Source organism: Roseateles asaccharophilus (assembly GCF_031458115.1).
Lineage (GTDB): Bacteria > Pseudomonadota > Gammaproteobacteria > Burkholderiales > Burkholderiaceae_C > Pelomonas > Pelomonas asaccharophilus_A.
Genome location: NZ_JAVDXV010000002.1, coordinates 445,053 through 842,636 on the forward strand (window position 1 = coordinate 445,053; position 397,584 = coordinate 842,636).

General features: G+C 68.6%; 352 protein-coding genes, 4 tRNA genes, 1 other RNA gene, 1 pseudogene and 2 riboswitches (1 of these 360 cut by a window edge). Of the genes and pseudogenes, 164 read left to right on the top strand and 194 right to left on the bottom strand.

The window, feature by feature from the left end; genetic code table 11:
- Together fumC and nhaA are read left to right on the top strand one after the other, a co-directional pair.
- Window positions 1-439: the end of a class II fumarate hydratase gene (gene fumC / locus J2X21_RS06640; RefSeq protein ID WP_310326406.1), read on the top strand. 947 nt of this gene lie to the left of the window's left edge; the window shows 439 of its 1,386 coding nt (coding positions 948-1,386); its start codon lies off the left edge, out of view; the stop codon is at window positions 437-439.
- Window positions 440-478: 39 nt separating this feature from the next.
- Window positions 479-1,639 carry a Na+/H+ antiporter NhaA gene (nhaA, locus tag J2X21_RS06645; RefSeq protein ID WP_310326409.1) on the top strand — a complete coding sequence of 387 codons (1,161 nt, stop codon included), beginning with the start codon at window positions 479-481 and terminating at the stop codon, window positions 1,637-1,639.
- Window positions 1,640-1,645: 6 nt separating this feature from the next.
- Here the strand turns inward: nhaA and J2X21_RS06650 are convergent, their stop codons facing one another.
- Window positions 1,646-2,272 (bottom strand): TIGR00645 family protein, encoded by a 627-nt coding sequence (locus J2X21_RS06650; protein WP_310326412.1) that lies wholly within the window; start codon window positions 2,270-2,272, stop codon window positions 1,646-1,648.
- A gap of 118 nt (window positions 2,273-2,390) precedes the next feature.
- On the opposite strand from J2X21_RS06650, the gene acs reads away from it, so the two are divergent.
- Window positions 2,391-4,352 carry an acetate--CoA ligase gene (gene acs, locus J2X21_RS06655; RefSeq protein WP_310326414.1) on the top strand — a complete coding sequence of 654 codons (1,962 nt, stop codon included), beginning with the start codon at window positions 2,391-2,393 and terminating at the stop codon, window positions 4,350-4,352.
- Between the two features lie 177 nt (window positions 4,353-4,529).
- On the opposite strand, the gene J2X21_RS06660 is transcribed toward acs, so the two are convergent.
- From J2X21_RS06660 to J2X21_RS06670, 3 genes are all read right to left on the bottom strand, one after another.
- Window positions 4,530-6,422 carry an AAA family ATPase gene (locus J2X21_RS06660; RefSeq protein ID WP_310326415.1) on the bottom strand — a complete coding sequence of 631 codons (1,893 nt, stop codon included), beginning with the start codon at window positions 6,420-6,422 and terminating at the stop codon, window positions 4,530-4,532.
- Between the two features lie 169 nt (window positions 6,423-6,591).
- A complete protein-coding gene (locus tag J2X21_RS06665) occupies window positions 6,592-7,956 on the bottom strand; it encodes an esterase-like activity of phytase family protein (RefSeq protein ID WP_310326417.1) in 1,365 nt (454 codons plus the stop codon).
- 123 nt (window positions 7,957-8,079) lie between these two features.
- On the bottom strand, window positions 8,080-8,376 hold the full coding sequence (locus tag J2X21_RS06670) for a c-type cytochrome (protein ID WP_310326419.1): 297 nt from the start codon (window positions 8,374-8,376) through the stop codon (window positions 8,080-8,082).
- 65 nt (window positions 8,377-8,441) lie between these two features.
- Between J2X21_RS06670 and J2X21_RS06675 the strand changes: the two genes are divergently transcribed.
- From J2X21_RS06675 to J2X21_RS06695, 5 genes are all read left to right on the top strand, one after another.
- Entirely contained in the window at window positions 8,442-8,702 is a 261-nt protein-coding gene (locus tag J2X21_RS06675; protein WP_310326422.1) for a TIGR04438 family Trp-rich protein, read from the top strand.
- A 53-nt stretch (window positions 8,703-8,755) separates the two neighbouring features.
- Window positions 8,756-9,565 carry a prolipoprotein diacylglyceryl transferase gene (lgt, locus tag J2X21_RS06680; protein ID WP_310326424.1) on the top strand — a complete coding sequence of 270 codons (810 nt, stop codon included), beginning with the start codon at window positions 8,756-8,758 and terminating at the stop codon, window positions 9,563-9,565.
- Entirely contained in the window at window positions 9,562-10,290 is a 729-nt protein-coding gene (gene dnaQ, locus J2X21_RS06685) for a DNA polymerase III subunit epsilon (RefSeq protein ID WP_310326426.1), read from the top strand. The genes lgt and dnaQ overlap by 4 nt, the downstream gene beginning before the upstream one ends.
- A gap of 33 nt (window positions 10,291-10,323) precedes the next feature.
- Window positions 10,324-10,398: transfer RNA gene (locus J2X21_RS06690), tRNA-Val, on the top strand.
- Between the two features lie 38 nt (window positions 10,399-10,436).
- Window positions 10,437-10,511 (top strand) — tRNA-Val (locus tag J2X21_RS06695).
- A 55-nt stretch (window positions 10,512-10,566) separates the two neighbouring features.
- On the opposite strand, the gene rsgA is transcribed toward J2X21_RS06695, so the two are convergent.
- The 9 genes from rsgA to J2X21_RS06740 form a co-directional block, all read right to left on the bottom strand.
- Complete coding sequence (rsgA, locus tag J2X21_RS06700; protein ID WP_310326428.1) at window positions 10,567-11,628, bottom strand: ribosome small subunit-dependent GTPase A; 1,062 nt, start codon at window positions 11,626-11,628, stop codon at window positions 10,567-10,569.
- Between the two features lie 328 nt (window positions 11,629-11,956).
- Entirely contained in the window at window positions 11,957-12,352 is a 396-nt protein-coding gene (locus J2X21_RS06705) for a hypothetical protein (protein WP_310326432.1), read from the bottom strand.
- Between the two features lie 176 nt (window positions 12,353-12,528).
- On the bottom strand, window positions 12,529-13,272 hold the full coding sequence (locus J2X21_RS06710) for an alpha/beta fold hydrolase (protein WP_310326435.1): 744 nt from the start codon (window positions 13,270-13,272) through the stop codon (window positions 12,529-12,531).
- A gap of 72 nt (window positions 13,273-13,344) precedes the next feature.
- Window positions 13,345-13,836, bottom strand: a complete 492-nt coding sequence (locus J2X21_RS06715) for a dihydrofolate reductase (protein WP_310326438.1) — start codon at window positions 13,834-13,836, stop codon at window positions 13,345-13,347.
- Window positions 13,833-14,645: a thymidylate synthase gene (locus J2X21_RS06720; RefSeq protein WP_310326440.1), complete on the bottom strand. Its 813-nt coding sequence runs from the start codon at window positions 14,643-14,645 to the stop codon at window positions 13,833-13,835. Before J2X21_RS06720 ends, J2X21_RS06715 begins: the two co-directional genes overlap by 4 nt.
- 22 nt (window positions 14,646-14,667) lie before the next feature.
- Window positions 14,668-15,276, bottom strand: coding sequence for a TetR/AcrR family transcriptional regulator (locus J2X21_RS06725; RefSeq protein ID WP_310326443.1), 609 nt, complete (start codon window positions 15,274-15,276; stop codon window positions 14,668-14,670).
- Window positions 15,273-16,676: an efflux transporter outer membrane subunit gene (locus J2X21_RS06730; protein WP_310326445.1), complete on the bottom strand. Its 1,404-nt coding sequence runs from the start codon at window positions 16,674-16,676 to the stop codon at window positions 15,273-15,275. The genes J2X21_RS06725 and J2X21_RS06730 overlap by 4 nt, the downstream gene beginning before the upstream one ends.
- Before the next feature lies 1 nt (window position 16,677).
- Window positions 16,678-19,833: an efflux RND transporter permease subunit gene (locus J2X21_RS06735; protein ID WP_310326448.1), complete on the bottom strand. Its 3,156-nt coding sequence runs from the start codon at window positions 19,831-19,833 to the stop codon at window positions 16,678-16,680.
- A gap of 15 nt (window positions 19,834-19,848) precedes the next feature.
- Window positions 19,849-21,069, bottom strand: coding sequence for an efflux RND transporter periplasmic adaptor subunit (locus J2X21_RS06740; RefSeq protein WP_310326450.1), 1,221 nt, complete (start codon window positions 21,067-21,069; stop codon window positions 19,849-19,851).
- 286 nt (window positions 21,070-21,355) lie between these two features.
- On the opposite strand from J2X21_RS06740, the gene J2X21_RS06745 reads away from it, so the two are divergent.
- The 5 genes from J2X21_RS06745 (at window position 21,356) to J2X21_RS06765 (ending at window position 28,547) form a co-directional block, all read left to right on the top strand.
- Window positions 21,356-22,159 (top strand): DUF4198 domain-containing protein, encoded by an 804-nt coding sequence (locus J2X21_RS06745; RefSeq protein ID WP_310326452.1) that lies wholly within the window; start codon window positions 21,356-21,358, stop codon window positions 22,157-22,159.
- On the top strand, window positions 22,156-22,659 hold the full coding sequence (locus J2X21_RS06750) for an EF-hand domain-containing protein (RefSeq protein ID WP_310326455.1): 504 nt from the start codon (window positions 22,156-22,158) through the stop codon (window positions 22,657-22,659). Before J2X21_RS06745 ends, J2X21_RS06750 begins: the two co-directional genes overlap by 4 nt.
- Window positions 22,660-22,850: 191 nt before the next feature.
- Complete coding sequence (locus tag J2X21_RS06755; protein WP_310326458.1) at window positions 22,851-25,433, top strand: TonB-dependent receptor; 2,583 nt, start codon at window positions 22,851-22,853, stop codon at window positions 25,431-25,433.
- Window positions 25,434-25,528: 95 nt separating this feature from the next.
- On the top strand, window positions 25,529-26,944 hold the full coding sequence (locus J2X21_RS06760) for a DUF389 domain-containing protein (protein WP_310326461.1): 1,416 nt from the start codon (window positions 25,529-25,531) through the stop codon (window positions 26,942-26,944).
- A 139-nt stretch (window positions 26,945-27,083) separates the two neighbouring features.
- Window positions 27,084-28,547 (top strand): endonuclease, encoded by a 1,464-nt coding sequence (locus tag J2X21_RS06765; protein WP_310326464.1) that lies wholly within the window; start codon window positions 27,084-27,086, stop codon window positions 28,545-28,547.
- Between the two features lie 54 nt (window positions 28,548-28,601).
- Here the strand turns inward: J2X21_RS06765 and J2X21_RS06770 are convergent, their stop codons facing one another.
- The 11 genes from J2X21_RS06770 to J2X21_RS06820 all read right to left on the bottom strand — a co-directional run bounded on the left by J2X21_RS06770 (window position 28,602) and on the right by J2X21_RS06820 (window position 41,349).
- Window positions 28,602-29,042, bottom strand: a complete 441-nt coding sequence (locus J2X21_RS06770) for an SRPBCC family protein (RefSeq protein ID WP_310326467.1) — start codon at window positions 29,040-29,042, stop codon at window positions 28,602-28,604.
- A complete protein-coding gene (locus J2X21_RS06775) occupies window positions 29,039-29,410 on the bottom strand; it encodes an ArsR/SmtB family transcription factor (RefSeq protein WP_310326470.1) in 372 nt (123 codons plus the stop codon). Before J2X21_RS06775 ends, J2X21_RS06770 begins: the two co-directional genes overlap by 4 nt.
- Window positions 29,411-29,504: 94 nt before the next feature.
- Window positions 29,505-30,872 (bottom strand): alkaline phosphatase PhoX, encoded by a 1,368-nt coding sequence (locus tag J2X21_RS06780; RefSeq protein WP_310326472.1) that lies wholly within the window; start codon window positions 30,870-30,872, stop codon window positions 29,505-29,507.
- A gap of 261 nt (window positions 30,873-31,133) precedes the next feature.
- Window positions 31,134-31,628 (bottom strand): hypothetical protein, encoded by a 495-nt coding sequence (locus J2X21_RS06785; protein ID WP_310326475.1) that lies wholly within the window; start codon window positions 31,626-31,628, stop codon window positions 31,134-31,136.
- A 103-nt stretch (window positions 31,629-31,731) separates the two neighbouring features.
- Window positions 31,732-32,160, bottom strand: a complete 429-nt coding sequence (locus J2X21_RS06790; protein WP_310326478.1) for a hypothetical protein — start codon at window positions 32,158-32,160, stop codon at window positions 31,732-31,734.
- A 217-nt stretch (window positions 32,161-32,377) separates the two neighbouring features.
- Window positions 32,378-33,217, bottom strand: a complete 840-nt coding sequence (locus tag J2X21_RS06795; protein WP_310326480.1) for an AbiJ-NTD4 domain-containing protein — start codon at window positions 33,215-33,217, stop codon at window positions 32,378-32,380.
- A gap of 111 nt (window positions 33,218-33,328) precedes the next feature.
- A complete protein-coding gene (locus J2X21_RS06800) occupies window positions 33,329-35,161 on the bottom strand; it encodes an ABC transporter transmembrane domain-containing protein (protein WP_310326482.1) in 1,833 nt (610 codons plus the stop codon).
- 163 nt (window positions 35,162-35,324) lie between these two features.
- Window positions 35,325-36,455: a DegT/DnrJ/EryC1/StrS family aminotransferase gene (locus tag J2X21_RS06805; RefSeq protein WP_310326484.1), complete on the bottom strand. Its 1,131-nt coding sequence runs from the start codon at window positions 36,453-36,455 to the stop codon at window positions 35,325-35,327.
- Window positions 36,456-36,465: 10 nt separating this feature from the next.
- A complete protein-coding gene (locus tag J2X21_RS06810; protein WP_310326486.1) occupies window positions 36,466-37,497 on the bottom strand; it encodes a lipocalin-like domain-containing protein in 1,032 nt (343 codons plus the stop codon).
- Window positions 37,494-40,034: an ABC transporter permease gene (locus J2X21_RS06815; RefSeq protein WP_310326488.1), complete on the bottom strand. Its 2,541-nt coding sequence runs from the start codon at window positions 40,032-40,034 to the stop codon at window positions 37,494-37,496. The genes J2X21_RS06810 and J2X21_RS06815 overlap by 4 nt, the downstream gene beginning before the upstream one ends.
- Before the next feature lie 634 nt (window positions 40,035-40,668).
- Entirely contained in the window at window positions 40,669-41,349 is a 681-nt protein-coding gene (locus J2X21_RS06820; RefSeq protein WP_310326490.1) for an ABC transporter ATP-binding protein, read from the bottom strand.
- Between the two features lie 72 nt (window positions 41,350-41,421).
- On the opposite strand from J2X21_RS06820, the gene J2X21_RS06825 reads away from it, so the two are divergent.
- Window positions 41,422-42,387 carry a helix-turn-helix transcriptional regulator gene (locus J2X21_RS06825; protein ID WP_310326494.1) on the top strand — a complete coding sequence of 322 codons (966 nt, stop codon included), beginning with the start codon at window positions 41,422-41,424 and terminating at the stop codon, window positions 42,385-42,387.
- 104 nt (window positions 42,388-42,491) lie between these two features.
- The gene (locus tag J2X21_RS06830) at window positions 42,492-43,268 is read left to right on the top strand and encodes a PEP-CTERM sorting domain-containing protein (RefSeq protein WP_310326497.1); all 777 of its coding nucleotides are present in this window, start codon (window positions 42,492-42,494) and stop codon (window positions 43,266-43,268) included.
- A 3-nt stretch (window positions 43,269-43,271) separates the two neighbouring features.
- Here J2X21_RS06830 and miaA read toward each other — a convergent pair whose 3' ends face one another.
- From miaA to mutL, 3 genes are all read right to left on the bottom strand, one after another.
- Window positions 43,272-44,186 (bottom strand): tRNA (adenosine(37)-N6)-dimethylallyltransferase MiaA, encoded by a 915-nt coding sequence (gene miaA / locus J2X21_RS06835; RefSeq protein WP_310326499.1) that lies wholly within the window; start codon window positions 44,184-44,186, stop codon window positions 43,272-43,274.
- A gap of 121 nt (window positions 44,187-44,307) precedes the next feature.
- Window positions 44,308-45,630: a pseudouridine synthase gene (locus J2X21_RS06840; protein ID WP_310326503.1), complete on the bottom strand. Its 1,323-nt coding sequence runs from the start codon at window positions 45,628-45,630 to the stop codon at window positions 44,308-44,310.
- A 2-nt stretch (window positions 45,631-45,632) separates the two neighbouring features.
- Window positions 45,633-47,498, bottom strand: a complete 1,866-nt coding sequence (gene mutL, locus J2X21_RS06845; RefSeq protein ID WP_310326506.1) for a DNA mismatch repair endonuclease MutL — start codon at window positions 47,496-47,498, stop codon at window positions 45,633-45,635.
- Window positions 47,499-47,548: 50 nt separating this feature from the next.
- On the opposite strand from mutL, the gene J2X21_RS06850 reads away from it, so the two are divergent.
- The 7 genes from J2X21_RS06850 to J2X21_RS06880 all read left to right on the top strand — a co-directional run bounded on the left by J2X21_RS06850 (window position 47,549) and on the right by J2X21_RS06880 (window position 63,683).
- Entirely contained in the window at window positions 47,549-48,196 is a 648-nt protein-coding gene (locus tag J2X21_RS06850; RefSeq protein ID WP_310326508.1) for a DedA family protein, read from the top strand.
- Window positions 48,197-48,378: 182 nt separating this feature from the next.
- Window positions 48,379-51,753, top strand: a complete 3,375-nt coding sequence (locus J2X21_RS06855) for a S41 family peptidase (protein ID WP_310326511.1) — start codon at window positions 48,379-48,381, stop codon at window positions 51,751-51,753.
- Window positions 51,750-52,496, top strand: a complete 747-nt coding sequence (locus J2X21_RS06860; RefSeq protein WP_310326514.1) for a hypothetical protein — start codon at window positions 51,750-51,752, stop codon at window positions 52,494-52,496. Before J2X21_RS06855 ends, J2X21_RS06860 begins: the two co-directional genes overlap by 4 nt.
- Window positions 52,497-52,512: 16 nt before the next feature.
- Window positions 52,513-53,886: a cache domain-containing protein gene (locus J2X21_RS06865; protein ID WP_310326516.1), complete on the top strand. Its 1,374-nt coding sequence runs from the start codon at window positions 52,513-52,515 to the stop codon at window positions 53,884-53,886.
- Complete coding sequence (locus J2X21_RS06870; protein ID WP_310326518.1) at window positions 53,883-54,506, top strand: response regulator transcription factor; 624 nt, start codon at window positions 53,883-53,885, stop codon at window positions 54,504-54,506. Before J2X21_RS06865 ends, J2X21_RS06870 begins: the two co-directional genes overlap by 4 nt.
- A gap of 194 nt (window positions 54,507-54,700) precedes the next feature.
- Window positions 54,701-61,300, top strand: coding sequence for a HAMP domain-containing protein (locus J2X21_RS06875; RefSeq protein ID WP_310326520.1), 6,600 nt, complete (start codon window positions 54,701-54,703; stop codon window positions 61,298-61,300).
- 4 nt (window positions 61,301-61,304) lie between these two features.
- Window positions 61,305-63,683, top strand: coding sequence for a response regulator (locus J2X21_RS06880; protein WP_310326523.1), 2,379 nt, complete (start codon window positions 61,305-61,307; stop codon window positions 63,681-63,683).
- A gap of 6 nt (window positions 63,684-63,689) precedes the next feature.
- Here the strand turns inward: J2X21_RS06880 and J2X21_RS06885 are convergent, their stop codons facing one another.
- The 3 genes from J2X21_RS06885 to J2X21_RS06895 form a co-directional block, all read right to left on the bottom strand.
- Window positions 63,690-64,055, bottom strand: a complete 366-nt coding sequence (locus J2X21_RS06885) for a hypothetical protein (protein WP_310326526.1) — start codon at window positions 64,053-64,055, stop codon at window positions 63,690-63,692.
- Between the two features lie 113 nt (window positions 64,056-64,168).
- A complete protein-coding gene (locus J2X21_RS06890; RefSeq protein ID WP_310326528.1) occupies window positions 64,169-64,627 on the bottom strand; it encodes a D-Ala-D-Ala carboxypeptidase family metallohydrolase in 459 nt (152 codons plus the stop codon).
- A 7-nt stretch (window positions 64,628-64,634) separates the two neighbouring features.
- A complete protein-coding gene (locus tag J2X21_RS06895; RefSeq protein WP_310326530.1) occupies window positions 64,635-65,690 on the bottom strand; it encodes a hypothetical protein in 1,056 nt (351 codons plus the stop codon).
- Between the two features lie 218 nt (window positions 65,691-65,908).
- Here J2X21_RS06895 and J2X21_RS06900 point away from each other — a divergent pair, with 218 nt between their 5' ends.
- The 4 genes from J2X21_RS06900 to J2X21_RS06915 all read left to right on the top strand — a co-directional run bounded on the left by J2X21_RS06900 (window position 65,909) and on the right by J2X21_RS06915 (window position 69,994).
- Window positions 65,909-67,972 (top strand): carbon starvation CstA family protein, encoded by a 2,064-nt coding sequence (locus tag J2X21_RS06900; RefSeq protein WP_310326533.1) that lies wholly within the window; start codon window positions 65,909-65,911, stop codon window positions 67,970-67,972.
- Between the two features lies 1 nt (window position 67,973).
- A complete protein-coding gene (locus tag J2X21_RS06905; RefSeq protein ID WP_310326536.1) occupies window positions 67,974-68,165 on the top strand; it encodes a YbdD/YjiX family protein in 192 nt (63 codons plus the stop codon).
- A 118-nt stretch (window positions 68,166-68,283) separates the two neighbouring features.
- Window positions 68,284-68,454 carry a DUF2256 domain-containing protein gene (locus tag J2X21_RS06910; protein WP_310326539.1) on the top strand — a complete coding sequence of 57 codons (171 nt, stop codon included), beginning with the start codon at window positions 68,284-68,286 and terminating at the stop codon, window positions 68,452-68,454.
- The gene (locus J2X21_RS06915) at window positions 68,447-69,994 is read left to right on the top strand and encodes a cryptochrome/photolyase family protein (protein WP_310326541.1); all 1,548 of its coding nucleotides are present in this window, start codon (window positions 68,447-68,449) and stop codon (window positions 69,992-69,994) included. Before J2X21_RS06910 ends, J2X21_RS06915 begins: the two co-directional genes overlap by 8 nt.
- Window positions 69,995-70,029: 35 nt before the next feature.
- Here the strand turns inward: J2X21_RS06915 and J2X21_RS06920 are convergent, their stop codons facing one another.
- Both J2X21_RS06920 and tsaE read right to left on the bottom strand, forming a co-directional pair.
- Window positions 70,030-71,394, bottom strand: coding sequence for an N-acetylmuramoyl-L-alanine amidase (locus J2X21_RS06920; protein ID WP_310326543.1), 1,365 nt, complete (start codon window positions 71,392-71,394; stop codon window positions 70,030-70,032).
- Complete coding sequence (gene tsaE / locus J2X21_RS06925) at window positions 71,391-71,864, bottom strand: tRNA (adenosine(37)-N6)-threonylcarbamoyltransferase complex ATPase subunit type 1 TsaE (protein WP_310326545.1); 474 nt, start codon at window positions 71,862-71,864, stop codon at window positions 71,391-71,393. Before tsaE ends, J2X21_RS06920 begins: the two co-directional genes overlap by 4 nt.
- Here tsaE and queG point away from each other — a divergent pair.
- Genes queG through xerD form a run of 4 tightly spaced genes read left to right on the top strand, consistent with a single transcriptional unit; the run spans window position 71,859 to window position 75,458 of the window.
- The gene (gene queG / locus J2X21_RS06930) at window positions 71,859-72,989 is read left to right on the top strand and encodes a tRNA epoxyqueuosine(34) reductase QueG (protein WP_310326547.1); all 1,131 of its coding nucleotides are present in this window, start codon (window positions 71,859-71,861) and stop codon (window positions 72,987-72,989) included. The genes tsaE and queG overlap by 6 nt on opposite strands.
- Window positions 72,990-73,592, top strand: coding sequence for a chalcone isomerase family protein (locus tag J2X21_RS06935; RefSeq protein WP_310326549.1), 603 nt, complete (start codon window positions 72,990-72,992; stop codon window positions 73,590-73,592). It begins immediately after the preceding gene.
- A gap of 32 nt (window positions 73,593-73,624) precedes the next feature.
- Window positions 73,625-74,590 carry a tripartite tricarboxylate transporter substrate binding protein BugE gene (locus J2X21_RS06940; RefSeq protein WP_310326552.1) on the top strand — a complete coding sequence of 322 codons (966 nt, stop codon included), beginning with the start codon at window positions 73,625-73,627 and terminating at the stop codon, window positions 74,588-74,590.
- Window positions 74,583-75,458, top strand: a complete 876-nt coding sequence (xerD, locus tag J2X21_RS06945) for a site-specific tyrosine recombinase XerD (protein ID WP_310326554.1) — start codon at window positions 74,583-74,585, stop codon at window positions 75,456-75,458. The genes J2X21_RS06940 and xerD overlap by 8 nt, the downstream gene beginning before the upstream one ends.
- On the opposite strand, the gene J2X21_RS06950 is transcribed toward xerD, so the two are convergent.
- The gene (locus tag J2X21_RS06950; protein ID WP_310326556.1) at window positions 75,459-75,989 is read right to left on the bottom strand and encodes a TonB-dependent receptor plug domain-containing protein; all 531 of its coding nucleotides are present in this window, start codon (window positions 75,987-75,989) and stop codon (window positions 75,459-75,461) included.
- 360 nt (window positions 75,990-76,349) lie between these two features.
- Here J2X21_RS06950 and J2X21_RS06955 point away from each other — a divergent pair, with 360 nt between their 5' ends.
- Complete coding sequence (locus J2X21_RS06955) at window positions 76,350-78,719, top strand: TonB-dependent receptor plug domain-containing protein (protein ID WP_310326558.1); 2,370 nt, start codon at window positions 76,350-76,352, stop codon at window positions 78,717-78,719.
- A gap of 24 nt (window positions 78,720-78,743) precedes the next feature.
- Complete coding sequence (locus J2X21_RS06960; RefSeq protein ID WP_310326560.1) at window positions 78,744-79,346, top strand: MarC family protein; 603 nt, start codon at window positions 78,744-78,746, stop codon at window positions 79,344-79,346.
- Here the strand turns inward: J2X21_RS06960 and J2X21_RS06965 are convergent.
- The 3 genes from J2X21_RS06965 to J2X21_RS06975 are packed head-to-tail and all read right to left on the bottom strand — an operon-like array spanning window position 79,325 to window position 80,745.
- On the bottom strand, window positions 79,325-80,008 hold the full coding sequence (locus J2X21_RS06965) for a GNAT family N-acetyltransferase (RefSeq protein ID WP_310326562.1): 684 nt from the start codon (window positions 80,006-80,008) through the stop codon (window positions 79,325-79,327). The two genes, J2X21_RS06960 and J2X21_RS06965, sit on opposite strands and share 22 nt — an antisense overlap.
- Window positions 80,008-80,154, bottom strand: coding sequence for a hypothetical protein (locus J2X21_RS06970; protein WP_310326564.1), 147 nt, complete (start codon window positions 80,152-80,154; stop codon window positions 80,008-80,010). The genes J2X21_RS06965 and J2X21_RS06970 overlap by 1 nt, the downstream gene beginning before the upstream one ends.
- A 39-nt stretch (window positions 80,155-80,193) precedes the next feature.
- Window positions 80,194-80,745, bottom strand: coding sequence for a GNAT family N-acetyltransferase (locus tag J2X21_RS06975; RefSeq protein ID WP_310326566.1), 552 nt, complete (start codon window positions 80,743-80,745; stop codon window positions 80,194-80,196).
- Window positions 80,746-80,994: 249 nt separating this feature from the next.
- On the opposite strand from J2X21_RS06975, the gene aceA reads away from it, so the two are divergent.
- Together aceA and J2X21_RS06985 are read left to right on the top strand one after the other, a co-directional pair.
- A complete protein-coding gene (gene aceA, locus J2X21_RS06980; RefSeq protein ID WP_404666592.1) occupies window positions 80,995-82,293 on the top strand; it encodes an isocitrate lyase in 1,299 nt (432 codons plus the stop codon).
- Between the two features lie 103 nt (window positions 82,294-82,396).
- Complete coding sequence (locus tag J2X21_RS06985) at window positions 82,397-83,212, top strand: hypothetical protein (RefSeq protein WP_310326568.1); 816 nt, start codon at window positions 82,397-82,399, stop codon at window positions 83,210-83,212.
- Here J2X21_RS06985 and J2X21_RS06990 read toward each other — a convergent pair.
- A complete protein-coding gene (locus J2X21_RS06990; RefSeq protein ID WP_310326571.1) occupies window positions 83,209-84,756 on the bottom strand; it encodes a methyl-accepting chemotaxis protein in 1,548 nt (515 codons plus the stop codon). The genes J2X21_RS06985 and J2X21_RS06990 overlap by 4 nt on opposite strands.
- A gap of 93 nt (window positions 84,757-84,849) precedes the next feature.
- On the bottom strand, window positions 84,850-85,989 hold the full coding sequence (locus J2X21_RS06995; RefSeq protein ID WP_310326573.1) for an iron-containing alcohol dehydrogenase: 1,140 nt from the start codon (window positions 85,987-85,989) through the stop codon (window positions 84,850-84,852).
- A gap of 58 nt (window positions 85,990-86,047) precedes the next feature.
- Here J2X21_RS06995 and J2X21_RS07000 point away from each other — a divergent pair, with 58 nt between their 5' ends.
- From J2X21_RS07000 to J2X21_RS07010, 3 genes are all read left to right on the top strand, one after another.
- The gene (locus tag J2X21_RS07000; RefSeq protein WP_310326576.1) at window positions 86,048-87,739 is read left to right on the top strand and encodes a S10 family peptidase; all 1,692 of its coding nucleotides are present in this window, start codon (window positions 86,048-86,050) and stop codon (window positions 87,737-87,739) included.
- Between the two features lie 188 nt (window positions 87,740-87,927).
- Entirely contained in the window at window positions 87,928-88,824 is an 897-nt protein-coding gene (locus J2X21_RS07005; protein ID WP_310326579.1) for an alpha/beta hydrolase, read from the top strand.
- Entirely contained in the window at window positions 88,821-89,678 is an 858-nt protein-coding gene (locus tag J2X21_RS07010) for a YbgC/FadM family acyl-CoA thioesterase (RefSeq protein WP_310326581.1), read from the top strand. The genes J2X21_RS07005 and J2X21_RS07010 overlap by 4 nt, the downstream gene beginning before the upstream one ends.
- Here the strand turns inward: J2X21_RS07010 and J2X21_RS07015 are convergent.
- Window positions 89,675-89,923 carry a DUF4936 family protein gene (locus tag J2X21_RS07015; RefSeq protein ID WP_310326584.1) on the bottom strand — a complete coding sequence of 83 codons (249 nt, stop codon included), beginning with the start codon at window positions 89,921-89,923 and terminating at the stop codon, window positions 89,675-89,677. The genes J2X21_RS07010 and J2X21_RS07015 overlap by 4 nt on opposite strands.
- Before the next feature lie 2 nt (window positions 89,924-89,925).
- Window positions 89,926-90,804 (bottom strand): CAF17-like 4Fe-4S cluster assembly/insertion protein YgfZ, encoded by an 879-nt coding sequence (gene ygfZ / locus J2X21_RS07020; protein WP_310326586.1) that lies wholly within the window; start codon window positions 90,802-90,804, stop codon window positions 89,926-89,928.
- A gap of 47 nt (window positions 90,805-90,851) precedes the next feature.
- On the opposite strand from ygfZ, the gene mltG reads away from it, so the two are divergent.
- The 7 genes from mltG to J2X21_RS07055 all read left to right on the top strand — a co-directional run bounded on the left by mltG (window position 90,852) and on the right by J2X21_RS07055 (window position 95,743).
- Complete coding sequence (mltG, locus tag J2X21_RS07025) at window positions 90,852-91,847, top strand: endolytic transglycosylase MltG (protein ID WP_310326588.1); 996 nt, start codon at window positions 90,852-90,854, stop codon at window positions 91,845-91,847.
- Entirely contained in the window at window positions 91,844-92,458 is a 615-nt protein-coding gene (tmk, locus tag J2X21_RS07030; RefSeq protein WP_310326590.1) for a dTMP kinase, read from the top strand. Before mltG ends, tmk begins: the two co-directional genes overlap by 4 nt.
- Entirely contained in the window at window positions 92,455-93,456 is a 1,002-nt protein-coding gene (locus J2X21_RS07035; RefSeq protein ID WP_310326593.1) for a DNA polymerase III subunit delta', read from the top strand. Before tmk ends, J2X21_RS07035 begins: the two co-directional genes overlap by 4 nt.
- 30 nt (window positions 93,457-93,486) lie before the next feature.
- Window positions 93,487-93,939: a PilZ domain-containing protein gene (locus J2X21_RS07040; RefSeq protein ID WP_310326596.1), complete on the top strand. Its 453-nt coding sequence runs from the start codon at window positions 93,487-93,489 to the stop codon at window positions 93,937-93,939.
- A gap of 10 nt (window positions 93,940-93,949) precedes the next feature.
- Window positions 93,950-94,735, top strand: a complete 786-nt coding sequence (locus J2X21_RS07045) for a TatD family hydrolase (protein WP_310326599.1) — start codon at window positions 93,950-93,952, stop codon at window positions 94,733-94,735.
- Window positions 94,732-95,397 (top strand): ankyrin repeat domain-containing protein, encoded by a 666-nt coding sequence (locus tag J2X21_RS07050; RefSeq protein ID WP_310326601.1) that lies wholly within the window; start codon window positions 94,732-94,734, stop codon window positions 95,395-95,397. Before J2X21_RS07045 ends, J2X21_RS07050 begins: the two co-directional genes overlap by 4 nt.
- A 118-nt stretch (window positions 95,398-95,515) precedes the next feature.
- Entirely contained in the window at window positions 95,516-95,743 is a 228-nt protein-coding gene (locus J2X21_RS07055; RefSeq protein WP_310326604.1) for a hypothetical protein, read from the top strand.
- Between the two features lie 58 nt (window positions 95,744-95,801).
- Here the strand turns inward: J2X21_RS07055 and efp are convergent, their stop codons facing one another.
- Both efp and earP read right to left on the bottom strand, forming a co-directional pair.
- Window positions 95,802-96,356, bottom strand: coding sequence for an elongation factor P (gene efp / locus J2X21_RS07060; RefSeq protein WP_310326607.1), 555 nt, complete (start codon window positions 96,354-96,356; stop codon window positions 95,802-95,804).
- 94 nt (window positions 96,357-96,450) lie between these two features.
- Complete coding sequence (gene earP / locus J2X21_RS07065) at window positions 96,451-97,488, bottom strand: elongation factor P maturation arginine rhamnosyltransferase EarP (protein WP_310326609.1); 1,038 nt, start codon at window positions 97,486-97,488, stop codon at window positions 96,451-96,453.
- Between the two features lie 33 nt (window positions 97,489-97,521).
- On the opposite strand from earP, the gene uvrC reads away from it, so the two are divergent.
- The 7 genes from uvrC to J2X21_RS07100 all read left to right on the top strand — a co-directional run bounded on the left by uvrC (window position 97,522) and on the right by J2X21_RS07100 (window position 103,524).
- Window positions 97,522-99,495 (top strand): excinuclease ABC subunit UvrC, encoded by a 1,974-nt coding sequence (gene uvrC, locus J2X21_RS07070; RefSeq protein ID WP_404666593.1) that lies wholly within the window; start codon window positions 97,522-97,524, stop codon window positions 99,493-99,495.
- 102 nt (window positions 99,496-99,597) lie between these two features.
- A complete protein-coding gene (locus tag J2X21_RS07075) occupies window positions 99,598-100,137 on the top strand; it encodes a hypothetical protein (RefSeq protein ID WP_310326612.1) in 540 nt (179 codons plus the stop codon).
- 56 nt (window positions 100,138-100,193) lie between these two features.
- A complete protein-coding gene (gene pgsA / locus J2X21_RS07080; RefSeq protein ID WP_310326614.1) occupies window positions 100,194-100,760 on the top strand; it encodes a CDP-diacylglycerol--glycerol-3-phosphate 3-phosphatidyltransferase in 567 nt (188 codons plus the stop codon).
- Between the two features lie 240 nt (window positions 100,761-101,000).
- Window positions 101,001-101,273, top strand: a complete 273-nt coding sequence (locus J2X21_RS07085; protein ID WP_233372245.1) for an HU family DNA-binding protein — start codon at window positions 101,001-101,003, stop codon at window positions 101,271-101,273.
- Window positions 101,274-101,297: 24 nt separating this feature from the next.
- A tRNA-Val gene (locus J2X21_RS07090) sits at window positions 101,298-101,373 on the top strand.
- Between the two features lie 130 nt (window positions 101,374-101,503).
- Window positions 101,504-103,420 carry a peptidylprolyl isomerase gene (locus J2X21_RS07095; protein WP_310326616.1) on the top strand — a complete coding sequence of 639 codons (1,917 nt, stop codon included), beginning with the start codon at window positions 101,504-101,506 and terminating at the stop codon, window positions 103,418-103,420.
- A gap of 28 nt (window positions 103,421-103,448) precedes the next feature.
- A tRNA-His gene (locus tag J2X21_RS07100) sits at window positions 103,449-103,524 on the top strand.
- Window positions 103,525-103,595: 71 nt separating this feature from the next.
- Here J2X21_RS07100 and J2X21_RS07105 read toward each other — a convergent pair.
- Window positions 103,596-104,063, bottom strand: a complete 468-nt coding sequence (locus J2X21_RS07105; protein ID WP_404666594.1) for an Lrp/AsnC family transcriptional regulator — start codon at window positions 104,061-104,063, stop codon at window positions 103,596-103,598.
- Between the two features lie 95 nt (window positions 104,064-104,158).
- Between J2X21_RS07105 and J2X21_RS07110 the strand changes: the two genes are divergently transcribed.
- Both J2X21_RS07110 and xopAW read left to right on the top strand, forming a co-directional pair.
- Window positions 104,159-106,408, top strand: coding sequence for an aminotransferase class V-fold PLP-dependent enzyme (locus J2X21_RS07110; protein WP_310326619.1), 2,250 nt, complete (start codon window positions 104,159-104,161; stop codon window positions 106,406-106,408).
- A 166-nt stretch (window positions 106,409-106,574) separates the two neighbouring features.
- Window positions 106,575-107,255: a XopAW family type III secretion system calcium-binding effector gene (gene xopAW, locus J2X21_RS07115; RefSeq protein ID WP_310326622.1), complete on the top strand. Its 681-nt coding sequence runs from the start codon at window positions 106,575-106,577 to the stop codon at window positions 107,253-107,255.
- A gap of 5 nt (window positions 107,256-107,260) precedes the next feature.
- On the opposite strand, the gene J2X21_RS07120 is transcribed toward xopAW, so the two are convergent.
- A complete protein-coding gene (locus tag J2X21_RS07120; RefSeq protein ID WP_310326624.1) occupies window positions 107,261-108,343 on the bottom strand; it encodes an NAD(P)/FAD-dependent oxidoreductase in 1,083 nt (360 codons plus the stop codon).
- Between the two features lie 62 nt (window positions 108,344-108,405).
- A riboswitch (S-adenosyl-L-homocysteine riboswitch) is annotated at window positions 108,406-108,483 on the top strand.
- A 12-nt stretch (window positions 108,484-108,495) separates the two neighbouring features.
- On the opposite strand from J2X21_RS07120, the gene J2X21_RS07125 reads away from it, so the two are divergent.
- Complete coding sequence (locus J2X21_RS07125) at window positions 108,496-109,677, top strand: MFS transporter (RefSeq protein ID WP_310326627.1); 1,182 nt, start codon at window positions 108,496-108,498, stop codon at window positions 109,675-109,677.
- Here J2X21_RS07125 and J2X21_RS07130 read toward each other — a convergent pair.
- Together J2X21_RS07130 and J2X21_RS07135 are read right to left on the bottom strand one after the other, a co-directional pair.
- Window positions 109,653-110,597, bottom strand: a complete 945-nt coding sequence (locus tag J2X21_RS07130) for a DUF3616 domain-containing protein (RefSeq protein ID WP_310326630.1) — start codon at window positions 110,595-110,597, stop codon at window positions 109,653-109,655. The genes J2X21_RS07125 and J2X21_RS07130 overlap by 25 nt on opposite strands.
- Entirely contained in the window at window positions 110,594-112,411 is a 1,818-nt protein-coding gene (locus J2X21_RS07135; protein WP_310326632.1) for an aminopeptidase P family protein, read from the bottom strand. The genes J2X21_RS07130 and J2X21_RS07135 overlap by 4 nt, the downstream gene beginning before the upstream one ends.
- Before the next feature lie 99 nt (window positions 112,412-112,510).
- On the opposite strand from J2X21_RS07135, the gene J2X21_RS07140 reads away from it, so the two are divergent.
- The 4 genes from J2X21_RS07140 (at window position 112,511) to J2X21_RS07155 (ending at window position 115,486) form a co-directional block, all read left to right on the top strand.
- Complete coding sequence (locus J2X21_RS07140; protein ID WP_310326634.1) at window positions 112,511-112,885, top strand: ArsR/SmtB family transcription factor; 375 nt, start codon at window positions 112,511-112,513, stop codon at window positions 112,883-112,885.
- On the top strand, window positions 112,878-113,399 hold the full coding sequence (locus tag J2X21_RS07145; protein WP_310326636.1) for an SRPBCC domain-containing protein: 522 nt from the start codon (window positions 112,878-112,880) through the stop codon (window positions 113,397-113,399). Before J2X21_RS07140 ends, J2X21_RS07145 begins: the two co-directional genes overlap by 8 nt.
- Before the next feature lie 10 nt (window positions 113,400-113,409).
- A complete protein-coding gene (locus J2X21_RS07150; RefSeq protein WP_310326638.1) occupies window positions 113,410-113,994 on the top strand; it encodes a DUF5655 domain-containing protein in 585 nt (194 codons plus the stop codon).
- Between the two features lie 262 nt (window positions 113,995-114,256).
- On the top strand, window positions 114,257-115,486 hold the full coding sequence (locus J2X21_RS07155; RefSeq protein WP_310326640.1) for a glycoside hydrolase family 30 beta sandwich domain-containing protein: 1,230 nt from the start codon (window positions 114,257-114,259) through the stop codon (window positions 115,484-115,486).
- 36 nt (window positions 115,487-115,522) lie between these two features.
- Here the strand turns inward: J2X21_RS07155 and kynA are convergent, their stop codons facing one another.
- From kynA to J2X21_RS07180, 5 genes are all read right to left on the bottom strand, one after another.
- Window positions 115,523-116,395 (bottom strand): tryptophan 2,3-dioxygenase, encoded by an 873-nt coding sequence (gene kynA, locus J2X21_RS07160; protein WP_404666596.1) that lies wholly within the window; start codon window positions 116,393-116,395, stop codon window positions 115,523-115,525.
- Window positions 116,353-117,606 carry a kynureninase gene (gene kynU, locus J2X21_RS07165; RefSeq protein WP_310326644.1) on the bottom strand — a complete coding sequence of 418 codons (1,254 nt, stop codon included), beginning with the start codon at window positions 117,604-117,606 and terminating at the stop codon, window positions 116,353-116,355. Before kynU ends, kynA begins: the two co-directional genes overlap by 43 nt.
- Entirely contained in the window at window positions 117,603-118,244 is a 642-nt protein-coding gene (gene kynB / locus J2X21_RS07170; RefSeq protein ID WP_310326647.1) for an arylformamidase, read from the bottom strand. Before kynB ends, kynU begins: the two co-directional genes overlap by 4 nt.
- A gap of 100 nt (window positions 118,245-118,344) precedes the next feature.
- Entirely contained in the window at window positions 118,345-119,469 is a 1,125-nt protein-coding gene (locus J2X21_RS07175; protein WP_310326649.1) for an ABC transporter substrate-binding protein, read from the bottom strand.
- A gap of 160 nt (window positions 119,470-119,629) precedes the next feature.
- Entirely contained in the window at window positions 119,630-119,929 is a 300-nt protein-coding gene (locus J2X21_RS07180; RefSeq protein WP_310326650.1) for a hypothetical protein, read from the bottom strand.
- Window positions 119,930-120,024: 95 nt separating this feature from the next.
- On the opposite strand from J2X21_RS07180, the gene J2X21_RS07185 reads away from it, so the two are divergent.
- Window positions 120,025-120,465, top strand: coding sequence for a YeeE/YedE thiosulfate transporter family protein (locus J2X21_RS07185; protein ID WP_310326652.1), 441 nt, complete (start codon window positions 120,025-120,027; stop codon window positions 120,463-120,465).
- A gap of 6 nt (window positions 120,466-120,471) precedes the next feature.
- On the opposite strand, the gene J2X21_RS07190 is transcribed toward J2X21_RS07185, so the two are convergent.
- Complete coding sequence (locus J2X21_RS07190; RefSeq protein WP_310327235.1) at window positions 120,472-121,347, bottom strand: LysR family transcriptional regulator; 876 nt, start codon at window positions 121,345-121,347, stop codon at window positions 120,472-120,474.
- Between the two features lie 134 nt (window positions 121,348-121,481).
- Here J2X21_RS07190 and J2X21_RS07195 point away from each other — a divergent pair, with 134 nt between their 5' ends.
- Together J2X21_RS07195 and J2X21_RS07200 are read left to right on the top strand one after the other, a co-directional pair.
- Window positions 121,482-122,660: an acyl-CoA dehydrogenase gene (locus tag J2X21_RS07195; protein ID WP_310326653.1), complete on the top strand. Its 1,179-nt coding sequence runs from the start codon at window positions 121,482-121,484 to the stop codon at window positions 122,658-122,660.
- Between the two features lie 62 nt (window positions 122,661-122,722).
- Window positions 122,723-123,196 (top strand): YybH family protein, encoded by a 474-nt coding sequence (locus tag J2X21_RS07200; RefSeq protein WP_310326656.1) that lies wholly within the window; start codon window positions 122,723-122,725, stop codon window positions 123,194-123,196.
- Window positions 123,197-123,359: 163 nt separating this feature from the next.
- Here J2X21_RS07200 and J2X21_RS07205 read toward each other — a convergent pair whose 3' ends face one another.
- From J2X21_RS07205 to J2X21_RS07220, 4 genes are all read right to left on the bottom strand, one after another.
- Window positions 123,360-124,745 (bottom strand): TolC family protein, encoded by a 1,386-nt coding sequence (locus J2X21_RS07205; protein WP_310326658.1) that lies wholly within the window; start codon window positions 124,743-124,745, stop codon window positions 123,360-123,362.
- 183 nt (window positions 124,746-124,928) lie between these two features.
- Window positions 124,929-126,926 carry an ABC transporter permease gene (locus J2X21_RS07210; RefSeq protein WP_310326659.1) on the bottom strand — a complete coding sequence of 666 codons (1,998 nt, stop codon included), beginning with the start codon at window positions 126,924-126,926 and terminating at the stop codon, window positions 124,929-124,931.
- 2 nt (window positions 126,927-126,928) lie between these two features.
- Window positions 126,929-128,065 (bottom strand): efflux RND transporter periplasmic adaptor subunit, encoded by a 1,137-nt coding sequence (locus J2X21_RS07215; RefSeq protein ID WP_310326662.1) that lies wholly within the window; start codon window positions 128,063-128,065, stop codon window positions 126,929-126,931.
- Between the two features lie 156 nt (window positions 128,066-128,221).
- A complete protein-coding gene (locus J2X21_RS07220) occupies window positions 128,222-130,138 on the bottom strand; it encodes a glucokinase (protein ID WP_310326665.1) in 1,917 nt (638 codons plus the stop codon).
- Between the two features lie 332 nt (window positions 130,139-130,470).
- On the opposite strand from J2X21_RS07220, the gene glk reads away from it, so the two are divergent.
- The 6 genes from glk (at window position 130,471) to J2X21_RS07250 (ending at window position 139,077) form a co-directional block, all read left to right on the top strand.
- Complete coding sequence (gene glk, locus J2X21_RS07225; RefSeq protein WP_310326666.1) at window positions 130,471-131,463, top strand: glucokinase; 993 nt, start codon at window positions 130,471-130,473, stop codon at window positions 131,461-131,463.
- Between the two features lie 499 nt (window positions 131,464-131,962).
- Window positions 131,963-134,701, top strand: coding sequence for a TonB-dependent receptor (locus J2X21_RS07230; protein ID WP_310326668.1), 2,739 nt, complete (start codon window positions 131,963-131,965; stop codon window positions 134,699-134,701).
- An 83-nt stretch (window positions 134,702-134,784) separates the two neighbouring features.
- On the top strand, window positions 134,785-135,510 hold the full coding sequence (locus J2X21_RS07235) for a DUF6445 family protein (protein WP_310326671.1): 726 nt from the start codon (window positions 134,785-134,787) through the stop codon (window positions 135,508-135,510).
- Complete coding sequence (locus tag J2X21_RS07240; RefSeq protein ID WP_310326673.1) at window positions 135,507-137,027, top strand: tryptophan halogenase family protein; 1,521 nt, start codon at window positions 135,507-135,509, stop codon at window positions 137,025-137,027. The genes J2X21_RS07235 and J2X21_RS07240 overlap by 4 nt, the downstream gene beginning before the upstream one ends.
- 17 nt (window positions 137,028-137,044) lie before the next feature.
- Entirely contained in the window at window positions 137,045-138,343 is a 1,299-nt protein-coding gene (locus J2X21_RS07245; protein WP_310326675.1) for an alpha-amylase family glycosyl hydrolase, read from the top strand.
- Window positions 138,340-139,077: a sugar nucleotide-binding protein gene (locus J2X21_RS07250; RefSeq protein ID WP_310326678.1), complete on the top strand. Its 738-nt coding sequence runs from the start codon at window positions 138,340-138,342 to the stop codon at window positions 139,075-139,077. Before J2X21_RS07245 ends, J2X21_RS07250 begins: the two co-directional genes overlap by 4 nt.
- Here the strand turns inward: J2X21_RS07250 and J2X21_RS07255 are convergent.
- From J2X21_RS07255 to J2X21_RS07285, 7 genes are all read right to left on the bottom strand, one after another.
- Complete coding sequence (locus J2X21_RS07255; RefSeq protein WP_310326681.1) at window positions 139,054-139,923, bottom strand: hypothetical protein; 870 nt, start codon at window positions 139,921-139,923, stop codon at window positions 139,054-139,056. The two genes, J2X21_RS07250 and J2X21_RS07255, sit on opposite strands and share 24 nt — an antisense overlap.
- 77 nt (window positions 139,924-140,000) lie before the next feature.
- Entirely contained in the window at window positions 140,001-140,879 is an 879-nt protein-coding gene (locus J2X21_RS07260; protein ID WP_310326683.1) for an aldo/keto reductase, read from the bottom strand.
- 218 nt (window positions 140,880-141,097) lie between these two features.
- The gene (locus tag J2X21_RS07265) at window positions 141,098-143,488 is read right to left on the bottom strand and encodes a glycoside hydrolase family 13 protein (protein ID WP_310326685.1); all 2,391 of its coding nucleotides are present in this window, start codon (window positions 143,486-143,488) and stop codon (window positions 141,098-141,100) included.
- A 5-nt stretch (window positions 143,489-143,493) separates the two neighbouring features.
- Window positions 143,494-144,384, bottom strand: a complete 891-nt coding sequence (gene malG / locus J2X21_RS07270; RefSeq protein WP_310326687.1) for a maltose ABC transporter permease MalG — start codon at window positions 144,382-144,384, stop codon at window positions 143,494-143,496.
- A gap of 101 nt (window positions 144,385-144,485) precedes the next feature.
- Complete coding sequence (gene malF / locus J2X21_RS07275; RefSeq protein ID WP_310326689.1) at window positions 144,486-146,057, bottom strand: maltose ABC transporter permease MalF; 1,572 nt, start codon at window positions 146,055-146,057, stop codon at window positions 144,486-144,488.
- Entirely contained in the window at window positions 146,054-147,247 is a 1,194-nt protein-coding gene (gene malE / locus J2X21_RS07280; RefSeq protein WP_310326691.1) for a maltose/maltodextrin ABC transporter substrate-binding protein MalE, read from the bottom strand. The genes malF and malE overlap by 4 nt, the downstream gene beginning before the upstream one ends.
- 140 nt (window positions 147,248-147,387) lie before the next feature.
- Window positions 147,388-148,512 carry an ABC transporter ATP-binding protein gene (locus J2X21_RS07285; RefSeq protein WP_310326693.1) on the bottom strand — a complete coding sequence of 375 codons (1,125 nt, stop codon included), beginning with the start codon at window positions 148,510-148,512 and terminating at the stop codon, window positions 147,388-147,390.
- A 289-nt stretch (window positions 148,513-148,801) separates the two neighbouring features.
- On the opposite strand from J2X21_RS07285, the gene J2X21_RS07290 reads away from it, so the two are divergent.
- From J2X21_RS07290 to J2X21_RS07310, 5 genes are all read left to right on the top strand, one after another.
- The gene (locus J2X21_RS07290) at window positions 148,802-151,324 is read left to right on the top strand and encodes a glycogen/starch/alpha-glucan phosphorylase (protein ID WP_310326695.1); all 2,523 of its coding nucleotides are present in this window, start codon (window positions 148,802-148,804) and stop codon (window positions 151,322-151,324) included.
- A 4-nt stretch (window positions 151,325-151,328) separates the two neighbouring features.
- A complete protein-coding gene (gene glgB, locus J2X21_RS07295; RefSeq protein ID WP_310326697.1) occupies window positions 151,329-153,506 on the top strand; it encodes a 1,4-alpha-glucan branching protein GlgB in 2,178 nt (725 codons plus the stop codon).
- 109 nt (window positions 153,507-153,615) lie between these two features.
- The gene (glgX, locus tag J2X21_RS07300) at window positions 153,616-155,688 is read left to right on the top strand and encodes a glycogen debranching protein GlgX (RefSeq protein WP_310326698.1); all 2,073 of its coding nucleotides are present in this window, start codon (window positions 153,616-153,618) and stop codon (window positions 155,686-155,688) included.
- Window positions 155,685-157,196, top strand: a complete 1,512-nt coding sequence (gene malQ, locus J2X21_RS07305; RefSeq protein ID WP_310326700.1) for a 4-alpha-glucanotransferase — start codon at window positions 155,685-155,687, stop codon at window positions 157,194-157,196. The genes glgX and malQ overlap by 4 nt, the downstream gene beginning before the upstream one ends.
- 116 nt (window positions 157,197-157,312) lie before the next feature.
- Complete coding sequence (locus tag J2X21_RS07310) at window positions 157,313-157,987, top strand: PEP-CTERM sorting domain-containing protein (RefSeq protein WP_310326702.1); 675 nt, start codon at window positions 157,313-157,315, stop codon at window positions 157,985-157,987.
- A 47-nt stretch (window positions 157,988-158,034) separates the two neighbouring features.
- Here J2X21_RS07310 and J2X21_RS07315 read toward each other — a convergent pair whose 3' ends face one another.
- The 3 genes from J2X21_RS07315 to J2X21_RS07325 are packed head-to-tail and all read right to left on the bottom strand — an operon-like array spanning window position 158,035 to window position 162,973.
- Window positions 158,035-159,825, bottom strand: coding sequence for a glycoside hydrolase family 13 protein (locus J2X21_RS07315; protein ID WP_310326703.1), 1,791 nt, complete (start codon window positions 159,823-159,825; stop codon window positions 158,035-158,037).
- 35 nt (window positions 159,826-159,860) lie between these two features.
- Window positions 159,861-161,462: an alpha-amylase family glycosyl hydrolase gene (locus tag J2X21_RS07320; RefSeq protein ID WP_310326705.1), complete on the bottom strand. Its 1,602-nt coding sequence runs from the start codon at window positions 161,460-161,462 to the stop codon at window positions 159,861-159,863.
- The gene (locus J2X21_RS07325) at window positions 161,459-162,973 is read right to left on the bottom strand and encodes an alpha-amylase family glycosyl hydrolase (RefSeq protein ID WP_310326707.1); all 1,515 of its coding nucleotides are present in this window, start codon (window positions 162,971-162,973) and stop codon (window positions 161,459-161,461) included. Before J2X21_RS07325 ends, J2X21_RS07320 begins: the two co-directional genes overlap by 4 nt.
- Window positions 162,974-163,223: 250 nt before the next feature.
- Between J2X21_RS07325 and J2X21_RS07330 the strand changes: the two genes are divergently transcribed.
- Window positions 163,224-165,917 (top strand): alpha-1,6-glucosidase domain-containing protein, encoded by a 2,694-nt coding sequence (locus tag J2X21_RS07330; protein WP_310326709.1) that lies wholly within the window; start codon window positions 163,224-163,226, stop codon window positions 165,915-165,917.
- Here J2X21_RS07330 and J2X21_RS07335 read toward each other — a convergent pair whose 3' ends face one another.
- The 3 genes from J2X21_RS07335 to J2X21_RS07345 all read right to left on the bottom strand — a co-directional run bounded on the left by J2X21_RS07335 (window position 165,918) and on the right by J2X21_RS07345 (window position 170,917).
- Window positions 165,918-166,553: a PEP-CTERM sorting domain-containing protein gene (locus J2X21_RS07335; RefSeq protein ID WP_310326710.1), complete on the bottom strand. Its 636-nt coding sequence runs from the start codon at window positions 166,551-166,553 to the stop codon at window positions 165,918-165,920.
- 192 nt (window positions 166,554-166,745) lie between these two features.
- The gene (locus J2X21_RS07340) at window positions 166,746-167,306 is read right to left on the bottom strand and encodes a PEP-CTERM sorting domain-containing protein (RefSeq protein WP_310326711.1); all 561 of its coding nucleotides are present in this window, start codon (window positions 167,304-167,306) and stop codon (window positions 166,746-166,748) included.
- Between the two features lie 11 nt (window positions 167,307-167,317).
- Window positions 167,318-170,917, bottom strand: a complete 3,600-nt coding sequence (locus tag J2X21_RS07345; protein ID WP_310326713.1) for an alpha-1,6-glucosidase domain-containing protein — start codon at window positions 170,915-170,917, stop codon at window positions 167,318-167,320.
- A gap of 281 nt (window positions 170,918-171,198) precedes the next feature.
- Between J2X21_RS07345 and J2X21_RS07350 the strand changes: the two genes are divergently transcribed.
- Window positions 171,199-172,407 (top strand): hypothetical protein, encoded by a 1,209-nt coding sequence (locus tag J2X21_RS07350; protein ID WP_310326714.1) that lies wholly within the window; start codon window positions 171,199-171,201, stop codon window positions 172,405-172,407.
- Here J2X21_RS07350 and J2X21_RS07355 read toward each other — a convergent pair.
- On the bottom strand, window positions 172,404-172,730 hold the full coding sequence (locus J2X21_RS07355) for a YkgJ family cysteine cluster protein (RefSeq protein ID WP_310326716.1): 327 nt from the start codon (window positions 172,728-172,730) through the stop codon (window positions 172,404-172,406). The genes J2X21_RS07350 and J2X21_RS07355 overlap by 4 nt on opposite strands.
- A gap of 56 nt (window positions 172,731-172,786) precedes the next feature.
- Between J2X21_RS07355 and J2X21_RS07360 the strand changes: the two genes are divergently transcribed.
- A complete protein-coding gene (locus J2X21_RS07360; protein WP_310326719.1) occupies window positions 172,787-173,461 on the top strand; it encodes a cupredoxin domain-containing protein in 675 nt (224 codons plus the stop codon).
- 4 nt (window positions 173,462-173,465) lie between these two features.
- Here the strand turns inward: J2X21_RS07360 and J2X21_RS07365 are convergent, their stop codons facing one another.
- From J2X21_RS07365 to J2X21_RS07380, 4 genes are all read right to left on the bottom strand, one after another.
- Window positions 173,466-174,911 carry a bifunctional serine/threonine-protein kinase/universal stress protein gene (locus J2X21_RS07365; protein WP_310326721.1) on the bottom strand — a complete coding sequence of 482 codons (1,446 nt, stop codon included), beginning with the start codon at window positions 174,909-174,911 and terminating at the stop codon, window positions 173,466-173,468.
- Window positions 174,908-175,684: a metallophosphoesterase family protein gene (locus J2X21_RS07370; protein ID WP_310326723.1), complete on the bottom strand. Its 777-nt coding sequence runs from the start codon at window positions 175,682-175,684 to the stop codon at window positions 174,908-174,910. Before J2X21_RS07370 ends, J2X21_RS07365 begins: the two co-directional genes overlap by 4 nt.
- Window positions 175,685-175,757: 73 nt before the next feature.
- A complete protein-coding gene (gene argF, locus J2X21_RS07375; protein WP_310326725.1) occupies window positions 175,758-176,720 on the bottom strand; it encodes an ornithine carbamoyltransferase in 963 nt (320 codons plus the stop codon).
- Window positions 176,717-177,922, bottom strand: coding sequence for an aspartate aminotransferase family protein (locus J2X21_RS07380; RefSeq protein WP_310326727.1), 1,206 nt, complete (start codon window positions 177,920-177,922; stop codon window positions 176,717-176,719). The genes argF and J2X21_RS07380 overlap by 4 nt, the downstream gene beginning before the upstream one ends.
- 150 nt (window positions 177,923-178,072) lie before the next feature.
- On the opposite strand from J2X21_RS07380, the gene J2X21_RS07385 reads away from it, so the two are divergent.
- Complete coding sequence (locus J2X21_RS07385; protein WP_310326729.1) at window positions 178,073-178,402, top strand: DUF3579 domain-containing protein; 330 nt, start codon at window positions 178,073-178,075, stop codon at window positions 178,400-178,402.
- 86 nt (window positions 178,403-178,488) lie between these two features.
- Window positions 178,489-179,358: an alpha/beta fold hydrolase gene (locus J2X21_RS07390; protein WP_310326731.1), complete on the top strand. Its 870-nt coding sequence runs from the start codon at window positions 178,489-178,491 to the stop codon at window positions 179,356-179,358.
- A gap of 115 nt (window positions 179,359-179,473) precedes the next feature.
- Here the strand turns inward: J2X21_RS07390 and rpsT are convergent, their stop codons facing one another.
- Window positions 179,474-179,770 (bottom strand): 30S ribosomal protein S20, encoded by a 297-nt coding sequence (gene rpsT, locus J2X21_RS07395; RefSeq protein ID WP_268152380.1) that lies wholly within the window; start codon window positions 179,768-179,770, stop codon window positions 179,474-179,476.
- A 120-nt stretch (window positions 179,771-179,890) separates the two neighbouring features.
- Here rpsT and murJ point away from each other — a divergent pair, with 120 nt between their 5' ends.
- The 10 genes from murJ (at window position 179,891) to J2X21_RS07445 (ending at window position 188,952) form a co-directional block, all read left to right on the top strand.
- On the top strand, window positions 179,891-181,453 hold the full coding sequence (murJ, locus tag J2X21_RS07400; RefSeq protein ID WP_310326737.1) for a murein biosynthesis integral membrane protein MurJ: 1,563 nt from the start codon (window positions 179,891-179,893) through the stop codon (window positions 181,451-181,453).
- Between the two features lie 72 nt (window positions 181,454-181,525).
- The gene (locus J2X21_RS07405; protein ID WP_310326740.1) at window positions 181,526-182,317 is read left to right on the top strand and encodes a SirB1 family protein; all 792 of its coding nucleotides are present in this window, start codon (window positions 181,526-181,528) and stop codon (window positions 182,315-182,317) included.
- 25 nt (window positions 182,318-182,342) lie between these two features.
- Entirely contained in the window at window positions 182,343-183,407 is a 1,065-nt protein-coding gene (locus tag J2X21_RS07410) for an AI-2E family transporter (protein WP_310326743.1), read from the top strand.
- The gene (locus J2X21_RS07415; RefSeq protein WP_310326745.1) at window positions 183,407-184,093 is read left to right on the top strand and encodes an HdaA/DnaA family protein; all 687 of its coding nucleotides are present in this window, start codon (window positions 183,407-183,409) and stop codon (window positions 184,091-184,093) included. The genes J2X21_RS07410 and J2X21_RS07415 overlap by 1 nt, the downstream gene beginning before the upstream one ends.
- Window positions 184,090-184,758 carry an HAD family hydrolase gene (locus tag J2X21_RS07420; RefSeq protein ID WP_310326748.1) on the top strand — a complete coding sequence of 223 codons (669 nt, stop codon included), beginning with the start codon at window positions 184,090-184,092 and terminating at the stop codon, window positions 184,756-184,758. Before J2X21_RS07415 ends, J2X21_RS07420 begins: the two co-directional genes overlap by 4 nt.
- Window positions 184,759-184,831: 73 nt before the next feature.
- Window positions 184,832-186,379, top strand: a complete 1,548-nt coding sequence (gene pcnB / locus J2X21_RS07425; RefSeq protein WP_310326749.1) for a polynucleotide adenylyltransferase PcnB — start codon at window positions 184,832-184,834, stop codon at window positions 186,377-186,379.
- Window positions 186,376-186,852 carry a 2-amino-4-hydroxy-6-hydroxymethyldihydropteridine diphosphokinase gene (gene folK / locus J2X21_RS07430; protein WP_310326751.1) on the top strand — a complete coding sequence of 159 codons (477 nt, stop codon included), beginning with the start codon at window positions 186,376-186,378 and terminating at the stop codon, window positions 186,850-186,852. Before pcnB ends, folK begins: the two co-directional genes overlap by 4 nt.
- Before the next feature lie 15 nt (window positions 186,853-186,867).
- Window positions 186,868-187,224: a DMT family protein gene (locus J2X21_RS07435; protein WP_310326754.1), complete on the top strand. Its 357-nt coding sequence runs from the start codon at window positions 186,868-186,870 to the stop codon at window positions 187,222-187,224.
- Window positions 187,225-187,283: 59 nt separating this feature from the next.
- On the top strand, window positions 187,284-187,931 hold the full coding sequence (locus J2X21_RS07440; RefSeq protein WP_310327236.1) for a DUF47 domain-containing protein: 648 nt from the start codon (window positions 187,284-187,286) through the stop codon (window positions 187,929-187,931).
- Window positions 187,932-187,941: 10 nt separating this feature from the next.
- On the top strand, window positions 187,942-188,952 hold the full coding sequence (locus J2X21_RS07445; RefSeq protein WP_310326757.1) for an inorganic phosphate transporter: 1,011 nt from the start codon (window positions 187,942-187,944) through the stop codon (window positions 188,950-188,952).
- On the opposite strand, the gene J2X21_RS07450 is transcribed toward J2X21_RS07445, so the two are convergent.
- Both J2X21_RS07450 and J2X21_RS07455 read right to left on the bottom strand, forming a co-directional pair.
- Window positions 188,946-189,374, bottom strand: a complete 429-nt coding sequence (locus J2X21_RS07450; protein WP_310326760.1) for an NINE protein — start codon at window positions 189,372-189,374, stop codon at window positions 188,946-188,948. The two genes, J2X21_RS07445 and J2X21_RS07450, sit on opposite strands and share 7 nt — an antisense overlap.
- Window positions 189,371-189,916 carry a GNAT family N-acetyltransferase gene (locus J2X21_RS07455; RefSeq protein ID WP_310326762.1) on the bottom strand — a complete coding sequence of 182 codons (546 nt, stop codon included), beginning with the start codon at window positions 189,914-189,916 and terminating at the stop codon, window positions 189,371-189,373. The genes J2X21_RS07450 and J2X21_RS07455 overlap by 4 nt, the downstream gene beginning before the upstream one ends.
- 178 nt (window positions 189,917-190,094) lie before the next feature.
- Here J2X21_RS07455 and rpsP point away from each other — a divergent pair, with 178 nt between their 5' ends.
- The 9 genes from rpsP (at window position 190,095) to J2X21_RS07500 (ending at window position 196,272) form a co-directional block, all read left to right on the top strand.
- Window positions 190,095-190,352 (top strand): 30S ribosomal protein S16, encoded by a 258-nt coding sequence (rpsP, locus tag J2X21_RS07460; protein ID WP_310326765.1) that lies wholly within the window; start codon window positions 190,095-190,097, stop codon window positions 190,350-190,352.
- Between the two features lie 73 nt (window positions 190,353-190,425).
- On the top strand, window positions 190,426-190,947 hold the full coding sequence (gene rimM, locus J2X21_RS07465; RefSeq protein ID WP_310326767.1) for a ribosome maturation factor RimM: 522 nt from the start codon (window positions 190,426-190,428) through the stop codon (window positions 190,945-190,947).
- A gap of 7 nt (window positions 190,948-190,954) precedes the next feature.
- Window positions 190,955-191,695 (top strand): tRNA (guanosine(37)-N1)-methyltransferase TrmD, encoded by a 741-nt coding sequence (gene trmD, locus J2X21_RS07470; RefSeq protein WP_310326769.1) that lies wholly within the window; start codon window positions 190,955-190,957, stop codon window positions 191,693-191,695.
- A gap of 125 nt (window positions 191,696-191,820) precedes the next feature.
- Window positions 191,821-192,174, top strand: a complete 354-nt coding sequence (gene rplS, locus J2X21_RS07475; protein ID WP_089417256.1) for a 50S ribosomal protein L19 — start codon at window positions 191,821-191,823, stop codon at window positions 192,172-192,174.
- A 70-nt stretch (window positions 192,175-192,244) separates the two neighbouring features.
- The gene (locus J2X21_RS07480) at window positions 192,245-192,928 is read left to right on the top strand and encodes a CoA pyrophosphatase (RefSeq protein WP_310326771.1); all 684 of its coding nucleotides are present in this window, start codon (window positions 192,245-192,247) and stop codon (window positions 192,926-192,928) included.
- Between the two features lie 32 nt (window positions 192,929-192,960).
- The gene (locus J2X21_RS07485) at window positions 192,961-193,950 is read left to right on the top strand and encodes a CobD/CbiB family protein (RefSeq protein WP_310326773.1); all 990 of its coding nucleotides are present in this window, start codon (window positions 192,961-192,963) and stop codon (window positions 193,948-193,950) included.
- A gap of 5 nt (window positions 193,951-193,955) precedes the next feature.
- Window positions 193,956-194,981, top strand: a complete 1,026-nt coding sequence (gene cobT / locus J2X21_RS07490) for a nicotinate-nucleotide--dimethylbenzimidazole phosphoribosyltransferase (protein WP_310326775.1) — start codon at window positions 193,956-193,958, stop codon at window positions 194,979-194,981.
- Window positions 194,982-194,983: 2 nt separating this feature from the next.
- Window positions 194,984-195,745, top strand: a complete 762-nt coding sequence (cobS, locus tag J2X21_RS07495; protein ID WP_310326778.1) for an adenosylcobinamide-GDP ribazoletransferase — start codon at window positions 194,984-194,986, stop codon at window positions 195,743-195,745.
- Window positions 195,745-196,272, top strand: a complete 528-nt coding sequence (locus tag J2X21_RS07500; protein ID WP_310326781.1) for a histidine phosphatase family protein — start codon at window positions 195,745-195,747, stop codon at window positions 196,270-196,272. Before cobS ends, J2X21_RS07500 begins: the two co-directional genes overlap by 1 nt.
- On the opposite strand, the gene J2X21_RS07505 is transcribed toward J2X21_RS07500, so the two are convergent.
- From J2X21_RS07505 to J2X21_RS07540, 8 genes are all read right to left on the bottom strand, one after another.
- The gene (locus J2X21_RS07505; protein ID WP_310326783.1) at window positions 196,247-198,256 is read right to left on the bottom strand and encodes a S9 family peptidase; all 2,010 of its coding nucleotides are present in this window, start codon (window positions 198,254-198,256) and stop codon (window positions 196,247-196,249) included. The two genes, J2X21_RS07500 and J2X21_RS07505, sit on opposite strands and share 26 nt — an antisense overlap.
- Before the next feature lie 83 nt (window positions 198,257-198,339).
- A complete protein-coding gene (locus J2X21_RS07510) occupies window positions 198,340-199,221 on the bottom strand; it encodes a Tim44 domain-containing protein (RefSeq protein ID WP_310326786.1) in 882 nt (293 codons plus the stop codon).
- A gap of 56 nt (window positions 199,222-199,277) precedes the next feature.
- The gene (locus J2X21_RS07515) at window positions 199,278-199,982 is read right to left on the bottom strand and encodes an SDR family NAD(P)-dependent oxidoreductase (protein ID WP_310326788.1); all 705 of its coding nucleotides are present in this window, start codon (window positions 199,980-199,982) and stop codon (window positions 199,278-199,280) included.
- On the bottom strand, window positions 199,964-200,152 hold the full coding sequence (locus tag J2X21_RS07520) for a hypothetical protein (RefSeq protein WP_310326790.1): 189 nt from the start codon (window positions 200,150-200,152) through the stop codon (window positions 199,964-199,966). Before J2X21_RS07520 ends, J2X21_RS07515 begins: the two co-directional genes overlap by 19 nt.
- Window positions 200,153-200,602: 450 nt before the next feature.
- A complete protein-coding gene (locus J2X21_RS07525) occupies window positions 200,603-201,289 on the bottom strand; it encodes a hypothetical protein (RefSeq protein WP_310326791.1) in 687 nt (228 codons plus the stop codon).
- Between the two features lie 46 nt (window positions 201,290-201,335).
- On the bottom strand, window positions 201,336-202,949 hold the full coding sequence (locus tag J2X21_RS07530) for a hypothetical protein (protein WP_310326793.1): 1,614 nt from the start codon (window positions 202,947-202,949) through the stop codon (window positions 201,336-201,338).
- Window positions 202,950-203,054: 105 nt separating this feature from the next.
- Window positions 203,055-203,645, bottom strand: a complete 591-nt coding sequence (locus tag J2X21_RS07535) for a pseudouridine synthase (protein WP_310326795.1) — start codon at window positions 203,643-203,645, stop codon at window positions 203,055-203,057.
- Window positions 203,642-204,550, bottom strand: coding sequence for a DMT family transporter (locus tag J2X21_RS07540; RefSeq protein ID WP_310326797.1), 909 nt, complete (start codon window positions 204,548-204,550; stop codon window positions 203,642-203,644). The genes J2X21_RS07535 and J2X21_RS07540 overlap by 4 nt, the downstream gene beginning before the upstream one ends.
- Window positions 204,551-204,609: 59 nt before the next feature.
- Between J2X21_RS07540 and J2X21_RS07545 the strand changes: the two genes are divergently transcribed.
- Entirely contained in the window at window positions 204,610-205,599 is a 990-nt protein-coding gene (locus J2X21_RS07545; protein ID WP_310326799.1) for a quinone oxidoreductase family protein, read from the top strand.
- 6 nt (window positions 205,600-205,605) lie between these two features.
- On the opposite strand, the gene J2X21_RS07550 is transcribed toward J2X21_RS07545, so the two are convergent.
- Both J2X21_RS07550 and lspA read right to left on the bottom strand, forming a co-directional pair.
- A complete protein-coding gene (locus J2X21_RS07550; RefSeq protein ID WP_310326801.1) occupies window positions 205,606-207,075 on the bottom strand; it encodes a hybrid sensor histidine kinase/response regulator in 1,470 nt (489 codons plus the stop codon).
- Window positions 207,076-207,162: 87 nt separating this feature from the next.
- Window positions 207,163-207,654, bottom strand: coding sequence for a signal peptidase II (gene lspA, locus J2X21_RS07555; protein ID WP_310326803.1), 492 nt, complete (start codon window positions 207,652-207,654; stop codon window positions 207,163-207,165).
- Between the two features lie 127 nt (window positions 207,655-207,781).
- Between lspA and J2X21_RS07560 the strand changes: the two genes are divergently transcribed.
- Complete coding sequence (locus J2X21_RS07560; RefSeq protein ID WP_310326806.1) at window positions 207,782-208,288, top strand: DUF1269 domain-containing protein; 507 nt, start codon at window positions 207,782-207,784, stop codon at window positions 208,286-208,288.
- Between the two features lie 141 nt (window positions 208,289-208,429).
- Here the strand turns inward: J2X21_RS07560 and ileS are convergent, their stop codons facing one another.
- The 10 genes from ileS to J2X21_RS07610 all read right to left on the bottom strand — a co-directional run bounded on the left by ileS (window position 208,430) and on the right by J2X21_RS07610 (window position 221,300).
- Window positions 208,430-211,252, bottom strand: coding sequence for an isoleucine--tRNA ligase (ileS, locus tag J2X21_RS07565; RefSeq protein ID WP_310326808.1), 2,823 nt, complete (start codon window positions 211,250-211,252; stop codon window positions 208,430-208,432).
- A 73-nt stretch (window positions 211,253-211,325) separates the two neighbouring features.
- Window positions 211,326-212,342 carry a bifunctional riboflavin kinase/FAD synthetase gene (locus J2X21_RS07570; protein WP_310326810.1) on the bottom strand — a complete coding sequence of 339 codons (1,017 nt, stop codon included), beginning with the start codon at window positions 212,340-212,342 and terminating at the stop codon, window positions 211,326-211,328.
- 22 nt (window positions 212,343-212,364) lie between these two features.
- A complete protein-coding gene (locus J2X21_RS07575) occupies window positions 212,365-213,090 on the bottom strand; it encodes a pseudouridine synthase (RefSeq protein WP_310326812.1) in 726 nt (241 codons plus the stop codon).
- Entirely contained in the window at window positions 213,087-213,629 is a 543-nt protein-coding gene (locus J2X21_RS07580; protein WP_310326814.1) for a DUF3617 domain-containing protein, read from the bottom strand. The genes J2X21_RS07575 and J2X21_RS07580 overlap by 4 nt, the downstream gene beginning before the upstream one ends.
- Window positions 213,630-213,675: 46 nt before the next feature.
- Entirely contained in the window at window positions 213,676-214,803 is a 1,128-nt protein-coding gene (locus tag J2X21_RS07585; protein WP_310326817.1) for an acyl-CoA dehydrogenase family protein, read from the bottom strand.
- A 15-nt stretch (window positions 214,804-214,818) separates the two neighbouring features.
- The gene (locus tag J2X21_RS07590; RefSeq protein WP_310326819.1) at window positions 214,819-216,018 is read right to left on the bottom strand and encodes an acyl-CoA dehydrogenase family protein; all 1,200 of its coding nucleotides are present in this window, start codon (window positions 216,016-216,018) and stop codon (window positions 214,819-214,821) included.
- Window positions 216,019-216,162: 144 nt separating this feature from the next.
- On the bottom strand, window positions 216,163-217,188 hold the full coding sequence (locus tag J2X21_RS07595) for a PEP-CTERM sorting domain-containing protein (protein WP_310326822.1): 1,026 nt from the start codon (window positions 217,186-217,188) through the stop codon (window positions 216,163-216,165).
- Window positions 217,189-217,296: 108 nt separating this feature from the next.
- Complete coding sequence (gene prsT / locus J2X21_RS07600; RefSeq protein WP_310326824.1) at window positions 217,297-220,098, bottom strand: XrtA/PEP-CTERM system TPR-repeat protein PrsT; 2,802 nt, start codon at window positions 220,096-220,098, stop codon at window positions 217,297-217,299.
- Between the two features lie 64 nt (window positions 220,099-220,162).
- The gene (locus tag J2X21_RS07605; RefSeq protein WP_310326826.1) at window positions 220,163-220,810 is read right to left on the bottom strand and encodes a retropepsin-like aspartic protease family protein; all 648 of its coding nucleotides are present in this window, start codon (window positions 220,808-220,810) and stop codon (window positions 220,163-220,165) included.
- A gap of 1 nt (window position 220,811) precedes the next feature.
- Complete coding sequence (locus J2X21_RS07610) at window positions 220,812-221,300, bottom strand: YajQ family cyclic di-GMP-binding protein (protein WP_310326827.1); 489 nt, start codon at window positions 221,298-221,300, stop codon at window positions 220,812-220,814.
- Between the two features lie 105 nt (window positions 221,301-221,405).
- Here J2X21_RS07610 and murB point away from each other — a divergent pair, with 105 nt between their 5' ends.
- Both murB and J2X21_RS07620 read left to right on the top strand, forming a co-directional pair.
- On the top strand, window positions 221,406-222,437 hold the full coding sequence (murB, locus tag J2X21_RS07615; protein WP_310327237.1) for a UDP-N-acetylmuramate dehydrogenase: 1,032 nt from the start codon (window positions 221,406-221,408) through the stop codon (window positions 222,435-222,437).
- Window positions 222,438-222,510: 73 nt separating this feature from the next.
- Entirely contained in the window at window positions 222,511-223,338 is an 828-nt protein-coding gene (locus J2X21_RS07620; RefSeq protein WP_310326828.1) for a DNA ligase, read from the top strand.
- A gap of 159 nt (window positions 223,339-223,497) precedes the next feature.
- On the opposite strand, the gene argG is transcribed toward J2X21_RS07620, so the two are convergent.
- Both argG and J2X21_RS07630 read right to left on the bottom strand, forming a co-directional pair.
- Window positions 223,498-224,814 (bottom strand): argininosuccinate synthase, encoded by a 1,317-nt coding sequence (argG, locus tag J2X21_RS07625; RefSeq protein WP_310326831.1) that lies wholly within the window; start codon window positions 224,812-224,814, stop codon window positions 223,498-223,500.
- Window positions 224,815-224,839: 25 nt separating this feature from the next.
- Window positions 224,840-225,400, bottom strand: coding sequence for a YaeQ family protein (locus J2X21_RS07630; RefSeq protein WP_310326834.1), 561 nt, complete (start codon window positions 225,398-225,400; stop codon window positions 224,840-224,842).
- 132 nt (window positions 225,401-225,532) lie between these two features.
- Here J2X21_RS07630 and J2X21_RS07635 point away from each other — a divergent pair, with 132 nt between their 5' ends.
- The 4 genes from J2X21_RS07635 to J2X21_RS07650 all read left to right on the top strand — a co-directional run bounded on the left by J2X21_RS07635 (window position 225,533) and on the right by J2X21_RS07650 (window position 230,172).
- Window positions 225,533-226,201, top strand: a complete 669-nt coding sequence (locus tag J2X21_RS07635; RefSeq protein ID WP_310326837.1) for a hypothetical protein — start codon at window positions 225,533-225,535, stop codon at window positions 226,199-226,201.
- Between the two features lie 72 nt (window positions 226,202-226,273).
- Window positions 226,274-228,313: a M3 family metallopeptidase gene (locus J2X21_RS07640; RefSeq protein WP_310326839.1), complete on the top strand. Its 2,040-nt coding sequence runs from the start codon at window positions 226,274-226,276 to the stop codon at window positions 228,311-228,313.
- A gap of 69 nt (window positions 228,314-228,382) precedes the next feature.
- Entirely contained in the window at window positions 228,383-229,396 is a 1,014-nt protein-coding gene (locus tag J2X21_RS07645) for a hypothetical protein (RefSeq protein ID WP_310326841.1), read from the top strand.
- Window positions 229,393-230,172, top strand: a complete 780-nt coding sequence (locus tag J2X21_RS07650; RefSeq protein WP_310326843.1) for a hypothetical protein — start codon at window positions 229,393-229,395, stop codon at window positions 230,170-230,172. The genes J2X21_RS07645 and J2X21_RS07650 overlap by 4 nt, the downstream gene beginning before the upstream one ends.
- Here J2X21_RS07650 and J2X21_RS07655 read toward each other — a convergent pair.
- Genes J2X21_RS07655 through J2X21_RS07710 form a run of 12 tightly spaced genes read right to left on the bottom strand, consistent with a single transcriptional unit; the run spans window position 230,169 to window position 242,531 of the window.
- Window positions 230,169-230,537 (bottom strand): YbaN family protein, encoded by a 369-nt coding sequence (locus tag J2X21_RS07655; protein WP_310326845.1) that lies wholly within the window; start codon window positions 230,535-230,537, stop codon window positions 230,169-230,171. The two genes, J2X21_RS07650 and J2X21_RS07655, sit on opposite strands and share 4 nt — an antisense overlap.
- On the bottom strand, window positions 230,537-231,316 hold the full coding sequence (locus tag J2X21_RS07660) for an ABC transporter ATP-binding protein (RefSeq protein ID WP_310326848.1): 780 nt from the start codon (window positions 231,314-231,316) through the stop codon (window positions 230,537-230,539). The genes J2X21_RS07655 and J2X21_RS07660 overlap by 1 nt, the downstream gene beginning before the upstream one ends.
- Window positions 231,313-232,428: a succinylglutamate desuccinylase/aspartoacylase family protein gene (locus tag J2X21_RS07665; RefSeq protein WP_310326850.1), complete on the bottom strand. Its 1,116-nt coding sequence runs from the start codon at window positions 232,426-232,428 to the stop codon at window positions 231,313-231,315. Before J2X21_RS07665 ends, J2X21_RS07660 begins: the two co-directional genes overlap by 4 nt.
- A 2-nt stretch (window positions 232,429-232,430) precedes the next feature.
- The gene (locus tag J2X21_RS07670; RefSeq protein ID WP_310326853.1) at window positions 232,431-233,117 is read right to left on the bottom strand and encodes an ABC transporter permease; all 687 of its coding nucleotides are present in this window, start codon (window positions 233,115-233,117) and stop codon (window positions 232,431-232,433) included.
- Window positions 233,114-233,806 carry an ABC transporter permease gene (locus J2X21_RS07675; protein ID WP_310326855.1) on the bottom strand — a complete coding sequence of 231 codons (693 nt, stop codon included), beginning with the start codon at window positions 233,804-233,806 and terminating at the stop codon, window positions 233,114-233,116. Before J2X21_RS07675 ends, J2X21_RS07670 begins: the two co-directional genes overlap by 4 nt.
- 2 nt (window positions 233,807-233,808) lie before the next feature.
- Window positions 233,809-234,588 (bottom strand): transporter substrate-binding domain-containing protein, encoded by a 780-nt coding sequence (locus J2X21_RS07680; protein ID WP_310326857.1) that lies wholly within the window; start codon window positions 234,586-234,588, stop codon window positions 233,809-233,811.
- A complete protein-coding gene (locus tag J2X21_RS07685; protein ID WP_310326860.1) occupies window positions 234,588-235,370 on the bottom strand; it encodes an ABC transporter substrate-binding protein in 783 nt (260 codons plus the stop codon). The genes J2X21_RS07680 and J2X21_RS07685 overlap by 1 nt, the downstream gene beginning before the upstream one ends.
- A gap of 32 nt (window positions 235,371-235,402) precedes the next feature.
- A complete protein-coding gene (locus tag J2X21_RS07690; RefSeq protein ID WP_310326862.1) occupies window positions 235,403-236,368 on the bottom strand; it encodes an alpha/beta fold hydrolase in 966 nt (321 codons plus the stop codon).
- Window positions 236,365-237,102, bottom strand: a complete 738-nt coding sequence (locus J2X21_RS07695) for a sulfurtransferase (RefSeq protein ID WP_310326864.1) — start codon at window positions 237,100-237,102, stop codon at window positions 236,365-236,367. The genes J2X21_RS07690 and J2X21_RS07695 overlap by 4 nt, the downstream gene beginning before the upstream one ends.
- Before the next feature lie 25 nt (window positions 237,103-237,127).
- Window positions 237,128-238,243: an HD-GYP domain-containing protein gene (locus J2X21_RS07700; protein WP_310326866.1), complete on the bottom strand. Its 1,116-nt coding sequence runs from the start codon at window positions 238,241-238,243 to the stop codon at window positions 237,128-237,130.
- The gene (locus J2X21_RS07705; RefSeq protein WP_310326868.1) at window positions 238,240-240,240 is read right to left on the bottom strand and encodes a hybrid sensor histidine kinase/response regulator; all 2,001 of its coding nucleotides are present in this window, start codon (window positions 240,238-240,240) and stop codon (window positions 238,240-238,242) included. The genes J2X21_RS07700 and J2X21_RS07705 overlap by 4 nt, the downstream gene beginning before the upstream one ends.
- A complete protein-coding gene (locus J2X21_RS07710; RefSeq protein ID WP_310326871.1) occupies window positions 240,240-242,531 on the bottom strand; it encodes a response regulator in 2,292 nt (763 codons plus the stop codon). The genes J2X21_RS07705 and J2X21_RS07710 overlap by 1 nt, the downstream gene beginning before the upstream one ends.
- Window positions 242,532-242,669: 138 nt before the next feature.
- On the opposite strand from J2X21_RS07710, the gene J2X21_RS07715 reads away from it, so the two are divergent.
- The 5 genes from J2X21_RS07715 (at window position 242,670) to feoB (ending at window position 251,209) form a co-directional block, all read left to right on the top strand.
- Window positions 242,670-243,836: a response regulator gene (locus J2X21_RS07715; RefSeq protein WP_310326874.1), complete on the top strand. Its 1,167-nt coding sequence runs from the start codon at window positions 242,670-242,672 to the stop codon at window positions 243,834-243,836.
- 4 nt (window positions 243,837-243,840) lie between these two features.
- Complete coding sequence (locus J2X21_RS07720; RefSeq protein ID WP_310326876.1) at window positions 243,841-245,070, top strand: urea ABC transporter substrate-binding protein; 1,230 nt, start codon at window positions 243,841-243,843, stop codon at window positions 245,068-245,070.
- Between the two features lie 5 nt (window positions 245,071-245,075).
- Window positions 245,076-248,837 (top strand): response regulator, encoded by a 3,762-nt coding sequence (locus tag J2X21_RS07725; RefSeq protein ID WP_310327239.1) that lies wholly within the window; start codon window positions 245,076-245,078, stop codon window positions 248,835-248,837.
- Window positions 248,838-248,902: 65 nt separating this feature from the next.
- Window positions 248,903-249,163, top strand: a complete 261-nt coding sequence (locus tag J2X21_RS07730; protein WP_310326879.1) for a FeoA family protein — start codon at window positions 248,903-248,905, stop codon at window positions 249,161-249,163.
- A gap of 168 nt (window positions 249,164-249,331) precedes the next feature.
- Window positions 249,332-251,209, top strand: a complete 1,878-nt coding sequence (gene feoB, locus J2X21_RS07735; protein WP_310326881.1) for a ferrous iron transporter B — start codon at window positions 249,332-249,334, stop codon at window positions 251,207-251,209.
- Here the strand turns inward: feoB and J2X21_RS07740 are convergent.
- The 4 genes from J2X21_RS07740 to J2X21_RS07755 all read right to left on the bottom strand — a co-directional run bounded on the left by J2X21_RS07740 (window position 251,194) and on the right by J2X21_RS07755 (window position 255,288).
- Window positions 251,194-252,129, bottom strand: coding sequence for a peptidylprolyl isomerase (locus J2X21_RS07740; RefSeq protein ID WP_310326884.1), 936 nt, complete (start codon window positions 252,127-252,129; stop codon window positions 251,194-251,196). The genes feoB and J2X21_RS07740 overlap by 16 nt on opposite strands.
- 21 nt (window positions 252,130-252,150) lie before the next feature.
- Entirely contained in the window at window positions 252,151-253,044 is an 894-nt protein-coding gene (locus J2X21_RS07745; protein WP_310326886.1) for a hypothetical protein, read from the bottom strand.
- A complete protein-coding gene (locus J2X21_RS07750; RefSeq protein WP_310326888.1) occupies window positions 253,023-253,988 on the bottom strand; it encodes a glycoside hydrolase family 43 protein in 966 nt (321 codons plus the stop codon). Before J2X21_RS07750 ends, J2X21_RS07745 begins: the two co-directional genes overlap by 22 nt.
- 175 nt (window positions 253,989-254,163) lie before the next feature.
- Window positions 254,164-255,288 carry an HD-GYP domain-containing protein gene (locus J2X21_RS07755; RefSeq protein ID WP_310326890.1) on the bottom strand — a complete coding sequence of 375 codons (1,125 nt, stop codon included), beginning with the start codon at window positions 255,286-255,288 and terminating at the stop codon, window positions 254,164-254,166.
- A 93-nt stretch (window positions 255,289-255,381) separates the two neighbouring features.
- On the opposite strand from J2X21_RS07755, the gene dnaE reads away from it, so the two are divergent.
- From dnaE to J2X21_RS07770, 3 genes are all read left to right on the top strand, one after another.
- Complete coding sequence (gene dnaE / locus J2X21_RS07760) at window positions 255,382-258,933, top strand: DNA polymerase III subunit alpha (protein ID WP_310326892.1); 3,552 nt, start codon at window positions 255,382-255,384, stop codon at window positions 258,931-258,933.
- 42 nt (window positions 258,934-258,975) lie between these two features.
- Window positions 258,976-260,265 (top strand): patatin-like phospholipase family protein, encoded by a 1,290-nt coding sequence (locus J2X21_RS07765; RefSeq protein ID WP_310326894.1) that lies wholly within the window; start codon window positions 258,976-258,978, stop codon window positions 260,263-260,265.
- Window positions 260,266-260,364: 99 nt separating this feature from the next.
- Complete coding sequence (locus J2X21_RS07770) at window positions 260,365-261,507, top strand: glycoside hydrolase family 5 protein (protein WP_310326897.1); 1,143 nt, start codon at window positions 260,365-260,367, stop codon at window positions 261,505-261,507.
- Here the strand turns inward: J2X21_RS07770 and J2X21_RS07775 are convergent.
- The 3 genes from J2X21_RS07775 to J2X21_RS07785 form a co-directional block, all read right to left on the bottom strand.
- Window positions 261,485-262,261, bottom strand: coding sequence for a hypothetical protein (locus tag J2X21_RS07775; RefSeq protein ID WP_310326899.1), 777 nt, complete (start codon window positions 262,259-262,261; stop codon window positions 261,485-261,487). The genes J2X21_RS07770 and J2X21_RS07775 overlap by 23 nt on opposite strands.
- Before the next feature lie 68 nt (window positions 262,262-262,329).
- Window positions 262,330-262,596 (bottom strand): ComEA family DNA-binding protein, encoded by a 267-nt coding sequence (locus tag J2X21_RS07780; protein WP_310326901.1) that lies wholly within the window; start codon window positions 262,594-262,596, stop codon window positions 262,330-262,332.
- Entirely contained in the window at window positions 262,596-264,332 is a 1,737-nt protein-coding gene (locus tag J2X21_RS07785) for an ABC transporter transmembrane domain-containing protein (protein ID WP_310326903.1), read from the bottom strand. The genes J2X21_RS07780 and J2X21_RS07785 overlap by 1 nt, the downstream gene beginning before the upstream one ends.
- 34 nt (window positions 264,333-264,366) lie before the next feature.
- Between J2X21_RS07785 and J2X21_RS07790 the strand changes: the two genes are divergently transcribed.
- On the top strand, window positions 264,367-265,497 hold the full coding sequence (locus J2X21_RS07790) for a glycosyltransferase (RefSeq protein ID WP_310326905.1): 1,131 nt from the start codon (window positions 264,367-264,369) through the stop codon (window positions 265,495-265,497).
- Here the strand turns inward: J2X21_RS07790 and J2X21_RS07795 are convergent.
- From J2X21_RS07795 to gyrA, 13 genes are all read right to left on the bottom strand, one after another.
- A complete protein-coding gene (locus J2X21_RS07795) occupies window positions 265,448-266,422 on the bottom strand; it encodes a glycosyltransferase family 2 protein (protein WP_310326907.1) in 975 nt (324 codons plus the stop codon). The genes J2X21_RS07790 and J2X21_RS07795 overlap by 50 nt on opposite strands.
- A complete protein-coding gene (locus J2X21_RS07800) occupies window positions 266,419-267,366 on the bottom strand; it encodes a glycosyltransferase family 32 protein (RefSeq protein WP_310326910.1) in 948 nt (315 codons plus the stop codon). Before J2X21_RS07800 ends, J2X21_RS07795 begins: the two co-directional genes overlap by 4 nt.
- Window positions 267,363-268,094, bottom strand: coding sequence for a glycosyltransferase (locus J2X21_RS07805; RefSeq protein WP_310326913.1), 732 nt, complete (start codon window positions 268,092-268,094; stop codon window positions 267,363-267,365). Before J2X21_RS07805 ends, J2X21_RS07800 begins: the two co-directional genes overlap by 4 nt.
- Window positions 268,095-268,173: 79 nt before the next feature.
- The gene (gene lapB / locus J2X21_RS07810; protein ID WP_310326915.1) at window positions 268,174-269,316 is read right to left on the bottom strand and encodes a lipopolysaccharide assembly protein LapB; all 1,143 of its coding nucleotides are present in this window, start codon (window positions 269,314-269,316) and stop codon (window positions 268,174-268,176) included.
- Window positions 269,306-269,605, bottom strand: a complete 300-nt coding sequence (locus tag J2X21_RS07815; RefSeq protein ID WP_310326917.1) for a LapA family protein — start codon at window positions 269,603-269,605, stop codon at window positions 269,306-269,308. The genes lapB and J2X21_RS07815 overlap by 11 nt, the downstream gene beginning before the upstream one ends.
- 155 nt (window positions 269,606-269,760) lie before the next feature.
- Window positions 269,761-270,054 (bottom strand): integration host factor subunit beta, encoded by a 294-nt coding sequence (locus J2X21_RS07820; RefSeq protein WP_268153703.1) that lies wholly within the window; start codon window positions 270,052-270,054, stop codon window positions 269,761-269,763.
- 106 nt (window positions 270,055-270,160) lie between these two features.
- Window positions 270,161-271,873 (bottom strand): 30S ribosomal protein S1, encoded by a 1,713-nt coding sequence (rpsA, locus tag J2X21_RS07825; protein ID WP_310326919.1) that lies wholly within the window; start codon window positions 271,871-271,873, stop codon window positions 270,161-270,163.
- A 169-nt stretch (window positions 271,874-272,042) separates the two neighbouring features.
- Window positions 272,043-274,043, bottom strand: a complete 2,001-nt coding sequence (locus tag J2X21_RS07830) for a bifunctional 3-phosphoshikimate 1-carboxyvinyltransferase/cytidylate kinase (protein WP_310326922.1) — start codon at window positions 274,041-274,043, stop codon at window positions 272,043-272,045.
- Window positions 274,043-274,939: a prephenate dehydrogenase gene (locus J2X21_RS07835; RefSeq protein WP_310326925.1), complete on the bottom strand. Its 897-nt coding sequence runs from the start codon at window positions 274,937-274,939 to the stop codon at window positions 274,043-274,045. Before J2X21_RS07835 ends, J2X21_RS07830 begins: the two co-directional genes overlap by 1 nt.
- 4 nt (window positions 274,940-274,943) lie before the next feature.
- Entirely contained in the window at window positions 274,944-276,041 is a 1,098-nt protein-coding gene (gene pheA / locus J2X21_RS07840) for a prephenate dehydratase (RefSeq protein ID WP_310326928.1), read from the bottom strand.
- Entirely contained in the window at window positions 276,034-277,122 is a 1,089-nt protein-coding gene (serC, locus tag J2X21_RS07845) for a 3-phosphoserine/phosphohydroxythreonine transaminase (RefSeq protein ID WP_310326930.1), read from the bottom strand. The genes pheA and serC overlap by 8 nt, the downstream gene beginning before the upstream one ends.
- A gap of 9 nt (window positions 277,123-277,131) precedes the next feature.
- Entirely contained in the window at window positions 277,132-277,713 is a 582-nt protein-coding gene (locus tag J2X21_RS07850) for a DUF2059 domain-containing protein (RefSeq protein ID WP_310326932.1), read from the bottom strand.
- 5 nt (window positions 277,714-277,718) lie between these two features.
- Window positions 277,719-280,370 carry a DNA gyrase subunit A gene (gene gyrA / locus J2X21_RS07855; RefSeq protein ID WP_310326934.1) on the bottom strand — a complete coding sequence of 884 codons (2,652 nt, stop codon included), beginning with the start codon at window positions 280,368-280,370 and terminating at the stop codon, window positions 277,719-277,721.
- Between the two features lie 266 nt (window positions 280,371-280,636).
- On the opposite strand from gyrA, the gene ompA reads away from it, so the two are divergent.
- The 10 genes from ompA to J2X21_RS27155 all read left to right on the top strand — a co-directional run bounded on the left by ompA (window position 280,637) and on the right by J2X21_RS27155 (window position 288,566).
- Entirely contained in the window at window positions 280,637-281,293 is a 657-nt protein-coding gene (gene ompA / locus J2X21_RS07860; RefSeq protein ID WP_310326935.1) for an outer membrane protein OmpA, read from the top strand.
- Window positions 281,294-281,373: 80 nt separating this feature from the next.
- A complete protein-coding gene (ubiG, locus tag J2X21_RS07865) occupies window positions 281,374-282,078 on the top strand; it encodes a bifunctional 2-polyprenyl-6-hydroxyphenol methylase/3-demethylubiquinol 3-O-methyltransferase UbiG (RefSeq protein WP_310326936.1) in 705 nt (234 codons plus the stop codon).
- A 5-nt stretch (window positions 282,079-282,083) separates the two neighbouring features.
- Complete coding sequence (locus J2X21_RS07870; protein WP_310327240.1) at window positions 282,084-282,752, top strand: HAD-IA family hydrolase; 669 nt, start codon at window positions 282,084-282,086, stop codon at window positions 282,750-282,752.
- Between the two features lie 13 nt (window positions 282,753-282,765).
- Window positions 282,766-283,138: a transfer-messenger RNA gene (ssrA, locus tag J2X21_RS07875) on the top strand.
- Window positions 283,139-283,301: 163 nt separating this feature from the next.
- Window positions 283,302-284,630 (top strand): tyrosine-type recombinase/integrase, encoded by a 1,329-nt coding sequence (locus tag J2X21_RS07880; RefSeq protein WP_310326937.1) that lies wholly within the window; start codon window positions 283,302-283,304, stop codon window positions 284,628-284,630.
- Between the two features lie 215 nt (window positions 284,631-284,845).
- Window positions 284,846-285,502, top strand: a complete 657-nt coding sequence (locus J2X21_RS07885; RefSeq protein ID WP_310326939.1) for a hypothetical protein — start codon at window positions 284,846-284,848, stop codon at window positions 285,500-285,502.
- A 100-nt stretch (window positions 285,503-285,602) separates the two neighbouring features.
- Entirely contained in the window at window positions 285,603-285,992 is a 390-nt protein-coding gene (locus J2X21_RS07890) for a helix-turn-helix transcriptional regulator (protein ID WP_310326942.1), read from the top strand.
- The gene (locus J2X21_RS07895) at window positions 285,992-286,897 is read left to right on the top strand and encodes a DUF7146 domain-containing protein (RefSeq protein WP_310326945.1); all 906 of its coding nucleotides are present in this window, start codon (window positions 285,992-285,994) and stop codon (window positions 286,895-286,897) included. Before J2X21_RS07890 ends, J2X21_RS07895 begins: the two co-directional genes overlap by 1 nt.
- Window positions 286,898-286,941: 44 nt before the next feature.
- The gene (locus tag J2X21_RS07900) at window positions 286,942-288,102 is read left to right on the top strand and encodes an AAA family ATPase (protein ID WP_310326947.1); all 1,161 of its coding nucleotides are present in this window, start codon (window positions 286,942-286,944) and stop codon (window positions 288,100-288,102) included.
- Window positions 288,102-288,566 (top strand): TubC N-terminal docking domain-related protein, encoded by a 465-nt coding sequence (locus J2X21_RS27155; protein WP_404666603.1) that lies wholly within the window; start codon window positions 288,102-288,104, stop codon window positions 288,564-288,566. The genes J2X21_RS07900 and J2X21_RS27155 overlap by 1 nt, the downstream gene beginning before the upstream one ends.
- A gap of 397 nt (window positions 288,567-288,963) precedes the next feature.
- On the opposite strand, the gene J2X21_RS07905 is transcribed toward J2X21_RS27155, so the two are convergent.
- The 3 genes from J2X21_RS07905 to lexA all read right to left on the bottom strand — a co-directional run bounded on the left by J2X21_RS07905 (window position 288,964) and on the right by lexA (window position 292,385).
- Window positions 288,964-289,485 carry a hypothetical protein gene (locus J2X21_RS07905; protein ID WP_310326950.1) on the bottom strand — a complete coding sequence of 174 codons (522 nt, stop codon included), beginning with the start codon at window positions 289,483-289,485 and terminating at the stop codon, window positions 288,964-288,966.
- 9 nt (window positions 289,486-289,494) lie between these two features.
- Window positions 289,495-291,240, bottom strand: coding sequence for an AIPR family protein (locus J2X21_RS07910; RefSeq protein WP_310326952.1), 1,746 nt, complete (start codon window positions 291,238-291,240; stop codon window positions 289,495-289,497).
- Between the two features lie 473 nt (window positions 291,241-291,713).
- Window positions 291,714-292,385, bottom strand: coding sequence for a transcriptional repressor LexA (gene lexA, locus J2X21_RS07915; RefSeq protein WP_310326953.1), 672 nt, complete (start codon window positions 292,383-292,385; stop codon window positions 291,714-291,716).
- An 83-nt stretch (window positions 292,386-292,468) separates the two neighbouring features.
- Here lexA and J2X21_RS07920 point away from each other — a divergent pair, with 83 nt between their 5' ends.
- Complete coding sequence (locus tag J2X21_RS07920; RefSeq protein ID WP_310326958.1) at window positions 292,469-293,386, top strand: asparaginase; 918 nt, start codon at window positions 292,469-292,471, stop codon at window positions 293,384-293,386.
- Between the two features lie 6 nt (window positions 293,387-293,392).
- Here J2X21_RS07920 and J2X21_RS07925 read toward each other — a convergent pair whose 3' ends face one another.
- Complete coding sequence (locus J2X21_RS07925; protein WP_310326960.1) at window positions 293,393-293,827, bottom strand: organic hydroperoxide resistance protein; 435 nt, start codon at window positions 293,825-293,827, stop codon at window positions 293,393-293,395.
- A gap of 37 nt (window positions 293,828-293,864) precedes the next feature.
- Window positions 293,865-294,344 carry a MarR family winged helix-turn-helix transcriptional regulator gene (locus J2X21_RS07930; protein WP_310326962.1) on the bottom strand — a complete coding sequence of 160 codons (480 nt, stop codon included), beginning with the start codon at window positions 294,342-294,344 and terminating at the stop codon, window positions 293,865-293,867.
- A gap of 121 nt (window positions 294,345-294,465) precedes the next feature.
- On the opposite strand from J2X21_RS07930, the gene J2X21_RS07935 reads away from it, so the two are divergent.
- Window positions 294,466-294,828, top strand: a complete 363-nt coding sequence (locus tag J2X21_RS07935) for a DUF1304 domain-containing protein (RefSeq protein WP_310326964.1) — start codon at window positions 294,466-294,468, stop codon at window positions 294,826-294,828.
- A gap of 7 nt (window positions 294,829-294,835) precedes the next feature.
- On the opposite strand, the gene J2X21_RS07940 is transcribed toward J2X21_RS07935, so the two are convergent.
- The 6 genes from J2X21_RS07940 to queF are packed head-to-tail and all read right to left on the bottom strand — an operon-like array spanning window position 294,836 to window position 301,284.
- The gene (locus J2X21_RS07940; protein WP_310326966.1) at window positions 294,836-296,791 is read right to left on the bottom strand and encodes an ATP-binding cassette domain-containing protein; all 1,956 of its coding nucleotides are present in this window, start codon (window positions 296,789-296,791) and stop codon (window positions 294,836-294,838) included.
- Complete coding sequence (gene prmB, locus J2X21_RS07945; protein WP_310326967.1) at window positions 296,788-297,648, bottom strand: 50S ribosomal protein L3 N(5)-glutamine methyltransferase; 861 nt, start codon at window positions 297,646-297,648, stop codon at window positions 296,788-296,790. Before prmB ends, J2X21_RS07940 begins: the two co-directional genes overlap by 4 nt.
- Window positions 297,645-298,814 (bottom strand): PilT/PilU family type 4a pilus ATPase, encoded by a 1,170-nt coding sequence (locus tag J2X21_RS07950; protein WP_310326969.1) that lies wholly within the window; start codon window positions 298,812-298,814, stop codon window positions 297,645-297,647. Before J2X21_RS07950 ends, prmB begins: the two co-directional genes overlap by 4 nt.
- A gap of 2 nt (window positions 298,815-298,816) precedes the next feature.
- Window positions 298,817-299,641, bottom strand: a complete 825-nt coding sequence (dapD, locus tag J2X21_RS07955) for a 2,3,4,5-tetrahydropyridine-2,6-dicarboxylate N-succinyltransferase (RefSeq protein ID WP_310326971.1) — start codon at window positions 299,639-299,641, stop codon at window positions 298,817-298,819.
- A gap of 12 nt (window positions 299,642-299,653) precedes the next feature.
- A complete protein-coding gene (gene dapC, locus J2X21_RS07960) occupies window positions 299,654-300,844 on the bottom strand; it encodes a succinyldiaminopimelate transaminase (RefSeq protein ID WP_310326974.1) in 1,191 nt (396 codons plus the stop codon).
- Window positions 300,841-301,284, bottom strand: coding sequence for a preQ(1) synthase (gene queF / locus J2X21_RS07965; protein ID WP_310327243.1), 444 nt, complete (start codon window positions 301,282-301,284; stop codon window positions 300,841-300,843). The genes dapC and queF overlap by 4 nt, the downstream gene beginning before the upstream one ends.
- A gap of 161 nt (window positions 301,285-301,445) precedes the next feature.
- On the opposite strand from queF, the gene smc reads away from it, so the two are divergent.
- From smc to paeA, 3 genes are read left to right on the top strand one after another with little or no spacing between them, the layout of a single operon-like run.
- Complete coding sequence (gene smc / locus J2X21_RS07970; protein ID WP_310326976.1) at window positions 301,446-304,961, top strand: chromosome segregation protein SMC; 3,516 nt, start codon at window positions 301,446-301,448, stop codon at window positions 304,959-304,961.
- Entirely contained in the window at window positions 304,958-306,016 is a 1,059-nt protein-coding gene (locus J2X21_RS07975) for a cell division protein FtsZ (RefSeq protein WP_310326978.1), read from the top strand. Before smc ends, J2X21_RS07975 begins: the two co-directional genes overlap by 4 nt.
- Window positions 306,016-307,317: a polyamine export protein PaeA gene (paeA, locus tag J2X21_RS07980; protein WP_310326981.1), complete on the top strand. Its 1,302-nt coding sequence runs from the start codon at window positions 306,016-306,018 to the stop codon at window positions 307,315-307,317. The genes J2X21_RS07975 and paeA overlap by 1 nt, the downstream gene beginning before the upstream one ends.
- Here paeA and J2X21_RS07985 read toward each other — a convergent pair.
- Window positions 307,307-309,175, bottom strand: coding sequence for a carbohydrate-binding module family 20 domain-containing protein (locus J2X21_RS07985; RefSeq protein WP_310326984.1), 1,869 nt, complete (start codon window positions 309,173-309,175; stop codon window positions 307,307-307,309). The genes paeA and J2X21_RS07985 overlap by 11 nt on opposite strands.
- Window positions 309,176-309,437: 262 nt before the next feature.
- Between J2X21_RS07985 and ligA the strand changes: the two genes are divergently transcribed.
- Both ligA and J2X21_RS07995 read left to right on the top strand, forming a co-directional pair.
- The gene (ligA, locus tag J2X21_RS07990) at window positions 309,438-311,474 is read left to right on the top strand and encodes an NAD-dependent DNA ligase LigA (protein ID WP_310326986.1); all 2,037 of its coding nucleotides are present in this window, start codon (window positions 309,438-309,440) and stop codon (window positions 311,472-311,474) included.
- A gap of 81 nt (window positions 311,475-311,555) precedes the next feature.
- A complete protein-coding gene (locus J2X21_RS07995) occupies window positions 311,556-312,386 on the top strand; it encodes a substrate-binding periplasmic protein (RefSeq protein WP_310326987.1) in 831 nt (276 codons plus the stop codon).
- Window position 312,387: 1 nt separating this feature from the next.
- Here the strand turns inward: J2X21_RS07995 and J2X21_RS08000 are convergent, their stop codons facing one another.
- Complete coding sequence (locus J2X21_RS08000; RefSeq protein ID WP_310326989.1) at window positions 312,388-313,299, bottom strand: LysR family transcriptional regulator; 912 nt, start codon at window positions 313,297-313,299, stop codon at window positions 312,388-312,390.
- A 111-nt stretch (window positions 313,300-313,410) separates the two neighbouring features.
- On the opposite strand from J2X21_RS08000, the gene J2X21_RS08005 reads away from it, so the two are divergent.
- The 4 genes from J2X21_RS08005 to J2X21_RS08020 are packed head-to-tail and all read left to right on the top strand — an operon-like array spanning window position 313,411 to window position 318,358.
- Complete coding sequence (locus J2X21_RS08005) at window positions 313,411-314,250, top strand: pirin family protein (protein ID WP_310326993.1); 840 nt, start codon at window positions 313,411-313,413, stop codon at window positions 314,248-314,250.
- Window positions 314,247-315,335 carry an HlyD family secretion protein gene (locus J2X21_RS08010; protein ID WP_310326997.1) on the top strand — a complete coding sequence of 363 codons (1,089 nt, stop codon included), beginning with the start codon at window positions 314,247-314,249 and terminating at the stop codon, window positions 315,333-315,335. The genes J2X21_RS08005 and J2X21_RS08010 overlap by 4 nt, the downstream gene beginning before the upstream one ends.
- 9 nt (window positions 315,336-315,344) lie before the next feature.
- Complete coding sequence (locus J2X21_RS08015) at window positions 315,345-316,928, top strand: DHA2 family efflux MFS transporter permease subunit (protein WP_310326999.1); 1,584 nt, start codon at window positions 315,345-315,347, stop codon at window positions 316,926-316,928.
- Between the two features lie 17 nt (window positions 316,929-316,945).
- Window positions 316,946-318,358: an efflux transporter outer membrane subunit gene (locus tag J2X21_RS08020; RefSeq protein WP_310327000.1), complete on the top strand. Its 1,413-nt coding sequence runs from the start codon at window positions 316,946-316,948 to the stop codon at window positions 318,356-318,358.
- 1 nt (window position 318,359) lies between these two features.
- On the opposite strand, the gene J2X21_RS08025 is transcribed toward J2X21_RS08020, so the two are convergent.
- The 6 genes and pseudogenes from J2X21_RS08025 to J2X21_RS08050 all read right to left on the bottom strand — a co-directional run bounded on the left by J2X21_RS08025 (window position 318,360) and on the right by J2X21_RS08050 (window position 325,501).
- The gene (locus J2X21_RS08025; RefSeq protein ID WP_310327004.1) at window positions 318,360-318,536 is read right to left on the bottom strand and encodes a hypothetical protein; all 177 of its coding nucleotides are present in this window, start codon (window positions 318,534-318,536) and stop codon (window positions 318,360-318,362) included.
- A pseudogene (locus tag J2X21_RS08030) lies at window positions 318,533-318,994 on the bottom strand (PepSY domain-containing protein); the annotation flags it as partial. The pseudogene J2X21_RS08030 and the gene J2X21_RS08025, both read right to left, overlap by 4 nt.
- Window positions 318,995-319,037: 43 nt before the next feature.
- Complete coding sequence (locus J2X21_RS08035; protein ID WP_310327006.1) at window positions 319,038-322,043, bottom strand: spermine/spermidine synthase domain-containing protein; 3,006 nt, start codon at window positions 322,041-322,043, stop codon at window positions 319,038-319,040.
- Window positions 322,040-323,299 (bottom strand): 3-deoxy-D-manno-octulosonic acid transferase, encoded by a 1,260-nt coding sequence (locus tag J2X21_RS08040; protein WP_310327009.1) that lies wholly within the window; start codon window positions 323,297-323,299, stop codon window positions 322,040-322,042. The genes J2X21_RS08035 and J2X21_RS08040 overlap by 4 nt, the downstream gene beginning before the upstream one ends.
- Window positions 323,299-324,054: a tetratricopeptide repeat protein gene (locus tag J2X21_RS08045; RefSeq protein WP_310327012.1), complete on the bottom strand. Its 756-nt coding sequence runs from the start codon at window positions 324,052-324,054 to the stop codon at window positions 323,299-323,301. Before J2X21_RS08045 ends, J2X21_RS08040 begins: the two co-directional genes overlap by 1 nt.
- 49 nt (window positions 324,055-324,103) lie before the next feature.
- Window positions 324,104-325,501, bottom strand: a complete 1,398-nt coding sequence (locus tag J2X21_RS08050) for a phosphomannomutase/phosphoglucomutase (RefSeq protein WP_310327013.1) — start codon at window positions 325,499-325,501, stop codon at window positions 324,104-324,106.
- Window positions 325,502-325,635: 134 nt separating this feature from the next.
- Between J2X21_RS08050 and J2X21_RS08055 the strand changes: the two genes are divergently transcribed.
- From J2X21_RS08055 to J2X21_RS08080, 6 genes are all read left to right on the top strand, one after another.
- The gene (locus tag J2X21_RS08055; protein ID WP_310327017.1) at window positions 325,636-326,742 is read left to right on the top strand and encodes a sensor histidine kinase; all 1,107 of its coding nucleotides are present in this window, start codon (window positions 325,636-325,638) and stop codon (window positions 326,740-326,742) included.
- A gap of 5 nt (window positions 326,743-326,747) precedes the next feature.
- A complete protein-coding gene (locus J2X21_RS08060; RefSeq protein ID WP_310327020.1) occupies window positions 326,748-327,494 on the top strand; it encodes a LytR/AlgR family response regulator transcription factor in 747 nt (248 codons plus the stop codon).
- Window positions 327,495-327,542: 48 nt separating this feature from the next.
- A complete protein-coding gene (locus tag J2X21_RS08065) occupies window positions 327,543-328,283 on the top strand; it encodes a substrate-binding periplasmic protein (protein ID WP_310327023.1) in 741 nt (246 codons plus the stop codon).
- A 63-nt stretch (window positions 328,284-328,346) separates the two neighbouring features.
- Window positions 328,347-329,795 (top strand): Ada metal-binding domain-containing protein, encoded by a 1,449-nt coding sequence (locus tag J2X21_RS08070; protein WP_310327025.1) that lies wholly within the window; start codon window positions 328,347-328,349, stop codon window positions 329,793-329,795.
- The gene (locus J2X21_RS08075) at window positions 329,792-330,280 is read left to right on the top strand and encodes a methylated-DNA--[protein]-cysteine S-methyltransferase (RefSeq protein ID WP_310327028.1); all 489 of its coding nucleotides are present in this window, start codon (window positions 329,792-329,794) and stop codon (window positions 330,278-330,280) included. Before J2X21_RS08070 ends, J2X21_RS08075 begins: the two co-directional genes overlap by 4 nt.
- Window positions 330,277-331,179, top strand: coding sequence for a DMT family transporter (locus tag J2X21_RS08080; RefSeq protein WP_310327031.1), 903 nt, complete (start codon window positions 330,277-330,279; stop codon window positions 331,177-331,179). The genes J2X21_RS08075 and J2X21_RS08080 overlap by 4 nt, the downstream gene beginning before the upstream one ends.
- Here J2X21_RS08080 and J2X21_RS08085 read toward each other — a convergent pair.
- The gene (locus J2X21_RS08085) at window positions 331,140-333,482 is read right to left on the bottom strand and encodes a beta-galactosidase (protein ID WP_310327034.1); all 2,343 of its coding nucleotides are present in this window, start codon (window positions 333,480-333,482) and stop codon (window positions 331,140-331,142) included. The two genes, J2X21_RS08080 and J2X21_RS08085, sit on opposite strands and share 40 nt — an antisense overlap.
- A gap of 137 nt (window positions 333,483-333,619) precedes the next feature.
- Between J2X21_RS08085 and J2X21_RS08090 the strand changes: the two genes are divergently transcribed.
- From J2X21_RS08090 to J2X21_RS08105, 4 genes are all read left to right on the top strand, one after another.
- On the top strand, window positions 333,620-334,540 hold the full coding sequence (locus tag J2X21_RS08090; RefSeq protein WP_310327036.1) for a family 43 glycosylhydrolase: 921 nt from the start codon (window positions 333,620-333,622) through the stop codon (window positions 334,538-334,540).
- A 94-nt stretch (window positions 334,541-334,634) separates the two neighbouring features.
- Entirely contained in the window at window positions 334,635-336,485 is a 1,851-nt protein-coding gene (locus tag J2X21_RS08095) for a right-handed parallel beta-helix repeat-containing protein (protein WP_310327037.1), read from the top strand.
- The gene (locus J2X21_RS08100; protein WP_310327039.1) at window positions 336,482-337,741 is read left to right on the top strand and encodes a glucuronyl esterase domain-containing protein; all 1,260 of its coding nucleotides are present in this window, start codon (window positions 336,482-336,484) and stop codon (window positions 337,739-337,741) included. Before J2X21_RS08095 ends, J2X21_RS08100 begins: the two co-directional genes overlap by 4 nt.
- A 52-nt stretch (window positions 337,742-337,793) precedes the next feature.
- Window positions 337,794-339,449, top strand: a complete 1,656-nt coding sequence (locus J2X21_RS08105) for a deoxyguanosinetriphosphate triphosphohydrolase family protein (RefSeq protein ID WP_310327041.1) — start codon at window positions 337,794-337,796, stop codon at window positions 339,447-339,449.
- A 239-nt stretch (window positions 339,450-339,688) separates the two neighbouring features.
- On the opposite strand, the gene J2X21_RS08110 is transcribed toward J2X21_RS08105, so the two are convergent.
- The 14 genes from J2X21_RS08110 to J2X21_RS08175 all read right to left on the bottom strand — a co-directional run bounded on the left by J2X21_RS08110 (window position 339,689) and on the right by J2X21_RS08175 (window position 356,509).
- The gene (locus J2X21_RS08110; protein WP_310327044.1) at window positions 339,689-341,473 is read right to left on the bottom strand and encodes a secretin N-terminal domain-containing protein; all 1,785 of its coding nucleotides are present in this window, start codon (window positions 341,471-341,473) and stop codon (window positions 339,689-339,691) included.
- A complete protein-coding gene (locus J2X21_RS08115) occupies window positions 341,470-341,847 on the bottom strand; it encodes a hypothetical protein (RefSeq protein ID WP_310327047.1) in 378 nt (125 codons plus the stop codon). Before J2X21_RS08115 ends, J2X21_RS08110 begins: the two co-directional genes overlap by 4 nt.
- The gene (locus J2X21_RS08120) at window positions 341,844-342,551 is read right to left on the bottom strand and encodes a hypothetical protein (protein ID WP_310327049.1); all 708 of its coding nucleotides are present in this window, start codon (window positions 342,549-342,551) and stop codon (window positions 341,844-341,846) included. Before J2X21_RS08120 ends, J2X21_RS08115 begins: the two co-directional genes overlap by 4 nt.
- On the bottom strand, window positions 342,548-343,234 hold the full coding sequence (locus J2X21_RS08125; protein WP_310327051.1) for a PilN domain-containing protein: 687 nt from the start codon (window positions 343,232-343,234) through the stop codon (window positions 342,548-342,550). The genes J2X21_RS08120 and J2X21_RS08125 overlap by 4 nt, the downstream gene beginning before the upstream one ends.
- 40 nt (window positions 343,235-343,274) lie before the next feature.
- On the bottom strand, window positions 343,275-344,255 hold the full coding sequence (locus J2X21_RS08130) for a hypothetical protein (protein ID WP_310327053.1): 981 nt from the start codon (window positions 344,253-344,255) through the stop codon (window positions 343,275-343,277).
- Window positions 344,255-347,848, bottom strand: a complete 3,594-nt coding sequence (locus J2X21_RS08135; RefSeq protein ID WP_310327057.1) for a DUF6701 domain-containing protein — start codon at window positions 347,846-347,848, stop codon at window positions 344,255-344,257. Before J2X21_RS08135 ends, J2X21_RS08130 begins: the two co-directional genes overlap by 1 nt.
- A complete protein-coding gene (locus tag J2X21_RS08140) occupies window positions 347,845-348,267 on the bottom strand; it encodes an agglutinin biogenesis protein MshP (protein ID WP_310327060.1) in 423 nt (140 codons plus the stop codon). The genes J2X21_RS08135 and J2X21_RS08140 overlap by 4 nt, the downstream gene beginning before the upstream one ends.
- A gap of 134 nt (window positions 348,268-348,401) precedes the next feature.
- The gene (locus J2X21_RS08145) at window positions 348,402-349,268 is read right to left on the bottom strand and encodes a PilW family protein (protein ID WP_310327061.1); all 867 of its coding nucleotides are present in this window, start codon (window positions 349,266-349,268) and stop codon (window positions 348,402-348,404) included.
- Entirely contained in the window at window positions 349,246-349,836 is a 591-nt protein-coding gene (locus J2X21_RS08150) for a prepilin-type N-terminal cleavage/methylation domain-containing protein (protein ID WP_310327064.1), read from the bottom strand. Before J2X21_RS08150 ends, J2X21_RS08145 begins: the two co-directional genes overlap by 23 nt.
- Before the next feature lie 10 nt (window positions 349,837-349,846).
- Window positions 349,847-350,299, bottom strand: a complete 453-nt coding sequence (locus J2X21_RS08155; protein ID WP_310327066.1) for a pilus assembly FimT family protein — start codon at window positions 350,297-350,299, stop codon at window positions 349,847-349,849.
- Window positions 350,299-350,679, bottom strand: a complete 381-nt coding sequence (locus J2X21_RS08160; protein WP_310327069.1) for a type II secretion system protein — start codon at window positions 350,677-350,679, stop codon at window positions 350,299-350,301. Before J2X21_RS08160 ends, J2X21_RS08155 begins: the two co-directional genes overlap by 1 nt.
- Before the next feature lie 170 nt (window positions 350,680-350,849).
- A complete protein-coding gene (locus tag J2X21_RS08165; RefSeq protein WP_310327072.1) occupies window positions 350,850-352,082 on the bottom strand; it encodes a type II secretion system F family protein in 1,233 nt (410 codons plus the stop codon).
- A gap of 165 nt (window positions 352,083-352,247) precedes the next feature.
- On the bottom strand, window positions 352,248-353,978 hold the full coding sequence (locus tag J2X21_RS08170) for a GspE/PulE family protein (RefSeq protein WP_310327075.1): 1,731 nt from the start codon (window positions 353,976-353,978) through the stop codon (window positions 352,248-352,250).
- The gene (locus J2X21_RS08175) at window positions 353,975-356,509 is read right to left on the bottom strand and encodes a GspE/PulE family protein (protein ID WP_310327078.1); all 2,535 of its coding nucleotides are present in this window, start codon (window positions 356,507-356,509) and stop codon (window positions 353,975-353,977) included. The genes J2X21_RS08170 and J2X21_RS08175 overlap by 4 nt, the downstream gene beginning before the upstream one ends.
- 90 nt (window positions 356,510-356,599) lie before the next feature.
- Here J2X21_RS08175 and pcp point away from each other — a divergent pair, with 90 nt between their 5' ends.
- The gene (gene pcp, locus J2X21_RS08180) at window positions 356,600-357,247 is read left to right on the top strand and encodes a pyroglutamyl-peptidase I (protein ID WP_310327081.1); all 648 of its coding nucleotides are present in this window, start codon (window positions 356,600-356,602) and stop codon (window positions 357,245-357,247) included.
- Here pcp and J2X21_RS08185 read toward each other — a convergent pair whose 3' ends face one another.
- Together J2X21_RS08185 and J2X21_RS08190 are read right to left on the bottom strand one after the other, a co-directional pair.
- On the bottom strand, window positions 357,248-357,442 hold the full coding sequence (locus tag J2X21_RS08185) for an anti-sigma factor family protein (RefSeq protein WP_310327084.1): 195 nt from the start codon (window positions 357,440-357,442) through the stop codon (window positions 357,248-357,250). It abuts the gene before it with no gap.
- Window positions 357,439-358,020 carry a sigma-70 family RNA polymerase sigma factor gene (locus J2X21_RS08190; protein WP_310327085.1) on the bottom strand — a complete coding sequence of 194 codons (582 nt, stop codon included), beginning with the start codon at window positions 358,018-358,020 and terminating at the stop codon, window positions 357,439-357,441. The genes J2X21_RS08185 and J2X21_RS08190 overlap by 4 nt, the downstream gene beginning before the upstream one ends.
- A gap of 101 nt (window positions 358,021-358,121) precedes the next feature.
- Here J2X21_RS08190 and J2X21_RS08195 point away from each other — a divergent pair, with 101 nt between their 5' ends.
- Genes J2X21_RS08195 through J2X21_RS08210 form a run of 4 tightly spaced genes read left to right on the top strand, consistent with a single transcriptional unit; the run spans window position 358,122 to window position 360,414 of the window.
- Window positions 358,122-358,388 carry a BufA1 family periplasmic bufferin-type metallophore gene (locus J2X21_RS08195; RefSeq protein WP_310327088.1) on the top strand — a complete coding sequence of 89 codons (267 nt, stop codon included), beginning with the start codon at window positions 358,122-358,124 and terminating at the stop codon, window positions 358,386-358,388.
- Between the two features lie 6 nt (window positions 358,389-358,394).
- Window positions 358,395-359,228: an MNIO family bufferin maturase gene (bufB, locus tag J2X21_RS08200; RefSeq protein WP_310327091.1), complete on the top strand. Its 834-nt coding sequence runs from the start codon at window positions 358,395-358,397 to the stop codon at window positions 359,226-359,228.
- Complete coding sequence (locus J2X21_RS08205) at window positions 359,225-359,929, top strand: DNA-binding domain-containing protein (RefSeq protein ID WP_310327094.1); 705 nt, start codon at window positions 359,225-359,227, stop codon at window positions 359,927-359,929. Before bufB ends, J2X21_RS08205 begins: the two co-directional genes overlap by 4 nt.
- On the top strand, window positions 359,926-360,414 hold the full coding sequence (locus J2X21_RS08210) for a DoxX family protein (protein ID WP_310327098.1): 489 nt from the start codon (window positions 359,926-359,928) through the stop codon (window positions 360,412-360,414). The genes J2X21_RS08205 and J2X21_RS08210 overlap by 4 nt, the downstream gene beginning before the upstream one ends.
- Here J2X21_RS08210 and tolA read toward each other — a convergent pair.
- The 18 genes from tolA to J2X21_RS08300 form a co-directional block, all read right to left on the bottom strand.
- Window positions 360,398-361,243: a cell envelope integrity protein TolA gene (gene tolA, locus J2X21_RS08215; protein ID WP_310327100.1), complete on the bottom strand. Its 846-nt coding sequence runs from the start codon at window positions 361,241-361,243 to the stop codon at window positions 360,398-360,400. The genes J2X21_RS08210 and tolA overlap by 17 nt on opposite strands.
- A complete protein-coding gene (gene tolR, locus J2X21_RS08220; RefSeq protein ID WP_310327103.1) occupies window positions 361,243-361,680 on the bottom strand; it encodes a protein TolR in 438 nt (145 codons plus the stop codon). Before tolR ends, tolA begins: the two co-directional genes overlap by 1 nt.
- 81 nt (window positions 361,681-361,761) lie before the next feature.
- Window positions 361,762-362,436 carry a protein TolQ gene (tolQ, locus tag J2X21_RS08225; protein ID WP_310327106.1) on the bottom strand — a complete coding sequence of 225 codons (675 nt, stop codon included), beginning with the start codon at window positions 362,434-362,436 and terminating at the stop codon, window positions 361,762-361,764.
- Entirely contained in the window at window positions 362,433-362,828 is a 396-nt protein-coding gene (gene ybgC / locus J2X21_RS08230; protein WP_310327109.1) for a tol-pal system-associated acyl-CoA thioesterase, read from the bottom strand. Before ybgC ends, tolQ begins: the two co-directional genes overlap by 4 nt.
- Window positions 362,825-364,003, bottom strand: a complete 1,179-nt coding sequence (locus tag J2X21_RS08235) for a pyridoxal phosphate-dependent aminotransferase (RefSeq protein WP_310327111.1) — start codon at window positions 364,001-364,003, stop codon at window positions 362,825-362,827. The genes ybgC and J2X21_RS08235 overlap by 4 nt, the downstream gene beginning before the upstream one ends.
- A gap of 10 nt (window positions 364,004-364,013) precedes the next feature.
- Window positions 364,014-364,505, bottom strand: coding sequence for a transcription antitermination factor NusB (nusB, locus tag J2X21_RS08240; RefSeq protein ID WP_310327113.1), 492 nt, complete (start codon window positions 364,503-364,505; stop codon window positions 364,014-364,016).
- Window positions 364,502-364,975, bottom strand: coding sequence for a 6,7-dimethyl-8-ribityllumazine synthase (gene ribH / locus J2X21_RS08245; protein ID WP_310327116.1), 474 nt, complete (start codon window positions 364,973-364,975; stop codon window positions 364,502-364,504). Before ribH ends, nusB begins: the two co-directional genes overlap by 4 nt.
- Window positions 364,976-364,991: 16 nt before the next feature.
- On the bottom strand, window positions 364,992-366,089 hold the full coding sequence (gene ribBA, locus J2X21_RS08250; protein ID WP_310327119.1) for a bifunctional 3,4-dihydroxy-2-butanone-4-phosphate synthase/GTP cyclohydrolase II: 1,098 nt from the start codon (window positions 366,087-366,089) through the stop codon (window positions 364,992-364,994).
- Between the two features lie 24 nt (window positions 366,090-366,113).
- A complete protein-coding gene (gene ribD / locus J2X21_RS08255) occupies window positions 366,114-367,145 on the bottom strand; it encodes a bifunctional diaminohydroxyphosphoribosylaminopyrimidine deaminase/5-amino-6-(5-phosphoribosylamino)uracil reductase RibD (protein ID WP_310327121.1) in 1,032 nt (343 codons plus the stop codon).
- A gap of 9 nt (window positions 367,146-367,154) precedes the next feature.
- Window positions 367,155-368,504 (bottom strand): prepilin-type N-terminal cleavage/methylation domain-containing protein, encoded by a 1,350-nt coding sequence (locus J2X21_RS08260; RefSeq protein ID WP_310327123.1) that lies wholly within the window; start codon window positions 368,502-368,504, stop codon window positions 367,155-367,157.
- Window positions 368,501-369,781: a pilus assembly PilX family protein gene (locus J2X21_RS08265; RefSeq protein ID WP_310327125.1), complete on the bottom strand. Its 1,281-nt coding sequence runs from the start codon at window positions 369,779-369,781 to the stop codon at window positions 368,501-368,503. The genes J2X21_RS08260 and J2X21_RS08265 overlap by 4 nt, the downstream gene beginning before the upstream one ends.
- Window positions 369,778-370,539 carry a PilW family protein gene (locus J2X21_RS08270; protein WP_310327129.1) on the bottom strand — a complete coding sequence of 254 codons (762 nt, stop codon included), beginning with the start codon at window positions 370,537-370,539 and terminating at the stop codon, window positions 369,778-369,780. The genes J2X21_RS08265 and J2X21_RS08270 overlap by 4 nt, the downstream gene beginning before the upstream one ends.
- Complete coding sequence (locus tag J2X21_RS08275) at window positions 370,533-371,108, bottom strand: pilus assembly FimT family protein (protein WP_310327132.1); 576 nt, start codon at window positions 371,106-371,108, stop codon at window positions 370,533-370,535. The genes J2X21_RS08270 and J2X21_RS08275 overlap by 7 nt, the downstream gene beginning before the upstream one ends.
- A 5-nt stretch (window positions 371,109-371,113) precedes the next feature.
- Window positions 371,114-371,572: a type IV pilin protein gene (locus J2X21_RS08280; RefSeq protein WP_310327134.1), complete on the bottom strand. Its 459-nt coding sequence runs from the start codon at window positions 371,570-371,572 to the stop codon at window positions 371,114-371,116.
- 99 nt (window positions 371,573-371,671) lie between these two features.
- Window positions 371,672-372,223: a GspH/FimT family pseudopilin gene (locus J2X21_RS08285; RefSeq protein WP_310327136.1), complete on the bottom strand. Its 552-nt coding sequence runs from the start codon at window positions 372,221-372,223 to the stop codon at window positions 371,672-371,674.
- Between the two features lie 144 nt (window positions 372,224-372,367).
- Window positions 372,368-372,811: a transcriptional regulator NrdR gene (gene nrdR, locus J2X21_RS08290; RefSeq protein WP_310327139.1), complete on the bottom strand. Its 444-nt coding sequence runs from the start codon at window positions 372,809-372,811 to the stop codon at window positions 372,368-372,370.
- A 17-nt stretch (window positions 372,812-372,828) separates the two neighbouring features.
- Window positions 372,829-374,082, bottom strand: coding sequence for a serine hydroxymethyltransferase (glyA, locus tag J2X21_RS08295; RefSeq protein WP_310327142.1), 1,254 nt, complete (start codon window positions 374,080-374,082; stop codon window positions 372,829-372,831).
- 58 nt (window positions 374,083-374,140) lie between these two features.
- A riboswitch (ZMP/ZTP riboswitch) is annotated at window positions 374,141-374,261 on the bottom strand.
- A gap of 8 nt (window positions 374,262-374,269) precedes the next feature.
- Window positions 374,270-375,124: a lytic transglycosylase domain-containing protein gene (locus J2X21_RS08300; protein WP_310327145.1), complete on the bottom strand. Its 855-nt coding sequence runs from the start codon at window positions 375,122-375,124 to the stop codon at window positions 374,270-374,272.
- A gap of 214 nt (window positions 375,125-375,338) precedes the next feature.
- Here J2X21_RS08300 and ubiD point away from each other — a divergent pair, with 214 nt between their 5' ends.
- A complete protein-coding gene (gene ubiD, locus J2X21_RS08305; protein WP_310327147.1) occupies window positions 375,339-376,880 on the top strand; it encodes a 4-hydroxy-3-polyprenylbenzoate decarboxylase in 1,542 nt (513 codons plus the stop codon).
- Window positions 376,881-377,040: 160 nt separating this feature from the next.
- Here the strand turns inward: ubiD and J2X21_RS08310 are convergent, their stop codons facing one another.
- Entirely contained in the window at window positions 377,041-377,832 is a 792-nt protein-coding gene (locus J2X21_RS08310) for a YdcF family protein (RefSeq protein WP_310327150.1), read from the bottom strand.
- Between the two features lie 39 nt (window positions 377,833-377,871).
- On the opposite strand from J2X21_RS08310, the gene J2X21_RS08315 reads away from it, so the two are divergent.
- The 5 genes from J2X21_RS08315 to J2X21_RS08335 are packed head-to-tail and all read left to right on the top strand — an operon-like array spanning window position 377,872 to window position 384,271.
- Entirely contained in the window at window positions 377,872-381,321 is a 3,450-nt protein-coding gene (locus tag J2X21_RS08315) for a DUF748 domain-containing protein (RefSeq protein WP_310327153.1), read from the top strand.
- 9 nt (window positions 381,322-381,330) lie between these two features.
- A complete protein-coding gene (msrA, locus tag J2X21_RS08320) occupies window positions 381,331-381,858 on the top strand; it encodes a peptide-methionine (S)-S-oxide reductase MsrA (protein ID WP_310327156.1) in 528 nt (175 codons plus the stop codon).
- Window positions 381,858-382,574, top strand: a complete 717-nt coding sequence (locus tag J2X21_RS08325) for an ATP-binding cassette domain-containing protein (protein WP_310327159.1) — start codon at window positions 381,858-381,860, stop codon at window positions 382,572-382,574. The genes msrA and J2X21_RS08325 overlap by 1 nt, the downstream gene beginning before the upstream one ends.
- Complete coding sequence (locus J2X21_RS08330) at window positions 382,571-383,767, top strand: ABC transporter permease (RefSeq protein ID WP_310327161.1); 1,197 nt, start codon at window positions 382,571-382,573, stop codon at window positions 383,765-383,767. The genes J2X21_RS08325 and J2X21_RS08330 overlap by 4 nt, the downstream gene beginning before the upstream one ends.
- Before the next feature lie 18 nt (window positions 383,768-383,785).
- Window positions 383,786-384,271 carry a DUF3299 domain-containing protein gene (locus J2X21_RS08335; protein WP_310327163.1) on the top strand — a complete coding sequence of 162 codons (486 nt, stop codon included), beginning with the start codon at window positions 383,786-383,788 and terminating at the stop codon, window positions 384,269-384,271.
- On the opposite strand, the gene pdxH is transcribed toward J2X21_RS08335, so the two are convergent.
- Window positions 384,272-384,907: a pyridoxamine 5'-phosphate oxidase gene (gene pdxH, locus J2X21_RS08340; protein ID WP_310327166.1), complete on the bottom strand. Its 636-nt coding sequence runs from the start codon at window positions 384,905-384,907 to the stop codon at window positions 384,272-384,274.
- A gap of 123 nt (window positions 384,908-385,030) precedes the next feature.
- On the opposite strand from pdxH, the gene J2X21_RS08345 reads away from it, so the two are divergent.
- Window positions 385,031-385,636 (top strand): nucleotidyltransferase family protein, encoded by a 606-nt coding sequence (locus tag J2X21_RS08345; RefSeq protein ID WP_310327168.1) that lies wholly within the window; start codon window positions 385,031-385,033, stop codon window positions 385,634-385,636.
- A 12-nt stretch (window positions 385,637-385,648) separates the two neighbouring features.
- On the opposite strand, the gene J2X21_RS08350 is transcribed toward J2X21_RS08345, so the two are convergent.
- Window positions 385,649-386,272 (bottom strand): gamma-glutamylcyclotransferase, encoded by a 624-nt coding sequence (locus tag J2X21_RS08350; protein ID WP_310327171.1) that lies wholly within the window; start codon window positions 386,270-386,272, stop codon window positions 385,649-385,651.
- A 118-nt stretch (window positions 386,273-386,390) separates the two neighbouring features.
- Between J2X21_RS08350 and edd the strand changes: the two genes are divergently transcribed.
- The 3 genes from edd to J2X21_RS08365 are packed head-to-tail and all read left to right on the top strand — an operon-like array spanning window position 386,391 to window position 389,062.
- Window positions 386,391-388,220: a phosphogluconate dehydratase gene (edd, locus tag J2X21_RS08355; RefSeq protein WP_310327173.1), complete on the top strand. Its 1,830-nt coding sequence runs from the start codon at window positions 386,391-386,393 to the stop codon at window positions 388,218-388,220.
- A 21-nt stretch (window positions 388,221-388,241) separates the two neighbouring features.
- On the top strand, window positions 388,242-388,865 hold the full coding sequence (eda, locus tag J2X21_RS08360; RefSeq protein ID WP_310327175.1) for a bifunctional 4-hydroxy-2-oxoglutarate aldolase/2-dehydro-3-deoxy-phosphogluconate aldolase: 624 nt from the start codon (window positions 388,242-388,244) through the stop codon (window positions 388,863-388,865).
- Window positions 388,862-389,062 carry a hypothetical protein gene (locus J2X21_RS08365; protein WP_404666604.1) on the top strand — a complete coding sequence of 67 codons (201 nt, stop codon included), beginning with the start codon at window positions 388,862-388,864 and terminating at the stop codon, window positions 389,060-389,062. The genes eda and J2X21_RS08365 overlap by 4 nt, the downstream gene beginning before the upstream one ends.
- On the opposite strand, the gene J2X21_RS08370 is transcribed toward J2X21_RS08365, so the two are convergent.
- Together J2X21_RS08370 and J2X21_RS08375 are read right to left on the bottom strand one after the other, a co-directional pair.
- On the bottom strand, window positions 389,059-389,601 hold the full coding sequence (locus J2X21_RS08370; protein ID WP_310327179.1) for a PaaI family thioesterase: 543 nt from the start codon (window positions 389,599-389,601) through the stop codon (window positions 389,059-389,061). The two genes, J2X21_RS08365 and J2X21_RS08370, sit on opposite strands and share 4 nt — an antisense overlap.
- A 68-nt stretch (window positions 389,602-389,669) precedes the next feature.
- Window positions 389,670-390,086, bottom strand: coding sequence for a DUF4902 domain-containing protein (locus J2X21_RS08375; protein ID WP_310327181.1), 417 nt, complete (start codon window positions 390,084-390,086; stop codon window positions 389,670-389,672).
- 85 nt (window positions 390,087-390,171) lie between these two features.
- Between J2X21_RS08375 and J2X21_RS08380 the strand changes: the two genes are divergently transcribed.
- The 4 genes from J2X21_RS08380 to J2X21_RS08395 all read left to right on the top strand — a co-directional run bounded on the left by J2X21_RS08380 (window position 390,172) and on the right by J2X21_RS08395 (window position 392,456).
- Window positions 390,172-390,900 (top strand): helix-turn-helix transcriptional regulator, encoded by a 729-nt coding sequence (locus J2X21_RS08380; RefSeq protein WP_310327183.1) that lies wholly within the window; start codon window positions 390,172-390,174, stop codon window positions 390,898-390,900.
- 307 nt (window positions 390,901-391,207) lie between these two features.
- Window positions 391,208-391,453, top strand: coding sequence for a hypothetical protein (locus tag J2X21_RS08385; RefSeq protein ID WP_310327185.1), 246 nt, complete (start codon window positions 391,208-391,210; stop codon window positions 391,451-391,453).
- A gap of 75 nt (window positions 391,454-391,528) precedes the next feature.
- Window positions 391,529-392,176, top strand: coding sequence for a CatA-like O-acetyltransferase (locus tag J2X21_RS08390; RefSeq protein WP_310327188.1), 648 nt, complete (start codon window positions 391,529-391,531; stop codon window positions 392,174-392,176).
- Between the two features lie 64 nt (window positions 392,177-392,240).
- Window positions 392,241-392,456, top strand: coding sequence for a DUF4287 domain-containing protein (locus tag J2X21_RS08395; protein ID WP_310327190.1), 216 nt, complete (start codon window positions 392,241-392,243; stop codon window positions 392,454-392,456).
- Window positions 392,457-392,475: 19 nt separating this feature from the next.
- Here the strand turns inward: J2X21_RS08395 and J2X21_RS08400 are convergent, their stop codons facing one another.
- The 4 genes from J2X21_RS08400 to J2X21_RS08415 all read right to left on the bottom strand — a co-directional run bounded on the left by J2X21_RS08400 (window position 392,476) and on the right by J2X21_RS08415 (window position 397,018).
- Window positions 392,476-394,077: a methyl-accepting chemotaxis protein gene (locus J2X21_RS08400; protein WP_310327194.1), complete on the bottom strand. Its 1,602-nt coding sequence runs from the start codon at window positions 394,075-394,077 to the stop codon at window positions 392,476-392,478.
- A 110-nt stretch (window positions 394,078-394,187) separates the two neighbouring features.
- Window positions 394,188-394,958: an exodeoxyribonuclease III gene (locus J2X21_RS08405; RefSeq protein WP_310327196.1), complete on the bottom strand. Its 771-nt coding sequence runs from the start codon at window positions 394,956-394,958 to the stop codon at window positions 394,188-394,190.
- Window positions 394,959-394,976: 18 nt separating this feature from the next.
- Window positions 394,977-396,401 carry a dihydrolipoyl dehydrogenase gene (locus tag J2X21_RS08410; RefSeq protein ID WP_310327199.1) on the bottom strand — a complete coding sequence of 475 codons (1,425 nt, stop codon included), beginning with the start codon at window positions 396,399-396,401 and terminating at the stop codon, window positions 394,977-394,979.
- A 350-nt stretch (window positions 396,402-396,751) separates the two neighbouring features.
- Entirely contained in the window at window positions 396,752-397,018 is a 267-nt protein-coding gene (locus tag J2X21_RS08415) for an antitoxin Xre/MbcA/ParS toxin-binding domain-containing protein (RefSeq protein WP_310327202.1), read from the bottom strand.
- Window positions 397,019-397,185: 167 nt separating this feature from the next.
- On the opposite strand from J2X21_RS08415, the gene J2X21_RS08420 reads away from it, so the two are divergent.
- The gene (locus tag J2X21_RS08420) at window positions 397,186-397,515 is read left to right on the top strand and encodes a hypothetical protein (RefSeq protein WP_310327204.1); all 330 of its coding nucleotides are present in this window, start codon (window positions 397,186-397,188) and stop codon (window positions 397,513-397,515) included.
- Window positions 397,516-397,584 lie beyond the last annotated feature (69 nt).

Genomic DNA, 397,584 nt, shown 5'->3' on the forward strand with positions numbered 1-397,584 from the left:
CTCGTCCATCATGCCGGGCAAGGTCAACCCGACGCAGAGCGAGGCCGTGACCATGCTGGCCGCGCAGGTCATGGGCAACGACGTGGCCATCAACATCGGCGGCGCGTCGGGCAACTTCGAGCTGAACGTGTTCCGGCCCATGATCATCCACAACTTCCTGCAGAGCGTGCGGCTGCTGGCCGACGGCATGGCCAGCTTCAACACGCATTGCGCCGTGGGCATCACGCCCAACGAGGGACGCATCGCCGAGCTGGTGGAGCGCTCGTTGATGCTGGTGACGGCGCTCAACACCCACATCGGCTACGACAAGGCGGCCCAGATCGCGAAGAAGGCGCACAAGGACGGCTCCAGCCTGCGCGAGGCCGCGCTGGCGCTGGGCCACGTGACGGCCGAGCAGTTCGACGCCTGGGTGGTGCCGGGGAACATGGTCGGTCGCTGAGTCTGGGACACTGCGCCCGTCTTTTTGAGGAGGATGGGCATGACACCGGGCCTGAAGCGTTTCTTTGCCAGCGAATCTGCCGGCGGCATCGTGCTGGCCATCGCTGCCCTGCTGGCGCTGGTCATCAGCAATTCGCCCTGGGCGCCGGCGTACGAGGCCTTCCGGCAGATTCAGGGGGAGGTGCGCATCGCCGGCGAGGGGCTGGTGCTGGCAAAACCGCTGATCGTCTGGGTCAACGACCTGTGGATGGCGGTGTTCTTCCTGCTCGTGGGGCTGGAGATCAAGCGCGAGTTTGTTGCCGGCGAGCTGAGCACGCGTGCGCAGGCCGTGCTGCCGGCCGTCGCCGCGCTGGGCGGCATGGCGGTACCGGCGGTGATCTACTCGGCCATCAACCATGCCGACCCGCTGGCGCTGCGGGGCTGGGCCATTCCCGCGGCCACCGACATCGCGTTCGCCATCGGCATCGTCATGCTGCTGGGCTCGCGCGCGCCGACGTCGCTGAAGGTCTTCCTGACGGCCGTGGCCATCATCGACGACCTGGGCGCCATCGTCGTCATCGCGCTGTTCTACACCAGCCAGCTGTCGCTCGCGATGCTGGCCGGCGCAGCCGCCTGCCTCGCGGCGATGGCGCTGCTGAACCGGGCCGGCGTGAAGCGGGCCGACGTCTACCTGTTCGTCGGCGCGCTGCTGTGGCTGTGCGTGCTGAAGTCGGGCGTGCACGCGACGCTGGCCGGCGTGGCCACGGCGTTCTTCATCCCGATCAGCGACGGCAAGGGCGGCTCGCCGCTGGAGAAGCTGGAACACGGCCTGCACCCATGGATCGCGTTTCTGGTGCTGCCGATGTTCGCGTTCGCCAACGCCGGCGTGTCGCTGGCGGGCCTGACGCCCGCGGCGCTGCTGGAGCCCATTCCGCTGGGAATCGCGGCCGGCCTGCTGTTCGGCAAGGCGATCGGCGTGTTCGGCAGCAGCTGGCTGATGATCCGCGCCGGCTGGGCCCGCAAGCCGGCCGGCGCCGACTGGGTGCAGTTCTTCGGCGTCTGCGTGCTGTGCGGCATCGGCTTCACGATGAGCTTGTTCATCGGTGGCCTGGCGTTCGCCGGCCTGGATCCGAGCTATGAGACGCGTGTCAAGCTGGGCGTGCTGGCCGGCTCGCTGCTGTCAGGCTGCCTGGGCGCCGCCATCTTGATGCGGCGGCGCTGAGCGGGCTCAGTGCGGGGCCTGGCTGCTCGTGGAGTGGCTCAGCAGCCGGTCCGTGTAGGCGATGGCCATGGCCGACAGCAAGAAGGCGACGTGGATCAGCGTCTGCCACATCAGCGTCTTCTCGGTGTAGTTGTCGGCGTTGATGAACGTCTTCAGCAGGTGGATGGAGCTGATGCCGATGATGGCCGTCGCCAGCTTGACCTTCAGCACCGACGCGTTCACGTGGCTCAGCCACTCCGGCTGGTCGGGGTGGCCGTCAAGGTCCATGCGCGACACGAAGGTCTCGTAGCCGCCCACGATGACCATGATCAGCAGGTTGGAGATCATCACCACGTCGATCAGGCCCAGCACCACCAGCATCAGGATGGTCTCGTTGAGCTTGGCGATGGGCTCGTAGCCGATGACGTTGTCTGCGGCATCCTTGATGACGGCGGCCTTGTAGCCAATGCTCTTGACCAGCAGTTCCAGCGCATGCTTGTCGCCGAAAGCGGCCTCGATCAGGTGGACCAGCTCGGTCCAGAACTGGAAGACATACACGGCCTGGGCCAGGATCAGGCCCAGATACAGGGGCATCTGCAGCCAGCGGCTGGCGAAGATCAGGCGGGGCAGGGGGCGAAGCGGTGCGTTGGGCATGGAGGAGAACCGATCAGAATCAGGGGAAATTCTAGGTGTCGTGAATGACATCACGCCGTCAGGGCATCGTCAGACGCCCAAAGCACAGTCCGCGCCAAGCAACATCAGGAGACAAGCTATGAGCACGCTCAACACCTACAAACCCAGTGCCGACTGGCTCGCCAATGCCCACGTGAAGGGGGCGGCCGGCTATGCCGCGCTGGTGGCCGAGGCCGAGAATGACTACGCCGGCTACTGGGCCCGGCTGGCCCGCGAGCTGCTGAGCTGGCAGACGCCGTTCACGAAGACGCTCAACGACAGCGACGCCCCGTTCTTCAAGTGGTTCGAGGACGGCAAGCTCAACGTCTCCTACAACTGCCTGGACCGCCACGTTGAAGCGGGTAAAGGCGACAAGACGGCGCTGATCTTCGAAGCCGACGACGGCTCGGTGACCAAGGTGAGCTACGCCGAGCTGCTGGCCAAGACCAGCCAGCTGGCCAACGCGCTGAAGGCGCGCGGCATCAAGAAGGGCGACCGCGTCGTCATCTACATGCCCATGTCCGTCGAGGGCGTGGTGGCCATGCAGGCCTGCGCGCGCATCGGCGCGACGCACTCGGTCGTGTTCGGCGGCTTCTCGGCGCAATCGCTGCGCGACCGCATCCAGGACGCCGGCGCGGTGGCGCTGATCTGCGCCGACGAGCAGCAGCGCGGCGGCAAGGCGCTGCCGCTGAAGGCCATCGTCGACGAGGCGCTGGACGGCGGTTCCTGCCCCACGCTGAAGGACGTCATCGTCTACAAGCGCACCGGCGGCAAGGTCGGCTGGACCGAAGGCCGCGACCTGTGGCTGCACGAGCTGACCGCGGCTCAGCCCACCACCTGCGCGCCTGAGTGGGTGGAGGCCGAGCACCCGCTGTTCCTGCTCTACACCTCGGGCTCCACCGGCAAGCCCAAGGGCGTGCAGCACAGCACCGGCGGCTACCTGCTGCATGCGGCGCTGACGACGAAATGGACCTTCGACCTGAAGGACGACGACATCTTCTGGTGCACGGCCGACATCGGCTGGGTCACGGGCCACACCTACATCACCTACGGCCCGCTGGCGCTGGGCGGCACCGAGATCGTCTTCGAGGGCGTGCCCACCTTCCCCGACGCCGGCCGCTTCTGGCACATGATCCAGAAGCACAAGGTCACGATCTTCTACACGGCGCCCACGGCCATCCGCTCGCTGATCAAGGCGGCCGAGACCAACGCGACGGTGCACCCGCGCAACTACGACCTGACGTCCTTGCGCCTGCTGGGTTCGGTGGGCGAGCCCATCAACCCGGCCGCCTGGGAGTGGTACCACGAGCATGTGGGCGGCGGCCGCTGCCCCATCGTCGACACCTTCTGGCAGACCGAGACCGGCGGCCACATGATCACGCCGCTGCCCGGTGTGACGACGCTGGTGCCCGGCTCCTGCACGCTGCCCTTCCCGGGCATCACGGCGGCCATCGTGGACGAAACCGGCAACGACGTGCCCAACGGCCAGGGCGGCATCCTGGTCGTCAAGAAGCCTTGGCCCAGCATGATCCGCACGATCTACGGCGACCCCGAGCGCTTCAAGAAGAGCTACTACCCGCCCGAGCTGAAGGGCTACTACCTGGCCGGCGACGGCGCCATCCGTGACGCCGAGACGGGCTACTTCACCATCACTGGCCGCATCGACGACGTGCTGAACGTGTCGGGCCACCGCATGGGCACGATGGAGATCGAGTCGGCGCTGGTCAGCTGCACGGAGCTGGTGGCTGAAGCCGCCGTGGTGGGCCGCCCGGACGACACCACCGGTGAGGCCATCTGCGCCTTCGTCGTGCTGAAGCGCCCGCGCCCCAGCGGCGACGAAGCCAAGGCCATCGCCAAGCAGCTTCGCGACCATGTGGCCAAGGAGATCGGCCCCATCGCCAAGCCCAAGGACATCCGCTTCGGCGACAACCTGCCCAAGACCCGTTCCGGCAAGATCATGCGGCGCCTGCTGCGTGCGGTTGCCAAGGGCGAGGCGGTGACGCAGGACACGTCGACGCTGGAAAATCCCGCGATCCTTGAGCAATTGGGTCAGGCTTACTGACCCTTTTGATCAAGCCGCACGCAGTGCGGGGAGGCGAAGCCGACAGCGGGATTTGGGGCGTGCTCATATCGCTTGCGATGTGAGCGAGCACCAGAACCCGGCCATCCTGGAACAGCTCGGTCAGGCCTACTGATCCGCAGCGATCAAAGCAAACGGGCCGCATCCGCGGCCCGTTTTTCATTCACCCGCCAGCACCCGCTTCAACGGCACACCGCTGACGTTCTCCTCGCGCAGCAGCAGCTCGGTCAGCGCGTCCAGCCGGTCGCGCTGGTCTTCCAGCACGCGGCGGCATTCGGCCTGCGCGCTTTCCAGCAGCGCGCGCGCCTCGTCCAGCAGCGACTTCTGCACATCCGGCCCGATCAGCTCGCGCGGCACGCCGGCCATGCTGAGCAGGCCGAAGGTCTTGCCGAAGCCCATGGAGCCGATCATGTTGGTCGCCAGTTCGGACGCGCGCTTCAGGTCATCGGCCGCGCCGGACGACGCATTGCCGAACGCGATCAGCTCCGCCTCGCGGCCGGCCAGCATCATGGCCAGGCGCGAGCGCAGTTCGCGCTCGCCGTACAACGGCTCCTCGTGGGCGCGCGCCACGTAGGTCACGCCCAGCGCCGGGCCGCGTGGCTCGATGCTGACGCGCTCGACGCTGCCGGCTTCCAGCACATGGGCCACCAGCGCATGGCCGGATTCGTGGCAGGCCACGCGGCGCAGCGTCTCGGGCGTGATCAGGTCCTTGGTGTTGGACACCTCGCCGCCCAGTTGGTGCGTCTCCAGCGACTGGTAGACGCGTTCCTGGGTGACCCACGCGTCGCCGGCCTCGGCCGCATAGGACGCCGCGCGGTTCACGCAGTTGGCGATGTCGGCCGGCGACATGCCCGACGCGGTGCGCGCAATCGATGCCAGGTCGATGCCGGCCGTCGCCTTCACCCGGCCCAGGTACAGGGCGAACAGCTTCTCGCGCTCGGGCGCGGTGGGTAGCGAGGTGCGCACGATCATGTCGAAGCGGCCGGGGCGGCGCATCGCCTCGTCGATGTTGTCGATGTGGTTGGTGGCGCCGATGACGACCACGTTCTCCAGCGCCGCGAAGCCGTCCATCTCCACCAGCAGGCGGTTGATGATGCGGTTCTGCTCCTGCTCGCCGCCGCCGGGCGCATCTTTGCCGTTGCTGCGCCGGCCCAGGCCGTCGATCTCGTCGATGAAGATGATGCAAGGCGCGGCCTCGCGGGCGCGCTTGAACAACTCCTTCACCTTGCCGATGCCGGCGCCGTAGAACATGGAGCTGAAGTAGGAGCCGTCCACGCTGATGAAGCTGGCGCCGCATTCCCCGGCCAGCGCCCTGGCCAGCAGCGTCTTGCCGGTGCCGGGCGGGCCGTCCAGCAGCACGCCGCGCGGCGCCTTGGCGCCCAAGGCGGCGTACTGCTTCGGATCCTTCATGAACGCGGCGATCCGCTTCAACGCCTTCTTGGCCTCGTCGGCGCCGATGACGTCGTCGAATCCGGTCTTGGGTTTCTCGGCCAACCGGGTGCGCTGGCCCAGCGAGCCGCGCAGCTGGAAGTGCATCAGCACGCCCACGAGCAGCAGCAGGCCCAGCAGCGGGCCTGCCACGCTGGCGGTCTTCTCCAGGCCCTGCGAGAGGCGCTGGCCGCCGGTGCGCGCATCGACGTCGATGTCGGTCAATGCAAAGCCCTGGGCGACGCTGAGTTCGCCCAGGCGGGCGCCGCCGTCCACCAGCCGCGTGCTGAACTGGCGGCCGCTGCGGTCGGTGTACAGCACCAGCGCGCCGTCCACGCCCACGGCGGCCACGTCCCGCGCCTGCAGCGCACGCTCGAACTCGGAGGCCTCGCGCGGCTGCGCCAGCCACTGCTGGGGAGCGTGCTCGAAGGCCAGCGCCGTCGGGTTCTTGCGCGCCAGCGTCTCGGCGGCGGTGCGCTGCTGCAGCAGCCACAGCCCGGCCGCGGCCAGCAGCACGGCGCCGGCGGCGGTGGCGATGATGAGTTGCTGGCGCAGCCCCGGCCGGGTGGCCTTGGGGGCGCGTTCCACGGAGTCCGGGGTGGCTTCGGAGGCTTGCGGGATCATGGCGGCGGCTTTCTGTACTGCTCGGACCGTTCCCCGGATGACCAGGGCACGGCCGCGAACGGCAGGGTAGCCGGGGGAGGCCCGCGCAAAACGTGCGTTATCGAGGTCCGTCGCCGCGGCGCTGCTGCAAAAAGCAACAACGCGCCGGGGTGCAAAAAATTCCCGCTGCTCAGCCGCGCTGGCGGCGGCGCTTCAACGCGATCAGCCCCAGGCCGCCCAGCAGCAGCGCCAGGCTGGCCGGTTCGGGCACCGGCGAGACGTTCAGCGCCTGGTCCAGGTGGATCTTCAGGAATTCCGTGTTGTCCGAGCCCAGATCGCGGCCGCCGGTGCCGGGGTAGTTGTTGTCGTTGGCCACCAGCAGCGTGTGCGCGTCCAGGATCAGCACGCTCTCGATGGTCGTGAACGGAAAGGTGAAGGCAGCGCTGCCGTCGCCGTTCAGGTCGTTGGGGTCGGCCAGGTTCATCAGGTCCACCACCTCGGTCTTCACCAGGTTGCCGCTGGCGTCCACCACGTTCAGGTCCACCTTGAAGATCTTCTTGAACGGCGTGCCGCTGGTGGCCGTGGCGCCGTTGCGCTCGATGACGAGGAACTCGTGGTCGTTGATGGCCGTCATGTCGCCGATGTTGGTGCCGGCGCCTTCCAGCTGATAGCGCCACTGCTCGCCGGTATAGGCCTCGGTGTCGATGCTGAACGCGTTGATGCGCAGCGTCTTGGCCGGGTCGCCGGTGACGGTGCCCTCCAGCAGCGTGTAGAGGCGGCTGCCGTCCGGGCTGGAGGCCATGCCCTCGAAGCCGGCCGAGCGGGCCAGCGTGGGCGCGATGGTGCCGTTCACGACCGCCTCGTTCTGCGGCGAGGCCACGCCCAGCATGCCGATCTCACGGCGCAGCACCTCGCCCTGGGCGTTGGTCTTGATCAGGTAGGGGCCGAACTCGTCGCCGAACCAGTAGTTGCCGTTCTTGTCCTTGCGCACGGACTCCACGTCCAGGTCGGCGCCGGTCAGCAGGCGGTTGCTGCGGATGCTGGGGTCCACCAGCGGGTTGGCGGCGCTGTTGTAGTAGCGCGTGTAGTCGGCCTGCACCTTGATGCTGAGCAGGTGGTTGGGGTCGGACAGCGTCAGGTGGCTGCCGGCCGTGAAGCCGGCCATGGCCGCGCCGGTCGAGAAGTTGGCGGCCGACACGCTGCCGGCGCCGCCCGTCGCGGTCCTGAAATTGGGCGTCACGGCGTACAGGCGCAGCAGCGTGTCGGCCGAGTTGCCTTGCGTGCCAAAGCCGTTGTCGGCCATGAAGACGAAGCTGCCCGCCGTCGGGCCGGCCAGCACGGCCGAGAAGCCCTGCACCGGCTGCTTGTTCAGCAGCGGCAGCGGGTTGCCGCCCGCGCCGGTGGCGAACTGGCCGGACGTGGGGCCGTCGGCGAAGGTGTTGGCGCCCATCAGCGCCCAGCCTTCCAGCGTGGCAGAGGCGGCGTTGACGGCCGTGAACAGGGTGAGGGCGGCGGCCGCGAGGGCGGCGAGGCGGGGTTGGCGGGTGTTCAGCATGGACCGGGCGTGCAGTGCGCGCAGACGGCCTGCGCGCGCCGCATTCTTCGGCGCGCCGATGAATCACTCGTGAAAAGAAAACAGGCCCCGCGGGGCCTGCTTGCGCTCAGCGGGGCTGCCCCCTCACTTGAAGCTCAGCGACCACTTGGCCAGCGTCTCGGCCTCGGCGGGCGTGACGGCGTTGGGGGGCATCACCATCTCACCCCAGGAGCCCTTGCCGCCCTTGATGATCTTCTCGGAGAGCTTCTTCACGGCATCCTTGTCCTTGGCGTAGCGGGCGGAAACGTCCTTGTAGGACGGGCCGACCAGCTTCTTGTCGATGGCGTGGCAGGCCATGCACATCTTTTTCTGGGCCAGGGCCTGGTCGGCGAACGCAGCGGTGGGCGCGATCAACGCGAGGCTGAGGACGAGGGCTTTCATGCAAACCTTTCGGAAGCGTTGGACTACAGTGACCGCAAAGATACCTGATGTGAAGGAGATGCCGCATGGCATTCGTGTTGATCGGCGTGCTCTTTATCGTGCTGAAGCTGGCAGGTTGGGTGGAATTCCACAAGGACACGGGCTGGGCCTGGGCCATCGTGCTGTCGCCGTTCCCGCTGGCGGTGCTCTGGTGGTGGTGGTCCGATTCCAGCGGCCGCACGCAGCGCAAGGCCATGGACTCGCTGGACGCCAAGAAGGAAGCGCGCCGGCAGCAGCAGATGGAGGCACTGGGCCAGGTGAAGCCGGGCGGCAAGAAGCGCCGCTGAGGCGCGCATGAGGCGCTGGCTATGATGCCGGCCGCTTCTTCTTCCTGCCTCACATGCTGGTTCATCCCCAGTTCGACCCCATCGCCCTGCGTCTCGGCCCTTTGGCCGTGCACTGGTACGGCATCACCTACCTGATCGCCTTCGGCCTGTTCATGTGGCTGGCCAGCCGCCGCGTGCGCATGCCGCAGCACGCCGCCGTCGGCTGGACGCGCCAGGACGTCGACGACGTGCTGTTCTACGGCGTGCTGGGCGTCGTGCTGGGCGGCCGTCTGGGCTATTGCTTCTTCTACAAGCCGGCCTACTACATCCAGCATCTGCCGGAGGTTTTGGAGGTCTGGAAGGGCGGCATGTCCTTCCACGGCGGCCTGCTGGGCGTGCTGTTCGCGCTGTGGCTGTTCGGCCGCCGCCGCGGGCGCAGCTTCTTCCAGGTGTCGGACCTGATCGCCCCCTGTGTGCCCACCGGCATCATGGCCGTGCGGCTGGGCAATTTCCTGAATGGCGAGCTGTGGGGGCGCCCGGCGCCGGCTGACCTGCCGTGGGCGATGCTGTTCCCGCAGGCCAACGACGGCGGCATCGCCCGCCACCCGTCGCAGCTCTACCAGGCCTTCGGCGAAGGCCTGCTGCTGTTCATCGTGCTGTGGCTGTATGCCCGCAAGCCGCGCGCAACGGGGCAGATCTCCGGCGTCTTCATGATGGGCTACGGCGCTCTGCGCTTCGTCGCCGAGTATTTCCGCGAGCCCGACGACTTCCTGGGCCTGCGCGCACTGAACTGGAGCCAGGGCCAGTGGCTGAGCCTGCCGATGATCCTGGCTGGCCTGGCCATCTTCATCTGGGCGACGCGCCGCAACGAGAGGCCCGCATGAGGCAGATCTTCCTCGACACCGAAACCACCGGCCTGGAGGCCGAACGGGGCGACCGCATCATCGAAGTGGCGGGCGTGGAGATGGTCAACCGGCAGCTGACCGGCCGCAACCTGCACATCTACATCAACCCCGAGCGTGCCAGCCACGAGGACGCGTTGCGCATCCACGGGCTGACCGAGGAGTTCCTGTCGACCAAGCCCAAGTTCGCCGAGATCGTCGACGAACTGCTGGAGTTCGTGGCCGGTGCCGAACTGGTCATCCACAACGCGCCGTTCGACATCGGCTTCATCAATGCAGAGCTGAAGCGCGTGAAGCGCGGCGTGCTGACCGACCATGTGGCCAGCGTGCGGGACACGCTGGTCATGGCCCGCGACATGTTCCCCGGCAAGGCCAACTCGCTGGACGCGCTGTGCCGCCGGCTGGAGGTCGACAACTCCAAGCGCCAGTTGCACGGCGCGCTGATCGACACGACGCTGCTGGCCGAGGTCTACATCCGCCTGACCCGCGGCCAGGACGCGCTGCTGGTGGACGACCACGGCGACAGCGCCGCCGGCGAAACCCAGGCGGCCGTCGAGGCGGTGGACCTGAGTCGTTTCGAACTGCCCGTGCTGCGCGCCAGCGAGCTTGAGGCCGCCGCGCATGCCAAGCTGCTGACCGATCTGGACAAGGCCGCCGGCGGCGCCTGCAAATGGCGAGTTCTCGAACCCGCTCAACCCGTGGCATAATCGCGGGCTTCCCGAAAGCCGATGCGTTTTCAAGGGCGGTTAGCTCAGCGGTAGAGCACTGCCTTCACACGGCAGGGGTCGCAGGTTCGAACCCTGCACCGCCCACCAGGTTTTCCTGGTGCCTTGAAAACGCGGCGCCGACATTCGGGCGGTTAGCTCAGCGGTAGAGCACTGCCTTCACACGGCAGGGGTCGCAGGTTCGAACCCTGCACCGCCCACCAGAACCAAGGACTTGGCATCACTGCCAAGTCCTTTTTTCTTGGTCGGATGGCTCCGTCAGGCCCGCTTGTCACGCGCGCGCTGGTTGCCCGCCTTGTGGATCGCCTTCCACTTGCCGCGCAGCTCGATGCGCTCCAGCGTCGTCATCTCGTTGCGCTGGGCGTCGCGCATCAGCTTCTTGTAGTTGTCGAGCCGGTCCGCGTCGACGCGGGCGCGCACCGCGCAGCCGGGCTCGCCTTCATGGCGGCAATCGCGGAAACGGCATTGCTGCGCCAGGGCCTGCACGTCCTCGAAGGTCGCGGCCAGCGTCCGCGCGTCTGCATCGGGCCGGAAGGTGCGCAGGCCCGGCGTGTCGATGATGCAGCTGCCCTGCGGGCACCAGTGCATGGAGCGCGCCGTCGTCGTGTGGCGGCCGCGCCCATCGCCTTTTCTGACTCCACCGGTGGCCTGGCCGGCGTCGGTCAGAGTGTTGATGAGCGTGGACTTGCCCGCACCGGAGGAGCCAAGCAGCACCAGCGTCTGCCCGGCGGGCAGCCACGGGGCGATGTCGATGCTGGCCTGGCGCGACAGCCCGTTGACCGGCAGCACCGGCACCGTCGCCGGCAGCCGGCCGCACATCTCGGCGATGCGCGCCTTCGCGTCCGGGGCGATGTCGAGCTTGGTCAGCACGACGACAGGCGCCACGTCACAGGCGCGCACCATCGCGATGTAGCGCTCCATGCGTCGCGCGTTGAAGTCGTCGTCCAGCCCCATTACCAGCAAGGCCGTGTCGACGTTGCTGGCGAGCGGCTGGCGGCGCCCGTCGTTGGCCCGGCGTGCGATCTCGGTGATGGGAGCGACGCGGTCGACGACCCAGGGCTGGCCGTGCGCGTCGGCCTGCATGGCCACCCAGTCGCCTATGGTCAGTTGCTGGGCGGTGGCCTGCAGGTGCTGCACGAGCCGGGGCAGCACGCGGGCCTGCTGCTCGGCGCCGCCGTCGTGCAGCGTGAGGCAGTCGCGCTGCACCTCCGTCACGCGCGCGAGACGAGCGTCGGTGTCGAGGTCAAGTTGCGCCGCGCGGCTGGCGATGGTGGGTGTGAGTCCGAGCGCCCGCAGCGTCTCGAGATTGATGTCGATCATGGGAATCCATTGAGGTGTGGCTTCGTTCGCGCACATGCGAACCGCTCCGCGCGCGATGGCGCGCGGGACAAAAGCGAAAGAGGCCGGCCGCGGCTGTCGCGGCGATCAATGGACCCGCAGGGGACGCTGGGTCAGGAGCGCTGGGCGCTCAGCGCAGCCGGCACGAGGAGGGCGACACGATCTGCTTGTTCCATGGCTGTCTCCTTGTGGCTGGGTGGATGAGGGGCGTGAGTCTGCCAGCGGCAGGCGGCGCGCGTCAATCGCGGGGCGCCGTCACCGTTGCACTTTGGACCCGGCCGTTGCGCCGGGTCCATGCGCAGGCGGCAGATCAGTTGCGGTCGGGTCGCGGAGGCAGCGCCTCCTCGGTGTACGCGGGTGCCGTGTTGGTGTTGGACATCGTGGAAGACGTGTCCATGGCCGGAGCGGGCGGGGACGGCTCGGCCGCCGCGATCGGCGCGGGCTGGGTCTGATCCATGGGTTGGGTCAACGGCTCGGTCGGCGCGGGTTGGGGCGCCTCGGCGTACTGGTTGGCCGGCGCGGCGGGCATGGTGTCCGCCGGCGCTTGCGAGTCCAGCGGGTTGGTCTGGCTCACGACATCGGATTGGCCCGATGCGGCGTTGTTCGCGCTTTCGTTGTCGGACTGCGACTGGCTGGCACAGCCCGCGATCAGACCGGCGGCGGCCAGCGCGATCAGCGATGTCATCGGATTCAGTTGCTTGTTCATCATGAATCTCCGGTGGGTGTTCCGTTCGCCAAACGGCGCCACGGTGCGACGGTTGCCGCAACCTGGATCGGCAAGTGCCGTTCCCGACAGGTGATGGTGGACAGGCTCGACACGCGCTCATGCAGCGGCCCCACCCGCAGTTGGTTGACTGGCCGCGCCGGGGTGTGCAGTCAGATCTACACGACGCTTTCCCCGTCACGCGCCGCATCGACCTTGCCCAACCAGCGAAGGAAGGGCTGCACGACCGCTTGCGGTTGCTCCAGCGTGGTCATGTGGCCCGCCGACGGCACCGTCACCAGTTCCACGTCGCCGGCCAGCAGGTCGGCCATCTCCTGGCTGCGTTCCGGCGGCGTCACCTGATCGTCCACGCCGCACAGCACCAGGGCCGGGCAGCGCAGCGACTTCAACACGTCGCGGCCGTCCTGGCGGTGCATCGCGGCGGTCTGCTGGCGGATGAAGCCGGCTTGGCCGGTGCTGCGCGCCATGCCTTCCAGCAGGCGCACGAGGCGCGGGTCCTCCGCATGGTGGCCATGGAACAGCTTGGCCGGAAAGCCGGCGATCGCCCGCGCGAACGTCGCCTCGCCGGACCGCAGCGCGGCCACCATGCGCTCGCGGTTCTGCCGTGCCTCGGCCGTGTCGGCGCGCGCGCTGGTGTCGATCAATGCGAGGCCGGCGACGTGTTCGGGCGCCTGGCGGCACAGTTCCAGCGCCACGTAGCCGCCCAGCGAGAAGCCCGCCACCGCGAACGGACCGTCGGGCATGCTGGCCACCGCCTGCGCGGCGAGTTCGGCAATGTTGTCGGCGGTGTGCGTCTGGCCGATGACGATGAGGCGCTGCGCCGAGGCGGCGTGGATCAGCGGATCCCAGACTCGCGCATCGGTCATCAGGCCCGGCAACAGCAGCAGCGGGGTGGCGGCCATGACGGCTCCATCAGTGGCAGAGCTGCCACCGTACGCCCGCAGGCGGGCGGTCCGTGTCGGACAAGCCCTCGTTCAGCCGCGGCGCAGGTAGTCCACGAAGTCGAAGCGCAGGCCGTTGGCGCCGATGCGCGTTTCGCGGGCGGCTTCCAGGAAGGCGTCGCGCGCCCAGGCGGGGAAGTGGCGGTCCGCGTCGGGGAAGGCGGCGTCCACCTCGGTCAGCGCGAGCTTGTCGGCGTGGGGCAGCGCCAGCGCATAGATGTCTCTGCCGCCGATGACGCAGACCTCGGGTTCGCTGCAGGCGGCCAGTGCCGCATCAAGGCTGACGAACACCTCGGCGCCGGGCAGCTCGCTCGCCGAGCGGCTGACGACGAGGTTGCGGCGGCCGGGCAGGGGGCGGAACTTGGCCGGCAGCGACTCCCAGGTCTTGCGGCCCATGACGACCGGCTTGCCCGCCGTGACGGCCTTGAAGCGCGCCATGTCGTCGGGGATGTGCCACAGCAGCGCGTTGTCGCGGCCAATGGCGCCGTCCTTCGCGACGGCCGCGACCAAGGTGATCTGGCTCATACAGCGACAGGCGCCTTGATCGCCGGATGAGGGTCGTAGCCGCTCAGCTCGAAGTCCTCGAACTCGTAGTCGAAGATGCTGGCCGGACGGCGCTTGATCGTCATGGTCGGGTAGGCGCGCGGCTCGCGGGCGAGCTGGGTCTGCACCTGCTCCATATGGTTGTCGTAGATGTGGCAGTCGCCGCCGGTCCAGATGAAATCGCCCAGCTGCAGGTCGCATTGCTGGGCCAGCATCATGGTCAGCAGCGCGTAGCTGGCGATGTTGAAGGGCACGCCCAGGAAGATGTCGGCCGAGCGCTGGTACAGCTGGCAGCTCAGCCTGCCGTCGGCGACGTAGAACTGGAAGAACGCGTGGCAGGGCATCAGCGCCATCTTGGAGAGGTCGGCCACGTTCCAGGCGCTGACGATGATGCGGCGGCTGTCGGGGTTGGACTTCAGCGTCTTCACGACGTCGGCGATCTGGTCGATGTGGCCGCCGTCCGGCGTGGGCCAGTTGCGCCACTGCACGCCGTAGACGGGGCCTAGGTCGCCGTCCTCGCGCGCCCACTCGTTCCAGATCGTCACGCCGCGGTCCTGCAGCCACTTGACGTTGCTGTCGCCGCGCAGGAACCACAGCAGTTCCAGCACGATGGACTTCAGGTGCACCTTTTTGGTGGTCACCAGCGGGAAGCCCTGGGCCAGGTCGAAGCGCATCTGGTGGCCGAACACGCTGCGCGTGCCGGTGCCGGTGCGGTCGCTCTTCTGCACGCCATGCTCGAACACATGGCGCATGAAATCTTCGTATTGCTGCGGAGGGCGGGGCGTGCTCATGGCCCCATTGTCTCCGCGTCCGCTAGGGCGCCATCAGCACCTGCAGCACGCGGCGCATCACCGGCGCCATGGCGGCCGTCTGTTGCGGCATGGCCGGGTAGCGCACGCCCAGCACGGTCAGGCCGTTGAACAGCGCGCCCAGCAGCAGCGCGCGGCCGCGGATCTCGTCCGGCGGCAGCTGGTCGGCGTGCTCGCCCAGGCTCTGGCGGATCAGCTCCTGCGCCTTCTGGTTCACCAGCGCCTCGCTGCGCTGCACGACGGCGGCGAGCTTGGGGTTGCGGCTGGCCTCGGCCAGCACCTCCAGCTGCAGCGCGGCCTCGGCCACCTCGCTGTGCTCGTCGATGGCCTCCTCCGTGCGCGCCAGCATCTGCTCCAGCAGCGCGCCGCCCTGCTGGAACTCGGCGATGCGGCCCAGCACCTCCTCGCAGTCCCGCTCGACGATGGCCGCAATGATGTCGTCCTTGTTCTCGAACAGGTTGTAGATGTGGCCGGGGCTCATGCCCGCCGTCTTGGCGATCTCGGCCATGCTGGCGGCATGGAAGCCGCGCCGGCGAAAGCACTCGGCCGCGGCATCCAGCACCTGCTGGCGGCGTGCCAGGGTGCGGTCGGAGGGGGTGTTGGAGAGCGTCACGACGCGGATTGTGTCGCCTGCACGCCGCCACCCAGCGCCTTGTACAGCGTCACGCGGTTGACCTGCTGCGCCAGACGCGCATTGATGAGGCCTTGCTCGGCACCGTACAGCGTGCGCTGCGCGTCCAGCGTGCTGAGGCGGCTGTCCAGGCCTTGCTGGAAGCGTGCCTCGGCCAGCCGCAGCGCGTCCTGCGTCTGCGCCACCAGCCGCTGCTGCGACGCGACCTGCTGGCCCAGCGTGGCGCGTGCGGCGAGCGCATCGGCCACGTCGCGGAAGGCGCCCTGGATGGCCTTCTCGTACTGCGCGACGGCGATGTCGCGGTCCACGTTGGCGATCTTCAGATTGGCGCTGTTGCGGCCGGCGTCGAAGATCGGCAGCGACACCTGCGGCATGAAGCTCCATAGGCCCGAACCGGAGCGGAACAGCCCGTCCAGCTCGCCACTGGCCGTGCCGGCGCTGGCGGTGAGGCTGATGCGTGGGAAGAAGGCCGCGCGCGCCGCGCCGATGTTGGCGTTGGCAGCCTGCAGTGTGCGCTCGGCCTGTTGCACGTCGGGGCGGGTCAGCAGCACGTCGCTGGGCAGGCCGGCCGACAGCTCGGCCAGTTGCGTGACGGGCGCATCGGTGCCTGCGGCGGGCCATTGCGCGGCGGTCAGCGGTTGGCCCACCAGCAGCTCCAGCGCGTGGCGGTCCTGCGCGACCTGGGCGGTCAGGCTGGCCAGGTCGCTCTGCGCGGTCTCGGCGGCGATCTCGGCCTGGCGCAGATCCAGCGTGGACGACACGCCCGCGCCTTGCAGCCGCTGCGTCAGGCGCAGGCCGTCTTGGCGGGCCAGCAGCGTCTGCTCGGCCAGGCGCAGGCGCTCCTGGTCGGCGGCCAGCGTCAGGTAGCCGCCGGCCACCTGGGCGATGAGGCTGATCTGCGCGCTGCGGCGGGCGTCGTCGGTGGCGAGGTAACGCTGCAGCGCGGCGTCGTTCAGGCTCTTGACGCGGCCGAACAGGTCCAGCTCGTAGGCGCTGACGCCCAGCGTGGTGGTGTACTGGCGGGTGATGGTGCCGCCCGGCGCGCGCGTCGCGGTCTGGCCGGCGCCGGCCGCCACGGTGGGCAGGCTGTCGGCCTGCTGCACGCCGTACTGCGCCTGCGCACGTTCGACGTTCAGCAGCGCCACGCGCAGGTCGCGGTTGTTGGCCAGCGCCTGGCTTATCAGCGTCTGCAGCTTGGGGTCGGTGAAGAACTCGCGCCAGGCGATGTCGGCCGCCTTGGCCTGCTCGCCGGTCGTTTGCGGCACGGGCCATTGCTGGGCCACGGGCGAGGCCGGGCGCTCATAGGTGGGCGCCATGCTGGCGCAGCCGGTCAGCACGAGGCTGGCAGCCAGCGCGGTGAGGCTCAGGAACTTGGAACTCATGTCAGTGGCCCTCCAGGGCTTGGGGCGCGACCGGCAGGGCGGGCGCCTGAGAAGTGTTCTTGGCAGCGCGGTACGGGAACCATTTCTGCACGGCGATGAAGAACACCGGCACGAAGAAGATGCCCAGGACGGTGGCGCTCAACATGCCGCCCAGCACGCCGGTGCCGATGGCGTTCTGGCTGCCCGAACCGGCGCCGGTGGCGATGGCCAGCGGCAGCACGCCCAGCGCGAAGGCCAGCGACGTCATCAGGATGGGGCGCAGCCGCAGCCGCACGGCGTCCAGCGTCGCGGTGATGGCGTCCTTGCCTTGCTCCATCTGCTCCTTGGCGAACTCCACGATCAGGATCGCGTTCTTCGCCGACAGGCCGATGGTGGTCAGCAGGCCGACCTGGAAGTACACGTCGTTGGACAGCCCGCGCAGCGTGGCGGCCAGCAGCGCGCCGATGACGCCCAGTGGCACCACCAGCATCACCGAGAACGGGATGCTCCAACTCTCGTACAGCGCGGCCAGGCACAGGAACACGACCAGCAGCGAGATCGCGTACAGCATGGGCGCCTGGTCGCCGGTCATGCGCTCCTGGTAGGACATGCCGGTCCAGCTGATGCCTACGCCCTTCGGCAGTTCGGCGGCGATCTGCTCCACCGCGTGCATCGCCACGCCAGAACTCTTGCCCGGCGCGGCGCCGCCCAACACTTCCACGGCGGGCAGGCCGTTGTAGCGCTCCAGGCGCGCCGGGCCTTGCTCCCAATGCGCGGTGCCGAAGGCCGAGAACGGCACCATCTGGCCCGACGCATTGCGCACGCGCCAGGCGTTCAGGTCGTCGGGCTGCATGCGGTAGGCGGCGTCGGCCTGCATGTAGACCTTCTTCACGCGGCCGCGGTCCAGGAAGTCGTTCACATAGGCGCCGCCCCAGGCGGTGGACAGCAGCGAGTTGATGTCGGCGACCGACACACCCAGCGCGCCGGCCTTGGCGGTGTCCACGTCCAGGCGCAGCTGGGCCGCATCCTCCAGGCCGTTGGGGCGCACGGCGGACAGGTTGGGGTTCTTCGCCGCGGCGCCCAGGAACTGGTTGCGCGCGGCCATCAGCGCGTCGCGGCCGATGCCGGACTGGTCCTGCAGGTAGACGTCGAACCCGCTGGACGTGCCCAGGCCCGGCACCGACGGCGGCGCGAAGGCGAAGGCCGACGCGTCGCGGTACTGCATGAAGGTGCCCATCGCGCGGCCGGCCACGGCCTGCACGCTCTGGCCCTTGTCCTTGCGCTCGCTCCAGTCCTTCAGCTTCACGAAGCCCATGGCCATGTTCTCGCCGCGGCCGGCGAAGCTGAAGCCGATGACGGAGAACACGGATTGCACGTTGTCCTTCTCGGCGGTCAGGAAATGGTTCTCGACGCGCTGCAGCGCTTCCAGCGTGCGGCCCTGCGTGGCGCCGGACGGCAGTTGCACCTGCGTGAACAGGATGCCCTGGTCTTCATCCGGCAGGAAGGACGTGGGCAGGCGCAGGAACAGCCAGGCCATGCCCAGCACCAGCGCGCCGTAGACCACCAGGTGGCGGCCCCAGCGGCGGATCATGCGGGCGACGACGCCCTGGTAGCCGTTCGTCGCGCTGTCGAAACGGCGGTTGAAGGCACCGAAAAACCCCTTCGTGGCGGGACCGTGGCCCGGCTTCAGCAGCGTGGCGCACAGCGCCGGTGTCAGCACCAGCGCGACGAACACCGACAACACCATGGCCGACACGATGGTGATGGAGAACTGGCGGTAGATGACGCCGGTCGAGCCGCCGAAGAAGGCCATGGGCACGAACACGGCCGACAGCACCAGCGCGATGCCCACCAGCGCGCCAGTGATCTGGCCCATGGACTTGCGCGTGGCCTCCACGGGCGACAGGCCCTCCTCGGTCATCACGCGCTCGACGTTCTCGACCACGACGATGGCGTCGTCCACCAGCAGGCCGATGGCCAGCACCAGGCCGAACATCGTCAGCGTGTTGATGGAGAAGCCCGCCGCGGCCATGACGCCGAAGGTGCCCAGCAGCACCACCGGCACCGCGATCGTCGGGATCAGCGTCGCGCGGAAGTTCTGCAGGAACAGATACATCACCAGGAACACGAGGATGACGGCCTCGATCAGCGTCTTCACCACCTCGTGGATGGACACCTCGACGAAGGGCGTGCTGTCGTAGGCGATGACGGCCTTCATGCCCTGCGGCATGAACTGCTCCAGGCGCTTGATCTCGGCTTCCACCGCCTTGGCCGTGGCCAGCGCGTTGGCGCCGGTGGCCAGCTTCACGGCCAGGCCGGCGGCCGGGTGGCCGTTGTAGCGCGACACGGTGGCGTAGTTCTCGGCGCCCAGCTCCACGCGGGCGACGTCGCGCAGATGCACGGTGGCGCCGTCCACCTTGCTCTTCAGCACGATGTTGCGGAACTGCTCCGGCGTCTGCAGCCGGCTCTGCGCCGTCACGGTGGCGTTGAGCTGCTGACCGAGGTTGGCGGGCGCCGCGCCCAGCTGGCCGGCGGAGACCTGCGCGTTCTGTGCCTGGATGGCGGCGGACACGTCGGCCGGCGTCAGGCCGTGCTGCGTCAGCTGGTTGGGGTTCAGCCAGATGCGCATCGCGTACTGCGCGCCGAACAGCTGGGCCTCGCCCACGCCCTCCACGCGGCTCAGCGGGTCCAGCACATTGGCGGACACGTAGTCGGCCAGGTCCACCTGCGCGAGCTTGCCGTCCTCGGACACGAAGCCCACGACCATCAGGAAGTTGGAGGTCGACTTGACCACCTGCACGCCCTGGCGCTGCACCTCCTGCGGCAGCAGCGGCGTGGCCGACTGCAGCTTGTTCTGCACCTGCACCTGGGCGGTGTCGGGGTTGGTGCCGGCGGCGAAGGTCAGCGTGATGCTGGCGTTGCCCTGCGAGTCCGACGTGGACGACATGTAGGTCATGCCGTCTATGCCCTTGAGCTTCTGCTCGATGATCTGGGTGACGGTGTCCTCCAGCGTCTTGGCGGAGGCGCCGGGGTAGCTGGCGTTGATGGAGATCTGCGGCGGCGCGATGTCCGGGTACTGCGAGATGGGCAGCGTGCGGATGGACAGCGCGCCGGCCAGCATGATGACGATGGCCAGCACCCACGCGAAGATGGGGCGGTCGATGAAGAAGCGAGCCATGAGATGGGCCTCCGATCAGCGGGCGGCCGTGGCCGAAGCGGCGATAGCGGCAGTGGCAGTCGGCTGGGCGGCCACCACCGGCGCGCCCGGGCGCAGGCGCTGCAGGCCGTCGACGATGAGCTGGTCGCCGGCGTTCAGGCCCGACGTCACCAGCCACTGGCCGTTGATGACCGCGCCGGTCTGCAGCTGGCGGGCCTCGGCCTTGCCGTCCTTGCCGATGACCATCGCGGTGGCGTTGCCCTTGGGGTCACGCTGCACGGCGGCCTGCGGCGCCAGGATGGCCTGGCCCTGCACGCCGCTCTGCACCTGGGCGCGCACATACATGCCCGGCAGCAGCTGGCGCTTGGGGTTGGGGAACTGCGCGCGCAGCGTCACGCTGCCGCTGGCGGGGTCCACCTGCAGTTCGCTGAACTGCAGCTTGCCCTCCTGCGCATAGGTCGTGCCGTCCTCCAGCACCAGCTTCACGCGGGCCTGGCCGGCGGCGTCGCGCTGCAGCCGGCCTTCGGCCAGGTCACGCTGCAGGCGCAGCAGCTCGGCGCTGGTCTGCGTGACGTCCACGTAGATCGGGTCCAGCTGCTGCAGCGTGGCCATCGCGCCGGCCTGGTTGGCCGTCACCAGCGCGCCGGGTGTCACTGCCGAGCGGCCGATGCGGCCGGCGATGGGGGCGCTGACGCGGGTGCGGTCCAGGTCGATCTGCGCGGCTCGCACGGCGGCGGTGGCGGCGGCCACGTCGGCCTGGGCCTGCTTCAGCGCGGCCTGCGTGTCGTCGCGCAGCTGCTTGGCCACGGCGTCGATGCCGGCCAGTTCGTCGTAGCGGGCGGCCTTCAGCTTGGCGGTCGTGGCGTTGGCCTCGGCCTTGGCCAGCGACGCGCGGGCGCTGTCCAGCGCGGTCTGGTAGCTGGCGGGGTCGATCTGGTACAGCAGCTGGCCGGCCTTCACGTCGCTGCCCTCGGTGAAGGTGCGCGTCTTGACGATGCCCGTCACCTGCGGCCGCACCTCGGCGTTCTGGAAGGCCACCGTGCGGCCGGCCAGTTCCGCGCTGAGCTCCACGCGCTGCGGCTGCAGCGTGACGACGCCCACCTTGGCCGCCTGCGGCGCACCGGCCTTGCCGGCGGCGGACTGGGATTCGGCGGGGCTGCAGGCGCTCAGCGTGAACGCCGCGAGGACGGCGACCGCAACGGTCAGCAGCGTGAACGCCGGCATGCCGAGAGAGGAGCGGGAAGGGAGCTTGGGCATGGAAAGCCTCGTGTTCTTTGACTGAATGAGCGTTCATTCTATTTTTGATGAAACCAAAGGCAAGCAATTTCTGAATGACCGTTCAGTTCCGTGGGGTCATTGCGGGCGGACCGTGACAAGCGGTACGGATGGTGAACAAGGAGGCCCTGACGCCAGCGCGCAGAAGCGCCGCCACCCGGCGTGGAGGGCGCGTCGACCGCATATCCCTACGCTTTATGAGAATGATTCGCAAATGAAAGTAATTCGCATCTATAGTCCGCCGCCACTGTTCATCCCTTGCAACACCATGTCCTTGCTCCGGCCCCAAAAGCTCGCCGTGTGGCTGACCCCGCTGCTGCTCAGCGCGGGCACCCAGGCCCATTCGCCCTATCTCAAGCCCAACAGCTTCAACACCGAGGAGCAGCGCAAGCATGTGACGGTGGAGGCCTCGTTCGCCGAAGGCGACCTGCGCCCCGACGTGGCAATGCGCTCCGACGCCTTCCACCTGATCGGCCCGGACGGCAAGAAGCTGCCGCTGACGCCGGCCGCCGTGCTGAAGGACGCGAGTTATCTCGAGGTGCCGCTGGCCGCCGGCAATGGCACCTACCTGGTCTCGTCCGGCGTGCGCAAGGGCCGCTTGGCCAAGGGCGTGCTGCGCGGCGGCAAGGTGCACTTCGCCGAGCGCAAGGACGACGTGCAGGCGGGCGACCAGCCCATCGAGGTGCAGAGCATCACGCGCGCCGACGTCTACGTGACGCGCGGCAAGCCCAGCGCGTCGGTGGACTTCGAGGCCGAAGGCGTCGAGATCTACCCGGTCACCAAGCCCTACGACCTCTATGCCGGCGAGACCGTCACGGTGCGCGTGCGTGAGAACCGCAAGCCCCTGGCCGGCGAGACGGTGACTGTCATCACCGACGGCCAGAACTACGCCCGTCAGAAGCAGGCCGAGCAGGACTTCAGCACCAACGCCGCCGGCGAGGTCAGCTTCAAGCCCAAGACCGCGGGCCTGTACTTGCTGCAGGTGCGCGTGCGCCGCGCGTCCCCCGACAACCCCGCGCTGTGGCTCAGCAACACCGCCACGCTCACCATCGAAGTCCAGCCCCAGCCATGAACACCGCCGCCGCCATGAAGCACAGCCTCCTCGCCACCCTGTTGACCCTGGCCGCACTGCCGGCCGTGGCCGCCTCGCATTCCTCCACCACGTTCATGACCGAGCAGGACATCAACGGCGATGGCAAGGTTTCGCTTGCCGAATTCAAGCTGGGCCGCCAGGTCGAGTTCGTGCGCATCGACTTCAACGCCGACGGCCAGCTGAGCGAGGCCGAGTACCTGGGCGAGTTCGAGGGCCGGCTGATGGCACGCATCAGCAAGACCGCCGACCCCGAGAAGCGCAAGGAAGAGCTGCAGCGCCAGATGCGCCAGGCCAAGGTGCGCTTCGGCGTGCTGGATGCCGACAAGAACGGCAGCATCAGCCTGGAGGAGTTTCAGGCCACGGGCCTGCGCATGTTCAAGCTGCACGATCGCAACGAGGACAGCACCGTCGACGAGGCCGACGTGAAGATCGCCGAGGACGAGCGCAAGGCCGGCAAGACCGGCTTCGTCTCGCCCTGAGTTCGCGTCGCCGCAGCGGCTGACTGCCGCCGCCGGCGCGAATCTCCAGAAACACCCCTGACATCAGCCGACCCGGCCGGGCCGGCTGCATGGCCGCGCTCGCCCCGAAGGCGACGCTGCCGCACGATTCCCCAGCCAGCCATCGCGAACCTTGCGAAGCCAGCCAACGGGCCTACCCACAAGGTTTCGCAATGAACAAGAACAACCGCGCCGTCGTTGGCGTTGCTTCCCCCGTTTCCCCGCTCGCGCAGGCCGCGCGCCAGGCGCTGCTGACGCTGGCGCTCGCCGGCGGCGCCGCCTGGCTGTCGCCCGTACAGGCGCAGCAGGCCGCCGTCGCCCACAGCGTGCCGGCCGGCCCGCTGGGCGAGGCGTTGAACCGCTTCGCCACCGCCGCCGGCGTGACGCTGCAGATGGATCCCACCCTCGTCGCCGGCCGCAGCAGCGCCGGTCTGCAAGGCCGCTTCGAAGCACGCGAGGGCTTCGCGCGCCTGCTGGCCGGCACCGACCTGGAGGTCTACCAGCACAGCGCTGGCGTGTGGCTGCTGCGCACGGCCGAGGCGCTGCCGGTCGTCCGCGTGAAGGCCGCCACCGAGCGCGCCGAGGCCGGCACCCGCACGGTGCTGACGCAGGACGACGTCGAGCGCAACGGCGGCACCGGCATCGCCGACGTGATCCGCTACCAGCCGCTGGTGGAGGCGCCCGGCACCGCGCTGGGCTCCACGCGCGGCGCCAGCCGCTATGACCGCGGCGGCACCACCAACTACAACATCCGCGGCGTCGAGGGCAACCGCGTGGGCCTGGATGTGGACGGCATCGAGATGCCCGACGCCATCAGCCGCGCGCCGCTGACCGCGCGCTCCGAGGACGGCACCTTCGGCATGGGCCGCGACTTCATCGACCCCGACATGTACGCGTCGGTGGACATCCAGTCCGGCACCACCAACTCGCAGCGCTCGGCCGGCGGCATCGGCGGCGCGGTGAGCTTCCGCAGCAAGTCGCCGGAAGACTTCGTCAACGCCAGCAAGCCCTTCCACGCCGGTGCCAAGCTGGGCTACAGCGAGGCCAACCGCACCTGGAGCAAGGGCGCCACGCTGGCCGCGCAGAGCGGCGACCTGGGCCTGCTGCTGAGCTACACGCGCCGCGACGGCCAGCAGACCGAGAACAACAGCGACACCTTTGCCGCCTACCCGGAAGACTGGCACTCCGACGCGCTGCTGCTGAAGGGCGTGCTGCGCGTGACCCCGGCGCACCGGCTGGAGCTGTCCGCCGACCTGTACCGCAAGCAGAGCGACTCGTCGTTCGACAGCTGGAACACCGCCGCCACGGCCATCACCGGCAAGTCGGTGCAGGACGCGAAAACCAAGCGCGACACGGTGTCGCTGGCCCACACCTGGACGCCAGGCGCCGACGGCTGGGTCGACAAGCTCAGTACGCGCCTGTACGTGCAGAACACCGACATGGACGACGTGACCAACACCGTCACGCTGGCCACCAACGTCAACGTCCGCGAGGCCTCACAGAACAAGACCGAGCAGATCGGCTTCTCCACGCTGGCCGAGAAGCGCATCGCCAACCACGGCCTCAAGTTCGGGCTGAACCACTCGCGCACCGAGAACGAACACCCGTTCACGACCAGCGAGACCGGCCTGGGCGCCGTGGGCCAACCGTTCCCGGACACGCTGACCGTGCGCACCGGCGTCTTCGCCGAGGACACCATCGACTTCCAGGTCGCCGGCAAGCGCCTGTCCGTGGTGCCGGGCCTGCGCGTGGACCGCGTGGACCCCAGCATCCGCAACACCGGCCGCTTCGGCAACCCGCGCATCACGCAGGCCGAGCTGGAGGCGCTGTACGGCAATGCGCCCACCACCAACATCGTCAGCCCCAGCCTGGCGCTGCTGTACGAGCTGCAGCCCAGCCTGACCGCCTACGCGCAATGGAAGCGCAGCGGCCGCGCGCCCAGCAACAGCGAGATCTTCGGCTACTGGAACAGCGGCGGCGGCACCTACGCGCTGCTGGGCAACCGCGACCTGAAGGAAGAGACCAGCAACGCCTTCGACATCGGCCTCAAGGGCACGCCCACCGCCGGCGTCACGTTCGCCGCGTCGGCCTTCTACACGCAGTACGAGGACTTCATCTCCTACACCCGCTTCACGCGCGCCAACAACCCGGAGAAGTTCGTCAACATCCAGCCCAGCCTGAGCATCCTGTACCAGGCCGAGAACCGCGACGAGGCCAACATCTACGGCGGCGAGCTGAGCGTTCGGCTGGACCACGGCACCTGGACGCCGGCTGTGAAGGGCTTGTACAGCACATGGGCGCTGGGCTACAGCAAGGGCACCTCCAAGTCCCACTACGCCGGCGACAAGGACGTGCCGCTGGACACCGTGCAGCCCGCCAAGGCGGTGGCCGGCCTCGGCTACGAGGCGGCACAGCGTGCCTGGGGCCTGCACCTGACCGGCACCTTCGTGCGCGGAAAGCAGGCCGTCGCCCACGCACGCCAGTCGTTCACGAACAACCCCGGCGCCCAGCTGCCCGACTCCACCGTCGTGCTGTACCGCGTGCCGGGTTTTGCCCGTTTCGATGTGGCCAGCTACTGGCGCCTCAGCAAGAACCTGCGCCTGAACGCCGCCGTGCTGAACGTGGGCGACAAGCGCTACTGGTCGTACGCCGGCACGCGCAGCCTGCAGCCCGCCAACGCGCGCGACCGCCAGCAGATCGAGCTGTCCACCGCGCCGGGGCGCACGTTCGCGCTCAGCCTCAGCGCGGACTTCTGAGGCGCGTCCGGCGGCGCCGGGCCCGGTTTTCGGGGGGCCGTTCTGTTGCGGTGGACGTGAGGCACATTTAGGGCCAGCAACTCCCCCGAGACAAGATGCAAACAAGCGAGCTTCCCGCCAAGCCGTCCACGCCCGTGGCAGCCGCCGAGCGCGACGTGCAGGTCGGCATTGCCGGCCTGTTCGACCTGCGCCGTGACCTGGACAACCCCGAGAGCATCGACGCCAACGTGCGCGCCGGCGTCGATGTGGCCGGCACCAACCTGTGGGTGCTGTTCTTCGCCATCCTGGTGGCCTCGGTCGGCCTGAATGTCAACAGCACGGCCGTCATCATCGGCGCCATGCTGATCTCGCCGCTGATGGGTCCCATCGTGGGCGTGGGCTACGGGCTGGCGGTTCACGACATGCGCCTGATCCGGCGGGCGCTGCGCAACCTGATGATCTTCGGCGTCATCAGCCTCGTCACCTCCACGCTGTACTTCACCGTCAGCCCGCTGCGCGAGGCCGGCACGGAGCTGCTGGCGCGCACCACGCCCAATTTGTGGGACGTGCTGATCGCCTTCTTCGGCGGCTCGGCCGGCATCCTGGCCCTGACGCGCAAGAGCATCTCCAACGTCGTGCCGGGCGTGGCCATTGCCACCGCGCTGATGCCGCCGCTGTGCACGGTGGGCTTTGGCATCTCGCGAGCCGACTGGGGCATGGCGGGCGGCGCCTTCTATCTGTTCCTCATCAACGGCGTCTTCATCGCCTTCTCCACGTTCGTCTTCGTCAAGCTGATGAAGCTGCCCGTGCGGGGGCAGGTGTCGGACCGGGCGCGCTGGAGCACCCGCTTGTTCACCACCGTGACGCTGATCAGCGTGCTGCTGCCCAGCGGCTACCTGGCCTGGCGCTTCGTACAGGTGCAGCGCTTCGTCGCCGCTGCCGGCCATCAGGTGGACGAACTCGCGCGCGACACGCGCTACCTGCTGCTGGACCGTGACATCGACCCCAACAACCGCAGCATCCAGCTCACGCTGTCGGGAGAACACCGCGAGGAGGGCATAGGCCAGCGCATCGCCGGCAGGCTCGCCGAGCAGGGGTTTGCGGGCACCCGTGTGGTGGTGCGCTTCTCGGGCTCCGAGCGCGTCAACGTCGCGAGTCTGAAGCAGGAGCTGCGCCAGGACGTGCTGCTGCAAGTCAGCCGCGAGGCCGACGAACTGCGCACCCGCGTGCAGCAGTTGCAGGCCGACAACGAGCGGCTGCGCAAGGCCGAGCCGGCGCATGCGCAGCTGTTGTCGGAATTACGCGCCCAGCTGCCGCAGGCCAGCCGCATCGTCGTGGCCTCGGGCGCGGAGCCCTCGCCGGCACCAGCCGCTGCGGCGGCATCGGTGCCCGTGAAGACGGCGCAGGCCGTGCTGCTGCTGCGCATCGAAACGCCGCAACCACTGCCGCGCGCCGAGCGCCAGCGCCTGGAGCGCTGGCTGGCGGTGCGCGAGTCCGGCCGCCAGGTCTTCGTGGACTACGTGCCGCGCTGACGGGCCCCTCCACGCCATCTCTCGTGCCGGCGCCATCCGCGCAAACCCGCTCACCGCATCGGCTTCATGCAAACCCGACTTTGGCCGGTCATCAAGCATCGCTAGTCTGACGCCTCCGTAAAAAACCAGGAGTTGCGTGATGCGTCGTTGGTCTTGGATGGGAACCCTGGCGGCCGCGGCCGCGATGGCAGTGGCGGCACCTGCCGCGCAGGCGCAGACCGCGCTGACCAAGGGCGTGGCCGTGACCGGCCTGTCCGGCGCGGCCAGCAGCACGCGCGACTACACGCTGGTGGTGCCGGCCGGCGCCACGCAGCTCAGCTTCACGCTCAGCGGCGGCACCGGCGACGCCGACCTCTACGTGCGCCGCGGCTCCCAGGCCACCAGCAGCACCAACGACTGCGAGTCCGAGAGCAGCACCAACGCCGAGAGCTGCAGCTTTGCCACGCCCACCGCCGCCACCTACTACGTGCGCGTGCAGGGTTACAGCGCCTACAGCGGCGCCAGCCTCATCGGCAACTACACCGCCAGCGGCGGCGGCACGCCCAGCACCGTCGTGCTGCAGCCCGGCGTGCCGGTCAACGGCCAGACGGCCGCCGCCGGCGCCTGGCTGCGCTATCGCATCGACGTGCCCGCGGGCGCCACCAACCTCGTCGTGCGCAGCAACGGCGGCACCGGCGCGGCGGACCTCTACGTGCGCGCCGGCGCCGAGCCCACGTCGGCGGTGTTCGACTGCCGCCCCTACGTGAACGGCAACGACGAGACCTGCACCTTCGCGCAGCCGCAGGCCACCAGCTACTACATCGGCCTGTACGGCTTCAAGGCGTTCTCGGGCGTCACGCTGACCGCGTCGTTCACGCAGCCGCCGTCGGGTGGCGCCACCTGGCCGGGCTTCAACGCCTACTACGTGCAGGCCATCGGCAAGACCGGCACGGCGCTGCGCGTCGCGCTCAACGAGGCCGCTGCGCGCAACCATGTGCGCATGAGCTACTCCGCCGTGTGGGACGCGCTGAAGTACACCGACGAAGACCCCGCCAACACCGCCAACGTGCTGCTGCTCTACACCAACCGCTCGCAGGCCAAGACGCACAACGCCGGCGCCAACTCCAGCGACCAGGACGCCTGGAACCGCGAGCACGTCTGGGCCAAGAGCCACGGCTTCCCCGACGAAGGCCAATGGGCGCACACCGACATCCACCACCTGCGCCCCGAAGACGTGTCGGTCAACAGCACCCGCGGCAACAAGGATTTCGACTGGGGCGGCAGCGCCATCGCCGAGGCGCCGGGCAACCTGACCGACGCTGACAGCTTCGAGCCCCGCGCCGCCGTGAAGGGCGACGTGGCCCGCATGATGTTCTACATGGCCATCCGCTATGAAGGCGGCGACAGCACCGGCGTGGGCAACCTGGAAATCTCCGACACCGTGGGCACCAGCGGCAACCTGTTCGGCAAGCGCTGCACGCTGGTGGCCTGGCACCGCGCCGACCCGGTGGATGCCGCCGAGATCCGCCGCCACGGCCGCATCGTCGAGCGCCAGGGCAACCGCAATCCGTTCGTGGACTATCCGGCGTGGGTGGAGGAGATGTTTGGGGCGGGCTGCCCGTGACCCCTGCGCCGATGGGTGGCGTTCAGCGAGCGGCGCTGCTCATCACGCAGCCGCTTAGCCCAGCGCCGCGTCCAGCCTCGCCACGATCTTCGACCAGCCTTCGCGGGCGCGGTCGGCGTAGTCCTTCCATTCGGGCTGCATCTGCGTCGTGAGGTGCAGCGTGCAGCCACCGTCGTCCTCCGCCGTGATGTCGATGGTGACGATGTCGAAGGTTGGCGACGCGGCCGGGATGCCGAAGGTGAAGACCAGCTGCGTCGGCCGCTCGATGGCGAGGTACTCGCCGGTGTGCTCCACGTCGCCGTCGGCGCGGCGGTCCGTCATCACGAACTTGCCGCCGACGCGCGGGTCGATGTCGCAGCGGACCATCTCGCCGGTCTCCGTGGAGAACAGGAAGCGGGCGGCCGTGCGCACGTCCAGCCAGGCGTCGAACACCACCTCGGGCGCGTGGCGGAAGCGGTGCTGCACGCGGAGGGTGATCGGTTCTTCGGTGCTCATGGTCTGCGCTGGCCTTTCGATGGCGGGGTTGAAACGGGCGCCTCCTCGTCCAGCACGGCCTGCAGGCGCTGCAGCCGCTCCGTCCAGAAGCGCTGGCGGGACTGCAGCCACTCGGTGGCCTCGGTCAGCCGGTGCGGCTCCAGCCGCAGCACATGCTCGCGGCCCGACCGCTCGCGCGACACCAGGCCGGCGCGCTCCAGGATGCGGATGTGCTTGGACACGGAGTTCAGCGACATGGCGAACGGCGCCGCCAGCTCGGTGACGCGCGCCTCGCTGGACGACAGCCGCAACAGGATGGCCCGTCGCGTCTCGTCGGCCAGGGCCACGAACACATCGTCCAGCTGCTCGGCGGTCAATCGCTGATTCATTCACCCATTTTGGTGAATATAAGGCGCATGTCAACGGGTGGGGTCGTCAGTGCTTGTAAGCAGGCGCGGCCGCAGCGGCGGCGCCCGCGGCGCGTCAGCCCGCGAACGGCCCGCTGATCGCCACCGTGAAACCGGGCCGGTAGACGTTGGCGAACAAGGTCTTGCCGTCGGCGCTGAAGCAGGTGCCGGCCCATTCGGCGCCGCGGAAATCGCCCTTCAGCTGGGGCAGCTTTTCCAGCTCGCCGCCGGCCAGCTGCATGTTGTTGCGCGCCAGCTCGAACAGGCCGTCCAGCCCGCCCTCGCGGCGCAGGCCGTACAGGCGCTGCACCGGCTGCTTGCTGTCCTCGCACACGACGATCAGGCCGGTGCGCGGATGCAGGCAGAGGTTGTCGGGGTAGTCGAACGCGCTGGCCCCCGGCGACTCGATGAACAGCTCCAGCCGCTGCTGGCTGGGCACGAAGCGCCACACCTGGCCCGCCTTCGCGTCGCCGCCGTCGGTGCTGGTGAAGAAGATCTCGTCGCGCCCGGCGAACAAACCCTCCAGCCGCGTGAACAGGCTGCCGCCCTGGGCCCGGCCCTGGTTCAGCACGCCGTTGTTGCCGTTGTCGCCCACGCCGTCGGCGGGGCGGGCGATGTCCACCCAATCCACATCGAACTGCTGGCCCGGCTTCAGGCCGGTGCGCAGGTCGCTGGCCTTGCGGGCGCGCAGCATCTGCAGGCGCCCGCCGGCCGCCAGGTTGCCCTTCTTGGCCGGCAGCAGGCGGTAGAAGCCGGCCGGCTGCGCGTCTTCGGTCAGGTAGACCGTGCCGTCGGTGTCCACCAACGCGGCCTCGTGCTTGAACTGGCCCAGCGCCGTCAGCGCCTGCGCGTTGGACGCGCCATCGGCCGGCACCTCGAACACGAAGCCATGCGGCTTCTCCAGCTTGAAAGGTTTGCCGCGGTGCTGCCCCGAGTGCCCGGCCGGCGTGACGATCTCCTCGCAGGTCAACCAACTGCCCCAGGGCGTGGTGCCGCCCGCGCAGTTCACCAGCGTACCCGACAGCGAGCCGCGCATCTCCAGCAACTTGCCCGCCGCGCGGTCGTAGCGCAGCGTCACCGTGCCGCCGTCGCAACCCGCGTCGTAATGGCTGGCCGCAGGGCCAAAGCCGCCGCCCACGCCCAGGATCTCGTGGTTGCGCACCAGCGTGAAGGTCTCGCCCTCGGCTTTCACGATGCCCATGCCATCGGCCGCACCCGGCACCACGCCGCCATTGGCCAGCGCCTCGCCGGCCCAGCCAAAGCTGCGGTAGCTGAAGCCCTCGGGCAGCATCAGCAGCGGCAGGCCGGTGGCCTCGTCGGCCACCGGCCGCAGCGGGCCGTAGCCGGCGGCCGGGCGGCCTTGCTGGCGCGTTTGAGCGCTGGTGGTGAAGGCGGCGGCGAGGGGGCTCAGCGCGAGGGCTTGGAGGAGGGGGCGGCGGTGCATGGAGGCAGTATCTCCACGGCCCCATAGGCTCGCCAAGGAGTAGGTTGGGGTGATAACCCCAACATCTTTTGCCCACATCGCCGCTGGGGCTCGAAACTCACCCCAAGCTACCTCGCTAACGCACCGAACGAGCGCCAGACCTTGCGGCACTTCTTACCAGGCGAGCCCGTTCCAGGCATCGACGAGCGCCAGGCGTTCACGACTGTCGTTGCGCGCGCCCGGTAGCTCGCCGTCGCGTCTGCGGCCGTCAGGCCCGGCGGGTCAGTTGCGATCCGCGCGCGGAGCGCGCATTGCCACTTGAGACCCTTCGGACGTGGTGGCCGCCGTGCGATCAGCCGCGGTGCGGTCAGACCCCATCAGGCCGCCGGTGCGGTTGTTCGGATTGCGGCCCATGTCCTGGTCGCCCGGTGTCACGGCCGCCTTGGCTGCGCTGCCGACAGTCGCGGCGCCGGTTCGCGCGTTGGAGTCACTGCCCATCAGCCCGCCGGTGCGGTTGTTCGGATTGCGACCCATGTTCTGGTCGCCCGGCGTCACGGCAGCCTTCGCCGCGCTGCCGACGCTCGCGGCGCCGGTTCGCGCGTTGGAGTCGCTGCCCATCAGCCCGCCGGTGCGGTTGTCCGGATTGCGGCCCATGTTCTGGTCGCCGGGAGTCACTGCGGCGCTCGCCGCACGCCCGACGGGCGTCGTCGCTGTCTGCGCAGTTGCCGTCGTGGCCAGGGCGGCGACGGCCAGTGTCACGAAGAGGTGCTTGTGCATCGTCGGTCTCCAGTAGAAGTGGAGTACCTAGCGGGCAAGCCGCGTGCCGACACGGTGTTGAGGCGGCGAGTTTTCAACGTTGGGGTTCGAAACTCACCCCAACCTACGAGTGCTCGCGTTGGGCGGCAGCGGCGGCGAGGCAGGTGTCGACCGCCATCGCCAGCTCGGCCACGCCGGGCTTGGCGCCAAGGTCGATGTAGTAAGGCCCGCCGGCTTTCAACTGCAGGCGCATCTGCCGCCGTGGCTCGTCCACCCGCGCACGAACGCGAAAACCGGCGAGGTTGGACTCCGGGTAGTTGCCGGTTTCCAGCAGACCCTGCGCATCGTCGCGGCGGCTGACCGCCATCCATGTGCCGCGCCCCTCTCGCAGCGACTGCACCGATGACGCCACGCAGTCCAGCGCCGTGGCGGCCGAGACCGCCTGCGGCAGCCTCACCGTCTTCTCGGCGTAGGGCATGCCGCCCAGCGCCTCGAAGACGGCGCAGCCGGTCATTGCGGGTGTCAGCGACAGGAGCAACAGGGCGAGGCGCATGTGGCAGACCCGTAAAGGCCGGCAAAGGGTTTCGGGCGGCGGACTGTGGGTTGGGTGCGCGCAGACTGCGAGTGTGAGGGCGGCGTGGTTGGAGGCGGATGGACAGGCGGACTAGAAGCCCGAACCGCGATAACCCCAACATCGTGGGCCCTTAAAACGTTGGGGTTCGAAGCTCACCCCAACCTACGTGCTGGAAACTTGCCCGAAGCCCAAGTTTCTATTCCGGTTCAGCGGCCGAAAGCTTGAGGAAGGAAACAAATGCAGAGCACGCTACCAGCATAAACTTTGCGTCACTGTATGTGATTTTTTCCTCATCTGTTAGTGCATGACGGATACCGGAGGCGTCATTGGTGTATCCATACAGTTTTGAGAAGGCGCCAGACATGGCGGGGTGCAAGTTCTTTACGCGCTTAAGTGCGTCACCAAGGGTGGCTGTTGAATTGCCAGTAATTAATCGACAGGCAGCTTCGACCGCGGAGATGGCCTCCTTTATCGAGTTGCGGTAATCAGGAGTTGTCTTGTCACTGAGCATTCGCAGTGCTGCTTCGAGATGTCTTTTTGTCGGAGCATCCGAGTGCGCCAAAGCTTCCTCAATTGAGGTGATTTCGTTGTTGTCCGTGATCTCGGAAACCTCTCCTCCCACAATCCGGTAAGCAGCATTGTGGAACTCGAGCGTGTTGTTGATCCAATCGATTGCACTGTCATCGATCAATGCACTGGGATCTTGGAGAATCTCTTGGACAAAATCATAGACTTCAAACCACTTGCATTTGAAGAAGTGACTCTTCATGTATTCATAGGCGCCCTCTTTGCCATATCGCGCGTGAAGAGGAGGCAAGTGATCAATGTCCTCGTTAAAGTGGTGAAACCAGAGTCGCTTGACTAACCCGTCTACTTTTTGGCTCGCTTCGTCATATCGAAGTTTATCTTGATCAAACTTGTCCCAAACTACCAACTTCAATATATTCCAGAGCTTGATCCTCAAGTCTTGATCGATGGACTCCCGTTGAAATGCGCGTTCTAGTGGCGTATAACCATAGCGCTGAGAGAACTTCATCAAAAACCTCCCTTTGAATCTGGATATTGCGATATTCCAGTGGTAAGGCCGGATGCATCGCATTCATTGGTGTATGGCACTACTTATAACCGATAGCTACTGTCGCCAACACTAGTTGCCAGTTCGTAAGCTCCGCTCTACCCGTGTATCCGCTTCGGTCTCCAACCCAAACTGCATCGCCGCCAACTTCGCATACAGCCCGCCGCGCGCGACTAACTCGTCATGTCGCCCGATATCCACGATGCGCCCCGCATCCAGCACGACGATGCGGTCTGCCTTCTGGATCGTTGCCAGCCGGTGCGCGATGACCAGCGTCGTGCGGTGCTGCATGGCGGCTTCCAGCGCGGCCTGAACGACGCGCTCGCTCTCGGCATCCAGTGCACTGGTCGCCTCATCCAGCAGCAGCAGCGGCGGGTTCTTCAGCATGGCCCGGGCGATGCTGATGCGCTGGCGCTGGCCGCCGGACAGGCGCACGCCGCGTTCGCCGAGGAAGCTCTGGTAGCCCTCGGGCAGCGCGCGGATGAAGTCGTCCGCGAAGGCGGCCTTGGCCGCAGCCATCACCTCGTCGTCGGTCGCCTCGGGCCGGCCGTAGCGGATGTTCTCCATCGCCGTCGTCGAGAAGATGACGCTGTCTTGCGGCACCAGGCCGATGGCGTGGCGCAGATCGGCGAGCTTGAGCTGCTGCGTGGGCACGCCGTTCAGGCGGATGACGCCGGACTGCGGGTCGTAGAAGCGCAATAACAGCTGGAACAGCGTGCTCTTGCCGGCGCCGCTGGGGCCCACCAGCGCGACGGTTTCGCCGGGCGCGATGGTCAGCTGCACGCCGTCCAGCGCGGCGGTCTGCGGGCGGGAGGGGTAGTGGAACAGCACGTCGCTGAACTCCACGCGTGAGCCGCCGGTCGTGGTGGGCAGCGTCTGCGGTGAGGCCGGATCAGCCACGGGCGACTGCGCGTTCATCAGCTCCACCAGCCGCTCGGTGGCGCCGGCAGCACGCAGCACATCCCCCCACACCTCGGCCAGCACAGCCACGGAGCTGACCAGCAGCGTCACGTACACCACCGTCTGCCCCAGGTGGCCGGCGCTGATCTTGCCGGCGATGACGGCCTGCGTGCCCTGGTACAGCCCCCACAGCATGGCGCCGAACACGGCGGTGATGATGAAGGCCACCATGAAGCTGCGGATGCGCGTGCGCTTGCGTGCGGTGTCGAACGCGGCCTCGCTGGCGGCGGCGAAGCGCTTGGCCTCGGCGCCTTCCTGCGTGTAACTCTGCACAACCGTGACGGCGTTCAGCACTTCGCCGGCAATGGCCGAGGTGTCGGCCACGCGGTCCTGGCTGGCGCGCGACAGCTTGCGCACGCGGCGGCCGAAGTACAGCGCCGGCGCGACGATGAGCACCAGCAGCCCCAGCACCTGGCCCATCACATAGGGGTTGGTGACGACCAGCATCACCAGCGCGCCTATGCCCATCACCGAGTTGCGCAGGCCCATGGACAGGCTGGAGCCCACCACGGTCTGCACGACGGTGGTGTCGGTGGTGATGCGGCTCAGCACCTCGCCGGTCTGCGTGGTCTCGAAGAACTCGGGGCTCTGGCGCAGCACGTGGGTGTAGACGGCGTTGCGCAGGTCGGCGGTGACGCGTTCGCCCAGCCAGGTGACCATGTAGAAGCGCGAGGCCGAGAACAGGCCCAGCGCGGCGCCCACGGCGAACATCGCGAGGAAGTGCTCGCGCAGCGCCACCAGCCGCTCGCCGGCATTGCCGGCTGCGAAGCCGGCGTCGATGAGGCCGCGCAGCGCGATGGGGAAGGCGAGGGTGGCCAGCGCGGCCAGCACCAGCGCCAGCAGCGCCAGCGCAATGCGGCCGCGGTAGGGCCGCAGGAAGGGCGCCAGGCCGCTCAGCGAGCGGGCCTGCTTGGAGGCCGGGCGTTCGGTGGTCGTGGAACTCATGGGGTCAGGGTCTAGAAGCTGTGAGCAGGCCGCGCGCAACCGAGCAGGTCGTCGCAGCGCCGCCAATCAAGGCGCGAAGCGCAGCCGTAGCTGGGACTACGGCGAGCATTTGCAACGCCGAGTGGCGGCGTTGCGGCGGGATGAGCGGGTGTGCGGGGCTTGCTCACAGCTTCTCCAGCACGCCGCAGGTGTGGGCGAGCATGGGATCGGTCAAGTCCTGATGGCAGAGCAGCTGCAGCACATGGGTGCGCCAGCGCGCGCCGTGGTCGTCGTGGAAGTCGGGCACGCCGGGCCACACGCGGTCCCAGCGGAACACGGCGCAGCCGGCGGCGCGCAACGCGGCGTAGACGGGCTCGGCGTCGTCCACCCACAGCGGCATCACATAGGGGGCGGCCTGTGCGGGCAGGGCGCCCAGCAGCGGGCGCGCGCCGGGCAGGTTCTGCGCGCAGCGGTAGAGCATCTCGAAATGGGCGCGGCGGCGCGCGACGATGCGGGCGCGCGGCAGCCCGAACAGCCGCCGGGCCGCGCCCGTGGGCGCCTGTTCGCTGCGGCTGAGGTCGCACTCGGCCATGTTGTCGGCCTCGCTGAGCACACGCGGCGGGGCGGTGGGTGCGGGCGGGCGCGGCGGGCCGTTCTTTGCGCGGAACAGCGCGCCCAGCACGGTGTTCAGGCCGGTCAGCCGGCCCTGCTCGCTGCTGCGCTCCAGCACATTGACCCAGGCCTTGAGCTGCTGCCGCGCGCTGGCGGGCTGCAAGGTCTGCGGCGGCAGTGGGTTGGCCGAGGCCAGCAGGCCGGCTTCCGGCACCGGGAAGAACTTGGACACGCTGGCCGTGGCCAGGTCGCCCCAGTGGCCGATGGGCCGCTCGCCGGCCTGGCCGAAGAAGGTGTGGGCGCAGTCTTCCACCAGTGCAATGCCATGCCGGTCGCACCAGGCGCGCACGGCGGCCAGCGAGCGCGGCAGGCCGAACAGCTGGGCGACGACGATGGCCTTGGTGCGCGGGGCCGGCGTGATGGCGTCCAGCGCCGGTAGGCCATCAGGGCCCAGCGGGTAGAACTGCAGCTCGGCCCCGGCCGCGCGCAGCGGCGCCACCAGCGTGGGGCAGTGGTAGCTGGGCGCCAGCACCGTGTCGCCGGGCTGCACACCCAGCGCCTTGCAGGCCGCGAACAGCGCGGCGCGGCCGCTGGTCAGCAGCCGGGTGTGGGGCAGGTCGTCAACGGCGGGGAGGCCGCTGTCGCGGTCGCCGCCGAGGTTGTCCCAGCCGAAGGTGGGGTGCGTGGGTTGGCGAGTGCTCATCGGGCGGGGATTAGACCAGTGGCGGCCTGCCCACGTAGCCGGTCAATTCCAGGTAGCCGGCGCCGATCTGTCGGCCGCCGGCGTCCTGCAGCCAGGCCACGCCTTCCCAATAGACCAGCCCGCTGCTGCGGCGCGCGTCGACCTCCTGCTCGTCGAACGCCGCCGCCAGCCGCAGCTCGCCGGCCGGGCACTTCAGCCGCCATTCCACGGGCCAGCGGCCGCCGGTGGCGGGGCTGGTCCAGTGGCGGGTGGGCGTCATCTCCACCTCGTCGGCGCCAAAGCTGCGGTCGGGCTGGCCCGGCGTGCGCAGGCTGCCGCCGGCCCAGTCGCGCGAGCCGTCGGCGCGGCGCAGCTGGAACAGCGTCAGCGCACGGCCGTCGTCGAGGTTGATGCCCAGCCAGTCCCAGCCGGCGGTGTCGCCCAGGTAGTTGTCGCTCCACTCGTGGTCCAGCCACGAGCGGCCGGTCAGCTGCAGCGCGCGGCCGTCCAGCGTCATGACCGCCTGCGTGGCGAGCTGGGGGCGGGAGTAGTAGTGGCTGAACTGCTTGGGGTTGGAGCCCTTGCGCGACAGGCCGCCGTCGCCCTGCTGCAGCGGCGGCGCGGGCGTGGCGAGCTGCAGTTGCAGCGCGAAGCCGGGGCCGTTGAAGATGGCGCGGTAGTCGTCGGCGGTGCGCTTGAGCGTCCAGTCGCGCAGCTTCACGTCGCAGTCGCCGACCTGCGTGTGCGCCACGCCGGGCAGCGCGCGCAGCAGGCGCTGCGTGTGGCGCTGCTTCTTGGCGCCCAGGTCCGACAGCGCCACATGGCCCAGCAGCAGCTGCTTGGCCGCCAGCGGGCTGGGGTGGTCTTTCGCGGCGGGGCCGGGCAGGCTGAAGAAGGTCAGCTGGTAGCCCAGCCGCGGCGGGCCGCCGGCCTCGCCCAGCAGGCCGGTCAAGTACCACCACTCGATGCCCTGGCCGGGATGGGCGCCGAAGTCGGCGGGGAAGTTCAGCGCGGCGCGGGCCTGCAACGGCAGCGCGGCGAGCAGCAGTGCGCGGCGCTTCATGCATCCTCCCTGACGGCACGAACGGCATCGGCACCCAGCGCACGCCGCCCCGCCAGCAGCGACGCGCCCACCGCCGCCGCAAATGCCAGCCCCACCAGCACGGCCAGCCGCGCGGCGGGCAGGTGCATGTCCATGCTCCAGTGAAAGCTCTGCGGGTTGACGACGAACACCAGCACCGCCGACAGCGCCAGCCCCAGGCCCAGCCCGGCCAGCGCGCCGGCGCCGCCGGTCAGGCTGGCCTCCAGCAGCAGCAGCTTCGTCAGCGCGGGCTTGGACAGGCCCAGGTGGCGCAGCAGCCCGAACTCGCGCTTGCGCGCCAGCGCCTGCGCCGACTGGCTGGCGATGACGCCGAACAGCCCCACGGCCAGCGCCACGGCCTGCAGCCACACGGTGATGGCAAAGCTGCGGTCGAAGATCTGCAGCGACAGCGCGCGCAGCTCGCCGGCGGCGGCCAGCTCGATGTCGTCGCCGCCCAGGCGCCGCAGCGTGGCGCGGGCGGCGTCCAGCGACTGGCCCGGCGCGAGCTGCAAGGCCAGCTCGGTGGTGGTGACGTCGTCGCTGGCGCGGCGGTAGTCGGGCAGGTTCATCCAGATGGCCGTCGTCATGCGCGAGTAGTCGCGCCACACGCCCATGACCTGCAGGTCGACGAGGCGGCCCGAGTCGGGGAACTGCGCGCGGAACACGCGGCCCGGGCGCAGCCCGTCGCGGTCGCGCGCGGCCTCGTTGACCCAGACGGGCAGCGCGGCGGGCGTGGTGGCGCCTCGCCAGCGCTCCACCAGCGGCAGCCGGCCGCTGTCCAGCTCGCGGGCGGTGAGTGCCACCGCTTCGCGGCCGGGCGCCAGCCGCAGCCGCGACGAGCGCTGCAGCGACACGCGCGCGAAGCCGGGCTCGCGCTGCACGGCGGCGATCAGCGGCTGCGGCAGCGGCGCCTGCAGCGCGCTGCGCACGTAGAGGTCGGCGGGCAGCGCGTCGTCCAGCCATTGCTGCAGCGATTCGCGGAAGCTGCCGATCATGACCGTCATCGCGACGGCCAGCGCCAGCGCCACCAGCACGCCGGCCAGCGAGCGGCGGGCCTCGCTGGCCTGGTCGCGGCTGCGTTCGCGGGCCAGCAGCAGCAGGGCGCCCGCCGGCAACTTGCCCAGCAGCGCGGCCAGCCCGCGCACCAGCGCCGGCACCAGCGCGAGGCCGCACAGCAGCAGGCAGAGCATCGACACATACGCGCCCAGCGGCAGGTCGGCGGCCACGGGCGGCAGCCAGGCCAGGGCGGTGCCCAGCGCCAGCAGCGCGAGCCCGGCCCAGGCGGGCACCGCGCGACCGGCGGGCAGGCCCAGGCCCTTGAGCACCTGCGCGGGTGCAATGCGGCGCACGGTGAGCGCCGGCGCCAGCGCGGCCAGCAGCGTGGCGGCCAGGCCCAGAGCCGCGCAGGTCAGCGCGGGCAGCAGCAGCGGCTGGTTGAACAGCAGCGCGGTGGCCTCGCCGCTGGCGCCGTGCAGGCCCAGGTCGCTGCCCATCAGCTTGAGCGCACCGGCCGCGAGGCCCAGGCCCAGCGCCAGACCCAGTGCGCTGCCGATGGCGCCGATGGCGGCCCCTTCCAGCAGGATCAGCCGCCAGCGCATGCGCGCCGACACGCCCAGCACGCCCACCAGCGCCCATTGCGGCAGCCGCTGCGCGGTGGCCAGCGACAGTACCGCGTAGACGAGGAAGCTGCCGGTGAACAGCGCCATCAGCGCCAGCAGGCCCAGGTTGACGCGGTAGGCGCGCGTCATGTCCGCCAGCCGCGCGCCCTCGTCGCCGGGCGGCGTGGCGCGCCAGCGGGCGGGCAGGCTGCGCTGCCAGGTGGCGGCGTCGGTGCCCGCGCCGAGCTGCACGTCGATGCGGTCCAGAGTGCCCAGGCGGCCCAGCAGCGCCTGCGCGTCGGCGATGTCCATGACGGCCAGCGGCGCATTGCCGGCGACGATGCGGCCACCGATGGCGAACGTCACGTCGCGCGGCGCGCTGCCGTCGCGCTGCGGCAGGCGCAGCGTCAGCCGGGTCTGGCCGGGCGCCAACAGGCGCTGGGCGGCGGCGTTGAGGTGCAGCGTCTGCGGTGTCAGCAGCACGCCGGGGCCTTGCGGGCCGTCCAGCTGCGGCACCAGCTCGGGCGCCAGCGGCCGGGCACCGGCGGCCGAGGCCAGCAGCGCCAGCGGGTCCACGGCGATCAGCTCCAGCGACAGCGCCATGCCATGCGGCGTTTTCTGGCCCGGCCACAGTGCGCGGCCTTCGATGACGGGGTTGGCGGCGGCGACCTCGGGGCGGTTCAGCAACTCGGGGAGGTCGGCGTCGGTCAGCGGGCCGGACTGCGCGCGGACGATGAGATCGGGCTGGCCGTTGATGCCGCGGGCGGCTCTCGCGAACTCGGTGAGGGCGGCACCGTTGAGCAGCTGGACGCCGAAGGCCAGCGCGACGCCCAGCATCACGGCGACGATGGCCAGCACGACGCGGCCGGGCTGGTCGCGCCAGGTGGGCCAGGTGAGGTGGCGCCAGAGGTTTACTGGCATGGCGCTGCGCGTCGTGAATGGCGTTGCATGCCTGCGGCCAGCCGGGAGTTCGCCCCGGCGGGCGACCTACTTTCTGAGCGACCAGAAAGTAGGCAAAGAGTCGCCCCCGCTCCGTCGCCCCTCCGCTGCGCTGCGGGGTCCCCTGCGATGCTCAAAGCCCAGGGCCGCGCTGAACTCGTGCCGCTACGCTCTGCTCGAACAGTCACCGCGAAGTCAGTGCTTGAAGCGTGCTTCGCACGCGCCCTGGGCTCCTGCGCTTCTCGGCTCCTCCAAAGGGGTGTGAAGGAACAGCCAGAACAGCCGTCAGCGTCGTCTCGGAATCTCGGTGTCACTCGCGCACGCCGTTCGGTGGATGTATTTCCTCTTCCCCCCCTTTAGCCCCGCCGAGGAACGGAAGACCTTGAAGGCGTGCGCGCAGCGCACTTCAAGAACTGACTCCGCACGGCTGTTCGAGCAGAGCGTAGCGGCGCGAGTTCCGGGCGGGCCTTCAAGGGCTGAGTACCGCAGGGAACCCCGAGCAACGCGAGGGGCGGGGCGGCCGGGGGCGGTTTCTTTGCTTACTTTCTTGGGCGCCCAAGAAAGTGAGTCGGCCGCCGGGACGAAATCCCGGCTGGGCCTAGGCGTCAAGCCGATGTCACGCCGCATGCAATCCATCGGCATCCATCCGCAACCGCCGATCCGCCGCCTGCGCAGCAACGTCAGAGTGCGTGACCAGCAAGCAAGCCGCCCCCGCCTCATGCGTGCACCGCCTCAGCAACTCCAACACCTCCGCCGCATGCCGCGCATCCAGATTCCCGGTCGGCTCATCCGCCAGCACCAGCCGCGGCCGGTGCACCAGGGCTCGCGCAATCGCGACCCGCTGCAACTGCCCGCCCGACAACTGTCTCGGCATGCGCGCCGCCAACGCCGCGAGGTCCACCGCCTCCAGCATCGCCGCCACGCGCCCGTCGTCGCGCAAGCCCAGCAGCCGCAGCGGTAGCGCCACGTTGTCCGCCACGCTCAAGTGCGGCAGCAGGTGAAAGGCCTGGAACACGAAACCCAGCGCCTCGCGCCGCAGCGCCGACCGCGCCTCGTCGTCCATCGCGCGCAAGTCCTGACCCGCCAGCACGATGGAGCCGGCATCCGCCTCGTCCAGCCCCGCCAGGCAGTTCAGCAGCGTGGACTTGCCGCTGCCCGACTCGCCCAGCAGCGCGACGATCTCGCCGGGGGCCAGGTCTACATCGATGCCGGCGAACACCGGCACATCGCCATACGACTTGGTCAGCCCCCGTGCGCGCAGCAGCGACGACGGAGCGTTCTCAACATTGGGGAACATGGGCGGGGAATGTAGGCGGTTTTGGGGCTTGCCCTGAGGGAGCGGCGATGCCGGCCGCGCATCATCGCTGGCATGTCGCATGCCCTCTCGCCCGCCGACCTCACGGCCTGGCTGACCGACGCGCGCCGCCTGGGCGCGGCCGCGTTCGCCGAAGTGTGTTTTGAACGCCTGCGCGCCGAGTTGCGCTGCGAGCGCGGCGCCATCATCAGCTCGCGCCACGGCGAGCGGGCCTATCACGACGCCCACTACTTTGGCTTCCCCGACATCGCCGCCACCATGGCCAGCTGGCAGCAGGTCGCGCATCTCGACAGCGTCAGCCCCCAACTGGTGATGAACCCCGGGCGCGCGAAGCTGCAGGACGCGGACATGCCCGAGATTGCCGGCCCGGAATGCGAGCCACTGCGCCAGCACCTGCGCAATCACGACGTGATCCACACGCTGGCGCTGGCCGTCTGCACGCCGGACCGGCCCGAGACCATGACCGTCTTCCTGCTGGTGCGCACGCAGCAGGGCGACCGCTATGGCCCTGGCGACCAGGCCCGGCTTGAGGCGCTGGGGCCGCTGGTGGACGAGTTGCTGGCGATCAACCGCGCGCAATCGCTGATGCGCAGCCCCCACATCGGCGCGCAGGACCTGCCGGTGGCGCTGGCCAGCCATGGGGGCGGGCTGCTGGTCAGCACGCCGGCCTTTGCGCGGCTGATGTGGCCCGGCGCGGCGCCGGAGACCAGCCTGCTGGAGCCGGACTGCCTGCGCGCGCTGCAGGCCGGGCGGGCCTGGCCGCTGGCCGACGGCAAGCACAGCCTCGTCGGCCTGCCCGAGGCGGATGGCTGGCTGCTGCGCTTGCGCCCCAGCAGCCGGATAGACCAGCTGACGCAGCGCGAGCGCGAGGTCGCCGGGCTGTATGCCGGCGGCAGCTCGTACAAGGAGATCTCCAAGCGGCTGGCACTGTCGCCCGCCACGGTGCGCAACCACCTGGCCAACATCTACCGCAAGCTGGAGGTGGGGCATCGCACGGGGTTGATAGGCGCGCTGTCCTGAATCGGAGGTGCGATCCCCCCGGGCTCGGCGGTCCTAGTGCATCTGCATCATTGGCGCGGCTGACGGTCGCCGGCACGCTGGCGGTCTGTTCAAGGAGACTGCCCATGATGATGAAGATCGCCTTGCCGGCTGTGCTGGCCTTGTCCGCGACGCTGGCCCAGGGCCAGAGCATCGACCTGAACCACTACGCCGATGCGCTGTACCGCAAGAACGGCGACTTCTGGTGGGGCAGCACGCAATCCGGTGACGCTCCGTCCTACGAGGCCGTCTACGGGATCAGCAGCGACTGGTACAGCCGATCAATCGTGTCGGGTGCGGCCACGTTCGGCCGGATGTCGGGGCAGGGCAAGGTCATGGCCTTCACGAAGGAGGGGGACCAGGCCTCGGCCGTCGCCTGGCTGGACGATAGCTCCGTCTACGACACCCTGACCATCCAGTCCGCCACGCTGCCGGTGGGCACGCCGGTGATGCTGGAAGTGACGATGGACCTGTGGAGCCGGCAGCTCAACGCGGGCGCCAATCAGGGCGTAACCGGCTGGGCGACTTGCGGTTTCGACAAGCCCAACTTCCTGACCATACAGATCGAGGGTTCGGTCCAGCAGAGCCAGACGGGCTTCTGTCGTTCGGCCGTGGGAGAGGCGATGCCTTTCCGGACCGTGCTGTACGGGCGCAGCACCGCAGACGCCGCCTTCGGCTCCTCGCAGGTGCGCAGCTTCGAGGCCGTGGCGAACTTCAGCGTGCGCATGGTGACCGAGGGGGCCAGCTTCAGTAGCGCCAGCGGTGCGCTGTATCTGGCCCAGCCCGTGCCGGAGCCGGCCAGTGCGGCGCTGCTGCTGGGTGGCCTGGCGTTGCTGGGTTCACGGCGCGTCCGCCGCTGCTGATCGTCAGGCCATCAAGCGCTGCAGCCAGGCCAGCAGCTCCGGCACCGGCTGCACGCCGTCGCAGGCGATGACCCGGCGCTGCGGCATGCTGCGCAGCCAGGTCACCTGGCGCTTGGCGAGCTGGCGCGTGGCCGCGATGCCGCGCTCGCGCAGGTCCGAGAAGTTGTCGGCGTCGAGCGCTTCCCAGACCTGCCGGTAGCCCACGCAGCGCATGGACGGCAGCGCCAGCGACAGGTCGCCGCGTGCGCGCAGCGCCTTCACTTCGTCGATGAGGCCTTGTTCCAGCATGACGTCGAAGCGCTGCGCCAGCCGCTCGTGCAGCCAGGCGCGGTCATCGGGCTCCAGCGAGAACAGCGGCCAGTTGACGCCTTCCTCGCGCGTGGCGGCATGCAGTGCGCTCAGTGGTTGGCCGGTCAGGCGGATGACCTCCAGCGCGCGCTGGATGCGCTGGCTGTCGTTGGGCGCCAGGCGGGCGCCGGTCTCGGGGTCCAGCTTCGCGAGCTCGGCGTGCATGGCTGGCCAGCCGCGTTCGGCCGCTTCGGCGTCGATGGTGGCGCGCAGTTCGGCATCGGCCTGCGGCAGCGTCGACAGGCCGTCGAACAGCGCCTTGAAGTACAGCATGGTGCCGCCCACCAGCAGCGGCAGCTTGCCGCGTGCGCTGATCTCGGCGGCCAGACGTTTCGTGTCGCGCACGAACTCGGCGGCCGAGTAGCTCTCCAGCGGGTCGAGGATGTCGATCAGGTGGTGCGGCACGGCGGCCTGCTCGGCGGCGGTGGGCTTGGCGGTACCGATGTCCATGCCACGGTACACCAGCGCGGAGTCCACGCTGATGATCTCGACGGGCAGCACCTCGGCAATCGCCAAGGCCGCTGCGGTCTTGCCGCAGCCGGTCGGGCCGGCGAGGCAGATCGGGCTCATGGCGCGGAGGAAGAAATGCAACCACAGAGGCACAGAGGCACAGAGAAGCAGCCCTCCGAATTTCCTCTGTGGCTCAGTGCCTCTGTGGTTGCATTGGCGGGCCGAGGTGTAACGCCAGTTCTCAAAACCGCTCCCACGGTGCGAGATAGCGCCACTGGCCCACCGGCAGGTTGCCCAGCGGGATGCGGCCGATGCGCACGCGCTTCAGGCCCACGACCTTGAGGCCGACCAGCTCGCACATGCGGCGGATCTGGCGCTTCTTGCCCTCGCGCAGCACAAAGCGCAGCTGGTGCTCGTTCTGCCAGCTGACCTTGGCGGGCTTGAGTTCCTCGCCGTCCAGCGACAGGCCGTGGTTCAGCAGCGCAAGCTTGTTGTTCGACAGCGCGGCGTTGGGCAACGTGCCCTCGGGCACCGGCTCACCGCCGGGCAGGCCGACGAACTCGACGCGCACCAGGTATTCCTTCTCGATGTCGGAGTCGTCGCCGATCAGCGCCTTGGCGATGCGGCCGTCCTGCGTCAGCACCAAGAGGCCGGTGGAGTCGATGTCCAGCCGGCCGGCGGGCGCGAGGTGGCGGTGGTGGTTGGGGTGGGGCTTGATGCCGGACGGGTCGTCCTTCCAGCGGTTCTCCTGCTGGAACAGCACGACCGCCGGCTCGTAGCCGTCCTCGGCCTGGCCTGACACATAGCCGATGGGCTTGTGCAGCAGCACGGTGACCAGCTGCGACTGGGCCTGGCGGGCGGCGGGGTCGATGTCGATCTGAACGTCACCGACGACGCGCTGGCCCAGCACGGCCACCTTGCCGTCCACGCGCACCCAGCCGGCGGCGATCCATTCGTCGGCCTCGCGGCGCGACGCCAGCTTCAGCTCGCTCATGCGCTTGGACAGGCGGTCGCCGTCCTCGGCGTCGACCTGGCGGGCCGGGTTGTTGCGGCGTTGCGGGCGCTGAGGCGGCTCGAAGTCGGGGCCGCGGTTGGACGCGCGGCGCTGGTCGATGCGCGGCGGGCGGTCGTCGCGCGGGCGGTCGGCCGGGCGTTCATCGCGGTGCTCGTTGCGCCGCACCGGCTCGCCCCGCTGCGCGCGTTGCGGCGGGCCGTCCGGGTTGAAGCCGCCGGCGCGCGGGCCGGGGCGGCCCTGGCGGTCGTCGCGGGGCCGGTCGCCACGGTCATCGCGACGGAACGGTTCGCCGCGCTGCGGCGGGTGCTCGGGCCTGAAGCCGGTGGCCTTGGGCCGGGCAGGGCGCTCGTCGCGCTGCGGCGCCGGCCGCTCGCGCTTCTGCTGCGCCTGCTGGTAGCGCTCCTCGCGCTCGGCCCGGTCGGCCTGCGCCTGGGCCAGCGTGGGGCGGGGCTTGGACACGCCCTTGCCGCGCACGGGCGCGCGCTTCTCGCCCTCGGCGTTGCGGGTCTTGGCGGCGGGTTTCTTGTTCTTGAGAGTCAGCGTGGCCATGTTCAGCGTCCGCGAAGAAAGAGGGCGTCCAGCTCTTTCATGTCGAGCTGGCGCCAGGTGGGGCGGCCGTGGTTGCACTGGTCGGCGCGCTCGGTGGCTTCCATGTCGCGCAGCAGCGCGTTCATCTCGTCCAGCGTCAGCTGCCGGTTGGCGCGCACGGCGCCGTGGCAGGCCATGGTGGCCAGGATCTCGTGCTGCGCGCGCTCCAGCACGGAGCTGGCGTCGAACTGCGCCATCTCGGCCAGCAGCTCGCGGGTCAGCGCGACGAGGTCGCCGTTGGCCAGCAGCGCGGGGCGCGAGCGCACGGCCAGCGTGTGGGTGGACAGCGGCGACACGTCCAGCCCCAGCTGGCTCAGCGTCTCGGCATGCTGCTCGGCGGCGGCCACCTCTTCGGCCGTCGCGGCAAAGCTGACCGGGATCAGCAGCGGCTGGCTCTCGATGGTGGTGGAGCCCAGCTTGGCCTTCAGCCGCTCGTAGACGACGCGCTCGTGGGCGGCGTGCATGTCGACGATGACCAGGCCCTGGCTGTTCTCGGCCAGCACATAGACGCCCTGGATCTGCGCGATGGCGCGGCCCAGCGGCCAGTCGTGCTCAGGCAGCGGCGTGCGCAGCGTGACGGTGGGGGCGGCAGGCGCCGCGGTCGGCGAGGGCGCCTCGACCCGCTCCTGCGGCTGCCACAGCGTCTCGTGCTGCGCCAGCGACAGCCGCACCTGCTCGGCCGTGGGCGGCACGGGCGGCGTGAAGGGCTGGGCGGCCTGGTAGGTGGGGCGCGGCTCGGCCACGTACAGCGTGGACGCCATCGTCGGCGCGAAGCCCAGCGGCGCCATCGCGGATTCGACGCCGGCGGCCTCGGCGCTGCGCGACTGGGCCAACGCGTCGATGAAGGCGCGGCGCACCGATTGGTGGATGGCGCGGCCGTCGCGGAAGCGCACCTCGATCTTGGTCGGGTGCACGTTCACGTCCACCAGCTCGGGCGCGATCTCGATGAACAGCACATAGCTGGGCTGGCGCTGGCCGTGCAGCACGTCTTCATAGGCCGAGCGGATCGCGTGGCTGATGAGCTTGTCGCGCACATAGCGGCCGTTGACCCACACGTACTGCTGGTCGGCGCGCGAGCGTGCGGCCTCGGGCAGGCCGGCGCGGCCGGTGAGCGCCAGCGGGCCTGCGCTGTGTTCGAAGGCGCGGCTCTCGGCGGTGAAGTCTTCGCCCAGCACGTCGCTGATGCGCTGCTCGGCGGAGCCGGCGCGCCACTGGTCCACCAGCTTGCCCTCGTGCCAGATCGCGAAGCCCACGTCGGGTCGCGCCAACGCATGGCGGCGCACGGCCTCCACGCAATGGGCCAGCTCGGTGGCGTCGGTCTTCAGGAACTTGCGGCGCGCGGGGGTGGAAAAGAACAGCTCGCGCACCTCCACGCTGGTGCCGCGCGCACGGGCGGCGGGCTGCAGCTCGCCGCTGCGGGCGTCCAGCCGGTGGGCATGGACGTCGGCGGCGGTACGGCTGGCGATGGCCATGTCGGACACCGACGCGATGGCCGCCAGCGCCTCACCACGGAAGCCCATGGTCGCGACCGATTCCAGGTCGTTCAGGTTGGCGATCTTGCTGGTGGCGTGGCGCTTCAGCGCCAGCGGCAGCTGGGCGACGGGGATGCCGCAGCCGTCGTCCTCCACGACGATGGCGCGCACGCCGCCGGCCATCAGCTTGACCTGGATGTTCCTGGCGCCGGCATCCAGCGCGTTGTCCACCAGCTCGCGCACGACCGAGGCGGGGCGTTCGACCACCTCGCCGGCGGCGATCTGGCTGATCAGCTCGTCGGGCAGTTCGCGGATGACGCGGGGTGAGGGAACGACTTCGGGCAGGGACACATCCATCCCATGGATTATCGGCGGGCTGTCATGCACCCACCCGGATAATGGCCGCCATGGACCTGATGCATTTCCTCATCGATTTCATCCTGAACGTGGATGACCACCTGGCCGCCTTCGTGCAGGCCTATGGCGTGTGGGTGTACGCGCTGCTGTTTCTGATCGTGTTCACCGAGACCGGCGTGGTGGTCATGCCCTTCCTGCCGGGCGACTCGCTGCTGTTCGTCGTCGGCGCGCTGTGCGGCGCGGGGCTGATGAGCCTGCCGGTGGCCATTGCCGTGCTGCTGGTGGCGGCCATCCTTGGCGATCAGTGCAACTACATGATCGGCCGCTACATCGGCCCCAAGGTGTTCAAGTGGGAGCAGTCCCGCCTCTTCAACAAGAAGGCGTTCGACGCGGCCCATGCCTTCTATGAGAAGCATGGCGGCATCACCATCATCATTGCCCGCTTCATGCCCTTCGTGCGCACCTTCGTGCCCTTCGTGGCCGGTGTGGCCGAGATGACGCGCACCAAGTTCACGCTGTTCAACGTGGTGGGCGCGGTGATCTGGGTGGTGGGCCTGTGCGTGGCGGGCTATCTGTTCGGCAACCTGCCGTGGGTGCAGACGCATCTGAGCAAGATCATCTGGGCCATGATCATCATCCCGGGGCTGATCGTGATTGCCGGCGGCCTGAAGGCGCGCTTCCGCCGCCAGCCAGGCTGACTGAAACGCAGCCCCTCGTCCAAGGAGTACCTTGGCCGGTCCCCCGAGGGGACGGCGATGCTTGCGGCATTGAACCGCAAGCACATCGCCAGGCGGGCCGGCTTGGGGCGGCCCGGCGCTCGGCCCGAAGGCGGTGATCGACGATTAGAGTCACGGGTTTTGCGACTCAATCGGAGATCCCGATGACCCTGTCCCGTATCGCGCTGGCGCTGGCCTGGATGACCTCCGGCCTGGCGGCCCAGGCGGCTGAAGCGACGCTGATGCTGCGTCAACCCGCCGTGTCCAAGACCCACCTGGCCTTCGTCCATGGCGGCGACCTGTGGCTGGCGGACCGCAACGGCGGCAATGCCCGCCGGCTGACCAGCCACGCGGCCAGCGAATTCGCGCCGCGCTTCTCGCCGGATGGCCAGAAGATCGCGTACTCGGCCAGCTACGACGGCAACACGGACGTCTACGTCATCGACATCGCCGGCGGCGACGCCAGGCGCCTGACCTGGCACCCGGGCCCCGACACGGTCAACGGCTGGAGCCCTGACGGCAAGCGCGTGCTGTTCGCCTCGCCGCGCGAGGTGCTGAACAACCGCAGCAATCAGTTGTACGAGGTCGGCCTGGAGGGCGGCGTCGAGAAGAAGCTGATGGCGGCCGTGGCCTTCGAGGGCGCCTGGTCGGCCGACGGCAAGCAGCTGGCCTATCGCCCCTACCGCGCGGCGTATGTGGCTGAAAGCGGCTGGCGCCAGAGCCGCGGCGGCACCACGCCGCCGGTGTGGATCATGGACATGCAGGGCCCCAACGCGGGCCAGCGCTGGCAGGAGATCCCGCACGTCAACGCGACCGATTCCGCGCCGGTGTGGGCCGGCGGCGAGGTGGTGTTCATCTCCGACCGCGCCGACGGCGCGGCCAACCTGTTCGCCTTCAACCCGGCCACGAAGGCTCTGCGCCAGCTGACCAAGGAAACGCAGTGGGACGTGCGCAGCGTGGACGCTCTCGGCAGCACGCTGGTCTACGAGAGCGGCGGGCGCATCAAGCAGATCGACGTCGCCGGTGGTGCGCCACAGGTGCTGGACATCCGGCTGACCGCGGCCACCGGCCCGCAGGCCCGCCCGCAATGGAAGGACGCCGCCAAGGCGCTGACGTCGGCACGACTGTCGGCCACGGCCAAGCGCGTGGTGGTCAGCGCGCGCGGTGAGGTGTTCACCGTGCCGATCAAGGACGGCAGCGTGCGCAACCTGACCGAGACCTCCGGCGTGCGCGAGAAGGATGCGCTGTGGAGCCCCGACGGCCAACGCGTGGCCTACCTTTCCGACGCACCCGGCATGCGCCATGAGCTGGTGCTGCAAGGCCAGACCGGGCAGGGCGCCAAGGAGCGCTTCACGCTGCCCAAGGACGGCTACTTCACGCTGCTGGACTGGGCGCCGGACGGACAGACGCTGGTGCTGCAGGACAACCACCTGAATCTCTACCGGCTGGGCCTGGCTGCCGGCGCCCAGCGCGGCCAGCTGGTGAAGATCGCCGCCGACATGCGCCGCCTGGGCGCCGACGGCTTTGCCGTGTCGTTCTCGCCGGACAGCCGTTGGCTGGCCTACACGGCCTCGGGCGAGAACTACTTCGGCCGCGTCTGGCTGCACGACCTGAGCACGGGCCGCAACCATCAGGTCTCCGACGGCCTGTCGCATGCCGGCAACCCGGCGTTCTCGCCCAAGGGCGACGTGCTGTACTTCAGCGCCTCCATCAACTCCGGCCCCGGCCAGGTCGGGCTGGACCTGTCCACGCAGGAGCGCCCGCGCCGCGCCGGCCTGTACGCGCTGGTGCTGGCGGCCGACGGCAAGTCGCCGCTGGCCCCCAAGCCGGGCGACGAGGAAGGCAAAAAGGACGACGCCGACGGCAAGAAGGACGACGACAAGAAGCCGGCCGACGCCAAGGATGGCAAGGACGCCAAGAAGGCCGACGACAAGAAGGACGAGAAGAAGGACGACAAGAAGCCGGCGAAGCCCAAGCCGGTGCGTGTCGACTTCGACGGGCTTTCCGACCGCCTCGTCGCGCTGCCGCTGGCCGAGCGCAACTACGACAGCCTGGCCGTTGGTGCCGACGGCGCGCTGTTCTATCTGCAGCGCCCGCAGCCGGGCGCCAGCAACGAGTCGCCGCAGGCCGAGCGCCGCGCGACGGCGGAGCTGTGGCGCTACGACCTGGAGGAGCGCAAGGCCAAGCGCATCAAGGACGGCGTGGCCGAGTACTCGCTGAGCGGCGACGGCAAGAAGCTCTTGCTGACGCTGGCCGGCGGTGCGCTGGAAGTGGGCGACGCGGGCGACAAGTACGACGGCAAGACCGTCGAGAAGAACCTGCGCGCCCGCATCGACCCGCGCCAGGAGTGGAAGCAGATCTTCGACGAGACCTGGTGGATGCAGAAGGAGTTCTTCTACGACCCGGGCATGCACGGCCTGGACTGGAAGGGCGTCTACGACCGCTACCTGCCGCAGCTGGCCCATGTGCAGCGCCGCGAGGACCTGAACGACCTGCTGGTGCTGATGATTGCCGAGCTGCAGGTGGGCCACAACCGCGTGGGCGGCGGCGACGTGCATCAGGAGCCGTCGCTGACGGTGGGCCTGCTGGGGGCCGACTACGCCATCGGGCAGGGCCGCTACAAGATCGCCAAGCTGTACGGCGGCGACCGGCTGAACCCGCACCTGCGCGCGCCGCTGGCAGCACCCGGCCTGAACGTGAAGGAGGGCGAGTTCATCCTGGCCATCAACGGCCATGAGCTGGACGCCAAGACCAGCATCCATGCGTTGCTGGAGAACGCGGTGCGCAAGCAGGTCGTCGTCACGCTGGCGCAGGACGCGACGGGCAAGGGCCGTCGCGACGTGACCGTGGAGCCCATCGCCAGCGAGGCGATGCTGCGCCGCTGGGCATGGATCGAGGGCAACCGCCAGAAGGTGCAGGCCAAGAGCGGCGGCAAGATCGCCTACGTCTACATGCCCGACACCGGCGGCCAGGGCTTCGAGCACTTCAACCGCATGTTCTTCGCGCAGATCGACAAGCAGGCGCTGATCGTGGACGACCGCCGCAACGGCGGCGGCCAGGCGGCCAACTACGTCATCGAGCTGCTGTCGCGCCCCTACCTGGGCGGCTGGAAGGACCGCGACGGCCTGGTGTTCGAGACGCCCGGCGGCGCCATCTACGGCCCCAAGGCCATGCTGGTCGACCAGGACGCCGGCTCCGGCGGCGACTTCATGCCCTACGCGTTCAAGCGCGTGGGCCTGGGGCCGCTGATCGGCAAGCGCACCTGGGGCGGGCTGATCGGCATCTCGGCCAACCCCGAGCTGATCGACGGTGGCTTCGTGACCGTGCCCTACTTCCGCTTCTACACGCCGGAAGGCGAGTGGCGCATCGAGAACGAGGGCGTGGCGCCGGACATGGACGTCGAACTGGACCCCGCCGCCGTCAACCGCGGCGAGGACACGCAGCTGGACGCGGCCATTGCCGACGTGCTGAAGCGCCTGGAGACGTGGAAGCCGATCCAGCGCAAGACGGCGCCCGCGGCTGCGACACTGGGGAAATGAACCCACGGCTGCTCCCGCGGCTGCCGGTCCTGGCGGCCGGCCTGCTGGCCTCGGTCGCGGCCTGGGCCACCACGCCCGGGCCGACGACCGTCATCCAGTGCCCGGGCTCCGAGGAGATCCGCTCGGTGCCCAGCATCGGCTCCGGGAACACCTTCGGCGCGATCTTCTGGACGGACGGATTCATGGTCGCGCCCATGTTGCCGCGCTTTCCGGCGATCACGCGCTGTACGGCGGACGGACCCATCTTCTGGGTGTCTTCCGCCAAGGTGCTCGGCAGCCTGGCGCCCTGGCGAGACGGGGCAGCCTCGGCGCCGCCGTCGTGGCGCCGGGCCGCGACCGTGCGGGAACTGACGGGGGACGAGTTCCTGCAGGCCATCGACCAGGGGTTGGGCGATACGCCGGACAAGCTGAGCCACCTGCGCCACCGCGCCTGGTGGGCGGCCAATCTCACGCACCGGCCCAGGAGCGAGGGCGCGGCGCCGGTGGCTGCCAGCGACTTCGCGCCGGGTTCGGCGGCGCGGGCCAACCTGGAAGCGCTGGCGGCTGCGCAGGACGAATCGAATCCCGAGCAGCGGCTGACCAAGGCGGAGGCCTTGCGCGAACTCGGCCGCTTCGACGAGGCCGGCCAGTTGCTCGACAGCGGCCACTTCAAGGATTCGCGGCTGCAGCCTTGGGTGACGTTGATCCAGGAGCGCATCCGCCTGCGCGACGCGCGTGTCGCCAGGTTGAAGCTGGAGCGTTGAGGCGGGGCGCGGTCACATGTCCGACTCCCGCCCGTCCCGGCTGTCGCTGCGCGGCAAGCTCGCGCTGCTGGCGCTGCTGCCGCTGCTCGTGTCGCTGGCGCTGATCGCCTTCGCCGTGCATCACCAGGAGCGCTCGCTCGCCGAACGCGAGCATGCGCTGGTGCGCGCCAGCTATATGGACGCGCGCCGTACCGAGCTGAAGCACTATGTGGACCTGGCCGTCAGCACGGTGAAACCCCTGCTGGGCCAGCCGGACGGCCAGCAGCGCGCGCTGGCCATCCTGCAGTCGCTGGACTACGGCCGCGACGGCTATTTCTTCGTCTACGACCTGCAGGGCCGCGTGCTGATGCACTCGCGCCAGCCCGAACTGACCGGGCAGGACCTGTGGGAGCTGCGCGACCCCAAGGGCCGGCCCAGCATCCAGATGCTGATCGCGCAGGCCAGGGCGGGCGGCGGCTACGTGGAGTACCTGTGGCGCAAGCCGTCCAGCAGCCTGCTGGCGCCCAAGCTGGGCTATGTGGTGGCCGTGCCGGAGTGGAACTGGATGCTGGGCACAGGGCTGTACCTGGACGGCATCGAGGCGACGATGACGCAGCTGGAACACGGCGCGCGCCAGAACATCACGGCCACCATGCTGTGGGTGGGCGCCGTGGCCGTGTTTGGCGTCGCGCTGATCAGCGCCGGTGCGCTGGCGCTCAACCTCAGCGAGCACCGCAGCGCCGAGGCCAAGCTGCGTGCGCTGGCCCGCCAGGTGGTGCAGAGCCAGGAGGACGAGCGCGCGCGGCTGGCGCGCGAGCTGCACGACGGTGTCAGCCAGGCGCTGGTGGCGACCAAGCTGCTGATCGAGTCGGCCCAGCAGGAACCGGCCGGCGCCGAGCGGCTGCAGGCGCTGGCGCTGAAGCGGCTGAACAGCACGCTGATCGAGGTGCGCCACCTGTCGCACGCGCTGCGGCCCGCGCTGCTGGACACGCTGGGCCTTGCGGCCGCGCTGCAGCATCTGGCGGGTGAGTTCGACGCGGCCGGCGGCACGCGCTTTCAAGCCAGCGTGGACGGCGCGGAGCGCGAGCTTCCCGATGCGGTGAAGACGGCGCTGTTCCGCATCGCGCAGGAGGCGCTGAGCAACGCCGCCCGCCATGCCAAGGCGGAACACGTGGCGCTGCAGCTGCGCTTCGCGCCGGACGGCGGCCTGTGGCTGGAGATCCAGGACGACGGCCAGGGCTTCGATGCCGAAGCGGTGCAGGCCCAGCCCGATCACGGCCTGGGCCTGCGCAGCATGCGCGAACGCGCCGCCGCCCTGGGCGCGCGGCTGCAATTGCAGACGCAGCCGGGGCAGGGCAGCCGGCTGTCGGTCACACTGTCGGCTGCCGACATCGCCCGCGCCACCGCATGACCGCCGCCATCCGCATCCTGCTCGTCGACGACCACCCGATGGTGCGCGAGGGCCTGGTCGCGCGGCTGCAGGCGGTGCCGCGCTTCGAGGTGGTGGGCGAGGCCGGCGGGCGCGACGACGCGCTGGCGCTGCTGGCCAGCGCGCGGCCCGACGTCGTGTTGATGGACGTGGGGCTGAAGGACACCAACGGCATCGCGCTGGGCGCCGAGATGCTGGCCGTGCAGCCGGCCATCAAGCTGCTGATGTTCAGCATGTATGACAACCCCGAGTACGTGCAGCGCGCGCTGACCGCCGGGGCGCGCGGCTATGTGCTGAAGGATGCGCCCGCCACCGAGATCGTGTCGGCCATCGACGCGGTGTCAGCCGGCGGCACCTTCCTGAGCGCAGCCGTGTCGGGCCGGCTGTTCCGCGGCCAGAGCCCGAAGCCGGTGCTGACGCCGCGCGAGAGCGAGATCCTCGCGCTGCTTGGCCAGGGCGCGTCCAGCAAGCAGATCGCGCGCGACCTCGACTTGTCGGTGCGCACGGTGGAAGCGCACCGGCAAAGCATCAAGCGCAAGCTGGATCTGGAAGGGCAGGCGGAGCTGATCCGCTACGCCGTTGAACACGCCCGGCAGGCCTAAACAAGCACGACCGACCCGCGGGTCATTTCACTTTCGCGCGAGTCATTTCAAGTTTGGTGTGTGAGCTTGCTCACACCGCGGACGCATGCTAGAAGCGGGCACTTTTTTGCCGGCCATGTTGGCGCGCTCGCAGCAGTTGGGGCGGGCGCCCATGGTCCGGGGTTTGATTCCAATAACTCATCGATTGGGCGGGCATGAGCGTCAGCACTGCGCAGCAACCTCGCAAGAAGCGGGTCACCAACTCTTCGTCTGCCGCTGACGGCAAGCCGGCAGAGGGCATCGAAGGCAGCGCAGCCCGCTCGCGCCAGGTGCTGGCCGCGCTGTCGGCCTTCCGGGATGGTGACTTCTCCGTGCGCCTGCCGGGTGACTGGGACGGCGTGGACGGCCAGATCGCCGCGGCCTTCAACCAGATCACGGCGCAGGAAGCGCGTATCGCGACCGAGGTGGCGCGCTTGTCCGTGACGGTGGGCAAGGAAGGGCGGCTCAAGCACCGCATGTCGCTGCCGGGTTCGCTGGGCGGCTGGGCGGCCAAGGTGGAGTCCATCAACACGCTGCTGGACGACCTGGTGCGGCCCACCGCCGAGATCGCGCGCACCATCGGCGCGGTGGCCAAGGGCGACCTGGGCCAGTCCATGGAGCTGGAGGTGGACGGCCGCGAGCTGAAGGGCGAGTTCCTGCGCTCGGCACGGCTGGTCAACACCATGATCGAGCAGCTGTCGGTGTTCACGTCGGAAGTGACGCGCGTGGCGCGCGAGGTGGGCACCGAGGGCAAGCTGGGCGGCCAGGCTCAGGTGAAGGGCGTGTCGGGCGTGTGGCGCGAGCTGACGGAGTCGGTCAACCAGATGGCCGGCAACCTGACGGCGCAGGTGCGCAACATCGCTGACGTGACCATCGCGGTGGCCAACGGCGACCTGTCCAAGAAGATCACCGTGGACGTGCGCGGCGAGATCCTGCAGCTGAAGGAAGCCACCAACACCATGGTGGATCAGCTGCGCTCGTTCGCATCGGAAGTGACGCGCGTGGCGCGCGAGGTGGGCACCGACGGCCGACTGGGCGGCCAGGCCGTGGTGCCCGGCGTGGCCGGCACGTGGAAGGACTTGACCGACTCGGTCAACGCGATGGCCACGAACCTGACGGCCCAGGTGCGCAACATCGCCAACGTGACGACGGCCGTGGCCCGTGGCGACTTGAGCCGCAAGATCACGGTGGACGTGAAGGGCGAGATCCTTGAGCTGAAGGAAACCATCAACACGATGGTGGACCAGCTGAACAGCTTCTCGTCGGAAGTGACGCGCGTGGCGCGCGAGGTGGGCACCGAGGGCAAGCTGGGCGGCCAGGCGCAGGTGCCCGGCGTGGCCGGCACATGGAAGGATCTGACCGACAACGTCAACTCGATGGCGTCCAACCTGACCGGCCAGGTGCGCAACATCGCCGACGTGGCGACGGCGGTGGCCAGCGGTGACCTGTCCAAGAAGATCACCGTGGAAGTGAAGGGTGAAATTCTTGCCCTGAAGAACACGATGAACACGATGGTGGACCAGCTCAACGGCTTCGCCGGCGAGGTCAGCCGCGTGGCCCGCGAAGTGGGTACGGACGGCAAGCTGGGCGGCCAGGCGCAGGTGCCAGGTGTTGCCGGCACGTGGAAGGACCTGACCGACAACGTCAACTTCATGGCGTCCAACCTGACCGGCCAGGTGCGCAACATCGCCGAGGTGACGACGGCCGTGGCCAATGGCGACCTGTCCAAGAAGATCACCGTGGACGTGCGCGGCGAGATTCTTGAACTGAAGAACACCATCAACACGATGGTGGACCAGCTGAACGGCTTCGCGTCGGAAGTGACGCGCGTGGCGCGCGAGGTGGGCACCGAGGGCAAGCTGGGGGGCCAGGCGCAGGGCCGTGGCGTGGCGGGCACGTGGAAGGACCTGACCGACAACGTGAACTCGATGGCGTCCAACCTGACCGGCCAGGTGCGCAACATTGCCGAGGTGGCGACGGCGGTGGCCAGCGGCGACCTGTCCAAGAAGATCACCGTGGAGGTCAAGGGCGAGATCCTGGCCTTGAAGAACACGATGAACACGATGGTGGACCAGCTCAACGGCTTTGCCGGTGAGGTGAGCCGCGTGGCGCGCGAGGTGGGCACGGACGGCAAGCTGGGCGGCCAGGCCGAGGTGCCCGGCGTGGCCGGCACGTGGAAGGACCTGACCGACAACGTGAATTCGATGGCGTCCAACCTGACCGACCAGGTGCGCAACATCGCCGATGTGGCAACGGCCGTGGCCAATGGCGACCTGTCCAAGAAGATCACCGTGGACGTGAAGGGCGAGATCCTGGAGTTGAAGAACACGCTGAACACCATGGTGGACCAGCTCAACGGCTTCGCGTCCGAGGTGAGCCGAGTGGCGCGCGAGGTGGGCACCGAGGGCAAGCTGGGCGGCCAGGCCGAGGTGCCGGGCGTGGCCGGCACCTGGAAGGACCTGACGGACAACGTGAACTTCATGGCGTTCAACCTGACTGGTCAGGTGCGCAACATCGCCGAGGTGACGACGGCTGTGGCCAATGGCGACCTGTCCAAGAAGATCACCGTGGACGTGCGCGGCGAGATTCTTGAACTGAAGAACACCATCAACACGATGGTGGACCAGCTGAACGGCTTCGCGTCGGAAGTGACGCGCGTGGCGCGGGAGGTGGGCACGGACGGCAAGCTGGGCGGCCAGGCCATGGTGCCCGGCGTGGCGGGCACGTGGAAGGACCTGACCGACAACGTGAACTCCATGGCGTCCAACCTGACGGGCCAGGTGCGCAACATCGCGGACGTGGCGACCGCCATCGCGCGCGGTGACTTGAGCCGCAAGATCACGGTGGACGTGCAGGGCGAGATCCTGCAGCTGAAAGAGACCATGAACACCATGGTCGAGCAGCTGGGCGCGTTCGCGTCGGAAGTGAGCCGCGTGGCGCGCGAGGTGGGCACCGAGGGCAAGCTGGGCGGCCAGGCGCAGGTGCTGGGCGTGGCCGGCACGTGGAAGGACCTGACCGACAACGTGAACTCGATGGCGTCCAACCTGACCGGCCAGGTGCGCAACATCGCCGAGGTGACCATCGCGGTGGCCAACGGTGACCTGTCCAAGAAGATCACCGTGGACGTGCGCGGCGAGATCCTTCAGCTGAAGGAAACCATCAACACGATGGTGGAGCAGCTGCGCTCGTTCGCATCGGAGGTCACGCGCGTGGCCCGCGAGGTGGGCACCGAAGGGCGACTGGGCGTGCAGGCCGTGGTGCCGGGCGTGGCCGGCACCTGGAAGGACTTGACCGACTCGGTCAACACCATGGGCGCCAACCTCACCGCCCAGGTTCGGAACATCGCCGAGGTGACGACGGCCGTGGCCCGCGGCGACCTGAACCGCAAGATCACCGTGGACGTGAAGGGCGAGATCCTGGAGCTGAAGAACACCATCAACACGATGGTGGACCAGCTCAACGCGTTCGCCGGCGAAGTCACGCGCGTGGCCCGCGAGGTGGGCACCGAGGGCAAGCTGGGCGGCCAGGCCCAGGTGGCCGGCGTGGGCGGCACGTGGAAAGACCTGACCGACAACGTGAACTTCATGGCCTCCAACCTGACCGAGCAGGTGCGCGGCATCGTGAAGGTCGTGACGTCGGTGGCCAACGGCAACCTGACGCAGCGCCTGAGCGTGCAGGCCAAGGGCGAGGTGGCCGCGCTGGCCGACACCATCAACTACATGACCGACACGCTGGCCACCTTCGCCGAGCAGGTGACCAATGTCGCCCGCGAGGTGGGCGTGGACGGGCGTCTGGGCGGCCAGGCCCACGTGCCGGGTGCGTCCGGCACCTGGAAGGACCTGACCGGCAACGTGAACCTGCTGGCCGCCAACCTGACGACGCAGGTGCGCGCCATCGCCGAGGTGGCCACCGCCGTGACCAAGGGCGACCTGACGCGCGCCATCCAGGTGGAGGCCAAGGGCGAGGTGTCCGAGCTGAAGGACAACATCAACACGATGATTTCCAACCTGCGCGAGACCACGGAGCGCAACCGCGAGCAGGACTGGCTGAAGACCAACCTCGCCAAGTTCAGCGGCATGCTGCAGGGCCAGCGCGAGCTGCAGACCGTCAGCCGCATGCTGCTGGCCGAGCTGGCGCCGCTGGTGCAGGCGCACCAGGGCACCATCTACCACCTGGCCGGCGCAGAGGGCGATGAGCAGCCACGGCTGCGCCTGCTGGCCAGCTATGCGCAGTCCGCCGGCGTGCGGCTGGCCCAGACCATCGAGCTGGGCGAGGGCCTGGTGGGCCAGTGCGCACTGGACAAGCGCAGCACGCTGCTGGCCGACATCGCGTCCGACTTCGTCGTGTCGTCCAGCCTGGGCTATGCCCCGCGCGTGTCGGTCATCGTGCTGCCGGTGCTGTTCGAGGGCGAGACCAAGGCCGTCATCGAGCTGGCCACGCTGCAGCCGTTCACGAGCGGCTCGCTGGCCTTCCTGGAGCTGCTGACGCAGAGCATCGGCGCGGTGTTCAACACCATCGAGGCGACCATGCGCACCGAGGCACTGCTGGCGCAGTCGCAGCAGCTGACGGTGGAACTGCAGTCGCGCCAGACCGAGCTGCAGGAGACCAACGAGCAGCTGGGCACCAAGGCCCGCCTGCTGGCCGAGCAGAACGAAGAGGTGGAGCGCAAGAACGCCGAGGTGGAGCAGGCACGCCATGCGCTGGAAGACCAGGCTGCCGAGCTGGCGCTGACCTCCAAGTACAAGAGCGAGTTCCTGGCCAACATGTCGCATGAACTGCGCACGCCGCTGAACTCCATCCTGATCCTCTCCCAGCAGCTGGCCGGCAACAGCGAGGGCAACCTCAGTGCCAAGCAGGTCGAGTTCTCGCGCAACATCAACTCGTCGGGTTCCGACCTGCTGCACCTGATCAACGACATCCTGGACCTGTCCAAGATCGAGTCCGGCACGGTGACGGTGGAGCTGGAGGAAATCTCGTTCACGAGCCTGCGTGACAGCATCGACCGCAACTTCCGCCATGTCGCGGAGGCCAAGAACCTGCCGCTGCGCCTGCTGTTTGCCGACGACCTGCCGCGCAGCATGGAGAGCGACGCCAAGCGGCTGCAGCAGATCCTGAAGAACCTGCTGTCCAACGCGGTCAAGTTCACCGCGCAAGGCCATGTGGAGTTGCGCGTCAGCCTGGCCGGCGACGGCTGGAGCCCCGAGCACCCGGTGCTGAGCAAGTCGCCGCAGGTGCTCGCCTTCGCGGTGGAAGACACCGGCATCGGCGTCGCGCCCGAGAAGCAACGCCTCATCTTCGAGGCCTTCCAGCAGGCCGACGCGGGCACTTCGCGCAAGTACGGCGGCACCGGCCTGGGCCTGGCCATCAGCCGCGAGCTGGCGGCGCTGCTGGGCGGCGAGATCCGGCTGGCCAGCCAGCCCGGGCAGGGCAGCACCTTCACGCTGTACCTGCCGCTGCATTTCTCGGGCGGCGACACGGCACCCATGCCGCTGCCGGAGCCCGGGCGCTCGCCCACCCCGCCGGCGACGCCGCTGCGCAGCAGCCTGCCGCTGGTGCGCGAGACGCAGGTGGCCGACGACCGCGACAGCATCGTCGAGGGCGACTCGGTGCTGCTCATCATCGAGGACGACCCGCACTACGCGCGCATCGTGCTGGGCCTGGCGCGCGACCGCGGCTTCAAGGGCCTGGTGGCGCTGAAGGGCAGCCTGGGTCTGGAGCTGGCGCGCCGCTTCAAGCCGACGGCGGTGTCGCTGGACATCCTGCTGCCCGACATGCTGGGCTGGACCGTGCTGAACCAGCTGAAGCTGGACCCGCAGACGCGCCACATCCCGGTGCAGATCTTCAGCGTCGCGGAGGAGGACCGCAACCATGGGCTGGCGCACGGGGCGTTTTCATACGTCGTGAAGTCGTCCACCAGCGAGGGCATGGAGGCCGCGCTGGACCGCATCCGCGACTTCACGGTGCCACGCACGCGCCGGCTGCTGGTCATCGAGGACAACGACATCGAGCGCCAGGCCATCACCGAGCTGCTGGGCCACAGCGACATCGAGATGCAGGCCGTGGGCACCGGCGCCGAGGCGTTGGCGGCGCTGCGCGAGCAGAGCTTCGACTGCATCGTGCTGGACCTGCGGCTGCCTGACATGAACGGCTTCAAGCTGCTGGAGCAGCTGCATGGCGACCCGGCGCTGATGGCCGTGCCGGTCGTCGTGTTCACCGGCAAGGACCTGTCGTTCAACGAGCAGAAGCAGCTGCGCACGCTGGCCAAGAGCGTCGTGCTGAAGGACGTGCAGAGCCCCGAGCGGCTGCTGGACGAGACGGCGCTGTTCCTGCACCGCGTGGTGACCCGCCTGCCGCAGGACAAGCAGGACATCCTGCAGCGCCTGCACGGCGCATCCGAGATGCTGCGCGACCGCCGCGTGCTGGTGGTGGACGACGACGCGCGCAACATCTTCGCGCTGACCACGCTGCTGGAGAACCAGGACATGCAGGTGCTGACGGCCACCAGCGGCCGCGCCGCCATCGATATCATCCAGAACACGCCCGACATCGACATCGTGCTGATGGACATCATGATGCCGGACATGGACGGCTACGAGACCATGCGCGAGATCCGCTCGCACGCGGAGTTCCGCAACCTGCCCATGCTGGCGCTGACCGCCAAGGCCATGAAGGGCGACCGCGAGAAATGCCTGGAGGCCGGCGCCAGCGACTACATCTCCAAGCCCGTCAACACAGCGCAGCTGCTGTCGCTGATGCGCGTGTGGCTGTACCGTTGACGCGATGCACGACGAGCTGACCAACATCCTCATCGTCGACGACGAGCCTGCCAATCTGCTGGTGTTGGAGACGGTGCTGGCCGACCCCGGCTACCGGCTGGTGCGCGCGCAGTCGGCCAGCCAGGCGTTGCTGGCCCTGATGGCGCAGGAGTTCGCCGTCATGGTGCTGGACGTGCGATTGCCCGACATGAACGGCTTCGAGCTGGCGCAGATGGTCAAGGAGCGCAAGAAGACCGCGCACCTGCCCATCATCTTCCTGACGGCTTACTTCGACGAAGACCAGCACCGCCTGCAAGGCTATGGCACCGGCGCGGTGGACTATCTGCACAAGCCGGTGAACCCGGACGTGCTGCGCTCCAAGGTGTCGGTGTTCGCCGAGCTGGACCGCAAGACCCGCGAGGTGCAGCGTGCGAACCAGGCGCTGCGCGAGCTGAACGAGACGCTCGAGCGGCGCGTGACCGAACGCTCTGAGGCCTTGCTGGCCGCCGATAGACGGCTGCAGGCCATGATGGCCAGCATCACCGATGGCCTGCTGCTGGTGGAGCGCGACGGCCGCATCGGCTATGTCAACGAGCAGGGCGCGCGGCTGCTGGGCCGGCGCGCCGACGAGCTGGGCGGCCAGCCCGCCAGTGACGGGCTCGGCGGCCCCGAGTTCGCGGCCGGCTTCGAACGCGCGCTGGCGAGTGGGCAGGCCGTGTCCTTCGAGGCCCAGGCCGCGGGTGGCGAGCGCTGGCTGCAATGCCATTGCTACCCGTCGCCCGACGGGCTGTCGGTCTACTTTCACGACATCACCGACCGCCGCGAGCTGCAGCTGCGCCGTGAGCAGCTGCTGGCCGCCGAACAGGCCGCGCGCGGTGCCGCCGACCAGGCCGCACGCGCCAAGGAGGAACTGCTGGCCGCCATCAGCCACGAACTGCGCACGCCGCTGGCGGCCATCATCGGCTGGGTCAACGTGCTGGCGCACCCGGGCGTACAGCCCGGCATGCTGCAGCGCGGCATGCAGGCCATCGCACGCAATGCGCAGGCGCAGTCCGTGCTGGTGGACGACCTGCTGGAGATGAGCCGCATCGTGGCCGGCAAGCAGCTGATGAACGTGCAGCGCGTGGACCTGAATGCGCAGGTGGCCGCTGCCGCCGACACGGCCCGGCCCACGGCGCTGGCGCGCGAGCTGAGCATAGAACTGCATCTGGCCGCCGAGCCGGCCGAGGTCTACGGCGACGCGGGCCGGCTGACGCAGATCGTCATGAACCTTGTCACCAACGCGATGAAGTTCACGCCGGCCGGTGGCGCCGTCACGCTGCGCACCGTCGTCACCGACAGCGACGTGGAGCTGCACGTCAGCGACACCGGCCAGGGCATCGCGCCGGACTTCCTGCCGCGGCTGTTCGACCGTTTCACGCAGGCGGACGCCGAGGCGTCCCGCGTGCATGGCGGCCTGGGGCTGGGCCTGTCCATCGTGAAGAACCTCGTGGAACAGCACGGCGGCACGGTGTCGGCGCACAGCTCCGGGCTGGAGCAGGGCGCGGTGTTCAGCGTGCGCCTGCCGCGCGCGGCCCGCTCGCTGCTGCAGCAGTCTGAAGGTTCGGACGACGATGCCCCCGATGCCGACATCACCGGGTTGCGCGTGCTGCTGGTGGACGACCATGCCGACGTGCTGGAGGCGCATGCGCGCTTGCTGGCAGGGCGGGGCGCCGAGGTGGTCACCGCCGAGTCGGGCGAGGCCGCGCTGGCGCTGCTGCGCGAGCAATCGTTCGACGTGCTGCTCAGCGACCTGGGCATGCCCGGCATGGGCGGCTACGAGCTGATACGACTGGTGCGCGAGCAGCTGGGCCTGGCGCCCGACCAACTGGGTGCGGCGGCCGTGACCGCCTATGTGCGCCAGGCCGACTGCGACGCCGCGCTGCAGGCGGGCTTCCAGCGCTGCCTGCACAAGACCGCGTCGCCGCGGCTGCTGGCCCGCACGGTGGCCGAGCTGGCACCGTCGCGCCGGCAGCGCCAGGCGGCGGGGGCGCCGCTGCGCACGCTGTTCGTGGAGGACAACCCCGACCTGCGCGAGCAGATCTCCTGGTTGCTGCAGGAGCTGGGTCTGCAGCTGCAGACCTGCGCCACGGCCGAGGAGGCGCTGGCGGTCAGCGCGGCGCAGGCATTCGATCTGGTCATCACCGACGTGAGCCTGCCGGGCATGTCGGGCGTGGACCTGGCACGTGCGCTGCTGCTGCAGCGGCCCGACGCCTGGGTGGTGTTCTCGTCGGGCTACGCGATGGGGTCGGACCTGGGCAGCTTCGGCCCCAACGTGCGGGCGTTGCTCAAGCCCTTCGAGCTGAGCGATGTCGAGCGGCTGGTGGCCGAGGTGCGCCGGCAGCAGGCCGGCGGCGGGCGCTGAGGGCGGTCAACGGCCGCGGCGCGGGCCGTGGTCGTCCCAGCGATCGCCCCTGCCGTCATGCCGGTCGTGTTCGCGGCGCGACTCCCAGCGGTCGTGGCGGTCATGGTGATGATGGTGGTGCCATTGGCCATGGCGCGGCGCCACGTACACCACCCGCGGCGGCGGCGGGGCGTAGTAGGACTCGCGATGCACGTAACGCGGTGCCGGCGTGTAGTAGACCGGTGCGGGTTCGTAGTAGCGGTGGCCGTCTGACACCACCACGCCCACCGGCGGCAGGTTGATGCCAATGGACCAGCGCGTATCGGCCTGGGCCGCGCCGGCGCCCAGCAGCGCGGCGCTGGTCATGAAGATGGCGGTGACGGTGCGAAGCATGGCGAACCTCCAGTTGACGGTGTGCTTGGCGATGCGTGAACAACGGCGCCGGCCGCGCGGCGTTGACCGGCAGCGCGTGTGCAGACGTAAGCGGTTCGCGGATCGTGCAACCGTCAGCGGCCCGTGCTGATGGGCACGATGCCCTTCACATAGCCTTGCGCCGCGCTGGCGATGCTCAGCGGCTGGCGGCGCATGGCTGGCGCGAAGGACAGATGGGTCCAGCGGCCGTACTCGTGGATGAGCTGATCGAACAGCAGATCGCTGGCGACGAGCTCCTCGCAGACCTTGAAGGGCGTCCCGAAATCCGGGCAGACGAAGTCCACCGCCCAGCCCTGCGTGTGGGCGCTGCTGTCCACGCCGCCCACAGCCTTGTTGACCGCCGGGCCGCGATAGCCGCTGTTGATGTGGATGGCACGGCCACCCAGCAGTTCGCGCACGCGCTCCATCAATTCGGCGGTGCGTTGCAGCCGCGCCTGCACCTCGGGAGGCGGCGTGTTGTCGAGCTTGTAGCGCTCGGCGGTGTCGGAGCGGATGAACTCGGCGAGCGAGAAGTTGGGACTGAGCTGGGTCATCGCGGCCTCACTTCTTGTCGTCAGCGCCGGCCGGCTTGGGGCCGGTGCCGCGCAGGTTGGTGAGCTTTTGCAGCAGGTCGAACCAGAACGGCGCGCCCAGCATGCCGGCCAGCGCCGTGACGACCCAGCCCAGCCAGCCCTCCCGGATGCGCTGCGGCGTGGGCATGTCGGCAGCGGTCGTGGCGCCGGGCACCGTGCGCGTGAGCTGGTCGCGGGCGGCCACCCATTGGTCCACGGCCTGGCGGTAGCGGGCCTCGGCGTCCGGTGCGGAAGCCGGGGCCGATGCGGCAGATGCCGCTGCCGGCGGATGCGCCGCGACGTACTGCGCCGCCTGTTGGGCCAGCGCCTCGCGCATGACCGGGTCGGCATACAGCTGCCGGGCCAGCGCGATGGCGTCGATGTTGAAGCTGGCCGCCAGCACGAACCCCAGCAGGAAGGTGATGAACTGGCTGAAGCGCTTGTACTCGCCGCTGAGCCGGTCCATCGCGTTGCCGTACCAGCGATCGATACCGGCGCGCAGCGCGTCCCAGTCGCCGCGTGCGTCCAGCAGCGCGCCCTCCAGCGCGGTCCTCAGCTGCCCCGGCGGCAGCAGCGCCACGCGGGCGGCCACCGCGTCAACGCTGGCCTCCGGCCGCTCCTGCAACAGTGCCTGCAGCAGCGCGCTGGTGAAGTGGGGCAGGGGCACATAGGACGGCGTGCTCTTGCCCGACGCGCCGGCCACCAGCGGGTGGCAGAACACGGCGGCGAAGCGCAGCGGCTCGAAGGGCTTGGGGTCGCCGTCGGCGAAGGTGACCTCGTGCAGCTCCGGCGACCGGGAGTCCACGGCGTCGGCCACCAGCTCGGCCGGCGGCTTGGCGGCCACCATCTTGTCCATCAGACCGAAGCCACCATGGGTCACCGGCACGGCAGGGTCGTCGATGAGCCGTGCCAGCGCCACCCGCAGCGCCCGGCCGCGCAGCTTCAGCGTGGCGGAGATGGCCTCCAGCGACGCCGACAGGAACAGCGAGAACAGCATGAACACGAACACCACGCCGATGACCACGCTCAGGACTTCATCCGCCATGCGGCCTCCGCTCGGTTGGGGGAACGGCTGGCGATTCTTCCCGGCGCCCCGGCGCGCGCATCCTCAACAAGACGGACTTTCCGGGTTGACCCTTAGGTGTTGCCGCGCGTGAGGCCCGCGTGGCTTGACCGATGCCCCGGGGCGGCTGTTTTTCGAAACTGCCGGCACGGTAGCGCCGCCTGTTCCGACGTGCGCGCCGCACTGGAGACAAGCTCACCATGTATCTGCGCCGCCACCTCGCGTGGGCGGGCGTTGCGATCCTCGGCGCTGCATCCCTCGCCACCGTGGCCCTGAGCCGCGGCGAGACGATCAGCGCGCTGTGGGTCGTGGCTGCCGCCTTGTGCGTCTACCTGATCGCCTACCGCTACTACAGCCTGTTCATCGCCGACAAGGTGCTGGGGCTGGACCCCAAGCGCCAGACGCCGGCCTGGAAGTACAACGACGGCCTGGACTACGTGCCCACCAACAAGCACGTGCTGTACGGCCACCACTTCGCGGCGATTGCCGGCGCCGGCCCGCTGGTGGGCCCGGTGCTCGCGGCGCAGATGGGCTATCTGCCCGGGCTGCTGTGGATCCTGGCCGGCGTCGTGTTCGCCGGCGCGGTGCAGGACTTCATCGTGCTGTTCATTTCCACGCGGCGCGATGGCCGGTCCCTCGGCGACCTCGTCAAGCAGGAGATGGGCACCATCCCGGGCCTGATCGCGTTGTTCGGCGCGTTCATGATCATGATCATCATCCTGGCGGTGCTGGCGCTCATCGTCGTGAAGGCGCTGGCCGAATCGCCGTGGGGCGCGTTCACCGTGGCGGCCACCATCCCGGTCGCGCTGTTCATGGGCGTCTACCTGCGCTTCATCCGGCCGGGGCGCATCGGCGAGGTGTCGGTCATCGGCTTCGTGCTGCTGATGGCGGCCATCTTCGGCGGCCAGTGGGTGGCCGAGCATCCGACGCTGTCGCACATGTTCACCTTCACGCCGGTACAGCTGGTGTGGGCGCTGATCGGCTACGGCTTCGTGGCCGCGTGCATTCCCGTGTGGCTGCTGCTGGCGCCGCGCGACTACCTGTCCACCTTCCTGAAGATAGGCACCATCGTCGCGCTGGCCATCGGCATCATCATCGTGGCGCCGCCGCTGAAGATGCCGGCCATCACGCAGTTCGCCGCCGGCAACGGCCCGGTCTGGGCCGGCAACCTGTTCCCCTTCCTGTTCATCACCATCGCCTGCGGCGCGGTCTCGGGCTTCCATGCGCTGATCTCGTCGGGCACCAGCCCGAAGCTGCTGGAGAACGAGACCCATGCCCGCTACATCGGCTACGGCGGCATGCTGGCCGAGAGCTTCGTCGCGGTGATGGCACTGGTGGCCGCGGCCTGCATCGAGCCGGGCATCTACTTCGCGATGAACAGCCCCGCAGCGGTGGTCGGCAAGGACGCTGCCACGGTCGCGCAGACGCTGTCCACCTGGGGCTTCGTCGTCACGCCCGAGATGCTGACGCAGGCCGCGTCGGACGTCGGCGAGAAGACCATCCTGGCCCGTGCCGGCGGCGCGCCGACGCTGGCCGTGGGCATGGCCGAGATCCTGCACCAGGTCATCGGCGGCAAGGCGATGATGGCCTTCTGGTACCACTTCGCCATCCTGTTCGAGGCGCTGTTCATCCTGACCGCCGTGGACGCGGGCACCCGCGCCGGCCGCTTCATGCTGCAGGACCTGCTGGGCAGCTTCGTGCCGTCGCTCAAGCGCACCGAGTCGTGGGTGGCCAACTTCATCGCCACCGGCCTGTGCGTGGCGGCCTGGGGCTACTTCCTGTACCAGGGCGTGGTTGATCCGCTGGGTGGCATCAACACGCTGTGGCCGCTGTTCGGCATCGCCAACCAGATGCTGGCCGCCGTCGCGCTGCTGCTGGGCACGGTCGTGCTGTTCAAGATGAAGAAGGACCGCTACGCGTGGGTGACGGCCGTGCCGGCCGCCTGGCTGCTGGTCTGCACGATGACCGCCGGCTGGCTGAAGATCTTCTCCAGCGACCCGAAGCTGGGCTTCCTGGCCCACGCCGACAAGTACGCCGCCGCCATTGCCAAGGGCGAGGTGCTGGCGCCGGCCAAGTCACTGGCCGCGATGGAACGCGTGGTCTTCAACGACCGCCTGGACGCCGCGCTGTGCGCGCTGTTCATGGGCGTGGTCATCAGCGTGCTGATCTACAGCGTGAAGGCCATCCTGCAGGCACGCCGCAACGGTCGCGTGACCGCGCAGGAAACGGCCTTCGTGCCGCTGCCGGCGGGCCAGCGTGCTTGAGATGCGTGATCTGGCTCAGGCGGGCCGCTACCTGACCCAGAGCCTGCGCCTGATGGTGGGCGTGCCGGACTACGGCAGCTATCTCGCCCACCACCAGACGACGCACCCGGACCGCGAGCCCATGAGCTACGAGGAGTTCTTCAAGGAGCGTCAGGCCGCGCGTTACAGCGCGCGTGTCGGGAAGTGCTGCTGACCGGGGCCCCACCGGTCCCGGTCAGCTCACGAGCTCGGAGGAATTGCGCCGCTCGCTAGCATGCGGCCATGCCCCTCACGACACCCAGCGCTGACTCGTCACGGCCAGGGAGTGCGTCATGACGCGCCCCGCCGGCAACGGCTTTCGCGGAAACAAGGCCGCGCTGCCCAGCAAGCCCTGCGCGGCCTGCGGCCTGCCCATGACCTGGCGCCGCCGCTGGGCCCGCAATTGGGCCGAGGTGAAGTACTGCTTCGAGGCCTGCCGCCGCCGTGGAGCCGGGCATGGCTGAGCTGCGCAGCCTCGTCCTCGTGCTGGGCGACCAGTTGGACCTGCAGGCCGCGGCCTTCGATGACTTCGACCCTGCTACCGACGCGGCCTGGATGGCCGAGGTGGCGGAGGAGTCCAGGCATGTCTGGTCGTCCAAGCCGCGCACGGCGGTGTTCCTGGCGGCCATGCGTCATTTCGCGTCGGCGCTGCAGGCGGCCGGCCGCCCGCTGCACTACCGCCGGCTGGACGACCCGGCCAACGCCGGCTCGCTGGCCGCGCAATTGCGTGCCGACCTGCAGCGCCTGCGGCCCGCGCGGCTGGTGATGACGGCGCCGGGCGACTGGCGGGTGCTGCAGGCGCTCAAGGACGTGGCTGAGGAGTCCGGCCTGCCGCTGGACGTCCGCGAGGACCGGCATTTCTTCGTCACGGTACGCGAGTTCGCGGCGCATGCGCGCGGCCGCAAGTCGCTGCGCATGGAGTTCTTCTACCGCGAGCAGCGCCAGCGCCACCAGGTGCTGATGCGCGACGGCCAGCCCGAGGGCGGCCAGTGGAACTTCGACGCCGACAACCGCGAGTCCTTCGGCGCCGCCGGCCCCGGGCTAGTGCCGCCGAGGCTGGGCTTCGAGCCCGATGCCGTCACGGGCGAGGTCATCGCCCTCGTCAATGCCCGCTTCGCCAGCCATCCGGGCCGACTGCAGGGCTTTGCCTGGCCGGTCACGCGCGAGCAGGCGCTGCAGGCCCTGCAGGACTTCGTTGGCCATCGGCTGCCCTTGTTCGGCCGCTACCAGGATGCGATGTGGCCCGGCGAGCCGTGGCTCTACCACTCCCACATCGCCGCGGCTCTCAACCTCAAGCTGCTGACCCCGCGCGAGGTGGTGGCGGCCGCCGAGGCGGCCTTCCACGCCGGCGACGCGCCGCTGGCCAGCGTGGAAGGCTTCATCCGCCAGATCCTGGGCTGGCGCGAATACGTGCGCGGCATCTACTGGACGCGCATGCCGCGCTATGCCGAACTGAACGCGCTGGAGGCCCACGAACCGCTGCCGGCGTGGTACTGGACCGGGGCCACCGACATGGCTTGCCTGCGCGATGCGCTGACCCAGACGCTGGACCACGGCTATGCCCACCACATCCAGCGCCTGATGGTCACCGGCCTGTATGCGCTGATGCTGGGCGTGCAGCCGCAGCAGGTGCATGCCTGGTATCTCGCGGTGTACGTGGACGCGGTGGAATGGGTGGAGCTGCCCAACACGCTGGGCATGAGCCAGTACGCCGACGGCGGCCTGATGGCCAGCAAGCCCTATGTGGCCACGGGCAAGTACATCCAGCGCATGAGCCCCTACTGCAAGGGTTGCCGTTACGACCCGGCGCAGCGCGTGGGCGAGCGGGCCTGCCCGTTCACCACGCTGTACTGGGACTTCCTGATGCGGCACGAGGCCTGGCTGGCCGGCAACCCGCGCATGGTGCTGCAGGTCAAGAACGTGGCGCGGCTGACGGAGGCCGAGCGCGACGCGATCGCCGAACGGGCCGCCGCCATCCGGCGCGGCGAAGTGGGCGCGGCGTGAGCGAGCGCTGTTCCGCTGGCCGCGTCGCCTGGGCGCTACAGCGTCGTGCTGCGCTTCCTCGCCATCGGCGGGTTCTTCGCGAAGTACTTCGCGATGCCGGCCGCCAGCGCGTCCACCAGTTCGTCTTGGTAGTCCGGGTCGCGCAGCTTCTTCTCTTCGTCGGGGTTGGAGATGAAGGCCGTCTCGACCAGGATGCTGGGGATGTCCGGCGCCTTCAGCACGGCAAAGCCGGCCTGCTCCACGCGCGGCTTGTGCAGCCGGCCGACCTTGCCGATCTGGCCCAGCACTTCCTTGCCCAGCTTCAGGCTGTCCTTGATCTGCGCGGTGGTGCTCATGTCCAGCAGCGCGCGCAGCACATTGGCGTCCTTGGTGGCGGCGCCGACGTTGACGCCGCCCACCATGTCGGCGGCGTTCTCCTTGTTGGCCATCCAGCGCGCGGCCGCGCTGGTGGCGGCGCCGTCGCTGAGCGCGAACACCGAGGCGCCGCGCGCCTGCTTGTTGATGAAGGCGTCGGCATGGATGGACACGAACAGGTCGGCCTGCACGCGCCGGGCTTTGCGAACGCGGTCCTGCAGCGGCACGAAGAAGTCCTTGTCGCGCGTCATCAGCACGCGGATGTTGGGGTTGGTCTGGAGCCGGTCGCGCAGCTTCAGGCCCACGGCCAGCACGACATCCTTCTCCTTCAGCCCCGTGGGGCCCACGGCGCCGGGGTCCTCGCCGCCATGACCGGGGTCCAGCGCGATGACGATGAGGCGGTCCATCGCGGCGGCGACCGCCGGCGTCTTGGGCTCGGGGGCGGGCTTGGACGCCGCAGCGACCGGTGGCGTGGCGGGCGGTGGTGGCGCGACCGGTTGGGGAGGGCGCTCGATCTTCTGGATCAGGTCTTCCAGCGAATCGTTGATCGCACTGGCCGCGGCCTCCGCGCGGCGCGCCGCGGCGGGCGGTGTGTTGTGCTCCTTGGCCAGCGCCACCAGCGGGTCGGCCTCCATGCGCGGATGCAAGTCCAGCACCAGCCGGTGCTTGTAGGCGGCCACCGGTGCCAGCGTGAACACCTGCGGCGCGGCGGCCTGCTTCAGGTCCAGCACGATGCGCACGACGGTGGGCGTGTTCTGGCCCACGCGCACGCCGGCGATGTAGGGGTCGTCGGCCTTCACCTTGCCGATCAGCTCGCGCAGGCCCGGGCTCAGGCTCAAGCCGTCCACGTCGATGACCAGCCGGTGCGGCGAATCGACGAGGAAGTGCTTGGCCGCCAGCGGCTTGTCGGACTCGATGGTCACGCGCGTGTAGTCGGCCGCCGGCCAGACGCGCACGGCGACGATGCTGGCCTGGCCGCCGGCCGCCAGCGTCAGCGGCGCCTGCAGCAGCAGCGCGAGGAAGCCGAGGGAGTCGCGGCGCTTCATTGCAGCGCCTCCACCAACTTGGCGGTGCCGATGACACGAACGCGGCGGCTGTCGTCGGGCATCAGCTCGATGAACAGCTGCAGGTCGGCTGGCGGCAGCTGGCCGGCGGCCTTCTCGGGCCACTCGCACAGCTTCAGGCCGGGCGCGGCGAACACGTCGCGAAAGCCGGCGTCCTCCCACTCGCGCGGGTCGCCGAAGCGGTAGAAGTCGAAGTGGCTGGCGGTGCCGCCGGCCGGGAGTTCATAGCTCTCCATGACGGCGTAGCTGGGGCTCTTGATGCGGCCTTGGACGCCCAGCGCGCGCAGCAGCAGGCGCGTGAACGTCGTCTTGCCGGCGCCTAGCGGCCCGTGCAACTCGATGAGTGCGTTGGGAGAGGGGAGCATCGCCGCCGCGAGACGTCCGGCGGTGGCCTGGGCCGCGACCTCGTCGGGCCACAGCAGATGCGTTTCTAAAATCGGTGCCAAATGCAAGAGGTCCCGTCCACTGTCGATGCCACCGCGCTGCTGGAGCGTTTGCGGGGCTGGGCTCGTGAGCTGGGATTCTCACAGATCGCGGTGGCCGATGTGGACCTCAGCAGCGCCGAACCCGGCCTGCAGGCCTGGCTGGATGCCGGCCACCACGGCCGCATGCACTACATGGCCTCGCACGGCCTGAAGCGCGCGCGGCCGGCGGAGCTGGTGCCGGGCACGCTGCGCGTCATCACGGCGCGCATGGACTATCTGCCGCAGGCCTCAGAGCCCGGCTGGCAAGCCGTCGAATGGGCCGGCCTGGAGACACCGGCACAGGCGCAGATCTCCATCTACGCCCGCGGCCGCGACTATCACAAGGTGCTGCGCAACCGGCTGCAGAAACTGGCCGAGAAGCTGCAGGCCGACGTGGGCCCGCTGGGCTTTCGCGTGTTCACCGACTCGGCGCCGGTGCTGGAGGTGGAGCTGGCCGCGCGCTCGGGCCTGGGCTGGCGCGGCAAGCACACGTTGACGCTGCACCGCGAGGCCGGGTCGATGTTCTTCCTCGGCGAGATCTTCATCGACCTCGCGCTGCCGACCACCGAGCCGGTCACGGGCCATTGCGGCGAGTGCCGGGCCTGCATCGACATCTGCCCCACGGCGGCCATCACCGAGCCCTACCGCGTCGATGCGCGGCGCTGCGTCTCCTACCTGACCATCGAGCACGACGGCGCTATTCCCGAAGAGCTGCGCCCGCTGCTGGGCAACCGCATCTATGGCTGCGACGACTGCCAGCTGGCCTGCCCGTGGAACAAGTTCGCCAAGCCGGCCGTGCTGGCCGACTTCGACGTGCGCCCGGGCATGGCGGGCGCGCCTATTGCCCAGTTGCTGGGATGGGACGAGGACGAGTTCTTGCGCCGCACCGAAGGCTCGGCGATACGCCGCATCGGCTTCGCGCGCTGGCGGCGCAACCTGGCCGTGGCGGCCGGCAATGCGCTGCGCCGGCGCGACGACGCGGGCCTGCGGGCCGCTCTGCAGCGGGCCGGGCAGGGCGCCGATGCGCTGGTGGCCGAGCACATCGAATGGGCCTTGTCCGCGCCGCCCGCGGCTGGCGCGTTATCGTCCGACCGTTCCGTTCCGGAGTTTTGAATGACGTTGTTTCGCCGCCGTGATGTCCTGACCCTGGCCGCCGCCGCCGTGGCACTGCCGGCCCAGGCGCTGCGCTACGAAGGCCAGGATTTCGCGGACACCGTGCAGCTGGGCGGCACCACGCTGCAGCTCAACGGCGTCGGCGCCAAGGTGTTCGTGCTGAAGTATTCGGCCTATCTGGCCGCGCTCTACCTGCCGCAGAAGGCCAGCACGCCGGAAGCGATCTACGCGCAAACAGGCCCCAAGCGGGTGGAGCTGCGCATCGTCATCCCGATGGTGAAGGACGTGTCCACGCAGGAGTTCGTCAAGGCCATCGACAAGGGCGTGCGCCGCAACAGCAGCGAGGCCGAACTGGCCGCGGTGACCGAGCGCGTGCGGCAGTTCAACGCAACCATCGCCGAGGTGGGCCGCGTGAAGAAGGGCGACACGCTGGTCATCGACTACCTGCCCGCGCAGGGCGGCACCGTGCTCACGGTCAACGGCAAGGTGCGCGGCCAGCCCATCGAGGGGCAGGATTTCTACACGGCCTTCCTCAAGGTTTTTCTCGGCGCGAAGAACAGCGATGAACGGCTGCGCGCCAGCATGCTGGGCCAGCCGGGCTAGCATCCACCCACCATCACAAGGAGACTGTCCTCATGCAACGTCGCACCGTCCTCCAGGCCGCCGCACTGGCCGGCGTCAGCCCGCTGGCCTTCGCGCAGGCCTATCCGAACAAGCCCGTGCGTCTCATCGTGCCGTTCGCGCCGGGGGGCACGACGGACATCATTGCCCGCATCGTGTCCGAGCGCATGAACGCGATCCTGGGCCAGACCATGGTGGTCGAGAACAAGGCCGGCGGTGGCGGCACGGTGGGCGCGACCGAGATCGCGCGCGCCGCGGCCGACGGCTACACGCTGGGCGTCGCCACGGTGTCCACCACGGCGGCCAACCCGGCCATCAACAAGAAGATCGCCTACAACCCGCTCACCGACTTCACCCCGGTCATCAACATCGCGGCGACGCCCAACGTCATCGCGGTGCACCCGAGCTTCCCGGCCAAGGACTACAAGAGCTTTGTCGCCGAGCTGAAGAAGAACCCCGGCAAGCACAGCTACGCCAGTTCCGGCACCGGCGGCATTGGCCACCTGCAGATGGAGCTGTACAAGACGCTGGCCGGCGTGTTCGTGCTGCACATCCCTTACCGCGGCGCCGGTCCGGCGCTGAACGACACCGTGGCCGGCCAAGTGCCGGTGATCTTCGACAACCTGCCGTCGGCGCTGCCCTTCATCAAGGACGGCCGCCTGGTGCCCATCGTCGTCGCGTCGTCGCAGCGCGTGGCCGCGCTGCCCAATGTGCCGACGTTCAAGGAAGTGGGGCTGGAGCCGGTCAACCGCATGGCCTACTACGGCATCCATGCGCCCAAGGCTTTGCCGCGCGACATCGTCGACAAGATCAACGCCGCGGTGCGCAAGGCGCTGGAGAACCCCGACGTGAAGAAGCGCATCGAGGACACCGGCTCGCTGATCGTGGCCAACACGCCCGAGCAGTTCGCGGCGCAGATCGCGGCGGAATTCGAGGTTTACAAGAAGGTCGTGGCGCAGCAGAAGTTGTCGCTTGATTGACCCAGGCATCGAGTCCTTCATCGAGGCGCTCTGGCTGGAAGACGGCCTGAGCGCCAACACGCAGGCGGCCTACCGGCGTGATCTCGCCGCGCTGGCCGCCTGGCTGAAGCCCACGCCGCTGGATGCCTGCAGCGAGGCACAGCTGTTCGGCTACGCCGTGGCCAAGCCTGCCGGCAAGTCCACCAGCGCGAACCGGCGGCTGTCGGTGTTCAAGCGCTACTTCCGCTGGGCGCTGCGCGAGGGGCGCATCCAGGCCGATCCCACACTGAAGCTGACCGCGGCCAAGCAGCCGCTGCGCGTGCCCAAGCTGCTCAGCGAGGCGCAGGTGTCGGCGCTGCTGGATGCGCCCGACGTGAACACTGCCTTGGGCCTGCGCGACCGCGCGATGCTGGAGCTGATGTACGCCAGCGGCCTGCGCGTGTCGGAGCTGGTCACGCTGAAGAGCGCCCACGTCGCGTTCAAGGATGCCGTGCTGCACATCACCGGCAAGGGCAGCAAGGGCCGGCTGGTGCCGTTCGGCGAGCATGCGCGCGACTGGATGGCGCGCTATCTGCGCGACGCGCGCGCCGAGATCCTGGCCGGGCAGAGCAGCGACGACCTGTTCGTCACGGCGCGCGGCGCCGGCATGACGCGGCAGATGTTCTGGACGCTGATCAAGCGGCACGCGCTGGCGGCCGGCATCACGGCGCCGCTGTCGCCGCACACGCTGCGTCATGCGTTCGCGACGCACCTGCTCAACCATGGCGCGGACCTGCGCGCCGTGCAGCTGCTGCTGGGGCATGCCGACCTGTCGACGACGCAGATCTACACCCATGTCGCGCGCGAGCGGCTGAAGGCGCTGCACGCGCAGCACCACCCGCGCGGCTGATCAGAACTGGTAGCGGGCCGTCAGCGTGGCGCCGCGTGGCTTGCCGCAGGTGTAGCCGCTCCAGCTGCTGCTGTAGTACTTCTTGTCGAACAGGTCGTCGATGTTGGGCTGCACGAAGGACTGCTTGCTGAGGTCGTACTTCGCCATCAGGCTGGCCACGGCGTAGGCAGGCTGGCCCACGCGTTCGCTGAGCTGGGTGACGGGGTTGTGGCGGTGGACATCTGCGCGCTTTCCCAGTCCACGCCGGCGCCGATGCTGAGGCCTTGCAGGCGGCCGTCGAAGGCGACCTTGCCAAACAGCTTGAGCAGCTTGCGCGCGGTCCGTGGCCTTGAACGACACGCCCGGCGTGCTCTGCAGCGCGTCGGAGATGCTGCTCATCGCCTGGTCCTTCAGGCGCTCCTGCGTGATGACGGTCAGTGACTGCGGCGTCTCGCGGGGCGAGAGAGTCAGCCCCGTCGCGGACGGTGTCGCGTCCACGGTGTACGACTTGTCGTCCAGGCGGTTGGCCACGACGCGGACGGTGGGCAGCACGGGCGCGTCCGTCTTGGCGTCGGCGGGTGCCTGGGGCAGCGCTCCCGGCCCCGCCAGTGCGGATGCGGGTGTTCTCGGACTTTGTTGTTAATGCGAATCACTATCAAATGTGGATTGAGCCTGCCTGTCATTGACGAAGGGGACGCAGGACAGGTCGGCGACGGGTTGCCGCACCGATGTGGCGCGCGATGGGCCGGCGTGAGGCACTGCCGCACCAGCGCACAGCCGTCCCGTTTGTCGCAGCAGGGCTTCCTTCGTTTCGTTGGTTTCAACCTGTCGGCGGGCCACAACAGCGACCTCCGCGGTGGGCCAGGGCGCGAGCAAACTCCGCCGCCATCAACAACTTCACGGAGTTTCTTCATGCACGCTACCCGCCTGCTGCCCACCGCACTTGCCGTCCTCAGCCTCTGCGGTACCACCGCGGCACTCGCCCAGGAGGCCAGCAGCCTCGAACGCGTGACGGTGGTGGGCTCGCGCAAGTCGCTGCCGGCGGCGTCCAGCACCGACACGCTGGTGCCCGTGGACATCTATTCGATGAGCAAAGTCACGGAAGGCGGTGGTCAATTCGACCTGGCGCAGACGCTTCAATACCTGTCCCCGTCGTTCAACTCCACGCGCCAGACCGGCGCGGACGGCGCCGACCTGATCGACTCCGCCGCGCTGCGCGGCCTGGGCTCGGACCAGACGCTGGTGCTGGTGAACGGCAAGCGTCGCCACACGGTGGCGCTGGTGAACCTGTTCGGCGCGCGCAACCGTGGCTCCACGGGCACGGACATGAACTCGCTGCCGCTGCTGGCCATCGACAACGTGCAGGTGCTGCGCGACGGCGCCGCGGCGCAGTACGGCTCGGACGCCATCGCCGGCGTCATCAATGTGCAGCTGAAGAAGAAGGCCGGTTGCGAAGCGGTGGCCGGCTACGGCCAGTACTCGGCCGGCGACGGCAAGAACTACCTGGCCTCGGCCTATTGCGGCGTGAAGCTGGCCGGCGGCTCGCTGGGCATCACCGGCGAATGGCAGGACCGCGGCCGCTCCAACCGCAACAACCCCGATGACGAGAACATCGGCCCCCGCACCATCGGCGACACGGCGGTCAAGAACAAGACCGTCTACCTGAATGGCGAGTTCCCGCTGGCCGGCGACAACAAGGTCTACCTGACGGCCGGCGCGCAGGACCGCGACGCGTCCTCCGGCGCCTGGTCGCGCGCGGGCCTGGGCTCCGACGACATCCCCAGCCGCAACTCGGCCGCGATGTACCCCAACGGCTTCGTGCCCTACATCAACGGCGACATCCAGGACCGCTACGTCAGCGTCGGCTGGAAGTCCTCTTTCGCGGACTGGGACACCGACCTGTCGCAGACCTATGGCTCCAACAAGATGCGCTACAACATCAGCAACACGCTGAACGCATCCATCGCCAACAAGGATCTGCTGGTCGGCGGCAAGGGCATCAGCGCGAGCAGCTTCGATGCCGGCGGCTTCGGCTTCAGCCAGGCGACGACCAACTTCGACGTCAGCCGCTTCTTCCCCGACCTGCTCGGGGGCAGCAACATCGCCTTCGGCGCCGAGTACCGCAAGGAGAAGTACGACATCGTGGCCGGTGAGCCGGGCTCCTACATCGATGCCGACGGCCTGGGCCAGGGTGGCAACGCCGGCAGCCAGGGCTTCCCGGGCTTCCAGCCGGCCGACGCGACCAACCGCAGCCGCACCAGCAAGGCCGTCTACGCGGACTGGGAAGCCACGCTGACACCGGCGCTGACGCTGAGCGCGGCCGTGCGCGGCGAGCACTACAGCGACTTCGGCTCCACCACCACGGCCAAGCTGGCCGGCAGCTACAAGCTCACCCAAGAACTGCTGCTGCGCGGCGCCGCCAGCACGGGCTTCCGCGCGCCCAGCCTGCAGCAGCTGTACTTCTCGTCGACCTTCACCGACTTCATCAACCAGAAGCCGCTGGACGTGGTGCTGGCGCCCAATGGCAGCGCCATCACCAAGGCCGCGGGCGTGCCGGCGCTGAAGCAGGAGAAGTCCAAGAACATGACCGTGGGCTTCACCTTCAAGCCCAGCGCCGATTCGGCCGTCACGGCCGACCTGTACCAGATCAACATCAGCGACCGTATCGTGCTGTCGGGCCGCTTCGACGACAGCAACTACCCGGCGCTGGGCACCATCCTGCAAGGCCTGGGCGTGGGCCAAGCGCAGTTCTTCGTGAACTCGGTGGACACGCGCACGCGCGGCCTGGACGTGACCGCATCCAACCGCACGAAGCTGGGCGAGGGTCAACTCAGCACCTTCCTGGCGTTCAACATGAGCCGCACCAAGGTGACCAACGTCCATGCGCCGGCCCTGCTGCAAGGCTACGAAGACGTGCTGCTGTCCACGCGTGAGCGCCTGTTCATCGAGGAGGGCGGCCCGCGCAGCAAGGCCACGCTGGGCTTTGAATACGCCCGCGGCGCCTGGACGGGCGAAGTCAAGTTCATCTACTTCGACAAGCAGACGCAGGGCGGCTTCTCGGACGGCGTCTACCTGTCGTACAAGCCCAAGGCCTCGATGGACCTGGGCCTGAGCTGGCAGGCCACGCCGGCGCTGAAGCTCAGCGTGGGCGGCAACAACGTGTTCAACGTGAAGCCCACCCGCCAGGATCCGTATGAGACCGACAACGGCTTCTATTACGACAGCGTGCAGTTCGGCCTGAATGGCGCGTCCTACTTCGCGCGGGCGCACTACCGCTTCTAAGAACCACGCGGACAATCAGGGCGGATGGACCACAGCTTCCTTTCCGCCCTGATCCTGCTGCTGCTGGTGCTGGACCCGCTCGGCAGTCTGCCCGTCTTCATCCCCATCATGCGCGCCGTGCCGCCTGAGCGGCGCACGCGCGTGGCGATGCGCGAAGTGGGTATCGCGTTCTGCGTGCTGTTCGCCTTCATGTTCCTGGGCGAGGGCTTCCTGCGGGTCATGCACCTGTCGGAGCGCTCGCTGGAAGTGGCAGGCGGCGTCATCCTGATGATCATCGCGATCCGCATGATCTTCGGCAGCTCGGCCGAGTCGGCCTACGGGCTGGAGCCGGGCAAGGAGCCGCTGATCTTCCCGCTGGCCGTGCCGCTGCTGGCGGGGCCGTCGGCGATGGCGACGGTGCTGCTGCTGGCGTCACGCCAGCCGGATCGCATCTACGAATGGATAGGCGCGCTCAGCGCGGCGCTGCTGGTGTCCGGCATCGTGCTCGTCCTGGCCGATCGCATCCGCAAGCTGCTGGGCGATTCGGTCGTGTCGGCGCTGGAGAAGCTGATGGGGTTGGTGCTGACGGCCATCGCCGTCGAGATGGTGCTGGCCGGGTTGAAGCGCTACTTCGTCGGCGGGCTCTGAGTCACGGCGTCGTCCTGACCAGCGATCACGGCCGTGGCCCAAGGGGCACGCAGTTGCCAGCCCAATGATTCATACAGTCTGCGCCCCTCGGGGGTGGCCACCAGCACGCCGGCGTGGCGACCGCGCGCATGAGCGCGAGCTTGCAATGCGGCCATGACGGCGCGGCCCAGGCCCAGCCGCTGGTGGGCGGGCTCCGTGATGATGCGGTCGTAGGTGGCCCAGCGCTCGCCCAGCGCCACATGGCCCGCGGAGGCGGAAGCGCCGTCCGGTGCCAGCACCTGCGCGCTGACGAGATCGCCTTCGCCGGTCAACGCCAGCACATAGCCCGGCGGCAGGGGCCTTGAAGTGGGTAAGGGCTGGTCGCCGCAGCTCATCAGGAAGCCGTCGGCTTCCATCTGCCAGTGCGCCGGCAGCAGCGCGCGCAGCGCGTCGGCCGTGGCGCAGGCCTTCAGGAAGACCCAGGGCTCGGTGATGCTGCGGCCCAGTTGGGCCAGTGTGGGTGACGGCCCATCGAAAACATAGCGCCGCGCATGTCGCGGCTGCTGGACTTCGACGCGGTAGCCGTCGGCGTGTGCAATGGGGGCCGGCACTTGCCGGCTGATGGACCAGCCGTGGAGCCAGGCCAGCACCAGGCCGGCCAGCTCGTCATCGGCCGTCGGCATCACTTGTTCTTCTTGGCTTCCTTGCCCTTGGGAATCACCGAGGTCATCGGCGCGACGGGGCGGTCAGAGCCGGCCGACTTGCCCGGTGCGGCGTCCTTCTTGGGCTTCTTCGCCATCTTGTTGCTGCGCTGTTCGGTGTTGGCCATGAGTCCTCCGTGTGAAGAGAGATAAAAAAGAAGGCCGCACTATGCCTCAGCGTCGTAGCGCGCCTTGGCAGGACTTTCCGCCCATTGCGCAGCGGTGATGTCGTAGCGGGCGCAGTCCATGTCGTACCAGCGGCCGATGCCGGTGTAGCTCATGCCCAGCCGCTCCATGACGGTGGACGAGGCGGTGTTCTCCGGCTGGCAGACGGCGCAGACCCGCTCGGGCTTCAGCGTCGCGAAGGCCCAGCCCACCATGTGGCGGGCGGCCTCGCTGGCATAGCCCTGGCCCCAGGAATCCTGGCGCAGCCGCCAGCCGGTCTCCAGCGGCTCGGCCGGGTCGCGGTTCAGGTGCTGGATGCAGCCGCAGCCGATCAACTGGCCGTTGTCCTGGCGGATGAAGCCCCACCACGAGTAGCCGAACTCGGCCCAGCGCGCCTTCACGCGGTCGATCATCAGCTGCGTGTCCTCAGGTGTGTCGGGCCGGCCGGTGATGTGGCGCATCACCACCGGGTCGCGGTTCAGCTCGTGCAGGCCGGCGAAGTGACGGTCGTCCAGCGGCTCCAGCCGCAGTCGGGGCGTGATCAAGGTGGTCATGGTTGGATTCTGAAACCAGCTGTTCCCACGATTCGAAAGTCACTTTCCGGATCGTGAAATGGATGCTTGTTGCGCCGCCGCAAGATTTCTCATTATGGTGAATTGCGTTTTGTGATTTGAAAAATATATTTCAAGTTATTGTTTTTAAAAGATAAAGTTTTTTGTCTTGTAGAAGACTTGGGGGTGCACAAGGGTCGGCTCGAGGACTAGTCTTACGCCATCGGTTTTCGATGTTTGCAAGGAGCTTCCATGACCCGCCTGACCCGTGAACAACAGATCGCAGCCCTGGAAAAAGACTGGGCCGAGAACCCGCGCTGGAAAGGCATCAAGCGCGGCTACAGCGCCGCCGACGTCGTGCGCCTGCGCGGCTCCGTCGACATCGAGCACACGCTGGCCAAGCGCGGTGCCGAGAAGCTGTGGAACCTGGTCAACACCGAGCCCTTCATCAACGCGCTGGGCGCGCTGACCGGCAACCAGGCCATGCAGCAGGTCAAGGCCGGCCTGAAGGCCATCTACCTGTCGGGCTGGCAGGTCGCCGGCGACGCCAACAGCAACGGCGAGATGTACCCCGACCAGTCGCTGTACTCGGTGGACTCGGTGCCCAAGGTCGTCAAGAAGATCAACGCGACTTTCAAGCGCGCCGACGAGATCCAGTGGAGCGAAGGCAAGGACGACATCGACTTCTTCGCCCCCATCGTGGCCGACGCCGAAGCCGGCTTCGGCGGCGTGCTGAACGCCTTCGAGCTGATGAAGGCCATGATCGAGGCCGGCGCCTCGGGCGTGCACTTCGAAGACCAGCTGGCCAGCGCCAAGAAGTGCGGCCACATGGGCGGCAAGGTGCTGGTGCCGACGCGTGAAGCCGTGGCCAAGCTGGTTGCGGCCCGCCTGGCGGCCGACACCATGGGTGTGCCCACCGTGCTGGTGGCCCGTACCGACGCCGAAGCCGGCGACCTCGTCACCGCCGACATCGACGACAACGACAAGCCCTTCTGCACCGGCGAGCGCACCGTCGAAGGCTTCTACCGCACGAAGAACGGCCTGGAGCAGGCCATCAGCCGCGGCCTGGCCTACGCGCCGTACGCGGACCTGATCTGGTGCGAGACCGGCAAGCCCGACCTGGCCTTCGCCAAGGCCTTCGCCGACGCCATCCACGCGAAGTTCCCCGGCAAGCTGCTGGCCTACAACTGCTCGCCCAGTTTCAACTGGAAGAAGAACCTGGACGACGCCACCATCGCCAAGTTCCAGCGCGAGCTGGGTGCGATGGGCTACAAGTTCCAGTTCATCACGCTGGCCGGCTTCCACAGCCTGAACTACTCGATGTTCAACCTGGCGCACGGCTATGCCCGCAACCAGATGAGCGCGTTCGTCGAGCTGCAGGAAGCCGAGTTCGCGGCCGCCGAGAAGGGCTTCACCGCTGTCAAGCACCAGCGTGAAGTCGGCACCGGCTACTTCGATGCGGTTACCACCACCATCGAAGCTCAGGCCTCTACCGCGGCCTTGAAGGGTTCCACCGAGGACGAACAGTTCTTCGATGCGAAGCACGGCTGATCAGATCCAGTCAGACGTCAACTCCTGACTTTTACGGCCCGCCTACCCGGCGGGCCTTTTTTCTTGTCATGCTTGCGCCATTCCGGCCTCACGGATTGACGCCATGAACCCGACGACGACACCTTCAACGTTCAGCTTCGGTGCCTGGTGGGCGCGGCGGCGGGACGAGCGCCAGCGGCTCGCTTCAGGCAAGCGCTGCCCACCGGCCACCGTTGCGGTGGAGCAGATCCCGGCCGGCATCCGCGCGGCCTGGGCTCAGCAGGCGCCTGCGGAGTTCCCCGGCCTGGCCGTTGATGAGCGCGGCTGGCGGCATGGCGCGCTGGGCCTGGCGCAATTCTTCGAAGCCTGCCGGCTGCAGCACGGGCAGGGGCCTTGCGCGCTGCCCAGCAAGGCGGCGGATTCGGTCTGGCATGTGTGGCTGCAGGTGGATGCGGCCGGCCTGGCGGCCTGGCAGCAGCGTTTCTTCGGCCGCGAGGTGCCGCATCGCGAGGCCGCCGAGCTGGGCGCGCCGCTGGAGGATTGCCTGGCCCGCACCTGGGTGGGCGCCTGCCGCAGTGAAGGCCTGAGCCCGCTGGGCCCGCGGTTGCCGCTCGTGTTCGCCGTCGACGGCCTGCTGGGCCTGCCCACGGGCTGGGCCTACCAGCATCGTGGCGGGGTGCTCAGCCATCAGCAGATTGACGGGTTCGGCTCGCCCGGCGGCAGCGCCTATGTGCATGCCGGCATGGCGGCCGGCGGCCTGCTGGCGCTGGGTCTGGTCAGTGACGAGGAGTTGGCCGCGCTGCGCCGCGCACAGGGTGATGGCGCCACGGGCAGCGGCTTTGTCGCAGATGGCAGCAGCTGCGACAGCGGCAGCGCCAGCTGCGACGGTGGCGGCTCGGGCTGCGGCGGCAGCGGCTGCGGTGGTGGGGGAGGGAGTTAGCGGCCCGACACCTGGAAGGCGCCGACCGCGCCGGTCAGCGTCACGGCCTGCTCGCGCAGGCTCTCGGCCGCCGCGGTGGACTGCTCAACCAGCGCCGCGTTCTGCTGCGTGACCTGGTCCAGCTGCGTGATCGCGATGTTGACCTGCGCGATGCCGTCGGACTGCTCGGCCGTCGCGGTCGTGATCTCGCCCATGATGTCCTTCACGCGCTGCACGGCGCCGACCAGCTCGTCCATGGTCTTGCCCGCCTCGGCCACCAGCTTGGAGCCGGCTTCCACACGCTCCACACTGCTGCCGATCAGGCTCTTGATCTCCTTGGCGGCATCGGCCGAGCGGCCCGCCAGCGAGCGCACCTCGCCGGCCACGACCGCGAAGCCTCGGCCTTGCTCACCGGCGCGCGCGGCCTCGACCGCGGCATTCAGCGCCAGGATGTTGGTCTGGAAGGCGATGCCATCGATGACGCTGATGATGTCGGCGATCTTGCGCGAGCTGGCATTGATCTCGTCCATCGTGTTCACGACCTGGCCCACCACCTCGCCGCCGCGCTGCGCGACGCTGGCGGCCGACACCGCCAGCTGATTGGCCTGGCCGGCCGATGCCGCCGACTGCTGCACGGTGCCGGTCAGCTGCTCCATGGCGCTGGCCGTCTCTTCCAGGCTGGACGCGGCCTTCTCGGTGCGCGCGCTCAGATCCTGGTTGCCGCTGGCGATCTCGGCCGCGGCAGTGTTGATGGATTCGGCCGAATCGCGGATGCCGCCGATGGTCTTGCCCAGCGTCTCGCGCATGCGGCGCAGCGTCATCTGCAGCTGGCCGATCTCGTCGGAGCGGGCGGCCATGCCCGAGCCCGAGCGGGTCAGGTTGCCGCTGGCCACGCGTTCGGCCAGGTCGTTGGCGGCCGCCAGCGGCACGGTGATGCTCAGCGTGATGCGCCAGGCGGCCAGGATGCCCAGGCCCAGGATCAGCAGGCCCAGCGCGATCAGCAGCGTGCGGCTGCGGCTGGCGGTCGAGTCGATCTGCGCGGCGGTCTCGTCGATGCTCTTGCGCTGGTGATCCAGGAAGTTCTGCATGCGCTCCAGGTAGGCCTTGGAGCCCGGCACGAAGACTTCGGTCAGCAGCTTGTCGGCGCCTTCGGCGTCGCCGTCCTTCTTCAGCTGAGTGATGCGGTCGCGCGACGCGAGGTAGACCTTGCGCGCTTCACCGACGGCATCGAACAGCTTCTGCTCCTCGGGCGAGCGGATCAGGCCCTTGAGCTTCTCCTGCATCTCGCCGGAGGACTTGGTGGATTGGGCGGCCTCTTCCTTGAAAAGCTCCACCAGCGACGCATCGGAACTCTTGGCGATCGCCATCGTGCGGCGCACGCCGCTGTTGATGTTGCGGCTCCAGTCGCCGATCAGGCGCTCCTTGGTCAGCGGCTCGGCCATCATCTGCCGCGTGGCCTCGGCTGTGCTCGACAACCGCCATGAAGCCAGCGCAATGACCAGCGCCGCCAAAACCAGCACCAGGCCGAAGCCGGCGGCCAGTCGTTTCCCAATCGACAGATTCATTCTTCGTCTCCTCGCGTCATCGCAGCGCCCTTTTGGGGGACCGACGATGCTAGCCCGCAGACCGGCCCGCTCGCATGGAGGAGACAGGCCTCGTCAGCGCGAAGCGGCCAGGAGTGCCAAATAGTCCTCAGCGCTGGCGATGCGCGGGTTGGTCTTGTGGCAGTGGTCCAGCAGCGCGTGCTCCACGATGCGCGCGTCCAGCTCCGGCCCCGCGCCCATCGCGGCCAGCCCGGTGGGCAGGCCCAGCCGGGCGTTCATCGCGGTGATGGCGTCGGCCACCGCGTTGGCGTCGTTGCCGGCCAGGCCCATCGCGTGCGCCAGTCGCGCCATGCGCTGCTCGCGCTTGACGCTGTCCGCCTCGGCGTTGAAGCGGATGACGGCCGGCAGGAACACCGCGTTCAGCGTGCCGTGGTGCAGGCGCGGGTTGATGCCGCCCAGGCTGTGGCTCAGCGAATGCACGGCGCCCAGGCCCTTCTGGAAGGCCATCGCGCCGTGCACGCTGGCGCACATCATGTCCAGCCGGGCCTCGCGGTCCTGGCCGTGGCGCGTGGCGCGCTCGATGCTCTGCCAGCCGCGGCGCAGGCCCTCCAGCGCGATGCCATCGGCCGGCGGGTTGAAGGCCGGTGCGAGGAAGGTCTCGATGCAGTGCGCGATCGCGTCCATGCCGGTGGCGGCGGTCAGGTGCGGCGGCAGCGCCAGCGTCAGCTCGGGGTCGCAGATGGCGGCCTTGGGCAGCAGCTCCCAGTTGTGGAAGCCCAGCTTGCGGCCGTCGTCGACGATGAGGATGGCGCCGCGCGCGACCTCGCTGCCGGTGCCGGCCGTCGTCGGCACCGCGATGACCGGCAGTACCTTGGACGTGATGTTGACCGCGCCGCCCTCGATGGTGGCCCAGCGCTTCAGCGGCCCCTCGTGCGTGGCGGCGATGGCCACGCCCTTGGCCAGGTCGATGCTGGAGCCGCCGCCGATGGCGATGAGGCCGTCGCAGCCTTCGGCTTGCAGCTGCTCCACGGCCAGCCGCACGGCGGCCTCGGTGGGGTTGGGCGGCGTGCGGTCGAACACGGCGGGCGGCGTCGCGAAGGCCGCCAGCGCCTTGTCCAGCACGCCGGCCGCACGTACGCCGGCGTCGGTGACGACCAGCGGCCTGCGCATGCCGGCGCGCTCGCACTCGGCGGGCAGCAGGCGGCTGGCGCCGAACTCGATCTCGATGCGGGTCAGGTAGAGGATCTGGGCCATGGCATGAATTCCGCAATGTCTTTCCACATCCTAGGCTCGCCTGCCTAGACTTGGCGTCATGCGCGCGACTCGACTCCCCCTGCTGTTGCTGTCCTTCGTCCTCGTGGCCTGCGGCGGGGGAGGGGGCGATGGCGGCAGCACCACGCCACCGCCGGTCGACAACCAGCCGGGACTGACCGACACCACCGTCTATTCCTCCGCGCCGGAGGCGTCGCTGCCGGGCGCCGTCGAGGCGGCGGCGGTCAGCACGCAGACACTGACGGCCGGCGGCCAGACGCTGAGCTACACGGCCACCGCCGGCCACCTGATCGCCCGCGATGCCAACGGTGCCGCCCAGGCCTCGGTGTTCTACGTGGCCTACACGCAGCCCGGTGCTGATGCGGCGACGCGCCCGGTCACGTTCTTCTACAACGGCGGGCCGGGCTCGGCCTCGGTCTGGCTGCAGCTGGGCAGCTTCGGCCCCAAGCGGCTCGTCACCGGCGTGCCCGACACGACGCTGGCGCGCCCGTTCGCGATGGTGGACAACGCCGAGCACCTGCTGGGACACAGCGACCTCGTGTTCGTCAACGCGGTGGGCAGCGGCTACTCGCAGGCCATCGCGCCGTTCATGAACCGCAGCTTCTGGGGCGTGGACAGCGACGCCGCGCTGTTCCGCGACTTCATCCTGCGCTACCTCGCCGCCAACAACCGCGCCGCATCGCCCAAGTACCTGTTTGGCGAGAGCTACGGCGGCCCGCGCACCGCGGTGCTGGCGCGCCGGCTGCAGGACAGCGGCGTGATGCTCGACGGGCTGGTGCTGCTGTCGCCGGCCATGGACTACAACAGCAACTGCGGCATCACCGGCAACCTGGGCTGCGCGGGCTACCTGCCCAGCTATGCGGCGGTGGGGGCCTTCCACGGGCTGACGCGGCCGGTGCCGACCGATCTGAACGCCTGGGCAGCCCAGGCGCGCAGCTACGCCGGCAGCGTCTACGCACCGGCCGTGCAGGCCTGGCTGGCCAACGGCCAGCAGGCGCCCGCGCTGTGGCAGCCGCTGGCCGACCTGACCGGCCTGCCGGCCGCGCAATGGCAGGCCAACCTGAACGTCGGCGCCACGAGCTATCGCCAGCAGCTGATCCCCGGCCAGCTGCTGGGCCGCTACGACGGCCGCATGAAGGCCGCCAATGGCAGCGCGCTGGCCGCCGAGGGCGACCCGTCCAGCACCTGGATTGGCGCCAGCTTTTCGCAGGGCATAGGCACGCATCTGCGCGACCAGCTGGGCTACCGCAACGCCTCGACTTACGTGATGTTGAGCAACGCCATCCAGTTCTGGGACTTCAGCCACGCCGGCCGCGCGCTGCCCGACACGCTGCCCGACCTGGCCGCCGCGCTGGCGCAGAACCCGCGGCTGCGCGTACTGGCCGTCAGCGGCTATCACGACCTGGCCACGCCCTTCCACCAGACCGAGACCGACCTGGCCCGCGTGGACGCCGCGCGCGTGAAGATCCGCAACTACGTCGGCGGCCACATGATGTACCTGGACGACGCCAGCCGCATTGCGCAGCTGGCCGACCTCAAGGCCTTCTACGCGAACACGCTGGCCTTGCGCGCCAACGCCGACCTCGGGCCAGAGCGCCGCGCGCTGGCGACCCGCCCCTTCGTCATGCGCGACCGCGCCGGCACGCCGCAGGCACCCGGCAGCGTGGCGCCCACGCAGGACCAGGCTTTCCAGGCGCCGTTGCGCGACCCGTGGGTGCCGCCCAAGAGGTGAGGGTGCATCCACGTGGCCGAGGAAGTCGCGCAGGGCATGCCAATCTAGGCGCGAAGCGCAGCCGTAGTGCGCTACGGCGAGCATTCGCAACGACGGGTGGCGTGCTCTGCGCGGCTTGAGCGGGCATGGGGATGTGCCTTCACCTCTTGCAAAATCCCGCGGCAATGACGCAATCTTTGTCCCCCCGCATGGCCGAGCTGCTGGCGCGCATCCACCGCGCCAACCGCCCGCCCTTCCACAGCCTGACGCCGCGCGAGGCCCGCATCGCCTACCGCATGGGCGCCGAGATCCTGGACCTGCCGCGCGCGCCGCTGGCCCGCGTGCAAGACCTGCAGGTCGCCGGCCGGCCCGCGCGGCTTTACGCGCCCAGCGACGCCCAGCTGCCCGTGATGCTCTATCTGCACGGCGGTGGCTTCACCATCGGCGACCTGGAGACGCACGACAGCCTGTGCCGCCAGATCAGCCTTCGTAGCGGCGCCGCCGTGCTGGCGCTGGACTACCGGCTCGCGCCCGAGCACCGCTTTCCCGCCGCCGTGGACGATGCCTGGGCCGCGCTGGCGTGGCTGCACGAACAGGCGCACACGCTGGGGCTGGACGGCTCGCGCCTGGCCGTGGGCGGCGACAGCGCCGGCGGTACGCTGGCTGCCGGCTGCGCCTTCTTTGCCCGCGACCGCGGCCTGCCTTTGGCGCTGCAGCTGCTGATCACGCCGGGCACCGACGCTCACATGAGCCACGACTCGCACCGCCGCTTTGCCGAGGGCTTCCTGCTGGACGCCAAGAGCATCGAATGGTTCTTCGGCCACTACATCGATGCCGGACAGCGCACGGACTGGCGCTTTGCGCCGCTGCATGCCGAGGACCACGCCGACCTCGCGCCCGCCGCCGTGCTGTTGGCCGAGGCCGACCCGCTGGTGGACGAAGGCCTGGCCTATGCCGATGTGCTGCGCACGGCCGGCGTGCCGGTGCAACTGGAGCTGGCGCGCGGCGTCACGCACGACTTCATCAAGATGGGCCGCAGCCTGCCCGAAGCCATCGCCGCGATGGACTTCTGCGCTGCGGCCCTCAGGGACGCACTACAACCATGAAACGCCCCGATTTCCGCTACTTCGAACCCCTGCGCGTGCGCTGGGCCGAGATCGACGCCCAGGGCATCGTCTTCAACGGCCACTACCTGACCTACCTCGACACTGCGATGAGCGGCTACTGGCGCGCGCTGGCGCTACCCTATGCCGACACGATGAAGCAGCTGGGCGGTGACCTGTTCGTGCGCCGCGCCGCGCTGGACTACCTGGGCTCCGCGCGCTACGACGACCGGCTGGACATCGGCGTGCGCTGCCGCGAGTTCGGCAACTCCTCCATGAAGGTGGACGGCGGTCTCTTTCGCGGCGACCAGCTGCTGGTGCAGGCCGACATGGTCTACGTGTTCGCCGACGCGACGGCGCAGACGCCGCTGCGCGTGCCCGATGCGCTGCGCGATGTCATCCACGGCTTTGAGGCGGGCCAGCCGGTCGTGGACGTGGAGGTGGGCGCGTGGCGCGACCTGGGCGACGCCGCCGGCGCGATCCGCCGTGAGGTCTTCATCGAGGAGCAGGGCATCCCGGCCGAGATGGAGTGGGACGCGGCCGATGCCAGCTGCCTGCACGCGCTGGCGCGCAACCGCTTCGGCATGCCGCTGGCCACGGGCCGCATGCTGGAGCATGTGCCCGGCGTCGCCAAGATCGGCCGCATGGCCGTGCGCCGCTCCATGCGCGGCACCCAGATCGGCCGCCAGGTGCTGGAGGCGCTGATGGCGCAGGCCAAGCAGCAGGGCTACCGCGAGGTGTTGCTGCATGCGCAGTTGAGTGCCGAGAACTTCTACCTGCGCGCGGGGTTCCAGCGGCGCGGCCAGCCGTTTGAAGAGGCGGGCATCGGGCACGTGGAGATGGTCAGGGGGCTTTAACCCAGCATCTCGAAGCGCTCGACCTTGCGTTCACCGGCCAGCCACTGAGCCATCGCTGCCGCCACCTGCGGCTCGCGGTGCGTCCAGCCTTCGGGATAGATCTCCATCCACGTCCAGCGTCCGTCAGCATCCGGTTCTGGCCGTTGCAGCAGCTCGATCGGCGCCTCGACGCGCGCCTTGCGGAAGGCGACGAGTGCGTCGTCCACATGCTCGGCCGCGACGCGGTAGTAGACGTACAGCTGCACGATCAGTCCTGCGGCGGGATCTCGTAGGGCAGGGCGCGGGGCTGCAAGGCCGCGCCAGCGGCGCTGCCCAGATGCAGGCTGCCAGCCTCCAGCGCCGCGAGCTTGATCTCGGCCGCGATGACCGAGCGGCCACCACGCGAGCCGGCACCGGCCACGACGCCGGCCGGCTGCTCGGGGTCGGCGCTGTGGAAGATCTCCTGGCCCACGGTGGCGGCACCGTCGGCCTCGAACACCTGCAGTCGGCGCTTCAGCGTGCCGCGGTACTGGCTGCGCGCGACGATCTCCTGGCCGGGGTAGCAGCCCTTCTTGAAATTCACGCCGCCCAGCACCTCGAAATTGATCATCTGCGGCACGAAGGCCTCGACGGTGGCGCCGCGCACCCAGGCCGTGCCGGCCTCGGCCTCGGCCCAGGCCCAGTCGTCTGCGGTGATCGCCACGCCAGCCGGCGCGGGCGCGCCGACGGGCTGAACGCGCAGCGCACGGCCCGAGCCGGGAAGGGCGATCTGCACCGCATCGCCGTCGCGCACCAGCGTCCAGGCCTCGGCGGTCGGGGTGCCCAGCAGGCCGTAGACGGCGTACTCGGCGCTGGCGTCGGTCAGCTTGCACTTGGCACGCAGCACGAACATGGACAGGCGCTTCAGCGTCGCGGCCAGCGTCTCGGCCGGCAGCGCCAACAGGATCTCCTCATCGGCCTGTTTCCAGCCCACCATCGTGGCCAGCAGCCGGCCCTTGGCGGTGCAGAAGCCGGCCAGCCGCGCATGGTCGCGGCCCAGCAGGGCGAAGTCCTGGGTCAGCTGGCTGTGCAGGAAGCTGGTGGCGTCGGCGCCCTGGGCGCGGATGACGCCCCAGTCGGCGAGGCGAAGTTGGGAGGTTTGGGACATGGGCGGAATTATCATCGGCGCCCTTTTGACCGAGCTTTTCACAGGGCATGAAGTCGTTGTTGCGGGCGGTGCTCGCGTTGTTGTTGATCGCCGCACTGGCCGCCGGCGCCGCATGGCAGTGGCTGCGCAGCCCGTTGAGTCTGGCCGCGCCGTCGGTGGAGCTGTCCGTCGAGCCCGGCACGAATCCGGCCGTCGTGGCGCGCGCCTGGGTCGCGGCCGGCGTGCAGACGGATGAACGGCTGCTGTACCAGTGGTTCAAGTGGTCCGGCCAGGCCAAGCAGATCCGCGCGGGCAGCTACGAGGTCCATGCCGGCATCACGCCGCGCGAGCTGCTGCACAAGATGGTGCGCGGCGACGAGGTGCTGGAGCAGTTGCGGCTCATCGAGGGGTGGAACTGGCGCCAGTTCCGCGCCGCGCTGGCCGCCGCGCCGGCGCTGAAGAGCAAGACTGCGGGCATGAGCGATGCCGACATCATGGCTGCCCTGGGTGAGCCCGGCGTGGCGCCCGAGGGCCGCTTCTTCCCCGACACCTATGCCTACAGCCGCGGCGTCAGCGACCTGACGGTGCTGAAGCGCGCCCATGCCGCGATGAAGAAGCGGCTGGCCGCGGCCTGGGAGCAGAGGGCGTCCAACCTGCCGCTGAAGTCGTCCGACGAGGCGTTGATCCTCGCGTCCATCGTCGAGAAGGAGACGGGCACCGCCGGCGACCGCGCGAAGGTGGCGGCCGTGTTCATCAACCGGCTGCGCATCGGCATGCCGCTGCAGACCGATCCGACGGTCATCTACGGCATCGGTGAGAACTTCGATGGCAACCTGCGCAAGCGCGACCTCGTCACCGACACGCCGTTCAACACCTACACGCGCGGCGGCCTGCCGCCCACGCCCATCGCGATGCCCGGCGCGGCCTCGCTGAAGGCGGCGCTGAACCCGGCGGCGGTCCAGGCGCTGTATTTCGTCGCCCGCGGCGACGGCAGCAGCGAATTCAGCGACGACCTCGACGCGCACAATCGCGCGGTCAACAAATACCAACGCGGCGGCAAGTGACTGGGCGCTTCATTTCTTTCGAGGGCATAGACGGTGCCGGCAAGTCCACGCAGATCGCGTCCATCGCGGCCTGGTTCCAGGCGCGCGGCGACGAGGTGGCGCTGACGCGCGAGCCCGGCGGCACGCCGCTGGCCGAGGACTTGCGCGCGCTGGTGCTGAACCGCCCCATGGACTCCCTGACCGAGCTGCTGCTGATGTTCGCGGCCCGGCGCGATCACCTGCAGACGCTGATCCTGCCCGCGCTGGCCGCCGGCAAGACGGTGCTGTGCGACCGCTTCACCGATTCCAGCTTCGCCTACCAGGGCGGCGGCCGCGGCCTGCCGCTCCGCATGCTGGATCCGCTGGCCGACTGGGTGCAGGACGGCACCGAGCCCGAGCTGACCTTCTGGTTCGACCTGCCGCCCGCGATGGCTGCGGCACGCCGGGCCGGCGCGCGCGAGGCGGACCGCATCGAGGCCCAGCAGCTGGACTTCTTCGAGCGCGCCCGGGGCGGCTTTGCGGCTCGCGCGGAGAAGGCGCCGCAGCGCGTCGTGCGCATCGACGCCAGCGTGGCGCCCGACGCCGTGTGGGCGCAGGTCCAGGCCGTCCTCCAACAACGCTACCCCGCATGAACGCCGATCTGCCCTGGCTGAAGGCGCCACTGGCCGATGCATTGGCGCGCGCCCGCTCGCATGCACTGCTGGTGCAGGGGCCGGCCGGCGTGGGCCAGCTGGAGCTGGCCGTCAAGCTCGCGCAAAGCTGGCTGTGCGAGGCCGCCGCGCCCGCGCAACCCGCCTGCGGGCAATGCCCCAGCTGCAAGCTGTTCTCCAGCGGCACGCACCCGGACTTCCAGCTGCTGCTGCCCGAGGCGCTGGAGGCGCCCGCGCGTGAATCGCTGGGCCTGCCCTTCGAGGAGCCCGACACCAAGGCCGGCAAGGCCAAGCCCAGCAAGGAGATCAAGGTCGAGGCGGTGCGCCAGCTGCTGTCCTTCGCGCAGGCCACATCGGCGCGCGGCAAGGCCAAGGTGGTGGCCATCTTCCCGGCCGAGGCGCTGAACGGCGTTGCGGCCAATGCGCTGTTGAAGACGCTGGAGGAGCCCTCGGGCCTGCTGCGTTTCGTGCTGGCCAGCCATGACAGCGCCAGCCTGCTGCCCACCATCCGCAGCCGCTGCCAGCCGCTGCCACTGCCGCTGCCCGACACGGCGGCTGCGCTCGCGTGGCTGGAGGTCAAGGGCGTGAAGGACGCTGCCGGCCTGCTGGCCGCCACGGGCGGGCGGCCGCAGCAGGCGCTGGAATGGTTCGAGGCCGGCCTGACCGACGCCGCCTGGCAGGCGTTGCCCAAGCGCGTCGCTCGTGGCGAGGTGGCGGCCTTGAGTGAACTGGCGCCGCCGCGCGCCATCGATGCACTGCAGCGCCTGTGCCACGACCTGGTGCGGCGCAGCCACGGCCAGCCGGGGCAGTTCTTCGCCACCACCTCGCTGCCGTCCCCGAAGCGCGCCGCCCCGCTGCTGGCCTGGGAGGGCGAACTGCGCCGGGCGGCCCGCCATGCGGACCATCCGCTGAACGCGAGCCTGTGGCTGGAGGCCTTGGTGGCGCAAGCCCAAGCGGCGGTGACGACTTCCATGCGCTGAGCCTGGGAACGGCGGTCATACACTCGGGCCATGAGCGACGCCAATTCCAAGTCAGGTCCGAACTCGCTGCAATTCCAGCCCAGCCAGTTGGGCGGATCGCTGCCGTTGCCCACCGTGGGTGGCGCGGGCGGCACCGCCTCCGGCGCGCGGCCCAGCGTCATCCAGCTGGTGTTCCGCGAGAAGTCGGCGCTGTTCGCGGCCTACATCCCGGCGTTCACCGAAGGCGGGCTGTTCGTGCCCACCAACCGCGACTACAAGCTGGGCGAGGACATCTACCTGCTGCTGGCGCTGCCCGAGGACAACCAGCGCTACCCGGTGGCCGGCAAGGTGGCCTGGCTGACGCCGCCCAACGCCTCCGGCGGCCGCACTCAAGGCGTGGGCGTGCGTTTTCCCGGCGACGAGAAGACGCGGCTGATCCGGCTGCGCATCGAGGAAATCCTGGGCACGGCCATCTCGTCGAGCAAGCCGACCCAGACTCTCTGATCCCTGTTCGATGTTTGTTGATTCGCATTGCCACCTCAGCTTCCCCGAGCTGAAGGAAAGACTTCCCGACATCCTGGCCGACATGCGCAACGCGCAGGTGGTGCAGGCCATCTGCATCTGCACGCAGATGGAGGAGTTCGAGGCCGTGCACGCGCTGGCCGTCGAACATCCGCAGCTGTGGTCCACCGTGGGCGTGCATCCCGACACGGAGGACATGCGCGAGCCCGATGTGGACGAACTGGTGCGCCTGGCGGCCCGGCCCAAGGTCGTCGCCATCGGCGAGACGGGGCTGGACTACTACCGCCTGAACGGCCGCAGCATCGACGACATGGAGTGGCAGCGCGAACGCTTTCGCACGCACATCCGCGCCGCCAGGCAGGCGGGCAAGCCGCTGGTGGTGCACACCCGCTCCAGCGCGGCCGACACGCTGCGCGTGATGGACGAGGAGGGCGCCGAGCAGGCGGGCGGCGTGTTCCATTGCTTCACGGAATCGGCCGAGGTGGCGCTGGCCGCCGTCGAGCGGGGTTACTACATCTCGTTCTCCGGCATCGTCAGCTTCAAGAACGCGCAAGACCTGCGCGACCTGCTGCCGCAGCTGCCCGTCGACCGCGTGCTGATCGAGACCGACAGCCCTTACCTGGCGCCAGTGCCGTTCCGCGGCAAGACCAACTCGCCCGCCTACGTGCCTCACGTGGCCAAGGCGGTGGCCGATGCTCTGGGGCTGCCCGTGCCCGAACTGGCCGCGATCACGACGGCCAACACGCGTCGTTTGTTCAAGCTGCCGGAGGCCGCATGAAGTTTTGGCTGGTTGCACTGACCCTGGCCGCGTCGGGTGCGGCGCAGGCGGCGGTGTCCGTCGAGGATTTCGTCAAGGCCGCCGAGTTCAACGACCCGCGCGGCATCCAGTCGCAGTTGCAGCAGGGTGTTGATCCCAACCTGACCGACTCGCGCGGCCGCACGGCGCTTTTCACGGCCGTGCGCGAAGGTTCGGAGCATGCACTGGCCGCGCTGCTGGCCTCGCCCAAGGTGCAGGTCAATGCCGTCAACGCCGACGGCGAGACGCCGCTGATGCTGGCCGCCATCCGCGGTTCCCTGTCCATGGTGCAGGCGCTGGTGAAGCGCGGCGCCGCGGTCAACCGTCAGGGCTGGACGCCGCTGCACTACGCCTGCAGCGGCCCGGACAACGGCGTCGCCGCCTTCCTGATCGCACAGGGGGCCGAACTGAACGCGCGCTCCGAGAACGGCACGACGCCGCTGATGATGGCCGCCCGCTACGGCGGCGGCGACCTGGTGCCGCTGCTGCTGAAGGCCGGTGCCGAGCCGCGCGCCGCCAACGAGCAGGAGCTGACGGCGGCCGATTTCGCCGCCCGCGGCGGCCGCGATGCGATGGCCAAGGAGCTGCGCCGCGTCATCCAGGAGCGCCAGCGCGCGGCGGATGCGGCCAAGGCCGCCAACTAGTTCACGCGCCAGGGGGCGTGTAGGGAAAAGTCTTACAACGCCTAGCGCAAGGCGCCGACTGGTTCGCCCGGGACGGGCTGCCTACAGTGGAGTCATCGAACACCCCACGAGGCTCACCATGCTGACCACCACCCCGAATCTGGCCGATCCGTTCGCGATGCTGATCGCGCCCGAGCAGGTCATGCGCGCCGTCGAGACCTCCGACCGCCTGGCCCGCCTGCAGCGCCGCGTCTACCGCCCGCTGGACCGCCCCTGGATCCCGATGAAGGGTTCCGCGGCGGCCGACTTCGACAGCGAGGTCGACGCCGAGCCCGAAGTGCCCGACCTGTCGGACGACGCGCTGTAAAGCAAAAAAGCCCGCTCCTTGCGAAGCGGGCTTTTTGTTGCGCGAGGCAGCGGTCGTCTTAGACGCGCTTGCGGTACTCGTGCGTGCGGGTGTCGATTTCGATCTTGTCGCCGTTTTCAACGAACAGCGGCACGGGGATCTCGAAACCGGTGCCCTTGATGCGGGCGGGCTTCATGACCTTGCCCGAGGTGTCGCCCTTGACGGCCGGCTCGGTCTCGATCTCGCGGACGACGCTGGTGGGCAGTTCGATGGAGATGGCCTTGCCGTCGTAGAAGGTCACTTCCGCGGCCATGCTGTCTTCCAGGTAGGACAGCGCGTCACCCATGTTCTCGGCTTCCACTTCGTACTGGTTGTACTCGCTGTCCATGAAGACATACATCGGGTCGGCGAAGTAGGTGTAGGTGCACTCCTTCTTGTCGAGGATGATCTGCTCCATCTTGTCGTCGGCCTTGAAGACCAGCTCGGCACCGGCGCCGTTCAGCAGGTTCTTCATCTTGATGCGCACGGTGGCGGCGCCGCGGCCACCACGGCTGTATTCGGTCTTCAGGACGACCATCGGGTCCTTGCCCTGCATGATCACGTTGCCGGCGCGGATTTCTTGAGCGAGTTTCATGGTGGTATCTCGAGGTGAGGGCCGGCTGCGAAGAAGCCGGCTTATGGTGCGCACCAGACTCCGAAAACATCCCGGCGTGGCGCGGCAAAGCCCGTCATTCTAGCTGGAAACCCTTGATGAACCCCAGCAGCTGGGTCAGCAGATCGGGCTGCGCCGCCAACTGCGCACGCCAGGCCGGCGCATGCGCCGAGGCCTCCTCAAGCCCCGTCAGCGAGCTGGGCAGGGCGCCCAGGCCGTTCCAGCCGCGCCAGATGCCGCGCCAGGCTTCGGGCAGCGCGGCGCGGGCCATGAAGGCCTCCAGCTTGGCGTGGTGGGCATCGTCCTCGTGTTGCGGGTAGATCTGCCAGACGAAAGGCCTGCCGGCCCATTGCGCGCGCACGAAGGAGTCCTCGCCGCGCACGAAGTTCAGGTCACTCGCCCATAGCAGCCGGTCGTAGTCGTCCTGCGCCAGATAGGGCAGGGCGATGGTGCGCAGGTTGGGTCGTGCGGTGATCAGGGGCTGCAGCGGCCCGGGGCAGGCCAGCACCAGCGTGGGTTGGTCGGCCAGGGCCGCCAGCAGTGCGGGCAGGTGTCCGTTGGCATAGGCGAACAGGCTGACGGCGCGCTCGTCCTCCTCAGGTGCCCAGCCGCGGGCTGCCAGCCAGGCGCGGCCGTCGAAGTTCTCGATGCGCTCCAGCAGGCCCGTCTCGCGCAGCAGGCCGCCGGTGCGGCGCGTGAAGCCGGGGTAGAAGAAATGCTTGGTCAAGCCCGAACCGGGGCCGTGGAACTGCGGCGAGGCCAGGCCGTGACTGCGCTCCACGTAGTCCTCGGCGCTGAGGTATTCGAGGTTGATCCAGCGTGGTGCCGGCTGCCGGGCGGCCATGCGGGCGACAAAGAACGCCGGCAGTTCGCAGCCGAAGGCCTCGATGACCACGCCGCCCGGGGTGACCTCCACATCGTCCACGGGCCACGGGCGGATCTCGACCCCGTGGCGCCGGTCGGGCCGCTCGGGCGCCATCCATGACAGCGCCGAGGCGTCGTCGACCCACAGCCTGGCCTTGTCTCCGCGAGCGACGATGTCGCGCGCCAGCCGCCAGCACACGCCCAGGTCGCCATGGTTGTCGATGACGCGGCAGAAGATGTCCCAAAGCATGGGTGTGATTGTCCCAGGCCAAAATCCGCCTCCATGTCGAACCCGCCCCCGTCCTCACCCGAAACCGACGAGCGCGCCGCCATCGCTGCGGCCGAGAAGGCGCAGGCCGCCGAGGCCGAAGCCGCCGCGCGCGCGATGCGCGACAAGCTGCTGGCCGAGGTCAACGCGCTGCCGGCGCTGCCCGGCGTCTACCGCTACTTCGATGGCAAGGACGATGTGCTCTACGTCGGCAAGGCCAAGGACCTGAAGCGCCGCGTCAGCAGCTATTTTCAGAAGAACCACGGCGGCACGCGCATCGGCATGATGGTCTCGCGCATCGCGCGCATGGAGACCACGGTGGTGCGCACCGAGGCCGAGGCGCTGCTGCTGGAGAACAACCTCATCAAGACGTTGAACCCCCGGTTCAACATCCTGTTCCGCGACGACAAGAGCTACCCCTACCTGAAGCTCAGCGGCCACGCCTGGCCGCGCATGAGCTACTACCGCGGCGCGGTGGACAAGCGCCACCAGTACTTCGGGCCGTTTCCCAGCGCGTGGGCGGTGAAGGAGTCCATCCAGCTGATGCAGAAGGTCTTCCGCCTGCGCACCTGCGAGGACAGCGTCTTCAACAACCGCAGCCGGCCCTGCCTGCTGCACCAGATCAAGCGCTGCTCCGGGCCTTGCGTGCCGGCCGGCCAGACGGAGGAATACGCGCGCAACGTCGCCAGCGCCGAGCGTTTCCTGCGCGGCGAGACGGACGAGGTCATGGCCTCGCTGCAGGAGCAGATGATGGGCTTCGCCGAGACGCAGCGCTACGAACTGGCGGCGGAGGTGCGCAACCAGATCCAGGCGCTGTCCAAGGTCCTGCAGCAGCAGGTCATCGAGGAAAGTAGTGCCACCGGCCACGACCGCGACGTGGACGTGCTGGCCGTGAAGGTGCAGGGCGGCCGTGCCTGCGTGAACCTGGCCATGGTGCGCGGCGGGCGCCATCTGGGCGACCGCGCGTTCTTTCCCAAGCATGTCGACGATGCAACGGCGCTGCAGCTGGAAGACGAGGAGCAGCTGTCGCCTGAGCGACAGGTGTTGGAGGCTTTCATCGCCCAGCACTACCTGGCATCGCCGGTGCCGGGGCTCGTCATCGTCAGCGAGGCCGTGGATGCCGGGCTGGCCGAGGTGCTGTCCGGCCAGGTGGGCAGCCGCGTCGCTGTGCAGGCCCAGCCGCGCGGCCAGCGCCGCATCTGGCTGGAGATGTGCGTCAAGGGCGCCGAACTGGCGCTGGCCCGGCTGCTGGCCGAGGAAGGCTCGCAGCAGGCGCGCACGCGAGCGCTGGTCGATGCGCTGGACATGGCGCCGCCCGAGATCGACAAGTTCCGTGTCGAATGTTTCGACATCAGCCACACCGCCGGCGAGGCGACGATGGCAAGCTGCGTGGTGTTCGAGGGGCACCAGATGCAGAGCAGCCAGTACCGGCGCTACACGATAGAGGGCATCACTGGCGGCGACGACTATGCCGCGATGCGCCAGGTGCTGACGCGCCGCTACAGCAAGATGGCCGAAGCCGCGCAGCTGGGCACTGGCCGGCTGCCCGACCTGGTGCTGGTGGACGGCGGTCGCGGCCAGGTCAGCATGGCGCGCGAGGTGTTCGAGGAGCTGGGGCTGGACCTCAGCCTGATCGCCGGCGTGGAGAAGGGCGAGGGCCGCAAGGTGGGGCTGGAGGAGCTGGTCTTTGCCGATGGCCGCGAGAAGGTCTACCTCGGCCGTGATTCGGCCGCGCTGATGCTGATCGCGCAGATCCGCGACGAGGCCCACCGTTTCGCCATCACCGGCATGCGCGCCAAGCGCGCCGCCACGCGCACCGGCAGCTCGCGGCTGGAGGACGTGCCGGGCGTGGGCCCCAAGAAGCGTTCGCAGCTGCTGCAGCGCTTTGGCGGCGTGCGTGGCGTGGCCGGCGCCAGCGTTGAGGAGCTGGCCAGCGTGAAGGGCATTTCACGCGAGCTTGCCGAGGAGATCTACCGCGTGCTGCACTAGCGTGCAGAGCACGCGAGCTTGCCGAGGAGATCTACCGCGTGCTGCACTAGCGTGCACAGTGAGCGCCACGGTATGAAAAACACAAGATCCGAGGAGAACAACATGTCCATCGCCGAACACGCCAAGCGCGCCGTGCGCTGGTTGATTGCCCCGTTGCTGGCGGCTTGTGGCGCCACGCCGCCGCCGGCCCCGGCACCCGCCGCAGCGCCTCGTCCGGCCCCGGTCGCCGCGCCTGCGGCGGCCACGCCAGTGCCGGCGCCATCGCCCGGCCCCGGCACGGCGGTCAAGCCGGCCCAGGGCATGCCGGCGCCCAAGCCCGTGCGCACGCATGAGGAACTGCGCCGCCAGGCCGCCGAGCGCCTCGTCATGGCCAACCCCGAGCGCAGCTACATGACGCCCGCGCCGTCGCACCTGCTGACCGTTGTGGTGCTGGATATCGAGTTGAAGGCCGATGGCAGCGTGCGCAAGATCAATGTGCTGCGTCCGCCCAGGTTCGGCCCCGAGACACTGCAGATGGCTGTCGACGCCGTGCACCGCGCCGCGCCGTTCGGCGACTTGCGCCGCATGCCGGAGCCCTGGCGTTTTACGGAGTCCTTCCTGTTCGACGAGCACCGCCGCTTCAAGCCGCGATCGCTGGACTGACGGGCGGCCGCCACAACCTCGCCGGGCCGGCTCCGGCCTTGGGCACAATCACCGCCATGTTCCTGACCCTGCCGACACTGCTGACCTGGGCCCGCATCGTGGCCATCCCGCTGATCGTTGGGGTGTTCTACCTGGACCTCACGCCCGCTCACCAGAACCTGTTCGCGACCGTGCTGTTCATCGTCGTCGCGCTGACCGACTGGCTGGACGGCTACCTCGCGCGCAAGCTCAACCAGACCTCGTCCTTCGGCGCCTTCCTGGATCCGGTGGCCGACAAATTCCTGGTCTGCTCGGCGCTGCTGGTGCTGCTGGAACTGGGCCGCGTGAACGCCTTCGTCGCGCTGGTCATCGTGGGGCGCGAGATCGCGATCTCGGCGCTGCGCGAATGGATGGCGCAGATCGGCGCGTCGCGCAGCGTGGCGGTGCACATGGTCGGCAAGCTGAAGACGGCCGTGCAGATGGTGGCCATTCCCTTCCTGCTGTTCGACGGCCATCTGTTCGGCATCATCGACACGCGGGTCTGCGGCACCTGGCTGATCTATGCCGCCGTCGTGTTGACCATCTGGTCCATGGTCTATTACCTGCAGAAGGCCTTGCCCGAGATCCGCGCCAAGGCCCGTTGAAGGTGCGCTGAAGACGTCATTCGCCGGTCGCCCGGACAATGAGTTGTATCGGGACTTTTCCCTGCCCGGATCCTCTCGGGCACGCGTCTAGAATCCCCTTCCCCGCGCGCGTCCGGGCCCTCGTCAGACGGCCTCCACGGGCTGCGCAGTGCGCGGGACCGACCTGTCATCGTCATCTTGCGGCCCAGCGATGGACGCAGGATTTCGCAGTCCGCTGAATCGTCCAACCTGGGGGCACGAGTGAACAAGTCCGAATTGATCGAGCACATCGCCAAGCAGGCCGACATCTCCAAGGCCGCCGCGGGTCGTGCGCTCGAAGCCGTGATCGGCGGCGTGAAGACGACGTTGAAGAAGAACGGCACGGTTTCGCTGGTAGGCTTCGGCACGTTCAGCGTCACCAAGCGCGCCGCGCGCACCGGTCGCAACCCGCGCACCAATGAGGCGATCAAGATCAAATCGGCCAAGGTTCCCAAGTTCAAACCCGGCAAGGCGCTCAAGGACGCCGTGAACTGAACCTCAGCCCACTCCCGGTTTCCCGGGCGCTTAGCTCAGTTGGTAGAGCACCTCCCTTACACGGAGATTGTCGGCGGTTCGAGCCCGTCAGCGCCCACCACCTATCCGCCGGGCGGTTCTCGCCGTCCCGGACTTAGAATGCGAATCCCCTCGAAGGCGAACCCCGGTTCGCCTTCGTCGCGTTTGACGCACTTGACGCACGCCGTCCCTGATCCTCAAGGCTTTCCGAGATGTTCGAGTTTGTCCGCCAGCACAACAAGCTGTTCCAGTTCATCCTGCTGCTGTTGATCCTGCCGTCCTTCGCCTTCGTGGGCATCGAGGGCTACACCAGCATGATGGGCGGCGCCAACGCAGGCGTGGCCAGCGTCGATGGCCGCAAGGTCACGCAAGGTGAATGGGAGGCCGCGCAGCGCCAGTTCGCCGACCGCGTCCGTGCGCAGAGCCCGGGTGTAGATCCCAAGCTGCTGGATTCGCCCGAGGCCAAGCATCAGGCGCTGGAAAACCTGGTCACCGAGCGCACGCTGCAGGCCGCGGCGATGCATCAGCATTTCACGCCCAGCAGTGAAGTGGTCAAGGCGCGCTTCTGGGCCGATCCGCAGTTCGCGTTCCTGCGCAACTCCGACGGCGCAACCATCAACAAGGCGCTGCTGGCCGCGCAGGGCATGACGCAATCCATGTTCATGGAGCGCCTGCGCCAGGACTACGCGGTGCGCCAGGTGACGGCGCCCGTCGAATCGTCGGTGACCATCGGCGACGCGGCACCGAAGCTGGCCTTCGACTCGCTGCTGCAGCAGCGCGAGGTGCAACTGCAGCGCTTCGACGTGCGCGAGTTCGCGGCCAAGCTCAACCCCAGCGACGCCGACATCGAAGCCTTCTACAAGGAGCCGGCCAACGCCGCCAAGTTCCAGTTGCCCGAGTCGGCACAGATCCAGTACGTCGTGCTGGACCTGGAAGCGCTGAAGAAGGACGTCAGCTTTACCGAGGAAGACCTGCGCAAGTACTACGAAGAGAACGCGACGCGCTATGGCGTGCCCGAGGAGCGCCGCGCCAGCCACATCCTGATCAAGGCCGAGCGCAGCGCGCCCGCCGATGAGCGTGCCAAGGCCAAGGCCAAGGCCGAGGCCCTGCTGGCCGACGTGCGCAAGAACCCGGCGTCGTTCGCCGACGTGGCCAAGAAGAACTCGCAGGACGAGGGCTCGGCCGTCAACGGCGGCGACCTGGATTTCTTCGGCCGTGGCGCCATGGTCAAGGAGTTCGATGCCGCCGTCTACGCGATGAAGCAGGGCGAGATCAGCAATCTGGTCGAGACCGACTTCGGCTTCCACATCATCCAGCTGACCGGTGCCCGCGGCGGCGAGAAGAAGTCCTTCGACGCGGTGCGCGGCGAGGTCGAGGCCGAAGTGCGCAAGCAACTCGCGCAGCGCAAGTACAGCGAGGCTGCGGAGCAGTTCGGCAATCTGGTCTACGAGCAGTCCGACACGTTGCAACCTGCGGCCGACAAGCTGAAGCTGCAACTCCAGACGGCGACCGTGCGTCGCCAGGCTCAGCCCGGTGCCGTGGGTCCGCTGGCTTCGGCCAAGCTGCTGGAGGCCGTGTTCGCTCCCGAAGCGCTGACCAACAAGCGCAACACCGAAGCCATCGAGACCGGCCCCAGCCAACTGGTCTCGGCCCGCATCGTGCAGCACAACCCCGCGCGCGTGCCGCCGCTGGCCGACGTGAAGGATCGCGCGCGCCTGCTGCTGGTGCAAAAGCTCGCCGCCGCCGAAGCGAAGAAGGCCGGCGAGGCGCGTCTGGCTGCACTGAAGTCCAACCCCGCCGACCTGGCCGGCCTGGAAGCCGCCGTCACCGTGTCGCGTGCCAAGCCCATGGGCCTGACCCGCGCGCAACTCGAAGCCGTGCTGGGCGCCGATGCGGCCAAGCTGCCGGCCACCGCAGGTGTGCTGGCCGATGACGGCAGCTATGTCGTCGTGCGCATCAACCAGCTGCAGCCACGTGATCCGGCCGTCGTCGACGACAAGGTCGCGGCCCGCCAGTACGCCGCCGCCTGGGCCCGCGCCGAAGGCCAGGCCTACATGAGCGCGCTGAAGTCGCAGTACAAAGCGGTCATCAATGTCGCCGCTCCTGCATCGGCAGCAAGCGCACCCTGATTTTTACGCTATACTCTTTGGCTCTGCGGTGGTTGTAGCTCAGTTGGTAGAGTCCAGGATTGTGATTCCTGTTGTCGTGGGTTCGAGTCCCATCAGCCACCCCAAAAAATAGTCCAAGAAATTGGACCTCAACGGCCCGGTAGCGAAAGCTTCCGGGCCGTTGTGCTTTTGGCGCTCAGCCAACGTAGCCCAGCGGCAGCGCCGTCGTCAGCTTCAACTCCTCCATCGCGAAGCTGGAACTGACGTCGTGCAGCTGTGTGCCGGCGATGAGGCGCTTGTAGACCTTGTCGTAGGCGGCGATGTCCGGCACGACGACGCGCAGCAGGTAGTCGACGTCGCCGCTCATGCGGTAGAACTCGACCACCTCGGGAATGGCCTGGACCGTGGCTTTGAAGGTGTCGAACCAGGCCTCGGTGTGCACGCTGGTGCGCACCGACACGAACACCGTCACGCCGACGTTCACCTTGCGGGCATCGACCAGCGCCACCTGGCGCGTGATGACGCCAGCTTCCTTCAAACGCTGGATGCGGCGCCAGCAAGGCGTCGTGGACAGGCCCACCTGCTCGGCGACCTGCGTCACCTGCTGCTCGGCATCCTGTTGAAGGATTTCCAGGATTCGTACGTCGATGGCATCCAATTTCATGCACTGAATATTACGGGGAATGAAATTTCCTCTTTGGGCCGTTGAAGTGGATTGAAGGCAAGCCGTTGCTACGGCCGGGTGCGCAGAATCTAGCCATGGAGATCTATCTCGACGCGAACGCCACCACCCCCGTGCTGCCGCAGGCCCGCGAGGCCGCGCTGGCAGCCATGGCCGAGGACTACGGCAACCCCAGCAGCATCCACAGTACCGGCCTGAAGGCGAGGGCGTTGATGGACGGCGTGCGGGCCCGCGCGAGGCGCGTGCTCGGCGCCGAGACGGGGCGGCTGCTGTTTGTCAGCGGCGCGACCGAGGGCATACAGACGGCCGTGCTGTCGGCACTGAGCGCGCTGCGCGACGCACCGAGCCGACCGGAGCTGCTGCTCTACGGCGCGACCGAGCACAAGGCCGTGCCCGAAGCCATCAAGCACTGGAACACGCTGCTGGGCTTGAACCTGCAGGTGCTGGCCATTCCCGTCGGCCGCGATGGCCGCCATGACCTGGCCTGGCTGCGCGAGCATGCGCCGCGGGCGGGGCTGGTCTGCACGATGGCCGCCAACAACGAGACCGGCGTCATCAGTGACCTGGACGGCATCGCCGCTGCGCTGGCCGGCAGCACGGCGCTGTGGATGGTGGATGGCGTGCAGGCACTGGGCAAGCTGCCGCTGCGTCTGGTGGAGCGCTGCATCGATTACGCGCCGTTCTCCGGTCACAAGCTCTATGCGCCCAAGGGCATAGGGCTGCTGTTTGTGCGCGAGGGCGCGCCGTTCACGCCGCTGCTGGCCGGCGGGGGCCAGGAAGGCGCGCTGCGCTCGGGCACGGAGAACATGTCGGGCATCGCCGCGCTGGGAGCCGTGCTGGCGGCGCTGCAGGAGGGGCGTGCCTTCCGCGACGCCGCGACGCTGGGCACCTATCGCGAGCGCCTGGCCGATGCGCTGCGTCAGGCCTTCCCGGGCCTGGTCTTCAATGCGCCGCCGGCGCTGTGCCTGCCCACCACGCTGAGCTTCGCCGTGCCGGGCCTCAGCTCCAAGCTGCTGCTGGACCTGTTCGACGCCGCCGAGTTGCGCGTCAGCGGCGGCTCGGCCTGCAGCGCGGCCAAGGCCCAGCCCAGCTATGTGCTGGAGGCCATGGGCCTGCCGGCCTGGCAGACGGCGTCTGCGGTGCGGATGTCGTTCGGCCCCGTGGTTGACGACGCCTTCATCGCCGAGGCCTGTGCGCGCATCCGCGTCTGCGGGGAGTCGCTGCGTGACAGCTGTCTGGACCCCAACGCGCCAGGCCAGGCCTTGCCGGCCGATGGCCTGACGCGCTTCGTCGTTGACGGCGCCTGCTGCTACCTGCTGGCGGACGCGGCCAGCCGCCGCGCGGTGGTCGTCGACCCGCTGTCCGAGCTGACCGGGCGGCTGGCGCAATGGTTGAACTGCCAGGGCTACGAACTGGCCGCCGTGCTGGACACGCACAGCCACGGCGACCATGCCTCGTCAGCTCCCGAGCTGTTGGCCGCCGTCGGGCAGCCGCAGGCCGATGTGGACGGGCTGGGCTGGCCGCGCGGCGCGCAAGCCATCGTGCTGGGCGCGCGCCGGTTGACGCGGTTGCCCATTCCCGGCCATACGCAGGATTCGACGGCCTATCTGCTGCACGACGCGGCGGGCGGTCTGCGCCTGGCGTTCGTCGGAGACACCGTGATGCCCGGTGCCTTGGGGCGCAGCGACTTCGAGCAGAGCGCGCCGCTGGACTTCGGCGCGTCGCTGGCGCGGCTGGAGCAGGCGGTCGGCCCGCACACGCTGCTGCTGCCCGGCCATGACTACGACGACCGCTTCGCCAGCACGCTGGCCGTCGAGTGCGTGGCGCAACCGTTGCTCGCCGACGTGCTGGGCGGTCGCGTGGACGCCGCCGGCTTTGCCGCTGCGAAGGCGCAGTTGGAGCAGGGCCTGGCCCTGACCGAATACCAGACCGTGGCCTGCGGTGCGCGCATCGACAGCGGCTGCCCGCTGGCATCCAGCGAGCTGAGGCTGGACGCGCTGCATGACCTGCTGGGCAGCCACCCCGACCTGCTGCTGGTGGACGTGCGCGAGCCCTACGAGCAGCGGCTGGGCCAGCCGCTGGAACTCGCAGTCAGCGTGCGCCGCGAAGCCGTGGCGCTGTCGGGGCTGCCCGATGCGCTGACGGCCTGGCTGGCATTGCCGGCCGAGACGCCGGTGGTGTTCTTCTGCCGCAGCGGCAACCGCAGCGCGCAGGCGGCGCAGGCCTTGCGGCGGCTGGGGCATGGCCAGGCCTGGAGCATGCAAGGGGGCCTGGCGCTGTGGCCGCGGGCCGGAGTCGGCGCGGTCGACGCGGCGCTGGCGATCTGATCGCGTGAACAGCGCCGGCATCGCCAGCCAGTTCGCGGCATCGAATGGGCTTGTGTGTCGGCCGTGACACATAGCGAACAAGAAGGGCTTACGGCGCCTCAGAAGAATGAATTGGCCCGTCGCCATCCGGCGTGCGGACGATCCAACCTCTTCTGAAGGAGTAGCCATGAGCACGATCAGCGGCCTGGGCGGCGTGAACCGGTCCTGGGACAGCGGCGCCAGCCGCAAGGCCGAGCACGAGGCCCGCATGTTTGCGAAGGTCGACAGCGACGGCAGCGGCGGCGTCGATGCGACCGAACTCGCCACGATGCTGGAGCACACCGGCCAGTCGGGCGACAGCGCCGAACTGTTGAAGCAGATGGACGGCAACGGCGACGGCAGCCTGAGCAGCGATGAGCTGAGCCAGGGCATGCGCGAGCTGATGCCGCCGCCCGCGTCGACGATGGAATTCGCGCAGTCGCGCGGCGCGGCCAACGACGAGGTCGACGTGTTCGCCGAGCTGGACGCCGATGGCGATGGTCAGCTGACGCGCGCCGAGTTCGAGGCCGGCCGCCCGTCGGGCCCGCCGCCTGGCGGCATGCCGCCCCCGGCCGCATCGAGCAGCGGCGCCAGCGCGACGTCGACCGAGACCGATCCGCTGGACCTGAACCAGGATGGCACGGTCTCCGAGATCGAGCGGCTGGCCGGCGAACTGAAGGCGCTGGCCCAGAGCGCGAACGACGAGAGTGCTGCGGCGAATCCGCTGAACACGGAGATCGCGCAGCTGGCGCAGAAGCTCTACGACCAGATCGCGCGCAACTGGCTGCAGCCGGCCGCCACGGCCACCCAGGTCAGCACGACGGCCTGAGCCGCTCAGAGCCGGTCGGCGACCTCCTCGGCCAGCGCGAGCGAGGCGGTCAGCCCCGGCGACTCGATGCCGAGCAACTGCACGAGGCCGGGCGTGGCGGTGTCGATGACGAAGTCCGCCGCGGGCTCGCCCGGGCCGCTGAGCTTGGGCCTGATGCCGCTGTAGGCCGGTTGCAGCGCGCCGGGCGGCAGGCCCGGCCAGTAGCCGCGCACCTCGGCTTCGAAAGCGGGCGCCAGCGCGGCATCCACGGCGTAGTCCAGCGCGGCGGGATCGCTGTCGTCCAGCCATTGCACGTCCGGCCCGAAGCGCGCCTGGCCGCCCAGGTCCAGCGTCAGGTGCACGCCCAGCCCGCCGTCCACCGGCAGCGGGTAGATCAGGCGCGAGAAGGGCGCGCGGCCCGCCAGCGAGAAGTAGTGGCCGCGCGCGAAACGTAGCGGCGGCGCCGGCACGCCCAGCGATTGGGACACCTGGCCGGCAAACAGGCCGGTCGCGTTGACGACCAGTTGCGCGCCCAGCTCGAAGTCATCGGCGATACGCAGCCGCCAGCCGTTGCCGTCGCGTGAGCCGCCGGTGACGGGGCTGGCCAGTGCCAGCGTGGCGCCGGCGTTCTCGGCGTCGCCCAAGAGCGCGGTCATCAAGCCGTGGCTGTCAACGATGCCGCTGGACGGCGACAGCAGCGCTCCCGCAGCCCGCAGCGCGGGCTCCAGGGCCAGCGCCTCGGCACGGCTCAGCAGACGCAGATCGTCGACGCCGTTGGTGGCGCCCTTGGCGGCAAGTTCCTCCAGCCGCGCCAGGTCGGCAGCGCGCGTCGCAACGACCAGCTTGCCGCAGCGGCTGTGGGCCACGCCGCGCGCGGCGCAGTAGTCGTACAACAGCGCCTTGCCGCGCACGCACAGCCGGGCCTTCAGGCTGCCAGCGGGGTAGTACAGGCCCGCATGCACCACCTCGCTGTTGCGCGACGAGATGCCCGTGCCGATGGCGTTTGCGGCCTCGATCAGCACGACCTCGCGGCCGCGCAGCGCAAGTTCGCGTGCCACGGCCAGCCCGACGACGCCGGCGCCGATGACGGCAATGTCCACATGGTCCATGACCATCAGCCTATCAGGCGGGCTTGCCTAGAATCGGCCGCGCGCCGTTGAAGCGGCGCCGTCTCGCCGAGGGGTGCTGCGACGGAGCCTGGCCTCCGCCACGCTCGGTGCCGACGACAGGACAAGGGCGCCCTTTGTGAAAAGGGTCGTGCATGTCTTCTTCATCTTCCGCTTCCATACGCACCATCCTGCCGCTGGCCTTCGTCACGGGCGTCAGCATGGCCGCGATGGACCTCTACCTGCCCGCCGTGCCGGCGCTGCAGGTCGGCATGGGCATCAGCATCTCGCTGGCGCAGGCCACCGTGGCGGTCTACCTCGTCGGGCTGGCAGCCGCGCAGCTGCTGTGGGGTGAATGGCTGAACCGCCTGGGCCCGCGCCGCTGCATGGAGATCGGCCTGGCGCTGCTGGCGCTGACCAGCCTGGGCTGCGCGCTGGCGCCCAACATCGAGACGCTGCTGGTGCTGCGGCTGCTGCAGGGGCTGGCCGCCGCCGCGGCCACCGTGGTGGCGCCCACGGTCGTGCGCGCCACGCTGGCGGATGCCGACGTCGTGCGTGGCATCGCGGCCATCTCCATGGTGGAGGCCATCGTGCCGGCGGCCGGCCCGGTGCTGGGCGCGCTGCTGCTGCAGGTGACGGACTGGCGCGGCACCTTCTGGGTGCTGGCGGCGCTGTCGCTGCTGGTGCTGCCCTGGGTCGTCAAGATCGCGCCGCGCCAGCTGCCGGGGCTCAACCTCGACCACGACGCCAGCTACGCCGCCATCCTGCGCAACCGCAGCTATCTGCGGCTGGCGCTGTCGCATGCGCTGTGCATAGGCGCTTTGCTGACCTTCCTGGCCAGCGCGCCGCAACTGCTGCAACACGCGCTGGGGCTGGGCTCCGACGCATTCGCGCTGCTGCAGGTGCTGGGCGTGGGCTCGTTCATGCTGGGCGCGTCGCAGTCGGGGCGGCTCGCCAAGCGACTGGGGCATGCACGAGTCGTGAAGCTGGGTGCCTCGGTGCAGGTGCTGGCCTGCGCGCTGGCGCTGGCAGGCGCGGGGCTGGGGCAGCTGCCCTATGCCGCCGTGGCGGCCTACTGGATGTGCTTCTGCGGCTCGCTGGCCATCCGCGGGCCGGCCACCTTCGTCGACGCGCTGGCCGTGCCGCCGGCGCAGATGGGCCGCGCCACGGCCATGCTGGTGCTGGCGCTGTTGGCGGCCGGCGCTTTAGGCACGCAGCTGGTGGCGCCGTTCCTGGGCGGCGAGGGCAGCGCGGTGCCGGTGTTCTGCGGCGTGCTCGTGCAGCTGCTGGTGAGCGCGGCGCTGGTGTGGCGCTACCCCGTGATCGTCAAGGCCTGACGTCCAGCGCGCGGAAGGCGCGCTTGTTCTTGCCGGCGTCCTTGCAGGCCTTCTTGCCCACCATCACACCGCCGTCGTCGCTGAGCAGCGTGAGCTGCCCGTCGGGCCAGGCGAACAGCGCTTCGGGTCGCAGCGTGCCGAGGTCGAGCTTGAGCGGCGAGGGCACGTCTGTGGCCTTGCCGCTCCAACGGAAAAACGGCGAACGTGCCGTCGTCGCCGGTCGGACCGGCGGCGATCAGATAGCCGCTGCCCACGCGCTCCAGACTGCGCACGCCGTGGCCGCCCAGGTCCAGGCGGATGACGGCACCAAAGCGTGCCGGCCCCTTGCCGTCGACCAGCTCGGCCGGGTTCAGCAGCGGCACGACGATGGCCTTGCCCTGCGGGACGGGGCTGCGCAGGCCGATCAACAGGCTGCCGTCGGCTGCGGTGGCCAGGCCTTCGATGTTGAAGCCGCCCTCGGCCTCGGCCGCGCGCTGCGCGGCGCCGGTGAGCAGCGGCGCCAGCGCGGCATGGGCGAGCAGGTCATGCTGTAAGGCCGTGTAGGGCCGGCCCACGGGCTCGACGCTCGCGCCGCGCACCTCGGTCGCAAAGAAGCGGTGCCGGTCCTCGCGCAGTTCGCCCGCGCTGTTGCGCGCGTGCGAGGCGATCCAGTAGATGCGCGAACCCAGCTGGGCCGCGCCTTCGAGGTCGGACTCCTTCTTGGCCTTCAGGAACTTGGCCAGGTCCACCTCGCCAACGCGCTGCGCCTCACCACGGCGGTAGACCACCAGCGTGTTGCGCTCGTCATCGGCCACGATGAAATGGCGCGCGTCCAAAGCCACTGCGGCGGACGCATCGCACAAGCCCTCGAAGCGGGGCTGTGCCGAAGCCGGGCCAGCCGCGCCGGCCGCGATCAGCAGCAGCGCGGCCAGCCGCTTCATGCGCGGATGGGCTCCGTGCCCGCCAGCAGCCAGGCCAGCGCCGCGCCGCTCACCAGCGGCTGCAGGCGCTCGCGCACGGTGGCGTGGTAGTCGTTCAGCCACGCGATCTCGTCGGCGCGCATCAAGCTGAGGTCGATGCAGCTCGTCGCGATCGGGCACAGCGTCAGCGTCTCGAACGCCAGCATCTCGCCAAAGGCGTTGTTCTCCGGCGTGGCGATGGCCACGTTGAGCACCAGGTTCTCGATGCGCACGCCCCACAGGCCCGGCCGATACAGGCCCGGCTCGATGGACGTGATCATGCCGGGCTCCATCGCCATCGTCGCGTCGGGGATGGCCTTGCTGATGCTCTGCGGGCCTTCGTGCACGTTCAGGAAATAGCCCACGCCATGGCCGGTGCCGTGGCCGTAATCCAGGCCGTGCTCCCACAGCGGCGCGCGCGCGATGGCGTCCAGCATGGGGCTCAGCGTGCCGCGCGGGAAGCGCGTGCGCGACAGCGCGATGGTGCCCTTCAACACCAGCGTGTAGTCGCGCTTCTGCTCGGCGCTGACTGCACCGATGGGCCAGACGCGCGTGATGTCCGTCGTGCCGCCCAGGTACTGGCCGCCGGAGTCGATCAGCAGCAGGCCGTTGCCGGCGATGTGCGCGAACGATTCGGGCGTGGCGCGGTAGTGGGGCAGGGCGCCGTTGGCCATCCAGCCGGCGATGGTCGAGAACGACAGGCCGACGAAGTCCTTGCGGCGCGAGCGGCAGGCGCTCAGGCGCGTGTCGATGTCCAGCTCGCTCCAGCGCTCGCCACGGGCCAGTGAGGCCTCGAACTCGGCGTAGAACTCGCACATGGCCGCGCCGTCCTCGGCCATGGCCTCGCGGATGAACACCGCCTCGGCGGCGCTCTTGCGGCTCTTCAGCAGCGTGCTGGGGTTGATCTGCTCGATGACCTTCACGCCCGCAGGCACGGCCTCGCGCAGGCCCAGCGTGATGCGACGCGGGTCGACCAGCAGCGTCGCGTCGGTCGGCAGCGCGGCCAGCGCGGCGGCGGCCTGCGCATAGGGCGCGAGCTGGATGCCGTCGGCGGCCAGGCGGCCCACGACGTCGGACGGCACCTTGCCATCGGCGATGAACAGCCGGCCGCCCGTCGCATCCAGCAGCAGGTGGGCGATGAAGACCGGGTTGCACTCCACATCGGCGCCGCGCAGGTTCAGCAGCCAGGCCACGTCGTCGACGGTGGACACGAGGTGGTGGCTGGCGCCCGTGGCGGCCATCGCTGCGCGCACGCGCGCGAGCTTGTCGGCGCGGGCCACGGCGGCCTGCGGCGGCAGGTGCTCGTAGACCGCCTCGGTGGGCAGGCCGGGGCGGTCGTCCCAGGCGTCGGCCAGCAGGTCGGCGTCGGTGCGCAGCTTCACGCCCTTGCGTGCGAGACCGGCGCGCAGCGCGTTGGCGAGCGACAGGCCCAGCACCTGGCCGTCCACGGCCAGTGTGTCACCCGTTTTCAGCTCGGCGGCGATCCAGTCGATGTAGATCGTCGACGCGCCGGAGTTCATCTTCTCCAGCTGGATGCCGCTGCCGGCCAACTGCGCCTCGGCCTGGGCCCAGTAGCGGCTGTCGGCGAACAGCGCGGCCTTGTCCTGCGTGACGACCAGGCTGCCCACCGAGCCGGTGAAGCCGGACAGCCATTCGCGGCCCTGCCAGCGGCCGGGCAGGTATTCGGAGAGGTGCGGGTCGGCGGAAGGCACCAGCACGGCTTGTGCGCCGGCGGCGGTCAGCGCGTCGCGGATGCGTTCGATGCGCAGACGGGTTTCATGGGTGCGGGCATCCATGGCAATCCTTGTGGGAAATCGTGGTTGGCCGATCTTAGGCGCCTGCATTTCGTCATGACTTTTGACATTGGCGCCGAACATGTGACACTTAGGGCACATATGGATGCCGAGCAACTCGACGCCACGTTCTTTGCGCTGGCCAGCGACCTGCGCCGCCGCATGCTGGACCTGCTGAAGGCCGAGCCCGGTTGCAACGTCAACCGCGTGGCCGAGTTCTTCGCCGCCGAGGTGGGGCGCTTTGCGGTGATGAAGCACCTGGCGGCGCTGGAGCGCGGCGGCCTGGTGATCGCCGAGCGCCAGGGGCGGGACAAGCGGCTGTGGTTCAACGTCACGCCCATCCAGCTGCTGCACGAGCGCTGGACCACCGAGTACAGCGTGTACTGGGCTTCACGGCTCACGCGCCTGAAGTACGACGCCGAGGGCGCCGAAGTCACTCCCCTGCAACCCAAGAGGAAGGACCGCCGACATGGCTGACACGACCGATGCTGTCTTCAAGATCTTCATCCAGGCCGACATCCAGCGCGTCTGGCGGGAACTGACCAAAACCGGCGAGGCGCAGGGCGCCGTCTTCAACGCCTGGCTGCACACGCGCGGCGGCCTGGTGCCGGGTGCTGCCATGCAGATGCAGACTGGCACCGGCAAGCATGTGCTGGTGGTGGGCGAGGTGGTGGCCTGCGAACCGCCGCACCGCTTCGTGCACACGCACCGCTTCACGCAGCATGACGACCCGGTCTGCCAGGTCAGCTACGAGTTGAAGCCCGTGGGCTCGGGCGTGGAGGTCACGCTGCGCGTCATCGGCCTGCCGGAGGGCACGCCGACGGCCAAGTCCATGCGCAGTGGCGGCACGATGATCCTGAACAGCCTGAAGGCCATCGTCGAGACCGGCCGGCCATCGTTCGGCACGCGGCTGATGTACTGGATGTTCGATCACATGGAGTTCATGCTGCCGGCCCGTACGCGCAGCGAACACTGGCCTCTCGACAAATAAGGAGATCGTCATGGCCGATCCGCAAGCCGCGCTGGTCACCCAGCTGCGCAACATCCAGGCTCGCACGGGCAAGACCATTCCCGCGCTGCATGAGCTGCTGACCGCCAGCGGCCTGCAGAAGACCGGCGAGCGCCGCAGCCTGCTGATGGAGCAGTTGGGGCTGGGTTATGGCGACGCCAACACCGTCGCGCTGCTGATGGGCAAGCCCCTGCCGCCGCTGGATGGCAGCGCGCCACCGCCGCCGGCGGCCGTTGTGGGCGATGTGCTGGATGCGCTGTACAGCGGCAAGAAGGCCGGGCTGCGGCCGCTGCACGACGCGGTCATGGCCCTTGTCGCGCCCATGGGAGTGTTCGAGCAGGCGCCCAAGAAGACCTACATCAGCCTGCGCCGCAAGAAGCAGTTCGCGATGCTGGGCCCGGCCACGCAGACGGCCGTGGAGCTGGGGCTGAACGTGAAGGACCTGCCGCCGGCTGCGCGCCTGAAGGCCGTGCCGGCCGGCGGCATGTGCCAGTACACGGTGCGCTTCAGCGCGCTGGATGAGGTGGATGCCGAACTGGCTGGCTGGCTGCGCGCGGCCTTCGACGCGGCGGGTTGACGCGCCTCATCTCATCGCGCATCTGAGGTCATCGATCCTCACACCCGCATCGCCGCCGTTCGACAAGTGATTGGCCGCCTCGGCGGCCGCTTCCTAGCATGCCCATCCTTTCCCATGCGCGCTGTCCTGGCGCGTGGCCAAGAACTGGCGTTGGGAGGCGGGCTTGCAACCGTTGCTCTTCGCCAAGACCCGTCCGGTCCGCCGGACGGACCACACAGCCGGCATCCCCGGCTTGGCTGCAAGAACGACGGAGACAAAACCCATGAATCGACAAGGTTTCAAGTGCGGCGCCCGTGCGCTGCTGGGCGGGCTCGCGCTCGCGGCGCTGCTGCCGCAGGCGCTGGCGCAGACGGTCAACATCAACCCCAACACCGTCTACCAGACCATACGCGGCTACGGTGGCATGAACGGTGCGGGCTGGATTCCTGACCTGACGAGCGCACAGGCCACCACCGCATTCGGCACGGGCAACGGGCAGATCGGCTTGTCCATCATGCGCATGCGCATCGACCCCAACAGCGCCAACTGGGCCACGCAGCTGCCCACGGCGCAGATCGCCAAGTCCATGGGCGTGACGCTGTTCGCCTCGCCGTGGACGCCACCGGCGGCCTGGAAGTCCAACAACAGCCTCATCAACGGCGGCACGCTGTTGACGTCCCGCTACGCCGACTACGCGTCGCACCTGCTGAGCTTTGCGAGCTACATGAGTTCCGGCAATGCGGCGCTGTATGCGGTCTCCATCCAGAACGAGCCCGACTGGCATCCCGACTACGAAAGCTGCGCCTGGACGGCCGCGCAGTTCGTCAGCTTCCTGCAGGGCCAGGGATCGCGCTTCGGCAGCCTCAAGGTCATCGCGCCCGAGGCGCTGGGCTTCAACAAGTCGTTGTCCGACCCCATGCTGAACGACGCGACCGCCGTGCAGCATGTGGACATCATCGGCGGCCACCTGTACGGCGCCACGCCCAGCGACTACCCGCTGGCCCGCAGCAAGGGCAAGGACGTGTGGATGACCGAGCACATCACCAACACCAACGACGCCAACGACTGGGCGCAAGCCATGCCGCTGGCGCAGGAGCTGCACGCCAGCATGGTGTCCAACTACAACGCCTATGTGTGGTGGTACATCCGGCGCTCCTACGGGCTCATCACGGAGGACAGCGCGGTCAGCAAGCGCGGCTACATCATGGCGCAGTACGCGCGCTACGTGCGGCCGGGCTGGCAGCGCATCGCCGCGACCGAGAAGCCGCATGCAGACGTGTTTGTCACGGCCTACAAGAACGCCGCCGGCAAGCTGGTCATCGTGGCCCTCAACACCGGCACTTCGCAGCGGCAGCTGGTGTTCAACCTGCAGGCCGGCTCGGTGGCGTCGTTCGCCAAGACGCGCACATCGGCCAGCTACTCGAATGCGGGCGCCGGCACCATCGTGATGACCAACGGCCAGGGCACGGCCTGGGTCGATCCCGGCAGCATCAACACCTTCGTCAGTCCGTAAGCGGGCAACCACGGGGAGGCGCGAGCCTCTCCGTCCTCACAGCTCCGTGCGCAGCGACCACAGCTCCGGAAACAGCACCACGTCCAGCATCTTGCGCAGGTAGCTGACGCCGCCGGTGCCGCCGGTGCCGCGCTTGAAGCCGATGACGCGCTCCACGGTCGTCACATGGCGGAAGCGCCAGAGGCGGAAGGCGTCCTCCAGGTCCACCAGCTCCTCGCCCATCTGGTAGAGATCCCAGTAGGCTTGCGGATCGCGGTAGACGGTCAGCCAGGCCTGCTTCACGCCTTCATCCGCGACATGCGGCTGCGTCCAGTCGCGATCCAGGTTGGCAGCAGGCACGGCGATGCCGCGGCGGGCCAGCAGCTTCAGCACCTCGTCGTACAGCGACGGTGCCTCGAACGCTTGCTGCACCTGTGCAAGCAGGTCCGGCCGGTGCTCGTGCGGCTTCAGCAGGGCTGCGTTCTTGTTGCCCAGCATGAACTCGATGCGCCGGTACTGGGCGCTCTGGAAGCCGCTGCTCTTGGCCAGATACGGGCGCACCGCTGAATACTCGGGCGGCGTCATCGTGGCGAGCACGTCCCAGGCGTGCACCAGTTGCTCCATGATGCGCGACACCCGCGCCAGCATCTTGAAGGCCTCGGGCAGCCGGTCGGCCGCGACGTTGGCGACGGCCGCCTGCAGTTCGTGCAGCATCAGCTTCATCCACAGCTCCGACGTCTGGTGCTGCACGATGAACAGCATCTCGTTGTGGTCGGGCGACAGCGGCTGCTGTGCGTTCAGGATGGCGTCGAGCTGCAGGTAGTCGCCGTAGCTCATGTCCTTGGAGAAATCGAGCTGGGCGCCGTGGTGTTCGATCTTCGACACGGTCAGGTCACCTTCGAACGGCTCATGAACTGGGGTGCGTTCCATGAACCCGCGGCCACGATGTCGGCGATGGCGTCGACCGCAGTCACCACATCGGCGAACCCGTTGTACAGCGGCGCGAAGCCGAAACGCAGCAGCTCGGGGTGGCCGGCGCGGTAGTCGCCGATGACGCCGCGGGCAATCAGCGCCTGCATCACCGCGTAGCCGTCCGTGCCCTGCGGCAGCGAGAACGACACCTGCGAGCCGCGCATCGCCGCGTCGCGCGGCGTGGCGATGACGGCGCCGGGCACGCGAGCCTCGACGCTGTCGATGAAGGCCTCGGTCAGCGCCAGCGACTTGTTGCGCAGCGCCTTGATGCCGCCCAGCGCCGTGGCGGCGTCGAACACGTCCAGCGCGGTGTCCAGCCCGGTCATTGCCAGCACGGCGGGCGTGCCGCACTGGTACTGCTGGATGCCCGGTGCGGGCTGGTACTCGCTGTCGAAGCTGAACGGCGACGCATGGCCCAGCCAGCCGGTCAGCGGCTGCCACACCTGGCCTTCGTGGCGCGGGTGCATCCACACGAAGGACGGCGCGCCCGGGCCGCCGTTCAGGTATTTGTAGCCGCAGCCAATCGCGAAATCGGCCGCGCTGCCCAGCAGGTCGATGGGGACGGCGCCGGCGCTGTGCGCCAGGTCCCACACGGCCAGCGCGCCGGCCTGGTGGGCCCAGCGGGTCAGCAGGCCCATGTCGTGCATGCGGCCGGTGCGGTAGTTCACATGCGTCAGCATCAGCACCGCGCAGCGCTCGTCCAGCAGCGGCGGGATGTCCTCGGGTGACTCGGCCAGGATCAGCTCGCCACCATGGGCGCGCACGACGCTCTGGGCGATGTAGTTGTCGGTCGGGAAATTGCTGCGCTCGCTGACCACCACGCGGCGCTTGCCCTGCTGCAGCTGCAGCGCGGCGTGCAGCACCTTATAGAGGTTGATCGAGGTCGAGTCCGCCACCAGCACCTCGCCCGGGCGCGCGCCCAGCCACGGCGCCAGCCGGTCGCCCAGGCGGCGCGGCAGGTCGATCCAGCCGGCGGTGTTCCAGCTCTTGATCAGGCCCTGACCCCACTCCTGTTCCACCGCGCGCTGGATGCGCTGCGGCGTCGCCCGTGGCAGCGCGCCCAGGGAGTTGCCGTCCAGGTAGGCGATGCCTTCGGGCAGGTTGAACAGGTCGCGCAGGGGGCGCAGCGGATCGGCGGCATCGAGCCGCTTGGCGTCTTCGAGATTCATTGGATTTCTCTGAGAACGGCGCGCACAGGGGATGCGCACGCACCTTGGAGTTTGAGGGGCAGGGCGATCAGCTCGTAGTCGCCGGCGGGCACATCGTCCAGCACCAGGTTCTCCAGCACGCGCAGGTCCAGGCGGCGCAGCTGCTGGTGGCTGTCCAGCACCTTGGAGTCGGCCGGGTCGACGCTGGGCGTGTCGATGCCGATGAGCTTCACGCCGCGCGCGGCCAGCCAGGCGATGGCCTCGGGCGCGTAGGCGGTGAAGGCGGGGTTCCAGGCGGTGTCCGCTTTTTCGCAGCAGCGCACCAGCACACGGGGCGGCAGGTCGGCTTCAGCGTGCTGCAGGTGTGCAACCGTGATCAGCGGCGCGGCGCCTATCGCGTGGATGACGCGGCAGCGGCCCAGGTAGGTGTCCAGCGGCACGTCGGCAATCGCCGGCGCGTCGTTGGCGTAGTGCAGCGGCGCATCCGCATGCGCGCCCACATGGGGCGACATCGTGATGGCGCTGAGGTTGACCGGGCAGCCGGGCGACAGCTGCGCCGTCCAGCGCAGGCTGTAGGGTTCGTCGCCCGGGAAGATGGGGGCGTCGGGGGCGACGACCGGGGAGATGTCCCAGAGTCTGGGAGAGACGTGGGAAGGCATGGCGGCGGCACCATAGCTTTGCCTGGACGGTCGTGGTGTCGGTTAATTCCAACTGCCTGTCAACTCGTCGCCCGGCGCCGCCGCGCCGCCCCCGGGGAACTCAGCGGCGGAACTTGCCCGCCCGGTCCACGATGGCCAGGTCTACATAGTCCAGGCCGCTGTGGTCCTTGGCGTTGTAGCCCACCTCGATGCCGCCCAGATCGAAGCGGCCCATGTTCTCCAGCGCGTCGCGCAGGCTCTGGCGGGTGGGCTGCTTGCCGGCGCGCTTCAGGCCTTCCACCAGGACCTTGGCCGACACATAGCCTTCCACGACGATGGGCGTCAGCTCCACGCCGGCCTTCTGGGCCGCCTCCAGCGCCTCCTTGATGATCGGCTTGGCGATGGAGCGCTCGTACGGGAACACCTGGCTGACGATGACGCCGTAGGCAATGTCGCCCAGGTCCTTGATGAAGCCGGCCGACGCGTTGTTGGACAGCGTCACCAGCTGCGCCGTGGAGCCCGCCGCGCGCACCGCCTTCATGCCCTGCACGACGGCCGTGCCCGAGCCGACGAACAGCACCGCCTGCGGCTGCTTGGCCAGCACCTTGGGCACGATGGGGGCGAAGTCTGGCTTGGCACGGTCGTACTTCTCATGCGCCGCGGCCGTCTTGTTGGTCTTGGCCAGGCCGGTCATCGCGCCCTGCACGGCGTCGTCGCCGAAGCTGTCGTCCACCTGCACGATGGCGATGCGCTCCATGCCGATCAGGCTCAGGTGCTCGATGGCGCGCTCGGCCTCGCGCTGGTAGGTGGCGCGCACGTTGAACAGCCAGGGGTGGACGGGCTTGTGCAGCACCATCGCGCCGGTCGACGGGCCCACCAGCGGGATCTTGTGCTCCGTCAGCAGCGGCATGATGGCCTGGGTGTGCGGCGTGCCCCGGTTCAGGAACAGCGCGATGACGCCCTGGTCGATCAGCGTCTTGGCATTCGTGACGGCCAGCTTGGGGTCGAACTTGTCGTCCAGCGACACCAGGTTGATCTTCTGGCCGTTGACGCCACCGGCGGCATTGACGTTGTCGAAGTACAGCTTGGCGCCCTGCGTCGCCTCCTTCACGCCCGCCGCGACCGTGCCGCTGTGGCCAGCAGTCTGGCCTATCGTGATATCAGCGTGGGCGCTGCCCGCCAGTCCGGCGGCCACGAGCGCGGTGAGCAGCAGGCGCTGAGCCGCCTGGCCGAGGGTGTTCTTCATGGGTCTTGTCTCCAACTGCCCCTGACTGCGGCAGGCTCTTGGGCGTGGCGGCCTGCTCGCGGGACTGCCATTCAAGCACGCGCAGACCGCGGAACTGTGCATGCGCAGCCACGCTGCGGGTACTACTTATGTGGGACAGCAGCGTGAGCGCGGGTGCCGCCTACCAGCTTGCCTGGAACGAGTCGCCGTTGAAGCGGCTGTCTCCGGTGATCGCGCGCTTGTCCACGAACTCGAAGTCGGACGCGCGCAGCGTCTTCAGGTTCGTGATCGTCGCGTCCTGCCACTGCGCGCTGGGCTCGCCCTGCACGTACAGGTCGGAGCCGATGTCGGCGACCGCCTTGGCCTGGGCGCTCCACGATGCCGGCGGCACGAAGCCGGCCTTCAGCCGCAGCACCGATCCGAACGGCACGCCACCGCCACCCGCGCGGTGCAGTGCGGGCCACACATGGCTGCGCGCCATCACGCTGGACAGGGGCGGTGCGCGATGTTGATGCGCTGCGTGGCGGCCGGGCGCGCTTATGCGTGTACGCGCTTGTAAGAGTTGCCGCTCGCTCGTTGCGAGGCTCAGGCCCGCTGCGTCTGCGGCCGCTGGGCGTCACGGCGGCGATGGGTAGCGCGGCCCGCAGCGCCGGCAACACCTGGGGATGGATTCCCGAACGGCTCGATGGCCTGGACAGCTTCGGCGGCTGCGCCACCGCCGTCGTCGAAGTGTTGTGGCGCACGCCCAATGCGCTGCTGATCGCCGGCATCGTGCTGAGCGCCTGGGCCGCGGCGCTGGCCAGCCGGCAGTTCACACCGCGCTGGCCTTCGCTGTCGCAGGTTTTGCGCGGCTTGAGCGGCGGCGTGCTGCTGGGCTGGGGCGCGATGACGGGCCTGGGCTGCACCGTGGGCAATGTGCTGTCCGGCACCATGGCCGGTGCACTGTCGGGTTGGGTGTTTGGGGCAGTGACGCTGGCGGCGGTGTGGGCCGGCATCCGGCTCGGCTGGGCGCGTTGACGAGATTCAGCTGAGGGGCCGCGCAGTCAGGAAGCTCTCCCTCACCGCACCCACCGAATCCTTGCGCCACGCCGCGAACACCGCCGACGCGTCGATGGCCTCGGCCAGCGGCCTGAACACCGCCCCCTGCACGCCCGCACGCTGGAACGCCGCCGGCACGATGCTGACGCCCAGCCCCTGGGCCACCAGCGACACCACCGAAAGCCAGTGCCGCCCCTCGTGCTGCAGCCGCGGGTAGAAGCCGTGCTGGCGGCAGATCTCGACGATGCGGGCGTGGTAGTCCGGCGAGCCTTTGCGTGAGAACAGGATGAAGGGCTGGTCGCTCAGCGCGGTCAGCGAGATGTCGCGCTGCGCCGCCAGCGGATGGCTGGCCGGCAGGCACGCGACAAAGGGCTCGCTGTACAGCGGCTGCGAGGCGAGGGCGGGTGGCAGCCGGTCGGTGTGCACCAGTCCGAGATCCAACTCCTCGCCCAGCAGCGCGTCGATCTGGTCCTGCGAGTTCAGCTCCACGACGACCACCTCCACCTTGGGGTGGCTGGCCTGGAAGGCCTGCAGCCAGGCCGACAGTCCGTTGAACAGCGTGGAGCCGACAAAGCCCAGCCGCAGCCGCCCCACCTCGCCGGCCTGTACCTCACGGGCCAGCGCGCAGGCGTCCTCGGCGCGGTCCAGCAGGCCTTGGGCGCTGGCGCGGAAGGCGGCGCCGGCGGGCGTCAGGCGCACGCCCTTGCTGTCGCGGTCGAACAGCCGGGCGCCCACGCTGGCTTCCAGTTGCTGGATGGCCACCGACAGCGGCGGCTGAGAGATGGCCAGGCGCTGGGCCGCACGGCCGAAGTGCAGTTCGTCAGCCAGCGCGAGGAAGTAGCGCAGGTGGCGGAACTCCAGCGAGCGCGCGGTATCGATAGGCATGGCGAATGGTCGAAGTCGTTTCTTGAATTGGACACGAATCGGTCGACCGGGGAATACTGGGCGCCATACGCGCCCGACCGGCGCCCAACGATCACGATGAGGACACCGCCATGGCCCACAAGGCAAGCTTTCACTGGGACGACCCGCTGCTGCTGAACGAGCAGCTCAGCGACGACGAGCGCATGGTGCGCGACGCCGCCGCCGCCTACTGCAACGACCGCCTGCGCCCGCGCGTGCTTGACGCCTTCCGCAACGAGCAGACCGATGCCGGCATCTTCCGCGAAATGGGCGAGCTGGGCCTGCTGGGCCCCACCATCCCGACCGAGTACGGCGGCGCCGGCCTGAACTACGTCTGCTACGGCCTCATCGCCCGCGAGGTGGAGCGCGTGGACTCGGGCTACCGGTCGATGATGAGCGTGCAGTCGTCTCTCGTGATGGTGCCCATCAACGAGTTCGGCAACGAGGCGACCAAGCGGAAGTACCTGCCCAAGCTGGCCACGGGCGAATGGATCGGCTGCTTCGGCCTTACCGAGCCCAACCACGGCTCCGACCCCGGCTCCATGGTCACGCGCGCCCGCAAGGTGGACGGCGGCTACGAGCTGACCGGCAGCAAGATGTGGATCACCAACAGCCCCATCGCCGATGTGTTCGTCGTCTGGGCCAAGGACGACGGCGGGCAGATCCGCGGCTTCGTGCTGGAGAAGGGCTGGAAGGGCCTGAGCGCGCCCGCCATCCACGGCAAGGTGGGCCTGCGGGCGTCCATCACCGGCGAGATCGTCATGGACGCGGTGTTCTGCCCCGAGGAGAACGCCTTCCCCGACGTGCGCGGCCTGAAGGGGCCGTTCACCTGCCTGAACAGCGCCCGCTACGGCATCGCCTGGGGCGCGTTGGGCGCCGCCGAGGACTGCTGGCACACGGCCCGCCAGTACACGCTGGATCGCAAGCAGTTCGGCAAGCCGCTCGCGGCCAACCAGCTGATCCAGAAGAAGCTGGCGGACATGCAGACCGAGATCACGCTGGGCCTGCAGGGCTGCCTGCGCCTGGGCCGCATGAAGGACGAGGGCACGGCGGCGGTGGAGATCACGTCCATCATGAAGCGCAACAGCTGCGGCAAGAGCCTGGACATCGCCCGCATGGCGCGCGACATGCTGGGCGGCAACGGCATCTCGGACGAGTTCGGCATCGCCCGCCACCTGGTGAACCTGGAAGTGGTGAACACCTACGAGGGCACGCACGACATCCATGCGCTGATCCTGGGCCGCGCCATCACTGGTATCGCCGCTTTCTGATAACTAAAGACAGGGCCGTGGTCGCGCGGCATGCTGCGGGGCTCGTTGCTGGAGACTTCGCCATGCCCACCCGCCGCCACGCCTTGCTTGCCTCCGCCACGCTACCGGCGCTGCCGGTGGCATCGGCCACGTCCATCACGACGCCGGCTTCCAACTGGCCAGCGCCCGCCGAGATCGAGAAGCGCGTGGCCGAGGCCCGCGCCACCGAAATCGCCTTTGCTGCGGCGTTCGCGGCGCGTGACGTGGCGGGCTTCCGCCGCTTCCTGGCGCCGGACACGATCTGGATGGGCAAGGAGCCGCTGCACGGCCCGGACGCGGTCATGGCCGCCTGGAATACCTGGCTCACCTCGCCCACGCCGCCCTTCAGCTGGGCGCCCGACCTGGTGCTGGTGCTGCCCAGCGGCGATCTGGCTCGCACCAGTGGGCCGGTGCACGACGCCAGCGGCAAGCTCATCAACCGGTTTCAGTCCACCTGGCGGCGCAAAGCGGCAGGTGGCTGGGAGGTCGTGTTCGACTTCGGGACGGCGGCGGGCTGAGGCTCCCGCCCAGTTGCGATGGGTGTTCGGGCCGAGCGCCGGGCCGCCCCAAGCCGGCCCGCCAGGCGATGTGCTCGTGGCTCGACGCCGCGAGCATCGCCGTCCCCTCGGGGGACCGATCAGGCACGCGCGCGTTCAGCGGCGCGTGACTGAGCGAGGGGCTTCAAATCATCCCGCCGAGTGCCTTGAACAGCTGGGCCTGCCTCACCCACTGCTGCGCTCGCAGTTGAAGTCGCGTCTGCTCTGCCTCCAGCCGCGCATTGCGCACTTCCAGCCAGTTGGCGCGGGCTATTGAGCCGGCCTCGTAGCGCACGGTCGCCAGGCGTTCGTTCTCGATGGCCTCGCGCAGCCGGCTCGCGTTGGCGGCGAGTTGCTGGGCCACGCGTTCGGCCTCGATGCGCTGGGTCTCGATCTCCGCGAGCGCCTTGTTCAGCGTGTCGCGCAGCGTGAGGGCGGCCGTGTCCAGCTCGGTGCGGGCGCTGTCGCGCTGCAGGGCCAGGCGCTGCCAGTCGATCATGGGCACGACGAGATTGGCGCCCAGCGAGGCCAGCGGCTGCGACAGCCAGTCGCGCGACTGCGCGCCGCCGGTGCTCACGCCGGCGTTGAAACTCAGCCGTGGATAGCGGTCGGCCTCGCTGACGCGCAGGCGGGCCAGCGCCGCGTCCACGCCGAAGCGATCGCGCTGCACATCGGGGCGCTGCGCCAGCACCTCGGCGGGCTCCGCCAGGCGCCAGCGCGGCGGCTCGCCCGCCGGCAGGGCAGCTGCGGGCGACGGGCCCGGCAGTGGCTCGTCGAGCAGCAGGGCCAGGCGCTGGCGCTGCAGCAGCGAGTCGGCGGCCAGGTCGGCCAGGTGGTTCTCGGCGGTCTGCACGGTGGCGGCGATCTTGTCGACCTCGATGGGCAGCAGCTTGCCTTCGCGCACGCGCAGCCGTGTCAGCTCCAGCGTCTCGCGGGTCAGCGCGAGCTGGGTCTCGGCCAGCGGCTGACGGGCGCGGATGGAGGCCAGCGTCCAGTAGGCCTCGGCCACCTGGCTGCGGATCAGCAGGCGCGCGGCGGCGATGTCGGTCATTGCAGACTCGGCGTTGGCGCGCTGGGCGGCCTGCGTCTGCGCCAGGCGGTTCCACAGGTCCAGCTCGTAGCCCACGCCCACGTTGGCGCTATAGCTGCGCGTGACGCCGGTGGACGTGTTGACCGGAATGGTCACGCCGCCCACGTCGACGTTGCGCGTGCTGCTCTGCGTTTCAAGCGGGCGGCTGGCGTTGGTGGACAGGCTGGCGTTGGGCGTCCAGCGCAGCGCGCTCTGCTCGGCCATGATCTGCGCGCGCTTCCAGCGCTGAGCGGCCAGCGCGACGTCGCGGTTGGCTTCCAGCGCACGGGCCTGCAGCGCGGCGAGCGTGGGGTCCAGCAGGCCGGCCCAGTCGGGGGCGACGTCGCCGGCGGCGAGACTCCAGGCTGTGGGCAACGGCACGTCGGGCGCCTGGGTCGTGGGGCCTAGCGCACAGCCGGCGAGCAGCAGCATGGCGGCCAGAGAGGTCAGCTTTGTCTTCATTTGCTTATGCATCACCTTGCCGACAGACGTCGTGAATTTGGCGGGCCGAGCGCCGGGCCGCTCCCAAGCCGGCACGCTCTGGCGATGTGCTCGCCGGTCAATCCGGCGAGCATCGCCGTCCCCGCGGAGGACCGGCCAGGCTCGCCCGCGTTCAGCGGTGCGGACTGGACGAGGGGCTTCATGTCACTCCCGGGCCAGCGCGTCGACAGGGCTCAACGCCGCAGCGCGGCGCGCCGGCAGCGTGCCGAACACCAGGCCCACCGCGCTGGACACCGCGAAGGCCACGCCAAGCGCGGCCCAGCTCACCACCACGTGCACATGCTGCTGCGCCGCGTTCAGCGCCTGCGCGGCCAGCCAGCTCAGCAGCACACCCACCAGGCCGCCCAGGCAGCACAGCACGACGGCCTCGATGAGGAACTGCAGCCTCACGTCGCCCTGGCGCGCGCCCACGGCCATGCGGATGCCGATCTCGCGCGTGCGCTCGGACACCGACACCAGCATGATGTTCATGACGCCCACGCCACCCACAAGCAGCGAGATCGCGGCCACGCCGGCAAACACCGCGGCCATCGCGCTGGTGATGCCCTGGAACTTGCGGAACTCCTCGTCGGCGTTGAAGCTGCCGAAGTCCTCGCGGCCGTGCAGGGCCTTCAGGCGGTGGACGATGTGCTCCCGCACCTGCTGAGGCGGCACGCTGTTGTCCAGGTGCACGTCGAAGCTCCAGACCTCGGCGCGGGATTCCATCTTGCGGGCGAATGTCGTGTGGGGCACGTAGAGCTGGCTCATGCCGCCGCTGAAGCCGATCGCGCCGCCATCCGTCGCGGCCACGCCGATGACGGTGAAGGGCATGGCGGCCGTGGGCGGCACCCAGGTGCCGACCGGCGGGCCGCCGCCCAGCTGCAGCAGCACGACCTGGCCAATCGGCGACTGACCCTTCTTGAACAGCGCATCGCGCGCCTTCTCGTCCAGCACCAGCACCTGGTTGTGGGCCTCCAGGTCCATCGCATTGAAGTAGCGGCCCTGCACGACCTTGAGCTTGCGCGCCCTCAGCGTGTTGGCGTCGGCAGCCACGGCCTGCACGGTCGCGTCGCGCGAGCGGTGGTGGGCCGTCAGCTGCAACTGCCGGTTGGGCGTGATGCTGCGCACGCCGTCCAGAGCGCGCAGCGAGTCGATCTCGTGCGGCCGGAAGGGCTTGTTCTGCACGCCCGGCGGCAGCGAGGGGTTGCCGCTCCAGAACGGGATGCGGCCCGACATCATGCTGGCCACGTCCTTCTCGATGGACGAACGCGCCGCCGTCGTCAGCGCGACGATGCTGACCACCGACGCGATGCCGATGCTGATGCCCAGCATGGACAGTGCCGTGCGCAGCCGGTTGCTCTTCAGCGCCAGCAGCGCTGTGGCAACCGCTTCGCGCCACTGCACCTGCATCCTGCGCAACCAGCCGCCTTGCCTGACCGGTGGCGCATCGCTGGGCAGCTCGGCGGGGGGCTGGTGGCCCGCCGGCGTGCCGTTGTCGGCGACGATCTTGCCGTCCCTCAGCTCGATGACGCGGCGCGCATGGGCGGCGACGTGGGCATCATGCGTGACGAGGATGATGGTGTGGCCGCGCTCGTTCAGCTCCTTCAAGAGCCGCAGCATCTCGGCGCCGGAGGCCGAGTCCAGCGCACCGGTGGGTTCGTCGGCCAGGATGATCTGCCCGCCATTCATCAGTGCCCGCGCGATGGACACGCGTTGCTGCTGGCCGCCGGAGAGTTCGTTGGGCCGGTGGTGCAGCCGCTCGCCCAGGCCCAGCCGCTGCAGCAGCGCGCGGGCCCGCTCGCCGCGCGGCCCCGTGCCGACGCCGGCGTAGACGGCCGGCAGCGCCGCGTTGGCGCGGGCGTCCAGGTGCGGCAGCAGGTGGTAGCGCTGGAAGATGAAGCCGAAGCGCTCGCGGCGCAGCGCCGCCAGCTGGTCGGGGCCCAGCGTGCTGGCGTCGGTGCCGCCGATGAGGAACTGGCCGCGCGTGGGGTTGTCCAGGCAGCCCAGCACGTTCATCAGCGTGCTCTTGCCCGAGCCCGACTGGCCCATGATGGCGACGAACTCGCCGGCCTCGATGGCGAGGCTGACGCCGTCCAGCGCGGGCACGTCGATGTCGCCCAGCTGGTAGTGCCGGGCGACGTCCTTCAGCTCGATAAGGGACATGATCAGGCGCCGGGCGCGCTGGCGGCCGACGCGCTGGGCGGCGCCAGCAGCACCTTCTCACCGGTCTTCACACCGTCGATGACCTGCACCTTGGCGCCGTCCTGCAATCCGGTCTTGACCTGCCTGGGCGTCTGCTTGTTGTCGGCGTCCAGCACCTGCACGGTGAAGCGGCCGTCCTTGTTGTCGCGCTCGCCCAGGGCCACGATGGGCATGGCGGGCACCTGCTTGACGGCGCCGGTCTCGATGTCCACCTGCACGGTCATGTCGCTGAACAGCGCGCGGTCGCGGTTGTCCACGTCGAACAGCACGTTGTAGAAGACCGCATTGCCCGCGCGCTCGGGCACCGGCTGGATGACGCGCAGCTTGCCCTCGTAGCGCTTGCCCTCGCCGGACAGCGTGGAGAAGCGCGCCGTCTGGCCCACCTTGATGGACTGGATGTCGGCCTCGGCCACCTTGGCGCGCACGGTGATGGTGTCCAGGTCGGCCAGCGTCAGCATGACCGGCGTGACCTGCACGGCGATGACGGTCTGGCCGGCCTGCACCGGCAGGTTGACGACCGTGCCGTCCATGGGCGCCGTGATGCGCGTGTACGACAGGCGCAGCTTGCGGTTTTCCAGGTCGGCCTCGAAGCGCGCGACGGTGGCTGCCTGGCCGCGCAGCGCCGCCTCGATCTTGGCGAGATCGGTCTCGGCCTTCTCGGCCTCGATGGCGGCCGTGGCCTGGCCACTCAGCAGGCGACGCTGGCGGGCCAGTTCGCGGCGGGCGGATTCAGCGTCAACCTTGCTGCTGTCCAGCTGCGCGCGGGCCTGGGCCAGTGAAGCCTCGGCCTGCGTCACATCGCTGCGCGCCAGCTCGGGGTCCAGGCTGACCAGCAGCTCGCCCTTCTTGACCTGCTGGCCCAGCTGCACGTGCAGCGTCTGGATCTGGCCACTGACCTGCGCGCCCACGTCCACCTTGGTCTTGGCCTGCAGCACGCCGGCGGCCTGCACGTTCTGCGCGATGTCGGCCAGTGCGACGATGCCGCTGGGCGGCGGTGGAGGTGGCGCGGGCTTGTGCGTGACGTGCCAGGCGATGCCGGCAGCGGCCAGCACGGCGATGACCATCAGGCGCGTGCGCCAGCGCTTCAGGAATGCTTTCATGTCTCCCCCTGGGTGCCGGGGTCTGCGCCCCGCCTACGGATGCTGTAGTTAGCGTAGCAGTCGCCAGCTACACGTGCGCTTAACGCGCTGATCGTCTTGCGCGAAGCCGGGCTTGGCGAAAGTCACCCGGGGTCAGGATTTGCCTGACGTCCAGATTCACCGGCTGTGCGACGTCAGCCGCGCCAGCGGTGACGCCGCGCTGACGCCCGGCGCCACGGTCGCGGCACCGCGCACCGGCTTGGTGGTCTCGGCGTCGTCCACCTCGCCGGCGGCCAGCGCGGCGATGCTGTCCGGGCTGCGGCGCATGGCCACGCCCACGGCCAGGATATCGATGACCAGCAGGTGCAGGATGCGGCTGACCATGGGCAGGTGGGTCTCGATGTCCTCGATGTGATCGACGATCAGCGTCACGTCGGCCTTCTTGGCCAGCGGGCTCTGGCTGGCCGTGATGGCCACCACCTTGGCGCCGCGCTCCTGCGCCTTCTCGACGACGGCCAGCAGCTCCGGCAGTCGTCCGCCGCTGCTGATGACGACGGCCACGTCGCCCTCGCGCAGCACGTCGGCCGCCAGCAACTGCAGGCGCGGATCGGTGTACGCGCCGCAGGGCATGCCGAAGCGCAGGAACTTGAACTGCGCGTCCTGCGCGACGACGCTGTAGTGGCCCAGCGCGAAGAACTCGATGCGGCCGGCGGCCAGCAGCATCTCGGTGGCGCGGTCGATGGTGTCACGGTTCAGGTGGCTGCGCACCTGCAGGATGGCGCTGGCGGTGTTGCCCAGCACCTTGGCGCCCAGCTCCAGCATGGAGTCGTTGGTGTTGACCTGCGTGTGCGTGACGGGCACGGTGCCGGTCAGGCCCGAGGCCAGGCGCAGCTTGAAGTCCGACAGCCCCTCGCAGCCCAGCGACCGGCAGAAGCGGATGACGGTGGGCTGGCTGACGCCGGCGGCGCGGGCGATCTCGGCGATGGGGTCGTTCAGCACCGAGCGCGGCTGCGCCAGCACCAGGTCGGCCACGCGCAGTTCGGCGGGCGACAGCTCGCTGCGCGCGCGGCGGATCTGGCCCAGGATGGCCGAGCCGGGCGAGGCCTGCAGGTGGCGCAGCTGGTTCTCGAGAATGGCCGATGCGCCCTTGAAGGTCGCGTGCTCGGCAGTGATGACGAAGGTGGGGATGGCGGCCACGTAGTCGTGGAAGCGGCCCTTGTCCTCGAAGCGGGCGCGGAAGGGGCTGCGGTCGAACCATTCGCCCAGGCGCGGCACGATGCCGCCGCCGATGTAGATGCCGCCGAGGGACCCCAGCGTCACCGCCAGGTTGGCGGCCGCCGTGCCCAGCAGGCCGCAGAACACCTCCAGTGTCTCCACGCACAGCGCGTCGCCATCGTCGAGCGCCTTCTGCGTGATGGCGGGCGCCTGCAGCGCGGGGGCGTCGGTGATGCCGTTGCGGTCGGCCAGCGCCTTGTAGATCAGCTCCAGGCCGGGGCCGGAGATGAGGCGTTCGTAGGAGACGTGGTCCAGCGTCTTCCAGGCGAACTTCAGGATGTCCATCTCACGCGCGTCGCGCGGCCCGAAGTTCACGTGGCCGCCTTCGGTGCCCAGCGCGATCCAGCCTTCGCCGGCCGGGATCAGTCCCGATACGCCCAGGCCCGTGCCCGCGCCCAGCAGGCCGATGACGCTGGGCCGGCGGGCCTGGCCGCCGCCCACCTGGCGCACATCCGCATCGGCCAGCCGGGGCAGGGCCATCGCCAGCGCGGTGAAGTCGTTGACCACCACCAGCGTGTCCAGCCCCAGGCGCTGGCGCATCTCGTCGATGGAGAACTGCCAGTGGTAGTTGGTCATGCGCACCTGGTCGCCCTCGACCGGGTTGGCGATGGCCACCGCGGCGTGCGCAATCTGCTGCGGGCCGGCGTCGGCCCAGCTCAGGCCGGCCAGGTAGGCGCTGACGGCGGCATGGAAGTCCGCATGGTCGGCGCAGCGCAGCGACACCATCTGCATGAATTCGCCAGGGCCCAACTCCAGTGCAAACCGGGCATAGGTGCCGCCAATATCGGCGAGCAGACGGGGGCTGTCGAAACGGGGCATGGACTGAAACCTGGCAATACCGGCGATGGCGGGACGGGCGGATTATTCAGCAGGCCGGGCAGGCCGCGCGGTGGTGTTTGGCGCCACCAAGGCCTGTAGCTTCACTACAGCCTCTTTCTCGCGCGATTTTCCCAGGGGAAGTCATTGATTCGGTTGGCTTGAATGCGATTTCTTCATGCCCGCTTCAGCCCTGGGGCGGGTCTGTATTGTGAAAAGTATGTAGTTTTGCTACCGTCCGCGCCGACCATAATTTCAAGCTGTTTGCCCGTGTTTTCCAACGTACGAATGCCGAATCTCCGCGCCCCGTTCTTCAAACCGCAGCGAGTGCGCGCATGAGTGCACCTTATCCCTGGCTGGTGGCCGATGTCGGTGGCACCAATGCGCGCTTCGGAACGGTGTCGGGGCCGGGCGCCGAGGTGGAAGACGTGCGCGTGCTGCCGGTGGCCGGCCATGCCGGCCCGGCCGCCGCAGTGCGCGCCTATCTTGATGGCCAGGCGCCCGGTGCGGCACGGCCGCAGAGCGCGGCCTTCGCGCTGGCCACGCCGGTGCAGAGTGACCGCATCGCGCTGACCAACGGCGCGTGGGACTTCTCCCGCAACGGCACGCAGGCCGAGCTGGGTCTGAAGACCTTCCTGTGCCTGAACGACTTCGAGGCACAGGCGTTGTCGCTGCCGCGGCTGAAGCCGCACCAGCTGCGCGCCTGGGGCGATGCCCCGGCCCCGGTTGGCGAGGCGCCGGTCGGCACCATCCTGGCCGTCATCGGCCCGGGTACGGGTCTGGGCGTGGGCGGCGTCATCCGTGCGCCGGGCCTGTGGCTGACGCTGCCGGGCGAGGGCGGGCACGCAACACTGGCGCCGGGTGATGACTTCGAAAGTGCCGTGATCGCCGCCGCGCGCCGCGAGTTCCCGCATGTGTCGGCCGAGCGCTTCCTGTCGGGCATCGGCCTGCCGGTGTTGTGCCGCTCGGTGGCGGCCGCGTTGGGGCAGGGCGAGGATGTGGCCGCGCTGCCGGCCGACCAGATCGTCGCCCGCGGCCTGTCGGGCGAGTCGCCGGCCTGCGTACGCACGCTGGAGCTGTTCTGCGGCCTGCTGGGCAGCTTCTGCGGCAACGTCGCGCTGACGCTGGGCTCGCGTGGCGGCGTCTTCATCGGCGGCGGCATCGTCCCGCGGCTGGGCGACTACTTCTTCAAGTCGCAGTTCCGCGCCCGCTTCGAGGCCAAGGGCCGTCTGCACACCTTTGTCGACGGCATTCCCACTCTCCTCATCACCGACACACTCGCGGCCCTCTCCGGCGCTGCATTGGCGCTGGAGCAGGCGGACGCCTGACGCGCGGCGGCGGGGCCCTCCCGCCGCTTGAATCTTTCCAGCGGCGCCGTTCTGGCGCCGCTGCGACCTCCTCATCCCTTGCTCGTGCTTGCCCCCTGGCGCCTGAAGCGGTGCTTTGCTCGACGCCTTCGCGACCCCTTTCCCCTTGTCAATGCAGCGTGCGGTGCGCGGTCCGTGGGGGGCGTGCATTGCTCACTTTTCTGGCGCTGTAGAAATGACTTTTGACGACATGTAGTTGCGCTACAGATTTGCAATGAGTTCTGGTTTGCATGGAGCTGTCAGCCCGCTTTAGACTGGATTCTATGCGGGTTAACCCTTGGTTCTGGCGCGAAATCAGGTCGTTTCTTCGCAACGTCTAGGGTTTACGCAGGTGCGGTTCAAAATCTAGTTTTGATACAAACTCGCTCGAGACGTTGGGTTCTCGCCCCAAAGATGTGCGCCGCCAGCCCGCGGGTGCATGCCGAGGGCCAAACCGCTTTCCAAACCAGAGGAGACATTCATGACCTTGAGCAAAGACAAGCGCGGTTCGGACGCCGTGGCGTCTTTCCGCATCAGCCCGGTAGCTGTCGGTTGCACGCTGCTGATCGCCGCCGCTGCCGCGACGGCGCAACAGGCGGCGCCGCAGCAGCTGGAGACCGTCACCGTCACCGGTATCCGCAAGGGCATCGAGGCGGCCATCTCGGTCAAGCGCAACAACGACTCCATCGTCGAGGCCATCTCGGCCGAAGACATCGGCAAGCTGCCGGACTCGTCCATCGCCGAATCCATCGCGCGTCTGCCCGGCCTGACGGCCCAGCGCGTGAACGGCCGCGCGCAGGAAGTGCAGATCCGCGGCCTGGCCGGCCAGTTCGCGACGACGCTGCTGAACGGCCGCGAGCAGGTCAGCACCGGCGACAACCGCTCCGCCGAGTTCGACCAGTACCCCTCCGAACTGCTGAGCGGCGTGGTCATCTACAAGACGCCCGACGCCGCGCTGATCGGCCAGGGCCTGTCCGGCACCATCGACCTTCAGACCGTGCGCCCGCTGAACTTCGCGACGCGCACGATGGCTGTCAACCTGCGCGGCGAGAAGAACTCGCTGGGCCGCCTGAACCCTGGCGCCGCCGGCGACAAGGGCAGCCGCTTCAGCTTCTCGTACATCGACCAGTTTGCCGACCGCACCGTCGGCATCGCGCTGGGCTATGCCCGCCTGGACTCGCCCAACCAGAACAACTACTTCCGCAACTGGGGCTACCCCAACTACACGGGCACCTTCAACGGCACGAACTATGTCGACGTGCGCGTGCCGGGTGGCGTGCAGATCCGCAACGAGTCGGCCTCGCAGGAGCGCAACGGCCTGATGGGCGTGTTGCAGTGGAAGCCGTCCAAGGACTTCGAGACGCTGGTCGACGTCTACCACTCGACCTACGAGCGCAACGCGATCCAGCGCGGCTTTGAAGCCGGTCTGGCCTGGGGCGCGCAGTCGCTGGCCAACCCGGTCGTCGAGGGCGGCACGAAGAGCGGCAACACCCAGACCGGTGGCGTGCTGACCAAGGGTGACTGGATCGGCGTCAAGCCGGTGCTGCGCCACGACGTCAACGACCGCGAAGACACCATCAGCGCCGTGGGCTGGAACAGCAAGCTGGTCGTCAGCCCGGCGCTTACGCTGTCCAGCGACGTGAGCTGGTCCAAGGCCGACCGCGAAGAGTCCATCCTGGAGCTGTACGCCGGCACCGTGCCCGGCAGCGCCGGCGCGCTGGACACCTTCAAGGTCAACTTCCCCGCGGGTGGCGGCCTGCCGTCGATCACGGCCGGCCTGAACTATGCCGACCCGGCCATCATCAAGCTGGTCGACTCCGGCGGCTGGGGCCAGGCGGGCTACATCAAGAAGCCCAAGGTCGAGGACGAGATCAAGTCGATCCGCCTGGCGGCTCGCGTCAACCAGGATCTGGCCTTCTTCACGGGCGGCGAGATCGGCCTGAACTTCACGCAGCGCGAGAAGTCGCGTGCCGTGGCCGAATGGTTCATGGACATCAAGACCTCGCCGACCACCCTCCCGGCGGGCCTGCTGTCCGATGCCAACAGCCTGGGCTTCGTGGGGCTGGGCAATTTCATCTCGTATGACGCCCGCGCCGCGGCGGCGCAGTTCTACAACCTGCGCCCCAATGTCCACAAGGACATCATCAACAAGGACTGGTCCGTCAAGGAAGACATCACCACCGTCTTCGCCAAGGCCGACATCGACGCCGAACTGCTGGGCCTGCCGCTGCGCGGCAACCTGGGCCTGCAGGGCGTGAACGCCAAGCAGAGCTCCACAGCCTTCAGCATCCAGAACGCGGCCCTGATGGTCGCACCGGTCACGCGCGGTACCGACTACACCGACTGGCTGCCCAGCCTGAACCTGACCTGGCAGGTCGCCACCAACCAGAACGTGCGCTTCGGCGTCGCGCGCCAGATCACCCGCCCGCGCATGGACGACATGCGCGCCACGCAGGCCTACAGCGTCGACAACACGCGCCTGATCTGGACCGGCGACGGCGGCAACCCCGAGCTGAAGCCCTGGAAGGCCGATGCGGTGGACCTGTCCTATGAGTACTACTTCGGCAACAAGGGCTATGTGTCCATCGCCGGCTATTACAAGGACCTGAAGACCTACATCTACAGCCAGAAGCTGAACGTCAACTTCCGCGAGCGATTCGGCACGCTGACGCCTCCGGGCGCCATCACGCCGACGTCCGACATCGGCGAGTTCACGACCCAGGCCAACGGCCAGGGCGGTTCGCTGCAGGGCGTGGAACTGGCGGTGTCGCTGCCGCTGGACATCGTGTCCAACGTGTTGAGCGGTTTCGGCGTGCAGGCCAGCTACGCCTACGTCGACAGCAAGATCGCCCCGTTCGGCCCTGGCGACTCCCGCCCGCTGCCGGGCCTGTCGCCCAACACGTACAACCTGACGGCCTACTACGAGAAGCACGGCTTCTCGGCCCGGGTCAGCACGCGCATCCGTGACGGCTTCGTCGGCGAGGTGACGGGCTTCGGCGCCGACCGCACGTTCGAGTACGTCAAGAAGGAGCAGGTCACCGACCTGCAACTGGGCTACGAGTTCCAGAGCGGCGCGGCCAAGGGCCTGTCCATCCTGTTCCAGGTCAACAACGTGGGCAACGAGCCCTACGTCGAGTACTACAACAACGACCTGACGCAGACCAAGCAGTACACCAAGTACGGCAAGACCTACCTGCTGGGCGTGAACTACAAGTTCTGAACCCGCGCGCAGTGCTAGCGTGAGGACCCTTGCCGGAGCGATCTGGCAGGGGTTTTTTCTTGACCAGGGCCTCGAATCCCGCGATGAACCGCTTGTTCAATCCGCAGCCGCGCGTGCAGGTGCTGGAGCCGGCGCCGGGCCTTCGTGTCGTGGTTTTGGACGACGTGCTGCTGCAGCCCGAGCGGGTCGTCGCGTGGGCGCAGGCGCATCGCTTCGAAGCCGCAGAAGGCAATCTGTACCCAGGCGACGTTCTGGGCCTGCCCGACGAGTTCGACGACCGCCTGCGCGACCTGTTCTGGCAGCACGCGCGCGGCCCGCTGGCGCTGCGGCGCTGCCAGGCGGCCTATGTGCGGCTGGCGATGGCGACCACGCCGGCCGCGCGGCTGCAGCCGCTGCAGTGGCTGTGCCACCGCGACCGTATCGATGAGGACGTGGGCGCGATGTTCGCGGCCTCGGTGCTGTACCTGTTCCACGACGCGGCTCTGGGCGGCACGCGCTTCTTCGCGCCGCGTCGGCCGGGTCCCGAGCTGGCGCAGCTGTTCCGCGACGCGCAGACGCTGCAGCCCGCCGACTTCACGGCCCGGCATGGCATTTCCCCTGGCTACCCGGCGGCCGACATGGCCTACTTCGACTGCGTGGCCAGCGTGCCGGCCGCGTGGAACCGCATGATCATCTACGACGGTGGCGGCTACCACGCCGCTGCAATCGACCACCCCGAGCTGCTCAGCAACGACCCCGCCACCGGGCGGCTGACGCTGAACGGCTTCTTCCCCTGCCGCCGCCAGGCGGCACCCGCACAAGCCCGATGAGCCATTCCCTGATCCAAGACATCGTCATCGTCGGCGGCGGCACCGCCGGCTGGATGACCGCCGCCGCGCTGTCCACCGTGCTGCGCGGGCGCTACCGCATCCGCGTCGTCGAGTCCGACGAGATCGGCACGGTCGGCGTGGGCGAGGCCACCATCCCCATGATCCAGCGCTTCAACCGCGTCGTGGGCATCGACGAGAACGAGTTCATGCGCGAGACGCAGGGCACGTTCAAGCTGGGTATCGAGTTCGTCAACTGGGGCCGCATGGGCGAGCGCTACATGCACGGCTTCGGCAAGCTGGGCCAGGACTTGTGGACGGTGCAGTTCGAGCAGTACTGGCACCGCATGCGCGCGCTGGGCCGCGCGCAGCCGCTGGAGCAGTACTCCATCACACGCATGGCGGCGCTGGCCAACAAGTTCATGCCGCCGCGCATGGATCTCGGCAGCTCGCCGCTGGCCGACATCGCCTACGCCTATCACTTCGACGCCAGCCTGTACGCGCGCTACCTGCGTGGCCTCAGCGAACAGCGCGGCGTGCTGCGCACCGAGGGCAAGATCACCCATGCCACGCGCCGCGGCGAAGGCGCGAACGCGGGCCATGTGGACGCTGTCGTGCTGGAAAGCGGTGAGCGCGTCACGGGCGACCTGTTTATCGACTGCTCGGGCTTTCGCGGCCTGCTCATCGAGCAGACGCTGCAGACCGGCTTCGAGGACTGGTCGCACTGGCTGCCCTGCGACCGCGCGCTGGCCGTGCCCTGCGAATCGGTCACGCCGCTGACGCCCTACACGCGCTCCACCGCCCACCGCGCCGGCTGGCAGTGGCGCATCCCGCTGCAGCACCGCATCGGCAACGGCCATGTCTACTGCAGCGGGCACATCAGCGATGACGAGGCCGCGGCCACGCTGCTCGCGAACCTCGATGGCAAGGCGCTGGCCGACCCTCGGCCCATCCGCTTCAAGACCGGCATGCGACGCAAGGCCTGGAACGAGAACGTCATTGCGATCGGCCTGGCCAGCGGCTTCCTGGAACCGCTGGAGTCCACGTCCATCCACCTGATCCAGGCGGCGGTGCAGCAGCTGATCGAATTCTTCCCGGACCGCGGCTTCAGCGCCGACGACGTCAACGAGTTCAACCGCCACAGCCGCTTCCACTGGGAGCGCATCCGCGACTTCATCATCCTTCACTACCACCTGAACCAGCGCGACGACTCCGCGTTCTGGCAGGCCTGCGCGCACATGGCCGTGCCCGACGCGCTGCAGGAGAAGCTGGATCTCTACCGCAGCCATGGCCGCGTCGTGCGTCGTGACAACGAGTTGTTCGCGGAGGTCGGCTGGATCCAGGTCATGGAAGGCCAGAACCTCGTGCCGCAGCGCCACCACCCGCTGGCGGAACTGCAGGACGAGCAGGCCACGGCCGACTACCTGGAGAGCGTGCGCGAGGTCATCGCCAAGTGCGTGGATTTCATGCCCGATCACGCCGCCTACATTGCCCAGCACTGCGCGGCCAAGCCGATGTGAACCGTGGAGTCCCGCCCATGACCCTCCATCCCACCCGACGCGCGGTGCTGGCCACCGCCGCAGCACTGCCCGCCATGAGTCTTGCCTCCACCGACATGCCCCATCTGCCCTGGACCCGCCAGGCCGTCATCTACCAGGTCAATGTGCGCCAGTACTCCGCCGCCGGCACGCTGGCCGCCGTGCAGGCCGACCTGCCGCGACTGAAGACGCTGGGCGTCGACATCCTGTGGTTCATGCCCTGGCAGCCCATCGGCCGCAAGAACCGCAAGGGCACGCTGGGCAGCTACTACTCCATCAGCGACTACACGGCCATCAACCCCGAGTTCGGCACGCTGGCGGATGCCAAGGCGCTGGTTAACGAGGCGCACCGGCTGGGCCTGCGCGTCATCCTCGACTGGGTGGCCAACCACACGGCCTGGGACCACCCCTGGGCCACGGCGCACAAGGACTGGTTCAAGCTCAACGCCAAGGGCGAGGTCTATGCCGTGACCTTCAACGAAGGCCAGCCCGGCGAGGAGCATTGGGACGACGTCATAGGCCTGAACTACAAGAGCCCAGGCCTGCGCGACGCGATGGTCGATGCCATGAAGTTCTGGGTGCGCGAGGTGAACCTGGACGGCTTCAGATGTGACGTGGCAAGCCTGGTGCCGACCGACTTCTGGGTGCGCGCCCGCAAGGAGCTGGACGCGCTCAAGCCCATGTTCATGCTGGCCGAGTCCGATGCCATCGAGCTGCACACCAGCGGCGCGTTCGACATGACCTACTCCTGGGACCTGGCTGATCAGGTGTTCAAGAAGGTGGGCAAGGGCGAGGCCGGGGCGCCGCTGCTGAAGGCCTGGCTGGCCAGGCAGCAGAACCCGCAAACGAATGGCTACCCGGCGCACGCCTACCGCATGCGCTTCACCAGCAACCACGACTTCAACTCCTGGCACGGCAGTGACGCTGAGTTGTATGGCGACGCCCATCGCGCACTGGCCGTGCTGAGCTTCATGCTGCCCGGCATGCCGTTGATCTACAACGGCCAGGAATCGGGCCTGGCCAAGCGGCTGGCCTTCTTCGAGAAGGACGCCATCGAGTGGAAGGGTTATGAGCTGGCGGACTTCTACCGCGGGCTCATCGCGCTGAAGCACCGGCACCCGGCGCTGGCCGCGGGCCAGTACGGCGCGCCGGTCCAGCTGCTGGACGCGCCGGCCGACGTGGTCGCGTTCGAGCGGCGGCTGGGCGGCGACGTGGTTCGCGTGGCAGTCAACCTGTCCAGGACGCCCGTGGCCTATCAGGGCGGCACCCTGCCAGCCTGGGGCTGGCGCATCGCATGAGGCTGCTGATCACCGGCCTGAACGGCACGCTGGCGCCCCGGCTGGCTCAGGCGGCGCGCGCCATGGGCCACGAAGTCATAGGCTGGGACCGCGCCGCCTTGAACCCGGACGACGAAACCCTGTGCGCCGACTGGCTGGAGCGCGTGCGGCCCGACGCGGTGGCGCACCTGGGCACCGGCACGGCGCGCTTCGCCGCCTTCCTCGCAGCGCGCTGCGAGCGCTTCGTTTTCACCAGCACCGCCATGGTGTTCGACCACGAGCCCGATGGCCCGCATGACGTGGCCCACGAGCGCACGGCCAAGGACGACTACGGCCGCTACAAGATCGGCTGCGAGGATGCCATCCTGGCCGCCAGCAAGACCGCGGCCATCGCCCGCATCGGCTGGCAGATCGACCCGACCCAGCCCGGCAACAACATGCTGATGGCGCTGGATGAATGGCAGCGCCGCGACGGCCACGTGGCCGCCAGCCGCGTGTGGATCCCCGCCTGCTCCTTCATGACCGACACGGCCGCCGCGCTGCTGACGCTGCTGCGGCGGCCGCAGCCCGGGGTGCATCACCTGGACAGCAACGCCGACGACGCCTGGTGCTTCGACGAACTGGCCCGGACGCTGGCCCGCCGGTTCCGGCGCGACTGGCAGGTGCAGGTCCACGAGGACTACCGGCACGACCAGCGCTTGGTGGGCGGGCCCACGGCGCTGCCGCCGCTGTCAGCCGCCTTCGCCCGGCTGTAGCCACAGCTCGCGGCGCTGCAGCGGCGTGTCGGGCGGCAGCAGCGGGTTGCTCAAGCGCAGCACCCGTTCCGGCACCACCGGGTGGGCCTTCAGCACCGCGCCGTACTGCTCCTTGTGCAGGCGCTGGAAGCTGCCGTCTGCCACGGCCGCCTCCAGGCCGGCCTTCAGCGCCGCGGCCAGTTCGGGCCGGCTGGGGCTGACGAACAGATAGGCTGCGGCCGGGTAGTGCAGCATCAGTTCGGGCGCGATGGCCAGCTGCGGATGGCGGCCGCCGGCCAGCTCGGCGTCGATCTCGAGGATGGAGCGCGGAAAGTAATCCACGCGGCCCGCGGCCAGCATGCGGAACAAGGCGTCGTAGACGCTGCTGGTGCCCACCTGCAGGCCGTTGGCGCGCAGGATGGTGGTGTCGGGCCAATCATGCCCCTGGCCGGCCAGGCGCCCGCGCAGGTCGGCCAGGCTGTGCACACGGCGCCACTGCGCCAGTTCGCTGCGCCGCACCAGCAGCAGCCGCCAGCCCAGCAGGCCGCGGTCGATGGGGATGCGCACCGGCAGCAGGCCAGATGACTCGCGCTGGCGGTCGGTCATGGTCCACATCAGGTCGATGGGGCTCTGGCCGGTCGCCAGTTCCACCAGCGTGCGGCCTTGCGTCATCTCCAGGTCGACCAGTCGGATGTCCGCCTTGGCGCCGTCGCGGTTCAGCGCCAGCTCCAGGATGCGGCGCACGTAAAGCAGCTGCGGGTCGGGCATGCTGACGTGGCGCGGCAGCCGCACGGGCTTCAGCGGTTGCGTCAGCCCGGGGCGGACGGCCAGCAGCAGGGGCAGGGTGAGCAGGGGGCGGCGGCGCACGAGCGTCGAGATTCGGGGGATGAACCCCTAATCATGCGTCAGACGGCGGGCCCGCCCTGCCGGCGGGCCTCACCCGCTCAGATCAGACCCGGCCAGGCGTCGCGATGGCGGTCGAAGGCGTCGCGGATGGTGACGGCCAGGTCCGCCGGCAGCGGGCCGCGTGCGATCGCATCGAGGTTGCGGCGCAGGTTGGCGGGCTTGGCCGTGCCGACGATGGCGCTGGCGGCGCCGGTGTGGAAGGCGGCGAAGCGCAACGCCACGTCGGCCCAGTCCTCGCCGCTGTGCAGGCCCATGGCCTTGAAGCGGTCCCAGTACTGGCCTTCGGCGAAGTCGTCGGGCCGCTCGGCATGGCGCCACACGGCGCCGGCCAGCGGGCGCTTGGCGATGACGCCCATGCCCGCATGGTCGGCCCGCGCGGCGCGGTGCTGCAGATGGACCTGGTCGCACAGGCTGATGGAGGTCTGCAGGCTGCCGAAGACGCCGGACTCAATCGCGAAGTCGATCTCGGCGTTGTCGCCCGAGTAGGCCGCCACGCGCAGCTTGCCGGCGGCGCGGCAGTCGTCCAGTGCGCGGGCCACGTCACCCTGCTGCAGCACGGGCAGCGGGCAGGAATGCAGGTGGACGATGTCCAGCACCTCGGTCTTCATCAGCCGCAGCGCGCGTTCCACGCCGTGGACGATGCAGTCATAGGTCCAGTCGGGCACGCCTTCCACGCCGTAGCCGACCTTGGTGGACAGCACGAACTCGTGGCGGCGGTGGGCGAGGTGGCGGCCGATGCGCTCTTCACTGAGGCCGTAGCCACGGGCGGTGTCGATCAGCGTGATGCCTTCGTCCAGCACATGGTTCAGCAACGCACCGGCGTCGGCCTCGGTGGTGCGCTCGTCGTTGATGTGCATGGCGCCGAAGCCGAGCGCGGAGACGGTGAGGCCGGTGTGGCCGAGGGGATTGAGGATCATCACCTTAGATCCGGGAGTTGAGCGCGGCCGAGGGCGTGGCGAGGCGGGGCGCTGGCAAGGCGCGCCGACGCAGTGGGCTGTTGCCCACAAGAAGAAGCAACGCAGCCAGAGGCCCGAAGCGCCAGGCCAGCGGCTGCGCAGCAGTGCTCAAGGCAGTGCTGGCGTTTGCATGAGTGCCTGCGTGCCGAGCGTGGGGGACTTCGATGAGTGGCAAGCGGTCAACTCCCGGATTTAGGGTCGGTCAGGATCAGGCCGGACAGGGGCTTCAGCGTCAGCGTCAGCCGGTTGGCCCTGGGGCGTGCGGTTGCGCCGTCCAGCGGGCTCTTCAGCTGCTGCAGCGCGCCCAGTTCGGCGGGCAGGAAGAAGCTGACCGTGCGGGCCTTCAGGCTGTTGTTGGTGGCCGTCAGCGCCCAGCTGTCGCCGTGCCGGCGCGCCAGCACCAGCACATGATCGTCGGCATGCAGCGGAGCCTGCAGCGTGCCGTGGCGCAGCACCGGCAGGTCGTGGCGCAGCTTCGTAAGCCGCTTGAACTGGGCCAGCAGCGCGTCGTCGGGCTTGCCGCCTTCGTCGGCCCAGGGGTAGGGCGCGCGGTTGAACGGGTCCTCGCCGCCGCCCAGGCCCACTTCGTCGCCGTAGTAGATGGTGGGCGCGCCGGGGTAGGTCATCTGGAAGAACACCGACAGCAGCAGGCGGCGCTTGGCCAGGGCCAAGTCCTTGTCCTCGCCGAAGTGGTGCAGCGCGCGCGGCTGGTCGTGCGTGGACAGCAGGTTCATCAGCGCCGAGAAGGCCTGCGGCGGGTAGGCCTCGCGCAGCAGCTCCAGGTTGGCGGCCATCTGCTTCGCGGACTTGCCGGCCGCGTAGTCCAGCACCGCGTTGCGGAAGATGTAGTTCATCGTCGAGTCGAACATGTCGCCGAGGAAATACTTGCTGGAGTCGAACCAGGTCTCGGCGACGGTCAACGCATCGGGGCGTTTGGTCTTCACCGCGGTGCGCCACTCGCGCCAGAAGTCGTCGGGCACCCAGGGCGCCACGTCCATGCGCCAGCCGGCGGCGCCGCGGTCCAGCCAGTAGTTGGTCACCGAGTCCGGGTCGCGGTAAGCGTAGGCGCGCCAGGACGGCTCGTTCTTGTCCAGCTCCGGCAGGTCGGTCACGCCCACCCAGCCCTGGAACTGCTTGTTCGGGTCGGTCTCCTCGGGCTTGAACTTGAACCACTTCGCGTACGGCGACGCCGGGTTGATCTTGCCGCCGTCGAATGCGCCGCCCTTGGGGAAATTGTTGAAGCGGTTGAAGTAGGGCGAGTCCGCGCCGACGTGGTTCAGCGAGGTGTCGGGGATGACGCGGATGCCGCGCTTGGCCGCCTCGGCGCACAGGCGCTCGAAGTCGGCGTTCGTACCGAAGGCGGGGTCGATCTGCTTGTAGTCGGCCGCGTCGTACTTGTGGTTGCTGGGCGCGCGGAACACGGGCGTCAGGTACAGCGCGTTGGCGCCCAGGCTCTTGATGTAGTCGAGCTTCTCGACGAGGCCTTGCAGGTCGCCGCCGAAGAAGTCGTTGTTGAACAGCGCGTCGGAGCCGTCGCCGGTGTTCGGCTTGAATGGCTTCTCCATCCATGTCGCGTGGCGCTCCACGTCGCGGTCCTGGTAGCGGTCCTGTGGCCGGCCGCCGCCGGGGCGCGGGTCGTTGGCCTTGTCGCCGTTGCGGAAACGCTCGGGGAACACGTAGTAGTAGACGACGTCCCTGGCCCAGGCCGGCACCTCGAAGCCGGGCGCATGGATGGTCTGGCGGTAGCGGCGCACGCGGTTCAGGTTGCTGGGCAGGCGCTCGACGCTGGCGATGCCCATGGAGCCCTTCTCGCGGGTCCAGTAGATCGTGTCCTTGTTGTTCTGCAGCGCGTAGCGGCCCTGTTCGGTCTCGATCTCGAACCAGTAGCCGTAGACGCCGGTGGCCGTGAACGTGTGGCGAGCCGTGAAGCCGGTGCCCATGCCGCGCGACTCGGCGGTCATCGCGATGCGGGCGACCGGTTCGTAGCTCAGCTGCTCCTGGTTGCCGGTCATCTGCCGGCGCTCGACGACCAGCGTCGCGCGCTTCAGGCCGGGCACATCGTTGCCGACGGTGAACGTGATCTCGGTGCCCGCGGGCTGCGCGCCGAAGGGGCGCTTGAACTCGGCGTTGCGCGAGTCGAAGTGCGTGGTCAGCGCGGCCTTGTCGGTGATGGGTTGCGGCGGTGTGGGCTTGAAGGTCTTCGGACCGACGTCCAGCGCGGCGCTGCCGTCGGCGGCGAAGCTCAGCTTCAGCGTGTGCTCGCCGTTGAAGGCGCGCTTGATGTTGCCGCTGCCGGCGCGGCTGGGCTGGTCGTCGGTGCCGCCGCCGAAGGTGAGGGCGGCGCTCCAGTCCTCGTCGGCCAGCTTGAACTCCTGCGTGCCCTGCGCCCTGATGTTCAGGAAGTAGGCGTTGCAGCGGTACTCGAAGGCCTGCTCGTCCTGCGCGGCCCAGTTGTTGAGGCCGCCGCGCAGGTACAGCGTCGCGTCGCCCAGCGGGGCGGGTTTGCAGTCGGCTGCATGAGCAGAGGCGAGCGGAAGCAGCGCTGCACAGAGCGCGATGAACTTGTTCATGAGGTTCAGCCTTTCACGCCGCCCGCGGTCAGGCCGGACACGATCCAGCGCTGGGCGAGCAGGAAGACCGCCGTGATCGGCAGCCCGGACAGCACGGCCGCAGCGGCGAAGTCGCCCCACAGGAAGCGCTGGTCATGCAGGAAGTATTTGGAACCGACGGCCAGAGTGAGGTTGCTCTCTTCACGCAGCAGGATGGACGCCACCGGGTACTCGATGATGGTTCCGATGAAGGCCAGCACGAACACCACCATCAGGATGGGCACGGCCATGGGCAGCAGCACTCTTGAGAACGCCTGCCAGTGCGTCGCTCCGTCCACCTTGGCGTTCTCTTCGATCTCGACCGGAATGGTCTCGAAGTAGCCCTTGATGGTCCACACGTGGGTGGCGATGCCGCCGAGATACGCCAGCACCAGGCCGGCGTGCGTCTCGACACCCAGCCACGGCACATACGTGCCGATGGTCTCGAAGATCGCGAAGATGGCCACCAGCGCCAGCACCGGCGGGAACATCTGCAGCAGCAGCATGCCGTTCAGCACCGGCTTGCTGAAGGAGAACTTGAGCCGCGCGAAGGCGTAGGCCGCCGTCGTGGAGATGGCCACGATGAGGAAGGCCGAGGCGGTGGCGATCTTGATCGAGTTCCACAGCCAGGTCAGCACGGGGAAGGGCGGTTGCACCAGGCTGCCGTCGGCCGCTTGATACGGAATGCCCAGCGCCAGCTTCCAGTGCTCCAGGCTGATCTCGGTCGGGATCAGGCTGCCCGTGGCGAAGTTGCCAGGGCGCAGCGAGATGGACACGACCGCCAGCAGCGGGAACAGCGTGATCGCGATGAAGATCCACATCACCGCATGCGCGGCGAGGGTGCGCCAGCGGGCTTGTTTGCCGAGGACGATGGCCAATTCAGAACTCCTAAAACCTTAACCACAGAGGCACAGAGACACAGAGCAAATGCACTTGAAGGCTTTTCTCTGTGCCTCCGTGCCTCTGTGGTTGCATTTCTTCATTTCTGCGCCTTCGCGGACAACCGCAGATTGATCAACGACAGCGCCGCCACCAGGAAGAAGATCAGCGTCGAGATCGCCGCGGCCAGGCCGAAGTCGGAGCCCGAGTCGCGGAAGGCGATGCGGTAGGTGTAGCTGACGAGGATGTCGGTCTGGCCCGCGGGCAGCTTGGTGGACAGGAAGTCCGGCCGGCCGTCGGTCAGCAGCGCGATCAGCACGAAGTTGTTGAAGTTGAACGCGAAGGCGCTGACCAGCAGCGGCGCCAGCGGCTTGATGATGAGCGGCGCGGTGATCTTGAAGAAGTTGGTGGCGGGGCTGGCGCCAACCAGCGCGGAGGCTTCGTACAGGTCCGCCGGAATGGCCTTCAGCAGCCCCGAGCACAGGATCATGATGTACGGGTAGCCCAGCCACACATTGACGATGAGCAGCATCGTCTTGGCGAGGAAGGGGTCGGCGAACCACGCGGGCTTGACGCCGAACAGCGCGTCCAGGATGGCGTTGATCTCGCCGAAGTTCTGGTTGAACAGACCCTTGAACACCAGGATGGAGATGAAGCCCGGTACCGCATACGGCAGGAACAGCAGCGTGCGGTAGGTGGTGCGGAACTTCATGCCCTCCCAGTTCAGCATCACGGCGAACAGCATGCCGATGGCCGTGGCGAACACGACGGTCAGCGCCGAGAACACCACCGTCCATGTGAAGATGGACAGGAAGGGGCCGCGGAACTCCGCGTCGAACAGCATGCGCGTGTAGTTGGCCGCGCCGATGAAGGCCTTGAAGCCGGGCTGCAGTGTCTCGCCGTCGGCGCTCTCGAAGAAGCCGGTGTCGCGGTTGGGCTTGAAGAGGACGCCGTCGGCGGTGCGGGTCAGGCTGTCGTCGGCATTCGCGGTCCATTGCGGCTTGACAGGGCCGAACTCGCGCAGGCCCAGGTAGTGCAGCGCCGTCTTGTCGGGCAGCACCAGCACCAGCCTGGCGAGCACCTCACGGTGCTTCACCAGTTCGGGCAAGGGCAGGGCGGCGCCCAACGCGGCGCTGGCGGGGCCCAGGTCCACGCGCAGTTCCTTGCCGCTGCGCAGCGCCAGCGGCGGCGATACCCAGCGCGGCGCGGCCTCACCTTCGGCCTGCAGCGCGAGGCGGAACTCGGCGCCCTCGGCATGCAGGCTGTAGCCCAGCACCTGCTCCTCGACGGCGTCGTGCTGCTCCAGCAGGTACTCGCGCACACGGCTTTCACTGAGCAGGTGGGTGCTGGAGTAGTTGGTGAAGCCGATCTGCGCCGTGTAGACCAGCGGGAAGGCGATGAACACCAGCATGCCGGCGATGCCGGGGAACAGGTAGCGCCACGCAAAGCCACCGCGGCTCAGGTACACGTAGAAGCCGGCGGTGAGCAGCACCAGCAGGCCCGTGGCCCAGGCGGACTGGCCGGTCGCGTAGACCGCGAAGACAAGGTAGAGCGCGCCGACGATCAGCGCCGCGACGGCGGGCCAGTACAGCAGCTTGCCCAGCTTCTCGGTGGTTGTGGGTGGCAGCGTCGAGTAGCTGCCTTGCCCGAGGGTGGAGTTGGCGGCAGTCATTTGTTCAACAGCATCCGTGCAGCAGCGCCGTCCAGCGCGTCCTTGGGGCTTTGCAGCCCGTTGGTGATGGCTTCCAGCGCCGCGTCCATCGCGGTCCAGAAGCGGCCCACCTCGGGGATGTTGGGAATGGGCGCGCCGTTGCGCGCGTTGGTCATGCTCGCGGCGATCAGTGGGTTGACCGACAGCTGTGCATAGAAGGCCTTGTTGGCCGGCACGCCGATGGGCACGTCGGCGTCCAGCACCTTCAGTGCCTCGGGGCGCATCAGGTGGTTCTCGATGAACTCCTTGGCGATGTCCTTGTTCTTGCTGGGCGCGGAAATCATGCAGCCCAGTACGCCGACGAAGCTCTTGCTGGGCTTGCCGGGGATGACGGCCGGGATGGGCGCCACGCCGAAGTCGACCTTGGCCTTCTTCGCGTTGTCCCAGGCCCAGGGGCCGGAGATCATCATGGCCACCTCGCCGCGGGCGAAGCCGCTTTCCATCTCGGCGTAGTTCGCGCCTTTGGGCATGTGGCCGTCGCGGATCAGCTTGTCCAGCATCTGCGCGCCGGCCAGGGCGCCGGCGTTGTTGACGCCGACCTTGGCCGCGTCGTAGTCACCCTGCGCGTTGCGGCCGAAGATCTCGCCACCGGCGCCGGCCAGCATGGCCCAGGTGAAGAAGCTCTTGTTGTAGTGCCACAGGATGGCGTGCTTGCCCTGAGCCTGCAGGCGCTTGTCCAGCGCGATGACCTCGTCCCAGGTCTGCGGCGGCTGAGGCACCAGCGCCTTGTTGTAGATCAGGCCCAGCGTCTCGATGCCGATGGGGTAGCCCCAGATGCGGCCGCGGTAGCTCAACGCATTCCAGGCCTGTTCCTCGGACTCGGCTTTCAGCTTGGCCGACGGCCGCAGCGGAGTCAGCAGACCGGCCTTGGCCCACTCGCCCACGCGGTCGTGCGGCCAGCAGAAGATGTCCGGGCCCTTGCCGGCGCCGGCGGCCTGCTGGAACTTGTCGGTGGGGTCCACCGGATGCTCCACGACGACCTTGACGCCCGAGGCCTTCTCGAACGCGTCGCCGACCTTCTGCAAGCCGTTGTAGGCCTTGTCGCCGTTGATCCAGACCAGCAGCTTTGGCGTTTCGGCCAATGCAGAGGAGGCCCACCCTGACGCGCACAGCGACAGGGCGAGCAGCCGGATCGTCCAGGCCTTCTTCATCGGGCCGAGCGCCGGGCCGCTCCCAAGCCGGCCCGTCTGGCGATTTGCGTGCCGGTCGAACCGGCACGCATCGTCGTCCCCTCGGGGGACCGACCGGGCTTGCCCGCGTTCAGCGTGGCAAGAGTGGGCGAGGGGCTCGCTCATGCGTGCAACTCCGGTGCGGCCAGGCGGCGCAGCGCGTGTCCGTCGGCATCGAACACGTACAGCGCTTCGGGCGGCAGGTGCAGATCCAGCGCCTGGCCGCTGCGCAGGCGGTCGCAGCCGTTGCGGCCTTCGAACTGGCAGGTCAGCGGCTCGTCCAGGCCGGGGTAGGGGCAGTAGGCAAAGGTCAGGCCGCCCAGCGACTCGACGAAGGCCACCGTGCTCTGCAGCAGGTTGTCCGGGCCGCCGCCCTGGCGGATGTGCTCGGGGCGCACGCCGATGGTGACCTTGTCGCCTGCCTTCATGCTGCTGCCGTCCACGCGCGCTTTCAGCACGGCGCCGCTGCCGGCCAGCTTCACGTCGATGTCACCCGCCGCGACGGCGATGACCTCGCCCGCGATGAAGTTCATCTTGGGGCTGCCGATGAAGCCGGCCACGAACAGGTTGCGCGGGTGCTCGTACAGCTCCAGCGGCGAGCCCACCTGCTCGACCTTGCCGGCCGACAGCACGACGATGCGGTCGGCCAGCGTCATGGCCTCCACCTGGTCGTGGGTCACGTAGATCATCGTCGTCTTCAAGTCCTCGTGCAGCTTGGAGAACTCGTAGCGCATGCGCACACGCAGCGCGGCATCGAGGTTGGACAGCGGCTCGTCGAACAGGAAGACCTCGGGCTTGCGCACGATGGCGCGGCCGATGGCCACGCGCTGGCGCTGGCCGCCGGACAGGTCCTTGGGCTTGCGGTCCAGCAGGTGTTCGATGTGCAGGATCTTGGCCGCGTTGCGCACGGCGGTCTCGATCTCGGCCTTGGGCACCTTCGCCAGCTTGAGCCCGAAGGCCATGTTGTCGAACAGATTCATATGCGGGTACAGCGCATACGACTGGAACACCATCGCGATGCCGCGCTCGCTGGGCGGCACGTCGTTGACGACGCGGCCGCCAATCTTCAGTTCGCCGCCGGTGATCTCTTCCAGGCCTGCAATGGAGCGCAGCAGCGTGCTCTTGCCGCAGCCTGACGGGCCCACGAACACCATGAACTCGCCGTCGCGGATCTCCAGATCGATGCCGTGAAGGATGCGGATGTCGCCGTAGGCCTTCTCCACGCCGGTCAGTCGAACGTCTGCCACTTCTAACCTTTCTGTCGCCGGGAGCCTGGCTGCCGGCTTGTCTCGTTTTGACGTCGAAAATCTCGTTATTCGACAGTCGTTGTAGACAATATACATTGCACTACGCCGCTACAACAACAGAGATCACCCGCTGGTTCCTTCACGAAACCCTTAAAAATCAATCATTTGCAGAATTGTTCGGGTTATCCCGATGTAGTCAAACTACACAACGACTCGGAGGTCGTCGATACTTCGTCCAGCGCTGCCCTCCGGTAGCATTCTTGCTCTCGTGCTCCGAGGGCCGGCATTGATGAACACCCCAACCCGTCCCAGCTCCGCGCTGACCGTTCAACGCAAGCCTGGGTCCAAGACCTCCACCGCGATGAAGCCGTCTGCTCTTACCCCTGAAGACAAGGCCTTGCGCGCCGCCTTCGAGGCTGCCTACGAGCGCGAGATCTCCCAGTCCAGCCACGGCGCCACGCCGCAGGCCGCGCTGCATGCCGCGGCCATCGCCTGCCGCGAGACGCTGGCCCGCCGTTGGGCCGCCACGCAGCAGGCGGATGCCGCGCGTGGTGACAAGGCGCCGGTGCGCCGCGTGCACTACCTGTCGATGGAATTCCTGATGGGCCGTGCGCTGTCCAACGCGCTGGCCGCACTGAAGCTGACCGCGCCGCTGGAAGCCAAGCTGGCCGAGCAAGGCCTGGCCCTGGGCGACGTGCTGGAGCGCGAACCCGACGCGGCGCTGGGCAATGGCGGCCTGGGCCGCCTGGCAGCCTGCTTCCTGGACTCGTTTGCCGAGCTGGAACTGCCGTCCTTCGGCTATGGCCTGCGCTACCGCTACGGCACGTTCGCGCAAGTCATCAGCCAGGGCCGACAGCTGGAGCAGCCCGACGACTGGACGCGCAACGCGCCCGACTGGGAGCTGCCGCGCCATGACCTGCGCTATCACGTCGGCTTTGGTGGCCGCGTGGAGGTGGATGCCTCCGGCGTGCGCCGCTGGCAGCCGGCCGAGAGCATCGAGGCCGAGGCCTTCGACTTCGTCGTGCCCGCGCACTACAGCCAGCGCGTGTCCACGCTGCGCCAGTGGCAGGCCACGGCCGCGCCCATCGCGTTCAAGCCGTTCTGCGAAGGCGACTACACCCGTGCCGCCCGCCATCAGGTGCTGGCCGATTCCATCAACTGGGTGCTGTACCCGGACGACTCGACCGAAGCCGGACGTGAGCTGCGCCTGAAGCAGGAGGCCTTCCTCGTCAGCGCTTCGCTGCAGGACCTGGTGGCCCGCCACCTGCGCGAATTCGGTTCGCTGCACAACCTGGGCAAGACGAACGCCATCCACCTGAATGACACGCACCCGGCGCTGGCCCCCGCCGAGCTGATGCGTCTGCTGCTGGACGAGCACGGCCTGGGCTGGGACGAGGCCTGGAAGATCTGCTGCCAGGCGGTGGCCTACACCAACCACACGCTGATGCCTGAGGCGCTGGAGACCTGGCCGGTGCGCATGTTCGAGCACCTGCTGCCGCGCCATCTCGAGATCATTTACGAGATCAACCACCGCTTCCTGGAAGAGCTGCAGCAGCGCTTCCCCGGCGACAACGCACTGGCCGCACGCGTCTCGCTCATCGACGAAGGCAGCCACGGCGGCGAACGCCGCGTGCGCATGGCGTCGCTGGCGCTGGTGGCTTCGCACCGCGTGAATGGCGTGGCCGCGCTGCACTCGGAGCTGATGGTGCAGACCATCTTTGCCGACTATGCCCGCATCTGGCCCGGCCGCTTCCACAACGTCACCAACGGCGTCACGCCGCGGCGCTGGCTGCAGCAGGCCAACCCGGCGCTGTCGTCGCTGCTGGACAGCCGCATCGGCGATGGATGGCGCAAGAACCTGGCCGAGCTGGGTGAACTCAGCGCGCTGGCCGGCAATCGTGAGCTGGGCGAGGAGTTCCTGGCCGTCAAGCGCGCCAACAAGGAGCGCCTGGCCGGCGTCATCCGTCGCGAGCTGGGCCTCGCGGTCAACGTGGACAGCCTGTTCGACATCCAGATCAAGCGCATCCACGAGTACAAGCGCCAGCTGCTGAACCTGCTGCACGTCATCAGCCGCTACCAGGCCATCCGCGACAACCCCGACGCGAACTGGGTGCCGCGCACGGTCATCATTGCCGGCAAGGCGGCGTCGGCCTACCAGATGGCCAAGAGCATCGTGCGCCTGGCGCACGACGTGGCCCGCGTCATCAACAGCGACCCGCGCGTGGGTGACAAGCTCAAGCTCGTCTTCCTGCCCAACTACAGCGTCACGCTGGCCGAGAGCATCATCCCCGCGGCCGATCTGTCGGAGCAGATCTCGACGGCCGGCACCGAAGCCTCGGGCACCGGCAACATGAAGTTCGGCATGAACGGCGCGGTGACCATCGGCACCTGGGACGGCGCCAACATCGAGATGGCCGAGGCCATGGGCGTGGAGAACATGTTCGTGTTCGGCCTGCGCGCCGACGCGGTCGCCAAGATCAAGCAGCTGGGCTACGACCCCAAGCTCTACGTCGAAGAGAATCGCCAGCTCAAGCGCGTCATCGACGCCATCTCCGCCGGTGTCTTCAGCAATGGCGACACCGAGCGTTACCGCAGCCTCGTCGACAGCCTGCTGGGCCGCGACGTCTACCTGCTGATGGCCGATTTCGCCGATTACGTGGCCACCCAGGCCAAGGTCGACCAGCTGTTCGCCGACCGTGCCGCCTGGGCGGAACGTGCCCTGCGCAACATCGCCGGCATGGGACCGTTCTCGTCCGATCGCACGATCGCCGAGTACGTGGACCGTGTCTGGTCCGTGAAAAGTCTGACCTGAACTGATGCTCACTGAAGCCGACCTCGACGCCCTGCTGGCAGGCCGCCACGCCGACCCCTTCTCGCGGCTGGGCCTGCACGCGGACGACAAGGGGCGGCTGTGGGTGCGCGCGTTGCTGCCGGGCGCGGCCGAGGTCGCGCTGCTGGATGCCGGCAAGGACAAGCGCCTGGTGGAGCTGGAGCAGCGTCGCCCGGGCTTCTTCGAGGCCCAGGTGCCGCGGCGCAAGCACCGCTTCGACTACCGGCTGGCCGTGCGCTGGACAGGCGGCGGGGAGGGCGTCTATGCCGACCCCTATGCCTTCTACCCGCAGCTGGCCGATGCCGAGCTGAAGGCTTTTGCCGAAGGCAGCAACTTCAGGCCCTGGCTGAGCCTGGGTGCGCATCTGGTGCAGCACGGCGACGTGGCCGGCGTGCGCTTCGCGACCTGGGCGCCGAATGCCCGCCGTGTCAGCGTCGTGGGCAGCTTCAACAACTGGGACGGCCGCCGCCACCCGATGCGGCTGCGCCACGAGGCCGGTGTGTGGGAGATCTTCGTGCCGCACGCGGCCGAGGGCGACCTCTACAAGTTCGAGATCGTGTCGGGCAACGGCACGCTGCTGCCGCTGAAGGCCGACCCCTATGCGCGCCGCGCGCAGCTGCGGCCGGACAACGCCAGCGTCGTCGCCGCGCTGCCGCCGCCCACCGCGCTGCCGCGCCAGCGCGAGCGTGCCAACCGGCGCGAATCGGCCATCAGCGTCTGCGAGGTGCATGCGGCGTCGTGGCGCCGCGGCGTGTCGGGCGACTTCCCGACCTGGGACGAGCTCGCCGAGCACCTGCCCGCCTACGTGGCCGACATGGGCTTCACGCACCTGCAGCTGATGCCCATCAGCGAGCATCCGTTCGACGGCTCCTGGGGCTACCAGACGCTGGGCATGTATGCGCCCAGCGCGCGCTTCGGCCCGCCCGAGGGCTTTGCCCGCTTCGTGAAGGCCTGCCACGACCAGGGCCTGGGCCTGCTGCTGGACTGGGTGCCGGCGCACTTCCCGACCGATGCCTTTGGCCTGGCCGACTTCGACGGCACGCGGCTGTACGAGTACGCCGACCCCAAGGAAGGCTTCCACCGTGACTGGAACACGCTGATCTACAACTTCGGCCGCACCGAGGTGCGGCAGTTCCTGATCGGCAGCGCGCTGTACTGGATAGAGCGCTGGGGCGTGGACGGCCTGCGCGTGGATGCCGTCGCCAGCATGCTCTACCGCGACTACTCGCGGCCGGCGGGCGAGTGGATCCCGAACGTGCGCGGCGGCCGCGAGAACCTCGAGGCCATCTCGCTGCTGCGCGAGATGAACGAGCATATCGGCGAGGTCGAGGGCGCCATCACCGTGGCCGAGGAAAGCACCAGCTTCCCCGGCGTCTCGGCGCCCACCTACGCCGGCGGCCTGGGTTTCCACTACAAGTGGAACATGGGCTGGATGAACGACACCTTGCGCTACATGGCCGAGGACCCGATCAACCGCCGCTGGCATCACGACAAGATGACCTTCGGCCTGATCTACGCGTTCAGCGAGAACTTCATGCTGCCCATCTCGCACGACGAGGTCGTGCACGGCAAGGGCAGCATGCTGGCCAAGATGCCGGGCGACGACTGGCAGAAGTTCGCCAACCTGCGCGCCTACTACGGCTTCATGTGGGGCCACCCGGGCAAGAAGCTGCTGTTCATGGGCCAGGAGTTTGCGCAGCGGCAGGAGTGGAACCACGCCGAGAGCCTGCCCTGGGGCCTGCTGGAAGACGACCGCCATGCCGGCGTGCAGCGCCTGGTGCGCGACCTGAACAAGCTCTACCGCGCGCAGAGCGCGCTGCACCGGCTGGACTGCGAGGGCGCGGGCTTCGAGTGGATCAGCGCGCATGACGCCGAGCACTCCATCTACGCCTGGGTGCGCCGCGACGGCACGGGCCGGATGGTCATCGTCGTCTGCAACATGACGCCGGTGCCGCGAGAGGGCTACTCGCTGGGCGTGCCCGACGGCGTGACCGCCTGGCGCGAGGCGCTGAACACCGACTCGGCCTATTACGGCGGCAGCAACATCGGCAACGGCGTGGCCGCGGCCGGCCTGCCGGTGCAGGACCAGCCGGCCCATGGACGGCGGCTGTCCATCACCATCAACCTGCCGCCGCTGGCGACGGTGTTCTTTGTACCGATCTGAAATGGAAATCAAAGGCAACCACAGAGGCACAGAGACACAGAGGAAAGCCAGAGGCGGTATTTCTCTGTGCCTCTGTGCCTCTGTGGTTCCATTTCGTCGGTGCTTCTAGATGGCTCATCTCCCCGACTTCCAATCCGGCTGGCATGAGCCGCTGGGCTCGCACGCCCGCGACGGCGGCGTCAACTTCGCCATCCCCAGCGAGCACGCGACGAAGATCGAGCTGTGCGTGTTCGACGGCGAAGGCCAGCGCGAGCTGCGCCGCTACACGCTGGACGGGCCGCACGACGGCGTGTTCCACGGCTTCCTGCCGGGTGTGGGGCCGGGTCTTGTCTATGGCATCCGCGCACATGGGCCGTATGCGCCCGATCTCGGCCACCGCTTCAACCCGCACAAGCTGCTGCTGGACCCGTGGGCACGCGAGATCGTCGGCCACTTCGGCTGGCGCGCCGAGCACCACGGCTACGAGCTGGGCCATCCCGAAGGCCCGCGCTCGCTGGACACGCGCGACAACGCGACGCAGGCGCTGAAGGCCCGCGTGGCACCACCGCCCGAGGCCCATGCCCGAGCTCACAAGCCGCGTCGCGCACCGGCGGATGTCGTGCTGTACGAGGTCCACGTGAAGGGCTTCTCCCGCCTGCTGCCCGGCGTGCCGGAGGACTTGCGCGGCACCTATGCAGGCCTGGCGCACCCAGCCGCCATCGCTCATTTCAAGCGGCTGGGCATCACCACGCTGTCGCTGCTGCCGGTGCACTACTGCATTGACGAGCCCCACCTCGCCGAGCGCGGCCTGCACAACTACTGGGGCTACAACACGCTGGGCTTCTTCTGCCCCGACCCGCGCTGGGCGCAGGCCAGGCATCGCCACGACCCCAGCGCCGTGACGGCGGAGTTCCGCCACATGGTGGACACGCTGCACGAGGCCGGCCTGGAGGTGGTGCTGGACGTCGTCTATAACCACACGCCCGAGGGCAATGAGTTCGGCCCGACGCTCTCTTTCCGCGGCCTGGACAACATCACCTGGTACCGCCTCGCCGCCGACGACAAGGGCCGTTACGAGAACCTGACCGGCTGCGGCAACACCGTGCGCTGCTCGCAGACGCGCGTGACGCAGTTCGTGCTGGACTCGCTGCGCTACTGGGTGGCAGAGATGGGCGTCGATGGCTTCCGCTTCGACCTCGCCCCCGTGCTGGGCCGCACGCGGCAAGGCTACGACGCCGGTGCCGCCTTCTTCACCGCGTTGCGGCAAGACCCAGTGCTGGCCGGCGTGCACCTCATCGCCGAACCCTGGGACGCGGCCTACGACGGCTACCAGGTGGGTCGCTTCCCTGGCCGCTTCCTGGAGTGGAACGACAAGTTCCGCGACGCCGTGCGCAGCTACTGGCTGGGCGTGGGCAGCAGCCGTGGCGAGTTCGCGCGGCGCTTCATGGCGTCCAGCGACGTGTTCCATCACGGCAAGCGCATGCCCACCGCGTCGGTCAATTTCGTCGCCGTGCACGACGGCTTCACGCTGGCCGACCTGACCAGCTACAGCACGAAGCACAACCACGCCAACGGCGAGGACAACCGCGACGGCCGCGACGGCGAGCTGTGTGCCAACTTCGGCGCCGAGGGACCGACGGATGACGCCGCCATCAACGCCACCCGCGAGCGCGTGCGCCGCGCGCTGCTGGCCACGCTGCTGCTGGCCCAGGGCACGCCCATGCTGTGCGCCGGCGACGAGATCGCCAACAGCCAGGGTGGCAACAACAACGCCTACTGCCAGGACAACCCGACGACCTGGCTGAACTGGGACCAGGCCGATTTCCGCACGACCGAGCTGGTCGCCCGACTGCTGGCGCTGCGCGCGCAGGAGCCGCTGCTGCGCCACCCGCGCTGGTTCGCGTCCACACCGGGCGACGCCAGCATTGCCTGGTACGCCCCCAGCGGCCATGAGATGACGCCGCACGACTGGCATGACGCCGGCCAGCGCGCCTTCGGCGCCCAGCTGCGCGAAGCCGGCGCTCAGGCGCCGCGGCTGATGATCGTCTTCAACCCCGACCCCGCGCCGCTGCCCTTCCTGCTCTGCAACGGGCCGTGGCAGCTGGTGCTCGACAGCAGCGGCGAATCGGCCGCGCCTCTTGTCCTTCCCGGCCAGCCGCTCAACGTGCCGGCCCGTTCCCTCGTCGTCTTGCGCCACGTATGAACCTGAACCAACGCTCCTCCGGTGTGCTGCTGCACATCACCTCGCTGCCCGGCCCGCACGGCATGGGCGACTTCGGCCCCGATGCCTACCGCTTCGTCGACTGGCTGCAGTCCGCCGGCCAGAGCGTGTGGCAGCTGCTGCCCACGACTCCCATCGGCCCCGGCGACAGCCCCTACCAGGGCGTGTCCGCCTTTGCCGGCAGCCAGTGGATGGTGGCGCTGGAGCCGCTGATCGCGAAGGGCTGGCTGGCGCAACCCGACGTGCCGGCCTTTAGCGGCACGTCCATCAACTACGGCGAGGTCACGCCCTGGCGCGAGCAGCAACTGCGCGCCGCCGCCAAGGGCTTCTTCGCGAACGGCAGCGCCGCGGACAAGAAGGCCTTCGCCGCCTGGTGCGACGCGCAAAAGAGCTGGCTGGACGACTATGTGCTGTTCATGGCCATCCGCTCGCCGCTGAACGGCCAGCCCTGGTGGACCTGGGAAGACGGCCTGAAGAAGCGCGAGCCCAAGGCCATCGCGAAGGCCCGCAAGGACTACGCGGACGAGATCGCGTTCTGGCAGTTCGTGCAATGGCAGTTCGACGTGCAGGCCGGCGCGCTGAAGGCCTACGCCAACGAGCGCGGCGTGAACCTCATGGGCGACCTGCCCATCTTCGTTGCGCACGACAGCGCCGACTGCTGGTCGCGCCCCGACCTCTACTACCTGGACGACGACTTCCAGACCACCGTCGTGGCCGGCTGCCCGCCCGACGATCTCGGCCCGCTGGGCCAGCGCTGGGGCAACCCGCTGTACCGCTGGGACAAGATGGCCGCCGAAAACTACGCCTGGTGGACGGCCCGCGTGAAGCGTGCGCTGAGCCAGGCCGACGTGTTCCGCATCGACCACTTCCGCGGCTTTGCCGGCTACTACGAGATTCCCGCCAGCAGCCCCGACGCCCGCCAGGGCCAGTGGCTCAAGGGCCCGGGCATGCCGCTATTCGACGCCATCCGCAAGGCCCTGGGCCCGCTGCCCATCGTGGCCGAGGACCTGGGCTTCATCACCGACGACGTCAACGAGTTGCGCGACGGCTGCGGCTTCCCCGGCATGAAGATCCTGCAGTTCGCGTTCGGCGCCGAAGGCGATCACGAGTTCCTGCCGCACATGTGGCCCAAGACCTCGGTGGCCTACACCGGCACGCACGACAACGACACCGTGCGCGGCTGGTGGAACCAGGCCAAGCCCCGCGAACGCGCCTTCGTCGGTTCCTACCTCGCCTGCGGCGAGCACGACATCCACTGGGCCATGATCCGCGCCTGCGCGAACTCGGTGGCCAACATGGCCGTCTACCCGCTGCAGGACGTGCTGGGCCTGGGCACGGAACACCGCATGAACGTGCCCGGCATCCTGGGCGGCAACTGGGGCTGGCGCTTCCGCTGGGACATGCTGGGCCACGAGCCGGCGCGCGTGCTGGGGCTGATTACGGCGGCCAGCGGGCGCGGGCCGTTCGAGCTGCTGAAGTTGCCGGCGTAAGTTCTAACCGACACACCGCGATTCGGGGGGGCGCAAGGGCTACCCCTTGGATACGACCATTAGCATCGCGCCTGCGCTGGGGCGTCCTGCCCCCGGCCACTCACAGGGATAGCTAAATGATGAAATACAAGATCCTCACGGCTGCCAGTCTGTTGATAAGTGGAGTCGTATCCGCCGCCACACTGGACACCGACAATTTCTCCGTGACCTATGACGACGCGACGCTTTTCGGCGCAGCCCGAGTTTTCGAAACTGGCATTGCCGGGCGTTATGGTCTTGAATGGACGGTGCCTAGTACGGTCTCGTTTGTGCAAAACGGCGGTCCCGCTAGCTCAATCGAGTTTGTATTACCTACTTTCACCGTGACGGCAAAGAACGGCAGTGAGTTGAACGGTCTGTTCAGCGGTAGCGTAGGTAACCTCGTGTACTCCCAGTTCAATGGATCGGCCACGGCGTACATTGGCGCTTCCGTCGCCCACGACGGCGTACCCATGTACAGCTTGGAATGGTGGCCTCTGCTGCAGACAGAAAGCACGAGTAATTCGGGTTACTTCGCCAGCAGAACCAATTTCGCCTTTCCGCTTGATGGGTTGCACAGCGTGACGTTTTCGGATGCATTCATCCATTTCGATGCAACTCGGTACGCCTATGTAGCAGTGACGGGTCAACCCCAAAACCGGCTGACCTTCGAGTTTGGCGTTGCAGCAGTGCCTGAACCCGAGAGCTATGCGCTGATGCTGGCCGGCCTTGGTATCGTGGGCTTCTTGGCAAGCCGCCGCCGTCAAGGCTGAATTCCAGCCTGGCAATTAACAAGGGCCCCTCGGGGCCCTTGTCATTTTCAGCGCGTGATTTCCAGGATCAGCGGGCTGCGTGCCGGCACCGTGAGCCGCTCGCCCAGCGCCTGTGTCTGGCCACTCATCACGTCTCGGGCGCGCTGACCCGGCGCCACGCGTTCGGGGAAGCGGGCCAGCGGCAGATCCACCGGCTTGGCGGTCTTGTTCAGCGCCACCATCAGCGTGCGGCCCGCGTCGAAGCGGAAGAACACATGGCAGCCCTCCAGCGGCGCGTACTGCATCAGCGCGCCGTCGTGGATCAGGCGTTCGCCCTTGCGCCAGTTGAACAGGCGCTTCACCCAGTCCTGCATGTCGCGCTGCTCGGGCGTCAAGCCGGTGCCGTTGAAGGCGTTGACCGGGTCGCCGGCCCAGCCGCCCGGCATGTCGGCGCGCACGCGGCCGTCGTCGCGCTCCAGCGGGCTTTGCAGCAGGATCTCGCTGCCGTAGAAGACCTGCGGGATGCGGCGCGTGGTGGCCATGTAGGCCAGCGCGAGCTTGGTCAGGCCGGCGTCCTTCTTCAGCAGCGAGTACATGCGCGGCGTGTCGTGGTTGCCGTCGAACAGCACCAGGTTGGCCGCGTCGGGGTAGACGAAGTCGTGCGCCAGGCCTTCGTAGACGCGGGTCCAGCCGGTGAAGGGGCCGTCGTCCTCGACCAGCGCGGCCAGCAGCGCCGAGTTCATCGGGAAGTCCATCATGCTGGGCGTGTGCGACACATAGCCGTCGTGGTTGCGCTTGCCGCGCTGCCAGTAGGACACCACGGCCGGATGCGGGCTCCATTCCTCGCCGACGATGTTCAGCCGCGGGTACTCCTGCATGACGCGGGCGGACCAGCGCGTCAGGAACTCGCGGTCGGAGTAGGAGTAGGTGTCGGTGCGGATGCCCGACAGCCCGAAGCGTTCGATCCACCACAGCGTCATCTGCGTCAGATAGGTCGCCACCTCGGGCCGCCGCTGGTTCAGGTCGGGCATGGTGGGCACGAACCAGCCGTCGGTGAAGCGCTTGCGATCGCTGGGCGCGGCGTAGGGGTCTTGCAGCGTCATGCGCGCGTGGTGGGTCTCCGTGTAGCCCTGTGGCCACTGGTTCAGCCAGTCCGGAGCGGGAAGATCGCGCATCCACCAATGGCCGCTGCCGATGTGGTTGAGCACCACGTCCTGGATGACGCCCACGCCCTTGGCCCTGGCCTCCGACGTGAAGGCGCCGAAGTCGGCGTTGCTGCCGAAGCGTGGGTCGATGCGATAGAAGTCGGTCGCCCCATAGCCGTGATAGCTGTACTTCTCGCTGTTGTTCTCCAGCAGTGGCGTGGGCCAGACCTGCGTGAAGCCCAGGCCGGCGATGTAGTCGATGTGCTTGCGCATACCGGCCAGGTCGCCGCCGTGGCGGCCGCCGTGGTCGGCGCGGTTCACGCCTTCCTTCATGCCGGCCAGGCCGAGCTGCGCGCCTTGCGAGAAGCGGTCGGGCACGACCAGGTAGATCGCATCCTTGGGGCCGAAGCCCTGGCGCTCGGCCGAGCCGGGTGCGCGGGCCAGCAGCGGGTAGCGCAGCGTCGTGCCGCCCACGGTCAGCGCCAGTTCGCCGGCCTGGGCGGCGGGCGACACGTCGAGATCGACGAACAGGTAGTTGGCGCTGGCCGCGCGGTGGCTGGCCTTCAGCGTGACGCCGGGGTAGGGCGCCAGCTGGGGCTTGGCATCGGCCACGCCGGCGCCGTGGATCATCAGTTGCAGCGAGGTGTCGCGCATGCCCACCCACCAGTTGGGCGGTTCGATGCGGTGGGTGTCGGCGGAGGCGGGGAGAGTCATCAGCAGGGCAGTGGCGAAAGTGATCAGGGCTTGATTCATTGCGCTTCCAGTCGATAGACACGCAGTGACAGGGGCGGCAGCGTGGTGCCGGCGGCTTTCTTGGGGTGCAGCAGGCGGGCGCGCGCGGGCAGGTCCAGCGCGGCCGGTTGGTCGCCGTAGTTGATGGCCACCAGCACGCGCTCCTTGCCGAACACGCGCTGGAAGGTCCAGACCTGGCCGTTGACCTGGTCGGCCTCGTAGCGGCCCAGCGTCAGCGCGGGTGACGCGCGGCGCAGCGCGATCAGCTCGCGGTAGAAGTTGAACAGCGAGCCGGCATCGCGCTGCTGGCTGTCGGCGTTGTGGCGGCTGCGGTTCAGCGCCAGCGGGCGGAAGGGCGTGGCGTTGCTGGTGAAGCCGCCGGCCGCGGTCCAGCTCATCGGCGAGCGCAGCGGCGCATCGCTGTCGGGCGGCGCATCGATGCCGGCCTGGCCGATCTCCTCGCCGTAGTAGACGAAGGGCGTGCCCGGCAGCAGCAGGTAGCTGGCCGCGGCGAGGCGGTAGCGGGCCTCGTCGCCGCGCAACTGGTCCCAGACGCGCTGGCCGGTGAAGATGTCGTGGTTGTGCAGGAAGGTGGCCATCTCCGGCTTCATCGCGCGGTAGTAGTCGGCCAGTTTCTGCACGGCCGCTGCATCGCCCTTGGCGGCCTTCATCAGCTCGTAGTTCTGGTTGAACGCGAACGCGCCGCCGCACAGGCCCGGCTCGCCGTAGGCGATGGGCTCGGCCGTCGCCTCGCAGACGGCGTAGCGGCCGGGGTAGCTCTTGATGAGGTCCTGGAACTGCTTGGTCAGCGCGCGGCTCTCGGGCTGGTCGTTCCAGTCCTTGGCGTTGTTCTCGATGAAGTGGGGCACTGCGTCCAGCCGGTAGCCGTCCAGCCCACGGTTGAGCCAGAAGCGCAGCGAGTCCTCGTGGTACTTCACGACCGCCGGGTTGCGCATGTTGAAGTCGGGCATGTGCGGCCCGAAGGTGCCGAAGTAGATGTCGGGCGAACCGGACTTGAACGGTGGCAGGTCCTTCAGCGCGCCGGTGAAGGTCCAGGGCTGGGTGGCAGCGTCGTACCAGGGCACCTTGCCCCAGATGTCCCAGCCGGGGCCGGGGTCGGGGTTCCAGACGAACCAGCTGCGCCAGGGGCTGGCGCGGTCCTTCAGCGCGGCCTGGAAGGGCGGGAACTGGTAGGACGAATGGTTGATGACGTAGTCCATGACGATGCCGATGCCGCGCTTGTGCGCCTCGCGGATCAGCTCGTCGAAGTCGGCCAGCGTGCCGTACTGCGGCTCGATGCCGCGGTAGTCGGTCGTGGCGTAGCCATGGTCGTGGTCGGAGCTGGCGGTGATGGGCATCAGCCAGATGCCGCTGATGCCCAGCTTCTTCAGGTAGTCCAGCCGGCGGGTGAGGCCCTTCAGGTCGCCGATGCCGTCGCCATCGCTGTCCTGGTAGCCGCGCACGAAGATCTCCATGAACACGCCGTGCTGCCAGTTCGCCGGCAGGCCGCTGGCACGCGGTTGGGCGGGCACGGGGCGGGTGTCGATCTGCGCCTGGGTGCCGGCGGCCGCAGCGGCCAGCGCGAGGGAGAGCAGGAGTCGCTTGGGGCTGGCGTTCATCGTGTGTAGGTGTAGACGCGCAGCGATTGCGCGGGGGTGTTGATGCGGGCTTGGCCGGTGGCGTCGCTGCCGGCGTGGGCGCCACCGGCGGCAGCCAGCAGCGTCGCGTTCGCGGGCAGGCCCGTCAAGCTGGCTTCCGTGGCGGTGCTGCCGAAGTTGATGACCACCACCGCGCCTTGCGTGGCCGTGCGGCGCTGGAAGCTCAGTAGCGTGCCGGCGGCGGTGGCGTTCGCGTAGTCGCCATCGCGCAGCGCGGGCGTGCCGTTGCGCAGCGCCAGCAGCGCGCGGTAGTGGTTCAGCAGCGAGTCAGGGTCGGCCTGCTGGGCGGCGACATGGTGGGTCGCGGCATTGGCGGCCAGGGCGCGGTAGGGCGTGCCGGTCGTGAAGCCGTTGCCGCTGCCAGCGCTCCAGGCCATGGGCGTGCGCAGCGCCGGGTCGCCGCTCAGCGCCGTGCTTGCGCGCAGACCGATTTCCTCACCGTAGTAGATGAAGGGCGCGCCCGGCAGCAGCAGGTAGGCGCTGGCGGCCAGCTTCAGTTGCGCGACGTTGGCATTGAGTTGGTCGGCCGGGCGCTGGCCGGCAAAGCCGTCGTGGTTGGACAGGAAGGGCGACATGCCGGCCGACGCGGTGTTGAAGTAGTCGGCCAGCGCGCTGACCGACGCGGCCTGGCCGCGCGCGGCGCCCAGCAGCGCGGGGCTGAGGTCGAAGGCGAACGCGCTGCCGCAGGCGTTCGCGGCCCCGAAGCCGCGCGGGTCGGCCGGACCTTCGCAGACCATGTGGCGGCGCGCATAGCCGTTCAGCAGCTGGCGCATCTCGTTCATCAGCGTGTAGTTGCGCGGCTGGTTCTCCCACGCGGCGGGGCCGTTCTCGACCAGGTTGCCCACCGCGTCGAAGCGGAAACCGTCAACGCCGCGGTTCAGCCAGAAGCGCAGTGCATTCTTGTGGAACTCGACGACCTCGGCCTTCTGCAGGTTGAAGTCGGGCATCTGCTCCCAGAACGGCGCGAAGTAGGCACCGTTGGCGGTGCTGCGCCACGGGTTGGCGCCGTAGATGCTCCAGCCGCTGGGGGCCGGGTTTTGCCAGACGTACCAGTTGCGCCAGGCGTTGCTGGCCGAGTCCTTGGCGTTGACGAACAACGGGTGCTGGCCGGCGCTGTGGTTGATGACGTGGTCGATGACGACGCCGATGCCGCGCGCATGGGCCTGCTTCAGCAACTCGTCCAGGTCGGCCAGCTTGCCGTAGGCGGGCTCGATGTCGCGGTAGTCGGTCACCGCGTAGCCGTGGTCGCCGTCCTGGCTCTTGGTGATGGGCATCAGCCACAGGCCGGTGACGCCCAGGTCCTTCAGATAGTCCAACCGGCTGGTGAGGCCCTTCAGGTCGCCGATGCCGTCGCCGTCGCTGTCCTGGTAGCTGCGCACGAAGATCTGCATGAAGGCGCCGCGCTGCCAGCCGTCGGGCAAAGCGCTGCCCGGGTCGGCCATGGCGACCGCGCTGACGTCGGGTGTCGGCAAGGCCGCGGGCGCTGGGGCCGGCGCGGGAGCCGGCGCAGGCGAGGGGGCTGAGCCGCCACCGCCTCCGCAGGCCGTCATGGCCAGGGCGCACAAGCTGATGGCAAGCCGTGAAGTCTTGCTTGTCTCGGTGTTCATGTAATCAAACTACGCGCTGATTTGCCGCAAGCATAGCGAACCCAAAGAGAAAAAATCTCTAGTGACTTCCATTGATGTAGTTTTGCTACTATCGAAAAACAACAAAGGAGACTTCATGCCATCCCGTCACACGCTGGTCGCGCTGCTGGGCCTGACGCTGATTGCCGGCGCCGCCCGCGCGGCCGATCTGGACGACTGCAATGCCGACGTGCCGGTGCCGGCGCCCGCCGCACCAGCGCCGCTGGAGGCCTACTGGCTGGACGCGCGCACCGTGCAATGGCCTGGCCTGAAGCTGCAGCCCGGCGAGCGCGTGAGGCTGCATCACGCGAAGGCCGCGGGGCTGGTGGCGGCGCCGGGTGGCGCGGTGGCCGGTGCGGATGGCGCTGTCGAACTGGTGCCCAGCACCGCCGCGCTGCCGGCCCGTTTCAGCTTCATCGGCGCGGGGCCGCGTTTTGCGCTGGCGGCGGGTGCGGACGCGGCCTCGCTGTTGCGCGAGCAACTGCTGCTGGTGCATGAGGGGGTCGATGGCCGCGTCATCGCGGCGACCGGATTGCAGATTCCCGGCGCGCTGGACGAGCTCTACGCAGCCGCCGAGAAGGCCGACGACCTCGGCGCGCATCCGGCCAAGGGGGCGACGCGCTTTGCCGTCTGGGCACCCACCGCGCAGCGCGTGCTGCTGTGTCGCCATGCGCGTGGCGATGCGCCGGCCATGGCGGTCGACGCGATGCGCCTGGACCCGGCCACCGGCATCTGGCGGGCCGAACTGCCCGGCGATCTGAGCGGCCAGGCCTACAGCTATCTGGTAGACGTCGTCGCGCCCGGGCACGGCCGTGTGCGCAACCGCGTGACCGACCCGTATTCGGTGGCGCTGACGGCCGACTCGCGGCTCAGCGTGGTGGCCGATCTCGCGTCGCCCCGGCTCAAGCCACCGGGCTGGGACAAGAGCCGCGCGCCTTCACGAGTGAAGGCCGCGACCGACCAGGTCATCTACGAGCTGCACGTGCGCGACTTCTCGCTGACCGACGCGAGCGTGCGGCCCGCCTGGCGCGGCAAGTACCTCGCGTTCACCGAGCCGCGATCCAACGGCATGAAGCACCTGAAGGCACTGTCCCAGGCCGGCATGACGGACGTGCACCTGCTGCCGGTGTTCGACCTCGCCAGCGTGCCCGAGCGCGGCTGCAAGACGCCCATCGTGCCCAGCGCCGCGGCTGACAGCGAGGCCCAGCAGGCCGCCGTGATGGCGGACGCGGCGAACGACTGCTTCAACTGGGGCTACGACCCCTGGCACTTCAACGCGCCTGAGGGCAGCTACGCGACCGACCCGCTGAAGCGCGTCGTCGAGTTCCGTCAGATGGTCATGGGCCTGCACGGCGCCGGCCTGCGCGTGGGCATGGACATGGTCTACAACCACATGGCAGCGGCCGGCCAGGCGCAAAAGTCGGTGCTGGACCGTCTGGTGCCGGGCTACTACCACCGGCTCAACGCCAAGGGCGACATCGAGCGCTCCACCTGCTGCGACAACACGGCCACCGAGCACCGCATGATGGCCAAGCTGATGATCGACTCGGCCGTGCTGTGGGTGCGCGAGTACAAGATCGCGTCCATGCGCTTCGACCTGATGGGCCACCAGCCGCGCGAGGCGATGGAGCGGCTGCAGCGCGCGGTGGACGCCGCCGCCGGCCGGCCCGTGCAGCTGCTGGGCGAGGGCTGGAACTTCGGCGAGGTGGCCAACGGCGCGCGCTTTGTGCAGGCCTCGCAGCTGAGCCTGAACGGCAGCGGCATCGGCTCCTTCAGCGACCGCGCCCGTGATGCGGCGCGCGGTGGCGGGGCCGGCGAGGGCGGCGACGACAGCGTGCGCCGCCAGGGCTGGTTGAACGGCATGGGCTATGCGCCGAATGCGCTCGGCGACCGTTCGCGCAACGATCTGCTGAACTCGGCCGACTTGATCCGGGTAGGTCTGGCCGGCTCGCTGCGCGGCTACGAGCTGACGACGTGGACGGGAGAGAAGAAGCGCCTGGAGCAGCTGGACTACGCCGGCCAGCCGGCCGGTTTCGTCAGCCAGCCCGGCGAGGTCGTCAACTACACCGAGAACCACGACAACCAGACGCTGTTCGACGTCAACGCGCTGAAGCTGCCGCTGGCCACCAGCCGCGAGGACCGCGCCCGCGTGCAGGCGCTGGGCGCGGCACTCGTCGCGTTCAGCCAGGGCATCGCCTACTTCCATGCCGGCCAGGACATCCTGCGCAGCAAGAGCATGGACCGCAACAGCTATGACAGCGGCGACTGGTTCAACCGGCTGGACTGGACCTACCTGACCAACCATTTCGGCACCGGCCTGCCGCCCAGGCAGGACAACTTTGGCCAGAACGGCCGCGACTGGGCGCTGGCGAAGGAGCGGCTGGCGCGCGCCGCCGAGATCGCGCCCGGCCCGGCCGAGATCCAGTGGTCGCGCGACGTGTTCCGCGACCTGCTGAAGATTCGCGCCAGCACGCCGCTGCTGCGGCTCGCCAGCGCGGCCGAGATCGAGAAGCGCTTGAGCTTCCCCGGCAGCGGCAAGGACCAGAACCCGGTGCTGATCGCCACCCGCATCGACGGCCGCGGGTTGAAGGGCTTCAAGGCCGTGATGACGCTGATCAACGTGTCGCCCGAGCCGCAGCGGCTGAGCCTGCCCGACGAGGCGGGTGCCGCCTGGCGCCTGCATCCCGTGCAGCGGCAGGGCGCCGATGCGCGCGTGGCGAAAGAGGCGAGCGCGGCGGCTGGCGTCTTCAGCGTGCCGGCCCGCAGCGCGGCGGTGTTCGTCGTCGAGTGATCAGCCTGCGTGGTTGCGACGACGGCGCATCAGCGCACCCAGCAGCGCCAGGCCGGCGGCGCCCATCGCCCAGCTTGACGGCTCGGGGACGGCGGCAGCGAGACGGAAGTTGTCGAAGCCGTTGAGTTCGACGATGGCGTTGTTGGACTCCAGCGTCACCGTCAGCGAGGTCACGTTGGTCAATGCGCCGGCGAGGTTGCCGCTCCAGGTGGCCCCGTCCAACGTTGCGGAGAAGGTGTTCCAGCCGCCGCCGGGCGCGGGGCTGCCGGTGCCGGCGCCGTTCAGCACCAGCGACGCGCTGCCGCCCGAGCCGGTGATCGTGACCGTGCCGAAGCGCGGCAGCGAGGTCAGGTCGGCGGCGACGCCGTTGAGGTTGATCGCGTCGAAGGACACGGTGCCACCCAGATAAGCCGACAGGTTGCCCCGGTAGGCCGCGGGCGCCGCGACGCTCATCCAGGTGGACTGGGTGTCCAACTGCTGCAGATAGCCGGCGGCGGCGTAGGTCACGGTGCCGCCCGCGCCGGTCCAGCCGTCCAGGCCGGTGTCGAAGCTGGTGCTGATGTCGGCGTGCGCCGTCAGGCACAGCGCCGTGGTGCCCAGCAGCAGAGCGGTGCGCAAGCGCGGGGTGAATGGCATGGCGGTCTCCGGATTGAGGTTCAAGCCGGCGCAGGCTAGGCAAGGGCGACCGGGCGTGTCCATCCCCAGCAGGCGTCTCCTCAACGCCATTGCGTGCCGACACCCCCGATATGCAGGGCGGTCGGCCCGAGTGCGGAATGGAAAAAGGGCCTGGCGATGCCAGGCCCTCTTGGCTGCGCAAGCGGCGGGGCGTCAGTGGCGGCGCTTGCGGCTGGCGCCGGCGGCAATGCCCAGGCCCAGCAGTGCCAACGCGGCGCTGGCCGGTTCCGGCACGGCGGCGGCCGTCACGTCGAAGGTCAGGCTGCCGCGCAGCCATTCGCCTTCGGAGACATCCATCGCGAAGTCCTTGTAGGCCTCGCTGAACTCGATGCGCAGCAGGCCGTCGCTGCCGATGGTCAAGGCCCATGCGGCGAGGTCCACGTACCCGCTGTAGCTGCCGCTGCCGCTGGCGGCGGAGTCGAACGCGTCGGGCGTCAGCGTGATCGCGTCGGGGCCGGTGAAGCCGCTGAAGCTGACCTGCATCTCCGACAGCACGCTGGGCGCGAACGCGCTCAGCTCGACGGCCCAGCTCAGCGACTTCAGCACCGCGTTGGCGCCCACGTCGATCAGCAGCACGGTGTTGCCGGCCTCGCCCTGCAGATTGAAGCTCTGCGCGCCGGCCACGTCGACGACGACGGGCGCGGCCTGCGCGGTCAGGCCGGCGAAGGCGAGGGCGGCCGTGGCGGCCAGGCGTTGGAGTTTTTGCTTGTTCATGGCGATGGCTTTCATTGGGCAGCGGCGGGGCGGGCGACGAAGACGACGGCCGTGCGGGCTGGCACGTTGACGGTGCCGGTGCCGCGGTCGAACGTGGCGGCGCGGGCGCGCTGGTCGGCCGCACCAGCAGCGGTGTGGGCCGGGTGCAGCTCCAGCGCGCGGCCGGCCAGCGCGGGCAGCGTCAGCGTCTTGGCGTTCTTGTCGACGTTGATCAGGTAGACCAGCTCGTCGAAGTTGGCGCCGGGGTAGCCCACGCCGTTCAGGCGGCCGACCAGCACGGTGGGCTCCTGCGACGAACCCGTGTTCAGGAAGCTCAGTCGCGCCTTAATGTCCTCGGCCGTGCGCAGGCGCAGCAGCGTCGTGCTGTTGCGGATCTTTAGCAGGTCGCGGAAGGCGTCGCGGGTCCAGGCGATGTCGTTGGCATGCGGCTTGATCAGCGGGTTGGCCAGCAGCGGGCGCGCCAGGCCCCAGTTGTCGCCGTTGTCGCGCGAGGGCGGCAGGCCCACGCCGAAGTTGTTGTCGGCGAAGGTCCAGTCCAGCTTGTTGAACCAGTCGCCGCTGTCGTAGCTGTTGCGGTCCAGGCTCTTGCTGCGCAGCGCCTCGCCGCCGGCGTGGAAGTAGGCCACGCCCTGGCTGAACGCATTGATCGCGTTGGCCAGGATCTGCACGCGGGCGCGGTCTTCCTTGCTGGTGCCGGTGGGCAGGCGGAAGGCGTTGTTGTCGAACAGCGTCAGGTTGTCGTGGTTCTCCACGTAGTTGACGACCTCGCCGGGTTCCAGCACCCAGCCGGCCGGGATGCCGCCCACGTCGATCTGCTCCAGGCGCAGCATGGCGTCCCAACTGGTCTGCATCTGGAAGCTGCGGATGGAGCCGGCCAGCGAGGCCTTGATGCGGTCGCCCATCCACATCAGCGTGCCGCGGTCCTGGCCGGAGGCGCTGGCGTTGGCGTCGTAGAAGTAGCCGTTGACATAGCCCTGGTTGGCGACCAGCGCGCCGCCCGAGTCGCAGCAGCCGCCGCCGCGCACCGCGTCGCGGATCAGCGGGTTGAAGCTGCCGATGCCGGAGCCGTTCAGGCTCAGCATCTCGGCCTGCACGAAGCGGGCGCCGTTGGCGACCTCGCCGAAGTTCCAGCCCTCGCCGACGATCTGCACCTTGCGGCCGGCGGCGGCCTCGACACGCGCCTTCAGCGTCTCGATGACCGAGCGCGGGTGGTGGCCCATGATGTCGAAGCGCAGCGAGCTGAGGCGATAGTCGCGCACCCAGGTGGTGGCCGAGTCCACCATCAGCTTGGCCATCATCAGGTTCTCGGACGCGGTGTTCTCGCAGCAGGTGGAGCGCTCGATGCCGCCGGTGGCGTTGTAGCGGAAGTAGTAGTTGGGCACGACCTTGTCGAGCACCGACGTGGTGTTCTGGCCGGACGACGTGGTGTGGTTGAACACCACGTCCATGCCCACGCGCAGGCCGGCCGTGTTCAGCGCCTGCACCATGCGGCGGAACTCGACGACGCGGGCCAGCGGGTCGTTGGCGTTGCTGGCGTAGCTGCCGTCAGGCGTCGTGAAGTGGTGCGGGTCGTAGCCCCAGTTGAAGCAGTCGGTGCCGGCCGTCGCGGCGACCGCGGCCTGCTGCGATTCGCTGTCCGGCGCGCCGGCGGGCGACGGCGTCGTGCAGCTCTTCTCGCTGACGCTGGCGAGGTCGAACACCGGCAGCAGGTGCACATCGCTCAGGCCGGCGGCGGCCAGGCTGGCCAGGTGCTTCATGCCGTTGGAGTTGGCCTCCGCAAACGCGAGGTACTTGCCGCGGCGCGCGGCGGGCACGGTGGCGTCGTTGATGGAGAAGTCGCGCACATGCAGCTCGTAGATGCTGAGGTCGGACGGCGCGTTGACCGTGGCCGGCGGCGCGCCCGCATCCCAGCCCGCGGGCTTGGTGCTGGCGGCGTTCAGGTCCATCACCACGCTCTGCTGGCCGCCCAGCGTCAGGCCCAGCGAATAGGGGTCGGTGACCAGGTTCTTGACCAGGCCCACGCCCTTCACGAACACCTGCACCTGGTAGCGGTAGGTGGCGCCGTGTAGGTTGGCGGGCTTGGTGAGACGCCACACGCCGGTGGCGGCGTCGCGCGTCATGGGTTCGGTGGTGGTGCGGGTCAGCGGAGAGCCGGCGACGGGCGTGTTCAGCATCAGCGACACGGCCTGCGCGGTCGGCGCCCACAGCTTGAACGTGGTGTTCCCGGCGGCCACGGTGGCGCCCAGGTCGGGCACGCTGTCGGCGGCGGCGTAGAGGTCGTCCAGCGCGCCGGCGATCTGCGCGGTGGTGGCGTTCTGCACCTTGCCGGTGGCGTCTTCCTGCACCAGCACCAGTTGCTGCTGGTGCAGCGCGGGCAGGCGGGCGATGTCGGCGGCGCGCACGCTGAACACGGCGCCGCTGGCCACGTACTTGAAGCGCAGCGCATCGGCTGCGGGTACGCTGCCGGTGAAGGCGTCCAGCGTGATGAAGCCGTCGGCGCCGCTCACGGGGGCGTCGCGGCCCACGCTGATCTGGCCGGTGGCGGAGTGGTACAGCCGCACGGGGCCGGACGTGGCCATGCGCGGCCACTTCACCAGCGTCTTGTTCAGCCACACGGCGCGGGCGTCGGTGCTGGAGACCTGGCGAAGGTCGGGCGCTGCCGTGTAGACCGTCGCGTCGCGCTCCACCAGCCAGATGTGGCCCACCTGGCCGCTGATACTCAGCGCTGCGTACTCGACGCGGATGTTGTTGTCGCGGCCGTCCTTGTCGTTCTCGTTGGGCGGCATGCCGTGGATGATGAATTCCAGGCCCTTGCGGTTCACGTCACCTTGCGGGTTCAGCACGGGGATGTCGAACACCACTTCGCCGTCGCCCACGGCGTGGCCGGGCATCTGGTTCAGCGGCACGGGTTGACCCCAGTTGTCGATGTTGACGCCGGCCGGGAGCCGCGAGGCATCCAGCCCGCTGCCGTTCCACAGGTGCAGGCCCCAGGCGCTGTAGCCGGCGTCGAAGCGCTTGTAGTGCACGCGCACGGTCTTGATGTCGGGCGCGGGCAGCAGCAGCGGATTGCTGGTGTAGTTGTTGCTGTCGCCCTGCAGCCGCCAGATCTCGTTGGCGCCGGACTGCAGCGCATGGCTCTGGTCGGCGCCGCCGTTGTCCTTGTTGTCGCCGTTGTGCAGCAGGAAGCCCACCGTGCCGGTGCCGGCGGCCAGCGGCACGTCGTAGTAGACGCCGAAGTCCGTGCTGCCCGATGCGTTCCAGCCGGCGTTCCAGGCCGGGCTCTGTGCGGCGTTCCAGGTGTGGATCTGCCAGCCGGCATGGTTGCCGTCGGCACGGCGGTAGTGCACGCGCAGCGACGTGGCCGGCGCGCCAGGCGTGGCTGCGGCGGCGGCGCGGGCGCGCGGCGCCTCGGCGATCTTGGGCACGCCCGCCAGCAGTTCGAAGCCCTTCTCGTCGGCCGCTGCGGCCGTGGCGCTGGGGCTGGATAGCGCGTCCGAAGAGGGGGCGTCCGCGCCGCCGCCGCAGGCTGCCAGCAGCCCGAACAAGCCCAGCGTCACCGCCCCCACCGCCCGTCGCGCCTGCCGCGCGAGCCCGTCAGTCCATGCCTTCATGTCCCAGCTCCTTTGTAGTGCGCGGATGCTATTGGAGTAAAACTACACAAGAAAGCTGGTGAAATCCCGATGCTGGTGTGGCGATCGCCGTGACAAATTCAGCTTTGCAGGGCGCTTTTGACGCTTGCTGGACATTGAGATGTAGTTTTGCTTCTGATTCTTGTGGCGTTTGGTTGGGCTGAGGAAACTGACAGCGCCGTGCAAGATGACTCAAGACAGGTGCGCCGGCCGGGGCTAAGCTTGTTCCAGGAGACCGACACAAAAGAGAGCAGGAGACTGCCATGAACAAGTTCCGCATCGTTTGCGCCGCGCTGGTGTTGGCTTGCCTCGGTGGCTGTGCCGTCGAGCCGATGAAGCCGCCCAGCACCGATGTGTTCCGTGACGCCGCGTTCAAGCCGCCCAGCGTGGTCATCGACCCGCAGCAGGCGCTGGAGCTCAGCCCCGCGATGCGGCGCTTCGCCGAGACCGAGATGGCCAGCGAGATCCGCCTGAAGGGCTTGCGCGACGGCCTCATCGACGCGCTCTACACCAAGGGCCGCCTCAAGCTGGACTACGACAGCGAGATCACCCGGACGGCCGCCGAAGCCTTCGACGTGAAGCGCGGCAACTGCATGTCGCTGGTGCTGATGACGGCGGCGTTCGCGCGCCACCTGAACATGCCGGTGCGCTTCAACAGCGTCTATCTCGAAGAGTCCTGGACGCGCGCAAACGGCATCTTCTTTGTGGCCGGCCACGTCAACATCAGCCTCGCGCGGCCGCTGGCCGGCGCGTCGCGCATGACGGTCTTCGGTGATCCTGAGCTGCTGACCATCGACTTCCTGCCGCCAGAGCAGATCCGCCGCAACCGCAGCCGTGTTGTCGATGAATCCACCATCCTGGCGATGTTCCTGAACAACCGCGCCGCCGAGGCATTGACGGCAGGCCAGCTCGACGACGCCTACTGGTGGTCACGCGCCGCAATCCAGACCGATTCGCGCTGGCTGGCTTCGTACAACACGCTGTCGGTGCTGTATCGCCGCAAGGGCTTGCCGGATGCGGCCGAGCAGACGCTCAGGCTGGTGCTGGAGCGCGAGCCGGCCAATCTGCAGGCCATCTCCAATCTGGTGCTGGTGCTGAGCGACGTGGGCCGGCATGCCGAGGCCAATGTCTATTCCAACCAGCTGGCGCAACTGCAGCCGGTGCCGCCCTACAAGTTCTTCGACGAGGGCGTGGCGGCCATGAAGGTCGGCGAGTTCGCGCAGGCCCGCCAGTTGTTCCGCAAGGAGGTGGCGCGCGCCGCCTACGTGCCTGAGTTCCATTTCTGGCTGGCGCTGGCCAACTACGGCCTGGGTGACGTGAGCGCGGCTCGCGGCGAGATCGCGATGGCGCTGGAGAACAGCGCGACCACGCGCGACCGCGAGATGTACGGCGCCAAGCTGGCCTGGCTGAACGAGCAGCAGCGCGAAATGCGCGAGCAGCGCCGGTCGCCGCTGCGCGGTCCCGGTACCTAGATCGGACTGAGCCCGTGCCGCGCGCGGGCGCGGGCGCAGGCGTCGTCGCCTATGCCCATGGGCGCGCGTTCGCCGAACTCGCGGCAGGGCGAGGGGCGCCAATCGTGGATGCCGCAGCTGGCCTTCTCGCCCACCTTGCCGCTGAGTGCCGCGCAGCGCGGCTGCGCATGGTCGGTGCCTCTCATGCGCACCAGCCGCCCGCTCAACTCCACGGCCAACCCATCGGGCACGCGGCCGCCCTCGCTCTCCAGCTCGCTGCGATCGAAGTCCACGCGGAAGCTGGCGCAGCAGGCGCCGCAACTCAGGCAGGGGTTGTCACTCATCCTCACAGTGTAGGCAGCGGTGAGACTCGGGGCCGGCCCAGCTTCCCGCCAAGACCATGCGCTACGTCCTGACTTTCGCCTTGTTGGCCGCGGCCCTTGCCGCCCAGGCCGCCGACCTGACCGTCACCGTGCTGGACCGCAACGGCAAGCCGCTGGCCGACGCCGTGGTGCTGGTCGACAGCAGCGTGCAGGGCGCGCGGCCGGCGCCGGTGCTGGAGGCCAGCATCGCGCAGGAAAAACTGCGCTTCGTGCCGGCCGTGACCGTCGTCGGTCTGGGCGCCAAGGTCAGCTTCAGCAACCTGGACAGCTGGGACCACCACGTCATCCTGGGCGTCATGGGCGCCGGCGGCGTCTATGTGGACCCAGGCCAGAACACGCAGTTCCGCCTGGCCGGCCGCGTCGCCGGCAAGCCGCCCGCCGGCGACAGCAAGGTGCTGAGCCAGCCCGGCGCCTATCTGCTGGGCTGCCACATCCATGGCTCCATGCGCGGCCATGTCTACGTGGCAGACACGCCCTGGGCGCGGCTGGGCGGCGAGGATGGCAAAGCGGTGCTGCGTGCGCTGCCCGAGGGGCCGGCGCGAGTGCGCATCTGGCATGCCGATCAACTGGTCGAAGGCACGCCGACGCCGGTGCAGATCGTGGCTGCGGGCAGTGCCGTCACGGTACATACGCAGATCACCGCCGCCCGCAGGAAGCCCGCGCCGGCCGCGGAGTCCTACATCGGACTGTGAGCGCTCAGTCGGCTGCAGGCTCCCGCACCACGGTCACGGTGCAGGCCGATTCCGCCACGACGTAGCCCGACACGCTGCCCAGATAGCGCCGCAGCGTGGACGCGCCGCGCGCGCCCATGACGATGTGGTCCACGCCGTTGCGCTGCGCGAAGTCGACCAGCGCCTCCGCTACATCGGGCGCTTCCAGCACATGGAAGGTCAGCCGGCCGTCTTCCAGCTTCAGCGCCTTGCGGATGGGCAAGGCCCAGTGCTTCAGCGCGATCAGCTGCTTCACGTGCAGGCTCTGACCGTGCTGGTCGGTCAGCTCATCCAGGCCGATGCGGTTGACGCGCATGACGGCCACGCAGGCCAGCCGTGCGCCGGTCTCCGTCTGCACGATGCGGCGCACCGTCTCGCACAGCTGGTCGCGCAGTTCGGGCGTGCCGCGGTCCACCTCGACCGCGGCCATCACGATGGGGCTGCGCGACAGTTGCTGCCCGGGCTGGACCCTGGCTTCGGGCTCGCTCCCCAGCGCGAAGAACCAGCGCTTGAGGCGGATCATCAACCCGCTGGTCTGCAGCTTCTCGGCCCGTGCGGTCAATGCCACGCCGGCGGGTTCGCGCAAATCCAGCGCCAGTTGCGCGGCGCTCTGGTAGCGGCGTTCGGGCTGCACCTCCAGGCAGTGCAGGATGACTTCCTGCAGCCACGGCGGCAGCTCAGGCCGGATGGCGCGCGGCGGCACGGGCTCGACGAACAGCCGGCGGCGCAGGCCACGCACGGAGTCGGGCTGACCGAAGGGGCGTTCGCCGGTGGCCAGGTGGTAGAGCATGACACCCAGCGCGAACAGGTCGCTGCGCGGATCGTTGCGCACGAACTGCACCTGCTCCGGGCTCATGTAGGGCCCGGTGCCCATGGGCAGCGTGAACTCCTCCTCCAGCAGGTCGGGCAATTGCTCGTGGCGCGACAGGCCGAAGTCCACCAGCACGGCCGTGCCGTCCGGGCGGAACATGATGTTGCTGGGTTTCACGTCCAGGTGCACCACATGCTGGCGGTGCAGCGCGGCCAGTGCGGTGGCCACGCGGGCGCCGATGTCGGCCACCTCTTCGGGCGGCAGCGGCGCGTCGTCCAGCCGCGGGCGCAGCGTGTCGCCGGGGATGCGCTCCATGACGATGAAGGCCTGGCGCGTCCAGTCGCCGCGCGCGACGAAGCGGGGTACATGGGATCCGCTCAGTTGCGGCATCAGCATCTGCTCGACCTCGAAGCCCACGATGGTGGCCGGGTCCTCGCCGCCCTTGATGCGCGGCACCTTCATGATCAGCTCACAGCCGTCGTCGGTGCCGTCCTCGCGGGTGACCCGCCACAGATTGGCCATGCCGCCCTGGTGCAGCCGCTGCTCCAGGCGGAAGCCATCCAGCAGCTGGCCGACCTCCAGCGGCGTCGGCGGTGCGGGCGGCGGCGCGGTGGCGGTCATTCGCCCAGGCTGAGCCGGCGTGTCAGCCGCTCGACGATGGCGGGCGGCAGGTCGGTGGCCCGCAGAGCCGCGCAGGCCGCGTCGACGTCGTAGGCCACGCGCTGGAAGGTGATGCGGGCATCGTCCAGCTCCGACTTTGCGGGGTCGAACAAGGCGTAGCAGGCGGCCGGATTGCCGTCGCGCGGCTGGCCGCAGGAGCCGGGGATGGCCAGCCACTGGCGATGGCCCGGCAACGGCATGGGCACGCCGGCCACGGGCCGGAAGTCGCCCGCCTTGCCGGTGCCCGACAGGTGGAACAGCATGGGCTCGTGCATGTGGCCGCAGACCTGCAGCCGCGCCGGGCTCGCGTGCATGCTGCGCACGGCCTCGGCGCGGCCAAGCACGTACTCCCAACCGCGCGGGTCGAACGCGTTGGCATGCACGAACAGGCAGTGGCCCGGTTCGCCGTGGGCCTGCATGGGGAGACGCGCCAGGAAGCGCAACTGGTCTTCGTTCAGCTGCGCGCGGGTCCAGTCGACGACCGCGCGGGCATCTGGGTGCATGCCGGGCATGCTGCCCTGGGCTACGGCCTCGTCATGGTTGCCCTGCACGGCGATGGCGCCGTCGGTGGCCAGCGCCATGACCTGGCCCAGCACCCAGGCCGGATCGGCGCCGTAGCCGACGAAGTCGCCCAGCAGCGCATAGCGCGTGGCGCCCTGCGCCCGCGCATCCGCCAGCACGGCCTCGAAGGCCTGCCGATTGGCGTGGATGTCGGTGATGAAGGCCCAGCGCATGGACGACAGCTTGCCACGAAGCACTGACGCCGGCCCGACAGTCGGCGCCGGCGTCAGGTTCGCGTGGCGTTCCTCAGCCGATACGGCCCAGCAGCAGATACTCCATGAGCGCCTTCTGCACGTGCATGCGGTTCTCGGCCTCGTCCCAGACGACCGACTGCGGCCCGTCGATGACGTCGGCGGCGACCTCCTCGCCGCGGTGGGCCGGCAGGCAGTGCATGAATAGCGCGTCGGGCTTGGCGCGGGCCATCATGTCGGCATCCACGCACCAGTCGGCGAACGCGGCCTTGCGGGCCTCGTTCTCGGCCTCGTAGCCCATGCTGGTCCAGACGTCCGTGGTTACCAGGTCGGCGCCCACGCAGGCCTCGCGCGGGTCCTTGAAGACCTTGTAGCAGCTGGCGTCCTTGATGCCGGCCACGGCCGGATCGATCTCGTAGCCGCTGGGCGTGCTGACGTGCACCGTGAAGCCCAGGATCTCCGCCGCCTGCAGCCAGGTGTTGGCCATGTTGTTGCCGTCGCCCACCCAGGCCACCACGCGGCCTTTGAGGCAGTCCATGTCGATGGCGCCGCGGCGGTCCATGCCGCGGTTCTCGATGAAGGTGAACAGATCGGCCAGGATCTGGCAGGGGTGGTACTCGTTGGTCAGCCCGTTGATGACCGGCACGCGCGAGTGCGCCGCAAAGCGCTCGATCTTGCTCTGCTCGAAGGTGCGGATCATGACGATGTCGACCATGCGGCTGATGACGCGCGCGGAATCCTCCACCGGCTCGGCGCGGCCCAGCTGGCTGTCGCCGGTCGTCAGGTGCACGACAGAGCCGCCCATCTGATACATGCCGGCCTCGAAGCTGACGCGGGTGCGCGTGCTGGCCTTCTCGAAGATCATGGCCAGCGTGCGGTCCGCCAGCGGTTGATACCGCTCGTAGTTCTTGAAGCGGCGCTTGATGATGGCGGCGCGGTCGAACAGGTGGGCGTATTCCTCGGCGCGCAGGTCCTTGAATTGCAGGTAGTGACGCATCAGCGCATTCCCCGGCTTCATGGCTTGGGTTGGGCCAGGAAGGCCTTGATCAGCGGCAGCAGGATGGCCGCGATCTGGCGTGCCTCGTCATGCGTGAGGATGAGCGGCGGCAGCAGGCGCACGACGCGGTCGGCCGTGATGCTGATCAACAGGCCGGCGTCCAGTGTCTGCTGCAGCAGCGGGCCCGCCGGGCGGTCCAGCTCGACGCCCAGCATCAGGCCCTGGCCGCGGATCTCGACGACACCGGCCTCGCCCGCCAGGCCGTCGGCCAGCGCGTTGCGCAGCGTGGCGCCCACGGCCTCGGCATTGGCCAGCAGGCCGTCTTCTTCCATGATCTTCAGCGTCTCGACGCCGGCGCGCATGGCCAGCGGATTGCCGCCGAAGGTGGTGCCGTGGTTGCCTGCCTTCAGCACGCCGGCGGCGCGCGGGCCGCAGACGACGGCGCCGATGGGCACGCCCGAGCCCAGGCCCTTGGCCAGCGGCATCACGTCGGGCTTGATGCCGGCCCACTGGTGGGCGAACCATTTGCCGGTGCGGCCTACGCCGCATTGCACCTCGTCCAGCATCAGCAGAAGATCGTGCTGGTCGCAGATGCGGCGCAGCGCCTGCAGGAACTCGATGCGGGCGGGCTGGATGCCGCCTTCGCCCTGGATGGTTTCCAGGAAGATGGCCGTGATGTTGGGATGCGCGGCGATCGCCGCCTCGACGGCGGCGATGTCGTTGAGCTTGACGCGCACGAAGCCCGGCACCAACGGCGCGAAGCCGGCCTGGATCTTGGGATTGGCCGTGGCCGACAGCGTGGCGATGGAGCGGCCGTGGAAGGCGCCTTCGAAGACCAGCACCTCGGGCGACGTGTTGCCGCGGTCGTGGCCGAACTTGCGCGCGATCTTCAGCGCCGCCTCGTTGGCTTCCAGTCCGCTATTGCAGAAGAAGACATTGGCGAGGCCCGAAAGCTCGCACAGCTTGTCGGCCAGCTGCTCCTGCAGGGGGATGCGGTAGTAGTTGCTCGTGTGGATGAGCTTGGCTACCTGGTCTTGCAGCGCCGGCACCAGCCGCGGGTGGTTGTGGCCCAGCGTGTTGACCGCGATGCCGCCCAGACCGTCCAGCAATCGTCGGCCTTCCGTGTCCCAGACCCAGCAGCCCTGGCCGTGCGAAAGCGCAACGGGCAGGCGGCCGTAAGTGGGCATCACGTGGGCATCGGACGGAAGGGACTCAGCGTTCATCGGGATTCCGTAGGGATCGAGGAAAAAGGTGGATTTTGGATTCTAGGGTCCGTGCCGCTGCAATGTTGCGGCGCAACAGTTTGCTTTGCGCCAAGGCACAATAGCGGTCTTTGGCAGCGGTGCTCCGCTGTATAGCGAAGCCCCCTGTCCATGACCGTTGCCCCATCGCCGCGCGAAGTCTTCATCCAAGGTGTCACACAGGATGGACGCACCTTCCGCCCGAGCGACTGGGCCGAGCGGCTGGCCGGCGCGATGTCCTGCTTCCGCCCGGGTGGCGCGAGGCTGGGGCCGGGTGCCCACATCGGCTATTCGCCGTACTGCGTGCCTACCGTCATCAACGGCGTGAAGTGCGTCATCGTGAACGAGGAACTGCGCCGCATCGAGCCCATGGCCTGGGACTTCGTCATGAACTTCGCGCGCGACAACAACCTTCAGGTCGCAGATGCCTGCCTGCTGCCGGACGGCAAGCAGACCCCCTGAGTTGCACCCCCTGTCCTAGAGGGATTCCCAGGCGCGGGACGCGGGGCGCACCGTTATCCTCGCCGGCTACGTTTTACACGTCGTCGATGAACCTCAACACCGCTTCCGCCGCCTTGTTGCCGCAACCCGCGCCGGGTCTTGCGCAGTCGGCGCCTGCGCATGGCAATGTCTGGGTGTTGCTGCGAGGGCTGTCGCGGGAGAGCGGTCACTGGGGTGTTTTTCCGGAGCACCTGCTGAAAGAGGTGAGGGCGCTGCAGCCGGAGGTCAAGCTGCATCTGCTGGACCTGCCGGGCACGGGCGCGCTGCGTCGCCAGGCCAGCCCCACGCAGGTGTCGGCCATCGTGGATGAATGCCGGACCGAACTGCAACGGCGCGGTGTCAACGGTACGATCTCGGTGCTGGGCATGTCGCTGGGGGCCGCTGTTCTGAGCGATTGGGCCAACCGCTATCCCGGGGAGATCGAGGCCGGTGTGCTGATCAATCCCAGCCTGCGGCCGTTCAGCGAACTGTTCCGCAGGCCGCGCCCGCTGAACTATCTGGGCCTGGCCCTGCTGTCATTGAGTCGTTTCAGTGCCCGCATGCGCGAAGAGCGCGTGCTGCAGTTGACCACGCGGCTGACGCCTTCCCAGGCTGTCATCGAACGCTGGGTGGAGTTGCAGCGCCAGCACCCGCTGGGTGTGCGGAACACGGCCCGCCAGTTGCTGGCCAGTCTGCGTTACCGCGCGAGCCGCACGCGGCCGGCAGCGCCCATGCTGCTGCTGTGCAGCAAGGCCGACACCTTGGTGGATTGGCGTTGCTCGCAGGCCATCAGCCGGGCTTGGGGGGCACCGCTGCGCCTGCACACGAAGGCCGGCCACGATCTGCCATTGGACGACCCGCAATGGGTCGCGCGGGCGGTGGCCGATTGGCTGCGCGATCGCAGCATGCAGGGCGTCGAGCGCGGCGAGTGGCACTGAGCCTGGTGCCGCCTCTGTAGCGTCGTAAATGCAAAAGGCCCGCTGAGCGGGCCGTCCAGAAAGCAGAAAGCCCGCTTTCGCGGGCCTTCTGCTTGCACCAGAGCTGGATTGGAAATCAGGCGGCGAGCGCCTTGATCTTGGCGGACAGGCGGCTCTTGTGGCGAGCAGCCTTGTTCTTGTGGAAGATGCCCTTGTCGGCGACGGAGTCGATGACGGCTTGGGCGGTCTTGAACAGGTCGGCGGCCTTGGACTTGTCGCCAGCCGTCACGGCCTTTTGCACGTTCTTGATGACCGTGCGGAATTTGGAGCGCAGCGCGGTGTTCGCGGCGTTGAGCTTGACGTCCTGGCGGGCGCGCTTGCGGCCCGATGCCAGGCGAACCGTCTTCTTCTTGGCTTTGGAGCTGGTTGCCATGCTGTTTGTATACCCAGTTGGTGCAAAGACAGCGAGTATAGCGCGGAATCAGGGTTAAAGCCAAGTGGTGGGGCTGAGTATCAAAAGTGGCGCTATGGGCGGCCCACATAATCCGGCGCCATGAATCTGCTGCGCGCTGCGTCAACCATATCTCTTCTGACCCTGACCTCGCGCATCACCGGCCTTGTCCGCGAGACCATGGTGGCGGGGCTTTTCGGTGCCACGGCGATGACGGACGCCTTCCTGGTGGCCTTTCGCATTCCCAACCTGTTGCGCCGGCTGTTTGCCGAGGGCGCGTTCTCGCAGGCCTTCGTGCCCATCCTTGCGGCGACGCGGGCGACCGAGGGTGAGGCTGCAACGCAGCGCCTGATCGATGCGGTCGCCACCGTGCTGCTGTGGGTGCTGGTGGCCACCAGCATCGTGGGCGTGCTGGCCGCGCCGCTGCTGGTGTGGCTGCTGGGTGCCGGGCTGCCGGACAAAGCCTTCGACGCGTCGGTCGCGATGACGCGCTTCATGTTCCCCTACATCACCTGCATGTCGCTGGTGGCGCTGGCTGCGGGCATCCTGAACACGTGGAAGCGCTTCGTGGTGCCGGCGGCAACGCCAGTCCTGCTGAACCTCAGCGTGATCGTCGTGGGATGGTCGCTTGTGGGGCCGCTGGAGCGGGCCGGTTATCCCGGCATCTATGCGATGGCCTTCGGCGTCATGCTGGGGGGCGTGCTGCAGTTGCTGGTGCAGTGGCCGGCGTTGCGGGCCGTGGGCGCCATGCCGCGCATGCGGCTGAGCTGGGGCGGTTTCATGGAGTCGCGCGCGCATCCAGGCGTCGGGCGTGTGCTCGTCCAGATGGGGCCGGCGCTGCTGGGCGTGGGCGTGGCGCAGGTCTCGCTGATGATCAACACGCAGATCTCCAGCCATATCGCCGAAGGAGCCACCTCCTGGCTGAACTACGCTGACCGCTTGATGGAGTTCCCCATCGGTCTACTGGGCGTGGCGCTGAGCGCGGTGTTGACGCCGCAGCTGTCAGCGGCTCAGGCATCCGGCGAGACCGAGCGCTACAGCCGGCTGCTGGACTGGGGCCTGCGCATGGTGCTGCTGCTGGCCTTGCCCTGTGCCGTTGCGCTGATGGTGTTTGCGTCGCCATTGACGGCGGTGCTCTATCACCGCGGGGCCTTCTCGGCGGTCGATGTCGCCAACACGGCGCAGTCCGTCATGGGTTGGGGCGTCGGCCTGCTGGGGCTGATTGCCATCAAGGTGCTGGCGCCCGGCTTCTATGCCCGCCAGGACACGGGCACGCCGGCCAAGATCGCCATCGGCGTGCTGGTGCTGACCCAGTTGTTCAACGTCGCCTTCGTGCCGTGGATAGGTGTGGCGGGCCTGGCGCTGTCTATTGGCCTGGGAGCCTTGGTGAATGCAAGCTGGTTGCTGTGGGGGCTGAAGAAGCTGGGCGCCTATCGGCCCGAGCCGGGTTGGCTGGCGTTCGGATTGCGCGTGGGCCTGGGCTGCGCGGCCATGGGGGCGTTGCAGTACCTGCTCGCGACCCGGCTGGACTGGATTGCACTGGGCGGCCATGAATGGCAACGTGCGCTGGTGATGGCCGCCAGCCTGGGCGGCAGCGCCGTGGTCTATTTCGGCGTGCTGCTGCTCGCAGGCCTGCGGCCGCGGGCGCTGGGCCGCCCGCTCTGAGGCCGAACGATGCGCTACGCACCGCCGACTCCTCTGGAATACTTCGCCACCCTGGTGGCGGAGGATCGGGGTTTGAATCTGCTGGAGGCTGCCATCAGCCTGGCGCAGGACGAGCATCCGACGCTGGACGTCCAAGCCGTGCTGGCCGAGGTGGACGGCCTGGCGGGTCGCCTGCGTGAGCGCATCTCGCTGCAGATGGGCGCGGCGGAGCGCCTGCACCTGTTGACGCGCTTCTTCCACGGCGAGCTGGGGTTTTCGGGCAACCTGAACAACTACTACGCGGCGGACAACAGCTTCGTCCATCGCGTGCTGGAGACGCGGCGTGGCATTCCCATCACGCTGGCCGTGCTGTTGCTGGAGCTGGGTGAGCAGGCCGGGCTTCGCATGTCGGGCGTCGCATTCCCCGGGCATTTCCTGGTGAAGTGCCGCACCGGTCTCAGCGATGTCGTCCTGGATCCCTTCACCGGCGAAGCCTTGTCGCCCAGCCGTCTGGAAGAGCGGCTGGCCCAGTACCGCCACGGCAGCGAACTGCCGCACGATCTGGAGCTGCCGCTGGACTTCTTCCTGCAGGCCGCGGCGCCGCGCCAGATCCTGGCCCGCATGCTGCGCAACCTGAAGGAAGTGCACCGTGCCGCGGGCGATGCGCAGCGGCTGTTGGCCGTACAGCGTCGCCTGGTCGTGCTGCTGCCGGCCGACCCGGCCGAGCGGCGTGACCGCGGGCTGGTGCTGGATGCGCTGGGCGACCCGGCGGCGGCCGATGACCTGGCCTTCTATCTCGCCGAGCGCGGCAGCGCAGCCGATGCGCCCGAACTGCGCCGCCGCCTGGCCTTGCTGCTCGAAGGCCGCTCGCGGCCGCTTCAGTGACAATCCGCGCCCTCGCGCCCCACCCATGATGATGAAGCTCAACAAGCCTCAACGCACCGCCCTGGCCTGGGGCGGCGTCGCTCTCGTCGGCATCCTGCTGCTGTGGCTGCTGTCGCCGGTGCTCGCGCCCTTCATCGCGGCGCTGGTGCTGGCGTACGCGCTGTCGCCCGTCGTACAGGCTCTGGTGAACCGGCGCGTGCCTCGCGCGCTGGCCGTGCTGATCGTCGAGCTGGTCTTTGGCCTCGCGCTGCTGGCCTTGCTGTTGCTGGTGCTGCCCATACTCAGCAAGGAGTTGCCGGCGCTGCGCGAGCAGATCCCTGCGCTGGCCACGCTGGCCAACAACAAGCTCTCGCCCTGGCTGGCCCAGCACGGCATCCATCTGCAACTGGACCCGGCCAGCATCAAGGCTTTCGTGCTGAAGTACATGGACGCCAATCTCGAGGAATGGTTGGCCACTGTGCTCAGTTCGGCGCGCATCGGCGGCAGCTTCCTGTTGGCCGTGGTGGGCAACGCGGTGCTGCTGCCGGTGGTGTTGTTCTACCTGCTGGACGACTGGCCCAACCTCGTGCAGCGCGTGCGCGGCCTGGTGCCGCCGTCGGCCCGCGAGTCGGTGGGCAGCTTCCTGGACGAGTGCGACGCCACGCTGGGCCAGTATCTGCGCGGCCAACTGCTGGTCATGGGGGCGCTGGCCATCTTCTACAGCGCTGGTCTGGCGCTCGCCGGCTTCGAACTGGCGCTGCCCATCGGCGTGTTCACGGGCCTCGCGGTCTTCATCCCCTACCTGGGCTTCGGACTGGGCCTGGTGCTGGCATTGCTGGCCGGGCTGCTGCAGTTCGCGAGCTTCTACGGCCTGGCCGCCGTGGCCGTCGTGTTCGGTATCGGCCAACTGCTGGAGAGCTTTGTGCTGACGCCGCGCTTCGTCGGCGAGCGCATCGGCATGAGCCCGCTGATGGTCATCTTCGCGCTGCTGGCCTTTGGCCACCTGCTGGGTTTCGTGGGCGTGCTGATCGCGCTGCCGCTGTCCGCCGTGGCCGTCGTCGCGTTCCGGCGCGTGCACGAGGCCTACCTGGCGAGTTCCCTTTTCCGTTGATGCGGCAGATTCCTCTTTCGCTGCTGGCGCCACCGGCGCACAGCTTTGACAACTTCCTGCCCGGCGCCAATGCCGAGGCACTGGCCTATCTGCTGGGGCTGATGCCGGCCGACCCGCCCGTGCTGCTGTGGGGGCCGACCGGGGCCGGCAAGACCCATCTGCTGCAGGCGCTGGCCGAGCGCTGGCAGGCGGCCGGCCAGCGTGTCGCCTGGTACGACGCGGACACGCCGCTGCCCTGGGAACTGCCGGCCCACGAGAGCCTGCTGCTGCTGGACGACTGCCAGCGGTTCGACGCTGGCCAGCAGCATGCCGCCTTCGCGCTGTTTGTCGCGTCGGCAGGGCAGGGCTACACAGTTGTTGCCACGGCCGACGCGCCTGCGGTGGACCTGCCCGTGCGCGAGGATCTGCGCACGCGCCTCGGCTGGGGGCCCAGCTTCCAGCTGACGCCGCTGCGCGAGTCAGAGATGCGCGCCGTGCTGCGCCGCGAAGCCGATCGCCGCGGCCTGCTGCTGGGCGACGAGGTGCTGGACTACCTGCTGACCCGCTTCGAGCGCAACCTCAAGGGGCTGATGGACCTGCTGGAGCGGCTGGACGAGTTCGCGATGTCCACGAAGCGCGCACTGACGCTGCCCCTTTTGAAGGCCATGTTGGTCGACGAGAAAACTGACTCTGACCCCATTTTATGAATTTGACGCTGTTTGACCTGGACGGGACGCTGATCCCGGTGGATTCCGACCATTCCTTCGGTGCCTTTATGGTGGAGGTCGGCTGGGTCGATGGCGCGGTCTGGGGCGCGCGCAACGACGAGTTTTTCGCGCAGTACAACGCCGGCACGCTCAACCTGGCGGCCTATGTCGACTTCGCCACGTCTGCCTGGCGCGGCCGGCCACTGGATGAGGCGCTGGCGATGCGTGAGCGCTTCATGGCGCAGATCGGCAGGCCGGCGCTGCGGCCTGAGGCGATGGCACTGGTGGAGAAGCATCGCGCAGCAGGGGATCTGATCGCGCTTGTCACGGCTACCAACGAGTTCGTCACCGCGCCGTTTGCCGAGGCGTTCGGCATCGAGCACCTGATCGCCGTGCAGTTGGAGCGGGATGCGCAGGGCCGCTACACCGGCGCCATCCGCGGCGTGCCCAGCTTCCGTGAAGGCAAGATCGCGCGCGTTGACGACTGGCTGCGGGGGCTCGGGGCACAATCGCGTGATTTCGAGCGCGTCACCTTCTACAGCGACTCGACCAACGACCTCCCCCTGCTCGAACGCGTCAGCCACCCGGTGGCGACCAATCCCAGCCCCACGCTCGCACAGATCGCCACCGAGCGCGGCTGGCCCCAGCTCCAACTCTTCGCATGATCAAGAAGTTCATCGACTTCCCAGGAAAAATGGGCTGGATGCGAAAAACCTACACCAAAACCTACACCAAGCCGTGATCAAGAAGTTCATCGACAAGCTGTTCAGCAAGTCCGGCACCGCGGCACCCAAGACCACGCCGCTGGGCAAGCGCGTCGAGATTCCGGCCGACGTGCATGGCATCGACCCCGAATTGCTGGACGACCGCGCCGTCAAGGTCGTCAAGACGCTGACCGACGCCGGCTTCGAGGCCTACATCGTCGGCGGCGCCGTGCGCGACCTGTTGTTGGGCATGCGCCCCAAGGACTTCGACGTCGCCACCAACGCGACGCCCGAGCAGGTCAAGGGCCTGTTCCGCCGCGCCTTCATCATCGGCCGGCGTTTCCGCATCGTGCACGTGGTCTACGGCCGTGGCCGTGAGCACGAGGTCATCGAGGTCTCGACCTTCCGCGCGCTGCCCACCGAATCCGAGGCGGTGCAAGGCAACGAGAAGACGGCCAAGGGCGAACTGGACGGGAAGTCCCACGCCGTGGACGCCAGCGGCCGCGTGCTGCGCGACAACGTCTGGGGACCGCAGATCGAAGATGCCGCGCGCCGCGACTTCACCGTCAACGCGATGTACTACGACCCGCAGCGCCGCTTGGTGGTGGACTATCACGGCGGCCTGGCCGATGCGAAGGCCAAGCTGCTGCGCATGATCGGCGACCCTGACACCCGCTATCGCGAAGACCCGGTTCGCATCGTCCGCGCCGTGCGCTTTGCGGCCAAGCTGGGCTTCGAGCTTGAAAAGAAGACGCTGGCGCCGGTCGCGGCCTGCACCCCACTGCTGGCCAACGTGCCCGCCTCACGCCTGTTCGACGAGATGATCAAGCTGCTGCAGACCGGCCATTCACTGGCCAGCCTGGTGCAGTTGAAGAAGCTCGGGCTGGTGGGACAGGGCGGAAAGGTGTTTGCCGTGCTGGATGCGATGCTGACCGCCACCGGCGACCTGCCGGAAGGCGTGCGCGGCAAGTTCGTGCGCCAAGCGTTTGAAGACACCGACCGCCGCGTCAACGAAGGCCGTGGTGTCAGCCCCAGCTTCATGCTGGCCTGCATGCTGTGGCACGAGGTGCTGGACCGCTGGACCAAGATCCGCAACGGTGGCGAGCCCGCCGTCCCTGCGCTGGCCCAGGCCATCGACGCGGTGTTCGATGCCCGCATCGGCGACATCTCCGGCCGCGGCAAGCTGGCGGCCGACATGCGCGAGATCTGGATGATGCAGACCCGCTTCGAGCGCCGCAGCGGCTCGGGCGTGTTCAGCCTTGTGGAACAGCCGCGCTACCGCGCCGGCTTCGATTTCCTGCGCCTGCGCGCGGATGTGGGCGAGGTGGACCCGGCGCTGGCGGACTGGTGGGAGGACTTCGCGCTCGGCAGCGACGACGACCGGCAAGCCCTGCTGGCCGACGCACGCGCCGCCCAGCAGAAGGCTCCCCGCGTCGTCCGCGCGCCGCGCCCGGATGCGCCAGCACCGGCATCGTCGGCCGACGACACGGTCGACGATGCCGCTCCGGCCAAGAAACGCCGCCGCCGCCGTCGCAAGCCCGCCGGAGGCGGCGAGGGCGCCGCAGCACCGGCGGCCGAGTGAGCGAGCGCGCCTACGTCGGCCTGGGCGCCAATCTTGGCGCCGATCTGCTCGCCACCTTGAGCCGCGCCGCCGCGGCGCTGGATGCATTGCCCCAGACCCGGATCGCGGTGCTGTCCAGCGCGTGGCGCAGCGCCCCCGTCGATGCCGGTGGCCCGGATTTCCTGAACGCGGTCGCCGCGCTGGATACCGGCTTGGCGCCTCTGGCGCTGCTGGACGCCTTGCAGGCCATCGAGGCAGTGCATGGACGCGAGCGCCCCTACCGCAACGCGCCGCGCACGCTGGACCTGGACCTGCTGCTGCATGGCGACACCCGCCTCGACACGCCGCGGCTGGTGCTGCCCCATCCCCGCATGCAGCAACGCGCCTTCGTGCTGAGGCCGCTGCTGGAGATCGCGCCCGAGCTGGCCGACTTGGCCGGCCCCGGCGACTGGCAGTCGCAGCGCATCGAACGCCAAGACGCCATCCCCTTCTGAACCGGAGCTTCGACGATGTTTTCGACCCTCGGGGGCTGGCAGACCGTGGGCCTGCTGCTGCTGTCCAACGTCTTCATGACCTTTGCTTGGTACGGCCACCTGAAAGGCCTGGCCACCAAGCCGTGGTGGATCGCGGCGCTGATCAGCTGGGGCATCGCGCTGTTCGAATACCTGCTGCAGGTGCCGGCCAACCGCATCGGCCACGGCGCCGGCTTCACGTTGGCGCAGCTGAAGATCACGCAGGAGGTCATCACGCTGGCCGTCTTCGTGCCCTTCGCCGTGTATTACATGGGCGAGCCGTTGAAGCTGGATTTCCTGTGGGCCGGGTTGTGCCTGTTAGGGGCTGTCTACTTCATCTTCCGGTCGGCTTGATGACGATTCGGTGACGGCGCCCGGTAAACTGCGCGCCTTCCAGAAATCCAAGGATGGCCATGCTATTTGGCAAGCTGCTGCCCCGCGAGGGCAATTTTTTTGAGCTGTTCAACGAGCACGGCGGCTTCATTGCGGAAGGCGCGCGCGCCTTCCTGAAGATGATCGAGAACTATGCCGACCCGACGCTGCGCCAGCAGTACGCCGACGAGGTCGACAAGGCCGAGCATGCTGCCGACCGCGTGACGGCCGAGGTGAACCGGCTGCTGCACCGCACCTTCATCACGCCCATCGACCGCGAACAGATCCACGGCTTGATCAACGCGATGGACGACATCCTGGACCTTCTGCAGGACTCGTCGGAGACGCTGTCGCTGTACGACGTGCGTTCGGTGCCCGAGCAGGTGCTGCAACTGGCCACGCTGTCGGTCCGCTGCTGCGAACGCGTGCAGCACGCCGTCACGCTGCTCCCCAACCTCAGCAAGCCCGCCACGACCGAGGCCGCGATCAAGACCTGCGAGGAGATTGATCGCCTGGAATCCGACGCCGACCGCGTCATGCGCTCGGCCATGTCGCGCCTGTTCCGCGAGGAAGCCGACGTGCGCGAGCTGATCAAGCTGAAGGCGATCTACGAGCAGCTGGAGTCCATCTCGGACCGTTGCGAGGACGTGGCCAACCTGATCGAGGGCATCGTCCTCGAGAACTCCTGATCGGCTTCCCATGGCATCCGTAGAGATCGCCTTCTGGGTGGTGGCGCTGCTCGTCGTGCTGGCGCTGCTGTTCGACTTCATGAACGGCTTCCACGACGCGGCCAACTCCATCGCCACCGTCGTCTCCACCGGCGTGCTGAAGCCGCAGCAGGCGGTTTTGTTCGCTGCGTTCTTCAACGTCATCGCCATCTTGTTCTTCCAGCTGAAGGTGGCTGCCACCATCGGCAAGGGCATTGTGGAGCCGGGCATCGTGGATCACCACGTCGTGTTCGGTGCGCTGATCGGCGCCATCGCCTGGAACGTCATCACGTGGTGGTGGGGCATCCCGTCCAGCTCGTCGCATGCGCTGATTGGCGGCATCGCCGGCGCCGTGGTCGCCAAGGCCGGCCCCGATGCGCTGGTGGCCGCGGGCATCTGGAAGACCGTGGCCTTCATCGTCGTCTCGCCGCTCCTGGGCTTCACGCTGGGGTCGCTGATGATGGTGCTGGTCGCCTGGGTGTGCCGCGACAAGTCGCCACTGCGCATCGACCGCTGGTTCCGGCGATTACAGCTGGTGTCTGCCGGTCTCTACAGCCTGGGCCACGGCGGCAATGACGCGCAGAAGACCATCGGCCTGATCTGGATGCTGCTGGTGGCTGCCGGCATGATGAGCGCTGGTGACAGCGCGCCGCCCAGCTGGGTCATCGTGTCCTGCTATGTGGCCATTGGCCTGGGCACGATGTTCGGTGGCTGGCGCATCGTGCAGACCATGGGTCAGCGCATCACCAAGCTCAAGCCGGTGGGCGGCTTCTGTGCCGAGACCGGTGGCGCGATCACGCTGTTCGTGGCCACGGCGCTTGGCATTCCGGTGTCCACCACCCACACCATCACCGGTGCCATCGTGGGCGTGGGTTCCGTGCGCCGCGCTTCGGCCGTGCGCTGGGGTGTCGCCGGCAACATCGTCTGGGCCTGGATCTTCACCATCCCCGCGGCAGCGACGATGGCGGCGATCTGCTACTGGGTGAGCTTCTTCCTCTACTGATCGGACTGCGCCTCGAAGTAGCGCTGGGCGCTGAAGGCGATGGTCGCCATCAGCGCCGTGCCGCCGATGAGCAGGCATAGCACGACGCCGATGACGGCGGCCCAGCCGCTGGACTGGGCTGGGTGGCCGGCGTTGAAGCGCTCATTCCAGCGCTCGTCCGGCATCAAGCCGTAGACGATGCCGCCCAGCAGTGCGGCCACCAGGCTGACGCCCAGCAGGGGTATCAGCACCCAGGCGACTCGGTCGTCCTGCCCAAAGGCGCTCATGCGCTGCAAGCCAGCCAAGCCCAGCAGCGTGGGCAGCGGAAACAGCCAGGCCCAGTGGTCCTTCATGCCATGCAGGTAGAAGCGATGCAGGCCGAACACGCCGACCGTCAAGGCCAACCAGGTCGCGACGGCCTTGTGCTTGACACCGTGGTTCATTCGGCCGGCGAGTTGGTATCGCCGCTGCCGAGTTGGCGCTGCATCAGCACCACGTCCAGCCAGCGGCCGAACTTCCAGCCGGCGCTCTTCAGCACGCCGGTGTGCTCGAAGCCCAGCGCCGTGTGCACGCCGACCGAGCCGGCGTTGTTCGCGTCACCGATGACGGCCAGCATCTGGCGGGCCCCGACCGCTTCGCAGCGGGCGATCAACTCTGCCAGCAGCAGCCGACCCACGCCCTGGCCCTGCGCGGCGGGCGACAGGTAGATGGAATCCTCGACGCAGAAGCGGTAAGCCAGGCGCGGGCGAAAATAGTTGGCGTAGGCGTAACCCAGAACGGCGCCGTCGCGTTCAGCGACCAGCCAGGGCAGGGCGCGGCCCAACACCTCAGCGCGGCGGCGGGCCATCTCCTCGACAGTGGGTACCTCGGTTTCGAAGGTGCCGGTGCCTTCCAGCACGGCCTGGGCGTAGATGGCCTGGATGGCGGGCAGGTCGGCGTCGGTGCTGGGACGCAGGATCAAGGGCTGGGCGGGAGGCTGTGACATCTGTCGTTTCAGGAGCTGCAAATGAGGGCCAAGCGAGTTTATAATGCGCGGTTTTGGCGCTGGCTGCAGATGGCTGCGGCGTATCTACAGCGCCTCCCCTGGCAGGGGTTCCTGCTATTCGACTGGCTCGCCCTGAGTGTCTCCTCGTGCGGTAGTCGCCCAATTTTTAGGAAACATCATGGTTGTGATTCGTCTGGCCCGCGGCGGCTCCAAGAAGCGCCCCTTCTACAACATCGTCGTCGCCAACAGCGCCCAGCGCCGTGACGGCCGCTTCATCGAGCGCGTCGGCTTCTACAACCCGGTCGCCTCCGGCGCTGCCGAGAAGCTGCGCGTCGCCCAGGACCGCGTGTCCTACTGGGTCGGCGTCGGCGCCCAGCTGTCGCCCACGGTCGAGCGCCTGGTCGGCGAGGCCAAGAAGGCCACGCCCGCTGCCTAAGCACGTGGCAGGCAACAAGCCTCAGCAAGACGGCGCCTCGGCGCCGTCTTTTGCTTCCTGGCCCGAAGATCTGGTGCCGGTCGGCCGCATTCTGGATGCCTGGGGCATCAAGGGCGGCCTGAAGGTGCAGGCCTATTCGGTCGATGCGGATGCGCTGTTCAGCGCCAAGCGCTGGTACCTGAAGTCCACCGGCCCCAAGCCAGGCCAACTCCTGCTAGCCGTGCGCTCCGTGCGCGAGCAGGGCGAGGGCATCGTCGCGACGGCCGACGGCGTGGACGACCGCAATGCCGCCGAGGCACTGCGCGGCCATGAGATTTACATCCCTCGCAGCGACTTCCCGCGCACGCCCGACGGCGAGTATTACTGGGTCGATCTGATCGGCCTGGACGTCGTCAATCGCGCAGACGAGGCGTTGGGCCGGGTTATCGGCCTCATCGACACCGGACCGCATTGCGTGCTGCGCATCCTGCCGCCTGGCGTGGTCGAGCCGGCCAAGCCGGACCAGGAGCGACTGATCCCCTTCGTCGAAGCATTCGTCGACAATGTGAACCTCGAGACCAGGCGCATCGTGGTCGACTGGGGTCTGGACTTCTGAAGCCGTCATGCGCTTCGACATCCTGACGATCTTCCCGGAGCTGTTCGCGCCGCATCTGATGCATGGCGTCACGCGGCGCGCGTTCGAGAGTCGCCAGGTCGATGTGCGGCTCTGGCCGCTGCGCGATTTCGCCGAAGACAACTATCGCCGCGTGGACGACCGCCCCTATGGTGGCGGCCCCGGCATGGTGATGCTGGCGGAGCCGCTGGACAAGGCGTTGGCCGCGGTCAAGGCGGACCGCGGCGAAAACCAGCCGGCCGTCATTCACTTCACGCCCACCGGTGCCCGCATCGATCAGGCGCGGGTGCAGGAACTGGCGGCCGGTCCCGGCGCCATCCTGCTGTGCGGCCGTTACGAAGGCATAGACCAGCGCGTGCTGGATCGCCATGTGACGCTGGAACTCAGCCTGGGTGACTTTGTGCTGTCCGGCGGCGAACTGCCGGCACTGGCGCTCTTGGACGCGGTGGCCCGCTTGCAGGACGGTGTGTTGGGGGACGCGCAGTCCCATCAGCAGGACAGTTTCTCCGACGGCCTGCTGGACTGCCCTCACTACAGCCGCCCCGAAGTCTTGCCTGATGGTCGCGAGGTGCCGGCGGTGCTGATGTCCGGCCATCATGCCGACATCAAGCGCTGGCGCCGCGAACGCTCGCTCGCCGTGACGGCGGCGCGTCGGCCCGACCTGATCGGGGCTGCTCGGGCGGCAGGTCTGCTGAGCAAGGCGGACGAAGCCTTCCTGGCCAAGCTCTAGGCGAAACCCGCAAGTCAGGCTACACTAGCGGGCTGTCCGATCCTCTGGCGGTTCGAGTGGCTCTGGAATCCAGGGCTGCAAACATCCCGATAAATAGCGTTTCGCCAAGATCCTTAGGAGTACAGATGGACCTGATCCAAACCCTTGAGCAAGAAGAAATTGCTCGCCTGAACAAGACCATCCCGGCCTTCGCCCCCGGCGACACCGTGATCGTCAGCGTGAACGTCGTTGAAGGCACCCGCAAGCGCGTGCAGGCCTACGAAGGCGTCGTCATCGCCAAGCGCAACCGCGGCCTGAACAGCAGCTTCATCGTCCGCAAGATTTCCAGCGGCGAAGGCGTGGAACGTACGTTCCAGCTGTACAGCCCGCTGATCGCCTCGATCGAAGTCAAGCGCCGCGGCGATGTCCGTCGTGCCAAGCTGTACTACCTCCGTCAGCGTTCGGGCAAGTCGGCGCGTATCAAGGAAAAGCTGGCCTAATCAGCCGGTTCCCCACCGCCAAAGCCGCCTGGAGCTACGCTCTCGGCGGCTTTTGTTTTTTCTGCCGCGCATGACCCGTCCCGCCATCACCCAGCCCCAACTCGCGCCCGTCACGGGCGTTGATGACCATCTGCCCGCGGTTCCCGCTGCCGCGTTGACGGCCGAGGCGATCCGTGCACGGCTGGCGGCGGCGGCCGCGTGGACGCCGGAGTTCGCGGGTGATGGCGGCTTGTTCGCCAATCGCGAGCCGGCCGGTGCCGCGGTGCTGGTGCCGCTGGTGCAGCGCGACGAAGGACTGTCGTTGCTGCTGACCCGCCGCACCGACCACCTGCGTGACCACGCCGGCCAGATCAGCTTTCCCGGCGGCCGCGTCGAGCCCGAGGACGACGGCCCGGTCGCGACGGCGCTGCGCGAGACCGAGGAAGAGATCGGCCTGCCCCGCGAGTTCATCCAGGTCATCGGACAGTTGCCGGTTTATTCGACGGTGACGGCCTTCCAGGTCACGCCGGTGGTCGCGCTCGTCGAGCCGGGATTCACGCTGAAGCTGGACGAGTTCGAGGTGGCCGAGGCCTTCGAGGTGCCGCTGGCCTTCCTGATGAATCCGACCCACCACCGCCACCATCGCTTCGAGTTCGGTGGGGCCGAGCGGCGCTTCCTGTCGATGCCGTGGCAGGGGCCGGAGCGTGAGTACTTCATCTGGGGCGCGACGGCCGCGATGTTGCGCAACTTCTACCGACTGCTGATCACGGTCTGAGCACCGGTCGGGCGCCACTATCATCCCGGCCCATGAATTTCTTTGCGGTGCTGCTGGCCCTGTTGTGTGAGCAACTCAAGCCCCTGAGGCATGGCAATCGCGTGCACCAGTCGGTCATTGCCTGGGTGCGCTGGACGGGCCGCAACTTCGACGCGGGGGGCGAGCACCACGCCGCCGTCGTCTGGGCGATCACCGTGCTCGTGCCGGGCATCGCGGTCGCGCTGCTGTACTGGGCCGCACATCACTTCATGGTGTTGCTGGCGCTGGCGCTGAACGTCCTCGTGCTCTATCTGACGCTGGGCTTCCGGCAGTTCAGCCATTACTTCACCGACATCCGCGACGCGCTGGAGCGCGGCGACGACGCGACCGCGCGCCAGCTGCTGGCCGAATGGCGCCACCTCGATGCCAGCGAATTGCCGCGCACCGAGCTGATCCGCCACGTCATCGAGCATTCGCTGTTGGCCGCGCATCGCCACGTGTTCGGCGTGTTCTTCTGGTTCATCGTCTGCTCGACGCTGGGCCTGGGGCCGGCGGGTGCCGTGATCTATCGCATGGCCGAATTCGCCAGCCGCTACTGGGCTTTCAAGAGCCGCACGCTGGACGCGCCCACCAATCAGCGGCTGCTGGCCTTGTCACGCCAGGCTTTCGTGTTCATAGACCATGTGCCGGCCCGCCTGACGGCCGCCGGCTTTGCCATCGTCGGCAATTTCGAAGAAGCGGTGAACGCGTGGCGCCGCGACGCCTCGCTCTGGCTGCATCCCAACGAAGGCATCATCCTCGCGTCGGCCGCCGGTGCCGTGGGCCTGCAGCTGGGTGGTGCCGCCGCGCCGGGCATCACGCCGGACCGCAGCAAGACCTTCGACGCCGGCTCCGAGCCCGAAGCCACCGGCGCCGCCGGCTCCACGGCGGGTGCGCCGCCGCAACTGGGCCATCTGCAGAGCGTGGTGGGCTTGGTGTGGCGTTCGGTGGTGCTGTGGATGCTGCTGCTGGCGCTGCTGACGCTGGCCAACCTGGTCGGCTGAAACCCATGAACCTTCCTGATCTGCCGGCGCTGGCCGAGCCTGGGCTGGCTGCGCGTGTGCAGCACGCCATCGACCACAAGACCAAGCCGCTGGGTGCGCTGGGGCGCATCGAGGCGTTGGCGCTGCAACTGGCGCTGATCCAGGGCGAGGAAATTCCGGTGCTGCGCGAGCCGCAGCTGGTGGTTTTTGCGGCCGACCATGGGCTGTCTCGTCGCGGCGTGTCGGCCTACCCGCGCGAGGTCACGCCGCAGATGGTGGCCAACATGCTGGCCGGCGGCGCGGCGGTGTCGGTGCTGGCGCGTCAGCAGGGGCTGGCGTTGACGATCGCGGATTGCGGCGTCGATGCGCTGCTGGCGCCAGGCGCTGCGGACCTGCGCATCGCGCCCGGCACGGCCGACGCGAGTGCCGGCTCGGCGATGACGCTGGCGCAGGCGCAGCAGGCGCTGAGCAATGGCATGGCGCTGGTCGAGCGCCTGCCGGGCAATGCGCTGCTGCTGGGCGAGATGGGCATAGGCAACACGTCATCGGCCAGCCTGCTGATGCAAAGGCTGACCGGCTTGCCGCTTGCCGACTGCGTGGGCCGCGGCACGGGGCTGGATGACGCCGGCATGGCGCGCAAGCTGGCGGTGCTGGAGCAGGCGCTGGCCGTCAATGCCGCGGCGCTGGCGCCGCTGGACATTGCCGCCGCACTGGGCGGCTTCGAGATCGTCACGATGGCCGGCAGCGTCATCGCGGCCGCCGCGCATCGCCGCGTGGTCGTGGTCGACGGCTTCATCACGACGGCCGCCGTTGCGCTGGCCGAGGCGCTGCGACCCGGCGTGCTGGCAGCGTGTGTGTTCGGCCACCGTTCCGCCGAGGGGCCGCATGCGCGCTGGCTGCAGCACCTGGGCGTGCGGCCATTGCTGGACCTGGACCTGCGCCTGGGGGAGGGCAGCGGCGCGGCGCTGGCCTGGCCGCTGCTGACCGCCGCCTGTGCACTGCTGGCTGACATGGCCAGCTTCGACAGCGCCGGGGTCAGCAACAAGGACTGAGCATGCGCTTGTTCCTCGTCGCACTGCAGTTCCTGACGCGGCTGCCGGTGCGCGTGAACGGGTTCCAGCCTGCATGGCTGAACGACTGCGTGCGCCACTTCCCTTTGGTCGGCGCCTTGGTGGGTGCGGTGGGCGCGGCGGTGCTGCTCGGGGCGTCGCAGTTCTGGCCGGCCTGGATTGCCGCCGTGCTGGCGCTGACGGCCACGATCGCGCTGACGGGCGGTTTCCACGAAGACGGCCTGGCGGACACCTTAGACGCGCTGGGCGGCGTCGTGCCGCGCGACAAGGCGCTGGCCATCATGAAGGACTCGCGCATCGGCAGCTACGGCGCGCTGGCGCTGGGTCTGAGCCTGCTGCTGCGCGCCGCGCTGCTGGCGGTGCTGGCCTCGCGCCCGTTGTGGGCCGCGGTGGCGGCCGTGCTGACCTGCCACGCGTTCGCGCGTGCGGCGGCAGTGGGCGTCATGGTCAGCCTTCCTTATGGGGGCGATGCGGAACACGCCAAGGCCAAGCCGCTGGCGCTGATCGTTGCACCTCGCAATGCGCTGATCGCGCTGGGCTGGTGCGGGTTGCTCGCGTTGGCGCTGGGCGCATGGGGCGTGCCGCTGCAGCGCCTGCTGCTTGCGGCCGTCGCGGCCGGCGCTGTGGCACTGATGATGCGGCAGTGGTTGAAGCGGCGCCTGGGCGGCTACACGGGCGATGGTCTAGGGGCCACCGAGCAGCTGGCCGAGATCGCCGTGCTGCTGGCCTTCACGGCGGCCATCTGATGTTCACGATCTGGCGCCACCCCAGGCCACGAGGTGCCGAGGGGCGCTGCATTGGCGGCCGCACCGACCTGCCGGTGGATCCGCGCAAGGCCAAGCGGCTGGCGCATCGCATCCGTGCGCACGCACGCCGCCGAGGCCTGCCGCGCGAGGTGATCACGTCACCGCTGCAGCGGGCTGCGGATGTAGGCCGATGGCTGAAGCGCTGGGGCTTTGCCTGGCGCACCGACCCCGCGCTGCGCGAGATGGACTTCGGCACCTGGGACGGCAAACCCTGGCGCGACATTCCGCAGGCCGAGTTCGACCGCTGGCTGGCCGACTTCTGCGGCTTTGGCTTCGAGGGCGGTGAGTCGCTGAATGCGCTGCTGGCCCGCGCGACGGCCTGGCGGCCACCTTGCGCGCTGGCCGTGGGCCATGGCGGCTGGGTCAACGCCCGCGCATGGCAAGGTCCACAAAAGCCGACGCCGGCCACGTGGCCGGCGCCGTTGGGTTACAGCAAGTCGTTTACTTCAGAACCGTCTGCTGCATGAACAGCACCGTCGAATAGAACTGGAAGTCCTGGTTGTCCTTCTTCTGGAAGCCATGGCCTTCGTTCTCCGCGCGCAGGTACCAGACGGGCGTGCCGCCCTTGCGCACGGTCTCGACGATCTGCTCGGCCTCGGTGTAAGGCACGCGCGGGTCGTTCTTGCCCTGGATGACGAACAGCGGCTTTTTGATCTTGGCCGCGTTGGTCAGCGGCGAGATCTTCTCCAGGTGCGCCTTCATTGCGGGGTCGCGCTCGTCACCGTACTCGACGCGGCGCAGGTCGCGGCGGTAGCTTTCCGTGTTGTTCAGGAAGGTCACGAAGTGCGAGATGCCCACCACGTCGATGGCACCGGCGATGCGGTCGGCGTAGTTGGTCGACACGGCCAGCGTCATGTAGCCGCCATAGCTGCCACCCGTGACCAGCACGCGCGACGGGTCCAGGTCGGGCTGCGTCGCGATCCAGTCCAGCAGCGCGCCGATGTCCTTCACAGAGTCCTCGCGCTTGAAGCCGTTGTCCATCGCCAGGAAGCTCTTGCCGTAGCCGCTGGAGCCGCGCACATTGGGTTGGATCAGTGCCATGCCCAGTTCCTGCACGTAGTAGGCGCTGCGGCCCAGGAAGCCGAAGGTCGCCTGCGACTCCGGGCCGCCATGGATGGAGATCAGCACCGGGCGCTTGCCCGTGAACTTCTTGGGCGGCGGCGTCATCAGGCCCGAGATGGTCGTGCCGTCGAAGCTCTTCCAGCGCACGATCTTCTGCTCGCTGAAGCCGGAGGTGTCCATGCCCGGTGCGGCGGACGCCTTGGTCCACTGCTGCACCTTGCCGTCCGTGCCCACGGAGTAGATCTGGCCCGGGCCCTGGGCGTTGCTGATCGAGAGGGCCAGCTCGCTGCGGCCGCGGTGGTAGCTGGCAGTGCCGATGTTGCCGTCGGGCAGCTTGGCGTTGAGGGCCTGCTCCTTGCCGCTGGCATCGAACAGGCGCAGCTCGTCGCGGCCGTCGACGTTGAACTGCGCGGCGAGCTTGCTGCCGTCTTCCGTCAGCGTGACGCCGCTGACGTCCCAGGGGATGTGGCTGCTGACGCGCGCCATGCCACCGCTTGCCAGGTCCAGCTTCATCAGCTCGCGGAACTCGCCGGCGCGGTCGCTGGCGATCCACATCGCGCGGCCGTCTGGCGCCCAGCCGGCGGGGGAGTACGAGGCCTTGGCCTCGGTGCTGCCCACGGCGGGCGCGACCTGGCGCGTGGCACCGCTGGCCAGGTCCAGCAGCCAGATCTGCGATTCGTTGGCCGACAGATAACGCGTCAGCGACAGGGTGCGCTCATCGGGCGACGGGCGGCCAGCCGCCCAACCACCCCCGTCCAGCTCCGCCAGCTTGCGGCGGCCTGCGGGCTTCTCGGGGTCCATCAGCCACAGCGTGGTCGTGATCTTGGTGCGCGTGCCGCCCTGGGCCGTGCGGTCGATGGGCACCGACGAGTAGACCAGCTGGCCGCTCTTGCGCAGCCAGGTGTTGATGGCATGGCGCTCGTCGGGGCTGGTCAGCAGCACCGGCTGCGCACCGGCCTGGTCCAGCGGCAGGCGGAAGATCTGCCCGACCTCGTTGCCGCCAGCGGCGCGTTCGAACACGATGTACTTGCCGGTGCGCGGCTCGTAGGTGGCGCGTGTCACCGGGTCGGCACCGTCGGTCAGCTGCTGGCCTTCAGCCAGCGGCGACGTCACGCGGAAGATCTGCGCCGTGTTGGCGCCGGCCTTGCGGTGGCTAACCAGCATCTCGCGCGCGGTCGGATGCCAGTCGGAGAACGTGTGGCCGCGGAAATCGTTGTAGCGACCGATCGCGTCGGCCAGGCTTTGCGGCACCGGCGGAATGCCTTGCACGACCAGGTTGGCGTTGGGTGCGACGGTGGCGGTGGACGAAGAGGGCGCGGGCGGCGGGGTGGACGCACAGGCAGCGAGCACGGCGGTTGCCAGCGCGCAAAGGGAAAGGCGAAGTTTCATGAGGGAGCCTCAAAAGAAAATGGGCGCTTGAAGCGCCCATTTTGGAGCGGGTTGGACTAGTGTCTAACCCGCTGTGTCGTTGGTCATGCCGTCGGCTGGATGCCGGCGATCAGCCAGCCCTCGCCTGACTGCACCAGGTGCCACACCTCGTCGAAGTCCGTGGCGGCTTGCTCGCTCTGTTCACGTACCAGGCCCCAGAAGCGCACCGACACAATCTGCTCGCCGCGCTCGGTCGCCACGTCCACGACGCTGGCGTCCAGCTGCAGCACCTCGGTGCGCTGCGTCTGGCTGCCGCGCTCCAGCAGGTCGGACTGGATGCTGGCGTACATCTGCGGCGTCGTGAAGCGGCGCAGGTCGGCCTGGTCACCGGCGTCGTTGGCGGCCTGCAGACGGATGAACACCTGCTTGGCGATCTTCTCGAAGCCGGCGGCATCGAAATCGGCGGGCACGGTGTTGCTCACGCTGCTGGCAGCGGCGACCGGTGCGGCGGCCTGGGGTTGCCACGCGGGCTGCTGCTGCTCGGCCTGCTGCATGCGGAAGCTGCCACCGTTCGCACCCGCGCCGGCCAACTGGGCCTTGGGCTTGGCGAAGCGACGAACCAGGAAGCCGATGACAACGAAGGCAACGATGCCCAGCAGCAGCATGGTCATGAAGTTCGCCAGTTCGGCACCGAAGCCGAGGTGGCTGGCCAGCGCGGCCAGGCCCAGGCCTGCGGCCAGGCCGGCGATGGGGCCCATCCACGAGCGCTTGGGCGCCGCGGCCGGGGCTGCGGGCGTCGCGGCTGCCTGCTTGGCAGGCGCGGCCTGTTGCGGGGCCGCCGGCTGGGCTGGTGGCGTTTGCGGCGTCGTCTGCGTGGGCACGCTGCGCTTCATGCCGCCGCCGCCCAGGCGCTTGGCCTCGGCGTCATGGACGGGCAGGGCAACGGCCAGCAGGGTGGCCAGGCTCACGGCAAGGATGCGGTTCAAGCGAGTCTCCAAGAGATTGGGATACAAGCCACAAATAGCGGCTAGGCTCAGGATTTTCAAGCGTCTCGGATGTCTGATACGACGGTTTTTCCGAAGTCTGGCCGCATGAGATAACGAACAATGGCCGCCGCCGTATCGCCGGACGTCTGCAGTTGGCCGCCCTCCTTCAGGCCCTGGAAGCGAGCCTGCTCCGGAAAGCTCGCGGGGTCGGCGCCGCGCAACTGGACCTGCATGTCAGTATCGATGACGCCAGGTGCCAGAGACACGACGCCCACGTCCGGCGCCTCCAGTGCCAGCGCCCGGCTCAGATGGTCCAGCCCGGCCTTCACGGCGCAGTAACTGGCGCTGCCGGCCATCGCGCGGCGGCCCAGGCCGGAGGAGATGTTCAGGATGCGCCGAAGCGGCACGGCGGCCGTTTCCGCCAGGAACACGCGGCTCAACAGCGCAGGCGCTTCCAGCCCCACGCGCAGCGCGGCGGACAGCTCGGCCAGCGGCGTCGCCGCCAGCGGACCGGGTTGGCTCAGCAGCGCCGCGTTGTTGATCAGCGTGGCGCTGTGCCAGCCGGTGTGGGCCTGCAGCCAGGCCTGTAGCCGCTCGGCGGCCGCCGGCGGGTCGGCCAGGTCAAGCGCCCATTGCTCGGCTTGCAGCGCCGCGTTTTGCCGCCGAGCGATGCCGATGACGGTGTTGCCGGGCTGGCTCAATTGTTCGACGAGGGCAGCGCCGAGGCCGCGGGAACTGCCGGTCACGATGTAGAGGTGCATGGCGCGACTCTACGTCGGTGCCGTGCGGGCCCCCAGAATCCGGTGGCGGCGCTGTCGTCGCAGCTCATCTTCAGGAACCTCATCGCGTACTCGACGCGGTCGATGAGCTCCGTCTCGCCGCTGAACGCCAGGTGGGCGGTGAACGCCTTGCCCTTGAATGACGCCGCCATCTGCGTACCCTCCGGCGCGAAGTGTGATTTTCGACCGTCTGCTCGTTCGCGTGCGGGCGCCATTTGGCGCGCCGCGTCACGCAGGCGTCCGGCTTGTCATTCGGCCCTAGCGTGTCGATCTCGCCGAGCGTGAACGGCAGCAACTGGTTCTCGATCGGCTTCTGCCATTCCGACGGGGCGTCGGCGAACACACCGTATTCGAAGGTGCTCACCTTCGCCATGCGGCGCACGTAGTTGCGCCGGTTCTGGGCATCGACGAACCAGGTTGTGGCGTGACCCTTGGCAACCAGCGTGGCGAGGAACTTCTGCGCGCCCTCTGCTGTCTGGCCGGCGGCGGGCTAGGTGTGTGCGTGGGCGGCGATGCCGGGCAGGGCAGCGCCCGCGACCATTACCCGGATGCGGTAGCACATCCGGGCTCGATCATGTGGATCGGTCAGCATGACCATCGCGTCAGAAGCCGGTGGCCGTGGTGTCGTCGCAGCTCATCTTCAGGAACTTCATCGCGTACTCGACGCGGTCCACCAGTTCTGTCTCGCCGGTGAAGGACAGGTGAGCCGTGAAGTTCTTCGCCTTGAACGAGGCGGTCATCTGTGCGCCGTTGGTGCTGCGGGCGAGCTTCACGTTGCGCCAGTCGATCCAGTGCGGCCCGACCAGCTCGGGCGTCAACTCGTAGGTACTGTTCTCGTTGTGCAGGATGGGCGTGTCGATGAGGATGCCCTCGTCGGTCGTCTGCCAGCTCTTGTTCTCGACGAACTGCTCCTTGGTCTCCCACTTGGCGATGCGGGTCAGGCAGGCGTCGGGCTTGCCGTCCGGGCCTTGGCTGTCGATGGACGAGACGGTGAAGGCGCCCAGCTGTTTCTCGATGACGCGCTCCGACTTCGTCTCGTCGTTGCCCATCACGCCGATGTGCGTGGTGGTGCGCACGGCCTTGCCGCGCACGTAGTTGGTCCGGTTCTGGGCGTCGACGAACCAGGCGTAGCCGTTCCCCTTGCGGACCAGCGTCGACAGGAATCGCTGAGCGCCTTCGGCAGTCTGACTCGGCTGCGGGGCCGGGGCTTGCTGGGCCTGGGCGCCGAGTGCCAGGGTCAGTACGCAGGTGAGCGCACCGAATTTTGCGGTCGGGTGCTTGTTCTTCATGGCTTCGTTTGTGATCGGTGATCAGAGGGGACAGGCTTCGCGGCGCTCAGGGCGGGTCGGCGAAGCGGCGGTTGCTGCCAGCGGAGCGCACGTCCATGTACACCTGCGAGGTCCCGCGGCAGGACGGGTAGGACCAGCTCGCACCGGGGCGCACGCCCCAGCTGGCGCCGCAGTCCCAGGTGCCCTGGTGGGTCTTGATGCACATTCGCACGTCCACCGGCTGCTCACAGCTATTGGTCATCGTGAAGGCGCTGCCGTCCTCGCAGTTGGGGTTGCGAACCTGAGAGGGCTGCGACACGCAGCGGTTGGGGTCGTCGAAGGTGGATGCGGTTTGCGTTGCGGCCGGTTTGGGGGCCGATGCGAGCGCGACGCTGCGCTCTTCGGCCACGCGCTGCTCGCGCAACTGCTGCTGGCGCAGGCGCTCCGCCGCGGCGTTCTCGCGCAGCTGTCGTTCGGCAGCTTCGGTACGGGCAGCCTGGGCTGCTTGGGCCGCCTGCGTCGCTTGGCTATTGCTGCCCGCGGCGTTGCCGGTTGGCGCAGCCGGGCGCTGCTGTTGCTGCAACTGCTGTTGTTGCTGTTGCTGTTGCTGTTGCTGTTGCTGTTGCTGTTGCTGTTGCTGTTGCTGTTGCTGTTGCTGTTGCTGTTGCTGTTGCTGTTGCTGGGCCAGCGCCATCTGGCGTTGGCGCTCCTGGTCGCGCAGGCGTGCCTCGGCAACCTGTTGCTGCTGGCGCTGCAGGTTGGCGAGCATGGCCTGCTGCTGAGCGCGCTGCGCTTGTGCGTTGGCCATTTCCTTGTTGAAGGTGTTCAGGCCCCCCATCAGCGCCCTTGCGAAGGCATCGTCGGAGCGGCGTTCTTCCTCGCGGTCCTCGCGTTCCTGCTGGGCGCGCTGTGCGGCCATCTGGGCCTCCCACGCGGCCTGCTCCTGGCGGGCCTGCTCCTGGCGGCGGGCTTCCTCGGCCTGACGCTTCAAGGTCTCGGCGCGCTGCACCTTGTCGCGCGCCATCGAGCTGCGCAGTTTCGCGAGGTCGGCTTCGCTCAGCGTGCGCGGGCCGGCTCTTTCCTCGGCGGGCGCCGCGTCGGCCACGGACACGGAGTTGGAAGCCGCGTCCTCCGGCGCCGATGCCGCAGCGATCTCCGCCGTTGCCGCGGCCACGGGCGCCGGCGCAGGCGCAGGCGCAGGCGCAGGCAGATTGCCCACGAAGCGCTGCCACAGGTGCGCCCGCGTGACGCGGCCGTTCTCGAGTGCCACGCCTTCCTGCACGAGGGCCGAATCGTTTTCCAGACGGACCCGGAACGGGCCTCCGCTGCGCATGCTGAAGAAGCCGCCTTCGGGCTTCCAGATGACCGAGCCGTCGGGCTGGACGGTGCCGCTCCAAACGAGGTCGTCCTTGACGAAGCGGGCCAGCCTGCCTTCACCCAGCGCCTTGATCTCGCCGGTGTCCAGCTTGCCGCCGGACTGGTCCTCGACGATGGCCGTCTTGTCGCCATTCCAGGACCAGGCATAGGTCAGGCCGTCGGCCTTCTCCCACACCATCTTGGCGCCCAGAAGGCGGGCATAGACGCCCCAGACCGCCGGATCGGCCTGCTGGGCCCGGGCGCCCAGCGGCAGCAGGCAGGCGAGCCACAGCACCGCCCACAGTCTTGTTGTCCTGTCGTTCATGGTTCGCTCTGTTCTTGACCCAACGCAGAGTCGCCTCGACCCGGCACGCCATAACGCGCCAGTTTCCCGGGCAGGATCTTAGGAAGGCGAACGTGGCGTCGAGAGCTAGAACAGTGGCGCGGCAGTGAAGTAGTGCCCGCCGATGCGCAGTTCGCTGGCGTGCAGCAGCAGCCGCGGGCTGGCGGCGGCGAGGTCGGGTGGGGCGTAGAGCGTGTCGCCCAGGATGGGGTGGCCGAGTGCGGTCAAGTGCACGCGCAACTGGTGGCTGCGGCCGGTCAAGGGCTCCAGCGCGACGCGGGTGTTGGGCCCTTCGTGGGCCATCACGCGCCAGCGCGTCTGCGATGGTTTGCCGCGCTTGAAGTCCACCTGCTGTTTCGGCCGATTGGGCCAGTCAGCGGCCAGCGGCAGGTCGATGAGGCCTTCGCCGTCCAGATGGCCGGCAACGACGGCGACATAGACCTTGTTGACGCGGCGCTCGGCGAAATCCGCGCTGAGCTCGCGCTGCGCGTCGGCGCCGCGCGCGAACAGCAGCAGGCCCGAAGTGGACTGGTCCAGCCGGTGCACGATGAGGGCATCCGGATACAGCGCCTGCATGCGCGCGCTGGCGCAGTCAGGCTCGGTGCGGCCGGGCACGCTGAGCAGGCCAGACGGTTTGTCGACGACGACCATGCGGTCGTCCACATGGACGATGTTCATCCGCGCGACGACACGACGATGCCGGCGGCGATCAGCAGGAAGGCCGTGCCGTGGTACCAGGCGGGCGCCTCACCCAGCAGCGCGGCCGAGATGATGGCGGCGAATACGGGCGTCAGGTTGACGAAGAAACCCGCCAGCGCCGGGCCGGCCTGGGACACGCCCAGGCCCCAGCAGCGGTAGGCGATCAATGACGGCCCCACGGCCACATAGACCAGCGCCGCGAGCAGCGCGGGGCTCCACTGGATGGCGGCCGGCGCCAGCGCCTGCTCAACGCCGGCCGACATGTTGGAGAAGACCACGCCGAACATCAGCTGCGCCATCAGCGCCTCGGCCCAGTTCCAGTCGGGCTTCTCGCCCGCGCGCAGGCCCGGTCCGGGGCGGGCCAGCATCCACGAGTAGATGGCCCAGGTGAAGATGGCCAGCAGCATCAGCAGGTCGCCCGGCACGAAGCGCACGGCCAGCAGCGCGGCCGGGTCACCACGGGCGATGACCAGCGCCACGCCTAGCAGCGACAAAGCGGCGCCGGCGAACTGCCGGTGGGTCGGTTTCACCTCGTAGAAGACGGCGCCCACGCCAAGCATCCAGACCGGCATGCTGGCGGTGATCAGCGTCACATTCAGCGGCGACGAGGTGTGCAGGGCCAGGTACTGCAGCGCGTTGTAGCAACCCATGCCCAGGAAGCCCAGCCAGGCCAGGCCGCGCCAGCGCGTCCAGGCCTCGCGCGGGTTCAGCAGCAACCGGCGCGCCAGCGGCGCCAGCAGCACGAAGGCCAGGCCCCAGCGCAGCGCGTTCAACGTCATCGGCGGGATGTCGTGGCGCACGACGCGGCCAACGACCGCATTGCCGGCCCACAGCAGTGGCGGCAGCGTCAGCAGCAGGGCGAGTCGTGGGGTCAGTTGGGACATTGGCAGCACACGGCGCAAAGGGCTGGCACGATAGCCGACCTTGCAGCAGGAGACGTCGCATGAGTGAAAAGGCCGTGGTCATCGAGGCGCCCGGCGGGCCGGAGCAACTGAAGCTGGTGGACGTGGCGGTGGGTGAACCCGGTCCCGGCGAGATCCGCATCCGACACGAGGCCTGCGGGCTGAACTACATCGACGTCTACCACCGCAACGGCGCCTATGCGCTGCCGCTGCCGGCGCGGCTGGGCATGGAGGGCGCGGGCATCGTGGAGGCGGTGGGCGAGGGTGTCACGCACCTGCAGGCCGGCGACCGCGCGGCCTATGCGAGCCAGCCGCCCGGTGCCTATGCGACCGCGCGCGTGATGCCGGCCAAGGCGGTGCTGAAGCTGCCGGATGCCATCCCCTTCGACACGGCCGCGGCCATGATGCTGAAGGGCCTGACGGTGCAATACCTGTTCAAGCGCACGCTGCCGCAGGGCGGGCTGCAGGCCGGGGACTTCATCGTTTTTCATGCGGCGGCCGGTGGTGTGGGGCTGATCGCCTGCCAGTGGGCGCGGACGCTGGGTCTGCAGCTGATCGCGACGGCTGGCAGCGACGAGAAATGCCAGCTGGCGCTGGACCATGGCGCCGTGCACGCGATCAACTACCGCAGCGAACCGGACTTCGCGAAGCGCGTGCGCGAGATCACCGGCGGCAAGGGCGTGAAGGTGGTCTACGACTCGGTGGGCGCCGACACCTGGGAAGGCTCGCTGAACTGCCTGGCGCCCTTCGGGCTGATGGTGAGCTTCGGTGCCGCGTCCGGTGCCGTGCCGCCGTTCAGCGTCAACGCGCTGGCGGCCAAGGGCTCCATCTACGTGACCCGGCCCACGCTGTTCACGCATCTGGCATCACAGCAGGCCGCGCAGGCCATGGGTGATGACTTGTTCTCGGTGGTGGCCAGTGGCGAGGTCAAGATCCGCATCGACCGGCGCTATGCGCTAGCCGATGTAGCCCAGTCGCATCGCGACCTGGAGGCTCGGTTGCTGACCGGCAGCGCGGTGCTGCTGCCTTGAGATGACTCAGAGATCGCGCGTCAACGCGATCTCGAAGCTGAAGCACGAGCCCACGCCGGGCTCGCTCTCGACGTCGACGCAGCCGCCCATCAGGTCCACCAGCCGCTGCACGATGGTCAGGCCTAGTCCGGTGCCGCCATAGCGGCGCGTGATGCTGCCGTCGGCCTGCGTGAAGGGGTCGAAGATCTGGCCGATCTGGTCGCGCGTCATGCCGATACCGGTGTCGGTCACGGCAATGCGCAGGCGCAGCCGCTCGCTCGGGTCGCCCTCGTGCGGGTCGGCCAGCGCGATCTCGATGCGCACCTCGCCGTGCTCGGTGAACTTCAGCGCGTTGCCGATCAGGTTGATCAGCACCTGACGCAGCCGCAGCGCGTCGCCCACCAGGCGGTCGGGCACGCGCGGCTCGACCAGTGCGTGCAGCTCTATGCCCTTGTCGTGCGCCTGCAGCAGCAGCGGCTGCAAGGCTTCGCTCAGACAGTCGTGCAGGCCGAAGGGCTGCTCGTCGATGACGATGCGGCCGGACTCGATCTTGGCCACGTCCAGCAGGTCGTTGATGATGGTCATCAGGCCCTTGGCGGACTGGTGGGCCATGGAGATGAAACGGTGCTGGCGGTCGGTCAGCTCGGTGGTCTGCAGCACCAGCTCGGTCAGCCCCAGCACGCCGTTCATGGGTGTGCGGATCTCATGGCTCATGTTGGCCAGGAAGGAGCTCTTGGCCTGGCTGGCGGCTTCGGCGGCCTCGCGTGCGGCCACCAGCGCGACCTGGCTGGCCTTCAGGTCGGCGATGTCGCGGGCATTGAACAGCAGCGCGATCTCGCCGGTGACCGGATCGCGCATGGGGCGAGAGTCGAGCGCATGCCAGCGCGGTCCGGCCAGCGTCTGAAGTTCCACGTCCTGGCGGCAGGCCTCGCCTCGCTGCACGCGGGACAGGATGCTGTCGGCATCGTGCGCGTGCGCAAACAGGCGGCTGAACTCGCTGCCGCCCGGCGGGGGCGGCGTGTCGCCGAAGGTCAGCGCGGCCGCGGGGTTGCGCATCAGCAGCTCGCCGCTGTGCAGGTTGAACACGCCGATGCGCGCCGACGTGTGCTGCAGGGCTTCGACCCCGCGCAGCATGGCCACGTCGGGGCCGCCGCCCAGCGAGTCGGCCGCGAACAGCATGACCTGGCGGCGGTCTGGCGTGCGCATGCCGCGCGATACCAGCATCACCGTGGTCGGTTCGCCCTTGGGGTACAGCGTCCACTGCTCGCGGACGATCTTGCCCTGCGCATGGTCGGCCGCCGTGACGGCCAGGCGCTCGCTGACCATGTCGCCATGCTCGGCAAAGTCGCGCGACAGGAACTCCTCGGCGCTGTCGGCATGCCAGAAGCGCAGGGCCGCGGCATTGGCCCAGAGGTTGCGCTGGTGCTGGGGGTCGAAGACCCACAACGGGACATCGAGCCAGTCGTAGTGGCTCAGGCTGGCGAAGTCGAGGAGCATGGTGGGGCGGGAGGCGCGCGATTGTCACCGCTTGTCACACCTTGCCGGCGTGAACTACTGCGCGCCGGCCCCGATTGGGGAGCCGCCTCAAGTGCGGCGCACGCGCCGCAGCTCGTCCAGGATCAGCAGGATGGCGCCAATCGTGATGGCGCTGTCGGCGATGTTGAAGGCCGGGAAGTACCAGCGGCCGGCGTAGACCTGGATGAAGTCCACCACATAGCCGTGGATGGCGCGGTCGATGACGTTGCCCAGGGCGCCGCCCAGGATCAGCGTCAGCGCCCAGGCGAACATCTTCTGGTGGCCGTGGCGGCGCAGCATCCAGATGATGAACACAGCGGCGACCAACCCCAGCCCCAGGAAGAACCAGCGCTGCCAGCCCGACGCGCCATGCAGGAAGCTGAAGGCGGCGCCGTAGTTGTGGGCACGCACGAGGTTGAAGAAGCCGGTGACCGGGCGCACGTCGCCCAGCTGGAAGGCGCCGATGACGAGGATCTTGGTGAACTGGTCGGCCAGGATGATGAGGGCTGCGATCAGCAGCCATTGGCCCAGACCGGGCGCGGTGGAGGAACGGGAAGGCATGTTCTTGAGGCCGGAGAAAGACCGGTGCTTGGGGCGGGCAGGGGCGCCAATGTACCCGGGCCGGGGCTTGTGGGCGCCGGCGAAGGGGCGTAGAAGCAGTTCTCTCCCTTCCCCTTGGAGGAATGTCATGCGAAAGCGCATCTACTGGCTGCTGCCCGACCTGGGCAGCGCGCGGCGCACGATGGACGAGTTGTTGCTCGCCCGCATCACCGAGCACTACATCCATTTCGTTGCCAGGGATGGCGCGCCCATGGACGGCCTGCATGCGGCCAATGTGTTGCAGACCTCCGACCTCGTCGTAGCGGCTCAGTCGGGCCTGCTGATCGGGTCGGGCCTGGGGGCGGCAGGCGGCGTGGCGGCGGCCTTTGCGATCAGCGCGGCCTCGCCGGCCGGCATCGTCATCGGCATGGCGGCGGGAGGCGCGATGCTGGGCGCGTGGTCGGCCAGCATGATCGGCAGCTCCACGCCCAGCCGGCGGCTGCGCCGCTTCGAGGCGGCGCTGGCGGACGGGCAGTACCTGCTCATCGTCGACGTGCCGCGTGGGCGCATCGGCGAGATCGAGGAGTTGCTGGCGCGCACCCACCCCGAAGCGCACTTCGAGGGGATGGAGCCGAACGTACCCGCTTTCCCGTAAGTCCCTCGCTCGGTCTTGCCGCGATGAACGCAGACAAGCCCAAGCGGTCCCCGAGGGGACGGCGATGCGAGCGGCATTGAGCCACCCGCACATCGCCCTGACGGGCCGGCTTGGGAGCGGCCCGGCGTTCGGCCCGTAGCTTCAGGCGAAGCTGCGGGTTTCGCCGGCGCCGTGCAGGTTGCTGTCGCAGCGGCCGCAGATCGTCGGGTGGGCTTCGATGCTGCCGACGTCGGCGCGGTAGTGCCAGCAGCGCTCGCACTTGGCGTGGCTGCTGGGCGTGACGACCACGCCCAGTTCGCTGGCCGAGGCCAGGCGAACGGCGGACGTGATGAAGACGAAGCGCAGGTCCTCGCCCAGGCTTGAAAGCAGCATCTGGTCCTGTTCGTTGACCTTCAGCACCAGCTCGGCCTGCAGCGACGCGCCCACGGCGCCCGTCACACGAACGGCTTCGATGGCCTTGTTGACCTCGTCGCGGATCTCGTGGATGCGATTCCACTTGGCGAGCAATGACGCGTCGGTCTGACCGAAGTCCCAATAAGTCTCGGTGAAGATGGACTCGCCTTTAGCGAACACTTGCCACGCTTCCTCGGCCGTGAAGCTGAGGAAGGGCGCCATCCAGCGCAGCATCGCGTGCGTGATCTGCCACAGCGCCGTCTGCGCGGAGCGGCGGGCCAGGCTCTTGGGCGCCGTCGTGTAGAGGCGGTCCTTCAGCACGTCCAGGTAGAACGCGCCCAGGTCCTCAGAGCAGTAGACCTGCAGCTTGGCGACGACCGGGTGGAACTCGTAGCGCTCGAAGTGGGCCAGGATGTCCGTCTGCAGTTCGGCCGCGCGGGCCAGGGCGTAGCGGTCCACCTCCAGCAGGTCTTCGGCCTTGACCATGTCGGTCGCCGGGTCGAAGTCGCTGACGTTGGCCAGCAGGAAGCGCAGCGTGTTGCGGATGCGGCGGTAGCTGTCGACGACGCGGGCGAGGATCTTCTCGTCCAGGCCCAGGTCGCCCGAGTAGTCGGTCGCAGCCGTCCACAGGCGCAGGATCTCGGCGCCGAACTTGTCCGACACCGCCTGCGGCGCAACGACATTGCCCTGCGACTTGCTCATCTTGCGGCCTTGGCCGTCGACGACGAAGCCGTGGGTCAGCAGGCCCTTGTACGGCGCGCGGCCGTACAGCGCGCAGGCGATCAGCAGCGATGAGTGGAACCAGCCGCGGTGCTGGTCGTGGCCTTCCAGGTAGAGATCGGCCTCGGGGCCGGTCTCGTGCGCGGCGCCCTTGTGGCTGCCCTTGAGCACATGCTCGAAGGTGGAGCCGGAGTCGAACCACACGTCCAGGATGTCATTGCCCTTGGTGTACTGCGCGGCCTCGGCGCCCAGCCATTCGGCGGCGTCCAGCTTGGACCAGGCTTCGATGCCGTTGGCCTCCACCAGCTGGGCGGCGCGCTCGATGAACTCGAGCGTGTTCGGGTGCGCCTCGCCCGTGTCCTTGTGCAGGAAGATGGGCAGCGGCACGCCCCAGCTGCGCTGGCGCGAGATGCACCAGTCGGGCCGACCGGCGATCATGTCGTGCAGGCGGGCGCGGCCGTTTTCTGGGTAGAAGCTGGTGGCTTCGATGGCGGCCAGCGCGGTCTCGCGCAGGCTCTTGGGGGCCTTGTCCATCGTGAACAGGCCGTCGCCTTCGTCCATGCGCACGAACCACTGCGCCGCTGCACGGTAGATGACCGGCGTCTTGTGGCGCCAGCAGTGCGGGTAGCTATGAGTCAGCTTGCTTTGCGCCATCAAGCGGCCGTTGTCCAGCAGCGTCTGCGCGATGACAGGGTTGGCCTTCCAGATGTGCTGGCCGCCGAACAGCGGCAGTTCGGCCGCGTAGGCGCCGTTGCCCTGCACGGGGTTCTGGATGTCGTCGAAGGCCATGCCGTGGGCGACGCAGCTCTGGAAGTCGTCCAGGCCGTAGGCGGGCGCGGAGTGGACGACGCCGGTGCCGTCTTCGGCCGTCGCGTAGTCGGCGAGATACACCGGGCTTTCGCGGTCGTAGCCGGGGTGCACATGGGCCAGCGGATGCTTGAACTTCAGCAGCTCCAGTTTGCGTCCGGGCACGGTGGCGACGACGCTGCCCTCCAGCTGCCAACGCGCCAGGCACTTCTCCACCAGCGCCTCGGCGACGACGAAGAAGCCCTTGGGCGTGTCGACCAGCGCGTAGGGCAGCTCGGGATTCAGGTTCAGCGCCTGGTTGGCCGGGATGGTCCAGGGCGTCGTCGTCCAGATGACGGTGAACGCTTCCTTGGCCAGCGGCGCGACGCCGAAGGCCGCGGCCAGCTTCTCGGGCTCGGCGCTCAGGAAGGCCACATCAACCGCGGGCGACTGCTTGTCCGCATACTCGATCTCGAACTCGGCCAGCGAAGAACCGCAGTCGAAGCACCAGTACACCGGCTTCAGGCCGCGGTAGACGAAGCCGCGCTCGAACAGCCGCTTCAAGACGCGGATCTCGCCGGCCTCGTTGGCGAAGTTCATCGTCTTGTACGGGTTGTCCCACTCGCCCAGCACGCCCAGGCGCTTGAAGTCCGTGCGCTGGCCGTCGATCTGCTCGGTGGCGTAGGCGCGGCTCTTGGCCTGCACCTCGTCGCGCGGCAGGCCGCGGCCGAAGGTCTTCTCGATCTGGTTCTCGATCGGCAGGCCGTGGCAGTCCCAGCCAGGGATGTAGGCCGCGTCGAAGCCCGCCAGCTGGCGCGCCTTGACGATCATGTCCTTCAGGATCTTGTTGGCGGCGTGGCCGATGTGGATCTGGCCGTTGGCGTACGGCGGGCCGTCGTGCAGCACGAACTTCGGCTTGCCGCAGCGGGCGTCACGCAGGCGCTTGTACAGGCCTTGCTCGTCCCAGGCCTTGACCCAGCCCGGCTCGCGCTTGGGCAGGTCGCCGCGCATCGGGAAGGGCGTGTCAGGCAGGTTGAGTGTGGAGCGGTAGTCCGGGGTGGTCATGGCATGCGGCCAGGCGGCGGGCCTGGCAATTCTGAAGCGGGGAGGGCGGAGCGAAGAGCGGCTGGGAGCCGCTTCAAATTCGGTCGCGCGTGGTCTGGCGACGCTGGGCGGCGTGGGTGGCCAGGAAGGCGCGTGCTGCCTCGGTGTCGGCGGCGATGGCGGCCGTGAGCGCGTCCAGCCCGTCGTACTTGGCTTCGTCGCGAAGTTTGTGCAGCAGTTCCACGCGGGCGAGTTTACCGTAGCCCCCCTCTGGAGCCAGGGGCCAGTCCAGGCAGTGCACCTCCAGCAGCACACGGCCGGCGTCTTCCACCGTGGGCCGGTTGCCCAGGCTGGCGACGCCGGGCAGCGGCTGTGGCGCCAGGCCGTGGACGAGCACGGCAAAGATGCCGTGGGCGGCGGGCTTGTCGTGCGGGAAGCGCAGGTTCAGCGTGCGAAAACCATCGGCGGCGCCCGGCGCGGTTTCACCCAGTTGGCGCCCCAGCTTGCGGCCATGCGTGACATGACCCGAGATCGCATAAGGCCGACCCAGCAGCGATGCGGCGGCGGCCATGTCGCCTGCGGCCAGCGCCTCGCGCACGGCCGAGCTGCTGACGCGCAGGCCGTGCACCTCGTAGCTCATCATGCGGGCGACGTCGAAGCCCTTGGCCTGGCCGGCAGCGTCCAGCGTCGCATAGTCGCCCTGGCGCTTCGCGCCGAAGCGGAAATCGTCGCCGACCAGCACGTACTTCGCGCCCAGGCCTTCCATCAACACCTGGCGTATGAAGTCCTGCGCCGGCAGGGAGGCCAGTGCCTCGTCGAACGGCAGGATGACGACCTGGTCCACGCCGCAGCGCTCCAGTTCCACCAGCTTGTCGCGCAGCGTCGCGATGCGGGCCGGCGCGAGCTCGGGCTTGCCGGCCTTGGCGGCAAAGAAGTCGCGCGGATGGGGCTCGAAGCTCAGCACGCAGGTCGGCAGGCCGCGATGGCGGGCTTCGGACTGCAGCAGCGCCAGCATGGCCTGGTGGCCGCGGTGCACGCCGTCGAAGTTGCCGATGGTCAGCGCGCAGGCGGGCGCGATGCCGCGGTGGTGAAAGCCTCTGAAAACTCGCATCGGGCTCATTGTCCCTGCTGCGTCATTCGCCCCAAACCTCGGAAGGGCTGGACACCCAGCGCCATTCGCCGGGCTTGAGGTCTGCGGGAATGGTCAGCGCACCGAACTGCGGCCGGTGCAGCGACTCCACGCGATTGCCGACCGCCGCCACCATGCGCTTGACCTGGTGGTATTTGCCCTCCACCAGCGTCAGTCGCAGCAGCGTGTCGTCGACGATCTCGGCGCCCTCGGCCTTCGTGGTCTCCGGCGGGCGCTGGAACTTGCCCTCCGGTTCCTTCAGTTCGACGCCGGCCAGCAGTTGCTCCACCATCGCCGCCGTCAGCGGATGCTTGCAGCGGGCCTCGTAGACCTTGGGCACGTGGTGCTTGGGCGATGTGAGCTTGTGGATCAGCGCGCCATCGTCGGTCAGCAGCAGCAGGCCGGTGGTGTCCTCGTCCAGCCGGCCAATGGGCTGCACACCGCGCTCGCGCAGCGGCGCGGGCAGCAGGCTCATGACGCTGGGGTGATGCTTGGGCTTCTGCGAGCACTCGTAGCCGGCGGGCTTGTTCAGCAGCACCAGCGCCTTGTCGAAGACGGGCCATTCCTGGCCGTTGATCGTGAAGCGCAGGCCTTCGGTCTCGAACTCGGTGTCGGGTTCCTCCACGACCTCGCCGTTGATAGTGACCTCACCGTTCCACACCAGTCCCGCGCACAGGCGGCGCGTTCCGAAACCCTGGCTGAACAGGATCTGCGACAGCCGCTGCTTCACTTGACCTGGGACTTCATCGGCTGCACGGTGCCGCAATCGGCGCCCAGCCAGCGGCCTTCACCGCTGACCTTGGTGGTCTCGGTCTTGCCCTGGCGCTGATGCCGGATCGTCACGTCGTTGGAAAACCCTTCATTGCCGCGCAAGGTGACGATGGCGTCGCCCTCCGACGCTGGATCGGTACAGACGAAATGCGTCTGGATGGTGCTGCCGCTGCGCTTGGATTCCTGCGTGCAGTTGCCCTGCGTGCTGACCGGCGCGAAGTTGCGTTCGGACTGTTCCTTGGTGATGCAGGTCTTCACCGTGATGACGCCGCCGGCCATGTTCACGCTGACGCCGTTCTTGGCCATCATCTGCTCGATCATGGCGCGCCGCTCGGGCGGCATGCTTTCCATGGCCTTCTGCGCCTGTTCCATCTGCGCCTTGCGGGCCGGATCGAGTTGAGGCGTTTGCTTGAACTCCCACAGCCCGGGTTTCATGGCCTGGGCATGGGCGGCGCCGGCCAGCAGGCCGGCGATCAACAGGGCAGGGGCGTACTTCATCGGGTGACCTCCAAGAGGGCAAGAGGGCAGCGCCGACAAACGCTGCCTAGGCAAACACCCCTGCAGTGTCCTGCATCCGCGCGCTCACTTCACCCAGATGATGCAGGGTGTCGCCCCACTGCATCTCCATGACCGTCAGGCGTTTGAAGTAGTGGCTGCCGGCGTACTCGTCGGTGACGCCGATGCCGCCGTGCATCTGCGTGCATTGCTGGCCCACGAAGCGCATCGAGTTGCCCAGCTGCACCTTGGCCTGCGACAGCGCGCGCCGGCGAACGGCCGGTGCATCGCCCAGCCGCAGCGTCGCGTAGTAGCTCATGGAGCGGCCCAGCTCAAGCTGCATCTTCACGTCGGCCGCGCGATGGCGCAGCGCCTGGAAGCTGGCGATGGCAACGCCGAACTGCTTGCGCGTGTTCAGGTACTCGGTGGTCAGCGCGAGGTACTTCTCCATGACACCCACGGCCTCGGCCGCTTGGGCGGCGATGCCGATGTCGGCGGCCAGTTCCAGCAGCGCGAGACCCTGATCGGGGCCGGCGATGAGCTGGGCGGGTGTGTCATTGAAGTGGACCTCGGCTGCGCGTGAGCCGTCGTACAGCGAGTAGGGCCGTGTGTGCACGCCCGTCGCCGCGCGTTCGACGAGGTAGAGCGCAATGCCGTCCGTAGCGTCGTCGGCTCCAGACATGCGCGCCGGCACGATGAAGGCGTCGGCCACGTCACCGGTCGGCACCAGGCTCTTGATGCCGGTCAGCTTGCCATCCACGGCGCGTGTAGCGACCTGATTCAGCCGGTAGCGCGACTTGGCCTCCTGGTGGGCCAGCACGACCAATGCTTCGCCGCCAGCGATCCTCGGCAGCCACTCCGCCTGCAAATCATCGGGCGCGTGCTGCAGCACGGCCGGCGCGATGAGCGCGCCCTGAACCATGGGCTCCAGCACCAGGCCACGCCCCAGTTCCTCCATGACCACCATCGCCTCGACGGCGCCAAAGCCCAGGCCGCCATGGGCCTCCGGCACCGCCAGCGCCGTCAGGCCCAGGCCCGCCAGGCCGTCCCAGGCGGAGCGGTCGAAGCCGCCGGCGCGCGTGATCTGCGTGCGGCGCTCGAATGTGTAGTCCTTGTCGACGAAACGGCGCACCGCGTCACGCAGCGCCTGCTGATCTTCCGTGAAATCGAAATCCATGTCTTGTGTCTCCGATCAGCCGAGCACGGTCTGCGCGACGATGTTGCGTTGCACTTCGTTGGACCCGCCATAGATCGTGGTCTTGCGGACGTTCAGGTAAGTGCCGGTCAGCGGGATGGCATGCGACGCGCCGCCCAGCCAGGCGCCGCCCAGCCACTGGTCGCCTTGCCAGCCGGCCTCCATGGCTTCATGAATGTGGGGCAGGGCCAGCGGGCCGCCGGCCAGCATCATCAGCTCGGTGTAGCGCTGCTGCAGCTCGCTGCCGCGGATCTTCAGCAGGCCGGCCACGTCCAGCGGCTGCTTGCCGCTGCGCTCGCCCGACAGCACGCGCAGCACCATCATCTCCAGCGCAACGACATCCACCTCGCACAGCGCGATCTGGTCGCGGAAGCGCGGGTTGTCCATCAAGCCCTCGGCCTTGGCGATGCGCTTGAGCCGTTCCAGTTCGCGCTTGGCGCGGTTCACGTCGGCGATGTTGGTGCGCTCATGCGACAGCAGGTGCTTGGCGTAGGTCCAGCCCTTGTTCTCTTCGCCGATCAGGTTCTCGGCCGGCACCTCGACGTTGTCGAACCAGACCTCGTTCACCTCGTGCTCGCCGTCCAGCATGATGATGGGCTTGACCGTCACGCCGGGCGTCTTCATGTCGATGAGCAGGAAGCTGATGCCGGTCTGCGGCTTGCCCTCGGTGGACGTGCGCACCAGGCAGAAGATCCAGTCGCCATACTGGCCCAGCGTGGTCCAGGTCTTCTGGCCGTTGACGATGTACTTGTCACCCTGACGTTCGGCTCGGCACTTCAGCGATGCCAGATCGGAGCCTGAACCGGGTTCGCTGTAGCCTTGGCTCCACCAGACCTCGCCGCTCATGATGCCCGGCAGGAAGCGCTGCTGCTGCTCAGGCGAGCCGAAGGCCATGATGACGGGCGCGACCATGACGGGGCCGAACGGCACGATGCGCGGCGCGCCGGCGAGGGCGCATTCCTCTTCGAACAGGTGGCGCTGCACCGCGTTCCAGCCTGGACCGCCGAACTGCTTGGGCCAGGCCCAGCCATGCCAGCCCTTGGCGCCGAGGATCTTGGCCCAGCGCTGCAGATCGTCCTTGTTCAGACGCAGGTCGTGGCGGACCTTGTGGGCAATGTCGGCTGGCAGATGGGCGCGTACCCATTCGCGTACCTCGGCGCGGAAGGCCAGTTCCGCGTCGGTGAAGTTGAGGTCCATGTCTCGCTGTGTCGTAGATGGAATGACGAACTTTTTAGCACGGTCGTTCGCATCTGCGCTGTCCTGCCAGGGACAGCCGCGAGCCATATCCCCAAAAGCACGAAAGGCACTCCGAGGAGTGCCTTTCGATGGAGCTGCCTTGGATCAGGCGGCTTGCTTGCTCTTGCTGCGGCGACGCAGGCCTGCAACGCTCAGCAGCGCGACGCTGGTCAGCGCCAGAGAGGCCGGCTCGGGGACGCTGGAACCGGAGCCGCCGCACTTGCCGTTGGTCAGCGTCGTGGCGCAGGTCGTGCCGGCGGCAGCGAACAGCTTGAAGTAGTCGTCGCCGTTGGTCAGGCCGCCCCGGGTCTCGGTGATGCCGGTGGTCGGGGCGAAGCCGCTGTTGTAGGCGGAAATCAGCCAGTAGCTCGACGTCAGACCGGTGCTGTTGACCAGGTTGTACGGGTTCGAGGTGTCGACACCGATGTCGCCGTAGTTGCCCACCAATTGCCACCCGGACATCGTGGAAGCGCCCTTGCCTGTCAGCGTCGTGGAGCCATCAACCCAGCGGAACACGGAGATGTCGATACCGGTCGTGTTGTCGGTTTGCTTGGTTTGCTTGGTCGTGCCAGTCGGGCAGACATCGCCGGTGCTGGGGAAGGTGATGGCGCTGGTGGTGTTGTTCTTGCAGTAGGCGGAAGCGGTGTAGCCGGTGCCGATGCTGGTCAGCGCGACGGAGGAGCTGAAGCTCAGCAGAACGCCTTCCGTCTTGCCGTTGTTGTCGACCGCGTGATTCGGGTCGCTCGTGCCGTCAGAGTTGATGCCCTGACCGCCCGAATAGGACATCAGCGGCGCGGTAGACCAGGTGGTACCCGAAGACAGGCCGGCGTTGTTCGTGGCGTTGGTGACGTAGTAGCCCGACAGCGAAACGGTTGTGGTATCCACTTTCGAGGAACCGGAGACGCAGGTGCTGGGCGTGCCGGAGCTTGCGTGGGTTCCACCGCTGGGCACCGTGCAGTTGGCCAGCGTGCTGACGCCCGATTGCCCAAAGGTCCAGACGGCATGAGCGTTCGTCGAAATCATCAAACCCGCGAACAGTGACAGGCACGACAGCCAGCGAAGGTTGACAGTTTTCATTCGAGTTCCTTGTTCGTCATTCTGAGGGCGAGTTGTCGGGATATACGCAATCAACGTGCCAGTCGAAAATCTCTATACAGATCAAAGGCTTGTCAATTTCCCGCCCAGTAACGTGGGGGAATTGTAAGAACTCTCGACAAGTTGCAATGCAGTCCCGCCCCCTCAATTGAGGGTCGCCAGCAATTTGCGGGCATCTTCAGCTGTGTCGGAGTTCACGCTGGACTGCAAGGCCGCGTTGGCTTCGTCCCGGGCTTCCGATTTGCGGCCGGCTTTGGCCAAGGCCGCGGCAAGGTGATATCGGATGGCGGCATTCTCGGGAGCGCGAAGGCGTGCGTCGCGCAGCAGCTGCAAAGCCCGGTCGTTGCTGCCCAGGCGGTGATGGGCCCACCCCGCGGTATCCAGCAGAAGGATGTTGCGCGCGTCGACCTTGAGCCCTCGTTCCGCGACCTCGACGGCTTCTGCGTTGTTCATCTCAATCAGGACATTGGCAAGGTTGTTCAGCGCATCCAACTGGCTGGGTTGTGTCTTCAGAATCGCTTCGTACTGCCCCTTGGCTGCGCGGAAATCCCGCTGGCGCACCAGTGTTTCCGCCAGGGCCGAGCGGACGCCGATGTCATTGGGGTTCTTTTGCAGCCAGGGTGCCGCCAGATCGGCAGCGGGGCGGAAGCTGCCGTAGCTGCCGTGCGCGCGTATCAGCCGGGACAGGCTCTGACTGGATTTGTCGACGTCGTACGCCTTGCGCAAAGCGTCAAGCGCCGCTGCCGGCATGCCTTTGCGTGTCGCCGCGTCGGCCAGCAGGTTGTAGCCGGTCGGGGACTTGGGCAGCGCGCGGACGACCTGTTGAGCCCATTGCTCCGCCTTGGTGATGTCGCCTCGGGACATCTCGACGCTGGAGAACAGCGCGAGTGCCGGAACAAAGCCGGGCGTGCCGGAGAGGGCCTTCTCCAGGCTGTAGGCGGCGCCGGAGAAGTCCTTGATCAGCAATTGCTGCCTCGCGATGTCCACCAGGCGGGGGGAGTCAAATCCGGCGCGACGTGATGCGTTGGTCAGTGTCGACTTGGGACCGGTGGTGTCGCCATTGCCGGCTTGCGCGGCGGCATAAGCCTGCAATGCCTGCGGGTCGTCGGGCAACTTGGACAGCAGCACCTTGGCCGCTTCCAGCGCCCGGGCGGGAGCGCCTTTGCGCAGATGCCAGGCCACGAGCGCGAAGTTCGCCTGCGTCTCGCGCGGGCCGCTGGCTTCGGCTGCACTCTCCAGCCACTTGAGCGCTTCATCGTCCTTGCCCCATTGCTCGTTCAACAAGGCCAGTTCGAACAAGATCGTGACATTGCGCTCGCTGGTCTTCAGCATGTCGCGCAACCGCTTGTGGGCGGCATCGAAATTGCGCGTGACGATGTCTACACGCGCCAGGCCCAGCCGGGCCTCGAGCAGGCTGGGGGACAGCGCCATGGCCTTCTCGTATCCGGCTCGGGCGCTCGCATGATCGCCCGCCTGTGCTTTTGCATAGGCCTGGATCATGACGACCGTGGCGTTCTCCGGGTTGGCGCGCGCCAGTCCGTCGACGACGTTCAGCGCCTTGGCGAGCTGCCCATCGCGCAGCAATGCGGTGGCGAGCGCCAGACCGGCCTGCGTGCGCTTGGGATCTTGCGCGTAGGCCTTGGTCAGCTCGTCCAGCGCCAGCGCGTCCTTGCCCGAGTGAAGCAGTGACAAGCCCAGCGTCGTTCGGTACTCGGCCGCATCCCGGGTTTTCAGGGCCTCCTGCATGAGGCTGGCGGCGCGGTCGTGCTTGCCTTGAGACATGTAGGTGGAGGCCAGCATCTGCAGGGCCTGGCCATCGCCTGGGCGAGCCTTCACATAGGCCTCCAACAGGTCCGCTGCCCGACCTGGGTTGGGCTCCGCCAGTGCGATCTGCGCCAGCAGCTTGTTCAACGGATTGCCAGCCTGCTGCCGTGACGCCAGCTCGAGATAGGGCCTCGCTTTTTCCAGCTCGCCCAGGCCGAAGTGCGCCAATCCGTTCAGCATCAACAGCTGCGGCCTGAAACGGATGTGCTCGATGGGAACCGGGTCCAGCAGTTCGGTCAGCGCCTTCAGCGACTTCTTGGTGTCCGCCGGCCGACCTGCCCGTTCTGCCAGCAGTGCTTGCAGGTAGGTCCCGCGTGGATCGCGCGGCTTCAGACGCAGCAGCTCGTTGACCTCGGCGAGGGCGTCGGCATCGCGATCCAGGTCGACGTAGATGCCGGCCCGGGCCAAACGCGTATCGGCGTGCTTGGGGCTGAGCTGCACGATCTTGTCGTAGGTGGCCAGCGCCTGCGTGACCTGGCCCATCGCGTGCAATGTCGCACCGCGTTGGTAGAGCGCTTCGGCATCATTGGGGGCGAGCTTGAGCGCCTGATCAGCGGCGGCAAGCGCCTCGTTGAATTGACGCGCCCGCACGCGCAGCGGAAGCTCTGCCACCCAGCTTCCCGGGTCATTCGCGTTCAATGCGCGAGCCTCGAGCACGGATGCCAGGGCCATCTTGACGTCGCCGAGATCGGATTGCGCAAGCGCCCGCTCCAGCAGCAGGCTCTGACGCACCCCAGGCGGCAGGCCGCTGGGCAGGAGTCGCGGATCCTCCAGCATCTGAGGCTGACGGCCCTGTGCGCTCAGCGCCATCGCCAGCGGCACGACCACTTCGGCTCGGTTGACTCCCAGCCTCAACGCATCGTTGAAAGCCACTTCCGCAGCTGCGGGCTGGCTGTTGGCCAGCAGCGCCTTGCCCAGCAGCACGTGCACCGACAGTTGGTTCTTGTCCGCCTGCAGCGCGTTGCGCAGCTGGACGATGGCGCCGGGAATGTCGCGTTTTTCGTAGCGCTGCAGCGCGTCTTCGTAGAAGCGGGCGGCCTTGGCGGCGTCCTGGGCTTGCGCCGTGGTGGCAATCAGCAGGGCTGCCAGCAGGGCAGGAAGCGTATGGGGCAGGCGGGTCATCGAGCGGGCCGGCGGTGGGGGCGCCGGATTCTTGCAGATGCACGCACCGCGGCGGCAGGCTGCGTCAGTAGCGCAGCTCCAAGGTCATGACATCGTTCTCACGACGCATCTGGAAGCGGTTCAGAAAGCTGTTGCCCAGCAGCACATGGCTGATCTGGCCGGGAATGACGATGGCCGGCACGTCGCGCACCTCCACGACGCCGATGCGCACGCTGGCCAGGTCGATCAGGTAGGCAGGCACGGCCCCATTGGCGGTCTGCGTGATCACGCGTTTGCCGTGGATGTAGCGCAGCCCCAGCCTGTCGGCCTCGATCTGGCCGATGGAGATCACCGTGGCGCCGGTGTCCACCAGGAAGGTCGTGACCTGGCCGTTGATCTGGCCCATGGCGGTGAAATGGCCGCCCTGGCCCATGGGCATCGTGATCTGGCGGCGCGCCACCGGCGCGTTGGACACCACCCGGGCCGGCGCGGCGCCCATCATCAGCGCCTGCCGGCGCCCGCCGATGTCCACGATCGCGCGACCTTCCTCCAGCGCGACCAGCCGCACCCCGTTGCTGGTGGCGCCGACTGCCAGCGTGCGCGGCTCGCCGTCGATCAGCAGCAACGCGAAGCGCCCGCCCATCATGCCGTTGAGCTGGACCTGCTGCGCCCAGGCGGGCGATGTCAGGGCCAGCCCCAGCAGCAGGGACGGCAGGAGCCGGGCGAGGCGCATGTCAGTCGCGGAAGTTGTTGTAGGTCAGCGGCGTGTCGCTGAAGCTCTTCTTCAGGTGCGCGATGGCCGTCTGCAGGTCGTCGCGGTTCTTGCCGGTCACGCGCACCGCGTCGCCCTGGATGCTGGCCTGCACCTTGAGCTTGCTGTCCTTCAGCGAGCTGACGATCTTCTTGGCCAGCGTGGCTTCGATGCCTTCCTTGATCTTGTAGACCTGGCGGACCTTGTCGCCGCCCAGCTTCTCGATCTTGTCCTGCTTGTCCAGGAAACTGATGACCACGTCCTGCTTGGTCAGCTTGGCGTACAGCACGGCCTCGATCTGCTCCAGCTGGAACTCGCTGTCGCCGGTGCTGTGGATTTCCTTGTCCTTCAGCTCGACCTTGGCGCCCGTACCCTTGAAGTCGAAACGGGTGCCGATTTCCTTGATGCTGTTGTCCACGCCATTGCGGATCTTGACGTGGTCGGGTTCGAGAACGGTGTCGAAGCTGGGCATCGCGGGAAAACGGTTGAATGAATAAGCGAAAATTTTCCCATGTCCTCGCAGTCCCAGCCCCCCTCAAACGCAGTGCCCCACGCTGTGCCAATTCCCGTCCAGGCCTTGCAGATCGAGGCCGATGTCAATCTCAGGCCCTACAACACCTTCGGTCTGCCGGCCCTGGCGAAACGGCTGGTGCGCATCCGCGAGGCCGCCGACGTGCGCCGCATCGTGGATCACCCGGACTTGGGGCGTGCGCCGAAGTTCGTGCTGGGCGGTGGTAGCAACCTGGTGCTGACCAAGGATGTGGAGGCGGTCGTGCTGAAGGTCGAGATCCCCGGCATCCGCCTGCTGGAGGAGCGCGCCGATGCATGGATCGTGGAGGCGGGCGCCGGCGTCGTCTGGCACGACCTGGTGCAGTGGACGCTGGACCACGGCTATCCCGGCCTGGAAAACATGGCGCTGATCCCCGGCACCGTGGGCGCGGCACCGGTGCAGAACATCGGCGCCTACGGCATCGAGGTGAAGGACCGCCTGGAGGCGGTGGAGGTGATGGACCTGGTGACCGGTCGGCCGGCGCTGCTGCCGGCTGAGGTGTGCCGCTTCGGCTACCGCGACAGCGTGTTCAAGCACAGCGATTTCGGCGGCCTCGCCGGCAAGAGCGTCATCACCCGGGTGCGCTTCCGCCTCCCGCGGCCCTGGCAGCCGGTGCTGGGCTATCTGGAGATCGAGCGCAAGATGCAGGAAACCGGCATCACGGCACCGGATGCGCGCCAGATCTTCGACTGGATCGTCGCGGTGCGCCGCGCCAAGCTGCCGGACCCGGCGGTCATCGGCAACGCGGGCAGCTTCTTCAAGAACCCGGTGGTGACTGCCGAGCAGTGCAAGGACATCATCGGCCGCGACCCCGGCATCGTGCACTACCCCATGCCCGACGGCAGCGTGAAGCTGGCCGCCGGCTGGATGATCGATGCCTGTGGCTGGAAGGGAAAGACCGTGGGCGGCGCGGCCGTCTATGAGAAGCAGGCGCTGGTGCTGGTGAATCGCAGCGGCGAGGCGCGGGGCGCCGAGGTCGTCACGCTGGCGCGGGCCATCCAGGAGAGCGTCTACGGCCGCTTCGGCATCCGGCTCGAACCGGAGCCGGTCGTCGTCTAGAGGTGAATCATGCCGCCCCAAGGCGGTGTACCGGGTTGATCATGCCTCCTCTGGACCCTGCGGGAGGATGGCGATGAGCGGACACCGATGGCGCCGGCGGGTGCTGCTGGCTTGGTTGGGCGGACTGGGTGTGCCGGCAGTGGCGCTGGAGCCGCTGCTGGCAAAGAGCGCGCCGGCGGGTATTGACCCCAAGCCCTATCTGGTCAGCGAGAAGCTGGACGGCGTGCGGGCGCTGTGGGACGGGCGGGTGCTGCGGTTCCGCAGCGGGCGGGTGATCGCGGCGCCGGCGTGGTTCCTGGCGCAGTTGCCGAAAGAGCCGCTGGACGGCGAGTTGTGGATCGCACGCCGCAGCTTCGATGCGCTGTCGGCCGCGGTGCGGCGCAGCGAGCCGGTGGACGCCGAGTGGCGGCGCATCCGCTATCACGTGTTCGAGTTGCCGGCGGGCGCAGGCAGCTTCGAGCAGCGCGCCCAGATGCTGAAGGGGCTGGCGGGCGGTGTGGTGGTGCCGGTCGAGCAGTGGCGGCTGGCGTCGACAGCTGCGCTGCAAGCCCGGCTCAGGGAGGTCGTGGCCGGCGGCGGCGAGGGACTAATGCTGCATCGCGCGGACGAGCCGCTGGCATCCGGTCGCAGCGATCTGCTGCTGAAGCTCAAGCCCGAAGCGGACGCCGAGGCTGTCGTCGTGGGCCATGAGCCCGGCAGGGGCCGCTTCGCCGGCCTGCTGGGCGCGCTGGAGTTGCAGACGCCGGAGGGCGTGCGCTTCCAGCTGGGCACCGGCTTCAGTGAAGCCCAGCGCCGCGATCCACCGCCGCTGGGCACCGTCGTCACCTACCGCTACCGGGAGCTGACTCCCAACGGCAAGCCGCGATTCGCGAGCTTTGTCCGCGTCGCCGACGCGTTCTGACGCCTCAGAGCCAGCGGATGATGTGCTGCAGCCATCGCGGCAGCGGACGGCCGGGGACGTAGGTCTGGCGGTAGGGGCTGTACATGGTCGGGCTCCTTAACGAATACTGTAATTCTATACAGTATTCATTCAATCTGGGCAGCCCTACCTGCCTGGGGTTTACTCCAGGCGCGGCAAGCCGCCGCCAGCCAGCAGGCCCGCGCCGGTGTAGATGCCCAGCTTGCCGCGCGTGTCGGTGATGTCCAGGTTGCGCATGGTCAGCTGGCCGATGCGGTCGGCGGGGCTGAATGGTGCGTCCTCGACCTTTTCCATGGACAGGCGCTCGGGCGCATAGGTCAGGTTGGCGCTGCGGGTGTCGAGGATGGAGTAGTCGTTGCCGCGGCGCAGTTCGATGGCGACCTCACCGGTCACGGCGCGGGCGATCCAGCGCTGGGCGGCTTCGCGCAGCATGATGGCCTGCGGGTCGAACCAGCGGCCCTGGTACAGCAGGCGGCCCAGCTTCATGCCGTTGATGCGGTACTGCTCGATGGTGTCCTCGTTGTGGATGCCGGTGACCAGGCGCTCGTAGGCGATGTGCAGCAGCGCCAGGCCCGGGGCCTCGTAGATGCCGCGGCTCTTGGCTTCGATGATGCGGTTCTCGATCTGATCGCTCATGCCCAGGCCGTGGCGGCCGCCGATGACGTTGGCCTCGGCCAGCAGCGCCACCGGATCGCGGAACTCGACGCCGTTCAGCGCGACGGGCACGCCTTCCTCGAAGCGCACCGTCACCGTTTCAGCCTTGACGACGACGTCCTCGCGCCAGAACGCCACGCCCATGATGGGGTTGACGATCTTGATGCCGCTGTTCAGGTGCTCCAGGTCCTTGGCCTCGTGCGTGGCACCCAGCATGTTGGAGTCGGTGGAGTAGGCCTTCTCGGCGCTCATCTTGTAGGCGAAGCCGTTGGCCGTCATGAAGGCCGACATTTCCGAGCGGCCGCCCAGTTCGTCGATGAAGGTCTGGTCCAGCCAGGGCTTGTAGATCTTCAGCGACGGGTTGGTCAGCAGGCCGTAGCGGTAGAAGCGCTCGATGTCGTTGCCCTTGAAGGTCGAGCCGTCGCCCCAGATGTTGACGCCGTCGGCCTGCATCGCGGCCACCAGCATCGTGCCGGTCACGGCGCGGCCGATGGGCGTGGTGTTGAAGTAGGTGACGCCCGCAGTGCTGATGTGGAAGGCGCCGGCCTGCAGCGCGGCGATGCCCTCGGCGACCAGCTGCGTGCGGCAGTCCACCAGCACGGCCTTCTCGGCACCGTACAGCATGGCCTTGCGCGGGATCTCGTCGTAGTCGGGCTCGTCGGGTTGGCCCAGGTTGGCCGTGTAGGCATAGGGCAGGGCGCCCTTCTTCTTCATCCAGTGCAGCGCGGCCGAGGTGTCGAGGCCGCCGGAGAAGGCGATGCCGACCTTCTGGCCGACGGGAACGGATTGCAGGATGGTGGACATGGTGTCGGTCTTCGGGGTGGGACGGTTATTCGGCGGGCGTCTTCAACGCGACGGGATGGATCTCGACGGAGGCGTCAGCGGTGGACACGTAGACGCTGCCGTCCTGGATGCTGATCTGCAGCTGCATGCTGCGCGCGGCCAGTGCAGCCAGGGCCTGCGACTGCTCGGCGGGAATCTGCCAGACGGCCAGCTTGGGCGTGCGCGTCAGCTTGTTTTCCAGATTGCGCCACCAGACCTCGGTGCTGGACGCGAAGCTGTAGACACTGACGCGTTCGCTGCGGCCATGGGCCTTCATGAGGCGGCGGTCATCGGGCTGGCCCAGGTCAATCCAGTGCACCACGTCGCCGGTCAGGTCCAGCTGCCAGAGGTCGGGCTCGTCCACGTCGGACAGTCCCTTGGTGAACTCCAGCTTGCCGCGCAGGTCGTCGGCCGGCAGGTTCAGCGCGAAGGCCAGCACGCGGATCATCAGCCGTTCTTCGGTCTCGCTGGGGTGGCAGGCCAGCACGAGGTTGTGGTCACCGTAGACATGGCGGTCCATGTCGGCGATCTGCAGCTGGGCTTTATAGATGGTGGCTTTGAGCGCCATTCGGGGCGTTGGCGGCGGGCGCCATGTACAAGGTGGTAACGAAAGGGCAGCCGGTGATTATCGCGGCGAAGCCTCGTGGCATCATTCCGCCCTTCAGTTCCGAACCTTCGCAACCCAAGTTGCGCCCTCGTCATGAAACGCATTCTTCTTCCGCTGACCCTGGTCCTCGCTGTCTCTGCCCAGGCACAGATCACCAACAACACCAAGGCCAAGGTCGACCCGAAGAACAACAAGGTCAGCAACCCGGTCGTGGAAAAGCCCACGGCGCCCAAGCCCAAGCTGATGACGCGTGAGGAGCTGCGTGCCTGCATCGACCAGCAGGAAGCCAACAGCGCCGAAGCCGCCGCCATCAAGAACGAACAGAACGCCTACAAGGCCAATGCCGAGGCGCTGAAGGCCGAGAAGGCCACCGTCGAAGCCGGCGAAGCCGAGCTGGGCAAGAAGATCTCCGCCGTGAAGGCCGAGAAGGAAGGCATCCTGGCTGAGCACGCCGCGATCGCCGCCGAGGCCTCCAAGCTCAAGAAGGAAGAGCTGAAGGCCCGCAACGAGGCCTACCTGAAGCGCACCACCGACTTCAACGCGATGTTCGAGGGTGTCAAGACCGCCGACGCCGAACAGGCCGCCAAGCGCAAGGCCTTCAGCGACAAGGTCGATGCGCTGGACGTGCAGTTCAAGGGCATCGAGGAGCGCACCGAGAAGCACTTCGACGCCAACGACAAGTGGAAGGCCGAGTGCAGCAACAAGGCCTACGACGAGAACGACGAGAAGGCCGTCCGCAAGGAAAAGGCCGCAGGCAAGTAAACGCCTGACTCATTGAACCGCTGAAGGCCGCTTCCTACCCGGAGGCGGCCTTTCGCTTTTTTGGAGCCCCGCATGAGCAACCCGCTGCTGCAGGACTGGACCGGCCCACACGGCCTGCCGCCTTTCGCCGACATCGCACCGACACATTTCCAACCCGCGTTCGACGAGGCGCTGGCCCGCCACCGCACCGAGATCGAGGCCATCGCCAGCCAGGCCGAGCCACCCAGCTTCGCCAACACCGTGGCGGCGTTCGATGCCAGCGGCCGGCTGCTGACCAGGCTCGAGCACCTGTTCTACACGTTGGCCGCGTCGGCCACGTCGCCGGAGTTGCAGGCTGCGCAACGCGCGCTGGCCGCGCCGCTGGCGACGCACAACAGCGCCATCTACATGCACGCGGGCCTGTTCGCTCGCGTCGCCGCGCTGTACGAGCAGCGCGAGCGCCTCGGCCTCGCGCCCGAGCAGCGCCGCCTGCTGGACCGCGTGCACCTGGACTTCCTGCGCGCCGGCGCCCGCTTCGCGCCCGAAGCCCAGGCGCGCTATGCCGCCATCATGGCCAAGCTGGCCGAGCTGAACACGCGTTTCGCGCAGAACGTGCTGGCGTCGGAGAACGGCTACCAGCTGCGCCTGTCCACCGAGGCCGAACTGGCCGGCTTGCCGGGTTTCGTGCGCGCCGCCGCGCGCCAGGCGGCGATCGACCGCGGGCTGGAGGAGGGCGTCCACGTCATCACGCTGTCGCGTTCGCTGATCGTTCCCTTCCTGTCGTTCAGCGCGCGGCGCGACCTGCGCGAGCAGGCCTGGCGCGCCTGGGTGGGGCGCGGTGACGACACGGGCGACACGGACAACCGCGCCATCTGCCGCGAGATCCTGGCGCTGCGCGCCGAGCAGGCCAAGTTGCATGGCCACGCCTGCTATGCCGACTACGCGTTGGAAGACACGATGGCGCAGAACCAGGCCGCCGTCATGAAGCTGCTGGAGTGCGTGTGGCATCCGGCACTGGCCGCGCAGGCCCGCGAGCGTGAGGCCGTGCAGGGCGCGATGGCCGCTGCCGGCGCCACGCATGCGCTGGAGGCCTGGGACTGGCGCTTCTATGCCGAACATGCCAAGCGGGCCCGCTTCGAGCTGGACGAGGCCGAGGTCAAGCCCTACTTCTCGCTGGACCGCATGGTGGCCGCGATGTTCGACTGCGCGAGCCGCCTGTTCGGCCTGCAGTTCAAGGCCAGGCCCGACATCGCGGGCTACCACGCCGACGTGCGCGCCTACGAGGTGTTCGACGCCGACGGCGCTTTGCGCGGCCTGTTCCTGCAGGACAACTTCGCGCGGCCGCCCAAGCGCAGCGGCGCGTGGATGAACGCGATGCGCAACCAGAGCCGCGCGCTGGGCGCCACGCCCATCATCCTGAACAACAACAACTTCGCACGCGGCGCGGCGGGCGAGCCCACGCTGCTGAGCTTCGACGACGTGCGCACGCTGTTCCACGAGTTCGGCCACGGCCTGCACGGCCTGTTGAGCAGCGTCGAGCACGAGCGCCTGGCCGGCACGCAGGTGCTGCGCGACTTCGTCGAGCTGCCGTCGCAGCTGTACGAGCACTGGATGGCCGAGCCGCAGGTGCTGAAGAAGTTCGCGCGCCACTGGCAGACCGACGAGCCGCTGCCCGACGCGCTGCTGGCCAAGCTGCAGGCTGCGCGCCAGTTCGGCCAGGGCTACGAGACGCTGCGCTACACGGCCAGCGCCCTGGTGGACATGGCCGCGCATGCGCTGCCGCAGCCGCCGGCCGATGTCGTGGCCTTCGAGCGCGACACGATGCAGCGGTGGCAGCTGCCGGCCGAGGTGGGCATGAACCACCGCATGACGCACTTCCAGCATCTGTTCAGCAGTGCCGGCTATGCGGCCGGGTACTACGTCTACCTGTGGGCCGAGGTGCTGGACTGCGACGCCTTCGATGCCTTCGTCGAGGCCGGCGACGTGTTCGACGGCGCGGTGGCGGCGCGCCTGCGCGAGTGCATCTATTCCAGCGGCAACAGCCGCGAGCCGGGCGAGGCCTTCCGCGCGTTCCGCGGCCGCGATCCGGTCGTGGAACCCATGTTGAAAGACAGAGGTCTGCTGCCGGCCTGACGTGGTAAAACGCCCGGCGCCATGGTCGGTATGCAGCTGACCGTGGCGTTACACAGGGAGTAGAAAACCATGCGAATCCAAAGAATCGGCCGCCCGGCCGTCGTCGCGGCGTGCGCGCTGACCCTTGCTGCTTGTGGCGGCGGTGGCGACTCGTCTTCCGGGGGCGAGCCCCCGCTGCAGCAGCAGACCATGCTGGGCATCAGCGCCAGCAACTACCAGGCGGTGGGTCAGGCCGTCGTGTCCAGTGCGCTGTTCCTGGGTGACAGCGGTGGTCTGGTGAGCGGCGCCGAGACCTCCACGGACGCTCGCGTGCTGCGCCATGCGGTCAACACCGCCAAGCGCGGCTTCGAACGGGGCGGCAACCGGCCGGTGCTGGTGACCGGTGTCGAGATCCGTGACACCGTGGCCTGCGCGCAGGGCGGCAGTATCGCCGTGACGGTGAACGATGCCAACAACAACGGCAGCTTCGACGCGGGCGACAGCATCACGATGGATCTGCTGTCCTGCAAGGAAGAAGGCGCCGTCTCGCAGGGCCGCCTCGCCATCAGCGTGCAGGCGATCACGGGCGTCTTCGACAGCAACAACTACAGCGCGACGATGACGATGACGATGACCGCGTTCAACGTCACCACCGGCAGCGATTCGGCGCAGGGCGATGGCGCGCTGAGCATGACCATGAGCCAGTCGCCTTCCGGCGTGGGCGAGCTGACGCTGTCCACGGCGCGGTTCGCGTTCAGCGGCCGCGTGGGTGGCCAGAACTTCACGACGACGCTGACCGATACGCGGCTGGTCGTGCGCGACGAAACCGTGGGCAGCGCCTGGCGTTCCAGCATCACCTACACCAGCACGCTGGACAGCAGCCAGTTCGGCAACAAGCAGGTGACCATCACGACGCCGCAGGCGCTGGTCATCACCGCCGGCAATGTCTACCCGAGCAGCGGCCAACTGCTGGCACGCGGCCATGCGAACTCGGCCGTGCGCATCACCGCGCTGAACGCCACCCAGGCCCGTCTGGAGCTGGACGCCGAGGGCGATGGCAGCTACGAGACGCAGGTGACCAAGACCTGGGCCGAGCTGCAGTGAAGACCGCCGTACTGGCGCTGCTGGCCGGCCTGGCGGCGACTGCCGCCAGTGCCGGGTCCGACTGGCGCTATCAGTTGGCCGGCCAGCAGGAGTGGCAGCAATGGCGCGAAACGGGCCGTGATGGCCGGCGTGTTGTGGCCGAGGACGGCCGGCTGGCCGGCCTGTCCGCCACGCTGGCCTGGGCGCCGCGCGACGCCGCCAGCGCGACGCTGCGCTTCGGCACGTCGTGGGGCGGCCGGGACTATCGGGGCCTCAGCAACCAGGGCAACGACCTGCGCACGCGCAGCGACCTGAGCCACGTGTTCGTTCGTGCCGAGGGCGCCTGGGCGCCGCAGCCGCTGGGCGGCACCTGGCATTGGCAGCCTTTGATGGCCGCCGAGTTCTGGCAATGGCGGCGGCGACTGCAAGATGCCGGCAATGCGCGTGGCTATCCCGAGCGCTACCGCCAGGGCCTGCTGCTGCTGGGTCTGCAGGCCGGTGACGAGGCCGGTGCGCTGCTGCGCCTGGAGGCCGGCACCGGGCCGGCCGGCAGCAACCGCGTGGAACTGCCGGGCCGGGACGCCGCCGCGTTGCCGCTGGGGCGCGCACGCAGCTGGCGCGTGGGATTGGGCAGCGCGATGTTGGAAGGGTGGCGGTGGGACGTCAGCGCCGAGCGCCTGACCTTCGCGGCCGGTGAGGAGCGACCCATCACGCTGCAAGGCGTGCCGCTGCAGTCGGCACGGCAACCGCGAACCGAACTGCGGCGTCTGCAGTTCCAGCTGAGCTGGGGTGGTTAGGCCTCGGGCCGCCGCCACAGCCAGATGGCCACGGCGGCCATCACCGCCGGCACACCGATGCGCACGGCCAGCGGCAGCGGCGTGAACTGCATCATCACGGCGCTGCTCGTCATCATCAGTGTGGCCAGCCACTTCGCGCGCCGCGGCACGGCGCCGCGCTCACGCCAGTGGCGGATGTGCGGCCCGAAGTGCGCGTGATCCAGCAGCCAGGCCTCCAGCGCCGGCCAGCCCTTGCCGCCGGCCCAGGCGGCCAGGATCAGGAAGGGCACGGTGGGCATCACCGGCAGCACCGCGCCGATGACGGCCAGCGCCACGCTCAGCACGGCCAGCGTTCGCCACAGCAATCGCGCTGCGGCCTTGCGCATTACTTCAACCCGCCGCTGAGGAACTGCTGCAGCCGCTCGCATTGCGGGCGCAGCAGCATCTCCTTGGGGTTGCCTTCCTCCTCGACCCGGCCCTGATGCAGGAACAGGCAGTGGTTGGACACCTCGCGCGCGAAGCCCATCTCGTGCGTGACGACCACCATGGTGCGGCCTTCGCCGGCCAGGTCGCGCATCACCTTCAGCACCTCGCCCACCAGCTCGGGGTCCAGCGCCGATGTGGGTTCGTCGAACAGCATGACCTCGGGGTCCACCGCCAGCGCACGGGCGATGGCGACGCGCTGCTGCTCGCCGCCGGACAGCTGCGCCGGGTAGACGTTCGCGCGGTGCGACACGCCCACGCGCGCCAGCAGCGCCTGCGCGCGCTCGGTGGCCTCGGCCTTGGACTTGCCCAGCACGTGCACCGGCGCCTCGATGACGTTCTCCAGCACCGTCATGTGGGCCCACAGGTTGAAGTTCTGGAACACCATGGCCAGCCGCGCGCGCCAGCGCTGCAGCTGCGGGGCGTCAGCCGCCTTCAGGCTGCCGTCGCGATCGCGCACCAGCTTCAGCGCCTCGCCGCCCAGGCTCAGCTCGCCCTCGTGCGGCTGCTCCAGCAGGTTCAGGCAGCGCAGGAAGGTGCTCTTGCCGGAGCCCGACGAGCCAATCAGCGTGACGACGTCGCCGCGCTTGGCGGCCAGCGAGATGCCCTTCAGCACCTCCCGCTCGCCGAAGCGCTTGTGGATGTTGTTGGCTTGGAGTTGGATGTCGCTCATCGTGTTCATGCACCCAGCAGCTTGCCGGTGCGGATTGCTTCCTTGCCGGCCACCTTGGCCACGCGCATGCCGGCATTGGCAAAGCGCAGGAAGTCGCGCGCGAAGAACAGGCCGTCGACCGGGCTCTTCAGCTCCGTGACCTGGGCCGTGATGGGGTCGATGACATGGGCCAGCACGTCGCCGGCCTGCACCTCGGCGCCGGCCTCCTTCAGGAAGGTCAGCACGCCGGGCACCGGCGACTTGATGGGCATGCTGCCGGCCAGCGGGCGGGCGTCGCCCACCGCGTCGGGCAGCGCTGGCTTGTCGCCTTTGAGCAGGCCGCGCCAGCGCAGGAAGTCGATGATGTTCTTCGCGTCGGCGGCGGCCAGCTCGTGCGTCACGTCGCAGGCGCCGCGCAGCTCCACGGTGACGGACAGGCAGGCCTGCGGGATGGGGAAGCGGCCGCCGAAATGCGCCTTCCACTTCCACCAGACCTGCGAGCAGGCCTCGTCGAAGGGGTTGTCGCCCGAGTCCTGGGCCAGCAGCGTGAGGCGCGAGCCGAGGAAGCGCGCCAGCGGCTCGCAATCGGGCCAGCAGGGTGTCTCGGTGTAGAGGTGCATGACGGCCTGCGCGTCGCAGTGCAGGTCCAGCACGATGTCGGCGTCGCAGGACAGGCTCATCAGCTGGCGGCGTTGCGACTGCAGTTCGGTGTCCACCGGCGACGCGTCGACGGCCGCCTTCAGCGCGCGGCGCAGCAGGGCCACGTTGGCGGCCGCGTCGGCACCCAGTTGCGGCTCAACGGCAGCGGCCACGGCGGCGATCTGGTCGGGGTAGTGGCGGTTGAAGTTCTCGCCCGACATCAGCTCGAACCGGCCCAGGTGCGCATGCAGCAGGAACTGGGACAGGCCGATGGGGTTGGCCATGGGCACCAGCACGATCTCGCCGCTGATCTGGCCGGCGGCCTCCAGCGCGTCGAGTTGCAGCCGCAGGTGGTGGGCCACCAGCATGCCGGGCAGTTCGTCGCCGTGCAGCGACGCCTGGATGTAGGCCTTCTGGCCGCCAGACTGGCCATAGTGCAGTGAGACCAGCTCGCGCTGCGTGCCCGGCGCGGGGGAGAGAAGAGGGTGGCGGACGAGGTTCATGGTCAGCGGCTCATCATGGGCTTGAGCCAGCGCTTCTCGGCCCATCGGAACAGCCCGACCAGGCTGAGCGTGAGCGCGAAGTAGAAGACGCCGGCCGTGATGAAGGCCTCGAAGGGGAGGTAGTACTTGGCGTTGATCGCGCGGGCGGCGCCGGTCAGGTCCAGCAGCGTGACGATGCTGGCCAGCGACGTGCCATGCAGCATGAAGATGGCCTCGTTGCCGTAGGCCGGCAGCGCGCGGCGCAGCGCGGCGGGCAGCACGATGCGGCGCAGCATCAGGCCGCGGCTCATGCCCAGCGCCTTGGCGGCCTCGATCTCGCCGGCCGGCAGCGCGCGGATGCTGCCGGCGATGATCTCGGTCGTGTAGGCCGCCGTGTTCAGCGTGAAGGTCAGCCAGGCGCAGAAGGTGGCCGACGACAGCCAGGGCCAGGCCCAGCTGTCGCGCACCGCGTCGAACTGCGCCAGGCCGTAATAGATGAGGAACAGCTGCACCAGCATCGGGGTGCCGCGGAACACATAGGTGTAGACCCAGACGGCGCGCGACGCGAAACCCGTGGACACGGTGCGCACGACCGCCAGCGGCAGTGCCAGCGCGAGGCCGCAGGCCAGCGACAGCACCAGCAGCTTCAGCGTGATCAGCGCGCCTTCCAGGTACATCGGCAGGTTCTCTGCGATGGCGTCGAAGTTCACAGCCGGCCCTCCCTCACGCCGATCGCGAGCTTCTTGCTCGCCCAGGCGAAGCCAAACTCCGACACACTGGTGAACACCAGGTAGATCAGCGCCACCGCCAGGTAGAAGCTGAACGGCTCGCGCGTGGTGCCGGCGGCCTGCTGGCCGCGCGTCATCAGGTCCGACAGGCCGATGACCGACACGATGGCCGTGCTCTTGATCAGCACCAGCCAGTTGTTGGACACGCCCGGCAGCGCATGGCGCAGCATCTGCGGCAGCGTGATGCGCCACAGTACCTGGCGCGGGCTCATGCCGTAGGCCAGCCCGGCCTCGCGCTGGCCCGGCGGCACGGCCAGGAAGGCGCCGCGGAAGGCCTCGGTCAGGTAGGCACCGAAGATGAAGCCGATGGTCAGCACGCCGGCGATGAAGGGGTCGATGTCGATGTAGTCCTCATGGCCCAGCATCGGGGCGATGGTGTTCACCGCCAGCTGGCCGCCGTAGAAGATCAGCAGCATCAGCAGCAGATCGGGCACGCCGCGGATCAGCGTCGTGTAGGTGGCGGCCACGCCTCGCGCGATGCGGGAGCGAGACAGCTTGGCCAGTGCGCCGGCCAGGCCCAGCAGCACCGCGACGGCCAGCGACGACAAGGCCACGGCCAGCGTGACGGTGGCGCCTTCGAGCAGGCTGGGAAGGAATCCGTGCAACAACATGTCTAGCGCGGTGGGGTGACGAGGTCGAAGCTGAAATAGCGGTCGTTCAGGGCCTTCAGCGTGCCGTTGCCGCGCAGCGCGGCGAGCGCCTCGTCGACGCGGCGGCCCAGCGTGGCCACGTCGCCCTTGCGCATGCCCACGCCGATGCCCTTGCCGTAGAACTGCTCCTGGCGGCCGAAGTCCGGCCCGACGAAGGCGAAGCCGCGGCCCTCCGCACGGTTCAGGAAGCCGAATTGCGCGATGACGGCATCCACCAGCGTCGCGTCCAGGCGGCCGGCCTTCAGGTCCAGGAAGGCCTGGTCCTGCGTGGGGTAGCGCAGCACCTGGCTGTCCTTGAACTGCGCGGCCAGGAAGCGCTCATGGATGGTGCCGCGCTCCACGCCTATGCGTTTGCCCTTCAACCCCGCGGGGCTGGCCTCCAGCCGCGCGTCGGTGCGCATGACCAGCCGCACCGGCGAGAAGTAGTAGGGCGTCGAGAACGCCATCAGTTGCTGGCGCTCCGGCGTGATGGACATGGAGGCCATGATGGCGTCTATCTTGCGCGACAGCAGCGCCGGCGCCAGGCCGTCGAAGTCCAGGATGACCGGCACGCACTGCTGGACCATGCGTGTGCACAGCGCCTGCGCCAGGTCGACCTCGAAGCCCTTCAACTGGCCGTCGCTGCCAACCTCGCTGAAGGGCGCGTAGCCGACGGCAAAGCCGATGCGCAGGCGCTGGGGCGTCTGCGCCAGGGTCGCGCCCGGCAGGGCCAGGCCGGCGGCGAGGGCCGTGCGGCGTCGCATCACTTGGTGCGCGGCGCGATGTCGTAGTCGAAGTACTTGTCGGCCAGCTTCTTGAACGTGCCGTTGGCCTGCAGCGCGTCGATGGCGGCGTTGAACTTCTTGCCCAGCGTCGCCTCGTCGGCCTTGCGCATGCCTACGCCTGTGCCGACACCGAAGATCTTGTCATCGTTGATGGGGGCGCTGGCGAACGCGAAGCCCTTGCCCTCGGGCTTCTTCAGGAAGCCGAAGTCGGCGGCGGGCGAGTCCATCAGCGTGGCGTCGATGCGGCCGCTCTTCAGGTCCAGGAAGACCTGGTCCTGCGTGCCGTAGCGGACGATCTCGCTTTGCTTGAACGTGGCGGCCGCATAGGCCTCGTGCGTGGTGCCGCGCTGCACGCCGATCTTCTTGCCCTTCAGGCCGGCGGCGGTGGCGTCCAGCTTCACGCCGGCCTTGGCGACCAGGCGGGCGGGGGTGTTGTAGTAGGGCTTGGAGAAGCCGATGACCTTCTGGCGCTCGTCGGTGATGGAGACGCTGGCGAAGATGGCGTCCACCTTGCGCGACTGCAGCGCCGGGATCAGGCCGTCGAACTCCTGCTGCACCAGGGTGCACTGCGCCTTCATCTCGGCACAGTAGGCCTGCACCAGCTCGATCTCGAAGCCCTTGAGCTTGCCGTCGGGGCCGATCTCGGAGAAGGGCGGGTAGGCGCCTTCGACGCCGATGCGCAGCTTCTTCCATTCGGGCGCTTGGGCCTGCGCCAGCGATGCGGCGGCCAGTGCCAGCGCGAACAGGGTGGTTTTCTTCATGTCGGACCTCTTCGTGAGACGGTGGGACGGATTCAGCGGGCGACCTCGGGTAGCCAGTCGCGCAAGGCCGCAAGGGTAGCAGCCGGGTCTTCCTCCTGAGGCACATGGCCCAGCGCGGGAAACTTCACCAGCCGGCTGCCGGGGATGGCAGCGTGGAACTTCTCGCCCCAGACGGGCGGGATCAGCCGGTCCTTGCCGCCCCACAGGATCAGCGTGGGCACCTTGATTTCGGGCAGGCGCTCGACCGGGCCGGGCGCCAGCTGGTCCATGCGCCGCATCAGCGCGACGCGGTTGCCTTCGCGCAACGTCAGCTCGTAGTAGCGGTCCACCAGCGCGGCGCTGACGCGCGACGGGTCACCGTAGACGGACAGCACGCTGTCCTCGATGGCGCGGCGCGGCAGCACCCAGCGCATGGGCTCGCGCAGCACCGGGATGCGGGCGATGCGAAAGCCCAGCGGCAGCGATTCAGGCACGAAGTCGTAGCCCGCGGCATCCACCAGCACCAGGCCCGCCACGCGGGCCGGGTCGGCCAGCGCCAGCTGCCAGGCGATCTCGCCGCCCAGCGAATTGCCCGCCACGATGACGCGGCCCACGCCCAACCGCGCCAGCAGGTTGCGCACGAAGGCCACGTAGCGCGCGTCGCTGTAGTCGTGGTCGGCCTGATTTGGGTAAGGCCCTGTCAGGCCGAAGCCGGGCAGGTCGAAGCTGATGACGCGGCGCGTGCGCGCGAGTTCCGTGGCCCAGCCCTCCCAGGTGTGCAGGCTGGCGCTGGTGCCGTGGATGAGCACCAGCGGCAGCGGGTCGCTGGCCGGGCCCTGGTCGCGGACGTGCACCAGCAGGCCGTCCAGCTCGATGAAGTCCGACGGCGGCGGCGCCCAGCGCGGCACCAGGCTGTCCAGCGAGCGGTCGGGCGCCTTGCTGACGGCAAAGCCCAGCGCCGCCAGCATCAGCAGGATGCCGACCACCTTCAGCGCCCGGTCGCTGAATCTGCCGCTCACGTCGGGCTGAGGTCCGCGTTGACGCCCCGGCGGTCGTCGAAGACGAAGCAGTTGCCGTGGTAGTGCTTGCCGCCGGTGTCCTCGAAGTACTTCAGGATGCCGCCATCCAGCTGCCAGGTGATCAGCCCCTGCTCCTCCAGCAGCATGGCCGCCTTCTCGCAGCGGATGCCGCCGGTGCAGTAGCTGACGACCGTCTTGCCTTCCAGTTCGTCGCGATGGGCCGCCAGCGCGTCGGGGAAGTCGCTGAACTTGTCCAGCCGCCAGTCGACGGCGCCGTCGAACGCGCCCTGGTCCACCTCGAAGCCGTTGCGCGTGTCCAGCATGACCACCTCGCGGCCGTCGTCGTCGTGGCCCTGGTCCAGCCAGCGCGCCAGCGTGGCGGGGGCCAGGGCCGGCGCGCGCGGCGCCTGGTCGGGGCGGACGGTAGGCCGGTTCATGCGGATGATCTCGGGCTTGACCTTGACCTTCAGGCGCTGGAACGGTTGCACCTCGCTCCAGCTCTCCTTGGGCGTCAGCGTCGCGAAGCGCGCGTCGGCGCGCAACTCGGCCACCCAGGCGTTGACGGCCTCGGCGGGGCCGGCCAGGAACAGGTTGATGCCTTCCTCGGCGATCAGCACCGTGCCCTTGAGGGCCAGGGCCAGGGCCCGCGCTTCGAGGCGATCGCGCAGCGCCGCCGTGTCGGGCAGCGAGACGAACAGGTAGCAGGAGATGTTGAGGATGTGACCGGACTGCATAGACGGCCCGGATTATCCGTGCCGCTCAGTCCGCCCACCGGGAGGCGATTTGTTGCATTTGTTCGACGCAGGCTTCCAGCGCCTCCACCACGCGCGGATCGAAGTGGCTGCCGCTGCCGTCGCGGATGTAGTCCAGCGCCTCGTCGTGCGTCATCGCCTGCTTGTAGGGCCGCGGGCTGATCAGCGCGTCGTAGACGTCGGCCACGGCCATCAGCCGCGCGGCCAGCGGGATGTCGGTGCCGGCCAGGCCGTCGGGGTAGCCGCTGCCGTCCCACTTTTCATGGTGGTGGCGGGCGATCTGCTTGCCGAAGCTCAGCATCAGGCCGGCGTCCTCGCCCAGCTTGTCGATGGCGCGCTGCAGCAGGTCGCCGCCTTGCTCGGCATGCGTCTTCATGATGCGCCATTCGTCCTCCGACAGCCGGCCCGGCTTCAGCAGGATGCCGTCGGGGATGGCGACCTTGCCGATGTCGTGCAGCGGCGCGGCCTTGGCCAGCTCGTCGATGGCGTCCAGGCTCAGGTCCACCGCACCGTCGGGCTGGGCGGCCAGCCAGCGCGCCAGCGCGCGCACGTACTCCTGCGTGCGCTGGATGTGGTTGCCGGTGTCGGCATCGCGGAACTCGGCCAGGCCCACCATGACGAACAGCGTCGTGTCGCGCAGCCGCTCCACCTCGCGGCGGCGCGCCTCCAGCTCGCCGCTGAGCTGCGCGTTGTGGTGCAGCAGCCGGTCCTCGGCCAGCTTGAGCTGCAGATGGGTGCGCACGCGGGCCAGCACCGTGACCGGGTTGAAAGGCTTGTGGATGAAGTCGGCGCCGCCGGCGGCAAAGCCGGCGTTCTCGTCCTCCACGTCCGTCAGCGCGGTCAGGAAGATGATGGGCACGCGCCGGGTGGCGGGGTCGGCCTTCAGCCGGCGGCAGACCTCGTAGCCGTCCAGCTCCGGCATCATGACGTCCAGGATGATGAGGTCGGGCGGCTGGCGCTGGCAGATCTCCAGCGCCTTCGCGCCGCTGACCGCCAGCTGCACGCGGTAGTCGGGCTTGAGCACCTGGGCCATCAGCGTCAGGTTGGCCGGCGTGTCGTCCACGACCAGCACGGTGGCCTGCGCGGCGGCGTGGGCCTCGGTGTGTTGGAGGCTGGCATTCATTTCTTTTCTCCCTTCTCTCCCCGCAGCGCGGCCTGCGCCTCGTCGAAGTCCACGCGCTGCATCGCGCCGGCCAGTGCCTTGGCCTGCGGGCCCGGCAGCAGGTCGATGAACGCGGAGCCGTGTTGTTCCCACAGCGTCAGCGCGTGGCTGTCGGCCTCGCCCAGCAGGCTGTCCAGCTCGCTGATCAGCGTGGCCGGATCGGTGCTGGGGCCATCGGCGGGCAGCGGCGCAGGCGATGCCTCCGGCAGCGGCTGCTGCAGGTCCAGCAGCCGGCGCAACGTGTGCGGCAGCAGTGGCTTGGCATGCAACGCATCGGCGCCCAGGCGCAGCGCGCGTTCGCGCAGCGCCGGCGTGTCGAAGGCGCTCAGCAGCACCGTGCGGCGCGGCCGCGCCAGGCCGGCCTGGGCGGCGCGCTCCAGCAGCGCGCAGCCGTCCATGTCGGGCAGCACCCAGTCCACCAGCAGCAGCTCGGGTGGGTGAGTGGCCAGCCGCTGCAGCGCCGCCGCTCCGTGCGGCAGCAGGTCCTGGCGGGCCTGAGGCGCCAGGTCGCGCAGCAGCCCCAGCATGGCCTCGTGGCCCGGGCTGTGCGGCGCCTGCACGAGCGCGATGCTGCGCGGCGGCGTGGCGGCGGGCCAGCCGGGCCACGGTGCGGGCGGCAGCGGCAGGCGCAGCTCGAACTCGCTGCCGCGGCCGGCCATGCTGCGCGCCGTCAGCGTGCCGCCCATGCGCTCGGCCAGCGCGCGGCAGATGGCCAGGCCCAGCCCGGTGCCGCCGAAGCGCCGCGTGGCGCCGGACTCGGCCTGCACGAAGGGCATGAACAATCGCGAAAGCTGATCGGTGGTCATGCCCACGCCGCTGTCGCGCACGCTGAAGCGCCAGCCGCCGTCGGCCTCCAGCTGCGCGCTCAACCGCACCTGGCCGGCCGGCGTGAACTTGACGGCGTTGACCAGCAGCTCGGTCAGCAGCTGCGTCAGCCGCGCCGCGTCGCCGCGCCGCGCGCCGCCGGCGCCCAGCAGTTCGGGGCTGACGATGTCGCACAGCAGCTCCAGCTGCTGGGCCTGGGCGGGCAGGCGCACCGCGTCGACCGCGCCGGCCAGCAGCTGTTCCAGGTGCAGCGGCTCGCTGGCCAGCTGCAGTCGGCCGGCGTCCAGGTCGGCGTAGTCCAGCAGGCCGTCGATGAGGCGCACCAGCGCCTCGCCGGCATGGGCCACGTCCTCCAGCTGACGGCGCTGCTCGGCGGTCAGCCGGCCGGCCAGCAACAGCCGTGTCTGGCCGAGCACCGTGCTCATGGGCGTGCGGATCTCGTGGCCGATGCTGGCCAGGAAGTCGGACTTGGCCCGCGAGGCCGCCTGCGCCGCGGCGCGCGAGCGTTCCAGTTCGGCCATTCGGGCGCGCACCAGGTCGCTGGCCGTGGCCAGGCCGTCGCCCTGCGGCGCGAGCTGCTGCAGCGGCGCGAGCTGGCGCGACAGGCCCCACAGCGCCAGGCAGAACATGGTCTGGCACAGCGCCAGGTTGGCGATCAGCGGCCAGGCGGTCAGCAGCCAGGCGGGGGACTGGCCCGAGAAGCGCAGCAGCGTGGGCGGCACCACCATCAGCGCCAGCAGCGCGAGCGAGATCTGCAGCGCCTGGCGGGCCTGCCAGGTCGTGAACAGCAGCAGCAGGCCACCCAGGCTCCAAGGCGCGATGCTGCCCAGCGTGTAAAGGCTGGGGCCGGGGTCGCCGCGCAGCGTGAAGGCCAGCAGGCTGACGCAGAAGTACAGCGCCAGCATCGTGACGCCGCAGCGCTGCCACAGGTGCAGGCGCTGCGGCTGGCGCCAGCTCAGCAGGCCCAGCACGGTGAAGGCGGCGCCGATGCAGGGGTAGGCCACGCGGTCGCTGGGCTCGATGACGCCCAGCAGTGTTTCGCTGCCCCAGGCGGCCAGCGCCGACACGACGATGAGGCCGAACAGCCAACGCGTGCCCACCGGCCCGAGCAGGACCAGCGTGGGAAGGCTCATCAGGCCGACTCCTTCAACGCATGGGCGGCGGCATCGAAGTCCAGCGCGTCCAGCGCCTGCTGCAGTCGCTGGCGCGTCTCGGCGTTCAGCCCGCTGTGGCGGCCGTGGGCCTGCCACCAGTCCAGAGCGCGGCTGTCGCTTTGGCTCAGCAGATGGCGCAGCTCGGCGAGGTCGCCGGCATCGCCCGCGGTGGGCGGCTGCGAATGCTCGGGCAGCGTGGCGCGGATCTCATCCAGCAGCCGCACCAGCACGGCTTCCACGCGCGCCAGCTGCTGTGCCGATCCCCGCGCGTCGGCCGCCGCGGCGCAGCGCTCCAGCCCCAGTGCCGCGCGGTGCAGCGACTGCGCGCCCAGCGTAGCGGCCAGCCCCTGCAGCGTGTGGGCGGCGCGGCGCAGCTCCACCCAGTCGGCGCCTTCCAGCCAGGCGGTCCAGGCCTGCAGGCCGGGGCCGTACTGGTCGGCAAAGCCGCGCAGCGTGCGCTGGTACAGCGCGGTCTGCCCGGCGAACTGGCGCAGGCCCGCATTCAGGTCCAGCGCCGGCGCCGAGCCCGCCACCGACGGTTGCCGGTACTGCTGCAGCTCGCGCACCAGCACGGCCAGGTCCAGCGGCTTGGCGATGTGGCCTTGCATGCCGGCCGCCGTGCACTGGGCGCGCTCCTCGGGCATCGTGTGGGCGGTCATCGCCAGCACAGGCAGGTCCGCGAAGCCGGGCAGGGCGCGCAGCCGCCGCGTTGCCTCCAGGCCATCCAGCACGGGCATCTGCAAGTCCATCAGCACCAGGTCGTAGGCGTCCGGGCCGCGTGCCTGCAGCTGCTCCAGGCCCAGCTGGCCGTTGGCGGCCACGTCGACGCTGGCGCCGCGGCTGTTCAGCAGGCGCAACGCGATCTCCTGGTTGATGGGGTGGTCCTCCACCAGCAGCACGCGCAGACCGGCCAGCGATTCGCCGTCGACGCCAGCCGGCGCAGCGGCAGGTGCCTCGGCCAGCAGCCGGCGCACGTCGCCCGGCAACAGAGGCTTGGCGCACAGCGCGCGGGCGCCGAACACGCGGGCCTGGGCCAGGTTGTCGTCCTGGCCGGCCTGCATCAGCACGGCCACGCGCAGCGCCGGGTGGTCGCGGCGCAGCCGGGCCAGCAGTTCGGCACCGGTGGGGCCGGGGCCCGGCAGCAGCCAATCCAGCAGCAGCCAATCGAACAGTTGTCCGGCCTGGCGGGCCGAGGCCAGCGCGGCCAGCAGCGCATCGGCGTTGGCGGCCGCCACCAGGCCGTCGCCCAGGCCCAGGTGGCGCAGCAGTGCCAGGCTGGCCTCGCAGCTGTCGGCGTCGGCTTCGGCCAGCAGCAGCCGGTGCGGGGCAGGCGCTGGCGGCGGCATGGCCGTGTGCAGCGGCAGCGTCATGCGGATCTCGAAGCGGCTGCCGCGCCCGGGCTGGCTCTGCACGTCCATGCGGCCGCCCATCAGCTGCACCAGGCTGCGCGCAATGCTCAGCCCCAGGCTGCTGCCGTCCGCGCGTGCCGCCATGCTGGCGTCGCCGGGGGACGCGTCGCGGTTCAGGCCGGCGAGCTGCGCGTCGCTCATGCCGATGCCGCTGTCGCGCACGGTGATGACCAGGGGCACGCCATCGTCGTCGGTGGCCTCGGCGGCCAGGCGCAGCAACACCTGGCCCGCGGGCGTGAACTTGACCGCATGCGTCAGCAGGTTCACCAGCACCTGCTGCAGCCGCGGTGCATCGCCGCGCAGCTGGCCGCGCGGGCCCAGCAGGCTCGCGTCGGCCCATTCGCAGACCCACTGGACCTCGGTGCGCGTGTGCAGCGGCCGCACCAGCGCTATGGCGTGCGCGACGACATCCTCCAGCCGCAGCGGCGCCGACTCCATCTGCATCTGGCCGGCCTCGATCTTGGAGATGTCCAGCACGTCGTTGATGAGCCGCATCAGCGAGCGCGAGGCCGCATCGGTCTTGCCGAGCAGCTCGCGCTGTTCGGCGCTCAGCGGGGTCTGCAGCGCCAGATGCGTCATGCCCATGATGGCGTTCATGGGCGTGCGGATCTCGTGGCTGACCTGCGCGAGCAGCCGCGTGCGCGACTCGGCGGCGGCTTGCGCGGCCTCGCTGTCCTGCTGGCGGCGGCACAGCAGGTGCATGCACCACGGCGGCAGCGGCAACAGCAGCACGTTCAGCAGCAGCGCGATGTCGGCCGGCCAGCCGGCGCTGCCCCGCAAATGCCACAGCAGGCCCAGCATCGCGAGCAGGGCGACCAGGGCGAGCCAGAGGAGGGCGAGCGTGAGCTGGCGCGGGGGCATGGGCAGGGGCTTTGTGCCGCTTGATTATGTGGGCCCACAAGGGCACCTATGGCGGGCCGCGTGCTGTAACCGCCCTGGGGAAAGCCCCCGCCCCGCTGCTGGCATGCCGCATGGTGCTGCGGTTATCCTGAAGCAGCCATGCCGCTCATCCTTGTCGTCGACGACCAACCGGCCAACATCCACGCGCTCTATCAGCTGCTCGCGGACGACTGCGAGGTGTCCATGGCCACCAGCGGCGCCGAGGCGCTGGCCTTCTGCGCACAGCAGCTGCCCGACCTCATCCTGCTCGACGTGTTGATGCCGGAGATGAGCGGCTACGAGGTCTGCGACCGGCTCAAGGCCGATCCGCGCACCCGGGGCGTGCCGGTCATCTTCGTGACCGTGCAGGGCAGCGCTGACGACGAGGCCGAGGGCTTTGCGCACGGCGCGGTGGACTACATCCCCAAGCCCTTCGTCGACGTGGTCGTGAAGGCGCGCGTACGCACGCAGCTGGCGCTGAAGCAGGCATCCGAGAGCTTCGCGCGCTCTCAGATCGAGCTGTTCCAGCGCGACAAGCTGGCCTCCGTGGGCCGCACCATCTCGGGCATCGCGCAGGAGCTGAGCTCGCCGCTGGGCAATGCGCTGATCTCGGCCTGCACGCTGCAGGATGACCTGGCCCACCTGAACACGCTGTCCCAGGCCGGCAACATCAAGCGCAGCGACCTCGACAAGCACCTGCGCGTCAGCGAGGAGAGCGTCAGCCTGGTGCTGTCCAACCTGCAGCGCACGCTGTCCATCGTCGACTCCTTCCTGCAGTCCACCGCCGACAACTTCGGCGACCAGCGCCGCAGCTTCTCGCTGCTGGAGCTGGTGCACGAGGTGGTGGCCAATCTGGCGGAGGCGCTGGAGTCGCACCAGGTGCGCTGCGAGCTGGACGCCGGCGACGACCTGCACCTGCTGAGCTTCCGCGGCGCGCTGGCCAAGGTGCTGGGCACGCTGGTGCAGAACGCGATGAAGCATGCCTACCGCGAGGCCGGCGGCGAGGTGCACATCCGCGTGCGGCCGGTGGGCACCGACCAGCTCAGCATCACTGTGCAGGACCACGGCGTAGGCATCCCGCCGGGCATGCTGGGCCGCGTGTTCGATCCCTTCTTCTCGACGCGCTTCGGCCCCAACCGCAGCGAGCCGGGGCTGTACATCGTGCGCAACCTCGTGACCTTCGCGCTGGGCGGGCAGATCCAGGTCGAATCCACGCCGGGCGTGGGCACCGCCGTGCGGCTGACGCTGCCGCTGATCTCACCCGAGGCGCGGCGCGCCAGCAGCTGAATCCATGCGCATCCGGCTCGCGTTGCTGGGGGGGCTGATCCTGCTGCTGGCGTTGGGTCTGGGGGGCTGGCTGTTGCGGCAGGCCCGCGCGCAGGCCAATGAGCCCATCGTCATCGGCCTGCTGCAGGCGCTGACCGGCCCCATGGCCACCAGCGAGGGTGCGCTGGTGGCGGCGGTCAAGATGGCCGTGGACGAGATCAACGAGAACGGCGGCCTGCTGGGCCGGCGCGTGGAGCTGCGCATCGAGGACACGCGCGCCGATCCGGCCACCGCCGCTCAGGCCGCCACGCGGTTGATCCGCGAGCACGGCGCGATGGCGCTGTTCGGCTGCTGGACCTCGACCTGCCGCCAGGCCGTCAGGCCGGTGGTCGAGGCGCAGCGGCATCTGCTGTTCTACCCGATGGCCTACGAGGGCATGGAGCGCTCGCCCCATATCGTCTACACCGGGCCCACGCCCAACCAGCAGGTGCTGCCCGCCACCGACTGGGCCATGAGCGGCTTCGGCCGGCGCGTCTACCTGGTGGGCTCGGACGGCCTGTTCCCGCGCCGCATCAACGCGATGCTGCGCGACTTCGTGCAGACGCGCGGCGGTCAGGTGCTGGGAGAGCGCTATGTGCGACTGGGCTCAGCGGACGTCGCTGCGGTCGTGCGCGACCTGGCCGAGCTGCAGCCCGACCTGGTGCTCAACACGCTCAGCGGCGACAGCAACGGCGCCTTCTTCGATGCGCTGGCCGGCGCCGCGCTGACCGACCTGCCGCTGCTGTCGTTCACGGCCGCCGAACCCGAGATGAAGGCCTACGGCGGCGGCCGGCTGGACCGGCACTTCACCGCCTGGGCCTATCTGCAGTCGCTGCCGGGGCCGGCCAACGAACGCTTCCTCGCGCGGCTGCGGCGCAGCCAGGGCGACAAGGCCCAGGCCAGCGACCCGGCCGTGTCGGCCTATGTCGCCGTGCGGCTGTGGGCCGCCGCGGTGACCGAGGTCAACAACGAGCAGACCGATGCCGTCAACGCCAACCTGATGCAGCAGGCGGTCGCCGCGCCGCACGGCTTCGCCGCCGTCGACCCGCAGACCCGCCACCTGTGGCGCCCGTTGCGCATCGCCCAGGTGCGGGCGGACGGCGCGCTGGCCGAGGTCTGGCAGCAGCCCCGCCACATCAAGCCGGCACCGTGGCCGGCGTTCCGCTCGACGGAGCACTGGGCCGAGATCGTTGCGCAGTCGGGGGGCAGGCCTTGATCGATGTGCCTGCCGCCGAGTCGACCCGCCCGGCGCTGCGCATCGGGCCCGCGCTGCTGCTGGGTCTGGTGCTGCTGTCCACGGTGCCGCTGGGCCTGATGGGCCTATGGCAGCTGGGGAGCTTCGAGCGCAGCCTGCGCGAGACGGTGACCGAAGGCCTGGTCGCGATCTCGCGCAAGAAGGTCGCCGAGATCGACGGCTTCCTCAACGAGGCGCAAGTCGACGGCGAGCTGGTCGCGCAGGCGGCCGACTCGCGCGATCTGCTGCGCCAGCAGCGCGATGCGGCGGACACGCGCGTGCCGCCGTCCAGCCGGGCCTTCTTCGCGCGGCTGTACGACACCGGCAAATACCTCAACCTGCTGCTGGTGCAGCCCGATGGGCGCGTCAGCTTTGCGCTGAAACCGCTGGCCGGCTCCAGCCCGGGGCTGGCGCGGCTGGACGGCATCTTCCAGGGCAGCGGCCTGCTGGACGCGCACCGCCAGGCGCTGGGCCGGCTGGACGCGCAGCTGACGCCGCTGCTGTTGCTGCCGGGCACCGACCGGCAGACCCTGTTCCTCGTGCAGGCCGTCGTGGACGACGACCGCGTGCTGGGCAGCATCGTGCTGCAGCTGGACCTGGACCGCCTGCTGGGCGTGGCCGACGACCGCGCCGGCCTGTCGCTGACCGGCGAGACCGTGCTGGTGCACCGGCGCGGCGACAAGGCGCACTTCGTCATGCAGTCGCGGGCGATGCCGGCCCACATCCTCGCGCGCACGCTGGACCCGACCGCGCCCGAGGTCATCCCGGCGCTGCGCGGGCTGCGCGGCGAGAGCGGCAGCGGCCTGGCGCGCAACTACGCGGACGTGGAGGTGGTGTCGTCGTGGCGGCCGCTGCCGGCGCTGGACTGGGGCATTGCCGTCAACATCGACGCGGCCGAGGCTTTCGCCCCGGCCGCCGCGCTGCGCAACCGGCTGCTGCTGGCGCTGGGTCTGGCGCTGCTGCTGGCGCTGGGCCTGGGCCTGCTGCTGGGGCGCCGGCTGGTGGAGCCTGTGCAGATGCTGAACAGCGCGGTCGCGCGCATCGCCGGCGGCGGGCTGGACGAGCGTGCGCCCATCTGCGGCTTTGCCGAGTTCCGCGAACTGGCGCGCAACTTCAACCACATGACCGAGCAACTGGTCGTCGAGAAGCAGTTGCTGGAGGCGCGCGTGGAGCAGCGCACGCGCGCGCTGAACGACAGCGAGCAGCGCTTCCGCGGCGTGTTCGAGCGCGCGCAGGTGGGCATCGCGCTGTGCGACGCGCACGGCCTCATCCTGGATGCCAACCAGGCGTTGACCGCCATGCTGTGCCGCACCGCCGAGGAGTTGCAGGGCGGCAAGCTGGCCGACCTGCCGGACTTCCGCAGCGGCCGGCTGCACGGCGGCGAGCTGACGCGCCTTGCCACGGGGCGGCTGGAGCATGTGCGCTTCGAGCGCGGGTTCGCGCTGCCGGGCGGCGGCGAGCTGTTCGTGGACGGCAGCGCCAGCGCCATCCGCGACCGGCGCGGCCGGCTCGTCAACGTCGTGCAGATGCTGGTGGACGTGACCGAGCGCCACCGCGCCGAGGTGGACCTGGTGCGCGCCCGCATGGCGGCCGAGGCGGCCAGCCAGGCCAAGAGCGACTTCCTGGCCAACATGAGCCACGAGATCCGCACGCCCATGAGCGGCGCCTTGGGCATGCTGAACCTGCTGCTGCGCACCGAGCTGAGCCCGCGCCAGCACGACTACGCCAGCAAGGCGCGCACGGCCGCGCAGGCGCTGCTGGCGGTCATCAACGACGTGCTGGACTTCTCCAAGGTCGAGGCCGGCAAGATGGAGCTGGACCTGCACCGCTTCGAGCTCAGCGAGTTCATGCGCGAGCTGGCCGTCATCCTGTCGGCGCACGTGGGCAACAAGGACATCGAGGTGCTGTTCAAGCTCGATCCCAAGCTGCCACCGGCGCTGGTGGGCGACACCACACGCCTGCGCCAGGTGCTGCTGAATCTGGCCGGCAACGCGCTGAAGTTCACCGAGCACGGCGAGGTGGTGCTGGGCCTGAAGCTGCTGGGCGAGGCCGGCGGCCAGGCGCGCATCCGTTTCGAGGTCAGCGACACCGGCATCGGCATCCCGCCCGACAAGCTGCAGCACATCTTCACCGGCTTCAGCCAGGCCGAGCAGTCCACGTCGCGGCGCTACGGTGGCACCGGCCTGGGCCTGGCCATCAGCCGGCGCCTGGTGGACCTGATGGGCGGCGAACTGCGCGTGGACAGCCAGGTGGGGCAGGGCAGCCGCTTCCACTTCGAGCTGCAGCTGCCCGAGGCGCCGGCAGAGCCGCATGACGCCGCGCCGTCGCGGCCCGGTCTCAAGGTGCTCATCGTCGACGACAACCCGATGGCGCGCGAGGTGCTGCAAGGCCTGGGCGAGAGCCTGGGATGGGACTGCGATCTGGCCGGCAGCGGCGAGCAGGCGCTGGACGTAGTTCACGAGGCGGCGCTGCGCGGCGAGCCGCACTATGAGCTGATCCTGATGGACTGGCGCATGCCGGGGCTGGACGGCTGGGAAACCTCGCGCCGCATCCGCGACAGCCACGAATCCGACGCGCCCGTCATCATCATGGTGACGGCCCACGGCCGTGAACTGCTGGCCGAGCGCAGCGAGCAGGAGATCCAGAGCCTGGGCGGCTACCTGGTCAAGCCGGTCACGGCGTCCATGCTGCAGGACGCGGTCGCCGAGGCCACGGCCGGCGCGCCACGCGGGCCGCGTGCCGAGGGCGGCGAGCAGCGGCTGGCCGGCATGCGGCTGCTGGTGGTGGAGGACAACGGCTTCAACCAGCAGGTCGCGCAGGAGCTGCTGGAGGACGAAGGCGCCATCGTCACGCTGGCCGGCGGCGGCGTGGAGGGGGCCCACCTGGCGCTGGTCACCGAGCCGCCGTTCGACGCCATCCTGATGGACCTGCAGATGCCCGACATCGACGGCTTCGAGGCCACGCAGCGCGTGCTGGAAAGGCGGCCGGACAGCCTGGTCATCGCGATGACGGCCAATGCGATGGAATCCGACCGCCAGGCCTGCCTGGCCGCCGGCATGCGCGACCACATCGCCAAGCCGGTGGAGCTGGAGCAACTGGTGAACTGCCTGCGCCGGCATGTGGGGCGCGTGGACGCGGCGGTGACGCCGGCTCCCGCCGTGCCGGCCGTCGCGGCCGCGCCGCTGCTGGACCGGCCCGCCGCGCTGCGGCGCCTGGGTGGGCGCGAGGCCTTGTACGGTCGGCTGGCGGTGTCATTCGGTCAGGACGCGCCGGTCGAGCTGGACGGTTTGCGCCAGGCGCTGGCCGATGGGCATGCCGACGATGCCGTGCGCGGTCTGCACACGATTCGCGGGCTGGCCGGCGCCGTGGGCGCGGAGCAACTGGCCCGCCTTTGCGGCGACCAGGAGCAGGCGCTGCGCCGCGGTGGGCCGCTCGCGGCCGTGGACCTGGACGCCGTACAGACCTTGCTGAACGACAGCCTGGCTGCGCTGCGCGAGCACCTGCCGGCCGAAGCCGCCCCTGCGGCCGCGGCACCCGGCAGCGGCGATCCGCTGGAGACGCTGAAGCAGCTGCGCCAGATGCTGGCCGATCGCAACATGCGCTCGCTGTCGCTGGCCGAGCAGTTGTCGGGCCACGCTCCCGCCCTGGGCGCCGACCATGCGGCGCTGACGGCGGCAATGGCCCGGCTGGACTTCGCCGCCGCGCTGGCGGCCTGCGACGCGCTGATCGCTTCCCTGACTTCCCGCTGAGGGCGGCGACGCCTGCTTACAATGAGAATTATTCTCATCAAAGCTTGTCGTCGAGCCACCGCACCATGTCCGAGCCGCTGCCCTCCAGCCTCGCCGCCGCCCCAGCCGGGATGGCGCTGACCGTCCAGCAGGTCAGTGCGCCGGCCTATGCCCCGGAGTGGGCGACCTGGCTGTCCGACCTGGGCTTTCTGCCAGGCGAGGCCGTGCGCGTGCTGCGCCGCGGCAGCCTGAGCGACGCCAATCTGGTGGTGCGGGTGGGGCAGTCGACGTTCGCGTTGCGCCATGCCGAGGCCGAATGCATTGCCGTGAAGCCCAGCAATGTCTAGGAGCTTGCTTGTGATGCCTTCACGGCACCCGCAAGGCAGCCGAGGCTGCCTTGCCCTCCGGGCTGTCCCGCCAAAGCAGCGTCTGCTGCGTTGCAAATCCTCGCCGGGTGCTTCACCCGGCTCCGGTTTGCGCCTTGCATCCACTACTTTCGCGGAACAACGGGCGTCATGAAGGCACCACAAACAAACTCCGCCGTCATCCATGTCCACAAGGGAGGCAAGCTGGTCGCGCTGGTCGGCAACCCCAACTGCGGCAAGACGGCGCTGTTCAACGGCCTAACCGGCAGCCATCAGAAGGTGGCCAACTACGCCGGCGTGACTGTCGAGCGCAAGGAAGGCCGCCTCATCTCCGCCGCCGGCAAGCCGCTGCGCCTGCTCGACCTGCCCGGCACCTACAGCCTGCATCCGCGCTCGCCGGACGAACGCGTCACCTGCGACGTGCTGGCCGGCCGGGCCAGGGGCGAGAAGCGCCCCGACCTGGTCGTCTGCGTGCTGGACGCGACCAATCTGCGCCGCAACCTGCGCCTGCTGCTGGCGGTGCGCCGCATGGGGCTGCCGGTCGTCGTCGCGCTGAACATGGCAGACCTGGCCGCCAAGCGCGGCATCCACGTCGACCCGGCGAAGCTGAGCGCGGCGCTGGGCGTGCCGGTGGTGCGCACCGTGGCCATCCACAAGGAAGGCCTGGACGACCTGCGCGCCGTGCTGGACCAGCCAGAGGTCTGGCAGGCAGCTCCCGCCGCTGCCGAGCCAGAGATCGATGACCAGAAGACCATCAACGCGCTGCTGGCCAACCTGGGCCTGAGCGCCGAACTGCCCGAACTGCCCAGCGACCGCGCCGACCGCGTGCTGCTGCACCCGGTGCTGGGCTCGATCATCCTGGCCGTGCTGCTGTTCTTCCTGTTCCAGGCGGTGTTCGCCTGGGCCGAGACGCCGATGGGGCTGATCGAGGCCGCGACGGCGTGGGTGGGCGAGCAGGTGGGCGGCTTGCTGCCCGAAGGCCTGCTGCGCAGCTTCCTGGTCGACGGCCTCGTCGCCGGCCTGGGCGGCGTGGTGGTGTTCCTGCCGCAGATCCTGATCCTGTTCTTTTTCATCCTCGTGCTGGAGGAGTCGGGCTATCTGCCGCGCGCGGCGCTGCTGCTGGACCGGCTGATGGGCAGCGTGGGCCTGTCGGGGCGCAGCTTCATCCCGCTGCTGTCCAGCTTCGCCTGCGCCATCCCCGGCATCATGGCCTCGCGCTCCATCGCGAATCCGCGCGACCGGCTGGTCACCATCATGATCGCGCCGCTGATGACCTGCTCGGCACGGCTGCCGGTCTATGCGCTGCTGATCGCGGCCTTCATCCCCAACCGCGAGGTCGGTGGCTTCGAGCTGCAGGGCCTGGTGCTGTTCGGCCTGTACTTCGCCGGCATCCTCGGCGCGCTGGCCGTGGCCTGGGTCATCAAGCGCCTGGGCAGCAGCGGCCGCGAGGTGCGCCCGCTGATGATGGAGCTGCCGGCCTACCACTGGCCGCAGCCGCGCAGCGTGGCCATCGGCCTGTGGCAGCGCGCCATGATCTTCCTGAAGCGCGTGGGCGGCATCATCCTGGTGATGACCGTCGCGCTGTGGGCTCTGTCCACCTTCCCGTCGCCGCCGGAAGGCGCGACCGGCGCGCCCATCGAGTACAGCATCGCCGGCTATCTGGGCCGCGGTCTGGCCACGATCTTCGAGCCCATCGGCTTCAACTGGCAGATCAGCCTGTCGCTGGTGCCGGGGCTGGCGGCCCGCGAGGTGATGGTCAGCGCGCTGGGCACGGTCTACGCGCTGTCGGCCACCGGTGACGACACGGCCGGCGCGCTGGCACCGCTGATCGCACAGACCTGGAGCTTCGCGACCGCGCTGTCGCTGCTGGCCTGGTTCGTGTTCGCGCCGCAATGCCTGGCCACGCTGGCCACCATCAAGCGCGAGACCAGCGTCAAGATGGCGCTGGCGGCTGCCGGCTATCTGTTCGCGCTGGCCTACCTCGCGTCGTTTCTCACCTACCGCGTGGCGCTTTACTTGGGGGCCTGAGGCGTGGGTCGCGTCGGCACCGACGCGCTGCACACGTCGATGTAGCCCGGGCTGTGGACGAACCAGCCGCCGCGATGGCGGCGCGCGTCCAGCAGCTGGGTCCATGTGCTGGACTCGGTCTTCAGCACCTGCAAGGCCGGCCGCTCCTCCAGCGGCAGCTGCGCGAGCAGGCGCACGCGCTGGATGCCGGTGCGCTGCTCGGGCTTGTCGTAGAAGCCCATCGCGGCCGTGCCGCGGGGCAGGGCGGCAAGGTGCTCCATGCCCTTCAGCACGCGGCCCACGACGGTGATGTTCAGGTCCAGCCCGCGCGGCGCCTGGCCGATGACGGCGTACAACTCGGTGCCGTTGCTGGAGTCCACCGCGTCGCTGCGGCCGGCGCCCACCATGCCGTAGCAATGCGCCAGCCAGGCCTTGCCGGTCTTGGGATCGGCGGCCACCGGAAAGCCTTCGGCGAAGCCGGTGCGCGGGGCCCAGCCTTCCTGGTCGGGCAGGCGCGCGAAGCCGGCCGACTTGCCGACGTGGTCCAGCGGCACGGAGAACTCGGCCGGCAGCTTGGGGCTGGCGCTGGCCGGCAACGGCCTGGCCTTGGCGGCGTCCTCGCCGTCGGGGTCGCCCCATTGGGTGACGAAGTTGTCCTGCACGCGCACGATCGCCAGGCCGTCCCAGTAGCCGCCGCGGGCCAGCGCGCGGATGTTGGCCGCATGCGCGGGCGCGAAGCGCGGGGCCAGCTCGATGAGCACCTGGCCCGAGGCGAGTTCCATCAGCAGCGTGTTCTCCGGGTCCAGCGCGCGCCAGTGGCTGGCGGGCGAGCCGGCCAGGATCTGCTGGGCGGTCTTCTTGGGGGCGGGCGCCTTCTTGGGGGCGGCGAAGGCGGGGGCCAGCAGGCCGGCCGTGGCCAGCGCGAGTGCGAGGTGTTTCATGGCCGCGCAGCTTAACGGGCCTCAAGACGGTGGCAGGAAGCGCTGCAACTCACGGCCGCGCAAGGCCGCGGCCAGCCGCTGCGCCAGCCCCAGCGCCGCCGCGGGTTCCTGCGCCGCGCGAGACGCAGCGCAGCCGTCGCCGCGCAGGCAGGCCAGCCAGACCTCGGGGTCGCGCTCGTCGCAGGTCAGGCCGAACTCGCAGGGCAGCAGCCGCAATGCGGATTGCGCCAGCGCGCGGTCGGCCTCGGTGTCGAAGCGCTGGCCGTCGAAGTACAGCACCGGCTCGCCGGCGATGCGGCGCAGCAGCAGGCGCTCGCCCAGTTCGTCCAGCAGCAGCGCATCGGGCCGCGCGAACACGGCCTGCAGCAGCGCGGCGTCGTCGAGATCGGACTGCTGCAGCGTCAGCAGCGGGTCGTCGCCTGCGGCCTCGTCGGCCGCGACATTGACGAAGCCCAGCCACTCGGCGTTGGGGAACTGCGCGCAGCCGGCCGACAGCGCCGCCTGGCGAGCGACGGCGCGCTGGTGCAGCGGGTGGTTGACGTCGGGGGCTTGCTCCGGTGGGGCCAGGCCCGCGACGGCCGCGCAGCGCCGCGCCAGTGCGCGGGCATAGAGCCGCCCGCCCTGGGCGCGCGCGGCCAATGCCGCATGCAGGCTGGCGCGCAGGTCTGCCTCGGGCGCGGCGAGCAGCGCGGTGAGGCCCGTTGTCGCCGGCAACGGCTGCATGGCGTTCGGCCGCGCGGCAGGCGCGGGAGCGTCCGGCGGAGCCGGCGCCGTTGCCCGGGCAAGCGTGGCGGCAGGCGCCGGCGCAGGCAGCGCCACCTCCATCGGCGCCTGCCCCCACCAGGCCCAGGCCACCAGCGCAACGCCCAGCAGCAGCGCCGCCGGCGGCAGCATCACCAGACGGCTTGCGGCCACCCGTCGGACCCCCAGGTCACGTTGCCCATGAACAGCACCGGCGCGCCGTTGTTCTGCGCGTCGTAGGCATGCCAGGCCATCACCGAACCATCGGCCAGCAGCGATTGCCCGCCCGGGCCCTTGAAGCGCGAGCCGCTGGACGCCAGCAGCGTGCCGCCGCCGGACATCATCGAGACGCCGGCCTTGTCGGCGTAGGGGCCGGTGATGGACGTGGAGCGGCCCACCGCGATGCGGTAGGTGCTGTTGGCGCCCTGGCAGCAGGCGCCCTTGGAGACGAACAGGTAGTAGTAGCTGCCCTTGCGGACGATGAAGCCGTTCTCGATGCCGTTGGCGGTGTCCTTGGCGATGTTGACGATGCCGCCGGTCGGCGGCTTCAGGTTCACCTTGCTGACGCGGGTGATGTGGATGCCGTTCCAGAACGAGCCGAAAACCATGTAGGGATCGCCGTTGGCCGCGACGACGAAGGCCGGATCGATCGCGTTGTAGCCGTCGCCGGACTTGGAGGTCAGGATGGCGCCCTGGTCCACCCACTGGCCCGATGCGATGCCGCCGGCCGAGGTGGCCAGGCCGATGGCGGATTTCTGTGAGCCGAAGCTGGAGATGGCGTAGTAGCAGTAGCCCAGTCCGTTGTATTCGCCGCAGCCGGGCGCCCAGACCATGGCGGTCTTGTTGGTGGGCAGGTAAGTCTTCCACCAGGCCAGTCCGCCAGGGAAGATGGGCAGGCCTTGTGTCCAGGCCGTGCCGTTGCTGGAGTACTTGACGCCGATGCCGCCGTTGTCGGTGGTCTCGAACAGCCACCAGGTGGAACTGGTCTTGTAGAGGTGCGGGTCGTGCGTGCCGATGGCGCCGGTCAGCGTCCAGGGCGCGGCTTGCGCCAGCGGGAGGGCGGCGGCGAGCGCGCAGCCTGCGGCCAAGCGCTGCAAGCGCTTCAGGGTCTGGAACATGTGGTTTGTCTCCGGGTTGCGGGCCGCCTCGTGCGGGCTGACCTCGTGCCGGGCAGAACGCCACCCGACCGGAAAATTAAACCTGACTATTTGTGCGCCGTAACCAAGAGGTAACGCCGATCCGCACTTTGGTATCGATGAAAAGTAATACTTATCAAAATCGATAGGTCGGTGGTTACGCTGAAATGAGCTCTGCGATGCGCTCGTCGGACAGTCGCATGGGCAGCGACTGCGGCGACAGCAGACCCACGACGGCCAGGCCGTCGCGCGAGGTGTCGCGGCGCAGCGGCGTCAGGCGCGGCTCGCCGCGGGTGTCGGTCAGCGTGGCCACCAGCGGGTGGTAGGCCTTCTCGCCGTTGCCCACGACCAGCCCCAGCTCGCCCGACGCCAGTCGCACCAGCGAACCGGGCGGGAATACGCCGAAGGCCTTAATCAGCGCCGCGGCCAGCGGGTTGGAGTCGGCCATCAGGTGCAGCTCGCGGCCGGCCTGCTGGGCCGACATGGCCGGACGGTTGGCGCGCGCGCTCAGGCGGGCGGTGTAGACGTCGGCGAAGCGCAGCAGCGTGGCGAGCTCGCCCACATCGGTCAGGCCGCCGGGGTAGCCGGTGCCGTCGGGTAGTTCGTGATGCTGGGCGACGGCTTCCAGCCAGAGGTGGTCGGTGACGCCGGCCTGCTCCAGCAGTTCGGCGCTCAGCGTGGGATGCTGGTGGATGGCCTCGCGCTGCAGCGTGGTGGGCGGCGACACCTGGCTGGCCAGCCGGGCCTGCAGGTCCACCATGGACAGGTTCATCGTCAGTGCGGCCTGGAAGGCGCGGCGTTGATCCTCAGCCGACCAGCCGAGGAAACGCGCCGCCGCATGGCAGGCCGTGGCGGCATGGATGGAATGGTTGACGCCGTAGTGGCCTTCACCCTGGCGCACGACCTGCGACAGCGCGACGCCGGGCGCGTGGGCAATCAGGCGCAGCAGCTCGTCGGTGGTGGTGGCGATGGCCGTGGCGAGCTGGTCGGCCGGGGCCGCCAGCGTGCGCCGCACGGCGTCGCCCAGCCGCTGCCATTCGCCGGGCAATTGGTCCGTGCTCAGCGACCGCGTGGCGGCGCGCCGCTGCGGCTGCACCGCGCTGGCAATCTCGCTGATCTCCACCAGCGCACCGCGCTGGAACAGTTCGTCCAGCTGGTCGAGGTCATGGATGATCTGGCCACGGGCCAGCAGCAACTGGTGCTGCGCGTCGCGCACGCTGAAGGCCAGTGGTTCGCCGAGGACGATATGGGTTCTGACGGACTGCAGTGAGCAAAGGCGCATGGACGGGGGCGTGCAACACCAGGAGTTGCGGCGTTACGCGGCGCGCAGGGTAGCCCAAGTTCAGCCCCCTCGCAGGCTTCCTAAAATGCCGCCATGCCCGATGTGAACACCGCACAACAAGACCAGCCCTTCGTCCACCTTCGCATGCACACCGAGTTCTCGGTCGTGGATGGCACCTTGAGGACCGATGACGCGGCCGATGCCGCCGCGAAGGACGGGCAGGTGGCGGCGGCCATCACCGACCTGGCCAACCTGTTCGGCGGCATCAAGTTCTACTCGGCCGCCCGCAAGAAGGGCGTGCAGCCCATCCTGGGCGCGGACTGCTGGCTGGAGACCGACGCCACCGACAAGCCGCCCACGCGGCTGTTGCTGCTGGTGCAGGACAAGCAGGGCTATCTGAACATCTCGGAGCTGCTGTCGCGCGCGTGGATTCAGAACGTGCAGCGCAACCAGGCCTGCCTGAAATGGGAATGGCTGCAGGAGCTGAACGGCGGGCTGATCTGCCTGAGCGGCGCCCAGCATGGTGGGCTGGGGCAGGCACTGATGCAGGGCGACAAGGTGCGCGCCAGGGAGTGGGCGCAGAAGCTGGCCGCCATCTTCCCGGACCGCTTCTACATCGAGCTGCAGCGCGCCGGCCTGCCGGGCCAGGAGGCGCTGGTGCAGGCCAGCGTGCCGTTGGCGGCCGAACTGGGCCTGCCGGTCGTCGCGACCCACCCCATCCAGTTCCTGACCGAAGACGATTTCGAGGCTCACGAGGCGCGCGTCTGCGTCGCCGAGGGCGAGACGCTGGCCAACCCCAAGCGCATCAAGCGCTTCCTGCCGAGCCAGTATTTCAAGACGCAGGCGCAGATGCGCGAGTTGTTCAAGGACGTGCCCAGCGCCATCCAGAACACGACCGAGATCGCGCGGCGCTGCTCGCTGAGCCTGGTGCTGGGCAAGCCGCAGCTGCCCAACTTCCCGACGCCACCGCTGGAAGACGGCACGCCGATGCCGATGGACCAGTACTTCCGCGAGCTGAGCCACGACGGCTTGAAGGGCCGGCTGATCCACCTGTTCCCGAACGAGGCCGAGCGCGAGAAGGAGCGCCCGCGCTATGTGGAGCGCCTGGACTTCGAGCTGAACACCATCATCAAGATGGGCTTCCCGGGCTATTTCCTCATCGTGTCGGACTTCATCCGCTGGGCCAAGGAAAACGGCTGCCCGGTGGGCCCGGGCCGGGGCTCGGGTGCCGGTTCGCTGGTGGCCTATGCGCTGCTCATCACCGACCTGGACCCGCTGAAATACAACCTGCTGTTCGAGCGTTTCCTGAACCCCGAGCGGGTCTCGATGCCCGACTTCGACATCGACTTCTGCCAGGGAAACCGCGACCGCGTCATCGACTATGTGAAGGACAAGTACGGCCGGCCGGCGGTCAGCCAGATCGCGACGTTCGGCACCATGGCCGCCAAGGGCGCGCTGCGCGACATCGGCCGCGTGCTGGGCATGGGCTTCGGCCATGTGGACAGCGTCGCCAAGCTCATCCCGGCACCGCCCGGCAAGACGGTGACGCTGGCCAAGCTGCCGCCCAACTTCGACCCCGACAAGGCCAAGATGGTCTACGCGCGGCATGAGTCGCCGGAGATCGAGGAGCGCGAGAAGGCGGACGAGGAAGTGGCCGGCCTCCTGGAGATGGCGGCGCGCGTGGAGGGGACGGTGCGCTCCATCGGCATGCACGCCGGCGGCGTGCTGATCGCGCCGGGCAAGATCACTGACTTCTGCCCGCAGTACCAGCAGCCCGGCTCCACCAGCGCGGTCAGCCAGTACGACAAGGACGACGTGGAGGCCATCGGCCTCGTGAAGTTCGACTTCCTGGGCCTGGCGACGCTGACCATCCTGGAACTGGCCAAGAACTTCATCGTCGCTCGCCACCCGGACCGCAAGGACTTCGACTGGGCCAACGTCGCGCTGGACGACCGCAAGACCTTCAAGCTGTTCGGCGATGGCCTGTCGGAAAGCGTGTTCCAGTTTGAATCGCCCGGCATGCAGCGGCTGTTGAAGGACGCCAAGCCGTCGCGCTTCGAGGACCTGATCGCGCTGGTGTCGCTGTACCGGCCGGGCCCGATGGACCTGATCCCGTCGTTCGTGGCGCGAAAGCACGGCAAGGAGGTCATCGAGTACCCGCACCCGCTGCTGGAGCAGGTGCTGGCCGAGACCTACGGCGTGTTCGTCTACCAGGAGCAGGTGATGCAGTCCGCCCAGGTGCTGGGCGGCTACAGCCTCGGGGGCGCCGACATGCTGCGTCGCGCGATGGGCAAGAAGAAGGCCGACGAGATGGCGGCCCACCGGGCGATGTTCCGCAAGGGCGCGGCCGAGAAGAACATCGACGAGAAGATGGCCGACGAAGTCTTCGACCTGATGGAGAAGTTCGCGGGCTACGGCTTCAACAAGTCGCACGCCGCCGCCTATGCGCTGCTGAGCTATCACACGGCCTGGCTGAAGGCGCATTTCACGGCCGAGTTCTATGCCGCGAACATGACCATAGAAATGGACGACACCGACAAGCTGAAGGTGTTGCTCAACGACGCCAAGACCTTCGGCGTCGAGTTCCAGCCGCCCTGCGTGAACAAGGGGCAATACCGCTTCGAGCCGCTGTCCAACCGGCTCGTGAACTACGGCCTGGGTGCCATCAAGGGCACGGGCCGCGGCGCCATTGAGGCCATCATCGCGGCGCGCGAGGCCGGCGGGCCCTTCCTGAGCTTCTACGACTTCTGCCTGCGCGTGGACCGCAAGGCCGTCAACAAGCGCGTCGTCGAGGCGCTCGTCAAGGCCGGCGCATTCGACAGCATCAACCCCGAGCGGTCCAAGCTGCTGGCCAGCGTGGCGCGCGGCTACACGCATGCCGAGACGACCGAGGCCAACGCCGATCAAGGCGGCCTTTTCGACTTCGGCGACTCGCACGCGTCATCCACCGCCGAGCCCGACCTGGTCGACGCGCCGCAGTGGAGCATCAAGGAGCGGCTGTCGCTGGAGAAGACGGCCATCGGCTTCTACCTGTCGGGCCACCTGTTCGACCAGAGCGGCGCCGAGGTGCGGCGCATCGTCAAGCGCCAGATCGCCGACCTGGTCGACAGCCGCGAACCCACCACGGTGGCCGGCATCGTCAGCGGCATGCGCATCATCAACGGTCAGCGTGGCCGCGTGGCCATCTTCAAGATCGACGACAAGAGCGACGCCATCGAGGCCGTCGCCAACGAGGAACTGCTGAACGCCAACAAGGAGTTGCTGGCCGAGGATGAACTCATCATCGCCACCGGCAAGGTGCAGAACGACCGCTTCTCCGGCGGCCTGCGCATGAATGTGCAGGCGGTCTGGAGCCTGCCCGCCGCGCGGGTGAAGTTCGGCCGCCACCTGCTGCTGGCCAATGCGGGCTCGGCGGGGCTGGTGCATGAACTGGTGCAGCGCTTCCCGCCGCGCGAGGTGCAGACGGAGGAGGGCGGCACGCGCCGCCAGGGCCTGCCGGTGCGCGTGGCCATGAAGGCCGAGCCCGAGGCCGGCCGCGTGGGTGCCACCTGGCTGGTGGAGCTGGGCGAGGGCAGCCGGTTCTGGCCCGCGGACGACGCGCTCGCCAAATTCGGCACGGCCGCTGAGGTCATTTACGAAGCTTGACAGGGCTCACATTCGGCGATGATTTCGCCGATGCTGCATGCCGTGCCCAAGCCCCTGCCGAAACCGGTCCAGGGGCTCGTCCGTCCGCAGCCGGTCACGGGCCTGATCCTGACCGGTGGCGGCGCACGCGCGGCCTACCAGGTGGGTGTACTCGCGGCCATCGCGCAGTTGCGCCGCGACGCCGGCGCCACGCAGGCCAACCCGTTTCCCATCATCAGCGGCACGTCGGCCGGCGCCATCAACGCGTCGACGCTGGCTTGCCATGCCGATGACTTCGACGGCGCCGTCGACGGCCTGGTGCATCTTTGGCAGGGACTGCACGTCGAGAACATCTACCGCGCCGACGCGTTCGAGGCCGTGAAGAGCGGCGCGCGCTGGTTGAGCATGCTGAGCCTGGGCTGGGCCATCGCGCGCTGGACGCGCAGCCGCCCGCGCAGCCTGCTGGACAACTCGCCGCTGCGCCAGCTGCTGGGCCGCTACCTGGACATGGACCGCATCGAGACCATGCTGGACGGCGGCCACCTGCGGGCGCTGGCGCTGACCGGCTCCAGCTACACGTCGGGCCAGCACGTCACCTTCTTCCAGACCCACCACCACATCGTGCCCTGGCTGCGCGAGCAGCGCATGGCGGTGCAGGCCAGGCTGCAGCTGGGTCATTTGATGGCGTCGTCGGCTATCCCCTTCATCTTCCCGGCCGAGCCGCTGGAGCTGGAGGGCATCCCGGAATGGTTCGGCGACGGCTCCATGCGCCAGAGCGCGCCGATCTCGCCGGCCGTGCATCTGGGCGCGGAGCGCATCCTCGTCATCGGCGCGGGCCGCATGAAGGAGCCCGAGGGCCGGCGCGCCAGTGCCGACGAGGCGCACCCCAGCATGGCCCAGATCGCCGGCCATGCGCTGTCCAACATCTTCCTGGACGCACTGTCGGTGGACGTGGAGCGGCTGCGCCGCATCAATCGCACGCTGGCGCTGCTGTCGCGCGAGACGCGCGCCGCGACCGCGCTGCGGCCCATCGAGCTGCTGGTCATCGCACCCAGCCGCCGCCTGGACGACCTGGCCGGTGAGCACCAGGCCAGCCTGCCCAAGTCCGTGCGCGCCATGCTGCGGGCCTTCGGCGTCAGCGGCAAGGGCCAGACCACCAGCGGCTCGGCGCTGATCAGCTATCTGCTGTTCGAGCCCAGCTTCGTCAACGAGCTCATCAACCTGGGCATGAGCGACACGCTGGCCAAGCGGGCCGAGGTGCAGCGCTTCTTCGGCTGGCCCACGCGGGCGCCGCAGATCGACCCGGCGTCGCTGCGGCGCAGCCGCTCGGCGGGGTTTGCAGCGGGCGTTTGAATGAAATCCAAAGGCAACCACAGAGGCACGGAGACACAGAGGTCTTCAGTCCGGTCCTGGTCTCTGTGTCTCCGTGCCTCTGTGGTTGCATTGCTGCATTTGCTCCCTGCTTCTCCCGCACCAGCCGCCGACATCGCCTTTTGGGACACACCCCGCCACGGTGGCAACAGCTTCAACGGCCAGCCGCCCGAAGCGGCCTATTTCCGCGCGCTGCGCGCCACCGGTGCGACCTGGGCGCGCCTGACCTTCTCCAAGTGGAAGGGCGAGGGCCGCGACTTCCTGATCGGCAATGCGGACGACTACCGCGGCATTCCTGCGTCCGACCTGGCGCAGCTGCGCGCCGTCATGGATGCGGCGCAGGCAGCGGACATCAAGCTGGTGCTGGTGCCGCTGTCGCTGCCCGGCAACCGCTGGGTGCAGCACAACAGCGACAAGCCCGACGAGCGGCTGTGGCGAGAGCGCCGCTACTGGGACCAGTCCGCCGCGTTCTGGCGCGACCTCGCCGCGGCGGTGAAGGACCACCCGGCTTTGGCCGGCTACAACCTGCTCAATGAGCCCACGCCCGAGAAGGGCCAGGGGCTGGACGAGCAGGCTGCGCCTGAGGCCCGGCGCGGCTGGTATGCCAGGCACGCGGGCACGACGCGCGACCTGCCGGCCTTCTACGAACACGTCATCGCGGCGCTGCGCAGCGTCGATGCCGACACGCCGCTGATGCTGGACGGCGGCTGGTACGCCCATGCCGGCAGCTTCAGCTACTGGACGCCGCTGAAGGATGCCAAGGTCCTCTACGCCTTTCACATGTACGAGCCCTACGAGGCCACCAGCGCGCCGCAGATCAAGCGCAAGCCGCAGCTGCGCTATCCGGGCGTCCAGGTTCGCTGGGCCGGCGAAGCGCGCGCCTTCGACAAGGCGGCGCTGCAGCGCTTCCTGGCTCAGCCCTTCGCCTGGGCCCAGGCCCACGGCGTGCCCGCCAACCGCCTGGTGGCCGGCGAGCTCGGCTGCGTGCGCGTGTGGGAGGACTGCGGCGCCTATCTGGCCGATGTGCTGGACACACTGAACGGCCACGGTGCGCACTGGGCCTTCTACAGCTTCCGCGAGGATGTCTGGGAGGGCATGGACTACGAGATCCCGCCGGCCTTCCCGGCTGGCCAGGTCTATGACCTGCGCGAGCAGGGCAAGGGCCGGGTGGTGCCGCTGGACAGTCCGCTGATGGGTGTCATCAGGAGCCGGATGGGCCGCTAGGCATTTGGGCCTGACCCGATGCCAGGCAATGCTTCAGCGACGCGCTCAGCTCGCGGCGCACGATGCCGCGCAGGTCGTCGATCTTTCGCTCCAGCGTGAGCGCCTGCCAGGGATGCGTGCCGGGCGATCTGCCGTCGGCCAGGTAGGTCAGGCTGTCCGTCGTGCGGCGCTGGCATTGCACCTTCATCGACGGCAGCGCCACGATCACGGTGCGGAAATAGGCGTACAGGCCGAGATAACCCACGGCCTGGTCGCCCGTGTCGATGCGTCGCACGGGCGTCTCGTTGTCCACATAGAAGCCCATGCCCTCCAACCGGCCGTGGCCCAGCGTCAGTTCGGCCATCTTCATCTCCGCGGGCGCCGACAGGGGTTCCACCAGCACCAGCATGGTCACCTTGGCACGCTCCAAAGCCTGGGCCAGCACGGGCTCGACGATCAGCTTGTCGCCGTCGACGCGCCAGGGTTGCTTCTGCACATCGGGCCGCACCGGCAGCTCGACCGGCTTCACGCCGGGGATTGCGGCGCCCAGCGCCTGCGCGGCGGTCATGACAGCGTCGTGCTGGAAGACCTCGGGCCCCAAGCGCATCGACTGCTCCACGTTGCGCTTCAGGTGCGAGCCCACCGAGGCCTCCTGCTGCACGATGGCGATGCGGTCGCCGACGCCAATCAGGATGCCGGCGCGCAGTGGTGTTGGTTCGGAGTTGGCCTGAGCGGTGAGAGACAGCGTGGTCAGCGCAAGCAGGGGACGGAGCATGGTGTGGCGCCGGAGGAAACGTGGTTTTTGATTCCGTAGTGTCGCTGCGTTAGTTGGCGCCCGTGCCGCTACGGCTGACGTGAAAATTGCGTGCCCGCGACGCGCAGCCCCGCCGCCGACAGCCGCTGCGCGGTGGCCGCCTTCACACCCGGCACGCGCTTCATCATGTCGGCCCAGTCGGCGAACGGGCGACCATCCAGCAGGCGTTGCACCAGCGATGGCCCGAGACCGGGCAGTGACTCCAGCTCGGCCCGCGTGGCGGTGTTGACCTCCACCGCGGCCTGTGCGGCGGCCGGCAGCGCAGCGGCCCACAGCAGCAGGCCGCGCCGCTTCATCAGGCCTCGCCGGCCTGCGCCCGCACCATCGCGGCATAGGCGCCGTCGCGGGCCAGCAGTTCGGCATGCGTGCCGGTCTCCACCAGCTTGCCGGCACCCAGCACGTGGATGGCGTCGGCATCGCGGATGGTCGACAGGCGGTGCGCGATGACGATCAGCGTCTTGCGGCCGGACCAGGCGGTCAGCGCCTGCTGCACCGCGCGCTCGCTCTCGGTGTCGAGTGCCGACGTGGCCTCGTCGAAGATCCAGATCGGCGCATCCTTGTAGAGCGCGCGCGCGATGGCCAGGCGCTGGCGCTGGCCGCCGGACAGCTTGCTGCCGTTGGCGCCCACGTTGGTTTCCACGCCGTCGGGCAGGCCTTGCACGAAGTCCCACAGGTGGGCGGCGCGCAGCACCTGCTCCAGCTTGGCGTCGTCGCGCGGCTGCGCGTAGGCGATGTTGGCGGCGACCGAGTCGTCGAACAGCACGATGTCCTGCGACACGACGGCGAACTGGCGGCGCAGCGAGGCGCGCGTCAGCGTCTCGACGTCGGCGCCGTCCAGCAGCACGCGGCCGTTGTCGGGGCGGCCGAAGCCCAGCAGCAGATGGATGATGGAACTCTTGCCGGCGCCCGAGGCGCCCACCAGCGCGGTGGTCTTGCCGGCCGGGAAGGTGAGCGTCAGGCCGTCCAGCGCCGGTTGCGCCGCGCCGGGGTAGGTCAGGCGCACCTCCTGCATCGCCAGGTCGCCGTGGGCCGGGCGGGGCAGTTCCTGCGTCCCGGCGTCCACTTCCTTGGGTGCATCCATCAGCTCGAAGCAGCCCTTGGCGATGACGGTGGCGCGCGTCAGCGGCGCGGCCAGGTCGGACAGATGGCGCAACCGCGAGGTCAGCAGCAGCAGCGCCGCGACGAACTCGGCAAAGGCCTGCACGCCGGTGCCTTCGGCGCGGGCCTGCCAAAGCGCCACACAGATGATGAAGGACAGGCCCACGCTGGCCACCAGCTGAGACATCGGCTGCGCCAGCGCGGCGGCCGTGGCCGTCTTCAGGTTGTTGCGGCGCACCTCCTGCGACAGTGCGCCGAAGCGCTCGCGCTCGTGGGCTGCGGCGCCGAACTGCCGCACCACGCGCCAGGCGCGGGCGAGGTCGTCCACCTTGTTGACCAGCAGCAGCTGCGAGTCGTACGAACGCGTGGCCATCACCCGCATGCGCTGGTTGACCTTCTTCATGACCAGCGCCATCAGCGGCGTGACGATGAGGCTCAGCAGCGTCAGCTTCCAGTTCAGGAAGAACAGATAGCCCAGCATGGCCAGCGCCGGCAGGCCGTCGCGCAGCACGCTCATGCCCACGTCGCCCACCAGTTGCAGGATCTGCTGCGGGTCGTTGACCACCTTGCTGACGGCCGTGCCTGGCTGCATGCGCGTGTAGACCTGGGCATCCAGCCGCATCAGCGCATTGACCAGCGCCGCGCGAAAGTCCATCACGCTGCGCGTGACGGTCCAGTTGAACAGGTACTGTCCGGCGAAGCCGAACAGGCCGCGCATCAGGTACAGGCCGATCAGCGTGACCGGCACCATCCACAGCGGGAAGGCATCCTTGGCGAAGCCCTCGCCGAAGGCATAGCCGATCAGCTTGGGGATCATGGGCTCGGTCGCGGCCGCGCCGATGTAGGCCAGCACGGTGAGCAGCGCGCCCCAGCGGTGCGGGTAGACGAACTGGCCCAGGCGGCGGGTGACGGAGACGTTGGTGTCGGGAGACATGGGGCGCGATTGTCTCTCCTACACTGCGCGCCCTATGTCGACGCCGCAGCCATCCGCCGACCGCCCGAAAGTCGTCCATTTCGTGACCGGCGGCTTCTCCGGCGCGACGCAGGTGGCGGTGGACCTGTGCCTGTCCGCGCTGCACGGCGGGCCTTTCGAGCCGGTGCTGGTGCTGCGGCGCAAGCGCCAGACGCCGATGGCCCGGGTCGAGGCGCTGCGCGCCCAGGGGCTGGCGGTGCATCTCGTGTCGGGCTGGTGGTCGCATCTGCCCACCATTGCCGAGCTGGCCACGCTGCTGCGCGAGATCCGACCGCTGGCGTTGTTGGCCCATGGCTTCCCGGAGCATCTGATCGGCCGCCAGGCCGGGTTGCGAGCGGGTGTGCCCGTGCTGATGCAGGTGGAACACAACTCGCGCGAACGCTACACGCCGTGGAGTCGCTGGCTGAGCCGGCGACTGGCCGACAAGAGCGCGGCGCTGGTGGGCGTCAGCGAAGGTGTGCGGCAAAGCCTGCTGGCGCAAGGTCTGCCGGCGGACAAGACCGTCGCCATCCCCAACGGCATCGACCTGGCGCGCTTTGCCGACGCCGGCGTTGAACGCGAGGCGGGCCTGTTGATGTCGGCACGCTTCGCGCGGCAGAAGGATCACGCCACGCTGATCGACGCGATGGCCCTGCTGGCGGCGCAAGGGCAGAAGGCAATCCTGCAACTGGCGGGCACCGGGCCGCTGCTGGCCCGCATGCAGGCCAAGGCGGCGCGCTTGAAGCTGAGCGAGCAGGTGCGCTTCCTGGGCCACCACGGCGACATGCCGGGCCTGCTGCGCTCGCAGCGCATCTACGTGCTGGCCACGCACTTCGAAGGCATGCCGCTGGCATTGGTGGAGGCGATGGCGGCCGGCTGCGCCTGCATCGCGTCGGATGTCATCGGCGTGCGTGGCGTCATCGAGCATGAACACACAGGCCTGCTGGTGCCCGAGGGCGATTCACCCGCGCTGGCCGCAGCGATCGCGCGCCTGCTGGGTGACCCGGCGCTGGCCGCGCGGCTGGGCGCCGCGGCACGCGAGCGGGCGTTTGCCGAACACGGCGTGGCGCTGATGCGCCAGCGTTATGAGGACCTGATCAGCCGCTGCGCCACCACTGCAGGCCGCGCAGCCAGCGCCCGCGCCTGAAGTAGGCCGCCAGCAGCTCGCGCCGGTTCAGCGGGCTGCTGCGCTCGAAGCGCTGCGCGTCCGTCGCCAGGCCCGTCACTGCGTCGCCGCCCAATTGCCGCCGGCGGCGCTGGGCACGCAACAGCGTGCGGGCACAGAAATGCGCGATCTCGAACTTGGCGTCGTCGCTCAGCGCTGGCAGCTCGGCGGCCAGGCCGTCCAGCGACCAGGTCCAGTCGTCCAGCCGCTTCGCGTCGAGCTGGCTCAGCAGGCTACCGCCGCGCTGGCGGTAGGCGATCCAGACCTCGGCGATGTGCACATGCCGCGGCGTGTGCAGCGCCAGGCGTGGGTAGACGGCCATGTCCTCGAACACGCGGCCTTCGGGGAAGCGCAGCCCGGCGGGCCAGCAGGCGCGGCGAACGATCTTGCTCCAGGGGTGGAACTGGCCATGCACGAACAAGCCGCGCAGGCGCTGGCTCACGTCGTCCATGACGACACCGGCCGGGCCGTCGAAGCTGGCGATGTGGCGGTGGCGGGGCTTGATCGACGCGGTCGACGCGCCGTCGCCGCCGTTGTCATCGAATATGCGGAAGTCGCAGGTCAGCAGGTCGGGGCGGTGTTGCGCGATCAGCGCCTTCAGCCGTGGGATGACGCCGGGCTCGACCAGGTCGTCGGGATCGATGAACCAGAGATGGTCGCCACGTGCCTCGTCCAGCAGCCGGTTGCGAGCCGCGCTGACGCCGCGGTTCTCGGGCTGGCGGATCACGCGGGCTTGCGGCAGCAGCCGCTGCACCAGGGCAGCCGAGCCATCCTGCGATGCATCGTCCACGAACAGCAGCTCGACGCCGTCGTCCAGCTGTGGCTTCAGTGACTCTATGCAAGCGCCCAGCCACGGCTCCACCCGATACATCGGGAACAGCAGGCTGAGCCAGGGCGTGTCGCTCAAAGCGTGCGATCAAGCAGGTGGCGCAGCGCGCTGAACGGCGACACGAGGCCGCGCCGCCAGTTGCGCTCGGTGACTTCGCGGTCGCCGCCGCGCAGCTTCAGCACGGCGGGCAGCACGCGGGGGCAGGGCACCAGCGCAAGCCGCGCGTACAGGTGGCGCTTGCGCCAGCCCACGCCGGCATGCCAGGCGAAGGGGCCGTCCTCGGCACGCAGCAGCACCAGTCTGGCGAGTTGAGGCTCGCGGTCTAGCAGTTCGCTGGCGGCCACATGCATCAGCAGATAGCGCTGGAAATCTTCGGTCAAGGCCTGCACCACACGCTCGTGGCGGCCCTCATCGCGCAGACGTTGCAGCAGGCTTTCGGCGCCCTCGTCCAGCGCGCGGTCGAAGGCGGCGGCGAGGGCGGTGACGAAGCGGCCGCCGGCCACGGAGGCCATCAGCCAGTTCTCGACGATGGGGAGCTTGGGGCGGTTGGTGTAGCGGTCGATGTAGAAGCCGACATAGTCTGCGGCGCGGGCCTGGCGCGTTGCATGCAGCCAGCCGAGGTCGCGGCTCAGCAGCATGGAGGCGTCCATCCACACGCCGCCATGGCGCGCCAGCAATTGCACGCGCAGCCAGTCGGACTGGCGGTAGGCGGGCAGCGTGTCGAAGTCGGCGCGCAGCGTCGGCAGCCAGTCGCCAACCGTGCTGCGGTCCAGCACGCGCACCTGGTGGTCGGGCGCGAAGCGGCGCCAGTTGTCCAGGCAGGCCTGGATGAAGCGCGGCGCGGGCGCCTGCTGCCAGTAGGTCCAGATGATCTTGGGGATATCGTCGGCGCAGGCGGGCGCGCTCTCGCCGACGATGACGGCGCGGGTCTGCGTCGGTACCCTGGCGCGCAGCACGACGGCGAGCTCGCGCAGGAACAGGCCGGCGAGGAGGGCCATCACGCCCAGAACGACGATGTTCATTCGCGCCAGTGGTCAGCAATCCAGCGCGCGGGTCGCGCGTGCCGCCAGTTGCCGTTGCTGCGGCCGGCCAGCGCGTCGGGCGGGTTCATGACGCCGTGGAAGATCAGGATGCGGGCGCCATCCGGGATGAACGGGTCGCGCCAATAGCTGCTGGGCCAGGCCGGGATGCAGTGGTACTTGTAGCTGGCGCACCAGGCGTCGTCCCAGTACTTCAACTTGCCCTGGCGATGCAGCACGGCCGACAGGAAGGCCTGTTCGTTGCGGAACTCGGCCTTGGCCTTGGCCTGGTCGGCGACGAACTCGGTCAGCACGTCCTGGTGGGCGCCGAGCTCCCAGCGGTAGACCGACGAATTGCCGGTGATGCGCCAGGGGCGCTTCCAGTCATGGATGACGAGGAACTCGCCAGGCACCTCGAAGAACGGCGTGATATTGCCGACGATGACGACGTCCAGATCCAGGAACAGCGCGGTGCCGCTGAGGCCGTACTCGTTGACGAGCACCGGGCTGAAGGTGGTCAGCTTCTTCCAGCCACGCTCGGGTTCGCCGTTGGGCAGCGTCAGCTCGGGGATGGGGAAGCATTTCACTTCGCCGCGAATGCCTTCGGTGCGGTCGGTCAGGCAGACGAACTGGAACTCGCCCTTCAGGTGCCGGCGCACCATCGCATACAGGCGGTTGACGTACTCGGGGCCGTACTTGGTGCCCCATTTCATGCAGACGATCGTTCTCATATCGCGCGCCCGGCCGCCCGAAGAGCGATATGCGCCCTCTCGGGGGGCAGCGCCCAACGGGCGCGTGGGGGTTTCATCATCACAGCTCTTCCACGTGACGTGGCGGGTAGGTGTCCCAGTTCAGACAACCCGGGCATTGCCAGAAGTAGTGGGCGGCTTCAAAGCCGCAGGCCGCGCAGCGGTAGCGCTGCAGCGGCTTGGTGGCCGTTTCCAGTGCCTTGACCATGGGGGCGGCCTCGTCAGCGGGCAGCGCGCCGGCGTTGAGCTTCAGAAGGTCGGTCGCGGCGGACAGCACGGGCTGCTCGCGCAGGTGGGCGGTCAGGCGTTCGCGCTGCGGCTCGGGCTGCAGCGTGGCCAATGCGCGCAGCAGATGCATGCTGGGGGCACGCTGGTACTGCTCGGTCAGCAGCGCGATGGCGCGTTCGGGCTGGCCCAGCGCCTTGGCGGCGGCGGCGCAGTCGGCCGCCACCAGGTTGAAGGCGGGCGGGTTGGCCGACAGCAGCTTGGTAAACGCGGCCAGCGCGGCCTCCGGCTGGCCTGCCTTGAGCAGCAACTGGCCCTGCAGCACATAGGCGCGCGCGGCCTCGGGCGCGCGGCGCTGCGCCTGCTCCAGCAATGCGGGGGCCAGGTCGGCATGGCCTTGGGACTGTGCCACCAGCGCCTGCTCGCACAGGTAATGCGCGATGCGGCCGGAGAACGAGCCGGTGCCGGCGGCCTCCAGTTCGGCGGCCACGTCGGCGGCCTTGGCCCAGTCGCGCGAACGCTCGTACAGCGACAGCAGCGCCAGGCGCGCCTCGCGCTCGAACGCGGTGCCGCGCAGCTCCGCATAGGCGGCCTCGGCGCGGTCGAACAGGCCGGCCTTGAAGAAGTCCTGCGCCAGTTCGTGCTGGGCGCGGTCGCGGTCGGCCTTGGTGATGTCGCCGCGGCGGATCAGGTGCTCGTGCACGCGCACGGCGCGCTCGGTCTCGCCACGACGACGGAACAGGCTGCCCAGCGCGAAGTGCAGCTCGGACGTGTCGGGGTCGTTCTGGACCGCCTCGATGAAGGCGTCGATGGCCTTGTCCTGCTGCTCGTTCAGCAGCAGGTTCAGTCCCTTGAAATAGGCCTTGGGCGATTCACGCTGTTCGAGCTTCCACTGCCTCGAGTCGAGCTTGGACGCGAGCCAGCCGAGAACGAAGACGACGGGCAGGACGAACAGCAGCCAGCGCGGATCAAACTCCATCTTGGTGGGCGGCGTAGGGAGCGGTGGGCGCGTCGGACGCGGGCGTGGGCACAGCAGGCGTGGGCTCGGTGCGCTGCGCGGCACGGCGGTGGCGCCACCAGGCGGGCACCATGGCCAGCACGCCGAACGCGGCGCCGAGGCCAAAGGCCAGCAGCACGATGATGACCTGCGGCGCACGCCATTCGTGGCCGAAGAACCAGCGCACGACGGCTTCGTGGCTGTTGTTCAGCGCGAACGCGAACAGCGTGAAGAAGAGCAGGGCCCGCAGGAGCCAGACGAGGGTGCGCATACCAAGGATTTTGGCTCAGGCGCCGTTCGGTTTTCCGGGCCGAGCGCTGGGCCGCTCCCGAGCCGGCCCGCCATGGCGATGTGCTTGGCGGTCAATCCGGCAAGCATCGCCGTCTCCTCGGGAGACCGGCCAAGGTACTCCTTGGACGAGAGGCTTCATTCCACCGGGAGGTGTTCGTCGACGGCTTCGCGCAGGGCCTTGCCGGGCTTGAAGTGAGGTGCCAGCTTCTCCGGGATCATGACCTGCTCGCCGCTGCGCGGATTGCGGCCCACGCGGGGCGGGCGGCGGCTGATGGAGAAGCTGCCAAAGCCGCGGATCTCGATGCGGTGGCCGCGCGCCAGCGCGTCGCTCATCGCGTCGAGGATGGTCTTGACCGCGAACTCGGTGTCGCGCTGGGTCAGTTGGCCGAAGCGTTCGGCAAGGACTGCGACGAGGTCGGAACGGGTCATGACGGGATTTCGACTTTATGAATTGAAACAGGCCCGCTGGCGAGGCCGGCGAGCCTGTGGGGGAGCATACCCGGCCCGCATGCAGGCCGGGCGATCAACCGAGGGCTTAGTTGCCCTGGTTGTCCAGCTTGGCGCGCAGCAGGGCGCCCAGGCTGGTCGTGCCGGCGTTTTCACGCTCGTTGGTCTGGCTCAGACGCTGCATGGCTTCCTGCTGGTCGGCGTTGTCCTTGGCCTTGATCGACAGCTGGATGTTGCGGGTCTTGCGATCCACGTTGACGATCACGGCGGTGACTTCGTCGCCTTCCTTCAGCACGTTGCGGGCGTCTTCCACGCGATCGCGGGAGATTTCCGAAGCGCGCAGGTAAGCCATCACGCCGTCAGCCAGTTCGACTTCAGCACCGCGCGGGTCCACGGTTTTGACCTTGCCGGTCACCGAGGCGCCACGGTCGTTGATCGTGGTGTAGGCGGTGAACGGGTCGCTGTCCAGCTGCTTGATGCCCAGCGAGATGCGCTCGCGCTCGACGTCCACGGCCAGCACGACGGCTTCGACTTCCTGGCCCTTCTTGAAGTTGCGCACGGCGGTTTCGCCGGCTTCGTCCCAAGACAGGTCGGACAGGTGCACCAGACCGTCGATGCCCTGGGCCAGGCCCACGAACACGCCGAAGTCGGTGATGGACTTGACCGGACCCTTGACCTTGTCGCCGCGCTTGACGTTCTCGGCGAACTCTTCCCACGGGTTGGCCTTGCACTGCTTCATGCCCAGGCTGATGCGGCGCTTGTCTTCGTCGATTTCCAGGACCATGACTTCGACTTCGTCGCCCAGCGAGACCAGCTTGCTGGGGGCGATGTTCTTGTTGGTCCAGTCCATTTCGGAGACGTGCACCAGGCCTTCGATGCCCGGCTCGATCTCGACGAACGCGCCGTAGTCGGCGATGTTCGTGACCTTGCCGAACAGGCGCGTGCCGGTCGGGTAGCGGCGAGCAACGCCGAACCACGGGTCGTCGCCCAGCTGCTTGATGCCCAGCGAGACGCGGTTCTTCTCCGCGTCGAACTTCAGGACCTTGGCCGTCAGTTCCTGACCAACCGTCACCACTTCGCTCGGGTGACGGACACGGCGCCAGGCCATGTCGGTGATGTGCAGCAGGCCGTCGATGCCGCCCAGGTCGACGAACGCACCGTATTCGGTGATGTTCTTGACCACGCCGTTGACGATGGCGCCTTCGGACAGCGTTTCCAGCAGCTTGGCGCGCTCTTCACCCATGGAGGCTTCGACCACGGCACGACGCGACAGCACAACGTTGTTGCGCTTGCGGTCGAGCTTGATGACCTTGAATTCCATGGTCTTGCCCTCGAACGGGCTCATGTCCTTCACCGGGCGGGTGTCCAGCAGCGAACCGGGCAGGAAGGCGCGGATGCCGTTGACCAGGACGGTCAGGCCGCCCTTGACCTTGCCGGAGACGGTGCCGGTCACGAAGTCGCCGGACTCCAGAGCCGTTTCCAGGCTCAGCCACGAGGCCAGGCGCTTGGCCTTGTCGCGCGACAGGATGGTGTCGCCGTAGCCGTTTTCGATGGCGTCGATGGCGACGGAGACGAAGTCGCCGACCTGGACTTCCAGTTCGCCCTGGTCGTTCTTGAACTCTTCGATGGGCACGTAGGCTTCGGACTTGAGGCCTGCGTTGACGACGACGAAGTTGTGTTCGACACGAACGACTTCAGCCGAGATCACTTCGCCAGCGCGCATGTCGGAGCGCTGCAGCGACTCCTCGAACATTGCGGCAAAGGATTCCATGCCGGAAGCGGCGGTTTGGGTTTGGGACATGTTGATTGATCCTGATGCGGCGGGGAGCCCCGACGCGGCGTGCAGACAAGCTGCGGGTTAAGTTGTTGACATCGCGGCCCTCAGTGAACTGGCGTTCGGAGGGAAGGGCCGCGGGCCGTGGCTTCTCAAGCCTGGACTCTTTTGGGCGCCTTGTGGGTAACGAGGCGCTTCAGAAGGGCCGGCGCTGCTGCCACCAACCGAGCACTTGATCCACCGAGGCTTCGATGGTCAGCGCCGAGTTGTCGAGCAACTGCGCGTCCTGCGCGGGAGTCAGGGGCGAGGCCGAGCGGTTCTTGTCCCGTTCGTCCCGCGCCTCCAAATCTTCGCGCAAGCTATTGATATTAGCCGAAATTCCCTTGGAAATCAATTGCTTATGACGGCGCTCGGCGCGCGTGGCAGCGCTGGCGGTCAGAAACACCTTGAGGGTGGCGTCCGGGAAGATGGCCGTGCCCATGTCGCGGCCGTCGGCGACCAGGCCGGGCAGGCGGCGGAAGTCCAGCTGCAGCTGGTTCAGCGCCTGACGCACCTGGGCGTGGGCCGCGACCTGCGAGGCCAGCAAGCCGGTGGCTTCGGCGCGCAGCCGGGCGCTGACGTCCTCGTCACCGAGGAAGACGTGGCCATCACGGAAGCTGAGCTTCAGCGTCGGCACGATGGCGGCCACGGCGTCGCCGTTGTCCAGGTCCAGGCCGGCACGGCGGGCGGCCAGTCCGGTCACGCGGTACAGCGCGCCGGAGTCCAGCACCTCGAAGCCCAGCGCCTTGCCGACTTCGTCGGCCAGCGTGCCCTTGCCGGAGGCGGTCGGGCCGTCGATGGTGATGACGGGGATGTCGGCGGCGTTGGCCGTGACGACGCCGAACAGCGTCTCGAAGTAGTCCGGGAAGGTCTTGGCGACGCAGTGCGGCTCCAGGATGCGTACCGGCACGGTGTTCTCCGTCACCAGGCCATTGAAGGCGGCCAGCGAGAAGCACATCGCGACGCGGTGGTCGTCGTAAGTGTGGATGGACGCAGCCTTCCAGTCCTTCAGCGGCTCGACGCGGATCCAGTCCGGGCCTTCATCGACCGTCGCGCCCAGCTTGCGCAGCTCGGTCGCCATGGCGGCGATGCGGTCGGTCTCCTTGACGCGCCAGCTGGCGATGTTGGTCAGCGTCGTCGGACCGTCGGCGTACAGCGCCATGACGGTGAGCGTCATCGCTGCGTCGGGGATGTGGTTGCAGTCCAGCGTGATGCCCTTGAGCGGCCAGGCACCACGGCGGACTTCCAGCCAGTTGGGGCCTGTCTTGACTTCGGCCCCCATCGCGGCGGCCGCCTCGATGAAGCGCACGTCGCCTTGCAGCGACTCGCTGCCGACGCCCTCGATGCGGATGGGCGTGCCGGTGGCCGCGATGGCGCCCAGGCCGACGAAGTAGGACGCGGACGAGGCGTCGCCCTCGACAAAGACTTCGCCTGGCGACACGTAGCGGCTGCCGGCCGGGATGATGAAGGCTTCCCAGCCCTCGCGTTTCACGGCGATGCCAAAGCGTGCCAGCAGCGCCAGCGTGATCTCGATATAGGGCTTGGAGATCAGCTCGCCGATGACCTCGATGCGGATGTCGCGCTCGGCCACCAACGGCAGCGCCAGCAGCAGCGCCGTCAGGAACTGGCTGGACACGTCGCCGCGCACCTTGACCGGTGCGTCCAGCGCCAGCGCCGACGGACCGCGCAGCCGCAGCGGCGGGTAGCCGGCATTGCCCAGGTCATCGATGGCGCAACCCAGGCCGCGCAGCGCGTCGACCAAGTCTCCGATGGGGCGCTCGTGCATGCGCGGCACGCCCGAGACCTCGAAGCTGCCGCCCTGTGTGGCGGCCAGCACGGCCAGCGCGGCTGTCAGCGGCCGCATGGCGGTGCCCGCGTTGCCGAGGAACAGTTGGGCTTCCTTGGCGCGCAGCTTGCCGCCCAGACCGTCGATGACAACCGCGTCGCCCTCGCGCCAGACGCCGCAACCCAGCGTGCGCAGTGCATCCAGCATGACGGCGGTATCGTCCGACGCCAGCAGATCGCGCACAAAGGTCTTGCCTTCGCTCAGCGCCGCCAGCAGCAGCACGCGGTTGGAGATGCTCTTGGAGCCGGGCAGGCGGACGGTGCCCGTGGCGCCGCGCAGCGGCGGCAGGTCGAGGAAGGGAATCTTGAACATCACTTGCCTGGCGGGCGGCCGGGAGGGACTGCAGGGGAGGGAGGGTTCCAGGCGGCGCGGCCCTCGGCGATGGGCCTCAGCGCGGCTTCCAGCGCCGGTGCATCGCCGGCCTCGATCAGCGCTTCGAGCTGGTCCAGCGTGGTGCGGAAGCGCTTGGACTGGGCCAGCACCTCGTGCTTGTTGGCCAGCAGGATGTCGCGCCAGACCGCAGGCTCGCCGGCGGCGATGCGCGTGAAATCGCGAAAGCCCGGGCCTGCCAGGCTCAGGTAGTCTCGCGCAGCGGGCTGCTCGGCAATCGCTTGGAAGTAGGCGAAGGCCAGCAGATGAGGCAGATGGCTGACGGCGGCGAACGCGGCGTCGTGGTTGTGCGGCCGCATCTTCAGCACGGTGGTGCCCAGCGCCGACCAGACGTCGGTGGCGAGCTGCACCAGCTGCGGGTTCGTGAACGGCTGCGGTGTCAGGATGACTTGGCGGCCTTCGTAAAGCGTGGCTTCGGCATGCTGCACCCCGCCCGACTCCTTGCCGGCGATGGGGTGGCAGGGCACGAAGCTGGCGGCGCGCTCGCCCAGCGCACGACGCGCGGCCTCGATGACGTCGCACTTGGTCGAGCCGACGTCCATGAACAGCACGCCGGGATTCACCAGATGGCGGATTGCCTTCAGCGTGGCCTCGGTGGCGGACACGGGCACGGCGATCAGCACGATGTCCGAGCCCGACACGGCCAGCAGTGCCGACTCGGCAGCGACGTCGATGACGCCCAGCTTCTTGGCCTGCTTGGTGGTGGACGGCGATTTGCTGTAGCCCACGACCCGCCGGACCAGGCCAGCCTTCTTCATGGCCAGCGCGAAGCTGCCGCCCATCAGGCCGCATCCGATCACGCCGAGCTGTTGGAACATGGTGTCAGGCCTTGAGAGGGTAGGCGCCCAGCATCTTGAAGAACGCGCAATTCACGCGCAGCTCGTCCAGTGCCGCTGCGACATTCGGCTGGCTGGGATGGCCGTCGAGGTCGATGTAGAAGTAGTACTCCCACTGGCCGTTGCGGGCCGGGCGCGACTCCAGGCGCGTCATGGACACGCCGTGCTTCTTCAGCGGCACCAGCAGGTCGTGCATGGCGCCGGGGCGGTTGGGCACGGACACGACCAGGCTGGTGCAGTCGCGACCGGTGGCCGGCGGCGTGGCCATGGTCTGCGGCAGGCAGATGACGGCAAAGCGCGTGCGGTTGTAGGCCTCGTCCTGGACGGCATGGGCCACGATGTGCAGGCCGAAGACCTGCGACGCGCGCTCGGCGCCCAGTGCGGCCCAGGCCGGATTGGTGGCGGCCAGGCGAGCGCCCTCGGCATTGCTGGACACCGCGCGGCGCTCGACATCGGGCAGGTGCTTGTTCAGCCAGTTCTGGCACTGGGCCAGCGCCTGCGGATGCGCGAGAACCGCCTCGATGCCATGCATGGACGGTTCCTTGCGCATCAGGTTGTGGCGGATCAACAAGGACACTTCGCCCACCACATGGCAGGGCGTGTGCAGGAACAGGTCCAGCGAGCGGGTGACGACACCCTCGGTCATGTTCTCCACGCCCACGACGCCGAACTGCGCGCTGCCGCTGGCGGTGGCGTGGAAGACATCGTCGAAGCTGCCGCAGTAGCTGATGTCGGCGGCGCCGCCAAAATACTCGATGGCGGCCTGCTCGCAGAAGGTGCCCACCGGGCCCAGCACGGCCACGCGCTGCGGCGACTCCAGCGCCAGGCAGGCGGACATGATCTCGCGCCAGATGGCCGACACGTGTTCGGCCTTCAGCGGGCCGGGGTTGGCGGCGCGGATCTTCTCGATGACCTGCGCGACGCGGTCCGGGCGAAAGAAGGGCGTGCCTTCGGCGCGCTTGATCTCGCCGACCTGCTCGGCGACGCGGGCGCGTTCGTTCAGCAGTTGCAGCAGCTGCTTGTCCAGGCCGTCGATCTGGTCGCGCAGCGCCAGCAGGGCCTGGGAGGCGACGGGTTCAACCATGGCGAGCCTCGAAATCCTTCATGAACGACACCAGCGCCTGCACGCCCTCCAGCGACATCGCGTTGTAGATGGACGCGCGCATGCCGCCCACCGACTTATGGCCTTTGAGCTGAAGCAGGCCCGTCGCCTTGGACTCGGCCAGGAAGGCGTCGTTCAGCGATTCGTCCTTCAGGAAGAACGGCACGTTCATGCGCGAGCGGCAGCTGGGCGCCACGCGGTTTTCGTAGAAGCCGGAGCCGTCCAGCATGCCGTAGAGCAGGGCGGCCTTGTCGATGTTGCGCTGCTCGATGGCGGCCAGGCCGCGCTTGCCGGCGTAGTCGAAGCCCTTGAGCCACTGGAACACCAGGCCGGCCACGTAGATGCCGAACGTGGGCGGCGTGTTGTACATGGACTGGTTGTTGGCCACGGTCTCATAGTTGAAGGCCGTAGGGCAGATGTCCAGCGCATGGCCCAGAAGGTCCTCGCGCACGAACACGAGCGTCACGCCGGCCGGGCCGACGTTTTTCTGCGCGCCGCCGAAGGCCAGACCCACACGGCTCCAGTCGATCGGCCGCGACAGCAGGTGCGACGAGCAGTCGATCACCAGCGGCACGCCGTTCGTCAGCTGCGGCAGGTCGTGGAACTCGACGCCGTCGATGGTCTCGTTGGTGCAGACGTGCACATAAGCCGCGTCGTCGCGCAACTGCCAGTCACGCGGAATTTCGCGGCCGGTGCCTTCGGCAGCGACCTGCACATCGGCATAGCGGCGCGCCTCGGACGCGCTCTTGCGCGACCATGAGCCCGTGACGACGACATCGACCTTGCCGCCGCGGCTGAGATTCAGCGGCACGATGGCGTTCTCGCCCAGTCCGCCACCCTGCATGAACAGGATGCGGAAGTTGGCCGGCACGGCCAGCAGTTCGCGCAGGTCGGCCTCGGCCGCGGCGAGGATGCTGCCGAACTCCTTCCCGCGGTGGCTCATCTCCATGACGCTCATGCCGCTGCCGCCCCAGTCCAGCATCTCGGCAGCCACCTGGCGCAGGACGGGCTCAGGCAGGACGGCCGGGCCGGCGGAGAAATTGAACGGGCGGGATGAGGTCATCAAAGAGGATTACTTCTTGGGCGCGGGGGCGGCAGGCTTGGATGCAGGAGCCGTCTGCGGCTGGATGCCCAGCTGTTTGGCCAGCGTGCCCTGCAGGGTCTTCAGGCGGCCTTCGAGCGTCGGACCGGCTTCGGTCATGACCTTCTGCGCCACGGCCTTCTGCAGCTCGACGTTGGCGGCTCCGAACTTCTGGCTGACCGGGGATTCTGCCCAGGCCAGGATCTGCTTCAGTTCGTCCTCGTTGAAGCGTTCGTCCAGCAGCGCCGAAGCCGTGGAGGGCGCGGCCTTGGCGGCCTTGTCCTTCACGAAGGCGACGTTTTCCTCGACGAACTTCTTCAGCTCGGCGTCCATGGCCTTGGCCGTTGCTTCGCGCTTTTCGGCGGGCACCTGCTGCAAAGCGGCGCGGCCTGCCTGCATCAGCTGCGGCAGCGGTCCTTGAACCAAGTTGTTGGCCAGGCCTTCGGCCAGGCCCTGGGTCTGCAGTGCAACGATCTTGTCGATGAGTGCCTTTTTGGCCGGCGATGGTTGGGCCAGCACGGAACCGGTGGCCAGGGCGAGGGCGAGGGCCAGGCCCAGCTTGCGAGAGGTCATGTCAGTCATTCCTTGGGGGATTCCGGAGCTTCAGAGGAGTCGTCGGTCGTACCGGCATCGCCGCCTTCAGCGGTGCCCTCTGCTTCGTTCGCGTCGTTCTCGACGATGCGCTGCAGGCCCGACAGCTTGGCGCCGTCATCCAGCGCGATCAGCGTCACGCCCTGCGTGGCGCGGCCCAGTTCGCGGATCTCGGCGACACGGGTGCGCACCAGCACGCCCTTGTCGGTGATCAGCATGATCTCGTCCTCCGGGCGCACCAGCGTCGCGGCGACGACGCGGCCGTTGCGCTCGCTCTGCTGGATGGCGATCATGCCCTTGGTGCCGCGGCCGTGGCGGGTGTACTCGACGATGCTGGTGCGCTTGCCGTAGCCGTTCTCGGTGGCGGTCAGCACGCTCTGCGTTTCGTCTTCGGCCACCAGCATGGCGATCAGGCGCTGGTCGGGTTCCAGCATCATGCCGCGCACGCCGCGGGCGGTGCGGCCCATGGGGCGCACGTCGTCCTCGTCGAAGCGCACGGCCTTGCCGCCGTCGCTGAACAGCATCACGTCGTGGTGGCCGTCGGTCAGCGCGGCGCCGATCAGGTGGTCGCCCTCGTCGAGGTCGACGGCGATGATGCCGGCCTTGCGTGGGTTGCTGAAGTCCTTCAGCGAGGTCTTCTTGACCGTGCCCATGGCGGTGGCCATGAAGATGAAGTGATCTTCAGGGAAGCTGCGGAACTCGCCCGTCAGCGGCAGCACGACGGTGATCTTCTCGCCCTGCTGCAGCGGGAACATGTTGACGATGGGCTTGCCGCGCGAGTTGCGCGAGCCTTGCGGAACTTCCCACACCTTCAGCCAGTAGACGCGGCCGCGGTCGGAGAAGCACAGGATCCAGTCGTGCGTGTTGGCGATGAAGAGCTGGTCGATCCAGTCGTCGTCCTTCGTCGCCGTGGCCTGCTTGCCGCGGCCGCCACGACGCTGCGAGCGGTATTCGCTGAGCGCCTGGCTCTTGATGTAGCCGGTGTGGGAGAGCGTCACGACCATGTCGGTCGGCGTGATCAGGTCTTCGGTGCCCAGTTCCTGCGCGTTGTGCTCGATGACGGAGCGGCGCGCGCCCAGCTTGGTCTGGCCGAACTCGGTCTTCAGCTGCGTCAGCTCGTCGCCGATGATGGTCGTCACACGCGACGGCGTGGCCAGGATGTCCAGCAGATCGGCGATCTCGGCCATCACGTCCTTGTACTCGCCGACGATCTTGTCCTGCTCCAGGCCGGTCAGGCGTTGCAGGCGCATCTGCAGGATTTCGCCGGCCTGCGCTTCGGACAGGCGGTACAGGCCGTCGGCCTGCATGCCGTACTCGGCCTCCAGGCCTTCCGGGCGGTAGGCGGCACTGCCGCCCTCGGCGCGCGACAGCATCTCGCGAACCAGCGACGAGTCCCAGCTCTTGGCCATCAGCGCCGCCTTGGCGACCGGCGGCGTCGGCGAGGTCTTGATGGTCTCGATGAACTCGTCGATGTTGGCCAGCGCGACGGCCAGGCCTTCCAGCACGTGGCCGCGCTCGCGCGCCTTGCGCAGTTCGTAGATCGTGCGGCGCGTCACCACCTCGCGGCGGTGCTCCAGGAACACGATGACCATGTCGCGCAGATTGCACAGTTTGGGCTGGCCGTCCACGAGGGCGACCATGTTCATGCCGAAACTGTCCTGCAGCTGGGTCTGCTTGTAGAGGTTGTTCAGCACCACCTCGGGGACTTCGCCGCGCTTGAGTTCGATGACGACGCGCATGCCCGACTTGTCGGACTCGTCCTGGATATGGCTGATGCCCTCGATCTTCTTTTCATGCACCAACTCGGCGATGCGCTCGAGCAGGCTTTTCTTGTTGACCTGGTAGGGGATCTCGTCAACGATGATCGCCTGGCGGTTGCCCTTGTCGATGTCCTCGAAGTGCACCTTGGCGCGCATGACCACGCGGCCGCGGCCCGTGCGGTAGCCGTCGCGCACGCCGGCCAGGCCGTAGATGATGCCGGCGGTGGGGAAGTCGGGCGCCGGGATGATCTCCATCAGCTCGTCGACCGTGACATCCGGGTTCTTCAGCGCCAGCATGCAGGCGTCGACAACCTCGTTGAGGTTGTGCGGCGGGATATTCGTGGCCATACCCACGGCAATACCCGCCGAACCATTCACCAGCAGATTCGGCAAACGCGTCGGCAGAACCAAAGGCTCTTTATGGCTGCCGTCGTAGTTCGGCCCGAAATCGACAGTTTCCTTGTCGATGTCGGCCAGCATTTCGTGGGCGATTTTGTCGAGGCGGATTTCGGTGTATCGCATCGCCGCGGCGTTATCGCCGTCGATGGAGCCGAAGTTGCCCTGGCCGTCAATCAGCATGTGACGCAGACTGAACGGCTGCGCCATGCGGACGATGGTGTCGTAAATCGCCGAGTCGCCGTGCGGGTGGTATTTACCCATGGTCTCACCCACCGCCTGTGCCGACTTGCGGTACTTGGCGTTGTAGGTGTTGCCCATCTCGTTCATCGCGTACAGCACGCGGCGATGCACCGGCTTCAGGCCGTCTCGGGCGTCGGGCAGCGCGCGGCCGACGATCACGCTCATCGCGTAGTCGAGGTAGGAGCGGCGCATCTCCTCCTCAAGGCTGATCGGCAGGGTTTCCTTGGCGAACTGAGTCATGCAGCAGACTTGCGCACATGCCTACATGGGCACGGCGTCCTTGGAGGTAGGTGAAAGGCGCGAATTCTAAGGGCCGCACCTCCATGTAGCAGCAGCGCAACATCGTCACCGTGCCCATGAACGTAGGCCGCCACAATGCATAGGTCTCGGTGCCCACATGGCACAATCGTCGAGTCCCTAGGAGAAACCCTAAAGTCTCTCCTGAGGTTAGAGGTTCGAGTACTGACTCTCGCAGGGCAACTGCGGCATTCCTTGAGAGGAGAATCATGAAGAAACTGAATCGCGTGGCGTCGCTGTTTGCGATGGCTGCGGTCGCCGCTGCGGCATCGTCGGCGTCGGCGCAAACCATCGACAACTGGCGCGCAACCGACGGCACCGTCTGGAAGAACGGCACCAACGAATACTGCTGGCGCAACAACTTCTGGACGCCGGCCACGGCCGCCAAGGGTTGCGACGGCGAAATCAAGCCCGCGCCCAAGGTTGAGCCGCCGGCCCCGGTTGCGCCCCCGCCGCCGTCGCCCCCGCCGGCTCCTCCCAAGGTGACGCCGCCGCCGCCGGCCCCGGTCAGCGAGAAGGTCACCTTCGCCGCCGACGCCTTCTTCGACTTCGACAAGTCGACGCTGAAGCCCGAAGCCACCGCCAAGCTGGATGACCTGGTCAGCAAGACCAAGGGCATCAACCTGGAAGTCATCATCGCCGTGGGCCACACCGACTCGGTGGGCAGCGATGAGTACAACCAGAAGCTGTCGATCCGCCGCTCGGAAGCCGTCAAGGCCTATCTGGTGAGCAAGGGCGTTGAGCCGAACCGCGTCTACACCGAAGGCAAGGGCGAGAAGCAACCCGTCGCCGACAACAAGACCGCCGAAGGCCGCGCGAAGAACCGCCGCACCGAGATCGAAGTCGTCGGTACGCGCAACAAGTAAGCTCTGCGCCTTCGGGCGCTTTGCGCAAAGCCCCGCACGGCCCGTCCGTCGGGGCTTTTTCTTTTTCTGCTTCTGCTGTCATGACGATCAACGCCGATCCTCAAGAACTCGCCAAGTTCGGCGAACTGGCCCACCGCTGGTGGGATCCCGAGAGCGACTTCAAGCCGCTGCATCAGATCAACCCGCTGCGCCTGGGCTGGATACAGCAGCTGTGCCCACTGGCAGGCAAGCGCGTCGTCGACGTGGGCTGCGGCGGCGGCATCCTGAGCGACTCCATGGCGCGGGCCGGCGCGCAGGTGCTGGGCATCGACCTGTCGACCAGGCCGCTGCGCGTGGCCGAACTGCACGCGATGGAAGCCGGCACCGAGGGCGTCGAGTACCGCGAGATCGCCGTCGAGGCGCTGGCGGCGGAGCAGCCCGGCAGCTTTGATGCGGTGACCTGCATGGAGATGCTGGAGCATGTGCCCGATCCGGCCTCCGTCGTGCGGGCCTGCGCGACGCTGGTCAAGCCGGGCGGCTGGGTGTTCCTGTCGACGCTGAACCGCAATGCCAAGTCCTTCCTGCTGGCCATCGTCGGGGCGGAGTACGTGCTAAACATGCTGCCCAAGGGCACGCATGAGTACGCGCGCTTCCTGAAGCCGTCCGAACTGGCGCAGTTCTGCCGTGACTCCGGGCTGGAACTGCAGGCCACGCGCGGCCTGAGCTACAACCCGCTGACGCAGCACTACAGCCTGGGGCAGGACACCGACGTCAACTACCTGCTGGCCTGCCGCCGTCCGCTGTGAGCGCGCTGACGCCCCGTTGGGCGCATCTGCGGGCCGTGCTGTTCGATCTGGACGGTACGCTGATCGACAGTGCCGAGGACCTGGCCCGCGCCGCCAATGCGATGCGCGAGGCACGCGACCTGCCGCCATTGCCGCTTGCGCAGTACCGCCCCCACGGAGGCTCGGGAGCGCGCGGCATGCTGGGCCAGGCGTTTGCGACGGCACCCGGGCAGGCGGGCTATGAAGAACTCGCGCACGAGTTTCTCGATCTCTATGAAGGCCTGATGTACGACGGCACGCGCCCGTTTGCAGGCGTGGAGGCTGAACTGACCGGACTTCAGTCCGCGGGGCTGGCGTGGGGCATCGTCACGAACAAGGCCGAGCGCTTTGCGCTGCCGCTGACGAGGGCGTTGCGCTTGGATGCGCCAGCGGTGGTGGGCGGCGACACGACCGCGCACAGGAAGCCGCACCCCGCGCCGCTGCTGGAGGCGGCGCGCCGCCTGGGTGTTGCGCCGGAGGCCTGCCTGTATGTGGGGGACGACGAACGCGACGTCATCGCCGGCCGCGCCGCCGGCATGGCGACGGCCGTGGCAGCCTGGGGCTATCTGGGTGCGCAGGCTGACCATCGCCAGTGGGGCGCCGATGCCGAACTCGCCGCACCGGGCGACCTCTTGAAGCTGCTCGGACTGGCCTAAAATACGAGCTTCTGGGGCCGACCTGGTTTCGACGTGGGTGCGGATCCGGAGTAGGGCATGCCGAGCACCAGTTCGCTCGTAAAACCACTGGAAACAAAGTAACTGCAAACGACTCTACGTTCGCACTCGCCGCTTAATTGCGGATGAGCTTCTCAACGGCAGGCCGATGGGCCGGGCTGAGTTCCGCAAGGGGCAAGGCTGAGAAGTCACTCACATCGGCTGGCGTCGCAGCGGGTCACTCGTTGCGGCGCGAGATCAAGTGACTGGCGGGAAAGCTAGCGTGCCACTGCGCGAGTTGACCGTGAGATTCAAATCAGCCGGCTAAGCATGTAGATCTGCCCGGTGATGGCTTGCGGACGGGGGTTCAATTCCCCCCGGCTCCACCATTCAAGGGTCCGACAAGGACCACAAAAGACCGAAGGCGCTAGGTGAATCAATTACTTAGCGCCTTTTTTCTTGCGCATGGGGCCAGCAGGGGCCACTTGAATCCGGATTCCACTGGGGGCACACTTGGGGGCATAACAAGGCTTGGGGGCACAAGGCGATGCAATGTGCCCCCATCACCAGTGGAGGCCCACCCTGCAAACCAACAAGCTCACCGATACCGCGATCCGCAAAGCCAAGAACGGCGACAAGTCGGTCAAGATGGCCGACGGTGGCGGCCTGTACCTCGAACTGCACCCCAACGGCTCGCGCTACTGGCGCATGAAGTACCGCTTCGGCGGCGTCGAGAAGCGTCTCGCCTTTGGCGTCTACCCCGAGGTGACACTGGCCGATGCTCGCCGCAAGCGCGACGACGCCCGGCGGCTGCTGGCCAACGATGCGGACCCGGGCGAGCAACTGAAAGCCGCCAAGGTCGCCGTACAGGCCAGCGCCGAGGCCGCGCAGATGATCGCCAAGGGCTTGCCCGTGCCCGGTACGTTCGAGTTTGTCGCCCGCGAATGGCTGACGACCGTCCATGACCACAAGGTCAGCGCCGGCCACGCCGGACGTACGAAAACCCGGCTGGAGCAAAACATCTTCCCTTGGCTTGGCGCTCGCCCCATCTCTGAGATTGAGGCGCCCGAGTTGCTGCAGGCCCTGCGCCGGGTCGAAGCGCGAGGAGCCATTGAGACAGCGCACCGCATCAAGGATTCCTGCGCCCAGGTCTTCCGGTACGGCATTGCGTGTGGTGTCTGTACGAGGAACCCCGCCGCCGACCTGAAAGACGCCCTGAAGCCCGTTCCGACGCGGCACCTCGCGGCCATCGTGGACCCCATAGGGACGGGTAAGCTGCTGCGCGACATTGCCGAGTACCAGGGCCATCCGGTGGTTTGCGCTGCGCTGAAGCTGTCGGCGCTGCTCCTCCTCCGGCCGGGCGAGTTGCGGCACCTCGAATGGGCATGGATCGACTTTGACAGCGCCACGCTCACGGTGCCCTCGCAGTTGATGAAGCGCACCAAGGCGGACAAGCAAGACGGACCTCCGCACATCGTCCCGCTGGCACGTCAGGCTATCAACATCCTGAGGGAGCTACAGGCCCTTACCGGTGGCGAAGGGCGCCGGCTGGTGTTCCCATCCCCTCAAAGCCGGTCGCGTTGCATAAGCGACAACGCCGTGCGGAGTGCCCTGCGCCGTATGGGGTACGGCAACGACGATATGACCGCCCACGGCTTCCGAGCGATGGCACGAACTCTGATCGCTGAGCGTCTGGGCGTGCTACCTGAGGTCATCGAGGCCCAACTCGCTCATGCTGTCGCCGACCCGCTCGGCCGGGCCTACAACCGCACGCAGTTTCTTGACCAGCGGCGGGACATGATGGGCAGGTGGGCTGACTACCTGGACCGCCTAAGGCAAGGCGCCGAGGTGGTGCCTATAGACCGGCGCGCCACCAGTTGAACCATGCCCCTAAGGGGTTGTCCCTTAGGGATTCCGTCCGGGCCGCCCATAGGCGGGCCTTGCGGGCGTGCCTATAGGGACGGCCTTATAGAGGCGCCTATAGAGGCCCCTATAGAGACAGCCCCTAAGGGGCAAACCCCATCAGCCCAAGGGCGGCTTAAGCCGTTGCGCCTTTATAGGCGAGCAAAACCGCCATGCCGAGGGCACACAAACGAATGCACCGAGTTCCCTTCAATCCCCATCAGCGCCGCGAACTTGTCGCCCTTGGCCTGACCGACAAAATGATTGAGCACATCGAAGTCGGGGCTTTATCCACGGCCCGGGAAATGCTGAAGCGGCCGCCCCGAAACGAAGACGTGCGCGCTGAACTGCTCCAGCTTCAGAAGAAGCTGACGGAAGCCCAACACGCGATTGAGCGCCTGCTCGAAGCGCCGAAAGAGTTCGCCCCCCTCAGATACGCCCGCTCCATGCTGACCGCAGGCCAGGGCCGGCACGTCATGGGCGGCATTCGGCTGAACGAAAGCTCCAAGTCGCTTGCGGCGGCCATTGAGGTGGTCGGTGCCGGCCTCGCAAAGGTGCCGGCCAAACCGCTGCGCCACCGATCCGCCGACCCGTACCCGGTTGAGCTGATTCACGACGCGCTGCAGATGGGCGTGCTGGCCGAGCGGGGCGAACCTGACCCGGACTTCATGTGGCCGAGTGCATCGCCGACCAGCCCCTTTCGGCAAATGATCGGCATTTGCTACGAGGCCATCGACGCGCCCCACGCCGACCCTGAGCGGGCCATCAAGGCTTACCTGAAGAAGTGGACAGCCCTGCACCGCTACTTGGCCGGTCAAGGTCTGGTGACAGAACGCCTCCGAAAAACCTAGCGTTCTGTCCTAGCTGCTTTTCGGCCCAAAAATCAAAGTTCGTCCCATGCCAGCACATGGGACCACATCGGAACTGACGCCTTCGGGCAGTACATCGCCGATGCTGTTTTCTCCGTCCCACTGGCTCAACCCTATGGAACGGAAAGTGAAACAAGACAGCATCAATCAACGCGACGGGCAACGCCCGACCCCGGCCGCTCTGGCGGACGTGGCTTTTCTGGACATCAGCGACGTGTGCGCAGCCGCACGCATGTCGGCCAGTTGGGTTCATGAGGAGGTCCGCGCCGGGCGCTTCCCTCAGCCTCTGCGATTCGGCCCGCGCTGCACCCGCTGGCGAAGTGGCGACGTACGGGCATGGCTGGTGGCTCGCGCGGCCGCCGCCGAGGCGGACACCGAAACGACTGCGGCCATGGTCGCCCAGGCCAAGAAGGCCAGCGACGCGGCCCAAGCCAAGCGGCGCGGCGCCATGCTGGCAGGCGGTGCCCAATGATGGCCGCCGATCTTGAAAGGGCCTTCCGGCTCGAAGTGCTGGCCACTCTTGGCCACGCGCCCGAGGTGGTCGAGCCGGGCAAGCTGCAACGCTTCGCAACCCGTGATCGCCGCCACGATGACGCCGGCTGGTGCCTGATGTTCGAGGACCGGCGCGGCGGCGTGTATGGCTGCTACCGGGCCGGCTTCCAGCGAACCTGGACCGCCCGCGATCGGCGCACACTGACGCCCAGTGAACGGGCCGAGCTTGCGCGCCAGGTCGAAGCGGCGACAAGGCAACGCCTGACCCTGCAGCGCGAGCGCTGGGCCAAGCACGCGGCACGCAATGCCGAAGTCTGGGCGAGGTGTCTCCCGCTCACGCCGGGCGATCCTGTGGCGTCTTACCTGCGCCGACGTGGCTTTGATGGCGTGTGGCCGTTGCCTGCTGCCCTGCGCCTGCATCCCGCCTTGCCGTACTGGCACGAGGGCGCCTTGTTGGGCGCCTTCCCGGCCATGGTGGCGCCGCTGAGCGGGCCTGACGGTCGCACGGTGGCGCTGCACCGCACCTATCTGACGCCGGCTGGCCGCAAAGCCGATGTACCCAGCGTGAAGAAGCTCAGCGGCGCATCTGGGCCGCTGGCTGGGGCGGCGATTCGACTGCATGAACCGGCCGGGCGTTGCATGGGCATCGCCGAAGGCATCGAGACGGCCCTCGCCGCCACCTGCATGACGGGGTTGCCCAGCGTGGCCGCCTATTGCGCGGGCAATCTGGCGGCGTGGCAATGGCCGGCGAGCCTGCAGCGGCTGGTGATCCTTGCAGACGCGGACAACGCGGGCCGGCAGGCCGCCGACGCGCTACGCCGTCGCGCGCTGGCGGCTGGATTGCGTGTCGAAGTGATGGCGCCCACGGATGCCGGCGCCGACTAGTGCGACGTGTGGGCAGCGCGCGAACGCCTGCAGGCGGAGGCCGCATGAAGCACTCTCAGCAAGACTTGGCGCGTGCGGCTGCTCTGGCCGGTGAGCCGGCTGTGCGCCTCATCCGTGGCGATGCCGTGGCCTTGGAGCCCGTGCGCTGGCTGTGGAACGGCTTCCTGCCGGCTGGCATGTTGACGATCCTGGGCGGTGCGCCAGGGTGCGGCAAGACGACCATTGCTTTGTCGCTGGCGGCCACGATCACCCGTGGCGGCACCTGGCCTGATGGCACGCGCTGCACTCAGCCCGGCGATGTGCTGGTGTGGAGCGGGGAAGACGGACATTCGGTGATTGCGGCTCGGCTGAAAGCGGCCGGCGCCGACATGGAGCGGGTTCACTTCATCGACGGCATTACCGGCAGCGAGGGTGAGGCTTTCGACCCGGGCCGCGACATGGATTTGTTGGAGAAGACTGCAGATGGTTTGCAGGCCCCTCGCTTGTTGATCCTTGACCCCATCGTGTCGGCGGTGGCGGGTGACTCGCACAAGGGCGCGGAGGTGCGCCGCTCGCTGCAGCCGGTTGTGACCTTGGCGCAGCGGCTGGGCTGCGCGGTGCTGGGCATCACGCATTTCAGCAAAGGCACTTCGGGTCGTGATCCAGTGGAGCGGGTGACGGGCAGCATCGCGTTCGCAGCGCTGGCGCGGCTGGTGCTGGTGGCGGCGAAGGTGAAGCCAGGGGATGACGGCGATGAGCGGCGCGTGCTGCTGCGCGCCAAGTCCAACATCGGGGCAGATGACGGCGGTTTTGCCTATGCGCTGGAACGGGCCGAAGTGGCGCCCGACGTTGAGGGGCAGTACGTACGCTGGTTGGAAGTCCTGACGGGATCGGCGCGCGAGCTGCTGGCGGATGCAGAGGCCGATGGTGCGGATGACGGCGAAGGCGCGGGCGATGCGGCTGCGTGGCTGCGCGAACTGCTGGCGTGCGGGCCTGTGGCTGTTGCCGACGTGAAGCGCTTTGCGGATGAGGCAGGCTACTCGTGGCGAACGATGCAACGGGCGATGCGCAAGGCCGGCGCGGAGTCGCGGCGCAACGGGTTCGGCAAGGCTGCCGAGTGGTTCCTCAAGCCCAGTCGCGCCACAGTCACGCCAATGGCGCCACACGCAGGAACTGGCGCCACTGGCGCGACTGGTGGCGCGACTGACGATGCGGCGGTGATCTGATGGGTGCGCGTGATCTGCTCGATGCAATGAGCGGCGCTGGGCTGAGCGTGATGGCCGAGGGGGATCAACTGGTGATTCGGCCCGGGTCGAAGGTGACCGACGAGCTGAGGGCTGCGCTGCGGGAGGCCAAGTCGGAACTCTTGGCTCTGCTGCGCGGTGCGCCTGATTTGCGTCAGCCAGGACAGGCCGCAGCGGCATGTACGGTGGGCGATGCGGCGCGGCAAAGGTACGTGACACGCTTGCTGAGGTTGCATTGGCCGAAGGCCGAGGCCGAGGCATTTGCGGGCCGCTTGGTGGAGCGGGATCGCTCGGGCGACGAGCGGGTCAGCTGCTTTGAGTGTCGGCACTATCGGCCCGGTTCCTGCGGGAACTATCGGCGGGCTGGATTGGGCGCGCGAACTGTCGGCTCGGACTTGGCGGGGTTGTTGCAGCGCTGCAGCGGGTTTGCGTTGTTTCAGCGGTAGGACCGCCTGCAAGGTAGCTGGCGGTACGCATCCTGCCCGTACGTACGGGGACTCGTACGTAAGGGGGCTCGTATGTATGGGGTCCGTACGGCCGTACGTCACGCGCTCGTGACATCGTATGTACAGCCCGCTCATCTCGCTGACCGGGCCGTCTCAAGTTGCCGCTCACAAAGCAACGCCGGCTTCAGGCCGATTGCAGCCGCACAAGCCGGGCCGGTGCCCGGCAGCTATCGACCCATAGCAGGCAGACGACCCGACCTATAGAGCAGCCCTGAACCCCACGCTCAACGTTCGATGAGCGGGCGGCAACCGGATTGCGCCGCAGTAAGCATCAGGAGCTTGAGAGCACCGTGGCGCAATGCCGTTGCGGGTCCGCTCCATCAAGGGGACAGCCACATTAGCCACCAATCAGCTTGATGCCTGCACCTACTAGCGCAAGCGCGACCCCAACTATCAGCGCCTTACCGTAGTTGTCGTGGAACCACTTCCACTTGCTTTGCCGCTCGACGATAGGGGACTTGGTATGAAGTGCCAGGCAAAGGTTCGCGGACGACTCAACGAATGCAGTTACGGTTCCCGAGTAAATAGATCCTGCAGGACTTCCATCGTCGTGCAATTGCTGACCATGAAGAAGGTTTTGGACACCGGCAAACTGCTTAAGGAGGGTGTACCAACGTGCTCGGGGGTCTTCGATCAAGAGCAATTTCGATTGATCAGGATCCTTTGCTGAGTAGACCTGCTCAAGAAAGCGACCCGCCACGGCACTGAGCAACTCGAACTCTTGACGTGCGAGCTGATCTGCACCGCCAGCAATGTGCCAATGCTCGCCAGCAGCACCCCACTGTGCGTCAAGGCGACCGAATTTAAGGCGCGGGGCAAGCGCGCGGAAGCGTGATTCGAGATCTAACCAGGTTTGCATGGGTGCGGGCTACTTGATCTTCTTTAGCATCTCGTCCAGGACAGTCTGTCGCTTTAGCCGGTCACTTGATATATCGCCCATTGATTGAACGATAGCGGCAGCCTTTTTAAACGGCGCTACTGCTGTTGCCCCGTGCTTGGAAAGCGCATCAATTACTTTCTGACAGTAGGCGTCCATCTTCTTCGAGTTCAGTTCAGGCATCTTCTCCCCAGCAATGATTACTCGCACGAGCGCCAAGATGTGCCATTTGAACTTGCGCATGTTTTGTGGAATAGTGCCATTTGAAACGAGCAGGTGAAGTCGGTAGAGAGCGAGCGAGGAACAATAGAAAATGCACTCCTTGTTGCTCTCTGAAAACATCTTCTCGCCAATCAATTCGTACATCTGTTTCGGGTAGCGATACGCAAGCTCCGGGCGGTGGTAAAACATGGCCGCAACACACTTGGCAGCCGTGTGAACAGAGAAGACGCGTACAGCGGGAACGTCCCTGCCGATGAACTGACGGTCACGGCGTTCAAAGTACAGGCGCCCATCCTGATCTTCGAACGAATCGAAGTACTGCTCCACTCGCTTGACAATCGGTCGAAGGGAAAAGAACTGGTTCTCTTCAATCTTGGATTGACTGTTTGTAGCTCGGACTAACTCGGCGAAGACATCTTCATTTGATGTCTCCACTATCTTTAGATTGACCATGATCCTGTCGCTGAGGATCTTCCGGTTCTCATACAGAACGTTTGACGTTTGGCATCCATTGACAATCTGGTAGTTCTCAAGGTGCAAGACGTTTCCCTGCACGCGAACGTCTGGACTTACGATTGTTATCCCATTGTTCATCACGGGAAAACGCGTTGAAGCCTTGGCATCGTTAAGTGTCTCAGCGATGGAGCGATTGACCGGGTTCTCACTGCCCAAGAAGGATCGAACATTTTCTTCAAAAACTTGGGTTCGAAGGTTGCCGTCATCACTCACCAAGAGGTTCTCGACTACGTCTTTGGCGCTCGCAACAACGAGGTAAGCTTCTTCAATTCCAGCGATTTTTGGGAGCGGCGCGTTACTGAAGATCGGCAATTGGGCCTGAATTCCAGAATAGGTTGAGACCCACAGAGCAGTTAGTTCATCGCGCCCGACGAATCTAACGTCAATAGTCGAGAAGTAGCCAACCGACTTCAGTTCACGCTCGAATTTCTTGCGCGCTGCCTCCAGCGCTTCGGGCTCGTTGTACACGCCTGTCGTGACGAATCGAGCTGTTATCGAGGGCTTTCCGCCCCTGATCTTTGGCACATTCCTAAGGCAAACGTCGTAGATGGAATTCGCGTTATTCTGGACTTCATCATCTACCTCGTAGTCGTCTGCATTAATGAACTTCTGAACTGATTCCTTAAATTTCAAGAAATCCCCTAGGTCAAAGGAATCGCTGCGCTTGGCCTGGACGAAAACGATCTCCACATCATGGTTCTTCCGATCCGACTTGAAGATGGATTCAGCATCTTCCTCTGAAACGAGAAGTTCTTCGTCAACGATGACGGCTACGCCATCGATGCCATCGTCGGCGTCACCAGTTGTCACGTCTCCAAGCTCAAAGGTCGTGCTTATCTTCGGTGTTAGCACGGCGTAGTTGACAAACATCTCGAACTGCTCCGCCTCATTCAAATCGGTGAGGCCAAAACTTTTAGAGAAGTTGTCCAGGTGTGACTTGATGATTCGATGCATATTTATTGCGATTGTATTTTCAGGTGGCGCGTCGGAAAGTTGCAACTTGGCCGGGGCTAACTATTCGTTCATTTGGAAATTATCGAAACTTCGGCGATTGCCGCTTAATCAAACTCATGTGATTCACGATAAATCCATGTGCACACAGAGAATTCGTGCGCTATGCTGGTTTCCATCGCCGTTAAATTGCTGTGGAAAGCTGCGTTGAACTGCGCGACTGTGCCAGCCTCCCAGGCCTCGCGCAACGGCAGAAACGTCGTCCCTCGGCGACGTGGCCCGAATCCATGTCAGGCGGCCAAGGCATGCCTCAACCGTCACCTTGACCCGCCTGTGTTGTCGATTTTTTGGGGGCATATCTGGGGGCACAACGTGAATCCGCGAGGCAGATATCCAGTGTTAATGGGCCTTTCGCTCGATCGTTTGATAGACCCCGGCACCATCCAAAACAAAAGGCCCGTGTCGATGACACGGGCCTTTTTCATTTCAAGCGGATCAGGGGAACTGTGCCCCGTCTGTGATCAGTTGAACACTTGTCCGCGGATCAGGCCCACGGCCAGCCCTTCGATGCTGAACTCACCACTGTGCTCGGTGACGACGATGGGCTCGAAGTCTGGGTTCTCGGGCAGCAGCCGGATGCCGTCGGGCCCGCGCTGGAAGCGCTTCACGGTGACCTCCTCGCCGACACGGGCGACGACGATCTGGCCATTGCGAGCCTCGCGGGCCGTCTGCACGGCCAGCAGGTCGCCGTCGAGGATGCCGATGTCCTTCATGCTCATGCCCTTGACCTTCAGCAGGTAGTCGGGCTTCTTGGCGAACAGGCTGGGCTCGACGGTGTAGGTCTGCTCCACATGCTCCTGTGCCAGGATGGGGGCACCGGCGGCGACGCGGCCGATCAGGGGCAGCGTGAGCTGGGCGAGGTTGGGGATGGGCAGGCTGAACTGGCGCGCGCGGTTGACGGCGCTGAGGGTGTCGGACTTCAGCCGGATGCCGCGGGACGTGCCGCCCACGAGCTCCAGCATGCCTTTGCGGGCCAGTGCCTGCAGATGCTCCTCGGCCGCATTGGCGGACTTGAAGCCCAGTTCGGCGGCGATCTCGGCCCGGGTGGGCGGGGCGCCGGTGCTCTCGATCGCGTTGCGGACCAGGTCGAAGATCTGCTGCTGGCGGGCGGTAAGCTTGGGTTGGTCTTGCACGGTCGGCCTTTTGGGATGCGCTGGTTGTGTATCCAGTATCTGTATTTTTATCCAGGAATCGGAAATTGCAAACCCTTGAGCCCTTGATCGTCATTCTTGGCACCGGCGGCACCATCGCCGGCACGGCGCAAAGCGCCAGTGATGGCGTGGGCTACACGGCGGCGCAGCTGCGCATCGAGGACCTGCTGGCGGCCGTGCCGGCGTTGCAGGGGCGACGGCTGGAGGCGCGGCAGGTCGCGCAGCTGGACAGCAAGGACATGGACTTCGAGACCTGGCAGCGGCTGGCTGCGGCTGTGCAGCAGCAGCTGGATCGCCCCGACGTGGCGGGCGTTGTCGTCACGCACGGTACGGATACGCTGGAGGAAACCTCCTACTTCCTGCACCGCGTGCTGGCGCCGACCAAGCCGGTGGTGTTGACGGCGGCGATGCGGCCTGCCACGGCGCTGGTGCCCGACGGGCCGCAGAACCTGTTCGATGCCGTGCAGGTGGCGGCCGAGCCGGGAGCGGCCGGTGTGGTCGTGGCGTTCGCGGGCCGCGTGCACGACGCCACGCAGGTGCGCAAGACGCACAGCTACCGCGTGGACACGTTCGAGTCGGTTGATGGCGCGCTGGTCGCCCGTGTGGAGGAGGGCGTCGTGCGGCAACTGGGGCGCTGGCCCGTGGCTGAGGCGCTGGGGCTGGGCCGCATCGCGGCGGTTGCCGGCAGTTGGCCCAGGGTGGACATCGTCCTGAACCATGCCGGCGCCGACGGCCGCATCGTGCGGGCGTTGCTGAATGAAGGCGTCGACGGCATCGTGGCCGCCGGCACCGGCAACGGCACGCTGGGCAAGGATCTTGACGCCGCGCTGCGCGAGGCGGAGAGGCGCGGCGTGAAGGTGGTGCGCAGCACGCGCTGCGACGCAGGCCCGGTCATGGACATGCCGGGCCTGCTGCCCAGCGCCGGAGCGCTGAGCCCGGTCAAGGCCAGGGTCGAGCTGCTGCTGGACCTGCTGGCGCGCTGACAGTTCTTAGACGATGGTTAGCGTCACATCCACATTGCCGCGGGTGGCGTTGGAGTAGGGGCAGACCTCGTGGGCAGTGGCAACCAGCGCTTCCAGCGCGGCGCGATCCATGCCGGGCACCGAGATCTTCATGTCGACCTGGATGCCGAAGGCGCCCGGCTTGTTGGCGTGCGGGCCGATGGCCACGTCGCTGGTGATGGAGACCTCGGCGGGCAGGGCGATCTTCTGCTTGCCGGCGACGGCCTTCATCGCGCCGATGAAGCAGGCGCTGTAGCCGGCCGCGAACAGCTGCTCGGGGTTGGTGCCGGGGCCGCCCGCGCCGCCCAGTTCCTTGGGCGTGGACAGCGTCACGTCGATGGCGCCGTCGGACGACTTGGCGGTGCCGGCGCGGCCACCGGTGGCAGTGGCGGTGGCGGTGTAGAGGGCTTTCTCGATGGCCATGTGAGGCTCCTTGGTGGGTGGTGGTTGGGGACAGGGATCAGTCGGCCGCGCCCTGCAGAAACTCGGCGCGGATCTCGTGAAGCCGGCGCGTCAGCGCGGCCAGTTCGTCGAGGTTGCAGCTGGTGGCGCAGGCGAGGTGGGACGGGATGTCCAGCGCCTGGGCGCGCAGCTTGCGGCCCGCAGGCGTCAGGAAGATGTCGACGCGGCGCTCGTCGTCCTGCGCGCGGCGGCGTTCGATGAGGGCTTGCTGTTCCAGCCGCTTCAGGAGCGGCGTCAGCGTGCCGGAGTCCAGCGACAGGCGCTGGCCCAGATGGCTCACGCTGCGGCCGTCGGCCTCCCACAGCACCAGCATGACGAGGTACTGCGGATAGGTCAGGCCCAGCGGCGCCAGCAGCGGCTTGTAGAGCTTGGTCATCGCCAGCGAGCTGCTGTACAGCGCAAAGCACAGCTGGCGGTCCAGCTGCAGCCATTGCTCGCGCGGATCGGCGGTGGTGGTGGAGGTCTTGCTGCGAGGCATGGGCTGAACTGTATTTGGCAATTAAATTGCACACAACTTAAAAGGTCTTTTCGGCGACACGCATGCTGACGCCGATCTGCGAGGATGCCCACCCCTAGCGAACAAGACAAGGAGAGCGTCGATGCTGATGGTCGCGATCGTGCTGTCGGCCCTGGTGGCCTTGCTGCATCTGTACTTCCTGGTGCTGGAGATGTTCTTCTGGACCAAGCCGCTGGGCCGCAAGGCGTTCGGACTGAAGGCGGACTTCGCCGAGCAGAGCAAGGCGCTGGCGGCCAACCAGGGGCTCTACAACGGCTTCCTGGTGGCGGGTCTCGCCTATGGGCTGCTGTTGGGCGCGGCAGGCGCGGGCAAGCCCTGGCTGGTGTTCTTCCTGGGCTGCGTTGTCGTGGCCGGCCTGTTCGGCGCTGCCACGGTGTCGAAGAAGATCCTGTTCGTGCAGGCGCTGCCGGGCGCGCTTGCGCTCGCGGCAGTCTTCGCGGTCTGACGCGAGGTCAGGCGGCGGTCATCGCCTCGATCTGCTCGCCCAGTTCCAGCCAGCGCATCTCGTCGGCTTCGAGCTGGTCGTGAATGGCCTTCAGGCGCTTGCCCATCTCGGCAATGGCCGACGCCGCGGCGCCTTCGGCCAGCTGAGCCTCGATCTCCGAGCGCTCCGTGGCCAGCGCATGCATGCGCTTGTCGATGGTCTCCATCTCCTTGCGCAGCGGCCGCGTCTGCTCGGCCAGCTTGGCGCGCGCCTGGCCTGAGGCTTTGCGGTCTTCCCGCGGCGCGGGTGCGGCAGGTGCGGGCGCTGCAGCGGCCACCGGTGCGGGGGCCGGGGTTGAGGCGCCTTTCTTGGCCGCACGGGCCGCTTCCTTGCTCTGGTCCAGCAACCACTGCTGGTAGTCGTCCAGATCGCCGTCGAAGGGTTTGACGACGCCGTCGGCCACCAGCCAGAACTCGTCGCAGACCTCGCGCAGCAGCGCGCGGTCGTGGCTGACCAGCATGACAGTGCCCTCGAACTCGTTCAGCGCCAGCGACAGCGCCTCGCGGGTGTTCAGGTCCAGGTGGTTGGTGGGCTCGTCCAGCAGCAGCAGGTTGGGGCGCTGCCATACCAGCATGGCCAGCACCAGGCGCGCCTTTTCGCCCCCGCTGAGGCTGCCGACCTGCTGGTTGACCATGTCGCCGGTGAAGCGGAACTGGCCGAGGAAGTCGCGCAGTTCCTGCTCGCGGCCTTGCGGGCCCACGTCGCGGGCCAGCCGCACCATGTGTTCCAGTGGGCCTTCGTCCAGGCGCAGCACGTCCAGTTCCTGCTGGGCGAAGTAGCCGATGGACAGGCCCTTGCCCTCGGTCAGCTTGCCGGCCATCGGCGCCTGCGCGCGGGCGATGGTCTTGACCAGCGTGGATTTGCCCTGGCCGTTGGCGCCCAGGATGCCGATGCGCTGGCCGGCCAGCACGGAGCGGTCCACGCCGCGGACGATGATCTTGTCGCCCTCGTCGGTGCGGTAGCCGGCGCTGAGTTCGTCGAACATCAGCATCGGGTTGGGCAGGTTCAGCGGCTCGCGGAACTCGAAGTTGAAGTCGGCCGACGCCAGCACCGGTGCCAGCTTCTCCATGCGCTCCAGCGCCTTCACGCGGCTCTGCGCCTGCTTGGCCTTGCTGGCCTTGGCCTTGAAGCGGTCGATGAATTTCTGCAGGTGGGCGACCTTTTCCTGCTGCTTCACGAAGGCCTGCTGCTGCAGCACCATGCGCTCGGCTCGCTGGGTCTCGAAGCTGGTGTAGTTGCCGCCGTAGCGCACCAGCTTGCCTTCGTCCAGATGCAGCGTGACCTTGGTGATCGCGTCCAGGAACTCGCGGTCGTGGCTGATGATGATCAGCGTGCCGTCGTAGCGCTGCAGCCAGGCTTCCAGCCAGACCAGGGCGTCAAGGTCCAGGTGGTTGGTGGGCTCGTCCAACAGCATCAGTTCGGCCGGGCACATCAGCGCGCGGGCGAGTTGCAGGCGCATGCGCCAGCCGCCGGAGAAGCTGTTGACGGGCGCGTCCAGTTGCTCGGTGCGGAAGCCCAGGCCCATCAGCAGCGCCTGCGCGCGCGAGCGGGCGTCGAAGGCGCCCGCGTCGGCCAGCGCGGCGTGCGCGTCGGCCATCGCGTGGCCGTCTTCGGCGGCTTCGGCCTCGGCCAGCGCGATGCGCGCGGCCACCAGCGGCAGGTCGCCCTGCAGCACGAAGTCGGTGGCGCCGTCGTCGGTCTCGGGCATGTTCTGGGCCACTTCGGAGCGGCGCCAGTGCTTGGGCACCTCGACCTCGCCCTTGTCGTTGCCCAGGCGGTGGGTCAGCAGCGCGAACAGGCTGGATTTGCCGGCGCCGTTGCGGCCCACGAGGCCGATCTTCTCGCCGGGTTGCAGCGTGGCGGAGGCGTTGTCGAGTACGACCTTGACGCCACGGCGCAAGGTGATGTCGCGGAGAGTGATCACAGCAGGTTCTCTTTCGTGACCAGCAGCACCTGGTCAGCGCCGGAGGAGGTTTCCATCCAGACGACTTCAAGTTCAGGGAAGGCCGCTTCGAAGAAGGGGCGCTCGTTGCCGATCTCCAGCACCAGCACGCCGCCGTCATTCAGCGCCGTGGGGGCGTCCCGCAGCAGCGTGCGGACGAAGTCCATGCCGTCGCTGCCGCCGGCCAGTGCCAGTTCGGGCTCGGCGAGGTACTCGGCCGGCAGGGCGGCCATGCTCTGGCTGTTCACATAGGGCGGGTTGCACAGGATGAGGTCGTACGGCCCCTGCGCGCCGGCCAGGCCGTCGCCCTGCAGCAGTGAGACGCGCTCCGTCAGGTCATGGCGCACGATGTTGAGCTTGGCCACGGCCAGCGCGTCGCTGCTGATGTCCAGAGCGTCCACTTCCACTTCGGGCCAGGCCATCGCCGCCAGCACGGCCAAGCTGCCGTTGCCGGTGCACAGGTCCAGCACGCGCCGTGTGTGCTCGCCCAGCCAGGGATCGATGCTGGCATCGGCAATCAGCTCCGCGATGAAGCTGCGCGGCACGATGGCGCGCTCGTCGATGGTGAACGGCACTCCTTGCAGCCAGGCCTCGCCGGTCAGGTAGGCAGCGGGCTTGCGGGTGGCGATGCGCTGGTCGATCAGCGCCGCCACCGAAGCCGCTTCGGCGTCGGTCAGCTCGCGCGCTTCGTGCTCGTCCAGCGCGTCCAGCGGCAGGCCCAGGCGCCACAGCGCTAACCAGGCGGCCTCGTCGAAGGCGTTCGTCGTGCCATGGCCAAAAAACAAGCCCGCCTGGGCGAGGCGGGCGGCTTGGGTGTCGATGCAGTCAATCAGCTTCAAGTGCCGCGGACGTCCAGGGTGATTTCGGTGAAGCTGGCTTCGTCGCCAGCCTTCTCTTCCTTGCGCGGCGCGTTCGTCAGACGGGCGCCGGGCGCCTCGTTCTGCAGACGCCACAACAGGTTGGTGGGCGAGTCGGCGAACGCCAGGCCTTCCTCGCGGGTGATGGTGCCGTCGGTGATGAGCTTGGCGAAGTGCTCTTCGTAGGTCTGCGAGCCCTCGGCGATGGACTTCTCCATTGCCTCCTTCACGCCGGCGAAATCGCCCTGCTCGATGAGCTCGGATGTCAGCTTGGTGTTGAACAGGATTTCCAGCACCGGCACGCGGCCGCCGGCCGTCGCGCGCACCAGGCGCTGCGACACGATGGCCTTCAGGCCCGCGGCCAGGTCGTTCAGCAGCGCAGGACGGGACTCCGGCGTGTAGAACGACAGGATGCGGTTCAGCGCGTGGTAGGTGTTGTTGCCGTGCAGCGTGGCCAGCACCAGGTGGCCCGACAGCGCGTAGCTGATGGCCGCCGTCATCGTGTCGCGGTCGCGGATCTCGCCGATCAGGATGCAGTCCGGCGCCTGGCGCAGCGCGTTCTTCAGCGCGATCTGCAGCGACGCCGTGTCGCGGCCGATCTCGCGCTGGTTGACCACGGAGCGCTTGTTGCTGAACAGATATTCGATCGGGTCCTCGATGGTGAGGATGTGCCCGGTCATGGTCTGGTTGCGCAGCTCCAGCATGGAGGCCAGCGTCGTGCTCTTGCCGGTGCCGGTGGCGCCCACCATCAGGATGAGGCCGCGCTTCTCCTTGATCATCTGACCCAGGATGGCCGGCAGGCCCAGGCTCTCCATGGTCGGGATGTTGTGCGGGATGTGGCGGAACACGCCCGCGATGGAGCCCCGCTGGCGAAAGCCCGACAGCCGGAAGCTGCCGACGCCGCGCACGGACACGGCCATGTTCAGCTCGCCCGAGTTGTCCAGTTCCGCCAGGCTGGTAGGGTCGATGACCTCGGCGATCAGCTGGCGAGGCTGCGGCGGCGTCAGCAACTGGTCGGACAACTGCACGGTCTGACCGTTGATGCGGATCAGCACCGGCATGTTGGCCGACAGATAGCAGTCCGACGCACCCTTGTCGGCCATCAGCCGCAGGATGCGTTCCATGTTGCCGGCGCCGGGGCTGCTCATGGTTATGCGCGCAGCAGTTCGTTGATGCTCGTCTTCGAGCGGGTCTGTGCGTCCACGCGCTTCACGATGATGGCCGCGTACAGCGAGTAGCGGCCGCCATCCTTGGGCAGCGAGCCGGAGATGACGACGGAGCCGGCCGGCACGCGGCCGTAGCTGACGGTGTCGGTCGCGCGGTCGTAGATCGGCGTGCTCTGGCCGATGTAGACGCCCATGGAGATCACCGAGTTCTCCTCGACGATGACGCCTTCGACGACCTCGGAGCGGGCGCCGATGAAGCAGTTGTCTTCAATGATGGTCGGGTTGGCCTGGAGCGGCTCAAGCACGCCGCCGATGCCCACGCCGCCGCTCAGGTGCACGTTCTTGCCGATCTGCGCGCACGAGCCCACGGTGGCCCAGGTGTCGACCATGGCGCCTTCGTCGACGTAGGCGCCGATGTTCACGTAGGACGGCATCAGCACGACGTTCTTGGCCTGGAAGCTGCCGCGGCGGGCCACGGCCGGCGGCACCACGCGGACGCCAGTGGCGCGCAGCTGCTCATCGCTCCAGCCGGCGTACTTGGTGGGCACCTTGTCGAAGAAGGTCAGTTCCTTGTCGCCCATGATGCGGTTGTCGTTCAGGCGGAACGACAGCAGCACGGCCTTCTTGACCCACTGATGCACGGTCCACTGGCCCACGCCTTCGCGGGTGGCCACGCGGATGCGGCCTGCGTCCAGCTCGGCGATGACGTGCTCGACGGCCTGGCGCACCTCGGGGGCGTTGACGGGGTCCAGCGACGCGCGGTTGTCCCAGGCGAGGTCGATCGTGCTTTGGAGTTCAGCGGTGTTCATGGGAGGCAAGGATCAGCGAGATTGCGTGAAGGAGACGATGCGGCGGGCGCCTTCGAGGCATTCGGCCTCGTCGGCGACCAGGGCCAGGCGGATGCGCCCGGCGCCGGGGTTGCTGCCGTGGGCCGGGCGGGCCAGCAGGCTGCCCGGCAGTACCACCAGATTGTATTGAGCGAGCAGCCCCTGGGCGAAGGCGATGTCGTCACCATCTGGAACAGCCGCCCACAGGTAGAAGCCGGCATCGGGCAGCGCCACGTCCAGCACTTCGGCCAGCAGCGGCGTGACCTCGGCGAACTTGTGGCGATAGCGTGCGCGGTTGTCGACCACATGGGCCTCGTCGCTCCACGCGGCGATGCTGGCGGCCTGCACCAGCGGGCTCATCGCGCTGCCGTGATAGGTGCGGTACAGCAGGAACTTCTTCAGCAGAGCGGCGTCGCCGGCCACGAAGCCCGAGCGCAGGCCCGGCACGTTGGAGCGCTTGGACAGCGACGTGAATGCGATCAGGTTCTTGAAGTCGCTGCGGCCCAGCTGGGCTGCGGCTTCCAGGCCACCGAGAGGTGCCTCGTCTCGGAAGTAGATCTCCGAGTAGCACTCGTCCGAAGCGATGACGAAGCCATGCTTGTCGCTCAGCTCGAACAGCGCCTGCCATTCGGCCAGCGGCATCACGGCGCCGCTGGGGTTGCCCGGCGAGCAGACGTACAGCAGCTGCGTCTTGGCCCAGGTTGCGTCGGTGATCTGCGACCAGTCCACGGCGAAATTCCGTGCCGGGTCGGAGTTGGCGTAGGCCACCTCGGCGCCGGCCAGCAGCGCGGCGCCTTCGTAGATTTGATAGAAGGGGTTCGGGCAGACGACCGTGGCGCCGGCGCGACTGGCATCCACCACCGTCTGCGCGATGGCGAACAGCGCCTCGCGCGAGCCGTTGACCGGCAGCAGCTGCGTGGCGGGGTTCAGCGTGAGGCCATAGCGGCGCTGCACCCAGCCGGCGATGGCCTCGCGCAGCGCGACCGTGCCGCCGGTGGCGGGGTAGCCGGCCAGCTGCGGCATCGCGTCCTGGATGGCCTGCGCGATGAAGGTCGGTGCCGGGTGGCGGGGCTCGCCGATCCCCAGCGAGATGGGCGTGAAGTCCGGATCGGGCTTGATGTGGGCGGTCAGCTCACGCAGGCGCTCGAACGGGTAGGGGTGCAGTCGATCCAGCAGCGGATTCATGCGCCGAGCATCCCCGACTCGAAGCCATGCGTCGGCAGATCCACGCGCGGCGCCGGCGTCCAGCCAGCCTTGCGGTGCTCGACGACGACATTGGTGTAGATGCCGCCACGCACATACCACTTGGCAGTGATGCGGATGAAGCGCGGGTCGGTGACCTTGACGATGTCGTCGAGGATCTTGTTCGTCACCTTCTCGTGGAACGAGCCCTCGTTGCGGTAGCTCCAGAAGTACATCTTCAGGCTCTTCAGCTCCACGCAGAGCTCGTCGGCAATCATGTCGATCGTGAAGTGGGCGAAGTCGGGCTGGCCGGTCAGCGGGCAGTGGCAGGTGAACTCGGGCACCTGGAACTGGATGACGTAGTCGCGTTCCGGGTTCGGGTTCGGGAAGACCAGGATGTCCTTGCTGGGCTTGCTCGGCGGGTTCGGAGGCACCTCGCGCATCTTGGGCTTGTTCTTCTTGGCGGGGGCGGCGGCAGCGGACTTCTTGGTGGCCATGGTGCAAAGGCTTTCTGAGAGGGGGCGAATGCTATCATCCGCCCCCGTCGAAGCGCCCCTGAAAGGCGCTTTTCTTTAGCCAAATCAAAGGCTTACGTCCGAGCTTCATGCGGCTGAATTCGATCAAGCTGGCCGGCTTCAAATCCTTTGCCGAACCCACCACCTTCCAGTTGCCAGGGCAGCTTGTCGGCGTCGTGGGCCCCAACGGCTGCGGCAAGTCCAACATCATGGACGCCGTGCGCTGGGTGCTGGGCGAGAGCAAGGCCAGCGAGCTGCGTGGCGAGTCCATGCAGGACGTCATCTTCAACGGCAGCGGCAACCGCAAGCCTGCCGGGCGCTCCAGCGTGGAGCTGGTGTTTGACAACAGCAGTGCGCGTGCCGGCGGGCCGTGGAACCAGTTCACCGAGATCGCCGTCAAGCGCGTGCTGACGCGTGACGGCACCAGCAGCTACTTCATCAACAACCAGCCGGTGCGCCGCCGCGATGTGCAGGACGTGTTCCTGGGCACCGGCCTGGGGCCGCGCGCCTACGCCATCATCGGCCAGGGCACCATCTCGCGCATCATCGAGAGCAAGCCCGAAGAGCTGCGGCTGTTCCTCGAAGAAGCGGCCGGCGTGTCCAAGTACAAGGAACGCCGCCGCGAGACCGAGAACCGGCTGAAGGACACGCGCGAGAACCTGACGCGCGTTGACGACATTCTGCGCGAGCTGAACGCCAACCTCGAAAAGCTGGAGCGCCAGGCCGAGGTCGCGGCCAGCTATCGCAGCCTGCAGGACGCCGGCACGCTGAAGCTGCACCAGCTGTGGTGGCTGAAGGCCCGAGACGCCGGCAACGAGGCGACGCGGGTCAAGCAGGCCTACGCCGAGGCGCAGACGGCGCTGGAAGCCCGCATGGCCGAACTGCGTGCGGTCGAGGCCGAGTTGGAAGAGGTGCGCCAGGCGCACTACGCCGCCGGCGACGAGCTGCATGCCTCGCAGGGGCGCTTCGCAGAAGCGCAGCTGGAAGTGAGCCGGCTGGAGGAGCGCATCCGCTTCGTCGTCGAGAGCCGCAACCGCGCGCAGCAGCGCCTGGCCGAGCTGCATGCGCAGGATCAGCAGTGGCGCGAGCGCGTGGAGCAGTCCACCGCCGAGCTGGAAGGCATTGCCGAACAGATCGCCGGTGCCGACGAGCAGAGCGAGATCCTGGCCGCGCAGGCCGAGGAGCAGCAGGCTCAGCTGCCCAACAGCGAGGACGCGGTGCGCGCCGCCCAGGCCCGCGCCAACGAGCAGCGGGCGCTGGTGGCCCAGGTGCAGCAGCAGATCCAGGTGCTGGCCGCCGAGAGCCGCAGCGTGGACGAGCAGGTCAAGGCGCTGCGCCAGCGCGAGGACCGGTTGACGGCCGAGTCGCGCGCACTGGGTGCACCCGACCACGACGCGCTGGAGGCGCTGAAGGCCCGCAGCGCCGAGGCCGACGAGGCGCGCGACCTGTCCGACGCCCGCCTGCACGAACTGGCCGAGCAGTTGCCGCAGATGGAAGAACAGCGCCGCAACGCGCAGCAGGACGCCAATGCGCAGCTGGCCAAGCAGTCCGAGCTGACCGCCCGCCTGGAGGCTTTGCGCGCGCTGCAAGAGAAGGTGCAGACCGAGGGCAAGCTGAAGCCCTGGCTGGCCAAGCACGGCCTAGACGGGCTGCAAGGTCTGTGGACCAAGCTGCACATCGAGCAGGGCTGGGAGAACGCGCTGGAAGCCGCTCTGCGCGAGCGCATGGGCGCACTCAGCGTGGGCCGGCTGGACACGGTGCGCGCCTTCGAGATCGATGCGCCGCCCGCCCGTCTGGCCTTCTATTCGACGCCGGCCGGCGCGATCGCCAACACGCACGAGACGCTGCCCAAGCTGACCTCGCTGCTGAAGCTCAATGACACCGGCCTCATCGCGCTGCTGAACGACTGGCTGGAAGGCGTCTACACGGCCGCCAACCTCGACGCCGCGCTGGCCGCGCGCGACAAGCTGACGCATGGCGAGCTGATCCTGACGCCGCAAGGCCATGCGGTGGGGCAGTTCTCGGTGACCTTTTACGCGCCCGATTCGGAGCAGGCCGGCCTGCTGGCGCGTGCGCAGGAGATCGAGCAGCTGACGACGGCTCAGCGCGCGCAGAACCTGATCGCCGACGAAGCCCGCCTGACGCTGTCGCGCGTCGAGCACCAGTTCAACGATGCCAACGGCCGCCTGACCACGCTGCGCCGCGAGGCCAGCGAGGCGCAGACGCGCGCGCACCAGATCCATGTCGAACTGCTACGCCTGACGCAGCAGGCCGAGGCCAGCCAGCAGCGCCGCAGCGCGCTGGATGCCGAACTCGCCGAAATTGCCGGGCAGCAGGAAGCGCTGCAGGAACGCCGCGCGGTCGGCGAGGCGCGCTTTGAGGAACTGGACATCCAGCTGGGTGACGCGCAACAGCGCCATGCCGAGCTGGAAGACGGCACCATCGCCGCCGAGCGCAAGCTGGCCGACGCCCGTGAGCAGCTGCGCACGCTGGAGCGCCGCGCGCAGGAAGCCCGCTTCGCGACGCAGACGCTGGCCGCCCGCCGCGGCGAGCTGCAGCGCGGCATCGAGACGGCGCAGGCGCAGATCGCACAGGTGGCGACCTCCGCCGCCAGCCTGCAGACCGAGCTGGACGGCTTCAACGACGCCGCCGCACAGGCCGGCCTGCAGGATGCGCTGGCACTCAAGGTCGAGCGCGAAGGCCAGCTGGCCGCCGTGCGCACGAACTACGACGACCTGAGCCTGCGGCTGCGCAAGGCCGACGAGCAGCGACTGACGTTCGAGCGCAGCCTGGACCCGCTGCGCGAGGCCATCACCAAGCTGCAGTTGGAAGAGCAGGCCGCGCAGCTGGGCGGCGCGCAGTACCGCGAGCAGCTCGAAGCCGCGGAGGTCGACCAGGAGGCGCTGGCCAGGACCATCGAAGAGAACGGCGTGAAGCTGTACGGCCTGCAGGGCGAGATCGACCGCATCAACCGCGAGATCGCGGCGCTGGGTGCGGTCAACCTCGCCGCGCTGGACGAGCTGACCGCGGCCCGCGAGCGCAAGACCTTCCTGGACTCGCAGTGCGCCGACCTGAACGCGGCTATCCAGACGCTGGAGGACGCGATCCACAAGATCGACCTGGAGACGCGCGACCTGCTGGGCTCCACCTTCAACCAGGTCAACGAGCACTTCGGCCGCATGTTCCCCGAGCTGTTCGGCGGCGGCCAGGCCAAGCTGGTCATGACCGGCGACGAGATCCTGGATGCCGGCGTGCAGGTCATGGCCCAGCCCCCGGGCAAGAAGAACAGCACCATCCACCTGCTGTCGGGCGGCGAGAAGGCGCTGACGGCCATTGCGCTAGTGTTCGCGATCTTCCAGCTCAACCCCGCGCCGTTCTGCCTGCTGGACGAGGTGGACGCGCCGCTGGACGACGCCAACACCGAGCGATACGCCAAGCTCGTCTCGCAGATGAGTCGCGTGACCCAATTCCTCTTCATCTCGCACAACAAGATCGCGATGGAGATGGCGGAACAACTGATCGGCGTGACGATGCAGGAGCAGGGCGTCTCGCGCATCGTGGCGGTAGATATGGACAAGGCCCTAGCGATGGCCGAGATGGCATGAACCTGACCCTGACCGAACTTCTCGCAATCGCCGGCGGCGTCGTGCTGGCCGGCGTTGTCGCGCACGGTGCCTGGCAGGCGCGCAAGGCTGGCCCCAAGCGCGCGCTGCCGCCGATGGAAGAACCCAGCTTCGACGCCCCGCCGGCGGGTACCGTGGCCGAGGCTGCGGCCGTCGTGGAGCCCGACACGATGGAGGTCACGCTGCCCGCCGTCGCGCGCCCGCAGCGCAAGCCCTCGGCGCGCATCGATGCGCTCATCGATGCGATCGCGACCATCACCGTCGAGCAGCCGGCATCGGGCGAGCTGGCCTTGCAACACCAGCCGGGCAGCCGCCGTGCCGGCACCAAGCCGCTGCAGATCGAAGGCCTGAACGCGCAGACCGGCGAGTGGGAGCTGCCCGCGCCGGGCCAGCGCTACAGCGAGTTCCAGGCCGGCTTGAAAATGGCCAACCGCAGCGGGGCGCTCAACGAGATCGAGTACTCCGAGTTCGTGCAGAAGATCCAGGCCTTTGCCGACGGCATCGGCGGCTTTGTGCAGTTCCCCGACATGCTGGACGTCGTCGCCCGCGCCCGCGAGCTGGACCAGTTCGCCGCCAGCCACGATGCGCAGCTGGCGCTGCTGCTGCGGGCCAAGGCGGCCGCGTGGACGCCGGGCTTCGTGCAGCAGTCGGCCGCCCGTCACGGCTTCGTGGCCGGCTCGCTGCCGGGCCGCCTGGTACTGCCTTCGGGCGAGGACGGCGCACCGCCGCTGCTGACGCTGCAATTCGACGCACAAGCTGCGCTGGCCGAGGACCCCGAGGCGCTGTCGCTGCGCGAACTGACGCTGGCACTGGATGTGCCGCAGACGCCGCAGGAGTCCGAGCCATTCGCCGTCTGGCAGGAATCGGCGCGCGCGCTGGCGCGCGACCTGGAGGCCGAGATCTGCGACGACCGAGGCCAGGTGCTGGGCCTGCATGCGTTCGCGGCCATCGATGTGGAGCTGAAGAAGCTCTACGAGGCGCTCGCCCAGCGTGATCTCGCGGCGGGATCGCCGGCGGCGCGAAGGTTGTTCTCGTAATGACCACGTCGCTGCTGCTGATCAGCCTGCTGATCCTCGGCAGCGCGTTCTTCTCGATGGCCGAGCTGTCGCTGGCCGCATCGCGCCGGCTGAACCTGCAGCAGCGTGCCGACGCGGGCGACCCGCGCGCGGCCCAGGTGCTGGACGTGCAGGAGCACCCGGGCGACTATTTCACCGTCGTGCAGATCGGCGTCAACACGGTGGCCATCCTGGCCGGCATCGTGGGCGAGGGCGCCTTCACGCCTCATTTCGAAGCGGCCTTCCAGCTGGCGATGGCGCCCGACCTGGCGGCGACGCTGGGTTTTGCGGCGTCCTTCATCAGCATCACGTCGCTTTTCATCGTGATGGCCGACCTGGTGCCCAAGCGCCTGGCCATGAACGAGCCCGAGCGCATCGCGATGAATCTCGTGGGGCCCATGCTGTTCCTGTGCCGCGTGCTGAAGCCGCTGGCCTGGTTGTTCGGCAGCATCACCGAGGGCCTGATCCGCGTGCTGGGTCTGCCGGCCAAGCGCGACGAGACCATCAGCTACCGCGACATCCTGGCGCTGACCGAGGCGGGCTACCAGGCCGGCGTCGTCGCGGACGAAGAGCAGCAGGTCATCGCGAATGTGTTCGAGCTGGACACGCGCACCGTCGAGACGGTCATGACGGCGCGCGAGCGCATCGTGTTCTTCTCGCGCGGCGATGACGATGCGCTGATCCGCAACCGCATTGCCGACACGCCGCACTCGACCTACCTCGTCTGCGACGGCGACATCGACCAGGTCGTCGGCTATGTGGACGCGACCGACCTGTTCCAGCGCGTGCTGCGCGACGAACCGCTGTCGCTGCAGGCCGACGCGGGCGCACCGGTCAAGAAGGTGCTCATCGTGCCGGACCGCCTGACGCTGTCCGAGATGCTGACTCAGTTCCGCGACGCGCACGAGGACTTCGCCGTCATCGTCAACGAGTACAGCCGCGTGGTGGGCGTCGTCACGCTGAACGACGTGATGAGCACGGTGATGGGCGCGCTGGTGGCGCCCCACGACGAGGAACAGATCGTGCGCCGCGAGGACGGCTCCTTCCTGGCCGACGGCATCACGCCCATTCCCGACGTGGAGCGGGCGCTGGGCATCGAAGGCTGGCCGCATGCCGGCACCTACGACACGCTGGCCGGCTTCCTGATGGTGATGCTGCGCCGGATCCCGCGGCGCACCGACGTCGTCGAATGGGAAGGCTGGCGCTTCGAGGTCGTGGACGTGGACAGCTACCGCGTTGACCAGGTCATGATCACCGCGGTAGCGGCTGCCACTAGAACTTGAAGTTGCCGTCGGCGCGCGACTGCGTGCCGCCACCCGCGCAGCTCGTGAACTCGCGGTTGCCGCTGCCGGTGGCCTGGTTGCTCTCCCAGGTGGCCGTCGAGCCGTTCCACTTCACGTACTTGTACTGGACGGCCGTGCCGGCCGGCAGGTTGACGGTGCCGCTCCAGGGCACGTTGGCGCCCGAACCCTGGATGGTCAGCGCGAAGCCCGACGCCGGCGCCCAGGCGCCCAGGCCCGTCGCGCTGCCGACCACGCGCAGGTTCTGCCCCCAGCTGGTGTTGGCGTTGGCGATCGTGAAGGTCACGGCGCAGCTGCCGCCACCGCCGCCGCTGCTGGTCTTCTGGCCGGTGTGGATGGCAACGGCCGCGTTGCTGCCGCTGTTGTTGGCGGGCACCGTGAAGCTGGCGTTGCCGCTGGCATCCACGGTCACGCTGTCGGCCGTGCAGCCGGTGCCGGCGGCGTTCTTCTCACCGTTGATGACGTTGCAGTAGGTGCCGGCAGCCATGCCCGTGGCGAAAGTGCGAGTCCAGGCGCTGCCGCTGTTGTTCAGCGCGACGAAGCCCGCATTGCCGCGGCTGAACGCGACCTGGTTGCCGTTGTCGCCGACGATCCAGTTCTGCTGCGCCTGGCCGATGGTGGCGTTGCGGAAGCCCACCATGTTGGCCAGCGGCGTCCAGCGGTGCGCGAAGTCCCACACGACGTTGATCTGCGGGCTGCCGCCGCTGTAGGGGCTGGTGGTGGGGCGGTCGGCGTCGACGTTGCTGAACTTGTAGCCCGAGAACAGCTGCGCCTCGCCGTAGGCCTGGGCCAGCATGAAGATGTTGGCGAGCGTGTAGCGCTGGTTGGCGCCGTCGTTGCCGCCAGCGTTGTTGATGTTGAGCGAGCCGCCGTGGCGTTCGGTGTCCCAGTTGGCGATGAAGACGGTCGCGTTCTGCGGCTGGATGAAGCCCCAGCTGCCGCCCCAGTTGCCCCAGGTGCCCATCACGCCGGGGATGCTGGACAGCGTCATGCCGTTGTGGCCGCGGAAGACGTCGCGCATCGCGTACGTGAACTGGAATTCGTTCAGCGTGCCGACGGGGAAGTAGCTCGGCCGGTCCGCTTCGCCGTCGTTGATGATTTCCTGTGTGACCCAGATGGGCTCGCCCTGCAGCGTCGTCGGGTAGGCGGCCTTGACGGTGTTCATGATGTCCACCCAGGCGTCCGCCGGCATGTGCTTGGAGGCGTCGATGCGAAAGCCATCCACGCCTAGCGCGAGAAGCGCCTTCAGGTAGTTGACGATCTGGCCCTTGACGTAGGGGTTCTCCGTGGCCAGGTCGGGCAGGCCGCCCAGGCGGCAGTTCTGCACCGCCCAGCGGCCGGCCGGCGTGTTGTAGTCACCGGGTTGGATGTCGCAGCGGGCGTGGAAGTCGTTGGGGCTGAAGAAGGGGTAGCTCAGCGTGTTGCCGTTCCAGGTGGAGCCGTCGGTGGCGGTGCCGCTGCCGTCGGCCATCTGGTTGACGACGATGTCGGCGTACACGCGCACGCCGGCGGCGTGGCAGGTGTTGATCATGGATTGCAGCTGGGCCGGTGTGCCCATGCGGCTGGTCAGGTTCACGTAGTTGACCGGCTGGTAGACGCCCCACCAGCCATTGGCCACCTTGGACGCATGCGGTGGCGAGATCTGCACGCCGCCCACGCCCTTGGGGCCGAGGGACTGCGTGCATTCGGTGGCGATGTCGGGCCACGACCACTGGAACATCTGGACCGACGTGGCCTTGGGATTCAGTGCCTGGGCGGGTGTTGCCAGGCAGGCCAGGGCGGCGCTGGCGGTCAGCGTCAGGGCGTGGGCGAGCCTGCGGCTCGTGGGCAGCTTGTGCATGAGTTGTCTCCGGGTTGGGTGTTGACCCTGCCCTCGATGCGGGGCAGCGGTTTCGGCCAGTCGACTGCATGCCATGGCCGCCTTTCCTGGTTCTGGAAAGTGGAGCGACTCTAGGCAATGAACGATGGCAAATAAGTAGTAAAACTACTAAATTGGCGATCTCATCCCTAAATTCTCCGGAGGCTCAGATGTTTTTTAAGGTAGTTTGATTACGCAATCATGTTTCTTCGGCAGGGTTGAGCAGGGGCGTGCAAACGAGACAATGCCGCGCATGACTGCTCCCTTCGCCCAGCGCGCCGCCGAGTTGCGCGACCAGCTGAACCACCACGCCCACCTGTACTACGTGCTCGACGCACCGGCGCTGCCGGACGCCGAGTACGACAAGCTGTTTGCCGAGTTGCAGGCCATCGAGACGGCGCACCCGGAACTGCTGACGCCCGATTCGCCGACGCAGCGCGTCATCGGCGCTGTGCTGCCGGGGCTGGTGCCGGTGACGCACGTGGTGCCCATGCTGTCGATCACGACCGAGACCGACACGACCGAGGGCGGAGCGATCAACTTCGACGCGCGGGTGCGTCGCGAACTGGGGCTGACCGAGGCCGACCCGCCGGTGGAATACGCCGCCGAGCTGAAGTTCGACGGCCTGGCCATGAACCTGCGCTACGAGCAGGGCGTGCTGGTGCAGGCGGCCACACGCGGCGATGGCGAGACGGGCGAGGACGTCACGCAGAACGTGCGCACCATAGGCCAGATCCCGCTGCGGCTGAAAGGCGGCGCGCCGCCGGTGCTGGAGGTGCGTGGCGAGGTCTACATGCGCCGCGACGATTTCGAGAAGCTCAACGAACGTCAGCGCGAGCGCGGCGAGAAGACCTTCGTGAACCCGCGCAACACGGCGGCCGGTGCGATCCGCCAGCTGGACCCTGCGCTGGTGCGCCAGCGGCCCCTGTGCTTCTATGCCTACGGCTTGGGCGAGGTGCAGGGCTGGGAGATTCCCGCCACGCACGCCGGCATGCTGGACGCGCTGGCGGCTTTCGGCCTGCCGGTCAACGCCGACCGCGTCGTCGCGCAGGGCGTAGCGGGGCTGGTCGAGTTCCACCAGGCCATCGCTGCCAAGCGCGATGCGCTGCCGTTCGACATCGACGGCATCGTCTACAAGGTCAACTCCCGCGAGTTGCAGGCCAAGCTGGGCTTCAAGACCCGCGAGCCGCGCTGGGCCGTCGCGCACAAATACCCGGCGCAGGAGCAGGTGACGACGCTGCTGGCCATCGACATCCAGGTGGGTCGCACCGGCAAGCTGACGCCAGTGGCGCGGCTGGACCCGGTGTTCGTCGGCGGCACGACGGTCAGCAACGCGACGCTGCACAACCTGTTCGAGATGCGCCGCAAGGACGTTCGGTTGGGCGACAAGGTCATCATCCGCCGCGCGGGCGACGTGATCCCCGAGGTGGTGGGCCGCGTGCCGGGCGAGCGGGCCAGCTACGTGCCCAACTTCCACATGCCGCGCGCCTGCCCCATCTGCAAGAGCGAGGCGGCGCGCGAGCGTGGCGGCATGGATTACCGCTGCACCGGCGGCGTGTTCTGTCCGGCGCAGCGCAAGCAGGCCATGCTGCATTTCGCTGGCCGCCGCGCGATGGACATCGAGGGCCTGGGCGACAAGCTCGTGGAACAACTGGTGGATCATGGCATCGTGCTGAGCCTGCCGGGCCTCTACAAGCTGGGCGTGGCCAAGCTCGCCGCGCTGGACCGCATGGCCGAGAAGAGCGCGCAGAACATCGTCGACGCGCTGGAGAAGAGCAAGACGCCCACGCTGGCGCGCTTCCTTTTCTCGCTGGGCATACGGCAGGTGGGCGAGACCACGGCCAAGGACCTGGCCCGCCATTTCGGCACATTGCAAAAGTTGATGGATGCCAGCGTCGAGCAACTGCTGGAAGTGCCGGACGTGGGCCCCATCGTCGCGGCCAGCATCCATACCTTCTTTTCGCAGCGCCACAACCGCGAGGTCGTCGAGCAGCTGCTGGCGGCCGGCGTCCAGCCAAAGGAAAGCGAAGGCGAGGGCGACGACCGGCCGCGACCGCTGCTGGGCAAGACGCTGGTGCTGACCGGCAAGTTCCCCACCCTGAGCCGCGATGAGGCGCAGGCCTTGGTGGAAGAGGCGGGTGGCAAGGTCAGCGGCTCGGTGTCCAAGAAAACGAACTACGTCATCGCTGGTGAAGACGCGGGCAGCAAGCTCGACAAGGCGCGGGCGCTGGGCATCACGGTGCTGGACGAAGCGGGTCTGCGCGGGTTGTTGGCAAGTTGAATCGCCCGTTCGCGGTGATACCGTGCACGAGGAGCGCCGGGGCGGCCCGTGCACTGAACAAGGGCGCGATCGATGAGGAGCATGCCTCGGCTTCGTTGGTGCATTCGGCTGCTGACGTTGGGGTCAGCGCTGCTGCAGGCTGCCGCGGTACAGGCGCAGCCCGACGTCGTGCAGGGGGCGGCCCCTGCCTGTCGCCAACTGGTCGCGTCCGGCAATCCCCAGTATCCGCCGTACCTGTGGCGCAGCACCGAGAGCAGTGAGCGGCTCGTCGGAGCCAACGTGGAGATGCTGACTTGGCTGTCCAAGGAAGTTGGGGTGCCCATTGAGGCGCGCTACGTGGGCCCCTGGGCCCGCGTGCAGGAGGAGATGCGAGCGGGTCGCATCGACCTCATCGCCGGTGCCTTCTTCACGCTGGCGCGCACCGAGTACATGGATTATTTCCATCCGGCGTTCCGCGAGACGCGTTCCGTCGTGCTGGTGCGCAGCGGCAGCAACCTCGACTACCGGCGCTGGAGTGACCTCGCCCCGCTGCAGGGCGGCACCGTCATCGGCAACAGCTTCGGCGAAGAGTTCGACCGCTACGCCAAGGAGAATCTGCAACTCACGCAGGTCAGCGGTCTGGCGCAGGCCCTGCAGATGCTGCAGCGCTCGCGCATTGACTATCTGATCTACGAGGACAGTCCGGCGCTGGCTTACGTGGCGCGCCTGAACATGCAGAACGTGCGGCCGCTGCGGCCGGCCGTGGCGAGCGAGTCGCTGTACCTGACCCTGTCGCACCGCTCGCCTTGCAACACACCGGAGTTGCGTGGCCGGCTGGCGCGGGCGATGTACGCGCTGTCCCGCCAGGGGCTGATGAACGGCTGGATCGACAGCAATATCCAAGTCTGGAAGCGCATCGGCCCAGCGCCCTGATTCACCGGCCCGTCAGCAGGCCGGACCGGGCCCAGTCGGGCTTGGTCTCGAACAGGTGGTCGATGAAGGCGCGCGTCTTGGCCGGCATCAGCCGGCGGCTGGCCGTCAGCAGGTGCACGTCCAGCGGCTCGTAGCGCCAGTCCGGCAGCACCGGCACCAGCGTGCCGGCCTCCAGGTCGGGCGCCACCATGCCGTAGGGAAAGCTGCCGATGCCGCCGCCCGCGCGCGTCAGCGCCAGCACCAGGCCGATGGAGTTGGCCTCCAGCGGCCCGCGCAAATCGATGTCGGCCCGCTGCGCACCGTTCAGCAGCGTGCGCTTGTTGGCGTCCTTCGCCTGGGTCAGCACGACGAAATCGTGCTCGGCCAAGTCGGCCGGCTGCTGCGGCGCGGGCCGTGTCTGCAGGTAGACGGGGCTGGCGAACAGGCCGCGCTCCAGCACCATGAAGCGGCGTGCGACCAGCTCAGGTTCGTCCACCGGGCCCACGCGCACGGCCACGTCATAGGGCTCGTTGAACAGGTCCACGCGGCGCGGCGTCGTGTCCACCTCCAGCTCCACCTTGGGGTAGCGGCGCACGAAGCGCGCGAAGCTGTCGGCCAGCACCAGCATCGCGAACTCCGCCGGCACCGACACGCGCAGCCGGCCCTGGGGCGTGGCGTCGCGCGAGGCCAGCCAGCCCAGCGTCTCGGCAATGTCGTCATGGTGGCGTGACGCCCGTTCGGCCAGTTGCTCGCCCAGTTCGGTCAGCGTCAGCCGGCTGGCGCCGGGCACGAACAGCCGGGCGCCCACCGAGGTCTCAAGCGCCGTCAGTCGCCGGCTCAGCGTGGCCTTGGGAACGGCCAGGTCGCGCGACGCGGCGGACAGCGATCCGGCCTTGTGCACCTGGGCCAGCAACAGCAGATCGTCGACTTTCATGGGCGCAATGATGGGTTCGCGTCTCGATTTATTTCGTTTCGTTTCCGGAACGATGCGTTTGGATTTTGTGGCTATGCGCAGTAAATGGAACTTTCTACAGTCGCCGCCATCATGTCAACGGCCCGCCTGTTTCCCGCCCAACACCACCGCATCGGCTCCGGCTTCGAGGCCGAGGGCTGGCGCGAACCGCTGGCGCTGCTGGACCCGTTCCTGATGGTGGACCACTTCCGCATGCGCGAGCCGGTGTTCGCGCCGCACCCGCATGCAGGCTTCTCGGCGGTGACCTACCTGTTCGACGACTCGGCCACCGGCATGGTCAGCCGCGACTCGCTGGGCGGCGAACACGCCATCCAACCCGGCGGCTTGCACTGGACGCTGGCTGGCCGCGGCGTCATGCACGACGAGTTCCCGGCCCAAGCCGGCCGCGAGGCCCATGGCCTGCAGATCTTCGTGAACCTGCCGGCTGACCAGAAGCTGCGCGCACCGGAAGTGCTGAAGCTGGCGCCCGAGCAGATGCCGCGCTACGAGGGCGCCGGCTGGCGTGCCGTGCAGGTCTTTGGCGGCGAGGCGGGTTTGCGCCTGGTGTCGCCGGCGGCGCTGTCCATCGTCGATGTGGACGCCGGCGCCCGCTTCGACACGGCGCTGGCGGTGGGCGAGCAGGGCTTCGCCATCGTCGTGAGCGGCCATGGCCAGGCGGGTGAACTGCCGCTGTCGCCGGGCCGCGCGCTGAGCCTGACCGACCTCGCGCCCATCTCCCTGCAAGCCGACGAAGGCCTGCGCCTGGCCTGCTTCAGCGGCCGCCCGCTGCGCGAGCCGGTCGTGCGGCACGGCCCGTTCGCGATGAGCGACGAGGGCCAGGTCGTCGCCGCGCTGCAGCGCTTCCATTCCGGCGGCATGGGCCGTCTCAGTCCCCGAACAACAAACACAGTCCCCAAGGAAACCCAGTCATGAACGCACCGCAAGAAAACGCGCCCAAGCCCGCCCAGAACGGCAAAAAGAGCGGCCCGCCCGTGCCGCTGCTCATCGTCGGCGCACTGCTGCTGATTGGCGGCACGGTGATGGGCGGCCGCATGTGGTGGCGCAGCCAGCATCTGGTGGAGACGGACAACGCCTTCATCGCCGGCCGCATCCACCCGGTGTCGGCCCGCGTGGCCGGTGTCGTCACCGACCTGCGCATGCAGGACAACGCGGTCGTGAAGGCCGGCGACGTGCTGCTGCGCCTGGACCCGGCCGATGCGGCCGTGCAGGTCGAGCGGCTGAAGGCGCAGATCGCGCAAGCCGATGCGGCCATCGCCACCGGCGGCGCCCAGGTCGCGCAGGCCAAGGCACAGGCGGCCGCCACCGGCTCGCAAGTCGCCCAGGCCGAGGCCGTGCTGGCCCGCACCGAGCTGGATGCCAAGCGCAGCCAGGCGTTGTTTGGCGCCGAGCTGCGCGCCACGTCCAAGCAGGAGCTGGATGCCGCGCTCGCCGCGCGCGACGTGGCCCGCGCCGACCTTGCCGCGAAGAAGGCCAGCGCCAATGCCGCCAAGGAGGCCGTGGCCGCCGCGGAAAGCGCGCGTCAGTCCGCCAACGCGCAGAAGGCCGCGACGCAGGCGCTGCTGAAGGATGCGCAGAACCAGCTGGGCTATGTCGAAGTGAAGGCCGCCAGCGACGGCCGTATCGGCAAGCGCACGGTGGAGGTGGGCCAGCGCGTGCAGCCGGGCCAGCAACTGGCCGCCGTCGTCGAGAACGAGACCTGGATCGTAGCCAACTTCAAGGAAACCCAACTGGCCAAGATGAAGCCGGGCCAGAAGGTGCATGTGCATATCGACGCCTTCCCGGGGCACGACCTGATCGCAAAGGTCGACAGCTTCGCGCCGGCCTCGGGCGCCAGCTTTGCGCTGCTGCCGCCGGACAACGCGACCGGCAACTTCACGAAGATCGTGCAGCGCGTGCCGGTGAAGGTCGTGTTTGAGCCCGAGAGCCTGAAATCGCTCGGCGAGGCCGCGACGCGCATCGTGCCGGGCCTGTCGGTGCAGGTGGAAGTCGAGATCTAAGACCCGACCATGGGCAACGAGAACTACCTCCCGCCGCCGCCCGACCAGAAGGTCAGCGGCCGCACCTGGATCGCCGTGCTGGCCAGCCTGTTGGGCGCCTTCATGGCGGTGCTGGACATCGCCATCACCAACTCGTCGCTGCGCGACATCCTCGGCGCGCTGTCGGCCACGCAGGAAGAGGGCTCCTGGATCTCCAGCGCCTACCTGGTGGCCGAGATCGTCGTCATCCCGCTGGCCGGCTTCCTGGCCATGGTGTTCTCCACGCGCCGCTACCTGATCGTCAACGTCGCGCTGTTCCTGGTCTTCAGCACGCTGTGCGGCATGGCCTGGAGCCTGGAGAGCATGATCGCCTTCCGCGCGGCCCAGGGCTTCACGGGCGGCGTGATGATCCCGATGGCGATGACGCTGGTCACGCGCAAGCTGCCGCTGAACAAGCGGCCCGTCGGCCTGGCGCTGTTCGGCATGACGGCCACGCTGGCGCCCACATTGGGCCCCACCATCGGCGGCTACCTGACCGAGCTGTACGGCTGGCCCAGCATCTTCTACATCAACTGGGTGCCGGGCCTGCTGCTGATCTTCGGCGTGGCCTATGGGCTGGACAAGGAGGCTATGAACCTGAAGGCGCTGCGCGATGTCGACTGGTTCGGCATCCTGTGCATGGGCGTGGGCCTGGGGTCGCTGACGGCGATGCTGGAAGAGGGCAACTCCAAGGACTGGTTCCAGAGCCACTTCATCATCGGCGCCGCCGTGCTGGCCGCGGCCGGCATCTACGGCTGGGCCTGGCGCGGCCTGACGCGCAAGAACACCTTCATCGACCTGCACATCCTCGGCCGACCCAGCTTCCTGATCGCCGGCGTCATCGCGTTCACGACCGGCATGGGTCTGTACGGCTCGGCCTTCATCCTGCCGCTGTACCTGGGCCAGATCGCGAACTACACGCCCATGCAGATCGGCCTGGTCATCATGTGGATGGGCTTGCCGCAGCTGTTCATCATGCCGTTCGCGGCCAAGCTGTCCACGAAGCTGGACAACCGCGTGATGATGAGCCTGGGCCTGGGGCTGTTCGCGCTGTCGTGCTTCATGAACACGCACATGAGCGCCGACACGGCCGGGCCGGAGCTGATCGCCGCGCAGATCGTCCGCGCGCTGGGCCAGCCGCTGATCATGATCACGCTGACCAACTTCGCGGTGAACGGCATCCCCCCCAACCTGCTGCCCAGCGCGTCGGGCATGTTCAACATGATGCGCAACCTGGGCGGCTCGGTGGGCATCGCGCTGCTGGCCACGCTGCTGACCAACCGCGAGCACCTGCACAGCGCCCGCATCGGCGAGGCCGTCACGCTGTACGACCCGGCCACGCAGGCACGGCTGGACGCGCTGACGCAGAACTTCGCCGCCAAGGGTGCCGACCTCGCCACCGCGCAAGACATGGCCCTCAAGGCGCTGGACAACGTCGTGCGCCGCGACAGCTTCGTCATGGCCTACAACGACGCCTTCCTGATCCTGGGCGCCGCCCTCATCAGCTGCGTGGCCATCGTCTGGCTCAGCAAGAAGGTTCTCGGCGGCGCTGCTTCCGCAGAGGCCGCTCACTGAATTCAGGAGAGATCACGATGATCCAACTCAAGACCGTTCTCACCCTCGTCGCCACGGCCGCCCTGACCGCCTGCACGACGCTGGGCCCCAACTACCAGGCGCCTGCGGCCAACGCGCCGGCTGCCTATCGCGCAGCAACGACGGCCGGTGCCGAGCTGCAGCGCGACTGGTGGCTGATGTTCAACGACGCGCAGCTCAACGCGCTGGAGGCGCAGGCGCTGCACGCCAGCCCGACACTGGCGGTGGCTGCCGCGCGCATCGAGCGCTCGCGGGCGGTGTTCGGCGCGACGCAGGCCGACCGCCTGCCCCGCGTGGATGTCGGCGCCAATGCCGGAGGTCTGCGCACGTCGGCCAAGGCGACGACGACGCCGGTGCTGAACGGCCGCGCGGTCACGTTTGAAGGCGAGAGCTTCGGCCTGTCGGCAAGCGTCGGCTGGGAGCTGGACCTGTGGGGCCGCGTCAAGCGCCAGACCGAGGCCGCGCAGGCCCAGCTGGATGCCACCACGGCCGATGCCGCCGCCGCCCGCGTGGCGCTGACGGCTGACGTCGCCGCCGCCTACTGGCAGTGGCGTGCGCTGGCCGATGAAGCCACCGCGCTGCAACGCGTGCGCGACAGCCGCGCCCAGGCCTTCCAGGTCGCGCAGACGCGTTTCGATGCCGGCTCGTCGACGACGCAAGACCTGGAACGCGTGCGCGCCGAACTGGCGGCCGCCGATGCCGACGTGGCCGACATGCCGCGCCGCCAGGCGCTGGCGATGAACCAGCTGGCCGCACTGACCGGCCAGCCGGCCGCGGCACTGAAGCTGCAGGCGTCGCCGCTGAGCGCGCCACCGGCGATCCGCGCGGGCCTGCCGTCCGAACTGCTGCAACGCCGCCCGGACCTGGCCCAAAGCCTCGCGCAGCTGCACGCGGCGACGGCCCAGGTCGGCATCGCCGAGGCGGCCTTCTACCCGTCCATCAAGCTGACGGGCAGCTTCGGCTACTCGAGCGAAGACCTGGGCTCACTGATCTCCGCGCCGGCACGCCTCTACAACGTGGGCCCCAGCATCTCGCTGCCGATCTTCGAGGGTGGCCGCAACAAGGCCAATCTGGCGTCCGCCAAGGCCTCGGTCGACGAATCGCTGGCTAGCTTCCGCGGTCGCATGCTGCTGGCGCTGCGCGAGGTGGACGACGCGCTGGCCGAACTGCAGGGCAGGGCGGCCGTCGTCGAGGCGCAGAACCGCACGCTGGCCTCGTCCGGCCAGGCGCTGACGGTGGCAAAGAGCCGCTACGACCAGGGTGCCGTCAGCTATCTGGACGTGACGGAGGCCGAGCGCACGCCGCTGGCCACGCAACGTGCACTGGCCCAGCTGCGCGGCGCGCAGTGGGCCGCGACGGCGCAACTGGTGAAGGCGTTGGGCGGCGGCTGGAGCGGCGCCAACGGCGGCTGAGTCAGCGTTTCAGCCAGCCCCACCAGGCGCAGGCGGCCACCGGCAGCGCCAGCAGCACGTTTCCGGCCAGGTCGCCGAAGCCACCGTCGCTGAACAGGCCCACCACCAGCCCGATGCCGCTGGCCACGCCCAGCGCGATGGGCAGCGTCCACATGCCGCCCTTGCGGTCCGTGCTCATCGTGCACCCTCACGGGCCAGCGCCGGTTGGGCCGCTGCCGATTCCTCATCGTCCGCAACGGCATTCGGCGCCGGCGGGCCCTTGCGCAGCCACAGGTAGAGCCCGCTGCCCAGCACGATGATGGACGCGATGTCCAGCAGTGCCCAGATCATCTGCATGGGCAGGCCACCGTAATCGCCGAAGTGCAGCGGCTGCGACACCAGCAGCGCCGTCAAATACCAGGGCAGCTCGGGCTTGGCGGTGACGGCGGCCGTCTTGGCATCCACCAGCACCGGTTGCACCAGACGCGAGGTCAACGGCTCGTTGCCGCGCAGGAAGAAGGTGTGGTGGTGCGGGCTGGAGAACGCCGTGCCGGGGAAGGCGATGAAGGACAGCTTGCCGTCCGGCACCGCCTGTTTCGCGGCCTCCATCGATGTCTGCACCGACGTGCGCTCGGCCAGCGCCACCGGCGGCTGGCCTTAGCAACCCATTGCGGGCAGCAAGAAACTGACGCGTTAGAGGTTAGCGCCCGCTGGAGCTTGGTGCCAGGCAGGTCCGCTCGCCTCCAGCCTCCCAGGCGCTCAGGAAACGGCGGATCTCCGCCTGTGCGCCGCCGGGCACGTTGCGGCCCCAGCGCGCCTCCCGCTGCCGGACGGCCTGGGGCTGGCCTTGGGCGAGGCCAGCCAACATGGACAGCACCAGCACCTGCTCCTTGACGCCTTGAGGCGAGGGCGCCACTTGCCCAGCCAGGATGCGGTCGGCTGCCTTCTCCGCCGCCGCCCAGTCCCGGCGTGCCGTCGCTTCGTAGAGGGCGAGCAACTCCAGTGCGCCCGAGGGCATCGCGGGATGGGCTTTGCGCCAGGTCGCGGTGTCCCAGAACATCTGTTGATCGGCGGCCGGAAGGTGGGCCAGCACGCCCTGCGCCAGATTGGCCGCGTAGAGCATCAATGCCTCAGCGTCCAGCGGTGTCGTTGGCTGTTGCTGCAGTTTCAGCGCGTCGGCAAGCAGGCTGTGGCCTTCACCCCGGGCCTGGCCCGCCCCGCGTCCGCTGAAGCGTTCGGCGGCCCAGATCGCCTGCTGGCGCGCGTGCAGCATTGGCTGCCCAGCGACATGCTGGATCTGCTCCGTCGCAGGCCAGATTCGGCGGCAATCCAGCACCGGCAGTATCGGCAGACCACTGCTGGCCAGGCGCTGAAGCAGGTCGGCATGGGCACCGCTGAAGCGCTGCTTGGGCGCCTGCAGAGAGACGGTCGGGAAGAAGTCCGAATGAGGCTTGGCGCCTTGCATGCGCACGTAGCTGCGCAGCACGGCAGGCCCGCCGATGCGGCGCACGGCCATGTCTGTCGGCGTGAGCAGGCCCACACGGCGCAATTCAGCCACCAACTCCGACGAGCGCCAAGGCGCGTCACCGGGGCTGCCCACGCGGTCCAGTGGTGCCAGCACGATGAGGTCTGCGTAATTGGACGCGTAGATCTCGCTATCGGGGAACTCTTGCATCAGCGCAGCAATCATCTCGGTCAACAGCGCATCCGAGATCTCGTAGCTGTGCACCCACTGCACCAGCATGCCGCCGGGCTTCAGGCTGCGCTTCACGCCGCGATAGAACTCGTGCGTGAACAGGCTGGCCACGCCGCTGACCCAGGGGTTGGAGGGCTCCGACACCACCACGTCGTAGCGACGCTGGCCGCGCGCGAAGAACTCCCGCGCATCCTCGAAATGCACATGGGAACGTGGGTCCTGGTAGGCACGCAGGTTGCGCTCACCGAACAGCTTGGCGCCTTCCCACATGGCTTCTTCGATCTCGATGCTGTCTACCCGCTTGGGCAGATCCGAGCCCAGCAAAGTGTGCGTGCTGAGGCCGGAACCCCAGCCTACGACGGCGACCTCCTGCGGTTGCGGGTGCACGGCCAGTGGCAGGGCGCCCAGCATCAACATCGTGATCTCATCGGTGCCCGCGGCCTCGGTAGACGGGGCCAAGCCCGCATCGGGTTTGCCGTTGGTCGAGATCACGGTGGCACCCGGTTGGCTGACAACCGCGATGCTGGCCGTGGCGCCGTCGCGGTAGAACAGAAGTTCACGCCCTGTCATGTCGGACTTGCCGTAGCGGAACACGCCTGAGGATTGGAGCAACCGGTCAGGCATGCCCCACTGCAGCATGACGCCCATCATGACGCTGCCCAATCCGGTCGCAACGACGACGCCAGGCGCCCAGCGCCCCGGACTGAGGCCGCGCAGCATTACCAGACCGATGAGCAGGTCGACAGCGCCGGCCAGCAGCAGCGTCATGCCCACGCCCAGCATCGGCATCAGCACATGCGCCGCCAGCAGCACGCCGAGGATGGCGCCCAGCGTGTTGGCCGCATAGACCTGGCCCACGGCCCGCTCACCGGCGCCGCGGCGCAGCAGCGCGGCGGTGAACAGCGGCAGCGTCATGCCGGCGAAGAAGGCCGCCGGCGCCATGATGAGCATGGCCACGCCGGCGGTCGCGATGTTGTAGAGCGCGTAACCCGCATCGGTGCGGCCCAGCGCCTGCAGGATGGTGGGCACCCAGTGGTAGGCGTTGCCCAGCAGCGCCACCGACAGCATGGCGCACAAGCCCATCAGCACCTGCACGAAGCCGGCATAGCGCACCAGGTCCGCGATGCGGTCGCCCACGCGCCGCACCCAGAGGCCGCCCAGTGCCAGGCCGAAGATGAATGACGCCAGCATCAGCTCGAAGCTGTGCAGGCTGGACCCCAGCGCCTGGTTCAGCATGCGCACCCAGCCCAGCTCGTAGGCGAACGACGCCGCGCTGGACAGGAAGGTGGCGGCCAGCAGCGCCGGCAGCAGCCGCCCCGCGCTGCCTTCGGTGCCGCCCGCCGGCTCGGCAGCGGCCGTGGTCTCACCGGCTCCTTCGCGCAACAGCCAGCTCAGCGCCATGCTGGCGGCCGCAACGAGCAGGTTGAGCCAGCCCGCCACGTCCAGCGCGCCCGGCATGCCCAGGGCGGGCAGCAGCACGAAGGTTGCGATCAATGCGCCCAAGGCGGCACCCAGGCCATTCGTGAAGTACAGGCCGCCCAGCGTCTTGCCCTGCTGGCTGCCGTCCAGCCGCAGCACGCCCACGGCGATCAGCGGGAAGGTGGCGCCCAGCAGCACCGTCTGCGGCGCGATCAGCGCAGCCGCGCTGGCCCACTGCCAGGCCGTGGCTGCGTTGGCGCTGGCCAGCGCCGGCAGCACGGTCGTCTGGCTGTACTCGCTGTAGGCAACGAACACGCCGTGGAACACCAGCCCCAGCACACCGATCAGCGCCTCGGCGCCGGCGTACACGGCCACCGGTCGGCGCAGCCGCTGCGTGACGCGGCTGATCAGCCAGGCCCCCAGCGCCATGCCGCCCATGAACATCATCAAGACCAGCGTTTGCGCATAGGCCGCATGGCCCAGCGTCAGGCCCAGATAGTGCGACCAGATGGACTGGTAGATGAGCGCCGCGCACCCGGAGAGCACGAACAACAGTTGCAGTGCCCAGCGGGTGGCGGCGATACGGTTCATGGTCTCAGGTTCAGCAGGGTGGCCGCCATGCGGGCGGCAGCGCCACGGTGCGCGGCGGAGAAGGCGAGGGCAGACTGCCGCATCGTGTCACGCGCAGCCGCATCGGCGCACAGGGTCAACCCACGCGCCACGGCGTCAGCAAGGCCGTCACAGCGCTGCGCCGCGCCGGCGGCCAGCGCCAGCTCGGTCGCCTCTGCAAAGTTGAAGGTGTGCGGCCCGGCCAGCACGGGGCAGCCGCAGGCCGCGGCCTCGATGAGGTTCTGGCCGCCCAGCGGCTCGAAGCTGCCGCCCAGCAGCGCGACGCTCGCCAGGCCGTAGTACAGCGGCATCTCGCGCATGGAGTCGCCCAGCAGCACGTCGACGTCGGCCGGCGGCTGCTCCACGCGGCTGCGGCGCGCCAGCGTCAGGCCGGCGGCCTCCACCAGGCCGGCCACTTCGTCGAAGCGCTGCGGGTGGCGCGGCACGATGGCCAGCAGCGGGCGTGGAGCCGGCCGCTTGCTCCATTCGGCCAGCAGCGCCGCCTCCTCGCCCTCGCGGCTGACGGCCAGCATCAGCACCGGGCGCCCCAGCTGCGCCGCCCAGGCCTGGCCACGCGCCACCAGCGCAGCGTCCACGGCGATGTCGTATTTCAGATTGCCCGCAACCTCCACGCGGGCCGTGCCCATCGCGCGGATGCGCCGGGCATCGCTTTCGGTCTGCGCCAGCGCCAGCGCCATGCGGCGCGCGGCGGGTTTCAGCAGCGCGGCGAAGCGCTGTCCCTGCCGCAGACTCTTCTCCGACAAGCGGGCATTGGCCAGCACCATCTTCACGCCGGCGCGCTCGGCCTCGCGCTGCAGCGTGGGCCAGACCTCGGTTTCCATCAGCACACCCAGCCGCGGCTGCCAGTGGCGCAGGAAGCGGCGCACGGCTCCGGGCGTGTCGTAGGGCAGCCAGGTTTGCGCATCGCCTGCCTGCAGCAGGGGCTCGCCGGCTTCGCGCCCGGTCGCGGTGGAGTGGGTCAGCAGGATGCGCAGCCCCGGCTCGCGCTCGCGCAGTGCCGTGATCAGCGCACTGGCCGCACGCGTCTCGCCCAGAGACACGGCGTGTATCCACAGCCGGCCGGGCTCGGTCGCGCCGCGGAAGAAGCCGAGGCGCTCGGACGGAGCATGCCGGTACAGCGCCTCCTTGGAGCCGCGTCGCCACAGCCGCAGCAGATAGAACGGAGTCAGCAGCCGCAATGCGGCCGTGTACAGGGCCAGTGCCAGGCCCTCAGGCATCAGCCACCCTTGCGCGCCAGTTCATGCGCGGCCTTCAGCCGGCGCATGACCGGTTCGTTGAGCTGGCGGCTGACGGGGTTCCACTGCTTCACCTGGCGGTCGATCTCGGACTGCAGGCGGGCGGCCGTGGCGGCGTCGCCCGAAGCCAGCGCCCAGATCGAGTATTCGGCATGCGCCTCGAAGCTGCCGAACTGGCGCAGCGCGGCCTCGAAATGCTCGCGGGCCTCGGCCTGGCGGCCGGTGCCGGCGCAGCAGCGCGCCAACAGCAGCAGCACCTGGTCGGGCCGGTAGTCGGGGCGCTCGGCCTTCAACACCTGCAGATGGCTCAGCGCCGCGTCGAAACGCTGGCATTCCACGAACGCGCGGGCGGCGCCGAAGCGCAGGTCGGGGTCGTTGGCGAACGGGCCGGTGAGGGCGCTTTCGTAGCGCTGCGACGCCTCCTGCGCCTCGCCGGCATCCAGCAGCGCAGCGGCCAGACGCATCTGGTTCTGGGCCGACGGCGACACGTCGAAGGCCGCGCGGGCCTCGCGCACGTCGCGGCCCGGGTCCATGGCCCGCGCGGCATTCGAGACCGCCTTGAACGCGCCGCGCTCCAGCCGCGAATTGGGCAGGTAGACGGCGAAGAAGTACACCGCGCTGCCCAGCAGCGGGAACATGAAGAGGATGAAGAGCCAGTACAGCTGCTGGCCGCTTCGCACGACATGGACCGCGCAGAGCAGCGCGATCAGGATGTGCAGGCCTCCGATCAATGGCATGTCGTTCTCCCTGATAAGTTGGTCGGCGGCTCTGCGGCCGCTCAGTCCCTCAATGGCCGGCGGCGAACTTCGCGTCCGGCTTCACGCGCTTCAGTTGCTCCAGCACGTCGTGCTGGATGCGTTCCAGCGCCTCGGGCGTGTGGCCTTCGAAGCGCAGCACCAGCACCGGCGTCGTGTTGGACGGGCGGATCAGGCCGAAGCCGTCCGCGTACTCGAAGCGCATGCCGTCGATGGTGATGATCTCCTGCACGCCGGGCAGGTCGGCCGGCGTCACCAGCTCCTTCAGCTTCTTGACGACTTCGTGATGCTCGCCTTCGGCGCAGGGCACGTTGATCTCGGGCGTGTTGAAGCTGTTGGGCAGACCCTGCAGCGTGGCGCTGGGGTCGGCATCGCGGCTCAGGATCTCCAGCATGCGGCCGGCCGTGTACATCGCATCGTCGAAGCCGTACCAGCGCTCGTTGAAGAAGATGTGGCCCGACAGTTCGCCGGCCATCGGCGCGCCGGTTTCCTTCAGCTTGGCCTTGGCCAGCGAGTGGCCCGTCATCCACATCAGCGGCTTGCCGCCGTGTTCCTTGATCCACGGCGCCAGGCGCTGCGTGCACTTCACGTCGAAGATGATCTCGGCGCCGGGCTTGCGCTTCAGGATGTCGGCGGCCAGCAGCATGATCTGGCGGTCCGGCATGATCATCTCGCCGTCCTTGGTCACGATGCCCAGACGGTCGCCGTCGCCGTCGAAGGCCAGGCCCAGCTCGGCGTCGGTCGCGTGGACGATCTTCTTCAGGTCTTCCAGGTTCTCGGGGCGCGAGGGATCGGGATGGTGGTTGGGGAAGTCGCCGTCCACCTTGGAGAAGATGTCGACGACCTCGCAGCCCAGCGCACGCAGGATGGCGGGAGCGGAGGCACCGGGGATGCCGTTGCCGCTGTCCACGACGATCTTCATCGGCCGGGCCAGCTTGCAATCCTTGACGATGCGGGCGGCGTACTCGGGCACGATGTCCATCTGGCCCACGCGGCCCTTGCCGGTGGCGTAGTCCCCGGCCTCGATGCGCTTTTTCAGGCCCTGGATCTGCTCGCCGTAAACGGCAGCGCCCTTGAGCACCATCTTGAAGCCGTTGTAGTCCTTGGGGTTGTGGCTGCCCGTGACCATGATGCCGGAGTTGCAGCCATGCTTGCCGCGCGTGGCGGCCACGTAATACAGCATGGGCGTCGTCACGGCGCCGATGTCGACGACGTCCAGGCCGGTGCTCTGCAGGCCGCGGATCAGCGCGGCGACCAGGCCTGGGCCCGACAGGCGGCCGTCGCGGCCCACGGCCACGGCCTTCTCGCCCAGTGCCTTGGCTTCGGTGCCGAAGGCGCGGCCCAGGTGCTCGGCCAGTTCCTCGTTGAGCGTCGTTCCGACGACGCCACGGATGTCGTAGGCCTTGAAGATGGATGCGTGGACCTGCATGGATTCCCTCTGGAAGCTGCGTTTGAAATCGCGGCGGATTGTAGGCACCCCCAAAGGTCGCCATTCATCGCTTCCGCTGTCGATTCGTCACTCCTGCAAGGGTCATGCCGCCCTTGCTTCCTACACTCCCGCCCATGTCGCTGACCCCTGCCATGCTGCGCGCCTCCTGGCGCTCTTGGATCCACTACCAGACCGACGAGCCGGTGGGCCCCTACTGGCTGCAGTGGGTGTGGACGCTGCTGTTCTGCCTGGGCATCGCGGTGGCGCTCACGGCCCTGAGCTGGCTGGGCGCGCGTTGGGGGCTGGCCGAAACCCTGGTCTGGTTCGGTCGCAACCTGGTCGTCTCGCTGACCATAGGCTTGTGCATCCACCTGCTGTACCTGGTGCTGGGCAAGGTGTTTGCCACGCCCGAGCGCATGCGTGGCTGGGAGGGCTGGCAGCGCACCGTCTATTTCGCAGGCGTGCCCATGGTGGGCGTCGTCATCGGCTGGCCGCTGGGGCTGGTGTTGTCGGGCGTGGACATCAGCTGGTTTGCCGGTGCGCGCGGGCGCATCGTCGTGCTCAGCTCGCTGGCCACGTCGCTGTGCATCACCTGGCTGATGCACATCTACTTCGGCGCCAAGGCGCGTGCCTTCCAGGCCAGTCAGCAGGCCACCGAGGCGCAGCTGCGGCTGCTGCAGGGCCAGATCGAGCCGCACTTCCTGTTCAACACGCTGGCCAACGTGCAGAGCCTGATCGACTTCGACCCGGACCGGGCCAAGGTGATGCTGGAGCGCTTCACCGACTACCTGCGCAGCAGCCTGGGCCAGATGCGCGGCGAGCAGACGACGCTGGCGCACGAGTTCGCGATGCTGGAGGCCTACCTGGACCTGATGCAGCTGCGCATGGGCGAGCGGCTGCGGGTGCGGCTGGTGCTGCCCGCCGAACTGGCCGAGGTGCAACTGCCGCCGCTGCTGATCCAGCCGCTGGTCGAGAACGCCATCCACCACGGGCTGGAGCCCCGCATCGACGGTGGGCAGGTCACCATCACGGCCAGCCGCGAGGCCGGCCGGCTGGCCATCGACGTCGAGGACGACGGCCACGGGCTGGACGCGCCGCGCCGGCGGCCCGGCAACGGCGTCGCCTTAGGCAACATCCGCGCCCGGCTGGAAGCCCGCTGGGGCACCAAGGCTCAACTGGAACTGCAGCCCCGCGAAGGCGGCGGCACCCGCGCCCGACTCATCCTTCCCATCACCGCCTGAATCCCATGCCCACCGCACTGATCGCCGACGACGAACCTCATCTGGCCCAGTACCTGAAGGCCCAACTGGCCCAGGCCTGGCCCGAACTGCAGATCCTGAAAATCGCCTGCAACGGCATCGAGGCGGCGGAGGCCATCGCCCAGCTGCAGCCCGACATCGCCTTCCTGGACATCCAGATGCCCGGCCTGACCGGCCTGGAGGTGGCGCAAGGCATCGAGGGCGCGACGCGCGTCGTCTTCGTGACGGCCTATGACCAGTACGCCGTGGACGCCTTCGAGGCACGTGCCGTCGACTACCTGCTGAAGCCGCTGAAGGCCGAGCGCCTGGCGGGCTGCGTTGAGCGCCTGCGCCAGAGCGCGGCGAGCCCGGATGGCGCGCTGGCCGAGACGCTGAAGCGCCTGCTGCCGCAAGCCGCCGCCGCGCCGGCCCGGCTGCGCTATGTGCGCGCGGCCCAGGGCGAGCTGATGCACCAGGTGGCCGTCGACGAGGTGCTGTTCTTCTACGCCGACGACAAGTACACCATCGTGCAGACGGCCACGGCCGAGCACCTGATCCGCACGCCCATCGTCGAGCTGGCCAGCCAGCTGGACCCCGACCGCTTCTGGCAGGTGCACCGCTCCACCATCATCAACCTGGACCACTTGGCCGGCACCCGCCGCGACGAGCAGAGCCGGCTGTTCGTGCGCGTGAAGGGGCAAGCCCGCGAGCTGCCCGTCAGCCGCGCCTATGTGCATTTGTTCAAAGCCATGTAGGGGCTCTCGGCGAGGTTAGAGTCGGGCGGCAGACCCGACGCCTTGACCATGCTGTCCCGCCGCACCTTGCCGCTCACCCTGGCCAGCCTGCTTGGAGGCGCGTCGGGGCTTGCGCGAGCGACGAAGCCGGTCTGGGTCTGCCATGACGTGCCCCCCTATCTGTGGCAAGGCCCCAAGGGGTTGGAAGGTTATGCCTTCACGCTGTACCAGCGTGTCATGAAACAGGCGGGCATGGCGCCCGATCTGCAGTGCTACCCCTTCGCGCGGGCGTTTCGCATGCTGGAGACGGGCCAGGCGCAGGCCGCACTGGTCGTCACCCGCTCGCCGGATCGGGAAGCGCGCTTTCGCTGGCTGTACCCCGTGGGCCGCTTTCGGTTCGGCGTCTTCACGCGCGTCACGTCGGGCGCGGTGCCGACGACCGTCAACGAGCTGAAGGCCTACCGCGTCGGCTCACTGAGGGCGTCCACCAGTCGTGCCATGCTGGAGTCGGCCGGAGCCCAGATCGTGGTGGAGGGCAAGGACTATGCCGAGTTGCTGACGCTGCTCAACCGCGGCATCGTCGATGCCGTCATCGGCCCGGAATCGGTGCTGCGGTCCACGGACACCAGCGGCGGCGAAGGCCTGCGTATCACGACGCTGGACAAGGGCCACGACTTCTACACCGCCGCCAGCATGGCCATGAGCGAGGCCGCGGCCCAGCGCGTGCGCGCCGCCTACCAGCAGCTCGTCGAGGCCGGCGTCGTGGCCCAGCTCCGCAAAGCCCATCCCGAGGCCGTCGTCCCGGATTGATGCCCCAAGGGGCATGTCCGAAAACTGCCAGAACCTGGCAGCAGCCCGGCCTAGACTGGCTGCATGTTGTCGCCCGAGACCCTGCTGCCCCCCGACGCCGCCTACGCCGCCCTGCAGGCGCACGACGCGCGTTTCGACGGGCGGCTCTACGTCGGCGTCACGTCCACCGGCATCTACTGCCGCCCCGTCTGCCGCGTTCGCCTGCCGCGGCGCGAGAACTGCCGCTTCTTCTCTACCGCCGCCCAGGCCGAGGCCGAGCGCTTTCGCCCCTGCATGAAGTGCCGGCCAGAGCTGGCACCGCGCCCGCTGCCGTGGACGACGATGGACGCGTCGCGCACCTTGGCCGCCCAGGCCGCCGCGTGGCTGGACGCCTGCGACGACGCAGAGGCCAGCGTCGAGGATTTGGCGAAACACCTGGGCATCACGAGTCGCCATCTGCGTCGCATCTTCCAGGCCGAGCACGGCGTGTCGCCGCTGCAATACCTGCAGACGCGCCGGCTGCTGCTGGCCAAGGCCTTGCTGACCGACAGCACGCTGCCGGTCCACGAGGTTGCGTTCGCGGCGGGCTTCGCCAGCCTGCGCCGCTTCAACGCGGCCTTCGTCGAGCATTACCGGCTGCAGCCCACCGCGTTGCGCAAGGAGGGTGGGGGCAGGGCGACGCTATCGCGGTTGCGGCTGAGCTACCGCGAGCCGTATGACGTGGCCGGCGTGCTGGCCTTCCTGGCGCCGCGCGCGGTGGCTGGCGTGGAGGTGGTGGACGCCGCCGGCATCACGCGCAGCATGGCGCTGACGCACGCGGGGCTGCGCCATGCGGGATGGCTGCGCGTCACATTCGACAAGCCGGGCGAGGTCGCCGTGGAACTGTCGCCCACGCTGTGGCCGGCCGTCGGCTCGCTGCTGCCGCGGCTGCGCCGCTGGCTGGACCTGGATGCCGATCCCGCCGCCATCGCCACCACGTTGGGCGAGGGCAGCGTGCCGGGGCAGCGGCTGCCGGGCTGCCTGGACCGCTTCGAGCTGACCGTGCGGGCCGTGCTGGGCCAGCAGGTCACCGTGGCCGCGGCACGCACGCTGGCGGGCCGTTTCGTCGAGCGCTTCGGTGAGGTGCTGGACGATGCGCCCGCAGGTTGCGCACGGCTGTTCCCCACGCCCGAGCGCATCGCTGCGGCGACGCGCGACGACATCGCGTCGCTGGGCATCATCGGCCGCCGCGCGGACAGCCTCATCGCGCTGGCCCAAGCCTGGCCCAGGCTGGCGTTCGCGCGCCGCGAGGGCTCGCCCGAGGCCGCCGCCGAAGAGCTGTGCGATATCCCCGGCATCGGCCCCTGGACCGCCAGCTACATGCTGATGCGCGGCTGGAGCTGGCCCGACGCCTTCCCGCCCGGCGACGTCGTGCTGCGCAAGGCGCTCAGCGCCGGCGGCACGCCCGTCTCGCCCAAGGTCTATCTCGAAGCCGCCGAACGCTACCGCCCGTTCCGCAGCTACGCAGTCCTGCATCTCTGGAGACATTCATGAGCCACCACATCCTGCAACGCCGCATTCCCACGCCGCTGGGACCGCTGACGGCCGCGCGCAGCGCCGCGGGCCTGTCGGGCCTGTGGTTCGACGATCAGAAACACCACCCCGGCGCGCTGGGCGTGCCCGAGGACGATGGCCGCGACCCGGTGCTGGCTGCCACTGCCTCGGCGCTGACGGCCTATTTCAACGGCAAGCCCTTCACGCTGCCGCCGCTGGATCCGGCCGGCACGGCCTTTCAGCGCGAGGTCTGGCAGGCACTGCTGGACATCCCGCCCGGCGCGCCCGATACCTACGGCCACCTGGCCGAACGCCTGGGCCGCGCGCAGGCTGCGCGAGCGCTGGGCGCGGCGGTGGGGCGCAACCCCATCTCCGTGCTCATTCCCTGCCACCGCGTCGTCGGCGCTGACGGTTCGCTGACAGGCTATGCCGGCGGCCTGGAGCGCAAGCAGGCCTTGCTGAAGCTGGAGGGCACGGCGGCATGAAGGCTTTTGACATCGGCGAGCTGGTGCTGCTCGCGGCGCTGTGGGGCGCGTCCTTTTTGTTCATGCGGCTGGGCGCGCATGAGTTCGGGCCCATCGCGCTGGCCTTCGTGCGCGTCGGGTTGGCGACCGTATTCCTGCTGCCCTTGCTCGCCACACGCGGCCAGCTCGCCGACCTGCGCACGCACTGGAAGGCCATGCTGCTGGTGGGTGCGCTGAACAGCGCCATCCCGTTCGCGCTGTTCTCATTCGCGGCGCTGTACGTGACGGCAGGCCTGTCCAGCATCGTCAACGCGACGACGCCGTTGTGGACGGCCGTCGTCGCCTTCGTCTGGCTGCGCCAGGGGCTGACGAAGCTGCGCGTGCTGGGGCTGGTCATCGGCTTCGCCGGCGTGGCCTTCCTGGCCTGGGACAAGGCCAGCTTCAAGCCCGACGGCGACCACTCCGGCCTGTGGGCCGTGCTGGCCTGCGCGACGGCCACGCTGTGCTACGGCATCGCGGCGAACGCGACCAAGCGCTACCTCGCCGGCGTGGCCCCCTTGGCCGTGGCCACGGGCAGCCAGGCCGCCGCGGCGCTGCTGCTGGCGCTGCCGGCCGCGTGGTTGTGGCCCACCACCATGCCCGGTAGCACCGCCTGGGGCAGCGCGCTGGCGCTGGCGCTGCTGTGCACGGCGCTGGCCTACATCATGTACTTCCGGCTGATGAGCCGGGTGGGGCCCACCAACGCCGTGTCGGTGACCTTCCTGATCCCGTTGTTCGCCATCCTGTGGGGCGCGGTGTTCCTGCAGGAGGCCGTGACGATGCAGATGGTGATGGGTGGTGCCATCGTGCTGGTGGGCATCGCGCTGGCGTTGGGGCTGGTTCAGGCGCCGGCTTCCTCCACCAAGGCGTCGCCCAGGTAGGCGCGGTAGCGGCGGATGCGGCCGGGCACGCCGTCCGGCCCCTGGCGCGGCGTGTAGCGCAGCGCCGTGGCTTCGACGCGCCGACCCAGGTCGATGATGAGCCGGTGCGGCGGCGCGGCCGGCTGGGCGCTGTGGGCGCTGATCCAGCAGTCGGAGTTCTGGCCGTTGATCGCGTTCAGCGCCGAGCCGTCCTCGCGCAGCCGCTCCTCGCTGCTGACGTAGGCGATGGTCCAGTTGGACTGGTTCAGCGGCTTGTCCGAGGCATCCAGCAGCGCGATCTCGGCGACCGCGGCGATGTCCTGCTCAGGCACTTCCAGCGCGAAGTAGCGGCCCGCGGCCGGTGCGGCGAAGCGCAGCAGCTGCGTGGCGCCGCCGGCTGCGAATTCGCCGTCCAGCAAGGGCTTGACGTCATCCAGCCGTGGCCGCGCGCGGCTGGCGGGGCGGGGCAGGTCGCGCTCGGGTTGCAGGCGGTCGAGGATGGGCGCCGCGAGGCCGGCGATCTCGGCGCGCTGCGGGCCGGTCAGGTCCAGCACGACGATGTCGTTGCGGCCTTGGCGCAGCCACGGCGCGGGCAGGTACATGGTCTGCGTCGGACCAATGCTCCAGTAGCGGCCCAGGCACTGGCCGTTGATCCAGACGATGCCCTGGCCCCAGGGGGACATGTCGAGGAAGCTGTCGCCCGTGGTCGCGAGCGTGAACGTGCCGCGCCAGAACGCTGCGCCTTTGGGCCGGCCGGGGCGGAAATTCAGCGCTGGCAGCGCGGCGTCGGCATCGAAGTCGATGGCGCGGATGTCCCAGTGCTCCACGGGCGTGGCCGCGCCGCCCTCCGGCGTGAAGGTCACCGGGCCGTGCAGGCCCTTGCGGTCGTGCAGCTCCACGCCGAAATTCACGCGGGCGATGGTGTAGAGCAGGATCTCGACGGTGAGCGGTTTCGTGCGCGCCGGCAGCTTGACGCGGTAGCGGCGGTGGCGGGTGTCGAACGTGCCCATTTCCTGGCCGTCCACATGCACCCAGGCCAGGTCGCGCACCTTTGCCGCTTCCAGCACGCCGGCGGGGCCGGCCGGCAGCACGGTGCGGTAGACGACGATGCCGCGGCTGATGTCGTAGGCCTCGATGGGGCGCGGCGACACGTCGCGCATCACGCGCGGCGGCAGGTTGTCCCGCACCGGCGCGGCCTCCTTCAGCGTGAAGGCGGGGATGGTGATGACGGGGTTGCGCGGCGGAGGCGGCGGCAGCGTCTCGCCCGCCGGCAGGAAGGGGCGCATGCCGTCGCGGTAGGCGGCGAACTTGTCGCCGGTCCAGCCGGCCTCGCTGATGGGCGCGTCGTAGTCGTAGCTGCTGGTGTCGGGGCGGAAGGGCCGGTCGCAGCCGCCCCACAGGCCGAAGCTCGTGCCGCCGTGCGCCATGTAGAGGCTGAATGAGCCGCCGGCCTTCAGCATCCACGCGATGTCGGCGACGGCCTTGCTCGCGTCGCCCTTGCGGTGTGGCGTGCCCCAGGTGTCGAACCAGCCGGAGTAGTACTCACCGCACATCAGCGGGCCCTGCTGCACAGCCTTCAGCGCATCGAAACCGCGCTTGGGGTCGCTGCCGAAGTTGGCCACCGACAGCAGCTCGGGGATGTGGGTCTTAGCAACCGCGTTGGTCGGGTTGCACTGGAACAGCGGCACGTCGAAGCCGCCGTCCAGCAGCGCCTGGCGCATCTCGCGCATGTAGGCCAGGTCGTCGCCGAAGAAGCCGTACTCGTTCTCCACCTGCACCATCAGGATGGGGCCGCCCCGCGTGATCTGCTGCGGCGCCAACACGCGGCCCACCTCGCGCATCCAGCGTCGCGCGGGTTCCACGAAGGCGGGCGAGCGCGTGCGCAGGAAGGCGTCGCCGTCATGCTTCAACAGCCACCAGGGCAGGCCGCCCATCTCCCATTCGGCGCAGGCATAGGGGCCGGGGCGCAGGATGACCCACAGGCCCAGCTCCTGCGCCAGCTGGCAGAACGCGGCGGCATCGCGCTGCGCCGCCCAGTCGTAGCGCCCCTCGCGCCATTCATGGAAGTTCCAGAACAGGTAGGCGCAGACGGTGTTCAGCCCCATCGCCTTGATGGCCAGCAGCCGGTGCCGCCAGTAGGCGCGCGGCACGCGGGCGAAGTGCATCTCGCCGCAGCGGATCTGCAGCGGTTGGCCGTCGAGCAGGAAGTCCTGCGGGCCTATGCTGAAACGAGGTGAGGGGGCCGCGGCCTGCGCAGCGCTGAAAGGCAACAGCGTGGCGGCAACGCCTTGGAGGACCTGGCGGCGGGGGAGGGGGCGGCTCATGGGACGGCCATGCTAGTGACCGGGCTTCGCGGTACGGCGGGCCGCGCGCTCATCATCGTGATTGATCGCGCCGCGGCGCGCGGCCGGCGGGTCGAGCTTCCTATGCTGCGGCACCTTCCGCGATATCGGCTCACTTCATGCGACAGCTTCTTTCACTCGTGCTGGCCTGCGCGGCTCTGAGCGCCACCGCGCAAGACGTGCAGCCCATCTCGCAGCGCTTTGCCGCCGACCCGTCACCGCATGTGTTCAAGGGCAGGTTCCATGTCTACGCCACCGACGATGCATCCAACTCCGGCAAGTACTGGGACTCGACCAGCTGGCGGCTCTACACATCGCCCGATCTGAAGACCTGGACCGACGCCGGCGTGCCGCTGGACGTGTCCGTCTTCAAGTGGGCGCGGCCCGACGCCAAGGCCTGGGCGCCGGAAGCGGCGTTTCGCCATGACAGGTATTTCTTCTATGCGCCGGTGGGTGGCGACAAGATCGGCGTGGCCGTGTCGAACCGGCCGGACGGCGGCTTCGTCGATGCGCGCAGCGACGCGCTGGTCGACAAGGCGCGCGATGCCAACGCCGGCGACGAGCCCATAGACCCGGCCGTGTTCATCGACAAGGACGGCCAGGCCTATCTGTACTTCGGCACCCGCGTGCCCAAGGTCGTCAAGCTCAAGGCGGACATGAAGACACTGGACGGCCCCATCCTCGACCTGCAGATCGCCGGCCTCAGCAAGGAGGCCAAGCGCACCTACGGCGAGGCGCCCTTCCTGCACGAGCGGGGCGGGGTCTACTACTTCACCTACTCGACCGGCTGGCCGGGCCAGATCCGCTACGCCACAGGCAGTTCGCCGCTGGGCCCGTTCACGGACCGTGGCGTCGTGCTGGACTACCTGAAGATCTCCACCAACCACCAGGCCATCGTCGAGCACGAGGGCAAGACCTGGCTGTTCTTCCACGACAACCTGCTGCCCGGCGGCGGCAGCCAGCGCCGCTCCATCGCGGTCGCGCCGCTGACGTACCAGGCGGATGGCAGCATCCGGCAGGTGCCTCACACGCCGCGCTGAAGCACCAGGCTGCAAAGGGGCAGCAACCGTGATAGCGTCCGGCCTGCAGCGATTGGTAGCGCTACCGTCGCGACGAATATCGTTTGGAGACTGCATGCCTTCCGTTCTGGTTCACACCCTGCGCCGCTGTGTCGGCACCCTCGGCCTGCTGGCCGCTTCCATCGCCTGGGCGCAGCCCTCGGGCGGCCCGTATGGCCCCGTGCCGCAGCGCTATGCGGTGCCGAAAGCCGCCAACGTCTACTTCGTGGCGCCCGACGGCAAGGCCGACGCGGCGGGCAAGTCGCTGGAGCAGCCCACCAGCATCGAGGCCGCCATCAGCCGCGTCGTCACTGGCGACGCCATCGTCATGCGCGGTGGCACCTACCGCACCGGCGGCCTGCAGTTGAACCAGGGCATCACGATGCAGCCCTATCTCGACGAGGTGCCGGTGCTGAAGGGAACGCGCGTCGCCACGGAGTGGCAGATGCTGCCCAACAACGTCTGGCGCACGACGTGGAAGACGCTGTTCCCGGCCCAGCCGCTGGGCTGGTGGCGCGCCGAGCGCGAGGGCATGGTCACGCCGCTGCACCGCTTCAACAACGACATGGTGTTCATCGACGGCGAGGCGCTGCAGTCGGCCGGCTGGGCGGGTGAGCTGAACGCCAAGAGCTACTACATCGACTACGCCAAAGGCCACGTCTACATCGGCGTGAACCCGTCGGGCAAAACGGTGGAGATTACCGCGCACGACGTCGCGCTGCATCGCCCGTCGCGCGAGGTGCACGGCAAGGCGTCGGACCGCAAGGGCCCGCAGATCCGCGGCATCACGTTCACGCAGTACGCCTACCGCGCCATCGACATCGAGGGCAAGAAGCCCGCGACGCCGGTGTCCGAGGAACCCACCGACGACCCCATCGGCCCGTCGCCCGAATCGGCGCACGGCAAGGAGGTGGTGGGCACGCTGCTGGAGAACGTCACCATCAGCCACTGCTCGCGCGTGGCCGGCTACTTCCGCGGCGACAAGCTGGTCATCCGCAACTCGCTGGTCAGCGACACCAGCACCGAGGGCATCTACGTCATCGGTTCGTCGGACGTGCTGCTGGAGCGCAACATCATCCGGCGCAACAACGTCGAGCGCCTGACCGGCTACTACCCGTCGGCGGTCAAGATCTTCAACCAGTCCTACCGCGTGACGGTGCGCGACAACCTCGTCGTCGAGCAGCCGTACTCCAACGGCGTCTGGTACGACGTGGGCAACATCGACGGCGTGTTCGTCAACAACTACGTCGAAGGCACGATGGCCGGGCTGTTCTTCGAGATCAGCAAGGGCATCACGGTGGCCGGCAACGTGTTCGTCAACAACCAGCAGAGCCTGCGCATCCTGAACGCGGCCGGCGCGCGCATCCAGCACAACACCTTCGTCAACTCGCCGGTGCTCATCGACCGAACCGAGCGCAGCGCGCAGGGCGACCATTTCGGCTGGCACCCGCAGACCGGGCCTGACGTCAACGAGCGCGTGGGCCACGTCTTCGAGAACAACCTGCTGGTGGCCGACGCGAACGTGAAGGGCCCGCTGCTGCGCTTCGAGCAGCCGCCGCTGATCTGCGGCAAGGTTACAGCGCCCATGACCACACGCGTGGACGGCAACGTCTACATCCGCGCCGCTGGAACAGGGGCTGGCCAGCCGCTGGTCAGCTGGGCGCCCGTCCCGGGTGCGGCGGGCGCAACCTGTCAAACGACCTACGCCAGCCTGGACGACTTCCGCCAGGCCCAGCCCGGCCTTGAGGCCAGGGGCCGCTCCTTCGCCGGCCATCAGGGCGCCGTGTTCAGCAGCCCCGAGCTGCGCCGCTTCGAGCTGTCCCATGTGCCCGACGGCGTGCAGCCCGTGCCCGTGCCGGCCGACCTGCGCAAGCTGCTGGGCTGGCCCGCCACGCACCTGCCGGGCGCGCTGCCGGCCGCGCGATGAAGCCCGGCCTGCGCGGCGCGGCGCTGCTCGTCTGCGCAGCCACGGCCGCCTTTGGCGGGGGCGGCGGCACGACGGCCGCCGTGGCCGAGACGCCCCAGCCTTCCACATCGCAGACTCGCCCCGAGGACGGCGCGACGGGCTGCACCGACCAGCCGCTGCCGGCCCACGCCGACCTGGCGCTCACGGCCGCGCTGCCGGACCCCTTCCGCGGCGTCACCCGCAAGGCCGACTGGCCCTGCAAGCGCCGCGAGGTCAGCCGCCAGCTGCAGGCCTATGAGTTGGGCGAGAAGCCCGCGCCGGTTGCCGGCAGCGTCAGCGCCACCCGCGACGGCACGTCGCTGACCGTCACGGTGAAAGACGGCGCTCGCCAGATCAGCTTTGTCGCCACCGTGCAGTTGCCCAGCGTGGGCGCGCCGCCGTATCCCGCGCTGATCGCCATCGGCCGCTCGTCGCTGAACAACGCCGAGCTGCTGCAGCGCGGCGTGGCGCTCATCAACCTCCCCAACGACGACATCGCGGCCCAGCAGGGTGGTGGCTCGCGCAACCAGGGCAAGTTCTTCACGCTGCATCCGCAGAGCGAAGGCGCAGGGGCGATGGTCGGCTGGGCCTGGGGCGTGAGCCGGCTCATCGACGCCATCGAGCAAGGCGGCCTGCCCGCCATCGACGCAGCACGGCTGGGCGTGACCGGCTGCTCCCGCAACGGCAAGGGCGCATTGATGGCCGGCGCGCTGGACGAGCGCCTCGCGCTGACCATCGTCCAGGAAAGCGGCTCCGGCGGGACAGCCGCCTGGCGCGTGTCCGATGCTCAGAAGGCGGCCGGCCAGAACGTGCAGACGCTGAGCCAGATCGTGCAGGAGAACGTCTGGTTCCGCAGCAGCTTCGCGCAGTTCGGCGCCAGCGCCACCCGGCTGCCTTTCGATCATCACCAGGTGCTGGGCCTGGTGGCGCCGCGCGGCCTGCTGGTCATCGAGAACACCTCCATGGAATGGCTGGGCAACCAGAGCGCGTGGACGGCCGCGCTGGCCGCCCGCGAGATCTACACGGCGCTGGGCGTACCCGACCGCATGGGCGTCTCGCAGCAGGGTGGCCACAACCACTGTGCGCTGCCGCCCGCGCAGGCGGTGGAGGTGAATGCCTTCGTGGACCGCTTCCTGAAGGGCGTGACGGGCGTGGACACGCGCGTGCTGCGCACGGACGGCACATTCGTCGTGGATCGCGACCGCTGGCTGCCCTGGAAAACGCCCACGCTCGATTGAGGGCGCCCCGGCTGGGACTATGCTTGGCTCGTCCCCAGCAGTCCCTGCCTCCATGCCGAAGCCTCCCGGCAAACCTCGCCCCAACAGCCGCCCCTACACGCCCCAGCGCCTGCTGAGCCTGGCGGTCCATCACGAGGTGCGCCGCAAGACGCAGGCCTTGTCCGCGTTCAAGGACGCCGAGGATCAGCGCCCGCCACCCGAGCCGCAGCTACCCGCCGATGCGCAAGCCCAGCGCCACGAGCCAGCCGCCTACGCCCGCCGGCTGGCCATGCCGCACGAGCAGAGCTGGGGTGGCATCAGCCCCTTCGCGAAGGATTACGCGCGCATCGTGCACTCCAGCGCGTTCCGTCGCCTGCAGGGCAAGACGCAGCTGATCCCGGCCGGCGAGAACGAGGTCTTCCGCACGCGGCTCACGCACTCGCTGGAGGTGGCCGACATCGCCTCGCGCATCGCCTCCACGCTGAACCACGGCAGCGGCGCGGCGCTGGGCGGCTATCGCATCAACAACGACATCGTCGCCTGCGCCAGCCTGCTGCACGACCTGGGCCATCCGCCGTTCGGGCATTCGGGCGAGGAGGTGCTGAACGAGCGCATGCGCGACTACGGCGGCTTCGAGGGCAATGCGCAGACGCTGCGCATCGTGACCAGCCTGGAAAGCCGGCTGGGCCTGATCGAGGACCGCGCGGCTGCCGAGTTCGCGATCGCGCAGGCCGAGGAGCGGCCGCGCGGCATGAACCTGACCGCCGGCACGCTGGCCGCCGTGCTGAAGTACCCCTACCAGCTCGGCGCCACGGGCCGCAAGGCCGGCCGCGGCGCCGTGGCCGGCAAGGGCATCTACGAGGAGGAGATGCCGGTGCTCCATGCGCTGCAGGCGCTGGGCCTGGGGCTGAGCCCCCAGCGGCGCACGCTGGAATGCCAGATCATGGACATCGCCGACGACATCGCCTACTCGGCCTACGACCTGGAGGACACGCTGGAGGCCGGCATCGTCACGCCGCTGGACCTGGTGGCACCCGACGACGACCTGCTGGAAGCCATACGCAGCGAGGAGGGCGTGCGCGCCTGCCTGGGGCCGTTGGCGGGTGACATGCACCGGGCCAACACCCGCATCGTCGACGCGCTGACGCAGGTGTTCGCCAGCCTGTTCGACCTTGGCGACGCCTATCCGCAGATCCAGACCGACAGCGTCGAAGGCAACCGCGCGCGCCACATCTTCGTCGCCCGCACTTATCTGGAGTCGGTGATGCACGCGCGCCACCCCATGGTCAGGCGCCAGTTCCTGGAGGCGCTGATCGAGCGCCACATCGCGGCCATCACGCTGGTTGCGGACGCCGACGCGCCGCATTTCTCGCGCGTCAGCGTCGAGCCCGGCAGCCGCCTGCGCATCGAGTGCCTGAAGGCCTTCAACTACCACCGCGTCATCAACTCGCGGCGGCTGAAGATGTACCACTACCGCAGCCGCAAGATCCTCGGCGAGCTGTTCGACACGCTGTTCGACAACGCGATGGAGCGCGACCCCAAGATCCGCGGCCTGCTGCTGCCCGACCGCATGCACGAGCAGTTCCGCGCGCAGGGCCGCAGCCAGCGCCGCGAGGCCGCCCGGCTGGTGGCCGACCACCTGTCCTCGCTGACCGACTCCGAGGCGCTGCGCCTGCATGCGCAGCTGACCTCGGGTCAGTCTGCGACGTTCAACACCTATTGGCGGTGAACTGAGCCCCTCGCCCGGTCTTGCGCCGGCTGAACGCCGGCAAGCCCAGTCTGGGACCGCGCCGCGGCATAGGCCGCAGCGCCTCGCCAGGCACGGTGCGCCCACTGGGCGCGCCGTGTCCTGGCTCAGCCCCCTAGGGGACGGCGATGCTCGCGGCGTTGAGCCGCGAGCACATCGCCCGCGGGCCGACTTGGGGCGGCCCGGCGTTCTGCCCGCGCCAAATGCGGCGCGGGGTTCGCCTACTTCGGTCCGCTGCCGGTCCCGTCCAGCTTGATCACGCGACGCGACCGGCTCTCCGTGTCGTCCAGCGACTCGCTGATCAGTCGGTTGTGCTGCTCCCAGTCCTCCGCGCTGCGGATGATGCTGGGCTTGATCAGCACCACCAGCTCGCGCTTGCGGCCGCTGTTGGCGCGGTTGCCGAACAGCACGGACGTCAGCGGGTTGCTGTCGGCGCCCGGCAGACCCGAGCCGCGGCGCGAGGCTTCCATCTGCATCAGCCCGCCGATGGCGACGATGTGGCCGTCGGGGATGCGCACCACGGTGTCGGTCTCGTTGACGCTGGCGCTGGCCAGCGGCAGCCGGAAGTTGCCGATCTCGCCCAGGTCCACCTGCTTGACCTTCTCGGTCACGTTGGACACCGACGGGTGGATGTGCAGCGTGATCATGTCGGCCGCGTCGATCTGTGGCGTCACGTCCAGCGCGATGCCGCTGAAGAACGGCGTCAGCGTCAGCGTGGGGATCTGGTTGGCCGTGCCGTTGGTGCCGTTGTTGTTCGTGTTGTTGCTGTTGCTGCCGCTGATGCCGGTGATGAAGTAGTCGTCGGTGCCCACCTTCAGCACGGCCTTCTGGTTGTTCAGCGTCGCGATGCGCGGGCTGGACAGGATCTGCGTGTCGCCGTGGCTCTCGATGAAGCTCAGCAGCGCCTGGAAGCCGCCGCGCGCCAGCGCGAGGCCGAAGGTGCCGCCGCCGGTCGAGGGCAGCGGGATGAGGTCGGACCAGGCCGGGTTCTGCGTGCCGGTAGACAGCACCGGCAGGCCGCGGCTGTTGCTGACCAGCGGGTTGACGATGGTGTTGACGCCGCTCGGGATCGACGGATTCACGCTGGTCTGGCCGATGGCACCGCGGTCGCCCACGCGCGACCAGTCGATGCCGCTCTGGTAGCCCTCGCGCAGCTCGACCTCGACGATCTTGGCCTCCAGCATGACCTGGCGCTCCACCGCCACGCGCGTGGCCTTCAGCCAGGCCTCCACGTGGCGCAGCTCCTCCGGCATGGCGCGCACGGCCACCGTGCCGGTCTGCGGGCTGGCGATGACGGCGCGGCCCTCGCCGGCGCCCACCAGCGAGCGCAGCGCGGCGGTGGTCTCGGCCCAGAAGTCGCCCGCCACGCGGGTGGTCAGCTGGCTGCTTTCCTGCTGCAGCACGGTGTTGGTCGAGCCGCCTGCGGTGTTGTTGTTGCTGCCGGCGGCGCCGTTGCTGTTGGGGCTGCTGACCGGCGCGGCGCCGGAGCTGACGCGCACCTCGCTGCGGCCACTGCGCTGGTGGGCCAGCGCGTTGAGCGTGAACACGCGCGTCTGCAGTGTGGGTGGGAAGACGGTGATGCGGCGGCCGTCGATGCTGTAGTCGAAGCCGTAGACCTCGCGGATCGCGTCCAGCGACTCGCGCAGCGTGACGCCCTTCAGCGTCACCGACAAGGTGCCGCTGACACTGGGATGGACCAGCATGCTGTAGCGCGTGTCGCTGACCAGCGACAGGAACACGTCGCGTGCCTGCGCGCCATTGACGATGAGGTCAAAGCGCGGCTCCGGCGGCAGCGCGGGGGCGGGCGGTGGCACCGGCGCGGCCTGGGCGAGCGGCGCGGAAGCCGCAGCCGTGGGCGGCGCCACGCGCTGCTGCGCCTGCAACTCCTCGCGCAGCGCCTGGCTGGGCTGGGCCACGCGCAGAGGCTTGTCGGCGCAGCCGGCCAGCAGGGCGGCGATGGCGCTCAGCAGCAGGATGCGCGAGGCCGGATGGACGGGAGCCGTCATGGCTGCTTCTCCTTGGATTTCTTGGCGGCAGGGGGCGGCGCGGGCGGGCGTTTCTCGACGCCGCCGTACAGCGGCTCGCGGCGGACCTGGCCGGCCTCGCGCAGCCACACGGCCTGCTCGGTGATGCGTTCGATGCGGGCGCCGTCGAGCTGGTCGCCCACGGCATGGCGGCGGCCGCGCTGCACGACGTAGGCGCGGCCGTTGGCAAAGACGACCTGGCGGATCGCGTTGTCGGCAGCTTCGACACCGGGCGACGATGCGGCCGAGGCGGCCGCCATCGCGCTGCGCAGCGCGGGCGGCCAGGCAGTGGGGTCTCGGTCTTGCGCCTGGGCCGGCAGCACGAGGCATAACAACAGCGCGGCGATGGGCTTCATGGATGCACCTTCAACATGAACAACTGCGCCTGCACACGCGGCGGCTCGTTGCCGGCGCCGGCATTCAAGCGCAGCTCGCCCCAGCGCAGGCCGGGCAACTCGCGCTCCAGTGCCTGCAGATAGCGTTGCATGTCGTACCAGCCGCCCTGCACCTGCAGCTCCACGCCCTGCCAGCCGATGCCGGGCAACACGGGCAGGGCGGGTCGGGGAGCGGCGGGGGCGGCTGGCGTGGCCGAAGCCGCATCTTCCAGCAGCGTCAGCTTCTCCAGCACCAAGCCTGGCTGCTGGGCCAGCAGGCGCTGCAGCACGACGGACAGGCCTTCGCCGACACCCGCCGAGCCGGCCTCGCGCAGCGCCTCGTCCAGCCGCGCGCGTTCGGCGCGCGCCGTGTCCAGCTGGCTGCGCAACTGGCCGCCGGGGTCGTCGTTGTTGCGGCTGGCGGCCACGTACTGCTCGCGCAGCTGCGTGACCTCGGCGGCCTGCTGGGCCTGGGCGTCGGCGCGCAGCTTCTGGCGGGTGGCCAGCGGCGTCAGCACCAGCGAATCGAATAGCAGCGCCAGCACGGCGGCGATGCTGACGAACAGGATGGCACGTTCGCGCAGGCTGAGCGCATCGATGCGCTGCGCCTGGCGCTGCCAGGCCGACAGCAGCGGCGCGAAGCGGCGGCGCAGCAGCGCGAGGTCGATGTGGGTCTGCCCCTTCATCGCAGCACCCCCGAGGCGGCGCTGGCCGGTGCGGCCGGCGCGCTGACGACGCGAAACGCCCAGACCGGCACGGGTGTCCGGATCAGTGGGCTGCCGGCCTGCAGCAGTGTGTTGCCCTGGGTCTCGGTGCTGGGCGCACCCAGCCGTTCCACGCGCAGCGCGGACAGCTGCTGGCCGGCCAGCAGCGGATGCGCGGCGAGCTGGCTCAGCCAGGGGCGCAGCTGTGCCGTGTTCAAAGTGCCGCCTGCCAGCTCCACGCGGCCGGGCGTGTAGCGCAGCTCGCTGAGCCAGGTGCCATCGGGCAAGGTGCGCGCCACCAGCACCAGCAGGTCGGAGTGGCGCTGGCCGCCGCGGCTGGCGGGGTCGCTGCCCAGCGTGCGCAGCAGCACGGTGCGGTCGGCATTGCCGGCCTGAAGCGCCTGCAATTGCGTTTGCAGCGCCAGCGCATCCTGTGGCGCGGGCAGGCTGGCGCGTGCCACTTGCAGCTGCTGACGCTCGGTCGCGTAGCGGGCCAGCAGGGCCTGGTGCTCGGCCTCGGCGCTGCGGTCGCGCTGCTGCATCCACAGCGTTGCGGCCAGGCCGCCCAGCAGCAGCAGGCCGGTCGCCTGCAGCAGCGTCAGTGCCGAAAAGTAACGCTTGGGCGCCAGCAGGATGGGCGTCAGGAGGTTGATCTGCTGGGCCATCAGTACGCGCCCGGGTGAAGTGAACGGGTGGACTGCATGCTCAAAGTTGCCGCGTCTCGCTGCGCAGCGCGGCACCCAGCAGGGGAATGCAGGCGGCCAGCGCCTGGGCGGCATGGCCCTCGGGTGCGGGCGCTTCGGGTCCGAAGGCGGCCAATGGGTCGAGTGCGACGGTCCGCTGGCCCAGTTCGCGCTGGATCAGCGCGGCCACCTCGGGGCCGTGCTCGGCCGTGATGACGTACAGCCGCGCCAGTGGCAACTCGGGCCAGCTGCGCTCCCAGACGTCAATGGAGCGCTGCAGCTCCACCACCAGCGGTGATTCCTGGCTGTTGCCGCCGCCGTCGAAGGCACCGCCGGGCTGGTACTCGAAGCCCAGTGGCAGGTCCGATGCCGGGCCCTCCGCCTGCTCGCCGCGCGCGCGGGCCAGCAGCTTGGGGTCGCCCTCCAGCCGGCGCGTGTAGAACAGTTCGTCGCCGGAGCCGACGACGAGGATGCAATGCTGCGTGTCGATCAGCACCGCGGCGCTGGCGCGCGTGGCGAGGTCGTCGGCGCGGGCCTGGCGGCTCAGCAGGTTGCGCAGCGCCGTCTCCCAGATGTCGACGATGGCGACCTGGTCGTTCACGCTGGCGGCGCCGGTGGTCAGCGCCTTGATCGCGCTGTTGCGCGCGGCGACGACGAACAGATGCCGCTGCGGCCGGTCCACATCGCCGCCCACGTGCATGACGTCCAGCGTCAGCTCGGCGACGTCCACGTCCACCATCTCCTTGATCTGCCAGCGTGCCGCGGCCTTCAGCTCCTCGTGCGGCACGTTGGGCGTGTCGACCTTCAAGATCTGGTACTCGGCCGGGTCCAGCAACGCGATGGCCTCGCCGGCGGGGACGGGTCTTGCCTCGGGCAGCAGGCCCCAGCGCAGCAGCCGCTGCGGCTCGTTCTCACCGTCGGTCAGCACGAAGGCGTGCTGGGCTCCGACGCGGCGCAGCACCAGGCGGTGGCCGCTGCGGCGGGGCGTCCAGGGCCAGCGCATCAGTAGTTCTCCCGTTGGAAAACGATGCCGTCGCTGCCGCGGTAGAGGCCCCAGGTCGCGCGGGCGCTGGGGTCGCTGGTGGCGGCGGCACCGCACCAGGGCCCGCGCAGGCCGGCCAGGTTGGCGCCAGCGGTGGCGGCCTTGGCGGCCACCCAGCCGCCGGCGGTCTTCAGGCACGAAGCGTCGGCCGTGGTATCACCAAGCGCCACGGCCACGTCGACGCTGCCCAGGCGACCGCCGCCGGGCGCAGCCAACGTGATGAAGCGGCGCTGCGCCGGATGCACAGTGACGGTGGCGGGGCTCATGACGGCGTCCGCGGCGACCAGCGTCTTGCGGAAGTTGCCGAAGCTCAGGTTGTTCGCGGTGACGCTGGTGCAGAAATCCAAATCGTTGGTCTTGAAGGTGGCGGTGCCGCTGTCCCAGTACTGGGCGGTCAGCGGAAGCAGCAGCGCCCGGTTGGCGGCGCTCATGCCATTTTGTAGGCGCAGGCGGCCATGGCGCAGGGGGATTTGCCCGACCACGACGGTGCTGCGGTCCGCGCCGGCGACGGCATCGGTGTCGAGGTCGAACGCCAGCATGCCGACGCCGTCAGCGTCCACCGGCGCGATGCCGAAGGCGGCGTTGGGGAAAGGGCCGTCCGGGGCCGTGGCGCGCCGGGCGGCGGCGGTCAGCATCACATCGGCCGCGCCGGCGCTCGCATGGCCTACCGGTGGCCAGGCGCCGGCGGCGCCGGCCATGGCGACACGGCTGGCGGGAAAGCGGGTCGTGACCGCGCCGGTCGTGTCGGTGCCGGCCAGGGCGTAGCCGTCGGCGTTCGCCAGGTCGAGCCGTGCGTAGGTGGCTCCCGCGTAGTTTCGTGTCACGTCGCCCTGGGCGTTCACCGCCGTCAGCGTGAACCTGAGCCCGAAGTTCTCGTCAAGATAGGTGAAAGCGGATGCGGGCACGCAAGTCAGGCCGGCACGGTGGGTGGGGGCTGCGGCCGTGGCGGTGAAGCCCGCGGGGATGAAGCGCCCGATGGTCTCGCTGGCCACGGCCGCTGCGGGGGCCGTGTCGCCTGCGCCGAGGTAGTTCGTGTCGGCGACCGAGCCCTTCAGCGTCATCAGGCCGACCTCGCTGTAGCGCAGGTTGGTGACCTTTGCGACGCCGTTGGTGAAGTCACCGCCGGCGATGGTGGCGTTGCCGATGGTGCCCGTGGCGCCGCCGGCCGGCTCGACCAGCGTGGGCGCCAGCAGCACGCCTTCGGGCGCGGCCTCCTTGCCGAAGTTGGGCGTGGCCACGCCGCCCGAGGTCAGCGCGGTGATGCTGGCACTGAAAGGCGTGCCGGCCTTGACGAACTTGTCCGGCGGGCTGTCCTTGCCTGGGTTGGCGACGCCCGTCGGGGTGGTGATCTGCGTGATGGAGAAGCGGGCCGGCTTGGTGACGAAGGGGCCGCTGTCACCGGTCAGGGTATCGGTGCCTGCGCTGCCGACGGCGACGCCCAGGCTGGCCAGCAGCCTGACCTGGCCAACGTCGGCGAAGCTGAACGTGAAGGGCGCGTTGCCGTTGGCATCGAACATCATGGGCACGTCCGTGTAGGCGGCCGAGGCGGTGGCGTTGTTGCGCTGGACGGCCGTCGCGCCGGCGCTGCCGGTGACCGTCATCAGGTTGCTGCCCGAGCAGGTGGCCGGGTCGTTGCAGCGGTAGGCCCATTTGACGTTCCGGCTGCCGGAGACCGCCGCCTCGCAGGCCTGCGTGCTGGTGTTGGTGCGGACCGCGCGCAGGTAGAAGGTGCCCGAGGTCGTGCCGGCGGTCTGCGCCGGGATGGTGGCCGCAGCGCCGCCGGTGCCGCTGGCGATGATGAAGCCGGCGCCCTTGAAATTCGTCGTGCAGCTGTTGGCGGCTGCGCAGCTGACGCCGTCGGGGCAGCATCTGCGCGGGTTGGCGGCGGTCGTCGATTCCGCGCTCAGCGTCACGGTGACATTGGTGTTGTCGCCGCCGCCGGGCAGGCTGAGCGTGGCCGTTGCAACACCGTTGCTGAAGCTGACGATGCTGGGGCTGAGCATGCCGGCGGAGGTGCTCAGGGTGGCCGTGCCGTTGACGGAGGTCTCGACGCTGCAGGTGCTGGCGTTGCTGGAACAGGCTTTGACGGTGATGGTCGTCGGCAGGCAGGTGAGGCTGGTGGTGGGCACCGACAGCTCGTAATGGTCCAACGGCGGCAGGCAGACGCGCACGGGCGTCGTCTGGTCAGCCGTCAGCTCCAGCGCGCTGATCTCGTAGTTGTAGAACCGCATCTCGTCGATGAGTCCGTTGGCCGAGTTCAGCGTGCCGTTGGTGGGCGCCGTGCTGCTGCGGTTGTCGCCGACGAACATCGTGCCCAGGCTGTTGTCCAGCGTGCCGCTGGTGGTGGTCGTGGTGGCGCCGACCTGGGATCCGCCGATGTAGATGCGCAGCACGCTCTGGTTGGTGCCGCTGGCCAGCTTCCAGATGATGGCGATATGCCGCCAGTTGCCGGCCAGCACCGTCTGCGCCGGAGTGACGGCCGTCACCACAAGGCCGTTGCTGTCGGTGATGGTGAAGCGCAGCGAGCCGTCTGCTTGGCGCACCAGGAAGAAGGGCCGAGCGGTCGCGGTCGTGGCGTCCAGAAGCATCGCGGCCGCGCTGTTCCAGGCCGTGCTGGACTGATACCAGAAGGTCACCGCGCCCTTGTCGCCGATGCCGGAGTTGACATCGAGCAGCGTGTCCACGGCATGGCTGGTGGACGTCGTGTCGGCCGGGATGCTGAGCGAGCGACAGACCCGCGCCGTGGGCGAGGTGGTGGCCGTGCCCACGCGCACACCGTTGTTGTTGTTGCCACTGCTGTCGGCCACCTCGCCGACGCGGCCGCTGTAGTTCCACTCGTCGAAGCGGTACTCGGCCCTGCGGGTGGGCGAACCGCTGGGCACGAACCAGCGGATGGCGCTGCCGTTGGCGTTGTAGCCGCTGTTGTAGGAGTACTGTGTGAAGTCGCTGCCGTCGATCTGCACGCCAATGGTGGCGCGCGAGCCGGTGGCGTTGGCATTGCCGTACTGGAACTTGAATTCGCCGCTCTCGTAGAGAATGATCTGGAAGGTGTAGGGCGTGCTGGTGTTGTACTGGTAGACGCCGTTCCACGACACGACGACATAGCGGTTGGGCGCCGTGCCTTTTTGCTCCCAGGTGACGCCGCCGCTGCCGGGCTGGCTCGGATTGAGGTCGGTCCAGTAGGCCAGGATGACGTTGGTCGTGGCCGAGGCGACGCAGCCGCTGGCGGCTGCCGGCGTTCCGGCGGGCATGGCGGTGTTGGTGTAGCTGCGGAAGAAGCCGTTGTCGGCACCGAACTGCAGGCCGCCGTTGGCCAACACGCGCACCGAGGTGTAGTTGGTGCCCGCGAAATTGAACTTGAAGCTGCCGCTGAACGTGATGGTGGCCTTGTCGTCGTCACCCGGGTAGCTGGTGCATGCGCGGTCCCAGGTGATGGCGTTGGCGGCAGACTCCCAGGCATAGCTGTCGCTGCGGAAGGTGTAGCTGGCGGCCTGGGCGTGGCCGCCCAGCAGGACCAGGCAAACAAGGGCGAAGGCGAGGCGCAGTGTCTTCATGGCGTGACGGTGATGCTGAGGCTGCGGCTCAGCTGGCGCTCTGTATAGGTGGGCTGGGTCGTCGCCGTGTTCGGACAACTGCCGGCGCCGGCGGCGATGTTGCAGGCATTTGCGACGACCGTGTAGAAGGCCAGCGTGGTGTCGCCGTCGGCCAAGGTGCCGGCACCGGGCACGCGCGCGCAGCTGACGGAGACGGTGTAGTCGGACAGTTCCTCGGCCAGCTTGAGGTTCTTGGCGGCGAAGCAGTTCGGCTGGCCGCCGCCGCGCAGCACCTGGTAGCTGCCCCATTCCAGGCCGGTCAGCGCCGCCTGGTAGGCCTTGGCAGCGGCCAGTTCGCCGGCGGAGCCGAGCTGCTGGCGTTGGCTCAGCGAGGCCAGCGCCGCCCCGAGCGCGGCCAGCGCCACGAGGATGAAGAGCATGGACATCATCGTGAAACCCGCCGTCGCGAGATGCGGCGACCTGCAGGGTCGAGGAGCTGCCGTGGAACCGGCTTTGCCGGGCCGTGGGCGGCGCCTCGTTGAGCGAGCCAGCGAAGCCGGGACGGGGTGGGTGGTCATGGCAGGTTGTCCACGTGAACCGTGTGGTAGAGCGTGACAGCCTCGGCGTTTGCCTCGTCGTCGGCGTTCTTCGGCTTGCGGTCAAGCAGGCTGATCTGCAGCGTGACGATGCCATGGCGCGCCGAGACGGAGGCCGGGTCGAAACTGAACCTGCAGGCCTTCACATGGCGCGCCAGCACGGCGCTGCTGCCGCCCGACGGCGGGTTGGGCTGTGTCGCGACGAAGCCGTAGCCCGTGTGGCGCATCAGCGTGCCGGGCGTGGTGCTCATGTCGCAGCGGTAGGTGACCGGGGGCTCGATGGCGTAGACACGGTAGGGCGGCGCCTGCAGCGCGTTGGCCAGGCCCGTGCCGCCGTTGATGATGGCGACGTTGGCCGCATTGCCGGCGGCGCTGGTGGCGGTGCGCACATTGGCCAGCGTGTAGGCGTCGGCGTCCGGCGTGCCCGCGCCGAGGTTGTACCAGGCCAGCTGCTGGCTGGCCCGGCTGAGCAGCAGGGGCGGGCCGACGATGGCGAAGCTGGCGTCCGCGGTACCAAACTGCAGCGTGTCACCGCTGTTGACGGCATAGCGGGCCGCGCCGCTCACTGGGATCAGTTCGAGGCTGCGACCGTCCGCCGAGACGCGGGCGCTGTTGGGCAGCGCCAGGGCCAGGTCGCGCGAGATGCGGCGCAGCGCGGTGTCGGCTTGGTCGCTGAGCTGGGCGCGGGCGGCGCCGTCGAAGTAGGCCGTGGTGGCCGGCACGATGAAAAGGGACACGATGCCGATGACGACGCCGGTGATGGCGATGGTCATCACCGCCTCGATCAGCGTGAAGCCGGCCTGCCGGTGCGTGCGGCGATGCTCAGTCCGCGGCCGTCGGTGCATAGCGGGTGCGCCAGCCCTGCAGGGTGATGGCGTTCTTCGGGTTGCCGTCAGGGGCGGTGACCGTGACCGTGATCTTCAGCGCCTCGGTGCTTGGCACGTTGTCCAGCGCCGCCTCGACGACGCTGACCGAGGCCTTGTAGGCGCCGAGTCCGGCGACGGCTGCGCCCGAGATGTCGGTGATGCCGTTCATCGAGAAGCCGTTGTAGTCGTTGACGTTGTCCAACAGGCTGGCGCCGGAGCGGCTTTCGCCGCCCTCCGGGCCGAGGACCTCCTGGGTCGTGCAGTCGACGGCGCTGGTGGCGGTGGCCGCGTTGGCCGCATCGGGATCGCACCAGGTGAACGGCATCAGCTCGATCTCGCGCAGCAGCGACTCGGCGATGGCCAACTGCTGACGGCGCACCATGGGGTCGGTGCTGGCGGCCGTGGCGGTGATGAAAACCTTCAGCATCGCGCTCAGCGCGATGCCGACGACGACGAGGAAGAGCAGCAGTTCGATCAGGGTCAGGCCCTGCTGGCGCTGACCGGGATGCAAGGCCGGCATGCGCGGGAAGCTAGCCCAGCTGTGCATCATGCGAGCCTCAAGGCACCGGGTAGATCAGCCCGGTCTCCGCCTCGACGCGGTAGGCCTGGCTGTAACTGCCCGCTGCCACGGTGACGTTGAAGGCAGCGCCGCTGTACGTGGCGGTGGCGCCGCTGTTGCCGGCGTTGAACGTGACGGTGCGGCTCCCGCCTTCGGCGATGCAGGGACTGTCGCTGGGTGGGCAGGGCAGGGTGTCGATGACGGTGACGCCGCCATAGGCCCAGCTGACGCCGCTCCCGGTGATGGTCTCGACGATGGGCCGGCGCTGCTGCAGCGCCAGGCGCTGCATGGCCTGGTGGCGCGACTGGAAGTCGTCGCCAAAAGCACGCAGCCGCCACAGCGTCGTGTCGACCACCTTGGGGATGGCAAACACCGCCAGGGCGGCTGTGATCACGATGACGAGGATGAGCTCGATCAGCGTGAAGCCACGCGAACCGCGTGGCAGGGGCATCAGGAAATGCCCGTGGCCGTGAAGTTGGCCGTCTTGCCGTTGGCCGTCAGCACGCAGTCGGTCTTGGTGGCGTCGGCGGCGACGGCGGCAGCAGTGATCACATAGCCGGTGGGCAGGCCACCTTGCAGCGACGTGGCGACGTCGGTGCAGTTGGCAACGGCATTGCCCTTGGTGGAATTGGCCTTGCGGCTCGCGTAGTTGATGGCGGACGCGGAACTCAGCGCGCCGGCCACACCCTGCACGGCCGCCGTTTTGGCGTCATCGTCGACGTTGACGAACTTGGGCAGCGCGACTGCGGCCAGCACGCCCAGGATGACGATGACCATGACCAGCTCGATGAGCGTGAAACCGGCTTGGGCGTGGGTACGGGACTTGTTCATGCGAGATCTTCCTGCGCGGGGGCGCTTGCTGCGGAATGGTGCAACTATCTGACGGCTGCCCGGCTCAGGGAAGTGAATTGCGCACGGCCGGCAACACCCGGCACGCAATCCGCGCATAAAGCGTTGCAGGGTTCACACCCCGAGTGATACGTGACGGCTCTAGGCGGCCCTCATCGGCCCATTGCGGCCTGGCCCAGGTTCCACAGCGGCAGGAACACGCCCAGCGCCAGCACCAGCACCAGCGCGCCGATGATGGCCAGCAGGATGGGCTCGATGGCGGCGGACAGGCCCTTGATGGCGTAGTCGGTCTCGCGCTCGTACATCTGCGCGATCTCGGTCATCAGCGTGTCCAGCTCGCCGGTCTCCTCGCCCACGGCGATCATCTGCAGCACGATGGGCGTGAACACGCCGGTGGCGGTCGCGCAACGCGAGATGCTCTCGCCTCGCTCCACGCCGTCGCGCATCTGTTCGATGCGGGCTCCGATGTAGGCGTTGTCCACCGTCTGCGCCACCACCGTCATCGCCTGGCTGATGGGCACTCCCGAGCTGCTGGCCAGCGCGAAGCTGCGCGCAAAACGGGCCAGCGTCGCCTTCAGCACGATGTCGCCGGCGATGGGCAGCTTGAGCTTGAATCGGTCCCAGGTGTAGCGTCCGCTGGCCGTGGCTACCCAGTTGCGCCAGGCCAGCACGGCACCGATACCGCCGGCCAAAACCATCGGCCACCACTTCACGGTCCAGCCTGAAAAGCCCAGCAGGATGCGCGTCATCAGCGGCAGATCGCTCTTGAAATGCGCAAAGACGTCGGCGAACTTGGGCAGCACGAACAGGTTGATGATGACCAGCGCGATGCCCATCGCGATGATGACCATGAAGGGGTAGCGCAGCGCCTGCTTGATGCGGGCGCGGATGTCCAGCTCGAACTCCAGGTGCTCGGACAGGCGCTGAAACACCTCGGTCAGCTTGCCGGTCAATTCGCCCACGCGGGTCATCGCGACGTAGAACGTGCTGAAGACCTTGGGGTGGCGCGAGAAGGCCGTGGCCAGTTCGCGGCCCTGGTCCAGGCTGGCGCGCACGTCCTGCAGCAGGCTGACGACGCCGGGGTGGCTGGTAGAGGCCTCCAGCCCGGCCAGCGCGCGCAGGATGGGCACACCGGCCTTTTGCAGCGTGTAGAGCTGGCGGGTCAGCACCAGCGCGTCTTCCTGCGTGATGGGCTTGGCCAGCAGCGCCTGCAGCCAGCCGTCGCCGCCGGCGGCACTGACCGCGTCGGCCGTGGGCTCGATGCTGACCGGCACGACGCCGCCAGCCATCAGCTGGGCCGCCACCGCGTCGCTGTTGACGGCATCGACGATGCCCTCAACCAGCTCACCTCGGCCGTTGCGACCTTTAAACGCGAAGTTGCTCATGTGGGCAGGCTGTTATGCCTTGAATCCGCGGGCCGTGCGCCGGGCCGCCCCAAGCCGGCGCGCGGGCGATGTGATTGCAGCTCAATGCTGCAAGCATCGCCGTCCCCTCGGGGGACCGACTGGACTCGTCCGCGTTCAGCGGCGCGAGGGCGGGCGAGGGGCTCATCATTCAGCGTCCACGCTGATGCGCACGGCTTCCGCCAGCGACGTCTGGCTGTTGCGCACCAGCGCCAGGCTGCGGTCGGCCAGCGTCTTGCCCTTCAGCGAGGTGCGCGCCGCGGTCAGGAAGCCGCCGGCATCGCTGCGCTGGATGGCCAGCGCCATGTCGGGGTCCAGCTCCAGCATCTCGTAGACGCCGCGCCGGCCCTGGTAGCCGGTGCCGTTGCATTCCGAGCAACCGCGTCCCTTGACGCTCTTCACCGGGCCGGGCGTCTCGCCGTTCAGCGCCAGCACCTCGTTGACCCAGGCCTGCTCCTGCGGCGTGGCCAGATGCGGTTCGGCGCAGTGCTTGCAGACGCCGCGCAGCAGCCGCTGCGCCAGCACCGCCTGCAGCGACGTGGCCACCATGAAGGGCGGGGCGCCCATGTCCAGCAGCCGGAACGGCGTGGAGACCGTGTCTTTCGTGTGCAGCGTGGACAGCAGCAGATGGCCCGTGATGGCCGCGCGCAGGCCGATCTCGGCGGTCTCGGCGTCGCGCATTTCGCCGACGAGGATGACGTCGGGGTCCTGCCGCAGCGCGGCGCGCAGCACCTTGGCAAAGCTCAGCTCGATCTTCTCGTTGACCTGCACCTGCGTGAGACCCGGCAGCCGGTACTCGATGGGATCTTCGGCCGTGATGATCTTCAGCTTCTCGGAGTCCAGCTCGGCCAGCGCGGCGTACAGCGTGGAGGTCTTGCCGGAGCCGGTGGGGCCGGTGACGAGGATCATGCCGGCGTCGCGCCCCAGCAGCTCGCGAAAGCGCTCGAGCATGTCGCCCGGCATGCCGATCTGGTCCAGCCGGCGCAGCGCCGAGCCCTGGCCCAGCAGCCGCATGACGACCGATTCGCCGTACTGGCTGGGCATGGTGGACAGGCGCACGTCCAGCGTGCGGTCGGACAGGCGCAGCGTGAAGCGGCCGTCCTGCGGCAGGCGCTTCTCGGAGATGTCGAGGCCGGCCATCAGCTTCAGGCGCTGGGCGAGTGCGGGGGCAATGCGCTTGTCAGCCTGGGTCAGCGTCTGCAGGATGCCATCGACGCGGTTGCGGATCAGCAACTCGCCTTCCTGCGGCTCGATGTGCACGTCGGACGCGCCGGCGCGGGTCGCGTCCTCGAACACGCTTTGCAGCAGCCGCACGACCGGCGCGCCTTCCTGGCCCACGCTGGCCTGCAGCGCGCCGAAGTCCACGGCGTCGCCGATGTCCTTCTCCAGTGCCTTGGCCAGGCCGGAGATCTCGTCGCTGCGGCGGTAGTGCTTGTCGAAGACGGCGGGCAGCTGGCTGTCGGCCACCACGGCCATCGCCAGGCGGCGCTTCAGCAGCTTGGCCAGCTCGTCGAAGCCGAACAGGTCCAGCGGGTCGGCCATCGCGACCAGCAACTGGTCGCCGCGCTCCTCCAGCACCACAGCGCGAAAACGCCGCGCTGGCGTCTCGGGCAGCAGCCGCACCAGCTCGGTCTTCAGCGGGAAGGTCTTCAGGTTGACGAACGGCGCGCGCAGCTGGCGCGCCAGCACATGGGCCAGCGCCTCCTCGGTGATGAGGTTGGCCTCGACGAGGATGCGGCCCAGCTTCTTGCCGGTGGCCCGCTGCAGCTCCAGCGCCTGCGTCAGCTGCTCGGCCGAGATCAGCTGCTGCTCGACAAGGACGTCGCCCAGCCGAAGTTTGGGACGCGGGGCGGCGGCGGTGTCGGCTTCTGTCGTCATGCGTTGCTGGTGGCGTGGACTTCAGCCAACGTGGTGATGCCTTGCAAGACCTTGATGATGCCGTCCTGGCGCAGCGAGCGCATGCCCTCCGCCAGCCCGGCGTGATGGATTTCCTCGGCGCGGGCGCCGGTCTGGATCAGCCGGCGTATGTCCTTGGACACGGTCAGCAGCTCGTGCAGGCCGGCACGGCCCTTGTAGCCGCTGCCGCCGCAGGCGGTGCAGCCGGGGCTGTGGTACTTCATCAGCCGGCCGCCCTGGCCATGGCTCTTGATCCAGTCGGCCATCAGCGTCAGCTTGCTGGGGCGGGCATCCGCCGGGAAAACGTGCAGGTAGTCCTCCAGCAGCTCCTGCAGCTCGGTCTCCTGCAGGGGTTCGGACGTGCGGCAGCTGCCGCAGCTGCGCCGCACCAGGCGCTGGGCCAGCACGGCCAGCAGCGAGTCGGCGAAGTTGAACGGGTCCATGCCCATGTCCAGCAGCCGCGTGATGGTCTCGGCGGCGCTGTTGGTGTGCAGCGTGGACATGACCATGTGGCCGGTCAGCGAGGCCTCGATGGCGATCTCGGCCGTCTCCTGGTCGCGGATTTCGCCGACCATGATGACGTCGGGGTCGGCGCGCAGGAAGGCGCGCAGCGCCTTCGCGAAGGTCCAGTCGATCCTGGGGTTGACCTGGACCTGGCGCAGCCCGGCCTGCGTGATTTCGATGGGGTCCTCGGCGGTCCAGATCTTGCGGTCCGGCGTGTTGATGTGGGCCATCGCCGAGTGCAGCGTGGTGGTCTTGCCCGAACCCGTCGGGCCTACGCACAGCACCATCCCGTAGGGCCGCGCAACGGCGGTCTTCAGCGCGTCCAGGTTGGCGGGCGACAGGCCGATACCGTCCAGCGGCAGCGGCTTGCTGCTGGCCAGGATGCGCATCACCACGTCTTCCAGCCCGTTGCTGGTCGGGATGGTCGCGACGCGCAGTTCCAGCTTGTGCTGCGACGAGAACTTCGCGAAGTTGATCTTGCCGTCCTGCGGCTTGCGGCGCTCGGAGATGTCAAGGTCGCACATGATCTTGATGCGCGCGATCATGGCGTTGCGGTAGGTGTGGGGCAGTTCCAGGTAGGGCTGCAGCTGGCCGTCGCGGCGGAAGCGGATCTTCAGCTTCTCGCGGCCCGGGTAGGTCTCGACGTGGATGTCGGACACGCCCTGGCCATGTGCCTCGATGATCATGGAGTTGATCAGCCGCACCAGCGAGTTGTCGCTCTGCTCGATGGCCGACTCGTCTTCCTTGCTGTGGCGCTCGCTGCTGTCGCGCTCCAGGCTTTCGATGAGCTTGTTGGAGCTCTCCAGCGTGAAGTCGGGTGTGAAGTCAGGCAGCGGATCGGTGTTGCTGCGCGGCAGCGCGTCGGCGCCGTAGCGGTCGAAGGTGCTGGGAATGGCGAACTGCAGCGTGCCCAGCTTGGTCAGCGTGGGCACGACCTTGAGCTGGGTGATGAACTCGACCTCGTCGAGCGCGTCGCGCCGGGTCGGGTCTTCCATCGCGACGATGAGGCGGCCGTCGCGCAGCACCAGCGGCAGCACCTCCAGCCGCTTGGCCACCGCGTGCGGCAGCTTGCGCACCGCGTCGGGCTCGATGGCGAACTTTTCGACGTCCACGATGGGATAGCCCATCTTGCGCGCCAGCGCCGACTGCAATTGCCCGCGGCTGATGACGCCCTTGCGCACCAGCAGCTCGCCCAGCGGCACGGAGCGGTCGTCGCGCTGCTGCGCCAGCGCCGTCTCCAGCTGCTCGGGCGACACCAGGTCCAGCGCCAGCAGTGCCTCGCCGATGCGCACCATGGGCATCTTGGCCTGCTGCTCGATGGCGCGCAGCAACTGGTCGGCCGTGACGATGTGCTGCTCGACCAGGATGTCGCCCACGCGGCGCTGGCGCAGCCCGGTCTGCTCGACGGCCGCGGCCGACAGCTGCTCGGGCGTGACGAGCTGGTCCTTCAGCAGCAGGTCGCCGATGCGCTCGCCGATCTCGAAATGCGTCAGCACCTCGCGCGGGATGAACACGCGGCGCACGGAGTCGTCGCTTTCCGACAGCGGCGGGAACAGGAACAGGCCCAGCTTGTCGTGGTGATGGCCGATGGTGACGCCCTTGAGCTCATCGCCGCCGGCAAACACGACGCGGAACGGCGTGCGCGGGCGCTGGTCCAGGCTCAGCGGGGACGCGTGGTCATCGGCATCGCGCGGCGGCACGGTCACCGGCGCCAGCACCTTGACGGCGCGGAACTGGCTGAACTTCAGCGGCATGCTGTTGCGCGCCGGCGGCACGTTGATGCGTATCGTGCGGTCGGCGGCGTCCAGCGCCAGCAGCTGCCCGCTGCTGCGGCTGTTGTTCAGCCCCAGGATCTCGCAGGCCTCGGAACCGCGCTGCAATTGCGCTTCCGGGTAGGCGGCGTAGGGCGGGTTGGGCCAGAGGAACCCCGACACCGCGGCGCCCGGTCCGGCAGCGGCGGGATCCGCGTTGCCGTGGGGCCACTCCAGGGGTTGGGATGGGTCGTTCATGGCGGCCGATTATGGAGGGGCCTGCCGGGCGCTCCAGGCCTGAAATACAACGGCTAGGCAGTGCAGTTGGCCGCGAATGACAATGCCGCGATGGACATCCTCATCACCGGCTTCGAGCCCTTCGGCGGCGACACCGTCAACCCGTCCTGGGAGGTCGCCCAGGCGCTGCACGGGCGCGTCATCGGCGCCGGCATGGTCCGGGCATGCCGCTTGCCGGTGAGCTTTCGTGACGCGCCCCAGCGGCTCGCCCGCGCGCTGGTCGAGGGCCAGCCCGAACTGGTCATCGCGCTGGGTCTGGCCAGCGGCCGCAGCGAGATTTCCATCGAGCGCGTGGCCGTGAACCTCATCGATGCGCGCATCCCCGACAACACCGGCGAGCGGCCGCAGGACCAGCCGGTCGCCGCCAGCGCGCCGGATGCCTACTTCACGACCTTGCCCATCAAGGCCATGCGCGACGGCCTGCGCGCGGCGGGCCACCCGGCCGGCCTGTCGCTGACGGCCGGCGCCTTCGTATGCAACCAGGTGTTCTTCGAGCTGCAGCACCGGCTGGCGGGGCAGGGCGCGCGCAGCGGCTTCATCCACCTGCCGGCGCTGCCGGAGCAGGCCGCGCGACAGAACGGCAGCGTGCCCAGCATGGGGCTGGCCGCGCAGGTCGACGCGATCACGCTCGCCATTGCGATCGCGCTGGGCGGTGTGGAGGTGGCGGCGCTGCCGGACGAGGGCGCGCCGACCAGCTGACTATTCTTCGGAGTACCGGCGCCAGCGCGCGCTGGCCTTGCGCATCAGGTCCACCTGGCGGGCGAAGCGCCGGCAGTTGCTGCAGGTGCGCTGGTGCAGCCGCATCACCAGGCGTTCGGCCAGCGGCACGTTGCGGTCCTCGCTCTGTAGCAGGATGCGCGTGGCTTCGCGGCAGCTGATCTTGGGCTTGATCACGTTCCTCCTCCGGCCGGCGCCGTGCCGAACCAGCCCAGCTGCAGGCACTCGCGCAGACGCAGCCGGGCACGGTGCAGCATGACCCACAGATTGGTCGGCGTGATGGACAGTTCCTTACAGATCTCGTCGGACTCCAGCTCCAGCCATTCGCGCATCATGAACAGCCGCCCCTGCTGGCCCGGCAGCTTCTCCACGCAGGCCTCCAGCACCTTCATGAAGTCCAGCTGGCGCAGCGCATCCTCGGGGTTTCCCCAGTCGTGCGGGCTGTCGCGCCAGTGGCCGTCGGCGGCGAACAGCAGCTCGTCCAGGTCCTCGCCGTCGTCGCTGCCGGCGGTCGTCGACACCTCGCGGCTGTTCTTGCGGATCTGGTCGACCAGCTTGTGCTTCAGGATGCCGATGAGCCAGGTCTTGAGCTGGCTCTGGCCGCCGAAGGCCTGCGGCTTCTCCAGCGCCGCCAGCAGCGTCTCGGACACTGCGTCCTCGGCCCAGGCGTCGTTGCGCAGCTGCAGCCGCGCGTACTTCATCAGCACCGGGCGCAGCGCTTCGATCTGTCGGCAGTAGTCCTGCGGGGCATTCATGGCGGCGCGCAGTGTAAGGACTCGAACGGCTCTTGCGACATCATCCTCGCCGCCGCATCATCGGCCGCTTTCCACACCCCCAACCCATTGGAGATCCGCTCATGAAGAACCAAGCCCTCGTGTCCTCGGCCCTGGCCGCCGCGCTGTCCCTAGGCCTCGTGGCCCAAGCCCAGGCGCAGGACAAGGCCGCCAAGGAGAAGTGCTACGGCATCGCCAAGGCCGGCCAGAACGACTGCGGCTCGGCCAACGGCAGCCACTCGTGCGCCGGCCAGGCCAAGACCGACAAGGACCCCAATGAGTGGAAGTACGTTGCCAAGGGCACGTGCGAGAAGGAAGGCGGCTCGACCAAGCCGCCGGCCAAGAAGTAAATGGCGATGGCGCCAGCCCCTGTCGTCGGCATCGGCTGGCGCCATGCGCATTACGAAGCCCTGCTGGAGCGCAAGCCCAAGCTGGGCTTCATCGAGGTCCACTCCGAGAACTTCTTCGCCGACGGCGGCATTACGCTGGCAGTGCTGGAGGCAGGCCGCGAGGCCTATGAGCTGAGCCTGCACGGCGTGGGCCTGGCGCTGGGCTCGGCAGCCGGGCTCGATGCGGGTCATCTGGACAAGCTGGCCCGCCTGGTCGGGCGCATGCAGCCGCGCTGGGTGTCCGACCATGCCTGCTTCGCCCGCGTGGGCTCGGGCCTGCATGCGGCGGACCTGCTGCCCATTCCATTCAACGAAGAATCGCTGGCGCTGTTGTGCCGGCATGTGGAGCAGGTGCAGCAGCGCCTGGGCCGCACCATGCTGGTCGAGAACATCAGCGCCTATGCCGGCTGGGCCACCGATACGCTGGCCGAGCCCGAGTTCTTCAACGAACTGACACGGCGCAGCGGCTGCGGCCTGTTGCTGGACGTGAACAACCTGGTCGTCAACGCGCGCAACGCGGGCCATGCGCCCGACGCCGCGGCGCGCGAGGCCATGCGCTGGGTCGATGCGATTCGGCCCGGCAGCGTCGGCGAGATGCACGTGGCCGGCCACTGCGAGCAGGACGATGGCCTGGTCATCGACGACCACGGCAGCCGCGTGCGCGACGAGGTCTGGCAGGTCTACACCCATGCCATCGCCCGCTTCGGGCCTGTGCCCACGCTGGTGGAATGGGACACGGCCGTGCCCGGGTTGGACGTGCTGCTGGCCGAGGCCGACCGTGCGCGGGCGCTGCTGCGATGAAAGCGCAGCAGCAGGCCTTTGTCGACGCGTTGCTCGGCCGCGCTGATGCGCCGTCCGAGCTGACCGGCGGCGAGCGCGGCTTGGCGGCCTACTGCAACAATCAACGCGCGCTGTCGGCGCAAGCGTTGGCCGTGCCGTTCACGCGCGTGCTTGAGGCGCTGGGCGAGGACGAGTTCGCAGCGATGGCCTGGAGCTTCTGGCGCGCGCATCCGCCCGTGTCGGGCGACCTGGGCGAATGGGGCGGGGCGCTGGCCGCGTTCCTGGCCGAGCGTGCCGGCGAAGACTCGGGCTTGCCGGACCTCGCAAGGCTGGACTGGGCGCTGCACTGCGCCGAGCGCGCGGCGGACGCCGAGCTGGACGCCGCATCGCTGAGCCTGCTGGGCACCGCGGCGCCTGAAGACCTGCGGCTGCAGCTCAGGCCCGGCGTGGCGCTGCTGGCACTGCGCGAGGGCGCCGTGCTGGTGTGGCGCGAAGGCTGGCGCGGCCGGTCGCAGGCACTGGACGCGCCGGCCGCGGCCTTCGCGCGGGCGGTGCTGGACGGCAAGAACCTGGCTGGCGCGCTGGAAACCGCGGCCGCGGTGAAAGGTTTGGCGCCCACGGCCGACTTTGACTTCGGCGCCTGGCTGCAAGCCGCGCTGCAGAACGCCTGGTTGCAAGCGGTCAGGCCTGCATCCCCTCCGCATGGAATGCCGACATCATGAAAACACTCGTCACGCTGGCGCTGCGCGCCTTCACCGATCCCGGTCTGACACCCACGCGGCTGCCCGCGCCGCTGGACACGGCCACCAGCCACCTGCAGTCGCTGGCACTGCTGGCCGCACGGCTGTATGTGGCGCAGGTGTTCTTCCTGTCGGGCCTGACCAAGCTGCGTGACTGGTCGTCGACGCTGGCCTTGTTCAACGACATCTACCAGGTGCCGCTGCTGCCGCCCGCGCTGGCGGCCCACATGGGCACGGCCGGCGAACTGGTGCTGCCCGTGCTGCTGGTGCTGGGGCTGGCCGGCCGCTTCGCCGGCGCCGGCCTGTTCGTCGTGAACCTGATGGCCGTGCTGTCGCTGAGCGCCGATGACCTGTCACCGGCCGCGCAGGCGCAGCACGCGCTGTGGGGCGTACTGGCGTTGGCGGTGGTGCTGTGGGGCGCGGGCCGCTGGTCGGTGGACCGCTGGCTCGCTACTCGCGCGGCTTGAAGCTCATCACGATGACGGGCGGTACGCGGCCGTCCACATCGCGCGGCAGGCGCTCGGCCTTCTCGATGGCGCGCAGCACCGCGCGGTCCCAGTCGGCGTCGGGGCTGGCCTTCAACACCTTGGTGCCCAGGATGAGGCCGTCCGGGCTCAGCGTGACCTGCACCTCGGCGGTCGGGTTGGCCGCGCTGTCTTCCGAGTAGATGATCAGCGGTCGGATCTTGGCCTTGATGCGGCCCGCGTAACCGGCGGACGGCGCGGCGTTCTGCAGCGCGTTGCCGCTGGAACCCGGCGCACCGGTGGCACCGGCCAGCCCCTGGATGCGGCGCAACTGTTCCTGGCGCATGGCCTCGCGGCGGGCGTCGGCTTCCTTGGTTTCCTTGGTTTCCTTGGCCTCTTTGGCGTCCTTCGCGGCCTTGTCCTTGGCTGCTTTTTCCTTGGCGGCCTTGTCGGCCTTTTCCTTCTCGGCCTTGTCCTTGGCCGCCTTGGCCTCGCGCTCCTGCTTGGCCTTTTCTTCCTTGCGCTTCTTCTCTTTCGCGATGGCGATCTCGGCCTCGCGCTGCTGCGCGGCCTCTTCCTCGGCGGCGCGCTGCTGGGCCTTGGGATCCGGGCGCGGTGCCTCGGGTTCGGGCTCCGGCGGCGCTTCCTCGCGCGGCGCGGCCACCTGCGGCACGGACGACCACAGCTCGGCCTCGAAGGCCGGCGACGAATCGCTGCGCCAGCTGACGCCGTAGCTCAGCGCCAGCACCAGCAGCCCATGGGCCACCAGCGCGAACGAGAAGCCGCGGCCGATGCCGGCGGCTTCGGGAGGACGCAGGGTCGCAGTGCTCATCAGTTGCTGGAGGCGCCGCTCTTCACGGCCAGGCCCACGCGCTGCACGCCGGCGCGCTGCAGCGTGTCCATGACCTGCACGACGGCTTCGTACTTGACGTTCTTGTCGGCGGAGATGACGACCGGGTTGTTCGCGTCCTTGCCCTGCGCCTTCTTCACGCGCTCGGCCAGGCGGTTCACCGGGATGCTCTCGGGCTCCAGCTGGTCAACCTTGATCTTCAGCTTCTCGTCGGTACCGACGATGACCTGGATGACATGCTCGGGCTGCTGCTTGCTCTTGCCCACGCTGGGCAGGTCCACGACACCGGTCGTGATCAGCGGCGCGCTGACCATGAAGATGATGAGCAGCACCAGCATGACGTCGATGAACGGGACCATGTTGATCTCGTTCATCGTGCGGCGACGGCGGCCGCCGCCGCGGGCGTTGACGGCGGCCATCAGTGCCGCCCTGCCGCCCGAAGGCGCTGATGCGCCCCCCTGGGGGGCAGCGAATGAAGTGGGCGTGGGGGCATCATGACCTCAGTGTTGGGTCGCGTTGCGTTGCAGGATGTTGGAGAACTCCTCGATGAAGGTCTCCAGAGTGATCGCGCTGCGGTCGATCTGGCGCGCGAAGCGGTTGTAGGCCAGCACGGCGGGGATGGCGGCGAACAGGCCGATGGCCGTCGCGACCAGCGCCTCGGCGATGCCGGGGGCCACGGTGGCCAGCGTCACCTGCTGCAGGTTGGACAGGCCCACGAAGGCGTGCATGATCCCCCAGATGGTGCCGAACAGGCCCACGTACGGCGACACCGAGCCGACCGACGCGAGGAAGGACAGGTTGCTTTCCATCGCGTCCAGCTCGCGCTGGAAGCTGGCGCGCATCGCGCGGCGGGCGGCATCCAGCAGCGCGCCGGCATCGGTCACGCGCTTCTCGCGCAGCTTCAGGAACTCGCGCATACCGGACGCGAAGATACGTTCCAGCGGCGCGCCGTCGGTACGGTTGCCGACCGACTGATAGAGGTCGTTCAAGTTCTTGCCGCTCCAGAACTCGGCCTCGAAGGCGTCGTTGCGGCGCTTGATCTGCGACAGGCCGATGAGCTTGCCGAAGATGACGCTCCAGCTGGCCAGCGACACCAGCAGCAAGCCGGCGATGACGAGCTGCACCGCGAAGCTGGCGTGCAGGATCAGGGAGACGATGGACAGGTCTTGGTTCATGGGGCGATGGCCTGGATCACGGCTTCGGGCAGGCGTTGGGGTTTCAGGTCGTCGGCGCGCACGCAGCCGATGCGGATCTCGCCTTCGGCCAGCAGCGTGTCGCCGCGCAGCGCGCGCTGGCGCACGACGAGGCTGGCGCGACCGGCGGGTTCAGGCTCGACGGTGATGGTCAATAGGTCATCGAGCCGCGCGGGCGCCAGATAGCGCAGGCTGGTCTCGGCGACGACGAACATGGCACCGGTGTCCTCGCGCAGCTGATGCTGCTCGACGCCGGCCGCGCGCAGCCACTCGGTGCGGGCGCGTTCGAAGAACTTCAGGTAGTTGGCGTAGAACACGATGCCGCCGGCGTCGGTGTCTTCCCAATAGACGCGCACGGGCCACTCGAACGTCATGCCAGCACCTCGCGCAGGCGGGCGACGGCTTCCTGCAGGTCTTCCATCGACGATGCGAACGACAGCCGCATCCAGCGCTGCGGGTCCGTGGCGCCGAAGTCGCGGCCCGGTGTCAGCGCGACCTGCGCACGCTCAAGCAGCTCATGCGCAAAGGCCCAGCTGTCGCTGCGGTGGCGGCTGATGTCCATCCACGCGTAGAACGCGCCGTCGGGCGGCACGGGCACTGTCAGGCCCAGGTCGTTCAAGGCGGCGACGACGTAGTCGCGGCGCTCGCGCAGCAGCGTGCGGCGGCGCTCGAACTCGGCGATGGAGGCGGGCTCGAAGGCCGCCAGTGCCGCCATCTGCGACAGCGTGGGCGGGCAGATGTAGAGGTTCTGCGCCAGTCGCTCGATGGCGGGCACCAGGGCAGGGGGCAGCACCAGCCAGCCCAGCCGCCAGCCGGTCATGCCGAAATACTTGGAGAAGCTGTTCACCGAGACGATGTCGTCGCCCAACGCCAGCGCCGTGTGGCCGAAGTGCTCCTCGTAGCTCAGCGGCAGGTAGATCTCGTCGACCACCGTGACGCCACTGCGCTCGCGCACGAAGCCGGCAATGTCCGCCAGCACCTCGGGGGCGATGGACGTGCCGGTGGGGTTGCTGGGCGAGGCCAGCAGCACGCCGCGTGTGGCGGGCGTCCAGGCCTCGCGCACCTGCGCGGCGCCGAGCTGGAAGCGCTCGGCGGCGCCGGTGGGCAGCAGGCGCGCCGTGGCGTCGGCCGCCGCGACGAAATGGCGATTGCACGGATAGCAGGGGTCCGGCATCAGCACCTCGTCGCCGCGCTCGAACAGCGCGAGGCAGGCGAGCTGCAGGCCGGCGGACGCACCGGCCGTGATGACGATGCGCTCGGGCGCGATGGCCAGGCCGAAGCGTTGCGTGTACCAACCCGAGATGGCCTCGCGCAGTGCCGGCAGCCCCAGCGCATCGGTGTAGGGCGTGGGGCCTTGCGCGATGCGGGCGATGGCGTCGCGCACGGCGGGCGCCGCGCCGAAATCTGGCTCGCCGACATTGAGGCGGATCATGCGCCGGCCGCCCTGGGTGGGGTCGCACGAAGGCCCGGCCGCGACCTGCGCCGCGGCCTTGGCCAGTTCCATCACGTAGAAGGGCTCGATGCGGTCGAGCCGTGCGGCCAGCTTCATCGGCCCTGCGTCAACGCTTGGCAGCGAGTTCGAGGGGGCGAAGGTCGACGGCCGCCTTGTCCAGCACGCCGTTGACGTACTTGTGGCCATCAGTGCCACCGAAGGACTTGGCCAGCTCGACCGCCTCGTTGATGGCGACCTTGTACGGGATGTCGAGGCAGTGCTTCAGCTCGTACGCGCCGATCATCAGGATGGCGTGCTCGATGGGCGACAGCTCGGTGGTCTTGCGGTCCACATGGCGGGCGAGGATGACGTCCAGGTCGGCGGCCTCGTGCACGCAGCCGCCCAGCAGCGCCTCGTAGTGCTTCAGGTCCAGCTTGGCATAGCCTTCCTGCTCGCGGCCCAGCGCGACGATGGCACCGATGTCCTCGCCCGTCAGCAGCCATTGGTAGAGCCCTTGCAGCGCGGCTTCGCGCGAGCGGCGGCGCGCCGACTTGACGGGCGCCTTCTTGCCGGCGGGCTTGGTGGCCGTCTTGGAGGCGGTCTTTTGCGGTGCGTTCACTCGATCTCTTTCAGCAGGTTGGCCATCTCGACAGCCACGCGGGCGGCGTCGCGGCCTTTGGGCTCGGCTCGCGCCCAGGCCTGGGCTTCGTTCTCGACGGTCAGGATGGCGTTGGCGATCGGGATGCCATGGTCCAGCCCGACGCGGGTGACGGCCGAGCCGCTCTCGTTGGCGACCAGCTCGAAGTGATAGGTCTCGCCGCGGATGATGCAGCCCAGCGCGATCAGCGCGTCGTAGTCGTTGCTTTCTGCCAGGGCCTGCAGCGCCAGCGGCACTTCCAGCGCGCCGGGCACGGTCACGTGGCGTATGGCTTCGGCCGGCACGCCCAGCACCGACAGCTCGGCCAGGCAGGCGCTGGCCAAGGCTGACGTGAGCGCATCGTTGAAGCGCGCCTGGACGATGGCGACCGTCAGCTCGCTGCCGTCGAGGGCGCCTTCGAAGCCGGGCTGGCCTTGTTCGGAATCTTGCATCGCGGGCCTTTCGGGATCAGCAGTTGGGAGGAGCCAGGAAGCCGGTGACCTCCAGGCCATAGCCGGTCATGCTGGGCATGCGGCGCGGGCTGCCCAGCAGCTTCATGCGGTGCACGCCCAGCGCCTTCAGGATCTGGGCGCCAACACCGTAAGTGCGCAGGTCCATCGCACCCTTGACCGGCGCGGCGGCCTTGTCGGCCTGCACGCGCGCGAGCACGCCGGCGGCGTCCTCGCCGCAGTTCAGCAGCACGGCCACGCCGCCGGAGCTGGCCTTCAGCGCGGCCAGCGCGGCGGGCAGGCCCCAGGAGTGACCGCAGGAGCCGGCTTCCAGCAGGTCCATGACCGACAGCGGCTCGTGCACGCGCACCAGCACCTCGTCGTCGACCGTCCACTGGCCATGGCTCAGCGCCAGATGCGTGCCGCCGGTGCGGTCGGTGAAGACCTGGCAGGCGAACTCGCCCTGGGCCGTGTTCAGGCGGCGCTCGGCAACGCGCTGGATCAGGCTTTCGTTGCGGCTGCGGTATTCGATGAGATCGGCGATGGTGCCGATCTTCAGGCCGTGCTCGGCGGCAAAGATCTCCAGGTCGGGCAGCCGGGCCATGGTGCCGTCGTCCTTCATGATCTCGCAGATCACCGACGTGGCCGACAGGCCGGCCATGCGGGCGAGGTCGCAGCCGGCCTCGGTATGGCCGGCGCGCATCAGCACGCCGCCGTCCTGCGCCTGCAACGGGAAGATGTGGCCGGGCTGGACCAGGTCGCTGGCCTTGGCGCCGGGCGCCACGGCGGCCTGCACGGTGCGGGCGCGGTCGGCGGCGGAGATGCCGGTCGTCACGCCGGTGGCGGCCTCGATGGACACGGTGAACGCCGTGCCATGCTGCGTGCCGTTGCGCCGCGTCATGGGCGGCAGCTGCAGGCGCTCGCAATGCTCGCGCGGCAGCGTCAGGCAGATCAGGCCGCGGCCATGCTTGGCCATGAAGTTGATGGACTCGGGCGTGACGAGGTCGGCGGCGAGCACGAGGTCGCCTTCGTTCTCGCGGTCTTCCTCGTCAACCAGGATGACCATGCGGCCGGCCGCCAGCTCGGCAACCAGCTCGGGGATGGGGGAGATGGGCATAGCCGGCGATTGTAGGTGGCGACCCTAGGTTGGCCGCAGGCGAAGTCGCAGATCTTGGCCAACGGGTGTGGCTTCCACGAGGCGCCAGCGCGAGGCCAGGTCCAGGCCGGCCAGTGGTTGCAGCGCGGCCAGCGGGCGTCCCTCGCCGATCAGCAGCGGCGCCTGGTAGATCAGCAGCTCGTCCACGAGGCCGGCGTCCAGGAAGGCGCCGGACAACGTGGGGCCAGCCTCCACATGCAACTCGTTGATGCCTTGCGCGCCCAGCCCGGCCAGCAGGGCCGGCAGGTCGGCGCGGCCGGGGCCGATGACGCGGGTCTCGCCCGGCGGCTGCAGCATGCGCGCGCCGGGCGGCATGCGGCCGTGCGGGTCCAGCACCACGCGCAGCGGTTGCCTGGCGGTGGGCACCAGGCGCACATCCATGCGCGGGTCGTCCGCAAGCACGGTGCCAATACCCGTCAGCACGGCGCCGGCACGGCGTCGCCAGACGTGGCCGTCGGCACGCGCCGCTTCACCGGTGATCCATTGGCTGCGGCCGTCGGGCAGGGCGGTACGGCCGTCCAGCGAGATGGCCGACTTCAGCCGCACGAAGGGGCGCCCCCGCTGCATGCGCGAGAAGAAGCCGATGTTCAGTTCGCGCGAGGCTGCGGCGCTGTCGGCGTCCGCCAGCTGAACCTCGACACCGGCCGCACGCAGCCGGTCAATGCCCTGGCCCGCGACTTGAGGGTTGGGGTCTTCAACGGCCACGACCACCCGGGCCACGCCGGCCTGGATCAATGCGTCGCAGCATGGAGGCGTGCGGCCGTGATGGCTGCAGGGCTCCAGCGTGACGATGGCGGTTGCGCCGCGCACGTCGTGGCCCTGGGCCGCGGCGTCGCGCAAGGCCATCACTTCGGCGTGGGCCTGGCCGGCGGCCTGCGTGTGGCCCATGCCGAGAGGGCGACCGTCGGCCGCCAGCAGCACGCAGCCCACGCGTGGATTGGGGTCGGTCAAGCCCACGGCCCGTTCGGCCAGTTGCAAGGCCTGGCGCAGCGCCGCTTGGATATCGGGGGACAGCATGCGCCCAGTCTAGGGGCTGGGCTGGAGCTGCTTGGTGCTGAAGTCGACGAAGATGCCGCGAGCCGGTTCCACCGCAGGCGCGGTGGGGCAGGTGCTGGTGCCCTTCACGACGAGGAAGTTCTGCCGTGCCAGCGAGCCGGTCACGCCGACATAGACCTCGGGGTGCTCGAAGTTGTCATAGGCCACCGTGGCGCTGACGTAGGGGCTGCGATTGCCGTTGTAGTCGGCGGTGTAGCGGCAAACGCGGTACTCGGTTGCCAGCATGCCGATGCTGAAACCCACGGGCACCACCGTGAGCTTGCCGGACCAGATGCGTGGCGAAGTGTCGGTGGGATAGACGATGCAGTCGTAGTTGACGAACTGCTGGATGATGAGCGGGGACGTCGGCGCGTTGTCGAAGCACTCGTGGCTGGGGGCCGTCGCCGTCAGCTCCTTCATGATGTAGTCGCCGGCTGCATCCTTGCGCGGCCTGCCAAGGGTGTCCGTATCTGGCGTCAGGTAGTTGGACGAGACGATGGCCATGTCCAGATTGATGGCGTTCGCTTCCGGCAGCGTCGGATTGGCGGGCGTCGTGTTCGAAAAACGCACCGTGCCGCTGAGCAGATAGCCCACGGTGTTGTTCTTGCAGCTCTCGACATCGACGGCCGTCAGGCTGGTGACCGGCGTGCTCGGATCGATGGTGCACTTGCCGGTGATCACGCCAGTGACGTTGTTGAAGACCCAGACCATGCCGCTGAGGGTGCTGGGTCTGTGGGCGCTCATGTTGTGGCCCAGGTCCTTGGCCGCCGTCGGAATGGTCGGGTGGCGGCCGCCGGGCTGGCGCGTGCCGCCCGGCGGAGGCGTGAAGCCCACGGCGCCGGAAAAGGCGGGTTCAACGCGCGCGATCACGGTACTCAAGGCGACGCTCTGGCGTGTGTCCTCGGCCTCCGCGCCCTTGCGGCCGCCCCGGTCTTCCCAGGTGACCGTCACGTGAACGGTGCGGGCGCCGGGCTCGGAGGCCGCATCTAACGGGGCGACTGCGCGTGTCAGCGTGTAGGTGGTGTTGGAATCGTCCGGCGTCACGGATCGCGATTCGGCGCTGACGATATGGGTCTCGTAATCAATGACGCCCGATGCCGCATCGGACGCTTTCGCCACGACGGAGAACGCCCGCAGCGTCGCCATCTCGGCCTGGGCCAGTCGCATGGCCTCGCTGCGCTGCTTGCCGAGGTCACCGCTGCGACGCAGATTGCCCATCAATTCGACCAGGGCAACCATGCCGAAGCCCATGATCATCAGCGCGACCAGCGCCTCGATCAGCGTGACGCCCAGCTGCCGCCTCTGAAGGCGGGGGCGAGAGGAGGTGTATTGCTTGTTCACCTGTTGCTGTCCGTCCAGCCACCGGGCACGCGGACAAAGCTGCCGACCCGGTTGCGCAACTGATCCACGACCTGCGTCTGGTAGTAGATGTCCATCAGGCCGTTCGTCGTCACATCGCCGTCGGCCAACACGATGCCGTTGACGAGGGACGTGACGCCGCTGGTGTTGGTCCAGTCCAGATTGCCCCGGCTGACCAGCATGCCGCTGAATTGGAAGGGGCCGTTCAGCGTCACCGCGCCATCGGCCACGACAACGATGGGGTCGGTGGGGGAACCCAGCACCTTGTTGCTGCTGATGGTCATCGGACCCTCGACCCACATGATGCGGACGCCGGCCTTGTAGGCATCTTCCAGCGCCGTGGCGCAGTCGCCGCCGCAGGTCACGACCCGCAGGGACGGATGCTGCCGATAGCGCTCCGCCTTGGCGCCCATGAACATCCTGAACACGTCAGCGCCCGCTGCGGTCAAATGGCCGTCGCGTTCGATCTGGGCTGCTACGGCTGCCGTACCGGGCACGCTCTGCATCCGGGTCTCCTGCAGGCCCGTCAGGACGCCGCCTGCCGTCACCAGCATGCCGGCCGAGCCGGGCGAGGTGTTGTGCAGACCCAGCCCGTCGGCCCCCGTGGCCGTGACATCGCCCGTGGCCACCAGTGGCGCCGCAGGCGGTGAGCGCACCGCGCTGACCAGCGCGATGTGAGCATCCTGGCGGCTCACGGCTTGGTAGCGATTGGCGTTGTTCGATGCATCGTTGCAATCATCGACAACGCTGGATGTGCAGCCGAAACCCGAGACCATCACCGTTCCCGAGCGGTTCTCGACGGAAATCTGGATGCCAAAACTGGGCGCCAGCTCGGCACTCGCGATAGCAGCCGGTGCGACGCGAGCCTCCAATGCGGGGCAGCGGCAGATCCAGCCCGTGGTCGTACGGGTGCAGTCGGCCGCGATGGAGGTGCTTTCCGAGTTCTGCTTGATGCCTCTGTCCTCGGCCGAGATCTTCAGATAGCGGTCGACGAATCGCTGTCCACCGGTGCTGACTGGCTTGCAACTGCCATCAACGGCCGTGCCGTTGAGCATGGTCACGGTCCACTCCAATGCCGCTTCGGACATCTCCTGGGCCATGCTGGCACGGTAGTAGCTGTTGGCGATGCGCTGCTCGAACAAGATGCCACGGTTGGCGTAGGCGGCCAGCAGGGCCATGACTAGGAACAGCATCATGACCACCACCAGCGTGGCCGCGCCATACTGGCGCTTCAGGCGGGCGTGAAGATGGGCTTTCATGCTGCTGGCACCACCGGCAGTACTGGGCACGCCCCAGTGATGGCATCGGCGCGAATGCGCTCCGTGCCGCTCAACGTGCGGACGACGTTCGCGTCATGCTTGGCCCGACCGCGCACCAGGAAATCGACCTGACGGACCTGTTGCTTCGGGCAGCCGGCACCAGCGCAGTCGCTGTCGCAAAAGTCGGTCAGCGCAATGTCCTGGGTGTGCACCGTCATTTGGAACTGCGTGATCTCGACGGTCTCCGGATCGGTGATCGGTTGCCAGTTGGGTTTGTCCTCCTTGAGGCCCACCTTCAGGTACAGCGCCTTGGTGCGCTTGTCCCAGCGAATGCCAAAGAATTCGTTGTTCTTCGGCTCGGCTGCCAGCGTGTAGATGGCGCCGTCAGGTCTGGCGTAGCGATACTCCAGCGCGACCTCACCGTCGTTGTCGGTCTCGGTGACAACGGCATAGGGGCTGGCGCTCGCCGCTTGGGCCGGCACTTCCAGCGTGGTGCCCACACCGCTGGCGGGTCTCCACACGCCCAGCGCTGCATCACCGCGGAATCCGGCGCGCCGCAGGTCCTGCTGCATCAGGTCGGCTGCCACCCGCAGATCCTGCTGGACCTGCGTTTCCAGCATCAGCCGGCGATGCTCGTTGATCTGGTTGACGGCCACCATGGAGGCACCGGCGGCCACGATGAGGCCCACGGTGATGCCCACCATCAACTCGACAAGCCCCAGGCCGCGCTGGGCAGATCTGACGACGGGCTTCAGCATGTGGGGAACCCGTTGATGCTGCCATCGGGCGTGCAGGTCCGCACCCGGTTGGCAGCATTGATCTCCACCTTCAGCTTGGCGCCGGTGCGCTTGCCGGTGACATTCACTTCCACGTCCGAGACATCGGTGGCGTGGTAGTTGCGGGAAATGGTGAACTGCCCGTCTTTGTCCGGTGCCCATCTGCCCGAAGCCGCGAAGCTGACGCCCTGCGAGTCCTGCACCTGGAACCAACGGAGCACCTGGATGGTGGAACGCCCACACATGCTGCCGGGCTCCCGATAGCACTTGCAGAAGTCCGACACGTTGTGCAGGTTGACGGAAACACAGCTCACCGGGGTGCCGGTGTCTTTCTCGAGGTGCACCGTAACTCTGTCGCCGCTGATGTTCGCTTGCGACTTCGCGAAGTTGAAGACATTGGCGACTTCAAGCCCAACCGCCACCACCCGGCGTCGCTCCAGCAGATCCAGCATAGACGGCACGGCGACCGCCAGCAGCACGCCGAGGACGGTCAGGCCGATCATGACCTCTACGAGGCCCAGGCCTCGCGACGCGATGCGGATCGGGTTCATCGGGCTCATTTGGGCCAGCAATACGAGGACGTCGAACTATCGGCGCTGTCTTTGGCGATGTAGCTCACCGCGGCCGACTCGACACGAATGGCCAGCTTGACGCATTTGCTGTCATTGGCTTGTGGCGTGCCGGATTTGGCGGTCGCCATCACCTGGTAGCCGGTGACCAGGCTGGCAGGCGTACCGACGCCATCAATTCTGAACTCGTAGTAGTTCGTCAAAGGCGTGTCCGGGAATCCCAGTTCTGCCAATGACGACGCAAAGGCGCTTCGATTGCCGCGGTAGCGCTCCTGAGCTTGCGATACCGCCGTCAGGATCTTCATTGCATCGGCACGTCGGCTTCGCTCGATATGGGACGTGTAGGCCGGATAGGCCACGGCGGCCAGGATGCCTGCAATCACGACAACCACCATCAGCTCAATCAGGGTGAAACCGCGCGGCGACAGGTGGGCGGACGTTTGCATGGCGCGATTCTGAGCACCGCCCGGCAAAGACCTGTAACAACCTCCACCGTTCATCCCCCCAGCTTCGCCGCTGGTCGGCATCCACCACGAATGAGGGGCTCAGGCGCAGCGGGAGAGGCCGGCCATCTTGGCGCCGACGGCGCAGCTGCGCACGCGGCCTGTGATCGCCACGACCTGGCGAACCGCAGCGCCACCCTTCAGGGCAAGTTCGATGCTGCCGGTCTGGGTGACCAGGCCCTGGCGATGTTGGAACTGCAGGGTTTCGGCGTTGCTGCGCAGGGTCATCGGCAGGCCTTGCGGCAGCCAGACCGCCTTGACGACGCTGCTGTCAGCCGTCTTGCAGACCGGCAGGCCGCCGGCGCAGTCGCATGCGTCCTTGGCGCCCGTGTGAATGATGTAGCAGTTGTTGCCGCCTTTGGCGCTGATGCGGAAGAACACGGGGTCGGCGGTGCGAACCGCCTCGCTACGGGCCAGGCGCAGGTCGCTGCCCAGCGCCTCGGCGTTGGCGCGCAGGGCTTGCTCGTGGTGCATGCGGCTGAACGCCGGTACAGCCTGGCCGACCACGGCAGCGCAGACGCCCATTCCAACGCAAAGCTCGACCAGGGTGAAGCCCAGGCTGTGGCGGCGGGCGGTGGTGGCGGTGCGCTTCATGGTGCTGTCCTCGGTTCGTTGCGGATGAACGAACTCTAGGAAGCGGGCCGGGTGCCGTCTTTCCCTCCTAAGGCGGGACGAAGGGGGAGGGGATGCGCCGCATCCCCCTCCAGCACCCCCAAAGGGGGATAGGGTTACCCCGGATCAGATCTCGCGGATCAGCTGGCGGAACTCGTCCACGTCCTCGAAGCTGCGGTAGACCGATGCGAAGCGCACATAGGCGACCTTGTCGATGCGCTTGAGTTCGCGCATGACCAGTTCACCCAGCCGCGTGGAGGCGATCTCGCGCGCCCCGCTGGCCAGCAGCTTTTCCTCGATGCGGTTCAGCGCCGCGTCGATCTGCTCGACGCTGACCGGCCGCTTGCGCAGCGCCAGCTGCATGGAGGCGCGCAGCTTGCCCGAATCGAAATCAGCACGCCGCCCATCCTTCTTGACCACCGAGGGTAGCGCGATGTCCGGCCGCTCGTAGGTCGTGAAGCGCTTGTCGCAGGACAGGCAGCGGCGCCGGCGCCGGACGACGTCCCCCTCGTCCGATTCCCGGGTCTCGGCGACCTGGGTCTCGGTGTGAGAGCAGAACGGGCAGCGCATTCGGGCTTAACCGCCGATCAACCGCGATACACCGGGAAGGCAGCCGTCAGCGCGGCGACCTTCTCGCGCACGGCGGCCAAGTTGGCCTCGTCGTGCGGCTTGTCCAGCACGTCGGCGATCAGGTGGGCCGTGGCGCGCACCTGTTCTTCCTTGAAGCCGCGCGTCGTCATGGCCGGCGTGCCCAGGCGGATGCCGCTGGTGACCATGGGCTTTTGCGGGTCGTTGGGGATGCCGTTCTTGTTGCAGGTCATGTGGGCAGCGCCCAAGATAGCCTCGGCTTCCTTGCCGGTCAGGTTCTTGGGACGCAGGTCCACCAGCATGACGTGGCTTTCCGTGCCGCCGGAGACGATGCGCAGGCCGCGCTCGATCAGCGTGTCGGCCAGCACCTTGGCGTTCTTGACGACTTGCTCTTGATACGCCTTGAATTCGGGGCTCAGCGCCTCCTTGAAGGCCACGGCCTTGCCGGCGATGACGTGCATCAGCGGGCCGCCCTGGATGCCGGGGAAGATCGCCGAGTTGATCTTCTTGGCGATGTCTTCCTTGTTCGTCAGGATGATGCCGCCGCGCGGGCCGCGCAGGCTCTTGTGCGTGGTGGACGTGACGACGTCGGCGTGCGGCAGCGGGTTCGGGTAGACGCCCGCGGCGATCAGGCCGGCGTAGTGGGCCATGTCCACCATGAAGAAGGCGCCGATCTCCTTGGCGATCTTGCCGAAGCGCTCGAAGTCGATGCGCAGCGAGTAGGCCGACGCGCCGGCAATGATGAGCTTGGGCTTCTTCTCGCGGGCCAGGGCTTCCATCGCGTCGTAGTCGATCTCTTCCTTGGCGTTCAGGCCGTAGGAGATGACGTTGAACCACTTGCCGCTCATGTTCAGCGCCATGCCGTGCGTCAGGTGGCCGCCTTCGGCCAGGCTCATGCCCATGATGGTGTCGCCGGGCTGCAGCAGCGCGAAGAACACACCTTGATTGGCCTGCGAGCCGGAATTCGGCTGCACGTTGGCGAATTCGGCGCCGTACAGCTGCTTCAGGCGGTCGATGGCCAGTTGCTCGGCGACGTCGACGTATTCGCAGCCACCGTAGTAGCGCTTGCCGGGGTAGCCCTCGGCGTACTTGTTCGTCAGCTGGCTGCCCTGGGCTTCCATGACGGCCGGCGACGTGTAGTTCTCGCTGGCGATCAGCTCGATGTGGTCTTCCTGGCGGCGCGTCTCGTTCTGGACGGCGGTCCAGAGTTCAGGGTCGACCAGAGCGAGGGTGGAGGTGTTGCGGTCAAACATGGCAGTGTTCCGAAGGTCAGGCGGTGAATCCCAGGCGCTCACGAGCTGGCGTGACGAACCGGGCTGCCCAGGCGAACGGCTGAAAGCGGCAAGAGATCGAACTCGACCGCCTCACGCTCCCCGGTGGTGGCCCACCTCGGGTCAGCTTGTGACCCTGATCGCCAGTCGCGTGAGCCGCCAGTGTAGTTCAGCGCAGCAGCGCCACCTGCGCAGAATCTGCGCCGGTGGGGGTGGAGGCCGGCACGGGCACCGACCGGGCCGGCGCCGTGGCATTGGCCGGCACGTTGCGGCCGGCGGCGACTGACTTCAACAGGTCGTGCTCGGACAGCACGCGGCCGGCGTAGCCGGCGTCGTCGGGTAGGTTGGCGGCGCCCACGTAGTAGCGCAGGCCTTCCTCGAGGCCACCGGCGCGCTGGATGCATTCCTTCAGCACCTGCACGCCCACGCGCAGGTTGGTCACGGGGTCGAAGGCGGCATGCGTGCCGCCGAAGGCCTCGTACTTGTCGTCATGCACGCGCGTCATGACCTGCATCAGGCCTTGCGCGCCCACGGCGCTCTGCGCGAAGGGGTTGAAACCGGACTCGATGGCCATGATGGCCAGGATCAGCGTGGGCTCCACCTTGGCGCGCTGGCCCACCACCCAGGCCTCCTGCACCAGACGGCTGATGGGCTCCGGCGCGACACGGTAGCGGCGCGCCAGCCAGTGGGCCACGGCCGCCTGCTGGCGGCTCAGTTCGCGGGGATCCGCAGCAGTGGCGCGGGTGATGGCGTCGGGCTCCGCCGAGGCCAGCAGGATATTGCCTTCGGCTTCAGCGCGGGCTTCCTGGCGAGCGTTCAGCCAGCCCAGCGTTGCAGACTCCAGCTTGTGGCGCAACCCGGCCTGGCTGGTGAACACCAGCAGCACCGCCACCACGGCCAGCCCGACCAGGGCCAGCGTGTTGTGGCTGACCACGAGCAGGCCGTTGCCGATGTCGCGAACGAACAGCGACGCAGCATCCCGCGTGTGGCGAGCCAGGTTGGCAAGGTCTTGACGTGTCGTCATGCGACTCCCTTGTGTCGCGGCCCGCCACAGGCTGCCGTTGCGGCGGTCTGGGTGGGGCGACGGTGATAATTTCCCGGCCTTGGCTGGGCCTGTGGCACTTCGGTGCCCGGAGGACCCGGCCGGTTGGGTTTAGTAGAAACCCGAAAGCGGCGAATTTTACGGGCGGAAGATAACCCGTCAAGGCTGTTCGGGCTAATCAAAATTACTTTCAGTTATGAAATACAGCGACCTGAGGGACTTCATCGCCGGCCTGGAAGGCCTGGGCGAGCTCAAGCGCGTGCGTGAAAAAGTCTCGCCGGTGCTGGAGATGACGGCCCTGAGCGACCGGGTTCTGCGGGCCGGCGGACCGGCTCTTTTGTTCGAGAACCCGACCAGCTTTGCCACCCCCGCCTTGACCAATCTTTTTGGGACAACGCGCCGCGTGGCTCTCGGCATGGGCGCTGAGTCTCTGGCCGATTTGAGGGATGTCGGGCGCGTGCTGGCGAGCCTCAAGGAACCCGAGCCACCCAAGGGGTTGAAGGACGCCGGCAAATTGCTGCAGATGGCCAAGGCGCTGTGGGACATGAAGCCCGCCGTGCAGCGCCGGGCACCGTGTCAGCAGCAGATCCTGGAAGGCTCCGACATCGACCTGGGCCGCCTCCCCATCCAGACCTGCTGGCCGGGCGACGCCGCCCCCCTGATCACGTGGGGTCTGGTCATCACGCGCGGCCCGACCCGCGCCCGCCAGAACCTGGGCATCTACCGCCAGCAGGTCATCGGCAAGCGCCAGGTCATCATGCGTTGGCTGGCCCATCGGGGCGGCGCGCTGGACTTCCGTGACCATGCACTGGCCCATCCCGGCCAGCCGTTTCCCATCGCGGTGGCGCTGGGCGCCGACCCGGCCACCATCCTGGGCGCCGTGACGCCGGTGCCGGATTCACTCTCCGAGTACCAGTTCGCCGGTCTGCTGCGCGGCTCGCGCACCGAACTCGTCAACACCGGCGTGGGCCGTGAAGGCGCGCCGCTGCAGGCCCCGGCCTCGGCCGAGATCGTGCTGGAGGGGCACATCCCGCCCGCCGAGCCCGGCTACACGGGCGTCAGCGAAGCCGGCGTGCCGCTGAAGGAGAAGGGGGGCTATCTGCATGCGCTGGAAGGCCCCTACGGCGACCACACGGGCTACTACAACGAGCAGGACTGGTTCCCGGTGTTCGAGATCACGCGCCTCACGCAGCGCGAGAACCCGATCTACCACTCGACCTACACGGGCAAGCCACCCGACGAGCCCGCGATGCTGGGTGTGGCGCTGAACGAGGTGTTCGTCCCCATCCTGCAGAAGCAGTTCTCCGAGATCGTCGATTTCTACCTGCCGCCCGAGGGCTGCAGCTACCGCATGGCGGTGGTCTCCATCAAGAAGGCCTACCCAGGCCATGCCAAGCGGCTGATGTTCGGCATCTGGAGCTTCCTGCGCCAGTTCATGTACACGAAGTTCATCGTGGTCGTCGACGACGACATCGACACGCGCAACTGGCAGGAGGTGATCTGGGCCATCACCACCCGCATGGACCCGGTGCGCGACACCACGCTGGTGGACAACACGCCCATCGACTACCTGGACTTCGCCTCGCCCGTCAGCGGCCTGGGCGGCAAGATGGGGCTGGACGCCACCAACAAGTGGCCCGGCGAGACCGACCGGGAATGGGGCCGCAGCATCACGCTGCCGGATGAGGTCACGAAGCGCGCCGAAGCGCTATTCGGACAACTCTTCTTGAAGGCCTGACAGCGCTCGCCTACTGTTGCATTGCCTTTTCAGGCAAATCCTCTGGCGCAATCTTTGCGCGCCAGGAGCCCAGTGGCAAATCGCCTCTGAGCCCCAAGGTGGCCTCGCCACCCACCCCGCCCGGCCTTCAAGCCCGGCGGGGTTTCTTCTTGGGGCGTCGTCAGCGGCCGCTCCACCAGGCCAGCGTTTCATAGACCAAATAGCGCACGCGCGCAAAGCCGCCGGACGAGGGGCACCAGTCGGAAAAACTCGTCAGCGAGTCTTCGCGCAGGCCCAAGGGCGCTGCCACGATCTGCAGGCCCAGCGGCGCGGCCTGGGCCTCGAAGGCGCGCAGCGCACGGCGCATGTGGGCGTCGTGGGTGACCAGCAGCACCCGCCGCACGCCCGCCTGCGCCAGCAGCGGCAGCGTGTTGGCGGCGTTCTCTCGCGTGTCGCGCGAACGGTCCTCGCTCCAGCGCAGCGGCAGGCCGTAGTCCTGCGCCGCCACGCGGGCCACGATGCTGGCCTCCGATTGCTGCAACTGCCGCGCTCCCCAGCCGATGCCGCCGGAGAACGCCAGTGGCAGACCGGTTTGCCGTGCCAGGAAGACGCCGTAGGCCAGCCGCTCCGCGGTCACCTCCTTCGGAGCGCCGATGCCGTACTCGGGCACCACGCTGCGCACGCCGCCGCCCAGCACCAGCACGGCGCCGTCGGTGCGGCCGCGCAACGCGGCAATCTGCTCGGGCGCCAGCGCGGGCGGGTTGCCGATGACCCGGCTCAGCAACTCGGCCACGGCCTCTGTGGACGTGAACCAGATCAACAGCAACGCTGCAACCAGCATCCATCCACCGCCGCGGCGCTGACGGTGCAGGCGCCAGCCGCCCCAGGCGGCGAGCAACAGCCACGGGGCGGGCGGCAGCAGGACCGCCAGCAGCAAGACCTTGAAGCCTGAATAGTCGAGGGCGAAGCTCACTTGGACATCATCGCCGACATCAATAATGCGGCCGCTGTGATGACCGTTCCCCGTTCCCCCGTTCGAATCGCCCTGTGGGCGGTGGCCGTGCTGTCGGCCTTGTTCACGCTTCTGCTGCTGATCGTCACGCTGGCGCTGCCCGGCTGGATGGCCGGGCGGGGCATGGCGCTGGCCAGCGAGGCGCTGGGCCGGCCCGTCAGCATCCAGCAGGCGCATTTCCAGCCCTGGCGGCTGGCCGTTGTGCTGGACGGCCTGCGCATCGCCGGCACCACCCCCGACGCGCCGCCGCTGCTGACGCTGTCGCGGCTGGACGCGGCGCTGTCGCTGCGCTCGCTGCTGCGGGGGCGCGCGGTCGTCGAGTCGCTGGAACTGGTGCGGCCGGAACTGCGCCTGGCCCGCGTGGCGGACGGTCGATACGACATCGATGACCTGATCCAGCGCTTCGCGGCCAAGCCGGCGGCGCCGGAGGGCGAGGACACGGAGTTCGCGGTCTACAACATCGAGCTGACCGACGGCCGCGTGCTGTTCGATGACCGCCCCGTGCAGCGCCAGCACGAATTGACCGCCCTGCGACTGGCGCTGCCTTTTGTTTCGACGATAGGGGCCGACGTGGCGGTCAAGGTACGGCCCCAGCTCAGCGGACAGCTGGACGGCGTGGCCTTCGACAGCCGCGCCGAAGCGCTGCCTTTTGCCGACGACGTCAGCGCCCGCCTTGCTTTCAAGCTGGCCGGCCTGGACCTCGCGCCGCTGGCTGCCTACCTGCCGGCCGAGCTGCCGCTGCGCCTGCGCTCGGGCCGGCTGGACGTGGACCTGGCGCTGGACTTCGCCGAGCGGCCCAGGCAGCCACCGGGCGTCAAGCTCAGCGGCGGCGTGCAGTTGCATCAGCTGGCGCTGACGCGCCCCGATGGCCAATCGCTGCTGGACCTGAAGCACCTGAGCCTGCCGCTGGTGGATGTGCAGCCGCTGCGCCGCCAGCTGGGTTTTGGCCAGATCCTGCTGGACACGCCGGTGGCCGCGCTGGCGCCCTTGCCAGCCGCGAAGGGCGCTGGTGGCACATCGCAGCCCTGGCAGTTCAGCCTGGCCGGGCTGGAGATCCGCGACGGCCGTTTCACGGCCCGGGAGGTCGAGGTGGACGCGCTGCAGCTCAAGCTCGGCGCGGTGGCCTGGCCGCTGAAGCAGCCTGTGCAGCTGGACACCAGTCTGCGCGTCGCGCGGGGCACGCTGAGCGCGCAGGCCCGCCTGGCCGCTGACACGCTGCAGGCCGACGCACGGCTGGATGGCCTGGCCATGGAAGAGCTGGCGCCCTGGCTGCCGCTGCCGGCCGGCGCGCGGCTGGCCGGGGTCATCTCGGGCAAGACGGCGCTGAACATCGCCCGGCCGCTGGACGACGATGCCGCCGACCGCGCGCGGCTGGCGTTGCAGGAACTGAAGGTCAGCGGCGCGCGCCTGAACCTGGCCGGCAAGCCGCTGCTGACGCTGGCCGGCCTGCAGCTGGACCAGGCCGACATCGATCCTGCCGCGCGGCTGCTGAAGCTGGGCACGCTGAAGCTGGACGCCCCGCGCGCCCAGCTCGCCCGCGATGCCACCGGGCAGCTGAACATCGCGGCGCTGCAGCCTGCCGAGCTTGCCGCATCGGCGCCGGCTGCGTCGCCGGCATGGAAGCTGCAGCTGGCGGGCCTGTCCATCGAGCGGGGCGGCCTGCGCTGGCGTGATGCCGCCGTGCCGGCCGGCATGGCGCCGGTGGCGCTGGCCGTCGAACCGCTGCGGCTGCAGCTGGGGGCCATGTCCTGGCCCGGGGCGGCGCCGGTGCCGGCGCAACTGGCCGTGACGCTGGCCGCCTTGGGCGCCAACGACCAGCCCGTCGCGGCCAGCGGCGGCACGCTGCAATGGAATGGCAGCGTAGGCCTGGCGCCCATGGCAGCCACCGGCAGCCTGCAGACGCAAGGCCTGCCGCTGCACCTGCTGAACGCCTACCTGGACCCGGCCTGGGGCCTGCACCTGCAGCGCGCCGAACTGGGCATGAAGGCCGATGTGGCCGCCACGCAGCAGGCCGACGGCCGCTGGCAGGTGGGCGCCGGTGGCGACGTGCGCATGAGCCCGCTGGCGCTGCTGCAGACCCGCGTGATGGAAGGCCAGCGTGTCATCGGCGAAGACCTGCTGAGCTGGCAGTCGCTGCAGATGGATGGCGTGAAGCTGGCGGTCACGCCGGACGCGCCGCTGCGCGTGGCGGTGCGCGAGGCGCACCTGGATGACGTCTACGCCCGCCTCATCGTCAACGAGCAGGGGCGCTTCAACCTGCGCGACATCGGCCCGGCCGAGGCGGCATCGGCCCCGGCGCCGGCTTCGTCGGCGTCCGCGCCGCCGGCCGAGTTCGCCGTCGAGCGCATCCGCGTGAACCGCGGCATGGTGGACTTCAGCGACCGCTTCGTGCGCCCCAACTACAGCGCGAGGCTGACGGAGCTGCACGGCTTGCTGGGCGCGTTCTCGTCCACCAGTACGCAGATGGCACCGCTGACGCTGCGCGGCAAGGTCGCCGGCACCGGGCTTCTGGAGATTGACGGCCAGCTCAAGCCGGGCAGCCCGGTGGCCATGGAGGTGCAGGCCAACGCCAGCGACATCGAACTGGCGCCGCTGTCCACCTACGCCGGCAAGTACGCCGGCTACTCGATCGAGCGCGGCAAGCTGTCGGCGCGGCTCAAGTACAAGGTCGAGCCCGGCGGCCAGCTGGTGGCCAGCAACCAGATCATCCTGAACCAGCTGACCTTTGGCGAGCGCGTGGAGAGCCCAGAGGCGACGTCGCTGCCGGTGCGCTTCGCGGTTTCGCTGTTGAAAGACCGCGATGGCGTCATCGACGTGCACCTGCCCGTCAGCGGCTCGCTGAGCGACCCGGAGTTCAGCGTCGGCGGGCTGGTCTGGAAGCTGTTCCTGAACCTGATCGGCAAGGCGGTGACGTCGCCGTTCTCGCTGTTCTCGGGCAACGATGCGCCCGAGGCGGCCCAGGTCGCCTTCACGGCCGGCAGCGCCGAGCTGGCTGCCACGGACCGGCTGGAGCGCATTGCCAAGCTGCTGGCCGACAAGCCCGGCGTGCAGCTGACGCTGACCGGCTGGGCCGACCCGGTCATGGAAACCGTTGCGCTGCGCGAGCTGCGGCTGGCCGCCGCGCTGAAGGCCGAGAACGCGCCCACGCCCGAGGCGGCGCTGAAGCGCCTCTACCAGGCCAGCAAGCTGCCCAACAAGCCGCGCAATGTGCTGGGCCTGGCCAAAGATCTGCCGCCCGAGCAGATGCGCGGCCTGCTGATGGGCAGCTACGCGGTCGACGACGAGACCCTGCGCCAGTTGGCCGTCGCCCGTGCCGTGGCTGTGCGCGACGCGCTGCTGGCGCGCGGTGCACCCAATGCCCGCCTGTTCCTGGCCACCCCCAAGCTCTGCGACGGGGCTTGCGAGAGTGGCTGGCAACCCCATGTCGAGATGTCTCTTGCAGCGAACTGAAAGGCTGTCATGACCACTGAAACCATCACCCTGGCCGGCGGCTGTTTCTGGTGCCTGGAGGCCGTCTACGAGCGCGTGCGCGGCGTGCAGCATGTCGAGAACGGCTACAGCAACGGCCAGGGCCCGGCGCCCAGCTACGAGGCCGTCTGCGGCGGCAACACCGGCTATGCCGAGGTCGTGCGCGTGCAGTTCGACCCGGCCGAGGTGTCGCTGCGCGAGCTGCTGGAGGTGTTCTTCTCCATCCACGACCCGACCACGCTGAACCGCCAGGGCGCGGACGTCGGCACCCAGTACCGCTCGGGCATCTATTGGCATACCGACGCGCAGCGCCAGCTGGCGGCCGAGGTGCTGAAGGAGGTCAACGACCACCACGCCGGACGTGCCGTCACCGAACTGCTGCCCGAGGCCAATTACCACCCGGCCGAGGCCTACCACCAGCACTACTACGCCCGCAACCCGGAACAGGGCTACTGCGCCTTCGTCGTCGCGGGCAAGGTGGACAAGTTTCTGGCCAGCTTCAAGCGCCTCGTCAAGTGATGCTGGCCTGGGGCGGTCTGCGCCACCGCTATGCCGGCGGCACCGAGATCGCGTATGCCGATTTCGTGCTGCCGGCCGGGCGGCATTTGCTGCTGCGCGGCGCGTCGGGCTCGGGCAAGTCAACGCTGCTGGCGTTGCTGGCGGGCTTGCTGCGCGTGCAGCAGGGCCTGCTCAGCGTGGCCGGCACCGAGCTGCAGGACATGAGCCCGCGTGCACTGGACGCCTGGCGCGGCGCAACGCTGGGCGTCGTGCCGCAGCGGCTGCACCTCAGCGACGCGCTGACGGTGGCCGAGAACCTTGCGCTGCCGGCACTGGCTGCGGGGCAGGGCGCCGACACGGCGCGCGCCGCGGAGCTGCTGGCCGCGCTGGACATTGCTGACTTGGGGGCCCGCCGGCCCCACCAGCTCAGCGTGGGCCAGGCCCAGCGCGTCGCGCTGGCCCGCGCGCTGATGCGCCGTCCGCGGCTGCTGCTGGCCGATGAACCCAGCGCCAGCCTGGACGACGAACACGCGCTGCACATGCTGGCGCTGCTGCTGAGCACGGCCGAGCGCGAAGGGTGCACCTTGATCGTCGCCAGCCACGACAGCCGCGTCATCGACGCGCTGGGCGAGCGGGATGACGTGACGGAGCTGGTGCTGCCCGGCCGCTCGGTGGACGGGCATGTGCTGGAGGGCTCGGACCGCACCACCTTCTGGTCCAGCGGGGTGACGCGATGATCCGCCTCGCCTGGCGCTATCTCTGGTCCAGCCCGCTGACGACCGCGCTCAACCTGCTGTTGCTCACGCTGGGCCTGGCCGCAGTGACCTTCGTGCTGCGCGCCGGCGCGCAGGTCGAAGCCGGCTTGAAGCGCGACCTGGCGGGCATCGACCTGGTGGTGGGCGCCAAGGGCAGCCCCATGCAGATCATGCTGGCCGGCGTGTTCCACCTGGATGCGCCCACGGGCAATATCCCGATGGCGACGCTTGAGTTGTTGGAGAAGCAGCCGCTGGTGGCGCAGGCGGTGCCGCTGTCGCTGGGCGACGCGTTCCGCGGCCACCGCATCGTCGGCACGACGCCGGCTTACGTCGACCTGTACGGCGCCCGCGTCGCGCAGGGTGCGATGTGGACCAAGCCCATGCAGGCCGTGCTGGGCGCCGAGGTTGCGCGCTCGACCGGCCTGCGCATCGGCGACCGGTTTGCCGGCAGCCACGGCCTGGGTGCTGGCGGCGGCGAGCATGGCGAACATCAGTTCGAAGTGGTGGGCGTGCTGGCCGACTCCGGCAGCGTGCTGGACCGCCTGATGCTGACCGACCTGGCCTCGGTGTGGGAGGTGCACGACGAGCACCATGCCGATGAAGAAGCGCATGACGACCACGACGAGCATCGCGAGACCACGCTGATCCTCGTGCGCTACCGCAGCCCGCTGGCCGCCGCGATGCTGCCGCGCTGGGTCAATGCACAGGACGGGCTGCAGTCCGCCGCGCCGGCGCTGGAGACCGCGCGCTTGATGCGGCTGGTGGGCGCGGGCACCGAGGTGTTGCGCGGCTTTGGCGTCGTGCTGCTGATCGCGGCCGGGTTGTCCGTCTGGGTCGCGCTGCTGCACGCGGTGCGCGCGCGCCAGGCCGATCTGGCCATGCTGCGCATGCTGGGCGCGCCTGCACGCCGCGTGGCGGCCTTGATCGCACTGGAAGCGCTGCTGCTCGCCGCGCTGGCCGCCGCGCTGGGCCTCACCGCGGGCCACGGCCTCGTAGCGGTGCTGGAGCGGCTGCTGGCCGAGCGCCAGTCGCTGCGGCTGGGCACTCTGGGCTGGAGCGACGCCGAATGGCTGGTGCCGCTGCTGGCCGGCGGCCTCGCGCTGCTGGCCGCCGCGTGGCCAGCGTGGCGTGCCTACCGATTGGACGTGACCACATTGCTGCAGGCGCCTCGCTGAGCCCCGACAATCGCCGCCATGAAGTTCAAGCCCTTGCTCGCCCTCTGCCTGGCCGCTGCGGCCGCCGTCGCGCAAACACCGCCGCCCATGGGCCAGGGCGGGGGTTACCACGACCCGCGCAGCCCCTTCAAACCGCTGGAGGAGCGTGCCGACATCCTCTCCTGGAAGCTGCTGTCCCAGGTGACCGCCAAGGCCGAGAAGAAGAAGCTGGTGCCGAGCTTCCCGGCCGCCGTGCAGGCGCTGGACCGCAAGACGGTGCGCGTGCAGGGCTTCATGACGCCGCTGGAGGCGGGCGACAAGCAGCAGCACTTCCTGCTGTCGTCGGTGCCCACATCCTGCTCGTTCTGCGTGCCCGCCGGCCCCGAGGGCATGGTGGAGGTGCGCACCAAGAAGCCGGTGCGCTACACGCTGGAGCCGGTCATCGTGGAAGGCCAGCTGGCTGTGCTGCACGACGACCCCTACGGCCTGTACTACCGCGTGGAAGACGGCCTGGCCGTCAACTGATCAGGGTGCGAGGCGCTCCCTGGCCCAGGCGTTCGCCTCCAGGCGGAACACGAGGCGGTCATGCAGACGCGACCGCCGGCCCTGCCAGAACTCGAAGCGGTCCGGCACCAGCCGGTAGCCGCCCCAGTGCGGCGGGCGATCCGGATTGAGGCCGTGCTGCACGGCCGCCTTGGCCGCATTCGCCACCAGCACCGCACGCGAGCTGATGGGCTGGCTCTGCGGCGAGGCCCAGGCGCCCAGGCGCGAATCCAGCGGGCGGCTCTTGAAATAGTCGTCCGATTCTTGCGCGGAGGTCATCTCGACGCGGCCCTCGATGCGCACCACGCGCTCCATCTCGACCCAATGGAACTGCAGCGCCGCGAAGGGCAGGTGGGCTAACTCTTTTCCTTTGCGGCTTTCGTAGTTCGTGAACCAGACGAAGCCGCGCTCGTCGCAGCCCTTCAGCAGCACCACGCGCGTGGACGGGCGGCCGCTCTCCCCCACCGTGGCCAGCGTCATCGCCGTCGGCTCGGACACGTCGTGCGCAATGGCCTCGTCCATCCAGCCTGTGAATAGTGCCAACGGTCCGTCGGCGGCCTGGGCTTCGTCCAACTCGCCCAACTCGTAACTCTTGCGGAACTCACTCAGCTTGCTCATGACCCGAAGTATGCAGACGTTCCCTTAAAGACCTTCCCTTAAGTGAACGCCCCAGTTTCAAGCCCCAGGTCAACCGGCATGCTTGTGGCACTGCAGCAAATGGTTCAACAGACCCTCTAGATGATGAAACGACGCCCCGCCGTCGTCGTACTGGCCGCAGGACGCGGCACGCGGTTCAGAGGTCCGGGACACAAGCTGGAACAGAAGCTGAGCACATCGCCCAGCGCAGACACCTTGCTGGCGCGCACCTTGCGCCAGGCGATCGCCACCCAGCTGCCTGTCGTCGTCGTGACGACGCCGGCCCTGACACCCGCCGTGCACAAGTTCGTGGCCGCCCGCGACGTCGTCACATTGCCCGAGCACGATGAGCAAGGCCGGCCGCACCCCATCGGCATGGGGCATTCCATCGTCGCCGGCGTCAGCGCCACGGGCGATGCCGATGGCTGGCTGATCCTGCCCGCCGACATGCCGCTGGTGCAGTCGTCCACCATCGTGGCCGTGGCCGAGGGGCTGGAGCGCTACCCGGTCTGCTATGCCCAATACCGGGGCATCCAGGGCCATCCGGTGGGCTTTGGCACCGAGCTGTACTCCGAGCTGATGGCCTTGCAGGGTGACGAGGGCGCGAGGCGCATCGTGGCGCGCTACGCGGCCCAGCCCATCACGGTCGACGACCCCGGCGTGCACATCGACGTCGACACCGCCGAAGACCTCGCGCGGCTGCGCGGCTGATCCCGTTGCGTATCAGAACGGCCCGCACAGGCCGTGTTGCGCGGCCAGGTGAGCCTGGCGCTCCAACTCCTTGTCGCGGATTCCATGCTCACGCAAACCCTGGACGGTGCGCAGCAGGTAGTCCAGCGTCGTGCCGTAGCGGCCGCGTGCATGCCGGAAGATGTGTAGCAGCTCGGGCTCGTGCAGCGAGCCGGTCCAGTTTGGGCTCTGGCGCGACAGCGTGAACGCGAGCGCGCGCAGCCGGCCCGACGGCGTGTCGCAGTTCAGCCAGCGTGGTTCGTAGACGCCGTTGGGCATCTCGCGCTCCCACAGCGGCAGCAACACCTGTTCGCCGGTCTCGCGCGGGATGCGGTAGACCAGACCGCGGCAACTGCCGCCCGAGATCAGCGCCAGCACCAGCCCCGGCTCTTGCGGCGAGCCACGGTTCACGCGCGAGCGCATGCGCAGCACGCGATGAAAGCCCAGCACCCGCGCCGGCAGCGCCTCGGCATACTGGAAGTCGGGCCGCCAAATCAGCGAACCGTAGGCGAACAGCAGCAGGTCATCGCCGCCGTCACGCCATTCGGCCATCGTGCGCTGCAGCAGGTGTGCGCTGCGTGCCGGGCCATGTGGAATGTGGATTGCCTGTGACGCCATTGCTGCCATCCTGCCATGCCTGGTACCCAGGTCGTAACCCGCAAGCCCTCGTGGGCAAGTAATATGGTTACCTAAATTCTGATGGTGCGGTTACACGCCAGCACCCCGGAGACACCGAATGCACTCACTACTGAACGAAGTCACCCAGCGTATCCGCGAGCGCAGCGCCAAGCCCCGCGGCGACTACCTGGCCCGCATGGCCCAGCTGAACAACCGCCAGCGCGGTTTCGAACGCATGGGCTGCGCCAACGTGGCGCACGCCGTGGCGGCGCTGCCGGCCAATGACAAGCTGCGCATAGTGGCCGCGAAGGCGCCGCACCTTGGGGTGGTCACGGCCTACAACGACATGCTGTCGGCTCATCAGCCCTATGAGGACTACCCGGCGCAGATCCGCGCCGAAGCCCATCGCCTGGGTGCCACCGTGCAGGTGGCCGGCGGCGTGCCGGCCATGTGCGATGGCGTCACCCAAGGCCTGCCGGGCATGGAGATGAGCCTGTTCTCGCGCGACACCATCGCAATGGCCACGGCCGTGGCGCTGACCCACGATGTGTTCGATGCCGCGCTGCTGCTGGGCATCTGCGACAAGATCGTGCCGGGCCTGCTGATCGGCGCGCTGCACTTCGGCCATCTGCCCTGCGTGTTCGTGCCGGCCGGCCCGATGAGCTCGGGTATCTCCAACAGCGAGAAGGCCAAGGTGCGTGAGCTGTACGCGCAAGGCAAGGTGGGCCGCGACGAGCTGCTGAAGAGCGAGTCGGCCGCGTACCACGGCGCCGGCACCTGCACCTTCTATGGCACGGCCAACAGCAACCAGATGCTGCTGGAGGCCATGGGCCTGCACACGCCGGGCAGCGCCTTCGTGCACCCGCATGACGACCTGCGCACCGCGCTGACGCGCGAGGCCGTCACCACGGCGCTGAACATCTCCGGCCGCATCGCGGGCCAGGCCGCCAAGCCCATCGGACATGTCGTCGACGAGCGCTGTATCGTCAACGCGATGGTCGCGCTGCTGGCCACCGGCGGGTCCACCAACCATCTGATCCACTGGGTTGCCGTCGCGCGTTCGGCGGGCATCCTGATCAACTGGACGGACTTCTCCGATCTGTCGGGCGTCGTGCCGCTGCTGGCGCGCGTGTACCCGAACGGCAGCGCCGACGTGAATCAGTTCCAGGCCGCCGGCGGCCCCGGCTTCGTCATCCGCGAACTGCTGGATGCGGGCCTGATGCACGAGGACGTCATCAGCGTGGGCGGCGAGGGCCTGCGGCCTTACACCTTTGTGCCACGCGCCGTGGGGCAGGGCGGCGAGGTCGTGCGCGAGGTGCTGCCAGCGGCAAGCGGCGATGACGGCGTCGTGCGCACGGCTGGCGCGCCGTTCAGCGCCACCGGCGGCCTGAAGCTGCTGGCCGGCAACCTGGGCCGCGCGGTCATCAAGTCGTCCGCCGTGCCGGAAGACCGCCACACCATCGAGGCGCCTTGCCGCATCTTCACGACGCAGGAGGCCATGCTGGCCGCCTTCAAGAACGGCGAGCTGGAAAAGGACGTCGTCGTCGTCGTGCGCTTCCAGGGCCCGCACGCGAACGGCATGCCCGAGCTGCACAAACTGACGCCGCCGCTGGCCGTGCTGCAGGGCAAGGGCTTCCGCGTCGCGCTGGTCACCGACGGCCGCATGAGCGGCGCGTCGGGCAAGGTGCCTGCGGCCATCCACGTCAGCCCCGAGGCGCTGGCCGGCGGCCCGCTGGCCAAGCTGCGCGACGGCGACGTGGTGCGCGTGTGCGCCGTCAACGGCGTGCTGACCGCGCTGGTCGACGACGCCGAATGGACACGCCGCGAGAACGCCAAGCTGGACCCGGCCGAGGCCGATGTCAACGCGCACGGATTGGGCCGCGAACTCTTCGCGGGTATGCGACGCAACGCGCTCAGTGCCGAAGAGGGCGCTGTGACTTGGCTGTGACCCGCCTGTGAGAATTGAAGAATGCTTGAAACCCTGAGCCTGGCCAGCCACGGCCCCGTCATTCCCGTCATCGTCATCCAGCGCCTGGAAGACGCCGTGCCGCTGGCCGAAGCACTGGTCGCCGGCGGCGTCAAGGTGCTGGAGGTGACGCTGCGCACGCCGGTCGCACTGCAAGCCATGGAAGCCATGGCCAAGGTGCCGGGCGCCATCGTCGGCGCCGGCACGCTGCGCACGCCGCAGGACGTGACCAACGCCAAGAACGCCGGCTGCCAGTTCGGCGTCAGCCCCGGCTACACCGATGCGCTGGCCTCCGCCTGCAAGGCCGAAGGCCTGCCGCTGCTGCCGGGCGTGTCCACGGCGTCCGAAGTGATGCAGGCCAATTCGGCCGGCTTCAGCTTTTTGAAGTTGTTCCCGGCCACGGCCGTGGGCGGCGTCAACCTGCTGAAGGCGTTGGCCGGCCCGTTCCCGGATGTGGCTTTCTGCCCCACCGGTGGCATCTCGCTGCAGACCGCTCCCGATTTCCTGAAGCTGCCCAACGTCAAGGTCTGTGGCGGCTCCTGGCTCACGCCGCAGGATGCCGTTGACGTCAAGGACTGGGCACGCATCACCAAGCTGGCCGCCGAGGCCGCTGCGCTGCGCGCATGAGCGCCGCTGTCGTCGCCGCGGCCTGGGCCAGCGCGACGCACAGCTTCTCCAAATTCGTCCGCGACGAGCTGCGCCTGGTGACAGGACAGGGCGTCGCGGGCGATGCGCATTGCGGCGTGACGGTCAAGCACCGCTCGCGCGTGGCGGTCGATCCGACCCAGCCCAATCTGCGCCAGGTCCACCTGATACGGGTCTAGCCCGGCAGGTCGAACAGCAGGCAGGTGGTGCTCGCGTGGGCGTACAGCTTGCCGTCATGACCCACCAGTTGCGCCTCCGACGTCGTCACCTGCCGGCCGCGATGCACCACGCGCCCGACGGCCCGCACCAGCGGCACCTTGTCGGTCAGCGCGCGCACGAGGTTGACCTTGAATTCCAGCGTCGTGTACGCACGACCGATGGGCAGCGTGGTGTGCACCGAGCAGCCCAGCGCCGAGTCCAGCAGCGTCGCGAACCAGCCTCCATGCACGCTGCCCAGAGGGTTGTAGTGCTTGAACTGCGGCCGGCCCTGGAAGATGGCCTCGCCATCGGCCACCGAGATCAACACGAAGTCCAGCGTCTCGCTGATAGGCGGCGGTGGCGCCAGGCCTTGCAGCATGGCCTGCATCTGCTGCAGGCCGTTCTTGCCGGCCAGCATGGCGGGTGAGGCGAGGCCCGTGCCGGGTTGCAGGCGGGCGCGCACGGCGGCCTCATCGGCCTGCCATTGCGCGAGGGTCTGTTCGGAGGAGGTGTCGGTCATGTCATCGGCGTGCGGACTTGAAGCCGCCGATTCTGCGCAATGGCGCTGCCCCCTGCTGTCGCCTGGGTTCAGGCCGCCAGGCGCTCCGCGTGCGCCGCGATACGGCGCGTGGGGGTGACCAGGCGCAGCTTGTCCAGCACCGGCCCTTGCCACGGCAGCAGGTAGACCAACGTGGCCAGCGTCGCCTTGCGGCGCGACGACAGCAGCGGGCGCCCCTGGTCGTCCAGCAGCAGCACGTTGGAGCGCACGTTGAGCGGATCGACCTGCACGACCGTGCCTTCGCCGATCTCCACCCAGTCCCATTCCACCCAGGCGCTGGTGTCGGCATAGTTGCGCTCCCAGCGCGTCATGCCGCTGGCGCTGCGCTCGGCGGTGTGCGTGCGGTTCACGCTGGTCTGGGCGTGGTGCACATCGTGAGCGGCACTGTCCAGCGCCGCCACGGGCCAGCAGACGCTGCCTTCGGGCAGCCGGATCAAGGTGGACATGACAAACCTCGTGGTCGTGTGATTCGAACGGGAGCGCAGTCTCCGAGCCCGGCAGGGGCCGGACAAGCTGGCAGACTTGACAGGTATGGCCAAGCCACAGATGGACTATCAGCAACTGATTGACGTGGGGCTCAGCGAGGATTTCGCGAGCTTCGAGCGCCGCCTTGTCGCGACGGCGGATGCCATGGGGTTCCCCATCATTTCCGGTGTGCTGATGCGTGGGTTGCTGCAGGACGCGGATGTGCAGATCACGTCGCTGGGCAATACGCCGGCCGGATACGTCGAGGTGGCCAAGGATCTCGGCGAGGCTCGTCGCGATCCGGTCATGGCCAAGTTGATGACGCAACCCGTCCCTGTCGTCTACGACCAGAAGACTTATGCAGCGGTTGGTGCTGGCGACATCTGGGAAGCGCAGGCGCCTTACGGCTACAGGACCGGCATTGCAGTGAAGCTGCACCTGCCGGGCAATAAGCATTTCCTGCTGGGCGTCGACCGTGAAGAGGCGCTACCTACATCAGGCAACCAGTTGATGCAGATGATCGGCGGACTGCAATTGCTGGCCGCTCATGCACTTACGGCGGCCGACCGACTGCTGAGTCCCAAGATCGACAAGGCCGACCTGCCTAAGCTCACCAAGCGCGAACTGGACGTGCTGAGTTGGACCTCGCAGGGCAAGACGGCATGGGAAGTGAGCGTCATTCTTGGCATGAGCGAGAAGACGGTGAACTTCCATATCGGCAACGCAATGCGCAAGCTGGGCGTGAGTTCCAAGCACCAGGCCGTGCTGAAGTGTGTGGCCGCCGGGCTGCTTTGAGGGCGTCGCCCGCCGAAACCACCCTGGAAGACTTGCTAGGTTTCTAGGGGGATGAAAACAGGGACAGTTCGGGTCAGCGAAATTCTTCTGACCCGGAGCCCCCATGAAACTGATCGACTTCATCTACGAAGCCCTCGGCCTGCCCAAGCTGGGCGGCTGAGCTCAAGCCCTCAGGGAGTGCCGGACAAAGCAGAAAGGCCAGGACCATGGCGCCGACCGCCGCCCAAGTGCGGTCCTCGACGCCAACGTCCTGGCCTCACTCTGCAAGCTGTCCGCCCGTTTTCACTTCTGCAGACGCGGAGTCTCGATGTCCATCTCCGCCGAAACCTATGCACGGCTGTTGAGCCTCGCCGACCAGGCGCCCCTCGACTGCCTTCCACTGACCGAACGTACGCTGGCCCGCGCCAAGACGCTGGGCTATTGCCAGATCGGTCAGATCCGCAACACGCCCCCGAGCCGGCTGCTGGCCGACCTGGGTGAAGAGCGCGCCGATGAGTTGCAACGGGCGCTGTACGACTTCGGCATGCGCCAGCAGGTCGCCAAAGCCAGCTGACCGCGCGTCATTTCAGCCGGTACCCATCGGGCATGCGAGCATTCGGGGCCCGATATCCGAACCGCCCGGCTGCCCATGCCTGACCGCGACATTCCCCTAGCCAGTTGGCCGCGCCGCGCGGCGCTGGAACATTTCCGCCGCATGGCGCAGCCTGCGTTCAGCGTCACCGTCCCGGTGGACGTCACGGGTCTGCGCGAGCGAGCCGCCGCCCACGGGGCCACGCCCTGGCTGGCCTACCACCATGCGGCGCTGGAAGCGGCCAACACGGTCGACGGCATGCGCCAGACGCTGAAGGCCGACGGCACCGGTGTCCGCGAATTCGAGCTCATCCATGCCAGCACCACCGTGCTGCGCGACGACGGCAGCTTTGGTTTCCTGACCCTGCCGCGAGACCCGTCGTTGGCCGCGTTTGCCGAGCGCGCCAAGTCGCATCTACCCCGCATCCGCAGTGCCAGCGGCGACCTGTTCGCCGCCGATGCTCCCGGTGATGTGCGCGAGGAGACGCTGGTGCACATGACGGCGCTACCCTGGTTTGCCTTCACCGCCTTCACGCATGCACGAGGGCAGGGCGACGACCGGCCCAAGATCGCGTTCGGCCGCTTCACGGAGCAGGGCGGCCGGCTGCTGATGCCGGTGGCCGTGGACGTGCACCACGCGCTGTGCGACGGCGCACATGTGGGCCGATTCTTCGAGCAGTTCCAGTCAAGTCTGGACGAGATCTAGCCGGATTTGTCGAAATCGACGCGGCTCGATCGTCGTCGGTTGGTCAGCCACTGCATGGAGCACCATGGCAACCCAAGAGAAAGTCAAAGGTCCCGCGTCCTACTTCCCGTCCATCGAGAAGACCTACGGTCAGCCCATCGCTCATTGGGAGCAGGTCATCGCCGATGCAGGTGCGCTGAAGCACATGGAACTGGTCGCCCACCTCAAGACCGAGCACGGTCTGGGCCACGGCCATGCCAACGCCTTGGTGGCCTGGTGCATAGCCAAAGCGAAGAAGTAGGGCAGCGAAGGGCGCCCGGCTAGGCCTGCCGGGCTGCTCGCCGCAGCGCGACGGCGTCGGGCAGCGATCGCGTTTCGTTGGCCGCCAGCCGGAACACGCGCAGCGCGGCGACCACCTGCTGCGTGTCGTCCTTCATCTGCGCGGCGGCACGGGCCAACTGCTCCACCAGGCCGGCGTTCTGCTGCGTGATGCCATCCAACTCGCGCATCGCACCGTTCACTTCGGCCACGCCCTGCAGCTGCGCGCGTGCGCCGTGGTCGATGTGGGTGATCAGCCCGGTGAACGCGTTCACCTGGGCCAGCGTCGCGTCGATACTGGCCCGAGCGGTACGCGTCTGCGCTTCGCCGTCGCGCACGCGTCGTGTGGAGTCGTCGATCAATGACTTGATCTCGCGAGCCGCGGTCGAACTGCGCTGCGCCAGTGCGCGCACCTCGCCTGCCACGACGGCAAAGCCCTTGCCGTGCTCGCCGGCACGCGCAGCCTCCACGGCCGCATTCAGTGCCAGCAGATTGGTCTGGAACGCGAGGCCGTCGATGAGCTGCACGATCTCGCCGATGCGATCCGACGACGCGGCGATGCCGCCCATCGTGTCGGTCACCGAATGCACGACGGTGGCGCTGCTGCGCGACACCTCGTGCAACTGGCTGGCGACGCCGCTGGCATTGCCCGCGTGCTCGCTGGTGTCGCGAACCGTCGCGGCGATCTGCTCGACGCTGGCCGCCGTCTGCTGCAGGCTGGCGGCCTGGCTCTCCGTGCGGCGCGCGAGGTCGAGGTTGCCTTGCGCGATCTCGTCGCTGACACGTCGGATGCGTTCGATCTCGTGCCGCGTGTCGACCACCATCGCGCCAAGGTTCACCGATACCTGGGCCAGCGCCGACTCCAACCCCCGCGTCAACGCGCTGCCGCTGGAACGCAGCGTGGCGGACAGATCGCCCGCAGCCAGGGCGTTCGCGAAGCCTTCGCTGGCCTGCAGCACGCCGCGCAGCCGGGCCTGCTGCCACAGTGCCAGCGCTGCGGCGCCGATCACCGCCGCGGGTGCGGCGGCCCAGAGGCCGTACGAGGCGAAGGCCGCGATGCCAAATCCGGTAGCCAGCAGCGGCGCGGCCATGCCGCCCAGCCAGGGCAGACGCCGGTACACGCGCTGCAGGCAGCCGGCGAGGCCAGGGCGCAGCAACTCGCCGCCTGCCAATCGATGAAGCAGGCGACCCGCGGCCTTCTCGGCGCGCATGCGCTCATACAGGCGCTCGGCCCGTTCGACCTGAACCCGCGCAGGCTGGGTGCGGACGGACAGATAGGCCACGGGGCGCCCGCCGTCCAGCAGCGGCGTCACATTGGCGTGCACCCAATAGTGGTCGCCGTTCTTGCAGCGGTTCTTGACCAGGCCCGACCACGGTCGGCCGGCGCCTATGGTGGCCCACAGGTCGCGGAAGGCCTCCTCCGGCATGTCAGGGTGGCGCAGGACGTTGTGCGGCTGCCCCAGCAGTTCGTCCAGCGCATAGCCGCTGACCTCGACGAACGCTGCGTTGGCGTGAAGGATGCGGCCCTTGAGATCGGTCGTGGAGACCAGCGCCCGGCCGGTAGGGAAGGGGATTTCGCGTTGGGTGACGGCTTGCAATCGCATGGGATGTCCTTTGCCCGCCAGCATGCGGACACCCCGTCGGCACCTCTTTGATCTGGCGCAAGCGCCACGTCAACACCGCCGCGGCGAGCCCGCACGGCGTGACGCAGTGCTCAGTTGTCCAGCGTGACGATGACCGGCGCGTGATCGCTGGGCCGCTCGTTCTTGCGCGGAAGCTTGTCGATCTCGCAGGCGGTCACGCGCGACTTCAAGGCCTCGCTGACAAGAATGTGGTCGATGCGCAGGCCCTGGTTCTTGCGGAAGGCCAGATTGCGGTAGTCCCACCAGCTCCAGCTCTTGGGCGGCTGCTCGAACAGCCGGAACGCATCGGTCAGCCCCAGCGCCAGCAACTGCTGGAAGTGCTCGCGCTCCTGCGGCGTGCAATGGATCTGACCGGCCCAGGCCACCGGGTCGTAGACATCACGGTCTTCCGGTGCGATGTTGAAGTCGCCCATCAGCACCAGTTGCTCGTGCTGCTTCAGTTCCTCGATCAGCCAGGCACGCAGGCCGGTCAACCAGTTCATCTTGTAGGTGAACTTGTCGCTGTCAGGCGCCTGGCCGTTCGGGAAATAGCAGCCGATGACGCGCACGCCGCCCACCGTGCCGGCGATGACGCGGGCCTGCTCGTCGGCAAACCCGGTGATGTTCTTGACCACGTCCTCGGCACGTTCGCGGCTGATCAGCGCGACGCCGTTGTACGTCTTCTGGCCGAACCACTGCACCTGGTAGCCCGCCTCGCCGATCTCCATCGTCGGGAACTTGTCGTCGGTGAGCTTGGTCTCCTGCAGCACCAGCGCATCGACCGGATGAGCGGCCAGCCAATCCAGCACCTGCGGCAAGCGAATGGACAGGGAGTTGACGTTCCAGGTGGCAAATTTCTTCATGGGCTCATCCTAGCCCGCTCACGGCCCGGCCTCGGCCTCGGTGTCGCAGTCCATGCAGTCCTCGAGCGGCGGGGAGGGCAGGTGCAGGTCGCTGTGCAACTGCCGCAGCGCCGTGCGCAGGCCCTCCTCGATGACCGGGTGGTAGAACGGGCAGTCCAGCATCTGCTGGATGGTGTCGCCGCGCTGCACGCTCCAGGCCAAAAGGTGGCCCAGGTGCTCCACGGCCGGACCGATCATCTCGGCGCCCAGCAAGCGCCCCGTGCCGCGCTCGGCGTAGACATGGAGCGCGCCCTGGTTGACCAGCATCACGCGGCTGCGCCCCTGGTCGGCAAAGCTCACGCGGCCCACGTCGAACGGTGAGCCCGTGGCCGTCAACTCGCGATGGCTGGCACCGGCCAGCGCGATCTGCGGGTCGCTGAACACGATGGCCAACGGCACGCGACGCGGCCGGTGGTGAACATCAGGCCAGCGCGCAGCGTTGTCGCCGGCGATGCGGCCGGCATCCGAGGCCTCGTGCAGCAGCGGCCGGTCGCCGGTGGCATCGCCCGCGATGAATATGGGCGCTGGCCCCCATTGGCCGATGTGACGGTCCAACAGCGGCCGGCCGTCGGCGTCCCGCGGAAGCCCGGGCAAGGTTTCCAAGCCGAGATCGTCCAGGTTCGGGTCCCGGCCGGCGGCGCACAGCAGCAGGTCAAAATGCTCGCCGCCGACCAGCACCTGGTTGTCCTTCAACTGGGGATCCAGGTCGTCGGCCCGCAATGTCAAAGGCAACGCCGCCGCGAAGATCTCGCGCGCCAGGTTCTGCAGTTCCGGATCGGTCAGCGGCCCCACGTTCGCCGCGCGTGTGAACAGCCGCACGCGAACCCCTAGCCGATGCAAGGCCAGCGCCAACTCCAGACCGATGACGCCGGCACCGACAACGGCCACGGAGCGCGGCAGATCCTGCCAATCGAACACGTCATCGTTGACGATCAAACGATCACCGAGCCGCTCGCGCCAACCGGCGGGGATGCGCGGCCGCGAGCCGGTGGCGATGACCACGGCCTTGGCCTTGATGTGCTTGCCCTGGACATTCAACGCATTGGGCGCCGTGAATCGCGCGCGACCCAACAGCCGCGTGGCCTCGGGCCAACCCTGAACGGTGTCGAGCACAAAGCCGACGAAGCGATCCCGTTCGCTGCGCACGCGCTGCATCACGGCTCGGCCATCAATGCGCGGAGCGCCAGCCTGGATGCCGAAGCGTGGCGCCTCGCGCACGGTATGGGCGGCATCCGCGGCGGCGATCAGCAACTTGCTGGGCATGCAGCCAACGCGCGCGCAGGTCGTGCCGAAATGGGCGGCCTCGATGAGCAACACCTTGTCGGTATGCACACGCGCCGCCCGGTACGCCGCCATGCCGGCGGTGCCGGCGCCGATGATGGCAACGTCGCAATGCAGGATCATTGGCTGGCTCCGGATTTGGTGCTTCGGTTGAGGATAGCTGTCCAGCTCTCGGCATCCATTTAATCAACAATGTGCATTATGTTAAATCGCACTACGGAGAAGCCGCGAACGCGGAGTCTTTCACAGCCGTTGCCTAGTAAGGAGACAGGATTCCCCTCCCTGGAAATGGCGCTTTGCGACAGCATTCCCTCCCGGGATGGCAGCTACCGCGACAGCAATCAGCTCCCCAGGCCTACGGCGTCCGTAAGCGCGACAGCAATTCTCCCCGCATCCCTACAAGCCTTCGCGTCAGAAATCAGCACCGCAGCCTTACGGACGGCGCGATCGAGCCAGCTGCATTGCGCTCCGAACTATCCGCCGGTGTTCTGAGCAATCCGCCTGAGGTGTTCTTCAACCAGATCTATGCCGGCAGGCTTATTGGCGACGTCAATGGGCCGAGCTCCTAGACCGAGCGCTGGGCTGACGAGCCATTCGAGGAGCCAAGCCTCTGATAGCTCGGCGTCTACGTCGCCAGCGGCAGATCGCAATCGGCGGTACGCCTCGGTTGGGACGAACCGTTGAAGCCTGTCTAGCAAGGCGCGCTGGGTCGCGATGAATTGCTCTGCTGTGCTGTTCATGGTGCGATGCGGGTCTGCGTGCTGTTAGGAGATCTCGTCGGCCAAAACTCAGGGCGAACCCTGGAGCTGCCTGCAAATGAGTCGGAGTCACGCAGCTTGCTGGCACTTGGGAAACTGGCAACACCGCGCCCTGCCCTTCATACCGAAGATCTCAAGGCCGACAAGCGATGGCGTCATTGCGGCTGCATCCATGGCGTCGGCCTCTGAAGCGCGTTGACGATGTCGTCCACGTGATCCATGGTCAGGCCGGTGCCAGGCGTACAAACCACAACTCGACCATAGAGCGGACTGCCAGGGAGCTGCTGAACCAACAGGAGTCGACCGGCACTGTGCAGATCGTCAAGGACGACAAAGGGTTCCCCACGATGATGGGTCTCCAGCCAAAGGACGATGTCGGCATGCCGATCCCGGTGCACGCGGATGGGAACGCATCGCCAGGTGTCGCCCTCGTGAAGGTTGTCAGCGACGAACGTAAGCAGCCAGGGAACACATGTTGATCTGACCGTGCCTCGGTAGTGAACATCTGTCCGCTTAGAAGGAGGCGGACACGTGAACACTTATGGGGT

Coding starts and splice junctions, on each gene's coding strand:
- nhaA (WP_310326409.1), top strand. CDS start 479: ATGACACCGGGCCTGAAGCGTTTCTTTGCCAGCGAATCTGCCGGCGGC.
- J2X21_RS06650 (WP_310326412.1), bottom strand. CDS start 2,272: ATGCCCAACGCACCGCTTCGCCCCCTGCCCCGCCTGATCTTCGCCAGC.
- acs (WP_310326414.1), top strand. CDS start 2,391: ATGAGCACGCTCAACACCTACAAACCCAGTGCCGACTGGCTCGCCAAT.
- J2X21_RS06660 (WP_310326415.1), bottom strand. CDS start 6,422: ATGATCCCGCAAGCCTCCGAAGCCACCCCGGACTCCGTGGAACGCGCC.
- J2X21_RS06665 (WP_310326417.1), bottom strand. CDS start 7,956: ATGCTGAACACCCGCCAACCCCGCCTCGCCGCCCTCGCGGCCGCCGCC.
- J2X21_RS06670 (WP_310326419.1), bottom strand. CDS start 8,376: ATGAAAGCCCTCGTCCTCAGCCTCGCGTTGATCGCGCCCACCGCTGCG.
- J2X21_RS06675 (WP_310326422.1), top strand. CDS start 8,442: ATGGCATTCGTGTTGATCGGCGTGCTCTTTATCGTGCTGAAGCTGGCA.
- lgt (WP_310326424.1), top strand. CDS start 8,756: ATGCTGGTTCATCCCCAGTTCGACCCCATCGCCCTGCGTCTCGGCCCT.
- dnaQ (WP_310326426.1), top strand. CDS start 9,562: ATGAGGCAGATCTTCCTCGACACCGAAACCACCGGCCTGGAGGCCGAA.
- rsgA (WP_310326428.1), bottom strand. CDS start 11,628: ATGATCGACATCAATCTCGAGACGCTGCGGGCGCTCGGACTCACACCC.
- J2X21_RS06705 (WP_310326432.1), bottom strand. CDS start 12,352: ATGAACAAGCAACTGAATCCGATGACATCGCTGATCGCGCTGGCCGCC.
- J2X21_RS06710 (WP_310326435.1), bottom strand. CDS start 13,272: ATGGCCGCCACCCCGCTGCTGCTGTTGCCGGGCCTGATGACCGATGCG.
- J2X21_RS06715 (WP_310326438.1), bottom strand. CDS start 13,836: ATGAGCCAGATCACCTTGGTCGCGGCCGTCGCGAAGGACGGCGCCATT.
- J2X21_RS06720 (WP_310326440.1), bottom strand. CDS start 14,645: ATGAGCACGCCCCGCCCTCCGCAGCAATACGAAGATTTCATGCGCCAT.
- J2X21_RS06730 (WP_310326445.1), bottom strand. CDS start 16,676: ATGAGTTCCAAGTTCCTGAGCCTCACCGCGCTGGCTGCCAGCCTCGTG.
- J2X21_RS06735 (WP_310326448.1), bottom strand. CDS start 19,833: ATGGCTCGCTTCTTCATCGACCGCCCCATCTTCGCGTGGGTGCTGGCC.
- J2X21_RS06740 (WP_310326450.1), bottom strand. CDS start 21,069: ATGCCCAAGCTCCCTTCCCGCTCCTCTCTCGGCATGCCGGCGTTCACG.
- J2X21_RS06745 (WP_310326452.1), top strand. CDS start 21,356: ATGTCCTTGCTCCGGCCCCAAAAGCTCGCCGTGTGGCTGACCCCGCTG.
- J2X21_RS06750 (WP_310326455.1), top strand. CDS start 22,156: ATGAACACCGCCGCCGCCATGAAGCACAGCCTCCTCGCCACCCTGTTG.
- J2X21_RS06755 (WP_310326458.1), top strand. CDS start 22,851: ATGAACAAGAACAACCGCGCCGTCGTTGGCGTTGCTTCCCCCGTTTCC.
- J2X21_RS06760 (WP_310326461.1), top strand. CDS start 25,529: ATGCAAACAAGCGAGCTTCCCGCCAAGCCGTCCACGCCCGTGGCAGCC.
- J2X21_RS06765 (WP_310326464.1), top strand. CDS start 27,084: ATGCGTCGTTGGTCTTGGATGGGAACCCTGGCGGCCGCGGCCGCGATG.
- J2X21_RS06770 (WP_310326467.1), bottom strand. CDS start 29,042: ATGAGCACCGAAGAACCGATCACCCTCCGCGTGCAGCACCGCTTCCGC.
- J2X21_RS06775 (WP_310326470.1), bottom strand. CDS start 29,410: ATGAATCAGCGATTGACCGCCGAGCAGCTGGACGATGTGTTCGTGGCC.
- J2X21_RS06780 (WP_310326472.1), bottom strand. CDS start 30,872: ATGCACCGCCGCCCCCTCCTCCAAGCCCTCGCGCTGAGCCCCCTCGCC.
- J2X21_RS06785 (WP_310326475.1), bottom strand. CDS start 31,628: ATGCACAAGCACCTCTTCGTGACACTGGCCGTCGCCGCCCTGGCCACG.
- J2X21_RS06790 (WP_310326478.1), bottom strand. CDS start 32,160: ATGCGCCTCGCCCTGTTGCTCCTGTCGCTGACACCCGCAATGACCGGC.
- J2X21_RS06795 (WP_310326480.1), bottom strand. CDS start 33,217: ATGAAGTTCTCTCAGCGCTATGGTTATACGCCACTAGAACGCGCATTT.
- J2X21_RS06800 (WP_310326482.1), bottom strand. CDS start 35,161: ATGAGTTCCACGACCACCGAACGCCCGGCCTCCAAGCAGGCCCGCTCG.
- J2X21_RS06805 (WP_310326484.1), bottom strand. CDS start 36,455: ATGAGCACTCGCCAACCCACGCACCCCACCTTCGGCTGGGACAACCTC.
- J2X21_RS06810 (WP_310326486.1), bottom strand. CDS start 37,497: ATGAAGCGCCGCGCACTGCTGCTCGCCGCGCTGCCGTTGCAGGCCCGC.
- J2X21_RS06815 (WP_310326488.1), bottom strand. CDS start 40,034: ATGCCAGTAAACCTCTGGCGCCACCTCACCTGGCCCACCTGGCGCGAC.
- J2X21_RS06820 (WP_310326490.1), bottom strand. CDS start 41,349: ATGTTCCCCAATGTTGAGAACGCTCCGTCGTCGCTGCTGCGCGCACGG.
- J2X21_RS06825 (WP_310326494.1), top strand. CDS start 41,422: ATGTCGCATGCCCTCTCGCCCGCCGACCTCACGGCCTGGCTGACCGAC.
- J2X21_RS06830 (WP_310326497.1), top strand. CDS start 42,492: ATGATGATGAAGATCGCCTTGCCGGCTGTGCTGGCCTTGTCCGCGACG.
- miaA (WP_310326499.1), bottom strand. CDS start 44,186: ATGAGCCCGATCTGCCTCGCCGGCCCGACCGGCTGCGGCAAGACCGCA.
- J2X21_RS06840 (WP_310326503.1), bottom strand. CDS start 45,630: ATGGCCACGCTGACTCTCAAGAACAAGAAACCCGCCGCCAAGACCCGC.
- mutL (WP_310326506.1), bottom strand. CDS start 47,498: ATGGATGTGTCCCTGCCCGAAGTCGTTCCCTCACCCCGCGTCATCCGC.
- J2X21_RS06850 (WP_310326508.1), top strand. CDS start 47,549: ATGGACCTGATGCATTTCCTCATCGATTTCATCCTGAACGTGGATGAC.
- J2X21_RS06855 (WP_310326511.1), top strand. CDS start 48,379: ATGACCCTGTCCCGTATCGCGCTGGCGCTGGCCTGGATGACCTCCGGC.
- J2X21_RS06860 (WP_310326514.1), top strand. CDS start 51,750: ATGAACCCACGGCTGCTCCCGCGGCTGCCGGTCCTGGCGGCCGGCCTG.
- J2X21_RS06865 (WP_310326516.1), top strand. CDS start 52,513: ATGTCCGACTCCCGCCCGTCCCGGCTGTCGCTGCGCGGCAAGCTCGCG.
- J2X21_RS06870 (WP_310326518.1), top strand. CDS start 53,883: ATGACCGCCGCCATCCGCATCCTGCTCGTCGACGACCACCCGATGGTG.
- J2X21_RS06875 (WP_310326520.1), top strand. CDS start 54,701: ATGAGCGTCAGCACTGCGCAGCAACCTCGCAAGAAGCGGGTCACCAAC.
- J2X21_RS06880 (WP_310326523.1), top strand. CDS start 61,305: ATGCACGACGAGCTGACCAACATCCTCATCGTCGACGACGAGCCTGCC.
- J2X21_RS06885 (WP_310326526.1), bottom strand. CDS start 64,055: ATGCTTCGCACCGTCACCGCCATCTTCATGACCAGCGCCGCGCTGCTG.
- J2X21_RS06890 (WP_310326528.1), bottom strand. CDS start 64,627: ATGACCCAGCTCAGTCCCAACTTCTCGCTCGCCGAGTTCATCCGCTCC.
- J2X21_RS06895 (WP_310326530.1), bottom strand. CDS start 65,690: ATGGCGGATGAAGTCCTGAGCGTGGTCATCGGCGTGGTGTTCGTGTTC.
- J2X21_RS06900 (WP_310326533.1), top strand. CDS start 65,909: ATGTATCTGCGCCGCCACCTCGCGTGGGCGGGCGTTGCGATCCTCGGC.
- J2X21_RS06905 (WP_310326536.1), top strand. CDS start 67,974: ATGCGTGATCTGGCTCAGGCGGGCCGCTACCTGACCCAGAGCCTGCGC.
- J2X21_RS06910 (WP_310326539.1), top strand. CDS start 68,284: ATGACGCGCCCCGCCGGCAACGGCTTTCGCGGAAACAAGGCCGCGCTG.
- J2X21_RS06915 (WP_310326541.1), top strand. CDS start 68,447: ATGGCTGAGCTGCGCAGCCTCGTCCTCGTGCTGGGCGACCAGTTGGAC.
- J2X21_RS06920 (WP_310326543.1), bottom strand. CDS start 71,394: ATGAAGCGCCGCGACTCCCTCGGCTTCCTCGCGCTGCTGCTGCAGGCG.
- queG (WP_310326547.1), top strand. CDS start 71,859: ATGCAAGAGGTCCCGTCCACTGTCGATGCCACCGCGCTGCTGGAGCGT.
- J2X21_RS06935 (WP_310326549.1), top strand. CDS start 72,990: ATGACGTTGTTTCGCCGCCGTGATGTCCTGACCCTGGCCGCCGCCGCC.
- J2X21_RS06940 (WP_310326552.1), top strand. CDS start 73,625: ATGCAACGTCGCACCGTCCTCCAGGCCGCCGCACTGGCCGGCGTCAGC.
- J2X21_RS06955 (WP_310326558.1), top strand. CDS start 76,350: ATGCACGCTACCCGCCTGCTGCCCACCGCACTTGCCGTCCTCAGCCTC.
- J2X21_RS06960 (WP_310326560.1), top strand. CDS start 78,744: ATGGACCACAGCTTCCTTTCCGCCCTGATCCTGCTGCTGCTGGTGCTG.
- J2X21_RS06965 (WP_310326562.1), bottom strand. CDS start 80,008: ATGCCGACGGCCGATGACGAGCTGGCCGGCCTGGTGCTGGCCTGGCTC.
- J2X21_RS06970 (WP_310326564.1), bottom strand. CDS start 80,154: ATGGCCAACACCGAACAGCGCAGCAACAAGATGGCGAAGAAGCCCAAG.
- J2X21_RS06975 (WP_310326566.1), bottom strand. CDS start 80,745: ATGACCACCTTGATCACGCCCCGACTGCGGCTGGAGCCGCTGGACGAC.
- aceA (WP_404666592.1), top strand. CDS start 80,995: ATGACCCGCCTGACCCGTGAACAACAGATCGCAGCCCTGGAAAAAGAC.
- J2X21_RS06985 (WP_310326568.1), top strand. CDS start 82,397: ATGAACCCGACGACGACACCTTCAACGTTCAGCTTCGGTGCCTGGTGG.
- J2X21_RS06990 (WP_310326571.1), bottom strand. CDS start 84,756: ATGAATCTGTCGATTGGGAAACGACTGGCCGCCGGCTTCGGCCTGGTG.
- J2X21_RS06995 (WP_310326573.1), bottom strand. CDS start 85,989: ATGGCCCAGATCCTCTACCTGACCCGCATCGAGATCGAGTTCGGCGCC.
- J2X21_RS07000 (WP_310326576.1), top strand. CDS start 86,048: ATGCGCGCGACTCGACTCCCCCTGCTGTTGCTGTCCTTCGTCCTCGTG.
- J2X21_RS07005 (WP_310326579.1), top strand. CDS start 87,928: ATGGCCGAGCTGCTGGCGCGCATCCACCGCGCCAACCGCCCGCCCTTC.
- J2X21_RS07010 (WP_310326581.1), top strand. CDS start 88,821: ATGAAACGCCCCGATTTCCGCTACTTCGAACCCCTGCGCGTGCGCTGG.
- ygfZ (WP_310326586.1), bottom strand. CDS start 90,804: ATGTCCCAAACCTCCCAACTTCGCCTCGCCGACTGGGGCGTCATCCGC.
- mltG (WP_310326588.1), top strand. CDS start 90,852: ATGAAGTCGTTGTTGCGGGCGGTGCTCGCGTTGTTGTTGATCGCCGCA.
- J2X21_RS07035 (WP_310326593.1), top strand. CDS start 92,455: ATGAACGCCGATCTGCCCTGGCTGAAGGCGCCACTGGCCGATGCATTG.
- J2X21_RS07040 (WP_310326596.1), top strand. CDS start 93,487: ATGAGCGACGCCAATTCCAAGTCAGGTCCGAACTCGCTGCAATTCCAG.
- J2X21_RS07045 (WP_310326599.1), top strand. CDS start 93,950: ATGTTTGTTGATTCGCATTGCCACCTCAGCTTCCCCGAGCTGAAGGAA.
- J2X21_RS07050 (WP_310326601.1), top strand. CDS start 94,732: ATGAAGTTTTGGCTGGTTGCACTGACCCTGGCCGCGTCGGGTGCGGCG.
- J2X21_RS07055 (WP_310326604.1), top strand. CDS start 95,516: ATGCTGACCACCACCCCGAATCTGGCCGATCCGTTCGCGATGCTGATC.
- efp (WP_310326607.1), bottom strand. CDS start 96,356: ATGAAACTCGCTCAAGAAATCCGCGCCGGCAACGTGATCATGCAGGGC.
- earP (WP_310326609.1), bottom strand. CDS start 97,488: ATGCTTTGGGACATCTTCTGCCGCGTCATCGACAACCATGGCGACCTG.
- uvrC (WP_404666593.1), top strand. CDS start 97,522: ATGTCGAACCCGCCCCCGTCCTCACCCGAAACCGACGAGCGCGCCGCC.
- J2X21_RS07075 (WP_310326612.1), top strand. CDS start 99,598: ATGTCCATCGCCGAACACGCCAAGCGCGCCGTGCGCTGGTTGATTGCC.
- pgsA (WP_310326614.1), top strand. CDS start 100,194: ATGTTCCTGACCCTGCCGACACTGCTGACCTGGGCCCGCATCGTGGCC.
- J2X21_RS07095 (WP_310326616.1), top strand. CDS start 101,504: ATGTTCGAGTTTGTCCGCCAGCACAACAAGCTGTTCCAGTTCATCCTG.
- J2X21_RS07105 (WP_404666594.1), bottom strand. CDS start 104,063: ATGAAATTGGATGCCATCGACGTACGAATCCTGGAAATCCTTCAACAG.
- J2X21_RS07110 (WP_310326619.1), top strand. CDS start 104,159: ATGGAGATCTATCTCGACGCGAACGCCACCACCCCCGTGCTGCCGCAG.
- xopAW (WP_310326622.1), top strand. CDS start 106,575: ATGAGCACGATCAGCGGCCTGGGCGGCGTGAACCGGTCCTGGGACAGC.
- J2X21_RS07120 (WP_310326624.1), bottom strand. CDS start 108,343: ATGGACCATGTGGACATTGCCGTCATCGGCGCCGGCGTCGTCGGGCTG.
- J2X21_RS07125 (WP_310326627.1), top strand. CDS start 108,496: ATGTCTTCTTCATCTTCCGCTTCCATACGCACCATCCTGCCGCTGGCC.
- J2X21_RS07130 (WP_310326630.1), bottom strand. CDS start 110,597: ATGAAGCGGCTGGCCGCGCTGCTGCTGATCGCGGCCGGCGCGGCTGGC.
- J2X21_RS07135 (WP_310326632.1), bottom strand. CDS start 112,411: ATGGATGCCCGCACCCATGAAACCCGTCTGCGCATCGAACGCATCCGC.
- J2X21_RS07140 (WP_310326634.1), top strand. CDS start 112,511: ATGGATGCCGAGCAACTCGACGCCACGTTCTTTGCGCTGGCCAGCGAC.
- J2X21_RS07145 (WP_310326636.1), top strand. CDS start 112,878: ATGGCTGACACGACCGATGCTGTCTTCAAGATCTTCATCCAGGCCGAC.
- J2X21_RS07150 (WP_310326638.1), top strand. CDS start 113,410: ATGGCCGATCCGCAAGCCGCGCTGGTCACCCAGCTGCGCAACATCCAG.
- J2X21_RS07155 (WP_310326640.1), top strand. CDS start 114,257: ATGAATCGACAAGGTTTCAAGTGCGGCGCCCGTGCGCTGCTGGGCGGG.
- kynA (WP_404666596.1), bottom strand. CDS start 116,395: ATGGAACGCACCCCAGTTCATGAGCCGTTCGAAGGTGACCTGACCGTG.
- kynU (WP_310326644.1), bottom strand. CDS start 117,606: ATGAATCTCGAAGACGCCAAGCGGCTCGATGCCGCCGATCCGCTGCGC.
- kynB (WP_310326647.1), bottom strand. CDS start 118,244: ATGCCTTCCCACGTCTCTCCCAGACTCTGGGACATCTCCCCGGTCGTC.
- J2X21_RS07175 (WP_310326649.1), bottom strand. CDS start 119,469: ATGAAGAACACCCTCGGCCAGGCGGCTCAGCGCCTGCTGCTCACCGCG.
- J2X21_RS07180 (WP_310326650.1), bottom strand. CDS start 119,929: ATGGCGCGCAGCCATGTGTGGCCCGCACTGCACCGCGCGGGTGGCGGT.
- J2X21_RS07195 (WP_310326653.1), top strand. CDS start 121,482: ATGGCCCACAAGGCAAGCTTTCACTGGGACGACCCGCTGCTGCTGAAC.
- J2X21_RS07200 (WP_310326656.1), top strand. CDS start 122,723: ATGCCCACCCGCCGCCACGCCTTGCTTGCCTCCGCCACGCTACCGGCG.
- J2X21_RS07205 (WP_310326658.1), bottom strand. CDS start 124,745: ATGAAGACAAAGCTGACCTCTCTGGCCGCCATGCTGCTGCTCGCCGGC.
- J2X21_RS07210 (WP_310326659.1), bottom strand. CDS start 126,926: ATGTCCCTTATCGAGCTGAAGGACGTCGCCCGGCACTACCAGCTGGGC.
- J2X21_RS07215 (WP_310326662.1), bottom strand. CDS start 128,065: ATGAAAGCATTCCTGAAGCGCTGGCGCACGCGCCTGATGGTCATCGCC.
- J2X21_RS07220 (WP_310326665.1), bottom strand. CDS start 130,138: ATGCCCCGTTTCGACAGCCCCCGTCTGCTCGCCGATATTGGCGGCACC.
- glk (WP_310326666.1), top strand. CDS start 130,471: ATGAGTGCACCTTATCCCTGGCTGGTGGCCGATGTCGGTGGCACCAAT.
- J2X21_RS07230 (WP_310326668.1), top strand. CDS start 131,963: ATGACCTTGAGCAAAGACAAGCGCGGTTCGGACGCCGTGGCGTCTTTC.
- J2X21_RS07235 (WP_310326671.1), top strand. CDS start 134,785: ATGAACCGCTTGTTCAATCCGCAGCCGCGCGTGCAGGTGCTGGAGCCG.
- J2X21_RS07240 (WP_310326673.1), top strand. CDS start 135,507: ATGAGCCATTCCCTGATCCAAGACATCGTCATCGTCGGCGGCGGCACC.
- J2X21_RS07245 (WP_310326675.1), top strand. CDS start 137,045: ATGACCCTCCATCCCACCCGACGCGCGGTGCTGGCCACCGCCGCAGCA.
- J2X21_RS07250 (WP_310326678.1), top strand. CDS start 138,340: ATGAGGCTGCTGATCACCGGCCTGAACGGCACGCTGGCGCCCCGGCTG.
- J2X21_RS07260 (WP_310326683.1), bottom strand. CDS start 140,879: ATGATCCTCAATCCCCTCGGCCACACCGGCCTCACCGTCTCCGCGCTC.
- J2X21_RS07265 (WP_310326685.1), bottom strand. CDS start 143,488: ATGAACAAGTTCATCGCGCTCTGTGCAGCGCTGCTTCCGCTCGCCTCT.
- malF (WP_310326689.1), bottom strand. CDS start 146,057: ATGACTGCCGCCAACTCCACCCTCGGGCAAGGCAGCTACTCGACGCTG.
- malE (WP_310326691.1), bottom strand. CDS start 147,247: ATGAAGAAGGCCTGGACGATCCGGCTGCTCGCCCTGTCGCTGTGCGCG.
- J2X21_RS07290 (WP_310326695.1), top strand. CDS start 148,802: ATGAACACCCCAACCCGTCCCAGCTCCGCGCTGACCGTTCAACGCAAG.
- glgB (WP_310326697.1), top strand. CDS start 151,329: ATGCTCACTGAAGCCGACCTCGACGCCCTGCTGGCAGGCCGCCACGCC.
- glgX (WP_310326698.1), top strand. CDS start 153,616: ATGGCTCATCTCCCCGACTTCCAATCCGGCTGGCATGAGCCGCTGGGC.
- malQ (WP_310326700.1), top strand. CDS start 155,685: ATGAACCTGAACCAACGCTCCTCCGGTGTGCTGCTGCACATCACCTCG.
- J2X21_RS07310 (WP_310326702.1), top strand. CDS start 157,313: ATGATGAAATACAAGATCCTCACGGCTGCCAGTCTGTTGATAAGTGGA.
- J2X21_RS07315 (WP_310326703.1), bottom strand. CDS start 159,825: ATGACTCTCCCCGCCTCCGCCGACACCCACCGCATCGAACCGCCCAAC.
- J2X21_RS07320 (WP_310326705.1), bottom strand. CDS start 161,462: ATGAACGCCAGCCCCAAGCGACTCCTGCTCTCCCTCGCGCTGGCCGCT.
- J2X21_RS07330 (WP_310326709.1), top strand. CDS start 163,224: ATGCCATCCCGTCACACGCTGGTCGCGCTGCTGGGCCTGACGCTGATT.
- J2X21_RS07335 (WP_310326710.1), bottom strand. CDS start 166,553: ATGCCATTCACCCCGCGCTTGCGCACCGCTCTGCTGCTGGGCACCACG.
- J2X21_RS07340 (WP_310326711.1), bottom strand. CDS start 167,306: ATGAACAAGCAAAAACTCCAACGCCTGGCCGCCACGGCCGCCCTCGCC.
- J2X21_RS07345 (WP_310326713.1), bottom strand. CDS start 170,917: ATGAAGGCATGGACTGACGGGCTCGCGCGGCAGGCGCGACGGGCGGTG.
- J2X21_RS07350 (WP_310326714.1), top strand. CDS start 171,199: ATGAACAAGTTCCGCATCGTTTGCGCCGCGCTGGTGTTGGCTTGCCTC.
- J2X21_RS07355 (WP_310326716.1), bottom strand. CDS start 172,730: ATGAGTGACAACCCCTGCCTGAGTTGCGGCGCCTGCTGCGCCAGCTTC.
- J2X21_RS07360 (WP_310326719.1), top strand. CDS start 172,787: ATGCGCTACGTCCTGACTTTCGCCTTGTTGGCCGCGGCCCTTGCCGCC.
- J2X21_RS07365 (WP_310326721.1), bottom strand. CDS start 174,911: ATGACCGCCACCGCGCCGCCGCCCGCACCGCCGACGCCGCTGGAGGTC.
- J2X21_RS07370 (WP_310326723.1), bottom strand. CDS start 175,684: ATGCGCTGGGCCTTCATCACCGACATCCACGCCAATCGGCAGGCCTTC.
- argF (WP_310326725.1), bottom strand. CDS start 176,720: ATGAAGCCGGGGAATGCGCTGATGCGTCACTACCTGCAATTCAAGGAC.
- J2X21_RS07380 (WP_310326727.1), bottom strand. CDS start 177,922: ATGAACGCTGAGTCCCTTCCGTCCGATGCCCACGTGATGCCCACTTAC.
- J2X21_RS07385 (WP_310326729.1), top strand. CDS start 178,073: ATGACCGTTGCCCCATCGCCGCGCGAAGTCTTCATCCAAGGTGTCACA.
- J2X21_RS07390 (WP_310326731.1), top strand. CDS start 178,489: ATGAACCTCAACACCGCTTCCGCCGCCTTGTTGCCGCAACCCGCGCCG.
- rpsT (WP_268152380.1), bottom strand. CDS start 179,770: ATGGCAACCAGCTCCAAAGCCAAGAAGAAGACGGTTCGCCTGGCATCG.
- murJ (WP_310326737.1), top strand. CDS start 179,891: ATGAATCTGCTGCGCGCTGCGTCAACCATATCTCTTCTGACCCTGACC.
- J2X21_RS07410 (WP_310326743.1), top strand. CDS start 182,343: ATGATGATGAAGCTCAACAAGCCTCAACGCACCGCCCTGGCCTGGGGC.
- J2X21_RS07415 (WP_310326745.1), top strand. CDS start 183,407: ATGCGGCAGATTCCTCTTTCGCTGCTGGCGCCACCGGCGCACAGCTTT.
- J2X21_RS07420 (WP_310326748.1), top strand. CDS start 184,090: ATGAATTTGACGCTGTTTGACCTGGACGGGACGCTGATCCCGGTGGAT.
- J2X21_RS07435 (WP_310326754.1), top strand. CDS start 186,868: ATGTTTTCGACCCTCGGGGGCTGGCAGACCGTGGGCCTGCTGCTGCTG.
- J2X21_RS07440 (WP_310327236.1), top strand. CDS start 187,284: ATGCTATTTGGCAAGCTGCTGCCCCGCGAGGGCAATTTTTTTGAGCTG.
- J2X21_RS07445 (WP_310326757.1), top strand. CDS start 187,942: ATGGCATCCGTAGAGATCGCCTTCTGGGTGGTGGCGCTGCTCGTCGTG.
- J2X21_RS07450 (WP_310326760.1), bottom strand. CDS start 189,374: ATGAACCACGGTGTCAAGCACAAGGCCGTCGCGACCTGGTTGGCCTTG.
- J2X21_RS07455 (WP_310326762.1), bottom strand. CDS start 189,916: ATGTCACAGCCTCCCGCCCAGCCCTTGATCCTGCGTCCCAGCACCGAC.
- rpsP (WP_310326765.1), top strand. CDS start 190,095: ATGGTTGTGATTCGTCTGGCCCGCGGCGGCTCCAAGAAGCGCCCCTTC.
- trmD (WP_310326769.1), top strand. CDS start 190,955: ATGCGCTTCGACATCCTGACGATCTTCCCGGAGCTGTTCGCGCCGCAT.
- rplS (WP_089417256.1), top strand. CDS start 191,821: ATGGACCTGATCCAAACCCTTGAGCAAGAAGAAATTGCTCGCCTGAAC.
- J2X21_RS07480 (WP_310326771.1), top strand. CDS start 192,245: ATGACCCGTCCCGCCATCACCCAGCCCCAACTCGCGCCCGTCACGGGC.
- J2X21_RS07485 (WP_310326773.1), top strand. CDS start 192,961: ATGAATTTCTTTGCGGTGCTGCTGGCCCTGTTGTGTGAGCAACTCAAG.
- cobT (WP_310326775.1), top strand. CDS start 193,956: ATGAACCTTCCTGATCTGCCGGCGCTGGCCGAGCCTGGGCTGGCTGCG.
- cobS (WP_310326778.1), top strand. CDS start 194,984: ATGCGCTTGTTCCTCGTCGCACTGCAGTTCCTGACGCGGCTGCCGGTG.
- J2X21_RS07500 (WP_310326781.1), top strand. CDS start 195,745: ATGTTCACGATCTGGCGCCACCCCAGGCCACGAGGTGCCGAGGGGCGC.
- J2X21_RS07505 (WP_310326783.1), bottom strand. CDS start 198,256: ATGAAACTTCGCCTTTCCCTTTGCGCGCTGGCAACCGCCGTGCTCGCT.
- J2X21_RS07515 (WP_310326788.1), bottom strand. CDS start 199,982: ATGCACCTCTACATCGTGACCGGCAGTTCCCGCGGCCTCGGCGCTGCC.
- J2X21_RS07520 (WP_310326790.1), bottom strand. CDS start 200,152: ATGGCGGCGTCATTCAAGGGCAAGGCGTTCACCGCCCACCTGGCGTTC.
- J2X21_RS07525 (WP_310326791.1), bottom strand. CDS start 201,289: ATGAAGAACAAGCACCCGACCGCAAAATTCGGTGCGCTCACCTGCGTA.
- J2X21_RS07530 (WP_310326793.1), bottom strand. CDS start 202,949: ATGAACGACAGGACAACAAGACTGTGGGCGGTGCTGTGGCTCGCCTGC.
- J2X21_RS07535 (WP_310326795.1), bottom strand. CDS start 203,645: ATGAACATCGTCCATGTGGACGACCGCATGGTCGTCGTCGACAAACCG.
- J2X21_RS07540 (WP_310326797.1), bottom strand. CDS start 204,550: ATGTCCCAACTGACCCCACGACTCGCCCTGCTGCTGACGCTGCCGCCA.
- J2X21_RS07545 (WP_310326799.1), top strand. CDS start 204,610: ATGAGTGAAAAGGCCGTGGTCATCGAGGCGCCCGGCGGGCCGGAGCAA.
- J2X21_RS07550 (WP_310326801.1), bottom strand. CDS start 207,075: ATGCTCCTCGACTTCGCCAGCCTGAGCCACTACGACTGGCTCGATGTC.
- lspA (WP_310326803.1), bottom strand. CDS start 207,654: ATGCCTTCCCGTTCCTCCACCGCGCCCGGTCTGGGCCAATGGCTGCTG.
- J2X21_RS07560 (WP_310326806.1), top strand. CDS start 207,782: ATGCGAAAGCGCATCTACTGGCTGCTGCCCGACCTGGGCAGCGCGCGG.
- ileS (WP_310326808.1), bottom strand. CDS start 211,252: ATGACCACCCCGGACTACCGCTCCACACTCAACCTGCCTGACACGCCC.
- J2X21_RS07570 (WP_310326810.1), bottom strand. CDS start 212,342: ATGCGAGTTTTCAGAGGCTTTCACCACCGCGGCATCGCGCCCGCCTGC.
- J2X21_RS07580 (WP_310326814.1), bottom strand. CDS start 213,629: ATGAAGTACGCCCCTGCCCTGTTGATCGCCGGCCTGCTGGCCGGCGCC.
- J2X21_RS07585 (WP_310326817.1), bottom strand. CDS start 214,803: ATGGATTTCGATTTCACGGAAGATCAGCAGGCGCTGCGTGACGCGGTG.
- J2X21_RS07590 (WP_310326819.1), bottom strand. CDS start 216,018: ATGGACCTCAACTTCACCGACGCGGAACTGGCCTTCCGCGCCGAGGTA.
- prsT (WP_310326824.1), bottom strand. CDS start 220,098: ATGACCCGCCTGCCCCATACGCTTCCTGCCCTGCTGGCAGCCCTGCTG.
- J2X21_RS07605 (WP_310326826.1), bottom strand. CDS start 220,810: ATGCGCCTCGCCCGGCTCCTGCCGTCCCTGCTGCTGGGGCTGGCCCTG.
- J2X21_RS07610 (WP_310326827.1), bottom strand. CDS start 221,300: ATGCCCAGCTTCGACACCGTTCTCGAACCCGACCACGTCAAGATCCGC.
- J2X21_RS07620 (WP_310326828.1), top strand. CDS start 222,511: ATGAGCGGACACCGATGGCGCCGGCGGGTGCTGCTGGCTTGGTTGGGC.
- argG (WP_310326831.1), bottom strand. CDS start 224,814: ATGTCCACCATCCTGCAATCCGTTCCCGTCGGCCAGAAGGTCGGCATC.
- J2X21_RS07630 (WP_310326834.1), bottom strand. CDS start 225,400: ATGGCGCTCAAAGCCACCATCTATAAAGCCCAGCTGCAGATCGCCGAC.
- J2X21_RS07635 (WP_310326837.1), top strand. CDS start 225,533: ATGAAACGCATTCTTCTTCCGCTGACCCTGGTCCTCGCTGTCTCTGCC.
- J2X21_RS07640 (WP_310326839.1), top strand. CDS start 226,274: ATGAGCAACCCGCTGCTGCAGGACTGGACCGGCCCACACGGCCTGCCG.
- J2X21_RS07645 (WP_310326841.1), top strand. CDS start 228,383: ATGCGAATCCAAAGAATCGGCCGCCCGGCCGTCGTCGCGGCGTGCGCG.
- J2X21_RS07655 (WP_310326845.1), bottom strand. CDS start 230,537: ATGCGCAAGGCCGCAGCGCGATTGCTGTGGCGAACGCTGGCCGTGCTG.
- J2X21_RS07660 (WP_310326848.1), bottom strand. CDS start 231,316: ATGAACACGATGAGCGACATCCAACTCCAAGCCAACAACATCCACAAG.
- J2X21_RS07665 (WP_310326850.1), bottom strand. CDS start 232,428: ATGAACCTCGTCCGCCACCCTCTTCTCTCCCCCGCGCCGGGCACGCAG.
- J2X21_RS07675 (WP_310326855.1), bottom strand. CDS start 233,806: ATGTTGTTGCACGGATTCCTTCCCAGCCTGCTCGAAGGCGCCACCGTC.
- J2X21_RS07680 (WP_310326857.1), bottom strand. CDS start 234,588: ATGCGACGCCGCACGGCCCTCGCCGCCGGCCTGGCCCTGCCGGGCGCG.
- J2X21_RS07685 (WP_310326860.1), bottom strand. CDS start 235,370: ATGAAGAAAACCACCCTGTTCGCGCTGGCACTGGCCGCCGCATCGCTG.
- J2X21_RS07695 (WP_310326864.1), bottom strand. CDS start 237,102: ATGCAGTCCGGTCACATCCTCAACATCTCCTGCTACCTGTTCGTCTCG.
- J2X21_RS07700 (WP_310326866.1), bottom strand. CDS start 238,243: ATGAATGCCAGCCTCCAACACACCGAGGCCCACGCCGCCGCGCAGGCC.
- J2X21_RS07705 (WP_310326868.1), bottom strand. CDS start 240,240: ATGAGCCTTCCCACGCTGGTCCTGCTCGGGCCGGTGGGCACGCGTTGG.
- J2X21_RS07710 (WP_310326871.1), bottom strand. CDS start 242,531: ATGCCCCCGCGCCAGCTCACGCTCGCCCTCCTCTGGCTCGCCCTGGTC.
- J2X21_RS07715 (WP_310326874.1), top strand. CDS start 242,670: ATGCCGCTCATCCTTGTCGTCGACGACCAACCGGCCAACATCCACGCG.
- J2X21_RS07720 (WP_310326876.1), top strand. CDS start 243,841: ATGCGCATCCGGCTCGCGTTGCTGGGGGGGCTGATCCTGCTGCTGGCG.
- J2X21_RS07730 (WP_310326879.1), top strand. CDS start 248,903: ATGTCCGAGCCGCTGCCCTCCAGCCTCGCCGCCGCCCCAGCCGGGATG.
- feoB (WP_310326881.1), top strand. CDS start 249,332: ATGAAGGCACCACAAACAAACTCCGCCGTCATCCATGTCCACAAGGGA.
- J2X21_RS07740 (WP_310326884.1), bottom strand. CDS start 252,129: ATGAAACACCTCGCACTCGCGCTGGCCACGGCCGGCCTGCTGGCCCCC.
- J2X21_RS07750 (WP_310326888.1), bottom strand. CDS start 253,988: ATGTTCCAGACCCTGAAGCGCTTGCAGCGCTTGGCCGCAGGCTGCGCG.
- J2X21_RS07755 (WP_310326890.1), bottom strand. CDS start 255,288: ATGCGCCTTTGCTCACTGCAGTCCGTCAGAACCCATATCGTCCTCGGC.
- dnaE (WP_310326892.1), top strand. CDS start 255,382: ATGCCCGATGTGAACACCGCACAACAAGACCAGCCCTTCGTCCACCTT.
- J2X21_RS07775 (WP_310326899.1), bottom strand. CDS start 262,261: ATGCTCCGTCCCCTGCTTGCGCTGACCACGCTGTCTCTCACCGCTCAG.
- J2X21_RS07780 (WP_310326901.1), bottom strand. CDS start 262,596: ATGAAGCGGCGCGGCCTGCTGCTGTGGGCCGCTGCGCTGCCGGCCGCC.
- J2X21_RS07785 (WP_310326903.1), bottom strand. CDS start 264,332: ATGTCTCCCGACACCAACGTCTCCGTCACCCGCCGCCTGGGCCAGTTC.
- J2X21_RS07790 (WP_310326905.1), top strand. CDS start 264,367: ATGTCGACGCCGCAGCCATCCGCCGACCGCCCGAAAGTCGTCCATTTC.
- J2X21_RS07800 (WP_310326910.1), bottom strand. CDS start 267,366: ATGAACATCGTCGTTCTGGGCGTGATGGCCCTCCTCGCCGGCCTGTTC.
- J2X21_RS07805 (WP_310326913.1), bottom strand. CDS start 268,094: ATGAGAACGATCGTCTGCATGAAATGGGGCACCAAGTACGGCCCCGAG.
- lapB (WP_310326915.1), bottom strand. CDS start 269,316: ATGGAGTTTGATCCGCGCTGGCTGCTGTTCGTCCTGCCCGTCGTCTTC.
- J2X21_RS07815 (WP_310326917.1), bottom strand. CDS start 269,605: ATGCGCACCCTCGTCTGGCTCCTGCGGGCCCTGCTCTTCTTCACGCTG.
- J2X21_RS07820 (WP_268153703.1), bottom strand. CDS start 270,054: ATGACCCGTTCCGACCTCGTCGCAGTCCTTGCCGAACGCTTCGGCCAA.
- rpsA (WP_310326919.1), bottom strand. CDS start 271,873: ATGTCCCAAACCCAAACCGCCGCTTCCGGCATGGAATCCTTTGCCGCA.
- J2X21_RS07830 (WP_310326922.1), bottom strand. CDS start 274,043: ATGTTCAAGATTCCCTTCCTCGACCTGCCGCCGCTGCGCGGCGCCACG.
- J2X21_RS07835 (WP_310326925.1), bottom strand. CDS start 274,939: ATGTTCCAACAGCTCGGCGTGATCGGATGCGGCCTGATGGGCGGCAGC.
- pheA (WP_310326928.1), bottom strand. CDS start 276,041: ATGGTTGAACCCGTCGCCTCCCAGGCCCTGCTGGCGCTGCGCGACCAG.
- serC (WP_310326930.1), bottom strand. CDS start 277,122: ATGACCTCATCCCGCCCGTTCAATTTCTCCGCCGGCCCGGCCGTCCTG.
- J2X21_RS07850 (WP_310326932.1), bottom strand. CDS start 277,713: ATGACCTCTCGCAAGCTGGGCCTGGCCCTCGCCCTCGCCCTGGCCACC.
- gyrA (WP_310326934.1), bottom strand. CDS start 280,370: ATGACTCAGTTCGCCAAGGAAACCCTGCCGATCAGCCTTGAGGAGGAG.
- ompA (WP_310326935.1), top strand. CDS start 280,637: ATGAAGAAACTGAATCGCGTGGCGTCGCTGTTTGCGATGGCTGCGGTC.
- ubiG (WP_310326936.1), top strand. CDS start 281,374: ATGACGATCAACGCCGATCCTCAAGAACTCGCCAAGTTCGGCGAACTG.
- J2X21_RS07880 (WP_310326937.1), top strand. CDS start 283,302: ATGTGCCCCCATCACCAGTGGAGGCCCACCCTGCAAACCAACAAGCTC.
- J2X21_RS07885 (WP_310326939.1), top strand. CDS start 284,846: ATGCACCGAGTTCCCTTCAATCCCCATCAGCGCCGCGAACTTGTCGCC.
- J2X21_RS07890 (WP_310326942.1), top strand. CDS start 285,603: ATGCTGTTTTCTCCGTCCCACTGGCTCAACCCTATGGAACGGAAAGTG.
- J2X21_RS07895 (WP_310326945.1), top strand. CDS start 285,992: ATGGCCGCCGATCTTGAAAGGGCCTTCCGGCTCGAAGTGCTGGCCACT.
- J2X21_RS07900 (WP_310326947.1), top strand. CDS start 286,942: ATGAAGCACTCTCAGCAAGACTTGGCGCGTGCGGCTGCTCTGGCCGGT.
- J2X21_RS27155 (WP_404666603.1), top strand. CDS start 288,102: ATGGGTGCGCGTGATCTGCTCGATGCAATGAGCGGCGCTGGGCTGAGC.
- J2X21_RS07905 (WP_310326950.1), bottom strand. CDS start 289,485: ATGCAAACCTGGTTAGATCTCGAATCACGCTTCCGCGCGCTTGCCCCG.
- J2X21_RS07925 (WP_310326960.1), bottom strand. CDS start 293,827: ATGGCCATCGAGAAAGCCCTCTACACCGCCACCGCCACTGCCACCGGT.
- J2X21_RS07930 (WP_310326962.1), bottom strand. CDS start 294,344: ATGCCTCGCAGCAAGACCTCCACCACCACCGCCGATCCGCGCGAGCAA.
- J2X21_RS07935 (WP_310326964.1), top strand. CDS start 294,466: ATGCTGATGGTCGCGATCGTGCTGTCGGCCCTGGTGGCCTTGCTGCAT.
- J2X21_RS07950 (WP_310326969.1), bottom strand. CDS start 298,814: ATGAGCAGCCCCGGCGCCGGCAACATGGAACGCATCCTGCGGCTGATG.
- dapD (WP_310326971.1), bottom strand. CDS start 299,641: ATGAACACCGCTGAACTCCAAAGCACGATCGACCTCGCCTGGGACAAC.
- dapC (WP_310326974.1), bottom strand. CDS start 300,844: ATGAATCCGCTGCTGGATCGACTGCACCCCTACCCGTTCGAGCGCCTG.
- queF (WP_310327243.1), bottom strand. CDS start 301,284: ATGCGCGAGGTGCCTCCGAACCCGCCGAGCAAGCCCAGCAAGGACATC.
- smc (WP_310326976.1), top strand. CDS start 301,446: ATGCGGCTGAATTCGATCAAGCTGGCCGGCTTCAAATCCTTTGCCGAA.
- J2X21_RS07975 (WP_310326978.1), top strand. CDS start 304,958: ATGAACCTGACCCTGACCGAACTTCTCGCAATCGCCGGCGGCGTCGTG.
- paeA (WP_310326981.1), top strand. CDS start 306,016: ATGACCACGTCGCTGCTGCTGATCAGCCTGCTGATCCTCGGCAGCGCG.
- J2X21_RS07985 (WP_310326984.1), bottom strand. CDS start 309,175: ATGCACAAGCTGCCCACGAGCCGCAGGCTCGCCCACGCCCTGACGCTG.
- ligA (WP_310326986.1), top strand. CDS start 309,438: ATGCCGCGCATGACTGCTCCCTTCGCCCAGCGCGCCGCCGAGTTGCGC.
- J2X21_RS07995 (WP_310326987.1), top strand. CDS start 311,556: ATGCCTCGGCTTCGTTGGTGCATTCGGCTGCTGACGTTGGGGTCAGCG.
- J2X21_RS08000 (WP_310326989.1), bottom strand. CDS start 313,299: ATGAAAGTCGACGATCTGCTGTTGCTGGCCCAGGTGCACAAGGCCGGA.
- J2X21_RS08005 (WP_310326993.1), top strand. CDS start 313,411: ATGTCAACGGCCCGCCTGTTTCCCGCCCAACACCACCGCATCGGCTCC.
- J2X21_RS08010 (WP_310326997.1), top strand. CDS start 314,247: ATGAACGCACCGCAAGAAAACGCGCCCAAGCCCGCCCAGAACGGCAAA.
- J2X21_RS08015 (WP_310326999.1), top strand. CDS start 315,345: ATGGGCAACGAGAACTACCTCCCGCCGCCGCCCGACCAGAAGGTCAGC.
- J2X21_RS08020 (WP_310327000.1), top strand. CDS start 316,946: ATGATCCAACTCAAGACCGTTCTCACCCTCGTCGCCACGGCCGCCCTG.
- J2X21_RS08025 (WP_310327004.1), bottom strand. CDS start 318,536: ATGAGCACGGACCGCAAGGGCGGCATGTGGACGCTGCCCATCGCGCTG.
- J2X21_RS08035 (WP_310327006.1), bottom strand. CDS start 322,043: ATGAACCGTATCGCCGCCACCCGCTGGGCACTGCAACTGTTGTTCGTG.
- J2X21_RS08040 (WP_310327009.1), bottom strand. CDS start 323,299: ATGCCTGAGGGCCTGGCACTGGCCCTGTACACGGCCGCATTGCGGCTG.
- J2X21_RS08045 (WP_310327012.1), bottom strand. CDS start 324,054: ATGCCATTGATCGGAGGCCTGCACATCCTGATCGCGCTGCTCTGCGCG.
- J2X21_RS08050 (WP_310327013.1), bottom strand. CDS start 325,501: ATGCAGGTCCACGCATCCATCTTCAAGGCCTACGACATCCGTGGCGTC.
- J2X21_RS08055 (WP_310327017.1), top strand. CDS start 325,636: ATGTCGCTGACCCCTGCCATGCTGCGCGCCTCCTGGCGCTCTTGGATC.
- J2X21_RS08060 (WP_310327020.1), top strand. CDS start 326,748: ATGCCCACCGCACTGATCGCCGACGACGAACCTCATCTGGCCCAGTAC.
- J2X21_RS08065 (WP_310327023.1), top strand. CDS start 327,543: ATGCTGTCCCGCCGCACCTTGCCGCTCACCCTGGCCAGCCTGCTTGGA.
- J2X21_RS08070 (WP_310327025.1), top strand. CDS start 328,347: ATGTTGTCGCCCGAGACCCTGCTGCCCCCCGACGCCGCCTACGCCGCC.
- J2X21_RS08075 (WP_310327028.1), top strand. CDS start 329,792: ATGAGCCACCACATCCTGCAACGCCGCATTCCCACGCCGCTGGGACCG.
- J2X21_RS08080 (WP_310327031.1), top strand. CDS start 330,277: ATGAAGGCTTTTGACATCGGCGAGCTGGTGCTGCTCGCGGCGCTGTGG.
- J2X21_RS08085 (WP_310327034.1), bottom strand. CDS start 333,482: ATGAGCCGCCCCCTCCCCCGCCGCCAGGTCCTCCAAGGCGTTGCCGCC.
- J2X21_RS08090 (WP_310327036.1), top strand. CDS start 333,620: ATGCGACAGCTTCTTTCACTCGTGCTGGCCTGCGCGGCTCTGAGCGCC.
- J2X21_RS08095 (WP_310327037.1), top strand. CDS start 334,635: ATGCCTTCCGTTCTGGTTCACACCCTGCGCCGCTGTGTCGGCACCCTC.
- J2X21_RS08100 (WP_310327039.1), top strand. CDS start 336,482: ATGAAGCCCGGCCTGCGCGGCGCGGCGCTGCTCGTCTGCGCAGCCACG.
- J2X21_RS08105 (WP_310327041.1), top strand. CDS start 337,794: ATGCCGAAGCCTCCCGGCAAACCTCGCCCCAACAGCCGCCCCTACACG.
- J2X21_RS08110 (WP_310327044.1), bottom strand. CDS start 341,473: ATGACGGCTCCCGTCCATCCGGCCTCGCGCATCCTGCTGCTGAGCGCC.
- J2X21_RS08115 (WP_310327047.1), bottom strand. CDS start 341,847: ATGAAGCCCATCGCCGCGCTGTTGTTATGCCTCGTGCTGCCGGCCCAG.
- J2X21_RS08120 (WP_310327049.1), bottom strand. CDS start 342,551: ATGAAGGGGCAGACCCACATCGACCTCGCGCTGCTGCGCCGCCGCTTC.
- J2X21_RS08125 (WP_310327051.1), bottom strand. CDS start 343,234: ATGGCCCAGCAGATCAACCTCCTGACGCCCATCCTGCTGGCGCCCAAG.
- J2X21_RS08130 (WP_310327053.1), bottom strand. CDS start 344,255: ATGCGCTGGCCCTGGACGCCCCGCCGCAGCGGCCACCGCCTGGTGCTG.
- J2X21_RS08135 (WP_310327057.1), bottom strand. CDS start 347,848: ATGAAGACACTGCGCCTCGCCTTCGCCCTTGTTTGCCTGGTCCTGCTG.
- J2X21_RS08140 (WP_310327060.1), bottom strand. CDS start 348,267: ATGCTCTTCATCCTCGTGGCGCTGGCCGCGCTCGGGGCGGCGCTGGCC.
- J2X21_RS08145 (WP_310327061.1), bottom strand. CDS start 349,268: ATGCACCGACGGCCGCGGACTGAGCATCGCCGCACGCACCGGCAGGCC.
- J2X21_RS08150 (WP_310327064.1), bottom strand. CDS start 349,836: ATGCACAGCTGGGCTAGCTTCCCGCGCATGCCGGCCTTGCATCCCGGT.
- J2X21_RS08155 (WP_310327066.1), bottom strand. CDS start 350,299: ATGCCCCTGCCACGCGGTTCGCGTGGCTTCACGCTGATCGAGCTCATC.
- J2X21_RS08160 (WP_310327069.1), bottom strand. CDS start 350,679: ATGAACAAGTCCCGTACCCACGCCCAAGCCGGTTTCACGCTCATCGAG.
- J2X21_RS08165 (WP_310327072.1), bottom strand. CDS start 352,082: ATGAGCAACTTCGCGTTTAAAGGTCGCAACGGCCGAGGTGAGCTGGTT.
- J2X21_RS08170 (WP_310327075.1), bottom strand. CDS start 353,978: ATGACGACAGAAGCCGACACCGCCGCCGCCCCGCGTCCCAAACTTCGG.
- J2X21_RS08175 (WP_310327078.1), bottom strand. CDS start 356,509: ATGAACGACCCATCCCAACCCCTGGAGTGGCCCCACGGCAACGCGGAT.
- pcp (WP_310327081.1), top strand. CDS start 356,600: ATGGACATCCTCATCACCGGCTTCGAGCCCTTCGGCGGCGACACCGTC.
- J2X21_RS08190 (WP_310327085.1), bottom strand. CDS start 358,020: ATGAATGCCCCGCAGGACTACTGCCGACAGATCGAAGCGCTGCGCCCG.
- J2X21_RS08195 (WP_310327088.1), top strand. CDS start 358,122: ATGAAGAACCAAGCCCTCGTGTCCTCGGCCCTGGCCGCCGCGCTGTCC.
- bufB (WP_310327091.1), top strand. CDS start 358,395: ATGGCGCCAGCCCCTGTCGTCGGCATCGGCTGGCGCCATGCGCATTAC.
- J2X21_RS08205 (WP_310327094.1), top strand. CDS start 359,225: ATGAAAGCGCAGCAGCAGGCCTTTGTCGACGCGTTGCTCGGCCGCGCT.
- J2X21_RS08210 (WP_310327098.1), top strand. CDS start 359,926: ATGAAAACACTCGTCACGCTGGCGCTGCGCGCCTTCACCGATCCCGGT.
- tolA (WP_310327100.1), bottom strand. CDS start 361,243: ATGAGCACTGCGACCCTGCGTCCTCCCGAAGCCGCCGGCATCGGCCGC.
- tolR (WP_310327103.1), bottom strand. CDS start 361,680: ATGGCCGCCGTCAACGCCCGCGGCGGCGGCCGCCGTCGCCGCACGATG.
- tolQ (WP_310327106.1), bottom strand. CDS start 362,436: ATGAACCAAGACCTGTCCATCGTCTCCCTGATCCTGCACGCCAGCTTC.
- ybgC (WP_310327109.1), bottom strand. CDS start 362,828: ATGACGTTCGAGTGGCCCGTGCGCGTCTATTGGGAAGACACCGACGCC.
- J2X21_RS08235 (WP_310327111.1), bottom strand. CDS start 364,003: ATGAAGCTGGCCGCACGGCTCGACCGCATCGAGCCCTTCTACGTGATG.
- ribH (WP_310327116.1), bottom strand. CDS start 364,975: ATGCAAGATTCCGAACAAGGCCAGCCCGGCTTCGAAGGCGCCCTCGAC.
- ribBA (WP_310327119.1), bottom strand. CDS start 366,089: ATGCCCATCTCCCCCATCCCCGAGCTGGTTGCCGAGCTGGCGGCCGGC.
- ribD (WP_310327121.1), bottom strand. CDS start 367,145: ATGCTGTCCCCCGATATCCAAGCGGCGCTGCGCCAGGCCTTGCAACTG.
- J2X21_RS08265 (WP_310327125.1), bottom strand. CDS start 369,781: ATGAAAGCCCATCTTCACGCCCGCCTGAAGCGCCAGTATGGCGCGGCC.
- J2X21_RS08270 (WP_310327129.1), bottom strand. CDS start 370,539: ATGCTGAAGCCCGTCGTCAGATCTGCCCAGCGCGGCCTGGGGCTTGTC.
- J2X21_RS08275 (WP_310327132.1), bottom strand. CDS start 371,108: ATGAACCCGATCCGCATCGCGTCGCGAGGCCTGGGCCTCGTAGAGGTC.
- J2X21_RS08280 (WP_310327134.1), bottom strand. CDS start 371,572: ATGCAAACGTCCGCCCACCTGTCGCCGCGCGGTTTCACCCTGATTGAG.
- J2X21_RS08285 (WP_310327136.1), bottom strand. CDS start 372,223: ATGAAGCGCACCGCCACCACCGCCCGCCGCCACAGCCTGGGCTTCACC.
- nrdR (WP_310327139.1), bottom strand. CDS start 372,811: ATGCGCTGCCCGTTCTGCTCTCACACCGAGACCCAGGTCGCCGAGACC.
- glyA (WP_310327142.1), bottom strand. CDS start 374,082: ATGTTTGACCGCAACACCTCCACCCTCGCTCTGGTCGACCCTGAACTC.
- J2X21_RS08300 (WP_310327145.1), bottom strand. CDS start 375,124: ATGACGACACGTCAAGACCTTGCCAACCTGGCTCGCCACACGCGGGAT.
- ubiD (WP_310327147.1), top strand. CDS start 375,339: ATGAAATACAGCGACCTGAGGGACTTCATCGCCGGCCTGGAAGGCCTG.
- J2X21_RS08315 (WP_310327153.1), top strand. CDS start 377,872: ATGACCGTTCCCCGTTCCCCCGTTCGAATCGCCCTGTGGGCGGTGGCC.
- msrA (WP_310327156.1), top strand. CDS start 381,331: ATGACCACTGAAACCATCACCCTGGCCGGCGGCTGTTTCTGGTGCCTG.
- J2X21_RS08325 (WP_310327159.1), top strand. CDS start 381,858: ATGCTGGCCTGGGGCGGTCTGCGCCACCGCTATGCCGGCGGCACCGAG.
- J2X21_RS08330 (WP_310327161.1), top strand. CDS start 382,571: ATGATCCGCCTCGCCTGGCGCTATCTCTGGTCCAGCCCGCTGACGACC.
- J2X21_RS08335 (WP_310327163.1), top strand. CDS start 383,786: ATGAAGTTCAAGCCCTTGCTCGCCCTCTGCCTGGCCGCTGCGGCCGCC.
- pdxH (WP_310327166.1), bottom strand. CDS start 384,907: ATGAGCAAGCTGAGTGAGTTCCGCAAGAGTTACGAGTTGGGCGAGTTG.
- J2X21_RS08345 (WP_310327168.1), top strand. CDS start 385,031: ATGAAACGACGCCCCGCCGTCGTCGTACTGGCCGCAGGACGCGGCACG.
- J2X21_RS08350 (WP_310327171.1), bottom strand. CDS start 386,272: ATGGCGTCACAGGCAATCCACATTCCACATGGCCCGGCACGCAGCGCA.
- edd (WP_310327173.1), top strand. CDS start 386,391: ATGCACTCACTACTGAACGAAGTCACCCAGCGTATCCGCGAGCGCAGC.
- eda (WP_310327175.1), top strand. CDS start 388,242: ATGCTTGAAACCCTGAGCCTGGCCAGCCACGGCCCCGTCATTCCCGTC.
- J2X21_RS08365 (WP_404666604.1), top strand. CDS start 388,862: ATGAGCGCCGCTGTCGTCGCCGCGGCCTGGGCCAGCGCGACGCACAGC.
- J2X21_RS08370 (WP_310327179.1), bottom strand. CDS start 389,601: ATGACCGACACCTCCTCCGAACAGACCCTCGCGCAATGGCAGGCCGAT.
- J2X21_RS08375 (WP_310327181.1), bottom strand. CDS start 390,086: ATGTCCACCTTGATCCGGCTGCCCGAAGGCAGCGTCTGCTGGCCCGTG.
- J2X21_RS08380 (WP_310327183.1), top strand. CDS start 390,172: ATGGCCAAGCCACAGATGGACTATCAGCAACTGATTGACGTGGGGCTC.
- J2X21_RS08385 (WP_310327185.1), top strand. CDS start 391,208: ATGTCCATCTCCGCCGAAACCTATGCACGGCTGTTGAGCCTCGCCGAC.
- J2X21_RS08390 (WP_310327188.1), top strand. CDS start 391,529: ATGCCTGACCGCGACATTCCCCTAGCCAGTTGGCCGCGCCGCGCGGCG.
- J2X21_RS08395 (WP_310327190.1), top strand. CDS start 392,241: ATGGCAACCCAAGAGAAAGTCAAAGGTCCCGCGTCCTACTTCCCGTCC.
- J2X21_RS08400 (WP_310327194.1), bottom strand. CDS start 394,077: ATGCGATTGCAAGCCGTCACCCAACGCGAAATCCCCTTCCCTACCGGC.
- J2X21_RS08405 (WP_310327196.1), bottom strand. CDS start 394,958: ATGAAGAAATTTGCCACCTGGAACGTCAACTCCCTGTCCATTCGCTTG.
- J2X21_RS08410 (WP_310327199.1), bottom strand. CDS start 396,401: ATGATCCTGCATTGCGACGTTGCCATCATCGGCGCCGGCACCGCCGGC.
- J2X21_RS08415 (WP_310327202.1), bottom strand. CDS start 397,018: ATGAACAGCACAGCAGAGCAATTCATCGCGACCCAGCGCGCCTTGCTA.
- J2X21_RS08420 (WP_310327204.1), top strand. CDS start 397,186: ATGGCGTCATTGCGGCTGCATCCATGGCGTCGGCCTCTGAAGCGCGTT.